The following is a 461,373-nucleotide window of genomic DNA, read 5'->3' as shown; positions in this document are numbered from 1 at the left end:
CCGAGATTAAACTACATTTGTTTTTTGAAAATAAAATGCAAGAATTAATCAAACATGGGATTGATTATGCAATAATGTCACAAATTCCCGAGCAACAAAATCTTAAAGTAAAGTTTCTTTTTGAGTCGCATTTCATCCTATTTTGTACTCCTCAATATGTAGCTAAATATGGTGCTCCCAAAGACCTTGAGGGTTTGATACAGCATAAGGTTATGACTGCTGCGAGTGATTTTTCGATATTACAGCAAATTCCCGTGACTAATCTAAAGTCAGGGGCTACGACTATTGTAACCTTACCTGATACGATTGCAAGTAACAATAGTATAGTAACTAAAGATATTGTTTATTCGAATGAGATTATTGGTGGAGGATTTCTTTTTCTGGTACAGGATGAGCTTAACTCAGGTAAATTACTACATGTGTTACCAGAGTATAGCTTTGCAGCAACCAGATATTATCAGATTCGTCATCCTAATGAAGATAGTCTTAAAGTTCAAATTTTTGCTAGATTTATTGAAAGCTGCTTTAAATTGGAATGTGATAATTTTTAATAATCTGAAACTCAATCAGTTTTTTTATGTGCTATTATGTAGTAAGGTTGTTTATCAAAAATTTATTCTATTTACTTTGACTTGTTCCCAAATTTGCTGATGGTTTCATCATAACGGGAATCAGCCTCCGTATGTTGATACTTCATAGTAGTTTCAAGCATACTGTGGCGTAAATTTTCCTTTACGACACGGATATCAATTCCTGCATCAACTTGATGTGTCGCTGATGTATGTCGTAGCCAGTGTGTTGATACTCTTGCAATTACATAACTACTTGCTGGATCAGTGAGCTGAAGAATAGCTGCTAGCTCATTGCAGATTGCTTTTATAATCTTATATAGCATAGAATCTGAAATTGGCTTCTGGTTACCATATTTACTAAAAATTAACGGTAGCGTAGTTTCTAGTGGAGATGGGTAGTCACTTAGCTTCATTGCCTTACGATAGCGAATCAATGCCGATAATAATTCATTTGTAACCGGAATTTCACCATATTTATTTCCTTTGCCAATTACTTTTAGCCACCATTGATTGCGTTTATTAATAAAATCAGCCATAGTTGCGTTTATTACTTCACTTCTTCTGCATCCAGTTAAATAAAGTAGATTAAATATCCAACGTGTGCGCTCATGTTCAAAAATTTCTTTAGGCGTAGTTCTTGGCATTTGTTCTATATATTCTTGTAAATACTGCCATTCACGGTGGGTTAAAAATCGCTCTACCGCTTGATTAGTTTTAATTTTACTTCTAATTAAGCGAAATGGATTGCGGTTAAGATAACCTGCATCAATAAGATACTGATATAAACTACCTAAAATTTGTAGGTTCAGTTTTATGCTTGAAGCGGAAAGTCCTTTGACAAAAGGTTTCCACTCATTACTAGTTCTTGGTTTTGCTGGACCACACCAGAAATCTGTGGGGATTGGCATTTGTAAAAAATCTTGATATTCCTGTATCGTTTCGCGTGCAACTTGCTTGAGATTTAGTCCTGATTGCATTAGCCACATGATAAATCTTTCCGCGGTTTGTCGGTAGGAGGTAAATGTATTGGGGCTATTTTTAAATTCTAGCAGCCAGGTTTTGATGGCCTCTATATCATTATTAGCATTGATGCTCTTTGCTTGTTCAAGTGGTGCATCAATCTGGTTTACTATATCCTGAATTATAATTTGGTTTTTCATCATGATTTTTAAAAAATGCAAAATTCCTACAATTTTAACATCATTGCCTCAGATATTTGGAGTTTATTGGCGGACTTTTTCAATTAACTACAATATAATTAGTGTTTTTATAGTAAAATAAACTTTGAATTTATAAAGGAGAGGTCTATGCGAAAATTATTACTTTTAATTGCTGGTGCTGGAATGATGGTTTCTTGTGCCAATAATAATTTTGTACCTGCTAGTGAGGTAAATACAGGTAAATATCAGCCAGTTGGTAAAAATTTGATGACAAACAGTGTTTTTTTTGCTGAAAATAGTGCAGATATTTCTACTGACTATGTTAAATTATTAAAAGTAAATGCTAGTTATTTGAGATTATATCGCAATGCGGTGATACTTTTAGCCGGAAATAGTTCCGAGCCAGGTAAAGAAGGATACAATAAAAAGCTTGGATTAGAGCGTGCTGAAAATGTAAAAGTTGTATTAATGAGATTGGGTGTTAACGCTAATCAAATTTCAGTTATTTCTAATGGAAAAGATGAGCTTCAATATCATCATCCGGATAAAGAAGTACTTCTTAAAGATCAGCGGGTTGATATTTTGTACCAGACAAAACCTCCTTTTGGCTATAAGGTTAATAAAGTACCTGTAATTGATGCTGATACAATGTTCTAACCGTTTTCTTTGTATAGTAAAAATCTGCTTAACTTTAAGCAGATTTTTTTATTCTAGTTGAGAGAAAACTTTAATCTTGATTAAATAAATCAGTTATAATTTATCAAATAAACATTTAGTGGGATAAACATGAAGAAAATTGACAAGTTAATTAAGGCTGCTGGGGAAAATAGGTTAATTGATTTAGTTGAACTAATTAATGATGTAGATATAGATGTCAATGAAGCCAATGATAATCAGCTTACTGCATTAATGCAGGCATCAACGTTTGGTCATGCAAGTGCTGTAGAAATTTTGTTACAAGCTGGAGCTACATTAGAAGAACATAATTCTAAAGTATTTAGTTCTAAACAACTTGCAGAACTCTTTGGGCATAAGCGAGTTCTTGAAGTCATTGCCCAATATGGAACAGCTCCCAAGAAGGTTGATAAGATAAAACCTGCACCAACTCCAGAAAAATTAACTAAAGAGCTATTTGCTGCGATAAAAGAAAATGATGCGAATAAATTAACCAAAATGATCGGACTTGGGGCTACAGTTAACGCTATAAACTCTGATAATAGAAGCCCTTTAATGCTCTCTGTTAAAAATAAGCAGCCAGATTGCCTGCAAGTCTTGATTGCAAATGGTGCAGAAATTGACCTAGCCAATAAATATGGTTATACCGCATTGATGTTTGCAGCATGGTATGGGCGAATCGAAGCTGTTCAATACCTTGTTGAAAATGGCGCGCAAATTGAATACCAAACTAATGGTGGGGCTACTGCATTAATGGAGGCAGCAACCAATGCGCAGCTTGAGGTTATGCGTTATTTGATTGAAATGGGGGCTAAAATTGATGCTCAGGATAAGTATGGTGAAACTGCATTAATGAAAGCGGTAAAACGCGGTCATGATATTAATGTTATTAATTATCTAATTAATCATGGCGCGAGCATTTCCTTACCAAATAAATATGGTGAAACAGCCTTACAAATAGCAAAAATAGAAGGGCACGATGAAATTTCCGAATACCTTAAAACCATAGGGAATACGGACAAAGAATACCTTAATAAAGACAATGATATTACGGTTAATTTCCCAGAAATAAATGATAGTGGCTTTTCTGATGATGTGACTAATGATAAATCTGATTTTAGTACCCTAGAAGAGAAAGCGGCTACCATAGCCATAGAGTCTCCTGTTTCTGATACTACCAAAGATAAAGCTATTTTGGATGAAAGTGTTAATGCTATTGATACATTGTTTGAAGCCATTGATATAAATAGTCTTGGAACAGTTAAGAATCTACTTAATAGTGGGATCGATATAAATAGCAAGGATAATTATGGCTGGACTCCTTTAATGGTTGCTGTTAGGCAAAATAAGGCACGAATAGTTGAGTACCTTCTTGAAAATGGTGCAGAAGTTAATTGTGTAAGTGTCAGTGGTTGGACTCCTTTAAGAATTGCTGCTTCAGCTGGTTTTACTCCGCTCGTAAAATTACTTTTGGCTGCAAATGCTGATAGCAACTATAAAAATGATAAAGGTGAGACAGCTCTTGATAGTGCAAAGAAAAATGGGCATGCTGAAATAGTTACATTATTAAGTCAGTCTGTATAAATATTTTTTGAACAATCAAGAATTCAATGGACTTTATCTAACACTAGTGGGGCAATAGTCGAAAAATTTATTAAAACTTTGCCCCACAATATTATTACTGCTCTCATAGTTATTCCACTCTCCTTGTTGTCTATTATTAATAATACTATTGATCATTGAATCATAGTCTCTAACGCATAAGCTCATGATGTTTTCTTAATATATTTGTTTTTTAGATAAATGTTATCGATTTTTTTCTATTTTCAAATGACTCTTCGGCAAAGTATAATCCGCAACGCAATCGAAATTTCAATTATTTTTTAACTATTTAATTCTATAAAACAGTAGACTATGTAATAGGTCGTAAATAGCAAAAAATTAATGAGAATACTCATCTATTGCATAATATGCATTAATAAAACTAAGGAGATCTAAATGCGAATTCAATTAAAAAAGCTAACTCTAATTTTATCTGTCAGTGGTTTAGCCGCGTGTAATAGTGGAACGTCTGGTTCTACACCAAGTCTAAATGGTGCAAGTAATGATACGAGTAGCAAAGCAGTTGTAGTAAATAGCAAAGGTAGTATTAAAGTAATGGCTACCGGGCAAAAAGCAGTCTATGCACCACGTGATGATGGTGAATTACAGCCCGGCGGGGAAATTGATGGTCAGCGCTTCGTAAGTGGAACTGGCGCAGAAGCTGATTGTATTATTGATAAAACGACCGGCTTTATGTGGCCGAAAAATGGTAGCTTAATGGCGCGCGATTCATGGGGTGACAGTCTAGTTGCCATCGATGGAATGAATACTGATAAAAACGCGGCTAACTATAGCCTGTGTGGTCATACTGACTGGCGCATGCCAAATGTCAATGAGCTAGAAACTCTAGTTAATTATGGGGTTAAAAGTAATGCCGACTGGCTTGAAGAGCAAGGCTTTCAAAATATTGAACGTGAAAAAAAATACTACTCTTCAACTTCGGATAACTTAATGTATACTTGTCCACAAGATTCAGCATTTGGTATTAGTCTTGAAAACGGTGTTATATCTAAGGTAGCTAAAATTATTACTGGTAAACCATATTCAGCACACGATGCAGCTTATATCCAAGCAACTATGCCTGTACGTACTGCGGATGCTAATGCTCCATATCAAGTACCGCAAACCGGGCAAACTAGGATTCTGAAACCGCTTAACCCGGCAATATGTGGTGGAGATTATACCTCACCTAAAGGTTCAGATGGTGATTTACGTAAAGGTAAGGTGATTCCTTCAACACGCTTTGTTGATCCCGATGGTAGCGGAATGTGTATTCAGGATAAATTAACTGGCTTAATCTGGCTAGCTGATGCTACTGCCAGATCCAAATTCGTACTAGATACTTATGCAACATTAAAAACTCCGGCACCACTTTTATATGGCGTGAGTTGGGAAAATGCTATGTTAACCGGTGTTAAAAATATGAATACTGAAAAAGTATGTGGTAAAAATAACTGGAGAATGCCAAGCATTCGTGAGTTACGTACTTTAGCTAACTATAATGTCAATAACAATACTGGATGGCTTAATTCACTGGGCTTTGCGGTATCGGAATATCGTGATCCAGCTAGTTTTTATTCAACCTCAACAACTAATCTGAATGGACAAACCGCAAATTCTACCGTTAATCCATGGGTTATTAATCTGGCATATCTGGAAACTGGTGCTAATAATACTCAAGTGGGAACTAACAAGATTACTGATTATCTTGGGGCTATGCCAGTTTCAGGTGGTGCCGTAATAAAGCCTGCGGCTAAAGCTAAACCAGCATTATCTGATAAAGTTGTTTTCATTACCGAAAAAGGCTATACCAAATTTGCTGGGACATCTGGTGCCGATGCGATTTGTAATCAGGAAGCAACTGCTACAGGTAGCCTAATTAATAAGAAAGCTAAATTTAAGGCTTTATTATTATCTAGCAATCGCTATCCATGCAATAGCAATGGTGTGTGCGGTGTAGATGGTTCTAGCGATTGGCCAGTTACCGTTAATACCAAATATACAACGGTTGGTAATGATGGTTCATTAAGTAGTAATGAAAATGGTGTATTTGCTGATTCTTACCCAGCAGGCTTAATTCTTGATCAATTTGGTTATCGTCAGGATAAAATGTTTTGGCTTGGAATAAATGGCGTTAAAGGTGATGCAAATGGTAAGGTATCAGCTTGGTCATATGCAAATCTTGATGGCATCTGGACGCCTAAAAATGTTGCTGGTCTATGGGATAGATACACGAATAACACCGCAATGGATTGGACATTCCCGGCTTCAGTTAGTACTGCAGGTGTCGGTGATAATGGATACTTTGCTGATAGCACCTATAAAATGCTGGTAAATAAAAATGTGGGTATGGCTTTTGATTTTGCAACCTTCTTTGCTAACTCAAGTAGTCAGGTTAGTCGTTGGGTTATGGCAAGCAAAACCTTTGTTGATCAGGATTATAAACTTACCTATGGGGTTCAATATCAGACACATTTAATCTGTGTTCAACAATAAATTTTCCTTAAAATTAGGCAACAATCGCTGTTGCCTAATTTTTTTCAATTTCTCATAATCATCTCTTAATTATCAGACATTTCTTGAGGGAGGTTTTACTCCTTTCTTGTTAATATAGCTAACGCTATTGATACATTAACCATATAATCTTTATAAGCAGCATATAGATTTAGTTTTAGGTTTTTAGCATTTTCCAAGTTGGATGCTATGTGATAGCCGTGGTATAACTGCATGTGGTAAAATAGCGGTCTTTATAATTTTAAATACAATATTATTCAATAATAAAAGGAAATAAGTATGAAAGAAAAAGCAGTTGATCTTCGTCCAGGTTGGATTATTCAATATGAAGGTCGTCAATTTGCTGTATTAAGCACGCGTACAGTAAAATCAGGAACTGGTGGTGGTGCGTTTATACAAACAGAGATGAGAAACATTCAAACTGGTTCAAAAGCTCAAACTGCATTTAGATCAACTGATACAATTGAACGGCTATCAACTGAAGAATTAGAGTGTACTTTCTTGTATAAAGAAGGTGAAGACTATGTATTTATGAATATGGAAGATTATAGTCAAATTACGGTTAGTGCGGAAACAATCGGCGATGATGTTGCTTTCTTATCTGATGGTATAAATGTTCGCCTTAAGCTAGTTGATGGAAGCGTTCTTGCAGTTGAATTCCCTACAACTGTTATTTGTACTGTTGTAGAAACCGACCCTCAAATCAAAGGAGCTACAGCTACTGCAATGGATAAGCCTGCAATCCTTGATAATGGTATTCGTGTGGTCGTGCCTTCTTTTGTTAATGTTGGTGAAAAAATTGTTATAAAAACTGCTACTAGAGAATATTCAGAACGCTATAAAGAAGGAAAATAATTAATACTCCGGTACATGTCATAAGTCTTCTATTTGATGAATATCTTCTATTGAGTGGTATTTATGGCATGTGCATGGGGAAGGGGGAAATCAATACTGTTTACATATAATTCATTCTTTTTTGTGCTTAACTGACCAAGCTGGTTGATTGGTCTAATTTTAACCCCTGATACCGAGCTAAGATGTTTTATTTCCAAACAGCTCAATCTGCTTTCAAAAAGCTCTTTTCTCTAGGGTGCACTAAGAAATATTCTTGGATTGCATTAATACTCTTTAAGTGTAATAATATTCTATTCTAATTTGAATTCCATCTAAGGTTTTTTATAGCGCTTATCCCATAACATATACCACTTAATCATTAGCTCTACATCGATTCAAATTTTAACACTAGGTAACAGGCTGTTGCCTTTTGGTTGGAAACTTAATTACAGTTTCAAAATAATTATATTTGATATTCTCTTGACAAATATTTTGTAATGATGTATCATTACGTCATTACAAAATTGGCGTGTTGAGATGACTTTTATTGACAAATCAATAAAAGTAAAAGTACTATAATTACGCTATAATAATGCAGTTATAAAATAAAGCCCCAATAGGACATAATATGAGTTTATTTAATGATAAAAATCTGGATGCTGCCTTTAGTAATCGGCAATTTTTAACCAGAGAACTTGATTACGATACCATGACGCCAATTCTGGCTTATGCTGCAGTTGGTGGTGCTGGTAGTACCATGATGGAGTCGGCTTATGATGAAGGCTATGGTAAGGCATCATTCATCGGTATTAACCCACTAGCTACGTTTAGTGCTAGAGGTACGGACGTGCATATTGATTTTGCTGGTAACATAGTAAATCATTCAATCGACCCATATTTACTATTGCCTGAATTTACAGTTGGGCGTAAGTCTTTCGGTTTTGTTACTTATGATGGAGTAAGAGTAAAAGAAAAATTACCAGATCGACACCCTCCCAAAGCCGTCCCAGATTTCTTCTTTAGAATCTATAAAACTGTGATTAGCTTTGATCATCAAGCCCAAAAATTGGTAATCAAACATGAAGGAAGCGAAGAAGAACTAAATCAAGTAGTACAAAAACTTTTCTCGATAAATGGTTTACCAGTTACACATCCGCAAAAAATGATTGCTTTAGAGCCAGATGTTAGTGATAGCGAATTTGCTGATAAGGTAAAACGAGCAAAAGAATATATCCGCCAGGGCGATATTTTTCAGGTGGTATTATCACGGACATTTAGTGCTGATATAAATATCAGTTCATTTGCCTTATATCGCGCATTACGTAAACTTAATCCAACGCCATATTTATTTTTATTTGAAGAAGCTGATTTTTCAATAATTGGTGCTTCTCCTGAGTTGCTGGTTGGGGTAAAAGATGGTGTAATTGAAACGGTGCCAATTGCGGGTACCTGTAAAAAAGGTGATGATATTAATAAACTACTCAATGACCCGAAGGAAACTTCAGAGCATATTATGTTGGTAGATTTAGCCCGTAATGATGTTGGAGCAATGGCAAAACCAGGTACGGTAAGTGTTACTAAATTTAAAAATGTAAAAACCTACTCGCATGTAAGTCATATTGTTTCGCATGTAGTTGGACAAATGGATTCGAAATATAACTCGTTTGATGTTTTAAAATCTGTGTTGCCAGCAGGTACTTTATCTGGCGCACCAAAAATCCGGGCAATGGAAATTATTGATGAGCTTGAGGCAACTAGACGTGGTGCATATGGTGGCGCAGTTATGATAGTTGATGAATCAGGTAATCTGACTAGTGCGATTACGATTCGGACGATTTTTAAACATGGTTCAACAGTTGAAGTAAGAACTGGTGCTGGAATTGTTTATGATTCAGTCCCAGAAAAAGAAGTTGAAGAAACCTATCTTAAAGCACGCGGTGCAATGGCAAGTATAGAATTAGCCCTGAAAGGTACGCTATGATATTACTAATCGATAATTATGACAGTTTTACTTATAATCTCTATCAGGGTTTTGTTATTGCTGGAGCAGATGTTAAAGTTGTCAGAAATGATGCAATCAGTATCAAAGAGATTGAAGAGTTAAAGAATTTGCAGGGGATCGTCTTATCTCCTGGTCCAGGACATCCGACTGATGCTGGAATCTGTATTGAAGTAATTCAAAAACTTGGGCATAAAATTCCCATATTTGGTGTATGTCTTGGACATCAGGCAATCGGTGCTGCATTTGGTGGGACGGTTGATCTTGCTGATAAGGTTATGCATGGTAAATCAAGCTTGATTTTTCATAATCGGAATAAATTATTTTCTCGTGTTCATTTACCATTTCAGGCTGCACGCTATCATTCATTAGTTGTCAAAAAGAATGACTTACCAAATGTGTTGTCCGTTGAAGCTGAAGATGTTGATGGAAATATTATGGCGCTTAGTCATCGCGAATATCCGATATATGGGGTGCAATTTCATCCAGAATCAATACTTACGCCAGAAGGTCAGCAAATAATCAATAATTTTGTGGAAATATGTAATGCTAAAGTTAAATAAATACCTAATAAAACTAACTACTGGTGAGAATCTTACTTTTGATGAAAGTTATAAGGCGGGTAGAGTATTGTTATCTGATAATGTTGAACAGGTTGAAGCTGGAGCATTATTAAGCTTACTTAGTGCCAAAGGCGAAACCGCGACTGAATTACTGGGTTTTCATCAGGCGATTAGTGAAACTGGACGTAAAATAAAATTATTGGATCGCTTTGTAGATATAGTTGGAACTGGTGGTGATCGCGCTGGGACGTTAAATATCTCTACCGGTGGTTCACTACTTACGGCTGCTTGCGGTATTCCAGTTATTAAGCATGGAAATCGGGCTATGTCCTCCAAATGCGGCTCGGCGGATGTATTAAGCGAGCTTGGTTATAACCTGAATTTGCCAGAAGATAAATTTTCTGAAGAATTAGCCAACCGTAATTTTTTATTCTGTTTTGCCCCCAATCATTATCCGGTATTACGTAATTTATCGCCAGTGCGGAAAAAATTGGCTATGCCGACGTTGTTTAATCTGCTTGGACCGTTATTAAATCCGGCTGGGCGTGAGCACCTAATACTTGGCGTCTATAGCCAGAAGTATGTTGCAATAATTGCTGAAGTTTTACATAAACTTGGTACGACAAAATCGCTGGTATTTCATGCTAATGGCTTAGATGAATTAAGTACACTCGGTACTATCAATGCTAAATTGGTTACCCGCGATGGAGTTTCTGACTTTACGATTAATCCAGAAGAGCTTGGCTTGGCTAAAGCAAGTTTGGCGGATCTTGCTGGTGGTGAACGCATGTACAATGCTCAGATGCTGATTCGTACTCTAAATGGTGAAAGAACAGGGGTTACTGATAGTCTGGTACTAAATGCTGCTGCTGCTTTATTTGTTTATGGTAAGGCTGCTTCTATCGCCGAAGGCGTAAAAATAGCAGCAGCAAGAATAAAAGAAGGCGATATTATTAAGCTAAATAAATTACAGCAAATCGTTGCACGTAAATATCAAGCCCCACAAAAACGTAAAAGTATGAAAGCGGCATTATTGGCTAAACCATTTGCGGTAATTAGTGAAATCAAGCGTGCTTCGCCGTCAGCTGGGCATATTGCCGATATCGGTGATCCAGTCGAGCGAGCAAAACATTATGTATCAATCGGGGCCGCGGCGATTTCGGTATTAACTGATGCTGGCTTTAATGGGACGATGGATGATTTACGTAATGTAGTTGCTGGGCTAAAAGATACTCCGGTACCGATATTATGTAAAGATTTTATGCTGACACCGCCGCAAATTGCCGAAGCTGCCGAGGCTGGCGCTGATGTGATTTTGCTGATCGTGCACGTACTAAAAGAAAACACTATCGAAATGGCAAGGATTGCGCATAGTTTCGGGCTAGAAGTACTGGTTGAAGTGCATGATGCCAGCGAACTTGAAATTGCACTACAGGCTGATGCGGATGTAGTCGGGGTAAATCAACGTGATTTGAATGATTTTAGTATGCATGCGGATAAATTTGCTGAGTTAATTGAGCTAATCCCGGCAGGTAAGGTGAAAGTAGCTGAGTCTGGACTTAAAACCAGAGAACAAGCTTTAGCTGCGATTAATCTTGGTTATGATGGTGTGCTAGTTGGTGAAGCGTTGTCGAGATTGGTTAATCCCGCTGAATTTTTTGAAGATTAAAATGAGTGTTTATTGATATGGATATTAAATTCATTGTTAGTACTATTATTGGGTTACTTACATTTATTTGGACGGCTTATAGATATTTTGATACTAGAAAAAGAGATCAAGACCTTAAAGAGTTTGAAAATTATCATAAACTTATTAAAGAATTGGTTCAGCCTGAAGATGAAAAAGAGAGGATGTATGTTGATAGACAAACAGCTATACTTTATGAACTAAGAAATTTTAAACGCTACTACCCTTTTTCATATCGAACACTTGTAAGCTTAAAAACAAAATGGGAAAAGGTACCGGGTCAGTTTCCACGAATATTAGAAGAGTTGAATTTGACAATAAGTTTCTTAGAAAAGTATAAAAATAAAGATTAATTTAGTTTGGTGTTTATATTGCAAGCGATAATAAAAATAAGGATAGAAAATGTTAGTTAAAATATGTGGAATCCGTGAGCCGGAAATGGCGCGAAAAGTTGCCGCTAGTGGTGTTGATTTTATCGGTTTATTATTTACCAGTCACTCACCGAGGCAGATTGATATAGCTACAGCCAAAGAGATTACTGCCGTGGTAAAAGATTATCCAACCAAGGTGGTCGGGGTGTTTTTTGATGAAACCCCGGAGAAAATTGCTGAGATTGATAAAGAGCTTAATTTGGACGTAATTCAATTACACGGTGATTTGCCAAGAAGCGGAGTAAGTAACTTTACGCATAAACCGATTATTTATGTTGCTGATGGTAAGCCATTACCGGAATGCCTTGATGTAGCTAAAGACTTTATCCTATATGAAAAAATTGAGCCAGAAGAAACTGGGTTTAGATGGTTTTTAGCTGGTGGGCTAGATAAAGATAATGTATCTGGACTAATAGATAAATATGCGCCAACTGGGGTTGATTTATCTTCAGGCGTTGAAATTAGCCGAGGGGTAAAAGATTTTGCCAAAATCCGTGAATTTTTAGCAGTTATTCGTCCAACTTATTATGGTGCTTATGGCGGAATGTATGTTCCTGAATTATTGATTGAACCATTAAAAGATTTGATCGATGCCGTAAAAACTATTATGCATAGTCCGGAATTTCAGGCTGAGTACTTAAATTTACTTAAGAATTTCGTCGGGCGTCCAACTGCCTTAACTGAGGTTAAAAATTTTGCTAAAGCAATCGGGCTTACATCAGTACACTTAAAGCGTGAAGATTTAACTCATACTGGGGCACATAAAATCAATAATGCTCTTGGACAATGTTTACTTGCCAAAAAAATGGGTAAACCCAGAATTATTGCTGAAACTGGTGCCGGACAGCATGGAGTAGCTACCGCAACTGCCTGTGCCATGCTTGGATTGGAATGTGTGGTTTATATGGGGCAAGTTGATGTTGAACGCCAAGCGCCAAATGTGGCTAAAATGCGCTTACTTGGCGCTAAAGTAGTCGCAGTAACCGATGGTAGTGCTACGCTAAAAGATGCGGTTAATGAGGCGCTTCGTGATTGGGCGGCTAGTTATGAGACAACGCATTATTGCTTGGGGACTGCGCTTGGGCCATATCCATTTCCGCAAATTTGTGCCGAATTTCAGGCAGTAATCGGTAGGGAAGCCAAGGCTCAATATAATGAACAAGTGGGTAGTGATCCAGATATGGTAATTGCCTGTGTTGGCGGTGGCTCAAATGCTATTGGCGTATTTCAGGAGTTTATCCCCGATGAGAAGATTAAATTAGTTGGGGTTGAAGCTGGTGGTTATGGAGTTAAGGTCGGTGAAAATGCCGCCCGCTTCCAATCAGGTAAGCTTGGAGTATTACATGGTAATCGTACCTATGTTTTACAGACTGAGGATGGGCAGATTGCTGATACTCATTCGGTTTCAGCCGGGCTTGATTATGCGGCGGTTGGGCCGCAGCATGCTGATTTATATGCAACGGGTAGGGCGCATTATGATGTGGCAACTGATGATGAGGCATTAATAGCATTTCAGTTACTGACACGCACCGAAGGGATTATCCCCGCATTGGAATCATCGCATGCTTTGGCATATTTAATGAAAGTAGCCAAAGACTTACCTAAAGACTGTAAAGTATTAGTTAATTTATCTGGACGGGGAGATAAAGATTTACCCGGACTATTAGCACGGGAGTTAGTACATGTCACGAATTAATATGGCATTTGCCAATAAAGCCAAAGTTGCTTATCTGACCGCTGGTGATGGCGGTATTGCTAAAAGTGTTGAAAATTTTGTTGCCTTAGTAAAAGGTGGGGTTAATCTCCTCGAAGTTGGTATTCCATATTCAGATCCGGTTGCCGATGGTCCGGTAATTCAGGCAGCTATGGAACGTGCCTTAAAAGAACATAATACCACTGTTGATACTAGCCTTGAAATCGTAAGTAAAATTCGTAGCCAAGATAATCAAGTTGCAATAATTCTTTTTACTTATTATAATCCGATTCAGACGAATCTGGCAGAATTTATTCGTAAAGCTAAAGATGCAGGAGCTGATGGAGTATTAGTCGTAGATTTACCTTATGAAGAAGCTGGGGAATTACGTCACTGGTGTAAGGTTTATGGGATTAGCCCAATAACTGTTGTCGCGCCATCAACTACGCAAAAGCGGATAAAAACTATCTTAGCTGGACTTGATAATGGCTTTGTCTATTATGCTTGTCAGAAAGGAACAACGGGAACCCGTGATGGCTTGCCGGAAGATTTGGCTACCCATCTTGATTCGATTCGCGAAGTTACTAAATTACCAATAGCGGTTGGCTTTGGTGTTTCTAATTCGCAAATGGTAAGCGATATTCTAAAAGTGGCGGATGGCTGTGTAGTTGGCTCATATCTGGTAAAACAGATTGCTAATAACGTAACACCAGCAGAACTAACCAAAATTACACAAGGATTATATAATGTTGCTTGAATTAAAAGCCGATACCAATTATCTGGATAAACAGGCATTAATCGAACGTCTTGAAAATATGGGCTTTCGGGTTGTTGAAAGTGATGCGAATATTTTAGCAATTATTGGTGGGATTGATTCTTTGGTTGTAACTGAGGCATTTGCTGAATTACCCAATGTTGCTAAAGTTCATCCTTTAACTGCCAATTTCAAGCTTGCCAGTCGTCAGACCAAAGCCAGTGATACGATAATTACTATCAAAAATAAACAAATTGGTGGTAAAGAATTATTCATCATTGCCGGGCCGTGCTCGATTGAATCACGTGAGCAGCTTGAAGCTTGTGCCAAAGTAGCTAAAGAAAATGGTGCTCATGCCTTACGTGGTGGGGCATATAAACCACGTACATCGCCATATGAGTTTCAAGGTATGGGCGTGCCTGGGCTTGAATTGATTGCTGAAATCGGTGCTAAGTATGATCTAGTAACTGTTTCTGAAGTAATGGAGATTAGCCAGCTTGAAGTAGCTAGTAAATACCTCGATGTAATCCAGATTGGTGCACGCAATATGCAAAACTATGGCTTACTGACTGAGCTGGGTAAAATCAAAAATCCTGTGCTTTTAAAGCGTGGCTTTGCTGCAACTTATCAAGAGCTATTAATGGCAGCTGAATATATCATGCTATCGGGTAATCCGAATGTGATTCTATGTGAACGCGGTATTCGTACTTTTGAAACCTTTACCCGAAATACTTTAGATTTAAATGCGGTTCCGGCATTACAACAATTAACTCATTTGCCAATAGTAGCCGATCCAAGTCATGGTACCGGAGTTCGTTCGCTGGTATTGCCAATGGCAAGGGCTTCGGTTGCTGCAGGTGCACATGGTATATTGGTTGAAATGCATCCAAATCCAGATAAGTCAATTTCTGATGCCAAGCAGACATTAAGCTTTGAAACTTTTGCTGAACTTACCAAACAGGTTAGGAAAATCAAAGCTGCACTTGAATAACAATACTAAAATAGATTGAAGCTTTTTGGTTATTGCTTTGTACCTAGTGTGCCCCCAATTATCTTCATTCTAATTTATTTACATAATAAAATAATGGATGGTTTTAGGAGGAAGTTTGATGAGTTTTAATCTTAAGACTATCCAAAATATTTTAAATAATGCGGTAGTTTCTGGGGTGCTTGAAGAATCACAAGCAAAAAAGCTTCTTGAATTATTCATAACTGACAATGATTCTATAACTAAATTTAAATTTACCCATCTTTTATATTATCTTGGTGGATTGTTGACGATATCTGCATTAACAATATTTGTTGGCAGTAATTGGGATAATATGGAGGGAGTACCGTTACTTTTAATCAGCCTTTGCCTTTTTACTGGCAGCCTGTTTTTGACAAATCTATCTTTTCACAAAAGGCAATTCATACCCGCTGGTATAATGGCTGCAATTGCTTTAGTCAATGTGCCTTTGTTAGTCTATAATTTGCAGTTACTAATGCACCTACTACCACAAAATTTAAGTCATTATAAAGAATACCATTATCTTGTAAAAGCAGCATGGTTGCCAATGGAGTTTGCTACTTTAATTGCAGGTGCAGCTTTATACTATCGATATCAGCTAGGGTTCATTTTATTTCCAGTTTCCATTACTCTTTGGTATTTGAGTATGGATCTATTTCAGATCTTATCCGGGCTTACCACGTTTGATTTGATTGCCAGAGCATGGTTTTCTATGCTTTTTGGTGGGGTGGAGCTAATCATATTAACCTATATCGACTATAAAGCAGATGAAAAATTAGCGGCAAAATTATTCTGGTTATTTCTATTTGCATTAATAACTTTTTGGGGTGGGCTTAGTGCTATTAATGATAGTTTTAGTATTATAGGGCATACGATTTATCTTTTGATTAATCTATTTCTGTTGGTGATGGCAGTTATTTTGCAAAGAAGATTTTTTGCTATTTTAGGGGCTGTTGGTGTTTTTTGGTTTGTTGCTGACTTATCTCCAAATAGTATCTGGTTTTCAATTATTCTGGTCGCTACAGGTTTTTTTATAATGTTATTAGCATATTACTGGAGTAAAATTGAGAGTAAGTTTGTTAATCATTATAGCAACTTACTCCCAGAAAGATTACGTCCACATGATTAAGAACATATTTAGTTGCCCTTTGCTTGGATAGTATATAATTTCGGATATTAATTTAAGCAACCATTGACAATGAATTATAATAAAATAGAATTTGACCGTAAGTTAATTGAAAACTGCCAGACCAATGCTCCGCGTTATACATCTTATCCAACTGCCGATAGGTTTTCGTTTGATTTTAATCGCGAAAGCCAGCTGGAGCAGTTAAAAAAAGTCTTTACTGCTGATTTTAATGAGGCAATTTCTTTATATATACACATACCATTTTGTAATACTCTTTGCTTGTATTGCGGCTGTAACAAGATAATTACCAATAATCGGAATCAGATTACCATTTATCTGGAGTATCTGGCAAAGGAATTTGCTCTATATGGACAGCTATTGAATGGAAAAAGATTACCTGTTATCCAATTACATTTTGGTGGGGGGTCTCCATCATGGCTTGCAATAAATGAAGTTGAGACAATAATGCAACTGGTTCATCAGTATTTTGATTTGAATAATGTTTCAGAAATTGCAATGGAGCTTGATCCAAGGCATGTGACAGATGAATTTGTTGATGCCTTGTATGGTATGGGATTTAATCGGGTTTCTCTTGGGGTCCAGGATCTGGATTACAAAGTCCAGAAAGCAGTGAATCGAGTTCAACCTCTTGAGGATACTTTAAGGGTGCTTAATAAAGCCAACCAGCTTGGGTTTAAGTCAACTAGCATTGATCTTATTTATGGTTTACCGTTGCAGACGGTAACTGGCTTTGCTAAAACTATTGATACTGTTATAAAAGAAGTAAGACCAGCTCGGATTGCTTTATTTAACTATGCGCATATTCCTCAATTATTTATGTCACAAACCCGAATCAAAGAAGAAGATTTACCATCGAGTGAAGATAAACTTACAATTTTGCAGGAAAGTGTCGAAAAACTAGCAGTTGCCGGATATAAATTTATTGGTATGGATCACTTTGCCTTGCCGGATGATGAATTGGCTATCGCACTTGAAAATGGTAGCTTACAGCGAAATTTTCAGGGGTATTCTACTTTTGCAGATACGCATATGTTGTCATTTGGCGTTTCCTCAATTGGTTTTATTGGTAATAGTTACTACCAGAATGTAAAAGATCTCGATAGTTATTATCTAACTCTAGATAATGGTCAGTTGCCGATTTTACGTGGGCTATTACTAGATAATGACGATATTATCCGCCGTTATGTAATTCAGCAGATTATGTGCCAGTTTAGCGTTGAATTTGCCAATATTGAATCACAATTTGCAGTAGAATTTTCTGATTATTTTGCGAATGAGATTCCTGAATTACAAAAAATCAGTGAGTTAGGGCTAATCGAGATTGATAGCTCCAAGTTTACTGTTACTAATAAAGGTAGATTCCTGATTCGCAATGTTGCAATGATTTTTGACAAATATTTACGCCAACAGCGAGACCAGAGTCGCTATTCCAAAGTCATTTAATTAGCGTTACCACTCAGGTTATTGATAGTTAGTACCGTTAACAGTATTTGCCAGTTTATATTCTAAGGTAGATATTTATTACCTTGATATCCTCTTTTATGCTTGATAAGGCAAATTTTAGGATCTAGATTTTTTCAAAAACTAGATCCCACACTCCATGTCCGAGGTTTATTCCTCGATTTTCAAATTTGGTAAGTGGACGATACTCTGGTCTAGCAATATAATCTCCACTAGGTGAACTGTTTTTTAATAATTTTTGTCGATTTAGGATCTCCAGCATCCAGATTGCATAATCTTCCCAATCAGTAGCTAGATGTATATATCCACCTGTATGTAATTTTTGAGCTAATAATTCGACAAAATGATCTTGGATTATTCGTCGTTTATGATGGCGTTTTTTATGCCAAGGATCAGGGAAAAATATGTGAAAACCGTGAATTGAGTTATCTGGAATCATATTTTTGATTACTTCGACAGCATCATGACGAATAACGCGCAGATTTTGTACTTTATGTTCTTCTAATTGCATTAATAAGGCACCAACGCCTGGTAAGTGGACTTCTATTCCTAGGTAATCTATATCTGGATTATTCTTTGCAATCTGCCAAGTCGCATGTCCCATTCCAAAGCCAATTTCAATTACTCTTTTATTGCTTCTGCCAAAATAATTATTAAGGTCAACAGTTGTCTGTTGGTAGTTAATTCCATAAATAGGCAGATAACGTTCCAAGGCATTTTTTTGCCCTGGGGTAATTTTGCCTTGCCTTAGAACATAGCTCTTTATTTCCCGCTGAATAGTCTCATTACTCATTAAAATTCTCTATCTCATTAGTATTTCTTTTTTTGCGCCGTTTGCGTTTCTTTTTCTTATTGGTTTTTTGCTCTTCACTCTTGGGTAGTTTTTTCAATAATTCAAGACGTAATTCATTTTCCTCAGCAAGCAAGTATTTATCCCACCAATCATGTGTTTCTTTATTAATTTGATGGAAATCATTGCGTAAGTTAAACAAATGTAGTGCTTGTCTAAATCGATTATGTTTTAGGAGATGATCAATTCGTGTAATCCCTGGATATTCAAATTCAAGTTGTAATAACCAGATATCACGCATTCCTGTATAGAGATTTCGGGTTATACCGCTATTAAATATCAGATTTTTGGTTTTAGCGATTGCATCAATAAGTCCTTGACGGAAATGGGCGCCAATGACTTTCTCATGATCCCAGAAATGGTTTACTGTTTGCCATAAAAGTCCTGATAGTATATAAATTAGGGACACATCTTCGCCATCATTTATTCGGTTATCTGTTCTTTGCATGACTTCCAGTGCAAATTCATCTGGTCTTGCGTGAAACATAATCTTGTCAAATAAATTAAACACACGTCTTGGTAAACCGAGTTCATGTAATTCAACTATGATTTTAACTGAACTTCCAGACATGAGGATTTTAACCATTTCTTCAAATAGTCGTCCTTTGGGCTCATTGATAAGGAGGTGCTTTACATTACGAAAATTTATATAGGTATTTTCATCAATGGCTAGATTTAGTTTTTCAGACAATCTAATCGCTCGTAAAACCCTTACTGGATCTTCCAGATAACGTTCGTGAGGATTACCTATTATGCGTAATGTTTTGTTTTCAATATCCTTAATCCCATCATGATAGTCAATAACTACTTCGGCAATTGGATCATAGTATAGTGCGTTTATCGTAAAATCGCGGCGAAAAGCATCTTCATTAATAGTTCCATAGTTATTATCAACTAGAATCCGCCCGTGCTCACTTACAGCATGATTATGAACTTTTTTACTTCTATAGGTTGAAACTTCAATAATATGTTTGGTAAATGTCGGGTAACCATTTTTAGCACTGCGCTCAGGATCATGACGTTCAAATATTACATGTACCAGTTTAAAGCGGCGCCCGATTATTAGCGAATTTCTACTAAAGATTTTTCTGATTTTCTCGGGTTCAGCATCGGTTACAATATCATAATCCTTGGGTTTTTTTCCTAGCAGTAAATCGCGGATGCCACCACCAACAATATAGGCTGCAAAACCATTACTCTGAAGTTTTTCGATTACTGTTAACGCATCTTTATCAACCATCGTACGGTCAATATTGAGTTTGCTCGCAGTTACAGTTTTTTTAGCCATAAAAAGCCTTATGTAAAATGCTATTATATACTGCTGTTAACTGGGTTAAATCACTAACAGTAGTTGTTTCGTTAATTTGATGTGCTGTTGCATTAAGTAAACCAATTTCAATTAACTCATTGCTGACATCAATTAAAAATCTTCCATCTGATGTCCCACCATCGGTTTTTAGTTCCGGGGTAATCTTGCATACTTCTCTAATTGCTTCAGTCGCTATATCGACTAGTCCAGCAACTTTTGTCAGAAATGGTTTAGCTGAATGCTTCCAGTTAATTGTATATTGGAGCTGGTATTTATTTAGTATGCTTTCCGTTTGTTTTATCAAAGAGTCTGAGTTATGAACCGTATTATAGCGGAAATTAAAATTGGTAGTTAATTGACCAGGTATTACATTTGTTACACCTAAGCCAGCATTTAGATTGGCAAACTGAAGAGAAGTTGGCGGGAAATGTTGATTTCCTTCGTCCCATTTAATTTGAACCAATTCATTAAGTGCTGCCAATGATTTGTGAATCGGATTTATACATAAATCAGGATAGGCGATATGCCCTTGTTTACCAAAAATTGTTAATTCGCCAGTTAGTGAGCCTCTTCTACCAACTTTAATTGTATCTCCAAATACTTTGCTACTTGTTGGTTCACCAATTATACAATAATCTAGTTGAACTTTTTCTTGTTGCAGTTTTTTGACGATCTTGATAGTGCCGTCAGTAGCAGGACCTTCTTCATCAGAAGTTATGATCAGCATTATTTGATAATCTTCAGGAGCTGCTTTATTATTGAATTCAATCAGGGCTGAAAGAAAAGCAGCGATAGCCCCTTTCATATCAACTACTCCGCGCCCAATGAGCTCATCATTATGTCTTTGTAATTCAAAAGGACTACCATTAAGCCATTTATCATGACTACCACTAGGAACTACGTCAACGTGTCCAGCAAATGCCAGAATTTTTTTGCCTGTTCCTATTGTTGCTAATAGATTGGTGGTATCATTTGAATCAACTCTTTTTATATCTCCACCAATTTTTTGGATGATTTCTTCAATGTAATCAATTGTCCCAGCTTGGTTTGGTGTTACTGATGGCATCTTTATGAGTTCAGCTAGTATTGCAACTGGATCTGTTAGGAGCATATTCTCTATTTCTTGGCATTATTATTAAGTATCAGATTTTAACATAAATCTGGTGTTAGTCATTTTTTCAATAATTCGTTAGTTATGGTTTAATACAAGTATCATTTTCTTTTATTCTGAAGATGCTACTATATAACGAATGATTGATTGCTGTTATTCTTTATGTTTTTATTATTAGAAAGTTTAAAAAATAGTTGCATTTGCGAATCATTCTCATGTATAATTGTCCCTATATAAAATACAGTTATTATGGCTATTTACTATGGATAATAAATTAATATCTCTGGCAAAACTAAAGGTAGGGATGTCTGGGGTGGTGGAAAAAATTGATGAGGCATTATTGCCACATAATGTTGAACTTGAAGCAGGTGAGCTTGAGCGCCGACTGCTTGAGATTGGGATTATTGAGGGTGTGCGCATCAAGGTTATGCATTTTGGATTGATAAAAAAAGATCCAATAGCATTGCAGCTAAATGATGGTGAAATAACTGTTGCTATTCGCAGGAATGAAGCAGAGATTATTTTGGTTAACCAGTTAGAAACTAAATAAATATGAGTATAGCAGCTAATACAAACAGTGAAATAAATCTTGAAAATAGCAAACATCTGAGAATTGCACTGGTAGGTAAACCTAATTGTGGAAAAACAGCTCTTTTTAATGCCTTAACGGGTAGTCGCCAGAAAGTGGCAAATTACTCTGGCGTTACAGTGGAGAAAAAACACGGCTATTTTAAAACGCCGAATAATACCTTGGTAACGCTGGTTGATTTACCTGGAACATATAGCTTACGTTCGCGAAGCCCGGATGAAAGAGTTACCCGTGATGTAGTATTTAATCAGTTTAAAGAAGAAAATTCTATTGATCTAATAATGGCTGTTGTTGATGCAACCAATCTATCTGGTAGTTTACGGCTTGTGCTTGAGCTAAAACAAACTGGGATACCAGTGGTAATTGCTCTCAATATGATAGATCTTGCAAAATTACGTGGCTTTGAATATGATGTCGAGAAGTTATCCAGCTTATTAAATTGCCCGGTAATTCCTACCTGTGCCATAAAGAAATCCGGAGTGACTGATCTTGTTGCTGAAGTTGATAGATATAATCAACTAGAAGTTACTGCTAATAAATGGCAGGAACCTGATCGTGAAATGGTGAGAGAGTATCATAAAGAAGTTCATTCGATAATAAAAGCAATAGAAAAACGTAAGGGCATGCCATCATTGTGGTCTGCCAGACTTGATAAATTATTTCTTCATCCTGTTTTAGGGCTATTTATCCTTCTCGCAATTCTATTTTGTATGTTTCAGGCTGTATTTAGTTGGGCTACAATTCCACAAGGGTGGTTGCAGGATATGTTTGATAGCTTGCAGGCGTATGTGGCAGCACTCAACCCTAATAGTTTTCTTGTCAGCTTGATTGCTAATGGAATTGTTGCGGGTGTTGGGTCGGTGATAGTTTTTCTACCGCAAATACTTACAATTTCCTTATTTATAATTTTACTTGAAGATACGGGCTATATGGCGCGTGCTGCGTTTCTTATGGACAAGTTGATGGGTGGAGTAGGGCTACATGGGCGTGCTTTTATCCCTCTTCTTTCTAGTTTTGCCTGTGCCATTCCTGGTATTATGGCAACGAGAACAATCGAGAATCGTAAGGATAGGTTAGTAACTATTCTTATTGCGCCACTGATGACATGTTCAGCCAGACTTCCCGTATATACCTTGCTGATCAGTGCTTTTATTCCAGTTAAAACAGTCTGGGGTTTTGCTAATTTACAGGGCTTGGTGATGTTTGCCCTTTTTGCCGCAGGTATTATTTTTGGACTGATAATGGCATTTATCTTCAAGACGTTTTTCTTTAAGGGAGATCGTCAGCCATTGATTCTTGAGTTGCCAAGCTATAAGGCACCAAATTTGTATAATGTTATTCTGGAGTTAATCAAGCCAGCTAAATCTTTTCTTCGTCGGGCAGGTACAATAATTTTGTCCGTAATGATTGTTATCTGGTTTTTATCTTCATTTCCTTTACCACCAGAGCATGCGACAGGTCCGGCAATCGATTATAGTGTTGCTGGTATTGTTGGTAAATTTTTAGAGCCATTATTTAGACCAATCGGATTTAACTGGCAAATTGTTGTTGCTCTGATTCCGGGTATGGCTGCGCGTGAAGTTGCTGTGTCTGTGCTTGCGACTATTTTTGCTTTAAGTGGTGCCAATGATGATGCAATTCGTGAAAGTTTGACTGTTGTATTACAACATGCATGGACGTTACCAACAGCGTTATCGCTTATTACTTGGTATGTATTTGCTCCGCAATGTATTTCAACTCTGGCAGTTGCTAAGCGTGAGACTAACTCATGGCAATGGCCAACAATCATGTTTATTTACCAGATGATGCTTGCTTATTTAATGTCATTGGTAGTATTTAATTTGGCACAACACTTTATACATTAGAATTTGGAGGAAGATATGGGTAATTTAATTGATTTTTGTAGCATGGGAATAATAGTTGCTCTTGCATCAGTTTTTCTTTATAAGACTTTTAGAAAATCATCAGGCGGTTGTTCTAGTAATGGTTGCTCTAGTTGTAGTAGCGGTTGTAACGAAAATAAAGTTCGCCAGTTTAAAAGTATTCCAATAAAGAGAATAGGCTAAGATTTACAACTCCTCACACATTGCACGGGCTTGCTGCATGACCTGTTCAACAGCAAGCCTACTTTTATCCGGCGGATAGCCATATTTTGCCAATAATCTACGAACTACTTGCCGCATTTTAGCTTGAACACTTTCACGAATCCACCAATCTACACTCATCTCATTCTTGATTGCTCGGGTTAGCTCCTTAGCTATCTGTCGTAATGTATCATCACCAAGCACTTCTGAAGCAGATTGATTATCAGCTAATGCATCATAGAAAGCTATTTCATCATCGGTTAAACCAGTTTCACTACCTTTATTAATTCCCTCATTTATTTGTTTAGCTAGTTCAATTAACTCAAGAATAACCTGAGTGGTTTCAATAGTACGATTTTGGTATTTTTTTATTGAGGATTCTAGCTTTTCGGAGAATCGTTTTGATTGAATCAGGTTTTTTCGGGCAATATTTTTTACTTTTCCAGCTAGTAATTTATTCAGAAGCTCAACTGCCAGATTTTTATGCGGCATACGGCGGACTTCTTCAAGAAATTCATCAGAAAGAATTGCTATATTTTGCTTATCTAGTCCGACAGCACCAAGAATATCAACGACTTCATTTGAAACCAGTGATTTGGAAATTAGCTGGTTGATTTGTGCATCAAGTTGTGCACCAGTCTTTTTCTTATCAGCTTCAGGAATCATTTTGATTATACCGGCTTTGACCGCTTTATGAAAACCAACCTCCAAGTTATGTTTAGCCGCAATATCAGTTGTCGCACATAAAGAAAATGCTTTAGCCAATTCAGTGACCAACTTTAGATAATCCTTCTTACGTTCATCACGTAAGCTAATAACATAATCCACCGTTGCAACGATAGATTGCATTCTTACTGTGGCTTTATCTGATCTAAATCCATTATAATCACATCCATGCAAGAGTTCATGAATTAAATCCAGTTTTTCAATTAATAAATCACTGGCGACACTAGTATCAATTCCGGCTGTGTTGCGATCGTTTTCAGTATAATTACTTAATGCTTGCTTTAAATTTTCAGCGATTCCAATATAATCAACTACTAAGCCACCTTGTTTGTCCTTAAATACCCGATTAACCCGAGCAATAGCCTGCATCAGGTTATGACCGCTCATTGGCTTATCAACGTAGATTGTATTCATGCTGGGTACATCAAAACCTGTCAACCACATGTCACGGACTATAACTATTTTAAGCTCATCATCATTATTTTTCATGCGGTTTGCAATAGTGTCACGAGTTTGTTTGGTACCAATATACTTTTGCCAACTTGGATCATCTGCTGAACTACCCGTCATAACAACTTTTATAGCGCCCTTATTAAGATCATCGCTATGCCAATCAGGGCGTAATCTGATAATCTCATTATATAGGGCAATAGCAATACGGCGCGACATTGCAACAATCATTGCCTTACCGGGGATTGATTCCTGTGAAGCTTGACGCTCTTCCCAATGCTCAACTAAATCACGAGCAACAAGTTTAATCCTGCTTTCAGCTCCAACGATTGCTTCTAAGCGCGACCATTTAGATTTTAATTGTTCTCTTTGACTTTGTTCCTGATATTCAGTTATTTCATCGTATTCTTCATCAAGTAATTCTTTTACCTTGTCAGGCAGCTCTAATTTAGCAATCCGACTTTCATAATAAATTCTGACAGTAGTTCCATCCTCAACGGCTCTGGTCATATCATAGATATCAATGTAATCACCAAATACTGCCTGAGTATTTTTATCGCTTAATTCTATTGGTGTACCAGTAAATCCGATATATGAAGCATTAGGCAGGCTGTCACGCATATATTTAGCATAACCATATTTAACTGCTGCTGGATTTTTTCCATTAGTTATTTCAGCACTGAAGCCATACTGACTGCGGTGTGCTTCATCTACAATCACGATAACATTATGCCGATTAGTCAAAATAGGCATAGTATCGTTATCCTCTGTGGGGCTAAATTTATGAATGGTGGTAAAAATTACTCCCCCTGATTCACGATTTAATAAGCACCTTAATTCAGCACGATTACTTGCCTGCTCTGGAGATTGCCGCAAAATATCTTTGGATTTAACAAAAGTAGCATAGAGTTGATCATCTAAATCATTACGATCAGTAATTACTACAATGGTAGGGTTTTTTAATTCCCGGCTGGCAATTAATTTACCTGCATAAAAAGCCATGGATAAACTTTTACCTGATCCTTGAGTATGCCAAATTACTCCAGCTCGCTGGTCTCCACCAATACTTGCAGCACTGATTGTTGATTTGAGGGCTTTATTTACTGCATGGAATTGATGATAGCCTGCCAGAATCTTATAGGTGTTATCACCATCAGATTGAAATAAAATGAAATTTTTGATTAAGTCTAAAAATATCTCTTTAGTAAAAATTCCACGTAATAATACCTCTAACTGTGGAATAGATAATGGAGCAACTTCGATACCATCAATAGTTCGCCACAACATAAACCGTTCATAACTGGCGGTCAATGCACCAATTCGTGCATTTATGCCATCACTAATAATTAGCGCGCAGTTATAGTGAAATAAAGATGGAATAGTTTCCTTGTAAGTTTGCAGCTGGTTATATGCCTCACTGATTCCTACCGATTCATTAGAAGAGCTTTTTAGTTCGATAACGACTAAGGGTAAGCCATTAACAAAAATAATAATATCTGGACGCTTCTCATTTTTGCCTTCAATTACGGTAAATTGATTTACTGCCAACCAGTCATTATTTTGTGGGTTATTAAAATCAAATAGAGCTGCTTTATCATAGCGAATAGTACCAGAGTCTTCACGAATAGCAACATCAATGCCATCAGTGATTAGTTTGTGAAAAGCTTGATTATTAACTATCAAACTTGGTGAAACTGGTGTCGTAATCTGACGGATTGCATCATCGATACTATCAGCTGGTAAATGTGGATTCAATGTAACCAATGTAGCACGCAGCCTATCAAGCAAAACAATATCGCTATACGATTTTCGTTCTGGATATGTGCCTTCTGGGGCTAAATCACTACCATTTGCCGTGTTAACCCCCAGCTCTTCCAGCCATTCTAGGGTAGCTTGTTCTAAATCTGTTTCAGTAAATATTGTCATCAAATACTCTTTATACTTTATAGGAAATTTCTAAAAACTTTTGTTAATATGTTATTATCATTCTTGCTATCATATTGAAAATTTGCAGTTTTTCTCGACACGTAATTATTTTATCTTTGGTTAGCACCTGCCATTGTCCTCAAAATAATATTGGGATTTAATTCGCATTTATAGCTATTAAAGCCACTCTCAAAAGCATTTAAATCATAACTATTGCTATCTATATAATTCTTTTGCTTTTGATAACCGCTTACGTAATTATTATATGCTCTATCACAAAATGGATGATCTTTTTCTCCCAATAGACAATCTCCAAAATATGAATTATAATCACTATATAATTCATTGTTTTGCTTAAGTTTATTTTGGTTTGCAGCATCAAATCGACCAAATGAAAGCGCAAGAACTGATTCAATTTTGACTGAATCAAACTCCAGTTGTGATATCTCATTATTGATATTTTTACAATTTGCTGAAGCAGTATAATAACCGGCATTAAAACTTTGTTGATGAGATACGATTTGGGTTGTACTGCATGCCAATAAAAATAAACTTATACATAGTGAAATAGTTACAGCTTTCATTCCGTTCTCCCTATTTATTATTTACCAATAAGTCTTGCACCTTTATTTTCCATTTTTTCATCAGTCAATAGATTAATGTGAAATCTTGAGAATAGCACTTTAAAAAATGAGGTTAGGTCTTTATTAGACATAATTTGAACTTTAGCATCTAAAATCTTTAGATCTAATTCAAACTCTTCTAATATTTTTTGAAATTTTTTAATGTTTATTTTATTAAATTTCTCAATATTATCTGAAAATATAACAATATTTTTAAGATTTAACTTACCTATTGATCCAACATTCCTTGTTCCACAAAGTATATCAAAATCTTTTGTACCCTGATCAAATTTATAATCAAAGTCTATTAATCTATATTTTTTTAACACAGCTACATCTTCATCAACAGCGTCTCTAAAAAATTTACTAAATCCAATAAAGATATTGGTTACTTTTTCAAGTTTTTTAAAATAGACTCTTTTTGTTTTTAATTCAAAAACAAAATCATATACATCTGCAAAGGATAATATTTTTTGTCCTTTGCTACTTAAAGTAAAATCAGCATCTCTATCAACCTTACCAGTTTTAGTTTCACTTTTTAAAGAGATTACCTCTGAGATGAATGATTTTCTAATAATATTTCTTTTTGTTATTTTCTGAAAAAATATATATTTTTCAGTGTGTAATCTCACATAGTTGATATTATCTATTTGTAATTCTCTAACCTGCGTGTATGAATTTACGGACTTACTAAAATCAAATAGCTTGAGTAAACTTTCTTCATTAGTTAAATCTATATAGTATATTTCAGACTCTTCATCATTAATAAACTCATGAGGGGTAAACTCTTTGTGTATGTACTGGTTATCATTGCCAACTTCATGTTTTCCAAATTTAAGATCTTCAATAAACTGTTCGTCTTTTGTGATTAAAAAATCATTTGGATAAATGTTTGCTATTAAGAATTTACGCATCAAACAGTGCCTATAAATATGTTATTATGAAGAAGTAGTAGCTTTAGATTTTTAACTTTTCGTAAATCATTTCTTTTTAATAAAACTGTCATTGTATAATTATCCGAATTTGTTACATTATAATAATGCCAACCATTTAATAAATGAAAAATATTAAAACCAACCGTTTTTGTCCTAGATAAAAATATAAATAGCAGACCAAGAATAACGTAAAATAATGTATCAGGATAACCGTCTTTTGGAACAATCCCTATACCAATAATAAAGTATGAAATATATGTCCCGATGTAATTTAAATCAGCTATTTGCAATTGTGATACAGTTTCAAAACTCTCTTTTTCCAATTCTTTTTGGTAAAATGAAAGATATAAGAAATCTAAAAACCACAAAATTACAGTTATAAATATCCAAAATGTTATATTATATAATGTTGGATTTTTGGCTACATAATAAATCAGTATATAAAAATAAAGTGACATACCAACATCAAAAATTGGGATTAATTTTTTCAAGATTTTCATAAAATTAATTCGCCTGATATTAACTTTGGTAAAAGTGTATCACGTGTGTTCTGTAAATTTAATATTTCCAGATGGTTGTGATATATTTTTTCATCAATTTTACTGACTACATCCTCAAAATTTCTAACTACGTTCTGGGCTGCTATTACAACACTCAAACCATGTAATTGGTCTTTATTTATTGCTCCAAAAACGGTACCTGTTCCATTATAGATATTAAATTGTTGTTGTAAGAATTGCAGTTTATAATAACAATAAGATTTGTTTTCAGCATTTATAGCTGCCAATCCACGACCAATACAACAATCTTGTAATGCTATATTTATGTCACCAACTGGAGCTCTAACACTCAACAAAATATCAAATTTTTTAGCAATACGCTTTGGTTCCGTTGTAAACAATCGAATGCTTGGAAATCTAGTTCCAAAATCTGTACGACCTTGAAAAAAAATCATACCTTCTTTACTCTCATTATAAGATGAACCTACAGGAGATTGTCCCATTGTTATATTAAATTCTTCACCAAGTTTGCCGACTGACCAAGAGGCGGGAATAAGTCCGAGTTCGGAATCAGTCATAGCACCGCCTGAATCGCGGTAGGGATTGCCGTTTTCATCAGGAAAGTTGAAGTCGATGAACCATTCTTTGAAGATAGCTTGCGCCATTTCTTCCAGCTTTTTATTAATCTGTTGGTTTCGCTCTATTTTGTCATCAAGGCTAGATAATATCGCGGCAATCTCTTTTTGCTTATCCAATGGAGGCAGCTCGATGATCGTATTTTCTATTAATGGCTTAGTTAAAAATTTAGTTGCGCTCCCTTGAGATGTTCCAACAAAATCAGAAATAATATTCTTTAATTTATAATAAATAAAATCAATGCTTGAATATTCCAAAGCTGTTATTACATATGTTCTTTGATAAGCATTAAATTTTCCATTATACCTATTCACGTGAAATGTACCATTTGCATTATTTCCAGCTAGTAGAACAGCGTCACAATCAAAAGCAAATTTGTTTATTTTATATGGTTGAGGGGCACATGTGAAAAATGGATAAATTCCGTGTTCTTCTGCTTTATTTGCGTTGAGTTTACCTGTTGTCATTTGTATAACATCACCCAACTTTTTCACTACCCAGCCAGCAGGCAATGTCCTTGTCTTTTCCTGTATCACCGTATAACCCTGTTCTATTATCGCTCGAAATTCATCAGATATAGCAAACCAATCAATCACATCAACCCGAAAACTTAACTCCGATTCTTCAAATGCTTCTTCCAAATCATAAATTAGCTGTTTATCAAGCTTGGCATCAGCAACTATTGCCAGATCAAGATCCGAGTATGGTTTTGCAGTCCATTTATGCCGCGAACCAAATACTCGAACTTCGGCATGTGGTACGTACTTTTTTAAAATTGCTGTTACGATTTCCTGATCAGCAGGGGTAATATCAATCATTTCTTTCTTCTAAATTCATAAGTAACTGTTTAGCATCATGCACAAAATCCATGGCTAGCTGATAAACATCCTCAGCTGTTAGGGCATCATAAGTATGTGATGTCTCGTTACGTCCTTTATGGTATTTCATCCATTTATCAACATCGGATACTAATAATGATTCAGCCGCTAAGCGAAAAAGCTCACGCCGACTAACCCCATCAACATAACTATTGCCGATATTTTGTTCCAGCCAGCGCTTGATAAACTTCCAAGATAATTCATAAGTTACTTCAAAATTCTGTATAACCCCAGCTTTTAATCCTTCTTGTAGCGTTGCATCCAAGCCTTGAGTTAAAACTACATTATTGGTTGCAATAATCAACTTTTCAAGGTTGTCCAGCGACTTTTTTAAGCTAGTTAAATCTAACATTTCTTCTCTTTTATTAAATAATTTATAACTCCCTCGAATTCGGGGAATACAGCTTGTATTTATCGATTAATTTTAAAATTCATAACCAACTTTTTTCAGTTGATTCCTGATCTCTTCCTCCAAATGATGTGACTTGGCAAAGAGTTCGGCTAGTTCACCAGTTAAACGCGTCATTTTTTCATCAAATGGTTCGCTATCTTTGGCGGCTTCCTCAATCCCTACATAACGTCCCGGTGTCAAAATATATTCATGACTTCGGACTTCTTCAAGGTTAGCTGATTTACAAAAACCAGTAATATCCTGATAGTTGGTGCCATTTTTCCAATTATGATAAGTATCACTAATTTGTTTAATCTCATCATCTGATAATTCGCGGTGCTTACGTGTAACCATAGTACCCATTTTACGAGCATCAATAAACAGGATTTGATCTTGACGATTGCGTGGCTGCTGCTTATTTTTAGTAACAAACCACAAACAAACCGGGATAGTTACCGTATAAAATAGATTAGTTGGCATTGTAACAATACAATCTACCAGCCCGGCTTCAATGATATTCTTGCGGATTTCATCTTCTCCACTACTAGTAGTAGACATTGTACCATTTGCCATAACAAAACCAGCAATGCCACTTGGAGATAACTTTGAAATTATGTGTTGAATCCATGCATAGTTTGCATTACCTATAGGCGGTACGCCATATTTCCAGCGGCTATCTTCCTTGAGTTTATTGCCACCCCAATCTTTTATATTAAATGGGGGATTAGCCAGAATGTAATCAGCTCTTAAACTCTTATGTTGGTCATTAGTAAAAGTATCAGCATCTCGTTCACCAAGATTGCCATCAATTCCACGAATAGCCAGATTCATCTTACATAAACGCCATGTCGTTGCAGTAAATTCCTGTCCGTAAATATGAATATCATCCTTTCGACCTTGATGTTCTTCAACAAACTTTTGACTTTGCACAAACATTCCGCCACTACCACAGCAAGGGTCATAAATTCGTCCTTTGTATGGTTCAATCATATTTACCAGAAGTTTAACGATTGATGGAGGTGTATAAAATTCACCATCAGATGAGCCAAAGTGACTAAGGAAATATTCATATACACGCCCCAAAACATCTTTAGCACGGGATTCTGCATCGCCAATTTTAAAAGAAAATAAGTCAACTAACTCACCAAGCTTAGTTTTGTCTAACTCTGGGCGGGCATAATTTTTAGGCAAGACGCCTTTAAGTGCTGCATTAGTTTTTTCTATCTCTATCATTGCATCGTCAATGATTTTGCCGATGGTTGGAGTCTTAGCACTGTCTTTAATATAACTCCAACGCGCGATATTGGGTACAAAAAAGATATTTTCTGCCAGATATTCGTCAGGCTCTTCTTCAAATCCTGCGCCCTCTGCAACTAGTTGCTGATGTTTTTCTTGAAAAGCGTCTGATATGTATTTTAAAAAAATTAGCCCTAATACAACATGTTTATATTCTGATGCTTCAATGTTACCACGTAATTTATCCGCCATTTCCCAGAGCTGGTTTTCAAAACCCAGATTTAATGTTGCCATAATTCCAAATAAACCTTTATTGCTAAAATATAGCTTATATTTTAACATACTATTAAAATACTTGATTTTTAGATGCGAAGTATTAACAAAGACAGATAGAACGATACAAGGGCGAGATAGATTAGCTGAATTCATTCAAGCTTGATTTGGCAAGCAATACCTTATAAACCTCACTCATTTTAAGCGCTATTTTATAGCACACTATAGTATAATATGCACATACATTATATATTTATTAATTAGGGTTGCACAGGTTTGATTAAGTTTTAACAGTGCGTAACTTCAGTTATTATTCAATATATAAGACCATAAGGACTATTTAAATTCTTTGGATAAACTAAATATATGCAGCAGCAAATTAAACTAAAGCCTCTTCTTTCCTTACTTTTGGGTACTGTTCTTTTATTTGCCATGATGGTTATAATTGGTAAGGTGCTAATACCTTTTATTGTTGCTTTAATTCTTGCATATGTTCTTGACCCTGTGGTTTCCAAGTTAGAGAGTAAGTTTAGGGTGCGGCGCAAATTTAGTGCGCTGTTATTTGCTTTACTAGTGTTATTTTTGTTTATTGCGATTCCTGCATATCTGATTCCGGTACTGGTATCCCAGTTTAAGGTGGTATTACATAATGTACCGCAGATAATTGCTGTAATAAATACTAATGTAGTAGCCAAGATAAATACTCAGTTTGGTACACATATTAGTCTTGATCTTGATGATTTAAAGCAACTTGTAATGGCTAATCAGACCAAAATCAGCAATAACCTTGATTTTGTTTCACATATCGCTCGCAATGGGATAATTGTTATTGAGGTTATCGTTTATGTAATTCTGATTCCATTTGCACTTTTTTATTCCATCATAAATTGGAATAATATTGTAAGGTTCTTTGATGGTTTAATTCCAAGATCATTTACTGAGCCAATGCACCGCCTATTTCATGATGTCGATCGCATGTTATCGGCATATTTGCGTGGACAAATGCTAGTTATGGTAATCATGGCTTCATATTATGCGATTGGTTTAAATATTGTTGGTTTACCATCGGGTACTGCTATCGGAATAATCACAGGATTACTAGTATTTATTCCCTATTTAGGTATTCTTTCTGGGCTTTTATTTGCAATTACCATTGGTCTGTCGCAATTCTCTGGTTCTGGTAATTTACTTGCAATTTTTATAGTTTTTGCTATCGGGCATGTGCTGGAGGGAGGCCTAGTTACTCCGTTTATGGTTGGTGGCAGAATCGGATTAAATCCAGTTATGATTATTATGGCGTTAATGGTTTTTGGTAAGGTATTTGGGATTGTTGGTGTCTTACTGGCATTGCCATTATCAACAATAGCGGTTGTGTTGTTGCGTCATGCCAAACAGTATTACCAGAATACGCATTATTATAAAGACGTTAATTGATGGCAGATCAGCAGTTACTTGATTTATTTAGTCAGGAGCCTGATTTTTCAAATTTTATTGCTGCTGGTAATGAGATTGTTGTTAGCGGGTTACAGAATTTTGCTACCCAGTTTACCCACATATATGGTGCACATCTGGCTGGTAAAACCCATTTATTAAAAGCATGGACGAATTTGGCTGAAGCAAAGGGTAAGTCTTCAGTTTATATTGATGTCAGTGAATTGGATAATGATTTTCTTGATGCTGTAAAGTCAGGGCTATATCGTTTTATTGCCATTGATAATATTGATCTTGCTTCGGAAGATGGGCAGATTATAATTTTTGATATTTTCAATTATATTCGCTTAAATCATGTTGATAATTATTTATTAACTAGTGCTTGCAAAAATTTAACCAGTGCTAATCTTAGGGAAGATTTAAAAACCAGAATCTATTCGGGTATGGTCTTTAATCTAAAAAGCCTTAGTGATGAAGAGTTAATGAATGCATTATTGGTTTATACCAAAAGAGAGGGGATCAAATTTGGTAAAGGTGAATTAAATTATCTTCTAAAAAACTATACCCGAAATTTGGGTTTATTAATCGCACTGATAAATAAAGTTAGCCAGATAGCTCTGGTTGAAAAGAAAAATATTACGATCCCACTATTAAAAAGTTGTATGGTCGAGTAATCAATTACCAACTTTCATTTTAAAAGAGAACGCAAAATGAAAAAACTATCTGATTTTAATCGTATTAAATTATTGCCGATGGTTACGCCAATTCAGTCGTTAACTAGATTGAGTGATTATCTGGGTGGTCCACAAATATATGTAAAACGCGATGATCTAAATTTTATTGGTGAAGGTGGTAATAAATTACGCAAGCTCGAGTTTCATATCGGTGAAGCCAAAGCGCGTGGAGCGAATGTAATCATTGCGACTGGAGCGCTACAATCTAATCTAGCCCGGGTAACTGCAGCCGTTGCTTTGAGTCAGGGCTTTGGATGTGAGCTAATTTTGAAAAGCAAAGTTAGGCGTTATGATGATGATTATCAGTATAATGGTAATGTGCTACTTGATAAAATTTTAGATGTTAGAACTTATAACGTTTCATCTGATGCTGATATGCTAAAAACGGTAAGAAGATTAGAAGATAAACTCCGTGATGCTGGCAAAAAGCCATATATTATCCCGTTTGGTGCTTCAGATGCACTAGGTTCATTGGGTTATGTTAGCTGTGCTAATGAAATTGCAGATCAAATGCGAGAAATGGATTTACGCTTTGATTATGTGGTTTTACCAAATGGTAGTTCTGGCACACATGCTGGATTATTAGCAGGATTTAAGGCTCTTGATGTAGATATAGATATTAAAGGCTATTCTGTTCTTGATAATGATAGTGTAACTGCTGATAATACTCTAGAGCTAGCCCGAGATACTTTAAAACTACTTGATAGTAGAGCTAAAATTGGTAGCAGTGATGTGCTAGTTGATGATCGCTGTCTTGGTGATGGTTATGGGATTCCTACGCGTCGAATGATTGAGACGGTTCGTTTGGTCGCTGAAAAAGAAGGTTTATTTCTTGACCCTGTCTATGGTGGTAAGGCTTTCGCTGGGTTAGTCAGTGGTATAAAAATGGGTAAATATCGCCGAAATCAAAAGATCCTTTATCTTATGACTGGTGGTGTTCCTGGCTTATATGCTTATCGTAAAGAATTTTATTCCGGTAGCCATTAATATGTTTAATCCCAGTGTTCAGGATGTGCGTAATTTTTTCTTTGATGTTTATCGCAAGGGAACAAATCAGGAAAATTTGACCCCACTTGAAAAGATTGCCTTTAGTGTGGTTTATGAACATCCAGAGTATAATAATATTCTCTCCGATCGTGAGAAATATCTTGAATTTAACTGGTCGCCAGAAGCTGGTGAAACAAATCCATTTCTCCATTTAAGCATGCATGTTTCAATTCATGAACAGCTTTCAATCAATCAGCCATTTGGTGTTAAAGAGTTATATCATGATCTGTGTGAAAAATATCAAGATAGACATCAAGCCGAACATGAAGTAATGGATTGTCTAGCTGAAATGATCTGGCAGGCACAATATAGCAATCAGCAGCCAAATCCTGAAGTTTATCTGGGATGTTTACGCAAAAAGCTTGGAAAGGAATAAAAGCAATATGGTAGATGCAATGTATCAAAGTAAAATAATCAGTGGAAAAGAACTTTCTAGCCAGATTCTTGATGCAATTAGTGAAGATGTTGAAGATTTACAGATTAATCAATTACGAACTCCTTGTCTAGCCGTAGTTTTGGTGGGAAATGATCCGGCTTCACAAGTATATGTTAAAAACAAAAAAAATGCTTGTCAAAAGGTCGGGATAAAATCACTCGAATTTGTTTTACCAGAATCAACGACTCAAGAAGAATTAAGTACTTTAATAAAAGATCTTAATGCTGATTTTATGGTTGATGGAATACTGGTTCAGTTACCATTGCCAGCCCATCTGGATAGTAAGTTAGTTATCGATACTATACTACCTAATAAAGATGTTGATGGTTTCCATCGTTATAATATGGGGTCGCTTGCCTTACGTGATCCAAATATTTGTCCATGCACGCCGCATGGAGTGATGTATATGCTGGATAATATAAAAGTAAATTATCACGGCAAGCATGCAGTTATTCTGGGAACTTCTAATATTGTTGGGCGTCCGATGGCTCTTGAACTAATGAATCGGGGTACGACTGTTACCATGTGTAATAGTAAAACTCGTAATGTTGAAGAAATTATTGCCTCGGCAGATATTTTGGTTGCGGCAATTGGTAATCCTAATTTTGTTCAGGCAGAATGGTTAAAGCCAGATGCAATAGTAATTGATGTTGGCATAAATCGTCTTAATGATGGCAAATTATGTGGTGATGTTAATTTTAATGACGCTTTACCCAAAGTAAAATATATTACTCCGGTACCCGGTGGCGTTGGTCCAATGACGATTGCGATGTTATTAAAAAATACCATGCGCTGTTATAAATTAAATACTAGTAAAGAGAATCTACATGTCTAGACACACAACAGAAGCACATGATATTGTTGTAGTATTACTAAAGCATAAAAGCCTTTCGATTCATGAACTTATGTATCATCTTGCGGTAGATAAGAAAGAAGAGCAGGAGTTTAAAAAACTGCTAAAAAAAATGGTCACGGCTAAAGAAATAAAAATCAGTACTGATCATTTGGTTACACTTGCCAAGCCAAACCGGTTGTGTGTTTATCATGCAAATAAAGATGCTAGAGGTGGGGTAGCCACTGATCCACATAGTAAACAGATGTATTTCATTCATCCGGGACATGAAAATTTTGCTATCGATGGCGATGAAGTAACCGTTGCGCCATGTGGTGCAGATAAAGAAGGGCGACCTTTAGCCGAAGTCAAAGAAATAATCAAGCATAAATTAACTAACTTGGTTGGGCGTGTTGAACAATATAAGGATAAGTACTACCTTATCAGTGATAATCATAAACTAGGCAATTATCCGGTAGTTATTGAAACAACTAGTCAGATCCCTGATCTTGATAGTATCTATAGCGTGGTAATTGTTAGCTATCCAAATATAAAAGAAGCTTATTTTCGGGTAAATATTACTGCTAATCTTGGGCATGCAGGAGATGATGAGGTTTTTGTCAATCGAGTATTGATCGAATCTGGTGCTCCGATTGAGTTTAGTGAAGAAGCTTTAAAATATGTAGAGAAAATTCCAGATAGCATTAATGAAAAAGACATCAAAGGGCGTGAAGATATTCGTCACTTGCCATTTGTGACAATTGATGGTGAAGATGCACGCGACTTTGATGATGCTGTATTTTGTGAAACGAACCCGGATGGTAGTTACACCTTATCGGTAGCAATTGCTGATGTTGCGCATTATGTGAAACATAATTCAGCTCTTGATATTGATGCTTATGCCCGAAGTACTTCAATCTATTTCCCACGTCGAGTAGTACCGATGCTACCCGAAAAACTTTCCAATGGGCTTTGCTCACTTAATCCAAATGTTGATCGGCTAGTAATGGTTTGTCATATGGATATTAGTGCTGAAGGTGAGATAACGGATTATGCGGTTGATAATGCAGTAATCCATTCTCATTATCGTCTGACTTATAATATGGTTCAGGAATGGCTTGAAGATCGTGATCGGATTCCGCATGATATTAGAGATAGTCTGACTAGTCTTTATAATGTTTATAAAGCGTTATTACGTGCTAGACAAAAGCGTGGCGCAATCGATTTTGATAGTACAGAGCCATATTTTGAATTTGATAAAGATGGTAATGTAACTGGCTTAAAACCACGTAACCGACTTGATTCACATCGTTTGATTGAAGAATGTATGCTTGCTGCCAATGTTTCGGTTGCAGCATTTTTAAATAGTCATGAACATATAACTATTTATCGTAACCACGATAGGCCAAGTGAGAAAAAATTTAGTGCCCTAAAATCCTATCTTGATTCAGTAGCGATTCCTTTTGATGTTACACAGGAAAGTGTTACGCCTAAAGACTATGCAAGACTGGTTGAACGGGTTAAGTCATTGCCAAATACCGGAATTATTCAACAGACGATTTTACGTTCAATGCAGCTAGCTGAATATTCGCCCAAAAATATTGGACACTTTGGGCTGGCATATGAACGTTATTTACATTTTACTTCCCCAATTCGCCGTTATCCAGATTTACTGGTGCATAGAGCCTGTAAGGCAGTTATCAATAAGAAAACTTATGCTTATCTTGAGTCAGCCGAACAAATGGGGCAGGAAACTTCATTTTGCGAGCGTAGAGCAGAGGAAATGGAACGTAAGGTAGATTCATACTATAAATGTAAATATGCCCAAAATCATGTTGGTGATAGCTTTCCCGGTATTGTTACTAGTGTGGTTAGCTTTGGGTTATTTGTTTCAATTCCGGAATTACTGATTGATGGGCTGGTTCATGTTACTGAACTTGGTGGTGATTATTTTGTCTTTGATGAAAAGAAACATTGGTTAGTTGGTAAAAATAGCGGTTTTAAATATACTGCTGGTCAGGAACTGGAAGTGACAATAGCCAATGTCGATATGGATAAGTTATTTATTGATCTAGAATTAACGGATACCCCGGATAAACTGTAACTCTGGAGTTTTGATCTATGGCAACCCGCAAGAAAAAACAGGTGCAGCAACCATTTTCAATTACTAAACTAATTCTTTTTCTAATAGTTATAGTAATTATCTATCTTGGTTATCTAGTTTATTATCCAAATAAATTACCGGGAAATGCACCGTATCAGTTAATTATTGATAAAAATGAATCTATCCGAAGCGTTGCGAAAAAGCTTGATGAAAGCGGAATTGTAAGTTCGCCGCGCCTAATGGTAGCTCTAACTAGACTAATGGATAAAGATAAAAAAGTTACAGCTGGTCTATATCTCATCAAACAGCCGATGTCCCTACTCGAGTTAATTCGGCGGATTACTAATGGTAAGCCCGATGAAATTAGTATTAAGATTCTTGAAGGCTGGAATTTCCGTCAGATAAGGGCATATCTTAATCAGCAACCACACCTTTTACATATGACTGAGAGCATGACTGAAGATCAGATTCGTGATGCGCTAAAAATTCCTTATTCACGGATGGAAGGCTTACTTTATCCTTCGACTTATTTTATCGCGCCGAATCAGCCCGATCTGGAGGTTATGCGCATATCTTACCGCTTGATGCAAAATAAACTTGCCGACTTATGGGTAAATAAAAACAAAAATGCTACTAATTATCAAGACCCATATCAATTACTGGTAATGGCAAGTTTGATTCAGAAAGAAACTTCTGATAAAGAGGATATGTACCAGATATCAACGGTATTTAATAATCGTTTACGTACTAATATGCGTTTGCAGGATGATCCCGCAGTGTTTTATGGTTTAAATAATAAAGCGACTATTACTCGCGCTGATTTCAAAATTGATACGCCGTATAATACTTACTTACATAATGGTTTGCCCCCAACACCAATTTGTACTCCATCACAATCTGCACTAGCTGCTGCTGCTAATCCGGGTGATGATTATAAATTATTGTATTTCGTGGCAATCGGTAATGGTAAAACCAAATTTTCATATACTTATGATGAGCATTCGCAGGCAGTAAATCAGTATCTGAAAAAGCCAGAGCCAGTGAAAAGTACTAAGAAATAATAACAGGACAAATTAATATGAAGCGCGGGACATTTATTTCAGTAGAAGGTATTGATGGGGCAGGTAAATCAACCCATGTTGAATTTATCCGTGATTATATCAAGGAGCATGGTAAGGAAGTAATCATTACCCGTGAGCCGGGGGGTACTGTTCTTGGTGAGAAGATTCGCGAATTGTTATTAACTAGCGAGCATATGCATCATAATACTGAATTATTACTTTATTTTGCTTCACGGCAGGAGTTAATTCGGCAGGTGATTGTGCCTAATCTTGATGCGGGTGTGTGGGTGATTGCTGATCGTTTTGTCGATGCTTCAATCGCTTATCAGGGTGGCGGTAGGGCGCTTGGTATAGAAAAAATTAAACAAGTTTATGCTTTACTTGAGCCACATCTAACTACCGATATGACGTTTCTTTTTGATGTCCCGTTAGAGCTTGCTCTTGATCGGTTAAGTCGTGGGCGCGAACTTGATCGGATTGAGCTTGAGTCTAGAGAATTTTTTGAACGGGTGCAGTCAAGTTATCATCAGCTTGCCAAAGAAGAACCAGAACGGATCAAGACAGTTATGACTAATCAGCCAGTTAAATATACTCGAGATCTTTTGACTAAATATCTTGATGATTTACTAAAGCGGAGTAGCTAATGCTATATCCTTGGCAGATTGATGACTATACTAATTTGGTAAATGCCTATAATAATCGTAAATTTCAGACTCTATTGATTTATGGTGCAGCACATTCGGCACCAGAAGAGATTGTGCATAAATTTATTGATTATTTGTTATGTGTCTCTCCAAATGGTGTTGAAGCATGTGGAAAATGTGCTAGCTGTATAATCCGCCATGATTCGGATCATCCTGATTTTTATCTTCTTGCAGCCGATGAGAGTGAAGAACGCAAAACCTTGCTGATTAAGGTGGAAGAAGTACGAAAAGTAACTGAATTTGCAATGATGTCACTACATATGGCAAATCATAAAGTAATTTTTCTACCTGATGCTGGGCAGCTAAATTTGAGTAGTGCCAATGCCTTACTTAAAATTATCGAAGAGCCACCTGCTAATTGCATATTTATCTTGCAAGCTGCTAATATCAATAAATTATTACCAACAATATTAAGTCGTTGTTTTAAATTTCAGCTAAAAATTCCTGAACGTAATCTGGCCTTGGCATATCTGCAACAAGAACAGCTTGAAAATGCTGAATTTTGGCTTAACTATTTTGGTGGCGAACCTGTATTTGATATTCCTGTAAGCGCGGAACAGCTTTTACTGCTACAGGAAGGATTATTAAAGCCAAGCATTGATAATATTTTTGCTTTAAGTAGCGAATTAGATCCAAAAAAAATTGGGATGGCTTTTTGGCTTGATTATCTTGGCAAATGGCTAAGTGATATTGCCCGAGTTAAGTTAGGCGGCAGTCCGGCATATTTTTCTACTGCGCATGAAAGTCTAATTAAGCTAGTTAGTCGTGTCAATGATGAAAAATTATATGCTTTACAAGATGAGCTGGTTTTTCTTTCAGAATGGACAGAACATCCGCTTAACCATAAACTTCAGCTCGAAAATTTACTTTTTAGGTATCAGCAAATTTATGTCTAAATTATTCAATCATATTCACCATATCGCAATTATCTGTTCAGATTATGAGAAATCAAAAGATTTTTATAACCGTATTTTGGGTTTTGAAATCATTCGCGAAGTATATCGTGAAGCCCGGCAATCATATAAGCTTGATTTATCGATAGATGGCAAATCACAGATAGAATTATTCTCTTTTCCTATTACTCCAAAACGCCCATCTACGCCTGAAGCATGTGGGTTACGCCACTTAGCTTTTGCGGTTACGAATTTAGATGATGTAATTCGTCATCTTGAAGCCAATGGTATTGAATGCGAGCCTATACGAGTCGATGAATTTACAGACAAACGTTTTACCTTTTTTAAAGATCCCGATGGTTTACCATTAGAATTATATGAAGATTAAGATTTGCATTCACTTTATTTGTTTTATAGAGTTAATTAAACTACTTTATTGGGGGACTTTGAGATAAGTCGCTTACGTAACAGCAAAATCTGTATAATGTTAGTAATACTTTCAGATACATCAGCGGTGACTTGTAATAACTCACTTAAAATACATCTATAACAGCCACTAAAAAATGCTGTAAATCCCAATACTGTCATGGTAAATAAAATTATTATTCTCTTCCGATTCTTTTTCATTGCTTGTCCGCAAAATAATGAGAATCGGATTATAGCTAATTGAAGTGTAAAATAAAACCCAATAAAATTCACCATTTAAAATTACCCTGTAAATATTTGGGTGGTAGCTATTATTGGGGGAAATAGGTTTTGTCTAATACGTCCAGTTAAATATCACCCTAGGCTGCCATAGCGCACCGCCATAAGCTTCGCCCTGATCTTGATAGACCATCCTTGTCCAGACATTCATATTTGTGTGGGGGATTCGGTAAAGTAATGCAGCATCATATTCTGTAACTAGGTTCGGCTGTGAGCTATAGACTTGATTGACAAAAAACTGAGAGAAAGACAGATTAAATTTAAGTGAGTTATCCATAAACGTTGTACTATTACGTAGCGTATAGGCGAAGCCAGAGCCAAGCTCTGCTAATGATGTTAACGCTGGCGTAGTGTATAATGGATCAATTTCCATACCATAGGTATATGGTGTAACCATTCCACCGTTAAGATAAGATCCGCTACTTCCAAATATATTATTATAAGAAATGCTGGTGGTGTTATTGCCAATATTTAGTGCAAATTTACCTCCAACACCATTACTTGCGACAACTCCCGCGGGTGAAGTTTCTCCAGGCAGGCTTACCTGATTTGTTAGTCCAGACGCTGATGATGACTGCATAAATCCTTGCCCGCTAATATCAATACTGAATAAGGATGATAATCCAATATGATAGGAATTATCAAAATATACCATCTGGGCGTAATTATCAAAATTATAAAACCATAATTGTCCAGAATAGCTATCAACTGGGTTCCAGATCATTCCCAGACCGGCAGGTCCATTAGTTGGGCTGGAGCCAATTCCGGCTAATGGTCCACCCATGGTATTATAGTATGTCTGCTGGTTAAACCAGTTATTTGGATACTGCATATAATTCCAAGCATAGAATCCTGTAAGTAGTAAACTTGGAAGTGCCTGAATGCTTGCAATAACGCCTTGATATGGATTATTACCCATAGCATAGGTTGCCCCAGGGTTTGAGCCGAAGCTATTTACCCATGGTGTAGTTAATAAAATAGCCCCGCCAGTAATTTCTAGTTTATTACTATACTGATAATCAATATATGCTTGTGATAGGGTAAATACCGAAGTAGTACCAAAAGTATTTGGTTGCCCTGTTTGATTCATGTTTAATACGGCAGTTCCGCCAGCTCCAAGTGCAAACCCGCCAACTCTACTGGATTGCCCCAGATCTGGAAGATATCAGTATTATAAGCTCTATTTTGACCTTGAGTCGGAGAGTTGATATTACCTATGACACTTGTTCCCAAATGAAAAGTTTCTTTTGATTCTGTTCTAGTATCTGCTAACCCCATGTTTAAATCAATTGGATCTTGCAAGTGATTATATGGAGAAATAAAAGCATTTTTTAGAGCCTTAATTTCTGCTTCCTGTAGCTGTATGCTTGCATCATTATCAAAATAATCATCAGAACTACGGTATTTGCTTCCTGACTTGATTACGGCGCTTTCATCATCTTCATACTGGTAAATATCATCTGCCATACCATAACTAATTACCATACTAAGGGCTAGGAGTAATTTTTTTCTGAAAGTTATTTCTGATTTCTTCATGAGTCCTGCTTTATTAGGAAATTAAGATTTGCTACTAACCTTTTTATAAGAGATAGAAGAGCCGCAAATTAGTTAGTGTATTGCATAATCATCTATAATGGCAACCGAAAAAAATAGGGGTAAACTTTATCGAATATTAAAAGTAGTTCAAATTTAAATAAGACAAGCTTTTTATTTAAATCAACAGACAGTTTTTTAAAATTATAGTAAGAATAACTATGTTTTTAGCAGGAGCTTACTTAAAAAATAAAATTGATAGACTTATAAAGCCTATCAATTAAATATATCTTTGGAACTAGAGGGGCGTCATATGAGATTAATGTGAGTTAAATATAATTAACATTTGTTGTATTAAATCTTCAATATTAACCGGTTTTCCTATTACATAACCATTTTATTCATATTTAGAATTGGTAGCATAATACCTATTACGATCAGCATTACTACTGCACCCATGAATACAATCAACGCAGGTTCAAGAATACCTGTCAATAACTGGCTACGATGAGATAATTCAAGCTCTTGGTGACTACCTGCCTGAGCCAGTAAGTGATCAAGATTACCTGACTTCTCACCACTTGAGATCAGATGAATTACAACTGGGGGAAGGCATTCTGTGCTTTTAATGCAACGGCAAGACCAATACCTTCGCGCACCATACTAATTGCTTTATCGATAGATGTTTTTAGCATGAAGTTACTCAATGTATCGCGACTCGCTTCCAAAGCCTGTAGCATAGGCACGCCACTAGATAATAGCATGGAAAGTGTATTCGTAAATCGTGCCAAATCAATATTGACTAATAGCTTACCTGCAATTGGTAGGGTCAATAGTTTACGGTGAAATTTTATGCGGTTTTCTTTTTTCTTTAGTGATCTGGCAAAACTGAAACCAAATATGAGAATTACAATTAGCATGTAGATCCCGTAGTTGCGTAAGCCATTACTGGTTGCAATCATTCCTCTTGTAATTAATGGCAGGGTCTGCTTGGATGCTTCAAATACTTTTACAACTTGTGGAACTACAAATACCAGTAGGGCAATAATTACTAAAGTTGCAACGACTGTTACTACTAGTGGATAGAGTAATGCCATCATAATTTTACTGGTTAATTCACGCGTTTTATCACTATAATCAGCTAATTTGGTCATAACTTTAGCTAAACTACCTGATTGTTCACCTGCATTTACTAGGCTACAATATACAGCCGGGAATACTTTTGGATACATCTTTAGCGAAGCTGCTAATGAACGTCCACCTAAAACTTCACTTCTGACACCGCTCATAATTGCCTTTTGTTCCTGACTCTCAAGCTGATCAGATAATGCCGATAATGATTGTTCAACTGATAAACCAGAATTTAACAGGATTGAAAATTGCCTAGTGATTAATGATAGTTCTAGCGAAGAAATTGGTTTTTTAAACGATATTCCAACCGCTTTCTTGGATTTACGTTCTTGTTCAGATTCAAGATGCGTTGTAATTAGTCCTTGATTACGTAGTAATTGTCTAGCCTGTTTGGGGCTTTCCGCCTGTATAACCCCGGCTTTTTCTTTACCCGACTTATCAACTGCTTTATAGCTAAATGATTGCATGTTTATTCTTTAGTTAAAGTGATAACTTCTTCAAGCGAAGTTTTTCCATCCATTACCCAACGAAGGGCGTCCATCCGTAAAGTTCGCATCCCAAGTTTATTTATTGCGTATTTTTCGATTTCTGTTTCACCCGCATCATTATGAATTAGACGCTGAACTTCTTCATCAATTACTAGTAATTCGTGGATACCATTACGACCTTTATAGCCAGTACCGCTACAATGTTCACAACCCACAGGCTTATAGATTGTTACATCCTCAGGAATGCCAAATTCTGCACGCATAGCGCTATCTAATGCTAGATTTTCAGTTTTGCACTTAGGGCAAAGTAAACGAATTAGACGTTGAGCTAGAATCCCAATTACTGTTGAAGATAATAGGAATGATTCAACACCCATATCTATCATCCTAGTAATCGTTGACGCAGCAGAGTTAGTATGGAGTGTTGCCAGTACTAAGTGTCCGGTTAAGCTTGATTGTACCGCAATTTGTGCTGTTTCTAGATCACGAATCTCCCCAATCATTACCACATCCGGATCTTGACGGAGAATTGAACGTAGTGCACGGGCAAAAGTCATATCAATTTTAGCATTTACTTGAGTCTGGCTGATTCCTGGAATATCATACTCTACGGGATCTTCTACCGTCATGATATTTAATGCATTAGAGTCAATCCGGGCGAGGGCAGCATAAAGGGTAGTTGATTTACCCGAACCAGTTGGACCTGTAACAAGGAATATCCCATGTGGGCGGCTAATTAGGCTATCTATTCTACTACGTGTATCCTCTGCCATACCCAGACTTTCTAGTTGTAAGCGCTCTTTATTTTTGTCAAGTAACCGCATTACAATCCGTTCACCATGCCCAGTTGGAATGGTTGAAACCCGTAAATCAACCTCGCGTCCAGCTAGCCTTAGCGCAATACGTCCATCCTGTGGCAAGCGCTTTTCGGCAATATCTAGCTGTGCCATAATTTTAATCCGCGAAACTAATGCCGCATGTAACCCGGGATTAACATCAATTACTTTATGTAACACGCCATCGCGGCGAAATCTTACTAGTGAATTACGTTCGTAGGCATCAAGGTGCACATCCGATGCATCTTCCTTTACCGCCTGAGTTAAAAAAGCGTTGATGATTTTAATTACTGGTGCATCATTTTCTGATTCTAATAAATCTTCAGTTTTTTGCAGATTTTGCATTAAGTCAGAAATATCGATATCATCTTGAATATCATCAACTACTGCCGCTGCATTACCGCTAGAGTAAGCTTCAGCTAAGATTGCATCAAAAAGCTTTTCTTCAATTTTGTGAATCTGAATTGGCTGTTGTACCTTACGTTTTATCTCGGTTACAACTAAAGGATTCAAACTAGCGGTAGTTGCAATCTGTACATATTCATCGTCAGCAGCATAAATACAGACTTTATTGGCTCTGGCATAGGTATATGGTAGCCGCCTTGAGTATTTATTGGGTGAGAATTTTATATTTTCCATAAGCCTACGCCTGCTGCAATCTTATTAATTATTGTTATTAGTGATAGTTATACTATTAGGTGCGGTTTGAATAACTTTTGTTTGCCCATTAGAAGTATTGCTATTATTTGTAGATGCATTCCTAGCACTAGTTGTTGAGTTTTGTACCACTATTGGTGTTTGACCAGGAGAAGAATTTACTACTGATACGTTATTTGGACCTTTAGTTACATCCAAAATAGGTGTAGCTGGTACTGACGATGGCTGAGGAGGTACTTTATTATCATAAGGAACCTGATTTTCAATATTTACTGCATCAACATTTGGTAATAAGGCATTTCCTGTAGCCTTAATAGCATTTTGTTGTTGCATGATATAGCGGTAACGCTGATTAGTAAGAGCTTTCATTCCTTCTTCATTACGGATAATTACTGGACGGAGGAAAATTACCAGATTTTGCTTGGTATGTGTACGACTTTGCCAACTAAATAACCAACCTAAGTAAGGAATTGAACTTAATAATGGAATCCCCGCACTTTGCAGGCTTATTACATCTTGCGTCATTCCACCGAGAGCAATAATTTGCCCATCGTTTACCAAGATCTGAGTTTTTAAATTACGCTTGTTGATATTTGGACCATTTGCCTGTAGGTCGGCTTGGCTTTGTGATGCAGTGTCAACAATTGAATCCTCTTGGTAGACAGCCATTTGAATAATACCACTTTGAGTAACCAGTGGTTTTAGGCGTAACACAGTCCCCACATCTTGGCGGTTTACCTGACTTACGATATTTCCAGCTGCATTACCAGTGTTTTGAAATGAACCAGTTGGAATACCAATATTTTGTCCAACAAATATTGATGCTTCTTCGTTATCTAATGTTAATAAGGTCGGACGTCCCAAGATATTACCGGCATTATTCGAAGCCAGCATATCAGCAAGGGCTGAAATTCCAGGCACTGTTTGCCCACCAATCGTAGTTGTACCTGTAACTAATCCGACATAAACCTCACCCGGTACACTTAGCCCAGAGCCTGCAGCAGCAGCTCCACTCGTTCCACCATTAGCAACACCAGCGGCAGCAATAGCTGTCTGTGCTAGGCTACTAACACTGTTTCCATTCCCTGCATAATTAGAAAGAACTAAACCACCAACATTATTATTACCAGCTCCACCTAACCACTGAATACCAAAAGTACCAGTGTCATTAGTTGATACATCGGCAATCAGAGCTTCAATCATTACTTGTACCCGGCGTACATCCAACATATCAATTATTGCACGCATATTACGATAAACTGCGTCTGGTGCTTGAATAATTAACGAATTGGTAGAAGGTTCAGCCTGTACCAGAATTTTTGGTGCATTTTTATCATTATTTGGTGATGTGCTATTTGAGCTACCGCGATTTGCTGAAGTTGGAGGTTTACTACCACCGCTAGAACCACCACCAAAAGTGCTACCTCCACTTGAACCACTACTGCCACCACTACTCTGGAAGACTGAGCTGGTATCTGAAAGTGCTCGACTGGCAGCAGACGCTGTCATGTCTGGGTTGTCTTGACCACTTACAATTGTTTTTAAAACTTCAGCTACATGGGCTGCATCTGCATTACGAAGGTATACCACATGGAGATTGTTATTGCTGGAACTGGTGTCTTTATCAAGGCTTAATGCTAATGCTCGGAGTTCTTCGACTTTTGCCGCAACATTAGAGTTAATGATAACTGAGTTACTAGCCGGGTCAACAGTAATAGTTGTGGTTGGTCCATCATTAGCACCACCAGCGGCTCCGCCGCCACTTCCAGAACCCATACTACCTCCTCCGGCATAGCTTTGCAAGGTTTGGGCAACATCTGAGGCGTAAGCATATTTAAGCTTTACAATTGCGGGAGCAACTTTCTTAGCTTTTGTGGTGTTTAAGTCAGTAATGATTTTTGTTATTCTTGCCATGTTTGAAGAGTAGTCAGTTACGACCAACGCATTACTGTTTGGATAGACTGAAATTGCATTATTTGGCGATATCATTGGGCGTAATGCATTAGCTAGCTGGGTTGCTGAGCCATTGTCTATGATAAATATTTTAGTGACTAGCTGATCACCTGGATTACGCTTATTGCTCTGAGTCTCAGTTCGCATACCATAAGTACGAGCATCTGTTTCTGGTAGTACCTTGATTACACCATCAGCTTCCACCGTTGCAAAGCCCTGCATTCTGAGTGCTGATTCAAGAACCTTATAACTTTCAGCTTTGGAGATTGGTTTTTCAGATACTATGTTAACGGTACCTTTTACACGTGGATCAATAACAAAGTTTTTGCCAGATAGTTTGCTAATTGCTTTTATAACGGTTTGAATATCAGCATTTTCAAAATTAAGGACAACTTTATCTTCTGATGTTCCTGAGCTATTATTGGTACTAGTCGAGTTAGTTGCAGTATTCGTCTTAGAAGAAGCTGAGTTGTTGGGCGTTGATGTGCTAGTAGGAGCAGCTACAGCTTGTCCCAACATTGATACTCCACATAATATTACACCTAGCTGTTTTAGTTTCAAATTCATAAACATCCCTAATTAATTTTGTTGTTGTCCATTGTTATTGTTGTCATTACCATTTCCACCAGCATTCTGCTTCTGGAAAGCTTCAATCATTTTTCTACGCTTATCAGCAATTGAATCATTATCACTTCCTTGGGCTGCATTATTTTCGTTATTATTTGCTGGCTGGTTAGTACTGCTGTGATTCTGCGCATCTTGATTACTGCTATTATTTGGTGCTGTACTTGGAATATAGCCTGCACTACCGGAGTTTTGGTGGTTATTGTTTGAAGTGTTATTAGTGTTTGGCGTAGCATTTGATGAAGAAAGATTGATGGTAACATCTTGTTTGCCGGACAAGAAAATTACTCCATCGGGAGTAATTGCTTTAACTTTTGCATCAAGAACAGTATCCCCAATTACTGCAATGGAGTTTTTGCCGCTAACTGTAATAAATGCTACACTGTTATTCAGTCCTGCTGCATAAACCCCAACTACTTTTATCTGTTCGGCAATTGTAGGAACTGGTGCTTTTTCTTCAGTAACAACGCCGAATGGCGCACGATTAATGATTGTTTGGGCAAGCTTACTGGAATCAAAATTACGACTTACTATATTACTATAGGTATCATAACCCAAAGGGTTTGCCAGCCACCATACACTTTTTCCTAGCATGATCCCAGCAGATATTATTATCAAATAAATTGCTGCCGCACTTAGGAGGTTTATTGTCTGATTAATTGTAATGTTTTTCATTTTTAATTTAACTATATGTTATTGATGGTGGTAACCTAAAAACAAATCTGTATTTATCCAAAGCTCATGATTTTATCATGCTCCAATTTCAAACATTCAATTAATTGGTTTGCTCGTTTTTAGAATCTTACATTCAACGCAAAAGCCATATATATTCAATGTGTGATTATGTACTTCAAACTGATTTTGTTTTGCAATTTGCAGCTGTAATTCTTCAATTTCCTGATTGACAAATTCAATTACTTTGCCACACCCCATACATATGAGGTGGTCATGATGTTCATTGGCAACAGCCAGTTCGTAGTTAGCATGCTCATTTCCAAAGTTATGCTTAGTGATGATATTATGTTCTTCAAAACTGGCAAGAATTCGATAGATCGTTGCCAAGCTAATATCTATATTTTTGCTTTGAAATATTGTTAGAATTTTAAATGCGTCTAAATGTTTATGTTCGGAAAAAAGCGCAAGTATTGCTAATTTATGCTGAGTAATTTTTATTCCCGCATCCTTTAGCTGTTTTGTTAAATCCATGCTTATCCTGAATTAAAAGTGTTTTGTTTGAACCAAACTCTTATTTTAAGGTTAAAATAACGCTTAAAGCAAATTTTTTGATGTGGTATATGGGTTTTAGTATGATTCGACAGGTGTTGATGTGTTGTTTTGTAACAATTTTTCTGATTGGGTGCTCGGGAATTAATTTTTCAGAGTGGCGCTTTCCGTACATGTATCCGGTACAGCAGGGTAATTATATTAACCGGCAGCAGATGGCTCAATTGCGTGCCGGGATGACAAAAGAACAGGTTACTTTTGTTATTGGTCATCCAGTAACCCAGTTTATGTTTAATTCAAATCAGTGGCAATATGTTTATCAGGATTATAAAAATGATAAACTTAAAGATAGTTACATTGTAAACTTAAATTTTGATCCAACTACGCAAAAATTGATTCAAATTGAATCGGTTGGTGCTGTCAAGACAAAATAGTTTTAAAGGAATTCAAGCAATGCTTAAGCTGGCAATAAATGGTGCAAATGGTAAAATGGGGCAGAAGTTACTGGATCTTATATTGAAAAATCCTGAATTATATGAGCTAGTTCTAGCAAGAACTTTTCATCTAGAAAATAATGTCATCGCCTCAGATAGCTATTATTTGACATTGCCACATTCTACTACGGCAGAAGTGATGGTTGATTTTTCTAACCAAGAGCGAATTGAGGAAACTTTAAATTGGTGTTTGACTCATAAAATCCCATTGGTTATTGGAACTACAGGCTTTACAAGTGACCAGATGAGGAAGATAAAGGATGCAGCAGCTCAAATAGCTATTGTTCACTCTGCAAATATGAGTTTATCGGTTAATGTATTATTTGAAGCTGTAAAAATGGTGGCAAAAAAGCTAGCAGATTACGAAGTGGAAATAGTTGAGAGTCACCATCGTTATAAAAAAGATGCCCCTTCGGGGACTGCTCTTGAAATAGGGAAATTGATTGCTGGGGCTAGAGGAGATGATTTTGATCAGGTTGCCTGTTATAATCGTACTGGCAATAACAATCAGGTTCGAGCCTCAAGAGAGATTGGCTTTTCTGCCCTACGGGCTGGAGATATAGTTGGGCGGCATGTCGTTGACTTTATTAGTGATGGTGAAGAGTTGAGTATCATTAGCAACATTAATAATAGGCGGGGCTTTGCTCTTGGCGCATTGGCAGCGGCAAAGTTTATTGTTAAGCAGGCTCCGGGGCTATATTCAATGCAGGATGTCCTTGAAATATGAGACATCAATTCGACGCAGTAGTTTTAGGTAGTGGACTTGCTGGCTTGTCTGTAGCTTTGCGACTGGCAAATCACGGCAAAAAAGTAGCGCTTGTGACTAAAAAACAGCTTGCCGAGTGTAACTCTTTTTATGCTCAGGGTGGGATTGCTGCGGTAATTAATGATGATGACTCATTTGATAGCCATGTAAAGGATACTCTAATTGCTGGTGCTGGGTTGTGTAATGAAGAAGCAGTGCGGTATATTGTTGAACATGCACCTGATGCAATAAACTGGTTAATTGAGTTAGGAGTTGACTTTACCCGAGAAAAAACTCCAGTTAATCATATCCATTTAACTCGGGAGGGTGGACATAGTGCACGCAGGGTTCTTCATGTTGCTGATGCCACTGGTGCTGCCGTTATATCAACAGTAATTCAGCATGTTGTCAAACATCCTAATGTTTCTATTTTTGAAAATTATGTCGCGGTCGATTTGATTGTAAGTAAAGTTGGTGAATTAAAGCGGTGTGTTGGTGTTTATGCGCTAAATACAGTTAATGGACAAGTTGAGACATTTAACTCAGTTAGTGGCGTAATTCTTGCAACTGGCGGTGCTGGGAAATCATATTTGTATACAACAAACCCAGATGTAGCAACAGGTGATGGTATTGCAATGGCTTATCGAGCTGGTTGTCGTGTTGCTAATATGGAATTTATCCAGTTTCATCCAACCTGTTTATATCATCCGCAAGCTAAATCATTTTTAATCTCAGAAGCTGTTCGTGGTGAAGGAGGGGTGCTTACTCTACCTAATGGTGTTCGATTTATGAAGTTTCATGATGAGCGTTTGGAGCTTGCTCCACGAGATATTGTTGCCAGAGCCATTGATTACGAAATGAAAAAATCTGGGGTTGATCATGTTTGTCTTGATATATCTCATAAAGGCGAGGGTTTTATTTTGGAACATTTTCCAATGATACACGCAAAATGTAAATCATTAGGAATTGATATTTCTAAAGAACCAATTCCTGTTGTACCTGCAGCACATTATACGTGTGGTGGTGTAATTGCTGATTTGTATGGTGAAACTGATATTTCCGGACTTTACGCTGTTGGTGAGTGTGCGCATACTGGATTGCATGGGGCAAATCGCTTGGCTAGTAACTCCTTGCTTGAATGTCTGGTTGTTGGTAAGGGGTTAGTTGAAAAAATTTTGGATCATGATGGTACAAGAATCGTTATATCTAAAGACTGGGATGAGTCGCAGGTTACCAATGCAGATGAGGAAATTGTGATTGCCCATAATTGGGATGAACTTCGTAGATTAATGTGGGATTATGTTGGAATCGTTAGAACTACAAAGCGTCTTGAACGTGCAATTCACAGGATTAATCTTTTGAAAGAAGAAATACATGAGTATTATTCAAATTTTAGAATAAGTGCGGACTTAGTTGAGTTGCGTAATCTCGTATTGGTTGCTGAACTAGTGGTGAAAAGTGCTTTTAAACGTAAGGAAAGTCGTGGGTTACACTATAGTCTCGATTATCCCGCAATAAATTCAGTTGCTATGGATACAATCATTGGGCACAATGACTAAGTGAGCTAGAAGGCTTTATTTGCAGTACATTATTATTTATGATACAATTCGTGATTAAGTTATCAATTTTTATTAAAGATTTGAATTAAGGGCATTACTATGCAAAAAAAACGTCAGGGTTTTACACTTATCGAGATTATGGTGGTAATTGTAATTATGGGTATTATGGCTGCTTTGGTAGTACCTCGGGTAATGGGGAGTACTGATCAGGCACGTACTGCTGCTGCGAAGGCTGATATCCAGTCTGTTATGACTGCATTGAAGCTTTATAAGTTGGATAATATTAGATACCCAACACAGCAACAAGGTTTGGATGCCCTGGTAAATAAACCGTCAGTGGCACCAATTCCAAATAATTACAAGGCTGGTGGTTATCTTGAGAAGTTACCTAAAGATCCTTGGGGAAATGATTATCAGTATCAAAACCCAGGTAAACACGGTGAAGTTGATGTTTTCAGTTATGGTCCAGATGGAGCAACTTCTTCCGGGACAGATGGTCAGGCTGTAATTGGCAGCTGGCAATAGCGCGATTGAATCAGATTTCATTTCAAAATTAGAGTTGTTTTCAACTCTAATTTTTATTTTGTGGAGGCATTGTGCATAAGCCAAATGGCTTTACCTTAATTGAAATGATGCTGGTAGTGGTAATAATTGCGGTTATGACTACGATTGTTACCCTAAGTGTAAGTTCACCAAGTTTTGGTCGCTTCCTAGTTGGAGCTGAGCAGTTTTCAAGCACGTTATCTGTATTATCAGATGAGTCAATTTATAGTGGTGATGTTATTGCCTGTAAATTGGCTGCGACATCGATTAGTTGTAATCGATATCGGCAAGGTGATAATGAGTGGACTGAAATTGATATGCGTAAAGTAGTTTCATGGGGTTGGCCAAAAGGATTGAAGATACTAAAGGTTTTAGTTAATGGTGTTCCATTGAAAGATAATGAACCGATTAGATTTTTTCCTAGTGGTGATAACGCAAGTTTATCAATTCAAGTTGGTGATGATGAATACAGTGCTTGGATTGATAGTGATTTGGTTGGGCGCTATAAGGTATCCAGTTAATGAAAAATGCTAATTCTACTAGGGGTTTTACTCTTATTGAGTGTCTGGTAGCACTTTTTATTGTAGCTGTAGTTTTGGCGTCTGCAACTAGAGCAATTGGACTTATCATTAGTGATGTACATGATAGCTTTTTGCGCGAAGTGGCGACATGGGTTGCAGAAAATGAATTTAATCAGCTATATATAAACCAGCAATATCCGGATGTTGGTACTGTTAAAAAATCCCTCACTTCTGCAGGGGTGAAATTCAATGTTGTTGAAGTAGTGAGTAATACTCCCAATCCATATTTCAGAAGAGTTGAAATTTCTGTTAGCCAGTCAGATGATCCTGACTATACTATTTTTAAGACAATTAATTTTATAGCACAATACTAGAAAAATGAATATGGTTAATACCTCCAGACGGTTGGGATTTACTTTAATTGAGCTAATGGTTGCCATCGTTATTTTTGCAATCATTTCAACTGTTTCTTACCGCATGATTACAAGCTTGGTGAGAACCAAGGAAATTGCTGGTGAGGCGCAGGAAAAATGGGGTAATTTGTCACTGGCTATATCTAATTTTGGTATGAGCTGGAATAGGGTAATCCCTCTAGTTGTGCGGGATCAGAATGGAGGGCTATTGCCAGCGGTATATGGTAAAGCTAAATTAAATGGCATGTACGATTCCCAACTTGAAATGACACTCAGTGGTTTTTCTGGTGATAGAATTTATGGGACTGTTCCGCCAAAGCGTATTGGTTATCGTTATTATGGTAAAACACTATATCTTGTAACTTGGCCAGTATTAAATCGGGTTGTTACAACTCAGCCAGATATTGACGTTTTAATAGATAATGTAACTAAATTTGAAATAACTTTTTTATACCCAGATAATCAATGGCGAAATACTTGGCCACCACAGGGTGGAGATATAACATCTTTACCTCGTGCGGTTAAAGTAGTTATGGTGTTAGCTTCTGGTGAAACCGTTGAGAGAAGCTGGGCATTAACGTGATGATCAAAAGCAATCGAGGAGCAGCGCTAATTACTGTAATGGTAATAGTCTTTATTGTAATGACGATTATTGCTAGTCTCGCAACTACTAATTTCAGGATGTATAAAAGATTAGTTAATCGTCAGCTGCGAGAACAATCAACGACCATTGCGTATAGTGCACTTGATTTTGGACGGGCTGCTTTAGGAACGAGTGGTGCAACCTCCTCATTTGACTCGCTTCAGGATGTCTGGGCGCAGGGACTACCCAAAACCAAAGTTCTTGACGATATTTATATGAGTGGTTCTGTAGTTGACGAACAGAGTAAATTTAATATAAATGATCTTGTTAGCCAGGGAATCGTAAATCCGAATGTCTTAAATCAGTTTAGTCTGCTTTTGCAATATTTGAATATTCCTCCTTCACTAGCATATAATATTGCCTACTATATTGCAGCTCCCCAATATCAGGGAGACATAATGTCACAATATACAATGGGAAAACCTGCGTATAGTCCAGCCGGAAGACCATTTGTTGATTTGTCAGAATTAATTTTGGTTAAGGGTGTAAATCAGGACATTGTACAAAAATTGGTTAAATATGTTACAGCTGTCCCTGTTAATGGTAGCACCTTGCAAAATGAAAGTTCCATAGAAAGTGCTCCTAGTGGTGGATTTGGTTATGGTACAATTGTGAATGTTAATACAGCTTCGGCTGAAGTGATAGCTGCTAAAAGCGGTATTCCCTTACCTGTGGCGCAAAGAATGATTAGCTATCGTTCTGCCCAACCGTTTAATAATACTCAGGCAGTAACTACTTTTTTATCTCAGAATGGTGTGAATACAAGTAGTTCCCAGCCACAGCCAAACAGCAAAAATCAGCTTAATCTGGCTGGTTTGGGGGTTAGCTCCAGCTATTTTACAATTCATGCTGTTGTTGATGATCAGGGTGATGAATTTCGTTTCGTAGCATTTGTTTTTCGGCAAAATCGTAGTGGTCAATGGCCACAAATTTTATGGCAACATCCAGAATGACTTTATTACGTATATTTATAGAAAAAGAGGATTTAAGCGCGGTAAGCTGGCAGTCATTAAATGGCAGTGAGCTAACTGATTCAGGGGTTGCACCACTGGAAGAGCTGGTTGGTGAAAATCTGGATGCCATTGAGGTATATTTATCGCCGTACTTGGCAACAATAATTAAAACAAATCTTGGCGATGTAAGTGATAAAAGGATTAACGATGAATTCTTGCTTGGGGCAGTAGAAGATAATCTAGCTGAAGATATTGAAGAGTGTAAACCTATTTTAATGCGTATGTCTGATGGTGTCGATTATATTGCAATCCTAAATCGTGATTTTTATCTACTTTTGCTTAATAAATTAAGTAATCATGTAAAACAAGTGCGATTTATTCAGCCATTTCCATATACAACAGTCTTTGAAGAGGGTAGCTGGACAGTATATTTGGTAGGTAATAATAAATTTGTCCGAACTTCTTTATATGAGTATTTTATTCTGGATGATGCTGAACCAGTTCCGGAAACATTGCTTGATTTACTACAAACATATGAAAAAGATTCAATAATTGTTTATTCTGAGAGTAGCCAAGTGGTAGAGTTACTTTCTACTAAATATAAGCTAGATTGCAAGCAATATGCTGAATTGACATATGGTGTTGCTAACTGGAATTTTTATAATGAGAAAAGTAAGCGGTTTAACATAAAAATCAATGAAGACGCCAAAGCTAAATTGATTAGGCTTGGCAGATTTGTTGGGGTTTATGCTTCAATTTTTGCAGTTTTCTGGATCATAAATCTTGGATTTCTTATGGTTCAGAAAAATAACATCCAGTCACAGATTACCAAAGATTTAAGTGGTATCATCGACGGAATAAAGTTTACGCCAAATTTATGGTCGCAAGTTGATGAGAAAATTCTTGATTTACAGCATTCAAAGGGTATTTATGCTGATAGTGATGCATTGCGATTATTTAGTATTTTTCTAAAAACAATGCCGGAAGTAAATAATAATATGATTCAGGGAATACAGTATTCTGGATCGCAGTTGACGGTTTTTTTGAATAGTCAATTTGATCCATCTCAATTTCCTAATGATAGAAGTGTACTTGCTACTAAACGCATTCAAGCAGATATAACTGATTATAAAACCTATCAGGCAGAACAATCCGATGCTAATTCTAAAAATAATGGCGGCGGTGTTTTGTCGAATACTGATCCCAATTCGATGGGACATCTTCAAATTCTACAATGGCTGATGCTGCTTGGGTAATTAGCTTACAAATTATATCAAGAATGGATACAACTAATGATGGCAAGTTTTAAACCGTATATTGATAAATTAAGGGTTAAAATTGAACCGCAAATAAATAAATTAATTGCGCGTTGGGAACAGTTACAACCTCGTGAACAGAAGCTTGTTGGCGGGTTAGGGCTTTTTCTTGTATTGTCAATGCTCTTTCTTATAGTCAATGGCTTGATTACTTATAAAAATAATGTTGCGATTATGGTTGAGAATTTGAACCGGGTTACTGTTTTCTCTAAGCAGGCAGCAATTAATTATAAAAACATTAAATCAGTTGAAGCTAATACTTTTAATTCGGTAACTACTGATCAGATAAAAGGAGATGTATCACAGGTTCTTCAAACTAAAGAACCTAATATTCTTATTCAGGATGGTCAAATGACGATTAGTGTACCGAATGCACAATTTAATCAAGTAATGACATTGCTTGATCAATTACGCCGAAGTTATGCAATTTTTCCCTCTCAACTTACTATTACTCGTCAATCCAGAAGTGGTTTTGTATCATTTAGTGCTACATTCTGGGTCAAGCAATAGACTCTTTTGCATTAATAGTTTAATTTTTGGAGATTTCTGATACGCTAATTATTTTTGAGTATTCATTCACCAGCAATGATCACTTCCTCATCAATTTCATAACTTCCAATTTTAAGAAATTTGCGGGGAATTACTAGATGATAATCAAGGCTAATAGCTTTTTTAATTAACTGTTCTTTTGTCTGAACATTGAAAATGAACTTTAGATTTTCGAGATGGTCATTTACTCTATATTTAGATATTTTGTGTCCAAGTGTAGTAAGTATTTCTGATATTTCAGTGTTTGAATACTTATTTAGGTATAAAAATAACACCATGCTTTGTTTTTCATTAAGTTGATATTCTATAGGTAAGTCATTTTTTTGATCTTCCTCTACAAGAGCGATCTCATTTATCTTATAAATTGCTGCAAGAATATTCGGCATCGAATAAGGTCTAACTACTCCAGAAATTCCAACACAATTACCTGTATCTGGATTGACAATTGGTTTTTTACGTACAAAGCCAATCCTGTTATAGGTATCAATATAGATAAAATTTGCTGATTTCAAAGATGATCTAATTATATTATCTTGCTCATATGCCTGTAACTTAATTTTTGCATGTAGTTCTTTCATCTCAGCTGTCAAGTTTGTTTCATCTGCGACAAAATATGCATTTTTTCCTATATGCTTTCTATGTCCAAGTGACAGATAGCGGAAATTATGATGGATATCTTTTATGTACATGATTTCATTTTCTTCATGTCCGAACATAATATCAGCACATTGACAATAAAAATCTAAAAACTCTTTGTCTGTTTTAATTTTATTCATAGTTTAAATAATCCTAGAATTCTATCAAAGACCTTACAATAAAGTAGTATAGCAGAAGGATGCTTTATAATTTATGTTTATTTCTGTCTTTTTCAAAAGATACAATTTTGAAAATAATTAGTATTTTTTATCAAAATATAATATGATTTCGGCATATAATAGTTAGTTGATTTTATTTCCCCAGAGAGTAGTTTAATATTTTTAAGAAATCTATGGATATTTTGCAAAAGAACAATATGGCGGATGAGAATTTTTTCAAGACCTACTGCGAAAGTGCAAAAGTTCTTTATAATAGTGGAGAAAAAGAAAAGGTTCTTATTAAAAATAAAAATCTTGAAATTGTTTATATTTCAATCGGATATGAAGATACTTATGGCGTAACACTTGAGTCCTTAACAGGAGGCAAGCTTTCTGAAGAGAAGAAGATAATCTATGAAAAAGAGAGGATTACTGCACTAGAACAAGATAAGATTATTCGTGATACAAGGCAGGCAAGAGAATTTATTTTTATTGATGCGTATTATCATATAAGTCATGTTTATAAACGTCCAATTATAAATCCGGCTACCAATAATTTTGTTGGAATTTTTGTCTATATTCATAATTACGTTCATCCTAACTTACTAAAGCTAATTTATAAAATTAATGGAGTTAATTCTGGACTTAGCAACATAAAAACTGAATCATTAAAATATAAGTTGACTAAAAAACAAAATATGATACTTTTTCTTTATCTAAATAGATTTTCAAATTCAGAAATTTCTGAAATAATGACCACTTTGGGACACAAAATCTCAAAAGCACGGGTAAATGATCATCTTGAAAATCTCAAACTGATCTTTCATGCTCGTTCAAAAAATGAATTAATCGAAAAAGCAGTCGCTTTAAATTATCACTTATTGATACCAAGAGCCTTCCTCAAATCTGGCAGTTATGAATTTGACAGTAATATGATAATATCAGGTTAAGAAATCAAATTACAATATAATGATCTATATTATCTTACTCTTATGATGCAATTAAACTCCTATAATTGCTTACCATGTCCCGGACATATCTCTATAAATACATTTATTTTTATTTAGATTATTTATACATCTATTGCTATACTTTTGTATTTATTGATTTGTATGTGCATTCTAATCTCCCTTAAAAATACCCACCAAAAAAAATAGGTAGTAAAGTATTTGTGTACTGATCTTGGGTTCCAATACTCGTTATGTTTACTTATAATACGCTCCGTATATAAGATAAGCCAGCATACTTTGGTTTGTTGAGTTTGCAAAACATAATTTATAAATAAAGGGATATACATGAAGAAAAAAATAAACTTTCTAGCATTGGTAAGTAGTGCAGTAATTTTCAGTGGCTGCGGTGGGGCTGGTAATAATGCCACAGGTGGTGGAGTTAACCCAATACTTGAAGATGTGGCAGGTAGTATTTACCTAGATCAATTAGCAGTAGTTCCTGTGAAGAATAGTTATAAATCAAGCTATTTATTACGGATAAATAACAGTAGCAATCAAAGTTATAAAATTGAATCAGTACAAATAACAGATGCTAGTGGCAAAAAAGATTTATCAAATGCTGTTAAAGTGGTAGCGCAAGTAGGTGAGGATATATCGATAAATGGAAGTAGTAGCATCCAGTTTACTCCACAGATAGCACATTCGGAAGCGGTATTGCTAAGCGTGAAGTTAAAAGCTCAGGATGGACATAGTGAAGTATTGCACCAAATGATTCGGATGAGTGATAAGGTTGGTAGCAAAGCTGGTCTTGCTGCGATAAATGACATTAATCAGATTTATACTAAAGATGGTAATTATAGTTTATCAGTACCTGTAATTCTTACCGAAGACTTTGATAATGTTAGTAGTAAAAACGGTAGTATCTTATGTAGTGCAGCAGGGTTTAAAAAAGGTAATAGCTGTACATTATTACTAAAAGGTAAGGGTTTATCCGAGCATACTATTGTAAATACAAGAGTATCAGGATATCGTAATGGTCAAGAAGTTGCCTTTAGTGATGGTAGTGTAGCGGTTGAAAAAGCAGCTGGATCAAACTTGCTGATCCAGCATGGAATTACAATGAAAGCTGATGGTAAAGAACAAGTACGTATCAGCGTATTTAATGCGGGGAATGAGGATATTAAGGATAAGCTGAATTTGCTTGGGGATAATAGTAAAGTCCTGGGAGCACCAAGTAATCCAGAGGATGAAGATTGTCTTGTTTCCTCTTCTCTTAACGCGGGTGATAGTTGTAGTTTTGTGTTTACTGCACGTAAGCAGGATGTAAGCGGTAATCATCCATTTACAGTTGGCTATGACAAAGATAAAAAAGTTACGACAAATCTTGAGTATATAGCCGAAGATCCCCAAATGTCAATATTAGAAGTAGATCGTAATGGAGACTTACAAAGTACGTTGATAAATGATGGTGGTAGTCACGCAACAATAACGATAAAGAATACTTCAAATCGAGATTTATCTGAGATAAAGATTACTCCTGCGGCAGCAGCAGAAGGCTTTAATGTAAAATCACAAGAGGCAGGATCAGGTGAGAACCCTATTCCTTGTAGTGGAAAAATAGATCAAGAATGTGATATTAGTATTAACTATGAACCTACTAAACCTGCAAAAGGTGATCTATGGTTAAATATCACAGGTAAATATACTTCAGTAGATGGTTTACAGAAACAATACCTAAGTAGTATTAGTATTCCTTATTCTGCAATTTTGAGTAAAGATGTACTAACCATTAATTCAGAGGATACAGGAAACCTGCATACAATAGTTGGTCAGCCTGGAGCTGCTAATTTTACGCTTCATAATAATGCTAAAAAATTAGCTACGCCACTAACTAAAATAGCATTAAACACGACAGTCGCAGGTCTTAGTCTTGATCTGAGTAACTGTGGTGGCAATAAATTAAATACCCTTAATGCTGGTACAAATTGTAATACTAAAGTAAATTATGCTGCTCAAACAGACATCAAGGGAAAAGAAACGAATAGGTTAAATGTTGAATATACAGTAAATGGAGAGAAAGTTACGACTAATTCAGAGGAATTCATAACAGAGGTAAGTGGCGGTGATCGAGCATATATTACAACAGCCATTAACCTGACTGGTACGCCAACAACATTAAGCGGAAATGGTCTAACCAATAATCCATATAAGTTTACTGCACTGAGTAATAATCGGTTGAAGCTGCAATATACATTTACTAATGTAGGCGAGCAAGCAGCGACTGGATTTAATATCAAAGGTATTCCTGTATATGCAGAAGTAGAAAAATCTGGAACTAGTTGTGCGGTTGGATTAGCTAATGGTGGGGCAACAAACTTTACGACAGACCTAGATAAAAAAACAGGTAGTTGTACTCTTGAGTTATCGGTACCATCAATGTCATTCCTAAATAAGGAAGCCTCTTTTGAAAATAATAATCTATTAATGGCAAACATTGATTTGGGGCTAAGCTATAGCTATCATGATCAGGCAAACTCAGCGCCTACTCCTGCTCACATCACAGCGATCAAGCGTCAGATAAGTTTTAACCGTCAATGGGCTACGCCAAGTTTACTTAAACAAACAACAAAACTGATAAAAGATCCAGTAAATGGTGATTATTGGCAGGTAGCTTATAAGGTAGGTGTATCGATAGCCGATAAGGATCTGGTTAATTACCCGGTAACTGTAACACCAAAGCTAAATTATGCCGGGACTAATGGTATCAATCTTGTCGCATGTACTATCAATGAAGCAGATGTAGCAAAAGAATGTGATGCAATAGCTGAATTCAAATTAGCTAATATCGGTGAAAACATTCTAAAAATGGATCTTGAATTAAGTGCAGCGGGGGTAGGTGAAAAAGATAAGCTTACTTATCCAGCCTATGCAAGCTTAAATGCGAACCCAGTAGAAGCTAGTCTTCTAGAAGGCATCAAGGTGAATACTAGAAGTTTGGTACCATACGATCGTTATAAAGGTAAGATAATCTATGCCCATATGGAGAGTTATCCATTCGAGCTACAGGTAACTAAGCCAAATGGTGATGGTAAGTATCCGATTAGTGATATAAAGATTAACAACAATTTTCTTTTACCCGCGGGATACAGTATAAGCCAGAGTAGTACTGATTGTACGGATGATAATGGCTTACAAAGTAAGAGTTTATGTACGATAAAAGGAAACTTGCAGCTAACATTACCAAGTGGAGTAAACTGGAAAGAATTAGCAACTACTAATTTGAATATAGGATTAAGTTATAACCGAGATGGTAATACATTTTATACAGATCCGGTAAACTTGGAAGTTGAAAGTGGAGTATTGGTGGGGACAAGTAACTTTAAATATTCTGATACTGATTATCAGCGTAAAAGTATTCAATTTAGTGGACAAACATATAATATGGATTATCTGGTAATCAATCCAAAGATTAGCGGCGTACCAGCTAATGTAGATACCGGAGTATTAACAGCACCGACTAATAAGAAAGTTACAGCTATAACTTCATGTGCTAATAATTCTAGTGGTGCTTCAAATACTTTGTTACTAGCTGCTGAAGATGCTAACGGTAATAAACATGATCTGACTGTATATGCCCAAAGATATAATGGTGGTTTCTTGTGTCACCTGTGGGATGAAAATGTTAGTCAGGCTTATTTCTCATCTGTTAATATTTGGCTCGACTTCAGGAAAATTGGCTATGACAGAATGTGGGACTATACTGGTGATAACTTTATTGCTCGTGCAGAGGCTCAAGTACTAAATGATAACTTACCAACTGGTAAATATAAGGCTTTCTTTTATCTTTTGGGGCGAAAATCTGGTAACTATTCGGTAAGGAAAGTAAATATCGAATACGATCATACCCAGAAACAACCATAATACTTTTTTAGCTATTAATTACAAAAAAAGATACTACAAATGTAGTATCTTTTTCTTACTGCTTTATATTGGCTAGCTTAGCTAATAATAAAGGTAGGCATTATCTTTTTTATTTATTCTATTAAATACTTGAGGGGAATTTAATGAGTTTTATTTCAGATGAGGAGTACTTTAATCAGTATCTTAAATCTTTTACTTTATTTCATGATGGTGCTCCAGATATTATAAGCTTCATCAAAGACAATCAATTTGCTTACCGTGGGATAAGTAAAGGATTTAATCAGTTTATTACTGTAAATAATGTTACTATCGAAATTGGTCAGACAGATTTGCAGCTAAATCTTGCTAAAGAACATCCAACAATTATACAGACTATTCATGACTATAATTGCCAGATTAGAGATTTAAGGGTTGTAAAAACCTTTATTTATATCACAAAGCTAAGTAATCTTCATGTAGTGAGAAAATATCCAATAATTAATCCTGCTACAAATAATTTTCTTGGTATTTATGCCTGTTTTTCCAAATACGTATCACCGCACCCAGTAAAATCAATCTTTATGATCAATGAGGGTAAAGCTCTTATTAACATTAAAAAAGATCAGAAAAAAATTAATTTTGAATTATCCGAACGGCAAAAAATGGTGCTTTATTTTTATTTACATCGTTATTCGTATGCCGATATATCGAAAATAATGAGTTCATTGGGGCATGTGATTTCAGCATCTCGAGTAAATGATCATCTTTCAAATTTAAAATATATTTTTTCGGTAAGAAGTAAACAGGAGTTGTTGGATAAAGCTTTTGCACTTAATTATCATTTGTGTATTCCACGAACTCTTCTAAAATTAGGAGTTTTTGAGATAAATGAGGAAATCATTGTACAATGATCAAGTTTATTTGAAGCTATTAATTGTGATTAATTTACCCATAATTCCACAAGTGGCAAATGAAAATAATGCAAAAGCACCTGTCATAAATGCAGCCACAGTTGCCGAAAGTTTTGGAAATAAAGTTGGCGAATGAACAAATAAATTTGAAAATATCACCGAAGCTATAAATGAACTCTCCCTACCGCAGAGTACTGGGGAGAGTTCATTTACAATATATGTCTATGAAAACGCCTAGTACAAATTTGCTCAAGATTGGAGTGTGTCATAAATTTTGGTGCGTCCAGCAAAGGCTGGCATATTCAGTGAGAGATAAACTCACCAAGGTAAAAGTTCAAGCCTTGTAACTCGGATAGCAATGTAAAGAAAAATCGATATGTTGAAGCCTACCGACAAATCTGTTATAAGGACAGGTGTGAGATAGCAGGTCATAACGTGAGTGAACCCAGATACGGCTTCGATAGTGACTAGACTAAAGGCTGAGCTCGCTAAGCAGCTGGAGAGATCCTCCTTGCTTTAATGCAGAAATGTATTAGTAATAGTAAGCTTTATAAGTGATAACCATGAAATAAGCTGAAGGCAAGAGGAAGTCGGATGGGATAATAGTAGTAATGAAGTATGGTAACTCGTACAGAGCGAAGGCAGAAACAGAGTGGAAATTTGGGGGCTTATACGTACATGTATGTAAACTTGAGGTATTGCAAGAATCCTATCGACAGGCAAAACTAAATAATGGTGCGCCAGGGATAGATAACGTAAGCTTCTATAAAATAGAGGAATACGGAGTTAACAAATATCTCCAGGAAATACAAAGTGAACTAATAGGCAGAAGTTATTATCCATTAAGGAACCGCTTAAAAGAAATACCTAAGGCAAATGGAACTAGAACCTTGGCAATTTCGGCAGTTCGCGACAGGGATAGTACAAGGAGCGCTTAAACTGATATTGGAACCTATATTCGAAGCTGATTTCCAGGACGGTTCATTTGGATACAGACCTAAACGAACTGCTCAGGCGGCAGTAGATAGAGTGGCGGTAGCAATAGTTAAGGAACACACAAAGGTCATTGATATTGATCTGAAAGCGTATTTTAACAATGTACGACATCATATTCTATTAGAGAAGATAGCTAAACGCATGGAGGATACTGATTTTTTAAAGATTTAACTTTTTAATCGTATTGAAATAACAGGAAATTGATTACTTTAAATTAATATTTATTTGTAGATTTTCGGTTGCGACGAAAAATTGTGCGGCATCAAAAGATGATTTGCTTGTATTACTAAAGCCAAACTGCTCAGTCGGTTCGCCATTATCATTCCGGCTAATTTTACCATCACGATCTTCATCATGAATTACAGCGACAGCGTAAGTGCCAGATGGAATATTATTAAAGCTGGTGGTAATAGTTGCTGCAGTTATTGGGTAAACTATAATTGCACGGTATTCTTTACCTTCAATCGGAAATGAAGCTTTATTATTGTATAAACTAATGATCATTTGCCCTTTTTTATCTATTATATTACTGACTGTGACAGTCAGATTAGCAGCAGAAACTAGTTTAATTGAGAGTAGCAGAATAAATAAAATTATCTTATTCATCTTATTGACATCTTAATAAATCATTAGCTAATAAAAATCCCCGAAATATTATATATCGGGGATTTAACTTTAATTATTCATCTGTAACACAACCAAGGCTGGCTGATTTTACGTTTTTGATAAATTTATACAAAGTACCACGGGTAGAGCGGTAAGGAGGTGCTTGCCAGTTTTTACGACGGTTAGCAAATTCTTCATCACTTACTTCAGCATTGATAGTGTTATTTTCAGCATCAATTGCAATAATATCATTATCTTTAATTAATGCAATATTACCGCCAACTTGGGCTTCAGGGGTAATATGACCCACGATAAAACCATGTGAACCACCGGAAAAACGTCCATCGGTAATTAGTGCGACGTCTTTACCAAGTCCTGCACCTACGATTGCGGAAGTTGGTTTTAACATTTCTGGCATACCTGGTCCACCTTTAGGTCCTTGGAAGCGAATGACAATTACATCGCCTTTTTGAATTTTACCTTGTGCTAGAGCTTCTACCATTGCTTCTTCGGTATCAAAGCAGCGTGCAGGTCCTTTAAAGTAAGTACCTTCTTTACCAGTAATTTTAGCTGCCGAACCTTCAGTTGCTAGATTACCATATAATATCTGAATATGTCCGGTAGCCTTAATTGGAGCGCTAAATGGTTGAACCAAATCCTGATCGGCAGGTAGCCCAGGTAAATCAGCAAGATTTTCCGCCATAGTTTTACCCGTAACCGTTAGGCAATCACCATGAAGCATGCCATTTTCGAGTAATAGTTTTAATACCGCTGGAGTTCCACCTAACGCATGTAAATCAGCCATTACATATTTACCACTTGGTTTAAAATCAGCCAACATCGGAGTTTTATCACTAATTTTTTGAATATCTTCAAGTGTGAAATCAATATTAGCAGTACGTGCCATTGCGATTAAATGAAGTACAGCATTGGTTGAGCCACCCAAAACGGTAACTAGCGTAAATGCATTTTCAAAGGATTTTTTACTAAGTATATCGCTAGGTTTAATATCTTTTTCTAATAGATGATGAATTGCCGTACCAGCATGATGACACTCAGCAATTTTAGCTACATGGGTTGCTGCTATTGATGAGCTATATGGTAGAGATAAACCAAGAGCCTCAATTGCACAAGCCATAGTATTAGCCGTGTACATTCCACCACAGGCACCAGCTCCCGGACATGAATTACGTACGATTCCTTGGCGTTCTTCTTCAGTTATTTTACCTGCTAGAAATTCACCATATGCCTGAAATGCTGATACGATATCCAGAATCTTGCCATTGTATTCACCTGCCTTGATCGTGCCACCATAAATCATAATGCTTGGGCGATTTAGGCGAATCATCGCCATTACGCAGCCCGGCATATTTTTATCACAACCAGGAATAGTGATTAATCCGTCATACCATTGCGCACCAGTAATAGTTTCAATCGAATCAGCAATGATTTCACGAGATTGTAATGAGTAGCGCATACCATTTGTACCCATAGAGATACCATCGCTAACACCAATTGTATTAAAACGCATTCCTACTAGTCCTGCCGCTTTAACCCCTTTTTTTACTTCTTCGGCAAGGTTTAATAAATGCATATTACATGGATTACCTTCGTACCATACGCTACCAATCCCAACTTGGGCTTTATGCATATCTTCTTCTTTAAGTCCAGTGGCATAAAGCATGGCTTGTGAAGCCCCTTGCGAGATGTCTTCAGTAATTACACTACTTACTTTATTGATTTTAATCATATTTATTCCAATACTAACTATTATTAATTAAACATTAAACCCATTATAAGCTTCGGCAAATGCTTCAATTGATGCCTGAATTATATCTGGAGAGGTACCACTACCAATCGAAGAACCATTATCTTTTTGTAGCTTCATTTCTACATATACGTTGGCATCAGTTCCTTGTCCACGAATTTCTACTTTATAGTCAACTAGTTTGAATAATAAAGTTTCATGACAGGCATGAGTAAGCGCCTTAATTACTGCATCAACCGGACCAGTTCCTTCTGCTGAGCCAGCATATTCTGTATTATTGATTTTTACTTTTACTTTCGCATTAGCTTTTTTATCTTTTGCGGTATCAACAAAAAAGTCAACTACTGAAAACACATCAGCCTTAATGTGGCGTGGTGATTCTAGTACACCCTGAATACTATCTTGGAAGTCAGAAATAGTAATGGTTTTACCTTTTTGTACCATTTTATTTAGTGATAACTCAATTTTGTCAACATACTCATCACTATAGTGTGCTGCAAATAGATTTTGTAACTCACGGGTAATATCCGCTTTGCTTGGTGAATTAGCAAATAGGGTATCGGTTTTTTCAACAAATACCATGCTTTTACCATCAAAAAAACCATTTTCATAAAGGCTAAGGAAATCTTTGGTTTGTGGATAAATAGTTGGTGGTTTAATTGCCGCTTTCAGTACTACTTGCGGATCTTTTAGACCATCACCAGTTAGTACACAAAGTACTTTTTTGTGGGCTTCGATTTTATCCTGTTCAATCAATTTTTGAATACCAGCTATTGTTGCTGCAGCTGAGCTTTCAGCAAAAATTCCTTCTTCTTTAGCTAAGCGATGTTGTGCTGCCAAAATCTCGTTATCAGTAACGGAGATTGCATAACCATTGGTGCTATTGATTGCTTCTAATGCTTTTAATCCATCAAGTGGATTAGATACACAGATGGCAGAAGCCAAAGTATTTACACTAGCTAGAGTTTCGATTTTATTTGTTTTTTGCTCAAAGCTATTTACAACAGCTTGAGCTCCAGCAGCCTGAACTCCGATAATCCTTGGCAATTTATCAATTAATCCAAGTCGGTAATAGTCCATGAAGCCTTTATAATAACCACCAATATTGGTACCACAACCAATTGGTACTACTAGATAATCAGGAACTTGAAATAGCATTTGATCGATGATTTCGAAAGCAGCAGTTTTAGCACCTTCTAAGCGAAAAGCATAATCACCAGCTAGATAAAAGCCCATTTCTTCAGCAATTTTGTAAGCTAGATCGGCAGCATCATTATAAGTGCCTTTAACTTGAACAATATGTCCGCCAAAAGCTAATACTTGCGAAAGTTTACCCGGTGGGACACCTTCCGGTACCATGATGAAACAGGGGATACCAGCAGCAGCAGCATAGCATGCACAGGAAGCTGCCATATTTCCGGTAGAGGCAAGGATAATTGCCTTGGCGCCTTTTTCGCGGGCAACTGAGATTTCAACCGCTGTACCACGATCTTTAAATGATCCGGTCGGATTTTTACCTTCTACTTTCAGGTATAGCTCAACTCCAAGATTACGTCCAAGCTTGCGGCTTTTTAGTAATGGTGTTGCTGCTTCACGAAGTGTAATAAATTCAGCTTGCTTTTCAATTGGTAGCAGTGGTAAATATTTCAATAAATTAGGTGGAGCTTGGCGGAAATAATCCAGATTCATCTTACTTTTGATGGAGTCAAGATCCATTACAACTTCCCACGGGGTTGTTTCTCCAGTAAATACTAGATTATCTGGATGAACTGGCTCTTTACTAACAAAGTCGCGTAAATAATACATAACGATAGATTCTCTATAATTTATTTAAGGCAAACCATTATTATACCAGTAAATTGTTGACTAAAATTAATCAATTGTTTTAGAGCTAATTGCCAGGTAGCGCCTGATAAATAAACTGTCAATTCTTTTGTGGTCTTTAATATTTTATAGTGCAGTGTTTATTTGCTAATTAAACTAAAAGATTAGTTGATTACATTTACCGCATGCCTTCAGAAAATTACTGAAAGTACAAATATGTAAAATATAAATCATGAATGTGGCAAAAGTTTGCTAGAATACAATCTATTGAAATTTTAGATATTTGGCTGAGATATGAGAAAAACAGGAATAAGTTATTATAAATATGTTATTTTGCTTGGATTTTGCTTGTTAGGAAGTAGCTACGCAAATGATATTGATGCACAGGTTAAAGCAGCTATAACTGGTAAGATCAATAGTAGTGGTGGTGCAAGCCGAATTATGTGTGCTAATAAATTGCGCTGTAGTTTGGCATTAACTACTCAACAATATAATCAGGAAAGTTCAACCATTTTATGGTCACATAATGGGAAGATTCTTCCGAATGCAAATCAGTTAATCGAGATTTTACAAAATTCCTACAAAGATGCCTTATACCCCGAGGACTACCATCTTTCAATAATAAACCAGTTAACTCAGCAAGTATCTTCTGCACCGATGATGCAGCCACCAATAGCAGCATTGGCTGATCTTGATACTACACTTACCGATGCTTTTTTGCTCTACGCTAAGCATATGGCAACAGGTAGAGTTGATAATCTGGCTGTTTATCCTACGTGGACAATTAGTAAGCGTGCGGTAAATTTACCTGACTTGCTACAAAAAGCTACTCATGGTGGAAATGTAACTCAAGTTTTAAATGGACTTACTCCAACCTATCCCGGGTATTTGGAGTTAAAAAGCCAGTTAGAGAAGTACCAGAATATTGCTTCTAATGGTGGTTGGGGACAAATTGCGGCAGGAGCTTCATTAAAAATCGGCTCTAAAGGTACAAGGGTTTCGCAATTACAAAAACGGTTGGCTATAACTGGGGAATACACTACCACAGAAAAAACCACTATTTTTGATAAAGCTCTCAAACAGGCAGTCATGAAATTTCAAGCTCATCACGGCTTAAAAGCAAACGGCATAGTTGACAAGCAGACATTACAGGCACTTAATGTTTCGGTTAATCAAATTATTAAGCTTATTGAACTTAATATGGATCGCTTACGCTGGCTACCATTACAAACATCTAAGCAATACTTATTAGTTAATATTCCAAACTTCTCCCTCGATGTCATGGAAAGTGGTCAGTCTATACTTAATATGCCAGTGATTGTTGGGAAAGGTGCGAACCGTAGTTGCGTTTTAAGTAGTAAGATCAGTTATATTGAAATAAATCCGTACTGGAGTGTGCCTGATAGCATTGGACGCAAGGAGATTTTACCTAAATTACAACAGGATCCCAATTATCTTGCCAAAGAGCAAATGAATGTTTATAATGGAAGTTTTGCCAATCCGCCAATTGATCCTTCAAGAATTGACTGGAAGAAAGTTAATCCAAACAATATGCCATATAAATTCAGGCAAATGCCAGGTGAGAAGAATGCTTTAGGTAATATCAAATTTATTTTTCCAAATGTTTGTGGCATCTATTTGCATGATACCCCAACGCGTAATTTATTTGGTAGAAATCGTCGTGATTTCAGCCACGGGTGCATTCGTGTTGGTAAGCCAGTTGAGTTGGCTGATTATCTATTATCAGATAAACCAAACTGGGATGGTGACCGGGTTGAGAGCCAGATTAAATCAGGCAAACGGCAGATCGTCTATCTTGCTGAACCAATGGATGTAAATATTATCTATGGAACAGTTTGGGTCGATAATAATGGTGAACTACAATTTAGGAATGATATTTATCAGATCGATAATGTTGATTATCCAGTTTATCTACCTAAGGAATCGATAACAGAGACGGAAAGTGACGATAATGAATAAAATTATTGCTAAAGATATCAGTCTTGATCGAGGAGAAAAGCAGCTATTAAAAAATATCTCATTTAGTATTGCTAGTGGTGAACAGGTTTTTCTAACTGGAAGCGCTGGTTCGGGTAAGACTAGTCTTGCGATGGCTTTAGCCGGACAGACTTATGTAAGTGGAAGTATAGATAGTTCTTATGATAGTGATTCGGTGTTTTTGCCTAAAACTATACTTGTTTCGCAACATTTTAGCTTTAAAAATAAATTTGGATTGTCGGAGTTTTATTATCAACAGCGTTATAATAGTTATGATTCAGAAGATAGTCTCACGCTTCTTGAGGTAATCAATAATGAATCACAGGATGCCGCTCAGGTTAATAAACTTATTGCAATCATGCATATAGAGCATCGGATAAATGCACCGCTGATTCAGTTATCTAGCGGTGAACGCAAAAAATTGCAGCTTATTTTGGCTTTTCTTAAGCCTGCACAAATAATGATTTTAGATAACCCATATATCGGGCTTGATGTTGATTCGGTTACTAAGCTAAATCTTTTTATACATGAATTATGCAATTTAGGTGTAACATTTATTTTAATCAGTGATAGTTCAGAGATCCCTAATTTTATAACTCATGTCGCTGAAATTACTCAAAAACAAATATCTTTTATGCCCAAAGCTGAGTACCTGTCAACTCAAGTAGATAGTAATACCAGTGAGATTACAATTTCATATGATGCGGTAAAATCCTTATTGATGCCTATTACCAGTTTGTCAGGTGATGAGATCGTCAGGATGGAAAATGTTAGCATAAAATATGGTGAAAAAACTGTTCTTAATCAGGTAAATTGGTTGGTTGAAAAAGGTGATAAATGGCTACTTTCTGGGCATAATGGAGCAGGGAAATCAACCTTACTTAGCCTAGTGACAGGTGATAATCCACAAGCATACGCTAATCAGTTATTCTTATTTGGCAAGAAACGCGGCAGTGGTGAAACAATCTGGGATATTAAACGTAATATTGGTTATATTTCACCTGAATTACATTGGAATTTCACGACAAATTTAAGCTGTCTGGATACCATTATTTCCGGTTTCTTTGATACGCCGGGTTTATATGGCAAAGCTAATGTTGAACAAACCAAAATAGCTAGCGAATGGCTTGAGGTACTTAATCTGGACGAATATAGCAATACAAAATTTGGTCAAGTATCACATGGTACACAACGTATGCTTTTACTGCTTCGAGCATTAGTTAAGAACCCACCACTTTTTATCTTTGATGAGCCGTGTCAGGGGCTGGATGAATTCCATACTCGACAATTCACTCGCCTTGTTGATGCATTATTTGCAGATTCAGAGCATACCATAATCTATATCAGCCATCGGTCTGATCAGATACCCACTTGTGTAAACAAAAAAATAAGACTGGTAAATGGCTGTGTGGTCAATGATTAAATAGCTTCTCGACTTCCCCCGCAAAAACGCGGTTTAAATTTTTATCTGGTTAAAATATAATCGCTCCATCAATAAAACGATATAAGGGAAGCGTTATATGAAATCTGTTAATTCAATCAATTTGTTAGTGGCTGGGCTAGTAAGTGTGTTTTTGGTAGCATGTAATAGTGGTGGTTCATCACAAGCACAAAATACTCAGTCTATTTCTGCGACAGTCTCTACCGAGCCTCAGTCGAAATCTACCTCAAGCTTGAAAAGTACTGCCAGCGGTGTTGTTAGCAACGCGCCTGATAAGGGAAATGGTGTTTGGGACTATAGTGTTGCTACAGATTATTATTATGGTATGCAAGGTAATGGACTTGCTCCTTCATTAAGATATGATTTAAACCAGTTACATAATTCTGATATTTCTTATGTTTTTGCAGATATGGGTAATTTAATTGGTGGTTCAATAAAAGGCAATCCAATTCTTGAATCGGCAAATTCAAGCTGTTTGCCGATCAATCCCGATGGTAGTGCACCGATAGATTATGCTGCGTTTCATTACTATGCTATGCCTCAGCTTAGTGATGAAGTTGTAAGCGGAGCATCGTCAAAACTTGGTTCGTGCGTAAACGGTAACGATGTTACAAACTATTATAAAAATGTAGTTGGCATCAAGCATGTTGTACCACAAATTGATTTTAGTGCCAGCTTCCTGCAACAAATCGTTACCCTTAATAATAATGATAAGGGACAGGCAGCAACCAATGCTTATCTGGTAGGTATTGCGGATTTAATTGCCAATACGATTAATAATGATCAAAATACTTATGGCGTAGCAATTGATAATGAACCTTCAATTAATGAGCAGTTTCCAAATGATCCTATTGGCGAATCATATGAGGTGGTATTTTTTGGTGAAATAGCCAAGCAGTTGCAAATTCACAATAAATTTTTATTTTTATTTGCAGCTCCGGCAAGCGGCAATCAGCTTTATGCCACTTTTAGTAATATAGTTCTTTTACCAGCCTTATATGATATTAATCCGAATGGAACAGATCCTAATCCGGTTCCATTAAATACCTATACAGATGAAGTAAATAGTTTTATTAAAAGTCAGTTAAATAGCCCGCTTTCTAATGCGCCATTGATGTTTGTGTTACCTGCTAGTGCGACTGATAGTACTTGGAGTAATTTGCAGGAGTATAATAGCCAAAGTTCTCATAAATCACCAATTTTACCAACGGGACAAGTAAATCAGGGTGAGTGTGATTCAAAAGAAGCACTAGCAGTAGGAAGTATTGATAATTATGTTCTGGAAAATTTTCTTTGTGCCGCAAATGGTAATTGTAGCCCTCAGTTAGCTAATGTTGAAAATTTTCTTGGAAGTTCCAATTGTACAAATTACGTGAATAGTGGTGCTCAAACAATAGACTACTTTCAGCAAGCGACAAAAAGCTTAGCATCAGTGGTGCCAGCAAATAATTCTTCTAGATATTTTGGCGCAATTTTATATGCTTGGAGAATTAGTGAGTATAATGACATTGCTGGAGCCGTTGGTTATTATAATCAGGATGGTGAATCAGATTTATACAAGCTTGATTCACTACAGTTTCCCGCAGAAGTATCTTCAAATGTGTGGAGCGCTTTTGATAGTTGGACATGGGGTAATAATGTAGTGAATATGAAGCTTAATTAAAATACTTAAAAGATAACTACTCATACTATATAAACCCTGTAGCGACAGGAATATCTAATAAGAGCAAGGAGCCTTGCCGCGCAGCTATTGCGAGATATTATGAGTAGTTACGTTAAAAGCTATTGATAGTAATGAGAGGAGGGGTGTACGATCAAAATTTGGGTTAGTTGTCTAGTACTCATATGCTATAATAATGCGGAGATTTGTTAGCTGCTTATACAAGCTTATGATATTCCAAGATTTTGATAAGTAGAACCAGCTAAGTTATTTACTGATAAAAAATTGATAGGCTAGTCGTAGGGTTTATAAAATGAATTGCTTTTTTGATTATAGTAAGTGTATCGAATGCGCGTAGATTTTTAAGCGAGGGGGATAATTCCCCCTCTTTTTTATTGTTTTTTCTTATATGAGAGTAATTGGTGACTAAATATATTTTTATTACAGGTGGTGTGGTTTCTTCTTTGGGTAAGGGGATTGCCGCGGCTTCAACTGCGTCGATTCTTGAATCACGAGGCTTAAAAGTAACCATGTTAAAGCTTGACCCATATCTGAATGTTGATCCGGGTACAATGAGTCCATTTCAGCACGGTGAAGTCTTTGTAACTGAAGATGGGGCAGAAACTGATCTTGATCTAGGACATTATGAGCGATTTATTTCAGCTAAGATGTCGAAAAAAAATAATTTTACTTCTGGTCAAATCTACGAAAGCGTAATTCGTAAAGAACGGCGTGGTGACTATCTAGGTAAAACAGTTCAGGTAATTCCACATATTACTAATGAAATCAAGGATAGGATAATCGAAGGTGCCGAAGGTTATGATGTAGCGATGATTGAAGTCGGTGGAACTGTTGGTGATATCGAATCGCAGCCTTTTTTAGAAGCGATACGCCAAATGCGCCGCGAACTTGGGCGGGCAAATACTCTTTTCATGCATCTGACTTTGGTGCCATATATTGCTAGTGCCGGAGAGTTAAAAACCAAGCCAACTCAACACTCAGTAAAAGAGATGCTACAAAACGGGATTCAGCCGGATATTCTTATTTGTCGGATGGATCGAGAGTTACCTCTTGATGAAAAACAGAAAATAGCCTTATTTTGTAATCTTGAAGAAAAAGCAGTAATTGGTTGTTATGATTCAGATAGTATCTATAAAGTTCCACATATGCTACATAAACAGGAAATTGATGATATAATCTGTGAGAAATTACAAATTACGACAGCTCCTGCTAATTTTACAGTTTGGGATAATATCGTAAATAGTCTAGAGCATCCTGATGGCAGTATTGAAATTGCAATGGTCGGTAAATATGTTGATCTTACCGAGTCATATAAGTCATTGAATGAGGCGTTAATTCATGCTGGGATTCATACAAATACACAGGTGAATATCAGTTATGTTGATGCCGAAGAGATTGAAAATGGTGATTTATCGGCAATTATGAATGCCGATGCGATTCTGGTACCAGGTGGCTTTGGTAAACGTGGTGTCGAAGGAAAAATTCGGGCAATCGAATATGCGCGCACCCACAATATTCCATTTTTAGGAATCTGTCTTGGTATGCAGCTTGCTGTTGTTGAATATGCGCGGAATGTGTGCGGTTTTAATGATGCAAACTCAACTGAATTTAACCAAAGCTCATCTTTCCCTATTATTGCCATGATTGATGAATGGGTTGATAAGTCAGGAAAAGTTGAAACCCGTGATGAAAATACTGATCTTGGCGGTACAATGCGTTTGGGTTCACAAACGGCAGTTCTTTCTGCGGGAAGCCGTGCGAGTCAGATTTATGGTGCAACAGAAGTAAATGAGCGTCATCGTCATCGGTATGAAGTGAATAATGAATTAATTAGTAAACTGATAGAAAAAGGCTTAGTAGTTAGCGGTATTTCTAAAGGAAGTGAAAAATTGGTAGAAACAATTGAGTTACCTAAACTTGATTGGTTTTTTGCTTGTCAGTTCCATCCTGAATTTACCTCGAATCCGCGTGATGGACATCCGCTATTTACTGCATTTATCGAAGCAGCAATCAGGCAGCAAAAATTATCTGAAAGGAAAGAAGGCTAATGGAAAATAAATCTTGGAAATTACTTGATTTTGAAGTTGGGCTTCGTCAGCCATTATTTTTGATAGCCGGACCATGTGTAATTGAATCTGAGCAGCTAGCGATTGATACTGCTGGATATTTAAAAGAAATAACCAGTAAGCTTGGTATAAATTTTATTTATAAGTCAAGCTTTGATAAAGCTAATCGTAGCTCGGATAAGACTTTTCGCGGTCCGGGGATTGATGAAGGGTTGCGTATTTTATCTGAGGTTAAACGTCAGCTTGGCTTACCAATATTGACTGATATTCATGAGGTTGAACAGATTGATCAGGTTGCATCAGTAGTTGATATTTTGCAAACGCCTGCTTTTTTATGCCGTCAGACTAATTTTATCAAAGCAGTTGCCGCTTCCGGTAAAGCAGTTAATATCAAGAAAGGGCAGTTTCTGGCACCTTGGGATATGAAAAATGTTACCGATAAAGCAAAAAGCGTTGAAGGTCATGGCTTAATCATGGCATGTGAACGCGGTGTAAGTTTTGGTTATAATAATCTGATTTCAGATATGACTTCATTGGTTATCATGCGTGATACTGATTGTCCGGTTGTGTTTGATGCTACGCATTCGGTTCAATTGCCAGGTGGGCAAGGACATGCATCAGGCGGTCGCCGTGAATTTGTCCCAGTTTTAACTCGTGCCGCGGTTGCTGTTGGAATAAGTGGGCTATTTATGGAAACTCATCCACGCCCGGATGAAGCTAAATCGGATGGGCCAAATTCGTTTCCGATGTATGAAATAGAAAATTTCCTAACCGAAATTATGGCTATTGACCAGCTAGTTAAAAAATATTAATAACCGTATAGTGTAAAGAAAAATGGGCACAAATTATAGTCATACTTACGATATTTATGATAAAAGCGAGCTAGAGAATAAAGTTAGCAAAATAAAAAGTCGGCTATCGGCGACTAAAAGTTTTGCTTCAAGCTTATCTTTGGAAACTTTATTTGAATTATTAGATGGACTTCAAGGATTTGCTTTGGGGCGCTTTTTAATCATGAATGGTGGCATTAATGGTTACTGGACAGATTATGTTATTAATTTCCCGCGTGAGCAAGTTAACTCTTTATCATTTGTTGAAAAAATTATCCTTAACTCATATGTAATGCTAGCAACCCATAATCGGCATCAGATTTTTAAAAAAGAAAATCAGAAAGCCGTTGCAGATAATGCTGTGTTGGCAGCAATCCCTAGTGGTGTAATGAGTGAGTTACTCGATTTAGACTTCTCCTGTGTTAAGAATTGTAATATTTTCGCGGTAGATTTGGATAAAAATGCACATTTAGATTCAAAAAATAAATATCCTTCCTTATTTGAGTCATTATCAATTCAACAAAAAGTAGAAGATGCGCTACTATTAGATTATCAGGAGCAATTTGATTTAATTTCCTCAAATGGTTTAACTATTTATATTGAAGATGATGAACTTGTTAAGCAAATTTTTCATAATTTTTATCGTGCACTAAAACCTGGTGCTAAATTGGTTACTAGTTATCTAACCTATCCTCAAAAATATACTGAAAAAACTGAGCAATCATATTTAGTTGATTTTGAAAAATTAAACCTTGAAATTGCAGTCATGATTGATATTTTACAAGTGAAGTGGAGTGCTTACCGAACTACAGAGCAGATGTTACTTTTGTTAAAAACAGCTGGATTTAGAGATATCCGTATTATTCCAGATGATAGAAATATATTTCCTACTGTTGTAGCACTTAAGTAAGAAAAATAAAGCAAGTTTTTGATAATTAAAATTTTTAGGAGTGTTATATGTCAGCTATTGTCGATATTATTGCCCGTGAAATCCTTGATTCACGTGGATTTCCAACTGTTGAAGTTGATGTTATTCTTGAGTCTGGAGCTTTTGGGCGCGCAGCAGTACCAAGTGGTGCATCAACTGGTTCGCGTGAGGCTTTGGAATTAAGAGATGGTGATAAAAGCCGTTTTGGTGGTAAAGGTGTATTAAAAGCTGTAGAAAATGTTAATGGTCCAATTACTGAAGCTTTATTGGGCTTAGATGCGCTTGATCAAACAGCTATTGATCAGACTATGTTGGAACTTGATGGTACCGAGTTTAAATCAAACCTTGGTGCAAATGCAATTTTGGCGGTGTCAGTAGCTACGGCGCGGGCAGCTGCAGATGAACTGGGTGTTCCACTTTTCAAATACATTGGTGGAGTTGGTAAAAAAATGCTACCAGTGCCAATGATGAATGTTATTAATGGTGGAGCACACGCCAATAATAATCTTGATGCTCAAGAATTTATGATTATGCCAGTTGGTGCACCTAGTCTTAAAGAAGCTATCCGTTACGGTTCTGAGACATTCCAAGCTCTAAAATCTATTTGTAATGAGCGTGGCTTTCCAACTTCGGTGGGTGATGAAGGTGGTTTTGCACCAAATCTAAATAGCAATAAAGAAGCTTTGGAAATGATTATCCAAGCGATTGAAAAAGCTGGCTATGTTCCGGGCAAAGATATTATGATTGCTCTTGATCCTGCCGCTTCAGAATTTTATAAAGATGGTCATTACGTTTTATCTGCCGAAGGGCTTAAATTAACCTCAGATCAGATGATTGACTATTGGGAAAATCTAATTGATAATTATCCGATTATTTCTTTGGAAGATGGTTTGTCTGAAGAAGATAAAGCTGGTTGGACTAAAATGCGAGAACGTTTGGGAACTAAGGTTCAGTTAGTTGGTGACGATGTATTTGTTACTAATCCGAAGATTCTAGCTAATGGTATTAAAAATAAAATGGCAAATGCTCTGCTAGTTAAGATCAATCAAATTGGTACCTTAACAGAAACAATTGAAGCAGTTGAAATGGCTAAAACTGCTGGCTGGACTACGGTTATGTCACATCGTTCTGGTGAGACTGAAGATTCAGTGATTGCTGATTTGGCAGTTGGTCTAAATACTGGACAAATCAAAACTGGTTCTATGTCACGTTCAGATCGGATTGCCAAGTATAATCAATTAATCAGAATTGAGGAAATGCTAGGTGAAAATGCGTATTTCCCTGGTTTGACTGCATTCTATAATATTAAATGATTTCTTGATGCGTTAACAAAATAGCACCATTACTGATCTGCTCCCTATAAAGTAGACAAGTATAAAGAAAGCCCTTTATACTTAACTACTCGTAGGGAGTTTTTTTATGTACACACAAAATAAACATCGCAAAACATATACCCGAGAATTTAAATTGCTTATTGTTAATAAGTATCTAAATGAGGGTAAAACAGGTCCCCAACTTTCTGTAGAATATGAATTAGAGATAAGCATAATAAAAGATTGGATAAGGAAGTTTCGACTTTATGGTGCTTCAGGTTTAGAAGATGGTCGTGGCAAGCATAACAACCATAGCTCTCACGGCCGACCAAAGAAAGAAAGATTTAATTCAGAAGTTGAGGCGTTGCGTCATGAAAATATGAGGCTAAAAGGAGAGCTATTTCTACTAAAAAAGTTGAAGGAGCTAAGAGACAAACAGGAAAAATAAAATCTCTGTCTTTTAGTGTTATTGAGAGCTATATTTCTACATCTGGTTTGTCTATTATATCTGCTTGCAAATTTTTTGGTGTATCCCGGAGCGGATATTACAAATATTTATTAGCCAACCGTAATAAAGCTGTGTTAACAGAAACTATGGTAATGGATAGTATCAAAGCTATCTACATTAAAAGTAAAGGTCGCTATGGTTACCGTAGAATACGTGATACTTTAACATCAAAGCAAGGTATGGTAATAAGTTATAAGAAGGTTTTACGCTTAATGCGCAAACTTGGCCTAAAGTCTAGGATTAGAAAGAAGCGTAATTTTTTTGGAAATGAAAATTTACTGGCAGCTAATATTCTAAACCGGAAGTTTCAAAGCAATTTACCTAATAGAAAATTAGTTACTGATATTACTTATTTAAAGGTTAGAGGAGTAAATTATTATCTCTCCGTAATTTATGATTTATTTAACAATGAAGTAAAATCATATGAGCTAAGTAAATACAATGATAATCCGCTAGTAATAGAGACTATCAAACGAGCATTCCCAAGTATGAGTAATGATCAGCTTATTCTACATAGTGATCAAGGTTCACAGTACACATCTATTGCCTACACATCTTTATTAAAATCACTAGGTATAACAAAGAGCATGTCCAGGAGAGGTAATTGTTTGGATAATGCATGTATTGAGAGTTTCTTTGGACATTTGAAAAGTGAGAGTATTTATTTAGAGCAAATAAGTACTTACGAAGAATTAAAATTATTAATTGATGAGTATATCTATTTTTATAATAATGATAGAATACAGCGCAAATTAAGAAAAATGGCTCCGATTGAATATCGAAACCATTTTGAATCTACCAGAGGCTTTTTATAATCTGTCCACTATTTGGGGAGCAGATCATTACTGGTGCTATTTTTATTTAGAAACTTGATTTGTAATTATTTATTTACATGGCGAGATTCTAGCAGTAGGTGCATAATTTACAACAGGGTACAATAATAGGGGGTGTTTTACGGGGTAATCAATCCGGGTCTGATTAATTTTGTCAATAAACCTTGATAATCTGAATTCGTGATGAGCAGTAAGCATTTAATTAGCAAAGTTATGATTATCTGCTGGTGATTTAAATAAAAGTAGTGTGAGTTGACAAAAAAGAATTAAAAGTTGTTACTACCTTTTGTTATTATTGCATATATTATCGAGCTTAACATAAATAGTCTTTACATTAAATATGATTTGATTGTCTAGCCCTTATCTGTGTATATAGGCTATATGGTTTTCTATGAGTTTGATTGTTAAATTAGTAAATCCAGATAATTATGCAAACCGCCATAAACTAATTATAAATAGAAGAAAACTAATTACTGGGAAAAACAACAGCTTGGCATATAAATTACTTGCAAAATTAATCTTTGGAAATTTCTTCGTTGCAAACAAAAATGCATTGATCGGTATTAGCGGCACCACGATATACATCATAAGATAGAAATATTCGATGTACATGATGGCTGAAGTAATTTTATTCCGTAAGCTAACATGGGTGAAAACAATTGTAAAGAGCATTCCGCTACTTGCACTTAAAATACTATTTACTTTAAATTCGATAGATTTATTTCCCTTTTTACTTATCGTAAGCATGGTTACAAAAAGAATCATTATAATTACCATCGGCGGAATGACTGTGGTAATTACTGCATCACCAAAAGTCGCCCCGATAAGGATATTAAAGGTTAGTGCGGGTAAGTCAATGGCTGAATACGAATTAACATTATTTACCATGCGGGATGAATCATTTTGATAATTGAAATAACTACCACGAATGTACCAGCCAGGAATAATGAGATTACGTGCAACACCATTTGCTGCATTGATATCAGTTAATCCATTATAGTATGAGAAATCAGGTGTGAATAATAGGTTTTTATATTGATTAACTGGGCTAACTGCAAGCCAGATACTACCATGATTAAATGGATAATGTGTATAATCAAAGTTCTCCCGGATTTTTACCTGAAACGACCATGTTACATGATCATAACGGTTTGTTTTTTGTACCCCGGTCTGGGTAATTTTAGCATCAAATCCATCATTAAACTTCACTCCCCACGCATCTTCGCTATTTTTGGGGTAACGTTGCATTATATGCCCGGAAAGTTGGATATTATATGAATTAAGAAACTCAGCTGAATCGATAATAATTGCGGTGGGTATTTTTATGATTGATTCGGTGCGCTTTAACTGACTAGCTGCATCGTATTGCTTGATATAGCTATCAAGTATGGTCTGATTGATTATCGCTTTTGAGGTATCTCTGTAGTACAGATGATTAGAAATTTTCCAGACATATACTATCCCACAAACAAGTATCAGACTAACAAGAGCCGATAATTGCCAGAGTGTCTTAAATGTTCTTTTTTTACTCATCCGGTATAAATTTACTAAAACTACCAGTAAAAGCAGAGAGATTACCCAGAAACCAATATTTAGCATGGTTAATGAGTTATCGGATTCTCGGTTTAAACTTCCAAGTTGCTGAGTGGTATAATCAGCAAAAATAGTCCATGGCAATTTTTTTAATGACTGGTAAAGGATAAGATGTTTTTCTGAATTATCAGATAATGCTAGGCTACAAACTTGATTACAGTGGTTTTTATTTATATACTGATATGTTTGTGCTTCAATAGAATTTTTATTGGTTATTTTGCTCAAAGATACCTGATTTAATACCTTATCGGTATTATCCGTATATATGTATGCTCCATCATCTCGGCTGATAATTGATGTATATTTTTGCCCGATATTTTGCGATACAATACTATCAATAAACTGTGAATCAAAGTCAACTACCAATACGGCAATAATATTTTTATGTGTGACATCATAGACGGGTGCTGAGTAACTAAAAATAAACTCACGTAAAGAATTATCATAGTATGATCTAGACCATTGTGGTTTCTGGTTTTTGAGCGTATCATTGAACCAAGCATTTTCCTGAGTGTTTAAGGTATAATTATTAGAGTCTTGTTGCGACTCAAATCTTGTAGTAAGATTTAGCCAGTAATTTCGATGAAAATGCTTACGTCCATTACTCCTTAATTTAGGAACTTCTGCAATTCCAACGCCAACTATTCCATAGTTTAACCATAATTTCTCATTACTTAACTCAGATTCAAATTCTGGCATAGAAATCTTGCCTGTACTTAATAACATCGCATAAGTATCCAGCTTATCCGCCATCAAGCCAAGCTTTTTGTCTAGTTTATCAGTCGTAGTTGCCAAAAAAAGTTTCTGATTGGAAATGGTTGTCAGCATCCGGTTATTATCATTTTGCTTTAGACAGATCTGTGTGTAAACTAACCCAAGGAGGCTAATTAGAAATAAAGCAATAATAAACGATACTAATTTTTTATTTGTTTGATTTTGACTCATTGAGATCTGACTTCACCATAAAGTTGCACTTACGCTACAATATTAAACTATGTAAAACCATAATTGTAACAAAAAATCTGCTAAATACCTTTATTTTATGTGCGATATCTACACAATATATAATACAATAACTCTATATCCGATAAACTGACTAAGGTATTATAATGAAAAAAAGAGTAATGTTTACATTATGCGCTAGCATCCTGTTTGCTGGTTGTAATTCAGGAACTACCGTTAATAATAATGCGGCACCAGCATGTACCATTCCAGCATTTAACAAACAAACAGCAGAACAAATGCTCACTAACTGGGGGAATGGATTACAACTATATAACGTTAACACTATTTCTGATGTATATCTTGGTGCTGGGTATTTTACAATGACTTATTATACACCAGATGCGATATTGCAACCGACTGTTAGTCCGGTACAAAGAGAAGGTACCCAAGAAATTTATAATTATTTTACCCATTTTTTGGTTACAAATCCTATTATGAGTATACCATCTCCAGAGTCTAATGTAGCGATGGATTTAGGTTGTGGATATGGTGGCTATGTCGGTTATTATGATTTCTTACAGTATGCGGGAACGGATAAACAGAAAACAACCAATGCCAGATTTACTTTTATGTATAAATATATGGAAACGAGTTTTACCTCAAGTTTTATAGTTGAGTCTGGTTCGCAGGCAGGGCAAACTATAAGTCAAACCAATCAACCCGGCTGGTATATTTATCAGCAACAATCGTCTGCTTTACCAATTGAATAGTTGGATCAATAAACAAAAAGGGGGTATGAAAATACTCCCTTTTTGACATTTGTATTTAAATTTTAATTCATTAGTTGGTTTGGTGAGAATTTTTTAGTACGATAGAATCATGACTATGCTTTTTGGCAAATATGAGTCCAAAAGCAGCAATAACTGCAATTGCAATTAGGTAGATTATTGGAGTGCTATAGATACCGCCAAAACCTGATTTAATTGAACTACTAATGATGATGGGCGCTAATCCACCAAAAATAGTAAAGCCAATATTGTAAGACATTGCTACTCCAGTTAGCCTGATTTTTGCCGGAAATAGACTTGTGATTAGCAGCGGAATAATCATGGCTGCAATCCCCTCTAAGATGCCAAGAATAATAACACCAGAAGATATAAAGCTATTGGCAATTAGCCAGTAACTTACTGGGGTTAATAGGACGGTCGCAATTAGCAAATATTTAAGAATCGAATAAGACGAAACGTGATTGGCAATTTTCCCAGTGCAATAAATGGTAATAACATTAAAAATCATTGCAACTGGCATAATGTGGCTAATTGTTTTACTATCAACTTTGATGATCTCGTGAAGGTAGGTTGGCATAAATACTATTGCTGCAACTACCAAGCCAGACATGATTGCAGTAGCAGCTGTACCAGCTAATAACTGCTTTGGATTATTCTTAAATAGATAAACTAATGGGAAATCTGGTTTATCATGAATGCGCTGAAACGCATTTGTCTCTTGTAGTGTTTTACGAATCTTGTAACTAATCAAGCATAAAGCACCACCAAAAATAAATGGTAACCGCCATCCATAATCAGCTAGTTCTGCTGGGGTTAAGATGGTATTCATTAGCTGATTAATTAGCATCCCAAGTAGTAAGCCAGAATTAACACCTGTCATGGTAATGCCAAATCCTGAACCCTTTTTATGTGGCATAGTTTCACTAATATACACATAAGTACTGGGTAATTCACCTCCAAGTGCTAATCCCTGTGTCAGACGTAATAGCAGTAATAAGATCGGAGCGGCTACACCAATTTGTGAATAGGTTGGTAAAATACCAATTCCAAGAGAAGATAAGCCCATCAAGATGATGGTGATGATCAAGACTTTTTTCCGTCCATGTTCATCGCCTACATGGCTAAATATCATTCCACCAATGGGTCTAGCGATATAACCTAGTACAAATACCACGTAGCTTTCAATAACTGAAAGTAGCTGATTGTCGCCAGGAAAAAATTGATGAGCAAAATAAACAGAAAATATTCCATAAATAATAAAATCGTAAAATTCAAGCATACCACCTAATGCCGCCAGCCCTACGATTTTCTTTTCTTGTGCTGTTAGTGCCAAATCTTTACTCATTAAAGTAACCTTTTTGTTTAATTAAATTAACATGATTTTAACAACAATGACTCAAAAGTTCAGGTTTTGTTTAATTTAAATAAATCATTTGTGATAAGATTAAAATATTATTTGACTTTGGTTCTTATACAATCATACGGAATTTAATTAACATGCAACTCAACAAACAAACTGATTACGCACTAAGAATACTGATTTATCTTGCGATGATGGAAGGCAATCATCTGGTAACTGTTGAAGAGCTTAGCCGGAAACTAAATATCGCTCGTAATCACCTTACAAAAATCGTGAGTAAGCTCTCAAAACTACGTTATATCTATACTTTTCGTGGTACTCGTGGTGGAATGAAAATTCATCCCAGAGCGTATGAACACGATATTGCACGGATTATCGCTGAATTTGAACCAACTTTTACTGTTGTTGAATGTAACACCTCTGATTGCAAGATGACCGGGTTATGTGAATTTAAAAATATTTTGGATAAAGCTAGCAATCAATTTATCAAGACACTTCGTCAATATACACTTAGTGATTTATTGCCTAAAGATAAAAATGTTAGTGAAATATTATTTGAACGTTTTGCCAAATTGTAGTAGTGGTAGTAGGTATTGAGAAGCTAATATTAGCCTTTTATTCTTACACTATTCATTTTATTTTGAAATTTTTCACTTTTCGAGTTTCTTCATTAGTTTATCAATCTTCTTGCTTTGTTCCTTTATGGCTACCTTTTCTGTATCATCATTTTTGGACGGTACACAAATCTTCCAATTACATATACAATCCATGATGAAGCAATTAGTTTGGAAGAGATACCATGCTCAAGAAAATAGCAGATCTTTTAAAGTCGTATTTTAAGTTTATTTCGAAAAATGCAGAAGCAGAATGTTTGGCTTATTTAAGTATATCAAGAATATTTAATCGTGAAAATAAAACCAAGTAGTTTTGAGCTTTAATATGCCAATAGATCAATAGATAAAATGTCTATTGATGGTTATTATGTCAAAATAGTATCATAATGGTATCAAAAATAACATTCAGGGGATCATAATGAAAAACACTCAAAATACCGAAAATAAAATTTATCCAGCAATTCTTAATTGTATTCCAGACGGTGAAACAATGATATCTAATGCAGAATCAGCAATAAAAGAAACATTAATTAGAGCTTGGGATGCGTATGCTAATTTTAGTAAGCTAATTGCTGGTATTTATTCGCTTAACTATACAAATCTGACAAAATAAATTCATTATAGTACGGACAACCTTTTCAAATTAAACCAAAGCTGTTATTTAAAAACAGTTACTAATGGTTTACCATCAAAGCATAAAGTAAAAAGAAGAGCATACCAGAGTGTGTATGCACTTAAAGTGGAACCTTGCAGCATCTTTTTTATCTTACTTACTGTGGGCATGACTCATTGAGTTATGAGATATATTAAAATCCCCAAACTGTGAAGTAGGATTATTCGCAAATACGCTAAAGCTAAGACTTATGAGGGTAATAATGAATAATTTTCTCATGGTGACTATTCCTAAAATTGTTATCCTGATAAGATAGAATTATAATTAATCATGGAATAATTCAGTACCGTCCAAAATTGTTATTTGTTACTAGTAGTTTTACCAAAGCCAATAATTTACATATTTATATCGGGGGCAGTTAATTCGTATTCAAAAGTATGCTAAAACTAAAATTAAAGAAATTATGAAGTAGTTTGTCGCAAGTTTAGCAGTAACGCAAATAGCTATTTTATTTGTACCTATGACAGCTAATTGAAAAAATAGTTAATTTTAGGGAAAAGAAGATAATAAAATAATCGTATGGCTGTTTACATTGTAAGTGGTGGTGGAGCCAAGGAGGATCGAACTCCTGACCTCTACAATGCCATTGTAGCGCTCTCCCAGCTGAGCTATGACCCCATTATGAAGCAAGTCAAAATTTTAACATATGCTATAATTTATCGTATAACAAAAACTGTCCTAACAATTTAAAATGGTGCAATCATGAGTGATTTGATAAAAACATTTTTTAGTTCTGCTGCATACGCGGTAGCTGGTGTTTCAGCTAATCCTGAAAAGTATGGTAATAAAGTTTTCCGTTGTCTTTTAAGCCATTATACTAAAGTATATCCGATTCACCCGGTTTTAAAAGAAGTTGAAGGTATTTCTTGTTTACAGTCAATTTCAGAATTGCCTATAAATGTAGAAAGTTTGTCGATAATAACTCCAGCAATAGTTACTGAAAAACTAGTTGATGAAGCATATAAACAAGGTATCAAAAATATCTGGATGCAACCTGGTGCTGAAAGTCAGACTGCTATTCATAAATGTCATCAGTATGGAATAAATGTGATTGCTGGTGGTCCATGCATACTTGTAAAATTGGGATGGTTTGATCATTGATGATTTTGCTAGGTTTTATAATTGGTTTATACTCAATCAGATTGAAGATTCATGGTAGGTGCGAGCGACGCAGCCTACAAGTAGTTGGTAAGAAGCGAAGCAACAACCCAGGAACTTTAAATAGTTTGAGTATAGTACAAGATAGATACTATTAAGGTGTGCAGGTATGAAGTTTTTGGTGTGTCCGGATTCATTTAAAGATTCAATGCGTTCTACTGTAGTCTGTGCACAGATAATAAATGCCATTACAACAGTAATACCTCAGGCAATAGCTGTAGGCATTCCTTTATCTGATGGTGGGCAAGGGTTTTTGGATGCTATTGCTACGGCACTACCAGCTACCTCAGTCACTTGTCAAGTGACTGGCGCATTAGTTAATAATCAGGTCGAGGCAAAATATCTATTGATAGACAATAATGAAACTGCCATTTTTGAGTTGGCTACTGTAGCTGGGCTAGAGTTACTTGCTAGTGATCAGCGAAACCCATTATTTACGACAACTTATGGAATGGGAGAATTAATTCTGCATGCAATTAATCATTATCCGCTTAAAAAAATTATTATCGGTTTAGGGGGTAGTGCTACCAATGATGGTGGTGTTGGAATGTTACAAGCTTTGGGTGTGAAATTTACTAATATCAACAACCATGAAATTGGCTTTGGTGGCAGGGCTTTGGCAGAAATTAAACATATTGATTTATCAGGTATTGATAAACGTATTTTTGAACTTAGCATTGAAATTGCTTGTGATGTTACAAATCCATTGCTTGGGGTAAATGGTGCAACCTATGTTTATGGAAGGCAAAAAGGTGCAGATACCGCCGCTATTTATGAACTTGAAAATGCATTGACTAACTATTCTCAAGTGCTATTTAAACTAACAGCACAGGATTATAGCAATTATCCGGGGGCTGGTGCTGCAGGTGGAACAGCTACTGGGTTATTACTCTTAAATGGTAAAATTACTCCCGGGGCTGAGGTTATCGCCAGATATACCGAGCTGGAGAAACAAATTTCGATAGCAGACTATGTCATCAGTGGAGAAGGTTCGGTGGATGAGCAGACACTTTATGGTAAAACAATTAATCGGATAGCGCAACTTTGTACAAAATATGATAAACCTTTACTGATATTTTGTGGCCGTAGTAGTGGTCGCATAGACTATTTATACCAAAATGGTGTTACTGCAATTTTCCCTATAAGTAATGGAGCAGATGATTTATCCAATTCATTGTTAAAAGGTCGTGAAAATCTGTACAATTGTGTTATTAATGTATGCCGATTACTTCATCAGGTCTATAATAAGCGCTTGACTTTGGTTAATCTTAAATAATAGGTTTTAATAATTGAAAGAAAATTTATGAATCATGTTGATGGGAAATTCTGGATCAATCGCTGGGAAAATAATGAAATAGGGTTTCATCGTGATAAACCAAACTATTTTCTTACCAAGTATTTTAGTGAACTTAATTTGGCTGAGAGTCCAAAAGTATTGGTACCTTTATGTGGTAAGAGTCTTGATATGTTATGGCTAACTGATGTTGGTTGTCAAGTTATTGGTTGTGAGCTTAGTAATCTTGCCTGTCAACAGTTTTATAGTGAAAACTATCTTCAATATACCCTTACTGAAACTGATAAATTTGTACAATATACCGGGGATGACATTTCCATTTATTGTGGTGATTTTTTTGCTGTGACTGGCGAAGATCTAGGTAAAATAGATTTCTGTTATGATCGGGCAGCCTTAGTTGCTTTGCCTAGGCAATTAAGAATTAATTATGCAAAAAAAATTGCTGAATTACTTCCAACTGGTTCTAGGTATCTTCTAGAAATTAAAACTTATCAATGTAATAGTGAAATAGGTCCGCCTTTTTCGGTTAGTAAAAGTGAGGTAAAAGAGTTATTTACTAATTATTTCTCAATTACCTTTCTTGAAGAACAGAGTGAAATGATCCAGCCAGACTCAAATATAAGGGCACATGGAGCAGTGGAATTAACTAATACTGCATGCTTATTAATTCGTAACTGAATCATTAGATCTGAGAATTAATAAAAAATAATAAAAAAACAGGTAATTTACCTGCTTTTATCAGTTAAATATGATTTCACCATTACTAGCTTCAACCATAATTGCCTGTTCTGGAGCATATTTGCCATTTAGGATAGATTTAGCTAGCGGATTTTCAATATATTGTTGGATCGCCCGTTTTAGTGGACGAGCACCATAGACTGGGTCAAAGCCAACATTTGCCAGTAAATCCAGTGCCTCAGTACTAACCTGTAAATGTAACTGCATTTTAGCCAGTCTTTCTTCCAAGCGTTTAAGCTGGATCTTGGCAATGCTGCGTATTTGCTCCTGATTTAGTCCATGGAAAACAACGACTTCATCAACCCGATTGACAAATTCTGGTCTGAAGAAATGTTTTAATTCCTCCATTACCGTAGCCTTGATTGCTTCATATGGCTCATGTGCCATGCTTTGAATCTGCTGTGAACCAATATTTGAAGTCATTACAACGACTGTATTACTAAAATCAACCGTACGTCCCTGTCCATCAGTCAAACGCCCATCATCAAGTACTTGCAGTAGAATATTAAATACATCTGGATGAGCTTTTTCAACTTCATCAAGGAGAATTACACTATATGGTTTACGGCGAACCTGTTCGGTTAGATAACCACCTTCTTCATAACCAACATATCCTGGAGGGGCACCTACCAAACGTGAAACGCTGTGTTTTTCCATATATTCTGACATATCAATCCTGATTAAGTGTTCTTCACTATCAAAAAGAAATCCTGCCAAAGCCTTGCAAAGCTCAGTTTTACCAACTCCAGTTGGACCAAGAAACAAGAATGAACCATATGGTTTATTTGGATCAGATAAACCAGAGCGCGATCTACGAATTGCATCCGCAATCGCCTCTACTGCTTGAGATTGCCCAATTACTTTTTCATGTAGTTTATCTTCCATTTTAAGTAATTTGTCTTTTTCCCCTTGCATCATTTTAGCAACTGGTATGCCCGTTGCTCTTGATACAACTTCGGCAATCTCTTCAGCACCAACTTCAGTACGTAATAATTTTAGCTGCTTATGTTCTCCTTTTTCCGCCTGTCCCAAACGTGCGGTTAATTCGGGCAGCTTTCCGTACTCAAGTTCAGCAACTTTTTGCCAATCACCTTTGCGTTTAAAGCTTTCAATCTCAGACTTGAGTTTGTCAATCTCATCCTTAATTGATTGCGCTCCTTGAACCATGGCTTTTTCATTATTCCATACTTCTTCGAGATCAGCAAATTCTTTTTCTAACTCATTTATTTCGCTTTCAATAATTTCCAAGCGTTTTTTACTCGCATCATCAGTCTCTTTCTTAACTGCTTCACGCTCAATTTTTAACTGAATTATTCTACGCTCCAGTTTATCCATTGATTCTGGTTTGGAGTCAATCTCCATCTTAATTCGTGAAGCTGCTTCATCAATTAAATCAATTGCCTTATCCGGTAAAAAACGGTCGGTAATATAGCGTTGTGATAATTCTGCTGCAGCAACAATCGCTGGGTCGGTAATTTCAACACCATGATGAATTTCGTATTTTTCCTGTAAGCCACGTAAAATCGCAATCGTATCTTCTACCGTTGGTTCTCCAACAAGTACTTTCTGAAACCGACGTTCCAAAGCAGGATCTTTTTCAATATATTTACGGTATTCATCAAGCGTAGTAGCTCCAATACAGTGTAATTCACCGCGTGCAAGAGCTGGTTTTAGCATATTCCCGGCATCAATAGCACCTTCAGCCTTACCTGCACCTACCAGAGTATGAATCTCATCAATAAAAATCAGAGTTTGACCTTCATCCTGAGCTAATTCATTCAATACTGCTTTAAGCCGCTCTTCAAATTCGCCACGATATTTAGCACCCGCCAATAAAGATGCTAGATCAAGAACTAAAAGCCGTTTATTTTTAAGCCCTTCAGGAACTTCACCATTTATAATTCGTTGCGCGAGTCCTTCAACGATTGCGGTTTTACCAACACCTGGCTCTCCGATTAAGACTGGATTATTTTTTGTCCGCCGTTGGAGTACCTGAATTGCCCGCCGAATCTCGTCGTCTCGTCCAATTACCGGATCTAGTTTACCGATTCGTGCCCGTTCAGTTAAATCAACGGTATATTTTTTTAGTGCTTCCCGTTGAGCCTCCGAATCTTGGCTATCTACCATCTGTCCGCCACGGATATCCATAATTACCTTATTTACATCAGTATGTTTGACGTTAAATTTTTTTAATATCTGCCCAGTTTCACCTTTATCTTCTAATGCAGCAAGGAGGAACAACTCCGAAGCAATGAAATTATCCTGTAGTTTCATAGCAATTTTTTCAGTTATATTTAACAGATTTGCCAAATCACGAGAAACATTTATTTCCCCACCAGAGCCAGATACTTTTGGTAGCCTAGCAATATTACTATTTAATTCAACTTTAAGCGGAGTAATATTTACACCTATTTTGGCTAGAATGCTTGCTACCGTTGAATTTTCTTCATTTAACATAGCTAGTAGTAGATGCTGTGGTTCAATATACGGATTATCATTTGCAAGCGCAAGACTTTGAGCCTCTTGCATTGCTGATTGAAATTTAGTTGTTAGTTTATCAAAACGCATTTTATTCTCCTTTTTGCGTAAGCTTCCTATTCCTTATATAGGGTAGGGTTATTGTATTTCAATAATTTAGTTTAAATATATTTCTTGAGAAATTGTGTGTCATGTTAAAATTCCAAGTAATATTTGTATTTTAATGGAGGTTACAGTGCGGAAAATTAAAACAGGGTTATTGGCATTTTTGATTTCAGGTGGGATACTAGCAGCAAATGCTGCCACAGCAATTCAGCTACCAACAATGAATGCAGCAACATTAAAAAATTATGATGGTAAAAATGGTCATAAAGCATACGTAGCGCTTAATGGCTATGTTTATGACGTTAGTAATGTTAGTGCCTGGAAGGGTGGTAAACATTATAAAGGAATGGTTGCTGGTACCGATTTGACTTCACATATTGACGAATCACCACATGGTCCGAATGTAGTTAAACAGCTAAAATTGAATCCGGTTGCTATTTATAAATAAACCATAGTTTATAGAGTAGAGATTACCTATCTAATAATCTAATAACTTATTTGCAAACAAAAAGGTGTATATATATTAAACACCTTTTTTATTTTATGCATTATTTAGCAAATAATTCTACTAGATGAGACTGAAGTATTTATACTTTATGAACTAGATTTATTCTGACTATTTTGAGTTATTAATCTATCGTCATTAATAAAGTAAATAAACTTGCATTGTTAGTATAATAGAACTATGCTAAAATCATAAAAAATATAAATGGGTAAAAATCATGGATGCTTTATTATCAACTGATACTTTTTATGGCATGATTATGTCTGGTGCTAAGCAGGTAATCAACGACGAAAATAAATTGAATGAACTAAATGTATTTCCTGTCGCAGATAAAGATACAGGCACTAACCTTGCTTCAATGATGAGATATATAGTTGATAATTTATCAGTAACTAAAGATACTCCTGAATTGTTGCATCAGCTTGCCCAACACGGGTTAGTTGGTTGTTCGGGTAATTCTGGATTAATATTTTCTCAGTTTTTTTATGGACTCACACAACATAGCCTTACAGAAAAAACTCTTATTAAACTTCACGATTTTGTCGAGATGATTTCTAAGGGTTATCAAAGTGCTTACGCATCAGTAAGTAATCCAAAGCCTGGAACAATATTGACTGTTATGGAAAAGTGGGTGGAGAGCTATCGTGACCTTCTTAAAAATGCGGGAATAAATCTTGCTGATAGCTTTAAAAGTAGTGTTGAAAAATCTAAGGTAGCACTTAGGGAAACAATGAATCAATTAGAGGTGCTACGTAATAATAATGTCGTGGATGCTGGAGCTCAGGGCTTTGTAACTTTCCTTGAGGGAATGCTTGGTTATCTTGTTGGTAGCAAGGATGAAAGAGAGAAAATTCTTGCTGGAAGTGCCGATATAGAAAATACTGCAAAGTTATCACATGAGTTTGAAGATGTAACCGAAATCCCAGATTTAAGATATTGTTTTGAAACTGTTGTTCGTACTACAAAAACTGATTTTTCAGATGAAGAAAGAAAAAAACTTGATAGGTTGGGTGATAGCATAGTTGTAGGTAAAGGACCCCAAATGCTTAAGCTCCATATTCATACCAATGAACCAGATACTGTAACCTCTTTATTGGCGGAAACTGGAGATATTCTTTATCAAAAGATTGATGATATGATGCTTCAATATAATATTGCACATAATCATTCTGCTGGGAATAAGATTGCTTTAGTCGTTGATACCATGGCGGATCTACCTCTTGAATTTATCCAGTCAAATAATATCTATAGAATTCCATTACAGGTAAAAGTAAATAATCATTCTTTTCTTGATCAAATTTCAATAAACTATCATCAGATTTTAGATTATCTTAATGATAATGACAATAAAATTGGAACTGCAGCACCTTCGGCTGCGATTGTTTCAAGAGCGTTACACTTTCTTGAGCAATTTTATGATTCAATTATCATTATTACTGTTGGTAGTAGTCTTAGTTCTACCTACGATGTCATTGCCAATCAGGCAGCTAAATTTAAACATAAAAAAATTAGTGTGATTGATTCAAAACTTAATTCAGCTCCATTATCATTACTGGTTACACTGGCGGCACAGATGATAAAAGATGGTAGTTCTCATGATGCTATTGTTAAATCATTAGATGAAGCCAAGGCTAATGCTAATATATTGATTGTTTTAAACTCGCTAAAAGGATTGATTCGATCGGGTAGATTATCCAAGTCTATGGGAATGCTTGCAGGGCTATTTCGCCTCAAGCCAATTATTCAAATAGATGTTAATACTGGTAAGCCAAAAGTAATTGGTGCAAGTTTTTCTAAGCGTGGTGGTTGGAAGAAGATTTGTAAAAAGTTAAATGAATTAAAGATTAAAGAGCAACTAAAATCAATTGCCGTTGTTCACTCTGATTCTGATGAGCGAGCAAAATTCTTTGGTAAATATATTAATCGTAAAACGAATATGACACCTTTATTTATTACTGAAGTATCTAGTGTTTCTGGTATTCATACCGATAAAGATAGCTATGCTATTGGTTATATAAATGAGCCAATTCGTCAGTTAGAATATTGAATCTTAGCGGATTGATTATTCGGTTAGCGTAAATCTAATTTTATTAGTTTATAGCAGCAAGAAATTGTCACATTATTCGCTTTGTTTGTTAAATATTATTAAGCAAAAGTAGCAGATGGCTGTTACTGAAATTAAAAATATTGCGGGTGCAGCTATATAGTGTGTAAAAATTTCGGTAAATAATGATAGTAGCAAAAAAGTAAATGAAGCAAATATAAGAAAACTATTTCGGTAGCATGAGACTATTGCTACCTGACGAATATTGATTTCAAATAATTTATTAAGGATTAATGGGCAACATAAAGCAAAAAGACTTTGAAAAATGATTAATATAGCAATACCAAGAAAAGGGATGACTTTAAAAAATAGTAAAGAATAACTAATCAAACTCCCAATAATCAAACCCACTAATCCATTTCGAACAATACTTATATGATTATAATTGTGAACATATTTGTCAACAATAAAGCATAGTGAAAGAGCTAGAAAGCTTGATGTTAATATAATATCATTGGCAATTCTTGGCAAGAAGTGCAAGCTACCTATTAAATAAATCGGCATATAAATTACACTTATTATACAAAGACTACTTCTGACTCCAACAATGCTAAATGCAGTTAAGGTATCTTTTAAATTATGTTTTAGCATTAATGAAAAGCTCTTGGCTGCGGTAGACTTGACTTGCTGTACATTTATCTGATTTAATTCCTGATAATTGAAAGCAAAATAAATTGCGATTATTAGCCATAATAGGTTAATAAATAAGATAAACGTAATAATTGAATTTGTAATTGATAATTGAAATAATAATAAGGTTTTATAACCAACGATGCTGATTAATACACTTAATTCTAGACTATTTAGTATCAAGGATATAAAATCATCTGAAAGCTCTTTTGTATTCAGTAAAAATTCATAGGTATCATGTATGATTATAGCTAATGCTAGTTGATATATGAGCCGGGCAAAGAAAAAATAAATTAGCAGTGAAGTAACAAGCTTATTACAATATGAGAATAAAATCAGTGCTTGAAGTGAGAAAGAGCAGATGATTACGATTGAGGAGACTATTACTAGCGTTGCATTATCGTATTTTTTTTGTAGATATTCAAGTAATTTACCCGCAATTGACTTGGCAAGGAAGTTTGCAAGCCATAAAATCATGAATAGTATAAAAATGCCAAGTCCACGGCTTACCGATTTTGATAAATATAGATCAGTTAAAACCCGCGCATTTTTAATATAGATAATTAAATCAAGATATTCAAGGCATAAAATAGCGGTGATAATAAAAATATATTTCTTATGTATTGAATTTATCCGTGATCTACCCAATAAAAAGGAAAGCTTGATAAGTTTCATTGAAGCTTACTTTCTATAAATCCATTTGGGTAGCATTCTGGTTAATACATGATTCTTATCAATAAAATGATGCTTTAATGCCGCCAGAATATGATATACAATTAGCGTCAAAAAAATTAATGCGAGGGACTGATGAATATTAAGAATCTTTTTTGCTTCTGCTGTAGATTGCTTAATTATAAATTGAGGTAACTCAATTTGTAAAAAATAGACTTTTTCTCCAATGCTTTGAAAAAAAAGCATTCCACTAACTGGCACAGCTATCATCAATATATATAATAAAAGATGGCTAAAATATGCCAAGATTTTTTCACTGTTTGGGATAATATTGGTGAGGCTTGGATATTTATGAGTTAAGCGCCAAAATATTCTAAGTATTGCTAGGGTAAGAATGATTATTCCAGTTCTCGTATGTAGCTCTATGACAATAGGCAAATCAAGAATTTCATAATGTTTTAGTAGTCCGCCAAGAATATTTAAAATAATAAGAATTGCCATTGACCAATGAAAAAGCATTGCAACTTTAAAATAACGAATAGTTCTTTTACTTTTAGCCATAACAAATCCAATGATAGTTTGAGAAATTTATATGTATTGAAAATCTTGAGCCATTTAATCAATCGTCAAAATTAATTCTGGAATGGTACTCAATTAAAATTAGCTTTTACTAAAATAGCGTTTGCCATTTTATCATCTATTGATTAATTAAATTAGCTTTTTGGTCGTACTTTTTATAGGTTTTGCTTGGGGTAATTATTCGCTAGGAGAAAGTATTAACCAATAATTAATACCAGCCCGTTATATAAAAAACTCCAATGGCAACAAAAACTGCAAGAGTTTTGATAATGGTTATTACAAAAATATCTTTATATGCTTCTTTATGGGTTAAACCAGTTACTGCGAGAAGGGTTATCACTGCTCCATTATGGGGTAGGGTATCCATCCCGCCTGATGCCATTGCGGCAATCCGATGTAAGACCTCTAATGGAATATGTAGCTGGTTTGCCATATTTATAAACTGGCTTGACATTGTTGCTAATGCAATACTCATTCCGCCTGATGCTGAACCAGTTATACCTGCTAGCGTAGTTACAGTAATTGCCTCATTAACTAATGGATTTGGGATTTTTTCTAGACTACCCGCGATAGCAGTAAACCCGGGTAATAAGGCGATAACTGCACCAAAACCATATTCGGAAGCCGTATTTAATGAAGCAAGTAATGCACCACCAACTGCGGCTTTGCTTCCTTCAGCAAAATTACGCAATACTCTTCTAAATGCAAAAATAAATACCGTTAAGATTCCAGTTATTAATGCTAGTTCCACTGCCCAGATGGCAATTAGCTTACCACTTTCGACGATAATGGGCTTAGCTCCCAGTGAAATAGTAAATTCTTTGCCGTAATAAAAAGGAATCAGTCGAGTGAAAATCAGATTACTGATACCAACAACTAATAATGGCAAGATTGCAACTAGTGGATTAATATTTAATTCTTCGTTTGGCGTTGCTGGCTCGTTCAGTAGTTTAACTCCATAACCTTCTTTCGCATTTATTGCAAGTTTACGGCAGCGATTAAGATATAAAAGACCGCAAATTAGAATAAAAATACTACCAATCACTCCAAGAGTCGGTGCTGCCCAGGTAGTTGTATTAAAAAATGTAGTTGGGATAATATTTTGGATCTGTGGTGTGCCGGGTAATGAATCCATCGTAAAAGTAAAGGCACCTAGAGCAATTGTTGCTGGTATTAAGCGCTTTGGAATCTCACCAGCTTTAAATAGCTCGCTGGCAAACGGATAGACGGCAAAGACTACTACAAATAATGAAACTCCGCCATAGGTTAGAATTGCGCAGACCACAACTATTGCCAAAATTGAGCGCTCTTTGCCAATCAAATTAATTGCTGCTTTGACAATTGCTTTGGAAAATCCTGAGAGTTCAATAACCTTCCCAAAAATAGCACCAAGGACAAAAACCGGGAAATATAATTTTACAAAGTCAACCATCTTAGGCATAAAGACCCCGGAAAATACTGGAGCAACCAGTTTAGGATCAGTAATCAGCACTGCTAATAAAGCTGCAATTGGGGCAAATAAAATTACGCTATAGCCACGATAGGCAATGAACATTAGAAAAATCAGAGCAAAAATAACGATTAGAATGCTCATAATATTGCCCCTTGATAATAATGATAAAACTTACTTACCCGCTTGCTTGAGGGATTATTCTAAGTGTATGCGTTTTATTGGAATTTTAAAAAAGATTAATAAGTAAATAAAAAAGGTGCACTAGGCACCTCTTTTATTATTTGTATTGAGCTTCAACACAAGCTAATGCAACCATATTTACAATCCGTCGAACGGTAGAAATTGGGCTTAAAATATGCGCAGGCTTATTCATTCCCATCAGGATTGGACCAACCGTTACACCATCAGAAGAAGATACTCGCATTAGATTATACGAAATACTTGCTGCTTCAATATTTGGCATAACTAGTAAATTAGCCGGACCAACCAGTGGAGAATCTGGAATTGTACGATTTCTAATATCTGGAATCATTGCTGCATCAGCATGCATCTCACCATCAATCATCAAATCTGGTTCGCGAGCCTGTACCATTTCCAGTACTTTACGCATTTTTATTGCACTTGGAGATTCCATATGTGAACCAAAACTACTATGTGATACCAATGCAACACGAGGTTCTAAGCCAAAATGACGGATGATTTTAGCCCCCATTTGTGTAATTTCAGCCAATTCTTCAGCATTTGGATTTTCATTTACATGAGTATCGGTGATAAATAGGCTACTTTCTTGTAGAATCAATGCATTCATTGCCGCAGAAATTTTACCTGGATTATCATAGCCAATCACATCGCGAATAATCTCAAAATGGTTTCGGTATTTACCAACTAGTCCACAAATCATGGCATCAGCGTCACCATTAAGTATCAGCATTGATCCAATTAGAGTATGGCGGGTTAACATATGGTCGCGAGCTGTATCTTCGGTGATGCCTTTACGTTTCATCATTTGATAATAACGCTGCCATAATGATTTATAGCGATGGTCATTTTCGATATTTACTAGCTCAAAATGGACACCAGCTTCGATTTTTAATCCAAGTTTCTGGATTCGTTTTTCAATCACGAATGGACGCCCAATTAGGATTGGCTTAGCTAATTTAAGTTCATTGATCTCAGATACCGCTAATAATGCACGCTCCTCTTCACCTTCACATAAAATTATGCGCTGTGGTTTGATTTTTGCCGCATTCATTACCGGACGCATAAACATGCTTGAACGGTAGATGTATTTATTTAATCCTTGGGTATAAGCAGCAAAATCATTGATATTGCGAGTCGCAACACCACTTTCCATTGCTGCTTTAGCAACCGCAGGAGCAATAACTTGAATCAAACGTGGATCTAGAGGTTTTGGAATCAGATATTCACGACCAAAACGTAGTTCTTGTCCTCCATAAGCTTTAGCCACAACTTCATTTGGTTCTAGTGTAGCCAATTCAGCAATTGCATTTACTGTTGCAACTTTCATGGCTTCATTGATCGCGGTTGCACCAACATCTAATGCACCACGGAAAATATATGGGAAGCATAAGGCATTATTTACTTGATTAGGGTAATCGCTACGACCTGTAGCCATAATTGCATCTGGACGAACTTCACGTACTAGTTCTGGCATAATTTCTGGCGTTGGATTTGCTAAGGCAAAAACTAACGGATCACGTGCCATTTTTTTAATCATTTCCTGAGTTGCTGTACCAGGACCTGACAATCCAAGGAAGATATCTGCATTTTCCATCGCATCTTCAAGAGTACGATAATGTGTAGTTTGGCAATATTGTTGTTTCGAAGCATCTAATTTACCTTCACGTTCACTGTGGATAACTCCTTTGGAGTCGCAAACATAAATATTTTTCTTGGAAGCGCCGATACTTACTAGCAAATTAAGACAGGCGATTGCCGCTGCACCAGCTCCAGAAACAACAATTTTTACATCTTCAATTTTTTTATTGACAATTTTAAGTCCATTAATTGTACCCGCAGCTACAACGATTGCTGTACCATGTTGATCATCATGGAACACTGGAATTGCTAGTCGTTCTTTTAGTTTGCGTTCGATTTCGAAACACTCTGGAGCTTTGATATCTTCAAGATTGATACCACCAAAAGTTGGCTCTAAGGCAGCTACTACCTCAACAAATTTATCAATATCTGTTTCGTTGACTTCGATATCAAATACATCAATCCCAGCAAATTTTTTGAATAAGATTCCCTTACCTTCCATTACTGGCTTTCCAGCTAGTGCGCCAATATTACCAAGCCCGAGAACTGCCGTTCCATTACTGATTACTGCTACTAGGTTACCTTTGTTGGTATATTCGTATGCGGTAGCTGGATCTTTTTCTATTTCCAGACATGGAGCAGCTACTCCAGGAGAGTACGCTAGCGATAAATCGCGTTGGGTTGCAACCGGTTTGGTCGATACAACTTGGGTTTTTCCAGGTTTGGGTGAACGGTGATATTCTAGTGCGTCTTTGGTCAATTGTTCAGGTAATTGAAATTTCTCACTCATATTTATGCTCCAAAAGCAAAATTACAAAATAGTTTTTAGCAATGTATTTTACTATGCTTGAATTTTTGTTCTTGCTAAATTTATACTGCGCTGCATTATTGGCTGTAGTTTGACTTGGTGGGTAATGCTTTGTTATAATGGCTACCTTACATTGTAAGATATTTCATTTTGGATGTCTTGCTAAGTATGACTAAGTCAGCTGTTTTTTTACCTATATTTTATTCATTTTAAGACGCTAAAATTGAATTTATTCAGGATAAAGCAGCCTTGTTGGAATGTGTAAATTTAATCTAATAATTTTTAGAAGGATCATTTTCGTTCATTTGTATTACAAATAAAGATACTAATGAAGTTGCTAAATTAATGAAGAGGGTTTAAATTATGTTAAACTATACCAAACGCAAAATACTTAAATATATTGAAATTAATAATCCTAACTCTACCTATCTTGAGCTAGTTATGCTCATTTTCTTCTCAGAGATTTATCTAGTCATTAAATAATTCTGATTTTTCTTCGGCGTTACAGTTTTGCAATATAGCCATTATATTTACTTAAAGATGGCTGTAGTAGTTATTTCATGACTTGACGTACTTTACGCGATCTGTAATTAGTCTGTTTCTTGCTGTAATTAAATTATATCAATATTGCAATTGCATAACGACAGCCAAGTAAAGCCTCACTAAGCTTTTATTTTATTCTTGAATGTATTTAATAGAGCTTTAATGTCTCTTATTTTTTGCTGCACGTATACTATTTCAATTAACTGATGTTACGCAGTAAGTCTAGTAAGTTGTGTAAAATTTAGTCAAATAAATATTAAGACGAATCACTAATGGATATTTTTGACCTTTACACAGATTATTTACAAATAACACCCGGTCTGGCAACAGCTACGGGATTATCCAGTATACTGGATAAAGCAGTATCCCATGATCAGGTAACCCGTATGTTAGCTAATCATGAATCTGACAGTAAAGCCTTATGGCACACTGTTAAATCACTGGTTAGAGCACATGAACATATTGACGGTTGCCTAATATTTGATGACACCATTTTACATAAGCCTCATACTGATGAGAATGAGGTTATATGCTGGCATCATGACCATGCTACTGGTAAAAGCGTAAAAGGTATAAACCTGCTTACAACTTTTTACTATAGCCAGAATGGTGAACAACCATTAAAAATACCTGTTGCCTTTGATATCATAGCTAAGGATAGCTACTGTGAGATCAAGAGCAAATCTGAAGTATGCAAAAGCCCAATAACCAAGAATGAGCTAATGCGTAAGCAGATATTACAGTCACTAAAGAATCAGATCAAGTTCAGTTATGTTCTTGCTGATTCCTGGTATTCTTCCGTTGAAAATATGAAGTTCATACACCAGAGGAAGAAATACTTTATATTTGATTTAAAATCCAATCGCCTAGCAACCTTTGGCGATAGGAATAAACCTAACTGGACAAATATCAGTCAATTAGATTTGCAAGCATTCAAGCCAGAACGTATTTGGTTAAAAGATGTTGAATTACCGATACTTTTAATTAAACAGGTCTTTACAAACAAAGACAACTCAACTGGCATCAGATACCTTGCTACTAATAATCTGAATTTAACTAGTGATGACTTCCTTAACATCTATAAAAAACGATGGAGTGTCGAGGAATACCATAAGAGTTTTAAACAGAATACTTCGATTACCAAATCACCGACAAAAACTGTTAAAACTCAATGTACACACATATTTGCTGCAATTGTTTCTTATACCAAACTGGAGAGATACAAATTCAGCACTAAACTAAATCATTTTGCTCTAAAGAGCAAGTTATTCCTAAATGCAGCCAAGGCCGCTTTTAGGGAATTAGAATTAATTAAAAAGCAGCATGCCGAATTTGAAAGATCCAGCATGGCTGCGTAACATCAGTCAATTAATAACTAATGATTATTAGCACGTTATCTACGATAAAAACAACTATTTGTAAATTATTCAAATTTCACGCACAAATCGATTGTCGTTGAAAGGAGTACAAAATGTTTAAAAAAATTCTGATTCAGAATGGATTAACCCGCGATATGGGTGACTTTATTAAATCTTCATTTGGAAATATCATTGAATGGTACGATTTTACTATTTATGGACTTTTTGCATTACAGATTGCTAAAAGCTTTTTTCCTAACGATAATCGACTTATTTCATTAATCCTTATTTTCGCAACGTTTGCTATAGGTTTTTTAGCTAGGCCTCTAGGTTCGCTTATTTTTGGTATCTTGGGCGATAACTATGGTAAGTCATATGCAGTCAATCTCTCTATTTGGCTTATGGCGATACCAACAATGCTTATTGGGGTTTTACCTTCATATCAGCAAATTGGTATTTTGGCACCAGTATTACTTGTCGTGCTGCGTATCTGCCAAGGGATTTCAGCAGGTGGGCAATTTTCAGGTTTAATTACGATTGCTGTTGAAAAGTACAGTTCCAATCGTTCTTTGCTTGTCAGCTTAGTTTATTCGATTTCGGTAATAGGGTGCTTTGCTGCTTCTTTAATTGGTTATTTATCAATCACCATTATTAATCTATTCACTCCTGAGTCGCTATTTATTAAGTCACTTATTTGGCGAGTTCCATTTGTTTTAAGTATTGTTTTGTTTTATTTTTATCATAAAATGGTACCGCATATTGAAAAGGAACTGGTAGCGGAAAAAATTAGTTTCAAGTTTACTGATATTATGAAAGAACAGCCTTCGAGATTTTTTTGCATGCTTGTTTTAAGTCTATCAACAGGTATGATTTATTATACTTTATTTACCTATCTTGTTACCTATATGCAGTTACATGCTGGATTAAGTAAGCAAATGGCATTTTTTGTTATGAATGGTATTTTAGCCATTTCAGTAATACTTTACCCAACTTTTGGTTATTTGGCAAATAATTCAATAAACCGGGTACAAGTTGCTCAGCGCTACTGCTTATGCCTCTTAGTTGCCGGAGTTTTATTTAATCTCCATGTATTAAACCCATATTATGGACTAATGAGTATTGTCCTTATGGTGATTTTCTTTTGTGCCGTAACTTCTTATACAACAAGCTATTTTGCTGAAGTTTTTGCCAAAAAGTATCGAATGACTGCTTGCTCCCTTAGTTTTAATGGAGGTATGTCGATTGCTGGTTGCGCTCCTTTGCTGGCTGAACTATTTAGCTCTCAATCAAGATTTGGTTTATCTTATTTTATTGTGATCATTAGCTGTTTCATGTTTGCTACTCTCTTAGCTCTCCGTAAAATAATGAAGCCTAGAATAGTTTTGGTGTCCCATAATGCGAAATAAGGCAGGTTTTTTATTTATTTTAATAGTACTTTTTATTCATAGTTGTGTATATGCGGATGAAAAAGTAGATTTACAGAATGAGTCGATGGATTATAATTATTATATGTTTCAACTATATCAAAGTCAGGCAAATTTATATAAAAGCCAGATTTTTGAGCCTGAGTCAGGAGTAGTAATAAATAGTTCGGAATCTACCCCGTATAACCCATGGCATGGGAGTCAATTTGCTTTTGGAGCTGGGGGAACTACAGGAGATAGTAATACCAGTAATGCACAGATTAATACACTTATCAATTATAAGCCATCTGAAGGGGAGATTGGCTGGAATTTTAATACAATTGAGCAATATAACTATATTTATTCGACCAATTCGACAGACAATAAGAATCGTCTGTATATTCAGCAAAATGGTAGTTATATGTTTGATACTCATAATGGGGTTTTTGCTCAAGTATCGTATTTGAATGATGCCAATGATGGATATTTTTATGTCTGGAATCAAAATGCTGGTTATCAATTGCAGTTATTTGCAAATAAAAATAATAATTTGTTATTTAGTTTTGGTCCCGGGGTGCAGGAAAGGCAGGTTGTAGTAAATAGTAATGTTGAAATAAAACCATCGTGGTTAACTCAAATTACTTATAATCTTAACCTGAATAAAATTGTATCATTTAGTGAGCAGCTACAGAATGTTGCAACTACTGATAATAACTCAAGTTATTTGATAACCACTTTGACACTTGAGGTTTTCAATGGTTTTGGTATTAACTTTAATTATCAAGTAACCTATAATTCACAACCTGAGCCGGGTAAAGCAAAGCTAAATACTATTAGTGGGGTTAATTTTGTTTATGCAATTGATTAGAAGAATGATCTAGCCTAGATAGAAAAGGAACATATATGAATGAATTTTTATTAATAAATAGCAATAATATAGCTGATTTGATTAGTATCGGCGGAGTAGTTCAGCTTAGTTTGGCTGTGGTTTCAGTTATACTGGCGTATATTTTTGCCTGTGCCGTGAAGCGAAAGATTACTCGTTCTGTTGTCAGACTTGGGATTTTTTGGTTTGGAATGCTTGATAAGACGATTCGACCATTGATATTTTCAATTATTACGGTCATGGCAGGCGGAGTTACAATGTTTTTCTACAACTCTGCTTCAACCTTACTTTATAGTCTTGCAATAATTGGAATTATAATTCTTTTTATAAAAGCTACAGTATATACTCTTGATTATGCTCTTAAGAATAATAAATACCGAAAGCACATAAAAATGCTGGTTAAACTAGCATTGGTAATGGTGATTATTTTCTGGACAACAAATCTGGATGTGATTTTGGCGGATCAGTTGGGTAAAGTAGTGTTACATTTTGGCAAGAGTCAGCTTTCATTGTGGGACTTTATCCGAGAGGTGATTGTAATTGTTTTTGCAATTGGTGTAATGATTATTGCTACACTGGTACTTGATGGATGGATAAAAAACCTACATGATATTGATGGAAACCTGAAGCAACTTCTACTTCGCATTTCAAAGATTTTGGTAGTAGTTATTGGCGTTTTTATGGTTTTGCCAAGCCTTGGCTTTGATCTAACCGCGCTTTCAGTATTGGGTGGTGCAGTTGGGGTTGGTATTGGTTTTGGTTTACAAAAGATTGCTAGTAATTTTCTCAGCGGTTTTATTATTCTTCTTGATAAATCAATCAAGATTGGTGATCGGATTATCATTAATAACATCACCGGAACTGTTACCAGAATTACCACGCGTTATGTTGTGATGCAGGGGTTTGATGGTTCTGAAATGCTTATCCCCAATGAAAAATTCATTACTGATCCGGTAATTAACCAGACTTATTCAAATAGTAATATTGGGATTGAAATGGTAATTTCAGTTGGCTACTCCTCAGATATGGTGTTAGTTATTGATACACTCAGAGAGTGTATTGCTTCTGTTCCAGAAATTAATCAGAATATGGAACCTTCTGTGTATATTCAAAAATTGAATGAGTCTGGGATTGATGTTTTTATCAGGGTCTGGCCACTTGATGGATTAAACCATGGATCTGTAGTACGTAATAAACTAAATATTGCTATAATTGAGTCATTCCGTAAGAAAAATATTGAAATCCCGTTTCCTAAACGCGATGTTACGGTTTTAAAATAAACGGAATCTGATTTGATAGGTATGTATGCAGATTTTAGGCATAGATCCGGGGCTTAGAAACACCGGGTTTGGGATTATTGATGAAATAAGTTCAAGTAATCTGAATTATATTGCATCTGGCGTTATTGAGACTGACGCTTCAAATAGTCTTCCCGAGCGAATAAGGACAATTCTAACCTCTATTGACCTTATAATTAAAGAGTACAAGCCTGACGTTGTAAGTATTGAAAAGGTGTTTGTCAATGTCAATCCGCAGTCAACATTAATGCTTGGACAGGCTCGTGGCGCCGCAATTTCGGGCTGTGTTTTACATGATTTACCTGTTTTTGAATATACGGCATTACAGGTGAAACAGGCGGTAGTTGGGTATGGGCATGCCGATAAAGAACAAATAAAAAAGATGGTAATGCATATGCTTAGCTTAAATGCTGCTCCACGATCAGATGCGGCGGATGCTCTTGCTTGTGCACTCGCACATAGTCATTATAAGCGGATCGGTCAGATTTTTAATATGGCATCAGTAAAAAAAGGCAGAATTCGTGAAAGGTAAAATATATCCATGAAATATGCAGAAATTAAGGAAGAATTCAGTTTTCAGTTTTTGGTGCTATGTGTTGTTGTTGGCGCTGCTAGTGCCGCATTTTCTTATGCAGTCGAATTTGCCGACTGGCTTTGTCATTTTCTTTATGCAACTACTAGCTGGACAATGTATGTTTATACTCCGCTTACCTTTGTAGTAATAGTTTTTCTTTTAAAAAAATATTTCCCACATGCCGATGGGAGTGGATTACCACAGGGGTATGCGGTAGATATTTTTGAGGAAGAAAAGTTAAATAAAATTTATTCCATAAACTCGCTGATTGGTAAAGTTATTCTTACTTTTATGAGTATTGCTAGTGGTGCTTCATTAGGTAAAGAAGGACCTACCATTCAAATTTGCTCTTCTTTATTTGCCCAGATCAGAAATATCAGTGATAAGAAAAAACGGATGCTTATAAAACTTGGTGCAGGGGTAGGCGTTGCTGCTGCCTTTAATGCGCCAATCGGTGGGATGGTATTTACGATTGAAGAATATGTTAAAAAAATTAGTCCAAAAATTGCTTCAATCCTTGTTGGTGCTACTCTAATTGCTGTATTTGTTTCTAATGCACTACTTGGTGGTAGTAAGCCTTATATGGGTTCGGTAAACCCAGTTGACTTACATCATGGTGTTAGTATTGCTATTTGGGGGATTATTATTGGTGCTTTATGTGGGTTATCTGGGGCTGCTTTTACTAAATTAATGGTATTTATGTCTGTCAATAAAACCTGGGTTGTTAATCGCTGGCGTAAGCAACATTATCTGGTTAATGCCGTAGTCTTTGGTCTAATTGTAGCTTTTATTGGACATTTGACAAATGGGTTATCATTTGGTAATGGATCAGGTTCAACTAGTATTTTTCTTGATACTGCAACAAATGCACCATGGTATTACGCTATTGGTAAATTTTTTGGGGCAATTGCCTCTGTTTCTGCTGGGGTGCCTGGTGGATATTTTTCTACTGCGTTATCTATTGGAGCAGGGATAGGTGATTTATTGCATCATTTTGTTTCAGGTGTGCCGTTAGTTCAGTTTTACCTACTTGGGATGGCAGGATTTCTTGCTGCGATTACTCAATCACCAATTACTGCGGTAGCTATGGTAGTTGAATTAAGCGATTCAAGTCAGTTTAGTTTACCAATTTTGTTAGCATGCTTTATTGCCAGTATAATTTCCGAACAGTTTGGAGATAGCGTCTATCATCAGCAGGTACTTAATTATATTGAACCAGAACGTTATAAGGAAACAGTTTAAAAATTATGAGTGACAATAATCTTTATAGCAAGGCGGCCAAAACCCTCCATTGGTTAATTGCCGCCGTGATTTTTCTGGAGTATTTTATCGGTATCACACTGGATGCTACTCATCTAAAATGGTTACATATTCAGCTTGGCTGTTTCTTATTAATTTTAGTGATAGTTCGGATTATCTGGCGGATTACTCATCAGTATCCTGACTTCCCTTTGCAAATAACAGGAATCAACAAATTGCTTGCTAAGATTGGGCATTTGATTCTATATTTTCTTATGTTGGCTATTCCTATGACTGGTTTGGTTTTAATCATTACTAAAGGGGTTACTATTAATATCTTTGGTATTGATATTCCACCATTGATGAAGGGAATGGCAAAGCCGGAACGCCACATAATCAAATCAGTTCACTGGTATCTGGCAACAATGATTTTTTATTTTGCAGTTTTTCATGGTTTAATCGCATTTATGCATGAGTTTTTAAATAAAACTCCAAGCCTTAGCCGAATGTTGCCCGAGTGCCTGGCGAAATATATACGGGATAGTAAATAATGGCTAAATCGACCAATCTGTTACGTTCATTACTCAATGTAAGCGGAATGACACTTATTTCGCGAATTCTTGGTTTTCTGCGTGATATGTTACAAGCGATTTATTTTGGCGCTGGTGCCTATACTGATGCATTTAATGTGGCATTTAAATTACCGAATTTGCTACGGCGAATTTTTGCTGAAGGTGCCTTTTCACAAGCTTTTGTACCTGTGCTTGCCGAACATAAGAATACTAAAACTCATCAGGAAACAAGAGAGTTCGTCGCATCAATAATGGGTGTGCTCGCTACAGTGCTATTAATTGTTACATTATTAGGGATGACTTTTGCTGCGGTTGTTATTTGGGTTACTGCTCCGGGTTTTACTAACGACCCTAATAAATTTGCATTAACAGTTAGCTTATTAAGAATAACTTTTCCGTATATTTTATTTATTTCGATAGCTTCATTAATCGGTGGGGTTCTCAATACTTGGGGTTTGTTTTCGATTCCATCGTTTACACCAACCATTTTAAACATCAGCTTTATTGTTTTTATTCTCTGTTTTCGTCATTATTTTGAGCCATCAATTCTTACGCTTGCTTGGGCAACTTTTGTTGGCGGTTTACTTCAGCTACTTTTTCAATTACCGTACCTAAAGAAAATTGATATGCTAGTTAGACCAAAATTGGATTGGCGTAATCCAGCGGTGCGAAAAGTAGTTAAGCTAATGGGTCCTGCTATTTTTGCAGTTTCAATTGCGCAAATCAGTTTGGTAATTAACACCATTTATGCATCATTTTTACCAACTGGTAGTATTTCATGGATGTATTACGCGGATCGTTTGATGGAGTTTCCAACTGGAGTTCTTGGTGTCGCATTAGGTACTATTCTCTTACCAAGTTTATCACGCCATGCCAGTTCAGGGAATAAGGAAAGCTTCTCAAAGCTTTTGGATTGGGGAATACGGCTATGCCTTCTTTTGGCATTACCTGCAACTGTTGGATTAGGATTATTAGCCAAGCCATTGACAATGACCTTATTTATGCATGGTAAATTTAATCTTCACGATGTTACGATGACTAGTTATGCACTAATTGCCTATTCTATTGGTTTACTTGGCTTGATTTTGGTAAAGGTACTTGCCCCTGGTTTTTATGCCAATCAGGATATAAAAACCCCAGTGAAAATTGCTATTTTTGTCCTTTGTTGTACTCAATTAATGAATCTGGTTTTTATTGGACCACTAAAGCATGCTGGACTTTCATTGTCAATCGGACTAAGTGCCTGTATTAACGCTGCTAATTTATGCTACTTTCTTATTAAAAAGGGGCTTTACCAACCGCAATCTGGATGGTGGAATTTTCTCTTCAGATTAGTTGTTGCAATTTTATTAATGGCGTTGACAATTGAGTTAGTTTTATATTTTACCCCTGTTGATTTTAGCGGACATATGCTAAAACGGGTAATTTCACTTGCTAGTGTGATCATAGTTGCTGCCATTAGTTACTTCGGCGGGCTTTTTCTATTAGGCTTCAGAGTTCGCGATTTTAAACATAAAGATAAATTTTAACTTGCGCTATGGCTGCTATTTATGCTAAAATCTCGCAATTATTTTTTGGAAAGAACACTTCATGAAACAAACTATTCATCCTAATTACAAGGAAGTGTCAGTAACTTGCAGTTGTGGTAATACTTTTGTAACTAAGTCAACTTTGGCAAAAGAAGCACTTCATATTGAAGTTTGCTCAGCTTGTCATCCGTTTTATTCTGGTAAACAACGTCTAGTAGATAGTGCTGGTCGCGTGGATAAATTCCGTCAGAAATACGGTGCATTTAGCAAAAGAACTGCAGCCAAGTAATTGCGGCATTTTGTTCTATGATAAAATAGGTAGCTTAATTAGCTACCTATTTTTATTTGGTGTCATATGCTTACTTATTCTTCTATTGCTGTAAAACCAAAGCGTAAAGATCGTCCTTGGTTACTTTTTGTTATGGTTCTTATCTGGATCAGTGGGGCAACCTTCTTCCATTCGCCTTGGGAGCCGTATGAGCCTTATGTGGTGGCAATTGTTAAAAGTATAGTCAAAACTAATTCATGGCTTGTTCCATATATTTCACCGGATACTCCATATCTAGATTTACAGCCATTTTATTTTTGGCTATACGCACTAGTTATCAAAATTTTTAACTTTACTGATGTTGCCAATGCCATTCGGTTGATGAATACCGGAATTATTCTTTTGACACTTTATATTTTAGGTAAGGTTGGTTCTGGGCTTTCTGCCTTCAAAAATGGTCGTAGTGTGGTAATGATCATGATTAGCACGATAGGATTTATCAATAATGCATATCAATTATCACCTAACCTTATAATTTTGCTTGGCTTTTCTTTATATTTCTGGTCGTTGCAAAATTCAATTAAAATGCCCGGAATCTCTGGGGGAGTCCTTGCTGTTGGATTAATGCTTATTTCAATTAATTTTACAGCGGAATATTTATTAATTGCTTTGATTATGCTGATGTTATTACCTATAATTGATAGGCAATGGAAACAGTCGGCATACTTTCTAACACTGATTACTGGGTTTGCTATATTTGCAATGATTTTTGGTTCGTATGGCTGGCAATTAAATAAGGTAAATCATGAATTTTTTATCGAGTGGGTTAGCAAATATTCTCAAATAGCTAATTTTGATTCCTCAGTCTTTACCAATATAGTTTTTTATTTTCAAACCTTAGTGTGGTATCTTATTCCGGGATGGATACTTGCATTTTGGACTTTATATAAACGGCGAGGGCAAATATTAAAAGATCCAATCTTGAAACTTAGTCTTGCTTTTATTGGCTTACTTTTTTTCTTTGCTATTATTAGCGGACACCATGACGAGTCAGTAATTTTTCCAATAATTATTCCTTTTGTGTTTATCGCATCTGTTGAAATTGATACAATTCGAATTAGTATTGTTTCTTGGTTGAACTGGTTTAGTATTTTTGCCTTTGGTGCTGGTGGGCTTGCAGTAATAATCCTTTACTTTACTTTAAATTCCGGGTATCCTCAGGATTTACTTGCTAAAGCTCAATTTTATGCTCCAGGCTATGTGTTTGACTTTAATTTTTGGCAGGTTCTTCTTGGCGTTTTGATAACTACGATCTGGATTTTTATGGTTACGCGTAAACATATTCGTGGGCGTGAAATGGTGTCTAATTGGGCAAGTGGTACTACATTCTGTTTGGTATTATTTATTTCGTTATGTTTGCCATGGTTTGATTCAGTATTAAGTTTCAAGGATATAGTAGATAGTAGCCGACCTTATTTAGATCATTCAAAGAATTCCTGTATCGCAACTAATGAAGTAAATCGCGTACAGTCTGCTATTTGGTACTATTTTGCTGATATTCGTCTCCAGCCAGATAGAGACTTTGCTACTAATTCGAGGTGTAATCAGGCCTTAATCTCTGTTTATCGTGATAGTAGCACTAATTATCCCGGATGGCATGTGATCTGGAGTAATAAGCGTCCAGTTGATTTTAAGCGTTATATGTTACTTGAACGGAATTAAGCCTAATGTTAACGGGTTCTTAGATTAGAAAAAAACTTTAGAAACTGAGGGGCGTAGATAAGGATAAAAAATTGTGTAAAAGTACCATACCATGGTACTTTTACACCTGTTAAGGTTTATTTACCTGGGCGAAGACTGCGTACAGTTTTACCAGCTTGCCACATTTCGCTATCGCGAATTTCAGCCAGTTCAGCCTCAAGTTTTACACGATAGTCAGGCTGTGAGTTAGTGTCGATTGAACGTTGCGCTTCTTCACCAGCTTTAACACGTGCATATAGCTCTTCAAATACTGGAGCAGTTGCATCACGGAATGGCTTTCTCCAATCTAGTGCACCACGTTGCGCTGTAGTTGAAGTATTAGCATACATCCAATCCATACCATTTTCACCAACTAATTTAATTAATGATTCAGTCAATTCTTCAACTGTTTCATTAAATGCTTCTGAAGGAGAGTGTCCATTTTTACGAAGTACATTGTATTGAGCTTCCATAACCCCAGCTAATGCACCCATCAGGATACCACGTTCACCAGTTAAATCAGAATACACTTCATTTTTGAATGTGGTTTCAAATAAATAACCAGAACCAATTCCAATACCCAATGCCAATGCACGTTCTTTAGCACGCCCAGTAGCATCTTGGAATATAGCATAAGATGAATTTAAACCTTTACCTTCAAGGAATAGGCGACGTAATGAAGTACCAGAGCCTTTAGGCGCAACCAAGAATACATCAACATCACTTGGGGGAACGATACCGGTACGATCTTTGTAAGTAACACCAAAACCATGTGAGAAATATAAAGCTTTCCCTTTAGTTAGATGTTTTTGAACTGTAGGCCACATAGCAATCTGTGCTGCATCGCTTAATAGATACATAATTACCGTAGCTTTTTCTAAAGCTTCTTCTGGTGAGAATAGCGTTACACCCGGTACAAAACCATCAGCAACTGCTTTATCATAAGATTTAGAAGGTGAGCGTTGACCAACAATCACTTTAAATCCGTTGTCTTTTAAGTTTAATGCTTGACCTGGGCCTTGTACACCATAGCCAATAACAGCAATAGTTTCACTTGCTAAAATCTCGCGAGCTTTTGCTAGAGGGAACTCTTCACGAGTAACTACATCTTCTTTAACGCCACCAAAATCCATGATTGCCATGTTTTTTCCTTAAAAAATTAAAATTATAATTCATATTAAAACTATTTGGATTTGAGACAAGGACAAGGCAGATTACGCCGCCGTGTATAAATTATACACAAGAAGTAATCTAACACAGTCATTGTTTCATAGATAAATAGTTGTTAAAAGTGTTTATGATTTAAGATGCGCACATCACACACCTCAACTATTTTATGTAACTGATTAGTCAGCTTCTGTACCGAATGATCATCACTATAAACAATCACCGAAAAATAAGATAACCCATCATGTCCACTAAAAATACTCATCTGGTCAATATTCACACTATAACGTGAAAATAAACCAGAAATTCGTTGTAAAACGCGTAAAGAATTGCGGGTTACAATATTAATTATATGCATATCATCTGAACGTTTTGTCATTGTAACTCTCCTTCCTACGACAATCTAATTTCATCAACAGCAGAACCTTGAGGCATCATCGGGAACACTTTTTCTCGTTTCTCAACGATTACCTCTAGGAAGTAAGCTTCTTTTGAATTTAACATTTCATCAACTGCTGCTTCCAGTTGCGCTGGATCTGATACAGTTGAGCCTTTGATTCCATAAGCTTTTGCAATCCCAATGAAATCGGGGTTATGTAAGTCAACGAATGAATAACGTTCTTCGTGGAACATTTCTTGCCATTGTCTTACCATACCAAGGTAGTTGTTATTTAGTAATAATATTTTTACTGGCAGTTTTTCCTGTGAAATTACTGCTAGCTCTTGAATATTCATCTGGATACCACCATCACCAGAAACACAGATAACTTCGCGATCTGGATTTGCCATTTTAGCGCCAATTGCCGCTGGTAGGGCAAAGCCCATCGTGCCAAGACCACCCGAGCTAATATGTGATTTTGACTGTTTAAATTTATAGTAACGCATTGCAACCATTTGATTTTGACCAACATCAGATACTACAATGGCTTTACCATCAGTTTTTTCTGATACCATATTAACTGCTTGCGACATCCGGATGGTATCTTTTTGCATGGTTAATTCTGGTACGATAACCTGCTCATGTTCTTCCTGATGTAATTTTAGGAAGAGTTCACGCCATGCTTGATGCTTGTTTGGCTGGACATAGCGTAACAAGTTAGTCAATGCATACTTAGCATCTGCATGTACATGCATATATGATTTAACATTTTTGTTAATTTCAGCGTGATCAATATCGATATGGATGATTTTAGCTTGCTTAGCATATTTAGTAAGATTACCAGTAACTCGGTCATCAAAACGCATACCTACCGCCAGAATCACATCTGCACGATTAGTCATGATGTTTGGAGCATAATTTCCATGCATCCCGAGTAAACCAACAAATAGTTCATGGTTACTTGGGAAATTATGTAAACCATGTAAAGTACAAGCAACAGGTATAGTTGCTTTATCAACTAGCTTTAATAGTTCATCTTCAGCACCAGCAATCCCAACCCCATTTCCAGCAAGAATCAGTGGGCGTTCAGCATTATTTAAAATATCAGCAATTTCGATAAATTTCATATCTGAACATTTTAGAACTTTTTCTTTACGTGGCTGATGAAGCTGGTATGCAAAGTCTTCTTCTAGTAATCCAAGCTGAGCATCTTTAGTTATATCAACCACTACTGGACCTGGGCGTCCCTCACGGGCATAATAAAATGCCTTAGCCATTGCTGCTGGTATATCTTCAGCACGTGTAACTTGAACATTCCACTTCGTAATTGGAAGAGTAATCCCAATAATATCAGCTTCCTGAAAGGCATCAGTTCCAATCAGTGTACTATAAACCTGTCCAGTCACACAAACTAATGGTACTGAATCAAGCATTGCATCAGCAATCCCGGTTACCAGATTAGTTGCGCCTGGACCCGAAGTTGCAAAACATACTCCAACTTTACCACTAGATTTGGCATAACCCTCAGCAGCAATGACGGCTCCTTGCTCATGACGGACTAATACATGATGAATTTTATCGCGATAGCCATATAATGCATCATAGACGGGTAGAATTGCGCCACCAGGGTAGCCAAATACCACATCTACATTTTCCGCTAGCAATGATTCAAGCATTGCCTGAGCACCGTTTATTTTCATAGTTTTGCTCTCTTAATTATTATTAAACTCTAAAATTTGTCTCGATATACGCATTATTCACAGCATCAATAAATGCTTTTAATGCAGAAATTTCAATATCCTCATCTTCAGCTTGACCATTATAGCGGTTTCCATTTACATCAATAATGATTGATGAAATGCATAATGCATCAACTGTACTTCCCTTGGAGTGTGAATTATAATCTACAACCGTAGTATTTGCCAAGTGATTATTAACGGCTTTATTTAATGCACTTAAAGCGGAACCGCGTCCCTGGTAGTCGATTACCAGATCTTTTTCAGCAAAAAATTCACCATGGAATGTTACTCTAGTTTTGCCACCATCTTCTTTGGCATAAGTTAGATGCTCGAGTTTGATTGGTGAACGATAGTATTTATATGCTTGCAATAACTCTTCATCGGTCACACCCTTACGTCTATCCGCATAAAAATCTTTGATCGATTGAGTAACAGCTACTTTTTCATTATCATCACAACGGTATTTGAATTTATGGATAATCTGCTGCGCGTGATTACTACCACTTAATGGGCCAAAGACAAAAGTAATTTCACTTCCAATATCACGTGGATCAAATGGTTGATAAGCCAATGGATTTTTCAGGATCGCATTAATATGTCCACCTGAGGTATGGCTCGCTGAATTTTTACCAACGACAGGTGAGTGTGGTTGGCGCGGTAACATTCGTTCAGCGATAAAATCCGAGATTTCTTTTAAGTGTGAGATATCAATATTGGTATGGTATTTCTCAGGTAAATGCGCGCCATGTCCAAATTGGCGAATTACCATAATACATTGCTCAAGCGATACATTTCCTGCACGTTCGCCAACACCATTTATACAGCCTTCAATCTGACGAGCTACACCACTAAATACACCATATAGGCTATTATCTAGGGCTGTTCCGAAGTCATTATGACAATGCATTGACCAGATAATATCTTTATCAGGAAATTCTGTTTCAATTATCTGCTTATGTTTTGCCATTTTATGGACGAAATACTCTTCACCTTGATATTGTGAAGCGCCACCAATGGTATCTGGGCAATTAATTGTAGTTGCGCCTGCTTTTACCGCATTTCGGATTAAATCAGTTACAAAATCAAAGTTTTCACGCTGACGTGAGTATCCTTCCGGGCTAAATTCAACTTCAAAGCCAGCATCTGCCATCATTTTAATCAGGCGATAGGTGGTTGTAATAATAGCGGGCTTATCTTCGGCAAATTTACCTAATGAAGCAGGCATTAATTCTGGATCTACCGGCACATAAATATGAATCCGTGCTTTGCCGATTGCAAGACTAGGTGCTAGTGCTTCCATGGTGCGGATAACTTGTTCTTCACGCAGTTGGCATAATGCTGAAATGCGCATTGCTGAATTAATTGCTGCCATATTTTTTGAAATCTGGTTTACGATAGCAAAGTCAGTATTACTTGCAGATGGGAATCCGGCTTCCAAAATATCAATCCGTAATTTATGCGCGAGTTCAGCATACTGGAGATTGTCTTCAAAAGACATCCCGGCACCAGGTGATTGTTGTCCATCACGTAGGGTGGTATCCAATATGTAAACTTGTTTGCTTGACATTATACGTCCTTATCTCACATAAAATTAAATATTACAGATTACCTGATCGGTAAATTCTTTAGTCCCGACAATCTTTTCACCTGCTTGTCCGCTGGCTAGATCACCTGTGCGGTAACCTGCAACAATAGCTGCTTTAACTGCATTATTAATCGCGCTAGCTTCTTGATGTAGATTGAATGAATAGGCTAGCATCATTGCTGCCGATAAAATCTGCGCAATTGGATTGGCAATGTTTTTACCCGCAATATCCGGAGCTGAACCACCTGCTGGTTCATACAGTGCAAAGCCAGAATTACTAAAACTTGCCGATGGCATCATACCTAATGAACCGGATAATACCGATAATTCATCGGATAAGATATCACCAAATAGGTTAGACGTAACAATTACATCAAATTGCGCAGGGTTTTTAATAATCTGCATAGCACAGTTATCAACTAGCATATCAGAGTATTCAATCTCTGGATGTTCTTTTGCTACTTCATTAGCAACTTGGCGCCATAATTTTGACATCGCCATAACATTAGCTTTATCCACCGAGACAATTTTTTTACCCCGGGTTTTGGCAACATTAAAGGCATATTGAACGATAGATTTAACCTGATCTTCATCATAGGCACCGCTATCAAAAGCATAACGCTTACCATCTTTTTCGCTTAGCGTATGTTCACCAAAATAAACATCACCAAGTAACTCACGGAAAATAACGATATCCAGACCATTTTTTAATAGTTCAGGTTTTAGCGGCGATAAACTAGCAATTTCTGGGAAAATAGTCATTTTACGCAGGTTAATATTGAAATTAAACGCTTTACGTAAGGCTAAAATTGATTTTGCTTCACAATTTGCCCATTTTGCTTCGTGTTGCAAATGAACTGGGCCTCCAACTGAACCAAAAAGTATTGCATCGTTGTTCTTACAAATATCAATTGTTGCCTGTGGTAGATGATCTTGATATTCATCATAAGCAGCTCCACCAGCCAGTGCGTGAGTGTAGGTAAACTGATGATTAAATTTGTTTGCTACAGTATCCAATACTCGGATCGCTTCAGCCATTACCTCTGGACCAATACCATCTCCAGCTAATACTGCAATATTATGCTTTGCCATGATGTTCCTCATATTTATTTATTTCGCTGGCATGTGACATTAGATAATCTAGATCATCAAGTCCATTAATCAGGCAATGCTTACGGAAACCATCATAGTCGAAATGATAACCTTTACCATTATAGCTAATTGATTGGTTCGGTAAATCAACCGTCATTACTGCTGTTGAGTCTTGTTCTGCAATTGCTAGCATCTCATTAATAACTTCAAGTGGCTGGGTTATCAATAATAAACCATTCTTGGCTGAATTATTAAAAAAGATGTCTGAAAATGAATTACAAATTACTGTTTCGATTCCATATTGTTGGATTGCCCAAACGGCATGTTCGCGAGATGAACCGCAACCAAAGTTTTCTTTAGAAACTAAGATTTTACCAGTATTATATTGTGGTTTATTCAATACAAAATCAGGATACATGCTTCTTAATGCGGAGAAAACATTTTCGCCATAACCTTCTTTACTGACACTTTTTAAGTGTTGTGCAGGAATAATCATGTCCGTGTCAACATTATCAATTGCTAATGGAATAATATGGCTATTTAATGTTGTGAATTTTTTCATGCTAAATGCTCCTGTCCAGCAATCTTGCCTAAAACAGCACTCGCAGCTACCGTTTGTGGTGAAGCTAGGTGAGTAATACTATTTGGACCTTGACGCCCGATAAAATTTCGGTTAGTAGTACTGATACAGCGTTTGCCTTCCGGTACTTTATCCGGATTCATAGCTAGACACATTGAACAACCGGGCATACGGAAATCAGCACCAGCTGCAGCAAATATTTTATCTAAGCCTTCAGCCTGCGCCATTTCCATAACTTGCTCTGATCCTGGTACGATATACATGGTTACATTATTAGCTACTTTGCGTCCATCAAGAATCTTAGCAACGGCACGTAAATCTTCGATCCGACCATTGGTGCAACTACCAACAAAGGCAAAGTCAATTGCAGTACCGATTAATGATTGTCCCGGCTGTAACTGAGTATAGGCATAAGCTTTTTCTAACGTAGCTTTATCACCACCAGCATTTATAGCTGGTGTAGTTTCATTAAGTGCAATTGCATGTTCAGGATTTATACCCCAAGTAATCATTGGTCCAGCACCGCTAATATCAATAGTGATGCTATAGTCGTAATCAGCACCTTCATCACTGGCTAGAGCTAACCATTCCTGTTTAGCTTGTTCCCAGTCTGCACCTTTTGGCGCATATTCACGACCTTCAAGATAGCTTAATGTTGTTGCATCCGGAGCAATTAATCCCGCACGTGCGCCACATTCAATCGACATATTGCAGATTGTCATGCGTGCTTCCATACTAAGTGAACGAATGTATTCACCAACGTATTCAATTACACAGCCTTTACCACCACCGATACCGATTTCAGCAATCAACTTTAAGATCGCATCTTTGGCAGTGAAGTACTGATTTGGCATACCTTTAAATTCAACTTTATAAGTCTTTGGCTTATCTTGTAAAATACAGCTACTTGCCATAGCATGGGTGATTTCTGATGTACCAACCCCAAACGCCAATGCGCCAAATGCGCCATGAGTTGAAGTATGCGAATCGCCACAAATGATAGTTTTACCTGGTAGGGTAAAGCCTAATTCTGGGCCAACGACATGCACAATACCTTGATGGTGACTATCTATATCATAAATAGTTATGCCTGTTTCTTTACAATTAGCACGTAGAGTATCAACCTGTTTGCGAGCAATTTCATCGGCTATCACAATTCGGTTCTTGTCAGTTGGGATACTATGATCAACCGTTGCGATAATGTTATGTTTATTTCTAATCGGAATATTGCGGTTTTTTAATTCGGCAAATGCCTGAGCTGAAGTTACTTCATGCAATAAAATGCGGTCAATGTAAAGCATTTCAGGAAATCCTGCTTTACTATGTACCAGATGCGTGTTCCAAATTTTATTGATAATATTCTGTTTCATTGTTATTTTACCGGAGTTAAATAATGATTATATTTAGGGTTTTGCCCACGACAGATTTTTAGATATTCTGTTTTCAAGTGTTTCGTAATCGGACCTTCTTCGCCGTTACCAATGGTTTTATCATTGATAGTACCTGCGGCACGAACTTCTACTGCGGTTCCGGTAAAGAATACTTCATCAGCAGTATATAATTCTTCTGGTTTGATTTTGGTTTCAACTACTTTATAACCAAGATCTTGTGCTAGACCAATTACGATTTGACGGGTAATCCCGGTCAAAATAGTACCCAATTCAGGCGTGTAAACAACTTTGTCTTTTACCATGAATAGATTATCTGAACTACCTTCAGCTACATAACCTTCATAATCAAGCATGATTAATTCGTTATATTTAGTACCACTGATTTGTAATAACGCCTGTAGGCTATTAACATAGTGTCCACAGATTTTGGCACCAACCGCAGTTGATTGTGGATGTAAACGGATGAAATCACTGATCTTAACATCCAAAGCAACATCTGGCAAATAATCACCCATGTCGTAAGAATATACAATTACCTCAATCGGTGTTTTAGGATCAGGGCGTACGCGCACTTTAGTTGGTGGTAAACCATAATATGCAAGTGGACGGATATAGCAAGATTTCAATTCATTGGCTTTTACAGTTGCAACTACTGCTGCGCAAACTTCTTCACGAGTGTATGGGATTTTCATCGCGATTGGGTCTGCTGAGACAAACATTCTTTCAATGTGCTCTTTAAGTGCCAATACTGCAATTGTTCCATCTGCCTGTTCGTAAGCACGAATCCCCTCAAAAACTCCTGTGCCATAGTGTAAGGCGTGTGACATAACGTGAGTTGTTGCTTGTTCAAACGGTTTTAGGGCTCCATTTTGCCAAATTAAGTTTGCCATTTCAAATTCCTGAATATATAAAATTGGGTTAAGTCGTTGCTACGTCTATACAAATTAGCTTTTATTGCTGCGCTGCCGCAATTGGTTTTGGTAAAACCTTAATTTTAACAGTTTTGATGGTATTCAGTCAAGGCATGAATGTTGTATTTCAATAGCATATAAAGTTATTCTAATTGTTACTAGATATTTCTTTTGCGTACAATCATTCTGAGTCTGACATAATCAGCAACCCAGGCATTGCCATTGAATAATTTTGCTCGTGCATAATTTTCAACATGGCTAAAAAATTCTTCGATTTGTGTTTCGGATAAGCTTTCTAAAATTCCGCCACGAAACATTTTTATCCAATTTCTAAGTCCATTTTCTCCTGATAACGGGGTTGGTCTTTGGTAAAGCTCTGCAAAAGTAACGCTAAAGCCATTTTTTTCAAGTAGTGATGCATATTCGGCGATCGTTGGAAAGTAATTTACCCGAGCCCTGTCTTTAAGCTCAAGTTTACTTGCAGCAGCATTAATAGCATCAATAATAGTTTGGATATTTCCATGTCCACCCATCTCAAAAACAAAGCGTCCATCAGGCTTTAATGCATTATATACGCACTGGATTGGTTTTTCCGGCTCTAACATCCAATGGAGTGCTGCATTGGAAAATACTGCATCATAATCAGTGCCAACTGAAAAATTATGACCATCTTCTACCTGAAAACGTAGCTCTGGATATTTTTTTTGAGCCTCATTTATCATGTTTTCTGAATAATCAATTCCAGTAATGCTTTTACATTGGCTTGCAATTTGATGGGTTAAATCACCTGTACCACAGCCCAGATCAAGGATGTTCTCACCTGCTTGTGGTGCTAGTAGTGGAATTAGAGATTCGCCATGCTTGCTTACAAAGTTATGATTTGTATCGTAAAATTTAGAATTCCAGTTTATATTTTTTTCTTTCATATTAATGCCTTTTAGCAGTTAATTGATATGCATCAACTATTTTATTGGTTTCTTAGATAAATAACAACCGAACTTTTGTGCTGGATTTAAGGTGTGCCTTTTTACAACTAAATTGTGTTTGATTAATACATTGTTATTAAATGATATTTTGTGGATCTTTCAAAAAAGCTTATTTTTGATTGAAGGTTTGATTGTTTTTATCTGAAGTAATGGAATATAATCAAATCTGATTCAAGTGCTTATCACGGTGTAGTTTATATTTTATCTGGTTTGAGGTTTTATTTTTAACTAGATAAATTTTTACAGTAAATCATCGCTCTACGTGCTTGTAATTGCGGCTAATTAATAAATAAAAATAATAAATACAATAAACCTTGTACAATAAAATTTTGGCAGACCTTTAAGTGGATAAATGTTATGAAGAAATTAACCTGTTTGATTCTGGCTTCTTGCTCCAGTATTCTTGCCTATGCTGATGATAGCGAATCAGCCCCACCAGTTGTAAATATTAATTCCCAGTATATTGATCGTTGGGCATATTCACAAGACCCTTACATCGGACTTCCTAGTCTGGTTGGTAAACAGATCGTGAGTGAAAGTCAGATGGCAAATCAAAATATTGCGGAGCGATGGTTTGCTGATGGTACTTGGAATGTCTATTCTGCTGCTACTGCATCCTACAGTGGTTTTGATTCAGCTCAGGGATTCCCCAATGGTAATGGTTATCCCATCTATGCCTATGGTACTAATCTTTTTGGGCAAACTGGTTATGTAGCAGGTTTTTCATTTGGTGGTATGGTTTCGGTGGCCAATCCCATTGGTGCAGGGAATATGAATGGTTATCATGAAAATGGAAACCCATTTGTTCCGGCCAATGCAATTGCTTCAATTCCAGAGGCTTTTGTTGAATATATGTATGGCAATATTGTACAGGTTGATGTTGGTTACATTGGGATAACCAACAGCCCATGGCTTGGTGGTACGTACTATAATAACCAGATTACGCCATTTGCAACTTATCAAGGTGCAATGGTCAATGTTTATCCTGGTGCTGGGTGGTTGTTAACTGCGATTGCGTTTAATGCTGCGCAATTTTCGGGTAATCTGGGCTTTAATAGTCAGACCTTATATAATAAAGGTGTTTATGATGGTTATAGCGGTCTTATTTCAAATGCTAATGTGCATGATGGTAGCTCGGCTGGTACGGTAGCCTTAGGTGCTAATTATATGGGCTGGAATAATAACTATAACCTGCGTTTGTGGGGTTATCAGTTTGAAAACTATGGAACGTTACTTTATGCTGATAATAGTTTGAAGCTGGCAGCAAATAAAAATTTATCGTTTAACTTTGCTGCACAGGGTGGTACTGATAATCAGGTTGGTGGTAATACCAATGCTTTAGTGAATAATGGGTTAGGGCAAATTTCAAGTAATTTTGTCGGAGCTCAGGTTGGTGCTACATTGGATTGGGCTAGCTTAAATGTTTCATTTGATACTATTTGGGGTCCACAATCATCCTATGGAGGTGGTGGAATTGTGTCACCATATACTTATGCGGATGGTTTGGATCCTTTATACGCCGAGGGTTGGATTACCAATATGGTAAATATGGGGATCTCGGGGACAATTTATAAAATTAATCCATCGTTTAGCTTTCTGGATAATAACTTAACAATTTCTCCTGCGTTTACAACATTAGTTACAGGTAATTACCAGTGGACAGGAACTAATGAAGCATTTGCAACAGTTAGCTATTCTTTACCGCAAGTGCGTGGGTTGACCCTCTGGGCATACTATGCTTATCAGTGGGTACCAGTGCAAAATACTATCGGTGATAATTGGGGAACCCAGTTCTTTGTGAGTTATAATTACTAGTTGAAATTATTGAAAAGGACATACAATGAAAAAAATGTTGATAACTTTACTTTTATCAAGTTCTAGTCTATGTTATGCAATGCAGACTGTGAATTTTCAGACGCAATCTTATACCTGTAATGGCAAAAAAATAACTAAAACTACAAGCGAATCTACTCTTCTTGCGAACTGTAAGGGTGCAAAAGTTCGGAATGCTTCAGTGGTTGTGGGTGCTCCACCACAGAAAAATGCTGGTGGCGGTGGTAATGCAGTTGCTTTGCCAAGTCAGGGTGAAGATGACGAGGATGGTGATGACGCTAATATGGAACGGGTAAAATTCTATGCCGATGATGGCACTTATATGAAGTGTTTTTATAAAAACGGTGCTTTATTTAAATGTAAGGCTAAAGTTACTAAACCAGCTGCTTCAGCTTCGAGTAATAGCTAGTTTTAAGTAATGATGTTAAGTATATTAGATTATACACTCTCATAAATGAACAGTGACGAATAGCACATTTGTTACTGTTCATTTGAGTATGCTTATTAATGAATAATAAAAAGTGGTTAGAATACTATATACAATGTTTGCAAGTGGTGAGTGCTGACAAAGCTGTTGCTGTATATAGTTTTGACTTTAAATTCTTGTATGCGAGCGAGCTATATTTAAGGTTAAGCGGTGCGACTACTGAAATAATTGGCAAAAGGTTTCAGGATTCAAGTGCTCCTGGGGTTGAGTTGGCTGGTGAGCTGTATCAAATATCCCAAATAGTTAATGAAACTGGTAAAAAAGCCAAATTTATTTTGGTCTATCCATCACCAATTGATCAAATAAAAAAATGCTTCAGGTTTGAAACTTATAGGGTTTACAATCCTTATAATGGTGAGCCAATTTGTCGAGTTGGTGAAATCTATGAGTTAAATCTGGAAGCGGTTAATCAATTGTTCAACGTAACAAATCTTGTGTCAAATCTTAATTTGAGCGATCTAAGTAATGAATTAAACTCAGTGGAACTAAGCTCTCGAGAGCAGGAAATTTTATTTCTTCTGCTTCTTGGAAAGTCCTATAAAGAGATAGCCTCAATTTTAATGAAAGTACACAAAAAACCATATTCTGCTTCAACTGTTAGCTCTATTACAATGCGTCAGCTGCTGCCAAAATTTTCTGCACATTCTGTTCGAAACATGTTAGCCAAAGTTAGCCAATCCAGAATACTTACAACAATTCCTCCTTCATTGCTATTCATAGAAAATGGCATTCATTTATTGGAGTTTACTGAAGAGTAAGACATAATTATTATGCTTTACTTTTTTAATTTAGTTTATTAGAATTCCAAATATTTTTCTGCTTGAATTTATGCAATCTTTATGCACAGCTAGGGAAATTATTTTTATTTGAGAAAACTGCCAGTCTGACTATAGAAACAAAAGTTGGCTATTAAATTATAGAAAGTAGAAATAATCGCTAATGAAAATCAATAGAATAACCGTTATTTCTATAACATTATTGACTAGTGGCTTAATATTAAGTAGTGGATGCAGCAATAGTGGAGGTAATACAGATTCTGGAGGTGGCAAGAATAATGGTGATATAAGTAAGCTACAGATTACCTCACCGAAGATAATCTATAGTCACACAGGTACTCCTGGTTCTGGTTATGTAGTCATTAATAATTCTGGTTCACAAGTAGTACAAAATATCAGCTATCATTTGACTAATTTTGTCGGTAGTGGCAAAAATGTTGCTATAGATGAAAATAGCGCAGCTAACTGTGCAATTATAGCTGGCTATAGCCAATGTAATATAAAGCTAATTGTTGAGTCAGGTGCTGTTGCAGGGAGTTTTGGCTTTAATGTGAGTAATGATACTAGTTTATCCACCCAATTAACTAAAGGATCGAAAGCCAGTAGTTCTGTAACACAGGTAATCGGCATTGAACAATCATTTTATAATAATCTAAGCGGGGCAGATGGAGTAAGCTTGAGTTATTACCAGACGGTAATTAATGGCACTTCTTTTGTACTGGTAAGTGGACTAGTTGCATCTGCAAATGCAGGAAATTTCAATGATATTGTGCTGGTAGATGGAAATGGTAATATGATACCAAACCAGCAATTAATTAGTGAGGTAAGTAATTATACCCAAGGATCAACATTTAGTATTCTATTACCTATCCCTTTGGGAAGTAATCTAAGTCAGACAATAAAGGTACAGACAAGGCAAATTGCATCAGATGGTAGTATAACGATAATATCGACAGCAAAAAGTAGTGGTACTCTGACCACTGCGAGTAATATAGGAATAGCTGATATATTACCAGCGGCAGTATATCTGACGAAAATAGGTACGGAACAATATATTACATTTAGTAATACAGGAGATGCAATCGCGCAGCTTCAGAAATTAGCCGTAAATAATCCGAATATTGAAGTAGTTTTTGACCCGGTGAGTTTGGCTTCAGGAGCAACCGCAACTGCAGTTTTAAAATTGAAAGATTCATCAGGGTCAATAAGTGCTGGAAGTATGGAATTGACATATAATAATGCGCAAAGTGAGGCTAGTACAATTGGAGTAGTCACGCAAAATATAAACCCAAGTCCAACGCCTACACCAAGTCCAAGTCCAAGTCCAAGTCCAAGTCCAAGTCCAAGTCCAAGTCCAAGTCCAAGTCCAAGTCCAAGTCCAAGTCCAAGTCCAAGTCCAAGTCCAAGTCCAAGTCCAAGTCCAAGTCCAAGTCCAAGTCCAAGTCCAAGTCCAGCGCTGGCAGGGTTGACTGCGGTAGTTAGTCCAAATACGTTTTATACAACAACGGCAGTGGGCACAACAAGCCAGCAAATGACTATAACTAATATTGGGAATACAGACGAAAATAATATGGTAATTACATTACCAGACGATTTTACTATAGCTAGTGGGAGCAATCCTAGTACCTCTTGTAATGTTACTCGAGGGGCTAGTCCTGCAACTATCAGTGACAATTTAGCTGCAAATGGTGGTAGTTGTAATGTAACGGTTATTTATACCAATAGTGATATTGTAAATCCAGCTCAAACAGGAACGATTAGTGTTGAATATAAATATGATAATGGTACACCAGCACCAACACCTGCAACAGCAACAGTTAGTTATCGAGTAACTCAGGCAACTGCTAATTTAAGCTTATCGCCAAATACAAGCCAAACTTATAGTTCAATCATAAGCAATAATAGTTCGGTAAGCACACCAATTCAATATACCCTTACTAATAGTGGAGATGAAACAGCAACTAATTTGGTCTTTAATTTTGCGGGTACTGATGGCAACTTGTTTCATGTTATATCTGGAGGAACATGCAATTCTGGCGGTAGTCTTTCTAGTGTAAGTGGTAATAATAGTTGTAGCATTGATACTCAGTTTGGACCAGCACCTAATGGTAGCGCGGGTAGCAAGTCAGGAACTTTTAACGTAGGTTATGTAGGATATGTCGGAGCTGCAGCAACAACTACAGCTAATGTCGGTTTGAACGGAACGGTGACGGCAGCACCGTCCGCAAGCTTTAATTTACAGTCAACTGGAGTTAATTTCCTTTCAGGTACTGGAGGCTTAGGAAATCCATATCAGGGCTATACAAGTAATGCCTACACGATTAATGCGGTTTATACTAATACGACTAATGTAGTTGCAAATAATTTTACAACATCTAACTTTACAACTGCTAATGGCTTTAGCCTTACTACCCATGGTTGTGATGGTAATCAGGGTGCTATGCTACAGAATGCAAGCTGTACTGATATATATACTCTAAATGATTCAACTACTGGCGCACATAATTTAGATTTAGCTAATGTAACAGCAAGTTGGACTGATAGTAGTGGTAGCTATACTAATCAGACCATTTCGGGTGCTGGAACTGTTTATACTAATCTAGTAACGCAGCCAACGATAACAGTCACAACACCAGGCTTTACTAATGGTGGCGCAGTAATTCAGGGAGGAAGCTTCAATATATTGGCAACACTTCAAGGCGATGAGGTAGCAACTCAAACTCTAACGATTACCAATAGCGCTGCATTAAATGCTCTGGGAATTATCATTACACAAACCCCGGTCTCATGCACGCTGCAAACTCAAAATCAGCCATATAACACAAGTTGTACTTTTAATTTAACCATGGGGTGGAATATTACACCTGCTAATAATTATAGCGTAGATATTGCCAATAGTGGCAGTATCACTCCAAGCCAAACCAATATTCCTTTTTCGGTTATTGCCCCAGCTGTATTTTTGGCTAAAACAGGTGAAACCGGGACAACTCCATCTGGGTGTAATATTGCTGGATCTGATTGTGTTTTACAAGAGGGCTTGGCTTGGTCAGGTAGCCCTAGATTTGTACAGGGAAGTGGCGCAGAAGCCGATTGTATTATTGATAATTTAACTGGTTTAATGTGGCAAAAATCATCTGACAACACTTCTAGGACTTGGTCAGCCGCATTAACTTATGTGGATGGTTTAAGTTTATGTGGGCATAGTGATTGGCGCTTACCAAATATTAACGAACTAAATAGTTTGGTTAATTATGGACAGGCAAATCAGAAAACTTGGCTTGAAAATCAAGGGTTTAGTGGTTTAGTAGATAATATCTCAGTATATTGGAGTTCATCAACGGCACAACCTAATGGTACTACAGCATTATGTGTATCATTTAATAAAGGTAATATCGGAACAGTAGTTAAGACATCTGGGGTAAATTATACACTTGCAGTTAGAGGTAATCCTTCTACGACGACGACTCCCCAAACTACTGCGCTTATTGCACAGACCGGGGAAACAGCAACCATGAATGGATATAGCGTTCCTGCTGGAGGTGATGGAAATCCTGCTGTTGGCGTTACTTGGCCAAGTCCGCGATTTGTGGTCGGTAACGGTACTGAGGCCAATTGTATTACTGATAAATTAACTGGTCTGATGTGGGCAAAAGATGCTAATTTATTTGGCGATTTGGATTGGAATTCAGCATTAACAGAAATTTCAAACATTAATGCATCATCATCTGATCCTAATTATAATCTATGTGGGCATACGGACTGGCGGTTGCCAAATGTTAATGAGTTAAGGAGTTTGATCAATTATGGCATTATTGATCAAGGTCAAACAAATTGGTTGATTGCTCAAGGATTCACCAATCCTCAGGAAAATTATTATTGGACATCATCTGTGGATGCTTTTAGCTATACATCTAATGCTTGGCAAGTTAGTTTCTTTCTTCCTCTTATTACACGAGTTGATGATATTGGAGGGTACTATCCAATTTGGCCTGTGCGTAGTGGGCAATAATCATTGCCTAAATAACCTAGTATCATGACTAAGAACGCAAGGGTTAAACTTGAGGCCAGTACAAAAGAGTTTTGCTTTTGGAATAGGTTGTGTATTAATGGTAAAATTTAGGATATATTCCATTGCTTTGTTTTCCTAAGCCAATTTAGGTTGGAATGCCTAAGTACAAATGGATTCTCTGATAAATAAAGCGAATATTTTAGGGAGTTATATATCATGAATGAACAAATTATTTTTGCTCTTGACGAATTTCTTGATTTTCCTATACATGAACCTACCTGGCTAAATTTCTTTCGTAAGCATAATATAGTAATTAAAAACTACGATGATATGGGCTTATTAACCAACCATCTTAAAGAAAAAGATATTGGAATATCATATCTGCCAGTTGCCAATTATTATCATTTGAAGGATGATCCTCGTTATGTTCCCATTGCTAGTGCTTTGACGGGTAAATCCGGAAGTGCAGCAATGGATGTTGTGCTTGTTGTAAAAAAAGATAGCCCGTATAATAAATTGGCAGATTTGCAAAATCTTGATATTGGTTATATCCACCCCTATTGTACTACTAGTTATTTTGGATTAATCTTATTGCTTCAAAGAAATGGATTTTCGATTAATAATTTTTTTAATAACATTGTTGAAGTTGGTGCTTGGCAAAAACAAATTGATGCAGTTGTAGCAGGGGAGGTTGCTGCAACAGTGGTTTACAGAGATGTTTGGTTGAAAAATGTAGATAATGCGCAAAATACTCGGGTAATTGATGAGTTAGATGGGTTGCCTACACCATTAATTATAGTACATAAGAGTCTAGCTAAAGAAATCGTTATTGAGTTCTTTGAATTATTGAATAATCACAAAATGAATGGCATCAGTCTATTTAATGGTTTTATACCCTATGACCGTAACCGAGTTGAAAATATTTTTAGCTCAATTGATAAACAACTTGTACTTGAAAAATAATTTGCTTAAAATTGTTTAAAAGGTGTGAATGATTTTTAATGGGGTTGATGTGCTGGTAAGGACATCTGATGGTATTAATTTATCGTAGCCAAGCTCTTCAAGTTTTTGATAAAGAGCTACCCGACTAGCTACATTAAATTTTATATAAAGCTGGTCATTAAATAGGCTGTCAATCGTACTTTTGCTGATTTTTTTGCCTTCAATTTTAAAAATAATATCAGCAATTTCTTGGCTGGTAAGCTGGTTCATGAAAAAAAATACTACCTGCCGTTCACGTCTAGTTAAAAATGGTAGAAGTTCTCTATTTTCATTATGTTTTTTGTTGAAATTTAAATATGAGCGGATAATTTCGTGGTTTAGATTTAGTGCGCTTATTTCTAGTCCTTGCAATAATATTCCAATTACATTACCTGTTGATTTATTTATTAATGGAGACTTTATACATACGTATGGCTTCAGATTCCCATTGATGCGGTTTATTTTTAGAAATCTGACAGGCTTACGCCCTGCCATGACAGAATTATCTTCATCTAAAATTATTGATTCAATGTCAGCTGCATCATATAATATCGAATAGGTAGCTTTTCCCAGAATTGCACTTGCTTCAATACCAAGAAAATCGGCATAACTTTTTGAGTAATATATCATTTCTGACTGGTGATTTTTTACTCCATACATTTGGTGTGGTGATGTGGTTGCAATTATTTCCAAGGCAGAAATAATTTGTTCTAGAGCATCTTTATCGGTTAGCTGTGTTTGTTTCATGATTAGTTACGTTTAAAAATTGCTGATAGCTTTCAATAAGCTTTTTCGTCATAGAACCACATTTACCTGTGCCGACGATTGTTTCATTTATTTTGGTTAATGGTCTTATTAGTAAAGTAGTGCTTGTTGCAAATACTTCTTTTGCTGCAATTAGTTCATCTGGTGAGAATGGTTGTTCAATTACGGTAATTCCTGCTATTTTTGCTAACTCGATAACTCTTTTCCTTGTTATTCCAGCAAGAACATGATTATCAAGGTTCTTGGTGATTAAATTATCATTATTGTCGACTATAAATAAGTTTGAAAAAGAGCATTCAGTAACGATGTTATTCCGAACTAAAATTGCTTCCGAATAACCAAAGTCAACTGCTTTTTGTTTGCTTAGAGAACTGGCGAGCAGACTAATTGACTTAATATCACAGCGCTGCCAACGGATGTCTTCAAGAGTCATGGCTGAATAGCCATTTAGTAGCTCGTCGGTGTAGTTACGATTAAGGGTGAAACCGTCATGATTAATGTTGGATTAATCCCTTTAGGAATTAGCTGATTTCTATTACTAACACCTCTGGTTACCTGAATATATAGCGAGGCATTTTCCAGATTATTTTGTTGGCATAAATTCATCATTATATTGGTAAGCTGTTCGTGGGTATAGGGTAGTTTAATGTTAATTTCATTTAGCGAACGAAACAGTCGATCAAGATGCCATTCATTATCTATCAGTTGATTTTTGTACAAAAGAATTACTTCATATACTCCATCGGCAAATTGTATCCCACGATCTTCGATATGGACATATGCCTCCGAGTGATCAATGAAGTTTCCGTTTAAAAAGCTGATGCGTTTCATGTTTCTGACCTATCTATGTGACTAGCACTTATTTTACTACTGTTTGCGATGTTATAACTATACTTTTTGAAAAGTTGACTAAAATTGTCGGATATTGTATAATAATGGGTATGCTGATTAGCTTAAAATATAGCTAAAATAAATAATGTTATATACTTGACAAAGTTAGTGGGTTAATGTAAAATCCGTGCCAATAATTTTTTATAGGTTTATTACGGTTATGAAGCTGACTACAAAAGGTAAGTTTGCAGTTACTGCGTTATTGGATATAGCCATTTACAGTGAAAGTAATTCACGACCTATTACGCTATACAATATTAGTGAGAGACAAAATATTTCTCTTTCTTATTTGGAGCAGTTGTTTGTTAAACTGCGTAAAAACCAGGTAGTAAAAAGCTATAAAGGTCCAGGTGGCGGTTATATGCTTAATCGAAATTTGGATGAAATAAACATATCTCAAATAATTCGAGCGGTTGATGAAGATATGGATGCTAGAACCTGTCGTGGTGATAAAAATTGTAAAGATAACCGCAAATGTCTTACTCATGATTTATGGGCTGGGTTAACCTCTGAATTATATAGTTACTTAGATAAAATTACCTTAAAAGATCTAATTCAAAAAGCAGACGCCAATGAGCCTGCAAAAATTATGTTTTGTCCAAATTAACAAGGAATTACGTTGAATGAAAATTAAATTGCCAATCTATCTGGATAATTCGGCAACTACTAAAATTGATCCTCGGGTACTGGCTAAAATGTTGCCATACTTGACAGATGATTTCGGGAATCCGGCATCGCGTTCGCATTCGTTTGGCTGGACGGCTGAGGCTGCGGTTGAAAATGCACGGCAGCAAGTTGCTGATACCGTTGGCTGTGATAGTAAGGAAATTATCTGGACATCTGGTGCTACTGAGTCAATTAATTTGGCACTTAAGGGTGCAGCTGAATTTTATCAGGAAAAGGGTAAGCATCTGATCACGGTTAAGACTGAACATAAGGCTACTCTTGACACTATGCGTGAATTAGAGCGGGTTGGTTTTGAAGTAACTTATCTATCTCCTGAAACAAATGGTTTGATTGATATTGCCAAATTTGCTGCCGCAATTAGACCTGATACTATAATTGCTTCAGTTATGTTTGTTAATAATGAAATTGGTGTAATTCAGGATATTTCGGCAATCGGTCAATTATGCCGCGAAAAAGGTATTATTTTTCATGTTGATGCTGCTCAAGCGGTGGGTAAGGTTGACTTTAGTCTTACTGATCTTAATGTTGATCTGATGAGTTTTTCGGCACATAAGGTCTATGGGCCAAAAGGTGTTGGTGCACTTTATGTAAGACGTAAACCAAGAGTTCGTTTGTTACCTCTTATTCATGGTGGCGGACATGAGCGTGGATTTAGATCAGGTACTTTGCCAGCGCATCAGATAGTTGGTATGGGTGAAGCTTTTGCGATTGCTAAAGCTGAAATGGCTGTGGAATTACCAAAACTAAAGTATTTACAGAATAAATTATTAACTGGACTACAAGCAATCCCAGAAATATATGTTAATGGTGATCTTGAGCATCGCGTGCCACAGAATTTGAATGTTAGCTTCAATTTTGTAGAAGGTGAGTCATTAATGATGGCAATTAAAGATATTGCAGTATCGAGTGGTTCAGCATGTACTTCTGCGTCTCTTGAGCCTTCATATGTGCTTCGGGCAATTGGACGGAATGATGAATTGGCACACAGTTCAATTCGTTTCAGTATTGGCAGGTTTAATACTGAAGAAGAAATAGATTATACAATTAAACTATTGCAGGAAAAAGTAGCAAAACTGCGTGAACTTTCGCCATTATGGGAAATGTTTCAAGATGGTATTGATGTGGAAAATTTCCAATGGGATTCACACGATACCCAACGCGACGTAATTTTGCATTAAAAGGAATTTAAAATGTCTTATTCAAACAAAGTAATTGATCATTATGAAAATCCACGCAATGTTGGAGCACTTGATAAAAATGATCCACATGTAGGTACTGGTATGGTTGGTGCACCCTCTTGTGGTGACGTTATGAAACTACAGATTAAAGTTGGTGACAACGGTGTTATTGAGGATGCTAAATTTAAAACTTATGGTTGTGGTTCGGCAATTGCTTCTTCATCTTTAGTAACTGAATGGTTAAAAGGTAAGTCTCTAGATGAAGCTAAAACCATCAAAAATAGTCAAATAGCCGACGAATTAGAATTACCACCAGTAAAAATACATTGTTCTGTTTTGGCGGAAGATGCAATAAAAGCTGCAATTGCAGACTATCAGGCTAAGCATGGTAAATAGGTGAATAAATAATGATTAGTGCAACTGAAGCGGCAGCAAGTCGGGTACAGGCGTTCTTATCTAAGCGTGGCAAAGGAATTGGCTTACGTCTTGGTGTGAAAACTACTGGTTGTTCTGGACTGGCTTATAAGCTTGAATTTGTCGATAGCTCAAATTCAGATGATGAAATGTTTGAGTCAAATGGTATAAAAATATTTGTTGACCAGAAAAGTCTCAAGTATCTTGACGGAACTGTCCTTGATTACACCAAGGAAGGATTGCAGGAAGGATTTAAGTTTACAAATCCAAATGTAAAAGATGAATGTGGTTGTGGAGAGAGCTTCACGGTATAATACCAAATAAAGTAAAAGCCCCTTAATGGGGCTTTTACTTTATTTATCCCTTATAATATTAGAGCCCTTTCATAACCAATTATTTTGCTCTTAGACTAGGAGTAAAGGCTTTGAGAAACGGAATGTACATGTAAGTACATGAGTATCGCAAAAGACTTTATGACAACGAATAAGAGTTAAAGAAGCAGGTTAAGAAAGAGGTCTATTATAAAAATTAAGAATAAATGGAATATGGATAAACTGTTAAAGTTAAATTTTTTTGAATTATTTAGTATTGAGCCGATATTTAATATTAATCTGGAACAAATCCAAAATAATATGCGTGAATTGCAAAAGCAATATCATCCGGATAAGTACTCTAATCAAGCTATAGAGGTAGCAAATCAGTCATTAATACTTTCTAGTTATATAAATGAAGCATATAGAACTCTCGCTAGTCCATTATTGAGAGCGCTATATCTGTTAAAATTACGGGGTGTGGAAATAGATCTGGTACATGAAACCAAATTTAGCCATGCTTTTTTGCTAGAGCAGATTGAGGTTCGCGAAGCTATTGATGAGGCTAGAGACAATCAAGACTTTGATCAGCTCTTGGCAATTGAAAATAAATTGCAAGCTAAAGAACAAAAATTGGTTCAACAGGTAGATGAGTTATTTACTAATGATAAACTTGAGTTAATTATTGAGCCGATTAAACAATTATCATTTTATGTGAAATTGCAGCAATTAGTTGCAAGTAGTATTGCAGAAATCTAAATGAGTAGGAAAATATGGCGTTGTTACAAATTGCAGAACCAGAAATGTCTGGAGTTCCGCATCAGAGAAATATTGCAATTGGAATCGATCTAGGAACGACTAATTCGCTAGTAGCCACTGTTAAAAGTGGTGAAGCGGTAGTGTTATCTGATCAGGATGGAAAAAATTTAATCCCCTCGGTAGTAAATTACGGTGAGGATACAATTCTGGTTGGTCGTGCGGCACAGAAGCTAAGAGTCACTGATCCAGCAAATACGATAGTCTCGGTAAAAAGATTTATGGGTAGAAGCTTTGCTGATCTGGATCCGGAAATTACCTATCCGTATAAATTTGTAAAGCAGGCAAGTCATATCCAGATTAATACCCGACAGGGAATTAAAGATTCGGTACAGGTATCTGCTGATATATTAAAAAGTCTAAAAGCACTAGCAACAGAATCTTTGGGTGAGGAGGCAGTTGGGGCAGTAATTACCGTTCCTGCTTATTTTGATGATGCCCAACGTAGCGCAACCAAGCATGCAGCTGAACTAGCTGGATTAAATGTTTTAAGGTTGTTAAACGAACCAACTGCGGCAGCGATAGCTTATGGTCTTGATAGTAAACAGGAAGGTATCTTCTTGGTTTATGATTTGGGCGGTGGTACTTTTGATGTTTCAATCTTACGCCTAAATAAAGGAGTATTTGAGGTACTTGCCGTTAGTGGTGATACCCATTTGGGTGGAGATGATTTTGATCATCGTCTATTTTGCTATATATTACAAAAATCAAATTTATCACAGCTAAGTGATGAAGATACCGCCTTATTATTAGTAAAATCTAGAGAAGTCAAGGAACAATTTTCAATAAAAGAGAAAGTCGCCTTGAATGTGGTGCTTTCAAGTAAGAAAATTGTAAATATTTCAATCACTCGCGTAGAGTTTGAAGGAATTGTGCATAATCTTGTGCAAAAAACCATGTTGCCAGTAAAAAAGGCATTACGTGATGCAAAATTAAGCAAAGATGATATCAATGAAATCATAATGGTAGGTGGCTCAACTAGGTTGTTACCAATTCGTCAAGCTGTTCGAGAGTTTTTTGTTAAAGAACCACTTACTTCGATTAATCCGGATGAGGTTGTAGCGATTGGCGCTAGTATTCAGGCGAATGTTTTAGTTGGAAATACCAAAGATGACTGGCTTCTTCTGGATGTAACGCCATTATCTCTTGGTGTTGAAACTATGGGGGAACTTACCGAAAAAATCATTCCGCGTAATTCTCCAATTCCAGTGGCTAGGGCACAGGAATTTACTACGTATAAAGATGGACAAACGGCAATGACTATCCATGTTGTGCAAGGTGAACGTGAAATGGTTGCCGATTGTCGTTCACTTGCTAGGTTTACGCTGCGTGGAATCCCATCAATGGTTGCTGGGCAGCCAAGGATCAGGATTACTTATCAGATTGATGCAGACGGGCTATTAACTGTAAGTGCCAAAGAAATGAGTACTGGGATTATTAGTCAGATTGAGGTAAAACCGAGTTATGGTTTATCTGGTGATGAAATTCAATCTATGTTAGCAGAATCAATTGATAATGCTGATAAAGACATGCAAATGCGGTTTTATCAGGAAGCTGTTGTAGATGCTAAAGCATTGATTGATTCTATAGAAAAAGCAATTATTCAAGATTCTGATTTGCTTTTAGATGGTGAAATGGATAAAATCAGTCATGTGAGTATGCAACTAAAAGTTAAAATTGCTCGGATAGTAGATGATTATACAGAAGCTACTAGTCAGATTAAAAATTTAACTAATCAATTAAATGATGTGAGTAACGATTTTGCGAGTCGAAGAATGAATCAGGCGATTAGTGCTAGTCTGAAAGGAAAAAATGTGAGTGAAGTATTGACGGAGAATAAATAACGATGCCAATTAAAATCTATGATCCAAAAGCATGGGTACATTTTTTATTTAATTTTCATCAGGAAAATGTATTTAGACGTCTAAGACCAATTGTAATACTAATGATTATTTACGCCTCATTAGTTAGTGCTGCCGAGTACTTTTTGCATGATTATTATAGCATTATTAATGATTTTGCTTATCTTGGACAGTTTCATTTACTATTTAATTTTGTCCTTTCAATCATGATTGCTTTTCGGGTGAATACTGCTTATGCTCGTTGGTGGGAAGGGCGTGGGTTGTGGGGGCAATTAACCAATAATGCACGTAATTTGGCACTAAGATTTGATGCTTTTTTTGGTTTAAATAATTACCCTGAATTTAAGGAGTATCTGGCAAGATTTCCTGAATTATTAAAATGCCACTTACGCCGTGAAACCGATAAATGCATGGAAATAATGACTGAACTTGGAGTAACACATAGTCAACAAGATCATTTACCAAATATTCTTTTGCGGGAAATGAATCGGGTTATCAGTAAATGTCGTCAGGAGGGAAAAATTCAGCTTGAAGAGTTTTTAGTATTAAGTGAAAACTTGGGGGCTTTTACCGATGTTTTGGGAGCTTGTGAGAAGATTCTTAATACGCCAGTTCCGCTACCGTTTAATGTGTTAATCAAGCAGGCATTATTTTTCTACATGTTGATATTCCCATTTGGTTGGGCTGGTACATTTGGTTTTTTTGTTATTCCGATGATTATCGTAATGATTTATGTACTTTGGGGGCTTGAAGCAGTTGCAGATGAGCTTGAAAACCCATTTGCTTATGATGATAATGATTTGCCACTTGACAATATTTCGATGAATATTGCCAATAATGTTAGAAATATTGCGGGATAAACCTAAGAATGCACCCTTTATTAAAACTTTTTCGTTATAGTGGTAAATATCGGAAAGATATTATTATTGCTTCGTTCTATTCGCTATTAAATAAATCTTTTGATATTCTTCCTGAGGTTTTAATTGGGGTTGCGGTTGATGTGATTGTTAAACGCCAAGACTCCTTATTAGCTAAAATTGGTATTCACGATGTAAAATGGCAGATAGTGATACTTGGTTTATTTACTGGTCTTACTTGGGTGTTGGAGTCATTATTTCAATATTTGTATTCATTAAAGTGGTGTTATCTGGCACAACATTTACAACATGATATGCGTCTTGATGCCTATTCACATGTGCAAAAGCTAGAGCTTGAATATTTTGAAAATCAGGCGACAGGTAATTTGATGGCGATTCTTAATGATGATATTAATCAACTAGAGCGATTTATCAATGATGGTATTAATCAGATTCTACAGATAATATCTTCAACTATAATCATCAGTATCATATTTTTTATGATATCGGCAGAAGTTGCTATACTTAGCTTTTTACCAATGCCATTAATTGTAATCGGTGTTTTCTATTTCCGCAAAAAACTTGCTCCACGCTATTTAAGTGTGCGTAATTCGGCAGGTGAGTTAAATAGTAAATTAAATACCAATTTATCTGGTTTACCGATAATTAAGGCATTTGTTACCGAAATTCATGAATTAATTCAGATAACGAAACTTAGCCAGAAATATGCTGATGCGAATAAAAAAGCTATCATTATGTCAGCGGCAGTAACTCCGGTAATTCGGATGGCGGTTATGCTTGGCTTTCTGGGTGCTCTAATTTATGGTGGATTACTGACGATTGATGGAAAAATAGAAGTTGCATCATATAGTATTCTGATATTTTTATCGCAACGGTTGTTGTGGCCACTTACCTATTTGGCGCAAGTAACCGATATGTATCAGCGTTCAATGGCAGCAATTAATCGTGTAATGGGCTTATTAAATGCACCGATACATATTGTTTCCGGACCGAATCAACTTATGCTGCCCTGTCGTGGGGAGATTGAATTTAATAAGGTTGATTTTGCCTATCATGAGCGGGACAAGCTTTTTAGTGATTTATCGTTTAATGTTACAAGTGGTGAGACGATTGCTTTTGTTGGTAGTACTGGCTCAGGTAAATCTACCATAGTTAAGCTACTACTACGTTTTTATAGCTATAATTCCGGTCAGATTTTGATTGATAATCAGGAAATAACTTCATTACAGCTAGCCGAATTACGCCAGCAGATTGGTCTAGTTAGTCAGGATACCTTTTTGATTGATGGAACTATTGCTGATAATATCGCCTACGGTACATTTGAGGCTAAGCATGAGGAAATTATCCGGGTTGCCAAATTAGCTGAAGCCGATGGTTTTATCAGTCAGTTGCCAGAAGGCTATAATACCTTAGTTGGTGAACGTGGACAGAAGCTTTCAGGTGGACAGCGCCAGCGGATTGCACTTGCTCGCGCAATAATCAAGAACCCGGCAATATTGATTCTTGATGAGGCTACTTCAGCGCTTGACAATCAAACTGAGGATCTTATCCAAAAGGCGATGGAGCACGTTGCCAAAGACCGAACAACAATAGTTATTGCTCATCGTTTGTCAACAATTGTCAATGCAGATAAAATTCATGTACTTGAACATGGCAGAATAATTGAATCAGGAACTCATGAAGAGTTAATTGGATTAAATGGTCATTATGCTAACTTATGGAATCTGCAACTAAAGGAGCCTGATTGTGCTTAAATTATATCGAAGTCACCAGGGCAAAATAATCCTTGTTGCTGTTATCTTAGCTTTTGTGCTGGGAATCATTGAGCCAAAAATGTTTAGTCATTTGCAATTTATTAGTGATTCCTTCATAAATCTTCTTAAATTATGTGCATTACCGATAGTATTAACTTCCTTGATTGTTACTATCGGGCATCTAGATCAGTTACACGATCTAAAGCAAGTCGCCCGTAATTCGGTAATATATATTTTGATAACTGAAATAATCGCCGTTACTATTGGGATGAGCCTATTTAATCTGGTTCATATCGGTGGCAATGTAAGTGCTAGTGGTTTACTAAGCGGTGCTAAATATACCGACTCAACCTCAACGGCAATCGATCCAACGCATATTTTTAATTATCTATTTTCTTCAAATATCTTTAAATCGCTAGCAAATTTTGATGTATTACCAATAGTTGTATTCTCAATACTTTTTGGTTTAACCTGTGCCTTGCATCGGGAAAAAGCTAGACCCGTCTTGGAAGTGATGCAAAGCACCCGCGAATTATTTCTTGCTTTACTAAATGGGGTAATGTATATTGCACCGCTGGCAATTTTTGTAATGATTGGTACTTCAGTTGCCGATAGTTATTTAAGTGGGGCATTATCTGCGAATTTGGTAGCATTGCTGCAATTTGTCGGTTTATTTTTCTGTGGCTTATTTTTACATTTTCTTTGGCAAGTAATTCTGGTAGTTACATTATATAAAAACTTAAATGTAAAAATACTTCTTGAAGAAGGAGTTCCCATCTTTACTACTGCATTTGTTTCTTCGAGTTCATTAGCAACATTACCGATTGCGTTAGAGAAGGCGGTTAAACTTGGTGGTAAACCCAAAGTAGTTAATTTTATGTTGCCTATTTGTGCTTCGATGAATTTTGCTTCCGGTATGATGTATGAAATGGCAGCCTGTTTATTTTTTATGCATATTTTGGGTATCCACCCGGATTTTATCCAACAAGTTTTACTTGCTGTAGCTTGTATCCTCACTGGTATTGCCGTGGGTGGAATACCTGAAACTAGTATGGTAAGTTTTGTTACAGTTTTTGGGATGGCAAATATTCCATTATCCGCAATTGCAATTTTAATGCCACTTGATCGGGTTGTTGATAGGATTCGCACAATGGTAAATATATTCGGTAATACTTGCGGTACAATGATAGTAAGTAAAACCATCAAAGACTGACGGTTAAAAATATGCTAAAACGTTTAAAAAATCTTCTTAACACCAAGGTTAGGCTTAGAGATCTTCCATATCTTCAACGGTTTAAGATTTATCGTTCTTTGTTGCTGGTTAACTTACTCTTAATCGCTATCATTTCTGTGTTTAGCATAAAAGTGCATGGAATGATCAGTACTCAAAAGGACTTGCTTGATTCTCAGCTATTTGTCGAGAGTGATGCTTTTCAGAATGTTAGTAGCTTTAAACAAAAGTATGATCATCATATTGATACGAGTCTATTTATTATTACCACTCACCTTATTGATGTAAAAGCGGAAGTGATGCCAATTAGTTTTGCTCTAACCATGACTTATCCTGAAAGTTGGGTTAGTAGTGAGGTACCAGAAATTGATCTGAGTAATGGTGATATTTTAAGCCATGATACACAATATAGAAATGTTGTAAATGGAATAGTTGAAGAGATAGTAATTTATCAAGCAGAGTTGTATCCATCATATAATTCAATCTTATACCCATTAGATAATCAGTTAGTTTATCTAAATCTAAGTATGAAGAAAGCTAATGAGTCTGGATCTAATTTGGCATATCTGGAAATTAATAAACTCCATTATTATGATCAAACTAAGCATAGAAATTATCATTTAATCGAGAGCGGTATTCATAATCAGGTTCAGCAATATAATGTTGAAATTGGCAAGCAAACTAAACAATTTTATGATCTGTTTAATGTTGCATATTTTAAATATTCACACAAAAATATTTATTCATATTTGAAAATTATTCAATATATTATTCTATCTATCTTAATTGCGACATTTGCTTTACTGATTAACCCTAAGGTGGGTACTGCGATTAGCGGGCGAATTTCAGTTATTGGTAGTTCAGTTTTCTCGCTCTCAGCTAATATATTTCAAGTAAATACCCTTATCCGTGCGGGAAGTGGGATTACTCTTATCGATATAATGACTGCGTTTGCAGGCTTCATGATTTTATTATGTTTCCTGATTACAACTAGGACGATAAAGCTTAATGATGAGTTTGGGCACGATGCATCCAAAGTTTATGATCTAATAATGTTCCGGGTGTTGATTTTTTATACCGTGATATTTTTTATAATTACCTATATTCAGGTTTAGTAATCTTTAATAATTGGGGTTATCATGAATCGACGCGATTTTCTAAAAGTCGGGCTTGGCTTGGGTGCTGGCTTTGCTGGCGCAAAATTTTTAACTGGCAATAATGACAGTAAATTATTGCTTGAGAATATTATTGATACTGCCTATGATAGTTCTTCTACGAATACCTACTATAAGGATACTCAAAATAGTAAAGTTGAATTACCGCAATTAACTGATGATGCTTCATGCGATGTTTGTGTTATTGGCGGTGGTCTAACCGGAATCTCGACTGCGTTTCGACTTGCGAATGCGGGCTATAAAGTAATTCTCCTTGAAGCTGATAAAATAGCTAATCAAGCCAGTGGAATGAATGGTGGGCAAGTATTGACTGCTTATGAATGTGGCATGGAATATTTTGAAGATAAATTTGGTGATGATGTAGCACGTAAACTCTGGCAACTATCATTAGAAGCGGTAAATATCGTCAAGGATAATATCAGGAAATATGATATAAAATGTGATTGGCAAAGTGGTACTGGGATTACAGCCTTTCTTGAAAAGCATGTAGCTGATCTTGAAGAAGAATATGAAATAATGACTAAAAAATATCATTATAATCATATTCGCTTACTGGATAAAAAAGAAACCCGCGACTTAATTGATTCTGATTTATACTATGGTTGCCTTTATGATGATTTTGCTGGGCATATGCATCCACTAAATTACGCCCTAGGCATGACTAAGGTGACTCTTACTAATCCGAATGCTAGTCTTTATGAAAAAAGTCGGGCAACGGCGATCAAATTTAATCAGTCAGGCAAGCATATAATTAGCGTAAATGGTAAATATAATATTAATGCCAACTTTGTAGTTCTTGCTTGTAATTATAATAATAGTCTATTTGCGCCCGAATTAGCCTATAAAGTTACCAAATTTGATACTTATGTATTAGCAACTGAGCCACTAGAGGCTAAATTAGCTCAGCAACTGATTAAAAACCGAATGTCGGTATTTGATAGCCGGAATGTGATGAATTATTATCGGCTTACCGGAAATAATAGCCTAATCTTTGGTGGTGGCGATACCTTTGGGAAGGCAGATCCCGAGAAAGTAAAGGCGACACTTTATACAGAAATGATCAAAACTTTCCCACAGCTTGCCGGAGTAAAAATAAAAAATTTCTGGTACGGTGCTGATAGCATGACCTTAACTCTTGCACCAAATTTTGGACGGCTTTATGATACGGTATATTATGCCCAAGGCTATTCAGGGCAGGGCTTAGCATTAAGTAATTTGGCTGGAGTAGTTATTGCTGAAGCAATTCGTGGACAAGCAGGGAAGTTTGATTTATTTGCACAGATTAAGCCATTTGAAGTGACGAATATTGCAGGTGTTCAGAATGCAATTGTAAAACTGGGTACATATTATTTCAGAATGAAAGATTATTTTGGACTATAATAATCAGTATTTTATAATTAGTAGCTAATGATTAAAATTTAGATGAATTTAAGTGAGGGAAGAAAAAGTATGCATGTAAATAAAATATTGTTAATATTATTGTCCGCCTGTACATTAAATAGTTTTGCTGTTAGTGGTAGTTCTCCAGCCACTATGTCTACTCCAAGCCGTGCACATACTGCTGGTGTCTCGCAACAAAATAAATCTCTGGATCATTCTCCCGTGACTACTCTTAATACTATCTCTACTGGTGTAATTTTAGCATCAACTGAGCGAGGTGGTTTATTCTTATATCGTAATCAGAGATGGACTAGTCTTGGTAATTCTCCTGATGGACAGCAAATATACCGAACAGCTGTTCTTGATGGAGTAATTTATGTGCTTACTGCATCAAACATTCTTTATCAGGTTAATCCTTCAGCTAAAAAATGGCAATTGCTCCCTATAACAAAAAACCTTAAAATCTGGGATATTGCTGCAACTGGTGATTTAGTATATTTGGCGGGGAGCAATGGCGATAACTATTTATTACAAAAAGGAAAGCTGAAAAAATTGCCTTCGCTTGAGATTAAATCTTTATATGCCGTTTCTGAGCATGAGGTTTATGCTGGTGATGCTTCTGGTCAATTATATCGTTTTACAGGTAAATTACTGGATAAAGGATGGAAGAAAGAAGCTAGTCTTGATGGATACAATAAGCCTATCTGGTCAATTAATAAATCTCCAGTGGAGGGCATAATTGCTGGTACTGACAATGGTAATGTTGTAAAATATGATAAAGATACAAATTCTTTGCAGCCAATAGGTAATCCAATTTTGTCACAGTTTGACAATAGCAAAGTTTGGTATTTACAGGCTGATTCTGAAAATATCTACACTGTTACTGATAATGGTAGCCTATTTGTTTATCATGATGGCTATTGGAAAAAACATGCAATTAACATTGCTAATGAAACAGACTGTAAAATCTGGAGTATTTATATTTCTGGTAAGACCTTATATATAGGTACTGAAAGTGGGGTGGTTCTTGCCTATAATCTTGTAACTGACAAGATTTCTATATTATAATCAAGCTAAATAAATTAATACACTAGTATGATTCAGCAGTTATAAATTGGGGCATTGGATGTCCCCCATATTTTTAAGCTAATTTTTTGCCAGTTTTTTGAATTGCAATTAAATATGACTCTTCAAGTCGTTTTCTAATTGCATTTGGGTTTTCTATTGTTTCAAGTGGCACATTGATATAGTTAAGTTCAACTAATTTATTCTTTTGCTGATAGGTAAACGGATAGTATCCAAGGGCTTTATATTTCTCTTTCAAATCCTTATTAACCTTAGTATATAATTCGTTGTCAGCAATTATTGCTATAAATACATCATGCCAGTATATCCCATAACCACCAAACATTGATTTGGTCTTTATGCTATCAAGATGAGACAAAATATCATTGGTTATATAGTCTCTGAATTCTCTGTTTTTATTCATCGTTGATCTTGCCTTAACACTATCACATATAGTCTCCTAATTTAGGGGAATTGCTTCATCACAATTAGTTAGATTGTATAAGCGGCAAATTGGTTGTAGGTAGCTCATTGAGTTAACCGAAACGCCATTGGCCGTACCCTGTAATTGCAATGCCCAGATCATTGTTCCTGCACCACCTAATTGAGCAGCACTAGTTGCATAACTTACAGCCTGATTTGGAGTAGTTACATTACCACCCCAAGCTTCTGGGGGTACTTCTACACCAAGATAAACTGGACCTGAATATAGTGCTTTATATGCTTTTAGTGCGTCTAATGGTTTATAACCAGTTGTTGAAGCATTTCCTGCGTCATACGACATCAGAAATAGCATATCAAATTTACTACCAACCTGTTTTAATGGATTTACCCATAAAGCAGTTTTTGTACCAACTGGTCCATACTGAGTTGTTGGGTAAGCTTGAGTTCCATAGGCACCAATTGACCATACCGCAGCAGTCAAGTACATTTTTCTGCCAGTACTAGCTTGTATTTGATCAAGACCTGTTCTTAGTTGATTGATAATATTAATCATTTGGCTATCTGTTGGACAGCTAAGTGAATTAGTATTTAGATTGCTACAACCAGATGTATCAGCCTCATAATCAAGATCAATACCATCTATCCCAAGATCTTTAACTAGATTCATTAATGCAGGTACATTAATTGCTCCAAAGTTAGGATATGTTGCGCCACCAACCGATAGCAACAGTTTTTGTCCTTTTGCTTGAGCTAATTTAATAGCCCCAAGAGTAACATCTTTAGTGGCAGTAATTCCAAGTCCAGCACCAGTATAATTATAGCTACCAGCAGTATAGCTTGAATCTGGTTTGGCAAAAGCAATTGGAATTATACCAACATAAGCTGGAATTTTTGCTAATGAATAGGTAGCCGATTCCCAAGTTGCGCGTGCCATCCATGTTTCAAAATAACCAACTATTTGCTGACTTGGTGTTTGCACTTTAACTAGGTTAATAGTATAGCTTTTATTGGCAGTTACGCTTATCGTTAGAGGGGCAATTGCCTGATATTTATTATTCGTAATAACACTAAGTGTAACTGTATCTCCATTTATAAATTTATAAATATTACTTATAGTTACTGATTCGCTAGTGGAAGTTAAGGTTTCAGTATTAAAGGCATATTTATTATCTGAGAAAGCAAGGGTAACATTATCTCCTGCCGCTAGCCCAGTAATATTTATGGTATTACTAACTAGGTTACTTTCAGTTGATGCTGTGATATTACCAATAGCGGTAGTATTATTTACACTGATGTTGGCAATAGGTTGTGGGTATTTATAATAAACTCCCTTACTTGCTGATGCTAATCCATTTAATGAAAGAGAATAGCTTCCGGCTGTTAATGTTACTGCTTGAGCTTGACCAAATTTAGCCTGAATTGAGCTACTACCATTAGTTCCCGCAATTGTTACCGGGATACTATCTTGAGTAAATAATGATGTTTGTGGATTAATCGCGGTGAAGCCCAATGTTCCAGTTGTTGCTGGTTTTATACTATAATTAACACTCATTATTTTACTTTCTCCTGCTGCTAGCTGGATATTCGAACTTGGAGTATAACTTGCAATCAAATCAGTAGATAAATTATTGCTACTTAAAATATAAGTCCCTGTATTTAGGTTACTAATATTAAATATGCTTTTCCCTGTGGTCGTAGTTATTGTTGTCAATGTTTTACTAAAAGAACCATTCTGACTTGATAAGACTACTGGTATATTGCATGGCGTAGACGCTTTACAGTAATTAGCAACTCCACTACTATCTACTGTTAGCTGTAATGATGAATCAGCTACCGGTGTTGCGCCATTGATACTAGCTATCAGGTTTCCAGTTAATAATTTACCCTGTGGACTATAGCCAAAATTTACATTTAGACTACCATTAGCTGCAATAGTTGCAGAACTATTGACTACCGTTAATAATGCAGTATTACTGCTAGTAATAACCGATGCGAAGTCAGCAAAATAAGGCGAAGTGCTATTTACTTGGAAGCTACTGATAATATCGCTAGAACTATTACTATTAACTGCAATTGTTGTTCCTTTTAGCTGCTGTATGGTGTTACAGCTATTATTAATGGTAAATGAACCACTTACCCACCAAGCTGATGCGGTTGGTGCATTCATTGTTGCGGATAAACAGTTATTCACTGGATTTGTTAGATTCAGGTTTACGGCTGCTTGTGCAGTTTGTCCTGCGGTTAGCTGTACTACACTACTAGGTGTATAACTTACTGTTGCATCAGATGGTAAGCCATTAACACTTAAAGTATAATTTGCAGGTACTAAATTTTGTAAAGAATAATTATTTGAACCTGTGCTATTTGTGATTGTTGCAATATTTTTATAAATACTACCATTGCTATTTAAAAGATTTATAGTAATATTACAAGGTTTATTTTGTGTACATGTACTACTTAGGGCACTACTATTAACCGCAATATTTAGATTTGCTGTCGTTACTGGTGTAGGTGATGGAGTTGGTGTAGGAGTAGGGCTTGGTGTTGGCGTAATTTCACCACTAACCGCAACCGTTGCACCAGCTGTGGTTAACTGAACATTATTCCGTGCATAACCAAAATTAGCAGTGATGGTTTGATTTGCAGCCAGATTATACGTGTTATTGATAGTTAATGTTAGCTGGTTATTACTCGTTGTAGTAGTATAGTTAGGGCTACTACCAAGCCATGGAGAAAAGCTATTAACAGAAAAGGCTCCACTCGTCCAAGAGTCATTCGTTTTACCTCCGGTTAGGATAACTTTTGTTCCTGCTATTTGTTCCGAATTGCTACAAATATTCTTAACTTTAAAAGAACCACTCATATACCATACTGTGCTACTAGTATTAAAAACTAGATCAGTTGCAGTTAAACAGCTAGTTGCGACTTTACTGCTGCTAGCATTAGATGTGCTAGTTAATACATTTGGATTGGCATATTGGGTTAACTCACTGCCATTAATATCAACGGTTTGATTTTGGGGAGTGGTAGCTTGATTAGCTGTGCCACTATTACAACTAACCAATAAAGAGCCAAATAGGCTCATGGTTATCGTTTTTGTTAGGCTTGCTTTCATTTTGTTTCCCTCATTATGCTTATTTTTCAGAATTATAACAGTTAATTTATTGATTTTCATACAGCTATTTACGTATAACTCTTATACATAAATAGCTATTATTTGGGAAATTATACTCTTATTGTAGTTAATTAACTTATCCGTATTGGACAACTTTAAATAGCATGAGCTAGTAGTACTATTTTGGAGAGATAATATAATTCAATGATTGTAGCTATGCTATATACTACATATAAAGATGATATTATTTTCTTGATGCGGTTAGCCTGATATAATTAAGTTCTGATTAAATTTAGGTGTTGGTAGTATGGGGAAATTTAAAGCTGTAATTTTTGATTTGGATGGGACTTTACTGGATACGGTAGAAGACATAGCTGTCTCTGTTAATAAGGTTTTAGAGAGGCATTCTTTACCCAAACATAATTTAGATGACTATCGACGCTTTGTTGGGCGTGGTATTGCTAAGCTAGTGGAGCAAGCAACACCAACAGATAAACATAGCACTAGTTTTTTGAAGCAAATTTATTCCGAAGTTATAGCTGAATACTCAAAAAATCTTGATTGCTATACAAAACCATACCTTGGTATTAATGACTTGCTTGATGGCTTGAGTGAAAAAGGTGTTCGGTTAGCTATTTTATCAAATAAGGCTCATGAGTTTATGGCAGATGTGGTAAAAAGTTATTTCAGTAAATGGTCTTTTGATGTAGTTTTTGGTGCTCGTAAAAATATACCAACCAAGCCAAATCCATATTCTGTATTTGAAATTATGCAAATCATGCAGCTTAAACCAGTAGATATAGTTTATGTTGGTGATACTGACGTTGATATGCAAACCGCAAATGCCGCAGGAGTATTTTCGGTTGGTGTTGCATGGGGTTTTAGGAAGCGTGAGGAATTAGTTAATAATGGCGCAAAAGTTATTATAGATTATCCACATGAACTCTTAAAATTGTTTGCTTAGCTTAGGTACATTCTCTTTCTGCAAAATAAGCCTTAAAACATGGTAAAATACCCAAATTGAAAACATTTAGAAGTATCTGTTGAAGTATGCCACAAAAGCTGTATTTAGCTATAAGTTTAATAATCCTATGCTTAGTAACTTTTGCTTTAAGTCCTTATCTGGATCAGCAGCTTGCATCATTACCATATGATTATCAAACTAGGTATTTTTATGGTGAAATAGCCTTTTGGTGCAAAGTTATTTACTATTCGGTAAATGTAACAACATTTCTACTTATCCTTGTGCCACTTGCGATAATAGTCCTTACCTTAATGAAGAAAATACAGGTTAATCCTCTGATTGTAAGGAGAATGGTTTTAATAACTTATATAAGCCTAGCAATTGGACCGGGTTTATTGGTAAATACTTTTTTTAAAGATGAGTGGGGTAGACCCCGTCCATATCAAGTAATTCGTGATCATAAGCCATTCTCCTACCCATGGCAACCACATTTTAATCATCCAAAAGATAATAGTTTTCCTTCTGGACATGTTTCAATTGGTGCATTTATTGGTATCCCCTTTATAGCGGCGCGTCGAAAAAGACTCGGAGTTGCTTTGTGCATTGTGGGTACGATTGTTGTTGGTATAGTAAGATTTTTGCAGGGTGGGCATTATTTTAGTGATATTTTGATGGCTGCCATAATTGTTTGGAGCGTAAATTTAGTTGTAACCCTTTTAGTGGATAAGTACCTAATGAGAAATAAATATGGATCGTAAAGTTCTACTGGTTTTTATCTTGATTGTATTTATGCATCTTCTTTTCAATCAGTCCTTGCAATTACATTATGATGAGGCATACTACTGGGTGTGGAGCAAAAATCTTGCATTGTCCTACTATGATCATCCACCAATGATTGCCTATCTTATTCGGCTAACAACGCTTTTCTCGGATAAAGAGTTTTTTGTAAGACTTGCGGCAGTGTTGTGTAGTACAACTACGGTAATAATGATGTATAAGACAGCATTACGCATGTTTGGGCAAAAAGCAGCTGATGTTACAGTTCTTCTTGCTTTGGCATGGCCAATTCTTGAAGGTACATTTTTTATAACAACAATAGATAGTCCTCTACTCATGTTTTGGAGTATTACTCTATACTGTGTTGTTCGTGGATTCATTGAAAATGAATTAAAATTTGTCTATCTTGCCGGTTTGTTTCTTGGGTGTAGTTTATTATCAAAATATACTGCAATACTTATCTTACCTGGAATTCTTATTTATCTAATCTTAGCAGCAAAAAAAAGAAACAAACTCTGGAATATTAATACCTATTTGGCTCTATTGATGGCTATTGTTGTCTTTAGTCCGGTAATTATCTGGAATGCAGGGCATGATTGGGTATCTTTTGCCTTTCAATTTAAACATGGTATTGCTTCTGACAAAAGCCTAAATTTTGCCAGTTTTGGTGACTATATTGGTAGTACAATTGGTGCTGCAAATCCGTTTATCTCTTTAACAATTTTTGCCTTTATTTTTGTAAAAAGAAAACAACTTCTCCGTGATGAAAGGTATCTGCTTTTAGTCTCAATATTTCTCTTTGTTGTGGTGTTTTTTGCTTATAACAGTTTGTTCAAGTTCATGGAGGCTAATTGGGTTGCACCTGCTTATATAAGTGGTATTATTTTTGCGGCAGCTTGTCTTACTGAGTATAATCTTAAATGGGTTTATCGTACTGCAATAACTTTAATTCTGATTTTGTTACCTATTGCAAAAATGCCTGGTAAATTTGTGCCAAAACAGTTTCAGAGTAAAATTCCTGCGGTTAATGCGTTTATGGGTAATCAACAGTTATATGACAAGATAAGACAGAATTATTTACATGCTGGGGATATTGTTCTCTCCTGTGATTATGGCAATGCTTCACGGGGTTGGTACTATCTTGGACAAGGTAGAACTTATGTGTTAAGCAACTTTAAATTTACGGATAATTACCAATACTGGAATGATAAATTAAGTTACCCAATACAAAATGCTTTATACTATTGCGATAATGATGATTCAGGTAATATCACGTTACTAAAAGACTATTTTAAAGAAGTTAAACCATTAGGCAGTATAGCTTATAGAGATAATTTTGTTAATAATAAATTATATCTATACCGCTTATCTAATTAATTTTTATGGGTTTTATAATGAAGAAGCTGATAATTATTGCTACTTATAATGAAAAAGATAATATAGAAAAGATGCTTATGGATGTATTTACATCAGTACCTGATGTTAATATTCTGGTTATTGATGATAACTCGCCAGATAAAACTCATGAAATTGTAGAAAAAATAATCACTGAACGCTATCCAGATCAGCTTCACCTAATGAAGCGGTCTGGTAAATTAGGACTTGGTACAGCTTATATTGCTGGATTTAATTGGGGACTTGAGCGGGATTATGATGTAATCGGTCATATGGATGCTGATTTCTCGCATAACCCAAAATATCTACCATCAATGTTTGAAGCCTTAGCTAATGGCTATGACTTGGTGCTTGGTAGTCGCTATGTTAAAGGCGGTGGAGTGGTTAACTGGGGGCTAAAACGCAAAATTATAAGTCGTGGAGGTAGCCTTTATGCAAAAATAATACTGGGCTTACCTTTTAATGACCTAACTGGTGGGTTCAAGTGTTTCAAACGGAAAGTACTTGAAACAATTGGTATTAATGAACTTAAATCAACTGGTTATTCGTTTCAGATCGAAACAACATATAAAACATATCTTAATGGTTTCAAAATTAAGGAAATACCTATCATTTTTGAAGACCGGGTATTAGGTCAATCAAAAATGTCTGGAAGTATATTTAAAGAGGCGCTATTAATGGTTTTAAGAATGCGCCTAAATAAGAATAGCTTTATTAGAAAATAGTATTTTTATTTCTAGGTAGTATAAATGTGCTAGTATCCAAATTCAATTGAGTAGTATTGTTCCCAGCTATTTGATGGAGTAAGCTCAATTATTCCTGATTTATACTGTATTTCCTGATTAAAGTCTATACTATCTGCATGTCCGCACCAAGGTTCCAAGCAAATGTATCTGGCTCCTGGTTTTGACCAGATACCAAACCAAGGAAAATTGTCAAAACTCATCTTAATATATTTGCCAGTTTTCTTTTCAGATAACTTTGCCCAGCTTTGTTCATAGTTGCTATAAATTAAGGCATCATTATCAAAGGTATTTTCGGTGATGTCTATTCTGTCAATATTAACCTGGCTACTACCAGAAAATAACCCATTTTTGTTAAGAGTATGTAAGGTTAGTCGCTGGTTGGCAGCAAACTCTATCTGATAATCATTTAATTGATGACTCTCATCAAAGGGGCATTTAAATGCAGGATGTGCACCAACGCTGAAATAAGCAGTCTGTGCATCATGGTTTATTACACGAAAGGTTGTAATGAGTACGTTATCTTTAAGAGTATAGGTGACTGAGAAATCAAGATTAAAAGGGAAAATATCTTTTTCTAAACTATAGGTGTTAATCTTCAGTGTAACGCTATCTAGTGAGTGCTTGCTTACATTGAATAGTGATTGCCGAGCAAAACCATGATTATTTAATGGATAGTTCTTTTGGTTGAAGCTTATATAGCCATTTGCGGTTCGTCCAACTACAGGAAATAATATTGGAGACACTCCTGCCCAGATTGAGGGATCACCATTCCACATATATTCATTATTATTTTTGAGGTTCTTTACGCTTCTGACTTCAGCACCAAGTAAAAATACTTCGACTTTTAATAATTTATTCTCAATAGTTACGGATTTCAACTTTTGCTCCAAATTTAGCCTTATCAAGAGGCAGAGTTATTTTCAATCAAGTATTTTGCACCTTCCAACATCAGTTGTTTTAGCTGCTGCTGTTGCCAGAGATGATCATAGCCAAGCTCGTTTGCCATTAGGCTTGCAACCGTAGCAGCACTAGCAAGTGCAGCTTTGCTATTTATGAAAAGTGCTCTAGTTCTTCTAGCTAGAATATCTTCAACTGTTCTGGCTTGCTCATGGCGCACATGATAAATTACCTCAGCTTGAAAATAAGGTAATTCATTATGTAATAATTGAAAATTATCTAATTCCTGTTGGATTTTGACTATTTCCTCTCGAGCTGTTCCATAAATTCCTAGTGGATATGGTGTTTTTTCTGTGGTATAACCAAAAAGTCTCAGATGATGTGTCCTTGACTGTGTTTTATGGAGCTTTCTGGTTTTCTCTAGGTAATCAATCGTGTCTTGTCCCATCCGGCGATAAATAGTCCATTTACCGCCAGCCATAGTGATTAAACCATTGTTAGTTTCAAATATTTCATGTTTTCGGGAAATCTTTGCCGTATTTTTATCTTTTGCTGATTTTACCAGTGGGCGCTGTCCGCTAAATACCGATTTTATATCATGTCTGCTGACTGGTTTATTGCAGTATTCACTCAAGACTTCAAGAATAAAATCGATCTCATTCTCTTGTGCTTGCGGGTCAAGAGTTGGTTCACTAACTTTTATATCTGTGGTTCCAACCAAAGCTTTATCATGCCAAGGAAGGATAAATAACACTCGTCCATCGCCAGTTTCTGGTATTAGGATTGCATGATCTGAATTAAAAATTTCTTTATCAAATACCAGATGCGTTCCTTGTGCTGCGGCTACATTTTTATGTTCGGTAGTTTTTTCCGCCAGATTCATAATTGAATCGCTAAAAGTTCCTGTTGCATTAATTATATGCTTGGCAAAGTAAGTTTTAGTTTCTTCATTAAGTTGATTTTTAACTACAATTCCATTTATTTGTTTATTATCAGCATAGGTAAAATCAGTTACTTTTGTATAGTTTAATGCTGTTCCACCAAGAGTTTCAAAAGTTTTTACTAGCGTAATCAATAGTCGTGTATCATCAAACTGCCCATCCAGATATACTGCGCCACCAATTATCTTTTCTGAAGCCAGATCGGGAGCTTCCCGGAGGGTTTCTTCTTTCGATAAGAAGCGGCTTTTTCCAAGCCTTAGTTTACCTGCCAGACTATCGTATATTTTTATTCCAAGCCAGTACTTTATTTTTTCTTTAATATTTTGAAATGGAATAAGGTAGGTTTGTGCTTTTGCCAGATGCGGGCATTGTTAATAAAGTAATAGCGTTCTTCTAAACCTTCTTTAACTAGAGCAAAATCCAGATTAGCTAGATAACGGATTCCACCATGAACTAGTTTAGTTGATTTTGATGAAGTTCCCTTGCCGTAGTCATAAGCTTCAACTACCAAGGTCCGATAACCGCGGCTAGCTGATTCGAGAGCAATCCCAAGTCCGGTAGCTCCTCCACCAATTACAATAATATCATATGTTTCGCTATTGCTATTTGTCATTTGTTATTTAACCCATCCTTGCGCGCGTTTGACAGCTTCCTGCCAGTTACTTAATAATTCTTGTCGTTCTGAATCAGCCATCTTAGGCTCAAAAATTCGTTCCACTTGCCATACTTGCTCTAGTTCTTCAATTGAATTCCAAAAGCCAACCGCTAGTCCAGCAAGATATGCTGCTCCCAATGCTGTCAATTCAAGACAGGTTGGACGTTCAACAATAGTATTTAAAATATCTGCTTGAAATTGCATTAGGAAATTATTCTTACAGGCACCACCATCGACACGTAATGCGGATAAATTAATACCCGAGTCAGAGCGCATCGCATTTACTACATCCGATACTTGAAAGGCAATTGATTCGAGAGCCGCACGTGCCATATGTGCCTGCGTCGTACCTCTGGTGATTCCAATCGCGAGTCCACGTGCATACTGATCCCAATGTGGCGCACCTAAACCAGAAAATGCTGGTACCATATAGACGCCACCATTATCAGGGACACTTGTCGCAAGAGTTTCAATTTCAGATGACTCTTCAATGAATTTCATACCATCACGAATCCACTGCACCACAGCACCACCAATAAATACTGAGCCTTCAAGACAATAATTTCTTTTGCCATTAGTAGTTAGTAGATTATTTTTTGATTCTAGTGCATTTTCGCCAGTATTTTTCAAAAGAAAGCAGCCAGTTCCATAAGTATTTTTTACCATGCCTGGCTTTATACACATATTACCAAAGGTCGCTGCCTGCTGATCTCCTGCAATTCCGGTAATTGGAATCCGATCGCCAAAAAGCCCCGAACTTGCTTCACCAATCTCACCTGAGGATGGAACAATTTCTGGCAGGATATTAGCTGGAATATCCAAGATTTTTAATAGCTCTTCATCCCATTTGCCAGTATGGATATTAAATAATAGTGTGCGTGATGCATTTGATTCATCGGTTACATGACATCTACGATTGCTTAGATTCCAAGTAATCCAAGCATCGACTGTTCCAAATGCTAGTTCACCATTTTCGGCAAGCTTCCGCGCATTAGTAACGTTGTCGAGTATCCATTTTAGCTTTGTCCCAGAAAAGTATGCGTCAAGGACTAGTCCGGTCTTCTTTTTGAAGATGTCCGCATAGCCTTTACTTTTTAGCTCATCAATCATGTCTGAAGTGCGTCTATCCTGCCAAACAATTGCGTTATAGATTGGAATCCCGGTATTTTTATTCCAGACTACGGTTGTTTCGCGTTGGTTGGTAATGCCAATTGCTGCAATGTCAGTGGCTTGTGCTCCAATTGATGACATCGCAAGTTTGGCAGTGGTAAGCTGGGTTAACCAGATCTCCATTGGGTCATGTTCAACTAATCCCGGCTCGGGAAAAATTTGGGTAAATTCTAACTGTTTGCTGCTACAGATGGTGCCAGATTTATCGAAAAGAATTGCTCGTGAGCTGGTAGTTCCCTGATCCAAAGCCAGAATATATTTTTTCATTGTGTAACCTTTTTAGCCAATGTTAAATCAAAGATGAATGCACCAAGTGGAGCACCAATTAATGAACCAAATACTGGAGCAGCCCAAATTAAGCTGCCATCCGTCAAACCATTATTTTTAAAGCCCATTATAGCGGTAAAAAGACGTGGGCTAAAATCACGGGCCGGATTCATTGCGTAGCCATGCATTGCGCCAAAAGACATTCCAATCGCAACGATCAGTGCGGCAACTGCAAATGGCGCAAGAAAACCAGCTTTATCATTGATGAAGTTTTCTACAATTGCAAGAATTGCAAACATTAGAATGGCACTGGCGATAATTTCAGCTAGAAAGCCAGGCATAAATGTATTTGTAATTGCCGGGAAGGTAGAGAATATTCCAGCTGTATGTTCAAGATTTGGATCAAATTGTTTAAATTTTGCGTGATAGAATAGATAGACAATTGCAGCACCAAGAAATCCGCCGAGCATTTGTGCGCTCATATATAGTGGGGCCTTTTTTAGTGGAAAACGTTTTGTGACGATAAGTGCTAGTGTTACGGCTGGATTTAAGTGTGCGCCAGTAATTCGGTTACTTACGAGTATTCCAAGAAATACCCCAAGTCCCCAGCCAAAAGTAATATTGGTATATCCACCCAGATTGAATAAAACAAACATGGCATTAACGCCATTACCAAAAAGTAGTATGAACATGGTTCCTAGCAATTCAGCCATAAATTCCTGATAACGAGTGTAATTCACGTTATTTCCTTGTCATTAATATGTATAGGGACTTATTATAGCAAATAACGTAGCTAAGAAAATTTTGCAATGCGGTAGGTTTTGCTAGTAGCTAAGATTATGTTTGGATAAAAAATACTAGCAGTATACCCGAGTCCTTAATTTTTTATGTTTGAATAAGTAACTTAAGCTGGGTAAACTGATCTTTAATAAGTTTGTTTATTCTTATAGAAGAGATTTACTGAAGCTAGTTATTTACCAAGCAATTTTAAGGCTTCTTTGATACCCTGACTAATATCAGTTAATTCAGGTAGCTGTTTTATTACTTGAGTAATTTCTTTACTATTGTAGCCTAAGCTTTCTAATGCGGTTGCGATATCTTTACGGATATTGCCATCATTAGCTTTGTTATTAAATAAACCATTAGTTGGCGTAAAATCAATATTACCGACTAATTTCCCTTTTAGTTCAAGAAGCATCCGTTCCGCCATTTTTTTTCCGATTCCCGGCGTCAAACAAAGAGTATTAAGATCAGCTTCCTCAATTGCCTGTTGTAATTGCTGACTTGACATTGTTGATAGTAATGCCAGCGCAATCCGTGGTCCGATCCCAGAGACTTTTATTAGTTGACGAAAACAATCGCGTTCAGTTTTATTAATAAAGCCAAAAAGTAAATGAGCATCTTCGCGAATTACCAGATGTGTATAGAGCTGTAGCTCATGACCGATAGCTGGCAATTGAGCAATATGTGAAATAGGTAAATCAAGCTCATAACCAACTCCACCACAGGAGAGTATGATTTGTGGTGGAGTTATTTCTAGTAATTTACCAGTTAAAATACTAATCATGAACTATTATCTAAAATGCTGGAATTACAGCACCATCGTACTTCTGTTCGATGAATTTTTTCATTTCAGGTGAAGTCATCGCTTTTGCTAAAGCCTTCATTTTTGGCTGATTTACTTCATCCGGTCTAACTGCGATCAAATTAGCAAATGGGCTATCTTTACTTTCAAGAATAACTGCATCTCGGGTAGGCTTCATTCCAGATTGCATTGCTATATTTGAATTAATGACTGCCAGATTAATCTGGCTACCTTTTAGTGAGCGTGGTAGCATTGCTGGATCTAATTCAATAATCTGTACATTATACGGGTTAGCGGCTATATCTTTTTTAGTTGGATAAGGGACACCAGCCTTAATTTTTAAGATTCCATTAGCCTGTAATATATTTAAAGCGCGCCCCTCATTGGTTGGATCATTTGGAACCCCGATTTTTGCACCCTTGGTTATATCAGTTGCTTTTTTAGAAGTGGCAAATTTAGCTTCGGTAGCTTTATCGGCGTATATTCCCATTGGTTCCAGATGGACTTTTACCAAAGCAACTAGATTGCTACCATGATCTTTATTGTATTGATCCAAATAGGGCTGATGCTGGAAAAAATTTGCATCAAGCTGTTTCTGGATAACAGCAAGATTTGGGGTAATATAGTCTGAAAATTCGGTAATTTTTAAATCATAGCCTTGTTTTGCCAGTGTTGGTTTAACAAATTTAAGCATTTCCGCATGCGGTACTGGAGATGCTCCAATTGTGATTGTTTCATTTGCATATGTACCAGTAGCTATTCCGACACCTAAAGCTAATGTTAATAATAATTTACGCATAAGTATATCCCTTACTTTATTATTTTTTACGAATGACTTTTACTAGAAAATCACCCAAAAATTGTATAACTTGTACCATGATTACCATCAATACTACTGTTGTAATCATAACCTCAGTCTCAAACCTTTGGTAACCATAACGAATTGCCAAATCGCCCAATCCACCACCACCAACAGCTCCAGCCATTGCGGTATAAGAAACAAGTGCAATTGCAGTAACTGTTATACTTGCAACCAGACTAGGCATGATTTCAGGTAAAAGAATATGCCAAATAATCTGCCAAGTTGTAGCACCACACGACTCTGCCATGTGAAATATTCCTTTTTCAATTTCTTTTAATGAATTTTCAACAAGCCTTGCGAAAAAAGGAAATGCCCCAACAACCAGTGGCGGGATTGTTCCTTTTGCTCCCAGTGAAGTACCAACCAGAAAAGTTGTAGTTGGGATCATTACAATTAAAAGAATAATAAATGGAATGGATCTTAAAACATTAACTACAAAAGACAATAAACTATAAACCAATCGGTTTTGTAAAATTCCACCCTTATTAGTTAGAAACAAGAGTAAACCTACGGGTATCCCGATAATGGTACTAAATAAAACTGCAAAACCAAGCATGAAAAGAGTATCAAGTGTTGCTTGATTTATCTCGCTCCAGTCAAGGGTGCCAAGAATATCGTTGATTGCTGCTAAAGCCATAACTAACCCTTAATAAATCAAAATTAGTGAACTATTTCGTAATGGACACCCATATCTTGCATAATCTCGCAAGCTTTGCCCAAACTATTATGATCACCATTAAATTCAATTAGAAGCTGACCAAATGGTATTTTTTTGATACGATCAAGTTCGCCACGCAAGATACTAAAATCAAGATCAGTCTGACGTGCAATTGTATTTAGTATAGGCTGGTAAGTTGTCTCACCAACAAATGATAATAACAAAATGTGTTTACCAGAATTTTTCTCAAACTTATAGAAGTGGCGCACCTGTTCTAAATACTTATCTGAGCTTTCTTCAATAATCAGCTTACGTGTAAGTGGCTCTTTTGGATGCATTAGGACATCAAAAGCTTTGCCTTCTTCAATAATCTTGCCAGCGTCAATAACGGCAACTTTATCACAGATTTTACGCACAACCTCGATTTCATGAGTAATCAGAACTATCGTGATACCAAGTGTTTCATTGATTTCAAGTAACAAATCAAGGATGCTTGCAGTTGTTTGTGGATCAAGGGCAGAGGTCGCTTCATCGCTAAGTAATAGCTTGGGCTTGGTAATTAATGCCCGCGCAATACCAACCCGTTGTTTTTGTCCACCAGAAAGGCTTGATGGGTACTTATGTGCAAATTCAGTCAGCCCAACTAGTTTCAGCATTTCATCAACTGCAGCTTTGGTTTCTTCTTTGCTATGATTACCTTGTAGTTTCAACGGTAACGCAACATTATCGAAAATGGTTTTTGAGCTAAGAAGGTTAAAGTGCTGAAAAATTACGCCGATTTGCTGACGAGCCAAGCGCAGTTCTTTTTTGCTGATTCGAGCTAAATCAATTCCATCAACGATTACATTGCCAGTATCTGGTTTCTCAAGCAAATTTAGGCATTTTAATAAAGTAGATTTACCTGCCCCAGAACGTCCGATGATGCCATAAACTTCACCTTTTTTGACCTCTAGACTGACGTCATCAAGAACTTTTATAGTTTTGCCTTTGGCTTTATAGGCTTTAGTTAAATTTTCAATCTTGATCATGGTCTTAATCGCGGAAATTGATAAACTGTAATGGTAAGTCAGTTACATCTTTTTGTAATAACTGAATGGTTGCCTGTAAATCATCGCGTTTAGCGCCGCTAACACGAACTGCTTCACCCTGAATTGAGCCTTGAACTTTTATTTTGCTGTCTTTAATCAACTTAGTGATTTTCTTCGCCTGCTCTTGTTCAATGCCATTTTTGACTTTGATGATTTCTTTTAGCTTATTACCGCTGACTTTTTCCTGCTTGCCTTCAGCAAGAGAGCGTACATCAACACCACGTTTGGTAAGTTTACCAATTAGGATATCCTTAACCTGAGTTAGCTGAAAATCATTATCAGCATAAATAGTTACTTCCAAATCTTTTAGTTCGATTCTGGCATCACTGCCTTTGAAATCAAAGCGATTGGTGATTTCTTTATTTGATTGGTCAATTGAATTGGTTAATTCAACCTTATTGACCTCTGAGACTACATCGAAAGATGGCATAAAACCCTCACTAATGAATTTAATTTATTTAATAAATAGCTTCTACCTGACCACTAAGCTTATTGATAGTATTGCTGCTAAATCCTTTGACATTATCGAGTTCCTGCAAATTATGGAATTTTCCGTGAATATTCCGGTATTCAATAATCGCCTGAGCTTTTTTCGAACCAATGCCTTTGACAGATTTTAATTCTTCATAGCTTGCAGTATTGATATCTGTTATGGCAAAAACACTAACACTGACTAGCATAAGAGCGTTAAAAAGCAATATATTTTTAAGCATTTTTCTGATCTTTATTAGATTGAAAATTTAACTTTTGATTATAGCATAAATACCCCATTAAAATAGTAAAATATTGTGCATTGCGGTATCAATAATATTAATGGCTATAAAGGTTCTTACTAAAATAGCGATCGCCACGATCAGGGAAAATGGTAACGATATTTCCAGAGCTAACCTGTGATATGAATTTTAGTGTTGCTGCCATCGCTGCACCAGACGAAGAACCAACAATAACCCCTTCTTTTCTAGTCAGTTCACTTGCGGCATTAAAAGCATCGGCATCGTTAATCTTAATTACGTGATCAACGAGATTTATATCCATAGTTTGCGGAATAAAATCATTGCCGATACCTTCCATATTGTAGCAGCCAGCTTCGCCACCGCCCATAGTTGAACCTTCTGGATCAGCAAGAATAGTTTGTATCTCCGGATTTTGTTCTTTGAGATAGCGTGCAATACCGCTAAATGTTCCACCACTACCAGCCCCAGCTACCAGATAATCAATTTTACCGTTTAAGGCATTATATATTTCTGGTCCGGTAGTTTGATAATGTACATCGGGATTTGCCTGATTTTCAAACTGTTTTAGCGAAATGGAATCAGGTATTTCTGCTAATAATTGAACTGCCTTACGACCAGCACCAAGCATACCTTCCTCACGTGAAGTAATTATGATTTCTGCGCCTAGTGCCTTCATTAGCATTTGTTTTTCTTGTGAAAACTTTTCGGGAACAGTAAAAATTACCCGGTAACCTTTATTTAGCGCAGCTAATGCCACCCCAAGTCCGGTATTCCCCGCCGTTGCTTCGACTATTGTTGTCCCCGGTTTTAATTTACCTTCAGCTTCAGCTTTATTTATCATTGCAATGCCAATTCTATCTTTGACACTTCCAGCTGGATTATAGTATTCGAGTTTGGCAAATAGATTAATATTCGGTTTTAACGCAAAGTTATTAATTTTTAATAAGGGCGTATTACCAATTAATTCACGTATATCATTAATATAATTAGTCACTTTAGACCTCCTTTGCAATAGATAGCGCATGTTTAATGTCACTGATCAGATCGTTAATATTTTCTATCCCGACTGACAAGCGAATTAGATTATCAACAATTCCCAATTTAGCCCTGATTTCTGGAGGGATTGCCGCATGGGTCATGGTTGCTGGATGAGAAATTAATGACTCAATCCCACCAAGGCTCTCAGCTAAAGTAATAAGTTTAAGGCTTTGTAAAAATTTGTCTGGATTATATGCGTTATCTAAAACAAATGAGATCATAGCACCACCTTTAGCCGCCTGAAGATTATGAATCTTATTGTCTTTATGATTATTTATTCCTGGGTAATATATCCTAGTGATAGCCTTATTTTGCCGTAGGAAGTCAATCAATTTTCCCGTATTTTCAATGTGTCTATCCATCCGAACGGCAAGGGTCTTTATACCTCGAATCAGAAGCCAAGAATCAAAAGGTGATAAAACACCACCTGTCGCATTTTGGATAAAATGAAGTCGTTCTGCCAGCTCCTTGTTATTTACTACCGCAAGTCCAGCAATAAGATCACTATGTCCACCAAGATACTTGGTTGCACTATGTAGCACTATATCTGCGCCCAGCATGATTGGCTGTTGCAAATAGGGAGTCATAAACGTATTATCAACAATTGTTAATAACCCATGCTTTTTTGCTAACTTACTTATGCCGTCTATATCAGTAATATGCATTAACGGGTTAGTTGGAGTTTCAATAAAAATAGCTTTTACATCTTCCGTTATTTTGCTTGCCACTAACTCCAAATTACTGGTATCAACCAGCTCATATTTAAGTTTGAAATTTTTAAATACCTTATCTAATACTCGAAATGTACCGCCATAAACATTGGATGATAGGAGAATTTTATCGTGAGCCTTAAATAACATCATAACAGCAGTTGTTGCTGCCATCCCAGAGGCAAAGCCAAAGCCCGCAACTCCACCTTCAAGTTCGGCAATAAGAACTTCTACAGCTTCACGGGTTGGATTGCCTGTCCGTGAATATTCATAACCACGATGATTGCCGATACCATCTTGCTTATAAGTGGAGGTTAAATATAAAGGTACTGTAACCGCTCCAGTATGTGGGTCGCCATCAATACCGCCATGAATTAATTGTGTTTCTATATTCATAAGATTTCTTTTTTAAATAGTTATTTATTGGTTATCTAGGATTAGGCGCTTTGTAGGCAGAAATCTGGAATTGGTAGATTGATCTCTCGATAAATGTTTACGTAATTAGCGGTTATTTCTTCGCCAACACTGATTTTACGTAAGGCATAGGCTACGACCTGTGTCCCATAGTATTCAAGGCGAATATTCCCTTCTGCTGCATGATTAATGAATCTAGCACCGATAACCCGTAACCATTCATCTTCGCTACTTGCACCATAGCCCTCAATTAAATGTTCCTGATAATTACTGGCAGCTGATTTTTTTATCATCGCGATACCCAGATAAGCACCTTGTGGAATTTCGCGACGAGAAAATAATCCCAAGCCATGAATGTGTGATTTTTGGATATTAAACCAGTTAAAAATCGGATTTAAAATAAATGATAATGATTTGTGTTGCATGATAAACCTCTAATGTAAATATTTTTAATATTTACCTGATCCTTTTATTTAGCAGAATAGCACAAGCTTAAAATGTATTTTGAATATTATTAATAATACAAATTAATCCAGCAAAAATGCTTGAATAAAATAGTTTAATCAGGTGATATATGATTAAATTTTGGTTTAAAATGTAGCAAACAAAAATATATGACTAAAATATATTTTTAGTTATTAAATAGCTACAGAATAAACAATAAAATAAAAATTTGGAATTTTTGAGCTAGAGATTAGCAACAACAAGAAGAGAATGAAGAAGCGATAGAAGTAGATTTAGAAGATACATTAAACGGTACTGTAGTTTTTATCCGGTAGTTATCAAAGTAGTGTATCATTTTGCTTCCTTTTCAATAATTGATACATTTTGTGTCAGCTTATTAGCTAATCACCCAAAGATTCTAGCGCAATATTTATATTTTTGTCAATATTTTTATGCACTATTTGTGTGGGGGAGTAATCAAAGGTCGGATAACCTTATGTTTATGGTAAGTGAAGCTAGTTTGTTGTAGTGAGTGTTTCTTGGTAATGTAGTGCCATCGTAGAAGTTATTAGTTGACTAAAATACTCGGTTATATGTATGCTATAATATTGACCTAAATAATAATTGATAGGAAGTTTTAATGCCTGTAATTAAGATATTACCGCACGAAGAAATATGCCCAAATGGTGTGGAATTTGAACTTGAAACTGGTGCAAACTTATGTGAATCAATGCTGAGTAGAGGTGTAGATATTGAACATGCCTGTGATATGGCGTGTGCCTGTACTACCTGCCATGTAATTGTACGTGAAGGATATAGTTCATTAAATGAAGCTAATGAAATTGAAGAGGATCTACTTGATCGTGCATGGGGCTTGACGGCTGTATCAAGACTCTCTTGCCAGATAAAAGTTGGCAATAAAGATTTGACGATAGAGATTCCCAAGTATACTATTAATCATGCGAAAGAAGGATAAATCAGGAGACAGATTATGACGGTAAAACACAGTAAATTTTTATCACATGATGAGGCAGGACATGAGGCGCATAGTGATGCAACGCATAATAATATTAAGCATAATCATAAGGATCATTCTTCGCATGATCACACACATCATCATGAGCATAATCATGATCATGAGGGGCATAGCCACAATCATGCAGAAATGATACGGGAAACTAGTGGTAAAGTATTATTCTGGTGTCTGATTGCTACATTCACTTTTTCACTGGTTGAGGGAATTGGTGGTTATTTGATCAACTCAATCGCTCTACAGTCTGATGCGGTTCATATGATGACAGATGCAGCTGGTTTGATGATAGCTTATTTTGCCAACGTAATTAGTAAACGCCCCGCAACTGTTCAGCTTAGCTTTGGTTATGGCAAGGCAGAGGTTGTTGGAGCATTGATTAATTGCATGTTTACCACTGTTTTAACTATCTGGTTATTATTTGAAGTGTTTAATCGCTTTATGCAGCCAGTTGAAGTTCATGGGGCAAGTCTATTTATTGTAGCCGCGCTGGGCTTTCTGGTTAATGGTGTAATAGTTTTTGTGTTATCAAAGAATTCACATTCATTAAATACACGTGCGGCAATGATTCATGCGATGGGAGATTTATTGGGGTCTTTAGTCGCAATTATTGCTGGTGCGATAATTTATTTTACCAATTGGTCAATAGTTGACCCATTGCTATCATTAGTTGTTATTGTTTTACTGATTGTTTCCAATTTTAGCCTGATGAAGAAGTCGGTTATAATTCTTATGGCTGGCGTTCCTGAACATCTTGATTATGAGGCTGTGGGCAAAGACTTACAGGCAATTGAAGGAATTATTGAAGTTCATGACTTACATATTTGGTATATGTCAGCAAATAAAGCGGCACTTGCTGCACACGTTGTAGCATGTAAACCCGAGTCTTGGCCTGAAATTCTTAAAAGTTGCCAGAAAATGTTGCTTGATAAATATCAGATTGATCACGTAACTTTGCAGTATGAATTTGATGATTTAAAGTGTAAGGAAGTTGGCTGTTGCCCAGATTAAAGAATCTAATGCTTTAAATTTTAATAAAATAAAAAAACTGCCACTAAAAGTGGCAGAATGGAGCAAATTTTATTTATTCTAATTATTTTAGGCAATAAACGAATTCATCCGCTTAACAAAGCCAACTGGATCATCAAGTTGAATTCCTTCAGTTAACTGAGCCTGTTCAAATATCAGTAAACTCAAATCATTAATCTGATTTTGATCAATGCTATTTTCTAGTTTATTGATTAATCTATGTTCCAGATTAATTTCCAACGTTGGCTGAGAAGAAGGTACTGCTTGTCCGGCTTGACGAAGTAGTCTTTCCATATGGATGCTCATTCCATAACCATCAGTTACTAGGCAGGCAGGAGAATCAACCAGACGATTAGTAATAACTACCTCTTTTACCTTGCCATCAAGAGCAGTCTTGATTTTTTCCAGAATTGGCTTAGCTTTTTCTTCTTGCTCTTTTTTCTCTTCTTCAGTAGGTTTTTTATCATCAAGATTACCAAGGTCTAAACCACCTTTAGCCACTGACACCAGAGATTTTTTCTCATAATCAAATAAATGACTAACTACCCATTCATCAACCCGATCGGTTAGTAATAATACTTCAATGTCTTTTTGTTTGAAGATTTCAAGATGTGGACTATTTTTAGCAGCATTATAACTATCTGCTGTAATATAATAGATCTTATCTTGACCATCTTTCATCCGGGCAATATAATCATCAAGACTTACGGTTTTGGCATCTGAATCATTAGCCGTAGAAGCAAAGCGGCATAATTTAGCTACACGTTCTTTATTTGTGTGATCTTCAATGATACCTTCTTTAATTACTGGACCAAATTCGTTCCATAGCTCGCTATATTTGTCTTTATCATTATTTGCAATATCTTCAATCATGCTTAGTACTTTTTTAGTACAACCTGAGCGAATTGCATCAATATCTTTGGAAGACTGAAGAATCTCACGTGATACATTTAGCGGTAAATCTTGTGAATCAATCACACCGCGGATAAAACGCAGATAATTTGGTAATAATTTCTCAGCATCATCCATAATGAAAACACGCTTAATGTATAATTTAATGCCATATTTGCGATTAGCATCATATAAATCAAACGGCGCTTTAGCTGGCATATATAGAAGCATAGTATATTCCTGTGCTCCTTCTACACGTGAATGAATCCATTTTGCTGGCTCATTAAAATCATGCGAAACATGCTTATAAAACTCTTTGTATTCTTCTTCAGTAACATCATTTTTGCTACGTGTCCAAAGAGCATTCGCTTTATTTACTGTTTCCATTTCAGTGGAAATGATCTCTTTGCCATCTTTATCATGTTCAGGCATTTTCTGCATTTTAATTGGGTAGTTGATATGATCCGAGTATTTACGAATAATTGAACGTAAGCTCCAGTCAGATAATAAATCATCTTGATCTTCTTTAAGGTGTAGCGTAATCGTAGTACCGTTACCATCAAGTTTATCTGTGGTTTCAATGCTAAATTCGCCACTACCATCAGAAACCCACTCGGTAGCTTTGGAGGTAACTTCACCTGCCTTAAGGGTAACTAAAGTAACTTTATCTGCAACAATAAATGCAGAGTAAAAACCAACCCCAAATTGACCAATCAAATTAGCATCTTTTTTAGCATCACCTGATAGTTTATCTAAAAATTCTTTAGTTCCAGATTTTGCAATTGTACCGATATTTTGAATAACTTCATCATAAGTCATACCGATACCGTTATCTTTAATCGTAATTGTTTTGGCATCTTTATCGAAACTAATAGTGATCGCTAGTTCATCACCTTTATTTAGCTCTGGTTTGTTAATCTGCTCAAAACGGAATTTATCAATCGCATCTGAGGCATTTGATACTAGCTCACGCAAGAAAATTTCCTTGTTTGAATACAATGAATGGATCATCAAATGAAGAAGTTGTTTAATTTCAGTCTGGAACGACATAGTTTGTTTATTTGACATTTTTTCACCCTGTTAAATAAAAATAATGAAATCTCTATATCAGTTATTATAGTGACGATTTATTGAATTTCAAGAGAGAAAAATAAATTTGTTTGATTTTTTGGATTTAGTTTTTGAAAAGTAAATGAAGATCGAAATGGTGGGACCTACTGGACTCGAACCAGTGACCAACGGATTATGAGTCCGCTGCTCTAACCAACTGAGCTAAGATCCCACATAACGAGGGGGTTATTATGCCATGTTTAGATCTAAATTGCAATTGAATGCACGATAATTTTTAATTTTTCTTCTTGTATTTGTAAAGTTTGAGTTAATCTAAAGGTTTTTTACATTTTAACAGCCTAATACGGTATAATTCCTCTCTCAACAATGGTGGGTCTCCTTGCATTGTCTGCCGCAAAACCTGGTCAGGTCGGGAACGAAGCAGCCATATGCGGATACGCAAGTGCCAAGGTAAAGGCTCACCTATCCTCCATCCGTGTAAACCCAATAATTAATTTTACTGCCCGCCACGCACAGGCCAGACATACCAAGCGTTGTCATTACGATTTCCAGTAATAGTTTCTCCACGGGTGGAATTAATGTACCAAGCAGCAGCATCACCATAGGTAGTAGCTGTCCAATAATTTTGGTTTGAATCAATATTAGTAAACCCTACTGAAGTTAACCAATTTGACCAGAAAACACCCATAGTTGTACTTGCCGAATAATTTACCAGCGATTTTAATTCATTAATGTTTGGTAAACGCCAATTATTATAGCCACAATCACCACCCGCAGTATTAAAAGCTGCTATCGAAGCAAACGCATTGCTCCAATTACAGCCAGCAGAACAAACTTGTTTTGTGTTTTTTAGCCATACTAGTCCAGTCAAATTATCGGTTACACAATCTCCATTTATTACAAAACGAGTGTTAGGCCATTGTTTACCTGCACCAGCAGCATCACCTGGTCCAGTTTTTGGTATGTAAGCAATGTTACTAGCTTTGGCTATAACTATTATGCTAGTAAGCAACACTCCCAATTTGATGAATTTGTACTTCATTTTCAAATACCTTTTACTGATAACTGTTGTAAGAATGAAACAAGTACTATCTGTTTCGCACAGGCCAAACATAGCGGAGCATCCCATCGAAAGCCGCACTTGTCGTACCATCCTCAAAATAGACAGCCCATACATTTCCGGGAGTACCAACCGTAGATGACCAATAATAGAAAGATTGGACATTTGCAAAGCCAACTGTCACATCATTTAACCAACTAGCAGGAGTTGAAGGCGGAATAACAGCATAATTCACTAAACTTGCTAACTCATTGATTGTTGGTAAACGCCAATTGGCATAACCACATAATTTGTTAGTAGCAGCATTCAAATTACTAATTGCTGTTGTAGCATTTGCCCAGTTTAGATCATTTAGGTTGGCTGTAGTATTAGCATAGTTTGGTTGAGCGATTGGACCACCACCGTTAGTTGCTTCAAAGCCAATAATTCCATTTTTTGCCCACTCCAAATCGGTGAGGTTATCTTTCAATGAATCAGCACATGTTCCACCACCACTTTGACTCCCAGCTTCAAAACGGGTGCTTACCGTACCCCCGTACCCCAAGTAATCCCAATATTGGTCGCTGATGAAGCCCCCTCCATCGGTGCTGGCAGATACACATATGGTGCAGCCACCGTTCCAGTTATATTACTAAATGTCTGCGAGGATGCATTACCATTGACTGTAGCACTATTGCTAGCGGTTACTGTCAGATTCACGCCGCCCGGATTGGTATAAATTACTAAGGCATTATTAACATCAGTACTATTAGCTATATTTGCTGGATCCCAGAATGAATAATTACCCGTTCCAGTATATGGGGTTACGATAAACACACAGCTACTTGTTGCTGGGGCGGCACTATCCAAAGCACATGAAGCTGGGAATACCGTATTGCCAGTAATTCCTGCTACCGTTGGCGTAACAGTACTACTACCGCCAGTTATTGTTGCGGTAAATGAATAGGCATTACCCATCATTATTTGCCCCCAGTCGGTTGTCGATGCAATGGTAATTGCCGCTGGCGGCGGAGTAAGGATAACATACTCTTCTGTCCCACCCACAGACTGATTAGTGTATGTTCCAGAACTATCAGTCCAGCCAGCAGTTACATTCTGTAATAGAAGATTATGACTGCCAGCATCTGCTGAATTTAAAGTATAAGTATCAGTACATGTACCATTGGTAGCCGCCATTGCTACATCATTACAACCATGAGTACTTAGTGTCCAGCCTGCGGGCGGTGTATAGCTAGTCGTAAAGCCGCTCGCATCTATTACAGAATCGTTAGTATAGGTTACATCCAGTGTATAATTGGTATTGATATATCCAATATATTGATCAATAGAACTACCATCTCCATCAATGAAGCTAGCTCCAGTTATTGCTGAAGTATATGTCGCTGATGGAGCTGCTGTTACGCTACCATTTAAAGTAGCAGTATTGCTACTCTGGGTCGCTCCACCTGTATATGGAGTGTAACTAACGGCAAAACTAGCGATTTTTGTGCCAGTTGCTACATCATTAGCTGCTGGACCAAACTGGGTTGCAATAGTACATGTGGCTGGGCTTGCCTCTAATGTTCCGCCAGATGAACAACTTCCTCCAGCTATAACACTAAATAAACCACTATTCGCACCCGTGATATTAAATGTCAGATTACTTGCTGCAACTTCGCCACTATTCGATAGTGTAAATAATGAGCCAGCAGCACTGGTAGATGTGCCATTATTCGGAATTGATGCATAATTCATCGTACTTGGCGATAAACTTAGATTTGCTGTTGACTGGGTAACTTTATAATTTACGCCCACTGTTACTGGTGTTGCAGCTATACCATTATTATAGTCATAAGCAATACTTATACTACCAGCTGCTTGTGAAGTTACTGTCGAATTGGTATAAGTTACCGTTACCGTACAATTCCCCCCATTTGCGGTAAGTGTATTACTAATCGTTGCTGGTTGGGTTACCGTACATTTTGTAGCTGGATTACTTCCGTCACTAATAGTGAAGTTATTTGGTAAAGTCAGAACAAAATTATTTTCATTGGTATTGCCGGTATTGGTGATTGTCAGCTGCCTTGAAGCAGTATCATTTGCTGTCGTTACAAAAAAATCATCATCCGGATTTAATATGGCAGTTAGTCCTGCTAATGGAACTGGTGTAGGCGTAGGTACTGGAGTGGGTGTAGGCGTTGGTGTCGGGCTTGGCGTTGGTGTTGGATTCACATTTTGATCAGCCGCCGCAGCAATAGTAACCTCTTTTTGTCCATTATAATAAGTCAATACTATTTCACCACTTGAGGCTGATTGAGTTGGATCTTTGAGTTTTAACATTGCAGTAGTTGTACCGCCACTACTTAATCCTCCAGAACTAAAGATTACTTCGATATTTGGGTTACTTGCAGTAAGACTTTGTAACTCTGCTGTTACACTACCTGTGTTACTGAAGGTTACCGACTGCTCTGGATTGTTTTGATTCAAGTAAACTGCTGAGGGGAGCATTTCTACTATACCAATATCACTGGCAGTAGTTAGCGTGCTACTCGTAGTGGCTGTTGATACTATCTCTGTTGACGAAAGATTTTTCTTGGAAGATTCTGTAGATGATGTTATAAGTTGTGTTTGGACTTTTATAACCTGAGTCAGGTTATCGCCTACGGGTACTGGCAATAAGATACTAAAGGTTTTACCCTGGGTATATGCACCAGCTCCGGCAATCAGTTGCTGATTTGGAATAGGGGTATTATTGCCATCTACCAAAACCACATTATTGAAGTTGCCAGCATTGGCTGAGGCTACTAGCCCTGCTACTAATATATATGGCGTACCATTAATTACGGTATGGGAATAGTTTAGCGTAATTCCATCCGCACCACTCAGGTTATTATATGCAGATTGCTGGATTCCCATTGCCGGGGTTACGACCGATTGGGCTGACTTACTTAATTTGCCCAAAAGGCTATTATCATTATTTAGACTTATGCCTAAACTTCCAGCAACTGCTCCTATTGGTACAGTTACTTTCAGATTACATTGCCCGTATGATTCTATCACGCTACAGTTTGCTGCGCTTGATGGATCGATCTCTGCACCTTGTGCGCCACCAATTATATTATCTAGACTATAATGTAGGTTCTTTACCGCTGTACTTGTTGGATTATTAATTACTACATAGCCAGTATTTGCAACAGTAGGATTACTATAAATCGTCCTAGGTGTGATTATCTGTAGTGTATTTACATCGCCATTATTGCCACTACTACTTGATCCACTTCCGCCACCACAGGAAATTAATGTTAGACTATTGATTAAAAGTAATACTGATAATCTATTTGGTTGGATAGACTTTAATTTCATTATTGTTTTGTTACCCCAATAAGATTGCTTTATTGACAACATAAAGTCAGTCACAATCACTTACAAGCAGATTTTGAATAAAATTTTTTAGATTATAGCATGTTTTAAATTTATGGTGGCATTCATTATGGATAATCCTTAATGAAATGTTATTGTTGTATATTTCATGTGTTTTTACTTGATTTGTTTTAATTTATTGCTAGTGATTTTCGTTAAATTTAAAACTTACTTGTTACATATTGTGTCTAGGATTGTATTCAGGGTAAAATACACGCTTCCTGAATAAAAATAAACCAGAGGTAGTCTGAACTTGATGTCATATGCTTTATTTGAAGATGTACTGAATCCGGAAAAAGAAAGTAGTTATTTATTTTATGATCTATCTACTGAAGTCTGTATTTATGACTATTCTGGAGTAGTCTCTGCTTTAGCTAAAATTGAAGCTTTAAGTAAAGATGGATACTATCTCGCTGGTTATATTGCTTATGATAGCATTTTGGGACTTGAGCCGAAAATATCTTCTGATAAAGTTATCTCCAAGTCTCCGCTCGTACATTTTCATGCCTATAGTGCATGTAAGGTTTTTGCCAGTAAGAATTTATTAGATGTTCTACGTCAACATGGTATTAAGCATGATCGTAGTGGTTTTCAGGTTAAGCAGATTTTACTTGAAGATAATTATAAAAGCTATCAGCAGAAATTTGAACAGATACAAAAATATCTTGTTGCTGGGGATAGTTACCAGGTAAATCTTACTCTTCGTGGAAGCATACGCTTTCAAGCTGATTCATTATTTGATGTTTTTTATCATCTTTCACGCCATAAGCCAGTAGAATATGCTGCATTACTACCATATTTACCAAATCAGCTTCTTTCATTTTCTCCCGAATTATTTTTTCATAAGTCTGGTGAAGTAATTAGAGTTAAGCCAATGAAAGGTACTGCTCCGCGAAGTAATGACCCAGTTATAGATGAATCTACAAGGAACTGGTTAGCAAATGATAGTAAAAATAGGGCAGAGAACTTGATCATTGTTGATTTATTAAGAAACGATCTTAGTCGTTTTTGTGAAACTGGAACTGTTCGGGTTGATAATATCTTCAAGGTGGAAGAATACTCAACTGTATTTCAAATGGTTAGCGAGATAAGCGGTAGGGTAAATTCTTCAATTACATTTTATGAAATAATTCGTGGGCTATTTCCTTGTGGTTCAATTACTGGTGCGCCTAAAATCAGTACCATGCAAATAATTGACTCGGTTGAAACCAGTTGTCGTGAAATCTATTGTGGTGCACTAGGTTTTATTTTGCCAAATAATGACATGCACTTTAATGTAGCAATCAGAACTCTTAGTAAAAGTAACACAGATTCATTTTATAAGTTTGGTGTTGGTGGCGGAATAACCATTCAATCAAATTCATCTGAAGAGTGGGATGAGATTAAGACTAAACTAAAATTTATAAGTGATTTTTACCAACCTGACTTTGAGTTGATTGAATCAATGCTGGTTATTGGTGGTCAAATAAAAAATCTGGCTGAGCATTTGACCCGTTTGGCAAATTCAGCAAGTATGCTAATGTTTACAATTGATACTTTGCAATTAGAGGGCTTATTAATGAGTTACCTTAGGCAGAATTTATTTGCATTTGATAAGAGATATAAATTAAGACTGCTAGTAAAACATCCATGTGAATTAATAATTTCCCATACTGAAATCACTACTTCAGTTACGCCATTAAAAATTGCGCTACTTAATAAGCCAATCGATTCATCCAATCCCTTATTTCAGCATAAAACCACGGCTAAAGAAGTACGTGGACTTTATGATTTATTATATCAAGAATACCTGAATTCTTCCATTTTAGATGAGCTAGTTTTTATTAATAAAAATGGTATTATTACTGAATCTAGATATTTTAATGTTATTATTGATTATGCTGGTCAATTAATTACTTCACCAGTGAGTGAGGGGCTTTTGCCTGGGATATTCAGGCAGAAAATGCTTGATGAAGGAAGCTTATTGGAAAAGCCAATTACTCCTACAATGCTTGAAAATGCAACAGCTATTTACTTATGTAATGATGTTCGTGGTTTGCAATTGTGCGAGTATCAGGGAAAAATATGAAAATACTGCTAATTGATCATTATGATTCATTTACTGACATCATTGCCGACTATTTGCGGCAACTTAATTGTGATGTTTTTATTTTGAAAACAGATAAAGTTACTGTTAATATACTCGAAGAGTTCGCGCCAGAAAAAATAATAGTTGGCCCAGGTCCTGGACATCCCAATGATAGTAGCTTGTCTTTGGTGAAAAATATCTTACCTCAAATTTTCTTGAATAAAACTCCATTACTAGGGGTCTGTCTTGGGCATCAAATGATTGCTGAATATTTTGGTGCCAAAGTAGTAAACGCGACTACTATAGCCCATGGGTTAAGTTCTAGATTAACTCATGAGCAGGATGTTTTGTTTGATGGTATTCCTGACGAATTTACTGTTGTTCGTTATCACTCACTAATTGTTGATAGTAATAGTATTTACGGAACACCTTTAAAAATTACTGCAGTGACAAGGAGTGCAGAAGTAATGGCAATTCGTCATGAAGATTTGCCATGCTATGGTGTCCAGTTCCATCCTGAATCTGTTTTAACCGAGTTTGGATTAAAAATTTTGGATAACTTTATAAACCGTATTTGAACTATTTTAATTTATCTAGTAAGTGTTGTTTAAAACTTGTATCGGAACTAAATATTCCACCCAATTCAAAGCTTGAATGAAATGAAGTAAAATCAGTTATACCATTACTACAGATGCAATCATGTCGCGCTCTTATTAATACAGCAATATCTTCTGTTTGCAAAATGTATTTTAAGGTTATAAATATCTGTCTAGTTAGCCGCTCCTGAAGTTGTGGGCGATGCGTAAAAAAATCCACGATTGCATTTAATTTATTCAGTCCGACCACTATTTTGTCCGGCTTATAAGCAATTACTGCCACACCATGAATTGGAACAAGATGATGTTCACAAGTGCTTGTAAATTGAATATCTTCGGCAATTAATGGATTATGATAAGCAAACTCATTTGACATAGGGTTTACTTCTGGAAAACGATTATAATCCAAACCATAAAATAACTGTTGACACCAGTAATCAATTAATCGATTTGCAGTATGATTACAATCATTGCTATCTCTATAAATCCCAAGTTCATCGAAAAACATAGCTAGTTTCCCGGTAAGCTGCTCCATATGCGCTGGATCGTTCCAAACCCTAATTTTATCTGTATTTACAGGGTTTTCTATCCCGGCATCTAATAGGATTTTTTGAATTTCTAAACCGAGTGCATAGTCACTTTGATAGCAGGTATTTTTCATGGTTATCAAAATACTTTCTTAATTAATGGATAAAATTTTTCAAGAGATAAATTGAGCCACTAATCAGGATTAGTTGTTTTTTCATCTTTCTTGCCTGATATAGCGCCAATGATGGCGAAGGTATGACATATATATTCTTAAATTTGTAACGGGCTTTTCTTGCTAAAGAAAACGGATTACTTGCTCTTGCTTGATTGGCAATACTGCAAAAGATAATATCTTCACTGATTTTACTATAATCTTCAAGCATTTTATCAATATTTTTATCTTTTAGAATAGAGCATAGAATTATACTATTCTGGCGTTTTCCATAGTTGCTGAGGCAGGCTGTTAGTGCCCCTGTTCCACTCTCATTATGCGAAGCATCTAAAATAGTTAGTGGATAGTTTGAGATTTTTTGTAATCTTCCTGCCCAGGATGTTTTTTTTGCGGCCTTTTGTATGGTGTCAATGCTAATACCAATATCATTAAGCACTGTGTAGGCACAAAGAAAATTACGTGCTTGGAAATATCCAAATAAACCCAATTCAAAATTAAAATGGTTATTGTATTTATCATCAAATTTTAATATTGTAGAGAAGTTTTTAAAATTAAGCTCAACAGTATAATTGTATAGGTCATCAATTAAAACAAAATTAGAAGTTTTTTCTCGTGTATGATTGACTAGTTCAGGTATATTTTCCCCAAGAATTGTCAAACCATTTTTTATAATGCCACATTTATGTCTAGCTATTTCATCTAAGGTATTTCCAAGCCATTGGGTGTGTTCCAGACTAATATTGGTAATTATCGAATAGCTACTATTAACTACATTGGTTGAGTCATCTTGTCCACCCATCCCGGTTTCTAGAATTAGGTAATCAATATTTTTTTCAGCAAAAAACTTGAACATAATAAGAGTCAACATCTCAAATGAACTTGGATATATGTTGTGATTATTAAGAGTTAATTTTAACTCAAGGTAAATTCTAATAAGTGTTTGGTCGTCTATTAAATTTTTATTGTAAGAAATACATTCATTGATCTTATTTACGTGTGGACTACTAAATTTACCAATTTTTAACCCTGTTTGATATAGTGCCTCTTCAAGAAATGCTGCGGTTGATCCTTTTCCATTGCTACCAGCAATATGGATTACCTTATAATTATTCTGTGGATTTCCCAATAATAAAAGTGCTTTTAGCATCAACTTATTATTAAATTCGGTAGTTGGTGGGTTTAAATTAGATAGTTCTTCAATTATATCGGAGGAGGTAAGCATGGCTAAATTCTTGTTAATTGTTTAGTAAGCATTAAACCTGTATTGTCCCAGAAATTCAGATTAAATGCAAAAAAGCCTCATCAAAAGTGATGAGGCAAATTGATAGCAACTAATAACTAGTGAAGGGCAGGTTCAGGAGTCCCGCTTCCAAGGTTATTAATAGTTATTGTGTAGTTAGTACTATTTTGGCTACCACCTGTTGCATTGCTACAGGTAAATGTTGAAGCAAAGTCATCATACGGGAAGGTATAGCAGGTTGGACAAGCTTGTTTTAACCAAATGATGGTTGGCAAAACTTGGCTCATCCATTCACTATTTACAGTCACCGCAGGACCAGATGGTCTTGTTATTCCATAGCTTTGATTGTTAACATTATTCCAGTTTACACCACCGCATGCCATAACCGATGTTACCGCATTTCCATTTGAATAGGTTGGTGATTCACCATAAGCTGAATAAGTGTTGTTATTACATAATTGATAATTCCCAACTAGTATAGAGCTAACGCCCTGATAAGCTGGACTTACTGCATATGATGTAAATAGGTTAAATGGTGAAAGATTGGTTATTGATTCATTCCAGCCAAAAATTTGATTGGCAGTTGCCCATGACACAAATTTACCACATATTCGCTGTGAAGATTCAAAAGCATAAGTGCCTGTTGCAACTTGAGAATATTCCCAACCGCATGTTGCGCCAGCATTACAGCCTGTACCATTCGTATTACATGTCCCATAATTTATACCAGCAGATTCAACTACTGCAAAATATGAAGCGGGTGTATCACTTTGGGAAATACTGCCAACAATAGAGGATTCTGTAGGAGTAAGTACCCAGTTACTAGCTGGTAATCCGGCACTATTTTGGTTAGTATAACTCCAGCCACCATTTTGAGCAGTAAATGACCCAGCTTGTCCACAGCTATATGCATCTGTTGAGCTTACAGGTGTCGTTGTTGGTCCAAATGTAAGAGCATAATTTACTCCATTAATAATTGATACATCGTAGTAATCAACTGAAGAGTACTGATAAGTAACTTCGGCTAGTGTTACCGCTGGATAGGTTGGACCTGTTCCAACACCGCTTTCAGATGGTGGGCAAACACCGGCTGGACATTTATCAGCATGGTAGTTACCTGACCATTGAATTTGTTGAGTTCCAGTAGTTACACCATTGGAATTACTGATGAAAACTGTGGCACTGGCACCTGATTCAAGTTGTTTTGATCCGGTAGCCACTGATAATGGACTCCAAAAACAGAAGTAGGTTGAACTTTTACTTGGGTTCGCGCCACCTTGAGCACAAGTCGTACCAATCGGGCAAGCTGCTTGAGGATTACTTGGGCCACACATTGAACCTGCACCAGGTGCACTTCTTTCATCAAAACTGCCACCACTTGTGGATTGTAGCGGATTAATAAATGACATTGCAGAACCGCTAGTAAAACCAAGCTGAACTTTATCTTTTGAGTTATTGGTAAAAGTAATTGTCCGACCAGTTGTTGATGGTGAAACAACATTAAGTGTAAGTGGAGAGTTTTTTAAATTTGGGATAGAATTAGTTGTACTTCCAGCATTTACAGTTATTGATGATATCTGTACTTGATAACTTCCGTTTTGACTAGCAATTACATTCAATCCACAATTTGGTATTGTATTACTTATCACACAAGTTGTAGTTTGACTGGTTGTAGTCGCTGCTCCAGGATTATATTGATAAAACTGTAAGTTTGAGTTATTACTGGTGATTGTTAGGGTTAATGATTCTGCCACACCATTAAAACCTTTCCAGTTTACAAATATCGGTGCATTTAATCCTGAGAATATGGTGTTATTACCTGTAGAGTTATGTTGAGTACTTAGTGTAATAGCTCCACTTTCTGGATTGGTTGTTCCTATTACATTAACAGGTATTGCACTATAGCTAGTGTTTAAACTTCCAACAGGCTTAAGGCTTGTACTAACATTAGTGTTGCTATATAGTGTTGCTTGAATGTTACAGGTTGGTTGTTCAGTAGAAAGAGCACATTGCTGAATATCAACTCCAGCCACAAAACCAAGCGTACAATTACTACCGGAACAGCTGGTAGGAGATTCTGCTAGATTTACGTAAAGGGGTTCACTTGCTGATACTCCTGAACTACTTTCCAGTACTGCAGTAAATGTAATTTTATGTGGGGCTGATTCAAGACTTGGGTATAAGGCGGTATAAGACGTACTTTCGCCCTGTCCAAAAATATGAATTCGTCCATAGACTACCGACTCTCCCACCTGCCCACTAATTGTTGTAGTTGGATAACCATTTGATGCTGCCGAAATACTAACACTTCCATTTTGTAATCCTTGAATTTTTAGAACGCAGCTAGATTGTTCTTCAGTTCCACTTGAAACTGTACATGATGCGGGTGTTACTGTGGCAATTGCCGGATTAGAACTAGTAAAGTTAACGGTCTGATTGCTAACTCCAGTACTATCCTGTAGTGAAAACAAAACGTGTCTTAGACTTCCATTTGTAACTTGAATGGTTCCCGATGGAGTAAAAGTTAACTGCCCACTTGCTGGTGGGGTGCTTGATGAGCTAGTTCCGCTGCTACATGAACTTAACAAAATAGCAGTTGCAGAAATACACAGTAAGTACCTGACTGCTGGTTTGATTTTATTTTTGATGTACATTTTAAATGTTCCCTTGAATTTATTTGATTTATTTATTAAAAAATTCTCTACTTGTTAGTTTTATAAGTCTAGTTAATCATACCTCCTGATTATAGCCAGTAATATTATTGGACTACCTTTTTTGTAAAGCAAGCTTTAAGGGATAGTTCGATGTATTATATTCATTCATTGTAGCATAAATATATTGAATTGTGTTAAAATCCTACTGTTTAATGCTGCGAATAATGATTTCATTATATCCATGGATTGTATCAATTTTTATAGACCAATATAAGCTGCCATTTTGGCAGATGGTTGCATAAACTACATATAATTATTTTACTTATCCAGTAAACTTGACGTGTTATAATCTTTCCCGTTATATCTTTCGGGGCGAGGCGCAATTCCTCACCGACGGTAATAAGCATTTTGCTTTTAGCCCGTGACCTGTAAGTTTTTTGGCTTACAGTTGATTCAGTGAAAATCTGAAGCCGACAGTAAAAGTCTGGATGGGAGAGGGATATAGGTAATAAGCGCCAATAAAATACTTAAACCTAATATAGTTAAAGTAAGTTTGATCACTATTTTTTATAAAAGATGTATAATATTTTTGAGAATTAAATATCTATACATATTTGATCTTCTACTTATACATTAAATGCTTTTTGTCGCTTAGCGTCACTATGGCTGCGAATTACTGCGCATATTATGTTATCCCCTCAGCTATTTACCTTTCTCATATCTCCGATTTTATTTAATTACAATAAATTAACTAATTTACTATCGATAAAATGCAAGATCAAATCTATATGCAGTTAGTGCTTGAAATAGCAAAAAACACTATGCTACAAACTTTACCGAATCCGCATGTCGCAGCTATTGTTGTTAAAGACGGAGTAATTCTTGGCATCGGATGTCATTTACGACCAGGCGATCATCATGCTGAAATTTATGCTATACAGCAGGCTGGAGCCGCTGCCAAAGGCGCTACTTTGTATGTTAATCTTGAACCCTGTTCGCATTACGGTAAAACTCCACCATGTGCTAACGCGATTATTGCTGCTGGAATAAGTCGTGTAGTAATTGCTAATCTTGATGAAAACCCTTTGGTTGCGGGCAAAGGAGTTGCTAAATTAAAAGAGGCAGGAATTCTAGTTGATATAGGTATTTTGGCTGAAGAGGCTTATCGATTGAACCAAGTGTTTTTTCATAATGTTAAACACGTACAACCTTTTGTTACTATTAAGGTCGGTATGAGTCTAGATGGGAAAATTGCTAGCTATAAAAACCTAAGTCAGTGGATTACCTCTAGGAGTTCAAGAAAAGATGCTCATCAGTATCGGATAAATCATACCGGAATACTGGTTGGGGTTGGTACGGTCTTATCGGATGACCCTAGTTTGACTCCACATTTAATTGAAAATGCACCAAGAAATCCAATTCGGATAGTATTAGATAGCAATTTAAAAACGCCACTGTCTGCAAGAGTTATTGCTGATAAACTAGCCCCTACAATTATTTGTACTACGGTTAGTGATAAAATAAAACTTGAACTATATCAATATGCGGGTGTAGATATTATTGTTCTTGAAAATCTTGAAATTAATACTGTGTTAAATGAGTTATATAAAAGGGGAATTTATTCAATATTGGTTGAAGGTGGTGAAAAAATTTATGCTTCATTTATTGAGTCAGGAAAAGTTAATCAAATAATTAGTTATATCAGTCCACAGTTAATAGGTTCAAGAGATGCCAAGCACTTTTTTGCTGGAAATGGTTTTGCTGACCTGATGACAAATATGAAGTTAAAACTTGAAACAATCAGCCAATTAGAGAATGATGTTAAGCTAATATACACAAAAGCACTTTAAAGCTTTTAGTATAATTAGTAAGTATTCAAGCTACGGAAAAGGGAAGAACATAATGAATTATATTGGAATAATGTCAGGCACTAGCCTTGATGGTATAGATGCCGTTTTATGCAATTTTGATAATAATGATAAATTAACTGTATTGGCAAAGTGCTCAATTCCGTTTGATCGCGGGTTACAGGCAGATTTACAGCAATTATTACGGACTTTTACCCTTCACCTGAAGGAATTTGGTGAGCTTGAAGTGCGTCTAGCTTATGATTATGCCAAAGCAGTAAAGCTACTTCTAAAAAGTGCAAATTTAAATCACAATGAGATTACCGCGATTGGCTGTCATGGACAAACTATTTTTCATGAACCAATCGGGAAATATCCCTTTTCCTTGCAGCTTCTGGATGGAAATAAGTTAGCTCAGCTAACTGGAATAAATGTTGTCTGTGATTTTCGGCGGATGGATATGGCATATGGCGGACAAGGAGCGCCGCTAACGCCGGTATTCCATAAATATTTTCTATCTGGTACTAAACCACGGGTCATTCTTAATCTGGGGGGAATTGCCAATATCACCATGCTAGATCCGGCATCCGAAAATGTGACCGGGTTTGATACCGGACCCGCTAATTGTCTGATTGATTTATGGGTTCAGGATCGTTTTGGTTTACCTTATGACAAAGATGGTGTATTAGCCAAATCCGGTACGGTTATCGCTGAATTACTCGAGATTATGCTTAAAGATGAGTATTTTCAATTACCAGCACCCAAAAGTACGGGGAAAGAAATTTATCATTTAGACTGGATTAAAGCAAAATTAGCACAAGCCACAGCTCAATATTCTGACGAAGATGTCCTTTGTACTTTGACAGAACTTACTGCCCAAACAGTTGCTGATGCTATTGCTAGTCAAATTTCTACTTCTAGTGTCGAAGCTATCTATGCTTGTGGAGGCGGGGCATTTAATGGTTTCTTGCTAGAACGAATTTCTCATAACAGTGGTATTCAAGTTACGACTACCAAAGAATTAGGGATCGATGTTGACCAGCTTGAGGCAATTGCATTTGCTTGGTTTGCTAAAAGACGAGTCGAGAAAAAGCCAGCTAATTATGAAAGCGTAACTGGTGCCAGCCAGAAATGTATCCTAGGGGCACTTTATGAAGTCAGATAATTATAAAGCCCAGATAATAACACTGACCATCATAACCGGGGTAATTTGTGGTTATATACTTGGTGTGATTGCAATGATTATGCCAAATCTGGTCGGTCATAAATATATGCTGAAAGAGCAGATTTCATTATTGGCAGGTGCCTTGCTTCTTGGCTGTTTCATTTCCAGTATTTATACCGGGAGTTTGTGTGATGCCATCGGACGCAAGAAAGTAATTTTTATTACCATGCTTATTTATGTTATTGGCATCTGTTACTTTATAATTGCCAAAAATTATTATCATTTATATGCTGCCCGCTTCATTCAGGGGCTTGCCTATGGGATGTGTGAGATAGTTATGCCTTTATATTTAGTGGAAGTATCTGAAACTAGATGGCGTGGTCAGATAATTACTGCCTTTAAAATGGCAAATACTGGTGGTGCATTAGTTGTGAGTCTTGTTTGACTTGGGATTGATACTAGCTATTATCCTGCTGCTTTTGCTATCGCATTAATTATTCCGATTTGGGTATGGTTACTAACGCGCAAACTTCCTGAATCACCACGCTGGCTTGTGAGTAAAGGTAAACTCGAGGAAGCAAAGCTTACACTTAGTCGAGTTAACCCTGCAACTGCGCTAAACGTACTTGCTGAGATAAAAAATGCAGTTAGTGGTACATCCGGTAAAATTAGTGATCTTTGGCAAAAAAATAATCTACTCCCTTTTTTGATAATTCTTGCGGCAGTGTCATTAAATCAGTTGACTGGGATTAATGTCTTTGTCCAAAACAGCCTGCAAGTTCTTAAAGAATCAGGCATCTCATCAGATATTGTTGGTGTTTTTGGCAATATTAGTATTAGTCTAGTAAATTTTGCTGCAATGACCGCAACACTATTTTTGGTTGAGAAGATTGGTAGGAAAAAGATTCTGATTATTGGTACTAGTGGCTTACTATTGACGCTAATTTCTCTTTTTAGTGCACATTTAATCTTCCCACCGGGTGAGACAATTGGCTATATAACCCTAGCGGGTATTATCTTGGTAGTTGGTTTTTTTGCGTTTGGTCCTGGGGCGTTAATATTAGTTATTTCAACGGAGCTATTACCAAACAATGTCCGTGGAGTAGCAATTTCAGTTGCGTTTACCATTGGTGCTCTGGTTGGTACAGTGTTTGTTTCGTGGTTTGGCGCTTTGGTAGCAATAATTGGTTATGCAAAACTATTTATGTTTATGGCAATGTTTGTCTTTTGCTACTTGCTAATTAGCATGTATATTCCTGAAACCAAGGGCAAATCCCTTGAGAAAATAAACTGGAAAAATAGATAATAATTCATTTTTAAGTAATAAATAATAGGTATAGATAAAAATGTTTACAGGTATAATTGAAGAAATCGGTAAAGTTAAATCTATTACAAAGTCAGGTAATACATTACGCTTAGTAATTGCCGCCAAAATTGTGACTAAAGATGTAAAACTTGGGGATAGTATTGCAGTTAATGGTGTTTGCCTGACGGTAACCAAATTTGATAGTAATTCATTTGCGGCAGATGTTATGCCTGTTACATTTTATGCTACCAATTTATCTGGGCTATTGGCTAATTCACAGGTTAATCTTGAACGAGCAATGGCAGCAAATGGTCGCTTTGGTGGACATATGGTAAGTGGTCATATTGATGGCGTTGCTAAAATCGTAGCAATTAAAACTAATGAAAATGCAATTATCTATACTATTGAATTAGTATCTGGGTTGGAACTTTTTTGTGTCGAAAAAGGCTCGATTGCTATTGATGGTACTAGCCTTACGATTGCTGCAATTAGTGGTAGAAAACTTAGCGTATCATTGATTCCACATACTCGAAAGCATTCCATACTTGGGTTTAAAAAGATCGGGGAATTAGTTAATATTGAATGTGATATTATGGCAAAACAGCATGCCAAGCTTTCTGATAATAAGCTATCAGGAGGCTATAAGACTGACAACTCTTCTGAGATAACTGAGGGTTATCTTGCAGAGCATGGGTTTATTTAACATATATACTCAAACCGTTTGAAGTTCCTGGGGTGTTGTTTCGTTCCTTGCTTACTATCTGTAAGCGTCGTCACTCACGCCTACCATGAATCTTTAATCTGATTGAGTATACTACTGGAAATGAAAGGGTGATAATTGTTTAATACGATAGATGAAGCAATTGCTGATTTGAAGCTTGGGAAGGCAATTATAGTTTGTGATGACGAAAACCGTGAGAATGAAGGTGATTTTTTGGCAATTGCCGAAAAAATGACTCCCGAAACCGTTAATTTAATGATTACTCACGGTAAAGGGCTACTCTGTAGTCCAGTAGGTCTTGAAGTGGCTAAGCGACTCGGGCTTGAACCGATGGTTAGGCGCAATCGAGATAATATGCAGACCGCCTTTAGCCAGAGCATTGATCATATAGATTGTACAACTGGTATTAGCGCCTATGAGCGATCTTTAACATTGCTAAAAATGGCAGACAGTAAGACTGCTATCAATGATTTTCGTGCACCCGGACATATTTTCCCGCTACTTGCTAAAAAGCATGGTGTAATGGAGCGACCTGGGCATACCGAAGCTGCAGTTGATTTGGCAAGGCTTGCTGGTTGTAGTGAAGTTGCTGCCATTTGTGAGATTATTAATCCGGATGGAACAATGTCACGGCTACCTGAATTGATTGAGCTTGCAAAGAAATTTGAATTGAAACTGATTCATATTAAAGATCTGATAGACTACCGTAAACTTAATGATAAGCTAATAGAAAGAATAGCTTCATCCAAATTACCGACCAAATACGGTTCGTTTGAGATGGTGGGGTTTCGTTGTATAGTTGATAATCAAGAGGCGGTTGCGTTAGTAAAAGGAAATCTTGATTCTAATTCGGTGCCTTTAGTGAGGATACATTCCGAATGCCTGACTGGTGATGGTTTTGGTTCATTACGTTGTGATTGTGGTGAACAATTAGCTGCAAGTCTCAAGCAGATTGAAGAAGAAGGTGGGATATTGATTTATCTGCGTCAAGAAGGGCGAGGGATTGGCTTATTGAATAAGATTAAAGCTTATGCATTGCAAGATCAGGGCATGGATACCGTAGAAGCAAATCTTCATCTTGGATTTCCGGATGATATGCGCGATTATTATCTTGCGGCACAGATTTTGCGTGATCTCGGAATTAGTTCAATAAATTTACTAAGTAATAATCCACGTAAATTCAGTGCACTTGAAAAATATGGAGTAAAAATTGCTGGGCGTAAAGAATTGATAATTCCAGCTAATCAAGTAAATAAAGATTATTTGGATGTCAAAGTAAGTAAATTAGGGCATATGTTATAGTATAAGTTTTATTAAAGATTCAACGTTAAAAAATTAAAATTTTAGGAGTTCAAATATGTTATTTCAAGGAAATTTGGTTGCGGCAAAAGGTAAATATGCGATTGTCGTTAGCCGTTTTAATGAGTTTATAACTGGCAAATTGCTTGGTGGTGCAATTGATGGACTTGAGCGTCATGGTGTTAAGGCGGAGGATATTGATACCGCTTGGGTACCAGGTGCTTTTGAGATTCCTTTGGTTGCCCAGAAGCTTGCTGCTAGTGGCAAATATAATGCGGTAATTACCCTTGGTGCGGTAATCCGTGGTTCTACAACCCATTATGATTATGTGTGTAATGAAGTGGCAAAAGGTGTTGCCAAAGTTCAGCTAGATACTGGGGTTCCGGTTGTATTTGGTATTGTTACTACTGAAAATATCGAGCAAGCAATTGAACGTGCTGGTACTAAATCAGGGAATAAGGGTTATGATGCAGCAATAACTGCAATTGAAATGACTAATCTATTGCACAATATTTCAAGTAAATAACCAATTAATTAGTTAATTGGTTAATGTTTTAATGATGCCATTATTTTTGGTAGTAAATGGCATCATTATGCCTTAATAGTATAACAACACATACTGTAGAACTGCCAGCAGATTATTTTGATCTGGTTTTTTTGATTGGCTTAGTTAATAATACGGTAACTTCTTGTTTTTTGTTGATTTTTTGAGGTTTTGCTAGCGGTTCGGTTTTTATTGTTTTTTGCTTTATTAAACCTTTATCTTTCTGATTTGCTATTGGTTTATCCTTTTTTTGCTGTGTTCGCGGTTTTTGCGGAGAGTCTTTTTGCATAGTATTGGCTGTTACTTCAAATCCACTAACTAATTCTTCAGGAATTTTCATGCCAATTAACCGCTCAATTGAGTTCAATAATTTTCTGTCATCCTGAGATACTAGGGATACTGCATCACCAGTTTTACCTGCACGACCAGTACGTCCAATTCTGTGTACATAATCTTCTGGAACATTTGGTAAATCAAAATTAACCACATGTGGTAAATCTACAATATCTATCCCCCTCGCAGCAATATCAGTTGCAACCATTATTTGCAGTGAGCCTTGTTTAAATTCTGCTAGTGTTCTAGTTCTTACCGACTGGCTTTTATTGCCATGAATAGCTAAAGCGGAAATACCTTGATTAGTCAGAAATTCAGCCAGTTTATTGGCACCGTGTTTGGTTTTGGTAAACACTAAAACCTGAAACCAGTTTTTCTCTTTTATTAGGTGGGCAAGCAGAAATTTTTTCTTGTCCGCATTGACGAAATGCACTTTATGATTTATTAATGGAACAGTACTGTTACTTTTTTCTGTTTCAATTAATACTGGTTTATTTAAAAAGCTTTCTGCTAGAGATTTAATTTCCTTAGAGAAAGTTGCCGAAAAAAGCAGACTTTGACGGGTTTGTGGCAATAATGCTAGAATTTTCTTGATATCGCGGATAAAGCCCATATCAAGCATTCGGTCAGCTTCATCCAATACTAATATTTTAATTTGAGATAAATCTACATTTTTTTGAGCTATATGATCAAGCAGCCTGCCTGGAGTTGCTATTAGAATATCAACCCTACTACGTAAGCGTTTAATTTGTGGATTTAAGCTTACACCACCAATCATAATCATTGAAGTTAAAGTCAGATTTTTACCGTAAATGTTAACACTTTCTTCTACTTGAGCCGCTAATTCCCGAGTTGGTACTAAAATCAGGGCTCTTATCGGAGGACGTCCAGAGGATGGTCCTTTGACAGATTTATCTGCAAGTAGTTGTAAAATTGGTAATGTAAAGCCAGCAGTTTTACCACTGCCAGTTTGCGCACTTGCCAAAACGTCGTTGCCAGCTAGAATGGCAGGAATGGCTTCAGTCTGAATTTTAGTAGGCTTTGTATAACCTCGTTCGCTAAGTGCATCTAGTATTGAATCAGACAAACCTAATTCCGAAAAAGACATTTTAGTATCCCTGTATAGTTAAAACATTGTGATTTTACATCAATTAGTCCTCTTAATAGGTATTTATTTCATGATGATTCAGTTTAGGAGATGCTCTTCATTCTTTTTTATACTCATGGATATAGCTATGCTTTGATAAAATACAGGATTCAAAAAATATAATTTGGAGATATGGCTTGGTTGCCCGTAAATTAAAAAAATACATCCCAACGCGTGAGTACGTTGAAAATCATAAGTGCTTTGGATTTATTAAACATAAACTTGAGGATAAGCCGTATTTATGGGATTTTCAACGTTGGCAGGTGGTAAAAGCGACTTGGATTGGTGTATTCTGGGCTATGTTGCCAATGCCTTTTCAGATGCTTCCAGCGGCACTTTTTGCCATATTGTTTCGTGCTAATATACTCGTTGCGATTGCTTGGGTTTGGGTAAGTAATCCATTTACCATGCTACCAATTCTTTATTGTTCATATTACCTCGGTTGCCATGTCTTGGGCATCGAATTCTCTACCAATATGATCAGTGCCAATTTTCATCATATTTTTGCTAACTGGCATTTGCTACTACTACCGCTTATAGTAGGCTCTATACTCTTTGGCATAATTTGCTCGATTTTGGTTGCTGCCATTGTCTGGTTTATATATGGTTTAAAAGGTAAACAATTCTAATGGCAATTGAGCGTACCTATGCCAATATAACCGCGAATATTGCTGATTTTAAGGCTAGACCGAGTCAGCTTGAAATGGTAAAAGTTATTTCGCAGTGCTTATCAAATATTAAAGATGACTTGAAAGATGGCCACAATCTTTGCATGATTGAAGCACCGACCGGAACTGGTAAGAGTCTTGCTTATCTCATGGCTGGAGTAACGGAGGCAATAAAAGTTGGCAAAAAATTAGTTATTGCTACCGCCACCAAAACGCTACAAGGGCAACTTTCAAGTAAGGACATTCCTTTATTTATTAAGGCAAGCGGCATAAAAATCAAGTATGGTTTAGCTAAAGGTCGGAGTAACTATCTATGTCCTTATCAGCTTGAAAATAGCATGTCAGATGTGGCTAGTGATATGGTTGCCCAAGCGGATAATTCAGCCGAGAAGCTGACAAAAATTGCAACGGCATTTAGTAGTGGCTGGGATGGTGATTTGGATAATGCACCAGTCATGATTGAAAATAAACTAAAGCCACTAATTACGGTAGATAAGCATCAATGCCTTGGCTATCAATGTCCACACAATCAAAAAGATGAATCGCGTTGCCCATTTTATAATAATCGCGAATATTTGAAAAGCTGTGATTTGATTGTTACTAATCATAGTCTCCTAATGGCGGATCTGGATAGCGGTGGAGGTAATGTCCTACCTGTCAAACCAGAGAGCTATTTCTTGTGTGTCGATGAGGCGCATAATTTCCCGGGGTATGCCATTAATGGATTCATGGGGCAGTTTGATTTAAGGCAAAGTATTGGCTTAGTTAATAATGCAATGAAGCTGATTACTAATCCAGCAAGTAATAGTTATATTGTCGATGATATTCCATTTTGCGATAATCTGGTTGCCAAAGGACAGGATTTAGTAGATGGAATGGAAAACTTCCTCCAGCTATTAAAAATTAATAATTCAGTTTTTAATAACGGTATTTTGATCTTAAATGATTACCTGAATGCAGCGATTACTCAAGATGTAAAAGATTTATTTATCGTAATTGCGTTTAATTCTGCTGAATTTGTTGATGGTATGGAAAAGATTCAGGAGAAACTGAAAGAGCGGATAAAAAATGGTGGTGATTATCTTGCCGAAGCAAATCTAGTAAAACTGGGATTTTATCTGTCGGCAATAGCACAAATTGCCAATACCTCAAATTATCTGATAAATCAGGATAATTCACGCTATAATGCGAATGTCCGTTGGGTAGAGCAGATTATTAGTGGCGGGAGTGAAGATTATAAAATTACTTCGGGTGTAACCCATGTGGGTAATCTACTGATAAATAAGCTTTGGAATCGGGTATATGGAGCCTGTTTAACTTCTGCCACTCTTGCAGTGGGAACCAGTTTTGAATATATTAAATTCCAAATGGGGCTAAATCTTCTTCCTAAAGTAGTCACAGTCAAATTACCGTCAAGCTTTGATTATAAAAATCAAAGTCAATTAGTTATACCTCGGTTTCAGTACGCACCAGAATTTAATATGCGCGAGATGTTTCAAAAAGAGCTAGGTATATATCTTGGTCAGATCCTTAATTATAGTGATCCTTATGGTACTTTGGTGTTGTTTTTTAATCGGCAGCAATTGATAGATAGCTTTAAACAATTACCTGTAAAATTACAGAATCGTGTTTTATTGCAAACTGAATTTAGCAGTAATCAAAAACTGATCGCTGAACATAAAGAGACAATTGATAGCGGTATTCCAAGCATTATTTTTGGGCTAAACTCTTTTGCTGAGGGTGTGGATTTGCCTTCGCGTTATTGTATGCATGTGGTAATTACTAAATTGCCATTTGAAACCCATAAAGATCCAGAAAGCATGGTTCGTGAATATTGGGTAAAAGCTGAAAATGGTAATTATTTTATGGATGTTTCATTACCCGAGGCTGGGATAAAATTAATCCAAGCGGTTGGTCGTTTACTACGTAATGAAAGCGATTATGGGCAGGTAACTATCTGTGATAATCGGATTGTTCTTAAACAATATGGTGGTCTTTTATTAAAAGCCTTGCCAGAATTTAGCCGCAATTATAATCCAGAATTTATAAAACAGGCATTGGCAGTATCCAGTAATTAGAGCTCATTTAATCTCACTTTACGGGGCTTTTTTGGGTAAGTTCCCAAATGCCTAATGCTAGAAAACCAATACTAATCCCAATTAATGAATTCATTACTTTTAGGTGTACATAGGTGTGGCTGGGGGCATTCATACCGATTGCAATGCAGGTGGTAGTTATCAAATAAAAGGCAGTAACAATGATTTGGCGGTTAAGATTTGGTGATTTTATTTGTTCCAGTGATAGTATTAATGCTGCAATCATAAAGCCCCATAATAATAAAGTTGCAATTAAAGCATGTTGCCCAAGAAGTGAAATTAAACCATTGGCTAATGGCCAGCCAATTAAACTACCAATCGCAATTCCTTTGATCGCGCGTAGACTACCATTTTTATCATTTCTTTGTAGGCAAGATACAGCTGTAACTACTGCCCAGTTCGGTTTTAAATCATGAAATCCTGAACATAGACTATATAAAATAGTAGCAGTAAGAGCACCACGGATTGCTAGTCTTACTGCTTCTTTATGAAAGTCTATCCAGTCACGTAGAGTGATTTTAAAAATATCAATGTATTTACGTTCGGCTTCATGTTGTATATTATTAGTGAAGAAAGCAAAAGTTAGATTTAGAATTAGTTGTGCTTCCATATAGGCAACAACAGTTGCCATGATTTTTTCCTGAAATGGGAAGCTAACGAAGGTAGTATCAATCAGTAGAGCTTGAATGTACATCCAAAGCTGACTACTTTTATTGAAACCATTATCTTTTAGGATAAAATAAAAATAAGTAAACCCAAAGATAAGTAGCGAATATAAAACATCATTGCTACCAATCAGGTGTGCAATCAAATAGTAGATCATAACCGTCAGAAAATGGTTGAGAATATTACGATCAAAGAATTTTGGACTTTTTGCAGTATGAAATCCGATAAATGAGAGGCTGGCAATTTCAATCCAGATGAAAATGAAATCGTTGGTAATAATGTAACCAGTTACATTAAGCAGAAAGCTCAAGGCATGGGCATAAATATTGGCTCTTTGTTCGGCAGGGATTCTAGGGAAATACATAGCTTAAAAATAAAAATTTGCAATGATTATTGCTTATTATACCATCCATTAAAAATCTGATTTGGTTCTTTAGCTTCTAATTTGTTAAAATACTGCTTTTATTATAAAGTTTTACAATGGGTAAAATCCGTATTATCGGTGGAGTTCACCGTAGTCGGCAACTTTCGGTTATTGATGCGCCAGATTTGCGACCAACCCTTGATCGGGTAAAAGAGACTTTATTTAACTGGCTAGGGCAGGATTTAACGAGTAAGAAGTGTCTAGATCTTTTTGCTGGTAGCGGCTCGCTAGGTTTTGAGGCCTGTTCACGCAATGCCGCTAGTGTAGTGATGGTTGAAGAAAACTCTAAGGTTGCGAGGCTGTTGACTGATAATACTAAACTATTGAAAATAGAAGCCAGCGCTACAATAGTTTGTCGTGAGGCTTTAGCGTATTTAAATACTTGTAGTGAAATTTTTGATCTGATTTTTCTTGATCCTCCATATAAAGGGAACTTACTTTCACAATCTTTGCTGGTAATTGATAAAATCCTTGCAAAAGATGGACAAATTTATATAGAATATGAAAATCAACCATTAATTCCGGAAAAATACCGGGTAATAAAACAGGGTAAGGCAGGAAATGTAAAATTCGCCTTACTTGAATTGATATAAAATTGGAACTAAAATGTCGTTAAAAATTACGGAAGAATGTATCAATTGTGACGTCTGCGAGCCAGAATGCCCGAATAAGGCAATTTATCAGGGGGCAGAAATTTATGAAATTAATCCAGAATTATGCACTCAATGTATCGGTCATTATGACGAACCGCAATGTCAAATCGTATGTCCGGTAGCCTGTATTGATCTTGATACTGAGTATCCTGAGTCAGATGAGGATTTACTTGCTAAATATAAACGAATCTGGAGTAAGTAGTTGATTCGATTGGTATTAATCATTTGCTTGCTACTGATAAATGCTGTTTGGGCAGAAGGGCAGATTATTTCTCATGGTGGGACACTTAATCTGGAATCTAATGACTACAGTCAGTATTTTACCGATAAAAAATATCAGCAAATTATGCTCTCCGAGAGTTATGGCAAGCAAGTTCAGTTTTTTAAGGTACTTGATTATAAACCTGAAAAATTGTATAAATATTATTTGAACAAAATATGTGCTGGGATTTATATTGCCAATTGTAGTTATAATAAAGAAAACCTGAAGTTATATACAGGCACCGATGTTTCAAAAGAGTCTGGTTTAATCGATAGTAGTATAAAATCAATTGATGGTTATACATTAAACTATACGGCAGTTAATAATGAAGGTAAGCCGCAATTAGTTTCTGGCGCAGTACTTATTCCTGACTCCGCTAAACCACTAAAAGGAATAGTGCTTTTTTATCATCATACCATATTGGATAAAAATAATATTCCATCAAATTTTAATGGTGATGATTTTCAGTTAAGTCGTTTGATGGCAAGTGCAATTGCCTCTGATGGTTACGTGGTGGTTATGCCTGATTATATTGGCTTTGGAATTGATCAACAGAGTGTTCATCCATACATTCTTTATCCCGAAGTAAATGCATTAAGTGGTTTATATATGTTAAAGCCGCTTGAGAGTACTTTGGCAAAAATGGCAATTAATCGGATAGATAATAAAATTCCATTATATATCAGCGGATATTCAGAGGGCGGATCTTATGCTTTATGGGCAGCAAAAATAGTTCAGGATAATTCAGACTATTTTAATAAGCATCCATTTAGCCTGCAAAAAACAGTTCCTATTCTTGGGGCATATAATATATCCAAAGTAACTTGGAGTTATGTTTTAAATAGTCAGACAAAGGATAAACAATCCCCAGATTATATTGAAAATTCGTGGGTGACAGAATTTGCTAAGCCGGGGCTTTATGTTGATGCTGTTCACTCTTACCAATATTATGAAAGTGCATCATTAAATAGTCCCATATTTAATCCAGAATTTTTAGCTTGTAATAATTGTGTGTTTAATGGCGTTAAATACGATCTCTTGAGTTGGATAGAGAAAGCACCAGTTAAAGAGGGGCATAAATACACAGCAATAACCGATGCAGCCAAGACTGTTGGCTATAATAAAGATGGCTCCAATTCGGTAGCAATGTTGACGATACCAGATTTTAAAGATAATCCTCAATTACATGCAAAACTCTTAAATGCCGATATTTATAATTGGAAGGCAACTACTCCGATTAGTTTATTGATGCTTGAATATGACTCGATTGTTCCAAGGTTAAATAGTGAAACTGCGTATATCGGGCTTACTAATAATAATTCACGCTATGTAAAAGTTACTCGGGTACCAAATCAAAATTTTAAAGTGCAGGGCTATATTCCGTGGACTGATGTCGATGTAGATCATCCACAGGGGGTCAGTTTTATGTTATTATTCGCCCGGAAAGAGTTTGCTGAGGATATTAATGCCAATAATTAATGCCTGTTTGGGAATAATTTATAATAAGCTAGAAAACTCGGTGCTTTTGGCTTGTCGTCCAGAAGGTAAACCATTTGCTGGCTATTGGGAATTTCCCGGTGGCAAACTGGAAAGAGATGAGTCGGCTTTTGCAGCACTAATAAGAGAATTAAATGAAGAGCTGGATATTATTGTAGCAATTCCAAATTTATCTTATCTAGATCAGATAGAGTATCAATATCCACATGCTTTGGTGACGCTGGATATTATTCTGGTAACAGCGTGGCAAAATGAACCACAGCCCTTGGAAGGACAAAAACTATTCTGGTATCAATTAGATAAAGATATCGAATTAGAACCATTACTGCCAACAACGGCAAAAATTTTTGAATTACTAGCGAATTATCTTTAGATAATGTCTGGTAATAGGAGGCTTTATGAAACAGTATCATGATTTATTAAAACATGTTCTTACTCATGGAACAAAAAAAGAAGATCGTACCGGAACCGGGACCATCTCTACATTTGGTTATCAGATGCGCTTTGATTTGGCAGAAGGATTTCCTCTTGTTACCAGCAAAAAAGTTCACCTTAAATCAATCATTCATGAGTTATTATGGTTCTTACGTGGTGAAACCAATATTAAATACTTAGTTGAAAATGGAGTAACCATCTGGAATGAATGGGCTGATGAAAATGGTGAGCTAGGTCCGGTTTATGGTAAACAATGGCGCAGCTGGCAGGGCGCTAATGGTGATGTAATTGATCAGATTAGTAATGTTATTGAAGAAATAAAACATAATCCTAATTCGCGCCGTTTGATCGTATCCGCATGGAATGTCGGTGAACTCGATAAAATGGCGTTAGCGCCGTGTCATTCGTTTTTTCAGTTTTATGTAAATGATGGTAAGCTTTCATGTCAGTTATATCAGCGTTCGGCAGATGTGTTTCTAGGTATACCTTTTAATATCGCTAGTTATGCTTTATTAACCATGATGATTGCTCAAGTCTGTGATCTGGATGTTGGTGAATTTATTCATACTTTTGGTGACGTGCATATTTATCTGAATCATCTTGAACAAGTTAATTTACAGCTAAGTCGTGAGCCACGCCCATTACCAACAATGAAAATTGATCCGGCTATCAAATATATTTTTGATTTTGAATATGATGATTTTATTCTGGAAGGCTATGATCCTCATCCGGCAATTAAAGCTCCGGTTGCGGTTTAATTAATCATGTCAAAAATAACTCTTATCGTAGCGATGAATAAAGAACGAGTGATTGGTACCAATAACCAGTTACCGTGGCATATTCCTGAAGATCTAGCATATTTTAAACAGGTAACACTGGGTAAACCAATTATCATGGGGCGGAAGACCTTTGAATCGATTGGGCGCGTCTTACCCGGGCGTAAAAATATTGTGATTAGTAATAAGGGTTATCAGCATGAAGGAGTGGTTTGTTACTCCTCGCTTCAAAATGCATTAGATGATAACACTACTTATGAAGAAATCTGTATCATTGGTGGTGGTCAAATATTTGCTGAAGCCATTAAGTTTGCTGGTACTATCCACATAACGGAGGTGGAGTGTGACGTCACTAATCCTTGTGCCTGGTTTCCGGCTCTTGATCCAAAAGTATGGCAATTTAACATAATTAAAGAGTTTGTAAGTAGCTCCGGGATAAAATGTATAATAAAAGAATATCATAAATATGACTCCAACTAGCCATTCGAGGCAATATATCAAACTAATTTTGGTTATTGCTATTTGGGCAAGCCTTTATCATGTTGCGAAAATTGCAACTAAAGAAACTGGTCCGGTTACAATCGCATTTATTCGTTATATCATTACTGCGGCTATTTTTATTTTTATCCATAAATTTAAAACTGGAAATTTTATACCTAAGCTTGATAAATCTCAATGGCTTTGCATTTTGGCACTGGGTTTAGTTGGGATTTGCTTATATAATCTGCTTTTTTTTAGTGCTGAATCGTTAATTTCTGGGAATTTGGTTGCAATTATGTATGCTTTTGCACCTTGTATTACCACAGTGATTTCCTCCTATGTTTTTAAAGCTAGACTTAATTTTTTAAGTAAAATTGGAATTTTAATTGCACTTTTAGGCTCAATTGGGGTGATCAATTATGCAACTCCGGAATGTGGTAAATTTTTTTGTAGCAATATATTTATGCATGTCGGGCGCGGTGAAGTATTGGGTATGCTTGCAACTATTACTTTTGCCTGTTATTCAGTCATCAGTAAATATACTTCACAAAAAAATGTACCATCAATCACTATGAATACCTACGCAGCAATTATTGGTGCCGTTACTCTTGGTTTATTTGCTTTCCTTGGTGGTGATTTAACAGCTATCCATGAGTTAAATCTGAGCTTTTGGCTTTCAATTTTATATATGTCAATAATTGCAACTGTAATTGCTTATCTTTGGTATACCGATGCGATTATTCAGTTAGGGGTATTTCGTACTGTTGTTTTTCAAAATACCATTCCATTACAGGCGGTGATAATTGGCTATGTGTTCTTTGGTGCAAGGATTGGTATGAATGAGCTTTTGTGCGGACTAATTGTCTTAATCGGGGTTTATATTACCAATTATGCATTAACACTTAAAAATAAAATTTAACTTGATGGGAGGCTAGACCATGCGTAAATTATCAATCATATTTTCTTTTTTATTTTCATTTTTTATCTCTGCATGTGCAAATATGAATACAACTGCACCAGCCGATAATCCGATGGAAGGTACCGCTCAGCAGGGTGCGCCTAGCGATTTTGAACATCGAAATTAATTAGTTTGCTAAAAAAATTATGCTAAAATAATGTCTGCTAAAACCGGATTTGACTCTCCAGCTTGCGCGGTTTTAGATTAAATTACAGCTAAAGGGGGATTTCTCGTATAAATATATTTCTTCTCTTAGCATGTAATTCCCGATATATATTTAATAGTTTAAATTAAAAGGAATTATAATGTCTGAATTTTTATTTACTTCTGAATCAGTTTCTGAAGGTCATCCAGATAAAGTTGCTGATCAGATTTCTGATGCTATTCTTGATGCTGTTTTTAGTCAAGATAAATATTCCCGTGTTGCTGCTGAAACACTGGTTAATACTGGATTAGTAGTGCTTGCTGGTGAAATAACAACTAAAGCGCATGTTAATTATCAACAAGTGGTACGCGATACGATAAGAAATATCGGCTATACCAAGAATGAGTATGGTTTTGCTGCTGATAGTTGTGCGATTTTAGTTAATTATGATGAACAGTCACCAGATATTGCCCAAGGTGTTAATGAGGGCGAGGGGCTTGATCTAGACATGGGAGCAGGCGATCAAGGCTTAATGTTTGGTTATGCTTGTGATGAAACGCCAACGCTGATGCCATTACCGATTTATTATAGTCATCGCTTGATGGAAAAACAATCACAAGTGCGTAAATCTGGACAATTAGCATGGTTACGTCCAGATGCTAAAGCCCAATTAACCGTACGCTATGATAATGTAAGTGGTAAAGCTATTTCATTTGATACTGTAGTATTATCAACTCAGCATGATCCGGAACTAACCCATCGTCAAATCGAAGAAGCCGTGATTGAGGAAATTATTAAACCAACTTTGCCAAATCATATGCTAACTAAAGATACTAAATATTTTATCAATCCAACTGGCAAATTTATCATAGGTGGACCAATGGGAGATAGCGGTCTTACCGGGCGTAAGATTATCGTTGATACTTATGGTGGTGCAGCGCCTCATGGTGGTGGTGCTTTTTCTGGTAAAGATCCATCGAAAGTTGATCGTTCTGCAGCTTACGCTGCCCGTTATGTTGCCAAAAATATTGTTGCTTCAGGTTTGGCACGTCAATGTCAGGTACAAATAGCTTATGCGATTGGGATTGCCAAACCAGTTGGGATTAATGTTCATACTTTTGGTACTGGTAAAATTGATGATCGCAAGATTGAACAGATTGTAATAAATAATTTTGATCTACGTCCAAAAGGTATTATTCAGGAACTGGATCTACTTCGCCCAATTTATAAAAAAACTGCGGCTTATGGCCATTTTGGACGTGAAGAACCTGAGTTTAGCTGGGAAAAAACTGATAAAGCTGAATTACTTGCTAGCTTAATTTAATAACACGTAGACCTCCTTTTTAATCTTCTTTTTTCTAGTTTAAGGGTGAAATAGTGGGTTATGGGGGGAGGTCTTCTAGAGTCAATAATTCAAAGTTACATGATTTATGAAATTTTTAAGTCTAATATTTAGTGCTGGGAGCGTGCCATAAGTGGATTTTCTATATTTAAGCTTTATATCTTGATTTTATACAGTAGTTAGTGCACCGCCAAATATACAAATGAAGCAAGGCAGTAATATTAGTTTTTGGTTAAAATTAAACTTTGATTAGATTGAATTAAGGCTGAATGTACCCATGTGACCAAGTAAGATCTATCTTTTTAAAGTATTTCTTATTCTTTATCCCTTATAATATTGTAATAATTATCTAATACATTTATAAATATCCCATATTATGTCAAAACTTTTTCTTATTCCAACTAGTCTTAATCCTGAAGTTAATAGCGCAGTACTTCTTCCTAATGAGTTGCTACAGATCAGGCATCTAGAGCATTTTATCGTTGAAACTGCAAAAACTGGACGTGCACATTTGAAGCAGCTAAATCTGGATACACCGCTACAACAGTTACAGATTGAAGAACTAAATAAACATAAGCAGGATATTAGTAAATTAATTGAACCGTTCAAATCTGGCAAAGATGTCGGCTTAATTTCTGACTGTGGTTGTCCAGCCGTTGCCGATCCCGGTGGTAGAGTAGTTGCAGTTTGTCATGAAATGGGGGTTGAAGTAGTACCACTTGTTGGACCTAGCTCAATCTTACTTACATTGATGGCAAGCGGGCTTAATGGACAAAAATTTACCTTTCACGGTTATTTACCAGCCGAACCTGATGCACGTAAAGTTAAATTAAAACAGCTTGAGCAATCCATTCTAAAAGAAAATAGTACCCATATTTTCATAGAAGCACCATTTCGCAATCAGAAACTCTTTGAAGCAATGCTAACAACTCTGCATGCCGAAATAAAGTTATGTCTGGGAGTTGATCTGATGACTAGCGGACAAAAAATCATCACGCGTGAAATAGCTAAATGGAAAAATAGTAAATTTGATTTTAATAAACAGGAAGTTATTTTCCTAATTGGCAAGTAGATATTTTATGTTTGAATGTTTGAAAAGCAAATGACAAACTCAAGGAAGCTAATTGAAAAATACAAGATTAATACCCTAAATGTATATAGCTATTTAGATGTCGGATTAGAATATTAATGGTACTAATTATGCCGAGTGATATTTAACACATAATAGTTATGCGAATTTGCATTTGAAGAAAAATGACACTAAGTCTTATAATACTGAAAATTATATAGGAGCAACTGGTATGAGAAAACAAACTATAAATATTATCTTATTATCAATTATGGCAGGGCTTGGGATTGTGGCATGTAATAACGGTAGTAGCTCTAGTCCAACACCATCGCCTGCTCCGACCCCAACTCCGTCACCATCGCCTGCTCCAACCCCAACCCCCACTCCCTATCCCAATTACTGCATGAATAATGTTGCAAATTTTGATAGTTTGACAGGGGTTAGCCTAGCCAGTTTACCGTATGATTTTATCTGGGGGCCAAGCCTTGCGAATTTACCATTTCCAAGTAGTCTTGAATCATGTAATAATTATATTAATTGGCAACAAGACCGGGTTCTTGCTGCGGCTAATTACTGGGTAAGTCAAAAGGTCAACTATTGTCATCATCATATTCCAACTTGGTACCCTGAATACAATATGGATGGGGTTACGCCAAACCCAGATGCTAAAATTAGTTTTGAATCCTGTAGTAATGTGCCTAAAGAGCCAGTTACAAATCCAGCACAAATAATTCGCTGGAACTATTCGGGAACCGGGATTGAGTCACAAAAAGCTTGGTATAATGTTGATTCTGGCAAGTTGTATCCAACGGGTAATTATGGTTATGGTTTGGACTGTAGTGACTATACGAAATTAAATTATGCCTATGCTGAATCAATCTATTTTACCAGTGATGTTTCAATGCAGGCAGGGCAGGCAGCCAATCAGCAAAATCTGGCACCTAATATGTCGGGTTTTCATGATTCAGGAGCAGCTGATACACTAGGACTATATTCTGCTGGAAATCTGGTATGTAATGATGGTACGGCAGTTAATTTACCTAAAGGGATGGCTGATAGTACCAGTTGTAATGGACATGGCGGTTATATTTCAGTATTTACTAGTAGCGGAGGCTATAATGCAAATGCTTTGACCGAATCAGTCATGAATAATTTGCAGCCGGGAGATTTATTATATATCGCTGGATTAGCCTATGATTATAATAATCAGACGATTAATCCAACGGTTACTCATGTAGTTATGTGGACTGGACAAAAAATTGGACAAAGTAGCTGGATTACTGATAGTATGATCGCACCAGAAACTGATATTGATAGCTGGAGTTTTCATAATGGAGAATGTGGTAGTCAATGGTGGTCTGCAGCCAATAATCAAGGGAATTGGATTATTACCGATAGCCATTACCAGGGACCAGATTATCGCGCATTTACCGAATGTTTCTATAAAGCTCAGGTATGGGGTGTACGTAGGGTACTTGGCGTAAATAATAATTAGGAGCTTTGATGAAGATTAAAAGAATAGTTTTATCTATTTTAGCGTTAGGAGCTATTTCTGCATGCAGTAGCGGTAGCTCTGGTAATGTTGGCAGCGCACAGATGTTTGCCTCAGTTACTGTTCCAACAACAACTTATGCAAGTAAATTTGCCTTATATACGAGTGTTGCAGGAGGTCCTGCAACACTTACTGAGATTGATACTGGCTCGGATTTTCTTCTTATAGAATCAAGCTATGTGGGTAGCAATATAGTTATGACCAATGAAAGTGTAACCTATACCTATGACCATGGTACTAATCCTCGTTCAGGATATCTTGGGTATACAACAGTTAGTTTTCTTAATGGTGAAAGTGGTGGTTCAATAATTAGTACTAATAATCAGGTGCCTGTTATAGTTGTTGCTGATGGAGTAGTTAATCCCAATCCTAAACAGAATCATGCAATTCTAGGCTTACGTATGGATAGTAATGTTTCTGCTAAGTTATTTCTGCCATATCCATATAATCAAGCATTTATTTTTGATGTGCCTAAATCTGAAATTACCTTTGGTAATTTTACCGAATCACAGCTTGCAATTTTTGGAACGGTTCAATTAGTAGAAAGTAGCTGCAATAATTACGGTGTAAGTTCATCAGCAAGTCCGATTTGTTGGGATGATATGGCAGTACCAGTAGATTATATGATTTCAGGGGCTCCAAACCCAGTGATTCAATATAATTCATTGTTTGATAGTGGAGCATCTTCCAGCTTTCAATTTTCTCCATTACCATCATGGCTTGATGTTAATAAAGATGGAAATATTGTAAATACGATAAAAGCTGATATCGTAACTTCACTGGGTGTAATGCCAATTTATTTAACTGATCCGGTAGCTGCCTATGATAGTAATTATAATGGAGGCATTGTAAATGTTGGAAATAATATTTTCAATTATTATCAAGTATTATTTGATCAACAAAGTGGAAATATTGGATTAAATCGTATAAAATAAATAATGCCCCGTATTTTATGGGGCACTATTTTTTAAAGCCGTTCAATTAGATTGCTTAATAGCTTCCAGTTTTTAGCAACTGATTTAATGTTAACCTTTTCACTTGGTGAATGTGGAAAGCGGATTGTTGCTCCAATTGATATTGCATCGAGTGTTGGAAATTTATCAATAATAAGTCCGCATTCAAGCCCGCCATGGGTCGCGCCAACATGAATTTCTTCATTAAATAATTCTTGATAAACTTCTTTTACAACCGCCAATGCTGGACTTTGGGTGTTTGGTTGCCATCCTGGATAACAGTCAGAATGTTCAATCCTCGCGCCAATTTGTCTAAATGCTGCGGCTACCGCATTTGCTGCTTTTATTTTTGGAGCATGCATCGCACTTCTTTGTAAGGTAATAACTTTTAGATGATCATCATGAGTACTTACTACACCAATATTACTCGAAGTTTCGGCGATTCCTAGTTTGTTATTCATGCGCCAAACACCATTATAAGCACTATCAAGGGCATAGATAAATTGGCGTGCCTGAGTTGGGTAAATTACCTTCTCTGCATAATCTACATCCAAAACGACGAGCTTAAGGTTTGGGTCGGTTTCACTAAATTCCTGAACTAAATCACGCTCAAAATTGCTGATAAATTGTTTTATTTGCTGAACCTTATCTTTTGCTATATTGATATAAGCTTCACAATAAGCTGGAATGACATTACGTAGTTTGCCACCACTAATTGATACTAATTGAAATCCAAATTCTAAATCAAGTGCAACTAGTAAATGTGCCATTTCTTTAATTGCATTAGCTCGTCCTAGAGGAATATCAACTCCTGAATGTCCACTAAATAGGTCTTTTAATTCAATTTTTAGTGTTTGCTGATTAGGTGCCGCAACTTCACGACTAATTGGGTAGGTAACATTAGTGTTTATACCACCCGCGCAACCGATACAGACTTCATCATCTTCCTCAGAGTCTAGATTGAGTAATACTTCACCTGTAACTTCATCACCAATGATGCCAAATGCACCAGTCATTCCCGCTTCTTCATCGGTTGTGATTAGTACTTCAAGATCATTATGTTTTATATCTTTTGAACTAAGAACTGCCAGTGCCATTGCTACGCCCATCCCATTGTCAGCACCAAGGGTGGTGTCATTAGCGGTTACCCATTCGCCATCTATATAAGCATCAATCGGGTCAGTCTCAAAATTATGTTTAGACTCCTTACCTTTGGCAGGAACCATATCCATATGAGCCTGCAAGATAATTTTTTTACGTGGTTTGCTGCTATCTGTTGCTTTTTTACGAATTACCACGTTGCCGATTTTAGTAACAGTATAATCTAATCCAAGAGTTTTGGCGGTTTCAATCAAATATGCCCGAACCTTATCTTCCTTTTTGGATGGGCGGGGAATCTGAGTTAGCTGATGAAAATAGCCCCAGACAATTTGTGGCTCAAGCTTTGCTATATTACGATCCATACATGCTCCTGATAAAATTTTTCACATCTGATATTATATACTAAAGCAATTTAATTGGGCTTTGATATTATTGATACTTTGATTTTAAGGTCATAAATGCTTACGCTATATGGTTTCCTTGGTATAATATAACTTTATAGGCATAAATAAAAAGGGATTACCGATGAAGCTGAAATTATTTGCATCAACCATGCTTTTATTACTTGGTAGTGTATCTGCTAAATCCTATACAAAAGCGGATATTGCGGTAAATAGCATTCAAATGGGGCATATGGATGAAGATCTAGCAAATGAATTTAGCATTCAGTTTAACTTCACAAATAAAGAAGATACCTTTAAAAAATGGCAATTTGGATTTTATATGCCAATGCCTTTTTATAGCCTCGCGTTACAGAATGTTAATCAAAATCTGAGAATGCAGATTTGTGATGCTGGTGGTAGATGTACGAATTTACGTTATGTGAAGGCTGATTCGATAACCGATAAAGATCTATCTCAGGCTTATCTGACAATACTTGAGCCAATAAGTAATTTTCCGCTTGAAGAGGATAAAACGTATTATATCCGGTTAAGTCATAATAATCAGGGCTTGCCAGCGAATATCTCAACTTTTCCACAGAGCTTATTCTTGATAAATACCGCTAAGGCAGCAGATATTCCTAAGATATACACAATTAATACTGAAATAAGTAACTATTCAGTAATTGGCTATGACCAAAACAAAATTGATGAAAACTTAAAAAATACAATTCAGAATAACTGGAACTCAAGTTTGTCTGCAAGCCCAAATGAGCTTAAGGTTGTACCAACTCCAGTCCTGGTTGGGCAAGCTATTGATAGTGGGTATGTTTTTCCGAAAAAACTGGTAATTCATAATCAGCTAAATAGTGATAATGAGATGCTACAAAATTGGGCAGCAATCATGAAGGAAGACTTTGATAAAAAAGTGACAGTAGATAATGACAGTACTGCTCGGGATGGAGTTGTGATAACAGAAATAACCACTCCAAAAGTAGTAAATAATAACCCTGAAGGGTATCGGATCACAATTACCGCTGATAATATTATGATTGAAACAATGACTAATGCTGGTGCATATTATGCACTACAAACATTAAGACAACTTTGGTATCAAAATAAAGAGAAACTTCCGTCAATGTCAATCGTTGATTATCCACGCTTTAAGTATCGTGGAATATTGCTGGATGTTGCTAGACATTACTTTAGCATTGATGAAATAAAACAGCTGCTTGATGTGATGGCAGCAAATAAGTTAAATACACTACATTTGCACTTATCTGATGATGAAGCATTTAGACTTCAAATTCCATCGTTACCTCTTTTGTCCGGTGCTTCAAATCGTGGGCTTGGACAGCAAATTGGCGCAACAATGTTAGTACAGAATAATCTTGATACTACCAATCGTAGTCAGTTGGATTATCCCTTTGCAAATACTCCATATTCCGGTAGCTACTCGCCAGAAGATATAAAAAATCTGATTGCTTATGCCAATCAGAACCAGATAACAATTATTCCTGAAATAGATATTCCCGGACATGCACGTTCAATTATCAAGGCGATGCCGGAAGTAATGATTGATCATAATGATAATTCACAATATATGTCAGTTCAGGGTTATACTGATGATGTTTTACCTGTTTGTACCTATAATAGCGATATTTCAATTGGTGCTGAATTTACCCAAACAATGAATACTTTAGTAAATGATATTGCTAAAGAATTTAATGGACAGACTACTATCTATGCAATAAATAATGAAATTAGTGTAGCAGGAGATGAAGTAAGTAAAAATGCATGGAGTAATGATACCAGCTGCCGTAATGAGTGGAATGATTTATCTGCACTAGCAAAATCCCAGCTATTTTTAGAGCGCTTAGCCAATAATAATAGTGATTTACTTATTTCAGGTTGGCAGCAGCTGGTACAAAATTCAGATGGTTCTTTCAATAAGGAAATTATTGGTAGCGGACAAACCGGACATGTTTGGGTATGGGATCCAAGTAATACCGGGATTAAGAATGCTGCATTACTTGCTACACGAAACTATCCAACCGTGCTGGCTTTTGCGGATAAGACATATTTTGATCTGGCTTATACACCATCAATGTATGAGCATGGTTTTATTTGGGCAGGAAATAATAGTGGTACTTATACTGCTTTAAGTAGTATAGTTAGCGCAAATCAGACTTTAAATCAAACTAAAAATCAACAAAATATACTTGGACTTGAAGGCACATTATGGTCAGAAAATTTGGCTAGTACTGATCATTTATTTTACATGGCATTACCAAAACTATCTGGGCTGGCTGAGGCAGCATGGTCGCCGCAGCATACTACGGCAAAAGCAACTCAGGTTAACTGGCAAAGTCTTGCAAATAGGCTTGGTTGTGGCTCAAATGGCTTTTTAAATTATTTAAATAAGCTATATCAGATAAATTATCGCGGTTATCCAAATGGTATTTATAAGGAAGTACCTGATGAGGTATGTCAGAAAAATGAAATGGTAACGACTAATCTAAAAAAATGACCTTGCAAGAACTCTTTAAAATGAGGCTTACCGCATCAGATATCCTGATGCGGTTGGTATAAGAAATATATCTTCCTTACATATTACCAATTTCTTTTAATGGTTTACCACTTTTTAGATTCGCTTCAAGATGCTCTAGTGTGATTCCTTTGGTTTCAGGCACAAATAGCTTCAAGAATAGCATTGATAAAACACAGAATCCAGCAAACACAAAGAAAATTGATGCATTACCATATGTACGCATGAAGGATAATGCGTTACCCATAACTAATCCTGCAAAAGTCCAGTTTACGATCGTGGTAACAGTCATACCAACTTCGCGTCCTTCTAATGGGAATACTTCCGAGCACACAAGCCAAGCAACAGGTCCCCAAGATACGGCAAAGCCAAAAATATAAACAATAACTGAAATTAATAAAACTGCTTTGGGAACACCACTTATTTGTGATGGGTCGGTAATGCCACCAATACTTGCAAATGCAAGTCCAGCTGATATCATGGTGATCATCATTACCACCGCGCCAACATAAAGGAGTTTTTTACGCCCCCATTTTTCAACTAGTTTGATAGCTGGGAAAGTAAATAGCATATTGACAGTTGGTACGGTCATCATAGCAACTATACCCTTCATTCCGGCATAACCAAAAATTGTTGGTGCATAATAAATCATCATATTAATTCCAACTAGTTGCTGGAACATCTGAAGAACTACACCCATAATCATTACTTTAAAGAAGTATCCTTTAAATACGATACCCAATCCAGCGCCTTTGTCACTGCGAATTGCTTCATCGATTTCTTTTAATTCCTGCTCAACCTCTTCTTTGCCATTTAGTACCTTTTCAAGTACTTTTTGTGCTTCCTGACGTTTACCTTTTAGCATCAACCAACGTGGGCTTTCAGGTAATGCAAAACTACCAAAAAACATCACTAGAGCAAAAGCTGCAATTACGATAAACATTAATGGTAGGGCAACTAATGGATTAATGAAGATATGGGCAATCGCAACATTAGTTGCTGCAATAAGAAAGATCCCAATGGTTATCATTAGTTGGAATAGAGTTCCCATTGCACCACGAATCCCAGCCGGAGCTGTTTCAGAAAGGTATAGTGGAACAATAAATGATGCAACACCAACGGCAAATCCTAAACCAAAGCGGCAGGCGGTCAAAATTTCAATTGATGGCAGCGTTGCTGAAACAACAGATAGTGAGCTAAATAAAAAGCCTGCTAACATAAGACTGCGTTTCCGACCAAGAAAACGGGCAAAGAAACCGGATAATAACGCTCCGATGACACCGCCAGTTGCAAGAATCGCTGCGTATTTTTCACCACCTTCAACACCAAGATGGTAAACTTTTTCAATTGTTTCGAGTGAGTTTGCTATAAAGCCCTGATCTAGACCAAAGAGTAATCCGCCCAATGCTGCAATTGTACAAACCCAGTAAACTATTTTTTTGTACTCGGCATTAGGATTATATTTATTTGATCCTGATGAAATATTAATTGGTCCAGCCATTTTTCTTCCCAAAAATAATTATTATTGTAAAAGTTAAGTAACCAATGATTATATCCGGGTAGCATAGATAATACCATTTGCGCTGCACCAAAATAAAAAGCCTATACACTTAGGCATAGGCTTTGAGAAAAAATTATTTTCTATTCCGGGCGCATATGTGGGAAAAGAATAACATCGCGGATTGAAGCGGCATTGGTTAGAAGCATAACCAGCCGGTCAATTCCAATACCTAATCCACCAGTTGGCGGCATCCCATATTCAAGAGCGCGGATATAGTCGGCATCGTAATGCATTGCTTCTTCATCACCAGCATCTTTTTGTTCAACCTGTTGGCGGAAACGATCAGCCTGATCTTCCGGATCATTAAGCTCAGAATAACCATTAGCTAATTCTCTACCAACTACGAATAATTCAAATCTTTCGGTTATTCCCGGTCTATCATCCGATTGCCTTGCTAATGGTGAGGTTTCAATCGGATGATCCATGATAAAGGTAGGATTCCACAGTTTATGCTCGGTATTTTCTTCAAATAGTAGTAGTTGTAAAACTGCCAAACTATCTGTTTCAGGTTCATGGCGAGTCAGCTTTTTAATTTCTGCTTTAAGAAATCCGATGTCCGTTAACTGATTAATGTTTAATTCAGGATTGTATTTTAGTATTGCTTCAGTAATAGTTAATCTATCAAATGGTTGCTCAAGATCAACAGTTTTATCCTGATAGTTGATTACTAGTGAATTACAAGCTATTTTTGCTGAATTTCTTACCAACTCTTCGGTAATTTCCATCATTCGTTTATAATCTGCATAGCTTTCATATAACTCAATCATAGTAAATTCAGGGTTATGTCTGGTTGATAAGCCCTCATTGCGGAAATTACGGTTAATTTCAAAAACTCGCCCCAAACCACCAACAATTAGACGTTTTAGGTATAATTCTGGCGCAACTCGAAGATATAAAGGCATATCAAGTGCATTATGATGTGTCACAAATGGTTTTGCTGTTGCACCACCGGGGATGACGTGCATCATTGGAGTTTCAACTTCAAGATAATCTTGTGCTTCAAGAGTTTCACGGATAACTCGGATTATTTTTGAACGTTTAATAAAAATATCTTTTGACTCATCATTCATTATCAAATCAAGGTAACGCTGGCGATAACGCTGCTCTTGATCACTAAGTCCATGAAATTTTTCAGGTAAGGGGCGAATTCCTTTACTGATTAATTTAACTTCTTTGGCATCGACAGTTAATTCACCAGTTTTGGTTTTCATTAGCGTCCCACTGACTCCAATTATATCGCCAATATCATAATGCTTAAATGCTTCATATACGTCTTCACCTAGTTTTTCTTTACTCAGGTATGCTTGAATCCGTCCTTTAGAGTCAGCAAGAGTTGCAAAAGATGCCTTACCCATAACCCGTTTAAGCATCATCCTGCCACTAACTACCGCTGGGATATTTTTTTCCGCAAGTTCTTCTTTACCAAATTGTTCGTAATTTAGGTGTAGGTCTGTTGAGTTATTTTGCGGTTTAAAGCCATTTGGGAATGGATTTCCTTGATTTCTTAGTTGTGATAGTTTTTGGCGGCGTTCAGCAATCAGTCGATTTTCATCTTCATACATTTCGTGGCTTATTTCTGTCATTTAATTTCCTTAATTTTATTAGCGTCGCTTGATTATTGTTGTAATTAGTTGTTGTTCTTGGGATTGACTTAGTAATATATTACCTGTTTTATCGCAGAAATCCTGTAAATCTTTGATTGATGCAGGATCAGTAGTTAAGACTTTTACTGCTTCTCCAGATTCTAGGTTGGCGAGAAATTTTTTGGTTTTTAAAACAGGAAGCGGGCAATTAAGCCCGCTCAGATTTAGCTCTATCATAGCGGTTTATTTAACTAGTTTTAAACCACTACCAGTTGTTGCTGGCTCAGGTGATGTTGTAGGCGCCTGATTTTCAAGTTCAAACTGCATTCCTTGTCCATTTTCTTTTGCAAATACTGCAAGAACATTACCAACAGGAATAGCAATATCCTGAATACTTCCTGAAAATGTAGCCTTAAAAGTAACCCACTCATTATCAATTAGCAGGTCTTTGGTTGCGCTGTAGGCAATATTAAGAACAATCTGGTTGTCCCGAACAAACTGTTTGGGTACCATAGTGTTATTATCTACAAAGGTTAGCAAATGAGGCGTAAAGTTATTATCAATACACCATTCATATAAGGCACGAATAAAATATGGTTTTTGGCTTGTCATAATTTTATTCTTACTGTTTCATACTACGTTCGGCAGCGGTTAAAGATGCCAGAAAGCTTGGGCGATTAAACTGGATTTCAGCATATTTCATCATATTAACCCAGGTTTTTTTAACTTCAATTTCATAATGATTTAATCGCCAAAGTATTGGTAATAACGAAGCATCAAGCAATGTAAACTGATTACTGCCAAAGTATTCCATTTTTTTATTATTAGCAAAAACAGTAGCGATTTCATCTAGTGAGTTACTGATTTGTTTTTTTATTTTATCAATATCTTTTTTAATTTTAGGGTCTTTACTTTGTATATTTGCATCCAAAAATCTAATATGCTGAAAAAGCTCTCGATCCAATTTATGTAGTGCCATTCTCATTCTTGCTTTTTCCGCAGGTTCAATTGGCATTAGTTGTGGATGAGGAAATCTTTCATCAATATATTCAGATACTATATTGGTATCTAGGAGAATTAAGTCACGTTTTTTATTATTCTTATCTATGTCATCTACGAGAACTGGTGTTTCATTATATGGTGTTAGTTGCATAAGGTCGTCGCGGTTAACCGTTGCATCAATTATCTTGAAATCCATATCTTTTTCATGAAGTACTATCCTTACCCGGTGAGAAAACGCGCAGCGTGAATCGGAATACAAATGTATCATTGAGGGCTCCTTTGTGTGAAATTATTTGTCTTTTGCAGCCCGATATTATATATAATAAAGAAAAAAATGTCAATACCCATTGGTTTAACATGCTGATTTTAAATGATATAATCGATAATTTGTGATTTTGAAATGAAAACAGATGTGGAATTAACTTTTTATCCTGTGTTAAAATTTTGACCCACAGATATAAGTTAAAAATTAAAATTACAGGTTATAAAAGAGAGCTTAATGCAAGAAACCATTCAACATATCCTTGAACAGAAATTTAGAAACGCTTTTGCACGAACAGGAATTGGACCCAATATACCTGTTGTTTTGCAGGAATCTGGACGTCCTGAATTTGGTGATTATCAAATAAATGGAGCAATGGCAGCCGCGAAACAGTTGAAGCAAAATCCACGTGAATTAGCACAAAAAATTATAGAAAATGTAGAATTAACTAATGTTATCGAAAAATTAGAATTGGCGGGACCAGGCTTTATTAATATTTATTTAGCGGATGAGTTTCTTGCAAGTAGGCTTGGCAATAAGGTGCTAGATGTTTCTTTGGCTCAGACAGAAACAATTGTTGTTGACTACTCGGCACCAAATTTGGCTAAAGAAATGCATGTTGGACATCTACGAAGTACTGTTATTGGTGATTGTCTGGTTCGTGTTTATGAATATATGGGCAATAAAGTGATTCGCCGCAATCATGTCGGCGACTGGGGTACTCAATTTGGTATGCTAACTGCATATTTGCTGGAATTAAATCAAAATAAAGAGTCTCTTCAGATGGAGCTTGGTGATTTGGAGGAGTTTTATCGGAAAGCTAAGGCAAAATTTGATGCTGATGAGAACTTTGCAAATAAAGCTAGAGAATATGTAGTTAGATTGCAATCGGGTGATGCAGAGATTCTTGCCCTGTGGCAGCAGTTTGTTGAGGTTTCTCTTGATCATTGTCAAGAGGTTTGTGATAGGCTTGGCACTAAACTAACGCGTGAAGATGCTGTGGGGGAAAGTAGATACAATGATTTACTTGCTCCAATGGTTAATAAGCTAATGGAAGAAGGAATTGCTGTAGATAGCAATGGAGCAAAATGTATATTTTTTACCGAAGATGAGCTGGGGAGTAAGGATGAGACTCCATTCATAATTCAAAAAAGTGATGGCGGATACCTTTATGCTACTACAGATATTGCTGCAGTTTATGATAGGGTAAATAATCTCCACGCTACGAGACTGGTGTATGTGATTGACTCTCGTCAATCTCTGCATCTTAAACAGCTGTTTGTTGTTGCACATAAATCCCATATTGCTAATTCAGACGTAAAAATGGAGCATGCTGCGTTTGGAACAATGATGGGTGAAGATGGTAAGCCTTTTAAAACTAGAACAGGTGGAACGGTTAAGTTAATTGATTTAATAAATGAAGCAATAACAAGGGCAACAACATTAGTTAAAGAAAGAAATCCTGAATGGAGTGATGATGAAGTTGCTTCTTTGGGGCACATTCTTGGTGTGGCTGCCATGAAATATGCGGATTTATCCAAAAATCGGACAACGGATTATATCTTTAGCTTTGATAAAATGCTTGCATTTGAGGGAAATACTGCACCTTATCTATTATATGCTTATACAAGAGTTAATAGTATTTTTCTTAAAGCTCAATCAACAATTGATGCTTATTTAAATAAAGATATTATGATTACTAATGGAGATGAGCATAAGTTGGCATTGCATATTGCTAGGTTTGCTGATCGCTTAATTCAGGTTGCAAAAGAAAACTATCCCCATTATTTATGTTCATACATTTACGAGTTGGCTGTTTTATTTATGAAATTTTATGAAAGTTCACCAATTTTGAAAGAAGCAGATCTAGCATTGCGTGACAGTCGCCTAGCATTGGCAGCTAATACAGCTAAGACTCTGGAAGTTGCTTTGAGTTTATTGGGAATACCTGTTGTAGCTAAAATGTAAAAATTTTGAAATGCATTATTCTTTTGATGTATTTAGATTTTATTCTTAGTTAAGCGAATAAACAAGAAGAATTAAGTTAAAAACTTTTGACATAGAAGTTTTGTTTGTGTAATAATAACGTTCTCCCCAAAAGGAATCGATTGGGAAAAAGAGAAACAAAACAGATCTTTAACAAGATAAACAATCAATAAATGTGAGGCATCTAGCTATAGAAAAGGTAGTGCCGTGGAGTGGGTTATTAAATAATCTGTTTCATGGTGTTACAAAAAAATAGCAGATGTCTAACGGGAAACCAAAGACGTCAAGCGAGTGTGTTCGTGTATGAATGCACTATAAAAAGAGTAGACTATAAGTCTAGGATTAAAACAAAAGAGTTTGATCCTGGCTCAGATTGAACGCTGGCGGCGTGCTTTACACATGCAAGTCGAGCGGCAGCACGACCTTCGGGTTGGTGGCGAGCGGCGAACGGGTGAGTAATACATCGGAACGTACCTTTTAGTGGGGGATAACGCATCGAAAGATGTGCTAATACCGCATAATCTCTGAGGAGGAAAGGCGGGGACCTTCGGGCCTGTCGCTGAAAGAGCGGCCGATGGCTGATTAGCTAGTTGGTAGGGTAAAGGCCTACCAAGGCGATGATCAGTAGCTGTTCTGAGAGGAAGATCAGCCACACTGGGACTGAGACACGGCCCAGACTCCTACGGGAGGCAGCAGTGGGGAATTTTGGACAATGGGGGCAACCCTGATCCAGCAACGCCGCGTGAATGAAGAAGGCCTTCGGGTTGTAAAGTTCTTTTGTCAGGGAGCAAAGGGTGGGTGCTAATACCATCTATCGCTGAGAGTACCTGAAGAATAAGCACCGGCTAACTACGTGCCAGCAGCCGCGGTAATACGTAGGGTGCAAGCGTTAATCGGAATTACTGGGCGTAAAGCGTGCGCAGGCGGATGATTAAGTTAGGAGTGAAATCCCCGGGCTCAACCTGGGAACTGCTTTTAAGACTGGTCATCTAGAGTTTGTCAGAGGGGGTGGAATTCCAAGTGTAGCAGTGAAATGCGTAGAGATTTGGAGGAACACCGATGGCGAAGGCAGCCCCCTGGGATAAAACTGACGCTCAGGCACGAAAGCGTGGGTAGCAAACAGGATTAGATACCCTGGTAGTCCACGCCCTAAACGATGTTTACTTGCTGTTGGGGGCAACCTTAGTAGCGAAGCTAACGCGAGAAGTAAACCGCCTGGGGAGTACGGTCGCAAGATTAAAACTCAAAGGAATTGACGGGGACCCGCACAAGCGGTGGATGATGTGGATTAATTCGATGCAACGCGAAAAACCTTACCTGCTCTTGACATGTACGGAAGATTTCAGAGATGAGATTGTGCCTTCGGGAACCGTAACACAGGTGCTGCATGGCTGTCGTCAGCTCGTGTCGTGAGATGTTGTCTTAAGTGACGCAACGAGCGCAACCCTTGTCACTAGTTGCCATCATTAAGTTGGGCACTTTAGTGAGACTGCCGGAGCTAATCCGGAGGAAGGTGGGGATGACGTCAAGTCCTCATGGCCCTTATGAGCAGGGCTTCACACGTCATACAATGGTAAGTACAGAGGGAAGCAAAGCGGCGACGTGGAGCAAATCTCATAAAACTTATCGTAGTCCGGATCGTAGTCTGCAACTCGACTACGTGAAGTCGGAATCGCTAGTAATCGCAGATCAGCATGCTGCGGTGAATACGTTCCCGGGTCTTGTACACACCGCCCGTCACACCATGGGAGTGGAGGATACCAGAAGTAGTTAGGCTAACCGCAAGGGGGCCGATTACCACGGTATGTTTCATGACTGGGGTGAAGTCGTAACAAGGTAGCAGTAGGGGAACCTGCGGCTGGATCACCTCCTTTCTAGAGAATGGTTGGATGCCTCACATTTATTGGTTGTTTATAGTAGTTAAGATTAGAAGTACTGGGTAGAAATACAGAGTATAAAAAATGCGAGTAATGCGCGGAGCGAAATTGCAAAGTTTAGTGATCTAAATGAGCAATTGAGCGACAAAGTAGTACGAAGACATTTGGGGGATTAGCTCAGCTGGGAGAGCACCTGCTTTGCAAGCAGGGGGTCGTCGGTTCGATCCCGTCATCCTCCACCAGGTATAGGTGAGATAACGGGTTTGTAGCTCAGTTGGTTAGAGCACACGCTTGATAAGCGTGGGGTCGGAGGTTCAAGTCCTCCCAGACCCACCAAGACAGAGTGTCTAATGTAGATGAGATTAAGATTAAGTCATTTATATTAAGTACTTTGGTACTAAGATCTTTAACAAGATGGATAGAGTTAGATATTAAAAATTTACCAACGCGTATATTATTAATGCTAATAATCTTTGTAATTCCGAATAAATCGGACTTACAAATCTTATAAGCATAAACTAAATTCAAAGTAGGTAACTACTTTGGAGTAAAGGATTATATGCGGGTAGATTGCATATGTAAAAAACTTAAGCAAAAAGAAACTCATACAGTAAAAAATAAAATCTTAGAGGTTTGGAAACGAATCTTTGAGAATCAGCAGTTTACTTGAATTTTTTATCGCGTTAACTAAGCTGACAAAGTTAGCTATTAATACGGTAAAGAGACTATTAAAATAATAGAGTCAAGTGACTAAGTGCATGTGGTGGATGCCTTGGCGATTACAGGCGAAGAAGGACGTAGTAGCTTGCGATAAGCTGCGGGGAGTCGGCAAACAGACTTTGATCCGCAGATTTCCGAATGGGGAAACCCGGCCAGAAATGGTCATCCCGCAAGGGAAGCGAACCCGGAGAACTGAAACATCTAAGTACCCGGAGGAAAAGAAATCAACCGAGATTCCGAAAGTAGTGGCGAGCGAAATCGGAGGAGCCGTATAGTGTTATAGTGACGAGATAGGAGAAATACCTGGGAAGGTATGCCATAGTGGGTGATAGCCCCGTATCTGAAATCCGACATTAAGAACTAAGCTATAGAGAAGTAGGGCGGGACACGAGAAATCCTGTTTGAAGATGGGGGGACCATCCTCCAAGGCTAAATACTCGTAATCGACCGATAGTGAACCAGTACCGTGAGGGAAAGGCGAAAAGAACCCCGGGAGGGGAGTGAAATAGAACCTGAAACTGCATGCATACAAACAGTGGGAGCGGACTTGATCCGTGACTGCGTACCTTTTGTATAATGGGTCAGCGACTTACATTCAGTAGCAAGCTTAACCGAGTAGGGGAGGCGTAGGGAAACCGAGTCTTAATAGGGCGAATAGTTGCTGGGTGTAGACCCGAAACCGGGTGAGCTATCCATGGCCAGGATGAAGGTGCAGTAACATGCACTGGAGGTCCGAACCGACTAATGTTGCAAAATTAGCGGATGAGCTGTGGATAGGGGTGAAAGGCTAAACAAACCCGGAGATAGCTGGTTCTCCTCGAAAACTATTTAGGTAGTGCCTCGTGGTTGATACTTCTTGGGGTAGAGCACTGTTATGGCTAGGGGTTATTGCAACTTACCAAACCATGGCAAACTCCGAATACGAGAAAGTAATACACGGGAGACAGACATCTGGTGCTAACGTCAGGTGTCAAAAGGGAAACAACCCAGACCGCCAGCTAAGGTCCCAAATGATCAATTAAGTGGTAAACGATGTGGGAAGGCATAGACAGCTAGGATGTTGGCTTAGAAGCAGCCATCATTTAAAGAAAGCGTAATAGCTCACTAGTCAAGTCGTCCTGCGCGGAAGATGTAACGGGGCTAAATTGATAACCGAAGCTGCGGATTCACAGTAATGTGAGTGGTAGAGGAGCGTTCTGTAGGCCGATGAAGGTGTGTTGAAAAGCATGCTGGAGGTATCAGAAGTGCGAATGCTGACATGAGTAGCGTTAAAGCGGGTGAAAAGCCCGCTCGCCGAAAGTCCAAGGATTCCTACGCAACGTTAATCGGCGTAGGGTGAGTCGGCCCCTAAGGTGAGGCAGAGATGCGTAGCTGATGGGAAACAGGTTAATATTCCTGTACCGATGTATAGTGCGATGGGGGGACGGAGAAAGTTAGGCCAGCCAACTGTTGGAATAGTTGGTTTAAGCATGTAGGTGGGGAAGTTAGGCAAATCCGGCTTTCTAACACTGAGGTGTGATGACGATTACCTACGGGTAAGAAGTGGTTGATACTAAGCTTCCAGGAAAAGCCTCTAAGCTTCAGCTGTACACGACCGTACCGCAAACCGACACTGGTGGACGAGATGAGTATTCTAAGGCGCTTGAGAGAACTCTGGAGAAGGAACTCGGCAAATTAGCACCGTAACTTCGGGAGAAGGTGCGCCCCGATGATGTGTAGGAATTTACTTCCGAAGCAGTAAGGGGTTGCAGTGAAATGGTGGCTGAGACTGTTTATTAAAAACACAGCACTCTGCAAACACGAAAGTGGACGTATAGGGTGTGACGCCTGCCCGGTGCTGGAAGATTAAATGATGGGGTGCAAGCTCTTGATTGAAGTCCCAGTAAACGGCGGCCGTAACTATAACGGTCCTAAGGTAGCGAAATTCCTTGTCGGGTAAGTTCCGACCCGCACGAATGGCGTAACGATGGCCACACTGTCTCCTCCAGAGACTCAGCGAAGTTGAAATGTTTGTGAAGATGCAATCTCCCCGCGGCTAGACGGAAAGACCCCATGCACCTTTACTGCAGCTTTGCATTGGACTTTGACCATATTTGTGTAGGATAGGTGGGAGGCTTTGAAGTTGTGACGCTAGTCACAATGGAGCCGACGTTGAAATACCACCCTGATATGTTTGAGGTTCTAACCTAGGTGTAACAGCACCGGGGACAGTACATGGTAGGCAGTTTGACTGGGGCGGTCTCCTCCCAAAGAGTAACGGAGGAGTACGAAGGTAACCTTATCACGGACGGAAATCGTGAGGAAAGTGCAATGGCAAAAGGTTGCTTGACTGCGAGACTGACAAGTCGAGCAGGTGCGAAAGCAGGTCATAGTGATCCGGTGGTTCTGAATGGAAGGGCCATCGCTCAACGGATAAAAGGTACGCTGGGGATAACAGGCTGATACCGCCCAAGAGTTCACATCGACGGCGGTGTTTGGCACCTCGATGTCGGCTCATCTCATCCTGGGCTGTAGTCGGTCCCAAGGGTATGGCTGTTCGCCATTTAAAGAGGTACGTGAGCTGGGTTTAAAACGTCGTGAGACAGTTTGGTCCCTATCTGCCGTGGGCGTTGGAGATTTGAGGGGGCTGCTCCTAGTACGAGAGGACCGGAGTGGACACACCTCTGGTGTACCGGTTGTGACGCCAGTCGCATTGCCGGGTAGCTAAGTGTGGAAGAGATAACCGCTGAAAGCATCTAAGTGGGAAACTTGCCTCGAGATAAGATCTCCCTTGTGCCGTGAGCACACTGAAGGGTCGTTGAAGACTACAACGTTGATAGGTCGGGTGTGGAAGCGCAGTAATGTGTTAAGCTAACCGATACTAATTGCCCGAGAGGCTTGACTCTATTATTTTAGTAGTTTTAGTAAAAATACTGCAAAAGCATATGAAGTAAAAACGAGACGCAAGATGACGTGATTTACATGAAAGTAAATGAGGAGTCTTGTAACGAAGTTATTACAAATAGGCATGGCAGTACTGCTGAGATAAGTGTGAGAAGAGCTTAAGTAAATAAACATAGTTAATATCAAAACAAAATCCATCTGTTAAACCGAATTCGCATAGTTCTTAATAAAGAACGTGCAAAAGAATTGCTTGGTGACAATAGAGACCTGGAACCACTCCTTCCCATCTCGAACAGGACAGTGAAACGGGTGATCGCCGATGATAGTGTGGGGTATACCATGCGAAAGTAGGACATTGCCAAGCTCCCATACAAGAGAAAGACCCGGATAATACCGGGTCTTTACATTTGTGGAGCCGAAATAGTTGATAGTAGACAATAGGGCAACACAATAGTGTAAGCTGGGTAGCTCACGCCTACCATGCTTCTTCAATCTGATTGAGTATAAGCATTGACACATCGTACATTGGACTTACGACAATTTCAATTAGCAATAAATTAGCTACAAAACAATCAAAAAGTTCATATCTCCCTCCATAACCTCCTGACCTTTGGTCAGGATCTTGTTATGGGGTTACCTCCTTTTATCTATCTTATTACTCTTTAGTTAGATGGTTTATCCTTTATTTAGTATACACTGCCAATTTGGCAGATTGTCTAATGATAGTTCTTCTGCTAGAATCTCGCAATATTTGGTTAATAATTGGGGAATTATGCAGTTTAAAAAGGAGTTACATCCTGTCTTAACTCAAGCGATTAATAGTATTAATTTTTTTTCAAAGATGAAATATGTCTTTTATCTTAAATCTAGTATTCTTTAGGAGTTTTATACCTTAACTATAATTGCTTCGCTAATTTACTAAATATTAAGCTCCCTATAGATATTCTGACTTAAAAAGTTGATTTAACTATAAAGTGACTAACAAAGTTATATTAACTTTTCTCAAGTGCATCTTTAAATTGTTTCAAATCTAATTTTTTTTCCCATCTGGCTACTACGGTAGCTGCCATACTATTGCCAATTAAATTTGTAGTACTTCTTAGCTCACTCATGATTTTATCAATGCCTAATAATATTGCAATAGTAACAACTGGTATTTTGCCATGCATTGCAGCCAATGTTCCGGCAAGTACAATAAAGCCAGAACCACTAACGCCTGCAGCCCCTTTACTAGTAGCCATCAGAACTAAAATTATAGTTAGATGTTCTTGCCAGCTTAATTGAATATTAAATGCTTGACATAAAAAAGCGATGACTAAGGCAAGATAGATATTAGTGCCATCAAGATTGAAGCTATAACCAGCAGGAATAACGATACCAACTACTGATTCATCTACTCCTGAGTTGGATAATTTTTTCATTATTGGACCTAGTGCGCTTTCACTTGATGAAGTTGCAAAAACTAAAATAATTTCGTCTTTGATAAATCGAAGAAATTTGAAAATATTAAACCCACTAATTTTAGCCATTAGTCCAAGGATTATGACTATAAAGAATAGACAAGTAAATATCATAGTAGCTACCAATCCAAGCATATGCCAGACTACATCAATACCAAACTGACCCAGCATAAATCCCATTGCTGCAAAAGCAGCTATAGGTGAAAACCACATTACAATACTTAGAATTTTGAATAAAAATGCCTGAATACTATGTAACTTAACGATAATAATTTCTCGGTATTTTGTGCCAGTATAGAATAGGATGAATCCGCTACAAATAGCCATAAATAAAATCTGTAGTGTATTACCTGTTAAAAATGGCTCTATTAGGTTGTGTGGAATTGCTGATAACATTATTTTTATTAAACTTGTGCCTTCTTCCGTATGTTGGGTATATTTTGCTACCAATGTAGGATCAATACTGGTGGCAGACAGATTCATCCCTCCACCGGGATGAAAGATGTGTCCAAAAGCAAGTCCAATAATCAATGAAGCAGTTGAAAGAACTTCAAAATAGATGAATGCTTTAATTCCTATTGTCCCTAGTTGTTTAAGGCTACCCATTCCTATGATTCCGCTAATGACAGTAAAGAAAATAATTGGGCCAACCATTAGTTTAATCACATGAATAAAACCATCAATTATTGGTTTGCTTTGTTTTGCCACAGTCGGATTGATCACTCCAAAGATAATCCCACCACACATAAAGATAAGAACCCAAAACCATAAACTTAAAAACCATTTTCTTTTTTTTGGGGTATAGTTAGCCATGAATGCCTCTTGGAGATATTAAATAATTGAAATAAACTAGGAGAATTATATTTGTTCTATATTTTTTAGGGTGCTATAATATTGTAATAACAATTATACTTGATTTATGTGCAGTTGTTGTTATTATTTATGATGTCATGAGCAAAAATTAGGGGATAAGCAATGCCAAAAAATAATCATAAAAATTATGAACTACCTAATCAGCAAACTTTGAACGATGCGTATAATGCTTTTTGTAATCTAGCTGAAAGTGTGCTTGAGTTAAATAAAACTTGTTTTGAACAGGCAAAAATGTTTTTTGAGGCAAATTTGGATCATGCTAAACAATTATATAAAGTGAGTACTCCCGAGGAGTTTACTTCGATTTTGTCGCATGTGGCTACACAAAATAGCTCAATGCTTGCAAAAGCATATCTTGAAGAATTAAATGTTATTCTTCAAATGTATAATAAAATAACTACTTCTTCTCAATCTGGACTGAGTGCAGCTCGTTTGGATGGTTTTCAGGTATATGATTTTTATTCCAAGCTGTTGCCAAATCCGGTTTCTTTAAAATTAGATGAAGTGGTTAAAGAAACGGCAAATGGTAACTATACTGGATTTCAGGCTATCCATCAATTTGCTGAAAAAATGTTATCACTCTATGGTAGTACAGTCAAAGAAAGCGCAGAGGGGTTGATGGCAAACTTGGAGAATGCAGCTAAAAAATAACTGTTTACTTCATTTGTCTTTTTATGACATTCTGATGTAATATTAGTCTGTGTCCGTCGTTATTGCTTGAATTAATTTTTGCTAAAATGATTTTAATATCATGAATCACGTCTATTGTCAATCTTTAAAATGTTATTGACTATTTTTAGTTTCTAATCTATGCCGTTTGAAAAAATATTACTAATCTAGAAATAAGTTATGTTAAAACACATTATGATCAGGCTGGAACCAGTCGCTAACTCTGATTTTGCTTATGATGCTTTTTATCATTTAAATGACTCAGCTTCTTTCCAATGGTTTGCGTTTAATGTAATGGAGTCTGAGTTTAAAGACTCTAAGATTTTTCTGACTTCTACTACTAATTAAGTGACTACTCGCTTGATTTAGGTCATTTTATCTGATACCACCAAGTTATAATTTACAAAAACTATTAATTGAGAAATAAATGCTTGATTTTATTAAAACTAATAACAGTGACGAGGAGTCAATAACGGTTAGCCAGCTTAACAAGATGGCTAAATCAACATTGGAGAATAATCTGCCAATTCTTTGGATTAAGGGTGAAGTTTCAGGGTTAAAAACCTATTCACATCTTTATTTTGATTTAAAAGATGAAGGTGCTAAGATCTCCTGTGTTATGTTTGCTAAGCTCGCAACAATGCTTGATTTTCCTCTTGAAAATGGAACTCAAGTAGAAGTCCGCGGTAGGGTAACAATTTATCCAGCTAATGGTAGTTATCAAATAAATGTTGAGCGGGTAAGAAAAGTTGGACTTGGTGCCTTATGGGAAGCTTACGCTAAACTAATTAATAAGCTTCGCGATGAGGGGCTATTTGAGAGTAAATATAAAAAAAATATTCCATTATTTCCAAAATCAATTGGAGTTATTACTTCCAAAGAAGGGGCGGTAATTCGCGATGTCGTAACGACCTTACGCCGAAGAATGCCAAATATCCCAGTTATTATCTATCATAGTGCCGTACAGGGGGCGGATGCCAGCATGCAGATTTGTCGGGCGATCCGGACAGCTAATGAGCGCAATGAAGTTGATGTGCTTATTGTATGCCGTGGTGGTGGTAGCATGGAAGATCTATGGTCTTTTAATGAGGAAGTTGTTGCCCGTGAAGTATTTAGTAGTCATATTCCGATAATAAGTGCAGTTGGTCATGAAACCGATACCACGATAATTGATTTTGTCGCTGATTTACGGGCACCAACACCAACGGCTGCCGCTGAACTGGTTGCCAGAAGCCGTCAGGAGTGGCTTGATATTCTAAATGGTTTTGAATATCGGCTTAAGAACCAGATTAATGGTTGTATAAATTATAAACAACAGCAATTGGATTTAATTTACGCTAGGCTTCGTGCAGTTAATCCCACTGTAAACCTTAGGATGAAGAAGCAAGTCATCTCCGAATTGGAAATAAAGCTAAAACGTGCGATGATGTTTTTACTGGCAAATAAGCAGCAACAGGTAAATGAATTGGGCCTCTCGCTTAGTTATTTAAAGCCCAACTTTATTAATCATTTGCAAAATCTAAGTTTTTTATCCCTGCGATTAAAAAATGCAATTACTAATTATTATCATAATTCACAACAGCGGCTTGAAAACTGTAACTTACGCCTAAAATCATTAAATCCAGAAAGTATTCTTGATCGTGGTTACGCCATTGTTCGGGATAATAAAGGTAAAGTACTTAAAAGTACCAATCAGGTCAAACATCATGCAAAACTCCTGATAATCCTTGGTGATGGAGAAATTGCTGCTATTGCGGATAGAAATATTGATAGTCTTCAGGAGGAGCTTATTTAAATTTAACTTAATATGTTATGAGATTTTTTCTATATATGGTTAAGAATTTAGTAGCAAGTTGATTTTATTTGAAATTTATATGCCAAATTTTTGTTGTTTGATATAGATACAGGTTTAATTGTTTTTTGAAATATTGTCCATTCTTTAGGTATGCTATAATCTTCAAAATGTAATTTTTATATGGGGTAGTGAAGTGACACAGTTATATGATGCCAAGTTTTTTTCTTCGCGTTTATTGGGCAAAGCCGCTTTTTTGACCGTGCTGGGCGATGATTGATGTTGACTGGTCAGGAGATAATGAGAAAATAGCTAGTACCTTTGCTGAAGAGTTGAAAAAGCTTTTAGAGAAATTGCCAGTTAAAGATTATGAAATAAAAACCAAAGTATATCGCAATGGCTTTAATATTGCTTTACGCTATCCATATGATTTACTAATGGTAGCGTGTGAGATGCTTGATTGGGTTTGGGCGGATATTACTGATCTTTTTGATCTTGAGCGCGAGGTTAATTTAAAACGGTCGGTGCGTCGATTTAAAAAAATTATTGCTGAGAACCAGAAATTAATACTTAGAAAAATCTATAATAAAGCTTTAGAAAAGAAAGTTAATTTTTTTGTTAATAAAGATACTGTAGTCCTAGGTAGTGGCGTTTATCAGTTTAAGGCAAAGCTTAATAAAATATTGAAATTAAGTGATATTCCGTGGAAGAAAATAAAAAATATTCCATCAGTATTAATTACTGGGACAAATGGGAAAACTACAACTACTCGTTTGACTGAGTTTATTTGTCGTAAATCTGGATTGGTTTCAGGATATTGCTCTACTGATTGGGTAATGATTAATGGTAAATTAGTTAGTGAAGGTGATTTATCAGGACCTTCTGGACATCAATTCGTATTATCTAGTAGTAAAGTCGAGGTAGCAATACTTGAAGTTGCTCGTGGGGAATGGTCAAACGTGGACTGTTACCTAATTATGCAACCGCAGCTACGATGACAAATATTGCTCATGATCATATCGGACAAAATGGTATTGAAAACCTAACTGATTTAACAGTTGCCAAAGGGTTAGTTTACAATGGGTTGAGTGATGATGGTCTTGCGGTTATCAATCTTGATGACGAAAATATTGTTGCCTTACCGAATAAACACCGAAAAGCCTATCTATCTACGAAGCTAGATGAAAGTGCAATTGGTAAATATTTGACTAGCGATAATTTTGTCGTTTTTATTGCGGATAAAGAGATCATTTTAAAAACGCTAACTGAACGCTTTACGCTTAATCGCATTGATGAAATTCCTGTAACAGTTCACGGACTTGCTACTTATAATTATGAAAATGTACTTCATGCGGTAGCTTTAAGTTATAGTCTAGGTGTTTTGCCAAAACAGATTATCAAGGGGCTTGCCAAATTTGGTGGTGATGACAAATCTAATTTTGGGCGTTGGAATTATTACCACTCTACCAAACATGGGCATCTTGTAGTCGATATTGCGCATAATCCTGCTGGGCTTGAATCGGTATTAACTCTGGCTGATGGCTTTAGAAAGCTAAAAGGCTTAAAAGGAAAGCTTGGGTTAATGTATGGTAATACAGCGGATCGCCGTGAAACGATGCCGGAAATTGCTGATATTATTATTCGCCATAATGTTGATTCTGTGATTATAAAAGAATTTCAACAGTCATTACGTGGTAGTGAATTAGGTGAAATGCCCGAAGCCTTTAAAAAAGTACTTCTTGAAAAAGGCTATCCAGCTAAAAAAATCAAGGTTATCCCGAATGAGGTGGAGGCTGTAACACATATACTTGCTAAAGCTAAACCGGAAGATATGAATATCCTTTGTAGTCATGAGTTGATTATTGAAGTGTCTAAATTATTAAAAGATGCATTAAAGGCGGAAAGCTTTTAATTAATAAATTTGGGCGGGGTTAATGTTAATTTTTATTAAGAAAGTCTTCTGTAAAAAAAGCAGAAAGCCCGCCTAGGTTATTATTGGTTTAGCCAGATGTTTAACTTTTTTTAGATGTTTTTTATTTCAATATCTCAAAAAAATTGCAAAATTTTACCTAACTATGTTATTATTCAGGTTCTAGCAAAAACAACTCATACGCGGTTTTGCCATTAATAAGTGATTATTAATGAATTAGCGGATCTTGGTTATAGTACTATATGCACCTTCTAGCATGCCTGTAACCACTACAACAGTCGATAAGACTGGATGTACCTTATATCACCAGATATATAAACAAATAAGAGATATAAATGGCAAAACATTAAATTGTCAGACTCTACTTATTTAATTGATTTTTGAGTGTTTCCAATAATATCAAGATACATATCCTGAAGTCAATTGAATATATTATTGTTTAGTCACAATAATATTGGTAACTATTTCTAATGCTATATGCTTTGGAGATAGCTATGAATATTATATGGACAATGTTATGTATTTGCATAAATCAAACCTATCTTGGAGCGTGCTCTTAATCAGGCTATTGATTATTGGTCAAGCCTGCATGCTAGTGTCAGTTTTAATGGATGCCTTTACTGATTTATTATCAAGTAATACTTGGCTACTTGATAATGATCTTTCACTGGATGGTTATTCAGATTTAGTCAATGAAGTCTACTGGATAATGTATTTTCTTGCCTACTATATTGTGTATCTTGTCCTTCTTCTACTAAGTCTTACAGTACATGATTTTGACAATGATTTGCTTTTATTGGTGGAGTGCCTTAACAGAAGCCTTCATACTTTTAGTAAATTATCTACCATTACTTATTTGAGTAAATTATTTTATTCAAGAATCAAACACAATCCCTTATTTATCAAAACCAATCAATTTTACTTACTTCAGGCAGAAGAAGCTTCATCATACCTTCCATTTGTATAATTAAAAATAACTATTCACGATAATTACCGATAAATATCTAAATTTATTTGAGATAAACTATAAATAATCAGGTTCATTTTTATAAATAAAGTGAGCTATGCGCTAGCTTTATCTAAAGAAAATGCCTACATCGAGAAAGATTATACAAATGAAAGCAAAACTACTTAAAGTTTCAGTATTAACACTAATAATTAGTATTACCCCACTTGTAGCATGGGCAACTCTAGGAGAAGACTCAAGCAGTATAATGAATGATGCAAATGCTCTAAATGCTAAAGTCTCACAAGCTACTGATTATTCAGTTGCTGGAGCAAACTCATCTACACCATATCAAACAAATATCCTTGAAACTGCAAATGGAATCACGATCAAACAGTTTGTCTATAATGGTAAGGTCTTTGCCGTTGCATGGCATGGTTCACATGTTCCTGATCAAAATCAGTTATTTGGTAAATACTTTGCAACCTTGCAAAATGCTACTCCAAGCTATAAATCTGTATCAGCAAGACAAGTCAATAGTAATGATTTTGTTTCTGCTACTAATGGCTGGATGGGGCACTACGAAGGAAAAGCATTAATTCCTTCATTAGCACCAGCAAACGTATCTATCAATAATGTGAAATAAGGATAATGTCATGAAAAAAATTCAAATAATTTCAACAGCTCTTATAGGTTTAACATTAGCGGCATGTAATGGTGGCGGGGGTGGTAATTCAAGTAGTTCAAATGCTTCTAATACTTCTAATACTCCTATTGAAAGCTCAGGATTACCACAAAAATCATCAAATTCAACAGTCAATAATGTTGTACCAGTTACCGTTGATGGTGGACCAAGCGGTAATTCTCCATATAATACACCATTTGTTAGTGTAACGGTTTGTAGTGTAAGTAATCCAACTAATTGTCAAACAATTGATCATATTATTTTAGATACCGGATCTATGGGACTTAGAATTTTTGCGAATAAACTTAATAGTAATCTTAATCTGACTAATGAGAATGTGAACGGTTCACCAACCGCTGAATGTACTTTATTTGGTAGCGGCTATGATTGGGGCTCAATTGCGATGGCTAATGTGCAAATGGGTAGTGAAGTAGCAACTAATATACCAATCCAGATTATTAATGATCCAACTATCCCGGGAGTACCATCTAATTGTAGTAATCAAGGTGCATATAATGATTTGGGTGGTGCGAACGGAATTATTGGGGTTAATCCATTACCTTATGATAATGGAACATACTATTCATGTTCTGGAAGTAGTTGCAGTATCAATAGTAATATTAATACAAATCAGCAAGTAGTAAGCCCAGTATATATGTTCGCTAATGATAATAACGGTGTAATTGTCCAGTTACCGAATGTACCAAGTGGCGGCTCTTCTTCTTTGAGTGGAACTTTAACTTTTGGAATTGGTACTGAACAAAATAATCAGCTAACAGCACAAAATGTCTTTACTAGTAATGGTACGGCACAAGATGGTAGCTTTACGACTAATTATGATAGTGGCAGTTATGATTCAATATTTGATACTGGATCAACTGAGCTATTTTTTGATACACCAGCTAATTCTCCTGCATTAGCTGTTTGTCAAAGTTTGAGTGGTTTTTATTGCCCAACTAGTACCACAGCAATAAGCACGCAAATATCAAGCTTAAATGGTAGTAATGCTATCAATTATAGTTACAACATTATCAATGTTGAGAATTATTTGAACAGTAACCAAAACACCGAAGCAATCCCAAATGCAGCTGCTGAAGGTGGCGATAACTTCTTTATTTGGGGCTTACCATTTTTCTATGGTAAGAAAGTATTTAGTGCATTTACTGGTGCAAATGCTGGTGGCGCTAGCGGTCCATATTTTGCTTTTTAAAAATTTAAGAACATCATATAATTTACATATAGGAATCTAATAATGAAAAACTTTAAATCTTCAGCATTATTTTTATCATTAGTGTCAATTGGTTTAACTCTTTCAGCATGTAATAGTGGTAGTCAACCAACAGCTACTAATAGCACAAGCTCGTCTAATAGTAATATAAATATTGCAGAATCTGCTAGTTCATTGCCACAAGTAAGTGTCAATGACTTAAAACAGATTTTTAATGCTCTTGCAGCAGACCCTGCAAAAACAACAATAAATTTGGAATCAGCGGTAGCAATTATTACTGGAAATGATCAAGCTGCACTAGCTAAGTTAAAATCATTATCACTAAGTGGTTATAGCGCTGCAGTTGCAAATGCAAATAATGTGCCGCATGTAACAATTAATTCAACGCCTACCCAAGCTCAGTATAATGAAGCTTTATTTGCGGCTTTGTTTATTGGTGACGTAACTGACTCATCTGGAAGTGACGGTACCAGTGATCTAGGGCAAATAACTTGGGATAATACAATTAAAAACCTAGGAATGGTATCACATCGTTTTTTTGGTGGCTATAGACTTGCCCAGCAAGATTATACTTGGAGCTTTAATCCGGGAACGCTCGAAACTATAGTAAATACTCCAAATCAAATTGGAAATTTATCTGATGTTAACTTCTTAAATGTTCATCAGGGCGCTGTTGGCGATTGTTATTATTTATCAACCCTTAGTGCTTTGATTTATCAACGTGGAGCTGCCTCAGTATTAGCTAAATTCCATCAAAATGGAACTGGATATAATATTGATTATACTGATGTTCATTCTGTTGCAAGCCAAATCAGTGTAACACCTGTAACTGATCTTGAAATTGCAACTGGTGCGTACTCTGCTGGTAGTGGACAATGGCTAAGTTATTTGGAAAAAGCTTATGGAGATGTTTTGATGACTCCAGAATATAGCTTTATCTACTTTGGTAATACGCCTGTAATTGCGGGTAGTATTTATGATTTGGCTACGTTTTATGATGGGATGATTGCATCACAATTACCTGTTGGTCAATACTATCCAGCATTCAAATTTTTGACTGGACATGAGGTGTATGAATTTGATACGGTTAGTAATACTGATGATACTTTGGTTAATCTTTATGCTGCCAATCCTAATTCGAATAACTTGATACTAGGTACAAAACTATCACCATCGAATATGGTAAATCTGATTGATCCATTATTGGCGCAAGGACGTGTAATGGTACTTGGTACTCCTGTTGATACCAAAGAGTTAAATGGCGCAACTGATTCAACCGCTGTTGATCTACCACCAGGAATAGTTGGTACTCATGCATACGCAATACTTGGTCATGCTAATGGTATGTTCAAGTTAAGAAATCCATGGGGTACTAACTTTACTCCAGCTGGACCAGATAGTATTACGAATGGCTATACGATGAATGATGGTGTATTCTATGTTCCTGATGCTGATGTGTTTAAAATCTTTGATCAGATTGATATCGAACAGATTCCTGGTCTTGATAAAACTCCGGTAGTTATAAATGGTGTGGTCCAAAAGGATTCTCAAGGTAATCCACTATTTAATCAAGGAAGTAGCTCAATCATGGATAGTTTTGTTACCAGTAATGGGGCATATATTAAAAATAACTATTCTTCAGATATAGCGGTTCCGCTTTCAAATAATCATTAGAAATTAGGCTGGCAATTTGCCAGCCTGCTAATCTTTACATGTTGGTAATTATCAGACTAGTTTTTAAAGGGTAGGGTAATCAGTATATCCTTCTTTTCCACCACCATAGAATAGCTCTGGTTTTGGTGAATTTAATTCTGCATTTAGCCTAAAACGCTCAACAAGGTCGGGATTAGCAATATATAATTGCCCCCAAGCTGCTGCATCAGCATTACCACTAGTAATTATTCTTTCAGCATCATCTTTAGTCAGTTGCTGATTAATTATGTAGTTTCCGCCAAATTCTTTTTTAAGTGTAGCTGCTAAATTATCATTTCCCTCTACCGCTCTTGCACAGATAAAAGCAATTTTTCGTTTGCCTAGCTCGCGAGCCACATAACTAAATGTTTCTAGTGGTGTTGAATCACCCATTGATTGAGCATCACAGCGTGGAGCTAAGTGCATCCCTACTTTACTCGCACCCCAAACCTCACATACCGCGTCGGTTACTTCTAGCATTAGTCTAGCTCGGTTTTCAATGCTGCCACCGTATTCATCTGTACGGATATTACTATTATCTTGTAAAAATTGATCTAATAAATAACCATTTGCACCGTGTATTTCTACTCCATCGAAGCCAGCCTCTTTCGCATTTATTGCACCTTGTTTATAATCGGCAATAACTTCTTTAATTTCATCTATTGCTAATGGGCGTGGTGCGTCATAGGGTTTAATCGGTCGGACATGGCTTGGATGCCCATCTGCTGCAATATTACTTGCTGATACTGGCTGTTTACCATCCAAAAACACCGGGTCAGAAAGACGCCCAACATGCCATAACTGTAGAATAATTTTGCCACCAGCTTTATGAACTTTATCTGTAACCAGCTTCCAGCCTTCAATTTGCTCCTTGCTCCAGATACCAGGAGTATCGGGGTAACCAACACCCATTGGACAAACCGATGTTGCTTCAGTGATAATTAATCCTGCACTTGCGCGCTGTTCATAATATTCAGCCATTAATGGCGTTGGAACACGTCCGGCACCAGAGCGACATCTGGTAAGTGGTGCCATGATAATGCGATTTTTAAGTTCCAGATCACCAAAGGTAACTGGTTCAAATAAATTAGACATAGTATTTCCTTTAAAACATTTGTTTTATATATGGGGAGCATATTAGTGAAAACAAGCTTAAAATGAAATTATATTTTGGGAGTCTTATCAAATAAGGGTTAATCTCAAAAATGGGAATAAAGTTTTCAAATATGGGAAACTACTTTAAAAAATAAACTGGTATTATATCGGTATGTAAGATTAATATATATCAGGAGCAGATGTTATGAATAAAATTTTAATTTCGCTAATTTTTTCTTTAGGTTTTTCATTTGCTAATGCTGCAACTCATGGTACGCATGCTGATGGTTGTAAGGCTAGTAGTACCAATAGTCTTTATGCAGGTAAGGCAAAAAATATGGTTAGGTCGGAATTGCCATTTGGTCCTGTTGGAAGTTTCCGAGGCGGTTTATTCTAAGCCCACAAATTAATTATTTTATCAAAGTTCCCTCTTGAGATTGACCAGGTTTTTTGACTTGGTCTTTTTTTATTTCTAAGTTAGCATTTATCTGTACTTGAAAATAGCGTTGACTTTATCGGCTAATAATGCTAGAATGAAGGGTAATTAAAAACTTCTATTCTTATCTATCTCATCGTTTTGGTTTTCAAATACCTTGTTATACTTATTTCTAGTCTTCATTTAGTTTTATTTTTAGGTTAAAATTTCTAGTCAATACCGTAGTATTTTTGTTTTTTTGCAATTAATGCCTTGAGACTACTCTATTGAGAAATTCATTCATTATCAAACACATTGCTCAAAATTAAATTTATGATTTTTAGCGTTGGGTTAATTATTTTTTAGGAAAAATATGTATTTAAAAAAATTTAATGTCTATCAACAAGAAATTATCAATAATAGTTTGGCAGATGGCATCGATCCATCTAGTTTTGCTAAGCCGCATATTGATCAGTTCAAGATGCAAGTTGCTGCTCATGCTCTTGATCAGGGAATTAATCTTTCTGCCTATTTGGAAGATTTTGACTTTATTGAGTTAAATGAAATTAGGTTGGCAATAAAGTCTAATTTGAATGTTGCGAAAATAGCAATCAAAGGTCTTTCCTGTAAAGAAATGCATGAGCGTAGATTGAAATTGATGAAAACTCTGCCAATAAATTTAAAGATAAAAGCTGCTTAAATCCCAAGTTTTGATTCTCATGAATTTTGTGTTATACTTAATCTTAAATAGTCATATGCTGTGCTGCACTAAATATTAATGAAGGTTTATGAATAATAGGTAGTATAATATATTATTCGAATAAAGCATGTGCTAGGCATGTTTACTACTGTAATTTCTTTTAGTAGTAGCCCGAAGTGCATGTTTGTACCCAATTACCTTTGACTTGTCAATTTAAGTTTAAATGTTTAAAATAATAGCCTTAGCTACGATTCTATCAACAATCGGTGCAATTTCTTCTGAAATGTATATTCCTTCAATGCCATACATGGCAACATGGTTTCATACCAATGATACTACTGTTCAATATTCATTAACTGCCTATATGTTAGGTACCATAATTCCAGCATTATTTTTTGGTAGTCTCGCTGATATTTATGGGCGCAGAAAAATCATTCTGATTGCACTTGGAATTGGTCTAATTGGCACATTAGGTTGCCTTTGTGCGCCAACAATTGGCGTTTTTATCGCATGCCGATTTATTCAGGGCTTTGGTTTTAGTAGTACCAATGGCTTGGGGCGTGCTTTATTACGAGATCATTATTCTGGAGAGACATTTGCCAAATACTCTTCGTATTTAAGCATGGCATTTGCATTTAGTGTCGATGTTACGCCTTTCTTTGGTGGAATTTTACAAAAGAATTTTGATTGGCACGCAATATTTATCTTTTTGCTTGTTTTTAACTGTATTTCACTTTATGTCGCGAGCAAATTTCCTTTTCGGCAAATAGAAAACAGAAATACTCAGTTTAAATGGAAAGAAATGGTCATAAGCTATCTTAACATTTCAAGAAATAAAATTTTCATGCGCTATAATCTTATTGCTGCTTGCATGTATTCAATTTTTATGTGTTATCTTACAGTAGCTTCTTTTTTATGGCAAAAAACTCTTGGAGTATCTCCAGAAACATTTGGTCTATTGACATTATTTCTTTCTTTATTTTATGTGGCAAGTTGTTATCTCAATTCTTTTCTCGTTCGTTTTGGTGTAGATAGAATCCTGCAATATGGTTTGATTGTAGTTCTTATTGCTGGTGGTGGATTAGCCATATCTGGTGATCTTTTTAAGGGACAAGTGGTCTTTTTTGTTTTGATGGCAATGATTTTTGCTGGTAGTGGAATGGTGTTTTCCAATGCAAGTTCAATGGGGATGTCCTCGGTGAAAGAGAATTTTTCAAGTGCATCAGCATTTTATAGTTTTTCATCGATAGTTGTTGCTACAGTGTTTTCTGCCATTATAAGTCAATTTAATGAGCTTTCATTTCTCCCTCTTGCTATAATCGTTATCTGCCTAGCTGGGTTATCGCTGTTGGTACATATCCGGCGCAAAATTATTTTACAGGTGAATTATGCTGAATAATATAGTTGAAAAAGTTACTCAAAGAATTATTGAAAGAAGTAAGGAATCTCGCAAGGAATACCTAAGCCGGATGCAAAGCCAGTATGGTAAAAGGGTCAAGCGTGAGCAGCTTGCCTGTACTAATCTTGCTCACGTTGCCGCCGCTGAGGAAGATAAAGTTAAAATTCGCCTAAAAAGCATTGAAAATCCTAATATCGGTATCGTTACTGCTTATAATGATATGTTGTCTGCGCATCAGCCATATTACCGCTATCCAGAGATATTAAAAGAAGCCATTTTAGCCGAAGGTGGTACTGCTCAGGTTGCAGGTGGCGTTCCTGCGATGTGCGATGGTGTTACTCAAGGACAGGTTGGGATGGAATTATCTCTATTGTCGCGGGAAGTAATTGCTATGGCAACTGCAGTTTCTTTGAGTCATAATGTTTTTGATGGTGTGATCTGTCTTGGTATTTGTGACAAAATTGTACCCGGATTATTGATTGGGGCATTAAGTTTTGGTTATTTACCGACAATTTTTATTCCAAGCGGACCAATGCCTAGTGGTATTTCTAATAAAGAAAAGGCTGAAACTAGAAAGTTATTTGCTGAAGGTAAAGTTGGTAAAGATGCGCTGCTTGAGTCTGAATTAAAATCATATCACGCCGCTGGAACCTGTACTTTTTATGGCACTGCCAATACTAACCAAATGATGATGGAAATGCTTGGCTTACACATTCCCGGTGCTGCATTTATTCATCCAGGGACTCCATTCCGTCGAGCGATAACCGATTATGCTGCCCATCAGATAGTCAACAATACAGCTCAGCGAAATAACTTCAATCCGCTTTGTGAGATTATAACTGAAAAATCAATTGTTAATGCAGTTGTGGGACTACTCGCAACAGGTGGTTCGACCAATCATACTTTACATATTCCTGCAATTGCTAAGGCAGCAGGTATTACTGTTACTTGGGATGATTTTGCCGAATTATCAAAAGTGGTACCATTACTTGCCAAAGTTTATCCAAATGGAAGTGCTGATGTAAACCAGTTTCATGATGCAGGTGGAATGGCATATATTATTGAGCAACTTATTGCAGGTGGTTATGTTCATACCGATGTGAAAACTGTTGTTGGCAGTGGGCTTCATGCCTATGCGAAAAATCCGTTACTGGATAGTACTGGTAAGCTACAATGGGAAAGTGCATTTAATAATGATGATAGTGTAATTCGTTCAAAAGATAATCCATTTAGTCATGAAGGTGGACTTCGCCTGATGATTGGTAATTTAGGGCGTAGTGTCAGTAAAATTTCAGCGATAGCTCCAGAACATCGCTATGTTAAAGCACCTGCGGAAGTTTTTCATAGTCAAGAAGATGCAATTGCCGCCTATAAATGCGGTGAGCTTAATCGCGATGTAATAGTAGTACTTAAATATCAGGGACCTCAAGCCAATGGTATGCCTGAATTACATGGGCTTACGCCAGCATTAACTTCACTTCAAGACAAAGGGTTTAAGGTTGCTTTAGTTACTGATGGTAGAATGTCTGGAGCCTCCGGTAAAGTTCCGAATGCTATTCATGTTACTCCTGAAGCATTAAAAGGTGGCAATTTTGCCAAGATTAAAAGCGGTGATGTGATTGAACTTGATTTGGAAAATGGAGTGTTGCAAGCATTAGTTTCTGATGATGAATTTAGTCACAGGGAATTTACTCTTGCAGATTTATCTGGTAATAAAGTTGGGTTGGGGCGTGAATTATTCAATAGCCTGCGTGATAAACTTAGTGATTCTGAAACTGGCGCGAGCCTATTTTAAAGGGATATTGTGATGAGAACAGTAGAGCAGATTTTTGCAGTTAATAAGATTGTTCCGGTTGTAGTAATTAATGATGTTGAGGCCGCGGTTCCCTTAGCAGAAACGCTTCTTGAGTCAGGAATTAATGCTATTGAGATTACTTTAAGAACCCCAAATGCATTGGAAATTATTGAATTATTGGTGAAAAAAGTGCCACAAATCGTTGTTGGTGCAGGAACAGTACGCACCTCAGCTGATTTTTTTAATGCTTGTGTATCAGGGGCTAAACTAATTTTTTCTCCGGGAACCACAGAAGAATTATTGGCTGCTTCACGTAGCCGTTATTCAGATATTAGGTTTATACCCGGAGTTGTTACACCGAGTCATGTAATGGAGTGTGCTTCTCGGGGTTAAACTATCTTAAATTTTTTCCTGCTGAGCCGTTTAATGCCTATGAAGTTTTAAAGGCAATGGCATCACCGCTATCCGATGTAAAATTTTGTCCAACGGGTGGTATTACCATAGATAATATGCAAAAGTACCTTGAATTGCCAAATATTTTTGCTATTGGTATGTCTTCGATTGTTGATTCCAAGCTGATTGCTGCACATGATTTTGTTGAAATCCGTCGCCGTTGTGAACAGGCGGTATCAATCGTAAATAATTCTATCAAAAAATAAGAGGTAACCATGACTGCAAAACCACAGACTCTTGATTTTATCCGTAATTCAATTCGTGATATTCCAAATTGGCCTGAGCCCGGTGTAATGTTTCGTGATATTTCTACAATGCTACAGAACCCACAGGCATTTCGTGCAGTAGTAGATATTTTTGTTGATAGATATAAAGGGATAGGAATTGATGTTGTTGCTGGACTCGATGCACGCGGATTTATTTTTGGTCCCATAGTTGCCTATGAGTTAGGCATTGGCTTCGTTCCGATTAGGAAAAAAGGAAAGCTTCCTTATACTACAGTTTCAAAAAGCTATACTCTTGAATATGGTGACGTTAGTACTGTAGAAATGCATATTGATGCAGTCAAAAAAAGCGATAAGGTAGTGGTAATTGATGATTTGATTGCTACAGGTGGCACCATGCTTGCTGCTTGTTCACTTATTACTGATTTGGGTGCAAAGGTACATGAGTGTGCAGTGGTTAGTGATCTACTTTATCTTAAAGGTAGTGATTTAATTAAAGAGCGAGGATTTGAGGTCTTTTCGATTCTTGAATATAAATAATAAGTGGTTAGTTGAATAAATTTTATGAACCTAAATCTTGTTTATCCAAATACTAGATTGAGACGCAATCGACAGTCTCAATTTATCCGTAATTTAACCCAAGAAAATTGGGTATCTGCCAATGATTTGATTTATCCCGTATTTATTCTTGAAGGTGAGGCTCGTGAGGAGCCGATCCTATCTATGTCTGGACAAAGTCGCATTAGTATTGATTTATTATTGAGGCTTGTTGAGAAAACAGCTATTCTAGGTATACAGGGAATTGCATTATTTCCGGTTATAGAAGCTGGTAAAGATAATCTTGCTACCGAGAGTTATAATCCAGATGGTCTTATTCCGCGAGCAATCAGAGCTATAAAATCACGCTTTCCTGAAATTGGTGTTTTTAGCGATGTTGCACTTGATCCATATACCATTCATGGACAGGATGGCATTATTGATGATAAAGGTTATGTGCTTAACGATGTGACCAATGAAGTACTTGTCAAACAAGCGCTTTCCCATGCTGAAGCAGGCGCTGATTTTGTTTGTCCTTCAGACATGATGGATGGACGGATTGGATTAATCCGAACTGCTCTAGAAAAAAATGGATTTCATAATACTGGGATTATGGCCTATTCTGCCAAGTACGCTTCCAAATTCTACGGTCCATTCCGTGATGCGGTTGGTTCTGGTACTAATTTGGGTAAAGCAGATAAATTTAGTTATCAGATGCACCCAGCAAATGGTAATGAAGCATTAAGAGAGGTTTCACTGGATATTACCGAGGGGGCTGATATCGTTATGGTAAAACCGGGGATGCCATATCTCGATATTTTATATCGGGTAAAACAGGAATTTAAAATGCCGACTGCGGTTTATCATGTAAGTGGAGAGTATGCAATGCTAAAAGCTGCCGCAGAAAAAGGCTGGCTTGACTACAATGCAACTTTACTTGAGTCAATGCTTGGCTTCAAACGGGCAGGGGCTGATATTATCTGGACTTATGCGGCTTTTGATGTGATTAATTATTTACGAACTTTATAAGGAACAAATATGAATAACATGTTGGAACAATTGAAGCAGAATTTGAGTGCTGAGGTATATGCCAAATGTGCTACCGCACTACCTGAAGAGTATTTGCTAAAGTATAAGTTGGACGAGATAATTACTGATTGTAATTTGATGGCAGGTCTTACCCTAGATAATGATTATGCGATTACGATTACAGATGGAGAATCTACGGCGGATAATATTTGGCAAATTAAATTATTGCGTCTTAATGATAACGTAAGCCTCTCGCGTGGGTTACCAATTATTGAAAATTTTGGTTTTAAACTACTTGATGAAAAGCCATTTAAAGTTAGTGTTGGCAATAATGATCATGTTTATATTTGTGATTTTGGGGTTGAAGTTCTTGATGGGCTTGAAGGTAAAATTAAAGATGTGGCATTGATTGAAAAACTGAAGGCTGCAATTGTTGCTGCATTTAAGCGGAATGTCGAAAGCGATAGTCTGAATAAATTGGTATTGTATTGTGGACTAAATGCTCGGCAGGCATCGTTAATTCGTGCAATTGTTAAATATTTGATACAGTCTAATCTACCATTTTCAGCTACTTATATTAGTGATTGTCTAAAAAAATACTCATTTACTAGTCGTAATTTATTTAATCTTTTTGAAGCCAAATTTTGCCCAGAGCATCATTCAGCGGCAAAAGCTGGAGAATATCAGCAGATAATTCAGACTGAGCTGGATAAAGTTGAAAATCTGGCAGAAGACCAGATTTTAAAGGCAGCGTATTCTGTTATTAATGCAATGCTCCGTACCAATTTTTATCAGACTTTGGATGATGGTAGCCATAAGCCATATATATCTTTCAAACTAGAGTCGGCTAAGGTTTTGAACTTGCCTAAACCGTATCCTCTTTATGAGATATTTGTGTATTCAATTCGTTTTGAGGCAGTTCATCTTCGTGGCGGTAAAGTTGCTCGTGGAGGTTTACGCTGGTCTGATCGGAAAGAGGATTTCCGTACCGAGGTATTAGGTCTTGTAAAAGCTCAAATGGTTAAAAATTCGGTAATTGTACCCACCGGGTCCAAAGGTGGTTTTGTTTGTAAAAAACTTCCAGATCCTAGAGAGCGTGATGCTTATATGGCAGAAGGGGTTAGCTGCTATAAACAGTTTATCTCTGGATTACTTGATATTACCGATAACCTAGTAAGTGGGCAAATTATTCATCCAAAACAGGTTATTCGTCATGATGGTGATGATCCATATCTGGTAGTTGCTGCGGACAAGGGAACTGCTACATTTTCTGACTATGCTAATGAAATGTCTCTCAAATATGGCTTCTGGCTTGGTGATGCGTTTGCATCTGGTGGTTCAGCTGGTTATGATCACAAAAAAATGGGGATTACGGCTAAAGGTGCATGGGAATCGGTTAAACGTCATTTCCGTCATTTGGGGCTAAATACTCAGACTCAGGAGTTTACGGTAATCGGTATCGGTGACTTAATGGGGGATGTGTTTGGTAATGGGATGCTATTATCCGAGCATATTAAACTGATTGCGGCATTTAATCATATGCATATTTTCCTTGATCCAAATCCAGATACTAAGGTAAGTTATCAAGAACGGTTAAGAATGTTTAATTTACCACGTTCAAGCTGGGAAGACTACGATACAAGTACAATTTCTCAAGGTGGTGGTATTTATTTACGTTCAAGTAAAACTATTCCACTTTCTCAAGAAGTTAGAGCATGGTTACAAGTTGATGCAGAAGAGTTGCCTCCAACTGAATTAATTAATCTGATTCTTAAAGCTAAGGCAGATTTATTATATAACGGTGGGATTGGAACCTATATTAAAGCTGAAAGCCAGTCAAATGAAGAAGTTAAAGATAAGGCAAATGATGCACTGCGTGTAAATGGTAAAGAGTTACAGGTGAAAGTAGTTGGTGAAGGTGGTAATCTTGGTGCTACTCAGCTGGGACGGATTGAATTTGCCCAAAATGGTGGTAATATTTATACCGATGCTATTGATAATTCCGCTGGTGTTGACTGTTCTGATCATGAAGTGAATATTAAAATTCTCTTTTCTGCTATTATGCAACAAACTGGAATGTCGGTTGAAGAAAGAAATAAAATCCTTGAATCAATGACGGACGATGTTTCTCAATTGGTGCTCCGCGATAATTATTTACAAACCTTGGTGCTTCGGACTGCTGTTTCCCGTGCGCGTTACACACTACCAAACCATCAAGTGTTTATGCGTAAACTGGAAAAAGCTGGTGAATTAGATCGTAAGATTGAGTTCTTGCCAAATGATCTTGAAATCAGTGAGCGTATGGCTGATAATACTGGGCTTACTATGCCCGAAATGTCAGTGCTACTAGCTTATTCAAAAATGATACTAGACCGTGATATTTTGAAATCTAGTCTAGTAACAGATAGTGATTTTAATGAACTATTGATAAGCTACTTCCCACGTCATTTGCAAGAAAATTATAAGGATTTTATCCTTAGCCATTATCTACGTAAGGAAATTATTGCTAATCAGCTGGCTAATCTGATAGTAAATCGGGCTGGAATAACATTTATTTCACGTTTTAGTGATGAGTTTAATGTTCCTCTTGAGACTATTGTTAAAGCATGGTGGGTTGCATATAATCTTCTTGATGCTTCACGATTATATAGTCATATCGAGAGTCTTGATAACAAGGTTGCGGCTGAAGTTCAAATCAAGCTATTTATCGGTGTTGAAAAAGCAGTTGAGCGTTTGTGCCGTTGGATACTTGGTTATGTAAAAGATCTTACTAGTGCTGCAGAAATTATTCAGAAATTCAAGCCACATACAATTGTACTTGAAGAGCGGATTGCTCATCTGATCCGTAATGAAGAATATCCTGATGTTCGCGATGAAGAAGCTGCATATATTGCTAGCAATGTACCTGTTGACTTGGCAAAATTAATTTCTCGGGTTGGCTTTTTACCTCAGATCATGGATGTTGTTATACTTGCAACTGAGTATAAACTTGATTATGAACTTGTTGCTGCTAATTATTTTGCTGCTGGACGATTATTACAAATTGACTGGTTACGTAAGAATGTCCAATTATTACCACGTGAGAATAAATGGCAATCATTAGCACGGAGTGCCTTATTTGCTGATGTTTCTAAATTATATCGTTCTACTATGGAGCTAGCAATTAAAAATCATAATGGTAGTACTACTGCGTGGATAGAAGCTAGTACTGATAAAATGGCGAGTATCAATGCTATTCTGGATGAACTACAAAGTTACCGGGTTCTTGATCTGGCAATGTTATCTGCGGTGATTCGTGAATTTCTAAATATTATCGGATAATTTTTCAGTTAACAGGTCTGGGTTCCAGACCTGTTTTTTTATTCTATCTATGAAAATTAAGCCTGATTTATCTACTATCAAAGTGCTTTTGATAAAACTTCCGCATGATTTTAATTATGCTTCCTATTTTAAAGTCTTTAGCTTACTTAACTGGAGTAAAATAAATTCTTTTTTGCAGAAGAAAGATCAGTTGCGAGCCTTTGTGTCTGAACTTTTACAAAAATATTGGTTAGCAAGTATTCTTGCAATTAATCCAGAAAAACTAGAAATTAGTTTTACTAAAGATATGAAACCATATATTAGTCAGCCAGAAAATATTTCTAAAACTATCAGCTTTAATGTTTCGCATAGCGGCGAATATGTAGCGCTTGCTGTTTCATTTGATAGTGAGATAAGTATTGGTATAGATATAGAGTTTATTCAGAGTGATTTTCCAATTCTGGAAGCTAAATCATTGGTGTTTTCTGAGTCTGAACAAGTGCTAATCGGTTCTTCAGTGAGTGAGTTCTTTAAACTTTGGACGAAAAAAGAAGCACTAATAAAAGCTATTGGTTATGGTTTTAATCATGAATGTTTTCAGGCAACAAATTTAAATTTGGATGATGTCGAAGTGAAAGAGAATTATAGAATAGTTACTCATAAAATTGAAAATTATTTTCTTTCTATTTGCTTGACTTTTACTAAGTTGTAATTTCGATTTGAATTAATAATTTATTGTAAATCAATAAATATTTATTGATTTATGCGGGTTGGTGTGCTAAACTAATGTTCTTCGTTATCTATTTTAAGGACAGATCAATGTACACAAAGCTAGCAACAATCAGTAAACGAGTACAATTAATTTTAAAAATAATATTCATCCTTCTACTATTTTTTATAAGTTATAGTTGGTTATTTCCACAAAGTTCATTCAGCCATGCTGTTTTGGGTCCAAGTTTAGGGGGCTATGCAACGGAATCGCAAATTGATCAATTTCAGCTTAATAATCAACTTATTGGCTTTACTGGCTCATTCCTTGGCTTGTTACCATTATTCATTGGGTTACGCTGGCTGATAAAGCTATTTACCAACTATGCTAGGGGAGAAATTTTTACAGTTATAAATGTTAAATCCTATAGCCGGTTGGGGTATCTATGCCTTCTGAGTGCATTACTTTTTCAGCCATTGAGTCAGATGATTTTAGCTATTGCTGTTTCGATAAATTATCCAAAGGGTCATCGCTTTATTGCTTTTAGTTTTGATAATACTAATCTTACGGCGATTATTGTTGGTATCTGCTTAATAGTGATCGCGTATGTTATGCAAATTGGACATGAGTTGCAAGAAGAACAGAAACTAACGGTTTAGGTAATAAAAATGGCAATAATAATAGAACTAGACGTAATGCTTGCAAGACGCAAAATGAAGTTGCAGGATTTGGCACAACATGTTGGGATAACAATCCAAAATTTATCAATATTAAAGACAGGTAAGGCAAAAGCAGTACGTCTTGAAACCCTTAATGAAATATGTAAAGCACTTGACTGTCAGCCAGGTGATATTTTACGCTATGAGGCAGATAATAGTGAGTAAGCTTCTTTATTTAGAATGATTTCTTTAGTTACTTGCCTTATCAAGGAATCTGGTTGCTAATATCCGATAATCATGATTCCTTAATACATAATCATGACCATTTTTCGCCATCCTCTCACGATTTTCAGCTTTCAGATTTTTCATGTTCTGGATTGCACTTGATATTTCATTTATGTCTTCGGCAGCAACCGATAAGCCACAGCGCGCCTCATCAACCAGATCATTACCAGCAGTAACCGAATGGATGATTGGTTTTTGTGCCAACATATAATCAAAAAGTTTATTCGGACAAATTCCAAAACGATAGATTGGAAGTTTATTCCAACCGATATATAATGCATCACAGGTAGACAAGAAATCTGGAATCTGTAATTTATTGATTGCTGGTAAAATAGTAATATTTTCAATCAACTCTGTTTTAATTCTTGCTTGTAAATGTTCTTTTTTCGGACCATCACCAATCATTACAATATGAATTGATTTATCATTGATTAATTTAGCGGCATCCAGGAGAAAATCAAGCGCGTTCGCTTCACCCATTCCACCAGCGTAGCCAATGATAAATTTATTCTCAATATGCTTTAACCGGCTCAATTCATTTTGATGTTCATTCGGCATCTTCTTAGTAGCGTTTAACCAGTCACTAACGGCAACTCCATTAGAGATATAGATAAATTTATCTTTATCCATACCGTGATCCTGCATATATTTATCGGCTTTTGGCAACAGACTCACAACTTTATCCGCATTTTTATAGCCGTAGTTCTCAGCCCACTGCATCGCCATGATAAATGGATGCCATTTCGACATCCCACCTACTTCCATCGGGGTTAAAGGCCAGAGATCATGTACCTCATAAACAAATTTTGCCTGATGTTTTTTAGCAATCTCTTTAGCCAACAGGGTATCAAACGGATAAGTAGATGAAGCAATTACCAAATCTGGCTTATGATTGGCAATAATATTATCTTTAAGATTCCAGACTTTACGCAGAAAAGCAAAAATATTAATTACTCGCTTGATACCATTTTCACCATAAGGAGGAGTCTTACACCAAAAATAGCGGATACCATCAACCATTTCTTCAAGATAATCCAGATCAGCATTTAGCTCAATATTTTTTTGCCGAATATGTGAATAGTTACTGGCAACGATAGTTACATTATGTCCCTGCTTAACCCATTCCCGTGCCAGATAATATGGACGGTACTCCATTCCATGATAGATTGAGCCTGCATAATGATTGATATATAATATATTCATTTTTTGTTTAATACCCTTGTTAAACGGAAATTGCCAAATATTCTCTGAACTGATTTGAATTGGATAAGCTAGGCATTTTAGCATGGATACAATCCTTCACTTTTAATAAACATATCTATGCTAAAATTGCTGGAATTTATTCCAAAGGAGTTACTAATCTATGCGTTATCTGATAGCTTTTTTCTGTCCATGGATTGCTTTTTTTACAATTGGTAAAGTCTTTCAGTGAGTTCTATGTTTATTTTTACAAATTACTTTAATTGGTTGGATTCCCGCTGTGATCTGGTCTTTTTTTTCCGTTTCTGATTATTACCGAAAAAAAGATAATGATCGTGTTATTGAAGCCATTAACGCAAATAGAAGAAATTAGCAATACCTAAAAAAACTTTTTTTAGTGCCCTTCATATGCTTTTTTCAGGGCACTGATGTCCATCTTTTTCATGGGGAGGAATGCTTTTGTAATCTGGTTAATTTGTTCCTGAGTCCCATTTTTCATCATTTCATTCATTATCGTTGGAACTATCTGCCATGATATTCCATATTTATCTTTTACCCATCCACACTGTTCTGCCTCAGATACGGCAGATAGCTTTTGCCAGTAATAGTCAATCTCTTCCTGAGTTTCACATAAAATTACTAATGATATTGCTTCATTAAAGCTAAAATCATGTTTTAATGAACTATCCATTGCTGCAAATTCCTGTCCTTCAATATTATATGAAGTAAACATGACGGAGCCTTCTTTCTCTAGTTCCATAGCAGCTGGGTAATAGGCTATAGTATTGCGAAATGAGTTTTTAAAAATTGACAGATAAAAGTCGGTGGCTTCTTCAGCCTTACCTGCTACATTACCAACAAACATTAATGACGGAGTTATAAATGGCTTGTTTTCTCCTGATTTATTTAGAATTAGCTGCCATGAAACGCCGTATTTATCTTCTACCCAGCCATAGTAGTTGCTAAATGGATATTTCTGTAGGGGCATCATTATTTTTCCATTTTTTGCAAGAGTTTCCCACAAGCGGTTCATTTCTTTAATTGTATAATCAAGATTGTTATCATCAAAATTTAACATAAATGAAATTGATGGATTTACTTTAAAATAAGGTCCGGCACTAATTGCCATAAAAGAGTATCCAGAAATATTGAAGTTGACAATGTCACAATTTCCAGATGGAGTATCATGAAGAGTTGTTATCTGATTGATTTCTGATTGCGGAAATACTGATACATAAAATTCTGCGGCTTCTTTTGCTTCTTTATCAAACCAAAGATGTGGTACTATTTTTTGCATGAGGGGTTTTCCTTGAATTTATTAAGCATTATTTAGCTAAGTTTGTTAACTGATTTTTATTTCATATGCACGATAAAGAATAACATTATCTGTTGTATCAATGGTAATCTGGTTACCAGATGCTTGGTTTAGAGTGCCAGAGTATAGATGCTTAAAGCAGAAATTAGCCAACGGCCATTTTAGTTCTGGGCAGCTAATTTGAGTGGTACTTTTCAGACTAAATAATGAGATCTGCTGACCTGCAACTACATTAAAAATAGAGATGCCACTTTGGCAAATATTAAAAATTCCGTAATCGCTAACCATCGCTATGCTATCATGTTTTCTGCCAAATTCAAATAATAACCCAAAATTGGCAATACTATGATCTTCTCTTAAACCATTGGCAGCAAATATAATAATTGTGGATTCAGGGAAATTATCGCAAGCGTGGTTAAATGCCTTAGTTAAGTCATTTGAGTTTTGATCTGCGATGTATATATATGGATTTTTGACTATTTTGTCTGAAATCTCATTGGCAGAATCGCCATCACCAATTACATAATCAGCAATAATTTTGCTTTTTGTGAGATTGTGAATTGCCCCATCGCAAGCAATGATAGCTCTGCTTTTTCTTAGTAAGCTAATAATTTCTGCCTTCTCCGGAAACTGGCCATTAGCGACTATTGCAATATGATTTTCATAGTTAGGTAAGAAGTATTCGAGATCTATAGCGGTTTGATTTCTCATTTGATGTTCCCAGACTAATTCTGAATTTGCAAACTACTTAAATCCCAGCGCGGATTAACCGAAAAGCTATAGCCAGACTGGCGATCTTTAAAGCGGTAATAACCCGCAAGGGCAATCATAGCACCATTGTCAGTACATAAATCCAGTGGTGGATAAACAATCCGGTAGTCATGTCGTTTGGCATAATCATTAAGCTTGTTTCTTAATGTCAGATTGGCACTAACTCCGCCACAGACAACCAACTGCTTTATTCCGGTCTCTTTTATAGCCATCATTGATTTTTTTACAAGTACATCAGTAATAGCTTCTTCAATTGATTTGGCTATATCTGCTAGTACTTGGCCTTCAATACTAATCTGTTGTTTTTCAAGATTCTGGATAAGTGTTAGCACAGCTGTTTTTAATCCTGAAAAGCTCATAGTGAGATTGCCACTATTAAGCATTGGGCGTGGTAACGGATAGGATTCTTTTCCATGCCTAGCTAGTTCTGCAATATACCGTCCCCCTGGATAGGGAAGCCCAAGCATTTTGGCTGTTTTGTCAAATGCTTCTCCTGATGCATCATCAAGGGTGTCGCCCAAAATATGATAACTGCCAATTTTTTCTACCGCAATAATTTGGCTATGCCCACCAGAGACAAGTAAGGCAACAAATGGTGGTGCTAAATTTTTATCAGCAAGTATTGGCGAAAGAATATGTCCCTCGAGATGATGAACTGGAATTAATGGGATTTTATTAGCAAAAGCAATGCTATTGGCTACAGTTGCTCCGATTAATAATGCGCCATTTAGACCTGGTCCTGCGGTAAAAGCAATAGCGTCAATCTCGTTCAAAGTTTTTTTGGCATTTATGAGCGCTTCATCGATAAGTGGGATGATTTTTCTTAGATGGTCACGAGAGGCTAATTCTGGGACAACTCCACCATATTGCCGATGAAGATCAATCTGTGAGTACAGTGTGTTGGCAAGGAGTCCATTTTCACTATCATAAATTGCAACCCCAGTCTCATCACATGAGCTTTCAATGCCAAGTATTAGTGTCATAAATTAAATTTCCATATAGCAAACATTATCTGTGATTTTACCATACTAGATATATTCTCAAGATGTCGTTAATAATATTTTATCCCGGATTTACTCTCAATGGTTAAGTGTGGTAGGTGGTAGTATTTGGAGAAAATTTCATCCAATTATGTTTTTTCGGAAGTGCTCAGCGAAAATGGCGACTTTTGTTGATAAAATGAAGTAATGTATAAGGCTAACAGATATGATAAAATAAAAGCTTTGTGTAAAATTAGATTTAATTGACAAGGATAATATGGAAGCACAAGGTTTATCAAAGTGGTTTTATCTCGGTATAGTGGGAATAGTGATCGGTGCAGTGATGATTTATCGGGCGCATGGAAATAATAAAAGTAAGGCTATGGAAAATGGCTATCTCCTGTTTATCCTTGGGTGGGTAGGAGTAATTTCTGAGTTTACTGATTTTGCAACTGTTTTGCTAGTGTTTATTGTAGTAAGTGGTATTGTTTTAATTTTAGATAAATTCAAATGGTCTAAAGCTCGTGGACATGGCGATGCAAAACCGCATTATGTACACTACTCGCGAGAATTCTTTCCGGTTGTCCTTGCTGTATGGGTATTACGCGCCTTTCTTTTTGAAGCCTACCAAATTCCTAGTAGTTCGATGCGACCTGATTTGACGGTCGGTGATTTTATCTTGGTTAGTAAATTTGATTACGGTATCAGAATGCCTATTAGCAACCAGACAGTTATTCCGGTTCATGAAGTAGCTCGTGGTGATATCGTTGTATTTCAGGATCAGAATGTCAGAAATCGTGATTTAATCAAACGGGTAGTTGGTTTGCCAGGGGATACTTTAGAATATAAAAATAAACATTTGATCATAAATGGCAAGCCATTAGATTATACCAGCGACGGATCATATGATTATAGCGAGCAGGGTGAGAATGGTCCGATGATAATTCATAATGAGCGCCAAATTGAGGATTTACTTGGTGTTAAACATCCAATTATTATTTGGGATCGTCTGCCGCCAGTTGTGCTTGAGATGGTACAAGATTTTCCGGGTAAAGAAAATTGTTCATATAATAATGATGGATTTATTTGTAAAGTTCCTGCTGGGCAGTACTTTATGATGGGGGATAACCGTGATAATAGTCTCGATAGCCGCTATTGGGGATTTGTTCCTGATAAATCAATACTGGGTAAGGCAATTTATGTCTGGATGAATTTTAAAGATCTGTCAAGAATAGGAACTAAGATTCAATAATGCCAAATTTTTTAGATTTACAAGAAAACCTTGGGTATGAATTTCACGATATATCTTTGCTGCGTCAGGCAATAACTCATCGAAGTTATGCCAAAAATAATAATGAACGACTTGAGTTTTTGGGCGATGGGATTCTCGACTGCCTGATTGCGCTAAATCTATACTTGCTATTTCCTAACCTGTCTGAAGGCGAATTATCAAAAATGCGTTCAGCATTGGTTAATCAAGATGGGCTGGTTGAGATTGCCGAGCAGCTAAATATTGGGCGATATATATTTCTTGGTGATGGTGAAATAAAAAGTGGTGGTCGCGAGCGTCCTTCGATACTTGCTGATTGTCTTGAAGCCATAATTGCGGCGATATTTCTTGATGGTGGCTTTAATAAAGCTAGAGAAGTTGTCGAACGTCTATTTTACTACCCACTTCGTGAACAGCAGTATGGTAAAACCAAGGATTATAAAACTCAACTTCAAGAGTATTTGCAGGCACGCCGCTACAAACTGCCTGAGTATAAAATTGTAGATATGCGCGGACCAGAGCACGATATGATATTTCTCGTTGAGTGTGAAATTAATGAGCTGCAACTAAAGGCGGTAGGGTCTGGTAAGGGCAAAAAACAGGCTAGTCAGATAGCTGCATATAATATCCTTAATCTATTAAATAGTAGTGAGACAAATGATTAAAACCTATTGCGGTTTTGTGGCAATTATTGGGCGTCCAAATGTTGGTAAATCAACCTTGATGAACCATCTGATCGGGCAAAAAATTAGTATTACTTCACGTAAGCCGCAAACTACCCGGCACAAGGTTACCGGAGTATATACTGCAGAAGATAGTCAGTATATTTTTGTTGATACGCCGGGATTTCAGAATAAGTATTTGACCAAATTAAATCAGGCTCTTAATCAAAGCGTGGTAAATAGTTTATCCAATGTTGATGCAATTGTTCTTGTTGTTGAAGCCGGTATTTTTAATAGCGCGGATGAAGAGGTTCTCAAACTTTTACCCGTTAATGCCAATGTTATTTTGTGTATCAATAAAAATGATTTACTGAAGAATAAAGACGAACTAAATAGTTTTACTAATAGCATTGCTAATAAATATCCATTTAAGAGTGTTATTGCGGTTGCAGCCAAGCATCATAATGGTATGGAGGAGCTACTTATAGCAATTAAGCCCCATTTGCCAGAAAGTGTATTTTTATATCCAGAAGAGCAGCTGACAGATAAAAGCAGTAAATTCCTTGCAAGTGAGATTATCCGTGAGAAGCTTTTTCGCTATCTAGGTGAGGAGTTACCTTATAGTTTGATGGTTGATATTGATAAGTTCGAAGAAACACCAACTGTAACTAAAGTTTATGCTACCATCATTGTTGATAAGGATAACCAGAAACCAATTATAATTGGTAAGGGTGGTGAAAAACTAAAAAAAATATCTACCGAATCTCGGCTTGATATGGAAAAATTATTTGATACTAAAATTCATCTTGAAGTCTGGGTTAAGGTAAAAACTGGTTTTGCTGACGATGTTCGCTTTCTGAAGCAGTTTGAATAAATGATTTCCGTTGTCATTCTTACTAAAAATAGTGCGACATATTTGGAACGTTGTCTGAATGTGTTAAATAAATTTCCTGAGGTTGTTATCGTCGATAATGGCTCAACTGATCCAACTATGGCTATTGCTGCCCGATATCCTAATGTAAAAATATATGAGCGTGAGTTTTGTGGCTTTGGTCCACTAAAAAATATCGGTGCTGACTTGGCTTGTAATGATTGGGTTTTATTTGTTGATAGTGACGAAGTATTACATCCAAATCTAGCTGACTATATCCTTAGTTTAACTTTAGATAATAGTAAGGTTTATCAGTTTTATCGCAAAAATTATTATGATAATCTGTTAATAGACGGTTGTAGTTGGGATAATGATTATGTTACCCGTTTATTTAATCGTAAGGTTACGCGGTTTAATGAAAATCAGGTACATGAAAGTATTATTATCAAAGGGTTAACCGTCGAAAAGGTTGCACCAGCATCAGATAACTTCATTTATCATTTTCCATATAATAATACCTCTCAATTAATGGCAAAACTTGAACATTATGCGAATTTGTACGCGGCTAATAATTATGGTAAAAAATCCGTGAAACTATGGATGATTCCATTAAAAACAATTGCGGCTTTTCTCAAAAATTACCTGCTAAAAAAAGGCTTTAGGTATGGCTATGAAGGGTTTTTGATTAGCTCCTATAATACTATGGGGTACTGGTTAAATATCTGAAGCTATATGAGTTAAGTCGTAAGAAAAATCTGGCTATTGCGTTACTGATAGATCATAAAGATATAGACATCGATGCTACTATCAAGTCAATTAACTCTCAAAAATATTTACCGACTAGGGTAATCTTTCTTGTTTCTAATGCAATATTAGATCCGTTACGGGCTAAATTAGAGCAGGCATTTCATGAAAAACTAATAGTGCCCGCTACAATTATTGGCTATGATGAAACTCAAAATAGTCAGATGGTACTTAAAAACTATCTCACTGAATATCCTGAGTCTGCCGGGGTAATTTTATACACAAATTGGATGCTACCAGAGAATGATAAGGTTATTTATTTATCTAGAACTAGTCTTCTCGAAAATGGTTTTATCAAGACCAACGATGCTGAATTTATCCAAAATAATTAATTTGATCTAAATATGATGAGTCCTATGAAGAAACTTCTAAGCATAATAATTCCGGTTAAAAATGAGAGTGATTCACTTGAGATCTTATTTCAACGCCTAACTAAGATTATTGATAACAGCCCTAATGTAGATTATGAGTATATTATCATTAATGATGGTAGTACTGATGATACACTGGATAAATTGCTTGAATATCAGAAAGCTAACTCACATATTCAAATGACAATTATTGATTTATCACGTAATTTTGGCAAAGAAGCGGCATTATATGCTGGTTTTGAATATGCCAATGGTGATTGTGCAGTTAGTATTGATGCAGATTTACAGGATCCGCCAGAACTTATTCCTGAGATGTTGGAGTGTTGGTTTCAGGGCTATGAAGTTGTTACGGCGGTACATGAATATCGCGAGACCGATACATTCCTAAAAAGAAAAACTGCAGGTTTATTTTATAAATCAATTAATAAAATAAGTGAAGTTAAGCTTACTCCAAATGCTGGTGATTTTCGTCTGCTTGATCGTGCTGCGATAAATGCTTTTTTGACTTTAGGCGAAAAGGTTCGCTTTAATAAAGGATTATTTTCTTGGATAGGTTTTAAAGAAAAGCTTATTTATCATAAACGAGAAGTTAGACAAGCTGGGGTTAGTAAATGGAATTATTTTAAATTATTCAAATTTGCTATCGATGGCATTACCAGTTTTAGCAAATCACCACTAGAAATTTGGTTTTATCTAGGTATGGGCATTGCAATTTCAGGTTTTTTATATGGTGTATTTATTATTCTTTATAAGATTCTTTCTGGGATTGATGTTCCTGGCTACGCTTCATTGTTGGTATTTGTACTGTTTTTTAGTGGTCTACAAATGATTGGAATTGGCATTTTAGGAAAGTATATTGGACGGATTTTTATAGAGTCGAAGCGACGCCCTATTTTTATTGCTAGAAAAATATATATTAATGAGGGTGCTGCGGATAAATGAATCAGGAACATTTTCATGATATGTTTGCTATGGAAGAAACGCATTTCTGGTTTAGGGCACGACGTGAAATTATTGCCAGCGTGATGGATAGCCAGAATCTACTTGATTCAAAGTTAGAGGTATTAGAGATTGGCTCTGGTACGGGGGGAATCTAGTTTATTTTAGGCAATTTTTTTCAGATATTTGTGGCTCTGAGATCAGTGTGGATGCAATTAATTATGCCCGGCAGAAAATAAAAGATATACGCCTTGAACAAGGTTCATTACCTAATGATATTCCTTTTGGTGACAAACAATTTGATCTTGTCTTACTGTTTGACGTGCTAGAACATGTAGAACACGATCAAGAGGCCTTGGATGCTATATATAAAAGGCTTAAACCAGGTGGGAATTTGGTAATTACTGTCCCAGCTTATCAATTCTTATACGGTGCCTATGATAAGTTTTTATTTCACTTTCGGCGCTATAATTACTCACAATTATCAAAGTTACTGAAAAATTCAGGATTTTTAACTAAATTTCACTCTTACTTCAATTTTTGGTTATTCCCATTGGTTTTAGTTTCACGATTGGTTGAGAAGGTTTTAAATAAAACAGCTAAATATGCGATTCAGGGAAAAAATGATTCATTTTTAAATTCACTTTTTTACCGGATTATGCGGAGTGAAAAATCCATTCTTTCAAGAAAGATTAGCCTACCTTTTGGCTCATCTTTAATTTGTATTGCAAAGAAAAATGCTAATTAATTCTAAAGTAAAACCTGTTGCTATTGAGTTGTTGTGGTTATTTACTGCCTTTGTTTTTGGTAGTTTGTTAGCAGTTAATATTGCTGGTGATTTGATTTTTAATCCTCGTCTATTTAATTTTATGACTGCTGATATGCTGGTACATTTTATTGGCTGGGACTTTTATCGCCATGATAACTGGAGCTGGCCACTTACTTATACCAGTAGCCTAATGTATCCCGTCGGTACTACTATGGTCTATACCGATTCGATTCCACTCTTTGTGATTATTCTGAAGCTATTCCGTAACTATTTGCCAGAACCTTTTGTCTGGCATGGAGCTTGGGCAATTATCAATAATATGCTAATGTTTTATTCTGGTAGTTTGCTATTTAGAGTATTACGTAAGGATACGCTATTAGCCTTTATTGGTGGCTTATTTATGCTTCTAGCTTCACCAATGCTATTTCGCTTTTACTTTCATTTTTCATTAGCTAGCCAGTGGTTGCTGGTTTTTAATTTTATACTGTTACTAAAACCACAGATTAATTATAAAGCTGATATTTGTTGGCAATCACTATTACTATTCGTTGCTTGCGGAATACATCCGTATATCGCATTTATGAATATGGGGTTAGCTTTTGCATTAGTCTATCGATTAAGCATTCAGTATTATCTAAATCGTCAAACTCGTTTATGCTGGTATAGTTTGATTACTAGTTTAGCCATTTTTATGGTTGTTTTTATTACTAGTGCCTATTTCTTTGGCTGGTTTTTTGGTAAAACTCAGGGTGAGGCATATGGTTTTGGAGTATATAGCGCCAACGTACTTAGTTTGATTAATCCACAATTTGGTTCTGTATTGTTAAAGCCGCTAAAAGTAGGCGACGGACAATATGAGGGGTTTGCCTATCTTGGTATCGGCATCATACTGCCGCTGCTATTTCTGCTAGTGTTTAGGTTTAGATCCTTTATTCTAGCAAAAATTAAACTGAGCAATTTGGGGTTATTTATTGTACTGGCAGTATTTACGCTAATAGCTTTCTCCAATATTTTACAAATTGGTAGTATTTCAATTAATTTACCGTATAGTGGGCATATCTTTTCTATTTTTCGTGCGTCTGGTCGCTTTATCTGGATGCTATATTACTTTGTTGTGATTATAACCATCCTAGTTATTTATGATAGTTGTGCCAATAAAAAAATTGCTGGGCTAATATTAATTTTACTGCTTGGCTTACAGTATGCTGATACCAAACCATTACTCAATGGAATTGCGCAAACACATTCATCTGGAAAACCGTTAAATATCTGGAATGCTGATTTAAAATCAGACTTCTGGTACAAACTTAAACAAAATGGGATAAAACATATGGTGATTATCTCCAATAATCCACAAGATGTTGATTACTTGCAACAATGGTGGGGAGATCAGAATAATTTTCCGGTAATTTATAAATTTGCACTACTGGCAGCTTTAAATGGTATCACAATCAATAATATGCATTTGGCTAGAAGTAGCGTTGAAAATGAAGCTGCAATCGGCACACAGTCATTAAGATTTGAACAGACTCAGTTAGAGAAGGATACTTTATATATAATTGCACCAAATATAAATATTCCAAAGCAAATAAATTGTAATAAGATTGATAATTACAATGTTTGTAATAAACTGAGATGATTATGGGCTATATTAAATCAATAAGCAGTAACAAAAAACATTCTTTATTTAATTGGATGGATTATATTGTTATATTAATTTTAATGTCCTTTTTTACTGGTGTTTCTTTAATAAATTTTGGTGATAGATTTAAGCAGGGACATTGGTTTGGTGATATGGAGAGTAAAACTTTAACGGTTACTTTGGCTAAACCGCAGTTAGTTCAGCAAATTAGTCTTTATTTTGGTTTATCTAATGGGGTAATTGATATTCAGGCAGATGGTGATAATGGACAAAAGTATTCATTGGGGAGAATAGATAGTTCATCGGTAAAAGTTCCATTAGTGTTTCGTTGGATAAATGTTAGTTTTAGTCCATTGAAGTTAAGCAGAATAAGAGTTATTGTTAGTAAGCCTGTTGTAGAGCTAAAACAGATTGCAATTTATGATAAAAATAATACATATGTAAGAAACCTACAATTAAATTCATTTCCTAATGATAAAAGAGATTTTTTTACTAATTTTATTTCTGTTAAAAGGCCAGTGGTTGATGAAAATCAGAATTGGCTTACCTCAGCTAGCTGGGATGAGGTTTATTATTCGACCACAGCATTTCAATTAATTAATATGTTACCCCCATATAATACAGCTCATCCTCCGCTTGGCATGCTATTAATCGGTGTTGGAATTTTACTTTTTGGCATGTGTCCATTTGGCTGGCGCTTTATTCCTTTGCTAAGCGGTATTTTACTTATCCCATTAATATATTATTTTGCCAGAATCCTGTTTAATCGTAGATGTGCCATTTTTGCTTCATTATTATTCTGCCTTGACTTTATGCACTACGGTATCTCAAAGATTGCGACTATTGAGTCATTAGTAACATTTTTTTTGCTTCTTGAATACATTTTTTTATACAAATATCTTCTGGATGTAAAAAATAGGAAGCAAGTTAAGCTAATAAATGGTAATTTATTCTTAACAAGTTTATTCTTGGGGTTTGCCATAGCCACAAAATGGTCAGGGTGTTTTTCTATTGTTCCTTTATTACTAATTATATCATATTGTGAGATCTGTCTTTCACAGAATGTTTTAATTAAAAAAGCAGGAAAATTATGTGCCAGTTTAGCTATGGTTTTATCAATTATAATAATTATTTACCTAGCTTCCTATTTACCCCAATATTTTGTTAGTCCAAGTCTGAATTTTTTGAAGTTCGTTTATAATATTCAAAAAGATATTCTTGTTTATCATCTTCATGAAGCCTTTCAAGCGCATCTTTATGCTTCGAAATGGTGGAGTTGGACATTTAATTATCGACCTTATACTATCTATAGTTATTCAATTGGTAATAATGCTTCAGTAATTACTTTGATGGGAAACCCAGCTATCTGGTTTTTTGCTATTATTGCTTGTTTAATAATAGTCATGATGATTTGTAAACAAATAGATAAAAGTAAAATCTCATTGATATTTATTTTACTGATATTTCTTTCACAATATCTACCTTATGCATTTATCTCAAGAACTAGTTTTATCTATTATTTTTATTCAGCTACTCCTTTTCTTTGTATAATCATAGCAAGGGTTTTAGATGAAATTTTGTTAAGTGGTGGTCGATTGGCTAAATATACAGTACGAATCTACTTATTTGTGGTAATCTTGTTATTTTTACTATTTTTTCCTATATTGTCAGCAACTCAGATACCAGTTGAATATGTTAAAAATTATTTAATGTGGTATCCAAATTGGAATTTTATAAATTGAAATTATGAATATTATTTCCATATTACAAATATTTTTACTATTAGCAGTATTGATAGGTGGAGTTATTTATATAATAAGCATAATTGAGAAGAATTATGCCTTTGATAAAGATAAGAGAATCCAAAGTAAATTAAATTATAAAGATATAATACTAATTCTTATTTTATGCCTTTCATATGCAGGGGTTAGTTATATGGGCTTAGGCAATACAACTAAAAGAGATGGCGGTTGGATAGGCAATTATAAAGGGAAATATCTGGAGTTTAAATTTAATGAGCCAGTAAGATTAAAGAATATTTACTATTATACGGGATTTTCAAACCACGACATAAAAATAACTGGAACTACTAGTCTGGGACACGAAGTAATTTTAAAACCTGTAGCACCAGAATCAGAATTTAAGACACTACTTTTTGCTTGGCGATCAGTTAATGTTCCCGAAAGTATCGGATTAATCAATAGTGTAAAAATGATTGTAGAATCTCCAGTATTTAATTTAAATCAAATTGCTTTTTTTGATCAACATAATAATTATCTGCTAAATTTTGGATTAACTGGTAATGTTGATTTGAAATATGATAATCTTCAAAATATTGTTACTCTTAACTTTGATAATAAGTTACCCAAATTAATTCGGGAAGGAGTAATCTGGGACGAATTATATTACGCCGTAACTGGTTATCAAATTACTAGAGGTATTAATTCATTATTTGTTAGAGAACATCCACCACTGGCAATGAATCTTATTGCCTTAGCAATAAAATCTTTTGATATGTCTCCATTTGTTTGGCGTTTACTATCCTATTTAGCTGGGGTAATTCTAGTCTTAATTGTATACATATTCGCCAAAGAATTATTTCTTTCTCGAATGCTGGCATTTATTTCGGGGCTATTAATCTGTCTTGACTTTATGCACTTTGTATTTACCAGAATCGCAGCTATAGAATCCATTCTGATAATCTTTTCTACTTGGAGTTTATTTCTATTATATAAATATTTCATCTATATGCAGAGAAAAAATCAATATTATGCTTATAAATATTTATTATCTGCTAGTATTATTTTAGGTTTAGCGGTTTCTACCAAATGGTCGGCTTTATTTGAGTTAGCTATTTTTTTGATAGTGATTTTACACTGTGAGATGTTTATTAATAAAAATGATTATAAACCAAGACAACAGACTTTATTAATGATTATTATATTAATATTTCTTATCCCTATTACCATTTATTTTCTTAGTTATATACCTGAGCTTATAATAGGCCATGAAAAAAATTTTTTAGATTATGTGTTGCGTCAGCAACTATATATGTGGAGGTTCCAAAACCATGATATATTAACAATAATACATAACTTTTATGCCTCTCCATGGTGGAGTTGGCCGATTGATATGAAGCCCTTTGCTATTTATCGGGATAATGACATACAGAGTAAAACATCAACTGTTTTTGTCCTTATGGGAAATCCAGCCATCTGGTGGTTTGGCGCTATAGCTGAATGTTTATTAATATTTCATAGCATAACCAAACGAGATACACAAAGTTTCTTTATTGTTTTATGCTCTTTATTACTATTTATTCCATATTCTTTATTCAGTCGTGAAACTTATATTTATTATTATTATTTTGTTACTCCTTTTTTAATATTGGCAATAATAAAATTAATGGTAATTTTTTCTCAATATTCGCGTAAATTAACATATTTCTTTTTTTTACTTTTTCTATTGTATTCAATAGGGCTTTTTATTTTATTTTATCCAGTTTTAGTTGGAAATACAGTTCCACGTTCATATATTTATACTTATTTGCACTGGTTCCATAGTTGGATTTTCTAGTGCTACTTCTTAATACACATATACCCTTTGTAATAAAAGAATGTGATTAATTAGTTTACCGATTAATCCCTCCGGGTCTAATTCCCCGCGGCTTGCCACTTTAAGGCAGTAATTATCAGTGGAGAAGGGCGGCTTGAAGAGAAAATTTGCCGTAATACTCCGTTGCTTGCGGCGGAGATAGGCAAATTTAGTTCGCTGGATTTATTCTTTTTCAAGTTTTTTCCAATCTTGAGTATATTTGAGAAGTGTAGATTGCAATTCCGGGTTACCATTTGATAAACCAATTAGTGCATTTGTAAGATCAGATTCAAACTTATGATAATGATTATAGATGGTAAATATTAATTGTTTTGCTGCATCAGAATTACCTTTTAATTGTTCCATTACTGCCAGCTTGAGTCCAAAATTTGCGAATGGAGTGTAAGCATAAACTTTTTTTGTGGTTTCGTAGCTAAGATCAAATAGTTGCTTATTGCTTTGATTATAAATATAAAAGTTTAACTTTTGTGCCATATCCAGATCAGAGTAGTAACTCCATAAAGGGTTATAGCCAATGCTATATTTGTTTAATATATTATTATATTGATTATTATTACTTTTATCAGGTTTTTTAAATTGTGCCAGTATATAATAATTTTGATACCCTATATATACTTGCCAAATCACAATAATGCTGATCAAAATAGTAGTTACTTTAAAATAGCCGATAGGTATCTGTTTAATATTTGTATTATCAACCAAACCACATGTAAAAATAAAACAGAAAAAGAATGGCAGATAAAATAAAGGATATTCAGTTTGTGAATGAATTAGTGAGCAGATAATTATTCCAGCAGGAAGAATTTGCTGCTCAGGTGGTAGTTTTCTTATTTGGTTTAGGATATTGATTACGAACGTTAGAAATAATAGGCATCCACAAAGTCCGGTTGTTGCCAGTAATTGGATAAAAATATTATGACTATTATTTGGTAATGCTAGCTGTGGTAGGGATGCATTGTTATTTATGAATATATACTGTGGATAATTATACCATCCAATACCAAGTATTGGATGGTGAAGAAACATTTGGAATCCTTGCTTCCACATAAACAGGCGTTGACTATCACTGGCTAATTTGATCTGATGCTTAGATTCAGAAACTAAGATATTATTAATGCTTGTTGTCAGGCGATTACTTGCATTACTACTTGATTCATTATTACTGCTTTTTTGCTCTGTAACTGCCATCTGTGGGCTAGCATAATAGGCAAAGTTTAAATAACCTTTTGTTGCAACAAAAGTAGTCATACAAAGTATAATTAGATGTAACAAAACTACTCTAGCATAATATAAGGATTTTTTATAGTATAAGATTATACTATAGATAAATAGAAAGATAAGAAATAAAAATATCAGTCGCGAAAAAGTTAGTGCTATAAATATGGATATAATTAATGCATTAAACCATAGAAAAAAAGTAAACAATTTACTTCTTTTTTGCCATAGTAGAATATTTGCAAATAATCCCCAAGTTAATAATTCTGCTAGATTATTAGTTTGATAAATGCCTCCCACAATCCTGCTATCTGAGCCGATTAATAAATTATAAAAAATATTAGCACTTTGGGTTAAATCATAACTATAAAAAATATGATGCAAATATAGTGTAACTTTATTAAGTTGTAGCGCTGTTATGGTTATTTGTAAATAAGAGTTAGCTAAAATAATTCCAGAAATATATTTAACTGTTTTAATTTTGATTGCACTATCTAGATTATGCATTATTAATATAAGGATAATTGCTAAAATAAAAGTGCATATACCTATATACGTAAGGCTATTATATATATTATTAGTGAATACTAGCTGTATAGATAATAGCAAAATAAAGCAAAAAATTAACAAGCCTGAAGAGTTTATAGATAACTGTTTTTTTTTAATAAGAAATAAAAATGAAATGGATAATAAGATAGCAGAGAAAATAGAATTTAAGTCTCGGTAGAGAAAAAATCCAATTAGGATTGCAGATCCAGATGATACTGTTGGTAAAAATGGGATTATCCAAAATAATATTAAAAAAACTAAAGGGATGGCAGTGGTTAAAAGTTTAGTCATGTTTGCTTAAAATCAGAAAGCCCGCAAGTATTGCAGGCTTTGAGAGTATAGTTATAATTAATTAGCTGCGGCAATTAGCTGGAACATATGCATTATTTGTTGCAGGTGTCGAAACTGAACATGCCCAATTGATACCGGATGAAGTTGCAGTTGGAGATAACGTTATACCAAATTGTGATATTCCAGATATACTAGCGGTTACAGTTATTGCTCCACCAGTCCCTACCGTAACACCAGCAACGTTAGTACCAGTAATGTTTGTACCTGTTGCATTCAAACCAGCAGCTTGATTTGTTGTTGGTACAGAACCATTGGTTTGATAATAATCAGCTACAGCCGTTTGCGCAGCTTGAGCAAAGCTAATAGCTTCAGACGCTTTAGCTCTGTAGATATAGTTTTGATATGCTGGGATTGCAATTGCGGCTAGTACACCAATGATTGCAACGGCGATCATTAGTTCAATAATGGTAAAACCAGTATTTTTTCTTGTATTCATGATTTTCTTCCTCAGAATGATAATTAAAAATTAATTAAAATTTGCACTATTCCTAAGAGGTATTATAGCATTTTGATTTTCTGAAAAGGATAGATAATTATAATTCTTCCTACTTAAATTTGCTTTAATTGAGTTATATTATTGATGTGTATGGGCTTAATATTGTGTTGTATTTTGCTTCAATTTACTTTCATCATTGTTGCTTGTTTTGTGAAAACTAAATTATCTAAAGTAATTAATCCATATCTTTCAAACGTTAACAAAGCAGTAAAAAAACATAGTTGCCTGCGTTAGCGCTTTATTCAAACAAGACAAACCTACACTGCATAATCTAAACGCTCTTAAAGATACTAAACAAACCATAGCTCGTAGTTCGCATGCTCAGAACACCAGACGATTACTGGATAAGAATCCAATTTCGTATATTTCCTATGCCTTAACAACACTAGCTTTATTTAATATTACACACTGCATACTAGTTATTGATAGAACTAATTGGCAATATGGCTGCATGGATTATAATTTATTTGTATTATCAGCTGTATGGAATGATATTTCAATTCCATTATACTGGGTAAATATTGATAATCACGGAGGTAACTCCAATTCTCAACAGAGAATTGATTTAATAAGATGGTTTATACGTAATTGTCCAAACATTACTATCGATTACCTGCTTGCTGATAGAGAGTTTCCATCTCATGAGTTTATTGCATGGTTAAACCAAAATAATATTACCTTTATCTTTCGTTCCAAATCTTCCGTTGTTGTTACCAATAATGATAAAAGAATTAAAATAACAAAACTATGCCAGAATATACAGAACTATCCCAATAAAACCAAAGCTGAATCTAAAATTCGAAGAATTTATAATTTTAGGCTTCTACTTACCATCAGAGAAAATCAACACGGTGAAAAGGTTTACATTATCTCCAATAAATTTCAACATAACTCTGCTGATATCTATCGCAAACGTTGGACTATCGAGGCTATGTTTGCCAAGTCAAAAACCAAAGGATTTAATCTGGAAGCAACTAGAATCATGAAACCTCACCGCATTACTAGCTTATTTATATTTATGGCGATTGCTTATTGTTATGCTTGTAAATTAGGTGAGATTGCTAACAACCTTAAACCAACTAAACTAAAGAAGCTTAAACACAATGGGCATTCACGTATAGCAAAAGAGCATAGCACATTTAATCGTGGGATTGACTTGTTAAAGATCTTCGTGGATAACTACTTATCATACAGTGCTGTTATATTCAAACAGCTCTCTAGGATACTGAGTTTACAGCCAAATTCCTATATTGACAGGCGTTTGGCTATAACCAGAATCATTATGATTCGCTAATTTTGTAAGGTACTATGGTTAATGGTATAGAGAGTTTTTGGTTATTTGCCAAAACTAGGTTAGTAAAGTTTCATGGTATTTCTAAAAGCACATTTAACTTACATCTAAAAGAAAGTGAGTTTAGGTTCAATTATCGAAATGATAATCTCTATGCTATAATATTAAAATTGGTTAGAAATAATCCGCTTTGATTGTCTAGCCCTAAAAATAATAATCTACTATTTATATGGGGTAACTGACAAACTATCATAAGAGTTGAGTTTGTATGAAACTCAGCAAACTTAGCATTGAATTAATTACGACAATTCGCCGGGACATATGAATAGCTATTCGAATTGGTATAGCATTGCCAATTTATTCCTGATGAAGTGAGTGTAGGTGATAATGTAAGCGTAAACTGAGTTGTTAGTCCACTAATGCTAGTTATAACTGCAATTACCCCACTGGTAACAGTAACTGCTGAAACATTTGTTCCTGTTATATTTGTACCTGTAGCATTAAGAGCTGCAGCTGGATTATCTACAGGTAAGGTGTTATTTGTTTGATAGTAATCAGAAACCGCCGTTACCGCCATTTGGGCAAACGAAATCGCCTCAGAAGTTTTTGCTCGATAAATATAATTTTGATATGCAGGAATCGCAATTGCTGCCAGTACTCCAATAATTGCAACAGCAATCATCAATTCAATAATAGTAAAACCATTATTATTACTTATTTTCACGATTACTCTTCCTTAAAAATTAAATGCAATATTTTCTAACTCAATTTTAACAGTTGAGCATTCTATAATCAATTGATTATATGGTTTATTTAGCTTTATCTGTTCTTTATGTTTATAATGCATTGAATTAATTGATATTTAATTTTGTGATTTTTTGACTCAGTGGTTGTGGTGACTTCTGGTGTAACGGCTGTTTATTAAAATTTTATGACTTTTAAAGCTTATGATGCGGAAATAAAGCCAAAAATAGATTGTTAGATATCCCCTATAGCAAAGATGATTATAGTCTGACTTTTATAAAATAATAGGGCGATAGCCAGCTGGGGTAAAATAAACCAGAGCATTTTTATAACTACCGCGGCATTTCGGTTATGTATATCGTGGCGGATTAGTCTAGAGTAAATTACCATGTGCATATGTAGGCGATCAGGCTGAAAAGGGGATTTGCCTCGGAGGAATTTTTTTCTATAAATAGAGAGTAGTGTCTCACTAATTGGGTATATCATTATCAATAGCGAAGTAAACGGGCTATAATTTGGTACTTTTTGTGATAATTCAAGAAGTATCAGTGAGCCAATAAATCCAAGCAAATATGCTCCACCATCACCAAGGAAAATTTTACCGTGTGGATAATTCCAAAACGATAAGCCAATAATTGCTCCAAGTAGAATCAGAATTGTATTATCCAGATAGTGATAATTGGCAATATAGGCGATAAAAAGACTAGCCAGAAGGGTGGACATGGCAGTAGTTATACAAAGACCATTATAGCCATCAATAATATTGAACGAATTAGTAACTCCGAGAATAATGAATACTGTTAAAAAGATACTTATTGGCTCAAAGCGTAGCAGATAATCAATGATTATTACGTCTGTATGGGTAATTGTGTTAATCACATGAACAAAATAGATACCAATAATACATCCTGTGGCAACCACAATGAGGCGATGTAAGGGCGGAATCTTTTTATAAATATCTTCAGCAAAACCAATCAGAAAAACTAGCGAAGTTGGAGCCAGAATTTTTATAAAAAAAACTGCCCATAGTTTATGCATTACCAGTCCGGCAATCGCGAGCGACCATGCAGATAAGAAAATTGCTAAACCACCAATTCGTGGTGTGGGAGATTTATGGAATTTTTGCGCACCAGTTTGACTATCCAATGTAAATTTGGCGTGCCATTTACTGGTTTTTATAATTATCCAGCAAAAGAAGGCAGAAAGTATCAGAGCTAGGGTAAAAATATACATTTAATGAATGTATTTTATTAGTCCGGCGATAGCAAGTACTTCCGCAATTCCTGTACCTATCATCCACTTGATAAGTTCTAGTTTTAATTCTAAATCTCGTTTTGTAACCAGTTCTTGATTGCTAACAATGTCATTAATCACTGTTTCAATTGCTTGTGCATGCATTATAGTTTTTCCTAGCGGGTGTATTCTGTAATGTCATTAGATGTATCGTGAAATTCAATCCGGTAATTGGTAGCAAGCTTGGATGGTGCCATACATTTAATTACATTAGCATCATCACGCTGGCTTTTCGATTTTACTGGATAAACCACCATTGTATGCCAGCCAAGCCCTTCATCATGGGATGCATTGCGATTGTTTTCTTCTTCATTTAATGGTAGATTGTTACTGTCATAAAATTTACACCGCCAGTGTCCCTGAATCGGCCGATCTCCTTCATTTACCAGAACAGCCCGCACATGCATCAATCCTTCATGTGGATTATTTGAGTAGCTGCCATCAGCCATTCGCCGTACTGAAGTCATTTTAGTAATCTCTACTTCACTCCATGCTTGTTGATTCAATTTCTTTTCATTAATTTTGCCTTCGTCACCATTTTGTACTTCCGGCTGGTTCATGTATTTGCCATAATTATCAGCACTCGGTGTCGTTGAACACCCAGTAGCAATTATCCCACTAACTAAAATAAGTAAGGCATATACGTGATTGAATTTCATATTTGATCTCGTTTATATAAAATTTGGTTAACTATTTGATATATAGGCGAAGTACGTCAATAACCTCTTGGTGCCCATATTCTCTTGCCAAATCAAGAGCTGTTTTTCCTTCATTGTCAGCTCCTTGGTAATCGGCATTATTTTCAAGTAATGCCTCAATAACTGCTTTTTTACCATGGCGGGCTGCCATCAGTAATGGGGTTCTACCATCGATGTCTTTATGTTCTATATTTGCACCAACACTTAATAGGAATTTTACCAGATTTACCTTACCGTGTAAAGCTGCCATACTTAGAGCCGTTCGCTGATTATGGTTTTTGTGTTCCAAATTAGCACCTGCAGCAATCAAGATTCTTACTACATTTGATTTACCATGTTCAGCCGCGATCATCAGCGCTGTTTCACCGTTTCTGTCAGTTAATTCCATATTGGCATTTTTCTCAATCAGCATTCGGACGACATTTGATTTACCCAATAGCGCAGCTTGCATCAATCCGCTAGTTCCATTGCGATCAACTTCATTGACATTGCTGGCTGGATTCGCCAAAATCGCTTTTACCTGTTTTGCTGTTCCATCTACTATTGCTAATCCGAGGCTGGATAAATTTTGTGGAGTAACTTTATTTACGACGACTGGCGCAATCGGTTTTGCTCCTTTCAGGATATCAGCTATCTGCTGGTATTCCTTTGTTATAGCGATTGATAGTGGGGTATTCCCTTCATCATCCTGGTGCGTATAATCGGCACCGTGAGCCAAAAGAATTTTTACCAAGTTTACCGAGCCAATCATCGTAGCAAAAAAAAGTGGGGTTCGTTGCTGGTAATCTGCCCGCTCAATATTAGCCCCTGATTTGATGAGAAACTCTGCAATTTCTTCCTGCTGATACCAGATTGCAAAAATCAATGGTGTCCATTTATTATTATCGCAGGCATCAATATTTGCTCCGGCTTGCACCAGTAGTTTTACAATTTCTGTTTTACCATCACGAACGGCATACATTAACGCACTCCAATATGATTTATTGGTGTATTCGAGATTTACCCCAGCATTAATAAGTGTTTCAACAATTTCTTTATTACCGCTCCATGCCGCCCAAATCAGGGTTCGTCCACCGCTAAATACTGTAGCTTCGAAATTTGCGCCAGCTTTTACAAGATGGGTAACTACTTCGTGGTAGTTTTTTTCTTCTGCAATATCAAGGGCATTTTGTCCTGCCTTATCACGGTGTTCTAGATTGGCTTCATTGTAAGATAATAAATCTATCATTTGCGGCTGGTTATACCATGCTGCGACAAGTAGTGGGGTATGCCCATAACCATCAGTATGCTCTAAGTTTGCGCCATTGTCGATAAGTAGTTGTGCAACTTTAGTTTTGCTGTCGCGCGTTGCATAGATAAGAGCAGTCCAGCCTTTTCGGTCGGCATGTTCAATATTTGCGCCATGTTTTAGCAATAGTTCTACAATGCTAAGATGTCCTTTCCATGCGGCAAATAGTAGTGGTGTCCAACCGTATTTATCTTTATGTTCGATATTTACACCATATTTGATAAGAGTAGTGCAAATATCAGATAAACCATCTTTGGCTGCGGTCATTAATGGTGTCCAGCCGTTTGTATCTTCTTGCTCCAGATTTAAACCACTATTCGCAAGCATTTCAAGGCAGTTGATGTTATTACCAAGTATTGCATAGTGAAGAATTGAATATCCTCTGCTATCTACGGTTGAGTTCGAGGGTTTTATCTCAGCAAGAAGCAGTTTCAGGATATCCTGAAGATTATCTCTTGCTGCATACATCAATGGTGTTCTACCGTGCATGTCGCTATGATTATTTTCTATCTGGTTTATCAGTAAAAGCCTAGTGACTTCATAATGATTATTACTGATAGCATAGTTAAGTGCATTCCAGCCATAGCTGTCTTTGTAGTCTATATCTGCTCCAGCCTCAATGAGCACTTTGGCTATTTCATAGTTTCCATCACGAACTGCATAGATTAAAACACTCTTGCCTTGCTTATCGGTACTATTTAATTTACATCCTGACTGAATCAGGATATTTACTGCTGCAAGATTACGATTCCAGTTGGCAAAAAATAGTGCTGTCCAGCCATGATTATCTGTTTGCTCTAGGTTAGCCCCGGCATTAATCAGCAGATTAATAATTTCGATATTATCACCAAGTGCTGCAATGCTTAATAGTGGCCAACCATCTTCGTCTTGTTGGTTTACATTTGCACCAAGATTTAATATTTGTTTGACATCATCAAACTGGGCTTTTCTGACTGCATCAAAAAGAGCTTCATTTAATTTTTTATTATCAGGAGCTACAGGTACAGTCAGATGATTCAACCGGGAAACAATGTGGTCGTGATTCATATTTTGTGCAAGCGTAACTGCATTTACTCCGTTCGCATTTAGTTTATTTACGTTTGCGCCAGCTTGAATTAGCATTTCTACCGCTGCGATATGGCCGCGAATTGCTGCCTGCATCAATGGTGTTATTCCATGGCTATTTGTTCGATTAACATCAACTCCGTCGCCAATTAGTTTTGCCATTTTCATCAAATCATTACTACTAGCAGCTTCAATTAGTTGCTCTATTTTTTGCATTCCTCGACCTTTAATTCTATCTGTCTGTATTTTATCGTTTTTATTATGTAGAATGCCTATCCCAAGCATCCGTAAACGCCCATAATTATAATCTAGAATAACTATTATTATTAGACTTTATTCTAGCTAAAAGCAAGTATAGGATAAGTATAACGTACCCTAATTATTTATTTTTATTTAATTGGGCGAGTAATGAGATGAGTAGTTGTTTAAAATCTGTAAGTTCGGAAGTGCTACCATTAGTTTTTATATCATTAGCAATAATTGAAATTGCATAGGTATGATCATTGCTATTAGTAAAGTATCCTGAATAAGCTTTTACATCATCAAGAGTCCCGGTTTTTACATAGAGCTGATTATGGTACGTTTTGAAGTCATTCTCCAAGGTGCCTGACTCGCCGGGTGTTGGTAAGCTTAATCTAAACTTTTGATAATCTGAGGAGGAATATATTGCTTGTAGTAGCTGAGTCATGTGTTTTGCACTTAGTTTTTCATGACGAGAAAGACCGGCGCCATTTTCAGGTGTAAGCTCAGGAAAATCAAAGGCTTCAGCAATGGTTTTTTTATATTCATTAACGCTATTTATATAGGTATTAGAATTATTGGTTTTAAATGCCCCGAGACTCATAAAAAGGGTCTTGGCATAAGTGTTATTACTCATCTGATTCATTATTGGTAGTAATGTATTAATCGACTCGGAATTATGAGTAAGAATGATATTTATATCAGCTGGTGCTATACCTGATTCAATAGAATCGTATCTTATTCCAACATTAGCTATAGATTTTGCAATAATTTTTTTATCATAGCTAAAGTCATCTCCAAAATAAATGCCGATTTCTTTTTTATTACATTTTTGCGGCAGTGAACCGGATAATGAAAGTGTATTTTTGGCTATTTTCTTAATAGTCACATAATCATTAGCATTTCTACAGCTTGCTTTTCCAGGTAGATATTTGAGATTATTTTGTAGTTTTAATCCTAAAGTATTTGGTTTTACCAGACTAATTTTTCCATTTTTAATTTTGATATTAACCATGGTTAAATCATTATCGATTAAAAGTCCATCTGGTTCTACAGAGTAGGTAGCATACGGCTCAGGGTGTAGTTCGCTATTTTTAGGTTTAGTATTGAATACACTATTATCAAGGATAATCTTACCAGAAATTATATCTATTCCAGTGTCATTTTTAAATGACTGAATCATGTTAGTAATCGTGGATGTATTGAGGAATGGATCACCACCGCCAATAATGTAAATGTTTCCATTGAGTACATTATTCTCAATGTTACCAGAATATGCTATTTTGGTATGCCAGTTAAAATCCCAGCCAAGCTTTTTTAGTGCAACATAGCTTGTTACTACTTTCATGTTTGATGCAAGAAGCATAGGCTTATCTGGATGATAGCTATAAACAGATTTATTTGTATTTAAATCAATCACCGAGACTGCAACTTTGTTTTCTAAGGCATCGGGGATTATAATCTCAAGGGCTGCACCAGTTTTTATCAAAAAACTGAGAATTAGCAACTTACTTATTTTTGGCACGTTCAAGTCGCTTCTGATTTGGAGTTTTAGACAATGGGCGGTAAATTTCTATCCGGTCACCAGCTTTTAATGTGTAGTTCTCTGTTTCAAATTGTCGTTTACCAAAAATTCCTACAGGCATATTAGTTAACTCATATCCCGGGAAGTACTTTTCTATGCCAGAAAGCTGGATTGCCTCAGTAATTTTTGTATTTGTTGGAACAGTCAATTTTATAATTTTTTGTAATAGCGGAGTAGCAAAAGCAACCTCAATTTCAATTAATTCCATAGCTACTTCCGATATATTTCATGAGCTTTTTTTACAAAACTATCCACAATATTTTTGATAACCAGTTCGAATACAGCGCCAATTAATTTTTCAATGATGATATTACTAAATTTGTAATCCAGTTTGAACTCTATTTTGCAACCATTTTCACCTAAGGGAATAAATTTCCAGTGCCCATGAAGTTGCTTAAATGGTCCATCAACAAGGTTCATATCAATACGTTCATTTTGTGTGTTTATATTTTCAGTAGTAAAATGAGCTTTAACTTTAAGATATGATATATCGACACGACCAATGATCTTATTTCCATCGGTTTTTAGTATTTCGGAGCTGGGACACCAAGGTAAATAATTTTTGTAGTTGGCTACATCGCTAACTAGTGCGTACATTTGAGCTGGTGTATAAGGGGTTATTACAGATTTACTTATGTTTAGCATGTTTTTTTGCAGGCTACCAGATAATTTATTGAAGTATCGTTACTTAAACTAAAATCCTCTGTTAATGGGTTATAGTTTATCCCTTTTAAAGCTATAATTTCAAAACCGTTCTTATTTAGTAGTTGTCGTAATTCAGATGGTTTGATGAATTTGCTATAATCGTGTGTTCCAGTTGGTACTAGCTTTAACAAATATTCAGCCGCAAGAATTCCTAGGGTATAGCTTTTATAATTACGATTTAATGTAGAGAAAAAGGCAACTCCGCCAGACTTTAACAGTTTTGCGCAATTGGCAATTATATAATCTGGATCTGGTACGTGCTCAAGCATTTCCATACATGTCAGAACATCGTAGCTTTCTGCGGCTATTTCTGCCTTTGCACTAATTTCGATACATTCATAATTAACTTGCTGATTACTCTCATAAAGATGCAATTTGGCAATTTCAATCGATTGTGGTGCAAGGTCGATTGCATCAACAATAGCGCCATTAGCTGCTAAAGCTTCGGATAAAATACCACCACCACAGCCAACATCTATCAGTCGATTATTTGTTAGCAGTGAGTTATTCTTGATAAATTCAACTCGTGCCGGGTTTATCTGATGTAGTGTTTTGAATTGCCCATCTGGATTCCACCATTCATGTGCCAAATTATTGAATTTATCAATTTCAGCCTGAGAAAAGCTCATTACATATCCTGAGAGTTGCTGTTGCTAGCAGAAAGTTTACGATTAATCAAATTTAGAAATTCATCACCAAAACGGTACATGCGTTTTTCCAAATTACTCACATCTGCACTGAATTTGTTGTATGCCATATATGCGGGAATCGCAACAAAAAGACCAATTGCAGTAGCAACAAGAGCTTCCGCAATACCTGGTGCTACAGATGCTAGCGTTGCCTGACCTGTATTACTTAATCCGATAAAAGCATGCATGATTCCCCAAACAGTACCCAAAAGCCCAATATATGGGCTGACCGAACCAAAAGTTGCCAGTGTTGACAAACTCTTTTCGTAGCTATTTAGTTCTTCATCAATAGTTGCACTCAATGCACGCTCAATATTCGCAGTAATTGCATCTTTATTGGTTATGCCACTTTTACTTACTTTATTATATTCGCTAAGCCCAGCAAAAAACATTTGCCCGGTAGTTACCCGATTATTTTGCACACTGATGGCATTATATAAGTTAGTAATGCTATTACTGTTCTGATATTGTTTTATAAATTTATTTGTTTCCATTTTGGCACGCGCAAGAGAAGTCCATTTGCTAAAAATTATTCCCCATGATACGATGGAAAATACTGCCAAGATAGCCATAACTATCTGTACCGGAATTGATGCGTTAGTAATTAATGATATTATTGAAATTTGTTCCATGATTCCTCGTATTACTAGTTATTTGGAGACTTTAAATTTATGTATATGCTTTTATTAACGCAATATTATATCATTAAAGTGCTACTCGCAAAAATGCTTTATATGGATTGAGTTCCTTCATATGAACTTAATGTTATTAGACTAATATTATATTACTGGCAAAAAATAGGATGGCTCTTACCAAAATTGATTTATAATCCACCCCTTATGTTTTTTATTAAATTTTTTAGGGAGTATATTATGGCAACTACCCAATGTCGTGAATGTAATCCAAATACTAAAGTTGGTCATAATTTTTGCCGTAACTGTGGCAATAAACTCACTTTAGCTGGTATCAAGCGCTTACGTATTATGGAGCGTTACCAAGGCTATGAAAAATTTTGTGGCTACTGTGGTATCCATCGTCGTGAGTGTTCTTGTGATGCCAGAGGGCGACGCTAGTTGCTGCTGGCTGCTCTTGAGCTGGTTAGAGGACTATTGGATTGATTACTATCTGAATTATCCTTGTTATAGCTACCATTCATATTTGCACAAGCGCTTGCTAATAGCGCAATAATGAATATTGAAAATAATTTTTTCATAAAGACCTCTATAAAATTTTACTTGGATTAAATAAGTTCAATGGGTCAAGCTGTTTCTTTAGTGTTTGCAATAATTCCAAATTCTCTACTGGAGTATACTTTTTAAACCATTGTTTTTTGGCAATTCCAATCCCGTGTTCGGCAGCAATGCTTCCACCAAAATTAATCACATCTTGATAAACAATCTGGCTTACCTGTTCTTCTAATGCTTCAGTGTCAGTTAGGCTTGCACCTTTTTTACCGAAATTATAATGTAAATTGCCATCACCAAGATGCCCAAAAATACTAAAGTAGCCATCTGCCTCAATTTTCCTTAGTTTTGGCATACTAGTTGCGAGGAACTCTTCGATTTTACCAAGCGGTAATGAAATATCATGTTTAACCGCATAGCCATAGGCTTTTTCGGCTAATGGAATATGTTCACGAATTAGCCATAAATCTCTACGTTGTTTATCATTACTGGCTATTAAGACATCATCTGGATTTATACCAATACTTTCGAGTAAGCTGATAAAATTATCCAGATTAAAATCAGCGTTTATTTCTAGTTCCGCAAGTAGTAGCCAGTTTGCCGTAAATGGTAGTTTTGCATCTGGAAATTGCTGATTGTAAAGTTTCTGGCTATCGTCCTTAATTATTTCAAAAGCACTGACGTTATTTAAATAATAATGTTTTAATTTTTCCAGTAAGGTGAGGGCAGTTACTAATTTTTCTACTGGCAGCATAAAGGTTAGGTAATTAACTGGTAGCGGAAAAAGCTTCAATGTTGCACGAGTAATGATTCCGAGCGTGCCTTCACTACCAATGAAGATCTGTTTCAGGTCAAGATAAGTATTATTTTTCCGGAGTTTATGATTATTTTGCATGATATTTCCATTTGGCAAAACTACTTCAAGCCCTAGCGTCAGATCGCGCATCATTCCATATTTTAGAACCTGAGTTCCGCCTGCATTTGTTGCAAGGTTTCCACCTATTTGACAAGTTCCCTGACTGGCAAGGGTTAGCGGGAAGTATAGATTGTGGCTTGCTGCGATTTCCTGTACCATTTGTAGGGTACAACCAGCTTCAATAGTAACTGAACTATTTACTCTATCTACTTCAATAACCTTATTCATTCGTGCCAGATTTATTATTATCTGGGGGGCGGTATGATTTGCTAGTGGTGTTGCCGCTCCGCAGGTTGAGGTATTGCCGCCTTGTGGCGTTATGGCAACTTTTTGATGTTGGCAATATTTAATTATTGCTACGATTTGCGAGGTATTTTCTGGGAATAATATAGCGATTGCATTACCAGAATAGCGTTTACGCCAATCTGTCAGATGGGCTGACATAAGTTCAGGCTTAGTAACTACATTATTATTACCACAAATTTCGCGGAATTTGGCTAGATGTGTTTCTGTAAAATTATGACTACTCATCCATGATTCCAAGAAGATCGATATAATCTTTAATATTATTGCTTTTAATGATGTTGGTAGTTAGTTGCTGTCGCCAGAGTTTAGCTTTTTTACAACCATGATATAAACCTATCATATGTCTAGTTACATGATGGAGACGATGACCTTGAGCTAGATGATTTTCAAGGTAAGAAATCATGTCTAGTGCAATTTCTTTTCGTGTTCTAAGAGGATTATTATCGGCAAAAAACTGATTGTCAAAATTGGCAAATAGGTATGGATTATAGTAAGCTTCACGACCAAGCATTACACCATCAACTAGTTCAAGATGATTAATCATATCCGTAGTAGTTTTGATGCCACCATTTAACATAATATTTAAATCTGGAAAATCTTTCTTTAATTGATAGACATAATCATATCTTAATGGCGGAATCTCGCGATTATCTTTGGGACTAAGTCCTTTTAATACGGCATTTCTGGCATGAATGATGAATGATTTACAACCAGCATTAGCTATTGTTTCGACAAATTTAGCACAATAATCATAGTCATAATCGTAATCAAGTCCGATTCTTTGCTTTACGGTTACCGGAATACTAACTACTTCTTGCATTGCTTTTATACAATCAGCTACTAATTCTGGCTCTTTCATTAGGCAAGCACCAAATTTTCCTGATTGAACACGATCAGACGGACAACCGCAATTAAGATTGATTTCCTGATAACCGTATTCGACGGCAATTTTGGTGCTAGTTGCGAGTTTTTCCGGATTTGAGCCACCAAGCTGAAGTACTACATGCTGTTCTTCTGGATTAAACTCCAGTAATTTATCACGATCACCATGAATGATTGCATCGGCAACTACCATTTCGGTATAAAGAATAGTTTTTTTACTAATTTTACGCATGAAATAACGGTAATGGCGATCAGTCCAGTCAAGCATTGGTGCAATAGCAATTTGTGGCATATTATTTAGCATTCTGGTTATTTTGTACTAAAATAATATCAAAAGTATCTAGGTTGCCTTTAAGCTTTTCACTACTACCCAAATGTGGAATTATCTTTTCTGGAAGATTTCCTTGTATTTGGGCAATAATTGTTGTTTTGGGCAAATTATATGCTTTGACTTTTTCGATTTCTTTATCCGGAACTACCAAATAATACTCTGCTAAATTTAAGGTATCTTTTAGATCGTTAACCTTGTAGTACTTATTTTTGGCATAAAATTCAAGTGCCCGTGAATCAGTAATATAATCAACTACTGGAATCTCAGGGTGTTGGCTAGTGATTTCACTCGCCAGAAAACCCGTATCATATTTATGATAGAGATAACCATTTACCGTCATTGCAAACATGAATACCATTAAAATTGCCGCAAATGGAATTAAGATTGCTTTTATTATTGGTGGCTGCCCCCATTCTTTTATTAGAAATGCTATTACTATCAGTTCGATTAGGATAAAGCCAGCAAGAATCAGACCATTAAATAATAGCCCAATCAATATTGCCAGTAAACCAAGCATTAAAATACCCAAACCTTGTTGGATTGGATAAATTTTATGATTCCTATTCGCAAAATCAAGCATTATCTTTGCTGACATTATTGCGGCAAATGGGAAAATAATATTGGTATAATGATCAACCTGAAATGAGGTAACACTAAACATTATAAAGCTAATAAAAAAATAGCCAAGGAGAATCACCGTATTATTTCTATTTTGCTGTGAATCTTTTTTAAAGTAACGAGTTGAGTAATAAATTGCTACCGGAAAGAGTACCGTCCACGGTAAAAATGCCCACAAGAAAGTATGAATGAAAAATAGTTGATGTAGTGGTGGTGGGTTAGTCGTAGCTATTGGGCCTGTCCCAAAAAAGCGTCCAAATTGGCTATCAATAAAAAACCAGCGCACACCCGAGACGTGAGTATGACCAAAAACTACTTTTTCAGGATGTAAATCAAATTGCTGATATAAAGCCCAAACTTCAGGTAGAGCAAAGGCAAAAGATAAAAGTAACGCAAAAAGCCATTTGGGATGGATTATATTTATTAATCGTTTTTGGTAAACCCATAAGCAAAATAAACCACTAACAATAGTTATAATGACAAAAATTCCCTTAGTCATTAATGCCAGACCTGTAAATAATGCGCCCAATAGTAATGATTTAAGAGTAAATTTTTCGTCATATTGTAGCCAGTAATAAACTGCTGGCATTATTTGCCCTAAGAGATATGCTTCAGCTCGCACATCAATAGCTGAAAGTAATAGATGGAGTATAGTTAAATAAATAAGTGTTGAGAGTAGAGCAACCGATTCATTTTTATATAGGTAGTTGGCTAGTTTGTAAGTGTATAAAGCACCGATTAAATGAAATACTAAACCAGGAAGTACATAGCCAAAGGAGTTAATCCCGAAAATTTTAAATGATAAAGCAGCTGCCCAAAATGGGAAATGCGGTTTATCTAACCAATCCTGATTACTAAGAACTAGGTCAGTCCAATTATTGCTTAAAGCTATATTTTTGGCAATGCTACCATACCAAGGGCTAAATGATGCACTGGTAACTGGAAAAATTAGCCCATAACAGGTGATACAGATTGCGATTAGGATTAATATTTTACATAGTTTATTGAAGTTATAGTTTGTCTGCATGCTATTCTTGTTTCTGGTTATTTATCTGTGGATTTTATCATATTAGATAGTATTGAATTAGCAAATGTAGTGATTTGAAAAAGATCACCTAAAGCCACTAGGCAGAATCGGCTTTAGGTGTGAAGGAACTGAAAATGAAACACGGTATTACAGTGTGGGCTTAGATTTAGGGTGAAAGCTTATATTAATCGTAAAATAGACAACCTTACGGTTATATCTATAAATTGAGTTATTTTCTTCAGGAGTTATTATCTACCATTTTTAATAAAAAAGTTGTCCATAAAAATGGACAACTTTTCAATATGTCATAAATTTTGTGCTCAAGCCTGATATTGGTTAAACTAACGTTAATTAATGGGGCAGTACAAAATGGCAGAAACCTTACTTTACTCAAGATAAATTAAATCTATTCGCTCAAATGTGATGATTCAAGGCTGAAGAAGTCGAATTATTGAAAGTGCTCTTTCAGGAGAAATAGAGCATCATTTATCAATACCGCAACCAGAGTCGTCAGAAGAACCTGTTGAAGTTTCCCGCAATCGTCGTAATGGCTATACTGGTAAAACAATCAGAACTAATAGCGGAGATCTAGCGATTAATGTTCCGCGTGATCACGACTCTGAATTTGAGTATTATTAATCATCCAGAAACATAAACGCCGCCTTGAAGGCATTGATGATGCGGTTTTAGCTCTCTTTACTCTAGAGGAATGTCGAATGCGAGATATTCGTGCAACAATTAATAAGCTTTACCACCAAGATCTATCGAAAGAGTTATAGTCAAGTATTACTGACTATGTTGCAACTCTGACATTTTTGACTCCGGTTAAAATTAATTTTTCTGATTTTATCAAATATTTAGTTAATTGACGACACTATCTAATGTAAAAATATTTATGCTTAAATAATTAGGTGATAAAAGTTTTTGATTATTGACACTATGCATTTTTCACGATAATTTATTGGGGGGTACTATTTTCAGGTTTTAAGCTTATTGGAAGGTAGAATATAATCCGGGTATTCATAAAAATTTAGTATCTATTAATGTCAAAATCTAAAATTTATTACTCACAAATTTTACAGTGCCTTATTTTAGTTTACTGGCTACTAGCGTTTTTAAACAGTTTTTCATGTTTGTCAATAATCCATATTGGCAACCTTCCTCAACCGCCTTCGGGCGGTCTTTTTAAATATATAATTGGAAAAATTTCTGCTCGTTAGCTAATAGTTTTTTAAATTACTCTGGGAATGATAACTGATGAAAAATAAAAAGTTTTTATTATTCATATTGGCTTTTGCAATCAATGGGTGTTCAACAGCCTATCTTGCACAAATTGAAAAAAGCCGTAATGATTACAATGAATCACTTGCAAATAGTGAGGATTCACAGTTTTTAATGAATATCGTCAGAGTACATTATGGTTATAGTCCATATTTCGTTGGGGTTGATAGTGTTACTTCACAAAGCTCACTAAAAACCGGAATAGATAACAATGAAACCAGACTTTTTCAATCACCATCGACTACGGCAGGAGGTACTCCTTTTTGGAGTGTTGCTCCAATAGCTGCTTATACCATAAGCCCGGTGGTTACTTATTCACCCGTTCAGGGAAGTAAATTTGTTTCGGCATTATTAAGCCCAATTGATATGAAAAAGTTATTTTTGTTAGAACGCTCCTTGGGTATCAGCACCGTTTTGCGTCTCACTATTGATCAAGTTGGTGTTCTTGATAATGCGAGTAATATCAGGAATACTAAAACAAGCAAATTACCTGATTATCAGGAATTCAATACTTTTGCAAAAACTCTCGAAACTCTTGTTGATAATGATGATGTAAACATTGAAATGACAAATTATGATGATAAACCAGCAATGCTTCTATATATGAACAATGATAGTGCTGCAACAAAAGTTGCAACATTATTACACCTCAAGCGACCTTATAAAACAATACTTTTTACAATGTTTGTCCTGAAACATGATAATGATAAGGAAAATATAATCCGAATCCAAACACGTTCATATTTTAATATCCTTCAGTTCTTATCCAAAGGGGTCGAGGCTAGTGAATCAGACAATCAGAAATATGGCGTAAAAACCAGATTTACCAATCAAAACGGCGGTGTGTCGAACTTGCATGATATAACCAATGGCTTAATTGATATTCATGTGAGCAATAGTGAACCTAGTGAAGCCCTTCTAAAAATAAAATATCAATCAAAATGGTACTATGTCGCTAATGATGATGAGTATTCTAAATCAACGATGGTTTTTCTTCGTCTAGTTTATTCTCTTTTAATAGGTGAATATCAGCCAAATGTTCCGGTATTAACTATACCTGTTAAGTAAATAAACCTAATCCTTGTAGTTTTTTCTGTACAGCATCAGGAAAGAGGATAGTTTTTCGCTGGCTTCCCATCTTATTTATACCCATTGTTACCTAAAGCTAGATAAAGTCCTAATTACGTAATCATAAGCATCATTTATTAATGGTTCTCCATGAGCGCTTAATAAATGGCGAAATTTTAGTTTTCCCAAAGCGAGTAGCTCAGATTTTTCTACCTGAGTCGCCTCTAGCCATATTTTATTGATAGCAGCAGTTCCAAAGAGTTTTTGTGCTTCATAAAGTACTGCGGTAGAATCATTAAAAAACTCATCTTTACCTAACCAGTTTTTGATGCTATCGCAAGTTATTAATATTCCATCATTTTGATTAATACGTAGAACTGCTTCCGGGAATCTGGAAGAGTTAAACGTAACTACTTCACAATTATTAAATGGCTTTAATCCATCAGGTGTTAGATCATAATCAGCCTCCCGACCATTGGCATGCTCCATACCGGGTAATGCCCATAATTTTGCATCATGCTTATCAATGTAAAAAGCATCGTCGCGTCCATGAAAACTACCTATTCTGATAACATTTTCAATTTTGCCGAGCGAAGCTAACTGTTTCAAACCATCTTCAGTTAGTCTGATGGTATTTACCAGCGAAAGCTTGTCCTGATTTCTTATAATTGTCATATTACGGCTATGCTGTAAAGTTATTCCGTCATATTGCGTAATATTAGTACCAGTAACATAAAAAATATCGGGGAAAACTTGTTTTATATCTGAATGAGGCCAAGCAGGAGTATATTGAGACATTTTTAGTTACACCTTGAATAGATAATGGGTTAGATGCTGCCAATTTTATCAAACATCTGCTTTTTCTTTTATTGAAAATGTGCTGTAAGGCAATAAAAAGCCTCATATGGACATAATATGGGGTTTGGTCAGGAATCTGTTGTCGGGATTCCTTTTGCTATATTTTACCTATGGCGGAAAAGGCGGGATTCGAACCCGCGATACGTTGCCGTATGCTCCGCTTCCAACGGAGTACTTTCAACCACTCAGCCACTTTTCCTGATTTAAGATGCGGGTAATATTATACAATAAATGAATACAATGAATTAATATTTAGTAGTATTACCAGTTAATCTGCCAATTAGGCACAGATAAGCGATCTGGATTATCATTCGTATTATACTGAGTTTGGTCTGTAGGGTAAAGGACATAGTCAGGAACATTACCTGCGTTATCTACGGTAATTTTATTTACCGCGCCACCCGGTCCTCGATCTTCTACTATTTGTCTACGTTTATACTGACTTTGCGATTCAGTATAATTATTACTTTCAATTTTTGCAGATTTATTTGCTGAAGGATTAGCTGCTGCTGGAGCGGCACCCTTATTCATATTTATATTTTGTGGAGGAAGTGGCGTTGACTCTTGTTGCTTTGCAAACATTGAGCATCCTGTTATCAGGCTTGCAACAATAGAACTGAGGCTAAACGCAATAAGTTTATTTATTTTCATTGTTTTTCCTTATGCTATTTCTTCGTGCCAATATAAACCGTCCCTTGCAAGAAGGGCTGAAGAACTAGCAGGTCCCCAGCTTCCAGCAGTATACTGTTTTGGTGGTATTTTTAGTTCTCGCCAAGTATCAAGTATTGGCTCTACCCATTTCCAAGCTGCGATCTGCTCATCCCGACGGACGAATAAAGTTAATTTACCACGAATAACATCAAGCAATAATCTTTCATATCCATCAGTACGCCGTGCTTGGAACATTTCATTAAAATTCAGATCCAGATATACTGGTTGCAAACGGTTGGTATCACCGGGCTGCTTAGCAAGGAAGTATAATTTAACTGTTTCATCGGGCTGTAAACGAATAATTAAACGATTAGCAAAATTTCCACCAGCAGTTGGGAAAATTTTTACGGGAATATCTTTAAATTGGATAACAATTTCGGCAACTTTTTCTTGCATCCGTTTGCCAGTGCGCAAATAAAATGGGACTTCTGCCCAGCGCCAATTTTGAATTTCTGCCTTAACGGCTACGAATGTTTCGGTAATACTATTTGGAGAAACTTTTTCTTCCTCTAAATAACCCTTTACCGGAGAGCCATTGATTGCCCCAGATTTATATTGTCCCTTAATCACATTTTTTACCACATCATCTTCCGTTAGTGGTTTTAATGAACGCAAAACTTTTAGCTTTTCATCGCGAATAACATCAGCTTCCAATGATGATGGTGGCTCCATTGCTACGATACACAATAACTGTAACAAGTGATTTTGTAGCATATCACGTAATGCACCAGTTTGTTCATAAAAATCTCCGCGTGAACCAACGCCAAGATCCTCAGCAATCGTAATTTGTACACTGCTAACCCACTGCCGCCGCCATAATGCTTCAAATAGAGTATTTCCAAAACGAATTGCCATTAAATTCTGTACCGATTCTTTTCCAAGATAGTGATCAATCCGATAAATCTGATCTTCTTTGAAATACTGGGCAACATAATCATTAATATCATTTGATGATTTCAAATCATGCCCAAGTGGTTTTTCCAAAACTATCCTTGAATTTGAATGATTCATCCCAACCTTGGCAATATTGGAGCAGATAGGCTTAAATAATTCCGGCGATGTTGATAGGTAAAATATATTAGTTCGTGTTTTATCCAGTACTTCAGGAAGTTTATTAAATGTTTCGCTATTATTCGCATCCATTTGCAAATAGCGAATGTGCTTACTAAATTCGCGCCAGCTTTCAGCGGAGATTGTATTTTTTGCTTCTGTCGCAAATTTATACGCCATGTCTGAATATTCTTGATCAGTCATAGCCGATCTACCAACACAAAAAAATCTGGCTTCCGAATTGATATTTTCATCTACAAATGCGTTGTATAAAGCAGGCAGCAGTTTACGTTTAACTAAATCTCCAGTACCACCAAAAAGCACCATATCAAAACAATTTTGCACATCAGCCATTATTTAAACTTTCATCATTTCTAATTCCTCCGTTATTATAGTGCATATAGTCTAAACTTTGTACACTCTTTTGCTGCGCCGCAACTACTCGAAAGATTAAGGTTTATGCTACACTATGGGACAAAAATCATTAAGTTTATTAAAGGAATTATATGGTTCAGCAAGTCAGTGTATTCCCCCCTCTTAAAGGAGCCTTTATTGATCTAGATAAAGTTCCGGATCCTGTTTTTGCCGAAAAAATGGTCGGCGATGGCTTTGCTATTGATCCATTTGATAATGCCCTTTACGCTCCAATTGATGGAAAAATTAAATCCATTCACCGTGCAAAACATGCGATAACAATTGAATCTGAAGCAGGTTTTGACATTTTAATACATATTGGTTTAGAGACAGTTTCTTTAGGCGGAACCGGATTTGATGTTATTGTTAATGAGGGAGATCATGTAAAAACTGGAGATTTACTTACAGTTTTTGACATGGATTATATTGCAGCCAATGTTGTAGCACTGATAACGCCAGTTCTCGTAACCGACATTGAAGAGAAGAAGATTCAAATTGAAATTTTGCCTCATGATGCAATCACTGATCTAAGTAAACCGATTTTGACTGTAAAATTAGGTAATCACACTACAGCAATTAGTGAAGTACAAAATACTAGTCCTCAAGTTACACTTGAATCCGATCTAATTACAATTACAAATTCACACGGGATCCATGCAAGACCAGCTGCTTTGCTGAATTCAATTGCCCGTAAATATCCAGATAATGAGATCTTGATGATAAAAGGCGAACAAAGCGGAAATGTAAAGAGCGTAGTATCATTACTTAGCTTATCAGTTCAGCATAAAGATCAAATCCAATTTTTGGTTAAAGGTATTAACGGCGTCAAAATCATTGCCGAATTAACAGATGCTATAAAAAATTTACATGATGATGAAAGTGAAAATCCAATTGCTGATCCAAACTCTGGTGAAGAAGATAATAAAGTTGAAAATGGTAAATATCATGGTGTTGTTGCCTCAAGTGGGCTTGCGGTTGCAAGACTCGTTAGACAAACAGGCATACAGTTTGAGTATGAAAGATTTGCCGCTGATGAAGCTGAACAATTAGTAAAACTTGATAAAACTATTCATTCTTTAGTAGCTGAATTAGAAAATGAAATCAAAGACCTTAGCGAATTTGATATTGCGCACAAGAATATCCTTAGTGCTCATTTAATGATTCTAACTGATCCTGAATTAATTACTCAAGCAAAAAATTTGATTACCAATGGACAATCTGCGGCTTACGGTTGGGACAAGGCAACAGCTGAATCCTGTAAGGCACTGTTGGCAACAGGCAACCAGTTACTAATTGAGCGGCAGAATGATTTAATCGATGTTCGTGACCGAGTTTTAACTATTTTATGTGGCAATGAGAGCAAAAAGGTTGCTGAATTTACCGAAGAAGTCATCCTTGTTGCAGAGGACTTTACGCCATCACAAGTGATTGCCATGAGTGATAAAGTTAAAGGGCTAGTTAGTGTTCGCGGTGGAGTTACCTCACATGTTTCAATTCTCGCACGTACGCGCGGAATGCCTCTACTAGTTGGAGTTGCAAAGGAAATATTGCAAGAGTCGGAACAAAATGTAGTTTTGGATACCATTAATACTGCGATATTAAATGTTAAACCAACACCTGAAGAGCTTAACCAAGCAAAAGGAGAAGTAAATCGCCGCATCGAAGCGCTTCAAATTGCTAGAGAAGCAGCACAAGTACCAGCAGTAACAACTGATGGCGTCCAGATAAATTGTCTTGCAAATATTGGTAATATCGATGAAGCACGAATTGCGGCAGCAAATGGTGCTGAAGGTGTTGGTCTATTTAGAACCGAATTTATGTTTCTTGAAACTAAAGAAGCTCCAAGTGAAGAAATGCAATTTAATGAATACTCAGATATAAATCATGTTTTAGCTGGTAAAACACTAGTAATCCGTACTCTAGATGCTGGTGGAGACAAAAAAATCCCTTATATAACTCAAATGCATGAGGAAAATCCAATGCTTGGAGTTCGTGGTGTTAGATTATGTTTAGCTAACCGAGAATTATTCAAAACCCAGTTAAGAGCAATTCTGAAAACTAAAGCCGAAAACATAAAGGTTATGATCCCAATGATTTCTAAACTGACCGAATATCGAGCAGTAAAGCAGATTTTTGAGGAAATTAAAGCTGATCTTGGCATAAACACCCAGATTCAGTTAGGAATAATGGTTGAGGTACCTTCAGTTGCCTTTATTAGTGAGGCATTTGCTAAAGAGGTTGATTTTATGTCAATCGGTACTAATGATTTGACGCAATATGTAATGGCGGTTGATCGTGAACATACTGAGCTGGCAAAAGAAGTTGATCATCTACACCCGGCAGTTCTTGCGGCTATTGCTGCGACTAGTATTGGTGCTGCCAAACATGATACCAATTTATCGGTATGCGGTTTGATGGCGTCAGAAAAACTTGCCATTCCAGTATTAATTGGCTTGGGAATAAAAAATCTTTCGATGACAGTTAGTACTATCCCGGAAAATAAAGCTTTTATTCGTAATCTTAATTACGCAAAATGCAAGGAAGTTGCGGAACACTGTCTAAGCTTGCCAACCGCAATCGAAGTCCGTGAATACCTAAAAAGTCAGTTTAACTAGTTCCAACCAGAAGGGTTAATAATGAAATTTAAATTTAGTTCAGTTCAGGCTCTTGGACGCGCATTGATGTTGCCAATAGCTATGCTTCCGGTTGCCGGATTATTATTACGCTTTGGGCAGCCAGATTTGCTTAATATTCAGGCAATTGCCGATGCTGGTAACGCCATTTTTGCTAATTTACCATTACTATTTGCAATTGGCGTCGCGGTTGGATTTGCCAAAGATAATCACGGTGCTTCAAGTCTTGCTGGTGCGGTAGGCTATTTGATTTTGGTAGCCATGCTAAAAGTAATCAATAAGGATATTGATACTGGAGTATTAGGTGGAATTTTGATTGGTTCACTTGCTGGGGCAATGTATAATAAATTCAAAGACTTTAAAACACCTGAATTCCTTGCTTTTTTTGGTGGAAAGCGCTTTGTGCCAATTATTACGGGTGTCCTAGCGGTTGTATTAGGGATTATACTTGGCTATATCTGGCCACCAATTCAGAATGGATTACACACTTTTAGCTTGTGGATGTCTGAATCTGGAAGTTTAGGTTTATTCCTTTTTGGTACGCTAAACCGGATTTTTTTGGTTACTGGCCTACATCATGTTTTAAATAGCTTATTCTGGTTTCAATTAGGTGATTTTACCAACACGCAAGGGCAAATCGTTCATGGTGATATTGCGAGATTCATGGCTGGAGATCCAACTGCTGGTTACTTTATGGCTGGTTTCTTCCCGATAATGATGTTTGGTTTACCAGCTATCTGTCTTGCAATGTATACAACTGCATTTAAAGAAAATAAAAAAGCTGTTGCCGGACTATTATTATCTATGGCATTAACCTCATTCTTAACTGGTGTTACCGAGCCAATTGAATACTCATTTGTATTTTTGGCACCTGTATTGTATGTAATACATGCACTACTAACTGGAGTATCAATGGCTCTAATGTATATCCTACATGTGAGACTTGGCTTTTCGTTTTCCGCAGGTGCAATTGATTATGTCTTATTCTTTAAATTAGCAGCTAACCCATTATATGCCCTAGCTATTGGTATTATAATGTTTATCCTATACTATACTTTAGCAGTATTTTTCATTAAAAAATTCAATCTGGCAACTATTGGCCGTGAAATAGCAGAAGAAGGTAACGATGTTGCCACTTTTATTGCTAGCGATGAAAGTACAGAAGTACAATTTGTGAATGCTTTAGGTGGAGCTGGAAATCTGATTGTGGTTGATGCATGTACCACTCGCTTACGACTTAAAGTACAGGATTCATCAATAATTAACAAACCAGCACTAAAAGCTCTAGGAGCAAAAGGTTTTGTTACGCCAGGACCAGATTCTGCACAAATTATTTTAGGACCACAGGCAGAAATCATTGCAAGTAAAATCCGAGAAGTATTGCCATCATTACCTAAAACTATTATAGCTAAGGAAGCAGACTCGCCAGTTGCACGAAGCATAGAGCAGGAAAAATTAACTACAACAACCGAAATACAAAACCAAAACTTGATTGATTGTAAGGAAATTATTGCTGCACTTGGTGGCAAAGATAATGTAAAATCATCTGCGCTACAGGCAATTACCCGAGTACGCATTGAATTTAAAGATGAAGCTTTGGTAAACGAGTCACGATTAAATGAGCTTGGTGTCACTCAAGTCATTTATATTAACAAAAATATTAAACAGTTATATCTGACTAATAATGCTAAATTTGTAGCTGAAGGCATTACCAGATTAATTAGTTAACAATAGATTATATGATAAATATTCTGATCATATCTCATGCAGAAATAGCCAATAGTTTTGCTTACTGTATTGAGCATATTATAAATAAAAGGGTTGAGAATCTAGTGGTTTTGCCAGTAAAAAAAGCTGAATCTACCGAAAGTATTCTTGCCCGAGCCCAAGAAATAGTAAAGATGCAGTTATCAAATGCAGAAGGAGTTCTGATTCTCACAGATGTATTTGGTGCTACTCCCAGTAATATTGCCAGTAAGCTTATTAAGTCTGGCAAAGTTGAGTTAATCACCGGATTAAATCTGCCAATGTTGATCCGGGCAATATCATATTCCAAAGGAACTCTTGCTGACTGTGTTAGTAAATCAATTGATGGTGGAGTAAATGGAATAGTTCATATTTCGGAAAGTAGATAAATGATAAGTAAAGAAATTGAAGTAGTAAACAAGCTTGGTTTGCATGCTCGTGCATCCTCGAAGCTGGTGCAGCTGGCAAATACCTTCAGATCCGAGATCTTTATCGAACGAAATGGAAGAAAAGCAAATGCAAAAAGTATCATGTCACTAATGATGTTGGCAGCATCTAAAGGTAGTCAGATTAGTATTATCTGTAGTGGTGAAGATGAAGAATCTGCTCTTGAAGAGATTTGTCAGCTTTTTACTGATCGTTTCGGTGAAAATGAGTAAAGGTTAGTTAATGAGTATTGCTTTACATGGAATTGGGCTAGGTGGCGGTATTGCAATTGGACAGGCATACATTCTTGATAAAAGCATTGATGATGCAATTCAGCATACGCTAGAAGAATCCGAAATAAATGCGGAGGTTAGCCGCTTTGAAGAAGCATTGCGCAATACTCGTAAGGAATTGGAGCAGATTCGCGGTACAATTCCCATTGGTGCACCAGCTGAATTGGGTGCATTCCTATCATTAAATATTATGATGTTGGGTGACTCTCAGATAGCTCAAGCACCAATAGAAATTCTTAAGCGCGAATCCTGCAATGCTGAATGGGCGATTAAGTTGCAGGCAGAGTTTCTTTCGAGTCAGTTTGATGAGATGGAAGATGCTTATCTAAAAGAGCGCAAAAATGATGTAATACAAGTTCTGGAACGTATTTTCAAAAATCTTGAAGGTAATAAGTTTGACTGGCAAAGTCAAGGGCGTGAAGAACATGGGATTCTTGTAACTCGGGATCTTTCTCCTGCTGATCTGGTGCAATTTAAGGAATCGAATTTTGCTGGTTTTGTCAATGATTTGGGAAGTCTAACTTCTCATACGGCTATTATTGGACGTAATCTAGACATTCCGTCAGTAGTTGGGGTTGCCGAAGCGCGCCAGCTAGTTCGAGATGATGAGATCATTATTGTTGATGGTATTCAGGGCGTTGTAATCATTAATCCGGATAATCTGGTACTAAATGAATATCGCAAGCGTAAAAAAGAGTGGCAGGAATCCCGTCAAAAGCTAAAAGCGATCAGGAAAGAAGAGACTTTAACCAAAGATGGGACTAAAGTTGAAATATTGGCAAATATTGAAATTGATAGCGATGTTGAAGAAGTTAAATACAACAATGCGGCTGGGATAGGCTTATTTCGTAGCGAATTTCTGTTTTTACAGCGTGAAAATAATTTAGCTAGTGAAGATGAGCAGTTTGAAGCTTATAGCCGCGTTGTTCGTGAAATGAAAAAAAAGCCAGTAACGATTAGAACCGCGGATTTAGGTGCAGATAAAAATCCAATCTGGAATTCAACACATGGTGAATCTGAAAATCCTGCTTTGGGACTAACAGGTATCCGGCTACTTCTTGCCGAACAGGGGTTTTTTCGAACTCAGCTAAGAGCAATTTTACGTGCTTCATTCTATGGTAAAATACAGGTTTTATTTCCAATGATTTCATCCGCTTGGGAGCTTAAGCAGGCAATTACTCAGCTTGAGCATGCAAAGAATGAATTACGCGAAGAAGGAATTCCATTTGACGAGGGGATCGCAGTTGGAGCAATGATAGAGATTCCTTCTGCTGCTATTGCTATTAAAAGCATCCTTAATCTGGTTGATTTTGTTTCAATTGGAACCAATGATTTGATCCAGTATTTGCTGGCAATTGATCGGAATGATGAATCAGTGGGTTATTTATATGACCCATTACATCCTGCGGTGATTAGCACAATTGGACACGTGATCTCGAACACCAATAAGGCAGGTAAAATGATTTCAATTTGTGGTGAAATGGCTGGTAATCCAAAACTTACTAGACTTTTGCTAGGAATGGGATTACGCAAATTTTCAATGTATTCGGCAAATATACTTAGCATTAAAAAGATTATCCTAAGTACCGATATTAATGAAATAACACCGATTGTAAATAAAATCCTCCGAACAGAAAATCGTGAGAAAATTTATGAATTAATTGATAAACTAAACGAAGACGTTGACACATTTTAAAGACTTAAAAGAATATGAAATTAAAAACTATTAGTAAGTTTGTATTAGGAGCAGTATGCGGTTCACTTTTAACTATAAGTATTTATGCTACTGCGGATGATAATGGTGATGCTTATCCAATGTCTAGTGGCAGGGCTGGCTCAATTCCTGTTGATGAAGTAAATAACTTTGCTAGAGTATATGCAATTGCCAAAAACTATTACGTAGAAAGTGTTACTGACACTAAACTAATGAAAGGTGCTATTAATGGCATGCTGAGTAATTTGGACCCTCATTCCGACTATCTGGATGCTGAAGATTTTAAACAACTATCTGAAATGACTGCTGGCTCATTTGCTGGTCTTGGTATTGAAGTTAGTCGCGATAAAGGTGATGGGGTTAAAGTTGTAGCACCGATTTATGGTACTCCAGCATATGTTGCCGGAATAAAAAGTGGTGATTTGATTGTAAAAATTGATGATACACCAGTTTCTGGACTATCACTGGATGATGCGATTAAACGTATGCGTGGTAAGGCAGGAACTAAAGTTAGATTAAGTGTTGTTCGCGCAAGTGAATTGAAGCCACTTAGTTTTACTATTACCCGAGCCAATATCCAGATTAAGAGTGTTAAGTCAGCAATGCTAGCTCCTGATTATGGTTATGTAAGAATTACTAATTTTCAGGCGGATACTACCAATGAACTAGCTAATACCTTGAATAAGTTATATAAGGCAGATCCAAACCTTAAAGGAATAGTTCTAGACTTAAGGGATGATCCAGGTGGGCTATTGCAGTCAGCAGTTGGGGTATCAGGGGTATTTTTACCAAAAGATAGTCTTGTTGTTTATACTGATGGACGCTTACCTAGCTCAAGGCAGAAATTTTTTGCAAAACCTGCGGATTATGATATCGATGGTACTCAAGAAGCCAAGTTAAATTCGGTTCCACCAGTATTTAAGACACTACCAATGGTTGTATTGGTTAATCAGGGGACTGCATCTGCGTCTGAAATCGTATCCGGAGCATTACAAGACTATAAGCGTGCAAAAATTCTCGGCACCAAAACCTTTGGTAAAGGTTCAGTACAAACAGTAATTCCATTATCAAGCGATACTGCTGTTAAGCTTACTACTGCGTTATACTATACGCCAAAAGGGCGTTCAATTCAGGCTGAAGGCATCAAGCCAGATATTATTATTCAAAGTGAATATGATGATCTTTTTAAAAGCTGGGATATGTCAGAGGCTAGTTTGGATAAACATATTGATAATCCTCTTGATAATGGTAAAACTAAGTCTGCTAAGACAGACTCGTCGGTACCAGTAATCCGCCCAACAAAGCAAATTGCTACCCAAGCTGAGCTTAAAGCTAAGATGAATGCGAAATTGAAGCAGCAACCTAAAGTTGTTGATCAGAGTCAGGCTCAGGTCAACTTAAATGATGACTTCCAGTTAATGTGGGCGCTGAATATCCTTGAAGGTAAGCCGCTTCCAGCCTCTGCAACAGCACAATCTTCCAGCAAAAAAACAAAATAATGTTAAGAGAACCTGCTGCCGTATTATTGGGAATAATAGATTCAAATATTATCCTTACTAAGCGTGCAGCAAGCCTTAAATCTTTTACCGGACATATTTGTCTGCCTGGTGGACAATCGGAAATAACAGATAATCGTGATATGGTTTTGACCGCGTTGCGTGAATTCAATGAAGAAGTTAATTTTAGTGGTAATATAGAAGCCAAGCTTTGTATGTTGCCCGAATGTAGCATTGTTTCAAGCCAAGTAGTTTATCCAGTAGTGGCAAGTTTGTCTGGTAAAGTAGCTGGTTTTAACCCAGATGAAGTAGAAAAACTGATTATGCTACCGCTTAGTAATCTTCAACCGGAAAAGTTTAAGGTTAACCCCAAATACCCGAATATTAAGCATAATAAGCTGATAACTTTCGAAGAAGATATTATCTGGGGTCTAACTGCTCATATACTCTATAAATTTTCACTGTATTATCGTTATTTAATTTAAAAGGTTCATATGCAACATCATAACATCATTGCTCCCAGTATTTTATCTGCAGATTTTGCCAAACTTGGTGAAGAAATTACTAACGTTATTGATGCTGGTGCGGACTGGATTCATTTTGATGTAATGGATAATCATTATGTGCCAAATTTGACTATTGGACCGATGGTATGTAAGGCAATTAAACCCTATTGCAAAGATACTCCGATTGATGTGCACCTTATGGTTAGCCCGGTTGATAGCATGATTGAAGAGTTTGCCAAAGCTGGTGCGGATATTATTACTTTTCACCCTGAAGCTAGTTTACACGTAGATCGCAGCTTGAGTCTTATAAAAAGCTTTGGACTTAAAGCGGGGCTAGTTCTTAATCCTGCAACACCATTAAGTTATCTTGATTATGTTATTGATAAACTTGATCTGGTTTTATTAATGTCTGTAAATCCGGGCTTTGGTGGGCAGGCTTTTATTCCTTCAATTTTGGATAAAATCAAGGATACACGTATATATCTGAATAAAACTGGAAGAGATATAATACTTGAAGTTGATGGCGGTGTTAAAATTGATAATATTGCTGAAATAGGTACAGCCGGAGCAAATGCTTTTGTCGCAGGTAGCGCAATATTTAATAGTCCGGATTATGCTAAAGTTATTACTGAAATGAAAAATCAGTTAAGAAAATAAAAAATGCAAATTAATTATAATCTAACGTTTCAGCATTTTCTTATTGGAATTTTTGCTGTTGCCAATAATTTCCCAGCCATTGGACCTTTTTTGCAAATATGTCGAGGGTTATCTCTTCGTCAGCAGCATAGACTATGCAAGATTGCTACACTCACTTCACTTATTGTGATGATGACAGCCTTAATTGCTGGACAGGGAATTTTAGAGTTTTTTGGTATTTCAATTGAAGCATTCCGTATTGCTGGAGGGGTTTTATTAGGTGTTTCAGGAATGAATATGCTTAATTCTCAGCCACTAGATACCAATGATAAGATAAACCATCATCCTGACTCGTATTCAAAAATAATTCCTCAGGTAATCATACCTGTTGCAATCCCTCTGACTACTGGTGCTGGTACTATTTCGACAATTATTATTTTCGCAGATGAAATTGGTCGTGATTGGTATGCTCTAGCTATGCTGATCTTGGCTATATTGGTTTCAACTGTAATGATTTATGTGATTTTTAGATATTCAACGCGGTTACTTGATTTACTTGGTAAACTTGGAATGAACGTCCTGATTAAAGTTGTTGGATTATTTACTTTGGCATTAGGCGTGCAGTTTATTCTTCAGGGAGTTGCATCAGCATTTCCAGCATTGGGTATGAAATAATAAATTGCTTTGGTGTTGATTGTAAGATTTTATATTAATAAGTAGATTATTGAGTTTGTATTTCAAAATTATTTTGTTTTTTTGGAGAAGTTTATGAATATCGCAGGCAGACTACAGGCATTACGCAAACATATGAGTGAACATAAACTCGATATATACCTGATTCCATCAATTGATGCTCATAATAGCGAATATGTTCCAGAATGCTGGCAACGTCGTCCATGGATTAGTGGCTTTGATGGTTCTGCGGGTGAAGTTATGGTGACGATGGAGCATGCATATCTTTGGACTGATGGGCGTTATTTTTTACAAGCAAATCAGCAATTAGATGCAAACCATTATAGTTTGATGAAACAATCAGGGTTTACTCCTGAAACTGAGCAATGGTTAGCTGATAATGGTAAGGGCAAACGTTTAGGAATTGACCCAAGGCTTGTGGGGATTGAACGCGCGAATAAATTTGAAAAAATCATGTCTTCAATTTCTGGAGAGATGGTCGTTCTTGAAGAAAATCTAGTGGATAAGGCAAAGCTTGATCTAGGAGAGCATGCTAGCTTGCCTTCGGCTCCAGCATTTCACCTTGCCGAGATGTATACAGGGATCTCATTAACCCAACGCTTACAATGGCTAAGAAATAAATTAGCAGAGGCTGATGTGGATTATATTGCCTTAAATGTATTGGATGAAATTGCATGGCTTTTTAATATTCGTGGTGCAGATATTGACTATAATCCACTTGTTATCAGTTATGCGCTTGTTGGCAGAAATGAAGCCATTCTTTTTGTTGATAGAGAAAAAATTGGTCATGAGTTATTATCAATACTTACAGGAGCTGGTGTTAAATTAGCCGAATATAATGATTTTGGTAAAACAGTGTCTGCGCTTAAAGGAGTAGTTTGGCTAGATGAAAAAACTGCTACTTATTGGATGCTAAAAGAAGCCTCGATTAATGCTAAAGTTAAACTATCTCGTTCACCGATAGTTGCTGCAAAAGCATGCAAAAATGAGACTGAAAAAGAGGGGGCGCGAAAAGCTCATATTAAAGATGCGGCGGCAGTTATTAATTTTTTTGTATGGCTTGAGCAAAATTGGAAAAGTGGTGTAGATGAAATTAGCGCAGCTGAGATGCTTGCTGATTTTCGGTCACAACAGCCAGATTTAAAGGGTTCAAGCTTCTCAACAATTAGTGGTTTTGCCAGTAATGGAGCAATTATTCATTACCGAGCTACGCCTGAAACCAGTAAGGTAATTAACGATTCAACCCTATATCTAATTGATTCTGGGGGTCAATATTTGGAGGGTACTACAGATATAACCCGAACGCTACATTTAGGTGTGCCTACTGAAACGCAACGCCGCCATTATACTTTGGTATTAAAAGGGCATTTAGCATTAGCTCGTGCGATATTCCCATATGGTACATGTGGTGAACATTTGGATGTTTTGGCAAGGCAAGCACTCTGGAATGAATATCTGAATTATCGCCATGGAACTGGTCATGGTGTAGGCAGCTTTCTCTGTGTTCATGAGGGTCCACAGAAAATTTCTCAGGCATTATCAGGTGTCCCACTAATTCCTGGAATGATAGTTAGTAATGAACCAGGTTTATATCTTGACGGTGAATATGGTATTCGTATTGAGAATTTATGTCTGATTCATGAGATATCTGCCGCAAAGAATTCAGAATATGGACCATTCTACGGGTTTGAAGACTTGACATTGGTTCCTTACTGTAAAAAACTAATAAATCTTGATTTACTTGATAAAGTTGAAGTTGAGCAAATTAATAGTTACTATCAACAAATTAGAGAAAAGGTTCGCCCACTTCTTAATGAAGAACAGCAGTCATGGCTTGATAGTGAATTAAAGTTAATTGATTGAATGGTTTTATTAGCATAGTTCATATTAATAAAATTTAACCCTGCATATTTCTTTTTATTAATTTTCAAAAGCATTATTGCTAGTGAAATTTTGTAGCAAACGCAGGGTTAATCGGTTATAATGACAAGCTAAATAGTTGTTTATATAAAAAAAGGTATATGGATGCAAAACTATTTGTCTATTAATGAAGCTTCGAATATGTCTGGGTTATCCGAAGACGTATTTGTTCAGCAATATATAGATTCTGGTGTTATAAGTATTAAGGTTGAAGATGGAGTAAAATCTATTGAATTATCCGAGTTTTTAAGAGTTTTCCCTAACGCCAAAGCAAAGGCAGTAAATTCTGGTAACAGTGAAGTTGAACTTGCATTAAAACAGCAGAAAATTGAAAACCTTGAATATCAGGTGGTTCAATTGCAACGCCAGCTTGAGAAGCAGTCTGAAGATTATAGCTGGTTACGGAATAAATTTGATAGCACAACCCTTTTATTAGAGCAAAAGCTGGATACTTCTGAGCTGGATAAGCATAAGCAGGAAATAAAGAAATTAAGTGAAGAATCAGTTCAATGGGAAAAAAAATATAATACCTTACTTGCTGCAAATGAATTAAAAACCCTATTGAAAGAAAACAGAGAACTTAAAGAGAAATTGGAATCATTAAATAAAGTTAGTTCCACAAAACCAAGTAATGTTGTACGTAGTGAGCCAGTAGCACCACCAGCCGTGAGCGCAAGCGGAGCAACTCCAGTTAATAATTCGTTACAATCTCCATCGGCGCAGGTTAAATCATCTAATCCGGTTATGCCAACAAGCACATCCGAAAATCAATATCGCCACCAGACAGCAACATTAGAGCGTCAGTCAGAGCCTGTTAAACCTAAGCGACGGAAGATTTTTGGTATATTCTAAGATGTTTTTATAAGGGGAATTTTATGAGGAAATTTATTATCTCTACTGGAGTAATCATGCTAATAACTGCTTGTTCTTCAATTGAGGTAACTCCTAGCGGAAGTAAGGTTATAGTTTCGCCAAACCCAGCTCCGACTGGTTGCAAATATGTTGGTCAGGTCGTTGGTAATCAGGGTAATTTCTTTACCGGAGATTGGACATCAAATAAAAACCTTGAAGAAGGTGCAATGAATGATCTTAAAAATAAGGCTGGTGAAATTGGTGCAAACTATGTTCAGCTACTTACCAATAAAGCAGGACAAACAGGTAGTTGGAGTAGCTATGGTGGTAGTATGAATCAAACTAATGTAACGAATTTGGGTAATGCCTATAAGTGTTCAGAATCTGCAATTGGTGGATAATTAAAAGCTTTTTGCTAGTATAGAGTTAAATATACTGGTTTTAAATAAATTCCTACTATATGTGAGATCTTGGTAAAATCACGGGTTAGATAATTTTATTCTGGTTGGTTATGCTTAAAAAGTTATTTGCTGGTGTTGTTCTTTCCTTTATTACTTATGTCTCCAATGCAGATGGTGAACCCGAAGGGGCTTATGTATCTGCGAATGTTGGTTATGCCAATGTTCAAAACTGGTGGACTGGATCATTAGCACTTACTATAAATGGTGGCTATCAATTCAATCGTTTTTTTGCGACTGAAGTTGGAGCAACTTGGATTAATGGCGTTGCAGCACAGTATCCTGGAAATAGCTATCAAAGTGGCACCTATGGGCAAAATCAGTCTTTTTTTGATGTGGCAGCTAAGGGGTCACTACCATTTAGTGATATCTTTAATGTTTATATAAAAGGTGGTTTGGGTGTTGGTTTATCACAAACTGATGCTGTTTCTTCATGGCAGTTTACTGCTCCAAATGTAGGTGTCAATACAGGTCTTTATCTCGCATTGGGAGGTGAACTAAAGCTTACTAATCAGCTTCAGTTAGTGGTAGAGGATTATGGAATGATGCCATTTATTGGTGATTCTTGGGGTAATGTTAATGTATTTGGTGCTGGCTTAAAATATAATTTCTAAAATTTTACTAAATACTATTTTTAGATTAAACACCAAGTTCTTTTTTTATTGAACGACTTATACATAAATTAGTCAGAATCACTCCTGTAATAATTACACCCCCGCAAATAATAGTGGCTATTGACAACCGCTCCTTAAAAAAAACTACACTCATGAGTAAAGTAGTAAATGGAATTGCATTTAATGCAACTACCACCTTTGGTACGCCAAGTGTACCAATTGCTTCTGAATACCAGAAATATGCAGCAACTGAACCAATTATTGATGTATATGCCATAACTAGCCAAAAATTAAGTGGCTGATGGCTTACTTCACTTATTTTGCCAAAGAAAAGCATACTAAAGAAAAGTACTATGCAACCAAAAACTGCGGCATAAGTTGTAATTGTTAATGAGTCAATTTTTCTCTGGGTTGCTTTACGATTCAGAAGGCTAAAAATAGCTGCAAAAAAGCAGAGAAAGAGTGCATAAATTTCACCAATCGAAAGATGGGTAAAGATTTCAGGGCAGAAGAATTTTCCGCAAGTTGGATTAGTATAGTTTATTACGCCAATTGTACCGGACAATGCTAATAACATACTAAGATAACCAGTAACGGGGATTTTTTGTCTAAATACGATTGATGCCATAAAAGCAGTTAGGCATGGACTAAACGAGAAAATCAGCACAACCATATTGGCAGTAAGATGCTTTTCAGCACCAAAAAATGCTAGATTATATAATCCGATTCCGATAATACCTATAGAGATTAGCAAGAACCAGTTATTTTTAAATAGTTCAGCATCAAAAATCCTGTTGCGTTTTATCTTTAGAATACTAATTAGAATAATTGATGCTATCAAGTAGCGAATAAAGGCGGTACTATACATATCAAGATGGCGTACCAAGTAGTTTGCTGCATGATATACTCCTGCCCACGATAAAATTGCCAGAGCCAGTTTCAGGTATGCATTATTTATCTTCATCCTGATTTACCGTAATATTAATGGTTGATAAGTCTGTTTTCATTAGATAGCGCGATAAAAGAACACCAAGAATACCCACAAGAATGATAAATAATCCCAAGCATGATTTTGGATCACCATGGTGCGACATTAGTGAAATGAATCCGCTACCAAGCGAACCGCCAATCATTTGGACAAATGCATATACTGCACCAGCAGTCCCGGCACTTTTATCAAAGATGCTTAATCCGCCTGCGCTGGCATTTGGGTAGATAAATCCACAACCAGTTACCATAATGATCATTGGAATAATTACGGCATAAATACTCACAATACTGAATATCCCACAGATTAAAAATAAAATACCTGCGGCAGCTAGAAATATTGCGCCTGTTTTTAACATCTTATCAATACCATAATGATAAATAAGTTTTGTATTTACATAACTTGAGATAATCAGAGTAAAAGAAATTAATAGATTGGTATAACCAAATTTTTCAGGGGATAGGCCAACTTCTACCTGTAATAGATAGGGTGAAAGTGTAATATAAGCAAACATTGAACACATTGCGAATGTACTAATCAAGTTATAGCTAAGGAAGCGTTTACTAGTTAAAACTTCTTTATAGTCAGTAAATAGGTATTTAAACGGTCGTTCAAGTTTATTCTGATTGGTTTCTGGCAGTACCTTTATAGTATAAATCAAAAAGGTGATGATATAGACAAGAAGAAAAACAAAGCTGAATTTCCAGTTTGAGTATTGTTCAATATAACCACCAATTACAGGAGCCATTGCCGATGCAATCGGAATCACAATTCCAAGGACTGCACCAAATTTTGCCATTTCTTCCTTATCTGAACAGATATCCTTTGTTACTGCACGCATGGTAGAGCCCACCCCAACTAGTGCAATACCTTGTAAAAAACGGGCGATATAAAGTAAATGTAGCGTAGTTGCAAAAACCGCTAGAAGGCAACCAAGGGCAGCGAAAACTAGACTCCATAAGATAACTGGGCGACGTCCGATTCGGTCTGAAATAGGTCCAAAAAAGATTGCGCCTAGACTAAATCCAACCGTATAATAGAAAATAGTATATTGAATCATACTAAGATTAGTCGAGAAATAGTGTGCCATTGATGGCATAGATGGTAAATATATATCGGTAGACATTTGTGGTAACGCCCAAACTAATACAATTACCAGTTTAAAGCCAAAAGAAATTTTTTGTTGCATAATTATTTGTATTTATATGAAGATTAACTTATGAAGAAAGCATTTTATCATATTAGGATTATATAAAAACCAGTATCCTATAAAACCTGTCACAAGAATTATTTAATTTGAATACTAGTTATGCAATTTTGCATTGTGGTCTATTCCAGACTGTTTGATATAATACAGTGATAAAATTTTACTTATTTGGAATTTGCATATGCATACCTTTTTCGAGAATCATTTATTAATTCTGTATGTTTTTCTTGTTTTGATGGGCTTTCTTGCTGGATTTATTGATGCTGTAGCTGGTGGTGGTGGGCTGATAAGTGTTCCAGCGCTAGCTTTTACCGGGATGCCAATAGCTTTAGTATTGGGAACCAATAAGCTTCAAAGTAGCATTGGAACTGGAGTGGCAGTTTATAAATATTACCGCGATGGTCTGATTAACTTCAAAACGGTATATCGTGGACTCTTGATGGGGTTTGTTGGTGCCTGTACTGGTGCTATTCTTGCTAATATTGTTTCTAATCAATTTATGCGTTATATTGTTCCTTTTTTGATGTTAGGAGTATTTGTTTTTAATTTGATAAATAAATCGCTTGGTGTTACTGAAGGTAAAAAAAGAATGGGAGAACTAGCATTCTTTTCAATTTTTGGCTTTATTTTTGGTCTTTATGATGCTTTTTTTGGTCCTGGAGTTGGTAATTTCTGGATTATTGCTATAGTTTTTTTCTTGGGCTATACTTTTTTAAATGCTTCAGGCTATGCCAAAGTATTAAATCTTAAGAGTAATTTATTTTCGCTGGTGATTTTTATCTGGTTTGGGAAGGTTAATTACACATTTGGTTTTATTATGGCTTGTGGTCAGTTTCTTGGCGGATATATTGGTGCCAAAATGGTTATTCTTAAAGGTTCAAAACTGGTCCGTCCATTTTTTATGGCAGTTGTATCAATAAATATTGTTGTGTTATTTTATCAAATGATTTTTACTAATGGAGTTGCAGCAGGTTAATGGCTAGATTTAGTCCAAACTATAGCATCTTCACATAGCCTCATTCTTAATGTGATATAAAGCTGAATGACCCATTTTTACCGGTGTCGTGGATTTTTTTTGCATCGAGATTAAGGTTATCAGTAATCCGAGTAATTTTGTTTTTATAGATACTAGGGGAGCTAATTATCAGCGTATCAATATGCGAATTATAAATCCATTCTGGATTTCTCCAAGGATAAGCTATTAGAGTAACGGTCTTCCACTTTCCATTATTTTCAATTGGATTAATGCCGTTGCCAAAGTAATAGTAATTTTCCAGAGAGTCTTTTATTATCAACGCAAAACTCTTGTCAGAACTTGTAAAATTAACTGCCAGACCATCTATTATCGCATCTTTTTCCGGTCTAGTTTTGTCTAAAGTAATCTGATTATTAGCCAGTAAATTGATTACGCCACTTTCAATAGTCGAACTACTAGTGGTTGTTATGAAATAATTTATATGGCTGATATATTCGGTCTGTAAATATGGCAGTAAACTATTATTTATTGCTTTAAGTTGACTCTGCTCATCTTCATTATAGGGTATATCAATAAGAATATTGGCAGTATTGGTTTGAATGAGACTAATGCTAGCTAGACTACTGGAGAAATCTATGTATTTTATGCGTCCTAGCTCTATTTTATCGCTAGCAGTCATAAATAGACTACAAAATAATATCAACCCGGTAATGTTTTTATATGGTAATGATTTAGGTATAAAAAATAAGATAATTCCTAGGTAACAAATAAGAATTGTTGGAAGACTTGGGCTTATTTGTAAATATGGCGGGATTTTGCCTAGGTATTCAATTGGGATCATTATCCATATTAGAGCTTTTGCCATTAAAGCTATTCCTGGCGTTATATGAAATAAGGCAGTAACTAATAGTAGCGGAGTTAAAACTGTACCAATCAGGGGAACAGCCCATAAATTAGCAATAATTGAAACTAGAGAGTAGGTTTTAAACAAGTACAAACTAATTGGAAAGCTGACTAGGGTAATGGCAAATTGCAGCGTGAACCAGAATTTGACCTTATTCATTGATTTTTGATAAGCTGTAGAAAGCATAAAGATAGTAGCAACTAAACCAAAAGATAACCAGAAACTACTACTTAACCCAGCAAATGGATCAATTAGAAGCACTAATGTTCCGGCAATAGTTAACTTATGAAGTAATGGAGTGTGTCTTCGTGAACTTAATAATACCGCACTAATCAGTAATAGATAGAATGTTCTTTGGGTAGGAATACTAAATCCAGCAAAGATTGAATAACAAAAAGCTGCAACTAATCCAAACCAGATCGCAATAATTTGCAAGGGGATGGTAAATTTCATCGGTAAGCGGCGTAAAATATAATTAACTAAGAATATTACTATTGTAGCAACAAGTGTTATATGTAATCCTGAGATACTAACTAAATGAATTATCCCCGTATTCCGAAATAGCTGCCATTGTGAAGTAGGAATCAAATTTTGATAACCACTAATCAATGCTATCATCAGTCCGCTATATTTGCTATCTTGGCTCGCATTTCTTAAATAGTTGACAGTGCTATAGCGTATTTTTGTTAATTGAGACCATGGCGAGTAGTCAGATCCCTGGTTAACGAGAATTTCTTGTAAATAGCCAAATCCACTAATGTGGTTATTTATAAGATACTGGCGGTAATCATTTGCATGAATATTGGAGGTAATATCAAGTGGCTTTAAGTTTGCTTTAATCAGATACATATTTCCAGCTATAAGATTTGATGATTCCGGAAAATATAAAATTATTTTGTTACTGCTAAACGTACCATCCGTAATTTTAAATTCTGCATGAAGTCCTTTGATATCATTAACTGGTATAGATGCTAGATATCCACTTAGTAATATTGAAGGTATTGATTCTCTAATAAGCTCTTCTTGGCTATGAATTAATCTAAGTGAGCTATAACTGTAGCCAGCAAGGATTAATAATATGCATTTTAGTATAAGTATATTGGATAAAATTAGCTTTTGTTTGGCGATAAAGACGTAAATAGTTATGCTAGGGAGCAAGATGAAAAATGCAAGTGATTTCGATGATATTAATGGATAAAATAGGGCACTAAAAATGCCCGCTGCCAGTGCCAAATAATTAAACATTACCTTGCTGTTTTTTCTGGTAGCCGTATAATAGCATTAAACCAGAAAGAGTTTTACTATCAGGAATCTGACCAGAAATTGCCATCTCATATATTTCTTCAAGTGGTTGTTTTACTACTTCAAGAAATTCACCAATATCAAGTTTCTGACCACTATAAACTAATCCCTTAGCCAGATAATAAACAATTCTTTCATTTGAATAGCCAATGCAAGGCAGACATTCACCTAGTTTTATCCATTCTTTGGCTTCATAACCTGTTTCTTCAAGAAGTTCACGTTTGCCACAAGCTAATTCGTCCTCATTAAGGTCAAGTTTACCTGCAGGTATCTCATAGATAACCTGTCTTACGCAATAACGGTATTGACGTTCCATAATTAGGTTACCGGCATCATCTAAAGCTAAAACAGCAACAGCTCCGGGATGCTCAATATACTCACGAATTGAGTGGCTGCCATCTGGTAATTGCACAATATCATGCATTACCTGCATAAATGAGCCTTGAAATGACTGTTTTGAACTAATGGTTGTTTCAATTAAATGCTGATCTTGATGTGACATTATGGACCTCTTTAGGATAGATGGGAAAACTAATCTATAAGCCGGATTCTGTATCGGTAAAACCTAGGCAATCATTCATCTGGGCCAGCTGTTACCAGAAGGCTCTAGCAACCTACCCGCGCAATTAAACGTACAGGATTAACACAAATTGCGCCTATTTGGTCTTGCACCAAGTGGGGTTTTGCCTGCCATAGCTATCACTAGCTACGCGGTGCGCTCTTACCGCACCTTTTCACCCTTACAGTCAGAGTAAACTGTCTGCGGTATATTTTCTGTGCCACTTTCCGTAACTGCACGCAGTTCCTGGGAGTTACCCAGCACTTTAATCCTGAGGTGTCCGGACTTTCCTCGATTAATTACTTAACCGCGATTGCCAGATTAGTTTTCAGGTGAAGATTATATCATATTTAGAAGTAATTAAAATGAGGTTTTGCCCTATATCCGAAGAATTGAGAAGGCTAACCGATCATTTATTCCACTACTAATTGAACTGATTTTTACCGCTAGTATTTTTATGAATAGGCTATAATTGTGCTTCCCATATATAAAAAATAGGCTAAAAATATAATGTTTACAACATTCTTAAATTCGGTTAAAACGTTTCTGCCCTTAAATCAGATAGTGGAAGATGAATTACTTCGCTATGCATACTCTACTGATGCGAGTTTGTATAGGATGGTGCCCAAACTGGTTTTAATCATTCGTTCCGAGTCTGAAGCTATAAATGTTATAAAAACTGCTGATCAGTACGATATAAAGCTGACCTTCCGTGCTGCTGGTACTAGTCTTTCAGGGCAGGCGGTTACCGATCAGGTTCTGGTTATGCTTGCTAATGATAGTTGGCAGAGATACTCGATTTCTGATAATGGCAAAGAAATTAAGCTAGAACCTGGGATTATTGGGGCGGATGCCAATAAATATCTGAAAGCCTATAAAAAACAGATTGGACCAGATCCTGGCTCAATTAATGCGGCAAAGATCGGTGGGATTATTGCCAATAATTCGAGTGGGATGTGTTGTGGAACTGCCAAAAATTCCTATGCCACACTAAAAAGCATGCGGGCAGTATTATCGGATGGCAGTGTTTTTGATAGTAGTGATGAGAATCTGCTCGAAAAATTTAAAATTGATCATCAACCATTATTGGCTGAGATAGAGTCGATTCGACAAAAGATTATTAATGATAATGAAGTTAGCGCATTTATCCGGAAAAAATTTTCAATCAAGAATACTAGTGGTTATAGCTTAAATGCATTTCTTGATTTTGAAGATCCGGTGAAAATTCTTGAACGCTTGATGATAGGCTCGGAAGGTACGCTTGGCTTTGTTAGTAATGTTACGTTAAGTACGATTGAAAATTATACCCATAAGGCATTAAATCTTATTTACGGCAGACTCGAAGATCTAGTTAAATTAACAGTTGCTATTTCTGGCTTGGAAGTCTCATCTGTCGAGTTATTGGATTATTTCTCCTTGCAATCTGTTGCTGGTGATGTTGAAATTCAGAAGTTTTTGATTGAATTACCAGATGAAAATTACGCAGCGATTATGGTTGCAGTTGATGCCGAGACTCAGGCTCATCTTGAGCAAAAAATTACATTAATTAATCAGTTTATTAATACTTCCAGAGTTTATCATCAGCTTGGCTTTAGTAGTGATCAAGGAACTATGGCTACTTTATGGAAGGCCAGGGGGGGCGTTTTACCTACCATAGCTGGTAAGCGACCTCTTGGTTCGACGGTGATAATTGAAGATGTTGCGGTAAGTATTGAGCTATTACCTGAGCTTATCCATGAGATGCGAAGTTTATTTGAGCGTTATGATTTTAAAAATGCAGCTATTTTTGGGCATGTGTTATCTGGGAATATTCATTTTGTAATTACTCCAAATTTTAACAATGAGAATGAGCTACGGGGGTATGATGCCTTTATGCATGAGTTTACAGGTTTGGTTGCGAATAAATTTAATGGCTCATTAAAAGCTGAACACGGAAGTGGGCGTAATATTTCGCCATTTGCAATAGTAGAATGGGGACAAGAATGTTGGGATTTAATGTGGGAAATCAAGCATCTTCTGGATCCCAAAGGTATCTTTAATCCGGATGTGAAATTAACCCGTGATCATACCCTACATATGCAGCATTTAAAGTCATTTGCAGCTGTTCATGATGAGATTAATGCCTGCATGGAGTGTGGTTTTTGTGAACCAGTTTGTCCATCTCGTAAATTAAGTCTTACTCCTCGGCAGCGAAATAGTGTTGCGCGTAAAATATCTACTCTATCTGGTCTTGAAAAGTCTGCATGGCAAGAAAAGTACGAGTATTATGGTATCGATACCTGTGCTACAACTGGAATGTGTAAAACCATGTGTCCAGTTGGGATTAATACTGGCGCATTTATTCTTGAGCAAAAACCGGAAAATAACCATCCTGTAAATCATAGCCAAGAAATTCGCATGGCAAAGATGCAGGTAAAATTGGGTAATCTTGCCGCATCAGTAATTGGAAGCGTGAATTTGCAGAAGATAAGTAGTTTTGCACATAGTAAAATTAAATCAATCCCGATTTATCTGGACACTATGCCAAAAGCACAACCCCTCAAATTTAATACAACAGATAATTCTAAAACAGAAATTTTATTGGTTCCAGCTTGCCCCAACCGCGTTTTTGCATCAACTGTTAAACTGCCCAAATATCCATCTAAATTGATTCTTGAAAAGCTTGGCTTTAGTGTTAAATACCTTCCCAATTCGGAAGACTTATGCTGTGGACAGATGTATCATTCAAAATGCAATCATGTAGAGCAGGAAAAAATGGTTACTAATCTGCAAAGTAGTTTAAGCGAGGCACAGGCAATTGCGATTATTGATAATAGTTCCTGCTCTGGATTTGCTAAAGATGCTGGAATAAACCTAATTGATATCAATAAATTTTTGGTAGAGAATCTTGATCGCAATCAGATTCGCAAAAAATATGGCAAAATTGCCTTACATATTGATTGTAGCAGTGCCAAGCATTCTTATAATACTGGTTATCTTGAGATCCTACAATTATGTAGTGAAGAAGTGATAATTCCGGAAGGAATTAAATGCTGCGGTTTCGCTGGCGATAAAGGCTTTAAAGTACCAGAGTTGAACGCTAGTAGTTTATCCCATTTATCACAGCAAGTTGCTGATTGTGAGCTAGGGGTAACATTTAATCGCAGTTGCCAGATTGGACTTAGCCATCATGGTAAAATTCAATACATATCTTTTGTTGAATTACTTCTAAATTGTCTGGAATAACTTTTATAATAACTGGATTAAAACCTCTGACTCTAGGCTACGTGTGGCTGAAATTAGTCGATTATTGGCAAAAAAGCTTTTTAGAAGTGGTGCATAACCACCACTCAAAATTAACTGATTGGGTTTATATTCGAGTAAAAGTCGCTCAATTATTGCAGTATAGCTTTTGATAACACCATTAATGATTGAGTAGTTTGTAGAAAATAGCGCTGTACTAGCCAACTCATCAAGTATTTGCTCGGCTAGGATTAATGGCAATTTGGCTGTTTTCTGATGGAGGCTTTCTAGTTGCATAGTTAAGCCTGGCAAAATACAGCTTTCAATCAAATAGCCATTTTGTACTACTTCCACAGTAAAAGCTGAACCACAGCCACAACTTATTTTTGCGGATCCGCGTTCAAGTTTATTTAAATAATAAATCCTGAGTGCTCGATCTGTACCGAAATGATATAACTGCGATGCATTTACCAAGCCTGAAATTTCAAGAATTGTCTTACTATCCCACAGTGTGGTTTTTACATTAGCACTAGGAAGAGCGTTTATTATTTTTTGGCTAATTTCTTTAGTTTTCTGCTCGTCATTAACTGAACTTATTGAGACTAAAAATTCATCATAAGTTTGTAATTGTCCTTTTAGTAGCTTATCTGGGCTGATTTCATTTGTTAATAGTTGATCATTGTTAATAGCTAGTGTTTTTTCGAGATTAAGATTAATTTTGGTTGAGCTATTGCCAATATCGATACCAATTTTGTAATTATTCAGTTTCATGATATTTATCCAGATAAATCATGATATTTGTAGCTAAGATATTTTTACTCGTTTCTGTATATTGACTGATATTTCCTTTTTTATCAAGGATATGGATTTCGTTATTATCTTTACCAAAAGCTTTGCCATTATCAACCGGATTGGCAACTATAATATCAAGATTTTTCTTTTCTAGCTTGACTTTTGCATGATCAATGAGATTTTCCGTCTCTGCGGCAAAGCCAATACAGAGTAGTGAAGGAGTAGCTTTTTTAGCTTCGGCGACAATATCTGGGTTAGGAATTAGCTCTAGAGTGATTGCATTATTTGCTGAATTTTTTTTAATCTTCTCTTTGGAGATTTCTTTCATTCGATAATCACAAATAGCAGCACAAGCAATCAAAATATCAGCTGTTTTTGCTTGTTCTAGAGTTACATTCAGCATTTCTGTTGCGGATAGTGCAGGTATTTTAGTAAATGATGGGGAATTTTCCGGAAGTGTTACATCAATTTTGCCATAAATAGCGATAACTTTAGCACCAGCATCAAGTGCCGCATTTATCAGTGCTAGCCCCATTTTGCCTGAGCTATGGTTGGATATAAAGCGTACTGGATCGATTGCCTCGATTGTTGCACCTAGCGTAATTACGATTATCCTATCTCTAAGATTGGCTAATTCTTTATGCCGGAAATGATTTTCAATAATTTGTTGTAATTGATTCGCTTCCTGCATCCGCCCCAAACCAACATCACCACATGCTTGTATCCCTTCATTTGGCTCACAGATATTGATTCCTCTACCAGCTAATATTTGTAAGTTTGCCTGAGTAGCAGGGTTTTTGTACATCTGATAATTCATGGCTGGTGCTAGGTAAATTGCTTTATTGCTAGCAGCCAAAACACTCTCATATAATAAGCTATCCGCCAAACCAGTTGCAAGCTTGGCAATAGTATTGGCTGACGCTGGAGCAATCATGATTAAATCAGCCCACTTTGCCAGATTAATATGTAACATTGCCTCTTCTGGCTTATCTAGCTTGATTGTATCGTCAGTGTAAACTTCGACTCCCAGCCCGGCAATGAGTTTTTTAGTGACAAATCTTTGCCCACCGGAAGTTAGTATAACCCGGACAGCATAACCACTTTGGCTAAGTTCACGAATTAATAAAACTGTTTTATAAGCGGCAATGCTACCACTGATTCCGATTAATATTTTTTTCATAATGTTTTTTGTTTACCAATTATTCATGTAATGCATCTTTTGTCATAGTAGCTTGATGGTCTTTTCATTCTTGTATAATTTTGCTACGAAGGACATTAATTTGCATGATTTGTTACCAATATATTATCAATAAGTCTGGTTTTACCAACAAAGATCGCAGTGGCGATTATTAAGTCTTGTTGATAATCATCAGTTGGCTGTAATTTTGTTGCATCCACAATTTCAAGATAATCTACATTACATCCATCAATAGATTGTACCTTTTGGGTAAGGCTATCAATAATTTCAGTGCGTGGCAGATTATTTTTTATCCCTGCATATGCTTCTTTTAAAGTTGTTGGTACAATCAGAGCCTTTTTTCTTTCTTCTACACCTAAATAGCTATTTCTGGAGCTAAGTGCCAATCCATCCTCTGTTCGTACGGTGTCAACTCCAATAACCTCTATGTCGAAATTTAAATCAGCTACCATTTTACGAATTATTTGTAGCTGCTGAATATCCTTCCTACCAAAAAAAGCTTTATCCGGGGTAATAATATTAAATAGCTTAGCTACAATTGTGCATACTCCCCTAAAATGTCCGGGGCGGCTTTTGCCACAGAGATGTCGATCTAATTCACTAACTTCTACATAGCTAAGTGTATTAGCGGTTAATTCGCTAGCTTCAGGCATAAAAAGTATGTCTATGTCAATTTCTTTACAAATTTGGGTATCATGCTCAAAATCACGTGGATACTTGGCAAAATCCTCACTTGGTCCAAACTGTAATGGATTTACAAAGATGCTGACGATTGTTATATCACATTCTTTCTTTGCTCTTTTCATTAATTCCTGATGTCCGATATGCAAATATCCCATCGTCGGTACAAAACCGATAGTTTTATCCATTTTACGGAGATGCTTTATTTCCTGAAGCATTTCAGCGATTGTTTGAATAATTTTCACTTGCTCTTACCTTTAAAACTATGCTGACTATTTGGAAACCTGCCGTTTTTTACATCATTGGCAAATTCGCTGAGTGAGTCTAGCATTAATTGCTGGGTATTACAATATTTGCGGGCAAATTTGGGCGGATTGGGATTTAAACCTAATAAATCATGAAAAACCAAAACCTGCCCATCACAATTATTACCCGCGCCAATCCCTATTGTTGGGATAGTTAGCATTGCTGTGATTTTTGCTGCAAGATCTTCAGGAATACATTCAAGGACGATTGCGGATGCTCTTGCCGCTTCAACTTTTATTGCCATTTCAGTTATATGCTCTGCCTCAATCTCTGTTTTTCCTTGTAGTTTAAACCCACCAAACATATTTATTGATTGTGGGGTCATACCAATATGACCAATAACTGGGATTTGTGCTGCGATTAATGCTTCTATATGCTCTATTGCAGCTAAATGATTGATCTCCAGTTTTACCGCATTAGCCCCACCATGACAAATCAGTTGGGCAGCATTTTTGATAGTTTCACTAGGGGTAAAATGATAGCTAAGATAAGGCATATCAGCAATTATAAAACTATTAGACGCACCTTTACGAACAGCTTTGGTATGGTAGACTATATTTTCGAGAGTTACATTTATTGTATTTGCTTCTCCCTGAATCACCATACCCAGTGAATCCCCAACAAGTATAGTATCAATGCCGGATAACTCGAGAATTTGTGCGCTGATATAATCATACGCGGTGACCATAGTGATTTTTTGCTGGTTTAGCTTATATTTTGCAAAATCATTGATAGAAAATTTATGCATGTCTTTTTCCTGTTATTGTTACTATATGGTTAATTAAATTGCTAGTTTAATTATTGTTTATAGACATTTTTACTGAAAAAAAGGCTGCTGATTGCAAGTATAAAGGTAATAATAATTGCAAATACAGCATTATGCTTGAAGGTATCAATGGGGGACAGCCAAGAACTAATCAGGATATTAAAGATAATGCTTGATGCTCGCCCTAATGCAAAGAGGATATTACTAGCTAGACTTCTAATATGTGTTGGATATTCGCGAGCAATCTGCTGTGCCCATGAAATAGGATAGCCGCCACCAATTAATCCCAATCCCATAAAATAAAAGAGCAGATATTTTTCCTGAATCTGGTTAAAGTTAAGCATCAATATTAGGAAGATTATTAGCATTACAAACATTGATGCTTTATAGTTTTTGTAGTGGTTATTGATGATCGCACTTAAAAAACAACTGATGATATTACCAATAAAGAACCCAATTAGTAAAGTTTTAGTTGCGCTTGCGATGCTAATTTTAGTTACGATGTAATTAGGGAAAATAAACATCATGGTGATGATTGCATAAAATGGTAATATCATTAGTAGATATTTACCGATTCCAAGTAAATACGATTTATTTAGTAGCAACTGTCGGAAGCTGCCTAACTCTCTCTTTAATGTCCCGGTTTTTGCATAGAGATATTCTGCCGATTCGGTTATTTTTGCTCTCGCAATAAATAATACCAGACCAGCACTACCACCAAGTATGAACATTAATTTCCACGATAAGATGCCGATAAGAGTTGCGGTCATTCCACCCAAGACACCAAATGAATATAATAGTGCTGAACTCCAGCTTGCGGATTTAACTGGGAATAATTCGAGGATTAATACGGTAGATGTAGAAAATTCTGCTGCTAGACCTATATATGAAAGTGTTCTAAGCGCAATAAAAATAGGCAATGAGGTGGTATAAACCGCAAGGATAGTCGAGATTGAGTATAAGAGAATACTATATTTGATCGCAGCTGCGCGTCCAATTTTATCGCCAAGCCAGCCAAATAAAACTGCACCAATAAAAATACCAACTGTTTGGAAATTTGAAATTAACAGATAAGTTTGCTGGATTTGTGCCTGATTTAGGATGTGAAACTGTTCTTTAATCAGTTCATTATAGCTAACACCCATAATGGTTAAATCATAAAAATCAATGAAATAACCAAGGCATAAGAGGAGTAGGGTTAAATAATTCTGCTTGTTTGTTTGCATAAATTGGTACTTGTAATTTGCATTATCAAGTCCTAAAAGGTTTTATTTAGTCTGAATTGAAAAACTCCAATTCAGGGTTTGAATAAATATTTAAAATGCGCTATATGCCAGAAACAGGTCATATGCTTATGCCGGGATTATAACCATAAACCGGATACTCTGCAACTAATTGTAGTGGTTTTTATGCTAAAATATTGGCAAATTTATTTTAATGAGGTAATCATGGCTGGACATAGTAAATGGGCCAATATAAAACACCGTAAAGCTGCTGCTGATGCAAAAAAAGGAAAAGTAACGACTCGTCTGGTAAAAGAAATTACTATTGCTGCAAAAATGGGCGGTGGTGATCCGGATGCTAATCCGCGCTTACGGTTGGCAATGGAAAAAGCTCGTGAAAATAATGTCCCTAAAGATAATGTAGAGCGGGCAATCAAGCGTGGTACTGGGGAGCTGGAAGGCGTTGATTATGTGGAGTTACGCTTTGAGGGATATGGTATTGCTGGCGCTGGGATTATTGTTGACTGTCTAACGGATAATAATATCCGTACGGTAGCCGAAGTTCGCCATGCCTTTAATAAATATGGCGGTAATATGGGAACTGATGGTTGCGTTTCATTCCAGTTTAAGCATTGTGGTCAGTTAATTTATGCACCAGGAACTAATGAAGATGCACTTATGGAAGCTGCACTTGAAGCTGGTGCAGAAGATGTAGTCAGTAACGAAGATGGAAGTTTTGAAGTAATCACTGCACCCCATGATTTTATTGAAGTGAAATCCCAGCTTGAAGCTAAAGGTTTTGTAGCTGAATTAGCTGAAGTTACGATGAAGCCGGGAGTTGAGACTGAGTTATCTGGAGAAGATGCTGAAAAAATGCAGCGTTTATTGGATGCCTTTGAAGCTCTTGACGATGTTCAGGAAGTTTATACCAACGCAGTTCTGGATTTATAACAATTTTTATGAGAATAGCTGATAAATGTTAACTAGCTTTGTTCAAAAATTTATTTTTGAAAAACTGCCAATTAAAGGTGCAATGGTGGTTTTAGAAGATTGTTGGGATACAATTGCCAATCAAAGGGAATATCCTCTCGGACTTAAGCAGTTACTTGGTGAATTGCTAGCTGCGAATGTTCTTTTGACTAGCAATCTTAAATTGCAGGGTAAAGTAATTTGCCAGATTCAGGATAATCCTCATTTCCGTTTGGTTGTGAGTGAGTGCAGTAATGACATGGTAGTTAGGGCTACGGCTAAATTTGTTGCAATCGATGAGGCAGTAATTTCATACTCTGAATATATGCAAGATGGCAGACTAGTAGTTAGTATTGACTCTAAAAATGAGGGTAGTTTGTACCAAAGCGTGATTGCATTTAATGGTTCTTTAGTTGATGAAATTATCAATAATTATATGGCGCAGTCAGAGCAACTAAAAAGCTGGTTCTTGATTTCTTACAGTGAGCATCGTGTAGTTGGCTTTATGCTACAGCAATTACCAGATACCCACCATCAGTTTACAGAAGAAATCGAGCGGGTATTTATGCTAGCAAATACTCTGACAACCTATGAGTTAATGCATACTAATCTTCAGCGCATTCTTTATCAGCTATTTAATGAAGATGACATTGTTGTTATGCCTGAACAGGCTGTCAAATTTGGTTGTAGTTGTAGCCGTCATCGGGTTAGTGAGATTTTACGTAGCCTTGGCAAAGTAGAGCTGGAAAGCTTGATTGCAGAACAAGGGAATATTACTGTTGATTGCGATTATTGTAATGCTGAATATAAATTTACTCAACAGGAATTAAGTGAGTTTGTTTTACAATTATCAATTGATGAGATTCCCCTGATTTCTGATAAGGTACACTAATCCATATGAGAGTTTTACCTCTTAACGAAGAGTTTAAATCAGGCTGGCAAACCTTGATGAAGCTTTATTTTGAGTTTTATGCTTTTGATGTGGATGATAAACACATTGAATCTGTGTTCTCAATGATAATGGATCAAACTACTGAACTTAATTCTTTGCTGGCTATTATTGATGGTAATGTGGTTGGATTGGCTAATTATGTTTTTATGCCAGATACATTTAATTTGCGTAATTGTTATTTGAGTGATTTATATACCAATGATAAATATCGGGGGCAGGGCATTGCTCGTAAATTGATAGATGCTGTAGCAGTTGAAGCTAAAAATGCAGGCTGTCCATCATTTTATTGGTTAACCCGCCATGAAAATCAGAAAGCGCAATTTTTATATGATAAAGTAGCGTCAAAGCGTGATCTTTATGTTTATGAAAAATCAACAGGATAAAAAATAATTATTCATATTACGTAACCCCTGTAACTGTCGGAATATACTAGCAAGAGTTAGGCGCAAGGCGACGCGGTTTACATGAGAAGTAAATAAGGAGCCTTGCAACATAGTTATTGTGAGATAGTCCGAGCAGTTATGTTGAGAATTACATGTTTTGCTGTAAATATTGTAAAACATCTGAAGGAGGGTGACTTGGGCTATACACATTAGTCGAATGTGGTGGGTAGCTCATGTATTTACTCCAGCCCCATACTGCAACCCCAAGGAATCTTGGGTTAGCACGTACACCTGAGTCATTGATAGCCTTAATGGCTGCTTTTACATAATCAAGCTGCTTATAACCTGTTACTTTGCCATTAAGACTTTCGTATTCATGAACAGACGCTGCTGCTGGTATACCCAGTTGGAAGTAAGCACCACTATTAATGGCTTTATTAACTTCCTGAAGTACAAGGTTGTAATAATTGGCTGGGCTATTTACAGGGCCAACCGGAGCATTATCAGGAAGGTCATACAACGAATAAATTACATAGCCATTATTATAGCTATTTAAAGATTGAACTAAGTTTTGATTTACTTTAGATGGGAAAGTAAATACTGAGAAAGATCTTCCGTCAGGATGGTCTTCATTTTTACAGTTAAATTTATCATTTCCTTTACTATCTTTATTTTGTCCCGCGAAGTCTTTAGCTATCTGAGTATAAAAATACTGTTGTCCAGATTTGCTAAAATCAAATGGTTCAAGATCAAATTGAACGCCACTAACCGAGTTATCCGCACAATAAATGCGTGCAACATTATCTGCTAACAATTGCGCCTCACTTTGCGTCATTCGGTTCATTGCACTCAAATAGTCACTCGATGCCGGGTTATCAAGCCTGCCATCTACAATTGGAATTATCTGTACTTTTGCATTGGTGCCTGAATTTACTTTATCAGCACTTAATTTATATTGCGCTGATGAAGAATATCCGCTATCACCGAGCTTAGCCAGTGTTAGGCTAGTATTATAAAAAGAAGGCGGATAATAATTTACCAGCATATTTTTACTTGTACATGCTTCACTTAAATCAGCCTCACCAGACCCACGACAATACATTTCCAAATCACCACCATAGGTGAAGAATTGAGTAATTTTACTTGATGTCCTTGCACCAATATTATAACTATTTAGATTCGGACTCCATAAACCAGCCTTGGTATATGCAGCTCCATCTGGACCATCCAAAAATTGAGCATCATAAATCCACGTTCCATTGCCATAGATCCTTACTCCAGATGGAGACGGGGTTGGTACTGGGGTTGGACTTGGTGTCGGAGTGGGCGTTGGAGTTGGACCATTATAACTGGTACATTCAAGCTCTGTTGTAACCTGCTGATTCTCGGTTGTTGGTAGTTTGCTTACACCATATTGTGTTACACAAATCGGTGTATTATTTGCCAAAATGCGAGCATATAAGTGTTGACTATCCCCCCAAGTAGATGGAATATCAAAACTATTTCCTGGCTGGATTGTACTTGTTGCACCTTCGGTTACTAATCCATTGCTAATTGTAACTGGCTGTGAGCTATTATTAATTATTGAAGTAGCCAAAGCACTGGTATTAATTGTGGCAAAGCCCGAGACAATCAGTAACTTTAGTACTATCCCATGTTTATTCGGTTTCATTATTTACCCCTTTCATAGGTTTATTTTATAACCACCTAAGCATATAGCTTGGCAGGATAAATTTTAAACCGGGGGTATCATTAATTAATACCGCGTTTTTGCATGGTTTGGTTTAATGGTAAATAACCCGATATTAAATCGGGCTATTATAACTATTGTTAACTGAAAGTTCTAATGGCTAGTTCCATACCTTTTAATTCGGCAATACCCTTCATGCGTCCAATACATGAATAACCGGGATTGGTTTTTTTCCTCAGATCATCAAGCATTTGGTGTCCGTGATCCGGACGAATAATTATCTCTTTCCCAGTTTCTTTTTCAATATCAATTATTGCTTTAATTAATTTAGCTAAATTGGTACTACCAGAAATATGTTCGTCTTCATAAAAACTGCCATCGGCTTCACGTTTAACACTTCTTAGGTGGACAAATGGGATTCGTTCACCCCAGATACGGATGAATTTTTCGAGATCATTGTCGGCATTGACACCCAATGAACCAGCACAAACGTTAACACCACAGTTTTTGCTATTAAAGCCATCCATTATTGCACGAATATCATTTTCATTACTCAAGATGCGTGGTAAGCCAAACATTGGGCGCGGTGGATCATCCGGATGGATTGCTACTCGCACACCACATTCATCGGCAACAGGCATGATTTCTTTCAAAAAGGCAAAGAGGTGCTCGCGTAATTTATTAGCATCTATACCATCATATTGCTTCAAAGCAGCTCGAAACTCCTCCATAGTGAAGCTTTCTTCAGCACCGGGTAATCCAGCGATGATGTTTTTAATAATCCGGGCTTTATCTGCATCTGTCAATTGCTTAAAAACTTCCTCTGCTTTCGCAATTTGTTCGGAAGTATAGTCTTTATATGCATTTTCTCGTTCTAGCATAAATAAATCAAATGCAGCAAATTCATTAAAATCAAAACGCAGTGCCAATGCTCCATTTGGCAAACGATAAGATAAATCAGTTCTAGTCCAATCAATAATTGGCATAAAATTATAAATTACAATTTTAAGTCCACAAGTAGCCAGATTACGAATTGATTGTTTATAATTTTCGATATATTGCTGATAATTGCCAGTACGCTTTTTTATATCTTCATGTACAGGTACACTTTCAACGATCGTCCATTTCAGATTAGTTTTTTCATTGTTTATGTCATCCCATTCAATTTCATGCTGGCGTTTTTTTATTTCTTTAATACTCCAGACTTCACCATTGGGAATATGATGCAGGGCAGAAACAATATCCGTTGCTCCCGTTTGTCTTACATCTTGAATTGATACCGGATCTTTTGGTCCGAACCAGCGCCAACTATATCTCATACAAAATACCTCCAGATGTTACTAATGTGAATAAGTTATCTTACCAGTTAATCCAAGTTTGTGTAATAAATTTATTGATGAAAAGTTCTACTAATACCATGCCAATTGGCGAAGTATCTAGTTATTGCATTGCTATGCACAATTTAATAAGTACTAATCGGTTTAAATGGTTTATAATTTAAGCCTTAAAATAACTCAAGTAAATAAGTAAATGATTAGTTCAATAAATGTAAATATTCCACCAAAGCCAGCTAGATCATATCCAATAGTAATTGCTAGCGGATTATTAAAGAACGCGCAGGAATGGATTGCTGAGTATTGCCATTCTGGTAAGGTTGTTATAATTAGTGATGATACTGTAGCAAAAATGTATGGCGAATTGCTTTGCGATAATTTACAGGCCTCTGGCTATCAAGTTGAGCTAATTATCTTTCCAAGCGGAGAGAATTCAAAAAATATAGCGACTAAGACCGCGATAGAAGAGGAAATGTTTGCTTTTGGCTGTGATCGACATACACTATGTGTTGCACTTGGTGGTGGTGTAGTAGGGGATATGGCTGGTTTTATTGCTGCTACCTATATGCGTGGAATGGATTTTATTCAAGTGCCAACTTCCATGCTAGCGATGATTGATAGTAGTGTTGGTGGCAAAGTTGCAGTCAATTCCAGCTATGGAAAAAATAATATTGGTGCTTTTTGGCAGCCAAAAGCTGTTATTATGGACATTGATTTATTAAAATCATTGCCTAAAGATCAGATTATTAATGGTTTTTTTGAAGCAGTCAAAATCTTTCTAACTTGTGATGGTGAGCATTTTGAATTTTGTGAATCGCATCTAGATTTAATACTAGCTCTGGAAGAGAAGTCATTAATAAAGGTTCTACAAAAAGCCGTAGCATTGAAAGCAATGGTTGTTGAGATTGACGAAGAGGAACGAAACCTTCGGATGATTCTTAATTATGGGCATACGATTGCGCATGCGCTTGAAAAATTAAGTAAATACGTGATTATGCATGGGTTTGCAGTTGGTTTAGGTATGCTTATTGAAGCAAAAGTAGCTAATCTTCTTGGACTACTTGCGGATACTGATTTCATTCGCGTGAGTAAATTTCTGTCACGATTAGATATTAATACATCAATTTTGAAATCATACGATAATCAATCTATTATAGCTGCAATGCGCGGCGATAAAAAAAATCTTAATCAGGAAACTGTGTTAGTGTTATTAACTGGTATTGGCTCGGTTAAAAATATTGATAACAAAGTTGCATTTCCGGTAGCTGAATCAGTTATTGCTGAAGCTTTGGATTATGTTAGAACATCTAGTTTGGGGTAAAAATGGGATACCGGATTGTAAAAAAACTTCCTACTGCGGATGAAATAATTGAAGCATTGCCATTAAGTGGTGCTGGTTACGCAAGTATAAATAAGCATCGTCAGGAAATTGAAGCTATTTTAAGTGGTGAGGATAATCGGCTTTTAGTTATTGTTGGACCATGTTCAGCTTGGCCAGATACTGCTGTTATAGAATATGCGAAAAGACTTAAAGCCTTGGATAATAAGGTAAATCATGCATTAAAACTAGTTATGCGAGTTTATATCCAAAAACCAAGAACCATTAAAGGCTGGACTGGACCAGTAAATCAACCAGATCCATTGTCACCGCCCGATATTGCCGCGGGTGCGATGTATTGTCGTAAACTTATGACACAAGTGGTCGAGATGGGTTTGCCGATAGCTGATGAAGCCCTGTTTACCCATAATGCTCGTGGCTTTATTGAGTTGCTATCATGGGTAGCAATTGGTGCTAGAAGTAGTGAAGATCAGGAACATCGAATTTTTGCGTCAGGGATTGATTGCCCAGTTGGAATTAAGAATCCTACGCATGGCTCATTAAAAATCGGTGTGAATAGTGTAGTTGCAGCCCAGCATTCTCATTATATTGTACTAGATGGTAATGAAGTGGAAACTGATGGTAACCCTTATGCACATATTGTATTACGTGGCAGTAATGACAAACCAAACTATTCTGTTGAACATATAAGAGAAGTTGCCGAGAACTATCGTAAGAATGAAGTCAAAAATCCTGCTGTGGTGATAGATGTGAGTCATGATAATTGCATGATTAATGGTGTCAAAGATCATAATGCTCAAGCCGATATTATTCTGAAGGTTATTGATGATCTTGCCTCAGAGCCTGAACTGAAGAAGCTGGTAAAAGGATTTATGCTAGAAAGCTTTATAAAACCAGGTAAACAGAATGCTGAAACTGCCAATCCAATTGATCTTGGTGGATTATCGATAACCGATCCATGTCTTGGTTGGGAAGCTACCGAAGAGTTATTATTAAAACTGGCAACTAAAATTAGTAAATGAATTTAATGGAATATTGGACAATACATGGCATATCAGACGATTAAAAAAGTACCAACTTCAGAAGAAATTATCAGTAAAATTCCTTTGACTGAGAATGGATATAAAAATATTGAACGACATAAGGAAGAAATTGAAGCAATTCTTAGTGGTGAAGATTCACGCTTACTTATGATTATTGGACCTTGCTCAGCATGGCCAAGTGAGGCGGTACTTGATTATGCTAATCGATTACAACAAATTAGTGAAGAAGTAAAAGATCAGATTAAAATTATTATGCGGGTTTATATTCAGAAACCTCGTACGGTAAAAGGCTGGACAGGTCCGATTAATCAGCCCGACCCACTAGCTGAGCCAGATATTGAAGCCGGAATATGGTATTGCCGTAAGCTAATGACGCAAGTTGTTGAACTTGGCTTGCCGATTGCTGATGAATGTTTATTTACCCATAATGCGCGTGGATTCCAGGAGCTATTATCTTGGGTTGCAATTGGCGCTAGAAGTACTGAAGATCAGGAGCACCGAATATTTGCTTCATCGCTAGATTGTCCAGTTGGGATGAAAAACCCGACGCATGGATCATTGAAAATTGCGGTAAATAGCATTGTTGCTGCCCAACACTCCCACTATGCCGTTTTTGATGGTTATGAAGTGAAAACAGCAGGTAACAAATATGCACATTTGGTACTAAGAGGTAGTAATGACAAACCAAACTATTCTGTAGAGCATATACATGAAGTTGCAGGGCATTTTGCCAAGGGTGGCGTTGTAAATCCAGCAATAATTGTTGACGTTAGTCATGATAACTGTTTAATTAATGGCGTTAAAGATCATAACGCTCAAGCTACTATTGTAAAAAATGTGATTGATAGCCTTGGTGATAAGCCAGAACTTAGAAAGTTAGTAAAAGGCTTTATGCTTGAAAGTTTTATCAAGGAAGGGCGGCAAAATGCCGAATCTGGTGATCCGATTGATTTAGGCGGTTTATCAATAACTGATCCTTGTCTAAGCTGGGATACTACCAAAGAACTTCTACTGTCAGTGGCAAGTAAATTAAGGGCTTGATAGAAGGGTAATATAATGCGAATAGGGGTTTCGGGAGATATCGGGTCTTTCTCTGAGGAAGCTGGACAAATCTATGCTGCAAAGGCACATATGAGTCAACATACTTTACATTATCTGATTGATATGGAGGGTGTGTTAGCGGCACTTGATCGAGAAGAGATAGATGTTGGGATTTTTCCTTTTGTAAACTATAATAGTGGGATAGTTTGGCCAGCTTTTACTGCCATGGGTCGTCATTCTTTTATGCCAATTGATGATATTCAGCTAAATGTAGAGCAGTGCCTTATCGGTTTTGCCGATACCCAGATTTCAGAAATCACTGAGCTTTATTCATATACTCCTGCTTTTGAGCAATGTAAGGGTTTTATTAATCAGCATGGATTTAAGACCATAGACTGGGGTGATACTGCAAAGGCAGCTAGAGATTTATCTTTAGGAATATTGCCACGTAAAGCAGCGGTTGTAGCATCAGCTCAGGCAGCAAAAAGTTATAATCTCTCAGTACTAAAGCAAGGAATACAGGATATTCAACCAAATATAACCAGATTCATAGTTGTAAAGCGTGGGAATAGCTAATATGAATGAAATTGAACGTTTACGATTGCAAATAAGCAAGGTTGATAAAGATATCATTGAACTGATTGCCAAACGCCAAGATTTGGCAAAGAAAATCGGTGAATATAAGAAAAAAAATAATATGCAAGTTTATGATCATGCTCGAGAAGTGCTGTTAAGAGAGTTTCATGATAGTGTGAGTAATGAGCATAAAATATCTGCAACTATGATTGCCAGAATTTTTGAAATATTAATAGAAGAGTCAAGAAAGGTTCAAAGCGATGAGTAAATTACAGGCATCGGTAACAGTAGTGATTAATTCAATAGCTCAAAGTAAAAAAGCAGCGGGTATTCGTGTCTATAATTTGAGTGCTGGAGAACCTAAATTGGTGACACCAAAAATTGTTCGGGATGCAGCAATCAAATTTATTGAAATAGGTGATATTCCATATCCAATAACAGCTGGTCAACCAGAATTGCGTAAGGCTGCAGCTGAACGGATGAACGAATTATATAATACCAATTATACTGCTGAAGAGTGCATTATTACTACTGGTGGAAAATTTGGACTTTATCTAATGTTACAGTATTTATTAGGTTCTAGTTCGCCATTAAAAAAAGATCCAGCTGAGAAACTTGGTGTAATAATTCCTGCGCCGTATTGGGTTTCATATCCAGCAATCACCAAAATTATGGATGGTAAGCCTGTTGTAATAAAGACCACTGAAGAAGGTGGCTGGAAATTGACCCCTGAAATGCTTAAAGCAGCTTATACTCCAGACTGTAAAATATTACTGATTAATAATGGAGTTAACCCAACAGGGGTAATCTATACTCGTCCAGAAATGAAAGCTTTGATGGATACCGCTAATGAACTGGGTTTATTAGTAATTAGTGATGAGGTGTATAGCGGATTAGTTTATACTGATGATGAATATGTTTCTTGTGGTAGTTTTCTTGAGTATAAAGAAAATATAGTTATTTTACAAAGTGCTTCCAAAACATTTGCGATGACTGGCTGGCGGGTAGGATTTATGCTTGCGCGTAAAGATCTAATTGATGCATTAAGTGCACTTACAACGCAAAGTACCACAGGTGTTTCTTTGGTATGTCAGCATGGTGCAATTGGTGCCTTTAAGCATGCTGATGAAATTACTAACTGGGTTAATGCAACCATGAAAAAACGTCGTGATGTTTTTGTCGAGGCATTTAAGGAGCATTTTGGGATTGAATTACCATTACCAAAAGCAACATTATATGTTTGGACTTCATTAGCAAGCCTTGGAGTTAATAATATGACCGATGATGAGTTCTGTATTCGGGCACTTGAAGAAGCTAATGTGGCAACCGTTCCTGGTAGTGGCTTTGGTCAGCCAGGCTATGTGCGCTTCTCTTTTGCTGCGGATGAAGAAGATTTGATTGGTGGAGTGGCTAGTTTAGCTAAATTTGCAAAAAGTTTGAATTGAGAATAATATGTCTGGGAATAGTTTTGGTCAATTGTTTAAGATTACTACCTGTGGCGAGTCGCATGGTGGTGCAGTTGGGGTAATTGTTGATGGCTGTCCGGCAGGAATTAAAATTACTACCGAGGAAATTCAGGCTGAACTAGATCGCCGTAAGCCGGGGCAAAGTGCGATTACAACGCCGCGCTCTGAAACTGATACTATTCATGTTTTATCTGGTGTTTTTGAAGGTAAGACTACTGGCACACCAATATTAATGCTAGCTTATAATAAAGATCAGCGTTCAGCGGATTATGATCATTTAAAAAATATTTTCCGACCATCACACGCTGATTTTACCTATCTCATGAAATATGGTATGCGCGATTATCGTGGTAGTGGGCGGGCAAGTGCGCGGGAAACTCTAGCACGGGTAGCAGCTGGAGCAATAGCTAAGAAATTTTTACAGCAAGAATTGGGTGTTGAGATAATTAGCTTTGTTGAGCAAGTTGGTCCGATTAAAGCACAGATTGATCATACAAAAGTTACTGCTGCTGATGTTGAAGCAAATATAATTCGTTGTCCAGATCAAACTATTGCGAAAGAGATGATTAGCCTAGTTGAAGAAGTAAGAGATGATGGTGATTCGATCGGTGGTGTTATCAAATGTGTATTACGCAATGTTCCTGTTGGGCTTGGTGAGCCAGTCTTTGATCGTTTTCATGCCGATTTGGCAAAAGCCATGGTTAGTATCAATGCTGTAAAAGGCTTTGAAATTGGTTCGGGTTTTGCTGGTGTAGAACTACGTGGCTCTGTACATAACGATCCATTTGTTCTGGTAGAAGGTGATATTCGAACTGAGACAAATCATGCTGGTGGAGTGTTAGGTGGTATTACCAGTGGTGAAGATATTTATTTTCGGGTAGCATTTAAGTCTGTTTCAACAATTAGTAAGCCGCAAAAGACGTTGGATGTTGATTATAATGAAATTGATCTTGAAGCTTATGGTCGTCATGATCCATGTGTATTACCTCGGGCTGTTCCTGTTGTAGATGCTATGGCAGCATTAGTGATTATTGATCATTATCTACGACATAAATCTTATAGTAACATTTAATTAGTCCTAAAAATCTTTAGTATAAGCCCAGACAAAATGTTTGGGCTTTTTTCATCTTTGAAATTGAAATCATTTATCAAATAAAATATTAAATACTGCCAATAAATTCACTATTATTGTTACTATAGCAGGTACAAAAACTACTAACCATATTTCAAAATACACTAATAAATATCATACAATACAAAATCTTACACCAAACACTCCACTACAGACTCAACCAAGTGAAAACTCCATATTAAATAACATAACTTATACTATATCTCCATTCATACATGTACCATTTGCACTACAGTATAATTGCAATATTGCAACACCTGTACAGGGGTATTCTCAAAGCACTTTTATTGGATCTGAGAGCTTAACTGTTCAATTTAGTGGTAAAGTTATACCTACCGGAATTTATCCCCGGCGCCTGTTTTCTTATCTGTGTAAATCAATAATCAGAACTCGCTCCAAAACTCCGGTTGTAAGCATTCCTCGTAGTAGAGCACAGTTTTATAAAGAAGCACTTGGAATTAACTATGTTCCAAGCAGTAAGGATGTAGAAGCTATAGCCATGCAATTGCAGGCATTTATAAACTGTGAATTAACACTCTCATATACTAATCCCAATGATAAAGCTAGAAGACCACGCGATTCAATACATTTTGTTAGTGGAAATCATAGCTGGTTGCATGATGATAGCCAACTCTGGCAGCAACAAATAGTCCTTAGCGATGAAATATTTGAGCTTATCAAATTAACAGCTGTACCAATTTCTGCAAAAGCGGTTGAAGAGTTTAGCAACTCTCGCAAGCTTGACATTCTTAATTATTTCCTATATCAAAACTACAATTTATATTTAAAAAAGATTAATTACTCCTTTCAGATTGAACCGCTTTATGAGCTATTTGGTGGTGGAATTCCCACATTAAATGAATTTAGGCGGATATTTAATAAGATTCTGGCTGAACTTAAAGAGTTGGTTCCACTTGAGATAACTGCTACAGATAAATACAGTTATTTGATGGTGCCAAACGAAGCAGCCTTATTAAAGCAACATAAACGCAGGAAAACAAATGAGGTCAAAGATCAACTTGTTATTATTAATGAAGATTATAAGGATAAACTAAAACAGAAATATTCAGACCTGGATGTGGAATCTGCATGTGTTTATGTCAGTAAACGCAGCCAATCTGGGCAAATTCGTCACCCATATGCTTATCTGCGGGATGTACTTAAAAACCCGTCATGGTATCAGAGGGAGCGAGTTAATTTTATTACCAACGTTCATAAACTCCAATATCGGGAGTATCAAAACTTACCTGAAGAGCAACGTAAAATAAATGCGCGCTTCTTCAAGGATCTAATTTCACGAACACACATCTATTCAGTTCCAGTCGAAATACAGCCAATGGTAGAGCAGTTAAAGCATCCGGATAGGGTAGTCATCAAGGGATTACCTGGCTTTGATTATTGCTGCTACATCGTTTGGGCATATTTGCACCATAAAGTTACCGAATTTGGTGCAATTTCTGCTGAGCATAAATTGGTTAAATTCCTCCAAATCACTTGTAAATAGGTCATAGTATACAAATCCGCTTATGAAAAATCAACGGATCTGTGTATGTTTTTAAAATTTATTTTGTTTAAACTGTAGGGGTAGAGCATGCGAAATTTTGAACATGAATTAGCATTTGCTGTTTGGTTTTCAAACCGATATTTTGATGATGAAGTTGCTTATGTGAAAACACTATCACATGAGATTGCTTTTGCTACTTTGCATACAAAAGAAACGCTGGGAATAAAACCAAAAATGAATTTATTGGATAACAAATCTTTCACCATAATAAGAGACCAGATTATGCAAGTAGATGAAATTCTTGTTAAGAACATGAGTGATGCATTGGTTGTAGAAAGTTTGTTAATAAATGGATCAATTCAGATATTTTACTGGACAAAAAAGCTAATAAAGATTGGTTGCGAAATATATATGCTGGTTGAACAAGCGATAACTGGAGAACTTTCAGCCAAGAAATTGCTCGGCAATCATTTTAAACCTATTCCAAGGTACTACTCCAGGCACCAAGTTCGGTTTAGTAACCAGGAGCAATGTGTTATGTATTTGCTTGCGAATGACTTCTCTATTGAAGAAATCGCTTCTTTATTATTTATAACTGCTGGCACAGTGAGAACCCATGTATATTCGAAAATAATTCGTAAATTGAATATGCTTGGTTATGAAATATCCAATAAAGAAGAAGCCAGCCAATTAATTGAATTACTCGGTTATGGACGAAATATGCCAGATAAGCTATTAAAATCAATACGTCCATCATCGTATATTGTAAGAAATTTATAGGGGACAAATAAATGACAAAGTTTATTATAGTCAAGAAAAATGCAATCCAGATATCAGGTAATTATGAAGATGCGATTGAGCAAATCATTAATGCCTTTATTTTAAACAACCTGGGTTGTCTTAATCTGAGAACGATTCTTAATCTTATTGGGAGTACTCTGGATATAACCAGCCGGAATAAAAATGATTTCAAACTGCTATTTACTCAGGCTCTGGATCTTGGACTTGAGACTGTAGGACAGTTTCAGGCCATCCAGATTAATCGGGAAGATGCCCGTTATTCATTGCCAGAAAAAAGACTGCAGATGCTTCTTGATCTATTATTCGAAAGTGAGTATTTTGTGCGTATTGGTCCAGATCATGATTTTTACTATACTGATAAATTTTATCAATGGTTTGATCAGGAGATTGTGAATATTGTTGTTGGTGGAAAATCATCAGATGATGATTTACTGATGCAATTGGCAAAAACTTTTAAGCAGCAAAATCATGGTCATATTTCTCAGGCATATGCTTCGATACTTAGCCAATGTGTATTCAGGAGTAAGAATGTTGAAGAAGCTGCTTCAGCTGTTGTTTATCATTAATATAAGTAATAGTCTGGCAATTAGTGTAACTAATTATAGCGATGAGAAACCTAAATCTGCCAATTATTATACAACTAGCCATTCTGCACCACAGAAATTGAAACCAGGAAGTGCTTGCTGGAGTCGGGCTGAGTCAAGATATGGAGTCCCGGCAAGTTTACTGGTAGCAATCGCCAAAGTTGAGAGCCGTTTTAATCCCAGGGCATTAGGTAAGAATGATAATGGCAGTTATGACATTGGATTAATGCAGATTAATTCTGGCTGGTTAAAAAAACTCCAGCAATACAATATTTCAGAAAATGATTTATATGATCCATGTACCAATATCATGGTTGGAGCATGGATATTATCGGACAACATAAATAGACTGGGCTACAACTGGAATGCAGTGGGAGCCTATAATGCAAAAACCATATCAAAAAGGGAAAAGTATGCAAAGAAAGTCCATAAGGCTATTATTGAGCTTGGCTATAACAACTAGCTTTTTAATTGGTTGTGCTTCTGATAATCCATCACCTATTGAAGCACGGACTTATTACAACGTAGCAACAAACGATTATTCTTATTGTAATGCGGAATCATGTCCTTTACCAACTCAGTTTACTTTAGATGATGAACCTGATGAACCAGAATCACCGATATTTATAACACCAGTCACTCCAGTAGAAATAAAAAAACGTACGGAGAAATTCGCCGTGAATTTTACATTTAGTAAATCTTATTTGACCAAATCGGCTATTAGCAAAATTAGAGCCAGTATTAAGCATCTTCATATCACTAAAGATGAGCAAATCAAAGTTATTGGTTATACCGATAATGTTGAAGCCGTGAAACATAAATCACACTTCAATCAACGTCTTGCACATAACAGGGCAGAAGCGGTCAGGAATTACCTGATACATCACTATGGGTTTAAAGCATCTAACATAACAATTGAAGCCAGACCTTTGTGTTGTTATGTGGCAAGTAATAAAAACAAAGTGGGTCGCTACGAGAACAGGAGGGCAGAAATTGAAGTTGTTATAACCCAGAATTAGAAAGAAATAGGTTAACTTAATATTTTAAGGAGGATTCATGCTTAATGACAATACTATGGTTTGGTTTGGGATTGCCATGTTTTCTGTAATTATGTTTTTTGTTAGTTTTTATGAGGTTCCGAGATTAATCAGAACCAGTCTACCCAAACGTACAAAAATATATATTACGATTACAATACTGGCGATCTGGGGCTTTCTGATGATCTTTGCTCTGGCTAAAGCCGGTGTTTAATTTTTAGGAGTTTATATATGAACAGGTTTGTATTAGATGCAAAAGGATTTATTCAACAGCATAAAGCATCATTAATATTACTATTAGTTATCTGCTGTTATTTTGGGTTAAGTTTGGCGAGCCATACCAATGGTTCAACAACCAATGATGCAGCATTTAAAAATGGTTATAACTGGGTTGATTCGGTAATTCATGGTTATCTGGGAATATTGCTTGCAGCTGCCTGCTTTATCGTAGCCTTGATTATTGGAATAGCCAAACAGGCGCCAATGGCAGTAATTGGCGGGATTATTTTTGCATTACTAATTGCCTTTGGTCCGGATATGGTAACAGGTATCGTCAATTCATCATTAATTGTGGTTGCGGTATAGGTTAGCCATGTCTAAAAAAAGCTATTACATTCCACGAAGACTGGATGACCCACCTAAAGCTTTATGGTTTGATGCTGATGAGATCATCGTTTTTGCGGTGATCTTGTTTCCAGGCCTGTTAATGAAAAGTTTTTTGATGTTCTTGGTCATGTTGGTTGTCTCTTTATTTGCAACATATCAATATACCAAAATCAAGGCCGGAAAATTAAGGGGCTATTTAATACACTTTTTCTACTGGAACTTTGGTTCGTTAAAATTAAAACGATTGCCACCGTCCCATATTCGTGAGATTTCAGGATAAATTATGGAAAAAACAGTTTATAAAAACAAGTTGATTAAAGCTCTGAGACGGGTTCAGGTCAACGATCTAATATTGATTATTCTGGCATTATGTCTATTATTGACACTAGCTCTGGCAGTTAAAAATATGGGTAGGGAAAGAACTATTATTGTTCCACCGGTTGTTCATGACAAATTCTGGGTAGACAGTAATGATGCTGATCCGAAATATCTTCAGGAAATGGCGACATACTTTATTTTTCTTGCGAATAATGTCAGCCCGGAAAATATTGAATACCAGAATAGTCTTATTATTAACTACGTAAACCCGTCAGAGCAGGGTATTTTAAGAACACAATTGGCACAACAGGCTTCACGGGTTAAGCGTAACCAGCTAACCACAATGTTCTCTATCATTGGCTTCAAGGTTGATGCTGGGGCAAATATAGTTATCATTAATGGAGTTCTTAAATCAATCATTGGTGATAAAGTGGTTTCAACTACAGAAAAATCATACCGGATCAGTTTCCAGATCATTAATGGCCAGTTATATATCAATGAGTTCGGCGAAGTTAATAATAATGATCCTTTTGGGGAAATCATCAATGAAAAACAGTAAATTATTAGTCTTATTGGCACTGACAACTAGTAGCGCATTTGGACTCCAGGAGTTTGATATAGCCAATAATGGAGAAATTACAGCTGTAATCTCTGACTATGATGTTAGTCGGATAACCATTGCTAATTCAAGAATAGATACAGTCAAATTATCATCAAAGCAGCTGAAAGTAGATACAGATGATAAAACTGGCCAAATATATGTTCGACCGGTTAAACCAAATAAATCGACTGTATCAACTATAAAGATTGGTAATCTGCACGCGCAAACAGTAACTGGTACCTCAGTTAATATGTTTATTACTGATGTGGATGGACGAACTTATACACTGCGTTTAAGAATGCAGTCAGTACCTAGCGAAACTATTCTAATTCGTCCATTACGTGGTGCCAGTGGTTCTGTTGTGGGTAGTACTGACTTTACCAACCAGATAGTTACTTTTATTGAAGATATGTATCTTGACCGCAAGAATGAAGATGGTTATGTTGTTAGTGCGGTCGATACCAAGATCAAGCTCTGGAAAGAAGTCAATTTTATGCTGTATAAGACTTATACTGATAACAGATTTATTGGCTCAGTCTTTATTTTACAAAATACATCAGGCAAGGAAATAGTATTGTCCGAAAACCAGTTTTGGAAACCCAATACTATTGCTGTTGCAATTGAGAAACCGGTATTGGCAAATCGGGAATTAACCAAAGTTTTTGTTATTGGAGCGAAACAAGATGAGTGATTTCGATTCTGAAAAGTCCAAGAAAAAACAGAACTGGGTGCTATGGGGATCTGTTGGTGCAATTGTCTTCTTTTTCGTAATTATCCTCCTTAGCACCGGGCGCAGAAATCAGCCGAATTCTGACCCAGAAAAAGGTGTCAATATTTCTGACATTAACGCCAGTGTTGCCAATAATATTTCTGACAAGGAAGTATGGATCCAGCAATCAGCGCAGAAGTTTGATGATGTACAAAATCAGGTTAATGATATCAAATCCCAGTTAAGCGCTCAAAATAAACTGGAAAGTGATACCCAGAGCTACAATCAGCAGCAGTTCACTAAAATTATGGCTGCTCTTGAAGATATCAAGCGTGCACCAGCTCCTGATACCCCATTAGCAGCAATTATGCCTAAAGGCAAGGGTGGTGAGGGTACTGGATTACCTCCGTTATCAGAAGAGTCTGCCATATTAATGCCTGATGAGCCAGATATTGTTTCGGTAAAACTAAGTAGTGAATCTGCTGAAAGTACCGCTACTACAGGTAAAACTGCTCAGAATGCGGCAAATAAACCTAAAAATACCCAAACTTACTTACCTACTTCATTTGTTAAGGCAAAAGTAATCACATCAATTGATGCACCATGTGGTGGTACCGCCCAGGATAATCCATTTCCCATACTATTAAATATTACGGATAGTGCTCAATTACCAAATGGTGTCAGAACTAAAATCAAAGGCTGTTTTGTCCTAGCTGCTGGTTATGGTGATGTTGCCTCAGAACGAGCATATTTCCGCACGGAAAAAATCTCCTGCGTCATGAAGAATGGTGATGTTATTGATATGAAGATGGAGGGGTATATTGTTGGAGAAGATGGTAAGGCTGGTTTGCGTGGGCGTTTGGTATCCAAAGAGGGGCGTCAGGTTGCACTTGCTCTATTATCCGGAACGGTGGGCGGTTTAGCAACGGCATTTGCCAATCAGGCGACTACATTACAGCAAACCTCCGTTGGAACAAATCAATACGTAAATCCAAGCCAATCGATGGGCTTTGCTGCTGCTAATGGTGTATCCGGTGGATTTAATCAGTTAGCGCAGTACTATATTAACCTGGCCGAGAAAACATTCCCTGTAATTGAAATTACAGATCAGCGCAATGTAACTATTGTTAATACACAAGGAATTGAGTTCCCGGTTAATGTTAATCAGGATTATCAAAAAATAAACAGCTTACCAATCAGTGTTAATTAGGAGTTTGACCCATGAAAAAAATATTATTACCATTATTATTTATGATGTTTACAGGACATTCTTTTGCTGCGGTTTCACCTCAGGCAGAATCACAGATTAGGGCAATACTGCCAAATACCAGGATAACCCAAATTAACCAGGCTCCATTTCCTGGTATGTATGAGGTTCTAGCTGGAGATAATGCCTTTTACGTGAATCCTGAGAATGAAAGTGAAATCATTGTTGGGCACATACTTAATACCAAATCAATGCAGGATGAAACGGACTTACGAATAGCGGCTGAACGAAATAAACGCTATAACTTTAATAAATTACCTCTTAATCAGGCGATTAAAGTTGGCAATGGTAAGAAACAAATTGCAGTATTTGTTGATCCTGATTGCCCATACTGTCAACAACTGGAATTATATTTAAGTAAAAACCTCAGTAAACTGACTATTTATTATTTCTTCATTCCACTACCGATGCATCCACTGGCCAAAGAGCATATTGAACAGATCCTGTGTGCGACCAGTCCGGCAAAAGCAATTGATACGATTATGGTCAAGAAATTATCTGCTGCAATCCCGGATAAATCCTGCCTGACTAAAGCGGATAATCAAATAGCTCAAATTCAGAAGTATTCTACCGAGAATGGTATTAATGCAACGCCGTTTATCATTACGGACAGTAACATTGTTATTGGTGGCTTTGATACTAATGCTCTTGATAATTACCTGGGAGTGAAATAATGAAGAAACAGCTTATTGTATGTTCCTTACTGAGCTTATTGGCGGGATGTGCTACTTTGGATAACCCATGTAACCCACAGGGAGTAGGTAAATGTGCTAGCGTTACCGATGCCTACAACGCTTCATTAAAAGATACGGTTATGCCAACTGATTTACCTAATGGGCAAACGGTAAATGACAGAAACAATTCTGAAGAGTATCCCTATGATCCGGATAGTGCAAGTAATATCCTAAAAGCTTATCAGCAGCAGGGCGTTTATTCACAAGTGCCGCAGGCAGGAGTAGCGGTTAGAAACCAGCAGAAAACTATGCGGATCTGGTTGCTACCATATGAAGATGATGTTGGCTTGTATCATGACCAGCAATATGTCTATGCAGTAGTTCAGAAAGCTACCTGGCGTTACAAAAGTACCAGCTTGCTTGGATTAAACCGCAATCCGTATATAAATACGGTACCGGCCGGGCAGGTAACAAATACCAATTACCAGCCATTTGGTCCAAGTAAGGAATCAGATTCAATTGCTAAAAATCAGGGATTAATGTCTGGTAATGGGCTTCCACCATTCTCTACTCAGGCAGTATCAAACCGTAATGCTTCAATAATCGGCAATACTCCTGCACCTGCCAGTTCCGGGAATTAAGCAAAATGTTTGATGGAATTAAACGTCAATTAAAATTTCTGGATCGGATGATTAACTCCTCCAGAACACCGGAAGAATATCTGTTAAATGGTGGTCTTTATCCGGCAATTATCCGGAGTAAGGATTTTCTGGCTAAATACCAGCTGAAATCAGTTATTAGCGCACAACTATTTGATAGTTCTGAAGGAGTTTACTACCACAATGACGATCTGGCAATTATTTTTAAAATTCGGATAACTGCTGGTATAGCCAACGAGTTATCTTTTCTGTTTGAGTTCGGATTTCCTAAAAATACCTATATCAACTACTTCTTTAAGCATTCTTATGGTAATAACTATATTTTGCTATCAATAGCAGTTACTACAACTGGTCGTAGCCTGAAGATAAACAAAAGAGTACTGTTATCAATTAGAGACAAAATTATTGCTGCATTTAAGGAACGTAACCTGGCATGTGAAGCAGTAAAACCAAAGATGCTGCTTAATTTTTACAATCAGGTACTTTCACAACAGAGCTCTGCCACTTACGACCGGGAACGCTTCATTTTTGAGCAGATTAATGATGCCTCTAATAATGATATTGATAATAGCGGTGTTCTGACCATTGCTGGTATCTTGCATAATGTATTTTATACCAAACAGTATCCAAATGTTGCTGCGAGTGATGGTTTTAAAAATCCGTTCATTACTTTACTGGAAGATATCCGGAATACTGAACTTAATTTTTACTATGCAGTAAATATTGTTCCTGGAACAAAAGATGAAAGTAACTACCGGTTTAATACTGCTTTTATCTTACTTGAAAGCGATGCCGGTAATAACGACAAGGCAACTACCGAGTTTATCAATTACATGCGTTATAAATTAGACTGGTATATCTATCCCAATAAAGGCTTCTCATTACCCCAATTCATTAACTCATTACCATTACAGTATACCAAAGTAATTGACGAGCATTTTGCTGACACCTCAATTAACCAGTATTATCCACTTAATAAACTATTAGAAATTTTACCAGTTGGAGAGCCTGATGAACCTGGAACAAACTAGAAAATTATATACAAAGCGCTATAACGATGTTGTTAGCTCATTAAAACAGTGTACAAAGAAAAGACAGCAGTCACCGAAGGATAATATTACTGAAGACTACAAATGCCTGAATACCCCGCACAACATTGGAAAATTTCTGAACTATGACAGCTATATCAAAAAGTTGGGGGTTTTTCAGAATGATAACTCTTATGGCTTTGCCTTATATACCTCCCCATTAACTGGGGGAAGTGAAACCTTGGCTAATCAGCTAATGGGATTATTTGCCTTACGCTTTCCGATGTCGGCCACATTGTCATTTTGTCTTTATGGCTGCAAGGAACTAAAAAACAAATTTGATATCTGGCTTGGCCGGCGCAAAAATGCTCAAAATCAGGTTTGTGCTGAAATTGCCAAACGTAGGGTGGATCATTATTTAAAAGGGATTAATAAAACCCTTATTGAGGGCGAAAAGCTGTTAATTCGGGATTACCGTATGATAGTAAGCGTTACTTTTGATGGCAAAATTGATGATTATGGGCGGAGGGAAATTGAGATATTCAAAAAATCCTTTATTTCTACGCTCAATAACTCCGGCATGGCAACTAAAGAGATGGATCCAGACATGCTGCTGGATTTCTGTGATGAGATATTTAACCGTCAATCAGGGCTTAAAAACACTAATTATAAACATAACCCGTTTACGCCATTAAAAAGACAGGTTTCTGGTCCGGATACCCGTATTTTGGTTGACAAGGATGGGATGTCATTCAATAATACCGTAGTCAGGGGATTAACCGTTAAGGATTATCCAACTCAGGCTTCGCTAGCCCAGGCGATGGATTTAATTGGTGATATTGTTAATGATAATGCCCAGATATCCTCGCAATTCATGTATTGTACCAATATCTGGTTCCCGAATATTTCTGCCCTTAAAAACCAGATAACGGCTAAATCGGCCAGGGCAATCCAGAATGCCTCCTCACCAATGGCTAAATGGGTACCAGACTTTCATGCAAAAGCCGAGGACTGGCGCAAAGTTACAGAAATATTAGCCGATGGTCAAGGTCTATGCTATTTCAATCAGATGTTTTTTAGCTTTTCTGAATTGGGTACTTCCAATTATGCTGAGCGGGATATGGTTGATCTCTTTAGGTCGAAAGGATGGACGGTTGCTCCAGCTTCATTTATTAATTACCCAACTTTTTTAAGTTGCATGCCAATGCAGTTTGATAACGAAATGTTTATTGTTAATAAGGCATTTAAGTTAAACAGGCTGTTACCACAATGGAATATTATCAATCTGGTACCAATGATAGGCGAATGGTCAGGTAATAGCTATGATGGTGGTGGCATGATGTTGCTTGGCCGCCGTGGCCAATTAATGAATCTTGATATTTTTAGGTCGGAGGGTAATTATAACGTAGCTATTGCCGCTGATTCTGGCGCAGGTAAGTCATTTTTTATGAATGATCTGATCATTTCCTATCTGGGGATTGGTGCCAAAATTTTTATGATAGACGTAGGGCGTTCATATCTGAAACTATGTGAAGTATTAAGCGGGCAGTTTATTTCATTTGGTAAAGAGCAGAGAAACGTCTGCCTTAATCCGTTTAGTTACATTATGGGTGATGCGGAAGAGGTTAATGATGATCTTAAGATGATCCGGGATGTTCTTTGTCTGGCAATTAATCCAGGAGGATTAAATAATCTGGAAGTTACCTATATTGGCATGATTGTAAACAGAGTCTGGATTGAAAAAAATCGTCATGCCTGTTTTGACGATATTTATCATGCCTTACTCGAACATGATGAAGTATTGGTCCGTAATCTGGGTATTCAGCTTCAGCCATACTCCAAAGATGGTATATACAGCCGTTATTTCAATGGTGAAGCTAATATTAACTTCAATAATCAGTTTGTGGTGCTTGAGCTGGAAGAACTGAACATGAAGCCAGATCTCAGGAATGTAATTTTTTCGATCTTAATGCAGCGAATTAGCCAGGAGATGTATTTAGGTAACAAGAATCAGCTCAAGATTTGTGGTATTGATGAAGCCTGGGATTTATTCCGGGGCGGTAGTCGTACACAGGAATTCATTGAAACTGGTTATCGGCGGGCACGTAAATATAATGGTGCATTTATTACCATTACCCAACGGATTCAGGATTACTACGCTAATGAGGGGGCTACTGCCTGTTTAACCAATTCTGACTGGCAGTTTATGTTAAAGCAGAAAGAGGAGTCCATTGATCAGCTTAGGGGTGACAAGAAGTTATCTTTAAGTGAATGGCAGATGGAACTGATCAAGACGGTTAAAACCCGGAAAGGAATCTACTCCGATATTTTTATCAAAGCTAATGGCATTGGTACACCAGTCAGATTAATTACTGATAAATATTCAAATCTGATTTATACCACAGATCCCAAAGACTTCCAGCTGGTTGAGGACTTTAAGGCTTCCGGCTATGCCATTCATGAAGCCATCAGCAAGGTGTTAGAGTATAAGGAACAGCTACAGCAAGTAGCATCATAGACAAGCTATTACAATTAAAAAGATAGGAATAACCATCAATGAATAATATTATAACAGACAATAAACCATTTATTCGTGCCCGTTTGGCTAATTTTATTAATCAAAACTGGCAGATTATTATGACATTTGTGATTTCATTATTAAGTGCCTTAATAGTGCTTACTTTTTATATCCTAGTTGTGGTCAAAGATATAAACTATCAAATTGTAGCAATAGATCTCCAATCATTAATGAAAGAAGTAACCTTAAAAGCTTTCAATGATATAGATTCGGCAAGCAAGGATAAACAGGCCGATGTTGCCAGTAATGACATCAAACAGGGTGCAGCAAAAATTGAACAGGCAATTGCCATTGTTGCTGGCAAGTGTAACTGTACAATAATCCAGAAACAAGCACTAGCTTATGACAAAAATATCCCGGATTATACTAATGAGGTTAGAAATGAAATCTATAACCTTGGTAAAAAATAGCCTCGATAAGCTAAACAGCAAGCAGCAGTCAATATTGGCTAATGGTCTGATATTGTTTGCCATGCTCGCAACCTTATTATTTATTTCCAAATTCTGGTTTTTACGAACACATGGATTTGTACTAAACGTAACCTCATCATTGCCACAGCGCTTATGGCTGGTTGATTACAGCCATAAAGAGGAGTTTAGTCGTGGAGATTACTTTACCTTTCTGGCTCCCAAGGATGTAAATCTGACTACAAAAAGCACACCATTAGTTAAAAAAATAGTTGGAGTGGCTGGTGATAGAGTAGAGATCAAAGGCTCAACTTTATACATTAATCAGCAAATAATGGGACATATCTGGACAGAAACCCTGCCATCTCATCATAAGCTATATCCAATAGCTTCTCAGATCATTGACAGGGGCTGTTATTTTGCGTGGACTCCAGATTTATTTAGTTATGACAGTCGATATACTGATATAGGAATAATATGCGAAAAAGACAATCGAATCGTTGGTGCAGCTACGCCATTATTTTAAGCCTGGCTACAGCAGCTAATGCTGGAATCTTTAATGATGCCAGCCGTGGCTGGTTTTTTTATGAATCAAAGCCAGTTATTGAAAGCATTCCGGTAGAAAGTAAACCAGTTCCGCAAATAACACCTGGCGAGAAAGCTACCCAGGAACTTGAGCTACTCCAGAAGCAATTAAAGGAAGCCAGTGCGCTGGCTTTACTTTATCCCACCCCTGAAAATGTATGGAACTATCAGCAGTTAAAAACAAAAATATACGATATGAGTGGTATTTTAACAGATCAGCAGGTACGCAATGACTGGAGTCGTCCAGATTCTTACTCAGCCAATAATCCTACCGGGGGTGAGGGGCTGGAAATTAGCCGTAAAGAACAAAATGCCTGTTCTGCAGAGTTAATCCGCCAGTCAGGCTTTACTTATGGATTGTATCTGTTTACTTCTGCTAACTGCAAGTATTGCGATGCCCAGATTAATGTACTCAAGAAAGTTAGCTCTACTTATGGAGTAAGTGCAATGGTTGTTGGTTTTGATGCTTATCGATCGGCAAATCTGGGTGATTTACCATTTGGTGAAGATAAAGGAATCATGTCCAGGAAATTTAACATTGTCAATGAGGGTAAGCCGGTAACAGTAATGTTTAACATCAAAACAGGGCAAAGCCAGGTGCTTGGATATGGCTATATTCCACTTGATCAGGTTAATAACCGGATTTGTCGTTTATATACCAAACAGCTAGGGGAATTCTAATGAAAAAACTATGTTTATTACTGGCTTTAGGTGGGGCAGTTAATCTGGCCAATGCTGATATTGGTAGTGGGTTAACTGATTATTATAATTCATTACAGGCAAATAGCAAGATCGAACGCCCAAGCTATTATACTACGAATGGGTTTACTGCTGGCGGCTATTATCAGCGTGGAGCCAATGTAGATCTAACTATGGGCTATATTACGCCACCAAGCTTAAAGGGAGGTTGTGGCAATATCGATTTTAATATGGGAGCATTCTCGTTTATTAATGGTGACCAGATTGTTAATGCCTTAAAAGCAATTGGCCAGAATGCTAAAGCTTTACTGTTTACTGAAGCAATCGAGATTACATCAGCCTCTCTGGCTGGAAATATGAAACACTGGATTGATGAAATGAACAAATGGCTAAGTGTGCTTAAAAATTCCTGTCAGGCTTCGAGCACCCTAATGGGCGGAGTAAATAAATCAGTCGGGCTATGTCAGAATGCTGCCCGGTTCAATGGTTCTCTTTCAGATGAGAATACTGTGCAGTCTACCTGTCAGACATATGATCAGGGAGCTAAAGCCTGGAATGACCTGTTTGGTTCAACAACTGATGAAGCTAAAAATGCCAAAGCGGCAGCTGCTGCACAAATTGCGCTTCAGGGTGGAATACTGCAGAATATTCTCTCTGATTATTTTGATAAGATGGGTAAATCTAACCAGATGCAGCAGGATCTGGGTAACCTGGTATTAAGCATCGTAGGGGATGTGTATATTCCTCCACTGGATAAGAATGGCGATAATGGCAAAGGGCTTGGATCGCCAGTATCCATTTACCCACCATTAAAAATAGATACATTACTAAGTTATACTACATCTGATATTACGGATCAGGCGGCCAATGTTCAGGGATCAGTGTTTAATTGCGATTTTACCTGGGATAAGGATAATTATAGAGCTAAAAATGATTGCTTTATAGTACCCAAGAATTATAAAACCGATAATGCTAAATCAGTAACGGCAATGCAAACATTAATTTACAACAAGATTACTAAATTACACACTTCGTTGTTAAGTGACACCGGACAGATTACTGATGCTGATTTAACTGTACTAACCATTTCTGATGCTCCAATATTCCAGCTAATGCAGGCAGGAGTTGATTCTGGGCTTGATTCAACAGTCTATCCGATTGTCCTTAAATATATGGATTATGCGATCCATAAGATTTACTATAACATCGTTGATACCGTTTATAAGGAAACCGCAACCCAGATAACTGCATTATCAGCAAGTGCAGACGAAGCCCAGATTGCTGCCTTATCCGGTATTAAAGATCAGTTAAAAGTTGTACGAAGTGATATAGATGCCCAGCTCCAGAAAGATCAGGAACGCAATAAACTGGATCCAATGGAGCTAATGCAAAGACTGGCAATGATTCGCGGGATAATACTTAAAAATGTATCGCCCAATCTTCAGGAAAAACTGGTTTACTCCGGAACAACATTAAGAAACTAAATATCAGGGAATTAAAATGACACCAATTATTTATACTTTTGGCGGTGGGCAATATCTCAATAGCTTATTTGAGAGTATGTCTATGCTCTTTGACTTTTCTCAAAACAGTGCCTTGATCTGGTTATTTAGAACAGCAGCACTACTAGGCGTTATTATAGTGGTGCTTCAGGCTTTTTCTGTACGTAGTGCTACTGGTGCAGCAGCAACTATTGACTGGGTCTATTTTGTGCGGTTTACCTTAATCTGGTTTATCTTCATAGTACCCAGATCAGATGTAGAAATCCAGGATCTGACAACTAAAGCCACCTATAAGGTAAGTAATGCTCCCTGGTCATTAAGTATTATTGGCTGGTTTACTTCCAATCTGGGAATAGGTCTGGTCGATATTTATGAAAACGTCCTTGGTGGTGGGATGAATCCAGTAGAACGCTATAGCGGCAATGGACTAGGTTTTGGCTCCAGTTATTACAATGTACTACCACATGTGGCCAGATTTGATAGTAAGTCGATGGAATATGTATCACCATTTATCAGTGAATGCCTGATACCTGCAGTTACACCATTAAACGCTCGCTGGAGCGGTATGACCAAAAATGATTTGTTATCAACTCCAGATTATGAGGGAGCAATAAGTCATCTAAATACTAATTTTCTTAAAAACCGTTATGTCTACGTAGGAGATAAGTCAGTAACCTGTTATGACTTGCGGGAACAGTTAAAGAACTCTTTTGTACCTAATGGCGACAGAGTTATAAATACATTGGGTATCGCCAGCTGGCAAGTGATTAATGATCTGGATCATGACTTTATTAGCCAAGCTACTACCCAGTCAGCTAATTCATTACGTCAGGCAATGATGATTAATGCCATTCAGGCTACTGCCCAATCAATGGCTGTCGCTAATAACGATCCATCCCTTGCCGATGCATTAACTTCTGCCCAGGCACAGCAACAACAAATCAGTGCCTGGCGCCAAGGAAGCCAGTTTGCCTCAGTTGGGATGGTTTGGCTGCATATAGTAGCGGAATGTATGATTTATGCCTTGTTTCCATTGCTTTGTTTTCTGTTTCTGCTGCCGGTTGGCTGGAATGTGATATTTGACTATATCAAGGTAATGTTTTGGATTCAAGTGTGGCCAATCATGTATGCAGTATTGAATTCAATTATAGCGGTTTATGCTACCTCAAAGAGCCAGGCACTGGCGCAGGCATACTCTGGTATGTCACTGGATAATTTCTACCAGATCTCGGATTTAAATGGTGGGGTAGTGGCAGCTGCTGGTTATATCTCTACGCTAATACCGGTTTTATCCTGGATACTAATGCAAAAAGGAGCTGCATCCTTATCCAATATTGCTGGAGCATTCCAGGGGTCATTTAACGGTACCGCAGAAAATGCTGGTAAACAGGAAGCGCTGGGAAATATGGACATTAATCGGGTAAGCGTGAAAAACACCGATACGGCCGGACAAAGTCGTGACGGATTACAAACAGATACACATGTTGGCACAACTGGTAGTACCACCAACGTAGGTGGATATGAAACGGTTCAATCCAGAGCAATGGATAACAAGATCATCACATCTGTTGATTATGCTAAAACTGCACAAAGTCAAATCTCCAATATGGTGCAATCAGTTCATCAAAGAGCCGGGCAGGAAGCACAGCAATGGCAGAAGATGTCTCAAACATTCCATAATGCTGCTGTAAATACAAGTGGAGGGCATGGCAGTAGTAGTGGTACTGGTGGCGGTGATAAAAATGTTTATGCAAAAGGAGCCGAGCTAGCAACCGATCTTGGAGTTAAGGCAGAAGCAGTAGCAAAAACTGGGGTTTCGATTCTTGGAAATGAAGCTACAATTGGTGGTGGTGTTGCAGGAAGCATGAATACCAAAGCAGCACAAGACTACAAACAAGCCTTGGATAAATATACTGACTTTGCCAATAAACATAACCTGTCAACTGATAATATGATTGGCGATGGTTTTAAATCAGCAGAAGGTCTTGCCCAGAACTCATCCAAAACTATTAGTGATGCTCTAAGTGTTAGTAGAGCACAAACCACGCTTAACTCTATGGGGGATACTGTTAAAGTTAATGGAGATAATGCCTTCGTTCAGGATCTGATGGCGCAAGGTATGACTGGCGAGCAGATTAACGATATGCAGGCACATAACCCTGGGCAATTCAACCAATTGGCGCAAAAATTTGCTGAAGAGAAATTTGTGCCACAAATATTGGGTGATACGACTAACTATAGTGTCCAGGGAGTAGATGCGGCTGCTACTGATAGAGCCATTGCTGGGCATGCCGGAAGATATGCCAATAATGGTAACATTGATAATTATACTGGCAAGGCTCAGGCTGGGGTTGATAGTGCAAGTCGGCAAATTGAGACAGATAAAAAAGCTGTATCTATCAAACATGATAATCAGGCAGATAAGTTCAATAATCATCCGGCACAAGCAATGGGTGAAAACCTAACTGAAGTTGCTGGTAATGCTGCAAATGTTGTAACTGGGGATATGGCTGGGGTTGTAAAAAAAGAAGCAGGTAAAGTTATCGACAAGAAAGGTACGGAAGCTGCTGCCCGAACTCAGGGTGGAGGAAAACTTGATAAAAGCGGTTATCCAAATTTTGATAAATAGTTAATTTGATTAGCTAATTATGATATAATTTGGTTATTAAATATTGCTTTTATTGGAGCACTGAATGAATAATACTGTGACATTAATGCTGGTTGCTGGAGCATGGATAGGGTTTATTTGGTATGCTAAGAACGTTTCAAAAAAATATAAAAAAAATTTTGGAAATTATAAGCAAGATAGAGCATTGAATGATGATAATCATTTATTTGAAAATAGCGATTCTACTTCTATGCTAAATGACATTACAGACCCTAGTTATAGTTACCTTTCTTACAATATCTATCATAAAGACAATTGATAACTAGCCCCAAAATTTGGGGCTTTTTTATTGCTTATAACACCTTAAAAGATATTATAACAATCAAGACGATCAAAAATCCAATAATCCAATTTAGCTTGGTTTCTAATTTATTATCTGGTACGCTTGTTGTCTTGGATTTATTATTGTAGTATTTAGTCTGCAATTTGTTTTTTACAACGGAGTCAAGTTGATGTACCAGATAAGTAGTTAGATAGCTGGGGGTAGCCTCAGCATGATCTGAAACAAACTCAATCAGGCAGCGATTTTCTTCATGCCCAAGACCAACTATTTTATGCATATCAATGTTGGCAAAAGCTCGACATACATCTAAATCATCAAATACCTCAAAACCATCACCACCGCCCCGAATCACTGCAAGTATGTTGTATTTATATGGATTATTTTGATTGTCTTTAAGAATGGATTGAATACAGTCCAATATTGCTGTTTTACTACTAATATTAGTTGGATAATTCTTTAGATAAATTCCCTCGCTAGGCAGTTTCTTCATGAAATCCTGAACAGAGGTGTTGGAGATGGGCTGAATTAATGCAATATTCAGCGGTTTACTAAATGGAAACGGAACTCTTTTCTTTGGAAAAGATTTTAAAACATCAATTGCACTAATGGAATCTTGTTGGGTTAACCTTGAATCAACGAGTTCCATCATTTCTGCTTTAATATTTAGTTGTAATCCTCCATTGTAAAACCCTACATAAAACTGTCCAATAATTTTTACTTTATCACTGAGTTTAAAATCAGCAAATTGTTTATCAATAGCAACTGATATTGTTGAATCTTTACTATTTGTTTCTTCTTCCGCTATTTTATAGTATAGAGTATTCTTGTACGCTTTATTGGGGATACCAACTATTACTGCTGTAGTCTCAAACAAAAATGACTGAGACTCCGGGGCATTAGTAACTAATTTTGATAAATTTCCATTGTAGAGATCAATAAGGTAGCTTAAAGGTTTATTTAATAACATGTTTTTTCCAAAATACAATAAGAAATGGCAACTATAAAGTTGCCATGATTACCCAACCACTGAGGAAAGCCCATACATTTACTAAAAAGCAAATCTCTAGCAGAATAGGCTAGAGTTAAATGGGAGTTACCATCTCCTGTATCTGGTATAATTATAACACAATTTTAAATATTTGCCTTGCCCATGAAACCAACCAAACACGATGAGTTTGTAAGAAAATGCCTTATATGGTATCAGGCTAACCCAGAAAATTTGATTCCAGTGATTCTAGCAATTAAGATGCCCACATGGATTTTGGCTATATTTTTGATAATGCATTAACTTTATAAAATTATGGGTATTGATTTACTTTATTATTTAGATGCGTTTGCCCTAGCTGTGTACATAAAGATTTGACAATAGGTTAAATTTAATACTATAATTTCAGCATAGATAGGAAAAATACAATTCATCAGGTTCTCGTCAACGTCATTTGGTGACACTAATATTGTTATCCAAATAAGCTTTTAGTAATTTGGCAAATATTAAATGGTTGACTTTTTCTTATCAGGATTCCACTTTATATTTTCAATTTAATGAGAATCACCATGAGATCAAAATTACAAATAATTATTAATGAAGATACTACACAAACTAAGCAACTTTCAAGAATTGCGTTATCAGCATCAAGAAAAGCACAAAAAGAGGCTTTACAGAATGGTACTGCTATAGTAACAGCTATCAACGGTGCTATAGTAGAGACTAAACCTGATGGTTCTAAAATAACTATTAAAGCAATTCAATCACAAAATCACAAAATAAATAACCATGAAAAAATAGTTAAATTTAAATTTAAATAAGTTTAGAGATATTAGAATTAAAAGATTAAGAATTTTTGCTGGGCCAAATGGCAGTGGTAAAAGTACAATGTTTTCAGAAATAAGAAAACATTTAAAGCCAAAACACATTGGTGTTTACATTAACCCCGATGAAATTGAAAAGTCATTTACACACACTGGTATCTTAGATTTTCGCGATTTTAGTTTAAATGCAGTTACTCTTGAAGCCTTGTTGTCATTCCTAAAAATCTCCAGTTTTTTGGAAGAATTGTTTGCTAAACAGCATTTTAATGCTTGTAACTTAACTGATTTTAAAATAGTAGACGATTGTTTACATATACCTATCCATTTTAGAGACTCTTACTTTGCCTCAATTATTTCAGATTTCATTAGGACTCAACTAATGCTGAATGGTAGTACGTTGACTTTTGAAAGCGTAATGAGTTCAACAGATAAAATTCATATTTTGCAAAAAGCAAAAGAGCTTGGTTATAGAGTATATCTTTATTATATTTCAACTGTAGACCCTCAAATAAACATTGGAAGAGTGGCTAGTAGAGTAGCTATGAATGGTCATAATGTAGCACAAGATAAAATTATTTCCCGTTATTTTAAATCATTAGAAAACCTTTTTGATGCTGCTAAATTTAGCTATCGAGCATATTTTTTTGATAATTCTGAAAATTTAAAATTAATAGCTCAATTATCAATTGATGAAAGAACAGAGGAGTTTGAACTTGAATTTACTGATGAAACTAGACCAGATTGGTTACAGAAGTATTTCTTGGATAAAATCAATAAAAATGGTTAGGGGCTACTTCAAACATTAAATATCTATACCACTTTAGTAGATTCACTAGATACTACTTACTATTAGTATTTTCAATCGTGATTTACCAATGGAACGACATCTAATTACTTATTGTAAATTATTACAACAATTACCAGATTATGGAGATGAACTTATGACTTATGCTGAAGAATTACGTAGAGAAGGTAGGAAACTTGGGGTGCCATTCCCAAACCGCAGATTTTTTTGATATTATGCTATAACTATTGCCATACATAAATTATAGCAATAGCTCAACTATATCTTTGTATGATTGGCTCCATTGGGTCAAATCCAACATAAAGTAACGTTAATCACTTATTAATCAATACTCTAACTATTGCAATGAACTTTATTATTGTAACTGTTGTAATTCTGAAGTTGGACATAAATATGCTTTGCCACCATCTAATGACGAGTTCATTTCAACATAATTAGCACCAAGAACTTTTGCCCTATTTATATGAAGCTGAGAAATATTTTTCCCAAGATGAACGTTAGCTTCTGAAGTAAAAGTTTCATGTGGCCCATATACCTCACCGATATACTTACAGTTTTTAGGTGCTTTAATGGTTGACATATAAACCACGGTATCTGATTTATTAGGAGCTTTATCGGAAGAGCAAGCACTTAGAATTGTTAAAACAATTAATGGAACAAGTAATTTTTTCATTTTAAATCCTATCAATTTATTACATTTTATGTTCTATACATGTGTTTGATTCATGTAAATATTTCGAGATGCTTTGAGCAATTCCCAAAATTACAAAAACACACACGATTATTGCCAACAATTTTAAAACTAACAATTTTTTATTACTTTCCAAACTGACTTTATTAATGCCAGTAAGATAACCTACTAAGTACCCACAAAAGGCGATAGTAATTAACAATAATGTTAGGTGTAGTTCCATTGTACTTGTAGACATAGATTACCTTTTATTTTATGTTTATTTTGTTAATTGATTTATTGTGGTTGTTACAGCATAACCTCCACCTAAATCTTGATATAAAACCACGATAGCTAATAATTTATCTAATTTACTTTGGGTTAAAGCAATTTGTGCTTGTTGTAATCCAAGCTGACACTCTAAAACCGCAGTATAATTACTTAAACCATTTTGAAATTGAACTATTTCATTATTGCATCCTTGCGCTAAGCTAAGGTTGGCATGGGCAAAATCATCATAACGTTTAGCGTAAAGGCGATGAGCCGATAAATCATTTTCAACATCACGTAAAGCTTTTCGTACCGTTTGTTCATAAGTATAGTAATCTTTTGAGTATTGGGCTTTGCTGGAATCAATTTGCCCATAAGCCTTTGGATTAAGTAGCGGTACATTTAAGTAAGCTTCCCCCATATTCATGCCCATTGGATTACCAATTCCACTAGCTGTTGGTGAGGTAGCCGCTACGAAATCATCCAATTGGATTGAAGGCAATAAATTTGAATAAGCTAATCCTACTCCAGCATTGCTGGCTTTTAATTGTTCTTCTGCAGCCCTTACATCTGGGCGGTTAGCAAGCACTGTAGCGGGTAAGCTACCTGGAGCTATGCTATTAGCATTTAGTTTATCAAAAGAAGTTAATAAATCAAGCTTGCCTGGGTTTTGGTTAGTTAGATAGCGTAGGGCATTCTGGCTAACTGAGATATTATTTTCTAAAGTTGATAGCTGCGCTTCGGTTTGCATTACATCACTAGCTGCATTTGATACTGTTTTGGCATCAGCTAAGCCTAGCTCAAATTGTTTGCGATAGGCTATTTCACGCTCTTTATATATTTTTAATAATTCTTGCGTTAATTGTAACTGGCGTTTCTGGCTAGCTAAAGTAAAGTAGCTGCTGGCAGCTTGGCCAATTATAGTTAGTCTGGCGCTATCCGTTGCGTATTTGGAAACTTCTAGCTGATGTTTAGCTTGTTCCTGGGCTTTAATCTGACTAAATATGTTTAGCGTATAACTAGGAAATAAGCCTAGGAAATACCCAGGATTATTAAATGCCCACATCTGGCTAAAACCTAGAACTACCGGAATATTCGGAATCCAACCAAACTGTACTTGTTTTAATTGTCCTTGGGCATTGGCTAAATTAGCCATTGCAATCTTAATATCATTATTATTAAGTAAAGCACTTTCAATAATTTGATTTAGACTCGGGTCATCAAATTGCTTCCACCATTTTAATTCTGCTAAGCTTTCAGCCTGGTTTATTGCTGTCATATTCAAATCTTCGTCACTTTTATTCCAGGTACTCGGTACTCCCAAATCAGGTTTAGTGTATGGCTGGCTAAATATTGAACAGCTTGCTAAGGTTATTGCTGGAATTAACCACAGTAAATTATTTTTTTGCATTTTGATATTGATTCCACACTAAGTAAACACAAGGAATAACTAGCAGCGTTAAAATAGTACTACTAACCATGCCGCCTATCATTGGAGCGGCAATATGGCTTATTACCTCTGAGCCGGTACCGCCAAACAACATTATTGGTAATAGCCCACCAATAATTGCGCAAACAGTCATTATTTTGGGCCTTAAACGTAATAAACTTCCTTCCATTACCGCTAATTTAATATCAGCATTAGTTAATTTCCGGTTTTCTTGTTGTGCAATGCAGCGCCGTTCTTCTAAAGCATGGTTTAGGTAGACTAGCATAATTACCCCAGTTTCAGCAGCTACCCCGCTCAAGGCAATAAATCCAACACTAACCGCAACGGATAAGTTGTAACCAAGTAAATAGACAATCCAGATTCCGCCACCTAAGGCAAACGGTAGAGAGAATAGAATCATTAATACTTCAGTTAACCGCCCGAAACAGAAGTAAAGCAATAGAGCAATAATAACTAAAGTTATGGGGGCTGCATAAGCTAATCGTTCTTTGGCTCTTTCCATATATTCATACTGCCCTGACCAAGCAATGGAGTAGCCAGCCGGAAGTTTTACTTGACTAGCAATTACTTGCTGTGCGGTTTTAACATAGCCTGCTAGGTCTGAACCATTTATATCAATATAAACTAATCCATCAAGCTTGGCATTTTCACTTCTAATCATATCCGGGCCATTATCAATCTGGATTTGAGCAATTTCACCAAGTGGTACGGTTGCGCCAGACGGGGTAACTAATGGCAGCCATTTTAGCTTATTAATAGAATCACGAATCTCGCGAGGATAACGGATATTAATTGGATAACGCTCACGTCCTTCAATGGTCTGACTTACATTTTCACCGCCAATTGCTGATTGAATAATGGTTTGAACATCAGCTATATTTAATCCATAACGGGCAGCTGCCTCCCGATTGATATTAATTGTTATATAGCGCCCACCGCTAACCCGTTCGGCATAGACCGTAGAAGTCCCTGGCAATTTTTTGATAACAACTTCTATTTGTTTTCCCAGTTTTTGGACAACACTTAAATCTGGGCCAAAGATTTTTATGCCAATTGGCGTTTTAATTCCAGTTGAAAGCATGTCAATCCGAGTGCGGATTGGCATTACCCAGGCATTACTTAGTCCTGGAAGCTTAACTTTGCTATCTAGTTCAGCTATAATTTTATCCATCGTCATGCCTTTGCGCCATTCACTTTGTGGTTTCAGTTGAATTATAGTTTCAAACATAGATAATTGTGCTGGATCAGTCGCTGTTTCCGCACGCCCTGCTTTACCAAATACCGACTTAACTTCAGGTACTGCGGTAATTAATTTATCGGTACGTTGTAAAATAGTTCTGGCGTCATTAATCGAAATTCCTGGTAAGGTAGTTGGCATATATAAAATATCACCTTCATTTAATGAAGGCATAAATTCCTTACCTAACTGAGTTAATGGCCATAAACCAATACCAACCAAGATTAACGCAATAACTAAGATTAATTTAGGCTTATTTAAGGCATGATTAATAAAAGGTTTGTAAATGACCTGTAAGAACTTATTAATCGGATTTTTATGTTCCGGGACTATTTTGCCACGAATGAACCAACCCATTAGTACTGGCACCAATGAGATAGATAAAAATGCCGCGGTTGCCATTGAATAAGTTTTAGTAAATGCCAATGGGTCAAAAAGTTTACCTTCCTGACCTTGCAAAGTAAAAATTGGTAAAAAACTAAAAGTAATGATCAATAATGAGAAAAACAATGGTGGAGCAACTTCATAACATGCTTCACGAATAACGTCCCAACGATTATTCTCATTAACCTCAGTTTTTTCAAAATGTTTATGTACATTTTCCACCATTACTACAGCAGCATCAACCATTGCCCCCACGGCAATGGCAATCCCGCCAAGAGACATAATATTGGCATTAATTCCCTGGAAACGCATGATTACTAATGCCATTAAAATACCAATCGGTAGGCTTATAATAATTACTAATGCCGAACGTAAATGAAATAGGAATAATACACAAATTAGTGAAACCAAGATAAATTCTTCAACCAGTTTATCCTTTAATGTGGCGATTGCGCGTTCAATTAACCCGGAACGGTCATAAGTAGGTATTATTTCAACCCCTTGAGGTAGGCCTGCTTTTACTTGCTCTAATTTAGCTTTTACATTCTCAATCGTTTGCATAGCATTTTGATTAGAACGCATGACAATAACACCGCCAACTACCTCACCTTGACCATTTAATTCAGCAACACCACGTCTTGCCTGTGGTCCTAATTGTACTCTTGCTACATCTTTAAGTAAAATTGGCGTTCCATTACTGCCACTACTTAACGGAATGTTTTGGATATCCTGTAACTTACGAATAAATCCGCTTGAGCGTATCATATATTCTGCATCACCCATTTCGACTACTGAGCCACCACCATCACTGTTGCCAGCTTGAATTGCAGTTTGTACCTGGGCTAAAGTTAAGCCATAAGCCCGTAATTTATCCGGGTCAACCACTACTTGATATTGTTTTACCATCCCACCAATGGTAGCCACTTCAGCCACCCCTGGTACTTTTTGTAATTCAAATTTAAGAAACCAATTTTGTAAACTGGTTAATTGCCATAAGTCATGTTGGTTACTTTTATCAACCAAAGCATACTCATAAACCCAGCCTACACCAGTTGCGTCCGGGCCTAATGATACTTGTACTTGTTTCGGTAATTTACTACTAATTTGGCTTAAATACTCTAAAACTCGAGACCTAGCCCAATATAAGTCAGTTCCATCCTTAAAGATGATATAGACATAAGATACCCCAAACCCTGAAATACCGCGTACTAATTCAGCACCTGGTACTGCTAGCATAGCCGTAGTCAAAGGATAGGTAACTTGGTCTTCTACGACATTAGGCGCCTGCCCAGGATAATCAGCTTGAATTATTACCTGAACATCGGATAAATCAGGAATGGCATCAACAGTAGTTTGTTTAGCATAAAAAATGCCTAATACAATAAATAATAATGTTCCAATTAATAACAAAAAGCGATACTGAATTGACCAATTAATAATTTTTTTAATCATGCTGGCCACCGCTATCTAATTTATCAACAGCTGAATTTAAGTTAGCTTCTGAATCAAGCATAAATTCACCAGATTTAACTACTGATTCACCTAGATTTAGCCCGGATGTGACTTCAATTTGTCCATTAGTCTCATCGCCAAGAGTTACTTTACGTACTTGAAATATACCATTACCTAAGGCAACAATTACGCGATTACCATTTGGATCTCTTATTACTGCCTCTTCTGGGATACTTAGTTTACCAACTTTAGAGCTAGTAGCAATTGTAATATTGCCATACATATTCGGCTTTAATACTAAGCCAGGATTATCAAAGCGTAACCTGGCTTTTAAAGTACGGGTTTGTGCATCAATCTGCGGATAGATATATTCCACTGTACCTTGCCAAGTTTTATCTGGGTAAGCGGTAAATTTGGCAACTGCAGCATTACCAACTTTCAGCCACCCTGCTTGTTTTTCAAAAACCGCAGCTATTAACCATACCGAAGATAAATCAACTATGCTAAATAGTTTAGTCTCTGGAGTAACATAATCCCCTTCACGGACATTTAGTTCTGCTACGATACCATTTTGTGAAGCATAGACATTAATTAGTTGACTTACAGTCTTAGTTTTTTGTAATTGCTGGATTTGAGCTTCTGAAACGTGGAAGGTAGTTAACTTTTTAAGGGCGGCCTCAGCAAGAAATTTGTTTCCACTTTGGAATGCCATTAAATACTCTTGCTCAGCATTAATTATAGTTGGTGAATATATCTGTGCCAACAATTGACCTTTCTTCACCTGAGTACTGCTACTTTTAACCGCTAAATTACGTACCCAACCATTAGTATAAGAAGTAACATAAGCAATTTTGTTTTCATCAGATTCAACATAGGCATAAGTAGCAATTTGGTCGGCTAGGCTACCATTTATCACTGGTGCAGTTACTACTCCAAGATTATCCACATAACCTTGGGGCAGCTTGATACTGTTTTTAGGTTGATTATCGTCTTTGGCTTTGGGATAGACTGGTACTAATTCCATACCCATTGCCGATTTACCAGGTTTAGGATAATGTACACTTGGTTCCATTGGGTCAATCCAATATAACGGAGTTTTTGCGTTAGATGTATCGTTTTTATTATCCTGGCTAGGCTTCTTTTCATGCTCCTCAGCTTGATCTTCATGGTCATGCCCCATATCCATATTACTCATGTCATGGTCTGCAGATTGCCCGGATGTTTTATTCCCATGATGATGGTTATGGGTTAACTGCATATCTGGCGTTTGGGCTTTAATTACTCCAATACCATAGCGGTATACCACTTCAGCACCCAAATAACCAGTTGCTAATACGGAGATTTGAGTAATGAATAATAAAGTTATTAGAATATAATTGAAATCAAGCTTTTTGCGATATTGGATGAGGGATAAGCTTACAGATAATAGAATAAGAATAAATGAAATAACGGCAGAATTTCGATGTGTCTGCATAGCCTGGTGTCCAGCTTCATCATGAAGCACTGTATAGTAGGCATGTAACCCAGCTAATACAGTTAAAATGCTAAATATTCCAGCTAACCACAAACACCACCGCCCCACAATAGCTATTTCATTTAATATTGTGCTTCGCTCAAAGCGTAAGTTACCAATTAAGTACAGCACATGAAAAATAAAGGATACACTTACCATAGCTATAGTAAAGTGCACCAGAATTGGATGAATATTGGGGATAATGGAAAACTGTTTTAATGCGGTTAGCATGGATAAAACCTTATAAAATCAATCAATAATTAGCATCGCTAACGTTATTTTTGAGAAGCTGCATTGCTAGCACTCTTTTTGCTATTATGCTTCATCTTAGCGTGTGCGCTACTGGATATTCCTTTCATATTTGACATATCCATATTACTCATGTCCATGCCATTCATATTATCCGCTGCCCACGCTAGGCTAATCGTACCAGCTAGAATAATTACTAGTTTTTTAAATGATTTCATGAAAAACTCCTATTTAAAATTAGAAATAAATTATTTGTAATACCATAACCAATGCCATGATTGTCATTAACAAGTCTTCAATAATAGCAATACTTCCTAGCGGCACCTTTAAGAAAGTACCAACGCAGGCACAGTAAAACTTCTGCTTTGAAAATTTAGCGTTAATTACACCAATACTGGAAATTAGCATTAGCACAAATACCACCAAATTAAAATATAGGTATTGAGGAAATATCAAGTACCCGAAGCCAAACCCAAGCTCTATAAAGGGATAAATATAACCATAGCGATAAAATTTCTTGGCGATTAAATCGTAAGATGAGTATCCCCCGGCAAAACCTTCTAAATCAAGTAGCTTAAAAAATGAAAAGACTAGAAAGAAACTTGCCATAAAATTAGCCATAAAACTGCCCAATTGCATGTTATTAGCACTAATCACAAGATTCACCAAAACTAAATAAGCAAAAATCATATAGATTGGCTTATAGGATGGTTTATCTTCATGGTTTATTGGCACCGCCTGGGTATTATCTTCCGAAAGTTCACTTACTGAATAATTGCCGATTGTAGCTAAGGATATATTCAACTGTTTGACGTCTGTTGGAAGAACAATTTCAAACTCTATTATGCTGTTATTTTTGCTAAAATTTATATTGGTAGCACTCAATTCATTAGTTAGTACTGTGCTAATTTTTTGAATACAGCTTGCACAGCTTATACCGCGAATAGAGAATTTATAGTTCATTTTATAACCATCATAATTAATTCGTTGTGCTAAAATCATGTTAATATACTCCCCGGTAGTATATCACATTAAAATGGAATTGCAAATGAAAAATGAAAAGAAACACCCAAATCATATAACAGAGCTTGGTAAAATCAATCGAGCCATAGGACAGCTTGAGGGAGTAAAAAAGATGGTTGAAGAAAACCGTTACTGTGTTGAAATACTGCAACAATTAAAAGCGGCGCGTTCCGCAATTAAAAATATTGAGCAAAATGTATTAAAGAAACATATGCAGATGTGTTTATTAAAAGCAGCCAAGAGTCAGGATGAAGAAGAAATATTAACTAAAATTGAAGAACTGCAAAATATTATCAAAAACTATAACTAAACCATTAGCGTTTTTTTATAGTGTCAAAAATATGCCGTTTATTGATGTATGTAGTCAGACCTATATGGTTGTTGTACCCTAAATATTGTGCGATTTTTCTTATTGACAATCCAAGAGCCAACAATTCCTTGATTTTTTCGAGGTCTTTATCAAATTTGCTCTTTTGAATCGTTCCTTTGGGCTTGCCAAGCTGGATCCCTTGACTTTTCTTACTTGCGAGAGCTTCTTTTGTTCGTAAACTAATTAAGTCTCGTTCAAGCTCAGCAAATAGAGAAAATAATGCTGTAATAATTTTCGAATTCATGTCGTGTTGCTTAATATCAAGATTTTGCTTAATTGCTATAACCCGAACTTGCTTCTTAATTAACGCATTAATTAGTCCAATAATTTCAGCAGTGCTTCGGCCAAGCCGGCTTAATTCAGTAACAATAAGAGTATCTGCATCATTTAAAGTTGACACCATCTCATCAATACGCCTATCCTTGCTGGTTTTTCTGCTTGATATCGTTATTTGGATAAAATCATCAACTTCAAGATGATTTTTGCGAGCGTATTCTAGAATTTCCAGTTTCTGATTATTCAAATCCTGTTTATCCGTAGAAGCACGCAGATAAGCGATAATTTTAGCCATTTTGAGTCACTGTTAAGTATTAACCTATAAATTGATATAAAATTATACAATATTTCATATAGATAAGAATTGTATCACATCAACAAACCAGCTGTATAATAACGATCGTTATTAATTATACATTAACAGGTAATATGAAGCATAAACCTAATGAGCATTTAGAAGTATTAACTACAGCTGAGCAGGCTGCTTATTATGAACCTCCAGACTTCAATGAAGAGCAGCACTACGAATTCCTAACATTGAGCCAAAATGAGCTGGATTTAGTAATGAGCCGTGGTTCATGGAGTGCCCGAGCGTATTGCTGTTTGCAAATGGCGTATTTTAAAGCAGTAAATCTATTCTTTAAGGTTACCTGGAGTGATGTGAGCAATAAAACTGTTTCATTTATTCTAGAGCAATATTTTTATGACCAAAAAATCAAGCTAAGTAAAATCACAGATTACGAATACTATACTCAATGTACTGCTATAGCTCAACTATATGGCTTTCAGATGTGGGAATCTCAGTTTAGTGACCATTTGCTGAATAAAGCTAATGAATTGGTAAAGCTTAACGTTAATCAGCAATTTATTGCTTTGGAGCTATTAACATGCCTCAAACAGCAAAAAATTATTCGCCCACAATATACAACGCTTCAAGGGATTGTAATTACAGCAATTAATTCCGAGAAATTCAGAATTAGCAATTTACTTATTGAGCAAATTACTCCAGAGGAAAGTAAGTTAATTTTGGCACTAGTAAGCAATGAGCGTACACTTAGTGACTTAGCTGCAATAAAGCAGGATGCTAAGGATTTTAAACCACGCATGATGCTGCAGGAATGCCGTAAGTTAAATATAATGCACCCGATTTACCTGATTACCAAAAGAATACTACCAGAGTTATCTATTTCAAAAAACAATATCAGTAATTATGGTACATTCATCCATTATTATTCAGCCTATGATTTGCGACAACATATAAAAGTCGAGCAAAGCTATCTATATATCTTATGCTATATACATCAACGTTTTCAACAGATAATTGATAATTTAATCATTGCTTTTGGTTATCACCAGCGCCATGCTCAAGATAAAGTAGGTGAAATAAATAAGCAAGCAATTGCGGCTAATGCAATTGAACAAAGCGCAGGCATGAATCATATGAAGCAACTTGTAAGGTTTTATGTAGATGAAAGCCTTTCGGATGAGCTAAGTTTTGGTGACATTCGCCAAAAGGCTTTTAACATTTTAGATAAGCAGGCAATTATCAAATGCATCTCCGAGGACTCATCTGCTGTAGATAATATGATTTATTGGGAAAGTGTAGATAAGGTAGCTACCTATTTAAAATCTAATATTCGTTGTTTGATCCAAAACCTGGAATTCTCTAGCATAAAAGAAGAGCTATCAGAAGCAATTAACTGGCTAAAAAACTTGAAGATCAAACACAATATAACAATTTTTCCAAATTTACCACCTCGATTGCTACCTTATTTAACCAGGAAAGTCAATGACCAAACAGTACTTGTCCTGAACCGTTATGAATATTGGGTATACCGTAAAATACAGGACTCAATAACCTCAGGGGATACTTATTTTAAAGACTCTTTGCTATACCGCAATTTAAGCGATGAACTGGTAGCAAAAGATAAGAAAGATGCTATTCGTCAGAAACTTACTGCTGAAACTGCTAAAAAGCCCATATCTAAGCAACTTGATGAATTACTTGCTAAATCTAACCAGTTATGGAAAAAATTTCATAAGTTATATCGTCAGGGTAAGCTAAAACACCTATATTATGACGAAAAAACTAAAAAACTGCACATGAAGCGCTCAGCCTTACCAAAACAAGATAAAATTGAGCATTCACTTTATGAGCATTTTCCATTTCAGGATATAGTCAATGTTATTAAAACAGTTCATAAAGAATGTAGATTTCTGGACAGCTTCAGTCATGTCCAGCCTCGTTATGTAAAGTCAGAAGCCAATCTTGATCATTTAATAGCCTGTATCCTGGCTCAAGGAATGAATAGCGGCATCGCGAACATGGCAAATATCGCTAATATTCAGTATAATACTTTGCAAGACACTTACCTTGCCCGCCTTAGGCTAGCAACATTAATTGCAGCAAATGATATGATTAGTAATAGTATCTCCCAAATGTCAATTTTCCCACATTATTCATTCGAGTTTGGGATGCTACATGGAGCAGTTGATGGGCAGAAATTTAACATGGCTACCCCAACTATCAAAGCCCGGCACGGCAAGAAGTATTTTGGCAAAGGTAAAGGCGTAGTGGCATATTCATTATTATGCAACCATGTACCACTGCAAACATATTTGTTAGGTTCAAATGACCATGAAAGCTATTTTGCTTTTGATATCTGGTATAACAACTCCAGTGAAATTAATCCACAAATTCTAACCGGGGATATGCACATCTTAAATAAAGCAAACTCAGTTATAATGTATTGGTTTGATGGTGAATTATATCCACGATTTTCTAATATTGATAACCAGCTTCAACATTTATATTGCGATAAATGGCTCGATAAATATGATAATTACGATATTAAACCACGTGGTGAAATCAACCGTGAGTTAATTTTATCTGAGTCTGAGAATCTGGAACGAATAATCGCAACCTTAGGTAGTGGAGAAGTTAGCCAGGCTTCTCTAATCAAAAAACTCTGTACCTACAAGCAGGAGCATAAAACCCGGGAAGCATTATACGAATTGGATAAGCTGGTTCGGAGTAACCAAATATTACAATACCTACTGGATCCAAACATTATAAGCACTACGCATCGCTCACAAAACCGCTTGGAATCTTATCATCAATTAAGATCAGATATAGCTCAAGCGTACGGCAAAAAGCATTTGATTGGTAAAACTGATTGGGCGTTAGAAATCAGTAATCAATGTGGCCGATTAATAGCTAATGTAATAATTCATTATAACTCGATGATTTTATCCAAGTTATATGACAGGTACAAATCAGAAAATAACCAAAAAGCTTTTAAAATGCTTAAAAAGATTTCACCAATAGCCTGGCAGCATATTCATTTTCAGGGGAGATTAGTGTTTTCAGAGAGTGCAGTGATTAATTTGGATGAGATTGTTAAAAACATTGAATTAGCTATAAGATAATAGTGGCAATGCTTTCATGTAAATTTCAAAAAAATCTGCGGTTTGGGAATGGCACCCCAACTTGGTAAACAAGAGGGTAGACAGGAAGGTAAGCAAGAAGCCATTAATGAGATAGCTAATAAAATGCTGAAAGAAGGCGAGCCAGCTGAAAAAGTATCAAGGCTGCTTGGCATTCCTCTTGATAAATTGCAAAAAAATTAATATAAAGCTCCAGCTTGGTCTGGAGCTTTTAATTATGATCTCAAATACCGATAGACACTATCCCGTGAAATGCCAAATTTTCTGGCAATATCAATCTTTTTATAACGTTCAGTAGCCATCTGTTTTAATTCTTGGATTTGTTCCTGAGTAAGTCGTTTTCCACGATTCCCATATTTACCAGCTTTTTTAGCGATGGCAATCCCTTCTTTTTGTCTCTCCCGGATTAGCGCACGTTCAAATTCAGCAAAAGCCCCCATGACTGATAAGAGTAGGGTAGACATAGGACTAGCTTCGCCAGTAAAGACCAAGTTTTCTTTCATAAACTTAATAATCACACCCTTTGTGGTTAGGGTATTAACCAGTTTTCGTAAATCATCCAGGTTTCTGGCCAGCCTATCCATTGAGTGAACAAATACAGTATCACCCTCTCGTACAAAATCAATTAGAAGTTGTAGTTGTGGACGATCGGTATCTTTGCCGGAACATTTATCTGTAAAGACTTTATCCAGTTCGACACCGTCTAACTGCCTATCTGTATTTTGATCTATTGAACTAACCCGAATATATCCAATGTTTTGTCCTTTAGCCATAAGTGGCTCCTGATACATCTTGTATTGTTTGTGGGCATAAAGTAAAAATAGTAGATGAAATAAGATTGGCGTAGATATAGCCACGTTGTCTACGCTTATGCTCACATATTTGTAATGCTTTTGATGCAGCTGATTCAGACTCAAAAGATTGGATTAGTTCCTGCCGGTGTTTATTTCCTAAGCCACCATATATTTTATGGATACACCAGGTATTAAATAAATCCAGTTCCAGACTTAGTATATAAAATCGTCTTTGAATTGGATGTATCATATAAATCATAATGACCTCTGAGTTATTTCATCTTTATATAGTTACTCACAGAAATTGTGAATAACCTAACAAAGTTTGGTTTAATTCTATAGCTTTACCGACATAATGTCAGACATAAGTCTTTGACCTTCCGCACAAAGTGTATTATTAACTAAATTCTGGCTTATATAAGACACATTTTTGGCCGGTTGCAAGTGTCTTATTTAGGCATACTTAAATAAGACATCTCGATATTTTACTAATCCAAGAAATCTAAAACATACACAGATCTGTTGATTTTTTTAAATAATAAGTATTTAAATAGCCTGTTGTATTAATTTACATGGTCATGTGTTGGTGCAACGCAACTTGTACCGTTGCATAATTTCATGATAACATTACTACTGTTAATGTTAATTAAGAAAGGTCATTATGTCTAAACAACTTTTAATTTATACCAGTATAATTACTTGTAGCTTAGTAGCAAATGTACATGCAATAATTGGTGGTGGTACTGAACCGGATCTGGTCCATATACCACAAAAAGATTATATCAGCTATTTGAAAGCCGTTGATTTATCAAAAAACTTACAGTTAGCTAAAGTTAGAGATTTTTATGTCCATTATTATTCAACCGTGATACCAGTTAAAACAGTTTACAATACTAATGATACCGTTTTCGATTGTGTAAAATTTGAAGATCAACCAAGTCTGGTTGATGCAAGCCCACAAGATAAGCAGGCTGCTATTGAAGCAGATAAAAAAATTGCAGAAGTAATGAAAGGAGAAAAAGTTACAGATGCAATTCCTACAGGTTGTCCTGCAAAAACTATTACAGTTAAAAGACCAAATGTAGAAGAGTTTCTCAAAAATGAAAATTCAATGTTTTATCGTTCTGCGCCACCTACTAAACCAGTAAATCATGGAATAACTTATTATAATGGATCATGGTGGGTAGAACCATATTTAACCTTTGATAAACGATACATAGTTGATTTAAATACTATTACTACTAATGTTAATGATGTATGGATATCTCTTGGTGGCAATGGTAACCCATATATCAGCTATAATGGTAAAGATGGTTATTACCAAAGTCACTCTCTCAATCAATTCTGGTGGACATCTAGCCCGGGAAATACCGGTAAGGGTGATGAGAATTCAATTGAGGTTGGCTGGGAAAAATTTCAGGGTGAGCCAGGGGCAATGCTGGAAACATTTGCGACTAATACAGGCTGGACATCGAGTTGGGAAGGAGGGATTTGCAAATATTTAGTAGTTTATTCCAACGCTGTCATTCAACCATGCTCACAAATCATGACCAATGTTAATTATATATTTTCCACTGCCAAGCATGTTTACCCTTATTGTCCACAGAATATAAAAAACTGTTATGTTGTTGCATTAGCAAAAAATGACAATAATGGTAATCAGACAAGTTGGTTTGATCACATTGGATATTTCGCTAAAAATGGTGGTGATTTATTTAATAAGGATCTACATTATGTTCAGGGAGGCGCTGAAGTTGTAATTGATCAAAAACATCAGACAACTATTCAAATGACCGGCACGATGTATCGATTAGGTATAAATTTTGGATTACCTTCACAATATATATTTAATACTACCAGCTATGGAGTCATGCAAGATCCTCCATTTTCAGGTACCTATACTAATGGCGCAATAGTTTTCTCCGGACAGATAACCCGTTAATTTTTGAAAGATTATACTTTATGAAAAAAATAGCTATATCAAGTTTATTATTAAGTTCGATACTTATTTCTTCTTGCAGTAGCGGTAGTTCCGGGAGTAACCCCAACACCCCCGCCCAGCAATTTGCTACAACTATAACTAGCCAAAGTATACAAATAGCAAATTCACTGCAAACATTACAACTTGCCACATTTCCAAATAAACAAAATATTGCATATTTATTGGCACATCCAAATAATGATGCCTATACACATGATCTTTATTATTTTAATGGCAATTCATGGCAACAAAATACTTTGACTTTCAAATCACAAAAATTTGATGCTTTAACTATGACCTATGCTAATAGCGGGCTTTACCTTGGTGGATCGGACGATTCTGTCAATAATGGGAAAGCTCAGTTATATTTTTATAATGGAATAACTACCCAACTAATAGAATCTAACCCATATCTTCAGCATTGTAATAATTATTGCTACATAAATGCTTTAACTACTGCCAATAACAATAGCACTATTTATACATCAGGTGTAGATGATAACGGTATTGAAATTTATATGTATGATGGTTCATGGACTATACTACCATCTGCGCCAAGAGCTACGGAAAGTGCTTTTATTGTACCATCTGATGGATATATGTACTTACTTGGCGTTAAGGCTCTTACTGTTGATAGCTATGGCAACTTATATTTGGGAGCCGCTTTTGGTGCCTATAAGGGACCATACGAAGGCTATTTGGCTAAATTCAGTAATGGAGCATGGCAGCAGGAATCTTTACCGCAACAGTTTTCTTGGTCGGTTAATGGCCTAACTTTTGTTAATAATCTGCTATATACCGCTGGTAGTAATAATGCTTATTTTGGTGCTCCATCAGCTGATTACTCAATTTCAAGCCTCTATAATACACAATGGAATCAGCTATACAGCTATACCGTTACTGAATCAAGCCAGTATGGTTCTCCATCTGGGATTTATTCGGATAGTTATGGAAATATTTATTCATTAATGGAGCAGAATGGTTTAGGTAATGTAATGACATTATCAATTCCAGCGAGTAATTAGTCTTTTAACCCTTTAAATGTGCTCATATGTCCTGTTTAATAGTTAAATATAACCTTATATTAGGTTATTAAATAGGACGTTTTTTTAACTCCAGTCTAAAACCAATCTATTTTATTAATCCAAGAAATTTAAAACATGCACAAATCTGTTGATTTTTTGATCAGATAATTACATGGCCATAGGCCATGCCAATCCCCCTCGAACTAGAAAATTATTATTAGTAAAACCTGGAATAGACCAGAAAACGGTGAATTAACGGTAATAACTTGTTAGTTAACTTGTGGGCAGGTAGGCTTGCCGTTGGCTGTCCATAGGTTACTAATGGGTTATTCCGTGGTGCAGGGCAAATTCATGGTTTTCGCACGTTTGGGAACGGCAAAAAGGATGACACTTTTAAGTAAAATGTTTTAAATTTTTTGATAATCCTTAAAATTAAAGGCATACTGTATATTATGTAACATGTCTAACCAGAGGTAATTATTTGCCTCTGGCAAAGATTACCTCATTTATATGAGGAAAATAAAATGATGTTTCAAACTGTTTTAGTTAATATTAGTCTGGTATTTTTAATTATTATGTTGATTGTCTTAATCAAAGATACATTTTTCAGCAAAAACTATAATAATCTTCAAAATTATTGTAATGAGCTTGAAATGGAACTTTATGAATTAAGAATCAAATATGAAGAAACACAGGCGATAGCGCATGGCTATGTTGATATGTGTAATAGATTGACATGGCAAACAACTTGCGATAACCGCAAGTAGTATTGAAATAATTTTATAACCAGAGGTGGTATTTCACCTCTGGTGAACTACTGCCTCATTTTTGTGAGGTATCATATGAAATATATTATTACTCCTGGAATAGCCGATAAGTTATTACCAGTTGCAGCCAGAGGTGATATTGAGGGTGCATTGCTTGCAATACTTCTGAATATTATTATAATTGCTATATTAGCCGTTATGATATCCAGATTTATTAAAAAGTCAGTTCATCTACTTTGCATATATAAAGAACATAATCGGCATAAAAGGTTTTTTAGAAAAAGTAATGGTTTTACCAAACAGGTGAAACTATGAAATTTAAAAATCTTTTAATTGATTGGATATTTAGCAAAAGTACATATGTTGATCTATTTTCTGATATTAGAACAGTATGTGCCACGATTATCATGATTGGTGGAGTGAGTCGTTTCTTCGGCTTTCATAACCCCTCTTATGTTATAATCAGTTCATTCATAGGATGGATTATTGCAAATATTATGCTAAATCTTCTTAAGAAGGATAAATAAAATGTTTTTTATATATTTATACCTGTTTATGTTTGCCGCATTTGGTTTTGCAATGTTACATGTAGCGCGTGCGCCATATGAAGAATTAAAAAGCCAGGGATGGGATGACGAACTAATTAACAAGGTAAAACGTAATTTCCCCATAAAAAAATGGGTAAATAAAAACTAGGTATATCAGTGTGTAGCTGAAATATCTATAAAATAATTTAAAAATTTTGATAATATTTAAATCTACATGACATACTGTATATGTTATGTTAGTTTAAACCCACTGTGGAACATCTGTACCCATAGTGGGTGTATGATGTTCCTTTATTTCTATAAAGGACTTAATCATGGAAAATAAAAATTTCTTCAATTTACAAACTACTGTTCTAGCATTTATCAATTCTGGTAAAGATGGCAACATGGCTCCTAAAGAGATTAATGGTACACTTTGTTTCAAAGTTGCTGCTAATTCTGGCCCACGTGGTGAGGATGGTAAATTCAAGTATCCGGCAAAATGGGTTCAGATCTACGTTAAACACGAAAATTTGAAAGCAATTGTTAAAGGTGCTTGTGATTCCGGTAAATTGGTTAAATTTGAAGGTAGCATTAGCTCACAAGGTTATCTTGACAAAGATGGGAAACCTCAAAGTCAGTTAGTCTTAAACGCTTATGATATCAATGTTCTCTCTTCACGAGTGAAAGAAGAAGATGTAATCGATACGGATTTCAATCCAGAAGATTATGCTTCCGAAACTGAGGGTGTTACAGCTCCTCAATTATAACAATCTCCTAAAAGCACCTTCTGGTGCTTTTTTTATTGCCTGTAGATTGTCTCCTTCCTCCTAAAAATCAACAGATCTGTGTATGTTTTTAATTTTTTAACTCTGTAGAATAACTATATTGATTTTTTAATGGTTTTGGGATAAATAATGCGCATTAATATTACATCAAAGAGTTCAGAGCTACTAATAACAATCTCCCATCAAGTAGTGGGAGGATACTTCAATCTATCACTAATGCTACCTGATGCCAAGAATATTCAGTTTAAAAATAATGAAACTCTGGATGATGTTCTATATATCCTAAGAATGCTTAGTGAGTATAAATTTATATCCAGTTTATCCAATGAGTTGACCAGAAAGATTCAAGAAAAGTTTAGAGATGCCAAACAAAATGGTCGGGAATTTAATTATGAAGTTGACTAAATTGCTGATTCTGGCTGGAATGACAATGAAAGTAATGGCAATTGACGTGGCAGAAGCATTTTCATTTAACTGTATCCATTGCTACAACATCGAACCACAAGTTCAGTCTTTACGGCAATCAGCCAAAGTTAATTATATTCCGTTACCAATTTATGATCCAAAAGATATTAATCAGTTGGCGGTTATTAATGCCTATTTTGCAGCTCAGGCATTGGGAAAGGAGCCGCAATTCCGGTTGGCTTATTTTAATGCTGTATTTAATCAGGGCATGTCGGCTTATGCACCAGAAACACTTGTTTCAGTTTTAACTGCATGTAATCTGAATAACAAGGCATTTTATTCGTTGGCTAGTAGTGAAAGAATTACCAGAAAAGTTCAGTTTGCAGCCAGTCTTGCCGTTCGCTACCAGATTAATGGTACTCCAACATTCATAGTAAACAATAACCAGGTATTCGAGGGTGAAAATGCAATTCAAGAAATTGCTGCTTTATATTAGCAGCCTCTTAATTCTTAGCCAGGCAGTAAACGCAGATTGTAGTACTACCGGATCATGTTTTGATGATGGAGTAAACTTTGGGAAATCCAATGCCAATATTTACTCTGGTAGCAATATCAGTAATTCGGCTTTGGAGTCGGCGGTTGGTAAGGAGCGAGTAAGTGATGCTAAAAATACCCAAAGCAGTATACAAAATACAATGGGTAATAATTATAAGAATCTTGATGGCATGACTCAAGCCGGGAATCAGAAAGCCACAGCATGTAATGGGAAGACTTCAGCTGATTGTGATAGCTATAATTACTATAATGACCCATTAACTAGAAAAGCCCAAGAAGGAACTGAAAGTGTAGTTTCAATTGCTAGTAATCTAATCAACAAGCAGATTAATCCGAATGTGAATATTACCGATTATTGTAAGTCAAATCCTAATGACACAATATGTGTCAGCTGTAAAAAAGATCCCAGCCAGCCTATGTGCAAATCAGGGAATAAATGCACCCAGATTTCCTATAAAACCGGATCTGGTGATGATGTCTCACAATCCTGCCAGGTCATTGGTCAGCGAGGATACAGCTGTAATAAATGGGTAAATGATGTTAGCTGGAGCTATGTCCAGCATCAGTGCAATCCCAATGATGGTTCATGCAGTCAATACATATCTAACTCTCAATGCCATTTAACCCAAAGCTATGTTGCGCCAAAATGTTTAACCTGGCGTTATAAACATGAGGTAGGTTGCAGGACTACTATAACTACTGATTGTCAGGCCGGCGGACAACTATGCACCCCAGGGGCATGCGGCGGAAAAGATGAATGCCACCCCTGCGATGGAACAGTTTGGGGATCCGATAGAGGATTTGATCCAGTATGTATTAATTCTAATCCGGGACAACCGGCAATTTATACTTGTGCCCAGGTAAATAACATTGCCTGGAAAGATGATTGTACCCGATAACCAGTTTTGGAGTTTTAAAATGAAGATTCAGTCAAGTAAAACTAATACAATTGTATTCTTACTATTGCCCGGATTATCTTTTGCTGCTGAAAGTAGCAATGTGGCTAGTAATAAAGTTCAGGATATTGATGTTAAAGCAGTTATTGTTAATAAAAACATGCAATTGACAATAAAGAACACCTATTCTGCACCATTGATGATTGATGCGATTACCCAGTATACTAATAATGACAATGCCTGTGCGATAGCAACCACTAACTATCTTATCAAACCTGAATCGGACTTGAATATCTTTCCCTTTACGATGCAGGATATGGCCAAATGTCAAAAGGAAATTTATATTTTCAAGCGCTATTCAAATGCCGCTATTCCCCAGCTGGTTAATCTCTACGGATCTCTTGATTTTACATTAAAGGACTACCTTAACGATTGGGGTGCTTATATTGCTGCTCCTGTAGTTATAAAAGTTAGTTACTCAGTTAATAATATAACCGGACAGAAATCATATGTTGAATATTACCTGTATAAAATCAATGAATAAGCTAATTCTGGTCGGATTACTTTGTATTTGTAGCAGTAGCCTGTTTGCAGCAACTCAGGCTTGTAGTGCAGTAAAACAGGTATGCGTTGATAATTCAGCCTCCAAATCATTTAATGGTGGCACATTTACCAAAGAACAATTGGGTATTGACTGCTGGAGATATGAAAAGACTTATGACTGTCCGCTAGTTGATACCTGTCAGCCATTACTGGATAAAGGTTGTATTATTGATCAATCCAAGAGTATCTGTACTGAAAAGAATGACAATGGCACATGTAAGAGCTGGAACAAGACGGCTAACTGTCAAAATGGACAATCCGTAAGTAGAACCATGATAGCTTGCGGCAATGAAATTTGTAAACCGGATGCAACTGGTACCCAGATTTGCTACAAGGGAGATCCCTCAATTGATAATGAGTTTTCCCAGGCAATGACAGCATTGGAAGTAGCTAACGAAATGGGTACCATGAAAAACTGTTACGACAAGAATTCAGGCGCCAAGTGTAGCCCGGCTGACCCAAATGATCCAAGTAAGGGAGTAAATCCTAATTGTCTGTGTTATTTTTTTCAGGGCAAATTTATTACCTATAAGGATAGTTTTACTGTTTGGGGTGGTAACTGCAAGATTGGTGTAACTGCGACCAGCTGTGATGAAATAGCTAAAGAGTTTGGTAATAGCGGTAAAAAATTACAGATGTCATTAAGATCTGCTGGTGCAGCCATGCCAACCAGAAATATTGATGTCTGGAGCGATAAAGGACAATTAAATTCAAGTTTGGCTGGCAATAAGAATGCTACCGGAATTCATGCGGGTAATCCATATGTATATAGCTTTGCGTCTTCTTCAAAACAGTTTGATCCAACTGGGCAAACCGTCACTTCTACCGATGATAGCTGGACTGCGGCTAACCAGAAGAGTGTTAACTATCAATTAGCAGCAACACCTGAAAGTACTGTCATATCTAAAGATGATCCAAATAGTCAAAATAACCAGGTGCATTGGAATACTGGTGGTAGCAAAACGGATCAGGGGAGTACGGCACAAATGCAGCCTGGTGGAGTAATCAAGGTTATTCAGGATGCTGCCAAGATGGTCAGTGATGTAACAGATTTTGGTAGTGCCTACAAGCAGCAATGTACACCTGAAGATCAACAGAAAATGATTAATGTTGGTAAACATCATTGCTTATTTGAATATGGTGGCGTACCCGGTCCGGAAACAACCCAGTGGATTCTTTATACCTATGGCGATAAGAATCGATGGAATTATCAGGATTGTACCTATCAGACAACCTTTTGGGGTGCTGGTACTGCTTGTACCACTGGAGCTGCAAATTTTAGTACCTGTAAAAGCTGGTATGGAGCAGCATGTGCTCTATGTAGCATTGGAATTTGCCCTGGTTATTGCAGTGATCTCAATGGTTTTTGCTATGGTCAGACACTGGGTGGTCATGGTGGACAGGATTGTGGCGGAGTAACAGGTGGGAATGATGTCATATTTAAGGGTAATGTTAATTGCTGTTTTGCTTCAACTATATCCAAGCTCATTACTAAAGCAGCATTTGACCAGCATATTGGTGGACGTCCAAGCCTGTCTGCAGCAGGAAGTCTGGTTGCACTGTATCGAGGTATTGAAGTCTGTTCAGTAGCTGAACTGGCTAATGGAATCTGTAATTCCGGTAATACCGGAATAGCCACACAGAAGAGCTTTCAGGCTTTGTGTGAAAAAGGTATTGAAATGAATGAAATGCAGAAAATTGATTTTAGTAAAGTTGATTTTACCGACTTTTTTAATGAAATTAATCAGAATATGAATACCTCTAATTTTGATCAGAACTCGCAGGCGTATCAGAACCAGAAAAAACGGATAACTGATGATATTAGCTCAAAAAGCAAGAATTCCGTTAAAAGCAGTAACTATTTTGATTATTGATTTATGAATAAAGCTAACTTATTAAGTGAACTACAATCAATTTATGGAGCAAAGTGCCAGGTCTGTAATGGGGAAACTGCAAATACTTTTATACATCTGGTACCGTTAAAGGTTGTCAGGTATGCCAGAAACCTGAATAAACGTAAAAACCGGCAATATAAGCGGAAACTGCCAGAAATACCTAATTATCAGATTAATAATCTACTACCGGTATGCGCTCAGTGCCAGGTAAAGCAGTTTAACTTAGACATTTATCAACTGCTTAGTTTACAACAGCTGAAAATCATTGATAATCAGCGACAGAAGCATGGTTATCCGGAACTGCTTACTGCTGGTAACGTCAGGAGACTCCATAAATTATTGGCAAATAGAAATAATTACATTTGAAAGGAAACATAATGCTAGTTAGAAAGTCACCAAAAAAAGAGCTTCGCTTGAAGATTGATGCAGCACTTTATGATGAATATGAAGAGCTAACCAAGAAAGCCGAAAATCTTGGTTATGAAGTTGATCTTACTCCCAAACTTGAGAAATTCATCAAAATTGAAATTGACAGGGCAAGAAAACAGTTAGATCAGGAAACAGACAGGAGCTCTCAGACCAGTCGCTAAGATAAGAAAAAACCTGACGTCAAAGGGCGGGAACCCTAGTCAGGTTTAAAATGATTACAAGATGTATTTTTATAGTTTAATAAAGTACAAACACAATTAAAAGGCAGAAAATACCAAAACAATTTAATCAGGATAATCATAATAATAACACAGTACAAATCCTCATTTTACAGGAGTACAGCGTAACAGATACGTTACAAAAGTGAATTCTATTAAAATATATAAACATTAATTAAACAATTTAAGGAATAACAATGAAATATAAATATGGTATTTTAGCTATTTCCATATTATTAGCCAGCTGTTCTGGCTCCGGCAGTGGTGGCAGTAGCAATAATGGGAATAACGATAATCCTGTAGTTAGCAGTAACCTAGTTGAAATTGACCAGATGACAACAGTACCTGTGGTTAATGGATTTGCAACTACGGGAATTGCCTATATCCACAACTACAGTGATGATGCAATTAGTAGCCCAGTCATTGAACTGGGGAATATTACCAATAACAGTTTGGAAGACAATAACGGGTTTAAAATTCTCAATACTGAAACCTGTGGCTTAATTCCTGCACATGGGTATTGCCAGGTTAAGTTCCAGACTCCCGCTTTAACCGTAGGTAATCGTAATAATGCGGTGATGTATATAAAATATGGTAAAGATCATACAAAGAGCGCATATCAGGTTATTAACTATGCTTATACCGACTTATCGGCTAAATCCGGAGTTAATTTTACTGGTTCATTAACTGTCACCAGTCCACAGAATACTACCAGACACGTAATTGGTTATTTAATGGGCAGTGGTCAGGCTGGACAGGTTTATAATAATGTAACCATTAACAGTAATAGCAGCGTTAAGATTAGTAATGGTTTTGTTAATGGTCAGCAGGTTGCTGCTGGTCAGGTAATACCAGTCGAATTTGCTGTTTCCATGCAATCTAATCGGACAACTACAGCAATTCTAACACCTTTATATGATAGCAGTATCTTCACTGCTAAAAATGCTAAATCTTCTACATTGAAGAATGAATCTGTTTGGAATGATTCTTCATCGCAAAGTTCATTACGTGATGGTAGTGGTGGAAGCGGTAACCCATTAACAGTTACATTAACTCCAGCTGTATCGCAGGAGAACCTCATCTTTGGTGTAGTACCAACCTTAACAGCCCCGACATCCAGTGCTGTCAGTGTGGCTGTAGTTAACAATGGTAATAAAGATACCCAGGGCTTAGTGATCAGCTCCAATAATGCTGCATTGATTGTTAATCAGGGTAGCTGTAATGGCGTAATACAGGCTAATGCTGCTAATAGCTGTAGCTTTACTTTATCGGTTGATGCATATGTGTCTGGTAATGCTACCTTAACCTATACGCTTAATGGTGTATCTGTGGGCTCTCAAAATGTAGTATGGACAAACGACCAGCCATACCCAGCTATTTATCTGGAACCAGCACCTGGTAGTATTTCAGTTGGCGCTGGTCTAAATTCACAGCCAATAACATTTACCGTATCCAATACTGGTAAAGCTCCACTTAGTAGCGTAGTTTATTCAGCTACATCAGGTAATCTGGCTACCTGGACACAAGATAGTACTACCTGTACTACAACTATTGCACCTCAATCACAGTGTGCCATAACTGGTCATTTAACTGGCGTAACACCAGGTAGCGGAATTCTATTTATTAAAGCTGCCGGAACATTCAATGGTACATCCTATAGCTTTGGTTCATTACCAGTAAACTATACGGTAACTAATCAACCTAATCTGGTAATTGATTCTGACGGCGGTTCATTAAATGGTCTTGCTAATGGTACTGTAGAGAATCTGGTTTTTACCATAACCAATTACGGTAATGATACCGCTGATATTTCCGGAGTTAATTTAGTAAATACTTCCGGAACATCAATTCAGCCAACTATTGATCAGGCTCAGTCAACTTGTGGCAGCACCTTAGCTGCTGGAGCAAGCTGTCAGATAGTAGTTACTTTGGGTGCTATTCCACCCACGGTAACCACTAGTGAAACTGGTAATACCACTCTGCAAATTAATTATTCTGCTAGTACTGGAGAAACACATACATCTAACAGTACTATTACTTATAACGTGCTAGGCAACAACTCCAGTATCAGTACATCAATCATCAGCGCAACGGATGTAACCGGGAGTGGTACTCAGGCTGACCCATACTCATCCACTGGCTCTAATCCTAATGCAAAGATAACATTACGTTATCACAATAATTCCCCAGATCAGGCAATGACTAATTTCAACATTAATGCAGGATCTCTACCATTGGGTTTGATTATTGATCCGAGTTCAAGCTGTCCAATTGGTCAGAATGTAACAACTATTCCAGTTAATGGTTATTGTGATCTGGTTGTTACTATTGATTATGGTTTGATGTCTCAATATACTGCCTCCAGTAATTTTGGTGGTGCAATCGCATATCCACCAGCTACCTGGACAACATCACTAGGTTTTTACAGCCAAAATCCGGGTGATGTATTATATCTGAATCTGCTTGAAGCAACTTTAACCTATGCAGTAAGTAATAATAACAGTAATTTTACTTCAACTGAACTAACTATTACTGCTACTAATGCTGGAGGGTATTCTACTTTAACTGCAAATGTTTCCGGCGTAAAAAAGTGGCTGACTGCCGCTCCTACAGGATTATCGAACTGTACACTTAACAGTTCAGATAACTCTCTGGCATGCAATATGCTGACATCCGGTAGTGCTGCTGCTACCTACACTATGCCAACTTACTTTAATGAAGCAGTAGATATCCCACTTACATTTACCTATTCAGCAGGTGGTGGCTATGCTTTCCAGAATCCTAGCTTTATTATCATTAATCATCAACCACTAGTAGTAACTGGTTTTGCTTCAATTAGTTCATCACTATTCTATTCATGCGGAGTAACCACATCCGGCAAAGCTTATTGCTGGGGAGGTAACGCTTATGGACAACTAGGTAATGCCAATACAGGTACAAATAGTAATGTTCCAGTGGCAGTATCAACCACAACCGGATTAACTGACACTAATGTAGCAAGTATTACTGTTGGTAGCGGTGGGACTACATGTGCGATTACAAAATCAGGCAAAGCTTATTGTTGGGGATCCAATAATTTTGGACAACTAGGTAATGCCAATACAGGTACAAATAGTAATGTACCTGTAGCAGTATCAACTACAACTGGATTAACCGATACTAATGTCGCAACTATCTCTCCTGGAAATAGTTCTACATGTGCAGTCACAAAAACAGGCAAAGCCTACTGCTGGGGTAGAAATCATTTTGGTCAACTTGGTAATGGTGATGCCACAAATAGTAATGTACCTGTAGCAGTATCAACAACAACCGGATTAACCGATACTAATGTCGCAATTATCTCTACAGGTACACATTATGCATGTGGGGTAACCACATTAGGTAAGGCTTATTGTTGGGGATACAATAATAATGGACAACTTGGTAATGCCAATACAGGTACAAGTAGTAATGTTCCAGTGGCAGTATCAACTACAACTGGATTGACCAATACTAATGTAGCAACAATCTCAGCTGGTACTAATACTTCCTGTGTAGTAACAAAATTTGGTAAAGCTTATTGCTGGGGAATTAATAATAATGGACAACTAGGTAATGCTACTAACACAGCTAGTAATGTTCCAGTGGCAGTATCAACTACAACTGGATTAACCGACACTAATGTAGCAATGATCTCTGCTGGACAGTATGCTACATGTGGAGTAACCACATTCGGCAAAGCCTATTGCTGGGGAACTAACGCTTATGGACAACTAGGTAATGGCAACACTGGTGTAAATAGTAATATCCCAGTTGCGGTATTAACTACAACTGGATTAACTGATACTAATGTAGCAGCAATTTCTGCTGGACCTAATTTTACATGTGCATTAACCACATCGAAAGAAATTTACTGTTGGGGATATAATGAAAACGGAGAACTAGGGATAGGTAACTACATAAACAATGCTATGCCTACTCAAGTAACTAATCCATGGTAATTAATAATAACTTTAATTAATCTGTAGGGCTTTATGCCCTACATTAGACCAATGAATGTATTTCAGGAGTAGATGATGTATGTTTTTAGCTGGATGATTCAGGAAAATATTAGTGTAGCTTTTAATTATAGGGAAGCAGGATTTCAGGCATATAAAGTAGATAAAATAAGCTTTAAGAATCCGAAAGTTGTATCCATTCCTGCTACTGATATTCTTGATTTTACTAGCAGCGATGGCGCAGTTCACCTGAGTATGGAGACAGACGCTTATGTTGAGGAACTAAGAACTATTATTAATCAGCTATTAGATTAAGGGAAATGTATTAATGAAAAAATTAATAATCACTGTTTGCTTAATTTGGGGAATTACCGCTAATGCAGCAATCACTATTAATTCAGGGGTAAGCTTTGAGACTGGATTTAGTCCCAATGGCAATAGCCTAGCAGTTGTTTTAACCGGAATAGAATCCGCAAAAAATCAATTCATGTTGCTGCTTACAGTTTTACCTCAAAACCAATAGCTACTGCGTTATATATGGCAAGCATCCGAGGCGTGGATGTAAAAGTTATTGCGGATAAGAAAAGTAATTCAGGTAAATATAGTGCCGTTAATTACCTAGCTAACCATAATGTACCAGTGCGCTTAAATGGTAATTACCCAATATTTCATCATAAATTCATGGTGATTGATGGCGTTTCACTCGAGACTGGCTCATTTAACTATAGTGCTGCTGCAGCTAGTAAAAATGCTGAAAACGTTCTATTACTTTGGAATGTACCTCAAATAGCAGCGAACTATGACAATGAGTGGAATAAGCTCTGGAATGAAGCCACATTAATAAAACCAAACTACTAGCATGTGAACTACATGATAGTTATTTTTTTGGCCAAATAATTAATTTACATAAGGGAGTAATTATGTCACAACATCATTTTTATACTACACACCAGAGTCAGAAAACTCACGTATTAATGGGGTGGGATCGTCCACTTCAGGGGTATTTTATGGTAATAGAAAAGGGGGAAATGCAGGATGAGCCTTATTGGTCAAATTTATCTCAGGAAGAAAGTCATCCAAAAACACTCCTGCCATTTATTGTTGTGCTGGAGCAGCTTAATATAAAAATTCCTCAACGAATGATTATTGAAATAATGGAGGATGGGGCAAATAATGCCGGAAATAAAGAGGTAATTCATGTTTTAAATGATTTCGGATATATGCGCATTACTGATCAGAGCAATAATGTTAATGATATTAATGCCATGTTCCTGAAATATGCATCGAAAGGAAATTAAAGTGCAATTAGCTTTAAGGAAATTATTTCTGGCAACTCTTGTTTTAACTATGGGCTTGGCTTATGCTGATGAGCAACTTGTTGCTCAGTATACTATAAATAACTTAAATGCTAGTAATCAAGCTCAACTTATAGTTGAAAACATAAAGAATCTTAATATTACACGTGTATCAATAAGTTATTATGGCAACTCATTTTATATGGCCAATGAAGTAAGAAATGCAATTAACCAGTCATATAACCAAATTCCTGTAGAGATGAACTCACTAAATTCCTATATGACATATAGCACCGCACAAGCAATTGTTAATTTATTTTCTGATCATCAATCAGCTAATCAACAATCGAATCAATCAACTGATAACTTTTTTAATTATGATTCAGAACCAAAAGGGTTCTTTAATTATGGAGATCAATGATCATGAACTTTTCAAATGCGTATCGTAAGTTAGTTAATGAGGTAGACGGTTTTATGTTTAATATTTTCAGTAAATATCATTTAAGCTCAATTCCATTAGCAGAACTGGTTAGTGATGATGAAAGGATTCAGATTTTAGAGCAGGGAAACTTATCGCTAAAACAGGTTAAGAAAATTGACCTGATAAATGATCAAATAGTGCTTGATGATGGTCTCAATTTTTATCCATATGAGAAAGTATCTTTAGAGGGCAAATGTATCCTCGCGAACCAATTATCCAAATTTCGCCGGTAACCGGTAATAAATAGTAAAAAAGCACCAGAGAGGTGCTTTAAAATTTGTTGATATTAGTGATTATCGCCAGTATACATTAGTTTGATATACTGGTTTCCCACCATGTAAGACCATAAGTCCATGATCCATAGAAATTGCTGGGCTATGATTCTGGCAATAACTACGTATTCTTTTGGTAATTACTTCATCATTAACGAATTGATCTTTTAAAGGCAAAAGATATTCATTTCTGCCAGACTCAATATGGTCAATCCGATAATCTATCTGCTGAAGTTTGACTGTCATACCAGATTTTGCAATTACTTGCCAAAAACTGGTAATAGTACAATCATATCCCCAGCTATAGTAGAAAATATCACCAATATTTACAAGGGTCGCAGCAACTTTTGAACGTTGTGTTTTCTCTTGTTTATATTTAGTCTTTGACTCCTGAATATCCAGATAGGAATTTATCTGTTTGGATACTTTATCATTCAAAGCTTCAAGACTGGAAAATTTAAGATGCCAGGAGACTTTCTTTGACTTTCCTCTAGAGAGAAAAGCACAAGGAGCACCATCTTTACCTAAATATTGGTAGATTTCACAGCCACCAATAACGCTAAGAGGATGCAAGATTGCCTGTTTAACTGATATTAAATAATCCTTATCCATAATGTTTTACCTCATAAAAATGAGGAAGTATTCACCAGAGGTGAAATACTACCTCTGGTTAAATGTTACATAATAAACAATATGCCTTTGAATTTAATTAAATGTCAAAATTTTTAAAATATTATCCTGGTATCTGCTAATTCCTCAAGGAGCGTAAACCGTGAATTTGCGCTGCACCACGGAATAACCCATTAGTAACCTGTGGACAGCTAACGGCAAGCCTACCTGCCCACAAGTTACTAACCAGTTATTGCCGTTAATTCACCGTTTACTTCCTGGCTCTAAGCACCCCTAACTATAAGTTTCTTATCAATAATGAGGAAGCCTACGGCTGGCATGTAAAAATCAACAGATCTGTGTATGTTTTTGCTTTTTTATTTCGGTAGAATTACATGGTGGAGCTTTATTAATGAAAGGTATCCCATGTTAAGTAAAAAAGAAGCCAGGAATAAGGTACATCAGTTCTATAACGGGATTAAGAATTGTGGCTGGTTTTCAGGGTTTATCTTCCGGTTAAGTGATGACAGAAAAACTTTCTATATTCGCCAGTCGGAGTATACAGCACATCTATTTAAAGTCGAACTTGGTGATAGCGAATGGCTGTCGCAGGATTTTACTGAGGGTAGCGGTATCAAAATCTATACCAGATTGCATTCGGAAATGATTCGCGAACATAATTCAATAATACTTCGCCCATTAATGATAGAGCATCCATCAATGCTCGAATTACCCAAACTTGATGAATACTCCAAACAGAATAATAACAATAAGGATCAGTTTAATCCCTATGATGTATTTGGTCTGGAAATGCCTGCTGGTTCAGCCTTAAACAAATTATATATCGGTGGATTCCTTGAATCTTTGCGCCATGACAAAAACTCCAAAGGAGAAATCAAGCCTGATTGTTTACTTCTTGAACTACGGATTGACCAAAATAAAACATTACCAGTAAGAATCTACGGTAATCGCTGTAAGGTTATCTACCAGCATATCAAGAAACTTGCTAATCGTGGTTATATGTATCCACTATATTTTGACTCGGAACTTAGAACCAAGTTGATTGAGGATAATGGTGAGCAGATTCTGGCGACTTATATTCATTCAGACCGGATAAATGTGCTTGACCCAACAAATCTGCATAAGTACTTCTTTGGTAAACCTGACTGGATAGATGATTTTGTTAGCCGCTACCAGGAATCTGTCAGTTAGTCACACGAAAGATTGCAGTTACGAAGAGATTGAGGATCAAGTGATTGCAATTATTCGTAAACATGTCTTGAATATCCTGAGTCGAGGTAAACTTCACATGGAGTCACTAAACTGGTTATTTGCAAGAAGTAGTAGACCTGGTGAATTTGACTATACTGATTGCTGTGACTTACTGGATGTTCACCCGGATTTGATTAGGATTCGCCTTCAGTATGAGTTTTACCGCCAGCAATTAGTCTTTACAGATAAATTTACTGGGGTATTACCACCAGTACTAGTGGATGAGGTAGCTACATTGCATATCCAGGATTCAGTTAAGGTAGTCCAACAGATCTGGAGTAATCCGGGAACTGATTCTTTTCCGGAAGAGTTTAAAAAAATAGATACGGTAAAAGTCATTGAGTGTTTATCTCTCGAAGGAATTATTGCCATAAATGGAGAACGGATGTATATAACTGGGCGAACACCAAAGAACCCCCAGAATTTTAACTGGAGCAGGTACTGGAACTTTTATGATTAGTAAAAAACCTTTAATAAGTACCACACTGGCTATTTTTGTGTCAATTTACCTGCTAACGGCGATTATTGCCATACTTGATAAAAAGTCACTAGACAGTTTTATTTATGGAATACTGGAAACTGTAGTATTAATAATTGGCGGTAGCGGGGTAGGCTTCTTTGCTATTCTGGCATTGATAACTTTTACACGTAAGAAAGTTACGGATAGTCTTTATACTGGCAAATCAAACAAAAGGTTTAGTGTTGATAAAGGTGAGTTATTTACTGGCAGGAGCTATACTAAAGAAGATGTAGATCCTGAAACTGATTTACCAACATTCTTGCGTGAATGGTTAGATAGTAAAAACAATGAAGACGCATATCTGCAGCTATTTATGCAAGCTGCAGGTATTCTTAAAGCTCATCGTGATCTTACATTCAATACGGGTATTGGTATTTATGCTAATAATTGCAAAATAACTGAAACAATGCTATTACTTAATAATAACCTAAATCCGGATTTGATTATCCTGATTGGGTTTACGCATAATCTAGGTCGAGTCGAAGTAACTGAGGAAAACAACTATTCTAGAATAGCTGCTAAAAGCCGTAATATTCTCGCTAATACTGATGCAGCCTGGCAAATATCTACAATACGCGAACTACTATTCATTGTCAGCAACTACGTTAATGATTCCAAGCGAATTAATCAGAATAGTAAAGATAATGAGTTTGATTCAAGGCAAATTATCCCCTATATTGAACTGCTAATTAAAGCCTATAATCAACAGGGCGTTAATTTTGTAGCTCACTCACCTCAATTAAAAATTTCCGACTATGACGCCCATGATGATGATTCAAGGGTATCAATGGTTGCTCATAAGGTTGAGCAGACTAATGTTGACGCTTATCTGGAACTGGAACCAATAATTGCTAGAGAACAGATAATAATTCCGACTCCAAAATCAAAAACAAAAAAAGTTAGCAGGGATCCTGAGCAGCAAAGAGTCGCAAATTTTGACAGTAAGCAAACTGATAATAAGGCAATTCAGCAACCAGCCACTGGCAACACTAAACGGGACATTGGCATTAAGCTGGATCAACTAAAGATATGAGTATGTATAAAGAGTTTAAGGCTGGACTAATGTCAATTATTGAAAATATCAATCAATACCCTGATTCGTATGCAATTATTGCAGATTATACCTATGCCAGTAAATTCTGTAATCTGCTCATCCGTAGCATTGCCCGCAAATTTGACTTGGAATATGATGATTTAAGAAGCGAATTAATGGCAGAAATACTTGCTGGCAATATCTTTAAACAGGTAATTGAGAATAAAAAGTTTAATCGCCAGGTATTTTATCTGAATATAAAAAAACTGGCCATAAGAATGAAACCTCATGAAGATAGTCATCATATTAGTCTAACTGAAGAAATGGAAGATGTACTTATGTATAAGGATGAGTCATTGCAGAGCTATGTCAACAAAAATGCAATTTTGAAATTCAAGGAGTTAAGGCAAGTTAATCTGAGGCGGCTGATTGAATACCGGTCTGAATTATTGAATTCACCCATTAATATAAGTAAATTTCAGTCAGTAGTTGAGTTGAATACCAATGAACTTCTGGAAATGCTTGATCAAAATAAAATCAGTCGCTATCAGCTATTATACGTACCAAATAAATATCGTAAATATTTGGTATCAATCCTAGATAAATACTTACAGCTATACTTTAAATACTATGAAGTTAGAAGTACCTATACTGATTATCTAAAGATTAAAACAAAATCACCGACTTTGAAAGCCATTTTTGAGAAATTAAAACCGGAGTATAGCTACTTACAATTTACCCGCAAGATAAAACATCCGACTTTATGGGATATTGATGAATTAGAAAAATTGCTATTAAAGGTAACTAACCATGCATGATCTTATCCCATCATTTTTACCGGATTTTAATTATCGTCAGGCAATAATCTATGTGCTGATATTCCTAGGTTTATATTTATTGTCACTGATTATTCCTGGTGTAGGAGCGCTTGTTAAGCATATTAGCCATGCAATTACCAAATATATAATTCATCCTTTATTCAAATATGTGTTCGAAGCAGTAGTTATTCTTTTACTGAAATTATTCTGGTGGTATATTAAATATATGCTTTTTGCTATCAGGGTTTATCTCTTTCACCTGACAACATCACATAAGCAAATATATCCAGAATTAAAAGGTAAGGAACTGGGAGCTATTGATGAATAGGTTATCTCTACTTTTACTGAGTATCTGTGTCAGTATAAATCTATCAACCATCAATGTTTATGCAGAAAATCTTGGACAGATAGGTAAAACCTATCCAATTGAAGAACCAAATCTGATTGATCATATTAAATCACAAGCCAGCAGGGCAGTTGCCAATGGTAGCTGGAAGAAAATGCAGCAGAAGATTATCAAGCAAACGGAACAAAAGATTGATTATCCGCCAGTAATTTTGGCTAGTAAGACCATTGAAAGCTCGGTACGCTACTATGACCCCAGTATCAAAATCAATCAAGATATTATAAATCCATTTGATCACACCATTCTGGCCCATAAAGGAGAAGTGGTAAACCCCTCAGATTACATGCCATTTAATAACGAGTTGATCTTTATTGACGGACGAGATCCGGAACAGGTTAGCTATGCGCTCATGGAGAGTAAACGTTCACCATTCAGAACCAGCATAGTCTTGACTGCTGCAACTAAATTCAGAGAGCTCCTGGCACAGAAGAAGCATGTATTCTACTACGACCAGAACGGCAAGCTGGTTAGTCAGTTTGGCATCAAACATGTACCAACGATTATCTACCAGGACAATATTCAACCCCGTAAACTTAGAATTGAGGAAGTAAAACTATGAAAAAAACAATAGCTCCAATAATCCTGTCGTTATTATTAACCAGCTGCTCCGGTGACTTTATGGCCAAAGAGGTTGAATGTAAGGTCGCGCGAGACCAACTAATCTCTGAAAACATGAGCCTAAAGGATCAGATCAAGCAATACCAGCTGAGTAATAGCACATTGATCAAAGCCCAGGTTGAATCCAGAGAAAAAGAGTTAGCTAAAAAAGCCAATGAGTTTGATCAACTAAAAAAACAGCTACTCAAAGAAGATGATGAGTACCGCGAACATCTGAGATTACTTGTGAGCATAGGGTTTGGGTTCATCGTCATACTGCTAGTAGTGGTTAATCTCCAGCTGGCTAAACGCAGAAAAGCCAAAGCTGAAAAGGATAAAGCAGGCAAGATTTATGAGAAATAAGCTCCTGACTACCTTATGCACTATAGTAATCAGTACTACAGCATCAGCCAACTGTGTCGGTAAATTCGTTAATCCATTTACTGACATCTGCTGGGGCTGCATGTTTCCATTCTACATTGCCGGGATTGATCTGCCGTTATCCAGCCGTGGAGAACAGCCTGGTGGATCATTTGTTGCACCTCCAGTATGTGCCGGTAATACCATCTTTGGCTATAAAATTGGTATCGGCATGGATTATTACGAACCTAACAAGATAGTTGACGTAACCAGAACCCCTTATTGCATGGTTGGGCTGGGTGGAGTAGATTTTAGCATGGGGGTTGCTTCATTATATAACCGCCAGGGTGAAGCAACTGCTAATAGCAATGTCAAGGTAAATAACTACTATCATGCCCATACCTATATCAACCCGATTCTGGCATTGCTCGAAGTGCCGATTGATACTGCCTGTTCATCATTAGGTGACTTTGAAATAGGTTATCTGACTGAACTGGATCCACTCTGGAATAATGACAGCATGACATTCTGGCTTAATCCTGATGCAGTACTTTATGCCAATCCGGGGACACTGGTGACAGCAGCAATGGATTGTGTATCCAATCTTCCTGGTGCATGGAATATCAGTAGCGGACTGGCATACTGGAGCGCTGGTTGTCAGGGCGTAATGTATCCGCTAGATGGTAATTTACCTGGATCAAACCCAATTGATGACAGCATATTAACCATGCAGCGAGTTATGTCCAAACTTCACCGCCAGTTATTGGAGTATTCAACAGCTGGTCCAACTGCGATGTTTGCACCGATTGTACCGCAACCGATTATGAATAAGACAGAATATAAGTATAGCATGGTTTATCCAATAACCTTTGATGATCCATTCTCTGGAGGTAAATGCTGTTCACCGTTTGGCAGAACAACCGCAGGCTGGGCGCCAGGACATACCTTTCCAACAATGGGCGAAGACTTTACTTATCACATCTATCAGCGCAGAGATTGCTGTAGCGGTATTACTATTCCATATTAATCAGGAAACCATATGAAAATACTACTCATAATATTGGCTGTGATTACAGGCTTAGGTATCTGTTACATTATTACATCATTAACCTTGCTCAACAGTACTATGAAAAAAGTACTTCGAAGTCGGCTTTAAGATCCATATCATGAATACTAACATCAAATTAACAGCTATTTTAATTAGTCTAACTATAATGGCATTGGCAGATGGTACTACGGTCAATCTGTCTGACATCAAAACTAAAAACACAAATCAGATAAATAGTGTTTCTACTAATCTGGATTTAATCAGTAACCTGAATCGGCAGTACATTAGCCAAGTATCAACCGAATCAGTCCAACAGGAAAACATTGTCAAAATTAAAGAAGCTAAAATTGGAGTCTCATCATTACCGGCAATTGATATGTCCGAACTGAAACCACATAAAATTAATATTGAAGATCTAATCAAACAAAATCAGGTTAATATGGCTAAATCTGCAGATAAGGGTGATATAGCCTTATTCCTAAGCTTTAAAGGTATGGAACGTGATGATATCCTGCTTTATTGCAGACAGGCAACTAAATACAATATACCAATTGTTTTACGTGGCTTTATCAATAACTCATTCAAAGAAACAATGGCTTACATAAAACCTTTGCGAGAATTATTTCCTACGGTTAGTATTATAGTGGATCCACCAGCTTATGATAAATACAACATCACGGCAGTGCCCGCATTAATTGTATCTAAACTACCAGCAAATCCAGTACGTGATGGATGTAATTCGACCGGAGACTATGCAAAGGTGTCCGGAATGGTTTCCATACAAGCCATGCTTGATTACGTACGCTTAAATAGCAAAATCCCAGCTCTGTCACAAATCGCACAAAATAAACTCAACGAAGTAAAAGCCCAAAGGTACTTTAAAAGTGAATAAGCGATTATTAATTCTGCTAAACCTTATTACTTCGCTCTCTTATACCGACCCGACTATGGATCAGCAGGAACAGATTAATCAAGCGTTGATTAATGCCAGGAGCAGGATTGATTTTAATAAAGTCAAAGAACAGCAGGAGCAGCAAAACAGGGATAACCAACTGGCTATCAGAATTAGTGAAATTACCGAAATACCTTCCTGGCGGAATATTGTGTTTATACGCCAGGCCAGAAATGTAGGCAGAATAGATGCTATTAAACTAATTAATGTTATAAATCAATTTCTGATACAAAATGAACATCCTAAACTAAATCAAACTCAATTAAAACAAATCTCTAGCGACCTTCAGAGTTATCATACGCCATAACGGTAACCTTATTTTTATTATAGTAATCTTTATAAACTACATATGCTATTCTATTAGAAGAAAATGCCATATTGATGTAATCTGCCGCAGCTATAGAAACAGCTTCACCTCCCAAGATAACCCATTGATTATAATCATAATATATTACCATTCCTTTGCCGTTATCATTAAAATTCTGAAATGCAATATAAGGTATATTATTTTTTATTGCTAAACTTATTGGTTGAATAGTATCAAATGGTATATCATTTAACTCTATCCAGTCCTTGCCATTAAAATATGTAATAAATTGACTTCTGTTTGAAGAGGTATAGGCTACATATGGTGATCCATTTTGTGAAATTTGTAGTTCTATGTTGTATGCCTTACGATATGTAAAGTTTCTGCCTATGGACTCCCAATTGCATCCATCGAAATATTTGACATGTGTTTTATTATCCTCGTAATTCGTTGCTAGAGAATAAGAATATGCTACGTAAGGTATATTATTTGAATCTATTGATAAATTATTAAAGTCAACATGCCCACCTGAAATATCAGGATTACCAACAGTTACCCAATTTATCAAATTAAATTTTTTTACAATTAGCGAACTTTTATTATTATAGTCGCTATATGAGACATATGGTACACCTTGTGAAGAAATAGCCAAATGTATTTTTGATGCCTCACCATTTGAAAATCCTGGTGATCCTACATACTCCCAGAAAACTCCATTAAACTTCATTACACTAGCTCTATAATACCCAACTGAGGTATCTTCAAAAGCTATATATGGAGTATTGTCACCTGAAATAACTAAATTTAAATCTCTGGCAGTGCCATTATTAATTCCTGGATAACCAACATCTTCCCATTTACTACCACTATACTTCATTACACTAACTCTATCATTACCATTTACATAGCTAAGAAAAGCAACATATGGAGTACCATCCGGGGATATCGCTATTTTAGTCTGCGAAGAATATCCAGAAGAAAAAGCTTTATTGCCAACTGCTTCCCACGAAGGTTGTTTAATTGCCCATAGATTGCGTGATATAAACAATAAAGACATTATTAAATATGGTTTATATAATTTTGTATTAGTCATAGTTATTTTGAATCCAAGTTTAAAAAATAATTGACACTACTTTAACACAGTTATTTGATAATCAGATCAAGGAACTTAACAAAACGACTCTTGATTTGTGATTTTTCCTTATCCTTGCGAGCTTTTTCTTTCTCGGTATCAAAGATATCAAGCCCATGTTCATCAGTAATCTGGTCTTCGCCCTGTTTTTTCATGATAGTAGAGTCAATATACTCCTCATAGTTATCCTTCAGGCAAATACCAGGTAATTCTGCTTCATTGCCAGTATTATGTAGTCTGAATTCATGATTATTATCCGGCTTAACCATAGGCATCTGAAGATGGTAAATGTCCTTTCCTCCAATAGTTAATAAGCATTCACCAATACCAAGTGACATCATCTGGGTAGCAGAGATAACTTCAACATCAAGTTCTTGCTGTCCCATTGATAACCCGGCACCGTCACCAACATTGGCATTCGGAGCTACCTGCAAGTTCTGTTTGGATTCACTGGCACTTTGGGTATTCAGGATGGTACGTTTAACTGATTTGGTCATTCCCAAATTTTCTACAATACGTTTGGCGGTATCCAGATCCCCAATTTTAAGATAGATCTTGTTCCAGGTATTACCTTCCACCATTGATAATAGTTCCGGGCTGATTTTCTTATAGTTGGCATCAGTCTGGACTGCCGGCATCATAAAGATATTGGCTGAACGAGATTGCTCGAAGAGCCTTGCCCAATTATCACTGACATAAGAACCAGCCTCGTCCATTGCTGCACAAAATGGCGGATTGGGTTTCTGTTCATTTGGTAGTTTTAAGACCCAGGAAACTGCTGTACGTAGATCCGATACCAGTATCTTGCCAAAAGCACTGGCGGTTTCTGTTTTGGCCAGAGTTGGTAACATAACCCATAGAATCTTATTCTGTGTAATAATATCAAATAACCTGACATCAGAGCCATAGGTATTGGTTACTTGACCAAACTTGCCAGTTCCCAGGTTAAAGATACGCCCGGCAACACCACCAAAGGTATCTTTTAACAAATTGGTATTAATGGTACCGCCTTGCCGGATAAACTTACTCAGGAATAGTCTGAAGTTAATCGTTGCTTCCGCATGCGGATCTATCTCCATAAGCTTCTCCTCTAATTCTTTTAGTGCTTTACCAGATTGAAGCAAAATAGACAGGTCAATAAAGGTATATGCCAGATTGACTTTCTTTAAGGCTGCAATGAAGATTGTCAATGCAACAGTAGCTTCTGAGCGATAGTGATCCGCACCAGGGTTACTTTCTGAGAATGGAATTAATGAAATAATCCTGGTTGCGACCTCATCCGGATCACCGTAGAGGATTGGGTTATAGGTATTGGACATTTCAGGGTTATCAACATTAATAACATGAATATCATCCTGCCGACCAATTTCACACATTAAGCTATAGAACTTAAGAAAATCAGACAAATCATTTTTACCATCACAGTAAAGAAAACCGCCACCTTTAAGTGCATGCTGAAATAAGAAGCTGGTAATCAATACCGACTTACCAGTACCAGACTGGCCAATAATCATCAGATGCCGTTTCATTATTTCATAATAAAGACTGATAGGCATTGCGGTATCAGTAGCATAACCAATCAGGTAATCCTCATGTTTATTAAATTCATGATTTATTGGGCTGGATTTAAACCTGATTCTGGTTGAGATCAGATTAGATAATCTATATTCATCCAGAATACGGTAAGAAATGCCAAATACTCCAAAAATACACATTATAGTTGATAAAAAATAAATTTTATCGCTATAAAATAATGGGGATAAGGTAATTATCGGTGAGAATATCAGGGAAACGCAGATTGCATCCCTGGTACCGCCAATTTTAAGTTGATTAATTTTCATAAGGATAGTCCTTTCATGGGTAAAATCATATTTATTGCAATTCTGGGGATATGGGTATTCTTTATCTCAATGGGTGATACACCATATACCAAAGTATATCGAGCCTGTTATCCGATAAATGTTGCCACCAGTCTAATTAGTGATGGAGCTTCACGCTGGGATGCCAAAGTATCCCACTCAGTTGAAAATGGTGGACAGCAATTAACCAACTGGTGCGAATATTCTATCTACCGTACGATTTATGGACAACCACAACGGTATCAACCGGAATCTGCCCCAGCTACCAGATAAACTATACTGGTAACTTTAACCATATTCAAATAGAATAAATAATCAGTCCTATTGAGTATCAATAACCCTCCACACTCTCCAGCCTGGCTGAATTTGATAGATTGCCAGGCACTCAGGAACCACTTTCAGATTCTTTTCAACTACATGGGTAAAACCAAACTTTTTAAGCTGTTTACAATCAAGAGTACCTTTAACGTCAATATCTTCAAGCATCTGTTGCACCTGACGGTCATTAGCACCAATTTCCATGCATGGAGCTACCTTTATTTTGGCTGTGGAGGTAAATGGTACAAAGTAATTGGCAAGATTGGTTGTCAATGCTATTGAATTTGCCGGTAGATTGAATTTAGGTATAGAGGTATAGCAGTCAACCTGAAGTGGCATGAAGATCACCAGCATTAAAACAATACTTCTGGCCAGGTTAGTGTTTATCTGTAACTGCTCAGATTTGGCTAACTCTCTGACAAATAGGATCACAAATAAACCGGTAATAATCGCAGCATAACGGATCATGTGTAAACTGGTGAAATAAGCCAGCAACAAACAGATAATAGCAGTGGGACTATTGCTAAATAGAGTCCGGTTCATATAATTAATAACATGGTTTACCAGAATACCATATTTAAGTTTAGTTCGCACGTTTGGCTTATATTTAAAATTCATTAGCCATGAAATGGCCTGACCAATCCTGTCACGAATCAAATATAAATAAAATACTAGTGCACAAGCCGTTAATGGATGAAATAACAGCAAAACAATACTTTTATTCTCACCAATTTGCGGAATTCTATTTTTTAGCAGAAGCTTTAATTCAAAGATACTTGGCAACCACTGATAATTTGAGTACCATTGCCAGAAGATGGCAGTTGCCAGAATAAATAACAAGCTTAATATGATCTTGCTAATCCTACTATTAAAAACAACAAAGATAGCTGGTACATACAGAAAGCTTAACCAGTAGCATGGAATTAATAGAAATCCACCCATGTACCAAACTAATTTCAACCTTGCGTAGTCCTTTACTGCCAGACCAATTAATATCCAGCAGCTATAGAGCATCTCTGGGCGTGCCAGAACAATTCGCAATAAGGCACTATTATTTAGAGCCAGAATCATTAATAACGTCATGAGGTAATATCGGTCATTCCGCGCTTTTAGCAGTCTGTATGACATGATCAATAAAGGCACAAGATAGCCAAGCATGCAGATAATTTGGAAAGTATGGGCTGTTGCAATTCTCCCAATCAAATGACTCATATAATGCAGGATAATATCGAAAAAAATATACTGGTTATACGAAGCCATTAATGGAGCATGGATATACAGATTTGCATAGTTATAGCCATAATCACCAGCAACTATATCCCGTAGAAGATCATCTTCTGGGTATGGCATGTTTATGGCAAATACTAGAATAATCATAGCCAAATAAATAAGCAGGATTGCGTAATGATCCCTTGTTTTAAAAATAACTTGAGTAGCTTTGATCATATCATGGCCTCAATGGTTAAATGAACCATATCGCGAGCCTTGATCTTTTTGCCGATAGTACGCGGTTTGTAATCAATTGGAACTTCATTAATCAGGATATGTTGCTGAAGACAAAGCTTGTTGATTTCGGTTTCAATGGCAAAACCGGTTGCAGTGGTTTCTTTAAGGATACTGGCTGGTACTAATCTTAACCCACTCAGACAATCTTTAATCCATACATTAAACCGCATCCACAAGATCACCCGGATCAGAAAGTTGGCCAGTCTGGATCTGATTAGCATGCTTTTAGCTGGTCGAATACCTACAGTCGCCAGTTTCATATCATATGAATAGTTAAGTAATGATTTAATTCCTGCTGGATCGTATTCATTATCAGCATCTATAAGAATTACATTCAGCGTAGTTATATGCTTTGTGCCAGCCCGAATCGCATTACCTTTTCCTTTGGTAACTTCATATACATAATGTACTGGATAGCTTTTAATGATTCTGGCTGAATCATCAGTTGAACCATTATCAACAACTATTATTGGAATTTGACTGTAATGAGTAACCAAGTACTCCAGAACCGAACTAATGGTATCCTGTTCATTATAACAGGCAATAAGAATAGAAAAATCCATAAGTGCTTCCTTTAATAAATGAATATCATTCTACTAAAGTGAAGCATCAAACTTAATATACAGGATAGGTGATTTTATCCACCTCAACATACCTGAAAAACCTCAAACCACCTTGAGGTATTAAAGGGTTCTTAATACACCTAAATATATTTTGTCATATCTTAAGATATGCTAATCCATGTTGACATATTTTGAGGTGAGAAAGAGGAAGCTAATCAATTATATTAAGTCTCTTCAATGAATTAGATATTAAAACCTATAGCAACCCCATTTTTTTAGGGTAATCCACCTCAAGGTGCCTAAAGATTTTTAATATATCTAAACATATGTAAATATCAACTATTCCGCAGATGTTTTAATACCTCAAGATGCCTTAACATATCGCAAGAACCTTAAAACATCTTAACAACCTTTAGGAGTATTAACATGCATCAACATATGACAACACATCTCAATAACCCACAAGAAGTACAGGTAATCTGTATTGATCCCGGCTTTGGTGATTGCAAATGGCTAACAAAAAGCAAATCTGGTAAATTCTCAACAGCGATTAAAAGGGCAGACACCTCCGTACTCAAATTTGATGTTAAGGGAGGGGATATAAGCCTTAATAAAGATGAGTACTTGTTTAACGGATCAAAATGGTACGTGGGTAATGCTATTGCTGAAATGAATGCGTTAGCTACCAGAGATTATTCCTTTATTGAAAAGTTTGCACCGTTGATTGCCTATAAAGCAATAACTGATGCTAGATTGGATATAACTAAACCCATCAGGATTAAAACCTGTTTGTCGATTATGAATTATGAAAATAAAGAAGCCTTTGCCAAAGCAATGTCAACTATCAACGTTAATAACCAGGTAATTAATTGTGAAGTAGATGTAATTGCCCAGGGCTTTGCCAGTTTTATTGACTATGTCGTTACTAATGACATAGATTCGGCCAGAATGTATACTGTTACTAATATCGGCTTTAATACTATAGACTTTTGTGTAATTCTTGGTGGGCAGGTAATCTATTCAACAGCCAGTCCAAATGGTGCCAATGAAATAGTAAAACCATTACGTCAGCTTCTGGAGAGCAAGTTCAAGCTGTACTTCAATGAACAGGAAGTAAAGCAGGTATTACTGGAACGGCAGATTACTGTTTCAGGTAAGAAAGTGGATCTATCTGAAGAAATATTTGAAATTAAAGCCCAATACTTTGAAACTTTCTTTTACAGTCTGCCGGATATTCGGGAATATCTACGCAAAGCCGACAAAAATATCTTCGCTGGTGGCGGGGCATACTTCCTCCAGGGAGCAAATCTTGATGATAATATGACATTTGTTAATCAACCGTTTGAGTTTAGTGACGTTAGGGGAGTAAGTAGTTATGAGCAATAATAAGTTCAGCTTATCGGTTGAAGCGAAACTTCAGGGAGTACTCGATCGCTTACCACGTGGAACAAGGAATCGGTTTATAAACTTATGTATATCAATGGTTGTTTTCGATAAAAAGCTTATGAATTCTGTATATAGCAAACTTATGGGTATCCCTGTAAACATAAATAATCTGGAAGATAACCATCCATTTGAGATTGAAATACCTCCACCACCAGTAGAGCAGGCACTGCCACAACTGGCAGATGCTGCAGAAGAACCAGCCCAGAAGATAGTTACGTCCAAAGACTTTACATTTTCTGTAAAAAAATAGTCGGAAACTAAGTGGAAGTTAATAAATCTGCTATAATCTGCTTCTTTTTGAAAGGAATACTATGAATAAAGCTGAATTGATTGATGCTATTGCAGCTAAGGCTGATATTTCTAAAGTAAAAGCTGGTGAAGCATTAGATGCATTTATGGATAGCATTACAGCTGCTCTTAAAGCTGATGACAAGGTTACATTAGTTGGCTTTGGTACTTTCAGCGTTGCTGAACGTGCAGCCAGAACTGGCCGTAATCCTAAGACTGGTGAAGAACTCAAAATAGCTGCTAGTAAAGCTCCTAAGTTCTCAGCAGGTGCAACTCTTAAGGAAGCAGTAGCTCCAGCTGCCAAGGCTAAAAAAGCCAAATAATTATCTTTATGCATCTTCTGGTATTGTTGTTCAAAAGTTATATTTTGGCAACAATACCACTACTCAACTAATTTGCAGCTCTGCTAATTACTAGTTATAGATTGTTAATCAGTTATAATAATCCTTATTTTGCAAGAAAGCCTACCATGTCTCAATTACCTAATTGTCCACAATGCAATTCAGCATATACCTACGTTGATGGTACTTCATTTGTTTGTCCTGAGTGTGCTCATGAGTGGACGGCTGGCGAAGATGCCTCAGGTACTGAAAATGAAGCTAAAATAATCAAGGATTCTGTAGGCAATATCTTAGCCGATGGGGACAGTATTACTGTAATTAAAGATCTGAAGGTTAAAGGTAGCTCACTGGTAGTGAAAGTAGGAACCAAAGTAAAAAATATTCGCTTGATTGATGGTGATCATGATATTGATTGTAAAATTGATGGCATTGGACCAATGAAACTTAAATCTGAGTTCGTAAAAAAAGCCTGACAATAGATACTAATTGTATGTTTTAGGTATTGTTGCCCCCAGCTACGCTTTGCCAAACCCAAAGCCGGCAACAATACTACTATCTTATCAATCAGCAGTTTTGCTAATCTATAATAACCTTAAATCCCCACACCACATTTTGGCACAACATTCGAACCAGGAAAAAGCAAGGCTTGAGTTACTTGGTATAGTTTACCAGTAATGAAGTGTTTGCCACGACTGTAACCATTCCTGGCATGTTTTGCTCTTGCTTTTTTCTCGCTATTTAAAACCCCGGTTAGTAATTGTACCGGGGTTTTTCATTTACGCTCCAAAAATGCGAGCAAATCACCACACTAATCATTTCTGGATCATTCCACAGCTGGGCTAGGGCAATCCTGCCCAACTGCTCCATTATTTTATATCTGTAACTCAATCCAGCATTTTCCAGTCTGCAAATCTTGTTTTTAATTTTTTTGTGCCAAATAAATTTAAAAAAGATTGGAACAGACCTGGCGGGTTCTCTCTGTTGTGCCATGCAGTGGTGTGGGGTTAGGAAATCAACGCCCCGTTTAATCCTTAACAGTTTTGCGGAGTTAGTGCAATGGATAAGAAACAATTACCAGTTCATAAAATAGAGCAGTTTATTTCAAATATTCGAGTTATCGAAGAAATGGCAAAGAATCAGCCTGATATTGAGGTTTTAAAGAGCTATAAGGGCTTTGGTGGATTAAAGAGATGCTTCTGGGACAATAAGGCATTATTTGGGCAGCTAATGCGTGCTATTCGGGCTAACTTTGGAATTGAGAAAGAGAAAGCAGTACTAGAGAGCTTACGTAATTCATCAAGTAGTGCCTATTACACACCAAAGGAAGTAATCAGCTTTATTTACCGTTATCTAACTCAGGTATGCAAGTTTACTGGTGGAGATATATTAGAGCCATCTTGTGGTAATGGGGCATTCTTTGAATATATGCCGGAAGAAATCAAGGCTAACAGCTCTATAACTGGTGTTGAGTATGATACCTTGACATCTAAGCTAGTACAGACTATTTACCCGGATATAACTATTATCAATGATGGCTTACAGAATATTGATTTTAATAATCAGCAATTTGATTTAATTGTCGGTAATCCTCCATACTCTAATGAAAAAATAACCGATGAATTTATGCCGGATTTATCTGGTTATACCATACATCATTATTTTGTAGCTAAGTGTATGCGATTATTAAAGAAAGACGGGATTTTAGCTTTAGTAGTACCTAGCTTTTACATGGATATACCCAAAGCTAATACCCGACATATTATTGATAATGAAAGCGTGGTTATTGATGTAATCAGACTACCGGATAACCTCTTCGAGCAGGCAACTGTAACCGTGGACATAATACTGATTAGAAAATCAGGAAACAAAGCACACAATATAGTTGATACCACTGTATTTAAGCAGGACAAAGCCGAAGAAACAATTAATCAGTTCTGGATTGATAATCCAAACCGGATACTTGGAGAATTAAGGCTTAAATGGGTACAGGCATATAATCGCTATGTACCAACTTGTTACACTGAAAACAAGGCAAAAGCATTAAGTTATCTTAATCTTTGTGAGTTCACTCAAAAGACTATTGAGAACTATCAGCGCATTACAGCTAATCACCCTGAAAACCAGAAATCAATGGCTAATAATTCAGCAGCTAAAGACTTAATTCATGAATTACACAAAGAATTAAACGAAACTTTTACTGTAATTGAAGAGCTAAAGCCTGTTGTTGATAACTTATCAGATGAACTAATCCGGTTACATTATAAGCACTCACAGCTAATTGAAAAGCTGAATAATTACATAGCCGTAAAGTCTTAATAAACTCAGCAAAACCATAGTTAATGAAAATGGAATGCAATGCGTTCCTGATTGATAATTGAACCAACTAATATTAAACAGTACAATTTTATAAGGTTAAGAAAATGCCAAACTGGTGTCAAAATGATTTACAACTTACCGGACAGATTAAAGTCTTAAAACCTATAATTGAGAATGCATTAAAAAATAATGGGCTATTTAATGCCATTATACCAATGCCGGAGGAATTATCCACGAATGATAACATAATGAGCAAAGAACAGCAGGAAAGTAACTGTAGCAAGTATGGACATTACGACTGGTTCTGCTGGAGATTAGCCAACTGGAGTACTAAATGGGATACGGATATATCCGATAGCTATAGTTTGATGGAGCTTGAAGCTGATACCATGAATAAATCACCTGATGATGAAATAACTATCCACTTGTATTTTGATACAGCATGGTCTCCACCTATTGCAGTTTATCAGGCTTTGGAAGAGATAAATATTCAGGTTTTGGGGTATTATTATGAACCTGGTTGTGCCTATTGTGGCTGGTATGAGGATGGATATGACAGCTGCAACTCTTTTAGCGGATACGATGATATACCTAGTGATATTCTGGCGGTATTTGGTATTGAAAAAGATGACTTTATAGAGGAGTAATTTAGATATGGCGGACTATGTCCGCCGGCTATGACCATTCTACCCAACCCACCCAATCAGAGTAGGGCAAAATTCAACAATCATGTTTGTTTGAACTTATTGCAATGCTCAACAAACATGATGCTTCATTTTGCATTTGGATAAACCCAATGGTCGTTTTTATTTTTTAATTATTTCCTTACAAAATTTTTATATGGGTTTTATATAAATTCTTCAATTCTTCATAAATTAAAGTATGGATAAAAATCCTTGAATATTCTGACATCATACGAGAATAATCTGGTCCGGTAAAATTTGAGGTACGAACAACATTAATTGCCAGCACACTAAAGCTATCTAACTCACCGGATAATAGAGAAATTTTACTTGAAATACTGGAGTCTAACGAAGTCTCAGCTTGAATTGCTAGCATCTTAATTTTAGTAATTTCAGCCGATATACTATTAGAAAAAGAGCCTGGATTAGTATTTGTAATGTCTAAAATTAAATGAATAATACTATTCATAACTACAAGTACTTCATTCATATGTTTATTATACACTAACGATATTTCTAGACTAAGGGATTTATCAGAAATTTCAGTTTGTCTTTTCGATATTTTGTAGGCAAAATACCCAATACAAATTGTAGCTACAGAACCAACCCACGTACCTAAAGGGGTCACACGAGAATTCGGAAATTATCGTACGCTAAGGAATTATGGAATTCTTAGCTGACTGGTCCTTGGTACGTTACTCCAAATATAATCACCAGTTAAATTAATATGTTCCCAACCCAATGGAGACAGATGTTTTATAGAATCATCATCAAAATCCTTGTCGGTTTTTCGTAAATAATCAACAGCTTTTTCAATATATACTGTGTTCCACAATATAATTGCCCCAACTACCAAATTTAAACCACTTGCACGGTGAAGTTGATTTTCAAATGTTCTGTCCCTAATTTCACCTAAGCGGTTAAAATGCACTGCTCTGGTTAAAGCATGTCTTGCTTCACCTTTATTTAATCCAGCTTGCACTCTGCGCCGCAATTGTGGATCTTTTGACCATTCAAGCATAAAAATACTACGTTCCAACTTACCTAGCTCTCGAAGTGCCAGAGCCAGTTTATTTTGTCGTGGGTAACTGCCAAGTTTCCGGAGTATTAATGATGATGTAACCGTACCATGCTTTATTGACATGGCTAATCTCATGATTTCATCCCAATTCTGCTCAATTAATTTTAAATTAAGGTAACCACCAACCATACTAGATAATGCCGGATAACTGGTAGATTTACTCGGTAAGTATATACGCTTGTCGCTTAAGTCGCGAATTCTTGGCGCAAATTTGAAGCCTAAAAGATGCATCAAGGCAAATACATGGTCGGTAAATCCAGCGGTATCTGTATAGTGTTCATAGATGTTAAGGTCTGCCTCATGGTGCAGCAAACCATCCAAGACATAAGTTGAATCACGGAGATTAGTTGTTATCAGGCTCATGTGAAATGGTGCATACAGGTCTGAAATATGCCCATAGTAAGTTACACCTGGTTCTCTGCCGTATTTTGGATTTTTGGTCGCTGAATGTTGATTTGTGCCACCTGCTGTAAATCGTTGGCCATCAGAAGATGAGCTATTACCATCTCCCCAATATTTTGTAATTTCCTGTTGATGCTGAGAGTTAGTTAGAACTGCTTGTGCTCTTGTATAAGTATCTTCCCTAATATACCACGCCTGCATTGAAGATAGTTTTGAGTAAGTGGCACCAGGACAAGCTTCAGCCATTTTAGTCAATCCCAGATTTATTGCATCAGAGAGCACTACTGTTAATAGTAATTGATTATTTCCGGCTGGCTTTTCATTTTTTAAATGAGTAAAATGTTGCGTATAATTCGTCCAAGTATCAACCTCCTGAAGCAAATTAGTGATTTTTATTTTAGGCAGTAAGGCATATACCTTTTGATTAAACGAGTATGCTTCTTCTGGAACTGAGTTTATCAGTGGTGTAATTTTCAATCCATCATCGTTAATGGTTGCATCATGTAACTCATCTTTTAGTGCTAATTCATGGACTTCTTTAAGGGTAGCTTTTAAAATGTCGGTTCTACCAGTAATAAACTCTTTGAAACTGCATGAGCCAACTGTAGGCAATGGTGATTCTAAACGTTTTTCTTTGAAAATTTCTTTGTCTAATAAATACTCATCAAAATCTTTGTGCTTACGGGAACCAACAACCCAAATATCCCCGGAACGGAGCGTATTTTTTAACTCTGTAAGTACCGAAAACTCATAAAATTGTTTATCAATAGCACCATTATCTTTGAAAACCAGGTTATGCCATTGTTTTTTGATAAATATTGTCGGAGCTTTATCCGGAACTTTACGCAATTTACCATGATACATCTGTTTTACTATTCCTAAGGCTTTGAACAGCTCAGTTGTGCTATTAGATGGTTTAAATTCCAAAGCTTCCAAGAATTCAATCATATACCGTTTAATCCATGAATAGTAGGCAGTGATTTTATATAGCGAATCAAAGCTATCTGGTTTGGCAAGCTCTTTGGTATCACTGACTGATTTGGTAAAGTCATCCCAAGGAATGACTGCTTCGATAGCTTGAAATGGGTCTTTATTATTTTGTTTGGCAGTAATTAGGATTTGGCCAATCTTAACATAGAGGTTCAGTTTCTCATTTATGGTTTTACTTGAATTTTGGAATTCATTATTATGGCTATGTTTGGCCTTATTGAAGATATTTCCAAGTATTTTGTCGTTAAGTTCAATTATTTCATCAATTATAGACGCTTTTGTTTCAATAATAACAGCTACTAGTGTTGCATATCTGCGGGTTGATTCAAATTTAAGAATTTCACCGGCTGGCATATTTTTACCTTCTTTAGCTATCCGGATTAAACGATTTTGATGCACATTTTTACCAATATTGTTTGGTAGATTGAGCTTGCCAATCAACTTTAATCGCTCAATATGTAATAAAATATGCTTTGGTTTTGGTATTGTTGCGGGTTGAAGCAGCCAGTGCAAATTGCTAATCCTTGTTTCTGGCTTAGGTTTTAGTAATTCGTTCAACTCCAGTATATGTTTATCTGTAAGTGGTGCAGTTAAATCTGTATATAGTTCTTGATTACCAATAGTTATAGCCTCAGCACATAAACGTTCAATTACTGATATGCTAGGAACTATTATTTTATCCATATGTAGCAATGTGATTAACTGATTTGCTACGATAATACCTTTATCATTTTGCTTTACTAATGGCATTAATTTTTTAATGTAATCCTGGTAGTGTAAATTAGTAAATGTTTTAAACCCAAACAAACTTTGTAATTCTAAAATATGTTCTCTACGAGTCGAATCACGCTTAAAGTAATTGTGCCAAACTGAAAAATCTTTTATTTTTAGCTGATCAGCAATAAATTTTATTGTTTGTGGTTGAATATCTGTTTCAGCATCAAAAGATAAACCTGGGTACCGCATGCAACATAATAAAAGAGCAAAACCAAGTTTATTATGTTTGCCTCGCTTTTGGTTGATAAGAGAAATCTCAGTTTCGGAGAGTAAGTAATACTTGCTTAATTCAGGTAATTCAGTTGGGATTATAAGTAACGCTTGTTTTTCTGATTCGGTAAATACACTACGGCGTGGCATAATTTATAGTCCATAATAACGAAGGTTTTACTATACTTTTTTAAATGCTTTAAATATGCACCATTATAACTTAAATATAGGTCATAATACTGGTTAGTGTTATCAAAGTATACGCGTTTAAATTTTTCTGAGTATAGTATACAATTTTAAGGACAGATATGATAATAGGATATGCTCGAGTTTCGACTAAAGATCAAAACTTAGATTTACAATTGGACGCTCTTCAAAAGGAAAAGTGTAACAGGATTTATAAAGAAATTATTAGCGGAGCAAAATCGGAACGTCCAATACTACAAGAGGTGTTAACTCAAGTTCGTCCGGGTGATGTGATAGTTATTTGGAAACTGGATAGACTGGGTAGATCACTTAAAAACCTAGTTGATATAGTTGGCCAACTTATTGAACAAGAGGTTGGACTTAAGAGTTTGCACGATAATATTGATACTACAACACCTCAAGGGCGTTTAACTTTTAATATTTTTGCAAGTTTGGCCGAATTCGAACGTGATTTAATTAGCGAGCGTACAAAAGCTGGCCTCGAGTCCGCTCGTGCCAGGGGCAGAATGGGTGGGAAACCTAAAGGATTATCACAGCAAGCTGAAGCAACTGCTTGTGCGGCTGAAACATTGTACAAAGAAGGCAAATTAAGTGTTAATCAAATTGCTAATCAATTAAGCATTGCCAAGAATTCTCTTTACAAATATCTTCGCCATAGGGGGGTCCAAATAAATGCTTATAAATCAAAAAATAAATCTACAGAATAACCTGAATTAAGGCTACTATGAAAATATTATATAAATTTAAATTATCAACGCCGGTTATGGCTGCACTCGGAGCTGCGATATTATTTGGAGGAAGCACCCCTTTTGCTAAATTATTACTTAGCAATATTTCACCAATTCTTCTAGCAGGAGTGCTATATCTTGGAAGTGGGATAGGATTAATGCTTATCCGCCTTATTAGAGACCATGGCTGGAGTAATCCAAAGTTACCGAATAATGAATGGCCATGGTTATTAGTTGCAATTTGCTTTGGTGGAGTGCTTGGACCAATGCTGCTCATGCTGGGGTTAACCCAGACCAGTTCTGCCAATGCATCATTGTTGCTTAACTTAGAAGCAGTCCTAACGGCAGTGATAGCTTGGGTAATATTTTAAAGAAAATGCAGACAAACGCATTGCATTAGGAATGCTTCTAATTGTGCTAGGCGGAGTTTTACTTTCCTGGCCTAATGGACAAATAAGCCCCAAAGGCTGGATAGGTTCACTTTCTATTGGCGCTGCTTGTTTATGCTGGGCAATAGATAATAATTTAACTCGGAAAGTATCTGCCTCGGATTCGTTCTTCATTGCAGGAAGTAAAGGATTGGTTGCAGGGATAGTCAATATCAGCCTAGCTTATTGGTTAGGAATGCAGCTGCCAAGCTGGACCTTAATAGGTGTTGCATTAGTTTGTGGATTTTTTGGTTACGGAATTAGCTTATTATTATTTATTCTGGCTTTGCGTGGATTAGGAACTTCAAGAACTGGTGCGTATTTTTCGGTTGCACCGTTTATAGGAGCAGCAATAGCAATACTATTTTTTAAAGAAGATCCTTCTTTACTATTTTGGGCAGCATTACTCTTGATGAGCACCGGAGTATGGCTTCATTTAACAGAAAAGCATGAACATGAACATATACATGAGATACTGTTTCATGAGCATATACATGTACATGATGAGCATCACCAGCATACCCATGACTTTGCATATGATGATAAAAAATCACATATCCATCCACATAAACACGAATACCTTGTTCATTCACACCCTCATTATCCAGATGTAGGGCATATGCATAAGCATACATAAATCAAAAATTATTTAATAAAGGTTAACTATGTTATTATATTTTTAAAAGTGGTTCCTTTTTATACCGGGCACAACAATCATTTTTCTTTTTTTCTTTACAATGTTATAATAATCCCTCCAGGAGGATAGGTTATGCAACATGAACATAAAAAACATAAAGAAATAACATCAAGGTTAAAACGAGTAAATGGCCATTTACTAAAAGTTATTGCTATGCTTGAAAACGATGAAGAGTGTATAGATATTGCTCAGCAATTACATGCGGTGGAACGTGCTTTAAATGGGGCAAAGAAAGCTCTCATTTATAACCATGTAAATGATTGTCTAGAAGAAAAATCTGGAACATCAAAATCAGTTTTAGAAGAATTTAAACAAATTACTAAATATATGTAATATTTTAGGGGATATAAAATGAAACAATTATTGCTTTCTAGTATAGTTCTTATACTTGCAGCGTGCTCTTCCAGTAAGGAGCCAGAATATATAAAAGCAAATTCAGAGCCTTTAGTTTATATGTCTACTGCTAAGCCCCTTTAAATTGTAAATTTTTAGGATATACTTCTGGGCCTTATCATACATACGGAATTGGTAATAATAGCCAAGGTAGAAACTTGCATCAGTCACATATTAATCAAGCAATCAGACTAGGTGGTAATTATCTTCAAAAAGATCATCAACGAGATAAAGGATATGTTTATTCTTGCCCAGAAAGTGAAATTTTGAAGATGGAAAAAACTAATAAATAGAAGAGCTTGAGTATAATGAAAATTAAATCTTGCTGGTTTAAGAGCGTGAAAAGCCCCACAAAAAGAAATAGTTTTATACTATTAAATTTTCTTTTTTGTGCTGTGTTGACATCTTGTGCTATTTATACACCTAAACCTCTTACAGATCTTGAAATAAATAATGCTTTAGCTATAACAAGAGCAGAATCTGTAAATCAGCAATTAAGTAAAAGTAATATAGAACCTATTGATTTTAATAAACCATTGACTGCTCGTCAAGTTGGAGTCCTTTCCGTAATTACAAACCCTGGGCTAAAAGCTCTACGTGCGAAAAATCAAATTGCTGAAGCCCAGGTATTTGATGCCGGTTTGTTACCTGACCCTGTAATTATGCCTGCTTATGAAATACCTACAACAACAGGTAATGGTGTAACCCCTGCATACTCTCTTTGGTTAAATTGGGATATTGGTAGTTTAGCGACAAGGTCTCTTAAGAAGTCAGCAGCTAAAGAACAGCAGAAGCAAATAAGTTATGACGTTGCATGGCAAGAATGGCTAATAGCTAATCAAGCGGAATTACTCGCAACCAGACTATATTATTTAAATCAACAGCATAAAGTTATTGAGGATAATCAGGGTATTTTAAAAAATTATCTGGACGAAGCTTCCCCATATCTTGCGACTCATAATTTAAGTCCAATTGACTATAATCAGCAGAAAGCAAACTATATTGATATAGTTGACCAAGATAAATCTATAGAAAGATTAATCCAAAAAACAAATTTTGAATTATTAAAAACTATAGGGCTACCTCCAGCAGCAAAGATAAGTTTAGCCAGTGATTATATAGAACCTTCTTCCCTCTCCAATGAAAGTGAATTATTTAAGTACGCTAAAAAAAGTCGATTAGATATTTTAGCCTTAGAAGCTGGCTACAATAATCAGGAGATACAAGTCAGACAAGCAGTATTAGGCCAATACCCTCATTTTACTATGAGCATGTATCCAGGGCAAGATAATACGAGTAATGGATATTTTGGTTTTAATGTTGCGTTTGATCTTCCTACTTTTAACCGAAACCAAGGTACTATTGCAATAGCATTGGCGACTAGAGAGAACTTGTATTTAGAGTATATCTCTCGATTACATAACATCCGTTCCGATATTTCAAGTATTTCAAGTGAAATTACGTGGGCAACTAAACAAAAAACTATCATGAATAGTCAAATGGAAGGGCTCAGAAAAACTGATGTCATGTTAAAGCAAGAGGTTAATAGCCATAATGTAACGCTTCCTTATTATATTAACTTTCATTATGGTTTAGCAAACAAGGAAGTCCGACTGTTATCATTACAACAAGACTTAGCAGAACAATATATTGCAATGCAAATTACTACAGGAAAGTATTTAAATGAGAGTCAAACTAAGAATAAGTAAAGTTAGTCTTTGTCTAGCTATAATCGCTCTTGGTTCAATTATAGTTTCATGTATTATCTATTTTAATAAAGTAGAAGATAATGAAAAAGATGTTCAGCCCGTGGCACAAGTACAAACGACTCTTATTAAAAAGAAAATGATGATTAAAAGTGTTCCGGTCAATGGAACTATCTCTTTTGCCCCAGGTCAGATACAAGAAATTGCCTTCAACACTGAGGTAGTTATTGATAAAATTTATATTCAAATTGGTCAAACTGTTCGAAAAGGGCAACCATTATTAAAGCTAAGCCTTAGTCCAAATGAAAAAGTAACTTTATCTAATGCTCAAATGGCTGTTTCCTTTGCTGAAAAAGAATATAAAAGGCAGGATGAATTAAAAAATAAATATCTAGCCTCTAATATAGATGTTCAAAATGCACTACAAGCACTACTGAAAGCAAGATCAGAGCTAAACAATCTAATGATTGTTGTTAATAAAACTAAGGGGCCAGTTCTTGCAGATGTTGATGGAGTTGTTGAAAAACTAAATGTCCAGACTGGGCAAATAATACCTGCATCTACTTCAATAATTAGCATAGGGAGTGCTTTGCAGGCAAATTGCAATATTCCTGCAGAGTTTAAAGATAAAATTAGCATAAATCAACCAGTTCTAATAATTAGTTTAAACAACCAGAACTTGTCTACAATGAGTAAAGTAGGAGAGATATCTGGAAAAATTGACGCTTCTAGTGCTACCACTTATTTTACGTCGCCTATTAAAGAAAATTCAGGATTTGTTTCAGGCGACCCAATTATGGGACAGGTTTATGTAAGCACAGCAGAGGGACAGTTGTATGTACCAAAATCTGCTTTAGTTTATGATGGTAATACACCTTATGTTTTTATTAATAAGAACGGGGTTGCACAGCAAGAATCAGTAACTGTTTTGCTTCAAGAGCAAGAAAACGTATATATTAGTAGCATAGGAGTAAGTTCTGGAGATCAAGTTGTGTATGTCGGTAATTACGAGCTTGAGAATGGGATGAAATTACGAGTGGAGTCAAAAGAATGAAATTCGCAGCCATCTTGGGGCGACATCGTATATCTATATTGTTTTTCTTCTTGGTATTAACAGTTGCAGGACTTTTTATTGTAACCAAATTACCAGTTGCATTATTTCCCAGTATGGAATTTCCGAGGATTATTGTTAATGTAGATACTGGTGATATGCCAGTTGATAAGATGATTATTGAAGTTACTAAACCATTAGAATATGCTTTACGCAAGGTGCCGGGTGTAAATGGAATACGCTCAATAAGTAATAGTGGGACAGCTGAACTGTCAATTAATTTTCCTTGGGGCATGACATGCCCTTGGCTCTACTCCAAGTGCAGTCCGCGATTAGTCAAACGCGGGCACTATTACCTAAAGATGTTTCTGCAAATGCTTTAAGAGTAGATATTAGTGGTTATCCTATGTTTGGTATCTCACTAACGTCCAAAACAAAAGATATGGTTGACATCCGCGACTTTGCGAATTATAACTTATTGCCTCTTTTGAATTCTATTGATGGCGTTGCTAGTGTTGAAGTTCTAGGTGGACAAACTGCCGAATTTCAAATTAAATTAAATCCAATTCTAATTAAGCAATATGGTTTGCAGACTAGTGATATTGTTAATGTAATTGCAATGAATAATAGCATTCTTTCTGTGGGAAGAATAGAAGATAGGTATCGCCTTTATTTAGTTATGTCCGGGAATACAAGGAAAAGCCTGGATGATTTAAATCATATAGTCGTTAAGTATAACTCAGGCAAATTATTAATGCTTGGAGATATTGCTGAAATAACTATGGGTACTACCCCTGCTTGGACTCGAGTTACTTCGAATAATACTGATGCAGTATTATTAAATATAAGGCAGCAAATTGGTGCTAACACAGTTGCAATAGCAGGATTGATCAAAGAAAAGCTTGCAGATTTTGCTAAAAGCTCTATTAAAAGTATTCATATTCAAACATATTATGATCAGTCCAAATTAATTAAAGCCGCAGCTGGGAGTGTAAAAGAAGCTATTCTAATTGGTGCATTTTTGGCTGCGTTAGTAGTTCTACTATTTCTTAGAAATTGGCGACTAACGGTAATTGTAGTATTAATCATTCCCTGTGTAATAGCTACCACAGTTCTGATTTTATATGCTTTTAATATGAGTTTCAATATTATGACTTTAGGTGGCATTGCAGCCGCAGTTGGGTTAGTAATAGATGATGCGGTTGTAATGGTTGAACATATTGCAAGGAGATTGATAGAACAGAAAAATAATAGCAAGGATTCACCTAGTATAATAGCAAATGGAATGGAAATGCTCAGGCCATTAACAGGGTCTTCTTTAGCAACTATTATTATTTTTGTACCTCTTTCTTTTTTAAATGGGATTACAGGGAGTCTTTTTAAAGCTTTAGCATTAACAATGACCGCTTCACTATTAATTTCATATTTCTTTACGCTTCTTGTGGTTCCTTTATTAAGTGAGAGTTTATTACAGAAAATTGTCATTCATCATAAAGATGGCAAAGTATTAAATTTTTTAAAACAAAAATATGATGCCTTAATGCAGCCTATTCTGGCTACGCCTAAATTATTGATTATTCCAATACTTAGTTTTAGCTTGATAGGGTATGCCGCATATAGCAAAGTTGAATCAGGTTTTATGCCAAATATGGATGAAGGAACAATTGCAATTGACTATATGACCAAGTCTGGTACTTCTTTAACTGAGACCGATAGAATTCTTCGACAGGTTGAATCAATAATAACATCCATCCCGGAAGTAAATGGGTATTCTCGTAGAACTGGATTACTATTTGGTGGAAGTATTACTCCACCAAATAGAGGAGATTTCTTTATAAGTCTTAAAGATCACCCGCGTAGGAACATTGAAGAGATAATGAATGAGTTACGAGAAAAGATTACCTTGAATGTACCGGGAATTCAATTTGGTATTGCCCAGCTTATTGGTGACATGATTGGAGATTTAACTTCTGTACCGCAGCCAATAGAAATAAAAATTTGGGGGGCAACTCAGACATCTTTAATGCCTATTGCTCAAAAAATAGCTGAACAAATTAGTAAGGTGCGGGGTGTAGTTGAAATTAAGAATGGCATCATTTATTCTGGTGATAGTATAGAGTTAGATGTTAATCCACTAAAAGCTGCAACTTATGGTTTGGATGTTGATAGCATTAACAATCAGGTAAAAAATCAGATTGCAGGAAATTACGTTAATACTGTACTTGATAAAAATAAGACAATTCCAATACGGGTTATGTCTAAAGATAATTTATTTAATACAGTGAACCAATTAAATAATTTGGTACTAATTGGACCAAATAATACGTCTATCCCTCTTAAGCAAGTAGCTTTAATTGAAATTAAAACTAGTCAAACTCAGCAAATAAGAGAAAACTTGAAGCCAATGATTGCTATTACAGCCAGAATTAGTGGTCGCGGGTTAGGTTCTACAATGGATGAGATTAAGCAAATAATTAAGAAGGATACTCTGCCACAAGGAATGTATATAGAATATGGTGGGTTATATAAAGAGCAGCAAAAATCTTTTAAAGATTTAATTATTGTGTTTATAAGCGCTGAATTCTTAGTAGTATTACTTCTTTTAGTTCTATATGAAAATATCAGTATAGTATTAAGTATTCTGGGTGTCACTTTATTTACGCTGCCAGGAATGTTTTTGGGTTTGTATCTTACGGGAATTGAACTTAATATATCTTCAATGATGGGCATGACAATGGTCATAGGGATGGTAACCGAAATTGCCATATTCTATTTTTCTGAATTAATTCTTATTCCTAAATACAGCAAATTAGAATTAATCAAAGTTGGTGTTATGAGAATGAGGCCAATTTTTATGACTTCAATTATTGCAGTTTTAGCTTTACTTCCACTTGCATTAGGGCTTGGGGTCGGTTCAGAGATGCAGCAACCACTTGCAATTACCATAATCTCTGGGTTGATTGTTGCGGTTCCTCTAATTCTCATTGTTATGCCAGTAATGTATTCTCTATTAAACAAGTTATTTAACAAACAATTAGCAAATTGATTTTAAGGATTATTATATGAAAAATTTAATATTAATAGTTGCTCCGCTTTCACTTATTTTATTTGGATGTGGCAAAAATGTTGGTGTTCAAGATGTTCAAGAAGGAGCTCAGCATATTAGCAATATCATGAATGGAAAAAATGCTAGTGAAGTTATTGCAAATTTAGCTCATGCTTCAAACGATATTTCGCTAAAAATGAAAGAATCTGGAATTAAATAAGCACTAGAATAAAGGAATTTGTCATGTTAACAACTATTTTTACAGTGACTGGACTATGTTGTCCATCAGAGGAAAAGCTTATTCGAAATAAGCTCAAACCAATTACCGGTATTGAACAACTAGAGTTTAATTTTATTAATCAAGAAGTAAAAATAACTCACAATATAAAGGATATTAATCTAATCACCAAAGCAATTAATGAAATAGGAATGCAAGCAACCCCAAAGGCTGAGCTTGAACCTAAAAAAACGATTACAAAAATATCTGATAAGCGTCAATGGTTAGTTATTGCTATAGGTGGAATTTTAGCCCTATGTGCTGAAATATATTCTTATATGTATCAAAATGAAAAATCAGTATTAGTTGCTGCATTAGCGGCTATTGCAATGTTATTAACCGGAAAAGATACTTTTAAAAAGGGTTGGTTAGCTTTAAAATCGTTTACACTGAATATTAATTTTCTTATGATGGTAGCCATTACTGGAGCTATTGTTATTGGTGAATGGCCTGAAGCCGCAATGGTAACAGTTCTTTTTGCTTTGGCTGAACTAATCGAGAAATATTCTTTGGATAAAGCACGTAATGCAATTGCTGGGTTAATGGAAATGGCTCCAGAAGAAGCATTGGTCAAAATAGATGGTGACTGGAAATTATTATCAGTAAAAGACATTGTAATTGATAATACTGTTAAAGTTAAACCAGGAGATCGTATTCCTATTGATGGTGTGGTTATAGCAGGGGAAAGTAGGGTTAACCAGGCATCAATTACAGGAGAGCCTATACCGGTAATAAAAAAAGTAGATGATTTAGTATATGCTGGAACAATAAACGAAAATGGAACTTTAGAATTTAAAGTAACTGCAAGGTCTGATAGTACTTTATTGGCTAAAATAATTCATGCTGTTGAAGAGGCACAATCAGAGAAGGCTCCTACTCAAAAATTTGTTGATAAATTTGCTACTTACTATACTCCAGTTATGGTAATTTTAGCTATTCTTATTGCTGTAATTCCTCCAATATTTTTTAATGAACCATTCTACCCTTGGTTTGCTAAAGCGTTAGTTTTATTAGTTATTGCTTGCCCATGTGCTTTAGTTATATCAACTCCGGTAACAGTTGTAAGTGGATTAACTGCGGCTGCAAAGCATGGATTGTTGATTAAGGGGGGAACTTACCTTGAAATGGGGCATAAATTAAAAGTTATTGCTTTAGATAAGACAGGTACAATCACTCAAGGAAAACCTACAATAACAGACATAGTTCCTTTCAAGGGTATAGACCCGCATCTACTTCTACAAATTGCTGCTAGTTTAGATTCACATTCTGAGCATCCAATTGCTCAAGCCATAGTTAACTATTATGAACAAAAGCCGGAAGCTGCACTCCAAGATGTTGAACAATTTTCTGCAATTCCAGGCCATGGTGTAACCGGGCAAATTCATGGTACGCTATATTACGTCGGAAATCATAAATTAGCAGAAGATAATAAGGTTTGTAATAAAAATATTGAAGCTGAATTGGAAAGGTTGGAAAAAGAAGGTAAAACTACAATAATAATATCAACAGATAAAGAAGCATTAGGCTTAATAGCAGTCGCAGATTCAATACGTAGCTCAAGTGTGAAAGCTATTAAAGCCCTACAAGCACTTGGTTTAAAAACAATTATGCTAACTGGTGATAATAATATTACTGCTGAAGCAATAGCACAACAAGTTGGAATAGATAAGGTATATGCCAACATGTTACCAGAAGATAAATTGGCCACTATAGACAAGCTAGTCACTGAATATAAATATGTTGGTATGGTTGGAGATGGTATAAACGATGCACCAGCATTAGCAAAATCAACTATTGGGTTTGCCATGGGGAGTGAGGGAACGGATATTGCTTTGGAAACTGCGGACGTTGCCTTAGTTGAAAATAACTTGGATAAGCTACCATTCTTTGTAAATCTAAGCAAAAAAACCTTTAACACTTTAATACAAAATATATCATTTGCAATACTTGTTAAAGTAATATTCTTTGTCCTGGCTATATTTGGCAAAGCTACGCTGTGGATGGCTGTACTAGCTGATATGGGTTCTAGCCTAGTTGTAATTTTTAATGGATTAAAACTACTGCATTACAAGCCAGTTAATAAAGGAGGTTGTAAAAAATGTTAATTATAAAAACTCTTGGACTTTTTTTCTTAACAGCAATTGCTGAAATTTTAGGTTGCTATTTGCCAACATTATGGCTTAATCATGGAAAAAGCGTTTGGTTACTACTCCCCGCCATTATTTCTCTCGCTATTTTTTCTTGGCTGCTTACGCTCCATCCTGCCGCTGCTGGGAGAGTCTACGCTGCATATGGTGGTGTTTATATCGGAACTGCAATTTTGTGGCTCTGGATTGTTGAGGGTATAACTCCAACTGCATGGGATATTATTGGCTCTGCTGTGACTCTACTTGGAATGTCAATAATCATGTTTGGCAATAAAATTACTTAGAGCCTTATGTCGTATAGAGTAATTGTTCTTAGCGTACGATAATTTCCGAATTCTCGTGTGACCCCCTAAAGCCCCCCAATCCATAGTACACATATTCCAGTCTATGGCACACATATTATTCATTTATTGACCCTTATTTTACATTATATACGAAATAATTTTCATGCATAACATTAAAGTTTTAAGCTAAATAATGTATTTTATCATTGAAGTAAAAAATTGTAAATTAGAAAAGTTTTTTACTATTTAATCTCTGCGGGTAAATTCCCCGCCGCTTGCGGCGTTGCTATACTAAAATCTTGTTATGAAGACAAGTATATATTGGCATAAAAGCCATAATGTAACGGTATTGATATATCATTTAGTATTTCCAGCTAAATATAGGCGAGCAGTGCTGAGCCATATAGTTGACTTAACACTAAAAGAGATATGTCTTGAAATAGAAAAGCGTTATGAGTTAAAGTTTTTAGAAATAGGCTCAGATAAAGATCATATACATTTTTTGGTTCAATCAGTACCAATGTATAGTATAACTAAGTTGGTGACACTGTTAAAAAGTCTAACCGCAAGAGAAGTCTTTAAAAAGCATCCTGAGATAAAGAAGATACTATGGGGTGGAGAGTTCTGGAGCGATGGATATTTTGCTAGTACGGTAGGTAGGCATGGAGATGAAAAGATGCTAGCTAAGTACGTAAAGAATCAAGGTGTGACAGATTATGAGTTGTTGCATGGTGATTATCAATTGAAACTATTTTGATACCCCGCTGCTTGCGGCATAGCATTACCCACAAGTAATAGAATCATCTTATAATTCCTGCTTGACGATAGCTAGGAGTTAGGAATGGAAGATTGGGTAATCAATGAGTTAAAAGATATTGAATTAGGAGATAAGCGCTTAAATATCAGATGCAGAAATATTTTGAATGGTTTATCCGTAAGCCCCGAAAAAAGTATCCCAGGGGCTTTGGAAAGCTGGCGCGAAACAAAAGCTGCCTACCGCTTTTTTAGTAATAACAAAGTTGATGAAGTAAAAATACTGGAGCCCCACATTAATGCAACCAAAGAGCGGATGAGCAAAGAAAGCGTAGTCCTCTTGTTACAAGATACCACTGATATTGATTACTCAAAATATCAGAGTTTAACGGATATGGGCTTTCTAGGCGAAAAGAAAATTGAGCACCGGCACGGGTTCTTTTTACATCCGACCATTGCCGTTACTCCAGATAAAGTAAATCTTGGTGTTGCCCATAGCATAACCTGGAAACGTGAGCAAATCAAAAACCAAGGGTTAAGGAAGGTAACTCCAATAGAGGAAAAAGAGAGTTATAATTGGCTACTTAGCTATCGTGAAACAAAAGAAATAGCTAGACAAATCCCAAATACCCAATTCATTAATATTGGTGACAGGGAGTGTGACATATACGAATTCTTTCATGAATATGATTCTAAAATAGGAAATGCCAACTTCATAGTGCGAAGCGGAAGAGATAGATGTACGTCCAGTAAGGGTTTAAAAGTGTGGGAGCAGTTAAGGCGTGCTCCAGTAATTGCCAATATTAAATTTAAGTTACCCCGTGGATGGCATACACCGCGTAGTAAGGCTAAGGTTAAAAGAGAAGTTCGGACTGTGGTCCAGGATGTACGGAGTGTTGAGGTTGAGTTAACCCCATCGTCTTATCATCCATCCAGCCTAAGCGATGTCAGGGTTTATGCGGTAATGGCCAGTGAAATAAATGCTGAAAACCTCAAGGATAAAGTAGAGTGGGTATTGTTTACTACAATACCGGTTACTACAGCAGAAGATGCCTTGAAGATAATACAGTATTATATTTGCAGGTGGCAGATTGAGTTATATTTTAAAATCTTAAAAAGCGGTTGTAATATAGAATCTAGGCAGCTGGAAAACTATGGTAGGTTAAAGACTCTGTTAGCTATTTTTATGATAGTAGCCTGGCGCATACAATATATAACCATGTTTGGTCGTACAAACCCGGATCAACCATGCGATGTGATATTCAGCAATGCTGAATGGCAATCTGTATATGTGATTTTAAATAAAGATAAAGTATTGCCAGCGCACCCTCCAACAATATACCAAATGATACGAATGATTGCACAATTAGGTGGTTTCCTTGGTAGAAAAAATGATGGGGAGCCTGGGATTAAGACTATATGGACGGGTTGGCAGAAAATGAAAGATTATGCATTAGCCTGGGAAGTATTCAATACCCACAAAAATACTTGTGGGTAATGCTATGCTGCTTGCGGCGGGGTTATTCATTGGAGAAAGGACGCACGAAGCGTCCTTTAGTTTGTTATAGCGACCGACTAAGTCAGTCAGTTAATAAACCGGAAGCCAGCCGAACTGGCTCCGAACCTGACAGGTACCCCAAGAGGTAGCTGCTAAGGAGCAGATGCTCCCATTTACAGAATTTAATGAAATCAAATTCTGTTAGAGCGAATTTCGCTCATTTAGGAATCAAATACAGACAAGTCTGATTTGTTCCTGGCATCAACCAGTAATCATGAGATTACCTATGACACCATGTTCACCTTACCAGCCAGGCTAGTAAGGGTAGCAAGTCTACCAATCTCTGAAATAGAATTCCAGAAATCCATTCACAAGAAACATAAGCCTACCTGTTGCCAGATAATGCCCACCATAAAAACATGTGAATGTTAGGTAATTTAGTGATTGATCTACAGTTATCATTTGGAATTTTCCTTGATAGAAAATCAAGGAGTACTTTTTGCCCACAGGGGGCGTAAAGCACTCCCTGTGGGTTATGAAACGTAGATTCGATTGCGTATAGATACAATTATCCTATTCTGAAGCGGTGCCACCCGTTTCAGTACTTAACCTTAAGATTAAGAAAAGGACATCCTTACCGTCCGCCTATCAAATCCAGTCTTGACAGATTTTTTATTAAAGTGACTGAAAGGGGAGCCATCCCCTTATCAACTTGTCAGTGAGTCACCTACATTGTAAACTAATATCACAAGGATAATAGTTCCCGTACTGATAGTACTAAATAATCCTGTTGTCACAGGTTTATCTTTCCCAACAGTTCCACCCCAACTTTCGTTCACAATCTGGCTTGGTGCCACCAGTTTGCTATCAGTTTCCGGACTTTCGTCCTGATGTATCTGAACCTACTCATCGAGTCTACCACTCATATGCCTGTATGATAGCCGCCAAGCTATCAGATTTCACATGTTTATCGGTTATCCAGCGATAACCTGCCATCACATGTTACTCAAGCACTTAGAGTCTCCCCGCATAATTACAACTGCTTTAAATGCGCTGTTTGCCGCCTTGCGATTAGTTCACCTTGCCATTGCTGGCAACGTGTGGGTTATAAGGTTCCTGAAAAGTCACCCCCACGCCAGTTTAATAATCGTATCAAGTCTCGCCTCATCGGCACGGACACATCTGCATCTTCCCAGATAGAGAGTCGAATACTCCCATGTACATTCTTAAACAATGTCCAGCGATCCAGTATTATCCCGTGCTCTGCACGATATTTTACTGGTACCAGGTAGTCCAACAGCCTTTCGACCATCTCATACCCCTGCGTCCTTTCGGAACGCCTCAGCAGCCTCGAATGTCTGGCTCCGTCATACAGCTCACGCTATACTAGGAGGTGGATTAGCAAGTTTGCCAACTTGCAGAACTTCTTTTTGAATAGTCGTCCTTTGTCACCACTTTAGTTGTAACAGGCTCATCGCTTCAGTCGTGGCTCGCGCCCTTTACTTTCACGATTAAGCTACATCAGCCAATAATGGCTCTTGTGTAGCCAGTAGTTTCCAGATTTCTCTGTTATCTACCTGCCGGCTCACGGTCATCCAACCTTGCACCACCTTACGATGCAAGCATTTGCGAATGTGGATAGAAGAAGTTTTGACACTCCCGCCCCACTCGTAGCGACAGCGAATCACTCTTCGCGATACTGCGCTTCGGCTTAAGGCACAAAAGCAGATTGGCAATCTGTTTTGTGTACAATGTATTGCAGCTTCAGGAATTGGCGGTTCCATCCGACTGCGTACTGACAAGATTTTTTGTTAAAAATATTGAACTGATTGGCAGTCAGTTATGGATCCGCAAATTTTACTCCTTTTTGCTGCGGGTTTCATTGATGGCAAAATTCTAAACCAACCAAAAAAAGTTTGCAACCTTTTTTTGACTGATTTTCGCATTTTGCATAGGAACCTTTACGTATATCTCATAACAACGCGTTGTTATTATCTTATTCCCAGTTTTGAAAAAACTGGGTTCAGCTATATCCATAAATTTTGCTTTTTGGCAAAATTTATTACTTTTTAGCATCTAAAGAGGTAAAAATGCGTTTCCCTCTTTAAAACTCCCTCGCAGTTAAGGATTATCCTTAACAAACCAATGCATATTATTTGACTATCTTATATTAACCAGTATCTGAATCGATTAGCGAATCTGGTTCCGCGACCTGACTATGAATTTTTACTATGTAAAACGCACTCAAGCCTAGTAATAATTTGATTAGTAAGTGTGAATAAACTATGGATAGCTTTACGTCCGCAAGCGGACTACCTCTCCACAATTTATTCTACATCTTACACATCGCTGACTGTCGTCAGCAATTTAACAAATTATTAACAGGACGTGCTAATTAACAGTCAGGTCGCGGAATAATAATAATTTTTTTGAGTGTGGGATTTGGTTTTCTAGAGAAAGAAGAGAGTAAAAAATCAACGGATCTGTTTATGTTTTTGAATTTTTATTCCGGTAAAATGTCATGTTAATTAATTGAAAGAATAGCTATGAGTAAATATGAACATAAAGCTGATCTGAGCAGAATTGAAGTATGCAAAAACCTGACAGGATTTCTTAGAACAATTCAGTTAACATTAAAATCAGGATATCGCTACTATACAAGTGGACATATTTCACGCGATAAGGTTATTAATGTCATCAATAAATTTGATAGATATTATGATATCTGCGAATCAAGTATGGATCGTACCAGACGACATAAATTAAATCAGCCAACAGTAATGTTAAAACTATTCTTTCCTCAAAGTGGATCTGATAATGATATTTTTTCATTTATCTTACTTGCCAGACCCGGTATAAATGAATCAATTGATCATCCTTTCTTTTTTAGAGAAAAATACTCTGATGCATTCGATAGAAAACATCGGATAAACGTCAATGGCTATGAGTTTGTAAGAGTAAATAAAGAGCAGTATAAATTTGATTCAAATGAAAAATCAGTCAAAGTTCCTGGTGTAGTAGGGGCTTGGACTATTGGTTTATCAGATAAATATATTAGAGATACCCAAAAAGAATATGATGAGTCTTTAGTTAAAAATAACTGGTTCAATGTAAATGCAATTAGATGTAGCCTTACAAAATCTCTACCTTTTCATAAAGTTCGCAAGGATTATTATTACATGCGTAAATTCTTTAACGAGCGTTTTGATGAGGTAGTGAAATCACAAGGTTTAAATAAAGGTTACGTCAATTTATATGTCATGCCAAAGCAGTTAGGATATATGACTGCAGTAAAAATATACAGACTACCATTATCAGAAATATTAAGCAAAGAGTCAATTCTTAAAAAAGTTGTTTAGAAGAAATCACTATGTACTTTTATGTTTATTTAACTTTCTTAGTAACAGTTTTTGTAAATAAGGTTAGAAAAGAGAGACAGCATGAATTTTATGCAGATATTTGGGATTGAAACAATTGTGGTACCAAATCCTGATGAGAAAGGAGTCTTGGTTAAATCTGGACTTCGTAAGATAGGGCTTAGCAGTCTATATAATAAGATGCCAACAGACTATTCATATCGACAACGATCCAGCCCGATTGTTTGCAGCAATAATGGGTGTTCAGTAAAACGAATCAAAGGGGATTTATAATGAAAGACTTTAAAAGTGCGTTGACATTAGCATTTATAACATTTATTTTTCCTTTAGAGAAGATAAATGAAAATAATAAACGGAAAGCTCTTCAGTAATAAATTGAAAATATGGCAAACGGTAAATAACTCTGATTAAGGGTTTTATACTGATCTTACCAAAAGAATTAATGGAAGTTGCGCACGGGTTGCCACTTCGAGCACTTAAATTGGTTTAAAAAAATGTCATGGATAATGGGAAACTATAATGAAGAAAAAAAACAATACAGAACCGCTCTTATTGCTGCCACATGAACTAGATAGGTGGTCATTAAAATACACGTCCATTCCCGACAAAAGAATAATGGTGTATCTACTGAACTTGGTCAGAGTCTCAAAATACACGGCAAGGGAAAGGTTAAATAAAAAAATAGGTACATCAAGGTACAATCTCCTGATCCAAATTACGCGAAGTATCCTGGAGCGAATAGGGGAAGGTCCAGCGAAGATTAAAGCGGAGGTATGGTATCAGAGTATTGATCAAATGAAAATAGAACTCATCAAAAAACTAGAGCCAGCTAAATCTGAATATAATCTGTACAATCTGATCAAAGAGTTAACTGTAAAAATACCAAAGGATTATATTAAACTTGAGGAGCCAGGTAAAGTAAAATCACAGAAGAAACTGTTGAAACCAACCAAGCCAGTGGAACAACCCGTAAAGCAGAAAACACCAGCAGTAGTTATCAAGAAAAAGCTCAAACTTCCTCCCAAAATTATCATTGTAGAATAACTTCCAAGTAGTGGTCACATGACCACTATAATGGTTACCCCTTAAAATCACAAGAAATCAATCATTCGCGGGAAAGTATCTCCGTAGCCGGCGCCGCTCTCGCGCCTTAGTAACCCATCCTGAACAAATCTAAGCATATATGCCAATTAACAGTTTTAACGTTGATAAATTAGTATTAATGGGGTTTTAAAGGGGTAAGCTCGTCGCACCCCTTTTACTTAATGCACCGCAGGTTACTTGTTGCGATATATTATGGCCACCGCGGCCATTATTCATTAAATATATCGGGGCAATAGCACCGATACCCGGGGAGTTATCAACACCCAACGGGGTGTTGTACTTTGTAGAGTATGAAAAGTATATAGTATGGGGAACTTAGTGATACTGTTTTATTTAGGGATTTTGGCATTTTCTATGTGATTAACCCTTATTTTACTATTATAATTGTGATAAAATGAGAGCCTAGCCAAATAGAAATATAAGCATAACCAAGATAGGACTAATAATTATCCACAGTTTTGTTTACCAAAATTGGAGTTAGTTTTCTGGTGACGTATATCATCATCAATGTGGACATATCTCATAGTTGTTTCAAAATAACAATGTCTCATATTTTCTTTAACAACTCTTAAATCGATACCTGCATCTACTTGAGCAGTTGCAAAAGAATGCCTTAACCAATGTGGAGATAAACGTCGTAATTTGTCAATTAATACTGGATCACTAATTGATTCAGTAAGTAATAAACACGTGGATTTAATTATATACCAAAGATGACCAGAGCTAATAGGGGAGAATCGTCTATCATTTTTACGCAATATTATCAAAGGGATATGGGATTCATCTTTAATCCGTTGATATAAAGGAACAATATTATGATAAGCCCGATACTCATCAAGTGCTATTGCCAGTTCAGTAGTAACTGGAATTAAGCCCATTTTATTACCTTTTCCAGTTACCTCAAGCCATAGTCGGTGATTGATTAATTTGATATCATTCATGGTTGCATTTACAATTTCATTTCTTCTGCAGCCAGTATAAAATAGAAGCTTGAATACCCACAAAACTCTTATCTTACTATCCTGCAATTTATCACTTGAAGCAGGTAATTGTTGAATAAAATCAATAATCAAACTAAATTCATCTGTAGTTAAATATTTGCTTTGTTTAATAAATGAGTAATATGAGTATTTTGGTAATCTGAATCTAAAGCTAAATGAATTCGTACTAAGCTCTCCAGAGTTAAATAAATAGCTAAACATGTGCTTGATGGCAAGAAGATTTGAATAGATGGATTTATTTGAAAGGGCTTTCTGAAATGGTCTCCATCCAGGGTGACTAAACTTGTGTCTTTGTATATTACACCAAGACGGATCAGGTGTCTTTATAAACTCAGCATAGCTTAGCAAATGATACCTGGTAATCGACTCGATAGTAAGATTGTTGTATTTAATCCATAAATAAAATCTTAGGACAATTACTCGGTATGTAATATAGGTATTTTCACAATAAGTATACTCACGAAGCCATAGTAAGATAAGGCGAGCATCAGAATCTATAGGGATAGACTTACTAGAGCGAGTAAAGTAAGTGAGCATATTCGATAAAATAGTCGAAAGCATTGCAAAACCTTGTTTTTAATAAGGGGTACAAAGTTTAGCACGTAATGGCTATTAATTCATTCTGCAATGCGGAAATAAAAGATAAATGAAAGTAAAAGTTTGAATTAGATTGACGGAAAAAAAGAATTTGTAGTAGAATTATCAATGTTCAAGTCTACACGAGAACAATTTTGCGACGTGGAGTCAGTGTTAATAGACAACTCCACTCGTAAAATTTTTTACACTAACATCGGATTATAAAAGTAAGACCAATACTTTAATAATCTACTTAACCCTTAGCAAGAAGGATCTGCATTATGTCTAATGCACAGCATAATTATATCACATCATACCCAAATTGCAACAATTTTATATCCTCAAATTTGTATCCAAATAACTACAGTTTAAATTCTAAAATTAATGAAGATTTCACTATTATTGTTATAATAGTGAATTTATTATTGGTGCAATTATTTTTGGGTATATCATAAGCAGAAACCTTTTACTGTGGCATATACTCCACTTTGACATACGCCCAGTACCTGCTGAATAAATTCTGACTCGGTAATGCCTGCGCACTGATTTATTTGTTGATAATTTCGACATCACCGGCTAGCATTCAGATAGCCAATATTTTGTAATACAACTATTGCTTCCAATAATAATCGCCAAGCACAACCATCATAATCTTGTGTTATGTCTCATTCTTTAGCTACAATGCTTTAATTTCGCTATAATTATAAATTTTATTTTCTATATGTTGGGTGCTTGGTTGTAAACTAAGAGAATATCCCTCAACTTGATTGATTTCCTGAATACCATCTATATGCATTTGTTTAGCTTTAAATACATCTTTTGCCATTACTTTTGCCTTAGCAGCAGCGGCAGTATCAGAAGCTACTAAAAATTGTGAATGTAATTCGTACATACCAATATCATAATCATAATAGCCTACATGAATAATAAATAACTTCATCCCAAATACCTTCAAAAATAAATCTTTATGATAAACCAAATATTGTTGCCAATTCTGGAATTAGCAAAAGTATATTCCTTTTAGGCAACAATACTTGATAAAATGATAAAAAAGATTATTTGGCTTTTTTATCCTTGGCAGCTGGAGCCACCGCTTCCTTCAATGTTGCACCAGCAGAAAACTTGGGAGCTTTACTAGCGGCTATTTTAAGCTCTTCACCAGTTTTTGGATTACGACCAGTTCTTGCCGCACGTTCCGCAACACTGAAAGTGCCAAAACCAACTAATGTAACCTTATCTCCTGCTTTTAGAGTAGCAGTAATGCTTTCCATAAATGCATCTAATGCTTCGCCAGCTTTTACTTTAGAAATATCAGCCTGAGCTGCAATAGCATCAATTAATTCACCTTTATTCATAGAATTTCCTTTCAAAAAGAGGCTGATTATAACAGATCTTTAGAATCTGGTATGATACTTATAGGTGAAAGCCCCTATAGGAATAAGAGAATAGCACTTAAATTCTATTTTATATTTTTCTGGTTTATGAAATAATATTGTCAGGTTAACATGATCATGCTTAATTTGATAACTGATTATCTTCGATATAAAATCAGAAATTAAATAATCCCACTTGGAGTAAAATAAAATGAATAAAAAATTTGATAATGGTCACTATCTGGAATATACCTCAGCGGCTAATCCGCGGATGCCTGCTATAGTTCCTCATGTAATGCTGCCTGACTTTAGTTTTACAAAAACAGTAATTACCTCGGTTGATCTCTCCAAAGAGCTAGTTACCGATTATCGCGCAACAACGCCCAATTGTTTAGCTAGCTTTATAACCATATTAACTAATGAGAGTATTAATTGTGCAGCAAATGCTACCTCACATTTATTTGTGGTGATTGCAGGTTCTGGAACTGCTAAATTTGCAGATGGTGAAATAAGCTGGAAAGAAAGGGATGTTTTTGCTATTCCTGGTGGAGCGAAAGATATTTTACTTACCGCAAATGCAAATTCTGTATTATATTGGGTTAATGATGAGCCAATATTAAGTTACCTAGGAGTTAGTCCACATCGACAAATCTTTGCTCCGACTTTATTTCCAGCTGAAAAAATTATAGCTTTTGCCAATCAGTTTAATCAGGATGAAAAAGCCCAAATGCGCAATCGAAATGGGGTCTTATTAGGTAATGAGGCTTGTCCGTTAACCAAAACAATTACCCCCAGTTTATGGGCATTATTTAATGTAATTGAACCAAATTCAACTCAATTACCGCATCGGCACAATTCAGTTGCGCTAGATTTGAGCCTTAGCGCTAAAGCTGGAGTTTATACCCTTATGGGACCAGAACTGGACGAAAATGGCACGATAAAAAACGCTCAACGCTTTGACTGGGGAAATGGTGTAGGATTTATTACGCCTCCAGGCTGGTGGCATGCACATATTAATGAATCCGATGAATCAGCGATTGTTTTACCGGTTCAGGATGCTGGACTTCAGACATATATGCGCACTTTATTTATCCAGTTTAGCTCGAAAAGGTAAATAAGTTAACCATGAATAATTGCGATAATATTCACATAAAAAATCTGGTAAACTCGATTAAATTGATGTCTGGGTTTAGCAAAGACATGGCAATTGGAATTAAAAACCTTAATTCTGAGCATATCTATTTATCTGAATATTGTCGCTATCTCTTTAAGGTAGAAAAAGACGTATCTGGTTTGGTTTCAATTTGGCCAAACTACAGCTTACTATCTTCAATTGAAGATGACCAACAAGTTTTTGCCACTAAAATAGCAAAAACCTTCGTAATATTTTGTAGTAATGAACAACTCCTTGTACCATTTTTATTTACCAAAACTCCATTAATTGATCCATCAACTCAGGAAGTCTTTGGCTTAATTTATTATGGAATAGAATATCCATATTTTGACATTCATGAGCAAATCGCTGCCAACTTTAACAAAGACTTTATCGAAGATAATCTCAAGATAGAATTAAGCCGGCGGGAAAAAGAAGTTATTTTCTTTTTTATGGCAAACTGTTCGAGTCTTGAAATTGCTGAAAATATTGGTAAAATCTATAACAAAACGATTACTAAAAGTACAATAGACAGTATCTTTAGCAATCAACTTTATTTAAAATTTAACGTAACTAGCCGGGTAAGACTTCATGAGAAGCTGGCAAAACTTGGTTATGGCTCAATAATTCCAAAAACAATGCTAAATAACTCTGTTTTTACAACGGAGCAGTTTGATATTATATAAAATGATCGTCTGATTACCAGAAAATGTATGACGAGATAGTACGTAAAGTATGGCAACTTATTTAAACTGCCATACTTATAAGACCTTAATCCCAATCTAGTGCACCACCAGTTTGGTACTCAGTTACACGCGTTTCAAAGAAGTTTTTCTCTTTCTTCAGATCTATCATTTCACTCATCCATGGGAATGGATTCGTAGCTCCCGGAAATAACTCAGATAAGCCAATCTGAGTCATCCTACGATTACAGATAAAGCGTAAGTACTCTTTAAACATGCTGGCATTAAGCCCAAGAACACCGCGTGGCATGGTATCTTCAGCGTAAGCATACTCAAGATCAACGCCTTTACTGAATAACTCAACTAACTCTTGTTTAAATGATTCTGTCCATAATTCAGGATTTTCAAGTTTAATCGTATTAATCAAATCAATCCCAAAATTACAATGCATAGACTCATCACGTAAAATATACTGATATTGCTCAGCTGCACCAGTCATTTTATTCTGACGCCCCAAAGCCAATATCTGTACAAACCCAACATAAAAGAAGATTCCTTCCATAATGCAGGCAAATACGATTAGAGATTTCAGTAATTTTTGATCATTTTCAAGTGTTCCAGTTTTAAATTCAGGATCAGTTAATGTGTCAATAAAAGGAATCAAAAACTCATCTTTTGCTTTAATCGAAGAAACTTCATGGTAAGCATTAAATATTTCACCCTCATTAAGTCCAAGGCTCTCAACTATGTATTGATAAGCATGGGTATGTATTGCCTCTTCAAATGCTTGGCGTAACAAAAATTGACGGCATTCTGGCGCAGTAATTTGCCGATAAGTACCAAGCACAATATTATTAGCAGCAAGACTATCCGCTGTTACGAAAAAGCCAAGATTACGCTTAACAATCTGTCTTTCATCTGCGGTCAAGCCATTTGGATTTTTCCATAGTTCAATATCGCGTTGCATGTTAATTTCTTGCGGCATCCAGTGATTCGCACAAGTTGCCAGATATTTTTCCCATGCCCATTTATATTTAAATGGAACTAATTGATTTACATCGGTCTGTCCATTGATAATCCGCTTATCAACAACATTAACGCGATTACTGCTTTGTGAAGCCATAGAATCTTGTGTCATTTAGGTAACCTCAAAAAATATACTTATAGAATAATAATTCATTTTAGTCGAGTAAAGCCTCAACATACTCTTTTGCCGTAAACGGACGTAAATCGTCTATACTTTCACCAACACCAATAAAACGTAATGCTACTGGACGCTCTTTGACAATAGCACAAATCACCCCACCCTTGGCAGTTCCATCAAGCTTAGTTAATACCAAACCAGTAAGTCCAAGTGCATCATCGAAAGCTTTCACCTGATTGATCGCATTCTGCCCAATTGTTGCATCCAAAACTAACATTACTTCATGCGGAGCACCCGGTAATGCCTTATCAATAACCCGTTTAACCTTTTTAATTTCTTCCATAAGATTTAATTGGGTTGGCAACCTACCTGCAGTATCAGCTAGGACAATATCAATTTTACGAGCAATCGCGGACTGGATTGCATCGTAACAAACAGCAGCCGAATCACCAGATTGCTGAGCAATAACCGTTACATTATTACGTTTACCCCACTCCATCAGTTGCTCTTTAGCTGCTGCACGGAAAGTATCACCCGCTGCTAGCATAACGCTTTTACCTTGCTGCTGGAAATATTTGGCTAATTTACCAATGGAGGTTGTTTTTCCAGCTCCATTAACACCAACCATCATGATCACAAATGGCTGATGATTACTGGTATCAAGTGGAACTTCAAGCGGCTTGATTAATTCTACTAATGAGTCGGTTAATGCAGTTTTAAGTTCAGCTCCATCTTTAAGTCCACGAAGGCTCACCTTATCGCGAACATTCTCAAGTAAGTGCATGGTTGCTGCGACACCAACGTCAGAAGTTAATAAAACTGACTCAAGCTCTTCGTATAGATCTTCATCAATTTTACCGCCACCAAAAACCCCTAGTAGTTTCTTACCAAGCACATCACGGGTTTTACTAAGTCCTAGTTTTAATCTTTGTGTCCAAGAAAGTTTTTTCAGGTGCACTTGCTCTTCCTGAATTTCTTCAACTTCCTGCTTTACTTCATCACTTACATTAGCAATCTCACGAATATTTGCATCTGCCATATAAGTTGCTTCAAAGCCACGAGTTAACTCATCACTAGTTTCAGAGTTAGTCTTAAGCGAAGGGGTTTCTTCATTTGATACTTCTATAGTATTACTACTAACTACTTCTGAAGTTTCTAATGAAGCTGGCTCATGTTGCTCGATAAAATCTATTGGTTTTAGCTCAGTGATTTCATCTGATTTGACTAACTCAACTGGTTCAACAGATATATCTTGACTAATTTCAACAACTTCTTCATTAGCTACTTCAACTATGTCTATATTATCTTGTTGCTGATTATCTTGAACAACTACCTGCTGTTCTTCTTTCTTTTTTTTCTTAAAAAAACCAAAAACCATCATTCTTCTTTCTTAACCCACAAAACACTATATATAGTGTTTAAGTGATAATTATAACACAAGCTATAGGAAAATCAACTTATTTATCAAGCAAATTAATTTGTAAAAAATAGATCTCTATCCTAGCTTAATAAATCCAACTACTGATTAAATCTAGAGTTTTTTGTAGTAGTATGCTCTGATTTAGTTGGGGATCATCAATAACTTGAAGTGGAAGACTGCGTAGCCAAGTAAGCTGGCGTTTTGCCAATTGCCGTGTTGCTGCCATCCCTTCCATCCTAAGCCCCTCATAATCAATGATACCTTCAAGATAGCTCCACACCTGAGAATAACCAACCATACGCATTGAATTATGCTTATCCGTCAATTCAGGATATTGTAAGCGTAAATTAGCAACTTCATCAATAATCCCCATTTCAAGCATTGAATCAAAGCGCTGATTTATCCTTTGATGTAAAAGCTCTCGATTGGTAGGCATGATACCTAATGATAAATACTCACAATCCGGTAGTCCGGGAATCCATTTTTCTTTCTGCATTATAGACATCGGTTTACCACAAATATAATAAACCTCAAGCGCACGTTCAATTCTCTGTCTATCATTTGGGTTAATTTTAGCTGCCGAGACTGGGTCTAGCGCCATTAGTCTCTGATGCATTGAAAGATTTCCATTTTTATCAAAATCAATCTCGAGTTGCTGACGGATTTCGGGATTTGCCTCTGGAAGTTCAGAAATCCCATTAATTAAGGCATTGAAATACATCATGGTGCCGCCAGTTAGTACTGGTAGTTTCCCTCGTTCACATATATCACTAATACATTGATTACAATCTTTTAAAAAGTCAGCGACTGAGTAGTTTTCAAGTGGCGATAAAATATCAATTAAATGGTGTGGTACTTGTAATAATTCTGCTCTAGATGGTTTTGCACTACCAATATCGAGCCCACGATAAATCAAAGCAGAATCAACACTGATAATTTCTATTGGCAAATGATTTGCTAGACCAAGCGCGATAGCTGTTTTACCCGCTGCGGTTGGTCCCATCAAAAGTATGGCACGCTTATTTGCCACTCATGACTTCCTGAAATAAACTTTTCCAATTAACCGGGAATCCCATTGCATCTACATTTATATTATAGATTTCGATTAAGCCAGTCAATTTTTTATAAAATGGTTCATGAAATCCAAGAACCTTCAAAACATAAAGAATCAGCACCAATACGGTATAAATTCTGCTCCCCTCACACAATGCCTGACTTATTGCCCGATGTTCATCATCAACTATACATTCAAAGCTGAAATTTCGGTTCCAGATCCGATTATGATGTGCGGCATAATTGCGAATTAATGTAAGATTATCTAAAACAGCTTGTAATACGCTGTAATGAATACGGTAACGTTTAGCAACTGCTGCTTTATCTTCCTGACTCTTCAAATTCATAAACCATTTGCTTAGTTGTCCGATTGAAGTTAGTTCAATTGCAATCCAGACTGGCGGCATTTCTGGGTCATTATAGCGATGGTAATATTCGCTAACCAGTAAATCATGACTGGCTTTAATCTGGTACTGTAGTTTTTCGATACTATCATTTAATAATCGATGATCACGAAATAACTTATGCTTCATATAAAAGTGCGGACCATACTTCCAACTAAGATTAATAAATTGAGTCCTTACCGAAATCTCTATTTTTTCAATAGCTTCAAGAAGTAAATTCCTTAATCTACTATCAAACTCATAAATCTTAACAACATCTTTAAAATTGGTATTTACTTTATAAAGCCGTGAAGTAGTATCGGCAAAAAAAGGAACAGAATAACTTAGAAAACGATGAAAATAAACTTCCTCAAGAAAATCCTTGGCATATGGATAATCATCAATAACCATACCACGCGCACGCAAAATTTTGATTTGATCATCTACGTCAGCTGGTGGATTTAAATAGATATTCCGCTGTTCAAATAAATCATGCATTTCCTGATTGCTATTATCTATCACTAGCTGCTATCTCCTTGATAATATTTTATTTTGACCTTGTCGATTTATCCTAGAGCAGTTAGCTCATTGCTTGCTCGAGATCTTTGATAATATCTGCTACATCTTCAAGTCCAACCGAAAGCCTAATCATTCCTTCGCTTAGTCCAATTACCTCACGTGCTTCACGTGTCATTGCCGCATGCGTCATTGATGCCGGATGAGTTATCAGGCTCTCAGTTGAACCAAGGCTTTCAGCTAAGGCACAAAGTTTTACTTTATTCATCACCGAAATTGCCTTATCATAGCCCTCAACCATTTCAAAAACTAGCATACCTCCGTGATAACCAAAGGGATGCTGTTTTTTTGCTAATTCAAGCTGTGGGAAATCATCAAGTCCTGGATAAATCACTGAGCTAACCTTAGGATGATTTTTTAAATATTTTGCCACCTGCAAGGCATTATCTGAATGCTGTTTTATCCTTATCCCTAATGTTTTTAAGCCCTGTAAGATCAGCCACGCTTCAAATGGTGCCTGAATATTGCCCAAATTTTTGCGTGTATATTCAAAATCTGTCGCTAGTTGCTGATTAGTAGTCAATAATGCCCCACCAACTGTTGAATTATGACCATCAATATATTTAGTAGTCGAATATAAAATAATATCAGCGCCTAGATCAAATGGTTTTTGTAGCGAAGACATAAATGTATTATCTACGACAAGTGGAAGGTTATTTTCTTTAGCTATTTTACTAATCGCTTCAATATCATTTAATTTAAGAGTCGGATTAGCTGGAGTTTCAAGAAAAATCAGTTTAGTATTGGACTTGATAGCCTTGGCTACATTCTTAGGATCTGCGGCATCAACATAGCTAGCAGTAATCCCATATTTAGAAAGAATACTGTCAATTAGTCGGACACTGCCACCAAAAAGCACATCGGAACAAATTAAATGCTCATCCTTTTTCATTAATGTCATAAGTAATGTACTCATTGCCGCCATTCCGGTAGCAAAGCAGGTAGCAAAGGAGTTAGCCCCTTCAATTGCAGCTAACCTTAGCTCTAAAGATTTGACAGTTGGATTTGATGAACGCGAATAGGTATGCCCTTTATTTATACCAACTCCTTCTTGAGCATAGGTTGCCGTCTGATAAATTGGCGGTAAAATTGCTCCAGTAACCAAATCTGGGCTGGTTCCACCATGAATTGAACGTGTTGCTTCACCTGCTTCGGTTAAATCCCGATTTAAATACCTGCTTTCCATCTACATTACCTTAAATAATTAGACTAAATAAGTATGAGAATTAAATACCTGCTTAATCTGGCTAAATAATTCATTCTGCTCTGCTTTAGATATTTTTAGCCCAGAAATTGCCGATTTAAATAAATCCTGCATTTCCTTCACATCATAACCAACATGCTCCAATGAGTCTTTATTCGCAAAAGCATCATGGATTTCATCAATAGTAAAGCCACCCTTGCCATCAAGTGAAATATCCAGCGTGGTAACCTTCCCAAATAGATTATGCATATTACCCATAATTTCCTGATAGGCACCAACTAAAAATATTCCAATCATGTATGGATTATTAGGATCAAAACGCGGCATTTTTAACGATGGTTCATTCCCCTGAAAATCCATATAGTTATTTATTTTCCCATCTGAATCGCAAGTAATATCTTCTATCATTGAACGCATTACTGGCTCTTCATTCAAATGTGAAATTGGCATTACCGGGAATAACTGCGAAATCGCCCAACTATCTGGCATCGACTGAAATAACGAGAAATTAGCAATAATCTTTTTAGCCAAATCTTCATCCAAAATATCATAAAGTTCACGGTGTGAACGGAATAATGGATTAAGCCGTTTTACAATTTCAAGTTTAATATGTGAAAATAGCTGCTCTGCCATGGCACGTTTTTCTAAAGTTAGATTACCTTCGGCAAAACGGTTATGCATACTTTCAATGGCAAGGATACTCGATGAATAAATTTCATTTATTGGCAATTTATCAAAAGAATCGAGCATATTATCGAGTTCAACCAAGTCTTCATCATTAGTTTTACCAATATCAGGAACTTCTTCACCGACAACGCTTTCAACTTCAACAACATTGGTTACAAAAACAGCATGGTGTGCAGTAGTTGCGCGTCCAGATTCAGAGTAGACCTGCGGAATAGGAACATCATTTTTATCGGCAAGCTCCTTAATTTTTGATAGCATAGTAAAAGCATAATCACCAAGACTATAATTAGTTGAATTAAAGCTACGGCTACGACTTCCTTCATAATCAACGGCTAAACCACCACCAACATCAATGACTTTAAGATCAACACCAAGCTTACATAAACCAACATAAACATGTGCTAATTCATTGATATAGTGTTCAATATCCTTAACATTAGCAATTTGCGACCCCTGGTGACAATGGATTAGGTGCAAACACTCAAGCATTTCGTTAGTGCGCAATAACTTCAACAATTCAAGAATCTGGGTTGTACTAAGCCCGAATTTAGATTTTTCGCCACCAGAATGTGCCCACTTACCAGCCAAAGTTAATGCTAACCGGCAACGTACACCAAGTAAGGGCTTAACCCCTAACTCTTTTGATAATTCAATTGCGTGATGTGCTTCTTGCATTTTTTCAATAACAATAGTAATGTTTCGTCCAATCTTACGCGCAATTAAGGCGGTACGAATATAATCTTTATCTTTATAGCCATTACAGATAATTGGCGTTTTATTATTTTTAACCATTGATAGTACCGCCAGAAGCTCTGCTTTACTTCCAGCTTCAAGTCCGTTATTGGCTTTTGCTAATACCACGCTTTCAACTACAGCACGATTTTGATTCACCTTAATTGGGTAAATCAGTGTATATTCAGGTTTATAATTAAGTTCTTTTCTAACCGTATTAAAGGCTTTAGTAATGCGCTCAACTCTATCCATTACAATATCAGTGAATCTAAGCACCAGCGGAGTTTCAAGGTTATGCTTTTTCTTGGCAAATTCAACAATATCAACCAGCGATAACGGTACATCCTTAACATATTTACCACGTTTGACGGTTAAGAAGCCACTTTTATCGACATCAAAATAACCATTTGCCCAACCATTTACACAATAAAATTCTTTTGTTTTTTTGTAATTCCATGCCTGTTCTTTAATTTGTGCCATTCAGCTGTCCTTTTTAACTAAGCTGCTCTACGAGCATAAATTATAATTCCGACGATTATAAAAATTGCCGGCCCCCCGATTAATTCTAATTCATAGATAAGGATATCATGTGCCGTTTTAAGATCACTAGTTGGCACGAAGGTTAAACCAATCCCGAATAATACCGCAACAAAAGCAATAATAGCGATTAATTTACTAAAAAAATCATTAAGTATGGTTTTCTTAAGCTTTTTCTGGCTTCTTAATCGAAAATAGGCAATAGCCAAAAAGAGATATGGCAAGAAATAGATTATAGCCGCCATTAATACCAGTACTAGATACATTGAATTTACAGTCGGGAGATATTGGGTTAGTAATATTATCAAAGTTACAATTATGCCCTGAAAGATAAGAGCATTTGCTGGTACTTGATTCTTATTTAACTGTTGCAGCCATTTTGGTAAAATACCTGGCTCGCTACACTCAAAAAACATAACAGTTGGCGCAATCAACCATAGAATTATTGCACCAAACTCAACTATGACAATTGCGGCAATCAAAATCTTTACTATTTCAGCAATATGTAATTTATTAGTAACAGCATAAAATGCATCAACTAAGCCTGTAGTATTTGATAACTCATGCGGGGTTAAAATAAAATTAATCGCAAGCGTACCTGCCATATAAAGGATAATCAGAACAATGCCACTAGACAAGACACCGATTGGTAAACTACGCTCAGGTTTATCGATTGATTGCGCTAAAGTTGGGATTAATTCAAGCCCACCAAGAGCAAACATCAAAAGTGCCAAATTAGATAGATTATCAAAGGCACTGTCTTTTGGAACTAGGTTGGCTATTTCAAAAGGAGTGGCAGGATTATGATATAACATAATATAACTAACTCCGGCAACAATAATGAAAATAACCAAGCCAATATTTAATATACCCGCCAATCCAGCTACTTTAGCTATCTTTTGCATACCAAATATATTTAAAATAATGGCAAACCAGAAACCAATAATTACCACCATAACGATAAAATGATGGTTAGCTGCAAGATCCTTATTGCCAATAAAGTAAGCAAGGTTTGCTGCCATAAACGTCAGAAGCCCCGGATAATAAAAAAGATTATTTGTCCAGTAAAACCAGGCACTAAAAAATCCGCTAAAAGAACCAAGCCCCTCTTTTACCCATAAATATACCCCACCATCTTTATCATAATTAAGTGATAATTCAATAATCATTAAAGATAAGGGTATAAAAAAGAGTAATACACCAAGAGCCCAAAATAGAAGTGCTGGTGTACCAATTGCACCAGCTACGGGTATCCAACGAATCCCTAGACAGGAGGCAATCATTAATAAAACAACTGAAAAAACACCTATTTTTTTTGTAGTATTACTCACAATACTTTCTGCCTTATTAAATTACGTTCTTTACGTTTATAGAGCAAAATTGCCATAATAACAAATATAATTGGACCACCGATTAATTCAAGCTCATAGATAAAAACTTGAAATTTAGTAGTAAGATCTTCTGTTGGGATTACCGCAAGACACATTGCAGTTAAAATAGAAACAAAAGTTAATATCGCCATAAGTTTTGCCATATTATCCGACAAAATCTGCCGTTCAAGATAGCGTTTTTTTCTTATCCGAATATAGGCAACCGAAAGAAAAAGAAAGGGCAAAAAATAAATAATTGTTGACATTAATACTAGTACAGTGTACATCGCATTTACACTAGGCATAAATTGAGTTAGTAGGACTATGACCGTGACCAATACCCCCTGAGCAATTAATGCATTTGCCGGGACATAATTCACATTTACCTTTTGTAACCAGACCGGAAGAATCCCCTTCTCTGCACATTGAAAAAACATGATACTTGATGTAATAAGCCAGATATTAAGCCCACCAAATTCAACGATAACCAAAGAGATAATAATAAATTTTGCCATCCACTCAGGCCAATGAAGTTTTGCTACAATAGCATATAAAGACTCGACCAAACCACTAGTTTTACTGAGTTCTTTTGGAGTCATGATAAAATTTATAGTAATTGTTCCAATAATATATAAAGATACCAGTAATGCCCCGCCAATTATTATTGCTTTAATAAGATTTTTGTCGGGATTATCAATTGAGCGACTCATAGTTGGAATCATCTCAACCCCAGCAAGAGCCAACATTAACATAGTAACACTTGAGAGACTATGAAACAAATCTTTTTGTGGCAAGAAAGCTTTCCAGTGGTAATGAGTAACGCTATCACCGTGATAAAGAATATAATACACCCCAGCAATTATTACAAATAATCCTAACCGAAAATTCATTAAACCAGACAAGGTAGTTATCTTAGCAATTAGATGTATCCCAGCAATATTAAAAAATACCGCACCCCAAAAGAAAATAATTACCACCACCACTACAAAATGAGGGTTGGTTGCAAGTGAGTGATCACCTATAAGATAAGCTAGATTAACCGCAATAAAAGTGAGTAATCCGGGATAATAAAATACATTATTAATCCAGTAAAACCAAGCCGTGTAAAATCCAGACTTATTACCTATCCCCTCTTTTACCCAGAGATAGACACCACCATTATCCTTATAGTTTAAAGAGAGTTCAATTACTATTAATGCTAATGGCACAAAAAAGAATAGCGCAGCAATAATCCAAAAGAAAATAGCAGAAGGCCCCAAGCCTCCTGCAACAGTAATCCAGCGGATCCCAAGGCAGGAGGTCATAATCATAAAAACCACTGCTTTTAATCCAAGCTTGGTTTTGCTACCCAAATTATCTGTCATGCTTATTTTTTGCTACTAGCAAGTAGGCAAATTATGTCGCAAGCAACGTGTGCGCCTGCTAATGCAGTTATTTCAGCATGATCATAACTTGGTGCAACCTCTACAACATCAGCACCAATCAGATTAATTCCCTGTAAATTACGTAAAATCGCCAATGCCTGCGCACTATTTAGCCCACCTGGTACAGGAGTACCTGTACCAGGTGCATATGCTGGATCAAGACAATCAATATCAAAGGTAAGATAAGTCAGGTTATTGCCAACAATTTCTTTTACTCTCTCGACCACTTTTTGCCAGCCATTATTATGTACATATTCTGCATCAAGAATATTAGTTCCCATAAAATCCTCATTCCAAGTGCGAATACCAATCTGTACCGATTTTGCCGGATCAATGATGCCATTTTTTATCGCTTTATAAAACATGGTACCATGATTAAGTGAATATTCCTCATCATCAGCCCAAGTATCGCAATGCGCATCAAAATGGATTATGGATAAACCTTTCCCGTATTTTTCTGCCATCGCTAGTAAAATTGGATAGGTAATATAATGATCGCCACCAAAAGTTAATGGAAATACATCATATTCAAGCATATTTTCAATATGATCTTTAATGCTATCACGTACTGTCAATGGGTTATGTGGATCAAGAAAACAATCACCATAGTCAATAACAGCTAAACGCTCAAACGGGTCAAAACCCCAAGGATAAGGTAAGAGTTCTGCCAATTGCACTGATGCTGCGCGAATCGCTCGTGGCCCTAATCTAGCACCGCTACGATAAGTAACCGCCAAATCAAAAGGAACTCCACTAACCGCTACATCAACACCAACTAAAGATTTACTATAGTTTCTACGCATAAAACTAGTAGCACCACCATAGGTCATTTCAAAGTTTGAACCTTTTAGTTCACTGCGGGAAATTGCTGCATCAACCAGTACCGACATATTAGTTTTCCTTAAAATTTTTTATATATTTTACCTGAATAAGACCACTTGGAAAATGCTCTATTTTTTGAAGCGAGTAAATACTTTCCCCAATTCCCATCTTAAAACAGCGAATCCCATTACCAAGAATAATAGGTAGTGTAGTAATTGTCATTTCATCTACAAGATTTTGCTTAATTAACTCTGAAATTAATACCGCTCCACCGTCAGCATAGATATTTTTACCTTCTGCCAGAATTTCAATTACTGTTTTTGTTAGTTCACTTGTAAAAATAACTCTACTATCTGAAGGTAAATTCTTTTGTAACGTTATAACATAGCAGGGTTTGTTATATGGAAATTCGGGAAAGGTAAGTACTTTCTCATACGATTTTCGCCCCAAGAGAATAACATCAATATCGGAAAGAAATTCATCATAACCATAATTCTCACCGGGTAAACTAAATTGCCCCAACCATTCAACATCACCATTACGTTTTGCTATATATCCATCAATGCTACAGGCAAAAAATAAACGTAACTTTCCTCTCATAATCTCAAACCATGCAAAAATAAAACCTAATACATCATTTTACCATTATAGCTAACCCTATCGAACATTAAAAATGCCACCAATTATATGGTGGCATTTTTAGAAATTCAGCTAGTTTTATGTATAGGATTTTTGATTTAACAATAAACGATAGAATATGATAGCAAAAGCAAAAAAAGCTAACATTGGCAATAGCGTATGCAATTTATCCATATCTTGAAGCTTGGCAAAAATCGACATTATTGCCAAATAGGCAAATAAAGACCATGACGAGCGAAATGCCAGCATAGTTTTTTGCGGGTTTAAGCGATAATAAGCCATACAATAGACAATAAAAAATACCAGATGCATTACCAGAGATAGTAGCATTGCGGTTGTACCGCATTGTACCAGCAGGTAGCTCACAATCAGATAGGCAAATAAACTAACTGATTTGCCAAAAGGCATTTTAAATGCACGGCTCTTTTCTGGCTGATTTTTCCGTAATGCGCTAAATGCTAATGGAACAGCAAGACATGAAATTAACTGAAATACTGTTACAACAATCATTATTTTTTGCCAGTTATCAAAAAATATCACTAAAACACCACATAAAATCATGGTAAAAATTAGCGAAGTTCTAGAGATAAAGAATTTTGGATTCATTTTGGCAAATATGCCTGGCATCTGATGATCTTCTGCCATCGCATTTAACATACGAGCACCTGAACCCATATATAAAATTCCAGTACCAGAAGGACTAATTGCAGCATCTACATATAATACAAGTGCTAGCCAGTTAATTCCAAGAATTACCGCAAGATCAGCTAGTGGTGAATGAAAATTAAGCGAATGCCAGCCATTAGCTGCAATTGTAGCAGTATCCATTGCGCCAAGGAATGAAACTTGCAAAATTAAATAGATGATTAGACAAACAATTACCGAACCAGCCAAAGCCAACGGGATATTCCGACTAGGGTTTTTCAATTCCTTAGCAAAAACGGTAATCATGCTAAAACCATAGAAAGCATAAAAAATACCACAGGTTACTACTGCCGTAAAAGCGTTACCAATTCCATATGGTGCAATTGAATCTTTATATGCGGTAAAGTTTTGGGGATGAAAAGCTGCAAAAATAAATAATAATCCAACCGCAGCTGGAACAATCATTTTAATGGTTGTAATTGCATTATTGGCTTTAGTAAGGGTTTTGATTCCCCAATAATTAAGTAGCCCATAGATTCCAATTATCGCATAGACCATCAATATCCCAGGAAAGGTCAGATTACCGTTAACAAACATGATCCTATCTACCGCAGGAAAGGCAGTTGCCAGATACTGAACAGTTGCCATTGCCTCGGAAGGAATCGAGGATACCATGGAAAACCAGTTTGAAGAAGCAACAATAAAGCCATAATCCCGATTATGGGTAATAGTTAGTAAGCGGGAGAAAAGCCCAGTCTCCTGATACATGGTTGCAACTTCGGCAAGAAGTAAAGCCAGCATCAATGATAAGGTAGCACCAATAATCCAAGATAGGATTGAAATTGGACCAGCGTATTTAGCAGCATAATAGCTAGCAAAAAGCCAGCCACTACCAATAATTGAACCAACCCCGATCGCAATTGCCGAAAATAGGTTTGGTTGTTTATTTGGATCAATCTGATAACCCATAAAATTCCCCATTCTAAAATAAAATTCAAAATACTATAATTAATTATTTAATCTAGAATGGGATTGTATCAAAGTAACTCAAACTATATTATTGCGACGCACTACAATAAGACTCAATATATTGATATAAATAATGAATATTGATGTTACAAAATATTGCAATCAGCATATTATGCACCACCGTAGTGATACTCTTTTTCGGTTTTATCAATCAATTTTGCATAATCCGCATTACTCAGATTATTCATTTTCAGATCATTAGCAATTTTTTTAGTTAAATTACTCACCAAAACATCTGCCTGCGAAATCAATATCTCTGTAAACTGCTGTAAAAGTTTATCTGCCTGTTTGGGATCCATTTCGTATAGTTTCAGATAGGTTTCTTCCACTGCAGCCTGTTTGACAAACATTTCACTTTCAAATTGGTTAAACTGTTCATGAACCATCGGAGCATATTTTGGATAATTTTGCATAACTAGGGCTTGAAGCTTACGATATTTCCAGTATTCAGAAGTATTATCAGGTGCTCCATCTACCGCCGTTTGATACGATGGTGGGATCTCCGGTAGCCCACGATAGAAAGGAATATAGATTGATAAATCAGGCATTCCAACTGCAACATACTCAACGTAACCGATATCATCTGGCAAATTAGGGCGAATTTGGGTAATGTGCGAAAATATTGCACGCATTACGGAAGCTGGACGATACGGTGCTTTAGGATTTTGTGTAGTATATGGATCGTATTCGGTGCCCTGATAATGTAACCTCAAACCAGCTGCGACATCAGCAACACTAAGCTTTTTGGTTGGAGTTTCCCAGACTGGAAATAAGCCATCGCCTACTGTATAACTAGCTCCAGTATAAAGTTGTTCTAATGATTCGATCCGTGGATAATTATAGGTTTTATCGTGCTCACCATTTTCTACATATACTTTAAAGAAATTAAAACTCTCTTCTGGATTTACTTCACTCGAGCCAGTTAGCCAGCCCCAAAAACCACGCGATTTGGGCGAATACAAATCATTATCAACCGCAAACTTAATTAGATCACCAGACCCCATAAAATTATTCGCATCACGTAGATTTACTTTCTGAGTTCGCCCCTGATTGGCTGAAACAAAAAAACTATCATTTGGTAAGCGCCATGCTACCCAGCGGTGTCCACTAGCTGTTTCCAGATACCAAGTGCCGTCAGTCTTATCACTAATTGCTACTCCAAAACCTTCTGCAGCCCCCTGTTTTTCAATAATCGAACCTAAAAGCATAATACCTTCACGAGCACTATGTGCAGACTGCAGAATTATACTAGGAATAGAATCCTCATTAATACCACTTTCTTCCAGATATGGATCTATTTTTAGGGCATTAGCAGAGTTAAAAATAGTTTCTGTTGCCGAAATAGCAACCCCAGATTCATTTATACCAACTTCCTCCATGGAGAAGTTTGGCTTACTTTTACTAAATGAGCGAGGTAACGCAGTATAGGCAAGTGAAATTGCGGGTAATGGATAAGTAAAATTATTTGCATTCGAACGATAAAGTTTACCACTCGAATTAATAGTTTGAGGATGATTCATAATTGCAAAAGTTTTTAAAGCATTACTAGTATCATCATTACGAGCTACTATAATTGAGCCATCAGTGGTTGCATTATTACCAACAAGAATGGTTGTGCAGGCTAGCGCGCTCCCAGTAATTAATGTCCCAATACATAGAGATGTTAATAATTTCACCTTCACTATCATAATTCCTTCAAAAACTATCAATAACTATTCGTTTCCTCCATTTTGGAGACCCATTCCACCACTTCGCTTAATGATCTAAAGTCTTCGATAGACCTAATTTTTATCCGTGGGTTAAGCTTATGCACAATATTCTGGATTGCCTTGCCTGGTCCTATTTCAAGTATTGTTGTTGCGCCTAATTCAACAAGAACATTAACTACCCGATCAAAATTTATTGTTTGAGCCAGCTGGCTACATGCAGCATTAATCGCAGCACTAGTACTATATTGTACCGCAGCGTTAGTACCTGATACCACTCTTAAATTAAGTAATTTATGCGAATAATTATTAAATATGGAAGCAAATGGAGCCACTTTATCAGTTAATAGTGGAGTATGTGCGGCAACACTAACTTTTAAAGAGTGTATGCTTAGCATTCCGGGTAACGATTTTAGTTCCGCTTCTAACTGCAATAAACCTTCACTATAACCACCGATAATAAAACTCTGCTCAGATGTTTTTATCGCCAAATAACAATTATGCTTTGCTAATATAAGATCAATTTCATTAGATCGTATTCCGCTAACTGCCATTAGTCCACTTGGCTTTGAAGTCGCCATGAAACTTGCCCTAGTCTTAGTAAGATTTAATAACTCATTTAATTCTAGATTAATTGCGGCAGCTATGGCAGTTATTTCGCCTAAGCTATAGCCTGCAACAGCAACTGGTTCTGGTAATTTATCGCATATTGTCTGCCAGAGGATGTATTCATAGCTGGAGATTATCGGCTGGGCATATTGATTTGAGAAAAAATCGTTATCGTCAAGTGTAATTTCAGGTAATAATTGACACGAGATATTTTTTTCCACAGTCTTAATTAGCGATAGATCTAATTCGCTCTGAAATCTAGCAAACATCTGCTTATGCTGATTACCTTGCCCACTAAAAATAATAGCTAACCCCATATCTGTCTAACCATATCAAGAAAAACTACGGCAGCAAATACATCGGCGCTACCACCCGGACTTAAATTCTTACTGATAAAATCATGATGTAAAGATAGAGCAGCATCATACTGCATTTTATTACACTCAATTTTAGATAATTGTGCTGCTTCAATTTTAGCATATTTTAAGGCATCAATCCCGCCACGATAGACTAGATTAGTATCATCCAGATGCTGCATGATATAAAAAAATAGTTTTAGACGGATATATGTTTCATTGGTATAACACTCCTTATATGAAGATAGCTCTTTAAGTGCTGCAAAAATAAGTGGGAATCCTTTACATGCTGAATCAATAATACCTTCAAGCTGATATTGCTCACGGATTTTGCTACCGTGACTAGCTGGATTTGGTTTATGGATTAAAAGGTCAGAAGAGTAATTTTTAATGATTGTAGCCGAAAGAGTTTCAGAATCTAACCCTCTTGAAATCAAATAGCTAAGTCCAGGGATCAATAACCCAAAAACAAAAATTGCACCACGATGAGTATTAATACCATTTGTTACTTTAAGCATTCTAGTTTCAGCTGCAATTGCCAGCAATTTTAATTTATCAAAGCTGACATTATTTATTCCAGCCATCACCAATTCATGAAAATAGCCACCCAAAGCATTAATACTTCTGAGAAATATAGCATGATCCATATCAGTATGGCTACCATTATCGATATGGCTAACCAATCCTGGCTTTGGATAAGTCTCGAGTTCCTGATATAATGCAAGCTTTGCTAAATTACTAAGCTGCTGGGCTAATTCCTGCATATTGGAAGACTTCCCTTTGGGTTAAAAGATTTACCTCATGACTAGTTTTAACTAATATTTTTTCACTAAAAGCTAAACTAGAATTAAACCATTCGCGAATTGCAACCGAGCATTTGCGATTAAATATAATTTCACCATCAATAGGCAATTTAGCGCATGAATTTAGTTTATCAAATAAATCTGCAACTCCTGATAGCTTCGCCTCGTTCTTAACATAAAACAAGAGATCCAAATCCGAAGTGGCGGTAGTATAGATTTTATTAGTTAGGTATTCCCAGCTAAAAGAACCATAGCAACAAACCGAAATAGTGTTAGCTAATTTATCTAGCATGGATAAAATAAATGTCTGCTGATCACTAGCTATAATTTTTTCTCTTAATTCCGGCTCATTAAGAATATCCATAAGCTTGACAGGCATGGTATGGTTTGTGATTTCAGAAGTATCAATTAAGAAAGTTTGGCGAGAGAGAACTGACTTATCTAGACCAAGACATCTGGCAACTAGCAGCTTATCTGAACTAATTGCTGGCTGGCGGGTTACCACATAGGGTAAATTTTCATTACCCCGCCAGATCAAATCATGCCGAAAATATTCAGGCATTGATAACTTGACTAACAATTTTATTAGCTAAGGTTCGCCCTCCTCTTACATCAGCAAGCTCGCGCCAATGATTGATTAAAGGAGCTGCATCCCCAATATCGCTAATAATTTGTGGAAGAAATGCTGCTGGATCAATAATTTTATCAATCACACCAAGCTTTACAAAGTTTTCAGCGCCAGGGGCAAAAATTGCTGAACTTTTACTAAGCTCTTCAAGCCTAGCCAATGGAATCTTGGTTACCCGTGACATGGCTTCTAGCCACATAACGGCAATTTGTGCTTCTGCCAGTGCATATACCTTCTCAGCATTAAGCCCAGCAGCAATAAATGCACCACCCAAAGCACTACCATAAACCAGACTGAATACTCTAGCTCCTTTTGCGCGAGCATAATGAATTACCTTAATCAAATGAGCAAAATAACGGTTTAAACCAAGTAACTCCGCTTGGCGACTTGTTTTTTGTCCACCGGTATCAATGAAAATTAGTAAATTAAACTTAGGATCTAAATTTACTTTATCTAAAATAAATTTTGCTAATTTAAGACTCATCACATTATCAAGTTGGGCAGCATCTACTATCCCACAAATACTAAATTGCAGATTATCAAAAGTGGCATCCCCAAGGAGAACATTATTATCGACGGAATAATTAATTTCGTTACCAAATAATTGTTGCAATAAATCCTGATACTTCATTTTAATAACTCCATGAAATCACTATCCGACAAATCGGGTATCTGTTGTGGATTACTAAGTCCAGCTATAGCCCAAACATCAATACCATCACGACTATTTTGATTATCAATCAATCTTTGTTCGAGTAGCTGATATTCATCGAGCAAATTTTTCTCATTAAATGAAGTTGGTTTATCTAGTAACTCCAATAATTTTTGCCGAATATCACTAATTTGTTTACTAGAATAGAAGGCATCACCCATAATCGAACGGTGCCGTCCGCCACAAGTACGCCAAACCAGTGCACGATCAGATGAATCATATTCCGCGACCCCCATGACTGTCTCAATCACTTCTGGTCCGCTAACACTAGTTCGTGCATTTTCAGTGACAATTATGGCATCTAGACATTGTGAAACAATGCCAATTCCACCAAAAGCACCATTTCTACCAGCAACGATGCCAATTACCGGAATAGAAGCAAGCTTCAACTGGATAATTGCAGCAATTAGTTCACTGATGGCTATTTCACCAGCATTAGCTTCATGTAGTCTTACTCCACCGCTATCAAGAAGAAAGACCATGGCTGAAACTTTATCTTTAAGCGCTTTAAGACAGATACCACTTAATTTAGCACCATTAACTTCTCCAACCGCACCACCCATGAAGGCATAATTTTGAGAGGCAATATAAACTGGTTTACCCGCGATTTTTGCTGTTCCAATTATTGCACCATCATCAAATTCTACAGGTAAATCAAGTTGCCCCAAATGTGGAGAAACTATTTTATTACTTGCGGGCATGATTTCAGTAAAACACCCACCATCGACCAAAGCATTAATTCGCTCTCTAGCATTTAATTCAAGATAGCGGCTATTGGTATAATCATTGTTCTGATTATCACTAGCTGCTAGCTCATATAGCTGGCGTAAACGTAAAGAAACTATTGCTGGTGTTGCGCCACAATCATTTATAGTGAATTTGCACGCGCCAACAGCATATTTAGCAACAAAGTCACCTATCACTGCCTGCCAGACTGCTGCAAACCCGGGAACTGTAGTATTAACTTCAATAAAAAACTCATCTACCTTATCATGTTTCTCAAGAAGAATTTCGAGATTACCTGAATTAACTACGCCCGCAGTTATACCAAATTTACTCAATTTATTTGTTTTTGAGCTAAAATTATATTGTAGTTTTTCCATTTTACCAGTCCCGATACATTGATGGTGGATTATAAAGACCACCAGAAATTTCCACCAAATCTTTGATTGATTTTGCCGCCAATAAATCGCGAGTAGCATCACTAAACCTGATCCCCAAATCTTCAGGGTACTGAATTGCCCCACGCTTATGTAATTCAGCTACTTTTTGTGGGTTTTTAGCTAGACCAACTGGAGTATATCCAGCAACGGCTCGGATTGCCTGTTCGCGTTCAGCAAGATCTTTACATAGCAATAAATTAGCAATCCCAATCTCGGTGACGATATGTGTCACATCATCACCAAAAATCATGATTGGTGGAAGTGGCATCTTCATTTTTTTCTGCAAGGTAATTGCATCAAGCTCTTCAACAAAAGTAGGCTGACCTGCAGCCTGAAAGGTTTCAACCATTTGCACCACGAGCTTACGCCCTTTTAGAAGTGTTTTATCCTGCGTTTGTGCATATTCCGCTCCGGCTTTAAGCCAAGTATCCGAACTATGTCGTCTGGCATTAATATCACTACCAAGATTTGGTGCACCACCAAAGCCAGTCATACGCTCTATTGTTGCGGTAGAACTATTTCCCATTAGATCAATCTGTAATGAGCCACCAACAAACATATCAATCGCATATAAACCAGCAAGCTGGGCAAATGCTCGATTGCTACGTTGCGAACCATCACTACCATTAAAGAAAATATCAGCATGTGCACGAACGTATTCATTCATCCCAACTTCACCGCCCGGCGAACAGATGGTTTTTATAAACCCAGATTCAATCGCTGGAATAAGCGTGGGACAGGGATTTATCACCATGTATTGGCAGATTTTCCCTTTTAAACCCAATGATTCAGCATAGGTTGGTAACAGCAATTCAACTGCCGAAGTAGCATAACCAATACCATGATTAAGCCGATTTACACCATATTTGGCATAAATCCCCTTGATTGCCATCATTGCCATCAGGATTTTTACTTCATCAATTTTTGCTGGATCACGGGTAAATAATGGTTTAACCATCTGTGGTGTAGGACTATGGACTAGCACATCGACCCAAGATGCAGGAATATCAACCCGGGGTAATTCATCGACTATTTCATTTACTTCAACAATTACAATACCATCCTTAAAGGCAGTAGCTTCGGCAATGGCTGGAGTTTCTTCGGTATTTGCGCCAGTATAAAGATTCCCCGCCCGATCAGCTTTCTCTGCCACTAATAACGCTACATTGGGAGTAAGATCGAGAAAATAACGTGAAAATAGCTCGAGATAGGTATGAATTCCTTTCATCTCAATCTTACCTTCGGCAGCAAGATTCATGACACGTGCGCCTTGTCCGCTAGAATAACAGAAATCAACTTTACTGGCTATTCCACGTTCAAAGACCTCAACGTGCTCAGGTAAAGACAAACAGGACTGAACGATATGCAAATTATTAACTATTTGTGGGTTGACCTTACACAATCCTTTTGCCAGATATACTGCCTGCTTCTGATTATCTCCTTCTAGACAAACTCGATTATGGGGCTTAATTATCTCTTCGAATAATAAAGGAAGCTTAGTACTATCCTGTAACCATTTGCCCTCAAGGAGTTTTCTGGCATTTGCCAAAGTCTCCTTTTTGAGTAACTGATTTTGAATAAATCTCATTGACATATCTCCAATTGATATTTATGACTTGTCAATATTATATTCGATATCGTCTATCTAGATGTATAACTATTTTTAGATAATACACTTCTATTTTTAGGTTCAATCTAATTTGTTATCAGATTCGTTATCTAGATATATGAGTCTGAATTTTGGTCGATATTCGCTATTAAAAAATGATAGTAGGCTACTATTCTCAGGGTAAGCTGATAATAATGGTAAAATCACTGCACCACCGATAATGCTACGTGAGTCATTGGCTGCAGTTCTCAACCCCCAAATATTCTGGTAGCTTAATGGCACCATTTCATGATTTTGACTATTCGGATTGGGATAATTACCAAGATAAAGTAAGACATGCCCGGGAATCTGTACTAAAGTCATAAATCCATGTCCATTTTTAAGGAGATACGCTTCGCGTTCCTGACTACTCAATTTATCGAGAATGGCTACTTTATTACCTGCTTCTGCTTGATCCTGCGAATTTCGTGGTAAATAAAATCCAAATGGCGTAAATAATGCTTTAGTTTCTGCTGAACAGTCATAATCAAACAATTGACTACCCCAACCATATGGTTTACCAATCTGATTTTTGATAATACCAATCATATTATGTGGCGTCAATTGCATTGGCATTTTTGTAGAATGTTTTTTACTTAGAATAACCTCTTTTGTACTCGCATAACCATTATTACCGCGAACAGGAATTAATACTTTATAATCATCATCTGTTTCTGTAGTCAATGGCAAAGTATTTCCATTATAAGCTACACCATAGTTAATCTTTTTCGTATCAGTAATTGCCTGTTCTTTGGTCATAGCTACCAAACCATGATTTGCTGCATTTAACCATTTCTTAATAAAAGGCTCATTCACTCTAATAATACCAGCTGTTTTTACCCAGCCAATCGCATCACTACTAACTACTAGCGACCAGATTTTATCTTTACTTTCTTTTACGACATATAATGGCATCCCAGTAAAAACTGCGGCTGTCTGTAAATTATCAAATGGATAGCCTTCACCAGCAATATTATGGTTATAAAATAGCGGCTCAGTAGTTGGTAGTGCACGTAAGTCAAGATTATCAATTGCTATTGCCCGATTCTCTGAAACATAAGCAAACGTCATTTGATCATCAAAATCCATATTATTAGCAATATTCTGAAACTGTTGATAAGTATATGGGCGATAATTTAGTGCATATGGAGCTCTATTTTGTTTACCATCATGCAAATAAAAATTGGTGATTATCTGCGACTCATAGTTAATTATTCCCTTACCACTTCCTTTAACTAATTCTTTATTTACATAATCTTTACTCCATGGTGATAAATCATCATCAGCATCTGAATAGTAATGACGATAAAAATCTGCTAAGCGTTGCTCCTGATAATCGGCACTAACCAAGGGCTTATCATAATTTGGGCTAGCCGGGCTAATCCAGTTATCAATATTTTGATCATAATGTTCAATCGGGAATACATTAATCGTGTCTTGCCCGAGCGCTTTACTGATAATACATGTAAAAATCAGGAAATAAGTAATTATTTTGTTCATTTTGGACTCATAAAGCTGTTTTTTTACTAAACCTTAAATTAAACTAATCATGCAAAATCTGATACTACCATTTTATCATCAATATCATATGAGCCAATTTGTAAAAATTTACGCGGTATAAATAGGTCATAATTAAGAGATAACGCTTTTTCCAGTAATACTTCTTTCGATTTTGCACCGAAGATATATTTCAAATTTTCTAAGTGGTCATTAACCCTACCCGCAGATATTTTATAACCAATTGCGGTTAATATTTCAGCTATTTCGGAGTAGGAATATCTATTTAAATAAAGAAAAAGCACCATATGTTGACGTTCAGTTAGATCATGATGCGGAACAAACTCATCCTGCTTACCGATTATTGGTGATTCAATTCCATTTATCTTATAGATAATTTTTAATGGATGAGGAAATATAAAGGTTGACATTTGTCCGTGTATCCCGATAAAATTTCCAGTATGTGGATTAATGATGGGATGCTTTCTTACGATATACACGTTTTTACCCATAGTTACATGAAGAAAGAAATGTCTTGTATTAGACTCTTTTACCTTCAGGTCTTGAGCACGAATGTATTCCCCCAACCGGGACGCTCCAGTAACTCCTGAATTTCATAATCGGTTTTCCCAATTACATTTTTAAACTCTGTTTCTTCATCCAGATCTTCAAACCCTTTACTTACAGAGCGGTAAATAAATTCATTATCTTTGATAAAAATAATTGGAGCACTATCATTCTGCAAAATAAAATTGATACTCTCTATATAGTGCAACAAGTACTCATGATCGTTGAGTGTTAGGAAATTCATACTACTCTCTATAAAAACTGATTATTCGATGCTAATCGGATAGGAATAAATTTTGCAAATAAAATCCATTTGTTCAAAGCAAATGAATTTTACCGTATAAACTACTAATTTAATCAAAATAATGCGCTATTGTAACGCTAATTATCATAAAATTTACTCCTAAATAAATTACAACTTTATATTTGATACCGATAAATATACGGTTGAAAAAACTCTCTAATAAACATTCAATACTTAAAAATATGATTATTAGTAATATCGCATGCTATAATTATATAGATATATACATTCGGGATAATAATTGATACTAGCAAAATTTATCAAAGCAAGGTTACGGGATTAACTATTATGAATCATAATAAATTAACCGATAGCGAGTTCCTTGAATACTATTGTGAATCAGCAGAGATTATTTTTAATAATGGTGAAGAACAGGTTATTTACATTAAGGATAAAGACCTTAATTTTCACTATTTATCACAAGCACATATACGAAATATTTCTAACAATGGTTTTTTTGTTGCAAATGAAGATAATATCACTGAGGAAATGCGTGAATTGCATAAAAAACTCAAGCAATTAGCGTATGAACAGGATGATAAAATACGGCAAGAACTTAAATCTGCTGATTTTATTTATATTGATGTTTATGATCGCGTTGGTTTTGTGCACAAAAGACCAATCGTAAATCCTGCTACCGGAAATTTTGTTGGACTACTAGGAATGGTAAAGCCATTTGAAATGCCCAATATATTAAGTTTGATTTATAAAATGCATGGTGTCAAATACGGAATAGCAAATCAGTCAGCTAAAAACCCTCAAAAATATAAAATATCAGAAAAACAGTTAATGGTGCTTTTTTTATATTTAAATAAATACTCAAATACAGAAGTTGCCAAGATTATGACGACTCTTGGTTTTAAAATTTCAGCTACGACAGTAAACGACCATCTGGAAAATCTGAAATATATTTTTGAAGTTAGAACAAAAGAGCAGCTAATAGAAAAAGCCATTGCATTAGGTTATAATTTATTTATTCCGGCACAATTTTTAAAAATTGGTAGTTTTGAACTTGAAGATGAAGCAATAATCGCAGGTTAATTTAATCATTATTGACTATGGAAGAAAAATGAAAGGCTATCAGTCCTTAACCGATGAAGAGTTTTTTGACTTATACTGCAAGCGTGCTGATGTAGTATTCAACAATGGTGAAAATCAGATGGTTTTCATCAAAAATAAAGAGCACCGAATCGTTTACTTATCATTTGGTTATATGCATAATTTAAATATAGCAAGCATTGAAGATACTTATGGAGAGAATGCTCCAGCAGAGCTAGAGGAATATTATGAAGATCAAAATAATACCGCAATAGTACAGGATAATGAGATTCAATCAACACTTCAAGCAAAAAACTTCTTGTTTATTGATGAATACCAACATATAAATCATATTCATAAACGACCAATTATAAATCCGGCAACAAGTAACTATGTAGGACTTATTGGTTATATATCCCACTTCGCTCTACCAAATATTTTACGCTTAATTTACAATATAAATGGCATAGATAATAATATTACATCTGAAACCTATGAGCCGCTTAGCCATGAATTAACAGAACGGCAGCAAATGGTATTATTCTTATATTTAAATCGTTATTCAAATGCCGAAATATCAGATATAATGACAACCATAGATCATAAACTATCCAAATCACGAGTAAATGACTATCTTGAAAATCTAAAATATATTTTTAATGTAAAATCAAAAGTTGAGTTGATTGAAAAAGCTATTCAGATGAAGTACCATTTGATAATTCCTCGAGCATTTTTAAAACCAGGAAGTTATCATATTAACGACGAACTGATAGTGGTTCGTAACTAAGATAGCTGTAATTCAAGCCAAACCTCATTCACATAAACTCTGGTTTTGGGATCATAATTTTTGAAACTATGCATTTTAGTCATGTTTTTAGGATAGATCCAGTCAATCTGCTTTAACTCTGGATTAATATTCTTCAATGCAGGCAGATTCATAATACTTGCTCCAGTAGCCGCAGAAAGCTCAATTGCACTTGATGGTTCAAGGAGGTAATTAATCAGCGTATAAACTTTATCAATATTTTCAGCAGTCTTAGGTATAACCAGATTATCTAACTCATACATATTACCCTCACGCTGCAACTCTGCTTCTATTGTTACTGGCTGCCCGGCTAGTTTCTGATCAGCGATGGTTTTAAAAATATCAACGGAATAACTCATGGCAACCCAAATATTACCGCGTAATAAGCTACGGTAATAAGTATCGCTATCAAATTTTGCCCAATACGGTTTAGCTCTTTCAATCAGATTACGCGCAGCATCCAAATCCTTACGCTTAGTAGAATTTGGATCTTTGCCAAGATATAATAACGCAGCAGCAAATACATTACGCTGTGAATTTAATACCGTTATCTTCCCCTTGAGAAGTTTTAGGTATTTGGGATCAAAAATTATTGCCCAGCTATCCGCCTTAATTCCAAGTCGCTTAAAAATATCTTTATTATAAGCAAGCATGACATTATCATAGGCATATGGAACTGAATATTGATTACCATTATCATAAGGAGGATTTAAAAATTGTGGATCGATATTTTTAAGATTCGGCAGACGAGTTTCATCAAGCTTTTCTAGCTTACCCATTCTGATTAAAGAATCTACGGCATAGCTTGTTGGAACAATAATATCATAGCCACTGGCACCAGCAGCCATCTTTGCCAGCATCTCATCATTTTCATTAAAAAAATTCTGCTCTACCCGACAATCATATTTACTCTTAAAAGAGTTAGCGGTATCATTGGCAAGATAATTAGCTGCGATATAAATGTTTAAAATGCAATCTTTTGCAAAAACATTATTATTCAGCACAACTAAGGCAAAAATAAATCTGGCTTTTCGCAAACAATTAATAAGTATATACTCAAATAGATTCATCATCTTGGGTCGCTGCCAAGCTTCTTGCTTAATAGTTGTAGACGGCGACGCTTGTCGCCTACCAGTATTTCGAATCTGATTAAGTATAGTCATAACCTTGAAATTATTTGATAGTTTTTAATAAGCGGAAACTATTATAACTGGTAATTAAAGATAAGGATGCACCAATTAAAAATAAACCAGAATAGCCACAATATCTAGCAACAAACCCACTTGACATCATGCCAATGCTATAAATTATTATTTCAGCACATAAAAGTATTGCCATATCAGTTGCAACCTGCCCGGATTTAAGATTATGCATGAAAATTGTATATAAAACTACCATTTCCATTGCCCGACATGCCATGTTAATAACTACAATTACAAGAATAAATGATGTAGCAAAATTCCCAAAAATAGAAGGAAGTACAAATGCGCTATAACAGATAGTTCTTAATAAGCCAAGCAGCAAGAGCCAATACCGATGAGAAGAACTATTTGTTAAAAAGCGTGAGATAACTCCGGCAGCAAAAAGATTAACTGTAACACCACTAATACCCATTACTGAACCAATGATCGAGAGTGAAATGCCCTTATCAATCAGAAAAGGTTGTTGCATCCCCATTACCAAACCTTCACACCCACGATAAGTAAGACATAAGTAAAGAAGTTTCCGATTCCCTAAGTTTTTAATAAAGTTCAAGACTGATGGTGATTTGGTTTTATCAATTTCGTTAGCCAATAATGAGTTTTCCTGAATTAAGACCGCTAAAGCTCCAAGGAGGATTGATACAAGTATAAACTCAAATAAAATCGAGAGTGCCCAACCATAATTGACATATAAAATCATGAATAAACCACCACCAGTAAAGCTACCCAATGCCGTACCAATTACAAGAGCATAGTTACCATAAGATATTTTATCGCTAGGCAACTGTTCACAAATAAATGCACTACTCGCAAGATAATGAGTTGCTGCCGCCAACAGCATTACTATAATTAGCGTAAAACAAAACCAGCCATTATCTTTAGGTATGCCAAAAATTAATAAAAGTAAACAAAAAGCAATCATAAACTGTGAAGGGATTAGCCAGCATTTTCTCTTACCTAGCTTTTGATTATAAAATTTATCAAGAAGTGGTGCCCATAGAAATTTTAATGCCCAAGGTAACATCAGTCCACCAAGTAGCCCGACCATCACCAAGCTCGCACCAGATTTCCTTAATATCCCAGGCAAGGCAAATGTTGCCAGATATAATGGAATACTATTTGAAAACGACAGTACTCCAATAACCAAGAGGTTTCTTCGATAATTTTTCATCAGATTAACTGGCTAGATAAATCTGACTATTATCAGCAAGAATCATTTGTGCTTGCTTTAACGCTTCTTCCTTACTTGCAACTGGGATACAACGAAAAGGCATTCCATTAATCATGGCTGTACTATTTAATTTTTGTATCATCTCAGTATCTGTAGTTACCCTAAGCATTGCTAGACAATATTCTGCTAGAATAATTTTATTTTGTTTGAACCAACGCATCTGAAGTTTCCGTGCTTCCTGAGAAAATTGATAACAATCATCAAAAGTGCTAATAACGACATATGGCGTCTTTGTTTTAGTAATTTGGTTAAGCTTAGTAAGCCACTTCGCTACCTGCAAATCATTTGGATATGATGGAAAATGAAGAAACAATAGTGGTAATCGAGAATCATCATAAGTAATAACTGAAGGATTTTTATGATAAAACTGCTCTTTAGTTATCGCATAAAGGTTAGCTGTCTTTTCAGGCAAGTTTAGTTGCCCAAGCTTAGTAAATCCAAGGGTATTTTCAATACTACTTAATTGTTTAACATTAATATCTGGCTCGATTAAAACTCGCTTAGCTTTTTCACGACTAAAGAGATAATCGCTTAAGCCACGTATAATTAATTTACTATATCCTTTACTAAGTTGAGAAGCTTCACCAATTAATAGATGTATCCCATAATCTCCAGCTACTACCGGAAAATAATCATTGAGCCTATCATTAGGAGCAAAATAAGTCTCGGCATAAGCTGAAATTTTACCATTGATGCTTAGAAGCCATAGCTTCTGGCTCTTTTTACCAAGAGCATCAAGTAGATAATTTTTTAGTTTATCAATTGACTCATCAAGTTGCCACGTTTTAGCGACATGCGCCTCTTTCATCCATGAAGAGATACGATCAAAATCACGCGCATAATTAAGCGCTATAAATTCAAGCTGATGTCCTGTTTCAGCACAACTATACTTATATTCTACATTATACATTAGCTTACTTTCTTATCTATAATTGAAAATCTTTTTTCATCCCAGTTACCCCAAGAAAATTTACTAGCCGGATTATCAACCATTCCGGTAGATTCAACTTTTGGGCGGGCAGCGTAATCGGCATAACCGACTTCCAGTAAACGCAAGCGATTAAGAGTTAATTTTTTAAATTGTGGTTTCAAAATATGTATCTCTTCTATTCTTGTGGCAAATTCTGGATGCTCTGAATGATATTTAGTAATGACCTGATATAGACTTTCCCAAAACTGTGACTCTGGATAACAAGCATATGTAGCAAGAATATCTGATAAATAACGATATAAAACTACAAATAACCCCGTCTGGATGAACTGTGCCAAATCAGCATCAGGCAAACGATAAAGTACTTTTGTCAATTCATCAGGCAGATTCATAAGCGCTTCATTATCAGACTTACTGATATTTACATCATCGATAAAATCTTTTATGACGAGTCGTTTCGGATGGTTATTTTCATCGAGTACCAGCATTGTATTTTCACCATGTGGCGAGTAAACAACCCCATATTTGTAAAGCCAATGCAAAAGCGGTGGAATTACAATCGTAAAGAGTTTTTCCAACCACTGATTAATTGAAAGTCCAGAACTAGCAATTAAATCTATTATAAATGCCTGATTTTCATTGTCAATATGAATCAGTGCCGCCATAGTAATTACTTTTTCATCACTTGCTAGATAATTACTCACACTTTCACGCCAGATAACTCCTAATAGCTCCTGATACTGATAAGGAATACCTTGTAGCTGATTATATACCGGATGAGGACAATTAATACTAGCGACTTCGCCAAGCATAATCAAACCAGTTTGTTGTAAAAATTTATCTTGACTAAAAATTTCTTTAATCCATGCTGTTAATAGGGGTGCAAGCCTAGTTCGCTCATTAGGTAATCCACGATAAACGGCGGTATTAAAGATACTTAGTGGCAGTTTAACTTGAAATTTACTCTTATTAGTCTGATTATTAAAACTTCGTATCGACTGAGTTGGTAGGTAGTAATCACTACTTTTACCAAGCCAAATAATCTCTTTTAGAGCTATTTCTTTGGCAAAGAGTTGAATGATTTGACGCTGCCATTGCCATTCATGTATCGGCATATAAAAATAATCTTCAGGATTTAAGCCAAAATTATTCATTTCTGTATCAAATTTTCTAATTTCCTCAGCCCCAAGCTCGTTCAGGATTAGTTTCTTATAATCAAGATTTTTTATTGCCTTATACTCAGCACATGAAGATTTGATGGCAATCCATGATAATTGTTGTAAATTAGCTGACTCAGGTGCATGTCTGAGATATTCATCATATGAAAAACCTAAGCGTCCTTTATTAACGATAAACCATGGATGGGCACGCATAAATCCTTCAAGCTCTGCGGCACTTTCGAGAGCAAGAAGGTGTTGATTAATATTTTGTGGATTAGCAAGTAAATGACAATCCGCAATTAAAGTATGGTTTAATTCGCGAATCAAATGCCCCACCGTCAAACCATCTATTCCAATTTGCTGATAAATACTAGCAATAAAGTTACTTACCTCCAGTTCTGAAGATTTACTATTTTTATTAATACAGCAAATACTTTCAGGAATCACCTGCCAACTACCAAAGATGCGTGGACTAGCAGTAAAAATATATTTTAAATCCCGATTTATTACCAAATGATGCTCATAACTATCATCCGAAAGTTTATAGATTTTAGTTTCAATTAATTCCTCATACATAAATTCACTAAAAATCTTGGCTAGAAGATTCCGATTTGCTAGCTGCCAGTAATCAGCTCTTATTGCGTCTTTAAATAATAATTGGTTTTGATTCATTTAACTCTCCTTGGGAAATTAGTTTTTATCTTATTGCTAGCTGAGCCTCTAAATTACTAGCTCGTGAAGAAAATTTATACTCCTGCCAACTATTATTTTGAACATCATACGTGGCAGAACAAAACGGGTTCTTAATCTCAAGATAAACTGACTGTTGACTAAGTGGTGCGGTTAATTCATCAAGATCCTGAAGACGAGTAGCCAAATTATCTTTCATCGGTAAAGTTTGGCTATTTATTAGGTATTCAAGATATTTATTCGTACGCTTGCCCCATTCTTGCTGTTTTTCTAACAAAAACTCAGTAAAGATAGTCACTAATACTTTTTCATCAATATAACCGGCATAGCCAAGAGCATTGATTACTGCCATGAGACTATTACATATGAGATAGTATGTAAAATGGTGTGCCACAAATTCGCTATCACCACAAGCAAAATGGCTAAATATATACAAAAATGAATCAAACTCAAGCTTCTTCTTTTCACTGATGTAGTAACCCTGACTGTCTCGATAGTATCCACCAATAGGTAGTCCATCAGCATCTAATTCAATAAGTAAATTCTGCTGATGCGCTTCAAGCGCAATTTCTTTATAACTAAATAGCCAAAGCAATGGTTCAATAGCAGCTTCAATAAATTGATTAAACCAGATTTCAGCGGCTATCCTCTCTTCTAGATTAAGTTTTGCTGCCAGCTTTGGAATAAGCCCATTAAAGCGGTTACCCTCTTTAAACGGATTATCTTGACATAAAGCCGCAATACAACTAACATTAAGTTGCTTACCATAAAATGGATTATCCCGAATTAATACGGCGGACTCTTCAATTAATTGTCCATCATGTTTCAAGCATAAATAACCCGGATCTTTTATTGCTTTAAAAAAAGGATAGCTCTGGCTAAATTCACTTGCAATCGGAGTTTGCCAAAATTCTGTAACGGCAATTGCCCGATCAAGTTCACGCGCCTGATTCATTCGCACTGAATTGGTAATCATCACATTCAGTGACATTTTAAACATATATTCAAACTCGCGAGAGTAAAGAGTACGAATTGAAGATGTTGCCTGAAATCTTTTACCAAGAGCACCAAGATTAATCAATTCCCCATTGGCAATCATTTGCTGTACAGACTCTAATGAAAGTAGATAATTTGCCTGCCATGGATGTAACGGTAGTAAAGACTTACCCTCTGGGATTTTCTGAGCAGCTAGATCATCTGCGATAAGTTTCGTAAGACTTATATTAATTCTACTATCACTATGAATAACATCCTGACTAACAAGAAAATAATGTAACTGGAATAAATTAGCAAATTCGGGATAATATTTTAAATATTCACTTTGGCTAAAACCATAGCAACTTTTTGCTGAAGGATGAAGTTGATGCCCAGATAATAATGAAGATTCACTTAACGCAAAATCAACCACTAAAGAGCTTAATCCTTTAACATCAGTTATATTCTCAAGAGTTACCGCCTGATTATGAAGACTATTTTCAAGCTGCCCTCTGAATTTAATTATCTTTTCTACTTTCAGATCATGTTTTAATTTTAGTTCCTCAAGAATAAAATCAAGTACTTGCCAAAAATCAATTGACTTTATCGTATCACTAGAAACTTGATAAACTGGGAAGGATAATTGGTGACGACCAGTTGCGGAATAATAATTAAGCTTTATCCATAAAATCACACCCACCTTGGGAAAATTAATTTCCAAATAATCATTATCTTGATGCTTAATCAGCGAATAATTATCTTTACCAAGCAGATAGGAGTTTAAGAAGCTTTTCAGACTGATATTAGTAGCAAAACTCATTTTGAACTCCAAAACTCTGAAATACGGTTTTTCTCGCAGTTTTATACACCATTCGATTACAAATAGTATTTATGATTACTGAGTTACGATAAGCACCCAAGCCAAGATCTGGTGAGCCAACTCCGTGGGAATGAAGACTATTATTTTGCATAAAGATTTTGCCCACTTTTTCTGCGCTGATTTTAAGACTGAAGTCAGCATTTAATACATAATTTTTTTTACTATCTTGTTTTAATAGGCTTGCTAATGGATTTAAAATTGATAAATCTGCCGAACGGTATCCAGTTGCCAAAATAAGCGCATCTGCTTTTAACTGGAATTTTGTCTGACTTAGGCAATTGTGAACATCAAGTAAAAGCATATTATCCGATATTGATTTACCAACCGAATCAAGACTGGTATTCGCAAGCATGGTAAGTGGCTGTTGACTATTCGCAATAGTCAAACGATAAAGTGCATCAAAAATATCAGCAATCGTTTGTTTACTTATTCCCTTATACATCATATCCTGACAACCAATTATGTCTTGGCGAGTATTTTCTGATAAAGTATAAAAATAGCTCATATAATCGGGGCTAAAGTGTTCCAAACCAAGTTTTGAATATTCCATTGGGAAAAATCCGCCCGACCTAGTAATCCAGTTGATATGTGGCTTATCATCCTTAATCGGATTACGGTTCAATAATTCAAGGACAATCTCTCCCGCACTCTGCCCAGAACCCACCACACAGATATTATTTTTATCAGCTAATTCAGATGCATAATTAACAAAATCAGCCGAATGATAAACTGGTAAATTATCTGGTATCTTAAGGCTTGAAGGAATATGTGGTTTAGTTCCAACTCCAAGCGCTATATGCCTTCCTTTATAAATTTCGCGTTGACCAGTCTCAATATCATGTATTTCAACATGGTAAATCTTTCCCTCACTATCATTATCCGCTATAGAAATATTTGTTACTTTAGTCGAGAAACAGATATTTTGTAGTTGGCTCGCAACCCATTGACAATAGTGATTATATTCTTTACGCAAAATAAAGAAATTTTCATAGAAGTAAAACTTATACAGCCGATTATGATTATGCAAATAGTTAAAAAAAGAATACTTGCTAGTTGGATCTGCCAAGCTCACTAGGTCAGCCAGAAAAGGAACCTGCAATGTTGCACTATCAAGCATCAGCCCAGGATGCCAGTTAAATTCAGAGGATTGCTCAATAAATAGCGTGTTTAGACCATCCACATTATCTGCAAGTGCAGCTAGACCAAGATTAAATGGACCTAAACCAATACCAATTAAATCATACACTTGTACTGAATTATTTTTCATTCTTTCCATTTTATACTCCCAAACTACAGGTGTCTTTTACAGCGATGATTATAAATGCAAATGAGAATCATTATCAAATAATATTTTTATAAATTTAGCAACCTCTTTAAATTAATCTGAAATATATATAATTAAATCAAAATATTAAATAAAATAGATTTTCGTAAAAAAATTACACCCTACACATATCTGTATTATTATTAATTCTAGCCATTCTCAATATATTTCAAACACATAAGTAAATATTACTCACTTTTTAACTAACCTCCATAAATCTGCGCTTATTTGACAAGTATGATTTTTTTACTTATAATCAGCACCGCAAATAAGAATCATTCTCATTTAAAGGTATAAATATGTCAAGTTCTATTTCTTTTTTTAGCTCATTTGGTCCAATCGCTTACCTATTATTAGTCTCAAGCATAGCAATTATTGCAATAATAATCGAACGCCTGATTGTTTTATATAGCCAGCCTAAATTCAGCAAAAAAGATTATCAACAAATAATTATCAATCTACAAAAAGGTCAATTATTAAGCATACAAAAACCAAAAATAGCAATACGCTTTAGAGATTGGCTGGAGATCTTAGCGGGGAAAACTTTTACTCTTGCTGAAGCTGAAATCACCCTACTCTTAACTGAACTTCGTAATAAATTACAAAAACCACTGGAATGGCTAAACCTATTTGCTATCGCTGCGCCAATGATGGGATTACTTGGAACAATTTGGAGTATGAGCCATTCATTTGCGATCTTAGGCAAAGACCTCAATAACGGCAATCTAAATAAAATGATTGAATATCTTTCAGAAGCAATGTATGCCACGGCATTTGGGATAATTTTGGCACTAGTGAGTATGCTTGGACTATATATACTTCGGCAAAAATCAGATAAATATCTCGATGAATGCGAGTTAGCATTTAATCGAATTAGCTTAGCAATCCAACAGCAAGGAGCTAATAAGCATGATTAAATCATCCAAAACCAATAAACTATCAATCAGTGAACCAAACCTGATTCCACTACTTGATTTCATGCTGGTATTAATTGTAATGTTTGTTTTACTGGCGGGTCCTATAAAACAAGCTGTTGACCTGCCCTTACCCGAGGTGAAATCTGGAGTTGCAAAAAGTATTGATGAAAAAAACATTACTATCAGCCTCAATGCAAAGGATGATATACAAATTAATGGCAATCATTATCGGTCAATTTCCGAAATTGAAAACTATTTAAAAACAAACCTAAATGATATACAAGAAATTACGATTGCACCGCATAAGAACCTAGAAGTAGAAACACTGATGAAGCTATTTGCTATTTCTAAATCACTAGGAATTAAAACTGCAAATATTCAGATTGAAGAAGAAAAATAAAGCATAGGCATCTATAAAATAAGCTCAAGGATGAAAAATAATGAAACGAAATAGAAAAATATTACCAACAATACTTATCTCACTTACTTCAGCAGTATTTGCTGACGACGTAGCTAGCCAGAATAATAATTTGGAACTTGACGATATTCAAGTAGTAGCGACAAGAAAACTCTCTACTTCTGATACAGAATTAAATAATGCTATTGAAAGCGGTGAAGTTATTCCTGCGATTAGTAAATCAAAGCCTATTGATACAGTTCACGGTACAACTTATGAACTAAATGATATGGCAGGAATATCAATTGTTGGTGGTGGACAAACTGTCAGTCAGAGTATTAGTATTGGCGGTCTTGATCGAGATAATGTAATAGTTGGAATAGATGGAGTAAATAATTATTTTTCAAATTTTGGTGGAAATAATACCCGACTACTCCCTAGCCCATACTTATTTAAAAGTGTAACAGCAAGCCAAAGCGGGAATGATATTACCTATGGCTCGGGCTATATTGGTGGAGCGGTTGACTTTACTACAATTGACCCAGAAGATATTCTTCATGGCGATAAATTAAGCACTTTTGCAACTGTTGGCGGCAATTCAGCTACTACTGGAGCTAACCTAAATACCGGGATTGCAGCAAAAACCGGACAAGTATCATATTTACTCGATATTGTTGGTAGCAATGATAATGATATGACAACTGCCAATGGAAGTACCCTCCCATATTCTGCTAACCAGAACTTTCAAGGGTTAGCAAAAATTGCAATCGATATCAGTAAGTCGCAAAGCTTGAAACTAAGCTTCCTAAATATGCAAAATGTTGGACAATATCCAATGGCAATTGTTAATAATGCGGGTGCCACCAATCCGCCAGCAAACTTTAACTATAATCAGACTCAGACCACGCTAGACTATCGCTATAATCCAGATAACCCTTATTTTGATGTAGCAGTAAAAGCATCTTATCAGACAAGTAATTATGCAGTAAATCCGATTGATACCCCAGATAGCTGGCAAACACCACAAAATATCCAGTATAACACAGGCAGTATAAAGGCACAAAACACGACAAAAGTTGCTTGGCAAAAACTACTTTATGGAATTGAAGCAACCAATATTACAGCTTCTGATGCCTATAATGGAACTACTGTGCTTAATTTTCCAAATTCAAATCAACAACTCTATGGAGCATTTTTACAGGATAGTTGGGACATAACCAAACAAATTAATATAACCGCAGGTACTCGCTATAATGCCTATACTAGTACCAATGGAACTTTGAATAATAGTGGTTCGCTATTTACCAATCAAATTGGAATTAATTATCATTTCCTACCGGACTGGCTGGCTTATGCTGCATATTCGGAAGGTTTTCAGGCACCTACGTTATCTAATCTATACCTAGATGGCTATCATCAATATAGTAATGGTAACGGTTATATTTATCAGCCAAATCCAAATCTGCAACCTGAAGTCGCACATAATAAATCGATTGGGATTAAATATGACAGTTGGTTCACACCTGAGCAGCACATGACAATTGATGTAAACGGATTTCTGAATGATGTTTCAAATTATGTCTTATGGACTTATGCTGGACAAAGTGGCTCAACTAGTGTAACGCAAATGAGTAATATTGGTAGCGCTCAACTTTATGGTTATAGCGTAGCATTACAATATACAAGCCCATGGGTTTTGCTAAATACTAACTTTACAAGCACCTACGGTGCAACTCAAGATGCTTACATAACTGGAAGTAACTATATTGTACCGGCTGGTGCACCATTACCAATACCACAGGCAAAAGGTTACCTAGGACTAGGTTTTCCAATTGAACCTGTTGATAGTACAATAAAAACATATCTGAATTATGCACTAACCCAGACACGTACCCCAGTTAGTGTTTATGGAAATTTACCCGAAGCACAGGGTTATGCAATACTTGGGCTTGCTTATGACTGGAAACCAAAAGGGAAGTTAAAAGGGATGAGCGCACTTATTGGTGTTGATAATTTGTTGGACAGTTATTACCAGAATTACAACGGCTATAATATGTATCCAGCAATGGGAAGAAATATTTATGCTCAAATTGGCTATAAATACTAATGGACAAAGATTAATGAATAATAAAATCACTTTTCTGGCAATTATAATCTCATTAGCTTTACATGGAGTAGTTTATTATAGCTGGCAACAGAAAAAAAATAGCTGGCTTCTGGCTGAGACTACTCTAAAAACTGGTACTAGTAGTAAAGGTCTGATTGAACACCTTAATTTAGTAAGTAAAGCAACTGAAACCCCAAATAAAACACCGAATAAACAAGTAAAACCAGTTCAAAAGCAGGTAGCTATACCCAAAAAGATTCAAAAAGCAATTACTACCATTGCTAACAAAAAAATGGCAGTCGAACAGCAAAAGCCTCAGGAAATAAAGGCAAGTAGCAATAGTAGTAATGCAGAAGCCAGCCAACAAATAACCCAAAAGGCAAAAGTAGAATATGCGCCGCCGCCAATTAGCTACCCACCAGAAGCAATTGCCCAAAATGCCAAAGGCAAGGTAAAAGTCAAAGCTTTAATTGACATTGACGGTTCTATTAAAAATGTTGAAATTCTTGTTTCAAGTGGCTACAAAATTCTTGATGAAGAGGCCATTGCATGGTTTAAAAAAGTAAAATTTAGCCCAGCACTAAGTGCAAATGAAAAGATTGCCTCAGTTGTTACCCAGACAATCTCTTTCGATCTCAATGAGACAAATCATAATAATAACACAAACTCGGGATAAGATAATTTTAGGGGCTAGACAATATGGCAATGTCCGAGTGTTTAGACAGCTATTCAAAGAAGTATATCGCCATTATATTATGGGGTTGCCAATTTAGATAATCTGGATTCGATAAATTATAATGAAGTTATTGCTGCTTTTATTAAAAGTTTTGGTATGGCAGGTCTGATAAATGCATAGCCACATTACCCTGTCAATACATAACTTCTATTCCGATTAGGAATTACTCTTATTCCAAAATGTGAGAGATTTTGGAATTCCATTTTCGTATAATTCGGTCTACAAGAACCTATTATGTTTGAATAGATCAAAAATATAGGCAAAACATAACAATATAATTTAAATGGAATAATTCAATGAAAAAAACTGTTAGCTTACTACTAGCCAGCATTTATCTTGCTGGTTGTAATAGTGGAACTACCCCACAAGAGCATACTAATAGCGGATTTACTAATCCAACGACACCACTTCAAAAAGCCCTTAATAAATCATTATTCGGTAATGAAACTAATATATCCTTAAATCTATATAATTCAATTTATCTCACTCCAACTAACTCCTATAATTATACTCTTGAAGACTTAAATGGCACAATTGTAAACTCAGGACAATTTACTTGTAAGGATACAGCTAATTGTCTTATTAGTATACCAGTAACCTCAAATCAAACCTACAGCCTGAGCATTCTTGACAAAGAAAACTCCTTTATTGGTGCGGTATCTTTTACAACCGTACCTGGTAATACTTATATGGAATTAAATATTGATGACATCTCAACAGGAAATTACCTGTCGCAAATAATGATGAATAAACTACAAAATCCGTTTACTATTGCCAATGTTGAGGCTAATTTATTTAGGGCTGTCATTAACTATAAACCAAATCTCACTGTAAATGAAATAGTTTATGCCTATTTTATTTATCTAACAAAAACTAAAGGACTTACAACCCTAGCGGCAATCAATCAGATAGCTACTGAATATCAGAATTGCGAAGCGGGAGAGTGCAAGCTAGAAAATGACTTTATAAAAGATGATAGCAGTATCAATAAGGTATTAAAGACAATAAGTGAAACCATAACAAACTATGCACAGAATAAAAATGATGCCCAACTATATGCCGCGTATCAATGGTTTAAACAAAGCCCGATTCCTACTGTTGTAACTAATGGCATCAATATAGCTAATCAATTTTTCCCTGGTGCTTCTGATGCCAAATTACAAACCCGATCAGGAGCAATTTTTCAGGCACTCGATAGTATTATAACCCCGTCCCTGTCAGGTTCCAAAGAAGCCTATGATAAGGCGCAGCTATTTGATAAAAATCTTGGTACTTTCTATACAAAATCTCCAGATTATCTACAAATGATAAATGAAGTTACAGGCAATATTTTAAGCTATCAGGTACTTAATGATTTTAATAAAGCCTATAGTAGAATTTATCAAGACTACAATCTGGCTAATGGACATTTAGTTATATTAAACGATGAAACCAAGAGATATGAATATCTACCAATTAGTGACTACATAAACCACTATAAAAAGCGTGGTATAAATTATGATTCTGATCTATTTAGCTGGATAATAAAAAACCGGGACTCTGATATTGGAATTTGGGATAGATCATCTGTTATTGAACGAGCAGATAGCATTGATCGGATTACAGCTAAAAATAATATTGATACAGTTGCTCTATCATATAAAAAGATTTTCTTTAAAGACGGAAACCCAAGTCCAGTCGATGGAGTTGATACGATTTCACCTCGAAAACTATACAATCAGGCTTTACTAATGGATTTACAAAAGTCCATTAATACATTACAATATTCAATGTATCTGGATAATTTAGCCTTACTTGTCCGTGATGGAATTGTTAGGGAAGACCCGATAGCAGCAGCAAACTTTAACCGAATGGAAATTATAGCCCAGATAAAAGGGAGTATTGATCTTACCAAGGGAGACTATGCTATTCATCAAATGCAGTTAAAAAATTATTATATGAATCTCTTAAATAATATACAACAGGCATACAAGCAGCAAATTTTACCGGAAAAACAGTACGTCCCAGAAAATGTGCTACAAACATTAGAGTTAGATGGCAATTGCAATATTAACTATAGTGATGGGCTAAATGTCTTGAAAGCAAAATGTCCATTATATTATGGTGAAAATAACCTAAGCAAGGTAAAATATATTGATACTACACTTGATCGTTCTAAACTAAAATGTTTGACAACTAATGCGGATGGTTCTGGAGGACTAATGGCAATTGCAGATGTAAGAAACATGTCAGGAAGACTTCAATGTTTAACAAATAATTATGTTAATTTTGATCTTGTAACCAATATCGGTATTCCGGCAAAAGGATATGAACAATCAAAAGGAAATTCATTGTTCACAGGTAAACCAAATTATATAATAAGATATAGTAAGGCAGAAGGTGCTAGAGACTTTTTGACAGATTATTTTTTAAAAAACAAAGTATTCTTTTATTTGAATGATTTTGATCTATATTATCAAAAAGGGCGAATTAACTACATGTATATACCATTACCGTACCTTGTAAATAGAAACGGACAGGATAGCTATCATATTGAGAGCGGCAATAGCATGATAAATAGGCCTGACATTTCAGTTCCGCCCTCAACCAAAGATGATATGTTAACAGTTAAAGATAAATATAACAATACAGTATTTAGCTATTTCAAAAAAAACAGCCCTGCAGAAATGAAATGGATATCCCAAGTTACCTGGGGAGGGTCAACATATATGCATTTCAATACGGGTATTTTTAGCCTATACTCTAACCAGATAGCAACTAAATATAATAATGGATTTTATCTGACGACTACTAATGGCGATTCAACCATAAAAGTAAAAATTGACTATGAAACAATTTATACTGAGTATCCGGAGAAAACAGGTGATGTATATACTATATTTATGCCAATGATGGAATTAGTTAATTAAGCATAACTAAAATAAAAGATTATTTCTTAAATATAGGTTTATGATAATATAAGTCTCGGATTTACCGTGAAGCCTTCATAAAAGTTTACAACAATATATATTATTGATAAACCTATATTTTCCATAATCTATAAACTTTACATAATTAATAAGGATGACTAGCATGGACTATTATACCTGTATTAAAAGCTTTCACATTCTAGTTCAGGAAGGAAATTTTGCTAAAGCAGCGGAATACCTAAAAGTCCAACAGTCCACAGTTAGCAAAAGAATTCAGTGGTTAGAACAGGAGGTTAATTTTAAATTGCTAGAAAGGACAACCCGAGAACTAGTTCTTACTGAAAAAGGCAAGCTTTTTCTGGAAGAAAGTAAAGAACTAATTACTCGCTGGTATAATCTATTAAAATCTTTAGACGGAGAAGCAAATATAGGTAGTGGATCAATTTATATGGCAGCTTCTTCAGCAATAGCTGATTTTACAATTACAGATACGGTACATAAATTTTTACAAAAGTATCCTACCATTTGCATAAATTATTCGGTAAGAAATGAGTTTTTAAACCTTTCAAAAGAAAGTCTGGATCTCTACATTACCAACCTATATATACCAACTAGCAAATTGATTATTCGTGAAGAACTAATTGCCATGAATGCTCAAATAGTTGCGACTCCTGAGTTTCTAGCTAGAAACAAGATACCAGAAACACTTATAGACTTAGGAAAATACAATTGTATCAGCCACCAACACGCAAAAGACCCATCTATCTGGAGATTTACAAATGGTGATTCAATAAAAATACAAAGTAATCTCTCACATAACAATTTTGGTAACATAATTAAGGCAGTCAAAGCAAATCTTGGTTTTGCATTAATACCTACCCTATATATTCAAAAAGAACTATTAAATGGGGAGTTATGCATCATTTTGCCTGATCATGTATCTCATGAATTTAAAATTTATGCATATTATATCGCCTCGAAACACAGGAAAGATGTGGTTTCAATGTTTCTTAATTTTTTACGGCAACAACTATCTATCATTTAAAGATTCTCTTGCAGAAAAACTCCAGTTATTTATTTCTACCTGCAATTAGACTGGCACTCATAGCAATACTGGTAAATATAACCATCAGAAAAATCACCCCACCATCAAAGCCAGAATATTTTAAGCTATCAGGAATTTGGAAAAATAACAATACGGTAATTAACCCACGAGGTGCGATAAAAGTAGCAAATTTGATATTTTTAACTCTAAAAATAAAAAAACTTATGTATCGGATAGCATAAACAATTACCAGCATCCCCGCGACAATTGAAAGTGCTTTTAAACTAAATAGCATCTCGAGATTGATAGAAAACCCAAATAAAATAAAGAAAAACGTCCGGATTATGAAAGCAAATTCACCAGTAAGATTTTGCATATCTGCAAGTTCATTTTGCATATCTCTTTTTCTGAAAAGATAGCGATATTTAGTTTTACTAAATATAAGTGGCATATTATTTAGCATCAAGCCAAAAACCAAAATAAGAATCAGTGCTGACATATGGAAATGCTTGGCTAATCCATAGATAAATATCAAAATTGCAAGGATAAAAACATGTTGATGATCACGCTTACTGTGATTTAATATCAACGCTAACGGTATTGAGATAATTGCTGATAGAATTAGAATTCCAGCAAATGACAGCGAAAATTCTCCAAAACTTAGCCAATTACCCGGTTCAACATTGGTAAAGAAATTAAATACCAAAATTCCAACGATATCAGAAAAAATTGATTCAAAAACCAGAAATTCCTTTAATTCAGGTGAAAGCCCGCTGATACTGGGAATAACTATTGCACTACTAATAATAGCAATTGGAGTGGCATAAATCATGGCACTTCGATAACTGATTGGATAGATATAATGAATAAATACCCCAACTACTATACTAATTAGTAAAATTGATAACGTTGCACTTATTAGCGCAACTAATACTTTCTGATAATTATGTCCAGCAATTTTAAGATCAAGAACAGCCTCTAGAACAATTGTTATAAGCCCAAGAGTCCCAAATAATGCTAGAGCATTAGCATTTGGAGAATGATAAACACCTGTGATTTCAGCAATAAATTTAAGTAAAATCCCTGTTACAATCAATAATATAACCGAAGGAATCTGAAATTTCTCAAGCAAATAATTATAAAAAAAGGAGCAAATCACTAATAAACTTAAAATCATCAATATCGTATCTAAACTCAAACTCATCTACCAATTAACTTTCTAAAAGCATAAATTTAACTTATCGTCTATTTCAAGGTTTGGCTACCTAACCTTGTCTACTTCGCAATAAAAAACCCGCAGTTTTGCGGGATTTCATCATTAAGAAAAAGATTAAAATGGAATATCATCTGATTTTAATGATGGACCTGGTGCATTAAAACCCGGTGATTTTTCTTGTACGCCCGGCGCATTAAATCCTGCTGGCTCAGATGGCGCAGAGTCATAATTATTATCCATGCCAGTATCATCACCACGTTCATTAGATAGAAATTCTACATTATTAGCATAAACCCTAAGCGTAGCCACAGCATTACCTTCTTTATTAATATAAGCACTGGCAGCAGGAGTACCTTCAATCAGTAACTTCTTACCTTTCCGAACATAAGTTTGTACTAATTCGGCGGTTTTTCCATTACAGCTAATTTCAAGCCAGTCAGTTTTTTGATTTGCTTTTGAGCCAGTATTAACCGCGAGTGAGAAAGTTACAAACATTGCACCACTAGCATCATATCTTGACTCTGGATCACGACCAACATTTCCGGTTACGATTATTTTTTTCATGATAATTCCTTAAAATTTGTATTGTAAAGTAATTCAAATTAACTTCTGGGCACTGATATAACCAGCCCATGCCAATAATATTCCACCAATAGTGCTAACTAAAACATTAGTAAATGCATAAGCTATTTTACCATCTTGAAAAAGTCTTAATGTCTCTATTGAAAAAGATGAAAAAGTAGTATAACCACCAAGTATTCCAACTAACATAAAGGCAATCAAATAAGGTGCAAGGTTAGTATAGCGCTGAGTTATCAGTACAAATAAAAACCCCATAATAAATGAACCACTAAGATTAATTACTAATGTACCATAAGGGAAATTACGCCCAGTAACGCTATATACCAAACTTCCCAAGACAAACCTGAGTACACCGCCAATTCCGGCACCAAAGAATACTAACATAATTTCACGCATAAGACAATAATTCCTATAAAAATATTACATTTAATGGCATTATTTTACCTTATTTGCTCCTTGTGCCCCTATAGATTAATTACCTGATTATGAAATTGTGTAAGGCTACTTTTATGTCCAATGCTTATTATTAAGGAATTAGGCAATGCCTTATTTAAAAGCAAATAAAGTTCTGCCTCGCTTCTTTCATCTAAAGAAGAGGTTACTTCATCAAGATAGACTATGTCTGGGCGATTAATTATTATTCTGGCAAAAATAAGCTTTTGCTGTTCACCAAGTGATAAATGATTTCCCCAATCATGAATCAGATAGAGTTGTGGAACCAGACTTGCAAGCTTACATTCAATTAAAATCTCACTGACTTCATTATCACTTGGCAAATTATGTGCCTTTGGGTAGCATATTGCTTCTTTAAGATTTACTTTAGGCAAATATGGTTTCTGACTGATAAAAAGGCTCTTTAATCCGGGTTTATAATAAATATTACCACTGGTATATGGCCATAAACGATTAAGAGTTCTTAATAAGGTTGATTTCCCAATTCCCGGATTCCCCTGAATCAATACCCTATCACCACTATCCGCTTGCATGGAAAAATGCTCAATAAGGACACGTTTATCCGGTGTCTCAATCTGTAAATCATCTATTTTCAGGTAATAGTCTTGATTATGATTAATTTCGACCATCTGGGTAGCATTAATTTCAGCTATCATTTTATTAAAACCATGCAGCCGATTCATTATTGAACGTAAATTAGCAATATCAGAATAGATATAAATAAAATATGCAATTGAATACTCAACCCGCATAAAAGCCGAATTAATCTGCATCATATCGCCAAGAGTAATCTGCTTACTAAAATAACGCCCAGCAGAAATAATAGTTGGCATAATAGTTGATAACTGCCCATAGCCATAACTAAACAGGTTTATTTTTAAGTTACGCCTAACACTTGCCATAAAATTATCAACAATATTGTCAAAATCGCGAGTAACAACCTTATGTTCAACTTCTTCACCACTATATGAAGCCACCTGTTCGGCATATTCACGAACTCGTACTAGATTATAACGGAAATCAGCTTCATATTTTTGCTGTTGATAGTTGATTTTAATCAGTGGATTACCAATTTTGAAAGTAATATAGGTACCAATAATGGCATATAAAATTGACATCCAGACCATATATCCCGGAACGTAAAACTGATGATTAAATAAGGTAAATTTGAAACTCCCGGAAAATTTCCAGAGTATAACCACAAAAGAGCCTAAGGTAAGGCAAGAGTGAAAAAAATCGATAAATAAACGCAAAGTTAGCTGGATAAATTGGTGAATGTCTTCACTAATTCGTTGATCTGGATTATCCTGTGACTCTGCAAAAAAACGCCCATGATAATAGGCTTTACTTTGAAACCATTGCTGTAAATAATGATTAGTCAACCATTTGCGCCAGTTAATTTCAAGTATTGAACTAAAGTAATAGCCAATAATCATGACAAAAACATAGAGGCTCATGATAAAT

The 461,373-nt window shown here is 36.3% G+C and carries 423 protein-coding genes, 5 tRNA genes, 3 rRNA genes, 2 other RNA genes, 5 pseudogenes and 1 riboswitch (2 of these 439 running past the window's edge); of the genes and pseudogenes, 274 read left to right on the top strand and 164 right to left on the bottom strand.

The genetic code is table 11. The features are described from left to right. A protein-coding gene (locus CUN60_RS08740; protein WP_102951672.1) for a LysR family transcriptional regulator crosses the window boundary here: on the top strand, positions 1–551 show its 3' portion. The gene continues 355 nt to the left of window position 1, outside the view; the window shows 551 of its 906 coding nt (coding positions 356–906); the start codon falls outside the window, past its left edge; its stop codon occupies positions 549–551. Between the two features lie 71 nt (positions 552–622). Here the strand turns inward: CUN60_RS08740 and CUN60_RS08735 are convergent, their stop codons facing one another. Then, on the bottom strand, positions 623–1,753 hold the full coding sequence (locus CUN60_RS08735; RefSeq protein WP_158649364.1) for a tyrosine-type recombinase/integrase: 1,131 nt from the start codon (positions 1,751–1,753) through the stop codon (positions 623–625). Between the two features lie 126 nt (positions 1,754–1,879). Here CUN60_RS08735 and CUN60_RS08730 point away from each other — a divergent pair, with 126 nt between their 5' ends. The 14 genes and pseudogenes from CUN60_RS08730 to hemN all read left to right on the top strand — a co-directional run bounded on the left by CUN60_RS08730 (position 1,880) and on the right by hemN (position 18,086). Beyond that, positions 1,880–2,389 (top strand): OmpA family protein, encoded by a 510-nt coding sequence (locus CUN60_RS08730; protein ID WP_102951670.1) that lies wholly within the window; start codon positions 1,880–1,882, stop codon positions 2,387–2,389. A gap of 129 nt (positions 2,390–2,518) precedes the next feature. Further along, positions 2,519–3,991, top strand: a complete 1,473-nt coding sequence (locus CUN60_RS08725; protein ID WP_102951669.1) for an ankyrin repeat domain-containing protein — start codon at positions 2,519–2,521, stop codon at positions 3,989–3,991. A 414-nt stretch (positions 3,992–4,405) separates the two neighbouring features. Further along, positions 4,406–6,505: an Lcl C-terminal domain-containing protein gene (locus CUN60_RS08720; protein WP_102951668.1), complete on the top strand. Its 2,100-nt coding sequence runs from the start codon at positions 4,406–4,408 to the stop codon at positions 6,503–6,505. A gap of 297 nt (positions 6,506–6,802) precedes the next feature. Continuing rightward, a complete protein-coding gene (gene efp / locus CUN60_RS08715; RefSeq protein ID WP_102951667.1) occupies positions 6,803–7,378 on the top strand; it encodes an elongation factor P in 576 nt (191 codons plus the stop codon). A 607-nt stretch (positions 7,379–7,985) separates the two neighbouring features. Beyond that, positions 7,986–9,338, top strand: coding sequence for an anthranilate synthase component I family protein (locus tag CUN60_RS08710; RefSeq protein ID WP_102951666.1), 1,353 nt, complete (start codon positions 7,986–7,988; stop codon positions 9,336–9,338). Next, positions 9,335–9,919, top strand: a complete 585-nt coding sequence (locus tag CUN60_RS08705) for an anthranilate synthase component II (RefSeq protein WP_102951665.1) — start codon at positions 9,335–9,337, stop codon at positions 9,917–9,919. The genes CUN60_RS08710 and CUN60_RS08705 overlap by 4 nt, the downstream gene beginning before the upstream one ends. Continuing rightward, positions 9,903–11,588: an anthranilate phosphoribosyltransferase gene (gene trpD / locus CUN60_RS08700; RefSeq protein ID WP_102951664.1), complete on the top strand. Its 1,686-nt coding sequence runs from the start codon at positions 9,903–9,905 to the stop codon at positions 11,586–11,588. Before CUN60_RS08705 ends, trpD begins: the two co-directional genes overlap by 17 nt. Before the next feature lie 17 nt (positions 11,589–11,605). Further along, on the top strand, positions 11,606–11,959 hold the full coding sequence (locus CUN60_RS08695; protein WP_102951663.1) for a hypothetical protein: 354 nt from the start codon (positions 11,606–11,608) through the stop codon (positions 11,957–11,959). Between the two features lie 49 nt (positions 11,960–12,008). Beyond that, positions 12,009–12,281: pseudogene (locus CUN60_RS13455) on the top strand (phosphoribosylanthranilate isomerase); the annotation flags it as partial. Beyond that, positions 12,264–13,733 (top strand): tryptophan synthase subunit beta, encoded by a 1,470-nt coding sequence (trpB, locus tag CUN60_RS08690; protein ID WP_425266154.1) that lies wholly within the window; start codon positions 12,264–12,266, stop codon positions 13,731–13,733. The pseudogene CUN60_RS13455 and the gene trpB, both read left to right, overlap by 18 nt. Next, positions 13,720–14,487 (top strand): tryptophan synthase subunit alpha, encoded by a 768-nt coding sequence (gene trpA / locus CUN60_RS08685; protein ID WP_102951661.1) that lies wholly within the window; start codon positions 13,720–13,722, stop codon positions 14,485–14,487. Before trpB ends, trpA begins: the two co-directional genes overlap by 14 nt. Then, the gene (gene aroF / locus CUN60_RS08680; protein ID WP_102951660.1) at positions 14,477–15,475 is read left to right on the top strand and encodes a 3-deoxy-7-phosphoheptulonate synthase; all 999 of its coding nucleotides are present in this window, start codon (positions 14,477–14,479) and stop codon (positions 15,473–15,475) included. The genes trpA and aroF overlap by 11 nt, the downstream gene beginning before the upstream one ends. A gap of 118 nt (positions 15,476–15,593) precedes the next feature. Beyond that, entirely contained in the window at positions 15,594–16,622 is a 1,029-nt protein-coding gene (locus CUN60_RS08675; RefSeq protein WP_158649363.1) for a DUF2157 domain-containing protein, read from the top strand. Positions 16,623–16,691: 69 nt separating this feature from the next. Continuing rightward, positions 16,692–18,086, top strand: a complete 1,395-nt coding sequence (hemN, locus tag CUN60_RS08670; protein ID WP_102951658.1) for an oxygen-independent coproporphyrinogen III oxidase — start codon at positions 16,692–16,694, stop codon at positions 18,084–18,086. A 124-nt stretch (positions 18,087–18,210) separates the two neighbouring features. Here hemN and trmB read toward each other — a convergent pair whose 3' ends face one another. From trmB to dapE, 3 genes are read right to left on the bottom strand one after another with little or no spacing between them, the layout of a single operon-like run. Then, on the bottom strand, positions 18,211–18,897 hold the full coding sequence (gene trmB, locus CUN60_RS08665) for a tRNA (guanosine(46)-N7)-methyltransferase TrmB (RefSeq protein WP_102951657.1): 687 nt from the start codon (positions 18,895–18,897) through the stop codon (positions 18,211–18,213). Beyond that, complete coding sequence (gene pcnB, locus CUN60_RS08660; RefSeq protein ID WP_102951656.1) at positions 18,890–20,242, bottom strand: polynucleotide adenylyltransferase PcnB; 1,353 nt, start codon at positions 20,240–20,242, stop codon at positions 18,890–18,892. The genes trmB and pcnB overlap by 8 nt, the downstream gene beginning before the upstream one ends. Further along, positions 20,235–21,374: a succinyl-diaminopimelate desuccinylase gene (gene dapE, locus CUN60_RS08655; RefSeq protein ID WP_102951655.1), complete on the bottom strand. Its 1,140-nt coding sequence runs from the start codon at positions 21,372–21,374 to the stop codon at positions 20,235–20,237. The genes pcnB and dapE overlap by 8 nt, the downstream gene beginning before the upstream one ends. A gap of 262 nt (positions 21,375–21,636) precedes the next feature. On the opposite strand from dapE, the gene CUN60_RS08650 reads away from it, so the two are divergent. Genes CUN60_RS08650 through CUN60_RS08640 form a run of 3 tightly spaced genes read left to right on the top strand, consistent with a single transcriptional unit; the run spans position 21,637 to position 24,029 of the window. After that, positions 21,637–21,924: a FeoA family protein gene (locus tag CUN60_RS08650; protein WP_102951654.1), complete on the top strand. Its 288-nt coding sequence runs from the start codon at positions 21,637–21,639 to the stop codon at positions 21,922–21,924. 2 nt (positions 21,925–21,926) lie between these two features. Then, positions 21,927–23,828, top strand: a complete 1,902-nt coding sequence (feoB, locus tag CUN60_RS08645; RefSeq protein ID WP_102951653.1) for a ferrous iron transporter B — start codon at positions 21,927–21,929, stop codon at positions 23,826–23,828. Positions 23,829–23,843: 15 nt separating this feature from the next. Next, the gene (locus CUN60_RS08640; RefSeq protein WP_102951652.1) at positions 23,844–24,029 is read left to right on the top strand and encodes a hypothetical protein; all 186 of its coding nucleotides are present in this window, start codon (positions 23,844–23,846) and stop codon (positions 24,027–24,029) included. Positions 24,030–24,032: 3 nt separating this feature from the next. On the opposite strand, the gene CUN60_RS08635 is transcribed toward CUN60_RS08640, so the two are convergent. From CUN60_RS08635 to CUN60_RS08605, 7 genes are all read right to left on the bottom strand, one after another. Continuing rightward, positions 24,033–27,149 carry a type I restriction endonuclease subunit R gene (locus CUN60_RS08635; protein ID WP_102951651.1) on the bottom strand — a complete coding sequence of 1,039 codons (3,117 nt, stop codon included), beginning with the start codon at positions 27,147–27,149 and terminating at the stop codon, positions 24,033–24,035. A 110-nt stretch (positions 27,150–27,259) separates the two neighbouring features. Next, positions 27,260–27,733 carry a hypothetical protein gene (locus tag CUN60_RS08630; protein WP_102951650.1) on the bottom strand — a complete coding sequence of 158 codons (474 nt, stop codon included), beginning with the start codon at positions 27,731–27,733 and terminating at the stop codon, positions 27,260–27,262. 17 nt (positions 27,734–27,750) lie between these two features. Beyond that, complete coding sequence (locus tag CUN60_RS08625) at positions 27,751–28,686, bottom strand: hypothetical protein (protein ID WP_102951649.1); 936 nt, start codon at positions 28,684–28,686, stop codon at positions 27,751–27,753. After that, positions 28,686–29,207 (bottom strand): hypothetical protein, encoded by a 522-nt coding sequence (locus CUN60_RS08620; RefSeq protein WP_102951648.1) that lies wholly within the window; start codon positions 29,205–29,207, stop codon positions 28,686–28,688. The genes CUN60_RS08625 and CUN60_RS08620 overlap by 1 nt, the downstream gene beginning before the upstream one ends. Next, positions 29,204–30,661, bottom strand: coding sequence for a restriction endonuclease subunit S (locus CUN60_RS08615; protein ID WP_102951647.1), 1,458 nt, complete (start codon positions 30,659–30,661; stop codon positions 29,204–29,206). The genes CUN60_RS08620 and CUN60_RS08615 overlap by 4 nt, the downstream gene beginning before the upstream one ends. After that, on the bottom strand, positions 30,654–31,073 hold the full coding sequence (locus tag CUN60_RS08610) for an HI0074 family nucleotidyltransferase substrate-binding subunit (protein WP_102951646.1): 420 nt from the start codon (positions 31,071–31,073) through the stop codon (positions 30,654–30,656). The genes CUN60_RS08615 and CUN60_RS08610 overlap by 8 nt, the downstream gene beginning before the upstream one ends. A gap of 72 nt (positions 31,074–31,145) precedes the next feature. After that, positions 31,146–32,690 (bottom strand): type I restriction-modification system subunit M, encoded by a 1,545-nt coding sequence (locus CUN60_RS08605; RefSeq protein ID WP_245866342.1) that lies wholly within the window; start codon positions 32,688–32,690, stop codon positions 31,146–31,148. A 297-nt stretch (positions 32,691–32,987) separates the two neighbouring features. On the opposite strand from CUN60_RS08605, the gene CUN60_RS08600 reads away from it, so the two are divergent. Genes CUN60_RS08600 through gloA2 form a run of 10 tightly spaced genes read left to right on the top strand, consistent with a single transcriptional unit; the run spans position 32,988 to position 42,251 of the window. Continuing rightward, positions 32,988–34,055, top strand: coding sequence for an AI-2E family transporter (locus tag CUN60_RS08600; protein ID WP_102951645.1), 1,068 nt, complete (start codon positions 32,988–32,990; stop codon positions 34,053–34,055). Continuing rightward, a complete protein-coding gene (locus CUN60_RS08595) occupies positions 34,055–34,726 on the top strand; it encodes an HdaA/DnaA family protein (protein WP_102951644.1) in 672 nt (223 codons plus the stop codon). The genes CUN60_RS08600 and CUN60_RS08595 overlap by 1 nt, the downstream gene beginning before the upstream one ends. 36 nt (positions 34,727–34,762) lie before the next feature. Beyond that, complete coding sequence (locus CUN60_RS08590) at positions 34,763–35,773, top strand: D-cysteine desulfhydrase family protein (RefSeq protein ID WP_102951643.1); 1,011 nt, start codon at positions 34,763–34,765, stop codon at positions 35,771–35,773. 1 nt (position 35,774) lies between these two features. Beyond that, positions 35,775–36,209 (top strand): DUF1841 family protein, encoded by a 435-nt coding sequence (locus CUN60_RS08585; protein ID WP_102951642.1) that lies wholly within the window; start codon positions 35,775–35,777, stop codon positions 36,207–36,209. A 19-nt stretch (positions 36,210–36,228) separates the two neighbouring features. Then, complete coding sequence (gene folD / locus CUN60_RS08580; protein ID WP_102952463.1) at positions 36,229–37,104, top strand: bifunctional methylenetetrahydrofolate dehydrogenase/methenyltetrahydrofolate cyclohydrolase FolD; 876 nt, start codon at positions 36,229–36,231, stop codon at positions 37,102–37,104. After that, positions 37,097–39,205 (top strand): ribonuclease R, encoded by a 2,109-nt coding sequence (gene rnr / locus CUN60_RS08575; protein WP_102951641.1) that lies wholly within the window; start codon positions 37,097–37,099, stop codon positions 39,203–39,205. Before folD ends, rnr begins: the two co-directional genes overlap by 8 nt. Before the next feature lie 17 nt (positions 39,206–39,222). Further along, positions 39,223–40,266, top strand: coding sequence for an endolytic transglycosylase MltG (gene mltG, locus CUN60_RS08570; protein WP_102951640.1), 1,044 nt, complete (start codon positions 39,223–39,225; stop codon positions 40,264–40,266). Positions 40,267–40,283: 17 nt separating this feature from the next. Beyond that, complete coding sequence (tmk, locus tag CUN60_RS08565) at positions 40,284–40,910, top strand: dTMP kinase (protein WP_102951639.1); 627 nt, start codon at positions 40,284–40,286, stop codon at positions 40,908–40,910. Continuing rightward, entirely contained in the window at positions 40,910–41,866 is a 957-nt protein-coding gene (locus CUN60_RS08560) for a hypothetical protein (protein ID WP_102951638.1), read from the top strand. The genes tmk and CUN60_RS08560 overlap by 1 nt, the downstream gene beginning before the upstream one ends. Continuing rightward, complete coding sequence (gloA2, locus tag CUN60_RS08555; RefSeq protein WP_102951637.1) at positions 41,859–42,251, top strand: SMU1112c/YaeR family gloxylase I-like metalloprotein; 393 nt, start codon at positions 41,859–41,861, stop codon at positions 42,249–42,251. Before CUN60_RS08560 ends, gloA2 begins: the two co-directional genes overlap by 8 nt. A gap of 372 nt (positions 42,252–42,623) precedes the next feature. On the opposite strand, the gene CUN60_RS08545 is transcribed toward gloA2, so the two are convergent. The 7 genes and pseudogenes from CUN60_RS08545 to CUN60_RS08510 form a co-directional block, all read right to left on the bottom strand. After that, a complete protein-coding gene (locus CUN60_RS08545; protein ID WP_102951635.1) occupies positions 42,624–43,658 on the bottom strand; it encodes a hypothetical protein in 1,035 nt (344 codons plus the stop codon). A 2-nt stretch (positions 43,659–43,660) separates the two neighbouring features. Beyond that, positions 43,661–44,104 (bottom strand): hypothetical protein, encoded by a 444-nt coding sequence (locus CUN60_RS08540; protein WP_102951634.1) that lies wholly within the window; start codon positions 44,102–44,104, stop codon positions 43,661–43,663. A gap of 381 nt (positions 44,105–44,485) precedes the next feature. After that, positions 44,486–45,699, bottom strand: a pseudogene (gspF, locus tag CUN60_RS08530) (type II secretion system inner membrane protein GspF). A gap of 2 nt (positions 45,700–45,701) precedes the next feature. Continuing rightward, entirely contained in the window at positions 45,702–47,195 is a 1,494-nt protein-coding gene (gene gspE, locus CUN60_RS08525) for a type II secretion system ATPase GspE (protein WP_102951631.1), read from the bottom strand. Between the two features lie 24 nt (positions 47,196–47,219). Then, positions 47,220–49,733, bottom strand: coding sequence for a type II secretion system secretin GspD (gspD, locus tag CUN60_RS08520; protein ID WP_158649362.1), 2,514 nt, complete (start codon positions 49,731–49,733; stop codon positions 47,220–47,222). Positions 49,734–49,745: 12 nt separating this feature from the next. Beyond that, positions 49,746–50,465 carry a hypothetical protein gene (locus CUN60_RS08515; protein WP_102951629.1) on the bottom strand — a complete coding sequence of 240 codons (720 nt, stop codon included), beginning with the start codon at positions 50,463–50,465 and terminating at the stop codon, positions 49,746–49,748. A gap of 96 nt (positions 50,466–50,561) precedes the next feature. After that, entirely contained in the window at positions 50,562–50,996 is a 435-nt protein-coding gene (locus tag CUN60_RS08510; RefSeq protein WP_102951628.1) for a Fur family transcriptional regulator, read from the bottom strand. Positions 50,997–51,097: 101 nt separating this feature from the next. Between CUN60_RS08510 and CUN60_RS08505 the strand changes: the two genes are divergently transcribed. The 10 genes from CUN60_RS08505 (at position 51,098) to gspM (ending at position 58,711) form a co-directional block, all read left to right on the top strand. After that, positions 51,098–51,448 carry an outer membrane protein assembly factor BamE gene (locus CUN60_RS08505; protein WP_158649361.1) on the top strand — a complete coding sequence of 117 codons (351 nt, stop codon included), beginning with the start codon at positions 51,098–51,100 and terminating at the stop codon, positions 51,446–51,448. 19 nt (positions 51,449–51,467) lie between these two features. Then, positions 51,468–52,235: a 4-hydroxy-tetrahydrodipicolinate reductase gene (dapB, locus tag CUN60_RS08500; RefSeq protein ID WP_102951626.1), complete on the top strand. Its 768-nt coding sequence runs from the start codon at positions 51,468–51,470 to the stop codon at positions 52,233–52,235. Further along, the gene (gene nadB, locus CUN60_RS08495; RefSeq protein WP_102951625.1) at positions 52,232–53,812 is read left to right on the top strand and encodes an L-aspartate oxidase; all 1,581 of its coding nucleotides are present in this window, start codon (positions 52,232–52,234) and stop codon (positions 53,810–53,812) included. Before dapB ends, nadB begins: the two co-directional genes overlap by 4 nt. Positions 53,813–53,911: 99 nt before the next feature. After that, on the top strand, positions 53,912–54,337 hold the full coding sequence (gene gspG / locus CUN60_RS08490; protein ID WP_102951624.1) for a type II secretion system major pseudopilin GspG: 426 nt from the start codon (positions 53,912–53,914) through the stop codon (positions 54,335–54,337). A gap of 71 nt (positions 54,338–54,408) precedes the next feature. Continuing rightward, positions 54,409–54,876 (top strand): prepilin-type N-terminal cleavage/methylation domain-containing protein, encoded by a 468-nt coding sequence (locus tag CUN60_RS08485; RefSeq protein WP_158649360.1) that lies wholly within the window; start codon positions 54,409–54,411, stop codon positions 54,874–54,876. Continuing rightward, entirely contained in the window at positions 54,876–55,250 is a 375-nt protein-coding gene (gene gspI, locus CUN60_RS08480) for a type II secretion system minor pseudopilin GspI (protein WP_102951622.1), read from the top strand. The genes CUN60_RS08485 and gspI overlap by 1 nt, the downstream gene beginning before the upstream one ends. A gap of 10 nt (positions 55,251–55,260) precedes the next feature. Then, positions 55,261–55,872: a type II secretion system minor pseudopilin GspJ gene (gene gspJ, locus CUN60_RS08475; protein WP_158649359.1), complete on the top strand. Its 612-nt coding sequence runs from the start codon at positions 55,261–55,263 to the stop codon at positions 55,870–55,872. After that, positions 55,872–56,885 (top strand): type II secretion system minor pseudopilin GspK, encoded by a 1,014-nt coding sequence (gene gspK / locus CUN60_RS08470; protein WP_102951620.1) that lies wholly within the window; start codon positions 55,872–55,874, stop codon positions 56,883–56,885. Before gspJ ends, gspK begins: the two co-directional genes overlap by 1 nt. Then, positions 56,882–58,141 carry a hypothetical protein gene (locus CUN60_RS08465; protein ID WP_102951619.1) on the top strand — a complete coding sequence of 420 codons (1,260 nt, stop codon included), beginning with the start codon at positions 56,882–56,884 and terminating at the stop codon, positions 58,139–58,141. The genes gspK and CUN60_RS08465 overlap by 4 nt, the downstream gene beginning before the upstream one ends. 36 nt (positions 58,142–58,177) lie before the next feature. Next, positions 58,178–58,711: a type II secretion system protein GspM gene (gspM, locus tag CUN60_RS08460; protein ID WP_102951618.1), complete on the top strand. Its 534-nt coding sequence runs from the start codon at positions 58,178–58,180 to the stop codon at positions 58,709–58,711. 62 nt (positions 58,712–58,773) lie between these two features. Here gspM and CUN60_RS08455 read toward each other — a convergent pair whose 3' ends face one another. Continuing rightward, a complete protein-coding gene (locus CUN60_RS08455) occupies positions 58,774–59,526 on the bottom strand; it encodes a helix-turn-helix transcriptional regulator (protein ID WP_102951617.1) in 753 nt (250 codons plus the stop codon). 212 nt (positions 59,527–59,738) lie between these two features. Between CUN60_RS08455 and CUN60_RS08450 the strand changes: the two genes are divergently transcribed. The 5 genes from CUN60_RS08450 to CUN60_RS13090 all read left to right on the top strand — a co-directional run bounded on the left by CUN60_RS08450 (position 59,739) and on the right by CUN60_RS13090 (position 66,472). Beyond that, positions 59,739–60,494 (top strand): helix-turn-helix transcriptional regulator, encoded by a 756-nt coding sequence (locus tag CUN60_RS08450; protein WP_102951616.1) that lies wholly within the window; start codon positions 59,739–59,741, stop codon positions 60,492–60,494. Positions 60,495–60,839: 345 nt separating this feature from the next. Further along, positions 60,840–64,415 carry a COG1361 family protein gene (locus tag CUN60_RS08445; RefSeq protein WP_102951615.1) on the top strand — a complete coding sequence of 1,192 codons (3,576 nt, stop codon included), beginning with the start codon at positions 60,840–60,842 and terminating at the stop codon, positions 64,413–64,415. A 143-nt stretch (positions 64,416–64,558) separates the two neighbouring features. Continuing rightward, positions 64,559–65,305 (top strand): helix-turn-helix domain-containing protein, encoded by a 747-nt coding sequence (locus CUN60_RS08440; protein WP_102951614.1) that lies wholly within the window; start codon positions 64,559–64,561, stop codon positions 65,303–65,305. Further along, positions 65,283–65,441, top strand: coding sequence for a hypothetical protein (locus CUN60_RS12960; RefSeq protein WP_158649357.1), 159 nt, complete (start codon positions 65,283–65,285; stop codon positions 65,439–65,441). The genes CUN60_RS08440 and CUN60_RS12960 overlap by 23 nt, the downstream gene beginning before the upstream one ends. Positions 65,442–66,181: 740 nt before the next feature. Continuing rightward, positions 66,182–66,472 (top strand): RNA-dependent RNA polymerase family protein, encoded by a 291-nt coding sequence (locus CUN60_RS13090; RefSeq protein WP_222593246.1) that lies wholly within the window; start codon positions 66,182–66,184, stop codon positions 66,470–66,472. A 33-nt stretch (positions 66,473–66,505) separates the two neighbouring features. On the opposite strand, the gene CUN60_RS08430 is transcribed toward CUN60_RS13090, so the two are convergent. The 3 genes from CUN60_RS08430 to thrC form a co-directional block, all read right to left on the bottom strand. Then, positions 66,506–66,907 carry a DUF2141 domain-containing protein gene (locus tag CUN60_RS08430; protein WP_102951613.1) on the bottom strand — a complete coding sequence of 134 codons (402 nt, stop codon included), beginning with the start codon at positions 66,905–66,907 and terminating at the stop codon, positions 66,506–66,508. A gap of 73 nt (positions 66,908–66,980) precedes the next feature. Further along, a complete protein-coding gene (ilvD, locus tag CUN60_RS08425; protein ID WP_102951612.1) occupies positions 66,981–68,657 on the bottom strand; it encodes a dihydroxy-acid dehydratase in 1,677 nt (558 codons plus the stop codon). Between the two features lie 27 nt (positions 68,658–68,684). Then, positions 68,685–70,481, bottom strand: a complete 1,797-nt coding sequence (gene thrC / locus CUN60_RS08420) for a threonine synthase (RefSeq protein ID WP_102951611.1) — start codon at positions 70,479–70,481, stop codon at positions 68,685–68,687. 312 nt (positions 70,482–70,793) lie between these two features. Here thrC and CUN60_RS08415 point away from each other — a divergent pair, with 312 nt between their 5' ends. The 9 genes from CUN60_RS08415 to CUN60_RS08375 all read left to right on the top strand — a co-directional run bounded on the left by CUN60_RS08415 (position 70,794) and on the right by CUN60_RS08375 (position 82,079). Continuing rightward, positions 70,794–72,479: a L,D-transpeptidase family protein gene (locus tag CUN60_RS08415; protein ID WP_102951610.1), complete on the top strand. Its 1,686-nt coding sequence runs from the start codon at positions 70,794–70,796 to the stop codon at positions 72,477–72,479. After that, a complete protein-coding gene (locus CUN60_RS08410) occupies positions 72,472–73,920 on the top strand; it encodes an ATP-binding cassette domain-containing protein (RefSeq protein WP_102951609.1) in 1,449 nt (482 codons plus the stop codon). The genes CUN60_RS08415 and CUN60_RS08410 overlap by 8 nt, the downstream gene beginning before the upstream one ends. Positions 73,921–74,017: 97 nt before the next feature. Continuing rightward, a complete protein-coding gene (locus tag CUN60_RS08405) occupies positions 74,018–75,601 on the top strand; it encodes a hypothetical protein (protein ID WP_102951608.1) in 1,584 nt (527 codons plus the stop codon). Positions 75,602–76,020: 419 nt separating this feature from the next. Beyond that, positions 76,021–77,667: a CTP synthase gene (locus tag CUN60_RS08400; protein WP_102951607.1), complete on the top strand. Its 1,647-nt coding sequence runs from the start codon at positions 76,021–76,023 to the stop codon at positions 77,665–77,667. Further along, complete coding sequence (gene kdsA, locus CUN60_RS08395) at positions 77,667–78,497, top strand: 3-deoxy-8-phosphooctulonate synthase (protein ID WP_102951606.1); 831 nt, start codon at positions 77,667–77,669, stop codon at positions 78,495–78,497. Before CUN60_RS08400 ends, kdsA begins: the two co-directional genes overlap by 1 nt. Before the next feature lie 22 nt (positions 78,498–78,519). After that, positions 78,520–79,425, top strand: a complete 906-nt coding sequence (locus CUN60_RS08390; RefSeq protein WP_102951605.1) for a class I SAM-dependent methyltransferase — start codon at positions 78,520–78,522, stop codon at positions 79,423–79,425. A 47-nt stretch (positions 79,426–79,472) separates the two neighbouring features. Continuing rightward, positions 79,473–80,756, top strand: a complete 1,284-nt coding sequence (gene eno, locus CUN60_RS08385; RefSeq protein WP_102951604.1) for a phosphopyruvate hydratase — start codon at positions 79,473–79,475, stop codon at positions 80,754–80,756. A gap of 106 nt (positions 80,757–80,862) precedes the next feature. After that, positions 80,863–81,204 carry a helix-turn-helix domain-containing protein gene (locus CUN60_RS08380; RefSeq protein WP_102950727.1) on the top strand — a complete coding sequence of 114 codons (342 nt, stop codon included), beginning with the start codon at positions 80,863–80,865 and terminating at the stop codon, positions 81,202–81,204. A 47-nt stretch (positions 81,205–81,251) separates the two neighbouring features. Further along, positions 81,252–82,079, top strand: coding sequence for an IS3 family transposase (locus tag CUN60_RS08375; RefSeq protein ID WP_245866341.1), 828 nt, complete (start codon positions 81,252–81,254; stop codon positions 82,077–82,079). Positions 82,080–82,523: 444 nt separating this feature from the next. Here CUN60_RS08375 and CUN60_RS08370 read toward each other — a convergent pair whose 3' ends face one another. Continuing rightward, entirely contained in the window at positions 82,524–84,635 is a 2,112-nt protein-coding gene (locus tag CUN60_RS08370) for a cache domain-containing protein (protein WP_102951603.1), read from the bottom strand. Between the two features lie 164 nt (positions 84,636–84,799). Between CUN60_RS08370 and CUN60_RS08365 the strand changes: the two genes are divergently transcribed. Further along, complete coding sequence (locus tag CUN60_RS08365; RefSeq protein WP_102951602.1) at positions 84,800–85,405, top strand: hypothetical protein; 606 nt, start codon at positions 84,800–84,802, stop codon at positions 85,403–85,405. A gap of 70 nt (positions 85,406–85,475) precedes the next feature. Here CUN60_RS08365 and CUN60_RS08360 read toward each other — a convergent pair whose 3' ends face one another. Further along, positions 85,476–86,768 carry an MFS transporter gene (locus tag CUN60_RS08360; RefSeq protein ID WP_102951601.1) on the bottom strand — a complete coding sequence of 431 codons (1,293 nt, stop codon included), beginning with the start codon at positions 86,766–86,768 and terminating at the stop codon, positions 85,476–85,478. 152 nt (positions 86,769–86,920) lie between these two features. Here CUN60_RS08360 and CUN60_RS08355 point away from each other — a divergent pair, with 152 nt between their 5' ends. Continuing rightward, positions 86,921–87,361, top strand: a complete 441-nt coding sequence (locus tag CUN60_RS08355) for an RrF2 family transcriptional regulator (protein ID WP_102951600.1) — start codon at positions 86,921–86,923, stop codon at positions 87,359–87,361. A gap of 454 nt (positions 87,362–87,815) precedes the next feature. Further along, positions 87,816–88,010 (top strand): hypothetical protein, encoded by a 195-nt coding sequence (locus tag CUN60_RS08350; RefSeq protein WP_102951599.1) that lies wholly within the window; start codon positions 87,816–87,818, stop codon positions 88,008–88,010. A 602-nt stretch (positions 88,011–88,612) separates the two neighbouring features. Here the strand turns inward: CUN60_RS08350 and CUN60_RS08345 are convergent. Further along, a tRNA-Ala gene (locus CUN60_RS08345) sits at positions 88,613–88,688 on the bottom strand. A gap of 84 nt (positions 88,689–88,772) precedes the next feature. Here CUN60_RS08345 and CUN60_RS08340 point away from each other — a divergent pair. From CUN60_RS08340 to tmpT, 3 genes are all read left to right on the top strand, one after another. Continuing rightward, positions 88,773–89,171, top strand: a complete 399-nt coding sequence (locus CUN60_RS08340) for a CoA-binding protein (RefSeq protein ID WP_222593245.1) — start codon at positions 88,773–88,775, stop codon at positions 89,169–89,171. A gap of 166 nt (positions 89,172–89,337) precedes the next feature. Then, complete coding sequence (locus tag CUN60_RS08335) at positions 89,338–90,504, top strand: glycerate kinase (protein WP_102951597.1); 1,167 nt, start codon at positions 89,338–89,340, stop codon at positions 90,502–90,504. 27 nt (positions 90,505–90,531) lie between these two features. Then, the gene (gene tmpT, locus CUN60_RS08330) at positions 90,532–91,200 is read left to right on the top strand and encodes a thiopurine S-methyltransferase (protein WP_102951596.1); all 669 of its coding nucleotides are present in this window, start codon (positions 90,532–90,534) and stop codon (positions 91,198–91,200) included. A 60-nt stretch (positions 91,201–91,260) separates the two neighbouring features. Here the strand turns inward: tmpT and clpB are convergent, their stop codons facing one another. Beyond that, entirely contained in the window at positions 91,261–93,828 is a 2,568-nt protein-coding gene (gene clpB / locus CUN60_RS08325) for an ATP-dependent chaperone ClpB (RefSeq protein WP_102951595.1), read from the bottom strand. A gap of 145 nt (positions 93,829–93,973) precedes the next feature. Between clpB and CUN60_RS08320 the strand changes: the two genes are divergently transcribed. Together CUN60_RS08320 and CUN60_RS08315 are read left to right on the top strand one after the other, a co-directional pair. After that, positions 93,974–94,291, top strand: coding sequence for a cytochrome b5 domain-containing protein (locus tag CUN60_RS08320; protein ID WP_222593244.1), 318 nt, complete (start codon positions 93,974–93,976; stop codon positions 94,289–94,291). 274 nt (positions 94,292–94,565) lie between these two features. Further along, the gene (locus CUN60_RS08315; RefSeq protein ID WP_102951594.1) at positions 94,566–96,395 is read left to right on the top strand and encodes a DegV family protein; all 1,830 of its coding nucleotides are present in this window, start codon (positions 94,566–94,568) and stop codon (positions 96,393–96,395) included. 72 nt (positions 96,396–96,467) lie between these two features. Here CUN60_RS08315 and CUN60_RS08310 read toward each other — a convergent pair whose 3' ends face one another. The 4 genes from CUN60_RS08310 to CUN60_RS08295 form a co-directional block, all read right to left on the bottom strand. Beyond that, a complete protein-coding gene (locus CUN60_RS08310; RefSeq protein ID WP_102951593.1) occupies positions 96,468–97,757 on the bottom strand; it encodes a hypothetical protein in 1,290 nt (429 codons plus the stop codon). 6 nt (positions 97,758–97,763) lie between these two features. Further along, on the bottom strand, positions 97,764–98,315 hold the full coding sequence (locus tag CUN60_RS08305) for a cytochrome b (RefSeq protein WP_102951592.1): 552 nt from the start codon (positions 98,313–98,315) through the stop codon (positions 97,764–97,766). A 226-nt stretch (positions 98,316–98,541) separates the two neighbouring features. Then, positions 98,542–99,927, bottom strand: a complete 1,386-nt coding sequence (locus tag CUN60_RS08300) for a GntP family permease (RefSeq protein ID WP_102951591.1) — start codon at positions 99,925–99,927, stop codon at positions 98,542–98,544. Between the two features lie 136 nt (positions 99,928–100,063). Then, positions 100,064–102,355, bottom strand: a complete 2,292-nt coding sequence (locus CUN60_RS08295; RefSeq protein ID WP_102951590.1) for an NADP-dependent malic enzyme — start codon at positions 102,353–102,355, stop codon at positions 100,064–100,066. Between the two features lie 833 nt (positions 102,356–103,188). Here CUN60_RS08295 and CUN60_RS08290 point away from each other — a divergent pair. From CUN60_RS08290 to CUN60_RS08245, 10 genes are all read left to right on the top strand, one after another. Continuing rightward, complete coding sequence (locus CUN60_RS08290; RefSeq protein WP_102951203.1) at positions 103,189–104,274, top strand: IS701 family transposase; 1,086 nt, start codon at positions 103,189–103,191, stop codon at positions 104,272–104,274. A 113-nt stretch (positions 104,275–104,387) separates the two neighbouring features. Further along, positions 104,388–105,680 (top strand): MFS transporter, encoded by a 1,293-nt coding sequence (locus CUN60_RS08285; RefSeq protein ID WP_102951589.1) that lies wholly within the window; start codon positions 104,388–104,390, stop codon positions 105,678–105,680. Next, a complete protein-coding gene (locus CUN60_RS08280; RefSeq protein ID WP_102951588.1) occupies positions 105,670–106,545 on the top strand; it encodes a DUF481 domain-containing protein in 876 nt (291 codons plus the stop codon). The genes CUN60_RS08285 and CUN60_RS08280 overlap by 11 nt, the downstream gene beginning before the upstream one ends. 35 nt (positions 106,546–106,580) lie before the next feature. Further along, positions 106,581–107,843, top strand: coding sequence for a mechanosensitive ion channel family protein (locus tag CUN60_RS08275; RefSeq protein ID WP_102951587.1), 1,263 nt, complete (start codon positions 106,581–106,583; stop codon positions 107,841–107,843). A gap of 25 nt (positions 107,844–107,868) precedes the next feature. After that, positions 107,869–108,393, top strand: coding sequence for a crossover junction endodeoxyribonuclease RuvC (ruvC, locus tag CUN60_RS08270; RefSeq protein WP_102951586.1), 525 nt, complete (start codon positions 107,869–107,871; stop codon positions 108,391–108,393). A 9-nt stretch (positions 108,394–108,402) separates the two neighbouring features. Further along, a complete protein-coding gene (locus CUN60_RS08265) occupies positions 108,403–109,677 on the top strand; it encodes a chloride channel protein (RefSeq protein ID WP_102951585.1) in 1,275 nt (424 codons plus the stop codon). A gap of 5 nt (positions 109,678–109,682) precedes the next feature. Then, positions 109,683–110,225, top strand: coding sequence for a cytochrome b (locus tag CUN60_RS08260; protein ID WP_102951584.1), 543 nt, complete (start codon positions 109,683–109,685; stop codon positions 110,223–110,225). Further along, positions 110,225–111,775 carry a murein biosynthesis integral membrane protein MurJ gene (gene murJ / locus CUN60_RS08255; RefSeq protein ID WP_102951583.1) on the top strand — a complete coding sequence of 517 codons (1,551 nt, stop codon included), beginning with the start codon at positions 110,225–110,227 and terminating at the stop codon, positions 111,773–111,775. The genes CUN60_RS08260 and murJ overlap by 1 nt, the downstream gene beginning before the upstream one ends. 61 nt (positions 111,776–111,836) lie before the next feature. After that, positions 111,837–112,064 carry a 50S ribosomal protein L31 gene (rpmE, locus tag CUN60_RS08250; protein WP_102951582.1) on the top strand — a complete coding sequence of 76 codons (228 nt, stop codon included), beginning with the start codon at positions 111,837–111,839 and terminating at the stop codon, positions 112,062–112,064. Between the two features lie 66 nt (positions 112,065–112,130). Further along, positions 112,131–113,765 carry an ArnT family glycosyltransferase gene (locus CUN60_RS08245; protein WP_102951581.1) on the top strand — a complete coding sequence of 545 codons (1,635 nt, stop codon included), beginning with the start codon at positions 112,131–112,133 and terminating at the stop codon, positions 113,763–113,765. Positions 113,766–113,881: 116 nt separating this feature from the next. On the opposite strand, the gene ilvC is transcribed toward CUN60_RS08245, so the two are convergent. From ilvC to CUN60_RS08200, 9 genes are all read right to left on the bottom strand, one after another. Further along, complete coding sequence (gene ilvC / locus CUN60_RS08240; protein WP_102951580.1) at positions 113,882–114,925, bottom strand: ketol-acid reductoisomerase; 1,044 nt, start codon at positions 114,923–114,925, stop codon at positions 113,882–113,884. Positions 114,926–115,068: 143 nt separating this feature from the next. Then, complete coding sequence (locus CUN60_RS08235) at positions 115,069–115,329, bottom strand: ACT domain-containing protein (protein WP_102951579.1); 261 nt, start codon at positions 115,327–115,329, stop codon at positions 115,069–115,071. 14 nt (positions 115,330–115,343) lie between these two features. Continuing rightward, entirely contained in the window at positions 115,344–117,029 is a 1,686-nt protein-coding gene (ilvB, locus tag CUN60_RS08230) for a biosynthetic-type acetolactate synthase large subunit (protein WP_102951578.1), read from the bottom strand. A gap of 22 nt (positions 117,030–117,051) precedes the next feature. Continuing rightward, positions 117,052–118,635 carry a homocitrate synthase/isopropylmalate synthase family protein gene (locus CUN60_RS08225; protein WP_102951577.1) on the bottom strand — a complete coding sequence of 528 codons (1,584 nt, stop codon included), beginning with the start codon at positions 118,633–118,635 and terminating at the stop codon, positions 117,052–117,054. 24 nt (positions 118,636–118,659) lie between these two features. Then, complete coding sequence (gene leuB / locus CUN60_RS08220; RefSeq protein ID WP_102951576.1) at positions 118,660–119,745, bottom strand: 3-isopropylmalate dehydrogenase; 1,086 nt, start codon at positions 119,743–119,745, stop codon at positions 118,660–118,662. Then, the gene (gene leuD, locus CUN60_RS08215; protein ID WP_102951575.1) at positions 119,732–120,307 is read right to left on the bottom strand and encodes a 3-isopropylmalate dehydratase small subunit; all 576 of its coding nucleotides are present in this window, start codon (positions 120,305–120,307) and stop codon (positions 119,732–119,734) included. The genes leuB and leuD overlap by 14 nt, the downstream gene beginning before the upstream one ends. After that, a complete protein-coding gene (leuC, locus tag CUN60_RS08210; RefSeq protein WP_102951574.1) occupies positions 120,304–121,695 on the bottom strand; it encodes a 3-isopropylmalate dehydratase large subunit in 1,392 nt (463 codons plus the stop codon). The genes leuD and leuC overlap by 4 nt, the downstream gene beginning before the upstream one ends. A 2-nt stretch (positions 121,696–121,697) precedes the next feature. Beyond that, the gene (locus tag CUN60_RS08205) at positions 121,698–122,606 is read right to left on the bottom strand and encodes a branched-chain amino acid transaminase (protein ID WP_102951573.1); all 909 of its coding nucleotides are present in this window, start codon (positions 122,604–122,606) and stop codon (positions 121,698–121,700) included. 179 nt (positions 122,607–122,785) lie between these two features. Next, entirely contained in the window at positions 122,786–123,553 is a 768-nt protein-coding gene (locus CUN60_RS08200) for a class I SAM-dependent methyltransferase (RefSeq protein WP_102951572.1), read from the bottom strand. A 417-nt stretch (positions 123,554–123,970) separates the two neighbouring features. Here CUN60_RS08200 and CUN60_RS08195 point away from each other — a divergent pair, with 417 nt between their 5' ends. The 5 genes from CUN60_RS08195 to CUN60_RS08175 all read left to right on the top strand — a co-directional run bounded on the left by CUN60_RS08195 (position 123,971) and on the right by CUN60_RS08175 (position 131,681). Then, on the top strand, positions 123,971–125,428 hold the full coding sequence (locus tag CUN60_RS08195) for a hypothetical protein (protein WP_102951571.1): 1,458 nt from the start codon (positions 123,971–123,973) through the stop codon (positions 125,426–125,428). A 25-nt stretch (positions 125,429–125,453) separates the two neighbouring features. Beyond that, positions 125,454–125,855, top strand: a complete 402-nt coding sequence (locus tag CUN60_RS08190) for a hypothetical protein (RefSeq protein ID WP_102951570.1) — start codon at positions 125,454–125,456, stop codon at positions 125,853–125,855. A 98-nt stretch (positions 125,856–125,953) separates the two neighbouring features. Then, on the top strand, positions 125,954–126,691 hold the full coding sequence (locus CUN60_RS08185) for a helix-turn-helix transcriptional regulator (protein ID WP_102951569.1): 738 nt from the start codon (positions 125,954–125,956) through the stop codon (positions 126,689–126,691). Positions 126,692–126,872: 181 nt separating this feature from the next. Further along, positions 126,873–130,718, top strand: coding sequence for an Lcl C-terminal domain-containing protein (locus tag CUN60_RS08180; RefSeq protein WP_102951568.1), 3,846 nt, complete (start codon positions 126,873–126,875; stop codon positions 130,716–130,718). 216 nt (positions 130,719–130,934) lie between these two features. Next, positions 130,935–131,681: a phosphate/phosphite/phosphonate ABC transporter substrate-binding protein gene (locus CUN60_RS08175; RefSeq protein ID WP_102951567.1), complete on the top strand. Its 747-nt coding sequence runs from the start codon at positions 130,935–130,937 to the stop codon at positions 131,679–131,681. A gap of 15 nt (positions 131,682–131,696) precedes the next feature. Here the strand turns inward: CUN60_RS08175 and CUN60_RS08170 are convergent, their stop codons facing one another. From CUN60_RS08170 to CUN60_RS13330, 3 genes are read right to left on the bottom strand one after another with little or no spacing between them, the layout of a single operon-like run. Beyond that, complete coding sequence (locus CUN60_RS08170; protein ID WP_102951566.1) at positions 131,697–132,446, bottom strand: PAS domain-containing protein; 750 nt, start codon at positions 132,444–132,446, stop codon at positions 131,697–131,699. Beyond that, positions 132,421–132,897, bottom strand: coding sequence for an aminotransferase class IV (locus CUN60_RS13335; RefSeq protein ID WP_102951565.1), 477 nt, complete (start codon positions 132,895–132,897; stop codon positions 132,421–132,423). The genes CUN60_RS08170 and CUN60_RS13335 overlap by 26 nt, the downstream gene beginning before the upstream one ends. A 14-nt stretch (positions 132,898–132,911) precedes the next feature. After that, positions 132,912–133,295: an aminotransferase class IV gene (locus CUN60_RS13330; RefSeq protein ID WP_102951564.1), complete on the bottom strand. Its 384-nt coding sequence runs from the start codon at positions 133,293–133,295 to the stop codon at positions 132,912–132,914. A 220-nt stretch (positions 133,296–133,515) separates the two neighbouring features. Here CUN60_RS13330 and CUN60_RS08155 point away from each other — a divergent pair, with 220 nt between their 5' ends. From CUN60_RS08155 to CUN60_RS08100, 12 genes are all read left to right on the top strand, one after another. Further along, positions 133,516–133,962 carry an Rrf2 family transcriptional regulator gene (locus tag CUN60_RS08155; RefSeq protein ID WP_102951563.1) on the top strand — a complete coding sequence of 149 codons (447 nt, stop codon included), beginning with the start codon at positions 133,516–133,518 and terminating at the stop codon, positions 133,960–133,962. A 16-nt stretch (positions 133,963–133,978) separates the two neighbouring features. After that, positions 133,979–135,220, top strand: a complete 1,242-nt coding sequence (locus CUN60_RS08150; RefSeq protein WP_102951562.1) for an IscS subfamily cysteine desulfurase — start codon at positions 133,979–133,981, stop codon at positions 135,218–135,220. 12 nt (positions 135,221–135,232) lie between these two features. Next, positions 135,233–135,616, top strand: coding sequence for a Fe-S cluster assembly scaffold IscU (iscU, locus tag CUN60_RS08145; protein ID WP_102951561.1), 384 nt, complete (start codon positions 135,233–135,235; stop codon positions 135,614–135,616). A gap of 11 nt (positions 135,617–135,627) precedes the next feature. Next, entirely contained in the window at positions 135,628–135,948 is a 321-nt protein-coding gene (gene iscA, locus CUN60_RS08140) for an iron-sulfur cluster assembly protein IscA (protein ID WP_222593243.1), read from the top strand. Positions 135,949–136,179: 231 nt separating this feature from the next. Then, positions 136,180–136,704, top strand: a complete 525-nt coding sequence (gene hscB, locus CUN60_RS08135) for a Fe-S protein assembly co-chaperone HscB (RefSeq protein WP_102951559.1) — start codon at positions 136,180–136,182, stop codon at positions 136,702–136,704. Between the two features lie 14 nt (positions 136,705–136,718). After that, a complete protein-coding gene (gene hscA / locus CUN60_RS08130) occupies positions 136,719–138,605 on the top strand; it encodes a Fe-S protein assembly chaperone HscA (protein WP_102951558.1) in 1,887 nt (628 codons plus the stop codon). A gap of 2 nt (positions 138,606–138,607) precedes the next feature. Beyond that, the gene (locus CUN60_RS08125) at positions 138,608–139,483 is read left to right on the top strand and encodes a bestrophin family protein (RefSeq protein ID WP_102951557.1); all 876 of its coding nucleotides are present in this window, start codon (positions 138,608–138,610) and stop codon (positions 139,481–139,483) included. An 8-nt stretch (positions 139,484–139,491) separates the two neighbouring features. Then, a complete protein-coding gene (locus tag CUN60_RS08120) occupies positions 139,492–141,255 on the top strand; it encodes an ABC transporter ATP-binding protein (protein WP_102951556.1) in 1,764 nt (587 codons plus the stop codon). Further along, positions 141,248–142,468 (top strand): dicarboxylate/amino acid:cation symporter, encoded by a 1,221-nt coding sequence (locus CUN60_RS08115; RefSeq protein WP_158649356.1) that lies wholly within the window; start codon positions 141,248–141,250, stop codon positions 142,466–142,468. Before CUN60_RS08120 ends, CUN60_RS08115 begins: the two co-directional genes overlap by 8 nt. Positions 142,469–142,629: 161 nt before the next feature. Then, complete coding sequence (locus CUN60_RS08110; RefSeq protein WP_158649355.1) at positions 142,630–143,601, top strand: hypothetical protein; 972 nt, start codon at positions 142,630–142,632, stop codon at positions 143,599–143,601. Between the two features lie 24 nt (positions 143,602–143,625). Continuing rightward, entirely contained in the window at positions 143,626–145,041 is a 1,416-nt protein-coding gene (locus CUN60_RS08105; RefSeq protein WP_102951553.1) for an NAD(P)/FAD-dependent oxidoreductase, read from the top strand. Between the two features lie 69 nt (positions 145,042–145,110). Then, complete coding sequence (locus CUN60_RS08100; protein WP_102951552.1) at positions 145,111–146,109, top strand: ligand-binding sensor domain-containing protein; 999 nt, start codon at positions 145,111–145,113, stop codon at positions 146,107–146,109. Between the two features lie 73 nt (positions 146,110–146,182). Here CUN60_RS08100 and CUN60_RS08095 read toward each other — a convergent pair whose 3' ends face one another. Continuing rightward, on the bottom strand, positions 146,183–146,530 hold the full coding sequence (locus tag CUN60_RS08095) for a TfoX/Sxy family protein (protein ID WP_102951551.1): 348 nt from the start codon (positions 146,528–146,530) through the stop codon (positions 146,183–146,185). A gap of 36 nt (positions 146,531–146,566) precedes the next feature. After that, positions 146,567–149,665, bottom strand: a complete 3,099-nt coding sequence (locus CUN60_RS08090) for a glycoside hydrolase family 18 protein (protein ID WP_158649354.1) — start codon at positions 149,663–149,665, stop codon at positions 146,567–146,569. Between the two features lie 307 nt (positions 149,666–149,972). Here CUN60_RS08090 and CUN60_RS08085 point away from each other — a divergent pair, with 307 nt between their 5' ends. From CUN60_RS08085 to CUN60_RS08070, 4 genes are all read left to right on the top strand, one after another. Further along, positions 149,973–150,629: an HAD family hydrolase gene (locus CUN60_RS08085; protein ID WP_102951549.1), complete on the top strand. Its 657-nt coding sequence runs from the start codon at positions 149,973–149,975 to the stop codon at positions 150,627–150,629. Between the two features lie 86 nt (positions 150,630–150,715). Then, the gene (locus CUN60_RS08080; RefSeq protein WP_102951548.1) at positions 150,716–151,387 is read left to right on the top strand and encodes a phosphatase PAP2 family protein; all 672 of its coding nucleotides are present in this window, start codon (positions 150,716–150,718) and stop codon (positions 151,385–151,387) included. Next, entirely contained in the window at positions 151,377–152,783 is a 1,407-nt protein-coding gene (locus CUN60_RS08075; RefSeq protein WP_102951547.1) for an ArnT family glycosyltransferase, read from the top strand. Before CUN60_RS08080 ends, CUN60_RS08075 begins: the two co-directional genes overlap by 11 nt. A gap of 17 nt (positions 152,784–152,800) precedes the next feature. Further along, on the top strand, positions 152,801–153,526 hold the full coding sequence (locus tag CUN60_RS08070) for a polyprenol monophosphomannose synthase (RefSeq protein WP_222593242.1): 726 nt from the start codon (positions 152,801–152,803) through the stop codon (positions 153,524–153,526). Between the two features lie 29 nt (positions 153,527–153,555). Here CUN60_RS08070 and CUN60_RS08065 read toward each other — a convergent pair whose 3' ends face one another. The 14 genes from CUN60_RS08065 to CUN60_RS08005 all read right to left on the bottom strand — a co-directional run bounded on the left by CUN60_RS08065 (position 153,556) and on the right by CUN60_RS08005 (position 164,991). Beyond that, positions 153,556–154,425 carry an aldose 1-epimerase family protein gene (locus CUN60_RS08065; RefSeq protein ID WP_158649353.1) on the bottom strand — a complete coding sequence of 290 codons (870 nt, stop codon included), beginning with the start codon at positions 154,423–154,425 and terminating at the stop codon, positions 153,556–153,558. Positions 154,426–154,448: 23 nt separating this feature from the next. Then, on the bottom strand, positions 154,449–155,657 hold the full coding sequence (locus CUN60_RS08060; protein WP_245866389.1) for a glycerol-3-phosphate dehydrogenase/oxidase: 1,209 nt from the start codon (positions 155,655–155,657) through the stop codon (positions 154,449–154,451). Positions 155,658–155,689: 32 nt separating this feature from the next. Further along, the gene (locus CUN60_RS13085; RefSeq protein ID WP_222593240.1) at positions 155,690–155,998 is read right to left on the bottom strand and encodes an FAD-dependent oxidoreductase; all 309 of its coding nucleotides are present in this window, start codon (positions 155,996–155,998) and stop codon (positions 155,690–155,692) included. 3 nt (positions 155,999–156,001) lie between these two features. After that, positions 156,002–157,477, bottom strand: coding sequence for a glycerol kinase GlpK (gene glpK, locus CUN60_RS08055; protein WP_102951545.1), 1,476 nt, complete (start codon positions 157,475–157,477; stop codon positions 156,002–156,004). Continuing rightward, complete coding sequence (locus CUN60_RS08050) at positions 157,474–158,217, bottom strand: MIP/aquaporin family protein (protein ID WP_222593239.1); 744 nt, start codon at positions 158,215–158,217, stop codon at positions 157,474–157,476. Before CUN60_RS08050 ends, glpK begins: the two co-directional genes overlap by 4 nt. 230 nt (positions 158,218–158,447) lie before the next feature. Beyond that, on the bottom strand, positions 158,448–159,044 hold the full coding sequence (gene ruvA / locus CUN60_RS08045) for a Holliday junction branch migration protein RuvA (protein WP_102951543.1): 597 nt from the start codon (positions 159,042–159,044) through the stop codon (positions 158,448–158,450). A gap of 10 nt (positions 159,045–159,054) precedes the next feature. After that, complete coding sequence (locus CUN60_RS08040; RefSeq protein WP_102951542.1) at positions 159,055–159,861, bottom strand: MetQ/NlpA family ABC transporter substrate-binding protein; 807 nt, start codon at positions 159,859–159,861, stop codon at positions 159,055–159,057. Positions 159,862–159,880: 19 nt separating this feature from the next. After that, on the bottom strand, positions 159,881–160,561 hold the full coding sequence (locus CUN60_RS08035; protein ID WP_102951541.1) for a methionine ABC transporter permease: 681 nt from the start codon (positions 160,559–160,561) through the stop codon (positions 159,881–159,883). Between the two features lie 23 nt (positions 160,562–160,584). Further along, the gene (locus tag CUN60_RS08030) at positions 160,585–161,610 is read right to left on the bottom strand and encodes a methionine ABC transporter ATP-binding protein (RefSeq protein WP_102951540.1); all 1,026 of its coding nucleotides are present in this window, start codon (positions 161,608–161,610) and stop codon (positions 160,585–160,587) included. Positions 161,611–161,614: 4 nt separating this feature from the next. After that, the gene (locus tag CUN60_RS08025) at positions 161,615–162,100 is read right to left on the bottom strand and encodes a YajQ family cyclic di-GMP-binding protein (protein ID WP_102951539.1); all 486 of its coding nucleotides are present in this window, start codon (positions 162,098–162,100) and stop codon (positions 161,615–161,617) included. 28 nt (positions 162,101–162,128) lie between these two features. Beyond that, complete coding sequence (locus tag CUN60_RS08020) at positions 162,129–162,383, bottom strand: ComEA family DNA-binding protein (RefSeq protein ID WP_102951538.1); 255 nt, start codon at positions 162,381–162,383, stop codon at positions 162,129–162,131. Between the two features lie 97 nt (positions 162,384–162,480). Then, positions 162,481–163,398 carry a PLP-dependent cysteine synthase family protein gene (locus tag CUN60_RS08015; RefSeq protein WP_245866340.1) on the bottom strand — a complete coding sequence of 306 codons (918 nt, stop codon included), beginning with the start codon at positions 163,396–163,398 and terminating at the stop codon, positions 162,481–162,483. A 1-nt stretch (position 163,399) separates the two neighbouring features. After that, positions 163,400–164,548, bottom strand: a complete 1,149-nt coding sequence (locus CUN60_RS08010; RefSeq protein WP_102951536.1) for a trans-sulfuration enzyme family protein — start codon at positions 164,546–164,548, stop codon at positions 163,400–163,402. A 41-nt stretch (positions 164,549–164,589) separates the two neighbouring features. Beyond that, positions 164,590–164,991 carry an SET domain-containing protein-lysine N-methyltransferase gene (locus tag CUN60_RS08005; protein WP_102951535.1) on the bottom strand — a complete coding sequence of 134 codons (402 nt, stop codon included), beginning with the start codon at positions 164,989–164,991 and terminating at the stop codon, positions 164,590–164,592. Positions 164,992–165,650: 659 nt separating this feature from the next. Between CUN60_RS08005 and fdx the strand changes: the two genes are divergently transcribed. Both fdx and CUN60_RS07995 read left to right on the top strand, forming a co-directional pair. Next, positions 165,651–165,986: an ISC system 2Fe-2S type ferredoxin gene (gene fdx, locus CUN60_RS08000; RefSeq protein ID WP_102951534.1), complete on the top strand. Its 336-nt coding sequence runs from the start codon at positions 165,651–165,653 to the stop codon at positions 165,984–165,986. A gap of 15 nt (positions 165,987–166,001) precedes the next feature. Further along, a complete protein-coding gene (locus CUN60_RS07995; RefSeq protein WP_102951533.1) occupies positions 166,002–167,051 on the top strand; it encodes a cation diffusion facilitator family transporter in 1,050 nt (349 codons plus the stop codon). Between the two features lie 87 nt (positions 167,052–167,138). Here the strand turns inward: CUN60_RS07995 and htpG are convergent, their stop codons facing one another. Next, positions 167,139–169,028, bottom strand: a complete 1,890-nt coding sequence (htpG, locus tag CUN60_RS07990) for a molecular chaperone HtpG (protein ID WP_102951532.1) — start codon at positions 169,026–169,028, stop codon at positions 167,139–167,141. Positions 169,029–169,165: 137 nt separating this feature from the next. Next, a tRNA-Ile gene (locus tag CUN60_RS07985) sits at positions 169,166–169,242 on the bottom strand. Positions 169,243–169,399: 157 nt separating this feature from the next. Between CUN60_RS07985 and ffs the strand changes: the two genes are divergently transcribed. Further along, positions 169,400–169,497: signal recognition particle sRNA small type (ffs, locus tag CUN60_RS07980), an RNA gene on the top strand. Positions 169,498–169,527: 30 nt separating this feature from the next. Here the strand turns inward: ffs and CUN60_RS07975 are convergent. The 3 genes from CUN60_RS07975 to CUN60_RS13210 are packed head-to-tail and all read right to left on the bottom strand — an operon-like array spanning position 169,528 to position 173,433. After that, positions 169,528–170,073 (bottom strand): Lcl C-terminal domain-containing protein, encoded by a 546-nt coding sequence (locus tag CUN60_RS07975; RefSeq protein WP_158649352.1) that lies wholly within the window; start codon positions 170,071–170,073, stop codon positions 169,528–169,530. 46 nt (positions 170,074–170,119) lie between these two features. Then, complete coding sequence (locus tag CUN60_RS07970; protein ID WP_222593238.1) at positions 170,120–170,635, bottom strand: Lcl C-terminal domain-containing protein; 516 nt, start codon at positions 170,633–170,635, stop codon at positions 170,120–170,122. Next, on the bottom strand, positions 170,614–173,433 hold the full coding sequence (locus CUN60_RS13210) for a beta strand repeat-containing protein (protein ID WP_102951529.1): 2,820 nt from the start codon (positions 173,431–173,433) through the stop codon (positions 170,614–170,616). The genes CUN60_RS07970 and CUN60_RS13210 overlap by 22 nt, the downstream gene beginning before the upstream one ends. Before the next feature lie 313 nt (positions 173,434–173,746). Between CUN60_RS13210 and pabB the strand changes: the two genes are divergently transcribed. Together pabB and CUN60_RS07955 are read left to right on the top strand one after the other, a co-directional pair. Continuing rightward, entirely contained in the window at positions 173,747–175,558 is a 1,812-nt protein-coding gene (pabB, locus tag CUN60_RS07960) for an aminodeoxychorismate synthase component I (RefSeq protein WP_102951528.1), read from the top strand. Continuing rightward, entirely contained in the window at positions 175,555–176,136 is a 582-nt protein-coding gene (locus tag CUN60_RS07955; protein ID WP_102951527.1) for an anthranilate synthase component II, read from the top strand. The genes pabB and CUN60_RS07955 overlap by 4 nt, the downstream gene beginning before the upstream one ends. 1 nt (position 176,137) lies before the next feature. Here the strand turns inward: CUN60_RS07955 and CUN60_RS07950 are convergent, their stop codons facing one another. The 3 genes from CUN60_RS07950 to CUN60_RS07940 form a co-directional block, all read right to left on the bottom strand. After that, the gene (locus CUN60_RS07950; RefSeq protein WP_102951526.1) at positions 176,138–176,815 is read right to left on the bottom strand and encodes a GTP cyclohydrolase I; all 678 of its coding nucleotides are present in this window, start codon (positions 176,813–176,815) and stop codon (positions 176,138–176,140) included. Between the two features lie 22 nt (positions 176,816–176,837). After that, positions 176,838–178,076 carry a bifunctional folylpolyglutamate synthase/dihydrofolate synthase gene (locus tag CUN60_RS07945; RefSeq protein WP_102951525.1) on the bottom strand — a complete coding sequence of 413 codons (1,239 nt, stop codon included), beginning with the start codon at positions 178,074–178,076 and terminating at the stop codon, positions 176,838–176,840. Positions 178,077–178,192: 116 nt separating this feature from the next. Then, entirely contained in the window at positions 178,193–180,748 is a 2,556-nt protein-coding gene (locus CUN60_RS07940) for a glycoside hydrolase 64/thaumatin family protein (protein ID WP_102951524.1), read from the bottom strand. A gap of 359 nt (positions 180,749–181,107) precedes the next feature. Then, a riboswitch (FMN riboswitch) is annotated at positions 181,108–181,252 on the top strand. Between the two features lie 266 nt (positions 181,253–181,518). On the opposite strand from CUN60_RS07940, the gene ribD reads away from it, so the two are divergent. The 6 genes and pseudogenes from ribD (at position 181,519) to ribH (ending at position 187,612) form a co-directional block, all read left to right on the top strand. After that, positions 181,519–182,598, top strand: coding sequence for a bifunctional diaminohydroxyphosphoribosylaminopyrimidine deaminase/5-amino-6-(5-phosphoribosylamino)uracil reductase RibD (ribD, locus tag CUN60_RS07935; protein WP_102951523.1), 1,080 nt, complete (start codon positions 181,519–181,521; stop codon positions 182,596–182,598). Positions 182,599–182,650: 52 nt separating this feature from the next. Continuing rightward, positions 182,651–183,760, top strand: coding sequence for an anhydro-N-acetylmuramic acid kinase (locus tag CUN60_RS07930; RefSeq protein ID WP_102951522.1), 1,110 nt, complete (start codon positions 182,651–182,653; stop codon positions 183,758–183,760). Continuing rightward, a pseudogene (locus CUN60_RS07920) lies at positions 183,747–185,066 on the top strand (MFS transporter). The gene CUN60_RS07930 and the pseudogene CUN60_RS07920 overlap by 14 nt, the downstream one beginning before the upstream one ends. 40 nt (positions 185,067–185,106) lie before the next feature. Beyond that, complete coding sequence (gene ribE / locus CUN60_RS07915; RefSeq protein WP_102951519.1) at positions 185,107–185,769, top strand: riboflavin synthase; 663 nt, start codon at positions 185,107–185,109, stop codon at positions 185,767–185,769. A 135-nt stretch (positions 185,770–185,904) separates the two neighbouring features. Continuing rightward, positions 185,905–187,089, top strand: coding sequence for a GTP cyclohydrolase II (gene ribA, locus CUN60_RS13405; protein WP_102951518.1), 1,185 nt, complete (start codon positions 185,905–185,907; stop codon positions 187,087–187,089). A 55-nt stretch (positions 187,090–187,144) separates the two neighbouring features. Next, the gene (gene ribH / locus CUN60_RS07905; RefSeq protein WP_102951517.1) at positions 187,145–187,612 is read left to right on the top strand and encodes a 6,7-dimethyl-8-ribityllumazine synthase; all 468 of its coding nucleotides are present in this window, start codon (positions 187,145–187,147) and stop codon (positions 187,610–187,612) included. A 112-nt stretch (positions 187,613–187,724) separates the two neighbouring features. Here the strand turns inward: ribH and CUN60_RS07900 are convergent, their stop codons facing one another. Continuing rightward, the gene (locus tag CUN60_RS07900) at positions 187,725–189,071 is read right to left on the bottom strand and encodes a DEAD/DEAH box helicase (RefSeq protein ID WP_102951516.1); all 1,347 of its coding nucleotides are present in this window, start codon (positions 189,069–189,071) and stop codon (positions 187,725–187,727) included. A 176-nt stretch (positions 189,072–189,247) separates the two neighbouring features. On the opposite strand from CUN60_RS07900, the gene CUN60_RS07895 reads away from it, so the two are divergent. Beyond that, positions 189,248–189,739 (top strand): DUF2062 domain-containing protein, encoded by a 492-nt coding sequence (locus CUN60_RS07895; protein WP_158649351.1) that lies wholly within the window; start codon positions 189,248–189,250, stop codon positions 189,737–189,739. Continuing rightward, complete coding sequence (locus CUN60_RS07890) at positions 189,739–191,856, top strand: helicase C-terminal domain-containing protein (RefSeq protein ID WP_102951514.1); 2,118 nt, start codon at positions 189,739–189,741, stop codon at positions 191,854–191,856. The genes CUN60_RS07895 and CUN60_RS07890 overlap by 1 nt, the downstream gene beginning before the upstream one ends. A 13-nt stretch (positions 191,857–191,869) precedes the next feature. Here the strand turns inward: CUN60_RS07890 and CUN60_RS07885 are convergent, their stop codons facing one another. Then, a complete protein-coding gene (locus CUN60_RS07885; protein WP_102951513.1) occupies positions 191,870–192,904 on the bottom strand; it encodes an FUSC family protein in 1,035 nt (344 codons plus the stop codon). A 116-nt stretch (positions 192,905–193,020) separates the two neighbouring features. Here CUN60_RS07885 and rsmD point away from each other — a divergent pair, with 116 nt between their 5' ends. From rsmD to CUN60_RS07830, 12 genes are all read left to right on the top strand, one after another. After that, the gene (rsmD, locus tag CUN60_RS07880; protein WP_102951512.1) at positions 193,021–193,557 is read left to right on the top strand and encodes a 16S rRNA (guanine(966)-N(2))-methyltransferase RsmD; all 537 of its coding nucleotides are present in this window, start codon (positions 193,021–193,023) and stop codon (positions 193,555–193,557) included. 13 nt (positions 193,558–193,570) lie between these two features. Beyond that, positions 193,571–193,819, top strand: coding sequence for a YfhL family 4Fe-4S dicluster ferredoxin (locus CUN60_RS07875; RefSeq protein WP_102951511.1), 249 nt, complete (start codon positions 193,571–193,573; stop codon positions 193,817–193,819). Continuing rightward, entirely contained in the window at positions 193,820–195,358 is a 1,539-nt protein-coding gene (locus tag CUN60_RS07870) for an alpha/beta hydrolase family protein (protein ID WP_102951510.1), read from the top strand. It begins immediately after the preceding gene. Then, positions 195,345–195,749, top strand: coding sequence for an NUDIX domain-containing protein (locus CUN60_RS07865; RefSeq protein WP_102951509.1), 405 nt, complete (start codon positions 195,345–195,347; stop codon positions 195,747–195,749). Before CUN60_RS07870 ends, CUN60_RS07865 begins: the two co-directional genes overlap by 14 nt. Before the next feature lie 25 nt (positions 195,750–195,774). Continuing rightward, positions 195,775–196,569 carry a thymidylate synthase gene (locus tag CUN60_RS07860; protein ID WP_102951508.1) on the top strand — a complete coding sequence of 265 codons (795 nt, stop codon included), beginning with the start codon at positions 195,775–195,777 and terminating at the stop codon, positions 196,567–196,569. 6 nt (positions 196,570–196,575) lie between these two features. Continuing rightward, positions 196,576–197,067 (top strand): dihydrofolate reductase, encoded by a 492-nt coding sequence (locus CUN60_RS07855; RefSeq protein WP_102951507.1) that lies wholly within the window; start codon positions 196,576–196,578, stop codon positions 197,065–197,067. Continuing rightward, the gene (locus CUN60_RS07850) at positions 197,054–197,986 is read left to right on the top strand and encodes a DMT family transporter (RefSeq protein WP_102951506.1); all 933 of its coding nucleotides are present in this window, start codon (positions 197,054–197,056) and stop codon (positions 197,984–197,986) included. Before CUN60_RS07855 ends, CUN60_RS07850 begins: the two co-directional genes overlap by 14 nt. A 19-nt stretch (positions 197,987–198,005) precedes the next feature. Further along, positions 198,006–198,152, top strand: coding sequence for a hypothetical protein (locus tag CUN60_RS12955; RefSeq protein ID WP_158649350.1), 147 nt, complete (start codon positions 198,006–198,008; stop codon positions 198,150–198,152). 178 nt (positions 198,153–198,330) lie between these two features. Next, a complete protein-coding gene (gene metK / locus CUN60_RS07845) occupies positions 198,331–199,494 on the top strand; it encodes a methionine adenosyltransferase (RefSeq protein ID WP_102951505.1) in 1,164 nt (387 codons plus the stop codon). A 394-nt stretch (positions 199,495–199,888) separates the two neighbouring features. Continuing rightward, positions 199,889–200,584 (top strand): SAM-dependent methyltransferase, encoded by a 696-nt coding sequence (locus CUN60_RS07840; RefSeq protein ID WP_102951504.1) that lies wholly within the window; start codon positions 199,889–199,891, stop codon positions 200,582–200,584. A 229-nt stretch (positions 200,585–200,813) separates the two neighbouring features. Beyond that, on the top strand, positions 200,814–202,076 hold the full coding sequence (locus tag CUN60_RS07835) for a hypothetical protein (protein ID WP_158649349.1): 1,263 nt from the start codon (positions 200,814–200,816) through the stop codon (positions 202,074–202,076). A gap of 8 nt (positions 202,077–202,084) precedes the next feature. Beyond that, the gene (locus CUN60_RS07830) at positions 202,085–203,068 is read left to right on the top strand and encodes a hypothetical protein (RefSeq protein WP_102951502.1); all 984 of its coding nucleotides are present in this window, start codon (positions 202,085–202,087) and stop codon (positions 203,066–203,068) included. A 32-nt stretch (positions 203,069–203,100) separates the two neighbouring features. On the opposite strand, the gene CUN60_RS07825 is transcribed toward CUN60_RS07830, so the two are convergent. Then, complete coding sequence (locus CUN60_RS07825) at positions 203,101–204,549, bottom strand: aminoacyl-histidine dipeptidase (protein WP_102951501.1); 1,449 nt, start codon at positions 204,547–204,549, stop codon at positions 203,101–203,103. Between the two features lie 163 nt (positions 204,550–204,712). On the opposite strand from CUN60_RS07825, the gene CUN60_RS07820 reads away from it, so the two are divergent. Further along, positions 204,713–207,097, top strand: coding sequence for a beta-N-acetylhexosaminidase (locus CUN60_RS07820; RefSeq protein ID WP_102951500.1), 2,385 nt, complete (start codon positions 204,713–204,715; stop codon positions 207,095–207,097). A gap of 76 nt (positions 207,098–207,173) precedes the next feature. On the opposite strand, the gene CUN60_RS07815 is transcribed toward CUN60_RS07820, so the two are convergent. From CUN60_RS07815 to CUN60_RS07795, 5 genes are all read right to left on the bottom strand, one after another. Then, complete coding sequence (locus CUN60_RS07815) at positions 207,174–208,616, bottom strand: sugar porter family MFS transporter (protein ID WP_102951499.1); 1,443 nt, start codon at positions 208,614–208,616, stop codon at positions 207,174–207,176. 140 nt (positions 208,617–208,756) lie between these two features. Then, a complete protein-coding gene (lysS, locus tag CUN60_RS07810) occupies positions 208,757–210,259 on the bottom strand; it encodes a lysine--tRNA ligase (RefSeq protein WP_102951498.1) in 1,503 nt (500 codons plus the stop codon). 18 nt (positions 210,260–210,277) lie between these two features. After that, the gene (locus CUN60_RS07805; protein WP_102951497.1) at positions 210,278–210,496 is read right to left on the bottom strand and encodes a sulfurtransferase TusA family protein; all 219 of its coding nucleotides are present in this window, start codon (positions 210,494–210,496) and stop codon (positions 210,278–210,280) included. 6 nt (positions 210,497–210,502) lie between these two features. Further along, positions 210,503–210,871, bottom strand: coding sequence for a ClpXP protease specificity-enhancing factor (locus CUN60_RS07800; protein WP_102951496.1), 369 nt, complete (start codon positions 210,869–210,871; stop codon positions 210,503–210,505). Between the two features lie 10 nt (positions 210,872–210,881). Then, complete coding sequence (locus CUN60_RS07795; RefSeq protein WP_102951495.1) at positions 210,882–211,529, bottom strand: glutathione S-transferase N-terminal domain-containing protein; 648 nt, start codon at positions 211,527–211,529, stop codon at positions 210,882–210,884. A 231-nt stretch (positions 211,530–211,760) separates the two neighbouring features. Between CUN60_RS07795 and argS the strand changes: the two genes are divergently transcribed. From argS to rrf, 6 genes are all read left to right on the top strand, one after another. Then, the gene (argS, locus tag CUN60_RS07790; protein ID WP_102951494.1) at positions 211,761–213,491 is read left to right on the top strand and encodes an arginine--tRNA ligase; all 1,731 of its coding nucleotides are present in this window, start codon (positions 211,761–211,763) and stop codon (positions 213,489–213,491) included. 363 nt (positions 213,492–213,854) lie between these two features. Next, positions 213,855–215,383: ribosomal RNA gene (locus CUN60_RS07785) — 16S ribosomal RNA — on the top strand. Positions 215,384–215,552: 169 nt separating this feature from the next. After that, a tRNA-Ala gene (locus tag CUN60_RS07780) sits at positions 215,553–215,628 on the top strand. 17 nt (positions 215,629–215,645) lie between these two features. Then, positions 215,646–215,722: transfer RNA gene (locus tag CUN60_RS07775), tRNA-Ile, on the top strand. Between the two features lie 404 nt (positions 215,723–216,126). Continuing rightward, positions 216,127–218,991, top strand: a 23S ribosomal RNA gene (locus tag CUN60_RS07770). Between the two features lie 247 nt (positions 218,992–219,238). Then, a 5S ribosomal RNA gene (gene rrf / locus CUN60_RS07765) occupies positions 219,239–219,353 on the top strand. The 16S, 23S and 5S rRNA genes sit together here with 2 tRNA genes alongside, the layout of an rRNA operon. Before the next feature lie 628 nt (positions 219,354–219,981). Here the strand turns inward: rrf and CUN60_RS07760 are convergent. Then, positions 219,982–221,262 carry a cation:dicarboxylate symporter family transporter gene (locus CUN60_RS07760; RefSeq protein ID WP_102951493.1) on the bottom strand — a complete coding sequence of 427 codons (1,281 nt, stop codon included), beginning with the start codon at positions 221,260–221,262 and terminating at the stop codon, positions 219,982–219,984. Between the two features lie 162 nt (positions 221,263–221,424). Here CUN60_RS07760 and CUN60_RS07755 point away from each other — a divergent pair, with 162 nt between their 5' ends. From CUN60_RS07755 to CUN60_RS07720, 8 genes are all read left to right on the top strand, one after another. Beyond that, entirely contained in the window at positions 221,425–221,973 is a 549-nt protein-coding gene (locus tag CUN60_RS07755) for a hypothetical protein (RefSeq protein ID WP_102951492.1), read from the top strand. 445 nt (positions 221,974–222,418) lie between these two features. After that, positions 222,419–223,786: an exodeoxyribonuclease VII large subunit gene (gene xseA / locus CUN60_RS07750; RefSeq protein WP_102951491.1), complete on the top strand. Its 1,368-nt coding sequence runs from the start codon at positions 222,419–222,421 to the stop codon at positions 223,784–223,786. Positions 223,787–224,055: 269 nt separating this feature from the next. After that, positions 224,056–224,781: a Mur ligase family protein gene (locus tag CUN60_RS13325; RefSeq protein ID WP_102951490.1), complete on the top strand. Its 726-nt coding sequence runs from the start codon at positions 224,056–224,058 to the stop codon at positions 224,779–224,781. Further along, positions 224,733–225,695, top strand: a complete 963-nt coding sequence (locus tag CUN60_RS07740) for a glutamate ligase domain-containing protein (protein WP_102951489.1) — start codon at positions 224,733–224,735, stop codon at positions 225,693–225,695. The genes CUN60_RS13325 and CUN60_RS07740 overlap by 49 nt, the downstream gene beginning before the upstream one ends. A 535-nt stretch (positions 225,696–226,230) precedes the next feature. Next, positions 226,231–226,680: a hypothetical protein gene (locus tag CUN60_RS07735; protein ID WP_102951488.1), complete on the top strand. Its 450-nt coding sequence runs from the start codon at positions 226,231–226,233 to the stop codon at positions 226,678–226,680. A gap of 148 nt (positions 226,681–226,828) precedes the next feature. Continuing rightward, positions 226,829–227,305, top strand: a complete 477-nt coding sequence (locus CUN60_RS07730) for a DUF2844 domain-containing protein (RefSeq protein ID WP_158649348.1) — start codon at positions 226,829–226,831, stop codon at positions 227,303–227,305. A 10-nt stretch (positions 227,306–227,315) separates the two neighbouring features. Further along, entirely contained in the window at positions 227,316–228,554 is a 1,239-nt protein-coding gene (locus CUN60_RS07725; RefSeq protein ID WP_102951486.1) for a DUF3443 family protein, read from the top strand. 42 nt (positions 228,555–228,596) lie between these two features. Then, the gene (locus CUN60_RS07720) at positions 228,597–230,246 is read left to right on the top strand and encodes a calpain family cysteine peptidase (protein WP_102951485.1); all 1,650 of its coding nucleotides are present in this window, start codon (positions 228,597–228,599) and stop codon (positions 230,244–230,246) included. 63 nt (positions 230,247–230,309) lie between these two features. On the opposite strand, the gene CUN60_RS07715 is transcribed toward CUN60_RS07720, so the two are convergent. Next, a complete protein-coding gene (locus CUN60_RS07715; RefSeq protein ID WP_102951484.1) occupies positions 230,310–231,359 on the bottom strand; it encodes an alkene reductase in 1,050 nt (349 codons plus the stop codon). A 205-nt stretch (positions 231,360–231,564) separates the two neighbouring features. Between CUN60_RS07715 and CUN60_RS07710 the strand changes: the two genes are divergently transcribed. The 12 genes from CUN60_RS07710 (at position 231,565) to CUN60_RS07655 (ending at position 242,804) form a co-directional block, all read left to right on the top strand. After that, complete coding sequence (locus CUN60_RS07710) at positions 231,565–231,756, top strand: hypothetical protein (protein WP_102951483.1); 192 nt, start codon at positions 231,565–231,567, stop codon at positions 231,754–231,756. 391 nt (positions 231,757–232,147) lie between these two features. Then, the gene (locus CUN60_RS07705; RefSeq protein WP_102951482.1) at positions 232,148–232,474 is read left to right on the top strand and encodes a hypothetical protein; all 327 of its coding nucleotides are present in this window, start codon (positions 232,148–232,150) and stop codon (positions 232,472–232,474) included. A 223-nt stretch (positions 232,475–232,697) separates the two neighbouring features. After that, the gene (locus CUN60_RS07700) at positions 232,698–233,873 is read left to right on the top strand and encodes an MFS transporter (protein ID WP_102951481.1); all 1,176 of its coding nucleotides are present in this window, start codon (positions 232,698–232,700) and stop codon (positions 233,871–233,873) included. Further along, positions 233,863–235,668, top strand: a complete 1,806-nt coding sequence (gene edd, locus CUN60_RS07695) for a phosphogluconate dehydratase (RefSeq protein WP_222593236.1) — start codon at positions 233,863–233,865, stop codon at positions 235,666–235,668. The genes CUN60_RS07700 and edd overlap by 11 nt, the downstream gene beginning before the upstream one ends. A 12-nt stretch (positions 235,669–235,680) precedes the next feature. Further along, entirely contained in the window at positions 235,681–236,061 is a 381-nt protein-coding gene (locus tag CUN60_RS07690) for a bifunctional 4-hydroxy-2-oxoglutarate aldolase/2-dehydro-3-deoxy-phosphogluconate aldolase (RefSeq protein WP_102951479.1), read from the top strand. Then, the gene (locus CUN60_RS07685; protein ID WP_102951478.1) at positions 236,043–236,327 is read left to right on the top strand and encodes a bifunctional 4-hydroxy-2-oxoglutarate aldolase/2-dehydro-3-deoxy-phosphogluconate aldolase; all 285 of its coding nucleotides are present in this window, start codon (positions 236,043–236,045) and stop codon (positions 236,325–236,327) included. The genes CUN60_RS07690 and CUN60_RS07685 overlap by 19 nt, the downstream gene beginning before the upstream one ends. Before the next feature lie 9 nt (positions 236,328–236,336). Continuing rightward, positions 236,337–236,885: an adenine phosphoribosyltransferase gene (locus tag CUN60_RS07680; RefSeq protein WP_102951477.1), complete on the top strand. Its 549-nt coding sequence runs from the start codon at positions 236,337–236,339 to the stop codon at positions 236,883–236,885. Between the two features lie 24 nt (positions 236,886–236,909). Further along, on the top strand, positions 236,910–237,911 hold the full coding sequence (gene hemB / locus CUN60_RS07675) for a porphobilinogen synthase (protein ID WP_102951476.1): 1,002 nt from the start codon (positions 236,910–236,912) through the stop codon (positions 237,909–237,911). A 9-nt stretch (positions 237,912–237,920) separates the two neighbouring features. Then, on the top strand, positions 237,921–241,232 hold the full coding sequence (locus CUN60_RS07670) for an NAD-glutamate dehydrogenase domain-containing protein (protein WP_102951475.1): 3,312 nt from the start codon (positions 237,921–237,923) through the stop codon (positions 241,230–241,232). 49 nt (positions 241,233–241,281) lie between these two features. Continuing rightward, on the top strand, positions 241,282–241,923 hold the full coding sequence (locus tag CUN60_RS07665) for a 4'-phosphopantetheinyl transferase family protein (RefSeq protein WP_102951474.1): 642 nt from the start codon (positions 241,282–241,284) through the stop codon (positions 241,921–241,923). Between the two features lie 107 nt (positions 241,924–242,030). Further along, positions 242,031–242,579, top strand: coding sequence for a DUF2975 domain-containing protein (locus tag CUN60_RS07660; RefSeq protein ID WP_158649347.1), 549 nt, complete (start codon positions 242,031–242,033; stop codon positions 242,577–242,579). Positions 242,580–242,588: 9 nt separating this feature from the next. Next, the gene (locus CUN60_RS07655) at positions 242,589–242,804 is read left to right on the top strand and encodes a helix-turn-helix domain-containing protein (RefSeq protein WP_102951472.1); all 216 of its coding nucleotides are present in this window, start codon (positions 242,589–242,591) and stop codon (positions 242,802–242,804) included. 24 nt (positions 242,805–242,828) lie between these two features. Here the strand turns inward: CUN60_RS07655 and CUN60_RS07650 are convergent, their stop codons facing one another. The 4 genes from CUN60_RS07650 to tsaD all read right to left on the bottom strand — a co-directional run bounded on the left by CUN60_RS07650 (position 242,829) and on the right by tsaD (position 247,133). Then, positions 242,829–244,151 carry a glycosyltransferase family 4 protein gene (locus tag CUN60_RS07650; RefSeq protein WP_245866339.1) on the bottom strand — a complete coding sequence of 441 codons (1,323 nt, stop codon included), beginning with the start codon at positions 244,149–244,151 and terminating at the stop codon, positions 242,829–242,831. A 307-nt stretch (positions 244,152–244,458) separates the two neighbouring features. Further along, positions 244,459–245,361, bottom strand: a complete 903-nt coding sequence (locus CUN60_RS07640) for a VOC family protein (RefSeq protein ID WP_102951471.1) — start codon at positions 245,359–245,361, stop codon at positions 244,459–244,461. A gap of 45 nt (positions 245,362–245,406) precedes the next feature. Further along, positions 245,407–246,090 carry a thiamine diphosphokinase gene (locus CUN60_RS07635; protein WP_102951470.1) on the bottom strand — a complete coding sequence of 228 codons (684 nt, stop codon included), beginning with the start codon at positions 246,088–246,090 and terminating at the stop codon, positions 245,407–245,409. A gap of 14 nt (positions 246,091–246,104) precedes the next feature. Beyond that, a complete protein-coding gene (gene tsaD, locus CUN60_RS07630) occupies positions 246,105–247,133 on the bottom strand; it encodes a tRNA (adenosine(37)-N6)-threonylcarbamoyltransferase complex transferase subunit TsaD (RefSeq protein WP_102951469.1) in 1,029 nt (342 codons plus the stop codon). 274 nt (positions 247,134–247,407) lie between these two features. Here tsaD and lepB point away from each other — a divergent pair, with 274 nt between their 5' ends. From lepB to CUN60_RS07580, 11 genes are all read left to right on the top strand, one after another. After that, positions 247,408–248,382 (top strand): signal peptidase I, encoded by a 975-nt coding sequence (gene lepB, locus CUN60_RS07625; RefSeq protein ID WP_222593235.1) that lies wholly within the window; start codon positions 247,408–247,410, stop codon positions 248,380–248,382. After that, positions 248,382–249,065, top strand: coding sequence for a ribonuclease III (rnc, locus tag CUN60_RS07620; protein ID WP_102951468.1), 684 nt, complete (start codon positions 248,382–248,384; stop codon positions 249,063–249,065). Before lepB ends, rnc begins: the two co-directional genes overlap by 1 nt. Beyond that, a complete protein-coding gene (era, locus tag CUN60_RS07615; RefSeq protein WP_102951467.1) occupies positions 249,058–249,936 on the top strand; it encodes a GTPase Era in 879 nt (292 codons plus the stop codon). The genes rnc and era overlap by 8 nt, the downstream gene beginning before the upstream one ends. After that, positions 249,937–250,659: a glycosyltransferase family 2 protein gene (locus CUN60_RS07610; RefSeq protein ID WP_102951466.1), complete on the top strand. Its 723-nt coding sequence runs from the start codon at positions 249,937–249,939 to the stop codon at positions 250,657–250,659. It begins immediately after the preceding gene. Between the two features lie 197 nt (positions 250,660–250,856). Next, the gene (locus CUN60_RS07605) at positions 250,857–251,069 is read left to right on the top strand and encodes a hypothetical protein (RefSeq protein WP_102951465.1); all 213 of its coding nucleotides are present in this window, start codon (positions 250,857–250,859) and stop codon (positions 251,067–251,069) included. A 24-nt stretch (positions 251,070–251,093) separates the two neighbouring features. Further along, complete coding sequence (locus CUN60_RS07600; RefSeq protein WP_222593234.1) at positions 251,094–252,050, top strand: glycosyltransferase family 2 protein; 957 nt, start codon at positions 251,094–251,096, stop codon at positions 252,048–252,050. Further along, positions 252,047–252,205 (top strand): hypothetical protein, encoded by a 159-nt coding sequence (locus CUN60_RS12950; protein ID WP_158649346.1) that lies wholly within the window; start codon positions 252,047–252,049, stop codon positions 252,203–252,205. Before CUN60_RS07600 ends, CUN60_RS12950 begins: the two co-directional genes overlap by 4 nt. Next, positions 252,172–252,795: a class I SAM-dependent methyltransferase gene (locus CUN60_RS07595; RefSeq protein WP_102951464.1), complete on the top strand. Its 624-nt coding sequence runs from the start codon at positions 252,172–252,174 to the stop codon at positions 252,793–252,795. The genes CUN60_RS12950 and CUN60_RS07595 overlap by 34 nt, the downstream gene beginning before the upstream one ends. Next, complete coding sequence (locus tag CUN60_RS07590) at positions 252,785–254,455, top strand: DUF6311 domain-containing protein (RefSeq protein ID WP_102951463.1); 1,671 nt, start codon at positions 252,785–252,787, stop codon at positions 254,453–254,455. The genes CUN60_RS07595 and CUN60_RS07590 overlap by 11 nt, the downstream gene beginning before the upstream one ends. A 2-nt stretch (positions 254,456–254,457) precedes the next feature. After that, positions 254,458–256,200 (top strand): phospholipid carrier-dependent glycosyltransferase, encoded by a 1,743-nt coding sequence (locus CUN60_RS07585; RefSeq protein WP_158649345.1) that lies wholly within the window; start codon positions 254,458–254,460, stop codon positions 256,198–256,200. A 4-nt stretch (positions 256,201–256,204) separates the two neighbouring features. Then, positions 256,205–258,034, top strand: a complete 1,830-nt coding sequence (locus tag CUN60_RS07580; RefSeq protein ID WP_102951461.1) for a phospholipid carrier-dependent glycosyltransferase — start codon at positions 256,205–256,207, stop codon at positions 258,032–258,034. Positions 258,035–258,235: 201 nt separating this feature from the next. On the opposite strand, the gene CUN60_RS07575 is transcribed toward CUN60_RS07580, so the two are convergent. Together CUN60_RS07575 and CUN60_RS07570 are read right to left on the bottom strand one after the other, a co-directional pair. Next, entirely contained in the window at positions 258,236–259,795 is a 1,560-nt protein-coding gene (locus CUN60_RS07575; protein WP_158649344.1) for a PglL family O-oligosaccharyltransferase, read from the bottom strand. A 394-nt stretch (positions 259,796–260,189) separates the two neighbouring features. Further along, positions 260,190–260,624 carry a pilin gene (locus tag CUN60_RS07570; protein WP_102951459.1) on the bottom strand — a complete coding sequence of 145 codons (435 nt, stop codon included), beginning with the start codon at positions 260,622–260,624 and terminating at the stop codon, positions 260,190–260,192. Positions 260,625–260,901: 277 nt separating this feature from the next. Between CUN60_RS07570 and CUN60_RS07565 the strand changes: the two genes are divergently transcribed. Together CUN60_RS07565 and CUN60_RS07560 are read left to right on the top strand one after the other, a co-directional pair. Beyond that, positions 260,902–261,978: an IS4 family transposase gene (locus CUN60_RS07565; protein WP_158649432.1), complete on the top strand. Its 1,077-nt coding sequence runs from the start codon at positions 260,902–260,904 to the stop codon at positions 261,976–261,978. 17 nt (positions 261,979–261,995) lie between these two features. Beyond that, a pseudogene (locus tag CUN60_RS07560) lies at positions 261,996–262,169 on the top strand (IS1595 family transposase); the annotation flags it as partial. 101 nt (positions 262,170–262,270) lie between these two features. Here CUN60_RS07560 and CUN60_RS07555 read toward each other — a convergent pair. The 10 genes from CUN60_RS07555 to tolQ form a co-directional block, all read right to left on the bottom strand. Then, complete coding sequence (locus CUN60_RS07555) at positions 262,271–262,699, bottom strand: pilin (protein ID WP_279639047.1); 429 nt, start codon at positions 262,697–262,699, stop codon at positions 262,271–262,273. A 254-nt stretch (positions 262,700–262,953) separates the two neighbouring features. Beyond that, entirely contained in the window at positions 262,954–263,952 is a 999-nt protein-coding gene (locus CUN60_RS07550) for a glycosyltransferase family 4 protein (protein WP_102951457.1), read from the bottom strand. Beyond that, the gene (locus CUN60_RS12945; protein ID WP_158649343.1) at positions 263,953–264,117 is read right to left on the bottom strand and encodes a hypothetical protein; all 165 of its coding nucleotides are present in this window, start codon (positions 264,115–264,117) and stop codon (positions 263,953–263,955) included. Between the two features lie 11 nt (positions 264,118–264,128). Continuing rightward, positions 264,129–264,671, bottom strand: a complete 543-nt coding sequence (locus CUN60_RS07545; RefSeq protein ID WP_102951456.1) for a putative periplasmic lipoprotein — start codon at positions 264,669–264,671, stop codon at positions 264,129–264,131. A 31-nt stretch (positions 264,672–264,702) separates the two neighbouring features. Further along, complete coding sequence (locus tag CUN60_RS07540) at positions 264,703–267,279, bottom strand: ankyrin repeat domain-containing protein (RefSeq protein ID WP_158649342.1); 2,577 nt, start codon at positions 267,277–267,279, stop codon at positions 264,703–264,705. A 163-nt stretch (positions 267,280–267,442) separates the two neighbouring features. Continuing rightward, positions 267,443–268,828, bottom strand: coding sequence for a D-alanyl-D-alanine carboxypeptidase/D-alanyl-D-alanine endopeptidase (dacB, locus tag CUN60_RS07535; RefSeq protein WP_158649341.1), 1,386 nt, complete (start codon positions 268,826–268,828; stop codon positions 267,443–267,445). Further along, positions 268,812–269,096, bottom strand: a complete 285-nt coding sequence (locus CUN60_RS07530) for an RnfH family protein (protein WP_102951453.1) — start codon at positions 269,094–269,096, stop codon at positions 268,812–268,814. The genes dacB and CUN60_RS07530 overlap by 17 nt, the downstream gene beginning before the upstream one ends. A gap of 2 nt (positions 269,097–269,098) precedes the next feature. After that, a complete protein-coding gene (locus CUN60_RS07525; RefSeq protein WP_102951452.1) occupies positions 269,099–269,533 on the bottom strand; it encodes a type II toxin-antitoxin system RatA family toxin in 435 nt (144 codons plus the stop codon). After that, the gene (gene ubiG / locus CUN60_RS07520) at positions 269,527–270,222 is read right to left on the bottom strand and encodes a bifunctional 2-polyprenyl-6-hydroxyphenol methylase/3-demethylubiquinol 3-O-methyltransferase UbiG (RefSeq protein WP_102951451.1); all 696 of its coding nucleotides are present in this window, start codon (positions 270,220–270,222) and stop codon (positions 269,527–269,529) included. The genes CUN60_RS07525 and ubiG overlap by 7 nt, the downstream gene beginning before the upstream one ends. Further along, the gene (gene tolQ / locus CUN60_RS07515) at positions 270,222–270,914 is read right to left on the bottom strand and encodes a protein TolQ (RefSeq protein ID WP_102951450.1); all 693 of its coding nucleotides are present in this window, start codon (positions 270,912–270,914) and stop codon (positions 270,222–270,224) included. Before tolQ ends, ubiG begins: the two co-directional genes overlap by 1 nt. Positions 270,915–271,154: 240 nt before the next feature. Here tolQ and CUN60_RS07510 point away from each other — a divergent pair, with 240 nt between their 5' ends. Then, positions 271,155–271,355, top strand: coding sequence for a hypothetical protein (locus CUN60_RS07510; protein WP_102951449.1), 201 nt, complete (start codon positions 271,155–271,157; stop codon positions 271,353–271,355). Here CUN60_RS07510 and CUN60_RS12940 read toward each other — a convergent pair. The 4 genes from CUN60_RS12940 to CUN60_RS07495 are packed head-to-tail and all read right to left on the bottom strand — an operon-like array spanning position 271,352 to position 275,546. Next, on the bottom strand, positions 271,352–271,495 hold the full coding sequence (locus CUN60_RS12940; protein ID WP_158649340.1) for a hypothetical protein: 144 nt from the start codon (positions 271,493–271,495) through the stop codon (positions 271,352–271,354). The two genes, CUN60_RS07510 and CUN60_RS12940, sit on opposite strands and share 4 nt — an antisense overlap. 8 nt (positions 271,496–271,503) lie before the next feature. Next, complete coding sequence (locus CUN60_RS07505) at positions 271,504–272,913, bottom strand: FAD-binding oxidoreductase (protein ID WP_102951448.1); 1,410 nt, start codon at positions 272,911–272,913, stop codon at positions 271,504–271,506. Then, complete coding sequence (gene dusA, locus CUN60_RS07500; protein WP_102951447.1) at positions 272,906–273,874, bottom strand: tRNA dihydrouridine(20/20a) synthase DusA; 969 nt, start codon at positions 273,872–273,874, stop codon at positions 272,906–272,908. The genes CUN60_RS07505 and dusA overlap by 8 nt, the downstream gene beginning before the upstream one ends. Next, positions 273,864–275,546, bottom strand: coding sequence for an ArnT family glycosyltransferase (locus CUN60_RS07495; protein ID WP_102951446.1), 1,683 nt, complete (start codon positions 275,544–275,546; stop codon positions 273,864–273,866). Before CUN60_RS07495 ends, dusA begins: the two co-directional genes overlap by 11 nt. Before the next feature lie 447 nt (positions 275,547–275,993). Between CUN60_RS07495 and CUN60_RS13450 the strand changes: the two genes are divergently transcribed. Together CUN60_RS13450 and CUN60_RS07490 are read left to right on the top strand one after the other, a co-directional pair. Continuing rightward, entirely contained in the window at positions 275,994–276,185 is a 192-nt protein-coding gene (locus tag CUN60_RS13450; RefSeq protein WP_158649431.1) for a transposase, read from the top strand. Positions 276,186–276,803: 618 nt separating this feature from the next. Continuing rightward, positions 276,804–277,895 (top strand): hypothetical protein, encoded by a 1,092-nt coding sequence (locus CUN60_RS07490; protein WP_102951445.1) that lies wholly within the window; start codon positions 276,804–276,806, stop codon positions 277,893–277,895. Positions 277,896–277,982: 87 nt separating this feature from the next. Here CUN60_RS07490 and CUN60_RS07485 read toward each other — a convergent pair whose 3' ends face one another. The 4 genes from CUN60_RS07485 to zwf form a co-directional block, all read right to left on the bottom strand. Next, complete coding sequence (locus CUN60_RS07485; RefSeq protein ID WP_102951444.1) at positions 277,983–278,693, bottom strand: hypothetical protein; 711 nt, start codon at positions 278,691–278,693, stop codon at positions 277,983–277,985. A gap of 171 nt (positions 278,694–278,864) precedes the next feature. Then, positions 278,865–278,952 (bottom strand) — tRNA-Ser (locus CUN60_RS07480). Between the two features lie 62 nt (positions 278,953–279,014). Then, the gene (locus CUN60_RS07475) at positions 279,015–279,404 is read right to left on the bottom strand and encodes a hypothetical protein (RefSeq protein WP_102951443.1); all 390 of its coding nucleotides are present in this window, start codon (positions 279,402–279,404) and stop codon (positions 279,015–279,017) included. A gap of 9 nt (positions 279,405–279,413) precedes the next feature. Further along, positions 279,414–280,868, bottom strand: a complete 1,455-nt coding sequence (zwf, locus tag CUN60_RS07470) for a glucose-6-phosphate dehydrogenase (protein WP_102951442.1) — start codon at positions 280,866–280,868, stop codon at positions 279,414–279,416. Between the two features lie 152 nt (positions 280,869–281,020). Between zwf and ptsP (CUN60_RS07465) the strand changes: the two genes are divergently transcribed. The 13 genes from ptsP (CUN60_RS07465) (at position 281,021) to CUN60_RS07405 (ending at position 294,915) form a co-directional block, all read left to right on the top strand. Continuing rightward, the gene (gene ptsP, locus CUN60_RS07465; RefSeq protein ID WP_102951441.1) at positions 281,021–283,543 is read left to right on the top strand and encodes a phosphoenolpyruvate--protein phosphotransferase; all 2,523 of its coding nucleotides are present in this window, start codon (positions 281,021–281,023) and stop codon (positions 283,541–283,543) included. Positions 283,544–283,564: 21 nt separating this feature from the next. Next, positions 283,565–285,289, top strand: a complete 1,725-nt coding sequence (nagE, locus tag CUN60_RS07460; protein ID WP_102951440.1) for an N-acetylglucosamine-specific PTS transporter subunit IIBC — start codon at positions 283,565–283,567, stop codon at positions 285,287–285,289. 11 nt (positions 285,290–285,300) lie between these two features. Continuing rightward, on the top strand, positions 285,301–285,696 hold the full coding sequence (locus CUN60_RS07455; RefSeq protein ID WP_102951439.1) for a PTS sugar transporter subunit IIA: 396 nt from the start codon (positions 285,301–285,303) through the stop codon (positions 285,694–285,696). Further along, positions 285,697–285,966, top strand: a complete 270-nt coding sequence (locus tag CUN60_RS07450; RefSeq protein WP_102951438.1) for an HPr family phosphocarrier protein — start codon at positions 285,697–285,699, stop codon at positions 285,964–285,966. A 10-nt stretch (positions 285,967–285,976) separates the two neighbouring features. Then, the gene (ptsP, locus tag CUN60_RS07445; protein WP_102951437.1) at positions 285,977–287,722 is read left to right on the top strand and encodes a phosphoenolpyruvate--protein phosphotransferase; all 1,746 of its coding nucleotides are present in this window, start codon (positions 285,977–285,979) and stop codon (positions 287,720–287,722) included. A 14-nt stretch (positions 287,723–287,736) separates the two neighbouring features. Beyond that, positions 287,737–289,239: a S41 family peptidase gene (locus CUN60_RS07440; protein WP_102951436.1), complete on the top strand. Its 1,503-nt coding sequence runs from the start codon at positions 287,737–287,739 to the stop codon at positions 289,237–289,239. Then, positions 289,239–289,721, top strand: coding sequence for an NUDIX hydrolase (locus CUN60_RS07435; protein ID WP_102951435.1), 483 nt, complete (start codon positions 289,239–289,241; stop codon positions 289,719–289,721). The genes CUN60_RS07440 and CUN60_RS07435 overlap by 1 nt, the downstream gene beginning before the upstream one ends. 9 nt (positions 289,722–289,730) lie before the next feature. After that, positions 289,731–290,399: a ribulose-phosphate 3-epimerase gene (gene rpe / locus CUN60_RS07430; RefSeq protein ID WP_102951434.1), complete on the top strand. Its 669-nt coding sequence runs from the start codon at positions 289,731–289,733 to the stop codon at positions 290,397–290,399. Between the two features lie 3 nt (positions 290,400–290,402). Further along, the gene (locus CUN60_RS07425) at positions 290,403–291,053 is read left to right on the top strand and encodes a MarC family protein (RefSeq protein WP_102951433.1); all 651 of its coding nucleotides are present in this window, start codon (positions 290,403–290,405) and stop codon (positions 291,051–291,053) included. Positions 291,054–291,146: 93 nt separating this feature from the next. Then, entirely contained in the window at positions 291,147–292,934 is a 1,788-nt protein-coding gene (locus tag CUN60_RS07420; protein WP_102951432.1) for an aminopeptidase P family protein, read from the top strand. 162 nt (positions 292,935–293,096) lie between these two features. Continuing rightward, positions 293,097–293,843 carry a hypothetical protein gene (locus CUN60_RS07415; protein ID WP_102951431.1) on the top strand — a complete coding sequence of 249 codons (747 nt, stop codon included), beginning with the start codon at positions 293,097–293,099 and terminating at the stop codon, positions 293,841–293,843. 23 nt (positions 293,844–293,866) lie between these two features. Next, positions 293,867–294,244: a DUF4156 domain-containing protein gene (locus CUN60_RS07410; protein WP_102951430.1), complete on the top strand. Its 378-nt coding sequence runs from the start codon at positions 293,867–293,869 to the stop codon at positions 294,242–294,244. A 110-nt stretch (positions 294,245–294,354) separates the two neighbouring features. After that, positions 294,355–294,915 carry an outer membrane beta-barrel protein gene (locus CUN60_RS07405; RefSeq protein ID WP_102951429.1) on the top strand — a complete coding sequence of 187 codons (561 nt, stop codon included), beginning with the start codon at positions 294,355–294,357 and terminating at the stop codon, positions 294,913–294,915. Positions 294,916–294,940: 25 nt separating this feature from the next. Here the strand turns inward: CUN60_RS07405 and CUN60_RS07400 are convergent, their stop codons facing one another. Beyond that, positions 294,941–295,879: a DMT family transporter gene (locus CUN60_RS07400; protein ID WP_102951428.1), complete on the bottom strand. Its 939-nt coding sequence runs from the start codon at positions 295,877–295,879 to the stop codon at positions 294,941–294,943. After that, positions 295,866–297,092 carry a multidrug effflux MFS transporter gene (locus tag CUN60_RS07395; protein WP_102951427.1) on the bottom strand — a complete coding sequence of 409 codons (1,227 nt, stop codon included), beginning with the start codon at positions 297,090–297,092 and terminating at the stop codon, positions 295,866–295,868. The genes CUN60_RS07400 and CUN60_RS07395 overlap by 14 nt, the downstream gene beginning before the upstream one ends. Before the next feature lie 199 nt (positions 297,093–297,291). Between CUN60_RS07395 and CUN60_RS07390 the strand changes: the two genes are divergently transcribed. Beyond that, positions 297,292–298,086 carry a TSUP family transporter gene (locus tag CUN60_RS07390; protein WP_222593233.1) on the top strand — a complete coding sequence of 265 codons (795 nt, stop codon included), beginning with the start codon at positions 297,292–297,294 and terminating at the stop codon, positions 298,084–298,086. 46 nt (positions 298,087–298,132) lie between these two features. Here CUN60_RS07390 and CUN60_RS07385 read toward each other — a convergent pair whose 3' ends face one another. The 3 genes from CUN60_RS07385 to rnpB all read right to left on the bottom strand — a co-directional run bounded on the left by CUN60_RS07385 (position 298,133) and on the right by rnpB (position 301,180). Then, positions 298,133–300,235: a ComEC/Rec2 family competence protein gene (locus CUN60_RS07385; RefSeq protein ID WP_102951426.1), complete on the bottom strand. Its 2,103-nt coding sequence runs from the start codon at positions 300,233–300,235 to the stop codon at positions 298,133–298,135. Then, positions 300,228–300,794 carry an NUDIX domain-containing protein gene (locus tag CUN60_RS07380; RefSeq protein WP_102951425.1) on the bottom strand — a complete coding sequence of 189 codons (567 nt, stop codon included), beginning with the start codon at positions 300,792–300,794 and terminating at the stop codon, positions 300,228–300,230. The genes CUN60_RS07385 and CUN60_RS07380 overlap by 8 nt, the downstream gene beginning before the upstream one ends. A gap of 21 nt (positions 300,795–300,815) precedes the next feature. Further along, an RNA gene (gene rnpB / locus CUN60_RS07375) (RNase P RNA component class A) lies at positions 300,816–301,180 on the bottom strand. Positions 301,181–301,361: 181 nt separating this feature from the next. Between rnpB and CUN60_RS07370 the strand changes: the two genes are divergently transcribed. Continuing rightward, on the top strand, positions 301,362–304,076 hold the full coding sequence (locus CUN60_RS07370) for an FAD-binding and (Fe-S)-binding domain-containing protein (protein ID WP_102951424.1): 2,715 nt from the start codon (positions 301,362–301,364) through the stop codon (positions 304,074–304,076). Positions 304,077–304,079: 3 nt separating this feature from the next. On the opposite strand, the gene CUN60_RS07365 is transcribed toward CUN60_RS07370, so the two are convergent. From CUN60_RS07365 to CUN60_RS07345, 5 genes are all read right to left on the bottom strand, one after another. Next, on the bottom strand, positions 304,080–304,844 hold the full coding sequence (locus CUN60_RS07365) for a type III pantothenate kinase (RefSeq protein ID WP_102951423.1): 765 nt from the start codon (positions 304,842–304,844) through the stop codon (positions 304,080–304,082). Beyond that, positions 304,831–306,045 carry a bifunctional phosphopantothenoylcysteine decarboxylase/phosphopantothenate--cysteine ligase CoaBC gene (gene coaBC, locus CUN60_RS07360; protein WP_102951422.1) on the bottom strand — a complete coding sequence of 405 codons (1,215 nt, stop codon included), beginning with the start codon at positions 306,043–306,045 and terminating at the stop codon, positions 304,831–304,833. Before coaBC ends, CUN60_RS07365 begins: the two co-directional genes overlap by 14 nt. A 95-nt stretch (positions 306,046–306,140) precedes the next feature. Further along, complete coding sequence (panC, locus tag CUN60_RS07355) at positions 306,141–306,989, bottom strand: pantoate--beta-alanine ligase (RefSeq protein WP_102951421.1); 849 nt, start codon at positions 306,987–306,989, stop codon at positions 306,141–306,143. Beyond that, entirely contained in the window at positions 306,986–307,798 is an 813-nt protein-coding gene (gene panB / locus CUN60_RS07350; protein ID WP_102951420.1) for a 3-methyl-2-oxobutanoate hydroxymethyltransferase, read from the bottom strand. Before panB ends, panC begins: the two co-directional genes overlap by 4 nt. A 50-nt stretch (positions 307,799–307,848) precedes the next feature. Continuing rightward, the gene (locus CUN60_RS07345) at positions 307,849–309,042 is read right to left on the bottom strand and encodes an MFS transporter (protein ID WP_102951419.1); all 1,194 of its coding nucleotides are present in this window, start codon (positions 309,040–309,042) and stop codon (positions 307,849–307,851) included. 222 nt (positions 309,043–309,264) lie between these two features. Here CUN60_RS07345 and CUN60_RS07340 point away from each other — a divergent pair, with 222 nt between their 5' ends. From CUN60_RS07340 to CUN60_RS07330, 3 genes are read left to right on the top strand one after another with little or no spacing between them, the layout of a single operon-like run. Continuing rightward, positions 309,265–309,990, top strand: coding sequence for a YebC/PmpR family DNA-binding transcriptional regulator (locus CUN60_RS07340; RefSeq protein WP_102952455.1), 726 nt, complete (start codon positions 309,265–309,267; stop codon positions 309,988–309,990). 25 nt (positions 309,991–310,015) lie between these two features. After that, complete coding sequence (gene hslO, locus CUN60_RS07335; protein WP_102951418.1) at positions 310,016–310,900, top strand: Hsp33 family molecular chaperone HslO; 885 nt, start codon at positions 310,016–310,018, stop codon at positions 310,898–310,900. 5 nt (positions 310,901–310,905) lie between these two features. Then, entirely contained in the window at positions 310,906–311,343 is a 438-nt protein-coding gene (locus CUN60_RS07330; protein WP_102951417.1) for a GNAT family N-acetyltransferase, read from the top strand. A 148-nt stretch (positions 311,344–311,491) separates the two neighbouring features. Here CUN60_RS07330 and CUN60_RS07325 read toward each other — a convergent pair whose 3' ends face one another. Together CUN60_RS07325 and uxuA are read right to left on the bottom strand one after the other, a co-directional pair. Then, positions 311,492–313,015 carry a hypothetical protein gene (locus CUN60_RS07325; protein WP_102951416.1) on the bottom strand — a complete coding sequence of 508 codons (1,524 nt, stop codon included), beginning with the start codon at positions 313,013–313,015 and terminating at the stop codon, positions 311,492–311,494. 158 nt (positions 313,016–313,173) lie between these two features. Next, positions 313,174–314,352: a mannonate dehydratase gene (gene uxuA, locus CUN60_RS07320; protein ID WP_102951415.1), complete on the bottom strand. Its 1,179-nt coding sequence runs from the start codon at positions 314,350–314,352 to the stop codon at positions 313,174–313,176. Positions 314,353–314,563: 211 nt separating this feature from the next. Between uxuA and aroB the strand changes: the two genes are divergently transcribed. From aroB to CUN60_RS07180, 28 genes are all read left to right on the top strand, one after another. Then, positions 314,564–315,688, top strand: coding sequence for a 3-dehydroquinate synthase (aroB, locus tag CUN60_RS07315; protein ID WP_102951414.1), 1,125 nt, complete (start codon positions 314,564–314,566; stop codon positions 315,686–315,688). 2 nt (positions 315,689–315,690) lie between these two features. Beyond that, positions 315,691–316,728, top strand: coding sequence for a 3-deoxy-7-phosphoheptulonate synthase (locus CUN60_RS07310; RefSeq protein WP_102951413.1), 1,038 nt, complete (start codon positions 315,691–315,693; stop codon positions 316,726–316,728). 24 nt (positions 316,729–316,752) lie between these two features. Further along, positions 316,753–317,790, top strand: a complete 1,038-nt coding sequence (locus tag CUN60_RS07305) for a 3-deoxy-7-phosphoheptulonate synthase (RefSeq protein ID WP_102951412.1) — start codon at positions 316,753–316,755, stop codon at positions 317,788–317,790. 15 nt (positions 317,791–317,805) lie between these two features. Further along, complete coding sequence (locus tag CUN60_RS07300) at positions 317,806–318,366, top strand: prephenate dehydratase domain-containing protein (protein WP_102951411.1); 561 nt, start codon at positions 317,806–317,808, stop codon at positions 318,364–318,366. A gap of 1 nt (position 318,367) precedes the next feature. Continuing rightward, entirely contained in the window at positions 318,368–318,634 is a 267-nt protein-coding gene (locus CUN60_RS07295; protein ID WP_102951410.1) for a chorismate mutase, read from the top strand. Next, positions 318,627–319,811 carry a pyridoxal phosphate-dependent aminotransferase gene (locus CUN60_RS07290; protein ID WP_102951409.1) on the top strand — a complete coding sequence of 395 codons (1,185 nt, stop codon included), beginning with the start codon at positions 318,627–318,629 and terminating at the stop codon, positions 319,809–319,811. The genes CUN60_RS07295 and CUN60_RS07290 overlap by 8 nt, the downstream gene beginning before the upstream one ends. A 7-nt stretch (positions 319,812–319,818) precedes the next feature. Then, complete coding sequence (aroC, locus tag CUN60_RS07285) at positions 319,819–320,904, top strand: chorismate synthase (RefSeq protein ID WP_102951408.1); 1,086 nt, start codon at positions 319,819–319,821, stop codon at positions 320,902–320,904. 559 nt (positions 320,905–321,463) lie between these two features. Next, complete coding sequence (locus CUN60_RS07280; protein WP_425266141.1) at positions 321,464–322,468, top strand: hypothetical protein; 1,005 nt, start codon at positions 321,464–321,466, stop codon at positions 322,466–322,468. An 87-nt stretch (positions 322,469–322,555) separates the two neighbouring features. Next, positions 322,556–323,248, top strand: a complete 693-nt coding sequence (locus CUN60_RS07275) for a LuxR C-terminal-related transcriptional regulator (RefSeq protein ID WP_102951406.1) — start codon at positions 322,556–322,558, stop codon at positions 323,246–323,248. Between the two features lie 11 nt (positions 323,249–323,259). Then, a complete protein-coding gene (locus tag CUN60_RS07270) occupies positions 323,260–323,835 on the top strand; it encodes a hypothetical protein (RefSeq protein ID WP_102951405.1) in 576 nt (191 codons plus the stop codon). Further along, complete coding sequence (locus CUN60_RS07265; protein ID WP_102951404.1) at positions 323,798–324,316, top strand: lytic transglycosylase domain-containing protein; 519 nt, start codon at positions 323,798–323,800, stop codon at positions 324,314–324,316. The genes CUN60_RS07270 and CUN60_RS07265 overlap by 38 nt, the downstream gene beginning before the upstream one ends. Next, on the top strand, positions 324,267–324,872 hold the full coding sequence (locus CUN60_RS07260) for an OmpA family protein (protein WP_158649339.1): 606 nt from the start codon (positions 324,267–324,269) through the stop codon (positions 324,870–324,872). Before CUN60_RS07265 ends, CUN60_RS07260 begins: the two co-directional genes overlap by 50 nt. A gap of 37 nt (positions 324,873–324,909) precedes the next feature. After that, positions 324,910–325,104, top strand: coding sequence for a hypothetical protein (locus CUN60_RS07255; RefSeq protein WP_102951402.1), 195 nt, complete (start codon positions 324,910–324,912; stop codon positions 325,102–325,104). A 17-nt stretch (positions 325,105–325,121) separates the two neighbouring features. Further along, entirely contained in the window at positions 325,122–325,475 is a 354-nt protein-coding gene (locus tag CUN60_RS07250; RefSeq protein ID WP_102951401.1) for a hypothetical protein, read from the top strand. Positions 325,476–325,482: 7 nt separating this feature from the next. Beyond that, on the top strand, positions 325,483–325,776 hold the full coding sequence (gene traL, locus CUN60_RS07245) for a type IV conjugative transfer system protein TraL (RefSeq protein ID WP_102951400.1): 294 nt from the start codon (positions 325,483–325,485) through the stop codon (positions 325,774–325,776). 3 nt (positions 325,777–325,779) lie between these two features. Continuing rightward, entirely contained in the window at positions 325,780–326,373 is a 594-nt protein-coding gene (gene traE / locus CUN60_RS07240) for a type IV conjugative transfer system protein TraE (RefSeq protein WP_102951399.1), read from the top strand. Further along, positions 326,360–327,106, top strand: coding sequence for a TraK domain-containing protein (locus CUN60_RS07235; RefSeq protein WP_158649338.1), 747 nt, complete (start codon positions 326,360–326,362; stop codon positions 327,104–327,106). Before traE ends, CUN60_RS07235 begins: the two co-directional genes overlap by 14 nt. Next, positions 327,099–328,334, top strand: coding sequence for a TraB/VirB10 family protein (locus CUN60_RS07230; protein ID WP_102951397.1), 1,236 nt, complete (start codon positions 327,099–327,101; stop codon positions 328,332–328,334). The genes CUN60_RS07235 and CUN60_RS07230 overlap by 8 nt, the downstream gene beginning before the upstream one ends. Before the next feature lie 11 nt (positions 328,335–328,345). Next, on the top strand, positions 328,346–329,065 hold the full coding sequence (locus tag CUN60_RS07225; RefSeq protein WP_102951396.1) for a DsbC family protein: 720 nt from the start codon (positions 328,346–328,348) through the stop codon (positions 329,063–329,065). After that, the gene (locus CUN60_RS07220) at positions 329,065–329,706 is read left to right on the top strand and encodes a TraV family lipoprotein (RefSeq protein WP_102951395.1); all 642 of its coding nucleotides are present in this window, start codon (positions 329,065–329,067) and stop codon (positions 329,704–329,706) included. Before CUN60_RS07225 ends, CUN60_RS07220 begins: the two co-directional genes overlap by 1 nt. 5 nt (positions 329,707–329,711) lie before the next feature. Then, positions 329,712–330,755: a hypothetical protein gene (locus tag CUN60_RS07215; RefSeq protein WP_102951394.1), complete on the top strand. Its 1,044-nt coding sequence runs from the start codon at positions 329,712–329,714 to the stop codon at positions 330,753–330,755. Continuing rightward, on the top strand, positions 330,736–333,270 hold the full coding sequence (traC, locus tag CUN60_RS07210) for a type IV secretion system protein TraC (protein ID WP_102951393.1): 2,535 nt from the start codon (positions 330,736–330,738) through the stop codon (positions 333,268–333,270). Before CUN60_RS07215 ends, traC begins: the two co-directional genes overlap by 20 nt. 38 nt (positions 333,271–333,308) lie before the next feature. After that, positions 333,309–333,740 carry a hypothetical protein gene (locus CUN60_RS07205; RefSeq protein WP_102951392.1) on the top strand — a complete coding sequence of 144 codons (432 nt, stop codon included), beginning with the start codon at positions 333,309–333,311 and terminating at the stop codon, positions 333,738–333,740. Then, positions 333,712–334,263, top strand: coding sequence for a S26 family signal peptidase (locus tag CUN60_RS07200; RefSeq protein WP_158649337.1), 552 nt, complete (start codon positions 333,712–333,714; stop codon positions 334,261–334,263). Before CUN60_RS07205 ends, CUN60_RS07200 begins: the two co-directional genes overlap by 29 nt. Then, on the top strand, positions 334,215–335,003 hold the full coding sequence (gene traF, locus CUN60_RS07195) for a conjugal transfer protein TraF (RefSeq protein ID WP_102951390.1): 789 nt from the start codon (positions 334,215–334,217) through the stop codon (positions 335,001–335,003). The genes CUN60_RS07200 and traF overlap by 49 nt, the downstream gene beginning before the upstream one ends. Then, a complete protein-coding gene (locus CUN60_RS07190) occupies positions 335,003–336,505 on the top strand; it encodes a conjugal transfer protein TraH (protein WP_102951389.1) in 1,503 nt (500 codons plus the stop codon). Before traF ends, CUN60_RS07190 begins: the two co-directional genes overlap by 1 nt. Positions 336,506–336,521: 16 nt before the next feature. After that, on the top strand, positions 336,522–339,152 hold the full coding sequence (locus tag CUN60_RS07185) for a conjugal transfer protein TraG N-terminal domain-containing protein (protein WP_102951388.1): 2,631 nt from the start codon (positions 336,522–336,524) through the stop codon (positions 339,150–339,152). 64 nt (positions 339,153–339,216) lie between these two features. After that, entirely contained in the window at positions 339,217–339,450 is a 234-nt protein-coding gene (locus CUN60_RS07180) for a hypothetical protein (RefSeq protein WP_102951387.1), read from the top strand. Between the two features lie 34 nt (positions 339,451–339,484). Here CUN60_RS07180 and CUN60_RS07175 read toward each other — a convergent pair whose 3' ends face one another. After that, on the bottom strand, positions 339,485–340,441 hold the full coding sequence (locus CUN60_RS07175; RefSeq protein WP_102951386.1) for an exodeoxyribonuclease VII large subunit: 957 nt from the start codon (positions 340,439–340,441) through the stop codon (positions 339,485–339,487). 587 nt (positions 340,442–341,028) lie between these two features. On the opposite strand from CUN60_RS07175, the gene CUN60_RS07170 reads away from it, so the two are divergent. From CUN60_RS07170 to CUN60_RS12930, 3 genes are all read left to right on the top strand, one after another. Beyond that, positions 341,029–341,280 (top strand): hypothetical protein, encoded by a 252-nt coding sequence (locus CUN60_RS07170; RefSeq protein WP_158649336.1) that lies wholly within the window; start codon positions 341,029–341,031, stop codon positions 341,278–341,280. Between the two features lie 67 nt (positions 341,281–341,347). Beyond that, the gene (locus tag CUN60_RS07165; RefSeq protein WP_102951384.1) at positions 341,348–342,070 is read left to right on the top strand and encodes an ATPase; all 723 of its coding nucleotides are present in this window, start codon (positions 341,348–341,350) and stop codon (positions 342,068–342,070) included. Between the two features lie 88 nt (positions 342,071–342,158). Then, entirely contained in the window at positions 342,159–342,299 is a 141-nt protein-coding gene (locus tag CUN60_RS12930; protein WP_158649335.1) for a hypothetical protein, read from the top strand. Between the two features lie 144 nt (positions 342,300–342,443). On the opposite strand, the gene CUN60_RS07160 is transcribed toward CUN60_RS12930, so the two are convergent. From CUN60_RS07160 to CUN60_RS07130, 6 genes are all read right to left on the bottom strand, one after another. Continuing rightward, positions 342,444–342,761, bottom strand: a complete 318-nt coding sequence (locus CUN60_RS07160) for a DUF4156 domain-containing protein (RefSeq protein WP_102951383.1) — start codon at positions 342,759–342,761, stop codon at positions 342,444–342,446. Between the two features lie 277 nt (positions 342,762–343,038). Further along, positions 343,039–344,439, bottom strand: coding sequence for an efflux transporter outer membrane subunit (locus tag CUN60_RS07150; protein ID WP_102951381.1), 1,401 nt, complete (start codon positions 344,437–344,439; stop codon positions 343,039–343,041). Then, positions 344,426–347,551 (bottom strand): efflux RND transporter permease subunit, encoded by a 3,126-nt coding sequence (locus CUN60_RS07145; protein ID WP_102951380.1) that lies wholly within the window; start codon positions 347,549–347,551, stop codon positions 344,426–344,428. Before CUN60_RS07145 ends, CUN60_RS07150 begins: the two co-directional genes overlap by 14 nt. Next, positions 347,544–349,295 carry an efflux RND transporter periplasmic adaptor subunit gene (locus CUN60_RS07140; RefSeq protein ID WP_102951379.1) on the bottom strand — a complete coding sequence of 584 codons (1,752 nt, stop codon included), beginning with the start codon at positions 349,293–349,295 and terminating at the stop codon, positions 347,544–347,546. The genes CUN60_RS07145 and CUN60_RS07140 overlap by 8 nt, the downstream gene beginning before the upstream one ends. A gap of 44 nt (positions 349,296–349,339) precedes the next feature. After that, positions 349,340–349,531, bottom strand: coding sequence for a hypothetical protein (locus CUN60_RS07135; protein ID WP_102951378.1), 192 nt, complete (start codon positions 349,529–349,531; stop codon positions 349,340–349,342). Positions 349,532–349,550: 19 nt separating this feature from the next. Next, a complete protein-coding gene (locus tag CUN60_RS07130; RefSeq protein WP_102951377.1) occupies positions 349,551–350,315 on the bottom strand; it encodes a MauE/DoxX family redox-associated membrane protein in 765 nt (254 codons plus the stop codon). Positions 350,316–350,361: 46 nt separating this feature from the next. Here CUN60_RS07130 and CUN60_RS07125 point away from each other — a divergent pair, with 46 nt between their 5' ends. Continuing rightward, positions 350,362–350,646 carry a metal-sensitive transcriptional regulator gene (locus tag CUN60_RS07125; protein WP_102951376.1) on the top strand — a complete coding sequence of 95 codons (285 nt, stop codon included), beginning with the start codon at positions 350,362–350,364 and terminating at the stop codon, positions 350,644–350,646. Positions 350,647–350,650: 4 nt separating this feature from the next. Here the strand turns inward: CUN60_RS07125 and CUN60_RS07120 are convergent, their stop codons facing one another. Beyond that, positions 350,651–351,277: a recombinase family protein gene (locus CUN60_RS07120; protein WP_102951375.1), complete on the bottom strand. Its 627-nt coding sequence runs from the start codon at positions 351,275–351,277 to the stop codon at positions 350,651–350,653. Between the two features lie 134 nt (positions 351,278–351,411). Here CUN60_RS07120 and CUN60_RS07115 point away from each other — a divergent pair, with 134 nt between their 5' ends. Both CUN60_RS07115 and CUN60_RS12925 read left to right on the top strand, forming a co-directional pair. Further along, positions 351,412–354,411 (top strand): Tn3 family transposase, encoded by a 3,000-nt coding sequence (locus CUN60_RS07115; protein ID WP_102951374.1) that lies wholly within the window; start codon positions 351,412–351,414, stop codon positions 354,409–354,411. Positions 354,412–354,459: 48 nt separating this feature from the next. Continuing rightward, positions 354,460–354,612, top strand: coding sequence for a hypothetical protein (locus CUN60_RS12925; protein ID WP_158649334.1), 153 nt, complete (start codon positions 354,460–354,462; stop codon positions 354,610–354,612). Between the two features lie 32 nt (positions 354,613–354,644). On the opposite strand, the gene CUN60_RS07110 is transcribed toward CUN60_RS12925, so the two are convergent. After that, on the bottom strand, positions 354,645–355,202 hold the full coding sequence (locus CUN60_RS07110; RefSeq protein WP_102951373.1) for a recombinase family protein: 558 nt from the start codon (positions 355,200–355,202) through the stop codon (positions 354,645–354,647). Beyond that, complete coding sequence (locus tag CUN60_RS07105; protein ID WP_102951372.1) at positions 355,195–355,482, bottom strand: WGR domain-containing protein; 288 nt, start codon at positions 355,480–355,482, stop codon at positions 355,195–355,197. Before CUN60_RS07105 ends, CUN60_RS07110 begins: the two co-directional genes overlap by 8 nt. Positions 355,483–355,884: 402 nt before the next feature. Between CUN60_RS07105 and CUN60_RS07100 the strand changes: the two genes are divergently transcribed. From CUN60_RS07100 to CUN60_RS07010, 20 genes are all read left to right on the top strand, one after another. Next, a complete protein-coding gene (locus tag CUN60_RS07100; RefSeq protein ID WP_102951371.1) occupies positions 355,885–357,165 on the top strand; it encodes a hypothetical protein in 1,281 nt (426 codons plus the stop codon). Positions 357,166–357,185: 20 nt separating this feature from the next. Then, the gene (locus CUN60_RS07095) at positions 357,186–358,229 is read left to right on the top strand and encodes a hypothetical protein (protein ID WP_102951370.1); all 1,044 of its coding nucleotides are present in this window, start codon (positions 357,186–357,188) and stop codon (positions 358,227–358,229) included. 524 nt (positions 358,230–358,753) lie between these two features. Continuing rightward, entirely contained in the window at positions 358,754–358,996 is a 243-nt protein-coding gene (locus CUN60_RS07090; protein ID WP_102951369.1) for a hypothetical protein, read from the top strand. 75 nt (positions 358,997–359,071) lie between these two features. Continuing rightward, a complete protein-coding gene (locus CUN60_RS07085) occupies positions 359,072–359,311 on the top strand; it encodes a hypothetical protein (RefSeq protein ID WP_102951368.1) in 240 nt (79 codons plus the stop codon). Between the two features lie 213 nt (positions 359,312–359,524). Beyond that, complete coding sequence (locus CUN60_RS12920; RefSeq protein WP_158649333.1) at positions 359,525–359,692, top strand: hypothetical protein; 168 nt, start codon at positions 359,525–359,527, stop codon at positions 359,690–359,692. A gap of 166 nt (positions 359,693–359,858) precedes the next feature. After that, positions 359,859–360,293: a single-stranded DNA-binding protein gene (locus tag CUN60_RS07075; protein ID WP_102951366.1), complete on the top strand. Its 435-nt coding sequence runs from the start codon at positions 359,859–359,861 to the stop codon at positions 360,291–360,293. Between the two features lie 147 nt (positions 360,294–360,440). Continuing rightward, positions 360,441–360,716 (top strand): hypothetical protein, encoded by a 276-nt coding sequence (locus CUN60_RS07070; RefSeq protein ID WP_102951365.1) that lies wholly within the window; start codon positions 360,441–360,443, stop codon positions 360,714–360,716. Beyond that, the gene (locus tag CUN60_RS07065; RefSeq protein WP_158649332.1) at positions 360,703–361,212 is read left to right on the top strand and encodes a DsbA family protein; all 510 of its coding nucleotides are present in this window, start codon (positions 360,703–360,705) and stop codon (positions 361,210–361,212) included. The genes CUN60_RS07070 and CUN60_RS07065 overlap by 14 nt, the downstream gene beginning before the upstream one ends. Next, positions 361,181–362,170 carry a hypothetical protein gene (locus CUN60_RS07060; RefSeq protein ID WP_102951363.1) on the top strand — a complete coding sequence of 330 codons (990 nt, stop codon included), beginning with the start codon at positions 361,181–361,183 and terminating at the stop codon, positions 362,168–362,170. The genes CUN60_RS07065 and CUN60_RS07060 overlap by 32 nt, the downstream gene beginning before the upstream one ends. A gap of 19 nt (positions 362,171–362,189) precedes the next feature. Continuing rightward, positions 362,190–362,711, top strand: coding sequence for a hypothetical protein (locus CUN60_RS07055; protein ID WP_102951362.1), 522 nt, complete (start codon positions 362,190–362,192; stop codon positions 362,709–362,711). Next, positions 362,704–364,644 carry a hypothetical protein gene (locus CUN60_RS07050; protein ID WP_158649331.1) on the top strand — a complete coding sequence of 647 codons (1,941 nt, stop codon included), beginning with the start codon at positions 362,704–362,706 and terminating at the stop codon, positions 364,642–364,644. The genes CUN60_RS07055 and CUN60_RS07050 overlap by 8 nt, the downstream gene beginning before the upstream one ends. 3 nt (positions 364,645–364,647) lie before the next feature. Further along, a complete protein-coding gene (locus CUN60_RS07045; RefSeq protein ID WP_102951360.1) occupies positions 364,648–365,031 on the top strand; it encodes a hypothetical protein in 384 nt (127 codons plus the stop codon). Between the two features lie 11 nt (positions 365,032–365,042). After that, a complete protein-coding gene (locus CUN60_RS07040; protein ID WP_102951359.1) occupies positions 365,043–365,255 on the top strand; it encodes a hypothetical protein in 213 nt (70 codons plus the stop codon). 254 nt (positions 365,256–365,509) lie between these two features. Beyond that, on the top strand, positions 365,510–369,292 hold the full coding sequence (locus CUN60_RS07035) for an RCC1 domain-containing protein (RefSeq protein WP_102951358.1): 3,783 nt from the start codon (positions 365,510–365,512) through the stop codon (positions 369,290–369,292). 72 nt (positions 369,293–369,364) lie between these two features. Continuing rightward, positions 369,365–369,604, top strand: coding sequence for a hypothetical protein (locus CUN60_RS07030; protein ID WP_158649330.1), 240 nt, complete (start codon positions 369,365–369,367; stop codon positions 369,602–369,604). A 13-nt stretch (positions 369,605–369,617) separates the two neighbouring features. Continuing rightward, positions 369,618–369,812, top strand: coding sequence for a hypothetical protein (locus CUN60_RS13075; RefSeq protein ID WP_222593232.1), 195 nt, complete (start codon positions 369,618–369,620; stop codon positions 369,810–369,812). Next, positions 369,758–370,147 carry a phospholipase D family nuclease gene (locus tag CUN60_RS07025; RefSeq protein ID WP_222593323.1) on the top strand — a complete coding sequence of 130 codons (390 nt, stop codon included), beginning with the start codon at positions 369,758–369,760 and terminating at the stop codon, positions 370,145–370,147. Before CUN60_RS13075 ends, CUN60_RS07025 begins: the two co-directional genes overlap by 55 nt. 62 nt (positions 370,148–370,209) lie before the next feature. After that, a complete protein-coding gene (locus tag CUN60_RS07020) occupies positions 370,210–370,587 on the top strand; it encodes a hypothetical protein (RefSeq protein ID WP_102951356.1) in 378 nt (125 codons plus the stop codon). Position 370,588: 1 nt separating this feature from the next. Beyond that, positions 370,589–371,005 (top strand): hypothetical protein, encoded by a 417-nt coding sequence (locus CUN60_RS07015; protein WP_102951355.1) that lies wholly within the window; start codon positions 370,589–370,591, stop codon positions 371,003–371,005. Positions 371,006–371,007: 2 nt separating this feature from the next. Beyond that, positions 371,008–371,298, top strand: coding sequence for an immunoglobulin domain-containing protein (locus tag CUN60_RS07010; RefSeq protein WP_158649329.1), 291 nt, complete (start codon positions 371,008–371,010; stop codon positions 371,296–371,298). Positions 371,299–371,358: 60 nt separating this feature from the next. Here the strand turns inward: CUN60_RS07010 and CUN60_RS07005 are convergent, their stop codons facing one another. Beyond that, entirely contained in the window at positions 371,359–371,949 is a 591-nt protein-coding gene (locus tag CUN60_RS07005) for a hypothetical protein (protein WP_102951353.1), read from the bottom strand. Between the two features lie 423 nt (positions 371,950–372,372). Between CUN60_RS07005 and CUN60_RS07000 the strand changes: the two genes are divergently transcribed. The 10 genes from CUN60_RS07000 to CUN60_RS06955 all read left to right on the top strand — a co-directional run bounded on the left by CUN60_RS07000 (position 372,373) and on the right by CUN60_RS06955 (position 379,259). Beyond that, positions 372,373–373,158: a hypothetical protein gene (locus CUN60_RS07000; RefSeq protein ID WP_102951352.1), complete on the top strand. Its 786-nt coding sequence runs from the start codon at positions 372,373–372,375 to the stop codon at positions 373,156–373,158. Then, positions 373,127–373,678 carry a hypothetical protein gene (locus CUN60_RS06995; protein WP_158649328.1) on the top strand — a complete coding sequence of 184 codons (552 nt, stop codon included), beginning with the start codon at positions 373,127–373,129 and terminating at the stop codon, positions 373,676–373,678. The genes CUN60_RS07000 and CUN60_RS06995 overlap by 32 nt, the downstream gene beginning before the upstream one ends. Further along, positions 373,671–374,771: a hypothetical protein gene (locus tag CUN60_RS06990; protein WP_102951350.1), complete on the top strand. Its 1,101-nt coding sequence runs from the start codon at positions 373,671–373,673 to the stop codon at positions 374,769–374,771. The genes CUN60_RS06995 and CUN60_RS06990 overlap by 8 nt, the downstream gene beginning before the upstream one ends. A 2-nt stretch (positions 374,772–374,773) precedes the next feature. Then, positions 374,774–375,589, top strand: coding sequence for a hypothetical protein (locus CUN60_RS06985; protein WP_158649327.1), 816 nt, complete (start codon positions 374,774–374,776; stop codon positions 375,587–375,589). Further along, positions 375,582–375,917 (top strand): hypothetical protein, encoded by a 336-nt coding sequence (locus CUN60_RS06980; RefSeq protein ID WP_102951348.1) that lies wholly within the window; start codon positions 375,582–375,584, stop codon positions 375,915–375,917. The genes CUN60_RS06985 and CUN60_RS06980 overlap by 8 nt, the downstream gene beginning before the upstream one ends. Continuing rightward, positions 375,910–376,554, top strand: a complete 645-nt coding sequence (locus tag CUN60_RS06975; protein ID WP_102951347.1) for a hypothetical protein — start codon at positions 375,910–375,912, stop codon at positions 376,552–376,554. Before CUN60_RS06980 ends, CUN60_RS06975 begins: the two co-directional genes overlap by 8 nt. Next, positions 376,551–376,955: a hypothetical protein gene (locus tag CUN60_RS06970; protein WP_102951346.1), complete on the top strand. Its 405-nt coding sequence runs from the start codon at positions 376,551–376,553 to the stop codon at positions 376,953–376,955. Before CUN60_RS06975 ends, CUN60_RS06970 begins: the two co-directional genes overlap by 4 nt. Further along, a complete protein-coding gene (locus CUN60_RS06965; RefSeq protein WP_102951345.1) occupies positions 376,945–377,979 on the top strand; it encodes a TraU family protein in 1,035 nt (344 codons plus the stop codon). The genes CUN60_RS06970 and CUN60_RS06965 overlap by 11 nt, the downstream gene beginning before the upstream one ends. 139 nt (positions 377,980–378,118) lie before the next feature. After that, a complete protein-coding gene (trbC, locus tag CUN60_RS06960; RefSeq protein ID WP_102951344.1) occupies positions 378,119–378,892 on the top strand; it encodes a type-F conjugative transfer system pilin assembly protein TrbC in 774 nt (257 codons plus the stop codon). Beyond that, positions 378,885–379,259, top strand: a complete 375-nt coding sequence (locus CUN60_RS06955; protein ID WP_102951343.1) for a hypothetical protein — start codon at positions 378,885–378,887, stop codon at positions 379,257–379,259. The genes trbC and CUN60_RS06955 overlap by 8 nt, the downstream gene beginning before the upstream one ends. On the opposite strand, the gene CUN60_RS06950 is transcribed toward CUN60_RS06955, so the two are convergent. Further along, positions 379,228–380,352 carry an NHL repeat-containing protein gene (locus CUN60_RS06950; RefSeq protein ID WP_102951342.1) on the bottom strand — a complete coding sequence of 375 codons (1,125 nt, stop codon included), beginning with the start codon at positions 380,350–380,352 and terminating at the stop codon, positions 379,228–379,230. The genes CUN60_RS06955 and CUN60_RS06950 overlap by 32 nt on opposite strands. A 50-nt stretch (positions 380,353–380,402) precedes the next feature. Continuing rightward, entirely contained in the window at positions 380,403–382,232 is a 1,830-nt protein-coding gene (locus CUN60_RS06945) for a type IV secretory system conjugative DNA transfer family protein (protein ID WP_102951341.1), read from the bottom strand. 15 nt (positions 382,233–382,247) lie between these two features. Here CUN60_RS06945 and CUN60_RS06940 point away from each other — a divergent pair, with 15 nt between their 5' ends. Then, the gene (locus CUN60_RS06940) at positions 382,248–382,523 is read left to right on the top strand and encodes a hypothetical protein (protein WP_102951340.1); all 276 of its coding nucleotides are present in this window, start codon (positions 382,248–382,250) and stop codon (positions 382,521–382,523) included. Between the two features lie 48 nt (positions 382,524–382,571). On the opposite strand, the gene CUN60_RS06935 is transcribed toward CUN60_RS06940, so the two are convergent. Next, positions 382,572–384,014, bottom strand: a complete 1,443-nt coding sequence (locus tag CUN60_RS06935) for a hypothetical protein (protein WP_102951339.1) — start codon at positions 384,012–384,014, stop codon at positions 382,572–382,574. Then, the gene (locus CUN60_RS06930) at positions 384,011–384,637 is read right to left on the bottom strand and encodes a glycosyltransferase family 2 protein (protein ID WP_102951338.1); all 627 of its coding nucleotides are present in this window, start codon (positions 384,635–384,637) and stop codon (positions 384,011–384,013) included. Before CUN60_RS06930 ends, CUN60_RS06935 begins: the two co-directional genes overlap by 4 nt. Positions 384,638–385,063: 426 nt before the next feature. Between CUN60_RS06930 and CUN60_RS06925 the strand changes: the two genes are divergently transcribed. From CUN60_RS06925 to CUN60_RS06895, 6 genes are all read left to right on the top strand, one after another. Beyond that, positions 385,064–386,023: a ParM/StbA family protein gene (locus CUN60_RS06925; protein ID WP_102951337.1), complete on the top strand. Its 960-nt coding sequence runs from the start codon at positions 385,064–385,066 to the stop codon at positions 386,021–386,023. Continuing rightward, positions 386,013–386,333: a hypothetical protein gene (locus CUN60_RS06920; protein ID WP_102951336.1), complete on the top strand. Its 321-nt coding sequence runs from the start codon at positions 386,013–386,015 to the stop codon at positions 386,331–386,333. The genes CUN60_RS06925 and CUN60_RS06920 overlap by 11 nt, the downstream gene beginning before the upstream one ends. A 37-nt stretch (positions 386,334–386,370) precedes the next feature. Next, positions 386,371–386,694, top strand: coding sequence for an HU family DNA-binding protein (locus CUN60_RS06915; protein WP_279639061.1), 324 nt, complete (start codon positions 386,371–386,373; stop codon positions 386,692–386,694). Between the two features lie 146 nt (positions 386,695–386,840). Beyond that, positions 386,841–387,185 (top strand): zinc ribbon domain-containing protein YjdM, encoded by a 345-nt coding sequence (locus CUN60_RS06910; RefSeq protein WP_102951334.1) that lies wholly within the window; start codon positions 386,841–386,843, stop codon positions 387,183–387,185. Between the two features lie 583 nt (positions 387,186–387,768). Continuing rightward, positions 387,769–389,028 (top strand): N-6 DNA methylase, encoded by a 1,260-nt coding sequence (locus CUN60_RS06900; protein ID WP_102951332.1) that lies wholly within the window; start codon positions 387,769–387,771, stop codon positions 389,026–389,028. A 104-nt stretch (positions 389,029–389,132) separates the two neighbouring features. Further along, on the top strand, positions 389,133–389,675 hold the full coding sequence (locus tag CUN60_RS06895; RefSeq protein ID WP_102951331.1) for a hypothetical protein: 543 nt from the start codon (positions 389,133–389,135) through the stop codon (positions 389,673–389,675). A 178-nt stretch (positions 389,676–389,853) separates the two neighbouring features. On the opposite strand, the gene CUN60_RS06890 is transcribed toward CUN60_RS06895, so the two are convergent. Both CUN60_RS06890 and CUN60_RS06885 read right to left on the bottom strand, forming a co-directional pair. Further along, entirely contained in the window at positions 389,854–390,180 is a 327-nt protein-coding gene (locus CUN60_RS06890; protein WP_158649326.1) for a hypothetical protein, read from the bottom strand. 192 nt (positions 390,181–390,372) lie between these two features. Next, positions 390,373–393,321: a Tn3 family transposase gene (locus CUN60_RS06885; protein ID WP_102951329.1), complete on the bottom strand. Its 2,949-nt coding sequence runs from the start codon at positions 393,319–393,321 to the stop codon at positions 390,373–390,375. Between the two features lie 158 nt (positions 393,322–393,479). On the opposite strand from CUN60_RS06885, the gene CUN60_RS06880 reads away from it, so the two are divergent. From CUN60_RS06880 to CUN60_RS06830, 13 genes and pseudogenes are all read left to right on the top strand, one after another. Next, complete coding sequence (locus CUN60_RS06880; protein WP_102951328.1) at positions 393,480–394,085, top strand: recombinase family protein; 606 nt, start codon at positions 393,480–393,482, stop codon at positions 394,083–394,085. 17 nt (positions 394,086–394,102) lie between these two features. Continuing rightward, entirely contained in the window at positions 394,103–394,477 is a 375-nt protein-coding gene (locus CUN60_RS13320; protein ID WP_279639046.1) for an EamA family transporter, read from the top strand. Between the two features lie 31 nt (positions 394,478–394,508). After that, on the top strand, positions 394,509–395,171 hold the full coding sequence (locus tag CUN60_RS13315; RefSeq protein WP_279639045.1) for a DMT family transporter: 663 nt from the start codon (positions 394,509–394,511) through the stop codon (positions 395,169–395,171). Positions 395,172–395,303: 132 nt separating this feature from the next. Beyond that, the gene (locus CUN60_RS06870) at positions 395,304–395,564 is read left to right on the top strand and encodes a metal-sensing transcriptional repressor (RefSeq protein ID WP_102951327.1); all 261 of its coding nucleotides are present in this window, start codon (positions 395,304–395,306) and stop codon (positions 395,562–395,564) included. An 18-nt stretch (positions 395,565–395,582) separates the two neighbouring features. Continuing rightward, positions 395,583–395,708 carry a hypothetical protein gene (locus tag CUN60_RS13310; protein WP_279639044.1) on the top strand — a complete coding sequence of 42 codons (126 nt, stop codon included), beginning with the start codon at positions 395,583–395,585 and terminating at the stop codon, positions 395,706–395,708. A 224-nt stretch (positions 395,709–395,932) separates the two neighbouring features. Next, on the top strand, positions 395,933–397,333 hold the full coding sequence (locus CUN60_RS06865) for a TolC family protein (RefSeq protein ID WP_102951326.1): 1,401 nt from the start codon (positions 395,933–395,935) through the stop codon (positions 397,331–397,333). Next, entirely contained in the window at positions 397,308–398,384 is a 1,077-nt protein-coding gene (locus CUN60_RS06860) for an efflux RND transporter periplasmic adaptor subunit (RefSeq protein WP_102951325.1), read from the top strand. Before CUN60_RS06865 ends, CUN60_RS06860 begins: the two co-directional genes overlap by 26 nt. Further along, positions 398,381–401,427: pseudogene (locus tag CUN60_RS06855) on the top strand (efflux RND transporter permease subunit). Before CUN60_RS06860 ends, CUN60_RS06855 begins: the two are co-directional and overlap by 4 nt. 16 nt (positions 401,428–401,443) lie before the next feature. Beyond that, positions 401,444–401,647 (top strand): hypothetical protein, encoded by a 204-nt coding sequence (locus CUN60_RS06850; protein ID WP_102951323.1) that lies wholly within the window; start codon positions 401,444–401,446, stop codon positions 401,645–401,647. 23 nt (positions 401,648–401,670) lie between these two features. Then, positions 401,671–403,809, top strand: coding sequence for a heavy metal translocating P-type ATPase (locus CUN60_RS06845; protein WP_102951322.1), 2,139 nt, complete (start codon positions 401,671–401,673; stop codon positions 403,807–403,809). Further along, the gene (locus CUN60_RS06840) at positions 403,803–404,135 is read left to right on the top strand and encodes a YnfA family protein (RefSeq protein ID WP_222593231.1); all 333 of its coding nucleotides are present in this window, start codon (positions 403,803–403,805) and stop codon (positions 404,133–404,135) included. The genes CUN60_RS06845 and CUN60_RS06840 overlap by 7 nt, the downstream gene beginning before the upstream one ends. A 304-nt stretch (positions 404,136–404,439) precedes the next feature. Continuing rightward, on the top strand, positions 404,440–404,892 hold the full coding sequence (gene tnpA / locus CUN60_RS06835) for an IS200/IS605 family transposase (RefSeq protein ID WP_102951321.1): 453 nt from the start codon (positions 404,440–404,442) through the stop codon (positions 404,890–404,892). An 84-nt stretch (positions 404,893–404,976) separates the two neighbouring features. Then, positions 404,977–406,386, top strand: coding sequence for an IS4 family transposase (locus CUN60_RS06830; protein ID WP_102951320.1), 1,410 nt, complete (start codon positions 404,977–404,979; stop codon positions 406,384–406,386). A 1,511-nt stretch (positions 406,387–407,897) separates the two neighbouring features. Here the strand turns inward: CUN60_RS06830 and CUN60_RS12910 are convergent. Then, entirely contained in the window at positions 407,898–408,188 is a 291-nt protein-coding gene (locus CUN60_RS12910; RefSeq protein WP_158649324.1) for a hypothetical protein, read from the bottom strand. A gap of 744 nt (positions 408,189–408,932) precedes the next feature. Between CUN60_RS12910 and CUN60_RS06815 the strand changes: the two genes are divergently transcribed. From CUN60_RS06815 to CUN60_RS06805, 3 genes are all read left to right on the top strand, one after another. Beyond that, positions 408,933–409,745: a hypothetical protein gene (locus CUN60_RS06815; protein ID WP_102951317.1), complete on the top strand. Its 813-nt coding sequence runs from the start codon at positions 408,933–408,935 to the stop codon at positions 409,743–409,745. An 81-nt stretch (positions 409,746–409,826) separates the two neighbouring features. Further along, on the top strand, positions 409,827–410,036 hold the full coding sequence (locus tag CUN60_RS06810) for a hypothetical protein (RefSeq protein ID WP_102951316.1): 210 nt from the start codon (positions 409,827–409,829) through the stop codon (positions 410,034–410,036). Positions 410,037–410,282: 246 nt separating this feature from the next. After that, positions 410,283–410,807, top strand: coding sequence for a hypothetical protein (locus CUN60_RS06805; protein ID WP_102951315.1), 525 nt, complete (start codon positions 410,283–410,285; stop codon positions 410,805–410,807). Positions 410,808–411,313: 506 nt separating this feature from the next. On the opposite strand, the gene CUN60_RS06800 is transcribed toward CUN60_RS06805, so the two are convergent. The 3 genes from CUN60_RS06800 to CUN60_RS06790 all read right to left on the bottom strand — a co-directional run bounded on the left by CUN60_RS06800 (position 411,314) and on the right by CUN60_RS06790 (position 413,799). Then, positions 411,314–412,429: a tyrosine-type recombinase/integrase gene (locus tag CUN60_RS06800; RefSeq protein ID WP_102951314.1), complete on the bottom strand. Its 1,116-nt coding sequence runs from the start codon at positions 412,427–412,429 to the stop codon at positions 411,314–411,316. 691 nt (positions 412,430–413,120) lie between these two features. After that, positions 413,121–413,384: a DUF1543 domain-containing protein gene (locus CUN60_RS06795; RefSeq protein ID WP_102951313.1), complete on the bottom strand. Its 264-nt coding sequence runs from the start codon at positions 413,382–413,384 to the stop codon at positions 413,121–413,123. A gap of 115 nt (positions 413,385–413,499) precedes the next feature. Further along, positions 413,500–413,799 (bottom strand): HU family DNA-binding protein, encoded by a 300-nt coding sequence (locus CUN60_RS06790; protein ID WP_102951312.1) that lies wholly within the window; start codon positions 413,797–413,799, stop codon positions 413,500–413,502. Between the two features lie 229 nt (positions 413,800–414,028). Between CUN60_RS06790 and CUN60_RS06785 the strand changes: the two genes are divergently transcribed. Both CUN60_RS06785 and CUN60_RS06780 read left to right on the top strand, forming a co-directional pair. Continuing rightward, positions 414,029–414,931, top strand: coding sequence for a cupin domain-containing protein (locus CUN60_RS06785; protein WP_222593230.1), 903 nt, complete (start codon positions 414,029–414,031; stop codon positions 414,929–414,931). Between the two features lie 11 nt (positions 414,932–414,942). Then, entirely contained in the window at positions 414,943–415,656 is a 714-nt protein-coding gene (locus CUN60_RS06780; protein ID WP_102951311.1) for a helix-turn-helix transcriptional regulator, read from the top strand. A gap of 85 nt (positions 415,657–415,741) precedes the next feature. Here CUN60_RS06780 and CUN60_RS06775 read toward each other — a convergent pair whose 3' ends face one another. From CUN60_RS06775 to CUN60_RS06675, 21 genes are all read right to left on the bottom strand, one after another. Next, a complete protein-coding gene (locus tag CUN60_RS06775) occupies positions 415,742–416,791 on the bottom strand; it encodes a ribonucleotide-diphosphate reductase subunit beta (RefSeq protein WP_102951310.1) in 1,050 nt (349 codons plus the stop codon). A 43-nt stretch (positions 416,792–416,834) separates the two neighbouring features. After that, on the bottom strand, positions 416,835–418,175 hold the full coding sequence (gene ftsY / locus CUN60_RS06770; RefSeq protein WP_425266153.1) for a signal recognition particle-docking protein FtsY: 1,341 nt from the start codon (positions 418,173–418,175) through the stop codon (positions 416,835–416,837). 127 nt (positions 418,176–418,302) lie between these two features. Continuing rightward, positions 418,303–419,247 carry a tRNA (adenosine(37)-N6)-dimethylallyltransferase MiaA gene (miaA, locus tag CUN60_RS06765; RefSeq protein ID WP_102951309.1) on the bottom strand — a complete coding sequence of 315 codons (945 nt, stop codon included), beginning with the start codon at positions 419,245–419,247 and terminating at the stop codon, positions 418,303–418,305. After that, complete coding sequence (locus CUN60_RS06760; protein WP_102951308.1) at positions 419,237–420,175, bottom strand: Abi family protein; 939 nt, start codon at positions 420,173–420,175, stop codon at positions 419,237–419,239. Before CUN60_RS06760 ends, miaA begins: the two co-directional genes overlap by 11 nt. Before the next feature lie 58 nt (positions 420,176–420,233). After that, the gene (locus CUN60_RS06755) at positions 420,234–421,415 is read right to left on the bottom strand and encodes a trans-sulfuration enzyme family protein (RefSeq protein WP_102951307.1); all 1,182 of its coding nucleotides are present in this window, start codon (positions 421,413–421,415) and stop codon (positions 420,234–420,236) included. 18 nt (positions 421,416–421,433) lie between these two features. Then, positions 421,434–423,332 carry a biosynthetic arginine decarboxylase gene (gene speA / locus CUN60_RS06750; protein WP_102951306.1) on the bottom strand — a complete coding sequence of 633 codons (1,899 nt, stop codon included), beginning with the start codon at positions 423,330–423,332 and terminating at the stop codon, positions 421,434–421,436. Positions 423,333–423,349: 17 nt separating this feature from the next. Further along, a complete protein-coding gene (locus tag CUN60_RS06745) occupies positions 423,350–424,720 on the bottom strand; it encodes an APC family permease (protein WP_102951305.1) in 1,371 nt (456 codons plus the stop codon). Further along, a complete protein-coding gene (locus CUN60_RS06740; RefSeq protein ID WP_102951304.1) occupies positions 424,717–426,123 on the bottom strand; it encodes an APC family permease in 1,407 nt (468 codons plus the stop codon). The genes CUN60_RS06745 and CUN60_RS06740 overlap by 4 nt, the downstream gene beginning before the upstream one ends. Positions 426,124–426,125: 2 nt before the next feature. Further along, positions 426,126–427,073, bottom strand: a complete 948-nt coding sequence (speB, locus tag CUN60_RS06735) for an agmatinase (RefSeq protein WP_102951303.1) — start codon at positions 427,071–427,073, stop codon at positions 426,126–426,128. A 1-nt stretch (position 427,074) separates the two neighbouring features. Next, positions 427,075–427,605 (bottom strand): dihydrofolate reductase family protein, encoded by a 531-nt coding sequence (locus CUN60_RS06730; RefSeq protein ID WP_102951302.1) that lies wholly within the window; start codon positions 427,603–427,605, stop codon positions 427,075–427,077. Between the two features lie 117 nt (positions 427,606–427,722). Beyond that, a complete protein-coding gene (locus CUN60_RS06725; RefSeq protein WP_102951301.1) occupies positions 427,723–429,258 on the bottom strand; it encodes an APC family permease in 1,536 nt (511 codons plus the stop codon). Between the two features lie 170 nt (positions 429,259–429,428). Further along, the gene (locus CUN60_RS06720; protein WP_102951300.1) at positions 429,429–431,000 is read right to left on the bottom strand and encodes a C69 family dipeptidase; all 1,572 of its coding nucleotides are present in this window, start codon (positions 430,998–431,000) and stop codon (positions 429,429–429,431) included. Between the two features lie 23 nt (positions 431,001–431,023). After that, complete coding sequence (locus tag CUN60_RS06715) at positions 431,024–431,950, bottom strand: ACP S-malonyltransferase (RefSeq protein ID WP_102951299.1); 927 nt, start codon at positions 431,948–431,950, stop codon at positions 431,024–431,026. Beyond that, the gene (locus tag CUN60_RS06710) at positions 431,941–432,753 is read right to left on the bottom strand and encodes a triphosphoribosyl-dephospho-CoA synthase (protein ID WP_102951298.1); all 813 of its coding nucleotides are present in this window, start codon (positions 432,751–432,753) and stop codon (positions 431,941–431,943) included. Before CUN60_RS06710 ends, CUN60_RS06715 begins: the two co-directional genes overlap by 10 nt. After that, positions 432,728–433,354: a phosphoribosyl-dephospho-CoA transferase MdcG domain-containing protein gene (locus CUN60_RS06705; RefSeq protein ID WP_102951297.1), complete on the bottom strand. Its 627-nt coding sequence runs from the start codon at positions 433,352–433,354 to the stop codon at positions 432,728–432,730. The genes CUN60_RS06710 and CUN60_RS06705 overlap by 26 nt, the downstream gene beginning before the upstream one ends. Beyond that, positions 433,347–434,051 carry a biotin-independent malonate decarboxylase subunit gamma gene (locus CUN60_RS06700; protein ID WP_102951296.1) on the bottom strand — a complete coding sequence of 235 codons (705 nt, stop codon included), beginning with the start codon at positions 434,049–434,051 and terminating at the stop codon, positions 433,347–433,349. Before CUN60_RS06700 ends, CUN60_RS06705 begins: the two co-directional genes overlap by 8 nt. Next, positions 434,048–435,235, bottom strand: coding sequence for a biotin-independent malonate decarboxylase subunit beta (locus tag CUN60_RS06695; protein ID WP_158649323.1), 1,188 nt, complete (start codon positions 435,233–435,235; stop codon positions 434,048–434,050). Before CUN60_RS06695 ends, CUN60_RS06700 begins: the two co-directional genes overlap by 4 nt. Position 435,236: 1 nt before the next feature. Then, positions 435,237–436,883, bottom strand: coding sequence for a malonate decarboxylase subunit alpha (gene mdcA / locus CUN60_RS06690; RefSeq protein ID WP_102951294.1), 1,647 nt, complete (start codon positions 436,881–436,883; stop codon positions 435,237–435,239). Between the two features lie 102 nt (positions 436,884–436,985). Continuing rightward, a complete protein-coding gene (locus CUN60_RS06685) occupies positions 436,986–438,443 on the bottom strand; it encodes an SH3 domain-containing protein (RefSeq protein ID WP_102951293.1) in 1,458 nt (485 codons plus the stop codon). 47 nt (positions 438,444–438,490) lie between these two features. Then, positions 438,491–438,940, bottom strand: coding sequence for a helix-turn-helix transcriptional regulator (locus CUN60_RS06680; protein ID WP_102951292.1), 450 nt, complete (start codon positions 438,938–438,940; stop codon positions 438,491–438,493). 56 nt (positions 438,941–438,996) lie between these two features. Continuing rightward, the gene (locus CUN60_RS06675) at positions 438,997–439,251 is read right to left on the bottom strand and encodes a hypothetical protein (RefSeq protein WP_102951291.1); all 255 of its coding nucleotides are present in this window, start codon (positions 439,249–439,251) and stop codon (positions 438,997–438,999) included. A 348-nt stretch (positions 439,252–439,599) separates the two neighbouring features. Between CUN60_RS06675 and CUN60_RS06670 the strand changes: the two genes are divergently transcribed. After that, positions 439,600–440,352, top strand: coding sequence for a helix-turn-helix transcriptional regulator (locus CUN60_RS06670; RefSeq protein ID WP_102951290.1), 753 nt, complete (start codon positions 439,600–439,602; stop codon positions 440,350–440,352). Positions 440,353–440,380: 28 nt separating this feature from the next. Continuing rightward, positions 440,381–441,136: a helix-turn-helix transcriptional regulator gene (locus CUN60_RS06665; RefSeq protein ID WP_102951289.1), complete on the top strand. Its 756-nt coding sequence runs from the start codon at positions 440,381–440,383 to the stop codon at positions 441,134–441,136. Here CUN60_RS06665 and CUN60_RS06660 read toward each other — a convergent pair. From CUN60_RS06660 to CUN60_RS06635, 6 genes are all read right to left on the bottom strand, one after another. Beyond that, complete coding sequence (locus CUN60_RS06660; protein ID WP_158649322.1) at positions 441,133–442,227, bottom strand: ABC transporter substrate-binding protein; 1,095 nt, start codon at positions 442,225–442,227, stop codon at positions 441,133–441,135. The genes CUN60_RS06665 and CUN60_RS06660 overlap by 4 nt on opposite strands. A gap of 100 nt (positions 442,228–442,327) precedes the next feature. Then, a complete protein-coding gene (locus tag CUN60_RS06655) occupies positions 442,328–443,527 on the bottom strand; it encodes an MFS transporter (protein ID WP_102951287.1) in 1,200 nt (399 codons plus the stop codon). 4 nt (positions 443,528–443,531) lie between these two features. Then, positions 443,532–444,497 (bottom strand): GNAT family N-acetyltransferase, encoded by a 966-nt coding sequence (locus tag CUN60_RS06650; protein ID WP_102951286.1) that lies wholly within the window; start codon positions 444,495–444,497, stop codon positions 443,532–443,534. Continuing rightward, positions 444,497–446,350: an IucA/IucC family protein gene (locus tag CUN60_RS06645; RefSeq protein WP_102951285.1), complete on the bottom strand. Its 1,854-nt coding sequence runs from the start codon at positions 446,348–446,350 to the stop codon at positions 444,497–444,499. Before CUN60_RS06645 ends, CUN60_RS06650 begins: the two co-directional genes overlap by 1 nt. A gap of 25 nt (positions 446,351–446,375) precedes the next feature. Further along, on the bottom strand, positions 446,376–448,163 hold the full coding sequence (locus CUN60_RS06640; RefSeq protein ID WP_102951284.1) for an IucA/IucC family protein: 1,788 nt from the start codon (positions 448,161–448,163) through the stop codon (positions 446,376–446,378). Then, positions 448,147–449,499 (bottom strand): lysine N(6)-hydroxylase/L-ornithine N(5)-oxygenase family protein, encoded by a 1,353-nt coding sequence (locus CUN60_RS06635; protein ID WP_102951283.1) that lies wholly within the window; start codon positions 449,497–449,499, stop codon positions 448,147–448,149. The genes CUN60_RS06640 and CUN60_RS06635 overlap by 17 nt, the downstream gene beginning before the upstream one ends. Before the next feature lie 347 nt (positions 449,500–449,846). Between CUN60_RS06635 and CUN60_RS06630 the strand changes: the two genes are divergently transcribed. The 6 genes from CUN60_RS06630 to CUN60_RS06605 all read left to right on the top strand — a co-directional run bounded on the left by CUN60_RS06630 (position 449,847) and on the right by CUN60_RS06605 (position 457,658). Beyond that, positions 449,847–450,464, top strand: a complete 618-nt coding sequence (locus tag CUN60_RS06630; protein WP_102951282.1) for a MotA/TolQ/ExbB proton channel family protein — start codon at positions 449,847–449,849, stop codon at positions 450,462–450,464. After that, on the top strand, positions 450,457–450,864 hold the full coding sequence (locus tag CUN60_RS06625; RefSeq protein ID WP_102951281.1) for an ExbD/TolR family protein: 408 nt from the start codon (positions 450,457–450,459) through the stop codon (positions 450,862–450,864). Before CUN60_RS06630 ends, CUN60_RS06625 begins: the two co-directional genes overlap by 8 nt. A gap of 40 nt (positions 450,865–450,904) precedes the next feature. Beyond that, positions 450,905–452,968 carry a TonB-dependent receptor domain-containing protein gene (locus tag CUN60_RS06620; protein WP_102951280.1) on the top strand — a complete coding sequence of 688 codons (2,064 nt, stop codon included), beginning with the start codon at positions 450,905–450,907 and terminating at the stop codon, positions 452,966–452,968. A gap of 13 nt (positions 452,969–452,981) precedes the next feature. Then, a complete protein-coding gene (locus tag CUN60_RS06615; RefSeq protein WP_158649321.1) occupies positions 452,982–453,644 on the top strand; it encodes an energy transducer TonB in 663 nt (220 codons plus the stop codon). A gap of 356 nt (positions 453,645–454,000) precedes the next feature. Next, the gene (locus tag CUN60_RS06610; RefSeq protein ID WP_102951278.1) at positions 454,001–456,613 is read left to right on the top strand and encodes a hypothetical protein; all 2,613 of its coding nucleotides are present in this window, start codon (positions 454,001–454,003) and stop codon (positions 456,611–456,613) included. Positions 456,614–456,776: 163 nt separating this feature from the next. Further along, positions 456,777–457,658, top strand: coding sequence for a LysR family transcriptional regulator (locus tag CUN60_RS06605; protein ID WP_158649320.1), 882 nt, complete (start codon positions 456,777–456,779; stop codon positions 457,656–457,658). Between the two features lie 25 nt (positions 457,659–457,683). Here the strand turns inward: CUN60_RS06605 and CUN60_RS06600 are convergent, their stop codons facing one another. From CUN60_RS06600 to CUN60_RS06585, 4 genes are all read right to left on the bottom strand, one after another. Beyond that, positions 457,684–458,862, bottom strand: coding sequence for a cation:proton antiporter domain-containing protein (locus CUN60_RS06600; RefSeq protein WP_102951276.1), 1,179 nt, complete (start codon positions 458,860–458,862; stop codon positions 457,684–457,686). Between the two features lie 126 nt (positions 458,863–458,988). After that, positions 458,989–459,438, bottom strand: a complete 450-nt coding sequence (locus CUN60_RS06595; protein WP_102951275.1) for a single-stranded DNA-binding protein — start codon at positions 459,436–459,438, stop codon at positions 458,989–458,991. Positions 459,439–459,471: 33 nt separating this feature from the next. Then, a complete protein-coding gene (gene crcB, locus CUN60_RS06590; protein WP_102951274.1) occupies positions 459,472–459,852 on the bottom strand; it encodes a fluoride efflux transporter CrcB in 381 nt (126 codons plus the stop codon). 68 nt (positions 459,853–459,920) lie between these two features. Further along, positions 459,921–461,373, bottom strand: the 3' portion of a protein-coding gene (locus CUN60_RS06585; protein ID WP_102951273.1) for an ABC transporter ATP-binding protein/permease. It continues 233 nt past the right edge of the window; 1,453 of the gene's 1,686 nt are visible here — the last part of the coding sequence; its start codon lies beyond the right edge, outside the window; it ends in the stop codon at positions 459,921–459,923.

It is taken from the genome of Aquella oligotrophica, assembly GCF_002892535.1.
Lineage (GTDB): Bacteria > Pseudomonadota > Gammaproteobacteria > Burkholderiales > UBA11063 > Aquella > Aquella oligotrophica.
The sequence above is the reverse complement of the archived record's forward strand: the minus strand, read 5'-3'. Positions and strand labels throughout refer to the sequence as shown.

Coding starts and splice junctions, on each gene's coding strand:
- CUN60_RS08105 (WP_102951553.1), top strand. CDS start 143,626: ATGAATCGACGCGATTTTCTAAAAGTCGGGCTTGGCTTGGGTGCTGGC.
- CUN60_RS07420 (WP_102951432.1), top strand. CDS start 291,147: ATGAATATCGCAGGCAGACTACAGGCATTACGCAAACATATGAGTGAA.
- CUN60_RS06880 (WP_102951328.1), top strand. CDS start 393,480: ATGATAATAGGATATGCTCGAGTTTCGACTAAAGATCAAAACTTAGAT.
- CUN60_RS06740 (WP_102951304.1), bottom strand. CDS start 426,123: ATGACAGATAATTTGGGTAGCAAAACCAAGCTTGGATTAAAAGCAGTG.
- CUN60_RS07655 (WP_102951472.1), top strand. CDS start 242,589: ATGGCAATAATAATAGAACTAGACGTAATGCTTGCAAGACGCAAAATG.
- ilvD (WP_102951612.1), bottom strand. CDS start 68,657: ATGATTAAAATCAATAAAGTAAGTAGTGTAATTACTGAAGACATCTCG.
- CUN60_RS08300 (WP_102951591.1), bottom strand. CDS start 99,927: ATGAGCATTCTAATCGTTATTTTTGCTCTGATTTTTCTAATGTTCATT.
- CUN60_RS07345 (WP_102951419.1), bottom strand. CDS start 309,042: ATGCAAACAAACAAGCAGAATTATTTAACCCTACTCCTCTTATGCCTT.
- CUN60_RS07125 (WP_102951376.1), top strand. CDS start 350,362: ATGAAAAATGAAAAGAAACACCCAAATCATATAACAGAGCTTGGTAAA.
- CUN60_RS06920 (WP_102951336.1), top strand. CDS start 386,013: ATGAGCAATAATAAGTTCAGCTTATCGGTTGAAGCGAAACTTCAGGGA.
- CUN60_RS08305 (WP_102951592.1), bottom strand. CDS start 98,315: ATGGCTAAAAGTAAAAGAACTATTCGTTATTTTAAAGTTGCAATGCTT.
- tnpA (WP_102951321.1), top strand. CDS start 404,440: ATGAAGACAAGTATATATTGGCATAAAAGCCATAATGTAACGGTATTG.
- CUN60_RS08720 (WP_102951668.1), top strand. CDS start 4,406: ATGCGAATTCAATTAAAAAAGCTAACTCTAATTTTATCTGTCAGTGGT.
- CUN60_RS07690 (WP_102951479.1), top strand. CDS start 235,681: ATGAGAACAGTAGAGCAGATTTTTGCAGTTAATAAGATTGTTCCGGTT.
- CUN60_RS08010 (WP_102951536.1), bottom strand. CDS start 164,548: ATGAATATAGAAACACAATTAATTCATGGCGGTATTGATGGCGACCCA.
- CUN60_RS07600 (WP_222593234.1), top strand. CDS start 251,094: ATGAAGAAACTTCTAAGCATAATAATTCCGGTTAAAAATGAGAGTGAT.
- CUN60_RS08695 (WP_102951663.1), top strand. CDS start 11,606: ATGGATATTAAATTCATTGTTAGTACTATTATTGGGTTACTTACATTT.
- CUN60_RS07140 (WP_102951379.1), bottom strand. CDS start 349,295: ATGCTAACCGCATTAAAACAGTTTTCCATTATCCCCAATATTCATCCA.
- CUN60_RS12955 (WP_158649350.1), top strand. CDS start 198,006: ATGCGTAAATTATCAATCATATTTTCTTTTTTATTTTCATTTTTTATC.
- CUN60_RS07875 (WP_102951511.1), top strand. CDS start 193,571: ATGTCGTTAAAAATTACGGAAGAATGTATCAATTGTGACGTCTGCGAG.
- CUN60_RS08360 (WP_102951601.1), bottom strand. CDS start 86,768: ATGAGTAAAGATTTGGCACTAACAGCACAAGAAAAGAAAATCGTAGGG.
- CUN60_RS08190 (WP_102951570.1), top strand. CDS start 125,454: ATGAAAAAAATGTTGATAACTTTACTTTTATCAAGTTCTAGTCTATGT.
- CUN60_RS07030 (WP_158649330.1), top strand. CDS start 369,365: ATGATGTATGTTTTTAGCTGGATGATTCAGGAAAATATTAGTGTAGCT.
- CUN60_RS07575 (WP_158649344.1), bottom strand. CDS start 259,795: ATGCATAATCTAGATAGTGCAATCAAAATTAAAACAGTTAAATATATT.
- CUN60_RS08315 (WP_102951594.1), top strand. CDS start 94,566: ATGGATGCTTTATTATCAACTGATACTTTTTATGGCATGATTATGTCT.
- CUN60_RS12950 (WP_158649346.1), top strand. CDS start 252,047: ATGAATCAGGAACATTTTCATGATATGTTTGCTATGGAAGAAACGCAT.
- feoB (WP_102951653.1), top strand. CDS start 21,927: ATGAGTATAGCAGCTAATACAAACAGTGAAATAAATCTTGAAAATAGC.
- CUN60_RS06865 (WP_102951326.1), top strand. CDS start 395,933: ATGAAAATTAAATCTTGCTGGTTTAAGAGCGTGAAAAGCCCCACAAAA.
- CUN60_RS07220 (WP_102951395.1), top strand. CDS start 329,065: ATGAAGAAACAGCTTATTGTATGTTCCTTACTGAGCTTATTGGCGGGA.
- era (WP_102951467.1), top strand. CDS start 249,058: ATGATTAAAACCTATTGCGGTTTTGTGGCAATTATTGGGCGTCCAAAT.
- metK (WP_102951505.1), top strand. CDS start 198,331: ATGTCTGAATTTTTATTTACTTCTGAATCAGTTTCTGAAGGTCATCCA.
- CUN60_RS08295 (WP_102951590.1), bottom strand. CDS start 102,355: ATGAGTGAGAAATTTCAATTACCTGAACAATTGACCAAAGACGCACTA.
- CUN60_RS06620 (WP_102951280.1), top strand. CDS start 450,905: ATGAAACGAAATAGAAAAATATTACCAACAATACTTATCTCACTTACT.
- CUN60_RS12930 (WP_158649335.1), top strand. CDS start 342,159: ATGGAACGACATCTAATTACTTATTGTAAATTATTACAACAATTACCA.
- CUN60_RS07570 (WP_102951459.1), bottom strand. CDS start 260,624: ATGAATACAAGAAAAAATACTGGTTTTACCATTATTGAACTAATGATC.
- CUN60_RS06975 (WP_102951347.1), top strand. CDS start 375,910: ATGAATAGGTTATCTCTACTTTTACTGAGTATCTGTGTCAGTATAAAT.
- CUN60_RS06900 (WP_102951332.1), top strand. CDS start 387,769: ATGGATAAGAAACAATTACCAGTTCATAAAATAGAGCAGTTTATTTCA.
- CUN60_RS07095 (WP_102951370.1), top strand. CDS start 357,186: ATGAAAAAAATAGCTATATCAAGTTTATTATTAAGTTCGATACTTATT.
- CUN60_RS07385 (WP_102951426.1), bottom strand. CDS start 300,235: ATGTTTAATTATTTGGCACTGGCAGCGGGCATTTTTAGTGCCCTATTT.
- tmk (WP_102951639.1), top strand. CDS start 40,284: ATGAAGCGCGGGACATTTATTTCAGTAGAAGGTATTGATGGGGCAGGT.
- CUN60_RS07020 (WP_102951356.1), top strand. CDS start 370,210: ATGTCACAACATCATTTTTATACTACACACCAGAGTCAGAAAACTCAC.
- speA (WP_102951306.1), bottom strand. CDS start 423,332: ATGGCACAAATTAAAGAACAGGCATGGAATTACAAAAAAACAAAAGAA.
- CUN60_RS06970 (WP_102951346.1), top strand. CDS start 376,551: ATGAAAAAAACAATAGCTCCAATAATCCTGTCGTTATTATTAACCAGC.
- CUN60_RS07715 (WP_102951484.1), bottom strand. CDS start 231,359: ATGTCTAATTTATTTGAACCAGTTACCTTTGGTGATCTGGAACTTAAA.
- CUN60_RS07710 (WP_102951483.1), top strand. CDS start 231,565: ATGAATAAAATTTTAATTTCGCTAATTTTTTCTTTAGGTTTTTCATTT.
- iscU (WP_102951561.1), top strand. CDS start 135,233: ATGTCTTATTCAAACAAAGTAATTGATCATTATGAAAATCCACGCAAT.
- CUN60_RS07200 (WP_158649337.1), top strand. CDS start 333,712: ATGAAATCTATAACCTTGGTAAAAAATAGCCTCGATAAGCTAAACAGC.
- CUN60_RS06840 (WP_222593231.1), top strand. CDS start 403,803: ATGTTAATTATAAAAACTCTTGGACTTTTTTTCTTAACAGCAATTGCT.
- CUN60_RS07485 (WP_102951444.1), bottom strand. CDS start 278,693: ATGTCTCAATATACTCCTGCTTGGCCTCATTCAGATATAAAACAAGTT.
- CUN60_RS08080 (WP_102951548.1), top strand. CDS start 150,716: ATGCCACAAAAGCTGTATTTAGCTATAAGTTTAATAATCCTATGCTTA.
- CUN60_RS07930 (WP_102951522.1), top strand. CDS start 182,651: ATGAATTATATTGGAATAATGTCAGGCACTAGCCTTGATGGTATAGAT.
- CUN60_RS07055 (WP_102951362.1), top strand. CDS start 362,190: ATGAAGATTCAGTCAAGTAAAACTAATACAATTGTATTCTTACTATTG.
- CUN60_RS06675 (WP_102951291.1), bottom strand. CDS start 439,251: ATGAATTTCCTAACACTCAACGATCATGAGTACTTGTTGCACTATATA.
- CUN60_RS07280 (WP_425266141.1), top strand. CDS start 321,464: ATGCAATTGCAGGCATTTATAAACTGTGAATTAACACTCTCATATACT.
- CUN60_RS07275 (WP_102951406.1), top strand. CDS start 322,556: ATGCGAAATTTTGAACATGAATTAGCATTTGCTGTTTGGTTTTCAAAC.
- ruvA (WP_102951543.1), bottom strand. CDS start 159,044: ATGATTAGTATTTTAACTGGTAAATTACTAGAAATAACTCCACCACAA.
- lepB (WP_222593235.1), top strand. CDS start 247,408: ATGGAAGCACAAGGTTTATCAAAGTGGTTTTATCTCGGTATAGTGGGA.
- CUN60_RS07120 (WP_102951375.1), bottom strand. CDS start 351,277: ATGGCTAAAATTATCGCTTATCTGCGTGCTTCTACGGATAAACAGGAT.
- CUN60_RS07945 (WP_102951525.1), bottom strand. CDS start 178,076: ATGCTTACCTCCTCCGATATAATTGAAGAACTATCTAATTTAAACCCA.
- CUN60_RS07325 (WP_102951416.1), bottom strand. CDS start 313,015: ATGAAACCGAATAAACATGGGATAGTACTAAAGTTACTGATTGTCTCG.
- CUN60_RS07005 (WP_102951353.1), bottom strand. CDS start 371,949: ATGGATAAGGATTATTTAATATCAGTTAAACAGGCAATCTTGCATCCT.
- lysS (WP_102951498.1), bottom strand. CDS start 210,259: ATGACAGAAATAAGCCACGAAATGTATGAAGATGAAAATCGACTGATT.
- CUN60_RS07270 (WP_102951405.1), top strand. CDS start 323,260: ATGACAAAGTTTATTATAGTCAAGAAAAATGCAATCCAGATATCAGGT.
- CUN60_RS06885 (WP_102951329.1), bottom strand. CDS start 393,321: ATGCCACGCCGTAGTGTATTTACCGAATCAGAAAAACAAGCGTTACTT.
- tsaD (WP_102951469.1), bottom strand. CDS start 247,133: ATGACACTAATACTTGGCATTGAAAGCTCATGTGATGAGACTGGGGTT.
- CUN60_RS06950 (WP_102951342.1), bottom strand. CDS start 380,352: ATGACTAATACAAAATTATATAAACCATATTTAATAATGTCTTTATTG.
- trbC (WP_102951344.1), top strand. CDS start 378,119: ATGAATACTAACATCAAATTAACAGCTATTTTAATTAGTCTAACTATA.
- CUN60_RS06910 (WP_102951334.1), top strand. CDS start 386,841: ATGTCTCAATTACCTAATTGTCCACAATGCAATTCAGCATATACCTAC.
- gspE (WP_102951631.1), bottom strand. CDS start 47,195: ATGGAAAATATAAAATTCTCACCCAATAAATACTCAAGGCGGCTACCA.
- CUN60_RS08245 (WP_102951581.1), top strand. CDS start 112,131: ATGCTTACTTATTCTTCTATTGCTGTAAAACCAAAGCGTAAAGATCGT.
- CUN60_RS08175 (WP_102951567.1), top strand. CDS start 130,935: ATGAATGAACAAATTATTTTTGCTCTTGACGAATTTCTTGATTTTCCT.
- aroC (WP_102951408.1), top strand. CDS start 319,819: ATGTCTGGGAATAGTTTTGGTCAATTGTTTAAGATTACTACCTGTGGC.
- CUN60_RS08170 (WP_102951566.1), bottom strand. CDS start 132,446: ATGAAACAAACACAGCTAACCGATAAAGATGCTCTAGAACAAATTATT.
- CUN60_RS06665 (WP_102951289.1), top strand. CDS start 440,381: ATGAAAGGCTATCAGTCCTTAACCGATGAAGAGTTTTTTGACTTATAC.
- CUN60_RS08635 (WP_102951651.1), bottom strand. CDS start 27,149: ATGACAATATTTACTGAAACAGATTTAGAACAAGCTACCCTAGAATGG.
- CUN60_RS06695 (WP_158649323.1), bottom strand. CDS start 435,235: ATGGAAAAACTACAATATAATTTTAGCTCAAAAACAAATAAATTGAGT.
- CUN60_RS08275 (WP_102951587.1), top strand. CDS start 106,581: ATGAATGAATTTTTATTAATAAATAGCAATAATATAGCTGATTTGATT.
- CUN60_RS08410 (WP_102951609.1), top strand. CDS start 72,472: ATGAATAAAATTATTGCTAAAGATATCAGTCTTGATCGAGGAGAAAAG.
- CUN60_RS07295 (WP_102951410.1), top strand. CDS start 318,368: ATGAATGAAATTGAACGTTTACGATTGCAAATAAGCAAGGTTGATAAA.
- CUN60_RS07235 (WP_158649338.1), top strand. CDS start 326,360: ATGAAAAACAGTAAATTATTAGTCTTATTGGCACTGACAACTAGTAGC.
- CUN60_RS13325 (WP_102951490.1), top strand. CDS start 224,056: ATGATTGATGTTGACTGGTCAGGAGATAATGAGAAAATAGCTAGTACC.
- CUN60_RS06685 (WP_102951293.1), bottom strand. CDS start 438,443: ATGAACAAAATAATTACTTATTTCCTGATTTTTACATGTATTATCAGT.
- CUN60_RS08515 (WP_102951629.1), bottom strand. CDS start 50,465: ATGAAAAACATTACAATTAATCAGACAATAAACCTCCTAAGTGCGGCA.
- CUN60_RS13335 (WP_102951565.1), bottom strand. CDS start 132,897: ATGACTCTTGAAGACATCCGTTGGCAGCGCTGTGATATTAAGTCAATT.
- CUN60_RS08625 (WP_102951649.1), bottom strand. CDS start 28,686: ATGCGTAAATTCTTAATAGCAAACATTTATCCAAATGATTTTTTAATC.
- CUN60_RS07670 (WP_102951475.1), top strand. CDS start 237,921: ATGAATAACATGTTGGAACAATTGAAGCAGAATTTGAGTGCTGAGGTA.
- CUN60_RS08465 (WP_102951619.1), top strand. CDS start 56,882: ATGACTTTATTACGTATATTTATAGAAAAAGAGGATTTAAGCGCGGTA.
- CUN60_RS13310 (WP_279639044.1), top strand. CDS start 395,583: ATGAAACAATTATTGCTTTCTAGTATAGTTCTTATACTTGCAGCGTGC.
- CUN60_RS08590 (WP_102951643.1), top strand. CDS start 34,763: ATGAAAAAACTATCTGATTTTAATCGTATTAAATTATTGCCGATGGTT.
- CUN60_RS06715 (WP_102951299.1), bottom strand. CDS start 431,950: ATGGGGTTAGCTATTATTTTTAGTGGGCAAGGTAATCAGCATAAGCAG.
- CUN60_RS07860 (WP_102951508.1), top strand. CDS start 195,775: ATGAAACAGTATCATGATTTATTAAAACATGTTCTTACTCATGGAACA.
- CUN60_RS07720 (WP_102951485.1), top strand. CDS start 228,597: ATGAAAAACTTTAAATCTTCAGCATTATTTTTATCATTAGTGTCAATT.
- mltG (WP_102951640.1), top strand. CDS start 39,223: ATGGCAACCCGCAAGAAAAAACAGGTGCAGCAACCATTTTCAATTACT.
- CUN60_RS06990 (WP_102951350.1), top strand. CDS start 373,671: ATGATTAGTAAAAAACCTTTAATAAGTACCACACTGGCTATTTTTGTG.
- CUN60_RS08195 (WP_102951571.1), top strand. CDS start 123,971: ATGAAGAAATTAACCTGTTTGATTCTGGCTTCTTGCTCCAGTATTCTT.
- CUN60_RS08620 (WP_102951648.1), bottom strand. CDS start 29,207: ATGAAAATCTTGAAAAAATTAATCCCAATTTTTGATGTTGGTATGTCA.
- CUN60_RS07405 (WP_102951429.1), top strand. CDS start 294,355: ATGCTTAAAAAGTTATTTGCTGGTGTTGTTCTTTCCTTTATTACTTAT.
- CUN60_RS08005 (WP_102951535.1), bottom strand. CDS start 164,991: ATGCAACACAAATCATTATCATTTATTTTAAATCCGATTTTTAACTGG.
- CUN60_RS08505 (WP_158649361.1), top strand. CDS start 51,098: ATGATTCGACAGGTGTTGATGTGTTGTTTTGTAACAATTTTTCTGATT.
- CUN60_RS07300 (WP_102951411.1), top strand. CDS start 317,806: ATGCGAATAGGGGTTTCGGGAGATATCGGGTCTTTCTCTGAGGAAGCT.
- CUN60_RS12925 (WP_158649334.1), top strand. CDS start 354,460: ATGGCACCCCAACTTGGTAAACAAGAGGGTAGACAGGAAGGTAAGCAA.
- CUN60_RS08725 (WP_102951669.1), top strand. CDS start 2,519: ATGAAGAAAATTGACAAGTTAATTAAGGCTGCTGGGGAAAATAGGTTA.
- CUN60_RS07505 (WP_102951448.1), bottom strand. CDS start 272,913: ATGAGTAGTCATAATTTTACAGAAACACATCTAGCCAAATTCCGCGAA.
- CUN60_RS07340 (WP_102952455.1), top strand. CDS start 309,265: ATGGCTGGACATAGTAAATGGGCCAATATAAAACACCGTAAAGCTGCT.
- CUN60_RS07170 (WP_158649336.1), top strand. CDS start 341,029: ATGAGATCAAAATTACAAATAATTATTAATGAAGATACTACACAAACT.
- hscB (WP_102951559.1), top strand. CDS start 136,180: ATGGATAAACTGTTAAAGTTAAATTTTTTTGAATTATTTAGTATTGAG.
- gspK (WP_102951620.1), top strand. CDS start 55,872: ATGATCAAAAGCAATCGAGGAGCAGCGCTAATTACTGTAATGGTAATA.
- CUN60_RS06985 (WP_158649327.1), top strand. CDS start 374,774: ATGTATAAAGAGTTTAAGGCTGGACTAATGTCAATTATTGAAAATATC.
- CUN60_RS08605 (WP_245866342.1), bottom strand. CDS start 32,690: ATGTTAAAATATAAGCTATATTTTAGCAATAAAGGTTTATTTGGAATT.
- ruvC (WP_102951586.1), top strand. CDS start 107,869: ATGCAGATTTTAGGCATAGATCCGGGGCTTAGAAACACCGGGTTTGGG.
- zwf (WP_102951442.1), bottom strand. CDS start 280,868: ATGGCTGATGTGCAAAATTGTTTTGATATGGTGCTTTTTGGTGGTACT.
- CUN60_RS08640 (WP_102951652.1), top strand. CDS start 23,844: ATGGGTAATTTAATTGATTTTTGTAGCATGGGAATAATAGTTGCTCTT.
- CUN60_RS07955 (WP_102951527.1), top strand. CDS start 175,555: ATGAAAATACTGCTAATTGATCATTATGATTCATTTACTGACATCATT.
- CUN60_RS07705 (WP_102951482.1), top strand. CDS start 232,148: ATGTATTTAAAAAAATTTAATGTCTATCAACAAGAAATTATCAATAAT.
- CUN60_RS07665 (WP_102951474.1), top strand. CDS start 241,282: ATGAAAATTAAGCCTGATTTATCTACTATCAAAGTGCTTTTGATAAAA.
- CUN60_RS07180 (WP_102951387.1), top strand. CDS start 339,217: ATGAATAATACTGTGACATTAATGCTGGTTGCTGGAGCATGGATAGGG.
- CUN60_RS06795 (WP_102951313.1), bottom strand. CDS start 413,384: ATGAAGTTATTTATTATTCATGTAGGCTATTATGATTATGATATTGGT.
- CUN60_RS08095 (WP_102951551.1), bottom strand. CDS start 146,530: ATGAATAAAAACAGAGAATTCAGAGACTATATAACCAATGATATTTTG.
- CUN60_RS08510 (WP_102951628.1), bottom strand. CDS start 50,996: ATGGATTTAACAAAACAGCTAAAGGATGCGGGAATAAAAATTACTCAG.
- CUN60_RS07070 (WP_102951365.1), top strand. CDS start 360,441: ATGCGCATTAATATTACATCAAAGAGTTCAGAGCTACTAATAACAATC.
- trpA (WP_102951661.1), top strand. CDS start 13,720: ATGTCACGAATTAATATGGCATTTGCCAATAAAGCCAAAGTTGCTTAT.
- eno (WP_102951604.1), top strand. CDS start 79,473: ATGTCAGCTATTGTCGATATTATTGCCCGTGAAATCCTTGATTCACGT.
- CUN60_RS06800 (WP_102951314.1), bottom strand. CDS start 412,429: ATGCTTTCGACTATTTTATCGAATATGCTCACTTACTTTACTCGCTCT.
- CUN60_RS07825 (WP_102951501.1), bottom strand. CDS start 204,549: ATGGATCGTAATATAGCAAAGCTTGAGCCACAAATTGTCTGGGGCTAT.
- CUN60_RS07610 (WP_102951466.1), top strand. CDS start 249,937: ATGATTTCCGTTGTCATTCTTACTAAAAATAGTGCGACATATTTGGAA.
- gloA2 (WP_102951637.1), top strand. CDS start 41,859: ATGTCTAAATTATTCAATCATATTCACCATATCGCAATTATCTGTTCA.
- nagE (WP_102951440.1), top strand. CDS start 283,565: ATGAAATTTAAATTTAGTTCAGTTCAGGCTCTTGGACGCGCATTGATG.
- CUN60_RS06655 (WP_102951287.1), bottom strand. CDS start 443,527: ATGAAAAATTATCGAAGAAACCTCTTGGTTATTGGAGTACTGTCGTTT.
- hemB (WP_102951476.1), top strand. CDS start 236,910: ATGAACCTAAATCTTGTTTATCCAAATACTAGATTGAGACGCAATCGA.
- CUN60_RS07950 (WP_102951526.1), bottom strand. CDS start 176,815: ATGAAAAATACCTGCTATCAAAGTGACTATGCACTCGGTTTAGAAATT.
- CUN60_RS08560 (WP_102951638.1), top strand. CDS start 40,910: ATGCTATATCCTTGGCAGATTGATGACTATACTAATTTGGTAAATGCC.
- ribH (WP_102951517.1), top strand. CDS start 187,145: ATGTTATTTCAAGGAAATTTGGTTGCGGCAAAAGGTAAATATGCGATT.
- CUN60_RS07100 (WP_102951371.1), top strand. CDS start 355,885: ATGTCTAAACAACTTTTAATTTATACCAGTATAATTACTTGTAGCTTA.
- CUN60_RS08075 (WP_102951547.1), top strand. CDS start 151,377: ATGGATCGTAAAGTTCTACTGGTTTTTATCTTGATTGTATTTATGCAT.
- CUN60_RS07060 (WP_102951363.1), top strand. CDS start 361,181: ATGCAATTCAAGAAATTGCTGCTTTATATTAGCAGCCTCTTAATTCTT.
- CUN60_RS07165 (WP_102951384.1), top strand. CDS start 341,348: ATGTTTTCAGAAATAAGAAAACATTTAAAGCCAAAACACATTGGTGTT.
- CUN60_RS08380 (WP_102950727.1), top strand. CDS start 80,863: ATGTACACACAAAATAAACATCGCAAAACATATACCCGAGAATTTAAA.
- CUN60_RS08615 (WP_102951647.1), bottom strand. CDS start 30,661: ATGATTGATATTACCCCTGCTGATCAGGAAATCGTAACAGCAATTTTA.
- CUN60_RS06925 (WP_102951337.1), top strand. CDS start 385,064: ATGCATCAACATATGACAACACATCTCAATAACCCACAAGAAGTACAG.
- CUN60_RS08440 (WP_102951614.1), top strand. CDS start 64,559: ATGAGTTTTATTTCAGATGAGGAGTACTTTAATCAGTATCTTAAATCT.
- CUN60_RS06935 (WP_102951339.1), bottom strand. CDS start 384,014: ATGATCAAAGCTACTCAAGTTATTTTTAAAACAAGGGATCATTACGCA.
- CUN60_RS07290 (WP_102951409.1), top strand. CDS start 318,627: ATGAGTAAATTACAGGCATCGGTAACAGTAGTGATTAATTCAATAGCT.
- ribE (WP_102951519.1), top strand. CDS start 185,107: ATGTTTACAGGTATAATTGAAGAAATCGGTAAAGTTAAATCTATTACA.
- CUN60_RS07590 (WP_102951463.1), top strand. CDS start 252,785: ATGCTAATTAATTCTAAAGTAAAACCTGTTGCTATTGAGTTGTTGTGG.
- dapE (WP_102951655.1), bottom strand. CDS start 21,374: ATGCTCCTAACAGATCCAGTTGCAATACTAGCTGAACTCATAAAGATG.
- CUN60_RS08100 (WP_102951552.1), top strand. CDS start 145,111: ATGCATGTAAATAAAATATTGTTAATATTATTGTCCGCCTGTACATTA.
- dusA (WP_102951447.1), bottom strand. CDS start 273,874: ATGCTAAATAATATGCCACAAATTGCTATTGCACCAATGCTTGACTGG.
- CUN60_RS08650 (WP_102951654.1), top strand. CDS start 21,637: ATGGATAATAAATTAATATCTCTGGCAAAACTAAAGGTAGGGATGTCT.
- CUN60_RS07455 (WP_102951439.1), top strand. CDS start 285,301: ATGATAAATATTCTGATCATATCTCATGCAGAAATAGCCAATAGTTTT.
- CUN60_RS06670 (WP_102951290.1), top strand. CDS start 439,600: ATGAATCATAATAAATTAACCGATAGCGAGTTCCTTGAATACTATTGT.
- CUN60_RS07640 (WP_102951471.1), bottom strand. CDS start 245,361: ATGCAAAAAATAGTACCACATCTTTGGTTTGATAAAGAAGCAAAAGAA.
- CUN60_RS07185 (WP_102951388.1), top strand. CDS start 336,522: ATGACACCAATTATTTATACTTTTGGCGGTGGGCAATATCTCAATAGC.
- rsmD (WP_102951512.1), top strand. CDS start 193,021: ATGGGTAAAATCCGTATTATCGGTGGAGTTCACCGTAGTCGGCAACTT.
- panB (WP_102951420.1), bottom strand. CDS start 307,798: ATGCATAAATTTTCTATCAATGATTTTGCAAAATATAAGCTAAACCAG.
- CUN60_RS07105 (WP_102951372.1), bottom strand. CDS start 355,482: ATGATTTATATGATACATCCAATTCAAAGACGATTTTATATACTAAGT.
- CUN60_RS07450 (WP_102951438.1), top strand. CDS start 285,697: ATGATAAGTAAAGAAATTGAAGTAGTAAACAAGCTTGGTTTGCATGCT.
- aroF (WP_102951660.1), top strand. CDS start 14,477: ATGTTGCTTGAATTAAAAGCCGATACCAATTATCTGGATAAACAGGCA.
- CUN60_RS07085 (WP_102951368.1), top strand. CDS start 359,072: ATGAAATATATTATTACTCCTGGAATAGCCGATAAGTTATTACCAGTT.
- trpD (WP_102951664.1), top strand. CDS start 9,903: ATGCTAAAGTTAAATAAATACCTAATAAAACTAACTACTGGTGAGAAT.
- CUN60_RS07585 (WP_158649345.1), top strand. CDS start 254,458: ATGGGCTATATTAAATCAATAAGCAGTAACAAAAAACATTCTTTATTT.
- CUN60_RS08150 (WP_102951562.1), top strand. CDS start 133,979: ATGAAAATTAAATTGCCAATCTATCTGGATAATTCGGCAACTACTAAA.
- gspD (WP_158649362.1), bottom strand. CDS start 49,733: ATGAATTTGAAACTAAAACAGCTAGGTGTAATATTATGTGGAGTATCA.
- CUN60_RS07145 (WP_102951380.1), bottom strand. CDS start 347,551: ATGATTAAAAAAATTATTAATTGGTCAATTCAGTATCGCTTTTTGTTA.
- CUN60_RS08405 (WP_102951608.1), top strand. CDS start 74,018: ATGAAATCTGTTAATTCAATCAATTTGTTAGTGGCTGGGCTAGTAAGT.
- CUN60_RS06940 (WP_102951340.1), top strand. CDS start 382,248: ATGGGTAAAATCATATTTATTGCAATTCTGGGGATATGGGTATTCTTT.
- CUN60_RS06850 (WP_102951323.1), top strand. CDS start 401,444: ATGAAAAATTTAATATTAATAGTTGCTCCGCTTTCACTTATTTTATTT.
- CUN60_RS07760 (WP_102951493.1), bottom strand. CDS start 221,262: ATGGCTAACTATACCCCAAAAAAAAGAAAATGGTTTTTAAGTTTATGG.
- CUN60_RS07130 (WP_102951377.1), bottom strand. CDS start 350,315: ATGATTTTAGCACAACGAATTAATTATGATGGTTATAAAATGAACTAT.
- traC (WP_102951393.1), top strand. CDS start 330,736: ATGAACCTGGAACAAACTAGAAAATTATATACAAAGCGCTATAACGAT.
- CUN60_RS06860 (WP_102951325.1), top strand. CDS start 397,308: ATGAGAGTCAAACTAAGAATAAGTAAAGTTAGTCTTTGTCTAGCTATA.
- CUN60_RS13330 (WP_102951564.1), bottom strand. CDS start 133,295: ATGAAACGCATCAGCTTTTTAAACGGAAACTTCATTGATCACTCGGAG.
- argS (WP_102951494.1), top strand. CDS start 211,761: ATGCAAGAAACCATTCAACATATCCTTGAACAGAAATTTAGAAACGCT.
- CUN60_RS07490 (WP_102951445.1), top strand. CDS start 276,804: ATGAAAAATAAAAAGTTTTTATTATTCATATTGGCTTTTGCAATCAAT.
- CUN60_RS13085 (WP_222593240.1), bottom strand. CDS start 155,998: ATGACAAATAGCAATAGCGAAACATATGATATTATTGTAATTGGTGGA.
- CUN60_RS06805 (WP_102951315.1), top strand. CDS start 410,283: ATGAAGAAAAAAAACAATACAGAACCGCTCTTATTGCTGCCACATGAA.
- CUN60_RS06815 (WP_102951317.1), top strand. CDS start 408,933: ATGAGTAAATATGAACATAAAGCTGATCTGAGCAGAATTGAAGTATGC.
- coaBC (WP_102951422.1), bottom strand. CDS start 306,045: ATGAAAAAAATATTAATCGGAATCAGTGGTAGCATTGCCGCTTATAAA.
- traF (WP_102951390.1), top strand. CDS start 334,215: ATGCGAAAAAGACAATCGAATCGTTGGTGCAGCTACGCCATTATTTTA.
- leuB (WP_102951576.1), bottom strand. CDS start 119,745: ATGGCAAAGCATAATATTGCAGTATTAGCTGGAGATGGTATTGGTCCA.
- CUN60_RS08185 (WP_102951569.1), top strand. CDS start 125,954: ATGAATAATAAAAAGTGGTTAGAATACTATATACAATGTTTGCAAGTG.
- htpG (WP_102951532.1), bottom strand. CDS start 169,028: ATGTCAAATAAACAAACTATGTCGTTCCAGACTGAAATTAAACAACTT.
- CUN60_RS08585 (WP_102951642.1), top strand. CDS start 35,775: ATGTTTAATCCCAGTGTTCAGGATGTGCGTAATTTTTTCTTTGATGTT.
- CUN60_RS07795 (WP_102951495.1), bottom strand. CDS start 211,529: ATGATACATTTGTATTCCGATTCACGCTGCGCGTTTTCTCACCGGGTA.
- CUN60_RS07330 (WP_102951417.1), top strand. CDS start 310,906: ATGAGAGTTTTACCTCTTAACGAAGAGTTTAAATCAGGCTGGCAAACC.
- CUN60_RS08415 (WP_102951610.1), top strand. CDS start 70,794: ATGAGAAAAACAGGAATAAGTTATTATAAATATGTTATTTTGCTTGGA.
- CUN60_RS07190 (WP_102951389.1), top strand. CDS start 335,003: ATGAAAAAACTATGTTTATTACTGGCTTTAGGTGGGGCAGTTAATCTG.
- CUN60_RS06650 (WP_102951286.1), bottom strand. CDS start 444,497: ATGTATAATGTAGAATATAAGTATAGTTGTGCTGAAACAGGACATCAG.
- CUN60_RS07160 (WP_102951383.1), bottom strand. CDS start 342,761: ATGAAAAAATTACTTGTTCCATTAATTGTTTTAACAATTCTAAGTGCT.
- CUN60_RS07525 (WP_102951452.1), bottom strand. CDS start 269,533: ATGCTAAACATAAGTAAATCTGTAATAACCCCTTATACACCAGCTCAA.
- CUN60_RS07225 (WP_102951396.1), top strand. CDS start 328,346: ATGAAAAAAATATTATTACCATTATTATTTATGATGTTTACAGGACAT.
- CUN60_RS08600 (WP_102951645.1), top strand. CDS start 32,988: ATGCAGCAGCAAATTAAACTAAAGCCTCTTCTTTCCTTACTTTTGGGT.
- CUN60_RS07265 (WP_102951404.1), top strand. CDS start 323,798: ATGTTGAAGAAGCTGCTTCAGCTGTTGTTTATCATTAATATAAGTAAT.
- CUN60_RS07215 (WP_102951394.1), top strand. CDS start 329,712: ATGTTTGATGGAATTAAACGTCAATTAAAATTTCTGGATCGGATGATT.
- CUN60_RS06600 (WP_102951276.1), bottom strand. CDS start 458,862: ATGAGTTTGAGTTTAGATACGATATTGATGATTTTAAGTTTATTAGTG.
- rnr (WP_102951641.1), top strand. CDS start 37,097: ATGTCTAGACACACAACAGAAGCACATGATATTGTTGTAGTATTACTA.
- fdx (WP_102951534.1), top strand. CDS start 165,651: ATGCCTGTAATTAAGATATTACCGCACGAAGAAATATGCCCAAATGGT.
- CUN60_RS06730 (WP_102951302.1), bottom strand. CDS start 427,605: ATGAGAGGAAAGTTACGTTTATTTTTTGCCTGTAGCATTGATGGATAT.
- clpB (WP_102951595.1), bottom strand. CDS start 93,828: ATGCGTTTTGATAAACTAACAACTAAATTTCAATCAGCAATGCAAGAG.
- CUN60_RS13315 (WP_279639045.1), top strand. CDS start 394,509: ATGCTTCTAATTGTGCTAGGCGGAGTTTTACTTTCCTGGCCTAATGGA.
- CUN60_RS08235 (WP_102951579.1), bottom strand. CDS start 115,329: ATGACAAAACGTTCAGATGATATGCATATAATTAATATTGTAACCCGC.
- pcnB (WP_102951656.1), bottom strand. CDS start 20,242: ATGGCTAAAAAAACTGTAACTGCGAGCAAACTCAATATTGACCGTACG.
- CUN60_RS08455 (WP_102951617.1), bottom strand. CDS start 59,526: ATGAATAAAATTAAAACAGACAAAGAGTTTTTAGATTTTTATTGTCAA.
- CUN60_RS07115 (WP_102951374.1), top strand. CDS start 351,412: ATGAAGCATAAACCTAATGAGCATTTAGAAGTATTAACTACAGCTGAG.
- CUN60_RS06725 (WP_102951301.1), bottom strand. CDS start 429,258: ATGGGTTATCAGATTGATCCAAATAAACAACCAAACCTATTTTCGGCA.
- CUN60_RS08365 (WP_102951602.1), top strand. CDS start 84,800: ATGAAAAAAAGAGTAATGTTTACATTATGCGCTAGCATCCTGTTTGCT.
- CUN60_RS07940 (WP_102951524.1), bottom strand. CDS start 180,748: ATGTACATCAAAAATAAAATCAAACCAGCAGTCAGGTACTTACTGTGT.
- CUN60_RS08205 (WP_102951573.1), bottom strand. CDS start 122,606: ATGGCAAACTTAATTTGGCAAAATGGAGCCCTAAAACCGTTTGAACAA.
- hemN (WP_102951658.1), top strand. CDS start 16,692: ATGAATTATAATAAAATAGAATTTGACCGTAAGTTAATTGAAAACTGC.
- tolQ (WP_102951450.1), bottom strand. CDS start 270,914: ATGGAACAAATTTCAATAATATCATTAATTACTAACGCATCAATTCCG.
- CUN60_RS07260 (WP_158649339.1), top strand. CDS start 324,267: ATGCAAAGAAAGTCCATAAGGCTATTATTGAGCTTGGCTATAACAACT.
- ribD (WP_102951523.1), top strand. CDS start 181,519: ATGCAAGATCAAATCTATATGCAGTTAGTGCTTGAAATAGCAAAAAAC.
- gspI (WP_102951622.1), top strand. CDS start 54,876: ATGAAAAATGCTAATTCTACTAGGGGTTTTACTCTTATTGAGTGTCTG.
- CUN60_RS08710 (WP_102951666.1), top strand. CDS start 7,986: ATGAGTTTATTTAATGATAAAAATCTGGATGCTGCCTTTAGTAATCGG.
- CUN60_RS07755 (WP_102951492.1), top strand. CDS start 221,425: ATGCCAAAAAATAATCATAAAAATTATGAACTACCTAATCAGCAAACT.
- CUN60_RS06640 (WP_102951284.1), bottom strand. CDS start 448,163: ATGAGTTTTGCTACTAATATCAGTCTGAAAAGCTTCTTAAACTCCTAT.
- CUN60_RS08450 (WP_102951616.1), top strand. CDS start 59,739: ATGGATATTTTGCAAAAGAACAATATGGCGGATGAGAATTTTTTCAAG.
- CUN60_RS07885 (WP_102951513.1), bottom strand. CDS start 192,904: ATGTATTTCCCTAGAATCCCTGCCGAACAAAGAGCCAATATTTATGCC.
- ilvB (WP_102951578.1), bottom strand. CDS start 117,029: ATGAAAATAAACGGTGCTCAGGCAATGCTTGAATCATTGCTAGCGGAA.
- CUN60_RS06610 (WP_102951278.1), top strand. CDS start 454,001: ATGAAAAAAACTGTTAGCTTACTACTAGCCAGCATTTATCTTGCTGGT.
- CUN60_RS06945 (WP_102951341.1), bottom strand. CDS start 382,232: ATGAAAATTAATCAACTTAAAATTGGCGGTACCAGGGATGCAATCTGC.
- kdsA (WP_102951606.1), top strand. CDS start 77,667: ATGGAAAATAAATCTTGGAAATTACTTGATTTTGAAGTTGGGCTTCGT.
- CUN60_RS12920 (WP_158649333.1), top strand. CDS start 359,525: ATGTTTTTTATATATTTATACCTGTTTATGTTTGCCGCATTTGGTTTT.
- CUN60_RS07475 (WP_102951443.1), bottom strand. CDS start 279,404: ATGAAAATAAATAAACTTATTGCGTTTAGCCTCAGTTCTATTGTTGCA.
- CUN60_RS07635 (WP_102951470.1), bottom strand. CDS start 246,090: ATGAGAAATCAAACCGCTATAGATCTCGAATACTTCTTACCTAACTAT.
- CUN60_RS07050 (WP_158649331.1), top strand. CDS start 362,704: ATGAATAAGCTAATTCTGGTCGGATTACTTTGTATTTGTAGCAGTAGC.
- CUN60_RS08340 (WP_222593245.1), top strand. CDS start 88,773: ATGAGTGATTTGATAAAAACATTTTTTAGTTCTGCTGCATACGCGGTA.
- efp (WP_102951667.1), top strand. CDS start 6,803: ATGAAAGAAAAAGCAGTTGATCTTCGTCCAGGTTGGATTATTCAATAT.
- CUN60_RS08180 (WP_102951568.1), top strand. CDS start 126,873: ATGAAAATCAATAGAATAACCGTTATTTCTATAACATTATTGACTAGT.
- CUN60_RS07840 (WP_102951504.1), top strand. CDS start 199,889: ATGTCAAAACTTTTTCTTATTCCAACTAGTCTTAATCCTGAAGTTAAT.
- CUN60_RS08290 (WP_102951203.1), top strand. CDS start 103,189: ATGGATATTTTTGACCTTTACACAGATTATTTACAAATAACACCCGGT.
- CUN60_RS07090 (WP_102951369.1), top strand. CDS start 358,754: ATGATGTTTCAAACTGTTTTAGTTAATATTAGTCTGGTATTTTTAATT.
- CUN60_RS07410 (WP_102951430.1), top strand. CDS start 293,867: ATGAGGAAATTTATTATCTCTACTGGAGTAATCATGCTAATAACTGCT.
- CUN60_RS07175 (WP_102951386.1), bottom strand. CDS start 340,441: ATGTTATTAAATAAACCTTTAAGCTACCTTATTGATCTCTACAATGGA.
- CUN60_RS06980 (WP_102951348.1), top strand. CDS start 375,582: ATGCATGATCTTATCCCATCATTTTTACCGGATTTTAATTATCGTCAG.
- CUN60_RS07820 (WP_102951500.1), top strand. CDS start 204,713: ATGAAGCTGAAATTATTTGCATCAACCATGCTTTTATTACTTGGTAGT.
- CUN60_RS06965 (WP_102951345.1), top strand. CDS start 376,945: ATGAGAAATAAGCTCCTGACTACCTTATGCACTATAGTAATCAGTACT.
- CUN60_RS12945 (WP_158649343.1), bottom strand. CDS start 264,117: ATGCATGCACAAGCAATTGAAACAGTGATTAATGACATTGTTAGCAAT.
- ubiG (WP_102951451.1), bottom strand. CDS start 270,222: ATGAGCTTTTCTCAGGCTGAAATTGATAAATTCAATAATTTGGCACAT.
- CUN60_RS07135 (WP_102951378.1), bottom strand. CDS start 349,531: ATGAAATCATTTAAAAAACTAGTAATTATTCTAGCTGGTACGATTAGC.
- CUN60_RS08630 (WP_102951650.1), bottom strand. CDS start 27,733: ATGAAAGCTGTAACTATTTCACTATGTATAAGTTTATTTTTATTGGCA.
- CUN60_RS06700 (WP_102951296.1), bottom strand. CDS start 434,051: ATGAAGTATCAGGATTTATTGCAACAATTATTTGGTAACGAAATTAAT.
- crcB (WP_102951274.1), bottom strand. CDS start 459,852: ATGCGTGAAATTATGTTAGTATTCTTTGGTGCCGGAATTGGCGGTGTA.
- CUN60_RS07495 (WP_102951446.1), bottom strand. CDS start 275,546: ATGCAGACAAACTATAACTTCAATAAACTATGTAAAATATTAATCCTA.
- CUN60_RS07855 (WP_102951507.1), top strand. CDS start 196,576: ATGTCAAAAATAACTCTTATCGTAGCGATGAATAAAGAACGAGTGATT.
- CUN60_RS08025 (WP_102951539.1), bottom strand. CDS start 162,100: ATGCCATCTTTCGATGTAGTCTCAGAGGTCAATAAGGTTGAATTAACC.
- CUN60_RS07805 (WP_102951497.1), bottom strand. CDS start 210,496: ATGATAGAGCTAAATCTGAGCGGGCTTAATTGCCCGCTTCCTGTTTTA.
- CUN60_RS07205 (WP_102951392.1), top strand. CDS start 333,309: ATGAATAATATTATAACAGACAATAAACCATTTATTCGTGCCCGTTTG.
- CUN60_RS07045 (WP_102951360.1), top strand. CDS start 364,648: ATGAATAAAGCTAACTTATTAAGTGAACTACAATCAATTTATGGAGCA.
- CUN60_RS06890 (WP_158649326.1), bottom strand. CDS start 390,180: ATGAATAGTATTATTCATTTAATTTTAGACATTACAAATACTAATCCA.
- CUN60_RS07040 (WP_102951359.1), top strand. CDS start 365,043: ATGCTAGTTAGAAAGTCACCAAAAAAAGAGCTTCGCTTGAAGATTGAT.
- CUN60_RS08040 (WP_102951542.1), bottom strand. CDS start 159,861: ATGCGTAAATTATTATTAACATTAGCTTTAGGTGTCGGAATAGCTACT.
- CUN60_RS13075 (WP_222593232.1), top strand. CDS start 369,618: ATGAAAAAATTAATAATCACTGTTTGCTTAATTTGGGGAATTACCGCT.
- CUN60_RS08125 (WP_102951557.1), top strand. CDS start 138,608: ATGCCAATTAAAATCTATGATCCAAAAGCATGGGTACATTTTTTATTT.
- tmpT (WP_102951596.1), top strand. CDS start 90,532: ATGAATCATGTTGATGGGAAATTCTGGATCAATCGCTGGGAAAATAAT.
- CUN60_RS06625 (WP_102951281.1), top strand. CDS start 450,457: ATGATTAAATCATCCAAAACCAATAAACTATCAATCAGTGAACCAAAC.
- pabB (WP_102951528.1), top strand. CDS start 173,747: ATGTCATATGCTTTATTTGAAGATGTACTGAATCCGGAAAAAGAAAGT.
- CUN60_RS08120 (WP_102951556.1), top strand. CDS start 139,492: ATGCACCCTTTATTAAAACTTTTTCGTTATAGTGGTAAATATCGGAAA.
- CUN60_RS07900 (WP_102951516.1), bottom strand. CDS start 189,071: ATGTCTTTTTCGGAATTAGGTTTGTCTGATTCAATACTAGATGCACTT.
- CUN60_RS07510 (WP_102951449.1), top strand. CDS start 271,155: ATGGCAACTACCCAATGTCGTGAATGTAATCCAAATACTAAAGTTGGT.
- traL (WP_102951400.1), top strand. CDS start 325,483: ATGTCTAAAAAAAGCTATTACATTCCACGAAGACTGGATGACCCACCT.
- CUN60_RS07440 (WP_102951436.1), top strand. CDS start 287,737: ATGAAATTAAAAACTATTAGTAAGTTTGTATTAGGAGCAGTATGCGGT.
- glpK (WP_102951545.1), bottom strand. CDS start 157,477: ATGAAAAAATATATTCTGGCTTTGGATCAGGGAACTACCAGCTCACGA.
- iscA (WP_222593243.1), top strand. CDS start 135,628: ATGATTAGTGCAACTGAAGCGGCAGCAAGTCGGGTACAGGCGTTCTTA.
- rpmE (WP_102951582.1), top strand. CDS start 111,837: ATGAAACAAACTATTCATCCTAATTACAAGGAAGTGTCAGTAACTTGC.
- CUN60_RS07540 (WP_158649342.1), bottom strand. CDS start 267,279: ATGCAAAAAATAGAGCAACTAATTGAAGCTGCTAGTAGTAATGATTTG.
- CUN60_RS12940 (WP_158649340.1), bottom strand. CDS start 271,495: ATGAAAAAATTATTTTCAATATTCATTATTGCGCTATTAGCAAGCGCT.
- traE (WP_102951399.1), top strand. CDS start 325,780: ATGGAAAAAACAGTTTATAAAAACAAGTTGATTAAAGCTCTGAGACGG.
- CUN60_RS06710 (WP_102951298.1), bottom strand. CDS start 432,753: ATGCAGGAATTAGCCCAGCAGCTTAGTAATTTAGCAAAGCTTGCATTA.
- CUN60_RS06830 (WP_102951320.1), top strand. CDS start 404,977: ATGGAAGATTGGGTAATCAATGAGTTAAAAGATATTGAATTAGGAGAT.
- CUN60_RS07830 (WP_102951502.1), top strand. CDS start 202,085: ATGAAGATTAAAAGAATAGTTTTATCTATTTTAGCGTTAGGAGCTATT.
- CUN60_RS07530 (WP_102951453.1), bottom strand. CDS start 269,096: ATGGAATTAATTGAAATTGAGGTTGCTTTTGCTACTCCGCTATTACAA.
- xseA (WP_102951491.1), top strand. CDS start 222,419: ATGCTTGATTTTATTAAAACTAATAACAGTGACGAGGAGTCAATAACG.
- CUN60_RS08070 (WP_222593242.1), top strand. CDS start 152,801: ATGAAGAAGCTGATAATTATTGCTACTTATAATGAAAAAGATAATATA.
- CUN60_RS07735 (WP_102951488.1), top strand. CDS start 226,231: ATGTATTTGCATAAATCAAACCTATCTTGGAGCGTGCTCTTAATCAGG.
- rnc (WP_102951468.1), top strand. CDS start 248,382: ATGCCAAATTTTTTAGATTTACAAGAAAACCTTGGGTATGAATTTCAC.
- ptsP (WP_102951441.1), top strand. CDS start 281,021: ATGGTTCAGCAAGTCAGTGTATTCCCCCCTCTTAAAGGAGCCTTTATT.
- CUN60_RS08705 (WP_102951665.1), top strand. CDS start 9,335: ATGATATTACTAATCGATAATTATGACAGTTTTACTTATAATCTCTAT.
- CUN60_RS12960 (WP_158649357.1), top strand. CDS start 65,283: ATGAGGAAATCATTGTACAATGATCAAGTTTATTTGAAGCTATTAATT.
- CUN60_RS08350 (WP_102951599.1), top strand. CDS start 87,816: ATGAAAAACACTCAAAATACCGAAAATAAAATTTATCCAGCAATTCTT.
- CUN60_RS08020 (WP_102951538.1), bottom strand. CDS start 162,383: ATGCTTAAAAATATATTGCTTTTTAACGCTCTTATGCTAGTCAGTGTT.
- CUN60_RS06895 (WP_102951331.1), top strand. CDS start 389,133: ATGCCAAACTGGTGTCAAAATGATTTACAACTTACCGGACAGATTAAA.
- CUN60_RS07000 (WP_102951352.1), top strand. CDS start 372,373: ATGTTAAGTAAAAAAGAAGCCAGGAATAAGGTACATCAGTTCTATAAC.
- CUN60_RS07800 (WP_102951496.1), bottom strand. CDS start 210,871: ATGACAAGCCAAAAACCATATTTTATTCGTGCCTTATATGAATGGTGT.
- leuD (WP_102951575.1), bottom strand. CDS start 120,307: ATGAAAAAATTCACAACATTAAATAGCCATATTATTCCATTAGCAATT.
- gspG (WP_102951624.1), top strand. CDS start 53,912: ATGCAAAAAAAACGTCAGGGTTTTACACTTATCGAGATTATGGTGGTA.
- CUN60_RS08390 (WP_102951605.1), top strand. CDS start 78,520: ATGGGCACAAATTATAGTCATACTTACGATATTTATGATAAAAGCGAG.
- CUN60_RS08335 (WP_102951597.1), top strand. CDS start 89,338: ATGAAGTTTTTGGTGTGTCCGGATTCATTTAAAGATTCAATGCGTTCT.
- mdcA (WP_102951294.1), bottom strand. CDS start 436,883: ATGAGATTTATTCAAAATCAGTTACTCAAAAAGGAGACTTTGGCAAAT.
- CUN60_RS08675 (WP_158649363.1), top strand. CDS start 15,594: ATGAGTTTTAATCTTAAGACTATCCAAAATATTTTAAATAATGCGGTA.
- CUN60_RS08445 (WP_102951615.1), top strand. CDS start 60,840: ATGAAGAAAAAAATAAACTTTCTAGCATTGGTAAGTAGTGCAGTAATT.
- CUN60_RS08610 (WP_102951646.1), bottom strand. CDS start 31,073: ATGTTAGATTTAACTAGCTTAAAAAAGTCGCTGGACAACCTTGAAAAG.
- hscA (WP_102951558.1), top strand. CDS start 136,719: ATGGCGTTGTTACAAATTGCAGAACCAGAAATGTCTGGAGTTCCGCAT.
- CUN60_RS06645 (WP_102951285.1), bottom strand. CDS start 446,350: ATGAATCAAAACCAATTATTATTTAAAGACGCAATAAGAGCTGATTAC.
- CUN60_RS07230 (WP_102951397.1), top strand. CDS start 327,099: ATGAGTGATTTCGATTCTGAAAAGTCCAAGAAAAAACAGAACTGGGTG.
- CUN60_RS06780 (WP_102951311.1), top strand. CDS start 414,943: ATGAATAATTGCGATAATATTCACATAAAAAATCTGGTAAACTCGATT.
- CUN60_RS07740 (WP_102951489.1), top strand. CDS start 224,733: ATGGTCAAACGTGGACTGTTACCTAATTATGCAACCGCAGCTACGATG.
- speB (WP_102951303.1), bottom strand. CDS start 427,073: ATGTCGGTACTGGTTGATGCAGCAATTTCCCGCAGTGAACTAAAAGGT.
- CUN60_RS07110 (WP_102951373.1), bottom strand. CDS start 355,202: ATGGCTAAAGGACAAAACATTGGATATATTCGGGTTAGTTCAATAGAT.
- CUN60_RS06870 (WP_102951327.1), top strand. CDS start 395,304: ATGCAACATGAACATAAAAAACATAAAGAAATAACATCAAGGTTAAAA.
- hslO (WP_102951418.1), top strand. CDS start 310,016: ATGTTAACTAGCTTTGTTCAAAAATTTATTTTTGAAAAACTGCCAATT.
- CUN60_RS07545 (WP_102951456.1), bottom strand. CDS start 264,671: ATGAAATTCAATCACGTATATGCCTTACTTATTTTAGTTAGTGGGATA.
- CUN60_RS08035 (WP_102951541.1), bottom strand. CDS start 160,561: ATGGCTTTAGCAGCAATCAACGATATTCTTGGCACCCTTGACTGGAGC.
- CUN60_RS08260 (WP_102951584.1), top strand. CDS start 109,683: ATGAGTGACAATAATCTTTATAGCAAGGCGGCCAAAACCCTCCATTGG.
- uxuA (WP_102951415.1), bottom strand. CDS start 314,352: ATGAGATATAGTTGGCGCTGGTTCGGACCAAAAGATCCGGTATCAATT.
- CUN60_RS06660 (WP_158649322.1), bottom strand. CDS start 442,227: ATGATGAATCTATTTGAGTATATACTTATTAATTGTTTGCGAAAAGCC.
- dapB (WP_102951626.1), top strand. CDS start 51,468: ATGCTTAAGCTGGCAATAAATGGTGCAAATGGTAAAATGGGGCAGAAG.
- CUN60_RS08225 (WP_102951577.1), bottom strand. CDS start 118,635: ATGTCAAGCAAACAAGTTTACATATTGGATACCACCCTACGTGATGGA.
- nadB (WP_102951625.1), top strand. CDS start 52,232: ATGAGACATCAATTCGACGCAGTAGTTTTAGGTAGTGGACTTGCTGGC.
- CUN60_RS07815 (WP_102951499.1), bottom strand. CDS start 208,616: ATGGCTGGACCAATTAATATTTCATCAGGATCAAATAAATATAATCCT.
- CUN60_RS06845 (WP_102951322.1), top strand. CDS start 401,671: ATGTTAACAACTATTTTTACAGTGACTGGACTATGTTGTCCATCAGAG.
- CUN60_RS08110 (WP_158649355.1), top strand. CDS start 142,630: ATGATCAGTACTCAAAAGGACTTGCTTGATTCTCAGCTATTTGTCGAG.
- CUN60_RS08090 (WP_158649354.1), bottom strand. CDS start 149,665: ATGAAAGCAAGCCTAACAAAAACGATAACCATGAGCCTATTTGGCTCT.
- CUN60_RS08545 (WP_102951635.1), bottom strand. CDS start 43,658: ATGAATCAAACAGGGCAACCAAATACTTTTGGTACTACTTCGGTATTT.
- folD (WP_102952463.1), top strand. CDS start 36,229: ATGTATCAAAGTAAAATAATCAGTGGAAAAGAACTTTCTAGCCAGATT.
- CUN60_RS07010 (WP_158649329.1), top strand. CDS start 371,008: ATGAACTTTTCAAATGCGTATCGTAAGTTAGTTAATGAGGTAGACGGT.
- CUN60_RS06605 (WP_158649320.1), top strand. CDS start 456,777: ATGGACTATTATACCTGTATTAAAAGCTTTCACATTCTAGTTCAGGAA.
- CUN60_RS08370 (WP_102951603.1), bottom strand. CDS start 84,635: ATGAGTCAAAATCAAACAAATAAAAAATTAGTATCGTTTATTATTGCT.
- CUN60_RS06705 (WP_102951297.1), bottom strand. CDS start 433,354: ATGCCTGAATATTTTCGGCATGATTTGATCTGGCGGGGTAATGAAAAT.
- ftsY (WP_425266153.1), bottom strand. CDS start 418,175: ATGGTTTTTGGTTTTTTTAAGAAAAAAAAGAAAGAAGAACAGCAGGTA.
- CUN60_RS07580 (WP_102951461.1), top strand. CDS start 256,205: ATGAATATTATTTCCATATTACAAATATTTTTACTATTAGCAGTATTG.
- CUN60_RS06930 (WP_102951338.1), bottom strand. CDS start 384,637: ATGGATTTTTCTATTCTTATTGCCTGTTATAATGAACAGGATACCATT.
- murJ (WP_102951583.1), top strand. CDS start 110,225: ATGGCTAAATCGACCAATCTGTTACGTTCATTACTCAATGTAAGCGGA.
- CUN60_RS08540 (WP_102951634.1), bottom strand. CDS start 44,104: ATGAAGAAATCAGAAATAACTTTCAGAAAAAAATTACTCCTAGCCCTT.
- CUN60_RS07065 (WP_158649332.1), top strand. CDS start 360,703: ATGAAGTTGACTAAATTGCTGATTCTGGCTGGAATGACAATGAAAGTA.
- CUN60_RS07305 (WP_102951412.1), top strand. CDS start 316,753: ATGGCATATCAGACGATTAAAAAAGTACCAACTTCAGAAGAAATTATC.
- CUN60_RS07550 (WP_102951457.1), bottom strand. CDS start 263,952: ATGTATATTTTTACCCTAGCTCTGATACTTTCTGCCTTCTTTTGCTGG.
- CUN60_RS08030 (WP_102951540.1), bottom strand. CDS start 161,610: ATGATCAAGATTGAAAATTTAACTAAAGCCTATAAAGCCAAAGGCAAA.
- CUN60_RS06775 (WP_102951310.1), bottom strand. CDS start 416,791: ATGACACAAGATTCTATGGCTTCACAAAGCAGTAATCGCGTTAATGTT.
- CUN60_RS08595 (WP_102951644.1), top strand. CDS start 34,055: ATGGCAGATCAGCAGTTACTTGATTTATTTAGTCAGGAGCCTGATTTT.
- CUN60_RS08730 (WP_102951670.1), top strand. CDS start 1,880: ATGCGAAAATTATTACTTTTAATTGCTGGTGCTGGAATGATGGTTTCT.
- CUN60_RS07035 (WP_102951358.1), top strand. CDS start 365,510: ATGAAATATAAATATGGTATTTTAGCTATTTCCATATTATTAGCCAGC.
- CUN60_RS06790 (WP_102951312.1), bottom strand. CDS start 413,799: ATGAATAAAGGTGAATTAATTGATGCTATTGCAGCTCAGGCTGATATT.
- CUN60_RS08430 (WP_102951613.1), bottom strand. CDS start 66,907: ATGAATAAGATAATTTTATTTATTCTGCTACTCTCAATTAAACTAGTT.
- CUN60_RS08155 (WP_102951563.1), top strand. CDS start 133,516: ATGAAGCTGACTACAAAAGGTAAGTTTGCAGTTACTGCGTTATTGGAT.
- CUN60_RS07435 (WP_102951435.1), top strand. CDS start 289,239: ATGTTAAGAGAACCTGCTGCCGTATTATTGGGAATAATAGATTCAAAT.
- CUN60_RS07995 (WP_102951533.1), top strand. CDS start 166,002: ATGACGGTAAAACACAGTAAATTTTTATCACATGATGAGGCAGGACAT.
- CUN60_RS06755 (WP_102951307.1), bottom strand. CDS start 421,415: ATGGAAAGCAGGTATTTAAATCGGGATTTAACCGAAGCAGGTGAAGCA.
- CUN60_RS08265 (WP_102951585.1), top strand. CDS start 108,403: ATGAAATATGCAGAAATTAAGGAAGAATTCAGTTTTCAGTTTTTGGTG.
- leuC (WP_102951574.1), bottom strand. CDS start 121,695: ATGAAACAGAATATTATCAATAAAATTTGGAACACGCATCTGGTACAT.
- gspJ (WP_158649359.1), top strand. CDS start 55,261: ATGGTTAATACCTCCAGACGGTTGGGATTTACTTTAATTGAGCTAATG.
- CUN60_RS07415 (WP_102951431.1), top strand. CDS start 293,097: ATGCAAAACTATTTGTCTATTAATGAAGCTTCGAATATGTCTGGGTTA.
- CUN60_RS07660 (WP_158649347.1), top strand. CDS start 242,031: ATGTACACAAAGCTAGCAACAATCAGTAAACGAGTACAATTAATTTTA.
- CUN60_RS07730 (WP_158649348.1), top strand. CDS start 226,829: ATGAAAGCAAAACTACTTAAAGTTTCAGTATTAACACTAATAATTAGT.
- CUN60_RS07395 (WP_102951427.1), bottom strand. CDS start 297,092: ATGCAACAAAAAATTTCTTTTGGCTTTAAACTGGTAATTGTATTAGTT.
- CUN60_RS08085 (WP_102951549.1), top strand. CDS start 149,973: ATGGGGAAATTTAAAGCTGTAATTTTTGATTTGGATGGGACTTTACTG.
- aroB (WP_102951414.1), top strand. CDS start 314,564: ATGATTAGTTCAATAAATGTAAATATTCCACCAAAGCCAGCTAGATCA.
- CUN60_RS06785 (WP_222593230.1), top strand. CDS start 414,029: ATGAATAAAAAATTTGATAATGGTCACTATCTGGAATATACCTCAGCG.
- CUN60_RS08355 (WP_102951600.1), top strand. CDS start 86,921: ATGCAACTCAACAAACAAACTGATTACGCACTAAGAATACTGATTTAT.
- CUN60_RS07250 (WP_102951401.1), top strand. CDS start 325,122: ATGAACAGGTTTGTATTAGATGCAAAAGGATTTATTCAACAGCATAAA.
- CUN60_RS06630 (WP_102951282.1), top strand. CDS start 449,847: ATGTCAAGTTCTATTTCTTTTTTTAGCTCATTTGGTCCAATCGCTTAC.
- CUN60_RS07425 (WP_102951433.1), top strand. CDS start 290,403: ATGCAAATTAATTATAATCTAACGTTTCAGCATTTTCTTATTGGAATT.
- CUN60_RS07380 (WP_102951425.1), bottom strand. CDS start 300,794: ATGTCACATCAAGATCAGCATTTAATTGAAACAACCATTAGTTCAAAA.
- CUN60_RS13320 (WP_279639046.1), top strand. CDS start 394,103: ATGAAAATATTATATAAATTTAAATTATCAACGCCGGTTATGGCTGCA.
- CUN60_RS07975 (WP_158649352.1), bottom strand. CDS start 170,073: ATGAAGTACAAATTCATCAAATTGGGAGTGTTGCTTACTAGCATAATA.
- CUN60_RS07390 (WP_222593233.1), top strand. CDS start 297,292: ATGCATACCTTTTTCGAGAATCATTTATTAATTCTGTATGTTTTTCTT.
- CUN60_RS07400 (WP_102951428.1), bottom strand. CDS start 295,879: ATGAAGATAAATAATGCATACCTGAAACTGGCTCTGGCAATTTTATCG.
- CUN60_RS06635 (WP_102951283.1), bottom strand. CDS start 449,499: ATGGAAAGAATGAAAAATAATTCAGTACAAGTGTATGATTTAATTGGT.
- CUN60_RS06595 (WP_102951275.1), bottom strand. CDS start 459,438: ATGAAAAAAATAATCGTAACCGGAAATGTTGGTCGTGATCCAGAGTCA.
- CUN60_RS08310 (WP_102951593.1), bottom strand. CDS start 97,757: ATGAAACTTATCAAGCTTTCCTTTTTATTGGGTAGATCACGGATAAAT.
- CUN60_RS08200 (WP_102951572.1), bottom strand. CDS start 123,553: ATGAAAGAAAAAAATATAAACTGGAATTCTAAATTTTACGATACAAAT.
- CUN60_RS07835 (WP_158649349.1), top strand. CDS start 200,814: ATGAGAAAACAAACTATAAATATTATCTTATTATCAATTATGGCAGGG.
- CUN60_RS08280 (WP_102951588.1), top strand. CDS start 105,670: ATGCGAAATAAGGCAGGTTTTTTATTTATTTTAATAGTACTTTTTATT.
- CUN60_RS07365 (WP_102951423.1), bottom strand. CDS start 304,844: ATGAAACTGAATAATTACAAAATTGGTATCGATATTGGCAATAGCTCA.
- CUN60_RS07700 (WP_102951481.1), top strand. CDS start 232,698: ATGTTTAAAATAATAGCCTTAGCTACGATTCTATCAACAATCGGTGCA.
- gspM (WP_102951618.1), top strand. CDS start 58,178: ATGATGGCAAGTTTTAAACCGTATATTGATAAATTAAGGGTTAAAATT.
- CUN60_RS07680 (WP_102951477.1), top strand. CDS start 236,337: ATGACTGCAAAACCACAGACTCTTGATTTTATCCGTAATTCAATTCGT.
- CUN60_RS07255 (WP_102951402.1), top strand. CDS start 324,910: ATGCTTAATGACAATACTATGGTTTGGTTTGGGATTGCCATGTTTTCT.
- CUN60_RS07150 (WP_102951381.1), bottom strand. CDS start 344,439: ATGCAAAAAAATAATTTACTGTGGTTAATTCCAGCAATAACCTTAGCA.
- CUN60_RS07075 (WP_102951366.1), top strand. CDS start 359,859: ATGGAAAATAAAAATTTCTTCAATTTACAAACTACTGTTCTAGCATTT.
- CUN60_RS06615 (WP_158649321.1), top strand. CDS start 452,982: ATGAATAATAAAATCACTTTTCTGGCAATTATAATCTCATTAGCTTTA.
- CUN60_RS07725 (WP_102951486.1), top strand. CDS start 227,316: ATGAAAAAAATTCAAATAATTTCAACAGCTCTTATAGGTTTAACATTA.
- CUN60_RS07310 (WP_102951413.1), top strand. CDS start 315,691: ATGGGATACCGGATTGTAAAAAAACTTCCTACTGCGGATGAAATAATT.
- CUN60_RS07865 (WP_102951509.1), top strand. CDS start 195,345: ATGCCAATAATTAATGCCTGTTTGGGAATAATTTATAATAAGCTAGAA.
- CUN60_RS07890 (WP_102951514.1), top strand. CDS start 189,739: ATGGCAATTGAGCGTACCTATGCCAATATAACCGCGAATATTGCTGAT.
- CUN60_RS07370 (WP_102951424.1), top strand. CDS start 301,362: ATGTTTACAACATTCTTAAATTCGGTTAAAACGTTTCTGCCCTTAAAT.
- trmB (WP_102951657.1), bottom strand. CDS start 18,897: ATGAGTAATGAGACTATTCAGCGGGAAATAAAGAGCTATGTTCTAAGG.
- thrC (WP_102951611.1), bottom strand. CDS start 70,481: ATGTATTATTTACGCGACTTTGTTAGTAAAGAGCCAGTTCATCCAGAT.
- CUN60_RS13090 (WP_222593246.1), top strand. CDS start 66,182: ATGGAACTAGAACCTTGGCAATTTCGGCAGTTCGCGACAGGGATAGTA.
- CUN60_RS07850 (WP_102951506.1), top strand. CDS start 197,054: ATGACTCCAACTAGCCATTCGAGGCAATATATCAAACTAATTTTGGTT.
- edd (WP_222593236.1), top strand. CDS start 233,863: ATGCTGAATAATATAGTTGAAAAAGTTACTCAAAGAATTATTGAAAGA.
- CUN60_RS08285 (WP_102951589.1), top strand. CDS start 104,388: ATGTTTAAAAAAATTCTGATTCAGAATGGATTAACCCGCGATATGGGT.
- rpe (WP_102951434.1), top strand. CDS start 289,731: ATGCAACATCATAACATCATTGCTCCCAGTATTTTATCTGCAGATTTT.
- CUN60_RS13210 (WP_102951529.1), bottom strand. CDS start 173,433: ATGAAATTAAAGTCTATCCAACCAAATAGATTATCAGTATTACTTTTA.
- ilvC (WP_102951580.1), bottom strand. CDS start 114,925: ATGGCAATCATGGATTTTGGTGGCGTTAAAGAAGATGTAGTTACTCGT.
- CUN60_RS06810 (WP_102951316.1), top strand. CDS start 409,827: ATGAATTTTATGCAGATATTTGGGATTGAAACAATTGTGGTACCAAAT.
- CUN60_RS07650 (WP_245866339.1), bottom strand. CDS start 244,151: ATGCTAAAATGCCTAGCTTATCCAATTCAAATCAGTTCAGAGAATATT.
- ptsP (WP_102951437.1), top strand. CDS start 285,977: ATGAGTATTGCTTTACATGGAATTGGGCTAGGTGGCGGTATTGCAATT.